At 60.1% G+C, this 450494-nt stretch carries 429 protein-coding genes, 6 tRNA genes, 3 rRNA genes, 1 other RNA gene, 3 pseudogenes and 1 riboswitch (2 of these 443 cut by a window edge); of the genes and pseudogenes, 254 read left to right on the top strand and 188 right to left on the bottom strand.

The genetic code is table 11. The features are described from left to right. From rpsG to bfr (OH720_RS28600), 33 genes are all read left to right on the top strand, one after another. Nucleotides 1-7, top strand: partial view of a 30S ribosomal protein S7 gene (rpsG, locus tag OH720_RS28760; protein ID WP_002555493.1) — the end only. Its footprint begins 464 nt before the window's first position; 7 of the gene's 471 nt are visible here — the last part of the coding sequence; its start codon lies off the left edge, out of view; its stop codon occupies nt 5-7. A 30-nt stretch (nt 8-37) separates the two neighbouring features. After that, complete coding sequence (gene fusA, locus OH720_RS28755; protein ID WP_008065706.1) at nt 38-2143, top strand: elongation factor G; 2106 nt, start codon at nt 38-40, stop codon at nt 2141-2143. A 30-nt stretch (nt 2144-2173) separates the two neighbouring features. Next, nucleotides 2174-3367: an elongation factor Tu gene (gene tuf, locus OH720_RS28750; RefSeq protein ID WP_008065716.1), complete on the top strand. Its 1194-nt coding sequence runs from the start codon at nt 2174-2176 to the stop codon at nt 3365-3367. Between the two features lie 159 nt (nt 3368-3526). Continuing rightward, nucleotides 3527-3838, top strand: coding sequence for a 30S ribosomal protein S10 (gene rpsJ, locus OH720_RS28745; RefSeq protein ID WP_003186070.1), 312 nt, complete (start codon nt 3527-3529; stop codon nt 3836-3838). Between the two features lie 80 nt (nt 3839-3918). Then, the gene (gene rplC, locus OH720_RS28740) at nt 3919-4554 is read left to right on the top strand and encodes a 50S ribosomal protein L3 (RefSeq protein WP_003186059.1); all 636 of its coding nucleotides are present in this window, start codon (nt 3919-3921) and stop codon (nt 4552-4554) included. A 12-nt stretch (nt 4555-4566) separates the two neighbouring features. Beyond that, nucleotides 4567-5169, top strand: a complete 603-nt coding sequence (rplD, locus tag OH720_RS28735; protein ID WP_003228735.1) for a 50S ribosomal protein L4 — start codon at nt 4567-4569, stop codon at nt 5167-5169. Beyond that, on the top strand, nt 5166-5465 hold the full coding sequence (rplW, locus tag OH720_RS28730) for a 50S ribosomal protein L23 (protein WP_002555488.1): 300 nt from the start codon (nt 5166-5168) through the stop codon (nt 5463-5465). The genes rplD and rplW overlap by 4 nt, the downstream gene beginning before the upstream one ends. Before the next feature lie 14 nt (nt 5466-5479). Beyond that, on the top strand, nt 5480-6304 hold the full coding sequence (gene rplB, locus OH720_RS28725) for a 50S ribosomal protein L2 (RefSeq protein WP_003186055.1): 825 nt from the start codon (nt 5480-5482) through the stop codon (nt 6302-6304). A gap of 16 nt (nt 6305-6320) precedes the next feature. Continuing rightward, nucleotides 6321-6596: a 30S ribosomal protein S19 gene (gene rpsS, locus OH720_RS28720; protein ID WP_002555486.1), complete on the top strand. Its 276-nt coding sequence runs from the start codon at nt 6321-6323 to the stop codon at nt 6594-6596. Nucleotides 6597-6607: 11 nt separating this feature from the next. Then, entirely contained in the window at nt 6608-6940 is a 333-nt protein-coding gene (gene rplV / locus OH720_RS28715) for a 50S ribosomal protein L22 (RefSeq protein WP_003103908.1), read from the top strand. Between the two features lie 13 nt (nt 6941-6953). Then, nucleotides 6954-7640, top strand: a complete 687-nt coding sequence (rpsC, locus tag OH720_RS28710; RefSeq protein ID WP_008065719.1) for a 30S ribosomal protein S3 — start codon at nt 6954-6956, stop codon at nt 7638-7640. A 12-nt stretch (nt 7641-7652) separates the two neighbouring features. Continuing rightward, nucleotides 7653-8066, top strand: a complete 414-nt coding sequence (rplP, locus tag OH720_RS28705; RefSeq protein ID WP_003228729.1) for a 50S ribosomal protein L16 — start codon at nt 7653-7655, stop codon at nt 8064-8066. Then, complete coding sequence (gene rpmC / locus OH720_RS28700; RefSeq protein WP_002555481.1) at nt 8066-8257, top strand: 50S ribosomal protein L29; 192 nt, start codon at nt 8066-8068, stop codon at nt 8255-8257. The genes rplP and rpmC overlap by 1 nt, the downstream gene beginning before the upstream one ends. A gap of 2 nt (nt 8258-8259) precedes the next feature. Continuing rightward, on the top strand, nt 8260-8526 hold the full coding sequence (rpsQ, locus tag OH720_RS28695; protein WP_003176419.1) for a 30S ribosomal protein S17: 267 nt from the start codon (nt 8260-8262) through the stop codon (nt 8524-8526). A gap of 23 nt (nt 8527-8549) precedes the next feature. Further along, on the top strand, nt 8550-8918 hold the full coding sequence (gene rplN / locus OH720_RS28690) for a 50S ribosomal protein L14 (RefSeq protein ID WP_002555479.1): 369 nt from the start codon (nt 8550-8552) through the stop codon (nt 8916-8918). An 11-nt stretch (nt 8919-8929) separates the two neighbouring features. Then, complete coding sequence (gene rplX, locus OH720_RS28685; RefSeq protein ID WP_003186046.1) at nt 8930-9244, top strand: 50S ribosomal protein L24; 315 nt, start codon at nt 8930-8932, stop codon at nt 9242-9244. A 20-nt stretch (nt 9245-9264) separates the two neighbouring features. Beyond that, entirely contained in the window at nt 9265-9804 is a 540-nt protein-coding gene (gene rplE / locus OH720_RS28680; protein ID WP_003210069.1) for a 50S ribosomal protein L5, read from the top strand. A 13-nt stretch (nt 9805-9817) separates the two neighbouring features. Next, the gene (gene rpsN / locus OH720_RS28675; RefSeq protein WP_003176414.1) at nt 9818-10123 is read left to right on the top strand and encodes a 30S ribosomal protein S14; all 306 of its coding nucleotides are present in this window, start codon (nt 9818-9820) and stop codon (nt 10121-10123) included. A gap of 209 nt (nt 10124-10332) precedes the next feature. Continuing rightward, nucleotides 10333-10725: a 30S ribosomal protein S8 gene (rpsH, locus tag OH720_RS28670; protein ID WP_008065722.1), complete on the top strand. Its 393-nt coding sequence runs from the start codon at nt 10333-10335 to the stop codon at nt 10723-10725. A gap of 12 nt (nt 10726-10737) precedes the next feature. Continuing rightward, entirely contained in the window at nt 10738-11271 is a 534-nt protein-coding gene (rplF, locus tag OH720_RS28665) for a 50S ribosomal protein L6 (protein ID WP_003176412.1), read from the top strand. 10 nt (nt 11272-11281) lie between these two features. Continuing rightward, a complete protein-coding gene (gene rplR / locus OH720_RS28660) occupies nt 11282-11632 on the top strand; it encodes a 50S ribosomal protein L18 (protein WP_003186037.1) in 351 nt (116 codons plus the stop codon). Nucleotides 11633-11635: 3 nt separating this feature from the next. After that, nucleotides 11636-12136 (top strand): 30S ribosomal protein S5, encoded by a 501-nt coding sequence (gene rpsE / locus OH720_RS28655; protein ID WP_003186035.1) that lies wholly within the window; start codon nt 11636-11638, stop codon nt 12134-12136. A 2-nt stretch (nt 12137-12138) separates the two neighbouring features. After that, nucleotides 12139-12315, top strand: a complete 177-nt coding sequence (gene rpmD, locus OH720_RS28650) for a 50S ribosomal protein L30 (protein WP_003176408.1) — start codon at nt 12139-12141, stop codon at nt 12313-12315. A 3-nt stretch (nt 12316-12318) separates the two neighbouring features. After that, a complete protein-coding gene (gene rplO / locus OH720_RS28645) occupies nt 12319-12756 on the top strand; it encodes a 50S ribosomal protein L15 (protein WP_003228720.1) in 438 nt (145 codons plus the stop codon). Further along, entirely contained in the window at nt 12757-14085 is a 1329-nt protein-coding gene (secY, locus tag OH720_RS28640; RefSeq protein WP_003228718.1) for a preprotein translocase subunit SecY, read from the top strand. It abuts the gene before it with no gap. A gap of 24 nt (nt 14086-14109) precedes the next feature. Continuing rightward, a complete protein-coding gene (gene rpmJ / locus OH720_RS28635) occupies nt 14110-14226 on the top strand; it encodes a 50S ribosomal protein L36 (RefSeq protein ID WP_002555468.1) in 117 nt (38 codons plus the stop codon). A 129-nt stretch (nt 14227-14355) separates the two neighbouring features. Continuing rightward, on the top strand, nt 14356-14712 hold the full coding sequence (rpsM, locus tag OH720_RS28630; protein ID WP_009045849.1) for a 30S ribosomal protein S13: 357 nt from the start codon (nt 14356-14358) through the stop codon (nt 14710-14712). A 30-nt stretch (nt 14713-14742) separates the two neighbouring features. After that, nucleotides 14743-15132, top strand: a complete 390-nt coding sequence (gene rpsK, locus OH720_RS28625; protein ID WP_002555466.1) for a 30S ribosomal protein S11 — start codon at nt 14743-14745, stop codon at nt 15130-15132. A gap of 18 nt (nt 15133-15150) precedes the next feature. Beyond that, entirely contained in the window at nt 15151-15771 is a 621-nt protein-coding gene (gene rpsD / locus OH720_RS28620; protein WP_003176404.1) for a 30S ribosomal protein S4, read from the top strand. A gap of 22 nt (nt 15772-15793) precedes the next feature. After that, nucleotides 15794-16795 (top strand): DNA-directed RNA polymerase subunit alpha, encoded by a 1002-nt coding sequence (locus OH720_RS28615; RefSeq protein WP_007970428.1) that lies wholly within the window; start codon nt 15794-15796, stop codon nt 16793-16795. 42 nt (nt 16796-16837) lie between these two features. After that, nucleotides 16838-17224, top strand: a complete 387-nt coding sequence (gene rplQ / locus OH720_RS28610) for a 50S ribosomal protein L17 (protein ID WP_007970429.1) — start codon at nt 16838-16840, stop codon at nt 17222-17224. Between the two features lie 238 nt (nt 17225-17462). Then, nucleotides 17463-18917: a catalase gene (locus OH720_RS28605; protein ID WP_272603741.1), complete on the top strand. Its 1455-nt coding sequence runs from the start codon at nt 17463-17465 to the stop codon at nt 18915-18917. A 149-nt stretch (nt 18918-19066) separates the two neighbouring features. Next, nucleotides 19067-19531: a bacterioferritin gene (gene bfr / locus OH720_RS28600; protein ID WP_007970123.1), complete on the top strand. Its 465-nt coding sequence runs from the start codon at nt 19067-19069 to the stop codon at nt 19529-19531. 66 nt (nt 19532-19597) lie between these two features. Here the strand turns inward: bfr (OH720_RS28600) and uvrA are convergent, their stop codons facing one another. Further along, nucleotides 19598-22432: an excinuclease ABC subunit UvrA gene (uvrA, locus tag OH720_RS28595; RefSeq protein ID WP_272603740.1), complete on the bottom strand. Its 2835-nt coding sequence runs from the start codon at nt 22430-22432 to the stop codon at nt 19598-19600. Nucleotides 22433-22623: 191 nt separating this feature from the next. On the opposite strand from uvrA, the gene OH720_RS28590 reads away from it, so the two are divergent. Together OH720_RS28590 and OH720_RS28585 are read left to right on the top strand one after the other, a co-directional pair. Beyond that, complete coding sequence (locus OH720_RS28590) at nt 22624-24021, top strand: MFS transporter (protein WP_272603739.1); 1398 nt, start codon at nt 22624-22626, stop codon at nt 24019-24021. A 9-nt stretch (nt 24022-24030) separates the two neighbouring features. Then, nucleotides 24031-24549 carry a single-stranded DNA-binding protein gene (locus OH720_RS28585; protein WP_008065729.1) on the top strand — a complete coding sequence of 173 codons (519 nt, stop codon included), beginning with the start codon at nt 24031-24033 and terminating at the stop codon, nt 24547-24549. 81 nt (nt 24550-24630) lie between these two features. Here the strand turns inward: OH720_RS28585 and OH720_RS28580 are convergent, their stop codons facing one another. After that, entirely contained in the window at nt 24631-25182 is a 552-nt protein-coding gene (locus OH720_RS28580; protein ID WP_272603738.1) for a cysteine hydrolase family protein, read from the bottom strand. A gap of 102 nt (nt 25183-25284) precedes the next feature. Between OH720_RS28580 and OH720_RS28575 the strand changes: the two genes are divergently transcribed. From OH720_RS28575 to OH720_RS28565, 3 genes are all read left to right on the top strand, one after another. Further along, nucleotides 25285-26277 carry a GlxA family transcriptional regulator gene (locus OH720_RS28575; protein ID WP_272603737.1) on the top strand — a complete coding sequence of 331 codons (993 nt, stop codon included), beginning with the start codon at nt 25285-25287 and terminating at the stop codon, nt 26275-26277. A 301-nt stretch (nt 26278-26578) separates the two neighbouring features. Further along, on the top strand, nt 26579-27688 hold the full coding sequence (locus OH720_RS28570) for a DUF3182 family protein (protein ID WP_272603736.1): 1110 nt from the start codon (nt 26579-26581) through the stop codon (nt 27686-27688). Beyond that, the gene (locus OH720_RS28565; RefSeq protein ID WP_180204419.1) at nt 27678-28436 is read left to right on the top strand and encodes an alpha/beta hydrolase family protein; all 759 of its coding nucleotides are present in this window, start codon (nt 27678-27680) and stop codon (nt 28434-28436) included. Before OH720_RS28570 ends, OH720_RS28565 begins: the two co-directional genes overlap by 11 nt. Before the next feature lie 66 nt (nt 28437-28502). On the opposite strand, the gene OH720_RS28560 is transcribed toward OH720_RS28565, so the two are convergent. The 5 genes from OH720_RS28560 to OH720_RS28540 all read right to left on the bottom strand — a co-directional run bounded on the left by OH720_RS28560 (nt 28503) and on the right by OH720_RS28540 (nt 33900). Continuing rightward, complete coding sequence (locus tag OH720_RS28560) at nt 28503-29489, bottom strand: lysylphosphatidylglycerol synthase domain-containing protein (protein WP_272603735.1); 987 nt, start codon at nt 29487-29489, stop codon at nt 28503-28505. Next, nucleotides 29476-30771, bottom strand: a complete 1296-nt coding sequence (gene clsB / locus OH720_RS28555) for a cardiolipin synthase ClsB (RefSeq protein WP_272603734.1) — start codon at nt 30769-30771, stop codon at nt 29476-29478. The genes OH720_RS28560 and clsB overlap by 14 nt, the downstream gene beginning before the upstream one ends. Further along, nucleotides 30768-31565 (bottom strand): endonuclease/exonuclease/phosphatase family protein, encoded by a 798-nt coding sequence (locus tag OH720_RS28550; protein ID WP_272603733.1) that lies wholly within the window; start codon nt 31563-31565, stop codon nt 30768-30770. Before OH720_RS28550 ends, clsB begins: the two co-directional genes overlap by 4 nt. Beyond that, nucleotides 31562-32488 carry a DUF72 domain-containing protein gene (locus OH720_RS28545; RefSeq protein ID WP_008065745.1) on the bottom strand — a complete coding sequence of 309 codons (927 nt, stop codon included), beginning with the start codon at nt 32486-32488 and terminating at the stop codon, nt 31562-31564. The genes OH720_RS28550 and OH720_RS28545 overlap by 4 nt, the downstream gene beginning before the upstream one ends. Nucleotides 32489-32688: 200 nt before the next feature. Next, entirely contained in the window at nt 32689-33900 is a 1212-nt protein-coding gene (locus OH720_RS28540) for an MFS transporter (protein WP_272603732.1), read from the bottom strand. Nucleotides 33901-34089: 189 nt separating this feature from the next. On the opposite strand from OH720_RS28540, the gene OH720_RS28535 reads away from it, so the two are divergent. After that, nucleotides 34090-36210 (top strand): mechanosensitive ion channel family protein, encoded by a 2121-nt coding sequence (locus OH720_RS28535; RefSeq protein ID WP_272603731.1) that lies wholly within the window; start codon nt 34090-34092, stop codon nt 36208-36210. Nucleotides 36211-36326: 116 nt separating this feature from the next. Here OH720_RS28535 and OH720_RS28530 read toward each other — a convergent pair whose 3' ends face one another. Beyond that, a complete protein-coding gene (locus OH720_RS28530) occupies nt 36327-40631 on the bottom strand; it encodes a DEAD/DEAH box helicase (protein WP_272603730.1) in 4305 nt (1434 codons plus the stop codon). A 325-nt stretch (nt 40632-40956) separates the two neighbouring features. Between OH720_RS28530 and OH720_RS28525 the strand changes: the two genes are divergently transcribed. Together OH720_RS28525 and OH720_RS28520 are read left to right on the top strand one after the other, a co-directional pair. Then, complete coding sequence (locus OH720_RS28525; protein WP_180204427.1) at nt 40957-41841, top strand: sugar nucleotide-binding protein; 885 nt, start codon at nt 40957-40959, stop codon at nt 41839-41841. After that, nucleotides 41834-42766, top strand: coding sequence for an NAD-dependent epimerase/dehydratase family protein (locus OH720_RS28520; RefSeq protein WP_272603729.1), 933 nt, complete (start codon nt 41834-41836; stop codon nt 42764-42766). The genes OH720_RS28525 and OH720_RS28520 overlap by 8 nt, the downstream gene beginning before the upstream one ends. A gap of 152 nt (nt 42767-42918) precedes the next feature. On the opposite strand, the pseudogene OH720_RS28515 reads toward OH720_RS28520, so the two are convergent. The 7 genes and pseudogenes from OH720_RS28515 to OH720_RS28485 all read right to left on the bottom strand — a co-directional run. Continuing rightward, nucleotides 42919-43044, bottom strand: a pseudogene (locus tag OH720_RS28515) (group II intron reverse transcriptase/maturase); the annotation flags it as partial. Nucleotides 43045-43186: 142 nt separating this feature from the next. After that, nucleotides 43187-43630, bottom strand: coding sequence for a hypothetical protein (locus OH720_RS28510; protein WP_272603728.1), 444 nt, complete (start codon nt 43628-43630; stop codon nt 43187-43189). Nucleotides 43631-44099: 469 nt separating this feature from the next. Continuing rightward, nucleotides 44100-44798, bottom strand: a complete 699-nt coding sequence (locus OH720_RS28505; RefSeq protein ID WP_272603727.1) for an OmpW/AlkL family protein — start codon at nt 44796-44798, stop codon at nt 44100-44102. A 174-nt stretch (nt 44799-44972) separates the two neighbouring features. Further along, nucleotides 44973-45491, bottom strand: a complete 519-nt coding sequence (locus OH720_RS28500) for a DUF3299 domain-containing protein (protein WP_272603726.1) — start codon at nt 45489-45491, stop codon at nt 44973-44975. 10 nt (nt 45492-45501) lie between these two features. After that, on the bottom strand, nt 45502-46767 hold the full coding sequence (locus OH720_RS28495) for an ABC transporter permease (protein WP_272603725.1): 1266 nt from the start codon (nt 46765-46767) through the stop codon (nt 45502-45504). A 1-nt stretch (nt 46768) separates the two neighbouring features. Next, nucleotides 46769-47479 carry an ABC transporter ATP-binding protein gene (locus tag OH720_RS28490; RefSeq protein ID WP_180204432.1) on the bottom strand — a complete coding sequence of 237 codons (711 nt, stop codon included), beginning with the start codon at nt 47477-47479 and terminating at the stop codon, nt 46769-46771. 129 nt (nt 47480-47608) lie between these two features. Then, nucleotides 47609-48190 (bottom strand): DUF2796 domain-containing protein, encoded by a 582-nt coding sequence (locus tag OH720_RS28485; RefSeq protein WP_272603724.1) that lies wholly within the window; start codon nt 48188-48190, stop codon nt 47609-47611. 136 nt (nt 48191-48326) lie between these two features. Between OH720_RS28485 and OH720_RS28480 the strand changes: the two genes are divergently transcribed. Next, on the top strand, nt 48327-48674 hold the full coding sequence (locus OH720_RS28480; RefSeq protein WP_272603723.1) for a hypothetical protein: 348 nt from the start codon (nt 48327-48329) through the stop codon (nt 48672-48674). A 75-nt stretch (nt 48675-48749) separates the two neighbouring features. Here OH720_RS28480 and trxA read toward each other — a convergent pair whose 3' ends face one another. The 3 genes from trxA to OH720_RS28465 all read right to left on the bottom strand — a co-directional run bounded on the left by trxA (nt 48750) and on the right by OH720_RS28465 (nt 50857). Next, nucleotides 48750-49622 carry a thioredoxin gene (gene trxA / locus OH720_RS28475; protein WP_272603722.1) on the bottom strand — a complete coding sequence of 291 codons (873 nt, stop codon included), beginning with the start codon at nt 49620-49622 and terminating at the stop codon, nt 48750-48752. A gap of 120 nt (nt 49623-49742) precedes the next feature. After that, nucleotides 49743-50402, bottom strand: a complete 660-nt coding sequence (locus tag OH720_RS28470) for a class I SAM-dependent methyltransferase (protein WP_272603721.1) — start codon at nt 50400-50402, stop codon at nt 49743-49745. After that, nucleotides 50399-50857, bottom strand: coding sequence for a YbaY family lipoprotein (locus OH720_RS28465; RefSeq protein WP_272603720.1), 459 nt, complete (start codon nt 50855-50857; stop codon nt 50399-50401). Before OH720_RS28465 ends, OH720_RS28470 begins: the two co-directional genes overlap by 4 nt. A 127-nt stretch (nt 50858-50984) precedes the next feature. On the opposite strand from OH720_RS28465, the gene nrdR reads away from it, so the two are divergent. From nrdR to OH720_RS28405, 12 genes are all read left to right on the top strand, one after another. Continuing rightward, the gene (nrdR, locus tag OH720_RS28460) at nt 50985-51449 is read left to right on the top strand and encodes a transcriptional regulator NrdR (RefSeq protein WP_003228656.1); all 465 of its coding nucleotides are present in this window, start codon (nt 50985-50987) and stop codon (nt 51447-51449) included. Then, nucleotides 51446-52579, top strand: a complete 1134-nt coding sequence (ribD, locus tag OH720_RS28455) for a bifunctional diaminohydroxyphosphoribosylaminopyrimidine deaminase/5-amino-6-(5-phosphoribosylamino)uracil reductase RibD (RefSeq protein WP_272603719.1) — start codon at nt 51446-51448, stop codon at nt 52577-52579. Before nrdR ends, ribD begins: the two co-directional genes overlap by 4 nt. 47 nt (nt 52580-52626) lie before the next feature. Beyond that, the gene (locus OH720_RS28450) at nt 52627-53289 is read left to right on the top strand and encodes a riboflavin synthase (RefSeq protein WP_008033746.1); all 663 of its coding nucleotides are present in this window, start codon (nt 52627-52629) and stop codon (nt 53287-53289) included. 31 nt (nt 53290-53320) lie between these two features. Then, complete coding sequence (gene ribBA / locus OH720_RS28445; protein ID WP_008059522.1) at nt 53321-54412, top strand: bifunctional 3,4-dihydroxy-2-butanone-4-phosphate synthase/GTP cyclohydrolase II; 1092 nt, start codon at nt 53321-53323, stop codon at nt 54410-54412. A gap of 91 nt (nt 54413-54503) precedes the next feature. After that, nucleotides 54504-54980, top strand: a complete 477-nt coding sequence (gene ribH / locus OH720_RS28440; protein ID WP_003228649.1) for a 6,7-dimethyl-8-ribityllumazine synthase — start codon at nt 54504-54506, stop codon at nt 54978-54980. Then, nucleotides 54977-55477, top strand: a complete 501-nt coding sequence (gene nusB / locus OH720_RS28435; RefSeq protein WP_008000432.1) for a transcription antitermination factor NusB — start codon at nt 54977-54979, stop codon at nt 55475-55477. The genes ribH and nusB overlap by 4 nt, the downstream gene beginning before the upstream one ends. Before the next feature lie 18 nt (nt 55478-55495). Further along, nucleotides 55496-56461, top strand: a complete 966-nt coding sequence (gene thiL, locus OH720_RS28430; protein ID WP_272603718.1) for a thiamine-phosphate kinase — start codon at nt 55496-55498, stop codon at nt 56459-56461. Further along, complete coding sequence (locus OH720_RS28425) at nt 56458-56961, top strand: phosphatidylglycerophosphatase A family protein (RefSeq protein ID WP_008059518.1); 504 nt, start codon at nt 56458-56460, stop codon at nt 56959-56961. Before thiL ends, OH720_RS28425 begins: the two co-directional genes overlap by 4 nt. Nucleotides 56962-56984: 23 nt before the next feature. Beyond that, nucleotides 56985-57740 (top strand): substrate-binding periplasmic protein, encoded by a 756-nt coding sequence (locus OH720_RS28420; protein ID WP_272603717.1) that lies wholly within the window; start codon nt 56985-56987, stop codon nt 57738-57740. 109 nt (nt 57741-57849) lie between these two features. Next, a complete protein-coding gene (gene ribA / locus OH720_RS28415; RefSeq protein WP_180204442.1) occupies nt 57850-58467 on the top strand; it encodes a GTP cyclohydrolase II in 618 nt (205 codons plus the stop codon). Beyond that, nucleotides 58464-58883: an MFS transporter gene (locus tag OH720_RS28410; protein ID WP_272603716.1), complete on the top strand. Its 420-nt coding sequence runs from the start codon at nt 58464-58466 to the stop codon at nt 58881-58883. The genes ribA and OH720_RS28410 overlap by 4 nt, the downstream gene beginning before the upstream one ends. Continuing rightward, nucleotides 58883-59683, top strand: coding sequence for a cobalamin-binding protein (locus OH720_RS28405; RefSeq protein WP_272603715.1), 801 nt, complete (start codon nt 58883-58885; stop codon nt 59681-59683). Before OH720_RS28410 ends, OH720_RS28405 begins: the two co-directional genes overlap by 1 nt. A 108-nt stretch (nt 59684-59791) precedes the next feature. On the opposite strand, the gene OH720_RS28400 is transcribed toward OH720_RS28405, so the two are convergent. The 5 genes from OH720_RS28400 to OH720_RS28380 form a co-directional block, all read right to left on the bottom strand. Continuing rightward, on the bottom strand, nt 59792-61675 hold the full coding sequence (locus OH720_RS28400) for a TonB-dependent receptor domain-containing protein (RefSeq protein ID WP_272603714.1): 1884 nt from the start codon (nt 61673-61675) through the stop codon (nt 59792-59794). A gap of 164 nt (nt 61676-61839) precedes the next feature. Continuing rightward, complete coding sequence (dxs, locus tag OH720_RS28395) at nt 61840-63738, bottom strand: 1-deoxy-D-xylulose-5-phosphate synthase (protein WP_272603713.1); 1899 nt, start codon at nt 63736-63738, stop codon at nt 61840-61842. Nucleotides 63739-63829: 91 nt separating this feature from the next. Continuing rightward, the gene (gene ispA / locus OH720_RS28390) at nt 63830-64717 is read right to left on the bottom strand and encodes a (2E,6E)-farnesyl diphosphate synthase (protein WP_272603712.1); all 888 of its coding nucleotides are present in this window, start codon (nt 64715-64717) and stop codon (nt 63830-63832) included. Continuing rightward, a complete protein-coding gene (locus OH720_RS28385; RefSeq protein ID WP_007970180.1) occupies nt 64714-64956 on the bottom strand; it encodes an exodeoxyribonuclease VII small subunit in 243 nt (80 codons plus the stop codon). Before OH720_RS28385 ends, ispA begins: the two co-directional genes overlap by 4 nt. 97 nt (nt 64957-65053) lie before the next feature. Then, entirely contained in the window at nt 65054-66199 is a 1146-nt protein-coding gene (locus OH720_RS28380) for a Fic family protein (protein WP_272603711.1), read from the bottom strand. A 277-nt stretch (nt 66200-66476) separates the two neighbouring features. Here OH720_RS28380 and OH720_RS28375 point away from each other — a divergent pair, with 277 nt between their 5' ends. From OH720_RS28375 to OH720_RS28310, 14 genes are all read left to right on the top strand, one after another. Beyond that, the gene (locus tag OH720_RS28375) at nt 66477-67265 is read left to right on the top strand and encodes a YfaP family protein (RefSeq protein WP_180204448.1); all 789 of its coding nucleotides are present in this window, start codon (nt 66477-66479) and stop codon (nt 67263-67265) included. A 36-nt stretch (nt 67266-67301) separates the two neighbouring features. Beyond that, entirely contained in the window at nt 67302-69014 is a 1713-nt protein-coding gene (locus OH720_RS28370; protein ID WP_272603710.1) for a DUF2138 domain-containing protein, read from the top strand. Next, the gene (locus OH720_RS28365; RefSeq protein ID WP_272603709.1) at nt 68999-69649 is read left to right on the top strand and encodes a DUF1175 domain-containing protein; all 651 of its coding nucleotides are present in this window, start codon (nt 68999-69001) and stop codon (nt 69647-69649) included. The genes OH720_RS28370 and OH720_RS28365 overlap by 16 nt, the downstream gene beginning before the upstream one ends. Continuing rightward, nucleotides 69646-74202 carry an alpha-2-macroglobulin family protein gene (locus tag OH720_RS28360; protein ID WP_272603708.1) on the top strand — a complete coding sequence of 1519 codons (4557 nt, stop codon included), beginning with the start codon at nt 69646-69648 and terminating at the stop codon, nt 74200-74202. The genes OH720_RS28365 and OH720_RS28360 overlap by 4 nt, the downstream gene beginning before the upstream one ends. A gap of 1 nt (nt 74203) precedes the next feature. Further along, nucleotides 74204-75835, top strand: a complete 1632-nt coding sequence (locus OH720_RS28355) for a DUF2300 domain-containing protein (protein ID WP_272603707.1) — start codon at nt 74204-74206, stop codon at nt 75833-75835. Between the two features lie 3 nt (nt 75836-75838). Beyond that, nucleotides 75839-76651 (top strand): YfaP family protein, encoded by an 813-nt coding sequence (locus tag OH720_RS28350; RefSeq protein WP_272603706.1) that lies wholly within the window; start codon nt 75839-75841, stop codon nt 76649-76651. Between the two features lie 206 nt (nt 76652-76857). Continuing rightward, nucleotides 76858-78102 (top strand): tyrosine-type recombinase/integrase, encoded by a 1245-nt coding sequence (locus OH720_RS28345; protein WP_272603705.1) that lies wholly within the window; start codon nt 76858-76860, stop codon nt 78100-78102. A gap of 20 nt (nt 78103-78122) precedes the next feature. Further along, the gene (locus OH720_RS28340; protein ID WP_272603704.1) at nt 78123-78665 is read left to right on the top strand and encodes a hypothetical protein; all 543 of its coding nucleotides are present in this window, start codon (nt 78123-78125) and stop codon (nt 78663-78665) included. 71 nt (nt 78666-78736) lie between these two features. Next, on the top strand, nt 78737-78970 hold the full coding sequence (locus tag OH720_RS28335) for a helix-turn-helix transcriptional regulator (RefSeq protein ID WP_442967244.1): 234 nt from the start codon (nt 78737-78739) through the stop codon (nt 78968-78970). Continuing rightward, nucleotides 78970-79191, top strand: coding sequence for a hypothetical protein (locus OH720_RS28330; RefSeq protein ID WP_442967243.1), 222 nt, complete (start codon nt 78970-78972; stop codon nt 79189-79191). Before OH720_RS28335 ends, OH720_RS28330 begins: the two co-directional genes overlap by 1 nt. Then, a complete protein-coding gene (locus tag OH720_RS28325; RefSeq protein ID WP_272603703.1) occupies nt 79192-79350 on the top strand; it encodes a hypothetical protein in 159 nt (52 codons plus the stop codon). It abuts the gene before it with no gap. After that, the gene (locus OH720_RS28320) at nt 79347-80915 is read left to right on the top strand and encodes an AAA family ATPase (RefSeq protein ID WP_272603702.1); all 1569 of its coding nucleotides are present in this window, start codon (nt 79347-79349) and stop codon (nt 80913-80915) included. The genes OH720_RS28325 and OH720_RS28320 overlap by 4 nt, the downstream gene beginning before the upstream one ends. A gap of 204 nt (nt 80916-81119) precedes the next feature. Next, nucleotides 81120-81338, top strand: a complete 219-nt coding sequence (locus tag OH720_RS28315; protein ID WP_272603701.1) for a hypothetical protein — start codon at nt 81120-81122, stop codon at nt 81336-81338. A gap of 117 nt (nt 81339-81455) precedes the next feature. Continuing rightward, entirely contained in the window at nt 81456-81695 is a 240-nt protein-coding gene (locus tag OH720_RS28310; RefSeq protein ID WP_272603700.1) for a hypothetical protein, read from the top strand. A gap of 67 nt (nt 81696-81762) precedes the next feature. On the opposite strand, the gene OH720_RS28305 is transcribed toward OH720_RS28310, so the two are convergent. The 16 genes from OH720_RS28305 to exaC form a co-directional block, all read right to left on the bottom strand. Continuing rightward, the gene (locus tag OH720_RS28305) at nt 81763-83064 is read right to left on the bottom strand and encodes an McrC family protein (protein ID WP_272603699.1); all 1302 of its coding nucleotides are present in this window, start codon (nt 83062-83064) and stop codon (nt 81763-81765) included. After that, nucleotides 83061-85055 carry an McrB family protein gene (locus tag OH720_RS28300; RefSeq protein ID WP_272603698.1) on the bottom strand — a complete coding sequence of 665 codons (1995 nt, stop codon included), beginning with the start codon at nt 85053-85055 and terminating at the stop codon, nt 83061-83063. The genes OH720_RS28305 and OH720_RS28300 overlap by 4 nt, the downstream gene beginning before the upstream one ends. A gap of 4 nt (nt 85056-85059) precedes the next feature. Then, nucleotides 85060-85755: a M48 family metallopeptidase gene (locus tag OH720_RS28295; RefSeq protein ID WP_272603697.1), complete on the bottom strand. Its 696-nt coding sequence runs from the start codon at nt 85753-85755 to the stop codon at nt 85060-85062. Beyond that, entirely contained in the window at nt 85752-89090 is a 3339-nt protein-coding gene (locus tag OH720_RS28290) for a type I restriction endonuclease subunit R (protein ID WP_272603696.1), read from the bottom strand. Before OH720_RS28290 ends, OH720_RS28295 begins: the two co-directional genes overlap by 4 nt. A 16-nt stretch (nt 89091-89106) precedes the next feature. Further along, nucleotides 89107-90417, bottom strand: coding sequence for a restriction endonuclease subunit S (locus tag OH720_RS28285; protein WP_272603695.1), 1311 nt, complete (start codon nt 90415-90417; stop codon nt 89107-89109). Further along, nucleotides 90410-93151: a type I restriction-modification system subunit M gene (locus OH720_RS28280; RefSeq protein ID WP_272603694.1), complete on the bottom strand. Its 2742-nt coding sequence runs from the start codon at nt 93149-93151 to the stop codon at nt 90410-90412. Before OH720_RS28280 ends, OH720_RS28285 begins: the two co-directional genes overlap by 8 nt. 46 nt (nt 93152-93197) lie before the next feature. Continuing rightward, a complete protein-coding gene (locus tag OH720_RS28275; protein ID WP_272603693.1) occupies nt 93198-94112 on the bottom strand; it encodes a WYL domain-containing protein in 915 nt (304 codons plus the stop codon). 817 nt (nt 94113-94929) lie between these two features. Then, complete coding sequence (locus OH720_RS28270; RefSeq protein ID WP_272603692.1) at nt 94930-95676, bottom strand: S24 family peptidase; 747 nt, start codon at nt 95674-95676, stop codon at nt 94930-94932. A gap of 228 nt (nt 95677-95904) precedes the next feature. After that, the gene (gene ppa / locus OH720_RS28265) at nt 95905-96432 is read right to left on the bottom strand and encodes an inorganic diphosphatase (protein ID WP_007894323.1); all 528 of its coding nucleotides are present in this window, start codon (nt 96430-96432) and stop codon (nt 95905-95907) included. A gap of 113 nt (nt 96433-96545) precedes the next feature. Further along, entirely contained in the window at nt 96546-97358 is an 813-nt protein-coding gene (locus OH720_RS28260) for a zinc-dependent peptidase (RefSeq protein ID WP_272603691.1), read from the bottom strand. 3 nt (nt 97359-97361) lie between these two features. Beyond that, a complete protein-coding gene (locus tag OH720_RS28255) occupies nt 97362-98018 on the bottom strand; it encodes a DedA family protein (RefSeq protein WP_008059462.1) in 657 nt (218 codons plus the stop codon). A 211-nt stretch (nt 98019-98229) separates the two neighbouring features. Continuing rightward, nucleotides 98230-98691: a GNAT family N-acetyltransferase gene (locus OH720_RS28250; protein ID WP_008059461.1), complete on the bottom strand. Its 462-nt coding sequence runs from the start codon at nt 98689-98691 to the stop codon at nt 98230-98232. Between the two features lie 117 nt (nt 98692-98808). Further along, nucleotides 98809-99645 carry an ethanolamine ammonia-lyase subunit EutC gene (gene eutC, locus OH720_RS28245; protein ID WP_442967242.1) on the bottom strand — a complete coding sequence of 279 codons (837 nt, stop codon included), beginning with the start codon at nt 99643-99645 and terminating at the stop codon, nt 98809-98811. Then, a complete protein-coding gene (locus tag OH720_RS28240) occupies nt 99642-101036 on the bottom strand; it encodes an ethanolamine ammonia-lyase subunit EutB (RefSeq protein ID WP_272603689.1) in 1395 nt (464 codons plus the stop codon). Before OH720_RS28240 ends, eutC begins: the two co-directional genes overlap by 4 nt. Nucleotides 101037-101232: 196 nt before the next feature. After that, the gene (gene eat / locus OH720_RS28235) at nt 101233-102603 is read right to left on the bottom strand and encodes an ethanolamine permease (protein WP_272603688.1); all 1371 of its coding nucleotides are present in this window, start codon (nt 102601-102603) and stop codon (nt 101233-101235) included. Between the two features lie 248 nt (nt 102604-102851). Next, on the bottom strand, nt 102852-104372 hold the full coding sequence (gene exaC, locus OH720_RS28230; RefSeq protein WP_272603687.1) for an acetaldehyde dehydrogenase ExaC: 1521 nt from the start codon (nt 104370-104372) through the stop codon (nt 102852-102854). Nucleotides 104373-104675: 303 nt separating this feature from the next. Between exaC and OH720_RS28225 the strand changes: the two genes are divergently transcribed. The 4 genes from OH720_RS28225 (at nt 104676) to OH720_RS28210 (ending at nt 109029) form a co-directional block, all read left to right on the top strand. Next, nucleotides 104676-106589, top strand: coding sequence for a sigma-54-dependent Fis family transcriptional regulator (locus OH720_RS28225; protein ID WP_272603686.1), 1914 nt, complete (start codon nt 104676-104678; stop codon nt 106587-106589). Nucleotides 106590-106773: 184 nt separating this feature from the next. Further along, entirely contained in the window at nt 106774-108123 is a 1350-nt protein-coding gene (gene mpl, locus OH720_RS28220) for a UDP-N-acetylmuramate:L-alanyl-gamma-D-glutamyl-meso-diaminopimelate ligase (RefSeq protein ID WP_008065937.1), read from the top strand. Next, nucleotides 108120-108752 (top strand): flavin prenyltransferase UbiX, encoded by a 633-nt coding sequence (ubiX, locus tag OH720_RS28215; RefSeq protein WP_272603685.1) that lies wholly within the window; start codon nt 108120-108122, stop codon nt 108750-108752. Before mpl ends, ubiX begins: the two co-directional genes overlap by 4 nt. After that, nucleotides 108745-109029, top strand: coding sequence for a YceK/YidQ family lipoprotein (locus tag OH720_RS28210; RefSeq protein ID WP_272603684.1), 285 nt, complete (start codon nt 108745-108747; stop codon nt 109027-109029). The genes ubiX and OH720_RS28210 overlap by 8 nt, the downstream gene beginning before the upstream one ends. 85 nt (nt 109030-109114) lie before the next feature. On the opposite strand, the gene OH720_RS28205 is transcribed toward OH720_RS28210, so the two are convergent. From OH720_RS28205 to OH720_RS28195, 3 genes are all read right to left on the bottom strand, one after another. Further along, nucleotides 109115-109756, bottom strand: coding sequence for an oxidoreductase (locus OH720_RS28205; protein WP_180204462.1), 642 nt, complete (start codon nt 109754-109756; stop codon nt 109115-109117). 27 nt (nt 109757-109783) lie between these two features. Further along, on the bottom strand, nt 109784-111502 hold the full coding sequence (locus OH720_RS28200) for a C13 family peptidase (protein ID WP_272603683.1): 1719 nt from the start codon (nt 111500-111502) through the stop codon (nt 109784-109786). 113 nt (nt 111503-111615) lie between these two features. After that, nucleotides 111616-112071, bottom strand: a complete 456-nt coding sequence (locus OH720_RS28195; protein WP_180204464.1) for a MaoC family dehydratase — start codon at nt 112069-112071, stop codon at nt 111616-111618. 196 nt (nt 112072-112267) lie between these two features. Between OH720_RS28195 and OH720_RS28190 the strand changes: the two genes are divergently transcribed. Genes OH720_RS28190 through OH720_RS28180 form a run of 3 tightly spaced genes read left to right on the top strand, consistent with a single transcriptional unit; the run spans nt 112268 to nt 113945 of the window. Next, complete coding sequence (locus tag OH720_RS28190) at nt 112268-112630, top strand: CidA/LrgA family protein (RefSeq protein ID WP_272603682.1); 363 nt, start codon at nt 112268-112270, stop codon at nt 112628-112630. Next, nucleotides 112627-113343, top strand: coding sequence for an LrgB family protein (locus OH720_RS28185; protein WP_008065952.1), 717 nt, complete (start codon nt 112627-112629; stop codon nt 113341-113343). The genes OH720_RS28190 and OH720_RS28185 overlap by 4 nt, the downstream gene beginning before the upstream one ends. A gap of 11 nt (nt 113344-113354) precedes the next feature. Then, on the top strand, nt 113355-113945 hold the full coding sequence (locus OH720_RS28180) for an LON peptidase substrate-binding domain-containing protein (RefSeq protein WP_020798765.1): 591 nt from the start codon (nt 113355-113357) through the stop codon (nt 113943-113945). A gap of 9 nt (nt 113946-113954) precedes the next feature. Here the strand turns inward: OH720_RS28180 and OH720_RS28175 are convergent, their stop codons facing one another. Beyond that, entirely contained in the window at nt 113955-115271 is a 1317-nt protein-coding gene (locus OH720_RS28175; protein ID WP_272603681.1) for a bifunctional DedA family/phosphatase PAP2 family protein, read from the bottom strand. A 136-nt stretch (nt 115272-115407) separates the two neighbouring features. Next, the gene (locus tag OH720_RS28170) at nt 115408-116106 is read right to left on the bottom strand and encodes a DNA-3-methyladenine glycosylase (protein ID WP_272603680.1); all 699 of its coding nucleotides are present in this window, start codon (nt 116104-116106) and stop codon (nt 115408-115410) included. A gap of 189 nt (nt 116107-116295) precedes the next feature. Here OH720_RS28170 and OH720_RS28165 point away from each other — a divergent pair, with 189 nt between their 5' ends. The 13 genes from OH720_RS28165 (at nt 116296) to OH720_RS28105 (ending at nt 128881) form a co-directional block, all read left to right on the top strand. Beyond that, nucleotides 116296-117567 (top strand): glutamate-5-semialdehyde dehydrogenase, encoded by a 1272-nt coding sequence (locus tag OH720_RS28165; RefSeq protein WP_272603679.1) that lies wholly within the window; start codon nt 116296-116298, stop codon nt 117565-117567. After that, nucleotides 117536-118258 carry a nicotinate-nucleotide adenylyltransferase gene (gene nadD / locus OH720_RS28160; protein WP_442967240.1) on the top strand — a complete coding sequence of 241 codons (723 nt, stop codon included), beginning with the start codon at nt 117536-117538 and terminating at the stop codon, nt 118256-118258. The genes OH720_RS28165 and nadD overlap by 32 nt, the downstream gene beginning before the upstream one ends. 73 nt (nt 118259-118331) lie before the next feature. Continuing rightward, nucleotides 118332-118826, top strand: coding sequence for a ribosome silencing factor (gene rsfS / locus OH720_RS28155; protein WP_008065972.1), 495 nt, complete (start codon nt 118332-118334; stop codon nt 118824-118826). Between the two features lie 9 nt (nt 118827-118835). Continuing rightward, a complete protein-coding gene (rlmH, locus tag OH720_RS28150; RefSeq protein ID WP_007937439.1) occupies nt 118836-119303 on the top strand; it encodes a 23S rRNA (pseudouridine(1915)-N(3))-methyltransferase RlmH in 468 nt (155 codons plus the stop codon). A 10-nt stretch (nt 119304-119313) separates the two neighbouring features. Further along, the gene (gene mrdA, locus OH720_RS28145; protein WP_180204471.1) at nt 119314-121209 is read left to right on the top strand and encodes a penicillin-binding protein 2; all 1896 of its coding nucleotides are present in this window, start codon (nt 119314-119316) and stop codon (nt 121207-121209) included. A 31-nt stretch (nt 121210-121240) separates the two neighbouring features. Continuing rightward, nucleotides 121241-122344: a rod shape-determining protein RodA gene (gene rodA, locus OH720_RS28140; protein ID WP_050562653.1), complete on the top strand. Its 1104-nt coding sequence runs from the start codon at nt 121241-121243 to the stop codon at nt 122342-122344. A gap of 17 nt (nt 122345-122361) precedes the next feature. After that, entirely contained in the window at nt 122362-123372 is a 1011-nt protein-coding gene (gene mltB / locus OH720_RS28135) for a lytic murein transglycosylase B (RefSeq protein WP_272603677.1), read from the top strand. Beyond that, nucleotides 123372-124379, top strand: coding sequence for a septal ring lytic transglycosylase RlpA family protein (locus OH720_RS28130; RefSeq protein ID WP_272603676.1), 1008 nt, complete (start codon nt 123372-123374; stop codon nt 124377-124379). Before mltB ends, OH720_RS28130 begins: the two co-directional genes overlap by 1 nt. 195 nt (nt 124380-124574) lie before the next feature. Further along, complete coding sequence (locus OH720_RS28125; RefSeq protein WP_008065981.1) at nt 124575-125732, top strand: D-alanyl-D-alanine carboxypeptidase family protein; 1158 nt, start codon at nt 124575-124577, stop codon at nt 125730-125732. Nucleotides 125733-125815: 83 nt separating this feature from the next. After that, nucleotides 125816-126091 (top strand): DUF493 domain-containing protein, encoded by a 276-nt coding sequence (locus OH720_RS28120; RefSeq protein WP_008065984.1) that lies wholly within the window; start codon nt 125816-125818, stop codon nt 126089-126091. Then, the gene (gene lipB / locus OH720_RS28115) at nt 126091-126738 is read left to right on the top strand and encodes a lipoyl(octanoyl) transferase LipB (RefSeq protein ID WP_008065985.1); all 648 of its coding nucleotides are present in this window, start codon (nt 126091-126093) and stop codon (nt 126736-126738) included. The genes OH720_RS28120 and lipB overlap by 1 nt, the downstream gene beginning before the upstream one ends. A gap of 1 nt (nt 126739) precedes the next feature. Further along, nucleotides 126740-127762: a lipoyl synthase gene (lipA, locus tag OH720_RS28110; protein WP_178131831.1), complete on the top strand. Its 1023-nt coding sequence runs from the start codon at nt 126740-126742 to the stop codon at nt 127760-127762. Nucleotides 127763-127933: 171 nt separating this feature from the next. After that, nucleotides 127934-128881: a S66 peptidase family protein gene (locus OH720_RS28105; protein WP_272603675.1), complete on the top strand. Its 948-nt coding sequence runs from the start codon at nt 127934-127936 to the stop codon at nt 128879-128881. 135 nt (nt 128882-129016) lie between these two features. Here OH720_RS28105 and OH720_RS28100 read toward each other — a convergent pair whose 3' ends face one another. From OH720_RS28100 to leuS, 5 genes are all read right to left on the bottom strand, one after another. Continuing rightward, nucleotides 129017-130339, bottom strand: a complete 1323-nt coding sequence (locus tag OH720_RS28100; RefSeq protein ID WP_272603674.1) for a lytic murein transglycosylase — start codon at nt 130337-130339, stop codon at nt 129017-129019. Nucleotides 130340-130401: 62 nt separating this feature from the next. Further along, nucleotides 130402-130566: an alternative ribosome rescue factor ArfA gene (arfA, locus tag OH720_RS28095; RefSeq protein WP_272603673.1), complete on the bottom strand. Its 165-nt coding sequence runs from the start codon at nt 130564-130566 to the stop codon at nt 130402-130404. Between the two features lie 185 nt (nt 130567-130751). Beyond that, entirely contained in the window at nt 130752-131789 is a 1038-nt protein-coding gene (gene holA, locus OH720_RS28090; protein WP_272603672.1) for a DNA polymerase III subunit delta, read from the bottom strand. A 39-nt stretch (nt 131790-131828) separates the two neighbouring features. After that, a complete protein-coding gene (locus OH720_RS28085) occupies nt 131829-132434 on the bottom strand; it encodes an LPS-assembly lipoprotein LptE (protein ID WP_272603671.1) in 606 nt (201 codons plus the stop codon). A gap of 87 nt (nt 132435-132521) precedes the next feature. Then, nucleotides 132522-135128, bottom strand: a complete 2607-nt coding sequence (leuS, locus tag OH720_RS28080; RefSeq protein WP_272603670.1) for a leucine--tRNA ligase — start codon at nt 135126-135128, stop codon at nt 132522-132524. A 280-nt stretch (nt 135129-135408) separates the two neighbouring features. Between leuS and OH720_RS28075 the strand changes: the two genes are divergently transcribed. Both OH720_RS28075 and OH720_RS28070 read left to right on the top strand, forming a co-directional pair. Further along, nucleotides 135409-135729: a hypothetical protein gene (locus OH720_RS28075; protein ID WP_272603669.1), complete on the top strand. Its 321-nt coding sequence runs from the start codon at nt 135409-135411 to the stop codon at nt 135727-135729. Between the two features lie 105 nt (nt 135730-135834). After that, a complete protein-coding gene (locus tag OH720_RS28070) occupies nt 135835-136596 on the top strand; it encodes a YdcF family protein (RefSeq protein ID WP_272603668.1) in 762 nt (253 codons plus the stop codon). Between the two features lie 53 nt (nt 136597-136649). Here OH720_RS28070 and lnt read toward each other — a convergent pair whose 3' ends face one another. From lnt to miaB, 5 genes are all read right to left on the bottom strand, one after another. Further along, complete coding sequence (lnt, locus tag OH720_RS28065) at nt 136650-138173, bottom strand: apolipoprotein N-acyltransferase (protein WP_272603667.1); 1524 nt, start codon at nt 138171-138173, stop codon at nt 136650-136652. A 16-nt stretch (nt 138174-138189) separates the two neighbouring features. After that, the gene (locus OH720_RS28060; RefSeq protein WP_008066006.1) at nt 138190-139029 is read right to left on the bottom strand and encodes an HlyC/CorC family transporter; all 840 of its coding nucleotides are present in this window, start codon (nt 139027-139029) and stop codon (nt 138190-138192) included. Between the two features lie 5 nt (nt 139030-139034). Continuing rightward, the gene (gene ybeY, locus OH720_RS28055) at nt 139035-139529 is read right to left on the bottom strand and encodes an rRNA maturation RNase YbeY (RefSeq protein WP_272603666.1); all 495 of its coding nucleotides are present in this window, start codon (nt 139527-139529) and stop codon (nt 139035-139037) included. Further along, nucleotides 139522-140526: a PhoH family protein gene (locus OH720_RS28050; protein WP_008066010.1), complete on the bottom strand. Its 1005-nt coding sequence runs from the start codon at nt 140524-140526 to the stop codon at nt 139522-139524. The genes ybeY and OH720_RS28050 overlap by 8 nt, the downstream gene beginning before the upstream one ends. A gap of 227 nt (nt 140527-140753) precedes the next feature. Further along, entirely contained in the window at nt 140754-142082 is a 1329-nt protein-coding gene (gene miaB, locus OH720_RS28045) for a tRNA (N6-isopentenyl adenosine(37)-C2)-methylthiotransferase MiaB (RefSeq protein ID WP_032832166.1), read from the bottom strand. Between the two features lie 133 nt (nt 142083-142215). On the opposite strand from miaB, the gene OH720_RS28040 reads away from it, so the two are divergent. Beyond that, entirely contained in the window at nt 142216-142545 is a 330-nt protein-coding gene (locus OH720_RS28040; RefSeq protein ID WP_008066015.1) for a DUF1820 family protein, read from the top strand. Between the two features lie 76 nt (nt 142546-142621). Here OH720_RS28040 and OH720_RS28035 read toward each other — a convergent pair whose 3' ends face one another. The 4 genes from OH720_RS28035 to OH720_RS28020 form a co-directional block, all read right to left on the bottom strand. Continuing rightward, nucleotides 142622-143176 (bottom strand): tetratricopeptide repeat protein, encoded by a 555-nt coding sequence (locus OH720_RS28035; RefSeq protein WP_180204484.1) that lies wholly within the window; start codon nt 143174-143176, stop codon nt 142622-142624. Between the two features lie 217 nt (nt 143177-143393). Further along, the gene (gene hemL / locus OH720_RS28030) at nt 143394-144677 is read right to left on the bottom strand and encodes a glutamate-1-semialdehyde 2,1-aminomutase (RefSeq protein WP_272603665.1); all 1284 of its coding nucleotides are present in this window, start codon (nt 144675-144677) and stop codon (nt 143394-143396) included. Between the two features lie 15 nt (nt 144678-144692). Then, nucleotides 144693-145316, bottom strand: coding sequence for a thiamine phosphate synthase (gene thiE, locus OH720_RS28025; protein WP_272603664.1), 624 nt, complete (start codon nt 145314-145316; stop codon nt 144693-144695). 31 nt (nt 145317-145347) lie between these two features. Further along, nucleotides 145348-146145 (bottom strand): hydroxymethylpyrimidine/phosphomethylpyrimidine kinase, encoded by a 798-nt coding sequence (locus OH720_RS28020; protein ID WP_008052407.1) that lies wholly within the window; start codon nt 146143-146145, stop codon nt 145348-145350. A gap of 298 nt (nt 146146-146443) precedes the next feature. Between OH720_RS28020 and OH720_RS28015 the strand changes: the two genes are divergently transcribed. From OH720_RS28015 to OH720_RS28000, 4 genes are all read left to right on the top strand, one after another. Beyond that, the gene (locus tag OH720_RS28015; protein WP_272603663.1) at nt 146444-148828 is read left to right on the top strand and encodes a hybrid sensor histidine kinase/response regulator; all 2385 of its coding nucleotides are present in this window, start codon (nt 146444-146446) and stop codon (nt 148826-148828) included. Nucleotides 148829-148903: 75 nt separating this feature from the next. Further along, nucleotides 148904-150553, top strand: coding sequence for an acyl-CoA dehydrogenase family protein (locus tag OH720_RS28010; protein ID WP_272603662.1), 1650 nt, complete (start codon nt 148904-148906; stop codon nt 150551-150553). Nucleotides 150554-150721: 168 nt separating this feature from the next. Next, nucleotides 150722-152221, top strand: a complete 1500-nt coding sequence (amn, locus tag OH720_RS28005) for an AMP nucleosidase (RefSeq protein WP_020798730.1) — start codon at nt 150722-150724, stop codon at nt 152219-152221. Between the two features lie 69 nt (nt 152222-152290). Beyond that, nucleotides 152291-152926 carry a pseudouridine synthase gene (locus OH720_RS28000; RefSeq protein ID WP_272603661.1) on the top strand — a complete coding sequence of 212 codons (636 nt, stop codon included), beginning with the start codon at nt 152291-152293 and terminating at the stop codon, nt 152924-152926. Here OH720_RS28000 and OH720_RS27995 read toward each other — a convergent pair. Together OH720_RS27995 and OH720_RS27990 are read right to left on the bottom strand one after the other, a co-directional pair. After that, nucleotides 152921-153130: a DUF2788 domain-containing protein gene (locus OH720_RS27995; protein ID WP_272603660.1), complete on the bottom strand. Its 210-nt coding sequence runs from the start codon at nt 153128-153130 to the stop codon at nt 152921-152923. The genes OH720_RS28000 and OH720_RS27995 overlap by 6 nt on opposite strands. 213 nt (nt 153131-153343) lie before the next feature. After that, nucleotides 153344-153823: an Lrp/AsnC family transcriptional regulator gene (locus tag OH720_RS27990; protein WP_007894448.1), complete on the bottom strand. Its 480-nt coding sequence runs from the start codon at nt 153821-153823 to the stop codon at nt 153344-153346. Nucleotides 153824-154258: 435 nt separating this feature from the next. Between OH720_RS27990 and OH720_RS27985 the strand changes: the two genes are divergently transcribed. Beyond that, the gene (locus OH720_RS27985; RefSeq protein ID WP_272603659.1) at nt 154259-155260 is read left to right on the top strand and encodes a DUF6515 family protein; all 1002 of its coding nucleotides are present in this window, start codon (nt 154259-154261) and stop codon (nt 155258-155260) included. Here the strand turns inward: OH720_RS27985 and OH720_RS27980 are convergent. Next, a complete protein-coding gene (locus OH720_RS27980; protein ID WP_272603658.1) occupies nt 155242-156150 on the bottom strand; it encodes a cation diffusion facilitator family transporter in 909 nt (302 codons plus the stop codon). The genes OH720_RS27985 and OH720_RS27980 overlap by 19 nt on opposite strands. Before the next feature lie 29 nt (nt 156151-156179). Further along, on the bottom strand, nt 156180-156599 hold the full coding sequence (locus OH720_RS27975) for a polyribonucleotide nucleotidyltransferase (RefSeq protein ID WP_272603657.1): 420 nt from the start codon (nt 156597-156599) through the stop codon (nt 156180-156182). Nucleotides 156600-156959: 360 nt separating this feature from the next. On the opposite strand from OH720_RS27975, the gene hrpB reads away from it, so the two are divergent. After that, nucleotides 156960-159479 (top strand): ATP-dependent helicase HrpB, encoded by a 2520-nt coding sequence (gene hrpB, locus OH720_RS27970; protein ID WP_272603656.1) that lies wholly within the window; start codon nt 156960-156962, stop codon nt 159477-159479. A gap of 9 nt (nt 159480-159488) precedes the next feature. On the opposite strand, the gene OH720_RS27965 is transcribed toward hrpB, so the two are convergent. Both OH720_RS27965 and OH720_RS27960 read right to left on the bottom strand, forming a co-directional pair. Continuing rightward, the gene (locus tag OH720_RS27965; RefSeq protein ID WP_272603655.1) at nt 159489-160568 is read right to left on the bottom strand and encodes an endonuclease/exonuclease/phosphatase family protein; all 1080 of its coding nucleotides are present in this window, start codon (nt 160566-160568) and stop codon (nt 159489-159491) included. A gap of 66 nt (nt 160569-160634) precedes the next feature. After that, complete coding sequence (locus tag OH720_RS27960; RefSeq protein ID WP_032832167.1) at nt 160635-161309, bottom strand: YciC family protein; 675 nt, start codon at nt 161307-161309, stop codon at nt 160635-160637. 176 nt (nt 161310-161485) lie between these two features. On the opposite strand from OH720_RS27960, the gene OH720_RS27955 reads away from it, so the two are divergent. The 3 genes from OH720_RS27955 to OH720_RS27945 all read left to right on the top strand — a co-directional run bounded on the left by OH720_RS27955 (nt 161486) and on the right by OH720_RS27945 (nt 163483). Continuing rightward, a complete protein-coding gene (locus OH720_RS27955; protein ID WP_272603654.1) occupies nt 161486-162247 on the top strand; it encodes a DUF2076 domain-containing protein in 762 nt (253 codons plus the stop codon). Between the two features lie 128 nt (nt 162248-162375). Next, the gene (locus OH720_RS27950) at nt 162376-162855 is read left to right on the top strand and encodes a LabA-like NYN domain-containing protein (protein ID WP_007946629.1); all 480 of its coding nucleotides are present in this window, start codon (nt 162376-162378) and stop codon (nt 162853-162855) included. A gap of 22 nt (nt 162856-162877) precedes the next feature. Continuing rightward, nucleotides 162878-163483 (top strand): 3'-5' exonuclease, encoded by a 606-nt coding sequence (locus OH720_RS27945; RefSeq protein WP_008066034.1) that lies wholly within the window; start codon nt 162878-162880, stop codon nt 163481-163483. Nucleotides 163484-163612: 129 nt separating this feature from the next. On the opposite strand, the gene OH720_RS27940 is transcribed toward OH720_RS27945, so the two are convergent. Then, nucleotides 163613-164071 (bottom strand): Lrp/AsnC family transcriptional regulator, encoded by a 459-nt coding sequence (locus OH720_RS27940; protein WP_272603653.1) that lies wholly within the window; start codon nt 164069-164071, stop codon nt 163613-163615. 165 nt (nt 164072-164236) lie between these two features. On the opposite strand from OH720_RS27940, the gene yedA reads away from it, so the two are divergent. Together yedA and OH720_RS27930 are read left to right on the top strand one after the other, a co-directional pair. Next, nucleotides 164237-165178: a drug/metabolite exporter YedA gene (gene yedA, locus OH720_RS27935; protein WP_272603652.1), complete on the top strand. Its 942-nt coding sequence runs from the start codon at nt 164237-164239 to the stop codon at nt 165176-165178. A 65-nt stretch (nt 165179-165243) separates the two neighbouring features. Further along, nucleotides 165244-166581 carry a DEAD/DEAH box helicase gene (locus OH720_RS27930; RefSeq protein ID WP_272603651.1) on the top strand — a complete coding sequence of 446 codons (1338 nt, stop codon included), beginning with the start codon at nt 165244-165246 and terminating at the stop codon, nt 166579-166581. A gap of 116 nt (nt 166582-166697) precedes the next feature. On the opposite strand, the gene OH720_RS27925 is transcribed toward OH720_RS27930, so the two are convergent. Continuing rightward, nucleotides 166698-167939, bottom strand: coding sequence for a TIGR03862 family flavoprotein (locus OH720_RS27925; RefSeq protein WP_272603650.1), 1242 nt, complete (start codon nt 167937-167939; stop codon nt 166698-166700). Between the two features lie 280 nt (nt 167940-168219). Continuing rightward, complete coding sequence (locus OH720_RS27920; protein ID WP_272606533.1) at nt 168220-169140, bottom strand: histone deacetylase family protein; 921 nt, start codon at nt 169138-169140, stop codon at nt 168220-168222. Between the two features lie 77 nt (nt 169141-169217). On the opposite strand from OH720_RS27920, the gene OH720_RS27915 reads away from it, so the two are divergent. The 3 genes from OH720_RS27915 to OH720_RS27905 all read left to right on the top strand — a co-directional run bounded on the left by OH720_RS27915 (nt 169218) and on the right by OH720_RS27905 (nt 171352). Continuing rightward, nucleotides 169218-169787 (top strand): GNAT family N-acetyltransferase, encoded by a 570-nt coding sequence (locus OH720_RS27915; protein ID WP_272603649.1) that lies wholly within the window; start codon nt 169218-169220, stop codon nt 169785-169787. A gap of 105 nt (nt 169788-169892) precedes the next feature. Continuing rightward, a complete protein-coding gene (gene tesB, locus OH720_RS27910) occupies nt 169893-170762 on the top strand; it encodes an acyl-CoA thioesterase II (RefSeq protein ID WP_272603648.1) in 870 nt (289 codons plus the stop codon). After that, nucleotides 170759-171352, top strand: a complete 594-nt coding sequence (locus OH720_RS27905) for an HAD family hydrolase (RefSeq protein WP_272603647.1) — start codon at nt 170759-170761, stop codon at nt 171350-171352. Before tesB ends, OH720_RS27905 begins: the two co-directional genes overlap by 4 nt. 36 nt (nt 171353-171388) lie before the next feature. Here the strand turns inward: OH720_RS27905 and OH720_RS27900 are convergent, their stop codons facing one another. The 5 genes from OH720_RS27900 to OH720_RS27880 all read right to left on the bottom strand — a co-directional run bounded on the left by OH720_RS27900 (nt 171389) and on the right by OH720_RS27880 (nt 176972). Then, entirely contained in the window at nt 171389-172345 is a 957-nt protein-coding gene (locus OH720_RS27900; protein ID WP_272603646.1) for an alpha/beta fold hydrolase, read from the bottom strand. Then, nucleotides 172346-173239 carry a KPN_02809 family neutral zinc metallopeptidase gene (ypfJ, locus tag OH720_RS27895; protein WP_180204505.1) on the bottom strand — a complete coding sequence of 298 codons (894 nt, stop codon included), beginning with the start codon at nt 173237-173239 and terminating at the stop codon, nt 172346-172348. Between the two features lie 148 nt (nt 173240-173387). Next, nucleotides 173388-174257: a KPN_02809 family neutral zinc metallopeptidase gene (ypfJ, locus tag OH720_RS27890; RefSeq protein WP_272603645.1), complete on the bottom strand. Its 870-nt coding sequence runs from the start codon at nt 174255-174257 to the stop codon at nt 173388-173390. A gap of 152 nt (nt 174258-174409) precedes the next feature. Beyond that, nucleotides 174410-175240: an aldo/keto reductase gene (locus OH720_RS27885; RefSeq protein WP_272603644.1), complete on the bottom strand. Its 831-nt coding sequence runs from the start codon at nt 175238-175240 to the stop codon at nt 174410-174412. After that, nucleotides 175224-176972 carry an FAD-dependent oxidoreductase gene (locus OH720_RS27880; RefSeq protein ID WP_272603643.1) on the bottom strand — a complete coding sequence of 583 codons (1749 nt, stop codon included), beginning with the start codon at nt 176970-176972 and terminating at the stop codon, nt 175224-175226. Before OH720_RS27880 ends, OH720_RS27885 begins: the two co-directional genes overlap by 17 nt. A 175-nt stretch (nt 176973-177147) precedes the next feature. Here OH720_RS27880 and OH720_RS27875 point away from each other — a divergent pair, with 175 nt between their 5' ends. The 4 genes from OH720_RS27875 (at nt 177148) to OH720_RS27860 (ending at nt 180959) form a co-directional block, all read left to right on the top strand. Then, entirely contained in the window at nt 177148-177924 is a 777-nt protein-coding gene (locus OH720_RS27875) for an IclR family transcriptional regulator (RefSeq protein ID WP_272603642.1), read from the top strand. Between the two features lie 240 nt (nt 177925-178164). Further along, complete coding sequence (locus OH720_RS27870) at nt 178165-179223, top strand: Gfo/Idh/MocA family protein (protein WP_272603641.1); 1059 nt, start codon at nt 178165-178167, stop codon at nt 179221-179223. A 2-nt stretch (nt 179224-179225) separates the two neighbouring features. After that, nucleotides 179226-180044, top strand: a complete 819-nt coding sequence (locus OH720_RS27865; protein ID WP_272603640.1) for a sugar phosphate isomerase/epimerase family protein — start codon at nt 179226-179228, stop codon at nt 180042-180044. Nucleotides 180045-180080: 36 nt separating this feature from the next. Then, entirely contained in the window at nt 180081-180959 is an 879-nt protein-coding gene (locus OH720_RS27860) for a DMT family transporter (RefSeq protein ID WP_272603639.1), read from the top strand. Nucleotides 180960-180965: 6 nt separating this feature from the next. On the opposite strand, the gene OH720_RS27855 is transcribed toward OH720_RS27860, so the two are convergent. Further along, nucleotides 180966-182588, bottom strand: a complete 1623-nt coding sequence (locus tag OH720_RS27855) for a methyl-accepting chemotaxis protein (protein ID WP_272603638.1) — start codon at nt 182586-182588, stop codon at nt 180966-180968. Nucleotides 182589-182686: 98 nt separating this feature from the next. Next, nucleotides 182687-184024, bottom strand: a complete 1338-nt coding sequence (locus OH720_RS27850; RefSeq protein WP_180204514.1) for an MFS transporter — start codon at nt 184022-184024, stop codon at nt 182687-182689. 500 nt (nt 184025-184524) lie between these two features. Between OH720_RS27850 and quiC the strand changes: the two genes are divergently transcribed. Both quiC and OH720_RS27840 read left to right on the top strand, forming a co-directional pair. After that, nucleotides 184525-186426 (top strand): 3-dehydroshikimate dehydratase QuiC, encoded by a 1902-nt coding sequence (quiC, locus tag OH720_RS27845; RefSeq protein ID WP_008066075.1) that lies wholly within the window; start codon nt 184525-184527, stop codon nt 186424-186426. A gap of 102 nt (nt 186427-186528) precedes the next feature. Then, nucleotides 186529-187206 (top strand): TetR family transcriptional regulator, encoded by a 678-nt coding sequence (locus OH720_RS27840; RefSeq protein WP_272603637.1) that lies wholly within the window; start codon nt 186529-186531, stop codon nt 187204-187206. An 81-nt stretch (nt 187207-187287) separates the two neighbouring features. Here the strand turns inward: OH720_RS27840 and OH720_RS27835 are convergent, their stop codons facing one another. The 3 genes from OH720_RS27835 to OH720_RS27825 all read right to left on the bottom strand — a co-directional run bounded on the left by OH720_RS27835 (nt 187288) and on the right by OH720_RS27825 (nt 189636). Continuing rightward, nucleotides 187288-188142: a shikimate dehydrogenase gene (locus OH720_RS27835; protein ID WP_272603636.1), complete on the bottom strand. Its 855-nt coding sequence runs from the start codon at nt 188140-188142 to the stop codon at nt 187288-187290. After that, nucleotides 188139-188588 (bottom strand): type II 3-dehydroquinate dehydratase, encoded by a 450-nt coding sequence (aroQ, locus tag OH720_RS27830; RefSeq protein WP_008066078.1) that lies wholly within the window; start codon nt 188586-188588, stop codon nt 188139-188141. Before aroQ ends, OH720_RS27835 begins: the two co-directional genes overlap by 4 nt. Before the next feature lie 136 nt (nt 188589-188724). Continuing rightward, the gene (locus OH720_RS27825) at nt 188725-189636 is read right to left on the bottom strand and encodes a LysR family transcriptional regulator (protein ID WP_272603635.1); all 912 of its coding nucleotides are present in this window, start codon (nt 189634-189636) and stop codon (nt 188725-188727) included. Nucleotides 189637-189741: 105 nt separating this feature from the next. Here OH720_RS27825 and OH720_RS27820 point away from each other — a divergent pair, with 105 nt between their 5' ends. From OH720_RS27820 to OH720_RS27810, 3 genes are all read left to right on the top strand, one after another. Continuing rightward, nucleotides 189742-189948, top strand: coding sequence for a tautomerase family protein (locus tag OH720_RS27820; protein ID WP_047533558.1), 207 nt, complete (start codon nt 189742-189744; stop codon nt 189946-189948). Between the two features lie 212 nt (nt 189949-190160). Next, nucleotides 190161-190589: a DUF4160 domain-containing protein gene (locus OH720_RS27815; protein WP_272603634.1), complete on the top strand. Its 429-nt coding sequence runs from the start codon at nt 190161-190163 to the stop codon at nt 190587-190589. Further along, nucleotides 190586-191032: a DUF2442 domain-containing protein gene (locus OH720_RS27810; protein ID WP_272603633.1), complete on the top strand. Its 447-nt coding sequence runs from the start codon at nt 190586-190588 to the stop codon at nt 191030-191032. The genes OH720_RS27815 and OH720_RS27810 overlap by 4 nt, the downstream gene beginning before the upstream one ends. Nucleotides 191033-191086: 54 nt before the next feature. Here the strand turns inward: OH720_RS27810 and trmA are convergent, their stop codons facing one another. Beyond that, nucleotides 191087-192166 carry a tRNA (uridine(54)-C5)-methyltransferase TrmA gene (gene trmA / locus OH720_RS27805; protein ID WP_272603632.1) on the bottom strand — a complete coding sequence of 360 codons (1080 nt, stop codon included), beginning with the start codon at nt 192164-192166 and terminating at the stop codon, nt 191087-191089. Beyond that, nucleotides 192163-193458, bottom strand: coding sequence for an NCS2 family permease (locus tag OH720_RS27800; RefSeq protein WP_008066092.1), 1296 nt, complete (start codon nt 193456-193458; stop codon nt 192163-192165). Before OH720_RS27800 ends, trmA begins: the two co-directional genes overlap by 4 nt. A 220-nt stretch (nt 193459-193678) precedes the next feature. On the opposite strand from OH720_RS27800, the gene OH720_RS27795 reads away from it, so the two are divergent. Beyond that, entirely contained in the window at nt 193679-194128 is a 450-nt protein-coding gene (locus tag OH720_RS27795; RefSeq protein ID WP_272603631.1) for a DUF4879 domain-containing protein, read from the top strand. A gap of 68 nt (nt 194129-194196) precedes the next feature. Then, a complete protein-coding gene (locus OH720_RS27790; RefSeq protein ID WP_008066096.1) occupies nt 194197-194748 on the top strand; it encodes a DJ-1 family glyoxalase III in 552 nt (183 codons plus the stop codon). Nucleotides 194749-194754: 6 nt separating this feature from the next. Here the strand turns inward: OH720_RS27790 and OH720_RS27785 are convergent, their stop codons facing one another. From OH720_RS27785 to OH720_RS27775, 3 genes are all read right to left on the bottom strand, one after another. Continuing rightward, entirely contained in the window at nt 194755-195042 is a 288-nt protein-coding gene (locus OH720_RS27785; RefSeq protein ID WP_180204523.1) for a HigA family addiction module antitoxin, read from the bottom strand. A gap of 13 nt (nt 195043-195055) precedes the next feature. Continuing rightward, nucleotides 195056-195334: a type II toxin-antitoxin system RelE/ParE family toxin gene (locus OH720_RS27780; protein ID WP_272603630.1), complete on the bottom strand. Its 279-nt coding sequence runs from the start codon at nt 195332-195334 to the stop codon at nt 195056-195058. 84 nt (nt 195335-195418) lie between these two features. Further along, nucleotides 195419-196657, bottom strand: coding sequence for an MFS transporter (locus OH720_RS27775; RefSeq protein WP_008066098.1), 1239 nt, complete (start codon nt 196655-196657; stop codon nt 195419-195421). 401 nt (nt 196658-197058) lie between these two features. On the opposite strand from OH720_RS27775, the gene OH720_RS27770 reads away from it, so the two are divergent. The 3 genes from OH720_RS27770 (at nt 197059) to OH720_RS27760 (ending at nt 199755) form a co-directional block, all read left to right on the top strand. Beyond that, nucleotides 197059-198495 carry a cytochrome ubiquinol oxidase subunit I gene (locus OH720_RS27770; RefSeq protein ID WP_272603629.1) on the top strand — a complete coding sequence of 479 codons (1437 nt, stop codon included), beginning with the start codon at nt 197059-197061 and terminating at the stop codon, nt 198493-198495. Between the two features lie 3 nt (nt 198496-198498). After that, a complete protein-coding gene (cydB, locus tag OH720_RS27765) occupies nt 198499-199506 on the top strand; it encodes a cytochrome d ubiquinol oxidase subunit II (RefSeq protein WP_272603628.1) in 1008 nt (335 codons plus the stop codon). Nucleotides 199507-199587: 81 nt separating this feature from the next. Next, nucleotides 199588-199755, top strand: a complete 168-nt coding sequence (locus OH720_RS27760; RefSeq protein ID WP_272603627.1) for a DUF2474 domain-containing protein — start codon at nt 199588-199590, stop codon at nt 199753-199755. A gap of 75 nt (nt 199756-199830) precedes the next feature. Here the strand turns inward: OH720_RS27760 and OH720_RS27755 are convergent, their stop codons facing one another. Together OH720_RS27755 and OH720_RS27750 are read right to left on the bottom strand one after the other, a co-directional pair. Further along, on the bottom strand, nt 199831-200955 hold the full coding sequence (locus OH720_RS27755; protein ID WP_272603626.1) for a methyltransferase: 1125 nt from the start codon (nt 200953-200955) through the stop codon (nt 199831-199833). Between the two features lie 165 nt (nt 200956-201120). Beyond that, complete coding sequence (locus OH720_RS27750; protein ID WP_272603625.1) at nt 201121-201852, bottom strand: autoinducer binding domain-containing protein; 732 nt, start codon at nt 201850-201852, stop codon at nt 201121-201123. Nucleotides 201853-202172: 320 nt separating this feature from the next. On the opposite strand from OH720_RS27750, the gene OH720_RS27745 reads away from it, so the two are divergent. Then, on the top strand, nt 202173-202949 hold the full coding sequence (locus OH720_RS27745; RefSeq protein ID WP_272603624.1) for a ferredoxin--NADP reductase: 777 nt from the start codon (nt 202173-202175) through the stop codon (nt 202947-202949). 30 nt (nt 202950-202979) lie between these two features. Here OH720_RS27745 and mscL read toward each other — a convergent pair whose 3' ends face one another. Continuing rightward, nucleotides 202980-203393 carry a large-conductance mechanosensitive channel protein MscL gene (mscL, locus tag OH720_RS27740; RefSeq protein WP_272603623.1) on the bottom strand — a complete coding sequence of 138 codons (414 nt, stop codon included), beginning with the start codon at nt 203391-203393 and terminating at the stop codon, nt 202980-202982. Between the two features lie 575 nt (nt 203394-203968). Here mscL and radA point away from each other — a divergent pair. Further along, complete coding sequence (gene radA / locus OH720_RS27735) at nt 203969-205336, top strand: DNA repair protein RadA (RefSeq protein ID WP_180204530.1); 1368 nt, start codon at nt 203969-203971, stop codon at nt 205334-205336. A gap of 120 nt (nt 205337-205456) precedes the next feature. Here radA and OH720_RS27730 read toward each other — a convergent pair whose 3' ends face one another. After that, on the bottom strand, nt 205457-205825 hold the full coding sequence (locus OH720_RS27730; RefSeq protein WP_272603622.1) for a PilZ domain-containing protein: 369 nt from the start codon (nt 205823-205825) through the stop codon (nt 205457-205459). Nucleotides 205826-205976: 151 nt separating this feature from the next. On the opposite strand from OH720_RS27730, the gene OH720_RS27725 reads away from it, so the two are divergent. The 3 genes from OH720_RS27725 (at nt 205977) to yjiA (ending at nt 209380) form a co-directional block, all read left to right on the top strand. Beyond that, the gene (locus tag OH720_RS27725) at nt 205977-208043 is read left to right on the top strand and encodes a carbon starvation CstA family protein (RefSeq protein ID WP_272603621.1); all 2067 of its coding nucleotides are present in this window, start codon (nt 205977-205979) and stop codon (nt 208041-208043) included. A 15-nt stretch (nt 208044-208058) separates the two neighbouring features. Then, the gene (locus OH720_RS27720) at nt 208059-208256 is read left to right on the top strand and encodes a YbdD/YjiX family protein (protein WP_008058222.1); all 198 of its coding nucleotides are present in this window, start codon (nt 208059-208061) and stop codon (nt 208254-208256) included. 152 nt (nt 208257-208408) lie between these two features. Next, complete coding sequence (yjiA, locus tag OH720_RS27715; protein ID WP_272603620.1) at nt 208409-209380, top strand: GTPase; 972 nt, start codon at nt 208409-208411, stop codon at nt 209378-209380. On the opposite strand, the gene OH720_RS27710 is transcribed toward yjiA, so the two are convergent. The 5 genes from OH720_RS27710 to OH720_RS27690 all read right to left on the bottom strand — a co-directional run bounded on the left by OH720_RS27710 (nt 209377) and on the right by OH720_RS27690 (nt 217769). Continuing rightward, entirely contained in the window at nt 209377-210066 is a 690-nt protein-coding gene (locus tag OH720_RS27710; RefSeq protein WP_272603619.1) for a GntR family transcriptional regulator, read from the bottom strand. The two genes, yjiA and OH720_RS27710, sit on opposite strands and share 4 nt — an antisense overlap. Nucleotides 210067-210091: 25 nt before the next feature. Beyond that, nucleotides 210092-210796, bottom strand: coding sequence for a FadR/GntR family transcriptional regulator (locus OH720_RS27705; protein ID WP_180204535.1), 705 nt, complete (start codon nt 210794-210796; stop codon nt 210092-210094). A gap of 66 nt (nt 210797-210862) precedes the next feature. Further along, nucleotides 210863-212176, bottom strand: a complete 1314-nt coding sequence (locus OH720_RS27700; RefSeq protein WP_272603618.1) for a C4-dicarboxylate transporter DctA — start codon at nt 212174-212176, stop codon at nt 210863-210865. A gap of 271 nt (nt 212177-212447) precedes the next feature. Then, on the bottom strand, nt 212448-213701 hold the full coding sequence (glyA, locus tag OH720_RS27695) for a serine hydroxymethyltransferase (RefSeq protein ID WP_008022534.1): 1254 nt from the start codon (nt 213699-213701) through the stop codon (nt 212448-212450). Nucleotides 213702-213920: 219 nt separating this feature from the next. Then, nucleotides 213921-217769 carry a sensor domain-containing protein gene (locus tag OH720_RS27690; protein WP_442967239.1) on the bottom strand — a complete coding sequence of 1283 codons (3849 nt, stop codon included), beginning with the start codon at nt 217767-217769 and terminating at the stop codon, nt 213921-213923. Between the two features lie 285 nt (nt 217770-218054). Between OH720_RS27690 and ettA the strand changes: the two genes are divergently transcribed. After that, nucleotides 218055-219719, top strand: a complete 1665-nt coding sequence (gene ettA / locus OH720_RS27685; protein WP_008058240.1) for an energy-dependent translational throttle protein EttA — start codon at nt 218055-218057, stop codon at nt 219717-219719. Nucleotides 219720-220079: 360 nt separating this feature from the next. Further along, entirely contained in the window at nt 220080-221417 is a 1338-nt protein-coding gene (gdhA, locus tag OH720_RS27680; protein ID WP_272603617.1) for an NADP-specific glutamate dehydrogenase, read from the top strand. Here gdhA and OH720_RS27675 read toward each other — a convergent pair. From OH720_RS27675 to OH720_RS27660, 4 genes are all read right to left on the bottom strand, one after another. Beyond that, nucleotides 221414-221908 carry a GreA/GreB family elongation factor gene (locus OH720_RS27675; RefSeq protein ID WP_272603616.1) on the bottom strand — a complete coding sequence of 165 codons (495 nt, stop codon included), beginning with the start codon at nt 221906-221908 and terminating at the stop codon, nt 221414-221416. The two genes, gdhA and OH720_RS27675, sit on opposite strands and share 4 nt — an antisense overlap. 70 nt (nt 221909-221978) lie before the next feature. Next, on the bottom strand, nt 221979-222335 hold the full coding sequence (locus tag OH720_RS27670; protein WP_272603615.1) for a hypothetical protein: 357 nt from the start codon (nt 222333-222335) through the stop codon (nt 221979-221981). A 192-nt stretch (nt 222336-222527) separates the two neighbouring features. Continuing rightward, a complete protein-coding gene (locus OH720_RS27665; protein WP_272603614.1) occupies nt 222528-224381 on the bottom strand; it encodes an Lnb N-terminal periplasmic domain-containing protein in 1854 nt (617 codons plus the stop codon). 95 nt (nt 224382-224476) lie between these two features. After that, nucleotides 224477-224965, bottom strand: coding sequence for a DUF3015 domain-containing protein (locus OH720_RS27660; protein ID WP_008058249.1), 489 nt, complete (start codon nt 224963-224965; stop codon nt 224477-224479). Nucleotides 224966-225245: 280 nt separating this feature from the next. On the opposite strand from OH720_RS27660, the gene OH720_RS27655 reads away from it, so the two are divergent. Then, nucleotides 225246-227684 carry a Lon protease family protein gene (locus OH720_RS27655; protein WP_272603613.1) on the top strand — a complete coding sequence of 813 codons (2439 nt, stop codon included), beginning with the start codon at nt 225246-225248 and terminating at the stop codon, nt 227682-227684. A gap of 333 nt (nt 227685-228017) precedes the next feature. Continuing rightward, nucleotides 228018-228359 (top strand): PA4575 family protein, encoded by a 342-nt coding sequence (locus tag OH720_RS27650; protein ID WP_008058253.1) that lies wholly within the window; start codon nt 228018-228020, stop codon nt 228357-228359. A 5-nt stretch (nt 228360-228364) separates the two neighbouring features. Here OH720_RS27650 and OH720_RS27645 read toward each other — a convergent pair whose 3' ends face one another. After that, entirely contained in the window at nt 228365-230194 is a 1830-nt protein-coding gene (locus OH720_RS27645) for a hypothetical protein (protein ID WP_272603612.1), read from the bottom strand. Nucleotides 230195-230352: 158 nt separating this feature from the next. Between OH720_RS27645 and OH720_RS27640 the strand changes: the two genes are divergently transcribed. The 3 genes from OH720_RS27640 to OH720_RS27630 all read left to right on the top strand — a co-directional run bounded on the left by OH720_RS27640 (nt 230353) and on the right by OH720_RS27630 (nt 232006). Then, nucleotides 230353-230841: a TIGR00645 family protein gene (locus OH720_RS27640; RefSeq protein ID WP_007970904.1), complete on the top strand. Its 489-nt coding sequence runs from the start codon at nt 230353-230355 to the stop codon at nt 230839-230841. A 135-nt stretch (nt 230842-230976) separates the two neighbouring features. Then, nucleotides 230977-231267 carry a DUF6482 family protein gene (locus OH720_RS27635; protein WP_008058258.1) on the top strand — a complete coding sequence of 97 codons (291 nt, stop codon included), beginning with the start codon at nt 230977-230979 and terminating at the stop codon, nt 231265-231267. Nucleotides 231268-231388: 121 nt separating this feature from the next. After that, nucleotides 231389-232006, top strand: coding sequence for an FKBP-type peptidyl-prolyl cis-trans isomerase (locus OH720_RS27630; RefSeq protein WP_008058284.1), 618 nt, complete (start codon nt 231389-231391; stop codon nt 232004-232006). Between the two features lie 115 nt (nt 232007-232121). On the opposite strand, the gene OH720_RS27625 is transcribed toward OH720_RS27630, so the two are convergent. The 3 genes from OH720_RS27625 to OH720_RS27615 all read right to left on the bottom strand — a co-directional run bounded on the left by OH720_RS27625 (nt 232122) and on the right by OH720_RS27615 (nt 234078). After that, on the bottom strand, nt 232122-232379 hold the full coding sequence (locus OH720_RS27625; protein WP_180204545.1) for a PA4570 family protein: 258 nt from the start codon (nt 232377-232379) through the stop codon (nt 232122-232124). Between the two features lie 208 nt (nt 232380-232587). Continuing rightward, nucleotides 232588-232929: a zinc ribbon domain-containing protein YjdM gene (locus OH720_RS27620; protein ID WP_020798653.1), complete on the bottom strand. Its 342-nt coding sequence runs from the start codon at nt 232927-232929 to the stop codon at nt 232588-232590. A gap of 180 nt (nt 232930-233109) precedes the next feature. Next, a complete protein-coding gene (locus tag OH720_RS27615) occupies nt 233110-234078 on the bottom strand; it encodes a polyprenyl synthetase family protein (RefSeq protein ID WP_272603611.1) in 969 nt (322 codons plus the stop codon). 239 nt (nt 234079-234317) lie between these two features. On the opposite strand from OH720_RS27615, the gene rplU reads away from it, so the two are divergent. The 5 genes from rplU (at nt 234318) to OH720_RS27590 (ending at nt 238073) form a co-directional block, all read left to right on the top strand. Continuing rightward, nucleotides 234318-234632, top strand: coding sequence for a 50S ribosomal protein L21 (gene rplU / locus OH720_RS27610; protein WP_007950961.1), 315 nt, complete (start codon nt 234318-234320; stop codon nt 234630-234632). A 35-nt stretch (nt 234633-234667) separates the two neighbouring features. Further along, a complete protein-coding gene (gene rpmA, locus OH720_RS27605; protein ID WP_003281574.1) occupies nt 234668-234925 on the top strand; it encodes a 50S ribosomal protein L27 in 258 nt (85 codons plus the stop codon). Nucleotides 234926-235120: 195 nt separating this feature from the next. Beyond that, nucleotides 235121-236344 (top strand): Obg family GTPase CgtA, encoded by a 1224-nt coding sequence (gene cgtA / locus OH720_RS27600; protein ID WP_008052064.1) that lies wholly within the window; start codon nt 235121-235123, stop codon nt 236342-236344. Nucleotides 236345-236481: 137 nt separating this feature from the next. Then, nucleotides 236482-237600 carry a glutamate 5-kinase gene (gene proB / locus OH720_RS27595; protein WP_032831528.1) on the top strand — a complete coding sequence of 373 codons (1119 nt, stop codon included), beginning with the start codon at nt 236482-236484 and terminating at the stop codon, nt 237598-237600. Nucleotides 237601-237611: 11 nt separating this feature from the next. Next, nucleotides 237612-238073: a CreA family protein gene (locus OH720_RS27590; protein WP_272603610.1), complete on the top strand. Its 462-nt coding sequence runs from the start codon at nt 237612-237614 to the stop codon at nt 238071-238073. A 153-nt stretch (nt 238074-238226) separates the two neighbouring features. Here OH720_RS27590 and rpsT read toward each other — a convergent pair whose 3' ends face one another. Further along, nucleotides 238227-238505: a 30S ribosomal protein S20 gene (gene rpsT / locus OH720_RS27585; protein ID WP_008058289.1), complete on the bottom strand. Its 279-nt coding sequence runs from the start codon at nt 238503-238505 to the stop codon at nt 238227-238229. Between the two features lie 252 nt (nt 238506-238757). Here rpsT and murJ point away from each other — a divergent pair, with 252 nt between their 5' ends. The 6 genes from murJ to ispH all read left to right on the top strand — a co-directional run bounded on the left by murJ (nt 238758) and on the right by ispH (nt 246259). Beyond that, nucleotides 238758-240296 (top strand): murein biosynthesis integral membrane protein MurJ, encoded by a 1539-nt coding sequence (murJ, locus tag OH720_RS27580; RefSeq protein ID WP_272603609.1) that lies wholly within the window; start codon nt 238758-238760, stop codon nt 240294-240296. Nucleotides 240297-240425: 129 nt separating this feature from the next. Beyond that, entirely contained in the window at nt 240426-241376 is a 951-nt protein-coding gene (gene ribF, locus OH720_RS27575) for a bifunctional riboflavin kinase/FAD synthetase (protein WP_272603608.1), read from the top strand. Continuing rightward, a complete protein-coding gene (ileS, locus tag OH720_RS27570) occupies nt 241377-244208 on the top strand; it encodes an isoleucine--tRNA ligase (RefSeq protein ID WP_272603607.1) in 2832 nt (943 codons plus the stop codon). Further along, entirely contained in the window at nt 244201-244713 is a 513-nt protein-coding gene (lspA, locus tag OH720_RS27565) for a signal peptidase II (protein WP_272603606.1), read from the top strand. Before ileS ends, lspA begins: the two co-directional genes overlap by 8 nt. A gap of 7 nt (nt 244714-244720) precedes the next feature. Next, nucleotides 244721-245158, top strand: coding sequence for an FKBP-type peptidyl-prolyl cis-trans isomerase (fkpB, locus tag OH720_RS27560; RefSeq protein WP_172435403.1), 438 nt, complete (start codon nt 244721-244723; stop codon nt 245156-245158). A 153-nt stretch (nt 245159-245311) separates the two neighbouring features. Next, nucleotides 245312-246259, top strand: coding sequence for a 4-hydroxy-3-methylbut-2-enyl diphosphate reductase (gene ispH / locus OH720_RS27555; RefSeq protein WP_272603605.1), 948 nt, complete (start codon nt 245312-245314; stop codon nt 246257-246259). 4 nt (nt 246260-246263) lie between these two features. On the opposite strand, the gene OH720_RS27550 is transcribed toward ispH, so the two are convergent. Next, complete coding sequence (locus OH720_RS27550) at nt 246264-246776, bottom strand: GspH/FimT family pseudopilin (protein ID WP_272603604.1); 513 nt, start codon at nt 246774-246776, stop codon at nt 246264-246266. A 68-nt stretch (nt 246777-246844) separates the two neighbouring features. Here OH720_RS27550 and OH720_RS27545 point away from each other — a divergent pair, with 68 nt between their 5' ends. The 7 genes and pseudogenes from OH720_RS27545 (at nt 246845) to thiO (ending at nt 252467) form a co-directional block, all read left to right on the top strand. Further along, nucleotides 246845-247318, top strand: a complete 474-nt coding sequence (locus tag OH720_RS27545; protein ID WP_272603603.1) for a GspH/FimT family pseudopilin — start codon at nt 246845-246847, stop codon at nt 247316-247318. Beyond that, a complete protein-coding gene (pilV, locus tag OH720_RS27540) occupies nt 247315-247764 on the top strand; it encodes a type IV pilus modification protein PilV (RefSeq protein ID WP_272603602.1) in 450 nt (149 codons plus the stop codon). Before OH720_RS27545 ends, pilV begins: the two co-directional genes overlap by 4 nt. Continuing rightward, nucleotides 247761-248474: a prepilin-type N-terminal cleavage/methylation domain-containing protein gene (locus tag OH720_RS27535; RefSeq protein WP_272603601.1), complete on the top strand. Its 714-nt coding sequence runs from the start codon at nt 247761-247763 to the stop codon at nt 248472-248474. Before pilV ends, OH720_RS27535 begins: the two co-directional genes overlap by 4 nt. Nucleotides 248475-248485: 11 nt before the next feature. Next, complete coding sequence (locus OH720_RS27530) at nt 248486-248956, top strand: pilus assembly PilX family protein (protein ID WP_442967234.1); 471 nt, start codon at nt 248486-248488, stop codon at nt 248954-248956. Nucleotides 248957-249059: 103 nt separating this feature from the next. Beyond that, a pseudogene (locus OH720_RS27525) lies at nt 249060-250895 on the top strand (pilus assembly protein); the annotation flags it as partial. Nucleotides 250896-250909: 14 nt separating this feature from the next. Next, complete coding sequence (locus tag OH720_RS27520) at nt 250910-251311, top strand: type IV pilin protein (RefSeq protein ID WP_272603599.1); 402 nt, start codon at nt 250910-250912, stop codon at nt 251309-251311. 55 nt (nt 251312-251366) lie between these two features. Further along, nucleotides 251367-252467, top strand: coding sequence for a glycine oxidase ThiO (thiO, locus tag OH720_RS27515; RefSeq protein WP_272603598.1), 1101 nt, complete (start codon nt 251367-251369; stop codon nt 252465-252467). A 63-nt stretch (nt 252468-252530) separates the two neighbouring features. On the opposite strand, the gene OH720_RS27510 is transcribed toward thiO, so the two are convergent. The 4 genes from OH720_RS27510 to OH720_RS27495 all read right to left on the bottom strand — a co-directional run bounded on the left by OH720_RS27510 (nt 252531) and on the right by OH720_RS27495 (nt 256833). Continuing rightward, nucleotides 252531-253862 (bottom strand): sigma-54-dependent transcriptional regulator, encoded by a 1332-nt coding sequence (locus tag OH720_RS27510; RefSeq protein WP_272603597.1) that lies wholly within the window; start codon nt 253860-253862, stop codon nt 252531-252533. Nucleotides 253863-253864: 2 nt separating this feature from the next. After that, on the bottom strand, nt 253865-255451 hold the full coding sequence (locus tag OH720_RS27505) for a sensor histidine kinase (RefSeq protein WP_272603596.1): 1587 nt from the start codon (nt 255449-255451) through the stop codon (nt 253865-253867). Continuing rightward, nucleotides 255441-255674, bottom strand: a complete 234-nt coding sequence (locus tag OH720_RS27500) for a PP0621 family protein (RefSeq protein ID WP_180204561.1) — start codon at nt 255672-255674, stop codon at nt 255441-255443. Before OH720_RS27500 ends, OH720_RS27505 begins: the two co-directional genes overlap by 11 nt. 136 nt (nt 255675-255810) lie before the next feature. Beyond that, nucleotides 255811-256833 carry an outer membrane protein assembly factor BamD gene (locus tag OH720_RS27495; RefSeq protein ID WP_272603595.1) on the bottom strand — a complete coding sequence of 341 codons (1023 nt, stop codon included), beginning with the start codon at nt 256831-256833 and terminating at the stop codon, nt 255811-255813. 151 nt (nt 256834-256984) lie between these two features. Between OH720_RS27495 and rluD the strand changes: the two genes are divergently transcribed. The 7 genes from rluD to OH720_RS27460 all read left to right on the top strand — a co-directional run bounded on the left by rluD (nt 256985) and on the right by OH720_RS27460 (nt 262238). Continuing rightward, nucleotides 256985-257947: a 23S rRNA pseudouridine(1911/1915/1917) synthase RluD gene (gene rluD / locus OH720_RS27490; RefSeq protein ID WP_008058321.1), complete on the top strand. Its 963-nt coding sequence runs from the start codon at nt 256985-256987 to the stop codon at nt 257945-257947. Continuing rightward, nucleotides 257944-258696: a peptidoglycan editing factor PgeF gene (pgeF, locus tag OH720_RS27485; RefSeq protein WP_272603594.1), complete on the top strand. Its 753-nt coding sequence runs from the start codon at nt 257944-257946 to the stop codon at nt 258694-258696. Before rluD ends, pgeF begins: the two co-directional genes overlap by 4 nt. 262 nt (nt 258697-258958) lie before the next feature. Next, nucleotides 258959-261523: an ATP-dependent chaperone ClpB gene (clpB, locus tag OH720_RS27480; RefSeq protein WP_008058323.1), complete on the top strand. Its 2565-nt coding sequence runs from the start codon at nt 258959-258961 to the stop codon at nt 261521-261523. A gap of 300 nt (nt 261524-261823) precedes the next feature. Beyond that, nucleotides 261824-261899: transfer RNA gene (locus OH720_RS27475), tRNA-Asn, on the top strand. Between the two features lie 9 nt (nt 261900-261908). Continuing rightward, nucleotides 261909-261985: transfer RNA gene (locus OH720_RS27470), tRNA-Pro, on the top strand. 5 nt (nt 261986-261990) lie between these two features. Continuing rightward, nucleotides 261991-262066, top strand: a tRNA-Lys gene (locus OH720_RS27465). 95 nt (nt 262067-262161) lie between these two features. Beyond that, nucleotides 262162-262238, top strand: a tRNA-Pro gene (locus OH720_RS27460). 176 nt (nt 262239-262414) lie between these two features. Here OH720_RS27460 and OH720_RS27455 read toward each other — a convergent pair. From OH720_RS27455 to OH720_RS27440, 4 genes are read right to left on the bottom strand one after another with little or no spacing between them, the layout of a single operon-like run. After that, nucleotides 262415-263713: an NAD(P)/FAD-dependent oxidoreductase gene (locus tag OH720_RS27455; RefSeq protein WP_180204564.1), complete on the bottom strand. Its 1299-nt coding sequence runs from the start codon at nt 263711-263713 to the stop codon at nt 262415-262417. A gap of 60 nt (nt 263714-263773) precedes the next feature. Next, nucleotides 263774-263947 carry a DUF3094 family protein gene (locus OH720_RS27450; protein ID WP_033866070.1) on the bottom strand — a complete coding sequence of 58 codons (174 nt, stop codon included), beginning with the start codon at nt 263945-263947 and terminating at the stop codon, nt 263774-263776. A 51-nt stretch (nt 263948-263998) separates the two neighbouring features. Beyond that, nucleotides 263999-264526, bottom strand: coding sequence for an MOSC domain-containing protein (locus tag OH720_RS27445; protein ID WP_272603593.1), 528 nt, complete (start codon nt 264524-264526; stop codon nt 263999-264001). Further along, complete coding sequence (locus OH720_RS27440) at nt 264523-265149, bottom strand: DUF1780 domain-containing protein (RefSeq protein WP_007970534.1); 627 nt, start codon at nt 265147-265149, stop codon at nt 264523-264525. Before OH720_RS27440 ends, OH720_RS27445 begins: the two co-directional genes overlap by 4 nt. Nucleotides 265150-265380: 231 nt before the next feature. On the opposite strand from OH720_RS27440, the gene OH720_RS27435 reads away from it, so the two are divergent. From OH720_RS27435 to OH720_RS27425, 3 genes are read left to right on the top strand one after another with little or no spacing between them, the layout of a single operon-like run. Further along, the gene (locus OH720_RS27435) at nt 265381-266748 is read left to right on the top strand and encodes an aromatic acid/H+ symport family MFS transporter (protein WP_272603592.1); all 1368 of its coding nucleotides are present in this window, start codon (nt 265381-265383) and stop codon (nt 266746-266748) included. Next, the gene (locus OH720_RS27430) at nt 266745-267965 is read left to right on the top strand and encodes a benzoate/H(+) symporter BenE family transporter (protein WP_272603591.1); all 1221 of its coding nucleotides are present in this window, start codon (nt 266745-266747) and stop codon (nt 267963-267965) included. Before OH720_RS27435 ends, OH720_RS27430 begins: the two co-directional genes overlap by 4 nt. 17 nt (nt 267966-267982) lie before the next feature. Next, complete coding sequence (locus tag OH720_RS27425; protein ID WP_272603590.1) at nt 267983-269251, top strand: OprD family porin; 1269 nt, start codon at nt 267983-267985, stop codon at nt 269249-269251. Nucleotides 269252-269264: 13 nt separating this feature from the next. On the opposite strand, the gene OH720_RS27420 is transcribed toward OH720_RS27425, so the two are convergent. Then, nucleotides 269265-269507 carry a DUF2790 domain-containing protein gene (locus OH720_RS27420; protein ID WP_008058336.1) on the bottom strand — a complete coding sequence of 81 codons (243 nt, stop codon included), beginning with the start codon at nt 269505-269507 and terminating at the stop codon, nt 269265-269267. A 120-nt stretch (nt 269508-269627) separates the two neighbouring features. On the opposite strand from OH720_RS27420, the gene OH720_RS27415 reads away from it, so the two are divergent. Further along, nucleotides 269628-270560 carry a LysR family transcriptional regulator gene (locus OH720_RS27415; protein ID WP_272603589.1) on the top strand — a complete coding sequence of 311 codons (933 nt, stop codon included), beginning with the start codon at nt 269628-269630 and terminating at the stop codon, nt 270558-270560. Nucleotides 270561-270636: 76 nt separating this feature from the next. Beyond that, on the top strand, nt 270637-271326 hold the full coding sequence (locus tag OH720_RS27410) for an energy-coupling factor ABC transporter permease (protein ID WP_272603588.1): 690 nt from the start codon (nt 270637-270639) through the stop codon (nt 271324-271326). A gap of 19 nt (nt 271327-271345) precedes the next feature. On the opposite strand, the gene OH720_RS27405 is transcribed toward OH720_RS27410, so the two are convergent. Continuing rightward, on the bottom strand, nt 271346-271687 hold the full coding sequence (locus tag OH720_RS27405) for a hypothetical protein (RefSeq protein WP_272603587.1): 342 nt from the start codon (nt 271685-271687) through the stop codon (nt 271346-271348). Nucleotides 271688-271868: 181 nt separating this feature from the next. Between OH720_RS27405 and OH720_RS27400 the strand changes: the two genes are divergently transcribed. The 5 genes from OH720_RS27400 to OH720_RS27380 are packed head-to-tail and all read left to right on the top strand — an operon-like array spanning nt 271869 to nt 276872. Beyond that, entirely contained in the window at nt 271869-273317 is a 1449-nt protein-coding gene (locus tag OH720_RS27400) for a cytochrome c oxidase subunit II (protein ID WP_272603586.1), read from the top strand. A gap of 48 nt (nt 273318-273365) precedes the next feature. Next, the gene (gene ctaD, locus OH720_RS27395; protein WP_272606531.1) at nt 273366-275141 is read left to right on the top strand and encodes a cytochrome c oxidase subunit I; all 1776 of its coding nucleotides are present in this window, start codon (nt 273366-273368) and stop codon (nt 275139-275141) included. Further along, a complete protein-coding gene (locus tag OH720_RS27390) occupies nt 275138-275830 on the top strand; it encodes a cytochrome c oxidase subunit 3 (protein ID WP_272603585.1) in 693 nt (230 codons plus the stop codon). Before ctaD ends, OH720_RS27390 begins: the two co-directional genes overlap by 4 nt. A gap of 6 nt (nt 275831-275836) precedes the next feature. Continuing rightward, a complete protein-coding gene (locus OH720_RS27385; protein ID WP_272603584.1) occupies nt 275837-276541 on the top strand; it encodes a heme-copper oxidase subunit III family protein in 705 nt (234 codons plus the stop codon). A gap of 13 nt (nt 276542-276554) precedes the next feature. Next, entirely contained in the window at nt 276555-276872 is a 318-nt protein-coding gene (locus OH720_RS27380) for a cytochrome C oxidase subunit IV family protein (protein ID WP_032831537.1), read from the top strand. A 21-nt stretch (nt 276873-276893) separates the two neighbouring features. Here the strand turns inward: OH720_RS27380 and OH720_RS27375 are convergent, their stop codons facing one another. The 5 genes from OH720_RS27375 to OH720_RS27355 form a co-directional block, all read right to left on the bottom strand. Beyond that, complete coding sequence (locus OH720_RS27375) at nt 276894-277454, bottom strand: hypothetical protein (protein WP_008058360.1); 561 nt, start codon at nt 277452-277454, stop codon at nt 276894-276896. A gap of 231 nt (nt 277455-277685) precedes the next feature. Then, entirely contained in the window at nt 277686-277886 is a 201-nt protein-coding gene (gene yacG / locus OH720_RS27370; RefSeq protein ID WP_060543361.1) for a DNA gyrase inhibitor YacG, read from the bottom strand. Further along, a complete protein-coding gene (coaE, locus tag OH720_RS27365) occupies nt 277883-278506 on the bottom strand; it encodes a dephospho-CoA kinase (protein ID WP_272603583.1) in 624 nt (207 codons plus the stop codon). The genes yacG and coaE overlap by 4 nt, the downstream gene beginning before the upstream one ends. Beyond that, nucleotides 278503-279375: a prepilin peptidase gene (locus OH720_RS27360; protein WP_272603582.1), complete on the bottom strand. Its 873-nt coding sequence runs from the start codon at nt 279373-279375 to the stop codon at nt 278503-278505. Before OH720_RS27360 ends, coaE begins: the two co-directional genes overlap by 4 nt. A gap of 1 nt (nt 279376) precedes the next feature. Continuing rightward, a complete protein-coding gene (locus tag OH720_RS27355) occupies nt 279377-280594 on the bottom strand; it encodes a type II secretion system F family protein (RefSeq protein ID WP_272603581.1) in 1218 nt (405 codons plus the stop codon). A 310-nt stretch (nt 280595-280904) separates the two neighbouring features. Here OH720_RS27355 and OH720_RS27350 point away from each other — a divergent pair, with 310 nt between their 5' ends. Then, nucleotides 280905-281324, top strand: a complete 420-nt coding sequence (locus OH720_RS27350) for a pilin (RefSeq protein ID WP_272603580.1) — start codon at nt 280905-280907, stop codon at nt 281322-281324. A 310-nt stretch (nt 281325-281634) separates the two neighbouring features. After that, on the top strand, nt 281635-281988 hold the full coding sequence (locus OH720_RS27345) for a BON domain-containing protein (RefSeq protein WP_272603579.1): 354 nt from the start codon (nt 281635-281637) through the stop codon (nt 281986-281988). A 235-nt stretch (nt 281989-282223) separates the two neighbouring features. On the opposite strand, the gene OH720_RS27340 is transcribed toward OH720_RS27345, so the two are convergent. The 14 genes from OH720_RS27340 to dksA form a co-directional block, all read right to left on the bottom strand. Further along, entirely contained in the window at nt 282224-285184 is a 2961-nt protein-coding gene (locus tag OH720_RS27340; RefSeq protein WP_272603578.1) for a DUF748 domain-containing protein, read from the bottom strand. A 93-nt stretch (nt 285185-285277) separates the two neighbouring features. Beyond that, a complete protein-coding gene (locus tag OH720_RS27335) occupies nt 285278-286294 on the bottom strand; it encodes a class I SAM-dependent rRNA methyltransferase (protein ID WP_272603577.1) in 1017 nt (338 codons plus the stop codon). 63 nt (nt 286295-286357) lie between these two features. Continuing rightward, complete coding sequence (locus OH720_RS27330; protein ID WP_272603576.1) at nt 286358-287227, bottom strand: oxygenase MpaB family protein; 870 nt, start codon at nt 287225-287227, stop codon at nt 286358-286360. 49 nt (nt 287228-287276) lie between these two features. Continuing rightward, nucleotides 287277-289214, bottom strand: a complete 1938-nt coding sequence (gene acs, locus OH720_RS27325; RefSeq protein ID WP_272603575.1) for an acetate--CoA ligase — start codon at nt 289212-289214, stop codon at nt 287277-287279. Nucleotides 289215-289385: 171 nt separating this feature from the next. After that, the gene (pgi, locus tag OH720_RS27320) at nt 289386-291050 is read right to left on the bottom strand and encodes a glucose-6-phosphate isomerase (RefSeq protein WP_272603574.1); all 1665 of its coding nucleotides are present in this window, start codon (nt 291048-291050) and stop codon (nt 289386-289388) included. Nucleotides 291051-291271: 221 nt separating this feature from the next. Beyond that, nucleotides 291272-292132: a pantoate--beta-alanine ligase gene (gene panC / locus OH720_RS27315; protein ID WP_272603573.1), complete on the bottom strand. Its 861-nt coding sequence runs from the start codon at nt 292130-292132 to the stop codon at nt 291272-291274. Beyond that, nucleotides 292129-292929: a 3-methyl-2-oxobutanoate hydroxymethyltransferase gene (panB, locus tag OH720_RS27310; RefSeq protein ID WP_180204587.1), complete on the bottom strand. Its 801-nt coding sequence runs from the start codon at nt 292927-292929 to the stop codon at nt 292129-292131. Before panB ends, panC begins: the two co-directional genes overlap by 4 nt. 378 nt (nt 292930-293307) lie before the next feature. After that, nucleotides 293308-293793, bottom strand: coding sequence for a 2-amino-4-hydroxy-6-hydroxymethyldihydropteridine diphosphokinase (gene folK / locus OH720_RS27305; RefSeq protein WP_272603572.1), 486 nt, complete (start codon nt 293791-293793; stop codon nt 293308-293310). 4 nt (nt 293794-293797) lie between these two features. Then, nucleotides 293798-295198 (bottom strand): polynucleotide adenylyltransferase PcnB, encoded by a 1401-nt coding sequence (locus tag OH720_RS27300; protein ID WP_272603571.1) that lies wholly within the window; start codon nt 295196-295198, stop codon nt 293798-293800. Between the two features lie 736 nt (nt 295199-295934). After that, a complete protein-coding gene (locus OH720_RS27295) occupies nt 295935-297374 on the bottom strand; it encodes a sigma-54-dependent transcriptional regulator (RefSeq protein ID WP_272603570.1) in 1440 nt (479 codons plus the stop codon). Between the two features lie 22 nt (nt 297375-297396). Further along, nucleotides 297397-300351, bottom strand: coding sequence for a sensor histidine kinase (locus OH720_RS27290; protein ID WP_008058384.1), 2955 nt, complete (start codon nt 300349-300351; stop codon nt 297397-297399). Further along, nucleotides 300335-300511, bottom strand: coding sequence for a hypothetical protein (locus OH720_RS27285; RefSeq protein WP_003176118.1), 177 nt, complete (start codon nt 300509-300511; stop codon nt 300335-300337). Before OH720_RS27285 ends, OH720_RS27290 begins: the two co-directional genes overlap by 17 nt. Nucleotides 300512-300588: 77 nt before the next feature. Continuing rightward, nucleotides 300589-301485, bottom strand: coding sequence for a tRNA glutamyl-Q(34) synthetase GluQRS (gene gluQRS / locus OH720_RS27280; RefSeq protein ID WP_272603569.1), 897 nt, complete (start codon nt 301483-301485; stop codon nt 300589-300591). Between the two features lie 77 nt (nt 301486-301562). After that, nucleotides 301563-302006 carry an RNA polymerase-binding protein DksA gene (gene dksA, locus OH720_RS27275; protein WP_008058386.1) on the bottom strand — a complete coding sequence of 148 codons (444 nt, stop codon included), beginning with the start codon at nt 302004-302006 and terminating at the stop codon, nt 301563-301565. A gap of 334 nt (nt 302007-302340) precedes the next feature. Between dksA and OH720_RS27270 the strand changes: the two genes are divergently transcribed. Together OH720_RS27270 and sfsA are read left to right on the top strand one after the other, a co-directional pair. Further along, nucleotides 302341-303513 (top strand): pyridoxal phosphate-dependent aminotransferase, encoded by a 1173-nt coding sequence (locus tag OH720_RS27270; protein ID WP_272603568.1) that lies wholly within the window; start codon nt 302341-302343, stop codon nt 303511-303513. Further along, nucleotides 303513-304226: a DNA/RNA nuclease SfsA gene (gene sfsA, locus OH720_RS27265; RefSeq protein ID WP_272603567.1), complete on the top strand. Its 714-nt coding sequence runs from the start codon at nt 303513-303515 to the stop codon at nt 304224-304226. Before OH720_RS27270 ends, sfsA begins: the two co-directional genes overlap by 1 nt. Here sfsA and OH720_RS27260 read toward each other — a convergent pair. The 5 genes from OH720_RS27260 to OH720_RS27240 form a co-directional block, all read right to left on the bottom strand. Beyond that, nucleotides 304223-304540 (bottom strand): Rieske (2Fe-2S) protein, encoded by a 318-nt coding sequence (locus OH720_RS27260; RefSeq protein ID WP_272603566.1) that lies wholly within the window; start codon nt 304538-304540, stop codon nt 304223-304225. The genes sfsA and OH720_RS27260 overlap by 4 nt on opposite strands. Nucleotides 304541-304850: 310 nt before the next feature. Beyond that, a complete protein-coding gene (locus OH720_RS27255) occupies nt 304851-305660 on the bottom strand; it encodes a Crp/Fnr family transcriptional regulator (protein WP_272603565.1) in 810 nt (269 codons plus the stop codon). 16 nt (nt 305661-305676) lie between these two features. After that, nucleotides 305677-305949, bottom strand: a complete 273-nt coding sequence (locus tag OH720_RS27250; RefSeq protein WP_007971093.1) for a TfoX/Sxy family protein — start codon at nt 305947-305949, stop codon at nt 305677-305679. Nucleotides 305950-306192: 243 nt separating this feature from the next. Continuing rightward, nucleotides 306193-306537: a pentapeptide repeat-containing protein gene (locus OH720_RS27245; protein WP_180204596.1), complete on the bottom strand. Its 345-nt coding sequence runs from the start codon at nt 306535-306537 to the stop codon at nt 306193-306195. A gap of 90 nt (nt 306538-306627) precedes the next feature. Beyond that, nucleotides 306628-308184 carry a bifunctional aminoglycoside phosphotransferase/ATP-binding protein gene (locus tag OH720_RS27240; RefSeq protein WP_272603564.1) on the bottom strand — a complete coding sequence of 519 codons (1557 nt, stop codon included), beginning with the start codon at nt 308182-308184 and terminating at the stop codon, nt 306628-306630. A 114-nt stretch (nt 308185-308298) separates the two neighbouring features. Between OH720_RS27240 and mrcB the strand changes: the two genes are divergently transcribed. From mrcB to OH720_RS27225, 3 genes are read left to right on the top strand one after another with little or no spacing between them, the layout of a single operon-like run. Beyond that, nucleotides 308299-310623: a penicillin-binding protein 1B gene (gene mrcB / locus OH720_RS27235; protein WP_272603563.1), complete on the top strand. Its 2325-nt coding sequence runs from the start codon at nt 308299-308301 to the stop codon at nt 310621-310623. Between the two features lie 16 nt (nt 310624-310639). Next, a complete protein-coding gene (locus OH720_RS27230; RefSeq protein WP_272603562.1) occupies nt 310640-311389 on the top strand; it encodes a tetratricopeptide repeat protein in 750 nt (249 codons plus the stop codon). Continuing rightward, complete coding sequence (locus OH720_RS27225; protein WP_180204600.1) at nt 311389-311724, top strand: YqcC family protein; 336 nt, start codon at nt 311389-311391, stop codon at nt 311722-311724. Before OH720_RS27230 ends, OH720_RS27225 begins: the two co-directional genes overlap by 1 nt. A 111-nt stretch (nt 311725-311835) precedes the next feature. Here the strand turns inward: OH720_RS27225 and OH720_RS27220 are convergent, their stop codons facing one another. After that, a complete protein-coding gene (locus OH720_RS27220) occupies nt 311836-312258 on the bottom strand; it encodes a DUF4124 domain-containing protein (RefSeq protein ID WP_272603561.1) in 423 nt (140 codons plus the stop codon). A 396-nt stretch (nt 312259-312654) separates the two neighbouring features. On the opposite strand from OH720_RS27220, the gene OH720_RS27215 reads away from it, so the two are divergent. The 12 genes from OH720_RS27215 to OH720_RS27160 all read left to right on the top strand — a co-directional run bounded on the left by OH720_RS27215 (nt 312655) and on the right by OH720_RS27160 (nt 327862). After that, nucleotides 312655-314379: an acetolactate synthase 3 large subunit gene (locus OH720_RS27215; protein ID WP_180204602.1), complete on the top strand. Its 1725-nt coding sequence runs from the start codon at nt 312655-312657 to the stop codon at nt 314377-314379. Nucleotides 314380-314381: 2 nt separating this feature from the next. Then, the gene (gene ilvN / locus OH720_RS27210) at nt 314382-314873 is read left to right on the top strand and encodes an acetolactate synthase small subunit (protein WP_003176102.1); all 492 of its coding nucleotides are present in this window, start codon (nt 314382-314384) and stop codon (nt 314871-314873) included. 45 nt (nt 314874-314918) lie between these two features. Further along, nucleotides 314919-315935 (top strand): ketol-acid reductoisomerase, encoded by a 1017-nt coding sequence (ilvC, locus tag OH720_RS27205; protein ID WP_007909969.1) that lies wholly within the window; start codon nt 314919-314921, stop codon nt 315933-315935. Between the two features lie 144 nt (nt 315936-316079). Next, nucleotides 316080-316937: a CDP-diacylglycerol--serine O-phosphatidyltransferase gene (gene pssA, locus OH720_RS27200; RefSeq protein WP_008055839.1), complete on the top strand. Its 858-nt coding sequence runs from the start codon at nt 316080-316082 to the stop codon at nt 316935-316937. A gap of 63 nt (nt 316938-317000) precedes the next feature. Then, nucleotides 317001-318014 carry a protein-methionine-sulfoxide reductase catalytic subunit MsrP gene (gene msrP / locus OH720_RS27195; RefSeq protein WP_272603560.1) on the top strand — a complete coding sequence of 338 codons (1014 nt, stop codon included), beginning with the start codon at nt 317001-317003 and terminating at the stop codon, nt 318012-318014. Further along, entirely contained in the window at nt 318014-318634 is a 621-nt protein-coding gene (msrQ, locus tag OH720_RS27190) for a protein-methionine-sulfoxide reductase heme-binding subunit MsrQ (RefSeq protein ID WP_272603559.1), read from the top strand. The genes msrP and msrQ overlap by 1 nt, the downstream gene beginning before the upstream one ends. Before the next feature lie 486 nt (nt 318635-319120). Then, a 16S ribosomal RNA gene (locus tag OH720_RS27185) occupies nt 319121-320657 on the top strand. Between the two features lie 327 nt (nt 320658-320984). Beyond that, a 23S ribosomal RNA gene (locus OH720_RS27180) occupies nt 320985-323876 on the top strand. 155 nt (nt 323877-324031) lie between these two features. Further along, nucleotides 324032-324147, top strand: a 5S ribosomal RNA gene (gene rrf, locus OH720_RS27175). Together the 16S, 23S and 5S rRNA genes form the textbook arrangement of a ribosomal RNA operon. A gap of 149 nt (nt 324148-324296) precedes the next feature. Continuing rightward, a complete protein-coding gene (locus tag OH720_RS27170) occupies nt 324297-324956 on the top strand; it encodes a paraquat-inducible protein A (protein WP_272603558.1) in 660 nt (219 codons plus the stop codon). Continuing rightward, nucleotides 324943-325566, top strand: coding sequence for a paraquat-inducible protein A (locus OH720_RS27165; RefSeq protein ID WP_008055603.1), 624 nt, complete (start codon nt 324943-324945; stop codon nt 325564-325566). The genes OH720_RS27170 and OH720_RS27165 overlap by 14 nt, the downstream gene beginning before the upstream one ends. Next, nucleotides 325559-327862, top strand: coding sequence for a PqiB family protein (locus tag OH720_RS27160; protein ID WP_272603557.1), 2304 nt, complete (start codon nt 325559-325561; stop codon nt 327860-327862). The genes OH720_RS27165 and OH720_RS27160 overlap by 8 nt, the downstream gene beginning before the upstream one ends. Before the next feature lie 125 nt (nt 327863-327987). On the opposite strand, the gene mksF is transcribed toward OH720_RS27160, so the two are convergent. From mksF to mksB, 3 genes are read right to left on the bottom strand one after another with little or no spacing between them, the layout of a single operon-like run. Continuing rightward, nucleotides 327988-330828: an Mks condensin complex protein MksF gene (gene mksF / locus OH720_RS27155; protein ID WP_272603556.1), complete on the bottom strand. Its 2841-nt coding sequence runs from the start codon at nt 330826-330828 to the stop codon at nt 327988-327990. After that, a complete protein-coding gene (gene mksE / locus OH720_RS27150; RefSeq protein ID WP_272603555.1) occupies nt 330825-331532 on the bottom strand; it encodes an Mks condensin complex protein MksE in 708 nt (235 codons plus the stop codon). The genes mksF and mksE overlap by 4 nt, the downstream gene beginning before the upstream one ends. Then, nucleotides 331522-332799: an Mks condensin complex protein MksB gene (mksB, locus tag OH720_RS27145; RefSeq protein WP_272603554.1), complete on the bottom strand. Its 1278-nt coding sequence runs from the start codon at nt 332797-332799 to the stop codon at nt 331522-331524. The genes mksE and mksB overlap by 11 nt, the downstream gene beginning before the upstream one ends. 219 nt (nt 332800-333018) lie before the next feature. On the opposite strand from mksB, the gene OH720_RS27140 reads away from it, so the two are divergent. After that, nucleotides 333019-333759, top strand: a complete 741-nt coding sequence (locus tag OH720_RS27140) for an energy transducer TonB (protein WP_272606530.1) — start codon at nt 333019-333021, stop codon at nt 333757-333759. Beyond that, on the top strand, nt 333752-334204 hold the full coding sequence (gene rimI / locus OH720_RS27135) for a ribosomal protein S18-alanine N-acetyltransferase (RefSeq protein ID WP_272603553.1): 453 nt from the start codon (nt 333752-333754) through the stop codon (nt 334202-334204). Before OH720_RS27140 ends, rimI begins: the two co-directional genes overlap by 8 nt. An 83-nt stretch (nt 334205-334287) precedes the next feature. On the opposite strand, the gene OH720_RS27130 is transcribed toward rimI, so the two are convergent. Continuing rightward, nucleotides 334288-334692 carry a serine kinase/phosphatase gene (locus OH720_RS27130; RefSeq protein WP_272603552.1) on the bottom strand — a complete coding sequence of 135 codons (405 nt, stop codon included), beginning with the start codon at nt 334690-334692 and terminating at the stop codon, nt 334288-334290. Between the two features lie 167 nt (nt 334693-334859). On the opposite strand from OH720_RS27130, the gene can reads away from it, so the two are divergent. After that, the gene (can, locus tag OH720_RS27125; RefSeq protein WP_272603551.1) at nt 334860-335504 is read left to right on the top strand and encodes a carbonate dehydratase; all 645 of its coding nucleotides are present in this window, start codon (nt 334860-334862) and stop codon (nt 335502-335504) included. 82 nt (nt 335505-335586) lie between these two features. Here the strand turns inward: can and OH720_RS27120 are convergent, their stop codons facing one another. From OH720_RS27120 to OH720_RS27110, 3 genes are all read right to left on the bottom strand, one after another. Continuing rightward, complete coding sequence (locus tag OH720_RS27120; RefSeq protein ID WP_272603550.1) at nt 335587-336774, bottom strand: hypothetical protein; 1188 nt, start codon at nt 336772-336774, stop codon at nt 335587-335589. A 152-nt stretch (nt 336775-336926) separates the two neighbouring features. Next, nucleotides 336927-337247: a hypothetical protein gene (locus tag OH720_RS27115; protein ID WP_272603549.1), complete on the bottom strand. Its 321-nt coding sequence runs from the start codon at nt 337245-337247 to the stop codon at nt 336927-336929. Nucleotides 337248-337475: 228 nt separating this feature from the next. After that, complete coding sequence (locus OH720_RS27110) at nt 337476-338894, bottom strand: short-chain fatty acid transporter (protein ID WP_272603548.1); 1419 nt, start codon at nt 338892-338894, stop codon at nt 337476-337478. Between the two features lie 201 nt (nt 338895-339095). On the opposite strand from OH720_RS27110, the gene OH720_RS27105 reads away from it, so the two are divergent. The 7 genes and pseudogenes from OH720_RS27105 to ddlA all read left to right on the top strand — a co-directional run bounded on the left by OH720_RS27105 (nt 339096) and on the right by ddlA (nt 344660). Then, a complete protein-coding gene (locus OH720_RS27105; protein ID WP_272603547.1) occupies nt 339096-340409 on the top strand; it encodes an MFS transporter in 1314 nt (437 codons plus the stop codon). A gap of 130 nt (nt 340410-340539) precedes the next feature. Beyond that, a pseudogene (locus OH720_RS31945) lies at nt 340540-341268 on the top strand (PAS domain-containing protein); the annotation flags it as partial. After that, on the top strand, nt 341248-341856 hold the full coding sequence (locus OH720_RS31940) for a methyl-accepting chemotaxis protein (protein WP_442967323.1): 609 nt from the start codon (nt 341248-341250) through the stop codon (nt 341854-341856). The pseudogene OH720_RS31945 and the gene OH720_RS31940, both read left to right, overlap by 21 nt. A 226-nt stretch (nt 341857-342082) precedes the next feature. Further along, nucleotides 342083-342643: a DUF2975 domain-containing protein gene (locus OH720_RS27095; protein WP_272603545.1), complete on the top strand. Its 561-nt coding sequence runs from the start codon at nt 342083-342085 to the stop codon at nt 342641-342643. Nucleotides 342644-342650: 7 nt separating this feature from the next. Further along, complete coding sequence (locus OH720_RS27090; RefSeq protein WP_272603544.1) at nt 342651-342869, top strand: helix-turn-helix domain-containing protein; 219 nt, start codon at nt 342651-342653, stop codon at nt 342867-342869. 51 nt (nt 342870-342920) lie between these two features. Beyond that, nucleotides 342921-343520, top strand: coding sequence for a flavin reductase family protein (locus tag OH720_RS27085; protein WP_272603543.1), 600 nt, complete (start codon nt 342921-342923; stop codon nt 343518-343520). A 45-nt stretch (nt 343521-343565) separates the two neighbouring features. Beyond that, nucleotides 343566-344660 carry a D-alanine--D-alanine ligase gene (ddlA, locus tag OH720_RS27080; RefSeq protein ID WP_272603542.1) on the top strand — a complete coding sequence of 365 codons (1095 nt, stop codon included), beginning with the start codon at nt 343566-343568 and terminating at the stop codon, nt 344658-344660. 81 nt (nt 344661-344741) lie between these two features. On the opposite strand, the gene ggt is transcribed toward ddlA, so the two are convergent. Further along, a complete protein-coding gene (gene ggt, locus OH720_RS27075) occupies nt 344742-346574 on the bottom strand; it encodes a gamma-glutamyltransferase (protein WP_272603541.1) in 1833 nt (610 codons plus the stop codon). 165 nt (nt 346575-346739) lie between these two features. On the opposite strand from ggt, the gene OH720_RS27070 reads away from it, so the two are divergent. Continuing rightward, nucleotides 346740-347849: a DUF2817 domain-containing protein gene (locus OH720_RS27070; RefSeq protein ID WP_272603540.1), complete on the top strand. Its 1110-nt coding sequence runs from the start codon at nt 346740-346742 to the stop codon at nt 347847-347849. A gap of 178 nt (nt 347850-348027) precedes the next feature. Here OH720_RS27070 and OH720_RS27065 read toward each other — a convergent pair. Next, a tRNA-Met gene (locus OH720_RS27065) sits at nt 348028-348104 on the bottom strand. A gap of 242 nt (nt 348105-348346) precedes the next feature. On the opposite strand from OH720_RS27065, the gene OH720_RS27060 reads away from it, so the two are divergent. Both OH720_RS27060 and OH720_RS27055 read left to right on the top strand, forming a co-directional pair. After that, a complete protein-coding gene (locus tag OH720_RS27060) occupies nt 348347-349564 on the top strand; it encodes an MFS transporter (RefSeq protein ID WP_008060166.1) in 1218 nt (405 codons plus the stop codon). 100 nt (nt 349565-349664) lie between these two features. Further along, complete coding sequence (locus tag OH720_RS27055) at nt 349665-351866, top strand: OsmC domain/YcaO domain-containing protein (RefSeq protein ID WP_272606529.1); 2202 nt, start codon at nt 349665-349667, stop codon at nt 351864-351866. Between the two features lie 63 nt (nt 351867-351929). Here OH720_RS27055 and ychF read toward each other — a convergent pair whose 3' ends face one another. The 8 genes from ychF to OH720_RS27015 all read right to left on the bottom strand — a co-directional run bounded on the left by ychF (nt 351930) and on the right by OH720_RS27015 (nt 358846). Further along, a complete protein-coding gene (gene ychF / locus OH720_RS27050; protein WP_272603539.1) occupies nt 351930-353030 on the bottom strand; it encodes a redox-regulated ATPase YchF in 1101 nt (366 codons plus the stop codon). A gap of 22 nt (nt 353031-353052) precedes the next feature. Then, the gene (pth, locus tag OH720_RS27045) at nt 353053-353637 is read right to left on the bottom strand and encodes an aminoacyl-tRNA hydrolase (protein WP_008060172.1); all 585 of its coding nucleotides are present in this window, start codon (nt 353635-353637) and stop codon (nt 353053-353055) included. A gap of 169 nt (nt 353638-353806) precedes the next feature. Then, nucleotides 353807-354406, bottom strand: coding sequence for a 50S ribosomal protein L25/general stress protein Ctc (locus tag OH720_RS27040; protein ID WP_180205367.1), 600 nt, complete (start codon nt 354404-354406; stop codon nt 353807-353809). A 142-nt stretch (nt 354407-354548) separates the two neighbouring features. After that, entirely contained in the window at nt 354549-355490 is a 942-nt protein-coding gene (locus tag OH720_RS27035; protein ID WP_003171603.1) for a ribose-phosphate pyrophosphokinase, read from the bottom strand. A gap of 45 nt (nt 355491-355535) precedes the next feature. Further along, nucleotides 355536-355610: transfer RNA gene (locus OH720_RS27030), tRNA-Gln, on the bottom strand. A gap of 36 nt (nt 355611-355646) precedes the next feature. Further along, nucleotides 355647-356498, bottom strand: a complete 852-nt coding sequence (gene ispE / locus OH720_RS27025; protein WP_272603538.1) for a 4-(cytidine 5'-diphospho)-2-C-methyl-D-erythritol kinase — start codon at nt 356496-356498, stop codon at nt 355647-355649. Between the two features lies 1 nt (nt 356499). Further along, nucleotides 356500-357117: a lipoprotein insertase outer membrane protein LolB gene (gene lolB, locus OH720_RS27020; RefSeq protein ID WP_008060178.1), complete on the bottom strand. Its 618-nt coding sequence runs from the start codon at nt 357115-357117 to the stop codon at nt 356500-356502. Between the two features lie 4 nt (nt 357118-357121). Next, nucleotides 357122-358846, bottom strand: a complete 1725-nt coding sequence (locus OH720_RS27015; protein WP_272603537.1) for a tetratricopeptide repeat protein — start codon at nt 358844-358846, stop codon at nt 357122-357124. 236 nt (nt 358847-359082) lie between these two features. Between OH720_RS27015 and hemA the strand changes: the two genes are divergently transcribed. From hemA to OH720_RS26985, 6 genes are all read left to right on the top strand, one after another. Continuing rightward, the gene (hemA, locus tag OH720_RS27010; RefSeq protein WP_272603536.1) at nt 359083-360372 is read left to right on the top strand and encodes a glutamyl-tRNA reductase; all 1290 of its coding nucleotides are present in this window, start codon (nt 359083-359085) and stop codon (nt 360370-360372) included. After that, nucleotides 360369-361451, top strand: coding sequence for a peptide chain release factor 1 (prfA, locus tag OH720_RS27005; RefSeq protein ID WP_272603535.1), 1083 nt, complete (start codon nt 360369-360371; stop codon nt 361449-361451). Before hemA ends, prfA begins: the two co-directional genes overlap by 4 nt. Then, nucleotides 361452-362282, top strand: a complete 831-nt coding sequence (gene prmC / locus OH720_RS27000) for a peptide chain release factor N(5)-glutamine methyltransferase (protein WP_272603534.1) — start codon at nt 361452-361454, stop codon at nt 362280-362282. After that, complete coding sequence (locus tag OH720_RS26995; RefSeq protein ID WP_272603533.1) at nt 362276-363031, top strand: molybdopterin-synthase adenylyltransferase MoeB; 756 nt, start codon at nt 362276-362278, stop codon at nt 363029-363031. The genes prmC and OH720_RS26995 overlap by 7 nt, the downstream gene beginning before the upstream one ends. Continuing rightward, complete coding sequence (murI, locus tag OH720_RS26990) at nt 363024-363815, top strand: glutamate racemase (protein ID WP_272603532.1); 792 nt, start codon at nt 363024-363026, stop codon at nt 363813-363815. Before OH720_RS26995 ends, murI begins: the two co-directional genes overlap by 8 nt. A gap of 119 nt (nt 363816-363934) precedes the next feature. Further along, on the top strand, nt 363935-364453 hold the full coding sequence (locus OH720_RS26985; protein ID WP_272603531.1) for an acyloxyacyl hydrolase: 519 nt from the start codon (nt 363935-363937) through the stop codon (nt 364451-364453). 54 nt (nt 364454-364507) lie between these two features. Here the strand turns inward: OH720_RS26985 and OH720_RS26980 are convergent, their stop codons facing one another. The 6 genes from OH720_RS26980 to OH720_RS26955 all read right to left on the bottom strand — a co-directional run bounded on the left by OH720_RS26980 (nt 364508) and on the right by OH720_RS26955 (nt 370334). Further along, nucleotides 364508-364813, bottom strand: a complete 306-nt coding sequence (locus OH720_RS26980; protein WP_008060195.1) for a YkgJ family cysteine cluster protein — start codon at nt 364811-364813, stop codon at nt 364508-364510. A gap of 84 nt (nt 364814-364897) precedes the next feature. Then, nucleotides 364898-365680, bottom strand: a complete 783-nt coding sequence (locus OH720_RS26975) for an SDR family NAD(P)-dependent oxidoreductase (protein WP_272603530.1) — start codon at nt 365678-365680, stop codon at nt 364898-364900. A gap of 72 nt (nt 365681-365752) precedes the next feature. Further along, the gene (gene phrB, locus OH720_RS26970) at nt 365753-367198 is read right to left on the bottom strand and encodes a deoxyribodipyrimidine photo-lyase (protein WP_272603529.1); all 1446 of its coding nucleotides are present in this window, start codon (nt 367196-367198) and stop codon (nt 365753-365755) included. Nucleotides 367199-367232: 34 nt separating this feature from the next. Further along, on the bottom strand, nt 367233-368174 hold the full coding sequence (locus OH720_RS26965; protein WP_272603528.1) for a MerR family transcriptional regulator: 942 nt from the start codon (nt 368172-368174) through the stop codon (nt 367233-367235). Further along, a complete protein-coding gene (locus OH720_RS26960) occupies nt 368174-369133 on the bottom strand; it encodes a YbgA family protein (protein ID WP_272603527.1) in 960 nt (319 codons plus the stop codon). Before OH720_RS26960 ends, OH720_RS26965 begins: the two co-directional genes overlap by 1 nt. 214 nt (nt 369134-369347) lie before the next feature. Continuing rightward, nucleotides 369348-370334, bottom strand: coding sequence for an NAD(P)/FAD-dependent oxidoreductase (locus tag OH720_RS26955; RefSeq protein ID WP_272603526.1), 987 nt, complete (start codon nt 370332-370334; stop codon nt 369348-369350). 198 nt (nt 370335-370532) lie between these two features. Here OH720_RS26955 and OH720_RS26950 point away from each other — a divergent pair, with 198 nt between their 5' ends. Further along, entirely contained in the window at nt 370533-371435 is a 903-nt protein-coding gene (locus OH720_RS26950; protein ID WP_272603525.1) for a TIGR01777 family oxidoreductase, read from the top strand. Between the two features lie 13 nt (nt 371436-371448). Further along, nucleotides 371449-372471 carry a ferrochelatase gene (hemH, locus tag OH720_RS26945; protein ID WP_272603524.1) on the top strand — a complete coding sequence of 341 codons (1023 nt, stop codon included), beginning with the start codon at nt 371449-371451 and terminating at the stop codon, nt 372469-372471. 110 nt (nt 372472-372581) lie between these two features. On the opposite strand, the gene OH720_RS26940 is transcribed toward hemH, so the two are convergent. After that, entirely contained in the window at nt 372582-373856 is a 1275-nt protein-coding gene (locus OH720_RS26940) for a uracil-xanthine permease family protein (RefSeq protein WP_180205352.1), read from the bottom strand. Between the two features lie 2 nt (nt 373857-373858). Next, complete coding sequence (gene upp / locus OH720_RS26935) at nt 373859-374497, bottom strand: uracil phosphoribosyltransferase (protein WP_008060213.1); 639 nt, start codon at nt 374495-374497, stop codon at nt 373859-373861. Nucleotides 374498-374659: 162 nt separating this feature from the next. On the opposite strand from upp, the gene OH720_RS26930 reads away from it, so the two are divergent. The 4 genes from OH720_RS26930 (at nt 374660) to OH720_RS26915 (ending at nt 376674) form a co-directional block, all read left to right on the top strand. Further along, nucleotides 374660-375217: a hypoxanthine-guanine phosphoribosyltransferase gene (locus OH720_RS26930; RefSeq protein ID WP_008060214.1), complete on the top strand. Its 558-nt coding sequence runs from the start codon at nt 374660-374662 to the stop codon at nt 375215-375217. A 3-nt stretch (nt 375218-375220) separates the two neighbouring features. Next, nucleotides 375221-375694: a WbuC family cupin fold metalloprotein gene (locus OH720_RS26925; protein ID WP_272603523.1), complete on the top strand. Its 474-nt coding sequence runs from the start codon at nt 375221-375223 to the stop codon at nt 375692-375694. A gap of 143 nt (nt 375695-375837) precedes the next feature. Continuing rightward, nucleotides 375838-376323, top strand: coding sequence for a hypothetical protein (locus OH720_RS26920; RefSeq protein ID WP_272603522.1), 486 nt, complete (start codon nt 375838-375840; stop codon nt 376321-376323). Between the two features lie 63 nt (nt 376324-376386). Next, nucleotides 376387-376674, top strand: a complete 288-nt coding sequence (locus tag OH720_RS26915) for a PA4642 family protein (RefSeq protein ID WP_272603521.1) — start codon at nt 376387-376389, stop codon at nt 376672-376674. Between the two features lie 66 nt (nt 376675-376740). On the opposite strand, the gene mqo is transcribed toward OH720_RS26915, so the two are convergent. Further along, on the bottom strand, nt 376741-378249 hold the full coding sequence (mqo, locus tag OH720_RS26910; protein WP_272603520.1) for a malate dehydrogenase (quinone): 1509 nt from the start codon (nt 378247-378249) through the stop codon (nt 376741-376743). Nucleotides 378250-378989: 740 nt separating this feature from the next. Continuing rightward, complete coding sequence (locus OH720_RS26905) at nt 378990-379223, bottom strand: hypothetical protein (RefSeq protein WP_272603519.1); 234 nt, start codon at nt 379221-379223, stop codon at nt 378990-378992. Between the two features lie 199 nt (nt 379224-379422). Between OH720_RS26905 and OH720_RS26900 the strand changes: the two genes are divergently transcribed. Both OH720_RS26900 and OH720_RS26895 read left to right on the top strand, forming a co-directional pair. Continuing rightward, entirely contained in the window at nt 379423-380007 is a 585-nt protein-coding gene (locus tag OH720_RS26900) for a YajG family lipoprotein (RefSeq protein ID WP_008060219.1), read from the top strand. 175 nt (nt 380008-380182) lie between these two features. Beyond that, nucleotides 380183-380461, top strand: coding sequence for a hypothetical protein (locus OH720_RS26895; protein ID WP_020799764.1), 279 nt, complete (start codon nt 380183-380185; stop codon nt 380459-380461). A gap of 57 nt (nt 380462-380518) precedes the next feature. Here the strand turns inward: OH720_RS26895 and OH720_RS26890 are convergent, their stop codons facing one another. Beyond that, entirely contained in the window at nt 380519-381685 is a 1167-nt protein-coding gene (locus tag OH720_RS26890; RefSeq protein ID WP_272603518.1) for a 1-acyl-sn-glycerol-3-phosphate acyltransferase, read from the bottom strand. Nucleotides 381686-381824: 139 nt separating this feature from the next. On the opposite strand from OH720_RS26890, the gene OH720_RS26885 reads away from it, so the two are divergent. The 4 genes from OH720_RS26885 (at nt 381825) to OH720_RS26870 (ending at nt 383922) form a co-directional block, all read left to right on the top strand. Then, entirely contained in the window at nt 381825-382007 is a 183-nt protein-coding gene (locus OH720_RS26885) for a CPXCG motif-containing cysteine-rich protein (RefSeq protein ID WP_008060224.1), read from the top strand. A gap of 8 nt (nt 382008-382015) precedes the next feature. Then, on the top strand, nt 382016-382276 hold the full coding sequence (locus OH720_RS26880) for a putative signal transducing protein (protein ID WP_180205347.1): 261 nt from the start codon (nt 382016-382018) through the stop codon (nt 382274-382276). 35 nt (nt 382277-382311) lie between these two features. Next, nucleotides 382312-382935 carry an SOS response-associated peptidase gene (locus tag OH720_RS26875; RefSeq protein WP_180205346.1) on the top strand — a complete coding sequence of 208 codons (624 nt, stop codon included), beginning with the start codon at nt 382312-382314 and terminating at the stop codon, nt 382933-382935. A gap of 168 nt (nt 382936-383103) precedes the next feature. Next, nucleotides 383104-383922, top strand: coding sequence for a M48 family metallopeptidase (locus OH720_RS26870; RefSeq protein WP_008060229.1), 819 nt, complete (start codon nt 383104-383106; stop codon nt 383920-383922). An 83-nt stretch (nt 383923-384005) separates the two neighbouring features. Here the strand turns inward: OH720_RS26870 and OH720_RS26865 are convergent, their stop codons facing one another. From OH720_RS26865 to OH720_RS26855, 3 genes are all read right to left on the bottom strand, one after another. Next, the gene (locus tag OH720_RS26865) at nt 384006-384590 is read right to left on the bottom strand and encodes a TMEM165/GDT1 family protein (protein WP_095192951.1); all 585 of its coding nucleotides are present in this window, start codon (nt 384588-384590) and stop codon (nt 384006-384008) included. Nucleotides 384591-384679: 89 nt separating this feature from the next. Continuing rightward, nucleotides 384680-384804: riboswitch (yybP-ykoY riboswitch) on the bottom strand. A 39-nt stretch (nt 384805-384843) separates the two neighbouring features. Beyond that, nucleotides 384844-385842: a class I SAM-dependent methyltransferase gene (locus tag OH720_RS26860; RefSeq protein WP_272603517.1), complete on the bottom strand. Its 999-nt coding sequence runs from the start codon at nt 385840-385842 to the stop codon at nt 384844-384846. A 33-nt stretch (nt 385843-385875) separates the two neighbouring features. Continuing rightward, nucleotides 385876-386841, bottom strand: a complete 966-nt coding sequence (locus OH720_RS26855) for a 2-hydroxyacid dehydrogenase (protein ID WP_272603516.1) — start codon at nt 386839-386841, stop codon at nt 385876-385878. A 91-nt stretch (nt 386842-386932) separates the two neighbouring features. Here OH720_RS26855 and OH720_RS26850 point away from each other — a divergent pair, with 91 nt between their 5' ends. From OH720_RS26850 to OH720_RS26820, 7 genes are all read left to right on the top strand, one after another. After that, complete coding sequence (locus OH720_RS26850) at nt 386933-387562, top strand: LysE family transporter (protein WP_272603515.1); 630 nt, start codon at nt 386933-386935, stop codon at nt 387560-387562. Between the two features lie 152 nt (nt 387563-387714). Then, the gene (locus OH720_RS26845) at nt 387715-389397 is read left to right on the top strand and encodes a fatty acid--CoA ligase (RefSeq protein WP_272603514.1); all 1683 of its coding nucleotides are present in this window, start codon (nt 387715-387717) and stop codon (nt 389395-389397) included. A 337-nt stretch (nt 389398-389734) separates the two neighbouring features. Further along, nucleotides 389735-391654: a DUF1302 domain-containing protein gene (locus OH720_RS26840; RefSeq protein ID WP_272603513.1), complete on the top strand. Its 1920-nt coding sequence runs from the start codon at nt 389735-389737 to the stop codon at nt 391652-391654. A 26-nt stretch (nt 391655-391680) separates the two neighbouring features. Further along, on the top strand, nt 391681-393045 hold the full coding sequence (locus tag OH720_RS26835) for a DUF1329 domain-containing protein (RefSeq protein WP_272603512.1): 1365 nt from the start codon (nt 391681-391683) through the stop codon (nt 393043-393045). A 174-nt stretch (nt 393046-393219) separates the two neighbouring features. Beyond that, nucleotides 393220-395958, top strand: a complete 2739-nt coding sequence (locus OH720_RS26830) for a LuxR C-terminal-related transcriptional regulator (RefSeq protein ID WP_272603511.1) — start codon at nt 393220-393222, stop codon at nt 395956-395958. Nucleotides 395959-396034: 76 nt separating this feature from the next. Then, entirely contained in the window at nt 396035-396679 is a 645-nt protein-coding gene (locus tag OH720_RS26825; RefSeq protein WP_008060243.1) for an MBL fold metallo-hydrolase, read from the top strand. A 105-nt stretch (nt 396680-396784) separates the two neighbouring features. Further along, on the top strand, nt 396785-397513 hold the full coding sequence (locus tag OH720_RS26820) for an OmpA family protein (RefSeq protein ID WP_180205337.1): 729 nt from the start codon (nt 396785-396787) through the stop codon (nt 397511-397513). A gap of 253 nt (nt 397514-397766) precedes the next feature. Here the strand turns inward: OH720_RS26820 and OH720_RS26815 are convergent, their stop codons facing one another. Then, entirely contained in the window at nt 397767-398201 is a 435-nt protein-coding gene (locus OH720_RS26815) for a YhcB family protein (protein ID WP_008060245.1), read from the bottom strand. 144 nt (nt 398202-398345) lie between these two features. Here OH720_RS26815 and OH720_RS26810 point away from each other — a divergent pair, with 144 nt between their 5' ends. The 4 genes from OH720_RS26810 to OH720_RS26795 all read left to right on the top strand — a co-directional run bounded on the left by OH720_RS26810 (nt 398346) and on the right by OH720_RS26795 (nt 402068). After that, nucleotides 398346-398975: an alpha/beta hydrolase gene (locus OH720_RS26810; protein WP_272603510.1), complete on the top strand. Its 630-nt coding sequence runs from the start codon at nt 398346-398348 to the stop codon at nt 398973-398975. Nucleotides 398976-398999: 24 nt separating this feature from the next. Further along, a complete protein-coding gene (locus OH720_RS26805) occupies nt 399000-400355 on the top strand; it encodes a tryptophan--tRNA ligase (protein ID WP_272603509.1) in 1356 nt (451 codons plus the stop codon). A 90-nt stretch (nt 400356-400445) separates the two neighbouring features. Further along, nucleotides 400446-401540 (top strand): cell division protein ZapE, encoded by a 1095-nt coding sequence (zapE, locus tag OH720_RS26800; protein WP_272603508.1) that lies wholly within the window; start codon nt 400446-400448, stop codon nt 401538-401540. Nucleotides 401541-401744: 204 nt separating this feature from the next. Continuing rightward, nucleotides 401745-402068, top strand: a complete 324-nt coding sequence (locus OH720_RS26795) for a hypothetical protein (protein ID WP_272603507.1) — start codon at nt 401745-401747, stop codon at nt 402066-402068. 109 nt (nt 402069-402177) lie between these two features. Here the strand turns inward: OH720_RS26795 and OH720_RS26790 are convergent, their stop codons facing one another. Continuing rightward, on the bottom strand, nt 402178-403098 hold the full coding sequence (locus OH720_RS26790; protein WP_177325075.1) for a GlxA family transcriptional regulator: 921 nt from the start codon (nt 403096-403098) through the stop codon (nt 402178-402180). Nucleotides 403099-403320: 222 nt separating this feature from the next. Here OH720_RS26790 and OH720_RS26785 point away from each other — a divergent pair, with 222 nt between their 5' ends. After that, the gene (locus tag OH720_RS26785) at nt 403321-404457 is read left to right on the top strand and encodes an acyl-CoA dehydrogenase family protein (RefSeq protein WP_272603506.1); all 1137 of its coding nucleotides are present in this window, start codon (nt 403321-403323) and stop codon (nt 404455-404457) included. A 124-nt stretch (nt 404458-404581) separates the two neighbouring features. Here OH720_RS26785 and OH720_RS26780 read toward each other — a convergent pair whose 3' ends face one another. Further along, a complete protein-coding gene (locus OH720_RS26780; RefSeq protein ID WP_272603505.1) occupies nt 404582-405622 on the bottom strand; it encodes an NADP(H)-dependent aldo-keto reductase in 1041 nt (346 codons plus the stop codon). 246 nt (nt 405623-405868) lie between these two features. Between OH720_RS26780 and rplM the strand changes: the two genes are divergently transcribed. The 7 genes from rplM to OH720_RS26745 all read left to right on the top strand — a co-directional run bounded on the left by rplM (nt 405869) and on the right by OH720_RS26745 (nt 410758). Beyond that, the gene (rplM, locus tag OH720_RS26775; protein ID WP_003228062.1) at nt 405869-406297 is read left to right on the top strand and encodes a 50S ribosomal protein L13; all 429 of its coding nucleotides are present in this window, start codon (nt 405869-405871) and stop codon (nt 406295-406297) included. 14 nt (nt 406298-406311) lie between these two features. Continuing rightward, entirely contained in the window at nt 406312-406704 is a 393-nt protein-coding gene (rpsI, locus tag OH720_RS26770; RefSeq protein ID WP_003228056.1) for a 30S ribosomal protein S9, read from the top strand. Between the two features lie 269 nt (nt 406705-406973). Beyond that, nucleotides 406974-407567: a ubiquinol-cytochrome c reductase iron-sulfur subunit gene (gene petA, locus OH720_RS26765; protein ID WP_008060255.1), complete on the top strand. Its 594-nt coding sequence runs from the start codon at nt 406974-406976 to the stop codon at nt 407565-407567. Then, nucleotides 407567-408778, top strand: coding sequence for a cytochrome b (locus tag OH720_RS26760; RefSeq protein WP_008060256.1), 1212 nt, complete (start codon nt 407567-407569; stop codon nt 408776-408778). Before petA ends, OH720_RS26760 begins: the two co-directional genes overlap by 1 nt. Further along, nucleotides 408778-409560 carry a cytochrome c1 gene (locus OH720_RS26755; protein ID WP_272603504.1) on the top strand — a complete coding sequence of 261 codons (783 nt, stop codon included), beginning with the start codon at nt 408778-408780 and terminating at the stop codon, nt 409558-409560. The genes OH720_RS26760 and OH720_RS26755 overlap by 1 nt, the downstream gene beginning before the upstream one ends. Nucleotides 409561-409710: 150 nt before the next feature. Beyond that, nucleotides 409711-410328 (top strand): glutathione S-transferase N-terminal domain-containing protein, encoded by a 618-nt coding sequence (locus tag OH720_RS26750; protein ID WP_007972581.1) that lies wholly within the window; start codon nt 409711-409713, stop codon nt 410326-410328. 16 nt (nt 410329-410344) lie between these two features. Beyond that, the gene (locus tag OH720_RS26745; protein ID WP_007943725.1) at nt 410345-410758 is read left to right on the top strand and encodes a ClpXP protease specificity-enhancing factor; all 414 of its coding nucleotides are present in this window, start codon (nt 410345-410347) and stop codon (nt 410756-410758) included. A 182-nt stretch (nt 410759-410940) separates the two neighbouring features. Here the strand turns inward: OH720_RS26745 and OH720_RS26740 are convergent, their stop codons facing one another. From OH720_RS26740 to OH720_RS26725, 4 genes are all read right to left on the bottom strand, one after another. Continuing rightward, nucleotides 410941-411519, bottom strand: a complete 579-nt coding sequence (locus OH720_RS26740; protein WP_008060258.1) for a BON domain-containing protein — start codon at nt 411517-411519, stop codon at nt 410941-410943. Next, the gene (locus OH720_RS26735; RefSeq protein WP_007972584.1) at nt 411516-412109 is read right to left on the bottom strand and encodes a phosphoheptose isomerase; all 594 of its coding nucleotides are present in this window, start codon (nt 412107-412109) and stop codon (nt 411516-411518) included. The genes OH720_RS26740 and OH720_RS26735 overlap by 4 nt, the downstream gene beginning before the upstream one ends. Before the next feature lie 104 nt (nt 412110-412213). Further along, entirely contained in the window at nt 412214-412576 is a 363-nt protein-coding gene (locus OH720_RS26730) for a YraN family protein (protein ID WP_272606528.1), read from the bottom strand. After that, nucleotides 412576-414387 (bottom strand): penicillin-binding protein activator, encoded by a 1812-nt coding sequence (locus tag OH720_RS26725; protein WP_272603503.1) that lies wholly within the window; start codon nt 414385-414387, stop codon nt 412576-412578. The genes OH720_RS26730 and OH720_RS26725 overlap by 1 nt, the downstream gene beginning before the upstream one ends. A gap of 208 nt (nt 414388-414595) precedes the next feature. Here OH720_RS26725 and rsmI point away from each other — a divergent pair, with 208 nt between their 5' ends. The 18 genes from rsmI (at nt 414596) to lpxC (ending at nt 434072) form a co-directional block, all read left to right on the top strand. Beyond that, nucleotides 414596-415468, top strand: a complete 873-nt coding sequence (gene rsmI, locus OH720_RS26720; protein WP_180205329.1) for a 16S rRNA (cytidine(1402)-2'-O)-methyltransferase — start codon at nt 414596-414598, stop codon at nt 415466-415468. A 76-nt stretch (nt 415469-415544) separates the two neighbouring features. Next, nucleotides 415545-415898: RNase P RNA component class A (gene rnpB / locus OH720_RS26715), an RNA gene on the top strand. Nucleotides 415899-416254: 356 nt separating this feature from the next. Further along, entirely contained in the window at nt 416255-416710 is a 456-nt protein-coding gene (gene mraZ / locus OH720_RS26710) for a division/cell wall cluster transcriptional repressor MraZ (RefSeq protein WP_008060263.1), read from the top strand. After that, nucleotides 416707-417654: a 16S rRNA (cytosine(1402)-N(4))-methyltransferase RsmH gene (rsmH, locus tag OH720_RS26705; protein WP_008060265.1), complete on the top strand. Its 948-nt coding sequence runs from the start codon at nt 416707-416709 to the stop codon at nt 417652-417654. The genes mraZ and rsmH overlap by 4 nt, the downstream gene beginning before the upstream one ends. Continuing rightward, nucleotides 417651-417944, top strand: a complete 294-nt coding sequence (ftsL, locus tag OH720_RS26700; protein ID WP_008060267.1) for a cell division protein FtsL — start codon at nt 417651-417653, stop codon at nt 417942-417944. Before rsmH ends, ftsL begins: the two co-directional genes overlap by 4 nt. Further along, complete coding sequence (locus OH720_RS26695; protein WP_177325076.1) at nt 417944-419683, top strand: peptidoglycan D,D-transpeptidase FtsI family protein; 1740 nt, start codon at nt 417944-417946, stop codon at nt 419681-419683. The genes ftsL and OH720_RS26695 overlap by 1 nt, the downstream gene beginning before the upstream one ends. Continuing rightward, a complete protein-coding gene (locus tag OH720_RS26690) occupies nt 419683-421146 on the top strand; it encodes a UDP-N-acetylmuramoyl-L-alanyl-D-glutamate--2,6-diaminopimelate ligase (RefSeq protein ID WP_272603502.1) in 1464 nt (487 codons plus the stop codon). The genes OH720_RS26695 and OH720_RS26690 overlap by 1 nt, the downstream gene beginning before the upstream one ends. After that, nucleotides 421139-422506 (top strand): UDP-N-acetylmuramoyl-tripeptide--D-alanyl-D-alanine ligase, encoded by a 1368-nt coding sequence (locus tag OH720_RS26685; RefSeq protein WP_272603501.1) that lies wholly within the window; start codon nt 421139-421141, stop codon nt 422504-422506. Before OH720_RS26690 ends, OH720_RS26685 begins: the two co-directional genes overlap by 8 nt. Then, the gene (gene mraY, locus OH720_RS26680; RefSeq protein WP_015096766.1) at nt 422506-423588 is read left to right on the top strand and encodes a phospho-N-acetylmuramoyl-pentapeptide-transferase; all 1083 of its coding nucleotides are present in this window, start codon (nt 422506-422508) and stop codon (nt 423586-423588) included. Before OH720_RS26685 ends, mraY begins: the two co-directional genes overlap by 1 nt. A 6-nt stretch (nt 423589-423594) precedes the next feature. Beyond that, a complete protein-coding gene (gene murD, locus OH720_RS26675; RefSeq protein WP_180205326.1) occupies nt 423595-424941 on the top strand; it encodes a UDP-N-acetylmuramoyl-L-alanine--D-glutamate ligase in 1347 nt (448 codons plus the stop codon). Continuing rightward, entirely contained in the window at nt 424938-426155 is a 1218-nt protein-coding gene (gene ftsW, locus OH720_RS26670) for a putative lipid II flippase FtsW (RefSeq protein WP_008060279.1), read from the top strand. The genes murD and ftsW overlap by 4 nt, the downstream gene beginning before the upstream one ends. Beyond that, on the top strand, nt 426145-427215 hold the full coding sequence (gene murG, locus OH720_RS26665; protein ID WP_272603500.1) for an undecaprenyldiphospho-muramoylpentapeptide beta-N-acetylglucosaminyltransferase: 1071 nt from the start codon (nt 426145-426147) through the stop codon (nt 427213-427215). Before ftsW ends, murG begins: the two co-directional genes overlap by 11 nt. Then, nucleotides 427208-428668, top strand: coding sequence for a UDP-N-acetylmuramate--L-alanine ligase (murC, locus tag OH720_RS26660; RefSeq protein WP_272603499.1), 1461 nt, complete (start codon nt 427208-427210; stop codon nt 428666-428668). The genes murG and murC overlap by 8 nt, the downstream gene beginning before the upstream one ends. Then, nucleotides 428665-429630 carry a D-alanine--D-alanine ligase gene (locus OH720_RS26655; RefSeq protein WP_272603498.1) on the top strand — a complete coding sequence of 322 codons (966 nt, stop codon included), beginning with the start codon at nt 428665-428667 and terminating at the stop codon, nt 429628-429630. The genes murC and OH720_RS26655 overlap by 4 nt, the downstream gene beginning before the upstream one ends. A gap of 4 nt (nt 429631-429634) precedes the next feature. Then, entirely contained in the window at nt 429635-430501 is an 867-nt protein-coding gene (locus OH720_RS26650; protein ID WP_272603497.1) for a cell division protein FtsQ/DivIB, read from the top strand. Nucleotides 430502-430516: 15 nt separating this feature from the next. Then, complete coding sequence (gene ftsA / locus OH720_RS26645; protein ID WP_008060298.1) at nt 430517-431776, top strand: cell division protein FtsA; 1260 nt, start codon at nt 430517-430519, stop codon at nt 431774-431776. A gap of 78 nt (nt 431777-431854) precedes the next feature. Beyond that, on the top strand, nt 431855-433048 hold the full coding sequence (gene ftsZ / locus OH720_RS26640) for a cell division protein FtsZ (RefSeq protein ID WP_008060299.1): 1194 nt from the start codon (nt 431855-431857) through the stop codon (nt 433046-433048). Nucleotides 433049-433160: 112 nt separating this feature from the next. Then, on the top strand, nt 433161-434072 hold the full coding sequence (lpxC, locus tag OH720_RS26635; protein WP_008060300.1) for a UDP-3-O-acyl-N-acetylglucosamine deacetylase: 912 nt from the start codon (nt 433161-433163) through the stop codon (nt 434070-434072). Between the two features lie 57 nt (nt 434073-434129). Here the strand turns inward: lpxC and OH720_RS26630 are convergent, their stop codons facing one another. From OH720_RS26630 to OH720_RS26575, 12 genes are all read right to left on the bottom strand, one after another. Continuing rightward, nucleotides 434130-435623, bottom strand: a complete 1494-nt coding sequence (locus OH720_RS26630) for a sensor domain-containing diguanylate cyclase (RefSeq protein WP_272603496.1) — start codon at nt 435621-435623, stop codon at nt 434130-434132. 149 nt (nt 435624-435772) lie between these two features. After that, nucleotides 435773-437125 carry an OprD family porin gene (locus tag OH720_RS26625; protein WP_442967232.1) on the bottom strand — a complete coding sequence of 451 codons (1353 nt, stop codon included), beginning with the start codon at nt 437123-437125 and terminating at the stop codon, nt 435773-435775. A 163-nt stretch (nt 437126-437288) separates the two neighbouring features. Beyond that, complete coding sequence (locus OH720_RS31720; protein ID WP_336299058.1) at nt 437289-437510, bottom strand: hypothetical protein; 222 nt, start codon at nt 437508-437510, stop codon at nt 437289-437291. Between the two features lie 1153 nt (nt 437511-438663). Next, a complete protein-coding gene (locus OH720_RS26615; protein ID WP_272603493.1) occupies nt 438664-440028 on the bottom strand; it encodes a heavy metal sensor histidine kinase in 1365 nt (454 codons plus the stop codon). Next, on the bottom strand, nt 440018-440695 hold the full coding sequence (locus tag OH720_RS26610) for a heavy metal response regulator transcription factor (protein ID WP_007998286.1): 678 nt from the start codon (nt 440693-440695) through the stop codon (nt 440018-440020). Before OH720_RS26610 ends, OH720_RS26615 begins: the two co-directional genes overlap by 11 nt. Nucleotides 440696-440704: 9 nt before the next feature. Beyond that, entirely contained in the window at nt 440705-443806 is a 3102-nt protein-coding gene (locus tag OH720_RS26605) for a multidrug efflux RND transporter permease subunit (RefSeq protein ID WP_272603492.1), read from the bottom strand. Beyond that, nucleotides 443803-444963, bottom strand: a complete 1161-nt coding sequence (locus tag OH720_RS26600) for an efflux RND transporter periplasmic adaptor subunit (RefSeq protein WP_272603491.1) — start codon at nt 444961-444963, stop codon at nt 443803-443805. Before OH720_RS26600 ends, OH720_RS26605 begins: the two co-directional genes overlap by 4 nt. 104 nt (nt 444964-445067) lie before the next feature. Further along, nucleotides 445068-445382 carry a hypothetical protein gene (locus OH720_RS26595; RefSeq protein WP_272603490.1) on the bottom strand — a complete coding sequence of 105 codons (315 nt, stop codon included), beginning with the start codon at nt 445380-445382 and terminating at the stop codon, nt 445068-445070. Nucleotides 445383-445440: 58 nt separating this feature from the next. Then, the gene (locus tag OH720_RS26590; RefSeq protein WP_272606527.1) at nt 445441-445899 is read right to left on the bottom strand and encodes a GNAT family N-acetyltransferase; all 459 of its coding nucleotides are present in this window, start codon (nt 445897-445899) and stop codon (nt 445441-445443) included. A gap of 27 nt (nt 445900-445926) precedes the next feature. Next, complete coding sequence (locus OH720_RS26585) at nt 445927-446829, bottom strand: chemotaxis protein CheV (RefSeq protein WP_272603489.1); 903 nt, start codon at nt 446827-446829, stop codon at nt 445927-445929. Between the two features lie 202 nt (nt 446830-447031). Further along, nucleotides 447032-447508, bottom strand: a complete 477-nt coding sequence (gene bfr / locus OH720_RS26580) for a bacterioferritin (protein ID WP_272603488.1) — start codon at nt 447506-447508, stop codon at nt 447032-447034. 198 nt (nt 447509-447706) lie between these two features. Next, nucleotides 447707-447925 (bottom strand): bacterioferritin-associated ferredoxin, encoded by a 219-nt coding sequence (locus OH720_RS26575; RefSeq protein ID WP_008057530.1) that lies wholly within the window; start codon nt 447923-447925, stop codon nt 447707-447709. A 305-nt stretch (nt 447926-448230) separates the two neighbouring features. On the opposite strand from OH720_RS26575, the gene OH720_RS26570 reads away from it, so the two are divergent. Next, nucleotides 448231-448833, top strand: coding sequence for a peroxiredoxin (locus tag OH720_RS26570; RefSeq protein ID WP_008057532.1), 603 nt, complete (start codon nt 448231-448233; stop codon nt 448831-448833). An 89-nt stretch (nt 448834-448922) separates the two neighbouring features. Here OH720_RS26570 and rnt read toward each other — a convergent pair whose 3' ends face one another. After that, complete coding sequence (gene rnt, locus OH720_RS26565; RefSeq protein WP_008057533.1) at nt 448923-449600, bottom strand: ribonuclease T; 678 nt, start codon at nt 449598-449600, stop codon at nt 448923-448925. Continuing rightward, nucleotides 449597-450494, bottom strand: the 3' portion of a protein-coding gene (gene pyrC, locus OH720_RS26560; protein ID WP_272603487.1) for a dihydroorotase. 149 nt of this gene lie beyond the right edge of the window; only the last 898 of its 1047 coding nucleotides appear in the window; its start codon lies beyond the right edge, outside the window; its stop codon occupies nt 449597-449599. The genes rnt and pyrC overlap by 4 nt, the downstream gene beginning before the upstream one ends.

Below are 450494 nucleotides of genomic sequence, written 5' to 3'. Positions count from 1 at the left end.
CTTCTAATTTTAGCGTCACTAATTTTGCGAGGGCTTTATGGCTCGTACAACACCGATTAATCGCTACCGTAACATTGGTATCGTTGCTCACGTGGATGCTGGTAAAACCACCACCACCGAGCGCGTCCTTTTTTACACTGGCAAAAGTCACAAAATGGGCGAGGTGCATGACGGCGCCGCGACCACAGACTGGATGGTTCAGGAGCAGGAGCGTGGTATTACCATTACTTCTGCTGCTATTACCGCCTTCTGGCAGGGTTCTGCGAAGCAGCACAAAGACCAATACCGCTTCAACGTCATTGATACCCCGGGTCACGTAGACTTCACCATTGAAGTTGAACGTTCCCTGCGTGTACTCGACGGCGCGGTCGTTGTGTTCTGCGGCACTTCCGGCGTTGAGCCTCAGTCCGAAACCGTATGGCGTCAAGCCAACAAATACGGTGTTCCACGTATCGTTTACGTGAACAAGATGGACCGTGCCGGCGCGAACTTCCTGCGCGTGATCGCTCAGATCAAACAGCGTCTGGGTCACACCCCGGTGCCAATCCAGTTGGCTATCGGTTCCGAAGACAACTTCCAGGGTCAGATCGATCTGATGACCATGGAAGCGGTTTACTGGAACGATGCTGACAAGGGCATGACTCCACGTCGCGAAGCCATCCCTGCTGAACTGCAGGAACTGGCTGAAGAGTGGCGCAGCAACATGGTTGAGGCTGCGGCCGAAGCCAGCGAAGAGCTGATGAACAAGTACCTCGAAGGTGAAGAACTCACCATCGAGGAAATCAAGGCCGCTCTGCGTCAGCGTACTATCGCTGGTGAAATCGTCCTGGCTGTTTGCGGTTCTTCCTTCAAGAACAAGGGTGTTCCCCTGGTTCTCGACGCCGTTATCGACTACCTGCCGGCTCCAACCGACATTCCTGCCATCAAGGGTACTGACCCGGATGACGAGGAAAAGCAAATGGAGCGTCATGCAGACGACAACGAGCCGTTCTCGGCTCTGGCGTTCAAGATCGCTACCGACCCATTCGTGGGTACCTTGACCTTCGTCCGCGTTTACTCGGGCGTGTTGGCCTCCGGCGACGGCGTGATCAACTCGGTTAAAGGCAAGAAAGAGCGCGTGGGTCGTATGGTGCAAATGCACGCAAACGCCCGTGAAGAGATCAAGGAAGTACGCGCTGGTGACATCGCGGCCCTGATCGGCATGAAGGACGTCACCACTGGTGAAACCTTGTGCAACGCTGACAAGCCAATCATCCTGGTTCGCATGGACTTCCCGGAGCCGGTTATTTCGGTTGCCGTAGAGCCTAAGACCAAGGATGACCAGGAAAAAATGGGTATCGCTCTGGGCAAACTTGCTCAGGAAGACCCGTCTTTCCGCGTCAAAACTGATGAAGAGACTGGTCAAACGATCATCTCCGGCATGGGCGAGCTGCACCTGGACATCCTGGTTGACCGGATGCGCCGTGAGTTCAACGTCGAAGCCAACATCGGTAAGCCTCAAGTTTCGTACCGTGAGCGCATCACGAAGAGCTGCGAAATCGAAGGCAAGTTCGTTCGTCAGTCCGGCGGTCGTGGCCAGTTCGGTCATTGCTGGATCCGTTTTGCACCTGCTGACGAAGGTCAGGAAGGTCTGCAATTCCTGAACGAAGTAGTGGGTGGTGTGGTTCCTAAGGAATACATCCCGGCTATCCAGAAGGGTATCGAAGAGCAGATGAAGAACGGTGTTGTTGCCGGCTATCCGCTGATCGGCCTGAAGGCTACCGTGTTTGATGGTTCTTACCACGACGTCGACTCGAACGAGATGGCGTTTAAGGTGGCTGCTTCCATGGCGACCAAGCAACTGGCCCAGAAGGGCGGTGGTGAGTTGCTCGAGCCGATCATGGCGGTAGAGGTTGTTACGCCTGAAGACTATATGGGTGACGTGATGGGCGACCTGAACCGTCGTCGCGGCATGATTCTGGGTATGGAAGACACGGTTTCCGGTAAGGTAATCCGTGCTGAAGTTCCGTTGGGCGAGATGTTCGGTTATGCGACCGATGTTCGTTCGATGTCCCAGGGTCGCGCAAGCTACTCTATGGAATTCAAAAAATACAATACGGCTCCGTCGCACATCGTCGAAACCGTTACCAAAAAACAAGGCTGATTCAGTCCTTTAGGCAAGGAGTTAATTGTCGTGGCTAAAGAAAAATTTGATCGTTCCCTACCGCACGTCAACGTTGGCACTATCGGTCACGTTGACCACGGTAAAACCACTCTGACCGCTGCTCTGACTCGCGTCTGCTCCGAAGTTTTCGGTTCGGCCGTAGTTGAATTCGACAAGATCGACAGCGCTCCAGAAGAAAAAGCTCGTGGTATCACCATCAATACCGCGCACGTCGAGTACAACTCGAACATTCGTCACTACGCTCACGTTGACTGCCCAGGTCACGCTGACTACGTGAAGAACATGATCACCGGTGCTGCCCAGATGGACGGCGCGATCCTGGTTTGCTCGGCCGCTGATGGTCCGATGCCACAAACCCGTGAGCACATCCTGCTGTCCCGTCAGGTAGGCGTTCCGTACATCGTGGTTTTCCTGAACAAGGCTGACCTGGTAGACGACGCTGAGCTGCTGGAACTGGTTGAGATGGAAGTTCGCGACCTGCTGTCCACCTACGACTTCCCAGGCGACGACACCCCGATCATCATCGGTTCGGCTCGTATGGCGCTGGAAGGCAAAGACGACAACGAAATGGGCACCACTGCCGTTCGTAAGCTGGTTGAGACTCTGGACACCTACATCCCAGAGCCAGAGCGTGCTATCGACAAGCCATTCCTGATGCCAATCGAAGACGTATTCTCGATCTCGGGTCGTGGTACTGTTGTGACTGGTCGTATCGAGCGCGGTATCGTTCGCGTTCAAGATGCACTGGAAATCGTTGGTCTGCGTGACACCACCACCACCACCTGCACCGGTGTTGAGATGTTCCGCAAGCTGCTCGACGAAGGTCGTGCTGGCGAGAACTGCGGCGTTCTGCTGCGTGGTACCAAGCGTGACGACGTTGAGCGTGGCCAGGTTCTGGTTAAGCCAGGTTCGGTTAAGCCGCACACCAAGTTCACCGCAGAAGTTTACGTTCTGAGCAAGGAAGAAGGCGGCCGTCACACTCCGTTCTTCAAAGGCTACCGTCCACAGTTCTACTTCCGTACTACTGACGTGACCGGTAACTGCGAGCTGCCAGAAGGCGTTGAAATGGTAATGCCAGGTGACAACATTCAAATGACTGTTACCCTGATCAAAACCATCGCAATGGAAGACGGTCTGCGCTTCGCTATCCGTGAAGGCGGCCGTACCGTTGGTGCTGGCGTTGTAGCTAAAATCATCGAGTAAGCTTCTCTTTTGAGATAGCTTCGATGCTTTGAAAAGGCCCCCGCTCAGCGGGGGCCTTTTTTATTGGGTTGACACCTATCTGGGGCGTCTATAGAATTGCGCCTCCTTTTAACGGGCGTATTGCGCCCGGTGGGAATAGCAGCCGGAGTCTGAAATCCAATGCAAAATCAGCAAATCCGTATCAGGTTGAAGGCTTTTGACCATCGCCTGATCGACCAATCCACCCAGGAAATCGTGGAAACCGCGAAACGTACTGGTGCTCAAGTGCGTGGTCCAATTCCACTGCCTACCCGTAAAGAGCGGTTCACCGTTCTGGTCTCCCCGCACGTCAACAAAGACGCGCGTGACCAGTACGAGATCCGTACTCATAAGCGCGTTCTGGACATCGTCCAGCCAACGGATAAAACCGTTGATGCACTTATGAAGCTTGATCTTGCGGCCGGTGTGGAAGTGCAGATCAGCCTCGGCTAAGACTCGGTCTTAGTCGTGTAACGCTCTGAAATGGGCGGCCATAGCGGGTGAAAGCCCCGTACACTCATGAGGTTTACAACATGACTATTGGTGTAGTCGGTCGTAAATGCGGTATGACCCGTATTTTCACCGAAGAAGGTGTCTCCATTCCGGTCACGGTCATTGAGATCGAACCGAATCGCGTCACCCAGTTCAAAACTGAAGAGACCGATGGCTATCGTGCAGTGCAAGTCACTGTCGGCGAGCGTCGTGCTTCGCGTGTAACAGCAGCTCAGGCTGGCCACTTCGCTAAAGCGAACGTTGCCGCTGGTCGTACCGTAATGGAATTCCGCCTTGAAGAAGGCGAGTACCAGGCCGGCGATCTGATCAACGCTGAAATCTTCGCCGCTGGTCAACTGGTTGATGTAACCGGTCAGTCCAAAGGTAAAGGCTTCCAGGGTACGATCAAGCGTTGGAATTTCCGCGGGCAAGATAACACCCACGGTAACTCCGTATCCCACCGCGTTCCAGGCTCTATCGGCCAGTGCCAGACTCCTGGTCGTGTATTCAAGGGCAAAAAAATGTCCGGTCATATGGGCGCTGAGCGCGTGACCGTGCAGTCCCTCGAAGTAGTGCGCGTGGACGCTGAACGCAATCTGTTGTTGGTCAAGGGCGCTGTTCCTGGCGCTACTGGCGGCAACTTGGTTGTACGTCCAGCAGCCAAGGCTCGCGGTTAAGGGGAAGCTGACATGCAATTAAATGTAAATGACGCTCAAGCGATCGAAGTTTCCGAACTGACATTTGGCGGCGAATTCAACGAGACGCTGGTTCACCAAGCAGTCGTGGCCTACATGGCTGGCGGTCGTCAGGGTTCCAAGCAGCAAAAGACCCGTTCCGACGTTCGTGGTGGCGGTAAGCGCCCATGGCGTCAGAAAGGTACTGGCCGTGCTCGTGCCGGTACTATCCGTAGCCCAATCTGGCGTGGCGGCGGTACCACTTTCGCAGCTCGTCCTCAGGATCACTCCCAGAAGCTGAACAAGAAGATGTATCGCGCAGCAATGCGTTCCATCCTTGCTGAGCTGGTGCGTACTGATCGTCTGGTCGTGGTTCAGGATTTCGCCGTTGAAACGCCGAAAACCAAAGACCTGCTGGGCAAACTGAACAACATGAGCCTGACCGACGTTCTGATCGTGTCGGACGCTGTTGATCAGAACCTGTACCTGGCTGCTCGTAACCTGCCACACGTAGATGTACGTGACGTGCAAGGTTCCGATCCAGTTAGTCTGATCGCATACGACAAGGTGTTGATCACCGTGTCGGCCGTGAAGAAATTCGAGGAGCTGCTGGGATGAACCAGGAACGCGTATTTAAAGTTCTGCTTGGCCCGCACGTTTCCGAGAAGGCTACGGTTCTGGCAGACAAGAAAGGCCAGTTCGTTTTCAAGGTTGCTACTGATGCAACCAAGCTGGAAATCAAGAAGGCCGTCGAAAGCCTGTTCAGCGTGAAAGTAGAGCGTGTTACTACCCTGAACGTTCTGGGTAAGAGCAAGCGCACTGCTCGCGGTCTGGGCAAGCGTAATGACTGGAAGAAGGCAGTTATCTCCCTTCAGCCAGGCCAAGATCTCGATTTCAGCAGCAGTGCTGAGTAAGGAAGGGGTGCATCATGGCAATCGTTAAATGCAAACCGACTTCCCCTGGCCGCCGTTTTGTGGTCAAGGTGGTCAACCAGGAGCTGCATAAAGGCGCTCCTCACGCACCGCTGCTCGAGAAGAAGTCGAAGTCTGGTGGTCGTAACAACAATGGCCGTATTACCACTCGTCACATCGGTGGTGGTCATAAGCAGCATTATCGTCTGGTCGATTTCCGTCGCAACGACAAAGATGGCATCGCTGCCACTGTCGAGCGTATCGAATACGATCCAAACCGTACTGCTCACATCGCTCTGCTGCTGTACGCAGATGGCGAGCGTCGCTACATCATCGCCCCTAAAGGCGTGAGCGCTGGCGACCAGCTGATCGCAGGTGCTCTGGCACCGATCAAGCCGGGCAACGCTCTGCAACTGCGCAACATTCCAGTTGGTAGCACCGTACACGGCATCGAATTGAAGCCAGGTAAAGGCGCACAGATCGCTCGTTCCGCTGGTGCTTCGGCTCAGCTGATCGCTCGTGAAGGCGTGTACGTTACCCTGCGTCTGCGTTCCGGTGAAATGCGTAAAGTCCTGGCTGAATGCCGTGCGACCCTGGGCGAAGTCTCGAACTCCGAGCACAGCCTGCGTTCGCTGGGTAAAGCTGGTGCCAAACGCTGGCGTGGCGTTCGCCCAACCGTTCGTGGTGTTGCCATGAACCCGGTTGACCACCCACATGGTGGTGGTGAAGGTCGTACCTCTGGTGGTCGTCATCCGGTATCGCCATGGGGCTTCCCGACTAAGGGCGCGAAGACTCGTGGTAATAAGCGTACCGACAAAATGATCGTCCGTCGTCGCAAGTAAATAGAGGGATACGACAGTGCCACGTTCTCTGAAAAAAGGTCCTTTTATCGATCTTCACCTACTGAAGAAGATCGAAGTGGCGGCGGAAAAGAACGATCGCAAACCGGTGAAAACCTGGTCGCGTCGTTCGATGATCCTGCCACAAATGGTCGGTCTGACCATCGCAGTACACAACGGTCGTCAGCACGTCCCAGTTCTCGTGAACGAAGACATGGTCGGCCACAAACTGGGCGAGTTCGCCGGTACCCGCACTTATCGCGGGCACGTGGCAGACAAGAAAGCCAAGCGTTAAGGGGTTAGGAAATGGAAGTAGCCGCTAAGTTGTCGGGCGCTCGAATCTCCGCCCAGAAAGCCCGCTTGGTCGCCGACCAGATCCGCGGGAAGAAGGTGGGCGAAGCGCTCAACCTGTTGGCTTTCAGCAGTAAGAAAGCCGCCGAGATCATGAAGAAAGTGCTGGAGTCGGCCGTAGCCAACGCCGAGCATAACGAAGGCGCAGACGTTGATGACCTGAAGGTCAGCACCGTTTTCGTCAACGAAGGGCGTTCGCTGAAGCGCATCATGCCACGTGCCAAAGGCCGTGCTGATCGCATCGTCAAGCGGTCTTGCCATATCACTGTCAAGGTTGCTGACAAGTAACGGAGTCGAAGAGATGGGTCAGAAAGTACATCCCATTGGCATTCGCCTGGGAATCGTCAAGGAGCACACCTCCGTCTGGTACGCAGACGGTCGGACTTATGCGGACTATTTGCTCGCAGATCTGAAGGTGCGTGAGTATCTCCAAGACAAACTAAAAAGCGCGTCCGTAAGCCGTATCGATATCCATCGTCCGGCTCAAACTGCACGCATCACCATCCACACCGCTCGTCCAGGTATCGTTATCGGGAAGAAAGGTGAAGATGTTGAGAAACTGCGTCAGGACCTGACCAAGCAAATGGGTGTGCCTGTGCACATCAATATCGAAGAGATCCGCAAGCCGGAGCTCGACGGTATGCTGGTTGCGCAGAGCGTAGCTCAGCAGCTGGAGCGTCGCGTAATGTTCCGTCGCGCTATGAAGCGCGCTGTACAGAACGCCATGCGCATTGGTGCCAAGGGCATCAAAATCCAAGTGAGCGGTCGTCTCGGCGGTGCTGAAATCGCACGTACTGAATGGTATCGCGAAGGTCGTGTGCCATTGCACACCCTGCGTGCCGACATCGACTATGCCAACTACGAAGCTCACACCACCTACGGTGTGATCGGTGTAAAGGTTTGGATCTTCAAAGGCGAAGTAATTGGTGGTCGCCAAGAAGAACTGAAACCACAAGCACCAGCGCCTCGTAAAAAAGCTGCTAAGTAAGGGGTACGCCAAATGTTGCAACCAAAGCGTACGAAGTTCCGCAAGCAGATGACCGGCCACAACCGTGGTCTGGCACTGCGCGGTAGCAAAGTCAGCTTCGGCGAGTTCGCGCTGAAGTCTGTAGCTCGTGGTCGTCTCACCGCTCGTCAGATCGAGTCAGCGCGTCGTGCTCTGACCCGTCACGTAAAACGTGGTGGCAAGATCTGGATCCGTGTATTCCCGGACAAGCCGATCTCCAAAAAACCTCTCGAGGTTCGGATGGGTAAAGGTAAGGGTAACGTGGAATACTGGGTTGCCCAGATTCAGCCAGGCAAAGTCCTGTATGAAATCGAGGGTGTTTCTGAAGAGCTGGCGCGTGAGGCTTTCGCCCTGGCTGCTGCAAAGCTGCCGCTCGCCACCTCCTTTGTTAAACGGACGGTGATGTGATGAAAGCGAATGAACTTCGTGAAAAATCCGCACAGCAGCTGAACGAGCAACTGCTCGGCTTGCTGCGCGACCAGTTCAATCTGCGTATGCAGAAAGCAACTGGCCAGTTGGGGCAGTCTCATCTGCTCTCGCAAGTTAAGCGTGACATCGCTCGCGTGAAGACTGTGCTCAACCAGCAGGCAGGTAAGTAATCATGGCTGAAGCCGAAAAAACTGTCCGTACGCTGACTGGCCGTGTTGTCAGCGACAAGATGGACAAAACCATCACCGTTCTGATCGAGCGTCGCGTTAAGCACCCGATCTACGGTAAATACGTTAAGCGTTCGACTAAGCTGCACGCGCACGACGAAACCAATCAGTGCCACATCGGCGACAAAGTCACTATTCGTGAAACTCGTCCTTTGGCCAAGACCAAGTCTTGGGCGCTGGTTGATGTTCTCGAACGCGCTGTGGAAGTCTAAGGACTAGGGGTCGGAGAAATTATATGATTCAGACTCAATCCATGCTCGATGTGGCCGATAACAGCGGCGCACGCCGCGTTATGTGCATCAAGGTGCTGGGTGGCTCCCATCGTCGTTACGCTGGTATCGGTGACATCATCAAAGTTACCGTCAAGGAAGCAATTCCTCGCGGTAAAGTGAAAAAAGGCCAAGTGATGACTGCTGTTGTAGTCCGCACTCGTCACGGCGTACGTCGTGCTGATGGCTCCATTATCCGCTTTGATGGCAACGCTGCTGTTCTTCTGAACAACAAGCAAGAGCCGATCGGCACCCGTATCTTTGGGCCAGTGACCCGTGAACTTCGTACTGAGAAGTTCATGAAGATCGTCTCGCTCGCCCCAGAAGTGCTGTAAGGAGATCCGACATGCAAAAGATTCGTCGTGACGACGAGATCATCGTGATCGCCGGCAAAGACAAAGGTAAGCGCGGTAAGGTGCTGAAGGTTCTTGCTGACAACCGTCTGGTTGTTGGTGGTCTGAACCTGGTCAAGCGTCATACCAAGCCTAACCCGATGTCGGGCGTACAAGGCGGTATCGTCGAGAAAGAAGCGCCACTGCACGCTTCTAACGTAGCCATCTTCAACGGCGAAACCAACAAGGCTGACCGCGTTGGTTTCAAAGTAGAAGACGGTAAGAAAATTCGTGTCTTCAAGTCGACCCAAAAAGCGGTTGATGCTTGAACACTGCTAGGTAGAAGACCATGGCACGACTAAAAGAGATTTACCGGAAGGAAATCGCTCCGAAACTTAAGGAAGAACTTAAGCTTTCGAACGTGATGGAAGTTCCGCGCGTTACCAAAATCACCCTGAACATGGGTCTGGGCGAAGCGATCGGCGACAAAAAAGTCATCGAGCACGCTGTTGCTGACCTGGAAAAGATCACCGGCCAGAAAGTCGTTGTGACCTACGCTCGCAAATCCATCGCTGGCTTTAAAGTCCGTGAAGGTTGGCCGATCGGCGTCAAAGTGACCCTGCGCCGTGAGCGTATGTACGAGTTCCTGGATCGTCTGCTGTCGATCTCCCTGCCTCGGGTTCGCGACTTCCGCGGCCTGAATGCCAAGTCCTTCGATGGTCGTGGTAACTACAGCATGGGCGTGAAAGAGCAGATCATCTTCCCGGAAATCGACTACGACAAGATCGATGCTCTCCGCGGTCTGGACATCACCCTGACCACCACTGCCAAGAACGATGATGAAGGCCGCGCTCTGCTGCGTGCGTTCAAATTCCCGTTCCGCAACTGATTGGAGTAGGACCATGGCCAAGATGAGCATGAAAAACCGCGAGCTGAAGCGTCAGCTCACGGTTGCCAAGTACGCCAAGAAGCGTGCAGCACTGAAAGCTATCATCGTTGATCTGAACGCAAGTCCAGAAGCACGTTGGGAAGCTACAGTTGCCCTGCAGAAGCAGCCACGTGACGCAAGCGCTTCGCGCATGCGTAACCGCTGCCGCCTGACCGGTCGTCCACACGGCGTTTACCGCAAGTTCGGCCTTGGCCGTAACAAACTGCGTGAAGCGGCAATGCGTGGTGACGTACCAGGTCTGGTTAAAGCCAGCTGGTAAGTACTGTCAAAGTCTCGGTGCGAGGGTTCGCAAGAACCTGACCACCGGTGGCCTTGAATCTGGATCAAGCCCCTTTTGGGGCTTGATTCATTTCTGGGGTGTGTCTAGAATACCCGGCTCGCCTGAGCCCGTGTTTTTTATGCCCGGAAATTCTCGGCGACACGTAGTAGCCGCAAGGCTAATTTTTCTGTATTAGGAGCGTCTAGCCCATGAGTATGCAGGACCCGTTAGCGGACATGCTAACTCGAATCCGTAATGCCCAGATGGCTGAAAAGTCCGTCGTAAGCATGCCATCTTCCACGTTGAAGGTAGCTGTTGCCAAAGTCCTGAAGGACGAGGGTTACATCGCGGGTTATCAGATCAGCAGCGAAACAAAACCACTGCTGTCTATCGAGCTGAAATACTTCGAAGGCCGTCCGGTTATCGAAGAAGTGAAGCGCGTTAGCCGTCCAGGCCTGCGTCAGTACAAGTCCGTCGATGATCTGCCAAAAGTACGTGGCGGTCTCGGTGTGTCTATCGTCTCCACCAACAAGGGTGTGATGACTGATCGTGCTGCGCGCGCTGCCGGTGTCGGCGGCGAAGTTCTTTGCACTGTGTTCTAAGGGGGGATAAGCATGTCTCGCGTCGCTAAGAACCCCGTTAAGCTGCCAGCCGGCGTCGAAGTAAAATTCGCAGGCCAACAGCTTTCGGTGAAGGGTGCCAAGGGCACTCTCGAACTGAACATCCATTCGTCCGTTGAGATCGTTGAAGAAGCTGGTGAGCTGCGTTTCGCTGCTCGCAATGGCGATCAACAAACTCGCGCAATGGCTGGTACCACTCGTGCGTTGGTAAATAACATGGTCCAAGGCGTAAGCCAAGGCTTCGAGCGCAAGCTCCAGCTGGTCGGTGTTGGTTACAAAGCGCAAGCAAAAGGCACAGTGCTGAACCTGGCTCTTGGCTTCTCGCACCCAGTGGATTATGAACTGCCGGAAGGCATCACCGCTGAGACTCCTAGCCAGACCGATATCCTGATCAAGGGCATCGACAAGCAGCTGGTAGGTCAAGTGGCCGCCGAGATCCGCGACTTCCGTCCACCAGAGCCGTACAAAGGCAAAGGTGTGCGCTACGCGGACGAAGTCGTCCGTCGTAAAGAAGCCAAGAAGAAGTAGGGCATAGCAAATGACCGACAAAAAAGTTACTCGACTGCGTCGCGCTCGCAAAGCACGCCTGAAAATGCACGAACTCGAAGTCGTGCGTCTCTGCGTGTTCCGCTCGTCGCAGCACATCTACGCCCAGGTCATTTCGGCCGACGGCAACAAAGTCCTGGCAAGCGCCTCGACTTTGGATAAAGAACTGCGTGATGGCGCCACTGGCAACATCGACGCGGCCACTAAGGTTGGCCAGCTGGTCGCTACGCGTGCTAAGGCCGCTGGCGTCTCGCAGGTGGCTTTCGACCGCTCTGGCTTCAAGTACCACGGCCGCGTTAAAGCGCTGGCTGATGCTGCTCGTGAAGCTGGGCTGGAGTTCTAAGTTATGTCAAATAACGACCAAAAGCGCGACGAAGGCTACATCGAGAAGCTGGTTCAAGTTAACCGCGTAGCCAAAACCGTTAAAGGCGGCCGTATCTTCACTTTCACCGCGTTGACCGTGGTTGGTGATGGTAAAGGGCGTGTTGGCTTCGGCCGTGGCAAGTCGCGTGAAGTGCCTGCTGCGATCCAGAAGGCAATGGAAGCTGCTCGCCGCAACATGATCCAGGTTGATCTGAACGGCACCACTCTGCAGTACGCAATGAAGTCCGCCCATGGCGCTTCGAAGGTGTACATGCAGCCTGCTTCTGAAGGTACCGGTATCATCGCTGGCGGCGCAATGCGTGCCGTTCTCGAAGTTGCTGGCGTTCAGAACGTTCTGGCCAAGTGCTACGGCTCGACTAACCCGGTAAACGTGGTTCACGCCACTTTCAAGGGTTTGAAAGCAATGCAGTCTCCTGAGTCCATCGCTGCCAAGCGTGGCAAAAGCGTCAAGGAGATCTTCTGATCATGGCTACCGTTAAAGTTACGCTGATCAAAAGCATGACCGGCCGCATCCCTAACCACAAACTGTGCGTTAAGGGTCTGGGTCTGCGTCGCATCGGTCACACTGTAGAAGTCCAGGATACTCCCGAGAATCGCGGGATGATCAACAAGGCTTACTACATGCTGCGTGTCGAGGGTTAATCGATGAAACTCAATGATCTGAGTCCAGCGCCGGGTTCCCGTCGCGAAAAGCATCGTCCGGGCCGTGGTATCGGTAGTGGTTTGGGTAAGACTGGTGGCCGTGGTCACAAAGGTCAGACCTCCCGCTCCGGTGGCACCATTGCTCCAGGCTTTGAAGGCGGTCAACAGCCGCTGCATCGTCGCCTGCCGAAGTTCGGTTTCGTTTCCCTGAAAGCCATGGACCGCGCAGAAGTGCGTCTGTCCGAGCTGGCTAAAGTGGAAGGCGACATCGTCACCGTGCAGTCCCTGAAAGATGCCAACGTGATCAACGTCAACGTACAGCGTGTGAAAATCATGCTGTCCGGTGAAGTGACTCGCGCTGTCACTATCGGCAAGGGAATCGGCGCCACCAAAGGTGCGCGTGCGGCTATCGAAGCAGCTGGCGGCAAGTTCGAGGAATAAATGGCTAAGCAAGGTGCTCTCTCTGCGCTCGGCAAAGGCGGTATGTCTGAACTCTGGGCTCGTCTGCGTTTTCTGTTCCTGGCGATTATCGTCTACCGAATAGGCGCACACATCCCGGTTCCAGGTATCAACCCGGACCGACTCGCGGACCTGTTTCGACAGAATGAGGGGACCATTCTTAGCTTGTTCAACATGTTTTCCGGCGGCGCGCTGGAACGGATGAGCATCTTTGCGCTGGGGATCATGCCGTACATTTCGGCATCGATCATCATGCAACTGATGACCGCCGTCAGCCCGCAGCTGGAGCAGTTGAAGAAGGAAGGTGAAGCTGGCCGTCGCAAGATCAGCCAGTACACCCGCTACGGCACTGTCGTCCTAGCTCTCGTCCAGGCCATTGGCATGTCCATTGGTCTGGCGGGGCAGGGCGTTGCGTTCACTGGTGACTTTGGCTTCCATTTCGTCGCGGTATCCACATTTGTGGCTGGTGCGATGTTCATGATGTGGCTGGGTGAGCAGATTACTGAGCGTGGTGTTGGCAACGGTATCTCGATGTTGATTTTTTCGGGTATCGTCGCCGGTCTTCCGAGAGCGATCGGGCAGTCTTTCGAGTCTGCGCGTCAGGGTGATATCAACATCTTCGCCCTGGTTGCCATCGGTTTGCTGGCAGTAGCGATTATCGGTTTCGTGGTGTTCATTGAGCGTGGTCAGCGTCGTATTGCTGTTCACTACGCCAAGCGTCAGCAGGGCCGCAAGGTCTTCGCTGCACAGACAAGCCACTTGCCGCTGAAGGTGAACATGGCCGGTGTTATTCCGGCTATTTTCGCGAGCAGCATTTTGCTGTTTCCGGCTTCGTTGGGTGCCTGGTTCGGTCAGTCTGAAGGTATGGGCTGGTTGCAGGACATCTCGCAGTCGATCGCTCCTGGTCAGCCGTTGAATATTCTGCTGTTTAGTGCAGGGATTATTTTCTTCTGCTTCTTCTATACGGCGTTGATGTTCAATCCGAAAGACGTAGCGGAAAACCTGAAGAAGTCCGGTGCCTTTATTCCGGGCATCCGTCCAGGTGAGCAGTCTGCGCGCTACATTGATGGCGTTCTGACTCGCTTGACCATGTTCGGTGCTCTTTACATGACGGCCGTGTGCCTGTTGCCCCAGTTCCTGGTGGTTGCAGCCAACGTTCCGTTCTACCTTGGCGGGACCTCGTTGCTGATCGTCGTCGTGGTTGTGATGGACTTCATGTCCCAAGTACAATCGCACCTCGTTTCGCACCAGTACGAATCCCTGATGAAGAAAGCCAACCTGAAGGGTTACGGCAGCGGCATGCTGCGCTGACCCATAAGGTTCGAGGAGTTGGTGATGAAAGTTCGTGCATCGGTGAAAAAGCTGTGCCGTAACTGCAAGATTATTCGCCGCGAAGGTGTTGTTCGAGTAATTTGCAGCGCGGAACCGCGTCACAAACAGCGCCAAGGCTGAGTGTGATCTGCTTGAAGCCCGGCAGCTAGTGCGCTGCCGGGTTGATTATTTGTTATTACAGCGATATTATCTCGCGCCCTATTTCTTGGCTTCCGGGGCGTAGGTAGCTGTCAATTGGAGTCCCACTGAATGGCCCGTATTGCAGGCGTTAACATTCCAGATAACAAGCACACTGTTATCTCGCTGACCTACATCTATGGTGTTGGTCGCACTACTGCGCAGAAAATTTGCGCAGAGACTGGGGTAAACCCAGCCGCAAAGATCAAAGATCTGAGCGACGAGCAGATTGAGCAGTTGCGTGGCGAAGTGGCGAAGTTCACCACTGAAGGTGACCTGCGTCGCGAAATCAACATGAAAATCAAGCGTTTGATGGACCTCGGTTGCTACCGTGGTCTGCGTCATCGTCGTGGTCTTCCAGTACGCGGTCAGCGTACCAAGACTAACGCGCGTACCCGTAAAGGTCCGCGTAAGCCGATCCGCAAGTAATCGCCCACGCGAATCGACAGGAAATTAATCATGGCAAAACCTGCTGCTCGTCCTCGTAAAAAAGTTAAAAAGACAGTGGTTGATGGCATCGCCCACATCCATGCTTCTTTTAACAACACCATCGTGACCATCACCGACCGTCAAGGTAACGCGCTTTCTTGGGCTACCTCCGGTGGTTCGGGTTTCCGCGGTTCCCGCAAGTCCACCCCGTTTGCTGCTCAAGTAGCTGCTGAACGTGCTGGTCAAGCTGCGCTGGAATATGGCCTGAAAAACCTCGACGTCAACGTCAAAGGTCCAGGTCCAGGTCGTGAGTCTGCTGTCCGTGCATTGAACGGCTGTGGCTATAAGATCGCCAGCATCACCGACGTGACGCCAATCCCGCACAACGGGTGCCGTCCGCCGAAGAAGCGCCGCGTGTAATCCAGGAGATTGTAAAGAATGGCTCGTTACATTGGTCCAAAATGCAAACTCGCTCGTCGCGAAGGCACCGATCTCTTCCTGAAGAGCGGCGTGCGCGCGATCGAATCGAAGTGCAACATTGAAGCAGCACCTGGTATCCACGGCCAACGCCGCGGTCGCCAGTCCGATTACGGCACCCAACTGCGTGAAAAGCAGAAGGTCCGTCGTATCTACGGCGTTCTCGAGCGTCAATTCAGCGGCTACTACAAAGAAGCTGCTGGCAAGAAAGGTGCAACCGGTGAAAACCTGCTGCAACTGCTCGAATGCCGTCTGGACAACGTCGTATACCGTATGGGCTTTGGTTCGACTCGTGCCGAATCCCGTCAGCTGGTATCGCACAAGTCGATCAGCGTAAACGGTCAGACCGTTAACGTTCCGTCCTACCAGGTTCGTGCTGGTGACGTGGTTGCTGTTCGCGAGAAAGCAAAAAACCAACTTCGCATTGTCCAAGCTCTCGATCTGTGTGCCCAACGTGGCCGCGTAGAATGGGTAGAAGTAGACACTGAGAAGAAGTCGGGCGTTTTCAAGAACGTTCCAGCTCGCAGTGATCTGTCCGCCGACATCAACGAAAGCCTGATTGTCGAGCTCTACTCCAAGTAAGGGCTAGAAAATAGGTGCATCCATGCAGATTTCGGTAAATGAGTTCCTGACACCTCGCCATATTGATGTGCAAGTTGTCAGTCCAACCCGCGCCAAGATCACGCTCGAGCCTCTCGAGCGTGGCTTTGGCCACACCCTGGGCAACGCGCTGCGCCGCATCCTGTTGTCCTCAATGCCCGGCTGTGCAGTAGTCGAGGCCGAGATTGACGGTGTGCTCCACGAGTACAGCGCCATCGAAGGTGTACAGGAAGACGTAATTGAAATCCTGTTGAACCTTAAAGGTCTGGCTATCAAGCTGCACGGCCGTGACGAAGTTACGCTGACCTTGTCGAAGAAGGGTTCGGGGGTGGTTACCGCTGCCGATATTCAGCTGGATCATGATGTCGAGATCGTTAATCCCGATCACGTAATCGCTAACCTGGCGTCTAACGGCGCCCTGAACATGAAGCTCGTAGTAGCTCGTGGTCGTGGTTATGAACCGGCAGACTCGCGTCAGAGCGATGAAGACGAAAGCCGCAGCATCGGTCGCTTGCAGCTTGACTCTTCGTTCAGCCCGGTTCGCCGTATCGCATACGTGGTGGAAAACGCCCGTGTCGAGCAGCGTACTAACCTGGACAAGCTGGTTATTGATCTGGAAACCAACGGTACCCTGGATCCTGAAGAGGCTATCCGTCGTGCTGCAACCATCCTGCAACAGCAGTTGGCTGCGTTCGTCGACCTCAAAGGTGACAGTGAGCCAGTGGTTGTCGAGCAGGAAGACGAGATCGATCCGATCCTGCTTCGCCCGGTTGACGATCTGGAACTGACTGTACGTTCGGCTAACTGCCTTAAGGCGGAAAACATCTACTACATCGGCGACCTGATTCAGCGTACCGAAGTAGAGCTGTTGAAGACTCCGAACCTGGGCAAGAAATCCTTGACTGAAATCAAGGACGTTCTGGCCTCCCGCGGTCTGTCCCTCGGCATGCGCCTCGACAACTGGCCGCCTGCAAGTCTTAAGAAGGACGACAAGGCGACTGCCTGATCGTCGTAATCACCGAACGTAGTGTTTGGTAAGGAATGAACCATGCGTCATCGTAAAAGTGGTCGTCACCTGAGCCGCACCAGCTCGCACCGCAAGGCCATGTTCCAAAACATGGCGGTGTCGCTGTTCGAGCACGAGCTGATCAAAACTACTCTGCCAAAAGCTAAAGAACTGCGCCGCGTTGCCGAGCCGCTGATCACTTTGGCCAAGACAGACAGCGTTGCTAACCGTCGTCTGGCTTTCGACCGTACTCGTTCGAAAGCTATCGTTGGTAAGCTCTTCAACGACCTGGGCAAGCGTTACGCTACCCGTGAGGGTGGCTACCTGCGCATCCTCAAGTGCGGTTTCCGCGCTGGCGACAACGCGCCTATGGCGTACGTCGAGTTGGTTGATCGTGCTACTGCTGGCGAAGCTGTATCCGCCGAGTAAGACGTCAGTCTGAAACAAAGAACCGGGCCTAGTGCCCGGTTTTTTGTGTCTGCAAGTAAAGCGCGCTGCGTACAAGCGTTTAACCGCTTCAAGTGGTCATCATGGGTCGGAGATGATCATTAGTAATTTTCTATCGATGCTTGCAGGTTAATGAATTTGTAGGTGTCACATCGACGATCAATACTCCTTCTCAGCCGATTAGCCGGCAGTTCAAGACCGACAGAGGAAGGAAGATCACATGAGCCAAAGCAACACGCTTACAACCGCCAGTGGCGCTCCTGTCGCCGACAACCAGAATTCCCGCTCCGCCGGCCCTCGCGGCCCATTGCTGCTCGACGATTTTCACCTGATCGAGAAACTGGCCCACTTCAACCGTGAAAACATCCCGGAGCGTCGTGTGCACGCCAAGGGCTCGGGTGCCTACGGTACGTTTACAGTTACTCGCGATATCACCCAATACACCAGTGCCAAGCTGTTTGAGGCGGTCGGCAAGCAAACGCCAACCTTCCTGCGATTCTCCACTGTCGGTGGCGAGCGCGGTTCGGCGGATACCGAGCGTGACCCTCGTGGCTTCGCGCTGAAGTACTACACCGAAGAAGGCAACTGGGACATTGTCGGCAACAACACGCCAGTGTTCTTCATCCGCGATCCGCTCAAATTCCCGGACTTTATCCACACCCAAAAACGCCTGCCGCAAAGTAACCTCAAAAGCGCACAGGCAATGTGGGACTTCTGGTCGCATTCTCCGGAAGCGTTGCACCAGGTCACCATTCTATTCTCCGACCGGGGCATTCCCGACGGCTACCGCCACATGCACGGCTTCGGTAGCCACACCTACAGCCTGATCAGCGCCACAGGCGAGCGTCATTGGGTGAAGTGGCACTACAAGACCCAGCAAGGGATCAAGAATCTCGCACCTGCAGAGGCGGCGCGCCTGGCAGGTACCGATCCGGATTACGCCCAGCGCGACTTGTTCGAAGCCATTGAGCGCGGTGACTTCCCGAAATGGCGTGTGTGCATCCAGATCATGACCGAGGCTCAGGCTGCAGCGCACTACGAGAACCCGTTCGACGTGACCAAGACCTGGTCACAGAAGGAGTTTCCGTTGATCGAAGTCGGTGAATTGGAGCTCAATCGAAATCCACTGAACTACTTCGCCGAGGTCGAGCAAGCCGCATTCGGGCCAAGCAACATGGTGCCAGGCGTAGGTCTGTCGCCCGATCGCATGCTGCAAGGTCGCGTGTTCGCTTACGCGGATGCACACCGCTACCGTGTCGGCACCAATCACCAGCAATTGCCGGTGAATGCGCCGCGCAGCCCGGTTAACACCTATCAGCGCGATGGTTCGATGGCTTTTGGCAGCAATGGTGGTGCGGCGCCAAACTACGAGCCCAACAGCTATATCGAGTCGCCAAAGCAGGCGCCCCGTTATGCTGAGCCCGCGCTTGCATTAAGTGGTTCGGCCGATCGCTACGACCATCGCGAAGACACGGACTACTACAGCCACGCTGGCGCACTGTTCCGCCTGATGAGTGATGAGCAGAAAGCGCTGCTGGTCAACAACATCGCGGGCGCCATGGCGGGTGTTTCAAGCGACGTCGTCGACCGTCAGTTGCAGCATTTCTACAAGGCCGATCCGTCGTATGGAGAAGCAATCGCAACGCTGCTCAACGTACAGCTTAACGAAGTCTAAATGAGAAGCAGAACCGCCCTTATTAGGGCGGTTTTTGCGTTATTTAACCTGCTTTTCTCAGAATATCTTCGCTTTTGTTGCGTGTGGCGAGTGACGTTGCGGTCAGGTTGGTTCAAACTACAGACTTTAAAGCAGGGAGATGTAGGGCGATGCAAGGCCACCCAGACGTTATCGATTACCTCAACACGTTGCTGACCGGCGAACTGGCCGCGCGTGATCAATATTTCGTCCACTCGCGGATGTATGAGGACTGGGGTTTCACCAAGCTCTACGAACGAATCAACCACGAGATGGAAGAAGAAGCAGGGCACGCTGATGCTCTGATGCGCCGGATCCTGATGCTGGAAGGCACGCCGCGCATGCGTCCAGACGATCTGGATGTCGGCACCACGGTGACAGAGATGCTCGAAGCGGATTTGCGCCTGGAGTACAAGGTGCGGGCTGCGCTGTGCAAGGGCATCAAGCTCTGCGAGCAGCACAAGGACTATGTCAGCCGCGAAATGCTGCGGGTCCAGTTGCATGACACCGAAGAAGATCACACCTACTGGCTGGAAAAGCAGCTGGGCCTGATCAAGTTGATCGGTCTCGAGAATTACCTGCAATCCCACGCCTGATTGCGGCGAATACAAAAAAGCCCCTGTCACTGATGAAGTGACAGGGGCTTTTTCGTGGGGCCCCGATTAAGCCCGGTCACGCTCCAGCAGGGGCTTGAGGTAGTAACCGGTATGGGATTGCTTCATCTCCGAGACTTCTTCCGGCGTGCCGACGGCAATGATCTGCCCGCCCTTGGAACCCCCCTCCGGTCCCAGGTCCACCAGCCAGTCAGCAGTCTTGATGACGTCGAGGTTGTGCTCGATCACCACCACCGTATTGCCGTGGTCACGCAGTCGGTGCAACACGTCCAGCAATTGCTGGATGTCCGCGAAGTGCAGGCCGGTAGTCGGCTCATCAAGGATGTACAGGGTCTTGCCAGTGTCGCGCTTGGACAGCTCACGAGACAGCTTGACCCGTTGGGCCTCGCCACCGGACAGCGTGGTCGCCGACTGTCCCAGCTTGATGTACGACAGGCCTACGTCCATCAGTGTCTGCAGCTTGCGCGCCAGGGCCGGTACCGCATCGAAGAACTCCCGGGCCTCCTCAATGGTCATCTCGAGGGTTTCATGGATGCTCTTGCCCTTGTATTTGATCTCAAGGGTTTCGCGGTTGTAGCGCTTGCTCTTGCACACATCGCACGGCACATAGATGTCCGGCAGGAAGTGCATTTCCACCTTGATCAGGCCATCACCTTGGCAGGCTTCGCAGCGCCCGCCCTTCACGTTGAAGGAGAAGCGCCCAGGGCCATAACCGCGCGAGCGAGACTCCGGCACGCCGGCAAACAGCTCGCGAATCGGTGTGAACAGGCCGGTGTAGGTGGCCGGGTTGGAGCGTGGCGTACGGCCGATGGGGCTCTGGTCGATGTCGACGACCTTATCCAGGTGCTCCAGGCCCTTGATGCTGTCGTGAGCAGCCGCTTCCAGGGTGGTGGCACCGTTGAGCGCCGTGGCACTCAATGGGAAGAGCGTGTTGTTGATCAGCGTCGACTTGCCTGAGCCGGACACACCGGTAACGCAGGTCAGCAGGCCGATCGGAATCTCCAGGTCGACGTTGCGCAGGTTGTTGCCACGGGCGCCCTTGAGCGTCAGCGACAGCTTCTTGTTGCGCGGCGTACGCTTGGCCGGCACCGCGATCTTCACCCGGCCCGACAGGTACTTGCCGGTCAGGGAATCGGGATGCGCCATCACCTCGGCAGGCGTACCTTCGGCGACGATGTGCCCGCCGTGAACCCCTGCGCCCGGGCCGATATCCACTACATAGTCGGCCAGGCGAATCGCGTCTTCATCGTGCTCGACCACGATCACCGTGTTGCCGATGTCCCGCAGGTGTTTCAGGGTGCCAAGCAACCGGTCGTTATCACGCTGGTGCAGGCCGATCGAGGGTTCGTCGAGGATGTACAGGACGCCTACCAGCCCGGCGCCGATCTGACTGGCCAGGCGGATACGCTGGGCCTCACCACCGGACAGGGTGTCTGCGCTGCGATCCAGCGACAGATAATCGAGGCCGACGTTGACCAGGAACTGCAAACGCTCGCGAATTTCCTTGAGGATCTTGTCGGCAATCTCGCCACGACGGCCAGTCAGCTTCATTCCTTCGAAATAATCGCAGGCATCGCCGATCGGCAGGTTGGTCACCGCCGGCAGGGTTTTCTCGCCGACCCACACATGCCGCGCCTCGCGACGCAGCCGGGTGCCGCGGCAATCGGGGCAGGACTGGGTACTGAGGAACTTGGCCAGCTCTTCGCGCACCGAGGCCGACTCGGTTTCACGATAGCGACGTTCCAGGTTCGGCACGATGCCTTCGAACGGGTGCGAGCGCTTGACGATATCGCCCCGGTCATTCAGGTATTTGAAATCGACGTTCTGCGAGCCGCTACCGTGCAGGATGCTCTTCTGTTGATCCGCCGGCAGTTCGTTGAACGGCACTTCCAGGCTGAACTTGTAGTGGGAGGCCAGCGAACCGAGCATCTGGAAGTAATAGACGTTTCGCCGGTCCCAGCCGCGAATCGCGCCTTCGGCCAGGGTCAGCTCACCGTTGACCAGGCGCTTGATGTCGAAGAACTGCTTCACCCCCAGGCCATCGCAGGTCGGGCAGGCGCCAGCCGGGTTGTTGAAGGAAAACAGCTTGGGTTCGAGTTCGCTGATGGCATGCCCGCAAATTGGGCAGGCGAAGCGCGCGGAGAAGATCATCTCTTCGCCCGGCTCGTCGTCCATCGGCGCCACCAGGGCGATGCCGTCTGCCAGTTTCAGCGCGGTCTCGAAGGATTCGGCCAGGCGCTGTTGCAGGTCGGCGCGGACCTTGAAGCGGTCGACCACCACATCGATGGTGTGTTTTTTCTGCTTATCGAGCTTCGGCGCTTCGTCCAGCTCATACAGCTTGCCGTTGATCCGGGCACGGACGAAGCCTTGTGCGCGCAGTTCTTCGAAAACTGAAAGGTGCTCGCCTTTGCGCTCGCGAATGACCGGGGCCAGCAGCATGAGCTTGCTGCCCTCCGGTTGGGCAAGGACCAGGTCGACCATCTGGCTGACGGTTTGCGCCTCCAGGGGAATGTCGTGATCCGGGCAACGCGGAATGCCCACGCGTGCATAAAGCAGGCGCAGGTAGTCGTAGATCTCGGTGATGGTGCCGACGGTCGAACGCGGGTTGTGCGAGGTCGACTTCTGTTCGATGGAAATCGCCGGCGACAGGCCCTCGATGGTATCGACGTCAGGTTTTTCCATCATCGACAGGAACTGCCGGGCGTAGGCCGACAGCGACTCGACATAACGGCGCTGGCCTTCGGCGTACAACGTATCGAAAGCCAGGGACGACTTGCCCGAGCCGGACAGGCCGGTGATGACGATCAGCTTGTCCCGTGGCAGGGTCAGGTCGATGTTCTTCAGGTTGTGGGTTCGAGCCCCACGAATCAGGATCTTGTCCAAGGTGGCCTCGCTCGGCGGGCGTCGAAAACGTAGGAGTATACGGCCAAATACTGGATGGATGCACACTATCGAATGTTGCAATGGCTGCCTTACATGAAAGCTCTGTCATCTACACGCGGCAAAGCGTCGCGATATACCCTGCCAATCGATGGGACTGGTAGAATCGCCGCCGGTTCACATGAGGTTTTTCCATGCACGATCCCCACAGCGAGCGCATGAGTGGCAGCGAGACCCGCGCGGCAAGCGGTCTGGCCCTGGTGTTCGCCTTCCGTATGCTTGGCATGTTCATGGTGTTGCCGGTCCTGGCGACCTATGGCATGGACCTGGCAGGAGCGACCCCGGCCCTGATCGGGCTGGCGATTGGCGCTTACGGCCTGACCCAGGCGATTTTCCAGATTCCCTTCGGTTTCATTTCCGACCGCATCGGCCGCCGTCCGGTGATTTACCTGGGGCTGATCGTCTTCGCCCTCGGCAGCGTCCTGGCGGCCAACGCCGACTCGATCTGGGGGGTGATCGCCGGGCGGATCCTGCAAGGTGCCGGGGCGATTTCCGCGGCGGTGATGGCATTGCTCTCGGACCTGACCCGCGAGCAGCACAGGACCAAGGCCATGGCCATGATCGGCATGACGATCGGCCTGTCGTTTGCTATCGCCATGGTAGTAGGGCCGTTGCTGACCCGTGCTTTCGGGCTTTCCGGGTTGTTCCTCGCCACGGGTGGCATGGCGCTGGTCGGCATCTTGATTGTGATGTTCATGGTGCCGCGCTCCACGGGGCCGCTGCAGCACCGCGAATCCGGCGTCGCCCGCCAGGCGCTGATCCCGACGCTCAAGCACCCGGACCTGCTGCGCCTGGATCTTGGTATCTTTGTGTTGCACGCAATGCTGATGTCGAGCTTCGTTGCCCTGCCGCTGGCGCTGGTCGAAAAAGCCGGGCTGCCCAAGGAGCAGCATTGGTGGGTGTACCTGACCGCGCTGCTGATTTCCTTCTTCGCCATGATCCCGTTCATCATCTACGGCGAGAAGAGACGCAAAATGAAACGAGTTTTGCTCGGCGCCGTCGTGACGCTGATGCTCACTGAGCTATTCTTCTGGCAGTTCGGCGACAGCTTGCGGGCTCTGGTGATTGGTACCGTGGTGTTTTTCACCGCCTTCAATCTGCTGGAAGCTTCGTTGCCGTCGCTGATCAGCAAGGTTTCACCGGCGGGCGGCAAGGGCACGGCGATGGGGGTCTACTCCACCAGTCAATTCCTCGGGTCGGCACTGGGCGGCATACTCGGTGGCTGGCTGTTCCAGCATGGCGGTCTGTCGGTTGTGTTCCTTGGATGCGCCGGTCTGGCTGCCCTCTGGCTGGCCTTTGCTGTTACCATGCGTGAACCTCCCTACGTGACAAGCCTGCGCTTGCCATTGTCGCCCGAAGCGATCCGCGAAGCGGGCCTGGTCGAGCGCCTGAAGGCCGTCGTAGGGGTAACAGATGCAGTGATAGTCGCAGACGAAGCGGCGATTTACATCAAATTGGACACCGAACTATTGGATCGCACCACCCTTGAAAGCCTGGTGAACAACCCGGCCGGGGCAGCGTGCGTAGCCTAGGAGAACGTAATGGCCCGTGGGGTTAACAAAGTCATATTGGTCGGCACTTGCGGCCAGGATCCTGAAGTTCGTTACCTGCCGAATGGCAACGCCGTGACCAACCTGAGTCTGGCAACCAGCGAACAGTGGACCGACAAGCAAACCGGTCAGAAAGTCGAAAAAACCGAATGGCACCGTGTGTCGATGTTCGGCAAAGTTGCAGAGATCGCAGGCGAGTACCTGCGTAAAGGTTCGCAGGTCTACATCGAAGGCAAGCTGCAGACCCGCGAGTGGGAAAAAGACGGTATCAAGCGTTACACCACTGAAATCGTGGTCGACATGCAAGGCACCATGCAACTGCTGGGCGGTCGTCCACAACAGGGTGACCAGCAAGGCCAGGGCGGCGGTAACTACCAGCAATCCGCTCCGCGCCAGCAGGCTCCGCGTCCACAGCAGTCGGCACCGCAACAGTCGCGCCCGGCTCCTCAGCAGGCCGCTCCGCAGCCCGCTCCGGACTTCGACAGCTTCGATGACGATATTCCGTTCTAAGCATTTGCTTTCCCGAACGGCATAAATGAAAAGGCCCGTAACGATCAGTCGCTACGGGCCTTTTGCGTTTCCGGGGTTTAATCAGTTGGCCGCGAGAAACTCGTCAGTGGACACCACCTTGGCGTAGGCAAAACCCAATGCCGACATGAACGCGGCATGCACATGGGCCGCCGGAACGGTGAGGCCGTTGAACTCCAGGTCACGGGAGGCACAGGCATCATGGATCACCGTGACGCTGTAGCCCAGGTCATTGGCAGCGCGGGTGATGCCGTCGACACACATGTGGCTCATGCTGCCGACCACCACAAGTTCCTTGATGCCCTGCTCGTCGAGAATGGACTGCAGTTCGGTTTCACGGAACGAGTTGACGAAGTGCTTGAGCACCACCGGCTCATTGCCCTGGTTGAGGACTTTCGGGTGCAGCTTCGCGCCGTCGGACCCCGGGGTGAAAAACGGTGCTTCAGCGGAGGTGAATTCGTGGCGGATGTGCACCACCGAATCACCGGCGTCACGAAAGGCCTTGAGAAGACGAACGGCGTTGTCCGCGGCGGCATCGGCACCGGCCAATGGCCACTTGCCTTGGGGGAAGTAGTCTTTTTGGATATCGACTACGATGAGTGCTTGCTTGGCCATGACTGTTTCCTCGAAGTGCGGTTTGAATGTGGGATGAAGTATTGACCCTGGCAGACCGTCCAGGGATTGGCCGCACCGACAATAGAGGGGGGAAAACTGACAATGGATGCACAAAGGGCAATCGTCGAGCTGGGCGTGTTGATCTATCCCGGCGCGCAGATGGCGGCGGTGCATGGGTTGACGGATCTGTTCGGGGTGGCCAACCGCATCGCCGCCGAGCATCAGGCCGCGCGATTGCCTTTGTTGCGGATCAGCCATTGGCAGGTCGACGGCGAGCAGGCACCCGTTCGTGTCTATGACAGCCACCCCGCTGCGGACGGCGCATTGGTGGCGGTGTTGATTCCACCGTCGATTGCCGGGTTCAGCGAAGCCCAGGCGCCGCAGGCGCTGCTGCGCTGGCTTCGCCAGCAACATGCCAATGGCGCGACCCTGGGCGGTGTTTGCGTGGGTTCGTTGCTATTGGCTGAAAGTGGATTGCTCGACGGGCGCAGCGCCACCACTCACTGGACTTCCGCCAAAACCTTCGCCGAGCGCTACCCGGCGATCAACCTAAAAGCCGATACGCCCATCGTCGATGACGGTGACCTGATTACCACAGCCGGCCTGATGGCGTGGTCTGAATTGGGCCTGCGCCTGGTGGATCGTCTGTTGGGGCCGAGCATTGCCACCGGAACCGCACGTTTTCTGGTGGTGGAACACAGCGACAGCGCCAGTGAATGCGGCAGCAATTTCGCGCCGATTCTCAACCATGGCGATGCGGCGATTCTCAAGGTTCAACACTGGCTGCAAAGCACTGGCGCCACCGATGTCTCGCTGACGGCGATGGCTGAGCGGGCAGGGCTGGAAGAGCGAACGTTCCTGCGCCGATTCCGTGCGGCAACCGGGCTCAAGCCCACGGAGTATTGCCAGCACCTGCGAGTTGGTAAGGCCCGGGAAATGCTCGAATTTACCAATGGCACCATCGATCACATCGCCTGGACCGTTGGATATCAGGATCCCGGGGCGTTTCGTTCGACATTCAAGAAGATTACCGGGCTGGCGCCGAGTGATTATCGGGCGCGGTTTGGGGTGATGCCGAGTGTAGTAACCCGATAGGCGGATCACCACAAATCCCCTGTGGGAGCGAACCTGCTCGCGATGGCAGCGTGTCAGGCAACATGAATGGTGAATGTGCTGGCCTCATCGCGAGCAGGCTCGCTCCCACAGGGGGGAATAGCTACCTTGGGTCGTGCAAAATGCCAGAGTCTTGCAGCGAGTCGTGCAGAATAAAGCAGGCTCGGCGCTATACCTTTCCCGCAACTGACTGACTTTAATACAGTTTTTCTCGAAGAGACGCTTGGCCTGAACTCTGCACCCCATCAACTACAGTCAATCAGCGACAACTGAAGGGGGACGCATGACCCCAACCAACCGCAAGAAACTGGTAGTCGCCCATTCGGTGCGCGCCAATGCGCCGCAGCACGAAGTCGAAACCAATCGCGCCCTGGCCCGTTGGCTAGCGCAAATCCTCGGGCTCAAGTTCGGTGGCAGCTACGACCCGCAGGTGCATGGCGGGCGGGACATCTATCTGTTACCGACCCAGACACTGGTGGGCGCCGCTGCTGCGAAGCAGTTGGGCGTCAAGGGGCCAGAGGATTTGTGGGGCGGTTACGTCGAGCACGATTTCATCTGCACCAAGGCCATCAGCCATGGTTTGTTGAACCGGCAAGCCCATGCACCGCAAGGCTGGGCGCCGATGTTTTCCGAGCGGGTGCGCACGGTGGTGCTCGACGGTCTCAGTGTTTTCTCCTTTGACGATGCGCGGCCGGCGGCGGAGCATCTGCTCTACAGTGGCCCGATCCGCATGAAGCCGATTCATGCCTGCGCGGGCCGCGGCCAGGAAGTTATCAACAGCCTCGACCAGTTCGATGAAATCCTCGCCCGCCCGGAATCCAAGGCGATGTTCAATGAAGGTGTGGTGCTGGAGCAGGACCTGGACCAGGTGATTACCCACAGCGTCGGGCAGAGTTTCATCGGCGCCAGGTTGCTGAGTTATTGCGGTGATCAATATTTGACCAAAGACGCTCTCGGCGAAGAGGTCTATGGTGGTTCTAACCTGCTGGTGGTGCAGGGTGGTTACGACGATCTGCTGGCGCTGGACTTGCCTGAGGATGTGCGACTGGCAATCAGGCAGGCCAAGGTGTTCGACGCCGCCGCCGATGAAGCCTATCCCGGTTTCTACGCCTCGCGGCGCAATTACGACATCGCCCAGGGTATCGCCAGTGACGGCCAGCGACGCAGCGGCGTGCTCGAGCAATCCTGGCGCATGGGCGGGGCCAGCAGCGCTGAAGTGGCAGCGTTGCAGAGCTTCGTCAACGATCCGGGGATGCGCGCGATTCGCGTATCTTCGGTGGAAACCTATATCGATCAACCGCTGCCGGCGGACGCCATCGAGGTTTACCGCGGGCCGGCGGAAAACAGTGATTTCCTCCTCAAGTACGTAACGGTCAAATCCTATGACGGCTAGAAGCGAAAGCATTCAAATCGACATTGACGACGAACAGATGAGCGGGACTTTTCTCAGCCCCAAATCGAAAGTCCCCGGCGTGTTGTTCGTGCACGGTTGGGGCGGGAGCCAGGAGCGCGATCTGGAACGGGCAAAAGGCATCGCCGGGCTGGGTTGCGTGTGTTTGACCTTCGACCTGCGCGGGCACACCGGCGGCACGGGTATTCCCTTGACCCGCGTGACCCGTGAAGACAATCTGCGTGACCTGCTGGCGGCCTACGACCGCCTGCTTGCGCACCCGGCGCTGGATACTTCGGCGATTGCCGTGGTCGGCACCAGCTACGGCGGGTACCTGGCCTCGATCCTCACCTCGCTACGGCCGGTGCGCTGGCTGGCGCTGCGGGTGCCGGCGCTGTACCGCGACGATCAATGGCACACACCCAAGCGCGATCTGGACAAGCTCGATCTGCGCGATTACCGCAGTACGCTGGTGCGCGCCGATGGCAATCGGGCGCTGCATGCCTGCTCCGAATTTACGGGTGATGTGCTGTTGGTGGAGTCGGAAACCGATGACTACGTCCCCCACGCGACGATCATGAGTTATCGCGCGGCGTGTCAGCGGACACACTCGCTGACCCACCGGATTATCGATGGTGCGGACCATGCCCTCAGCGATCCTGTTTCGCAGCAGGCCTACACCTCGATCCTAGTGGGCTGGGTTACGGAGATGGTGGTGGGTGAGCGTTTGAGCATTATTCAATCCAAATGATCTGTGGTGTTCTTTCGGACGCCATCGCGGGCTTGCCCGCGATAGCGTCAGGACTGACAGCAAAAATCACTTGGGTTTCTTCGATATCCGCAGCGACTTGGCCTTGGCCTCCACCAGCAGGTACATCACCAGCGTAATCAACAACGGCAACAAAAAATAAATCGCCCGATACGCCAGCAGCCCCGCCACCAGACTGCCTCGCGATACCTCGTGTTGCAGCAGTGCGACGAACACCGCTTCCAGCACGCCGAGCCCGGCCGGGATGTGGGTGATGACCCCGGCGATGGCGCTGATCAGCAGCACGCCAAGCACCAGCGGATAGTCCAGTTTGCTCGGTAGCAGCGTAAAAATGACTGCGGCCATCAACGACCAGTTGAGTGCCCCGAGGGCCAGTTGCAGGATCGCCATGCGCAGTGACGGCAAGTTGATTTCGACCCCGCGAATCGCCCACTCACGGCGTTTGGAAAACTGGCAGGCGGCGAGGTATCCCGCGCTCACCAGCAACAACAAAACGCCCACGCCTTGCAGCGCGCCGCTACTGAGTTTCCAGCCTGGCGGCATGCGCACCAGCCCGCTGCTGAACACCGCGCCGGCAATCACCATGTAGCCGAACCAGTTGGTCGCCAGGCTCAGGCCGAGGATTTTTGCAATGTTGCTTTTGCTCACTCCGAGCCGCGAGTACAGCCGATAACGCATGGCGATGCCGCCGACCCAGGCACTCAGGTTGAGGTTGAAGGCGTAACTGATGATGCCCACCGGCAGGATCTGTTTCCACGTCAGGTCCTGGCGGATGTAGGTGCGGCCGATCAGGTCGAAGCAGGCGTAGACCAGGAAACTTGTCAGGGTCAGTCCGGAGGCGATGATCAGGGTGCGCACCTTGAAATCGGCCAGGGTGTCGAGCACTTCGTTCCATTCGATGCGCTGGGCAAACATCGTCAAGAGGACGATCAGCGCCAGGAAAAACAGCATCGTCAGCGGTCTTTTCCAACGACTCCAGCGCGACTTCGCCGGGTGCTCGGCGTGGGGCGCCGCGTGTACTTCAGTGCGGCTCATGTTGATCGCTCCCGGTCGGTGGGGTGAACGCTTTCAGGCGTGGTTTATGCGCGGGCAACCAACCGGCCCATGCCGGGAAGTGACGCAGGAAGTGGAACACCAGAAAGCCCACGGTCATGTGCCAGATTCGTCCGCGCGGCGCTTTGTCCACCGACATGGCCTTGCAATGGTTATCGCTGAGTTCTTCAAGTCGATCAAACAGGTCACGGTTGAATGCGCGGTCACGGATCAACACGTTGGCCTCCAGGTTCATCGACAGGCTCAACGGGTCAAGGTTGCTGGAGCCGACGGTGCTCCAGTCTTCGTCCACCAGCGCGACTTTGCCGTGCAGTGGCCGGTCACAGTATTCGAAGATTTTCACCCCGGACTTGAGCAGGTAATCGTAAGTCATGCGCGCCGCCAGCCTGGCCACCAGCAAGTCCGGCTGCCCCTGCAGGATCAGGCGCACTTCAACGCCGCGGCGCGCGGCGTTGCGGATCTCGCGCAGCAACCTGTAGCCAGGGAAAAAGTAGGCGTTGGCAATCACCACGCGCCGCTTCGCCGTACGCAACGCCAGGCGATAAACCTGTTCGATGTCGGTCGCGTGCTCGGCGTTATCGCGGTACACCAGCCGCACTTGGCCATCGTGATCGGTGACAGCCAGTTCCGAACGCCGTTGCCGACGCCGTTGCCACCAGTATTTGGCGTGGGCCGGGCGACCGCATTGCAGCAGGGCAAAGTGATGGATGTCGGCCACCGCCGGGCCTTCTACCTCGACCGAGTAATCCTGCTTGGCCTCGGGGCCGAAATCGGCCAGATGGTCGGCGGAAAAGTTGATCCCGCCAATGAATGCAATCGTCCCGTCCACCACCACGATCTTGCGGTGCAGGCGTCGAAACCAGTTGGTGCGAATGCCCAGGCGCTTGGGCGCCGGGTCGAACATTTGCAGATGCACACCGGCACCGCTCAAGGCGGTGAGGTAATCGGCAGTCAGTTCTCCGCAGCCAAACCCGTCGAAGCTGGCCGTCACGCGAACACCCCGTTGTGCCGCCTCGATGAGCACGGTCTTGAGTTCTTCGCCGACCTTGTCCTCGAACACAATGAAGGTTTCCAGGAGGATTTCGGTTTTGGCCTGGCGCATGGCCTCGAACACCCTGGGGAAATAGGCTTCGCCGTTTTCCAGCAGTTCAACCCGATTGTTGCCTTGCCAACCGTACTCGACATCGACGGCTGCCGGCTCGCTGATGGGGGGCGCGGCAATGGTGCTTTCCACGGTGTTTTTTTCCATCGACGGAATGCTCATAGCTCGATCTCCACCGACAACGGTGCGTGATCCGAGAGGTGCGACCAGGGGCGCGTCGTCAGAACCTGCGGATAGCTGGCCTTGAGATTGCGCACGTAGATGCGGTCCAGGCGCAGTGTCGGCAGTCGCGCGGGGAAACTGCGTGCCGGCTTGCCGTGGTGCTCGGCGAACACCTCGCGCAAACCGCAGGGCTTGAGCAGGGCATCGGCGCGTTGGCGCCAGTCGTTGAAGTCACCGGCGACGATCACCGGCGCGTCACCTGGCAACGACTCGAGGCGGCGCAGCAGTAACTGGAGCTGTGCATTGCGATGACTTTCGCGCAAGCCGAGATGGACGCAAATGGCATGCACCTCCGGGCCTTCACCCGGCAGGCGCAGCACACAATGCAAAATGCCGCGGTTCTCGTGGCCGCTGATGGAGACGTCGAGGTTGTCGTGCCGCACGATCTGGAATTTCGACAGCAAGGCGTTGCCGTGATCGCCTGCCGGATAGACCGCGTTGCGGCCGTAGGCAAACTGCGGCCAGAGGGTGTCCGCGAGGAATTCATACTGGGGTATCGCCGGCCAATTGTCGTAGCGCTTGTGGTGATGTTCGTGGGTGCCGTGTACCTCCTGCAGAAACACCACGTCGGCGGATACACTGCGCACCGCTTCGCGCAGTTCAGGCAGGATGAAACGCCGGTTCAGCGCAGTGAAACCCTTGTGGGTGTTGACCGTCAGTACGGTGAAACGGTGCACCGTGGGATCGATGCTCGCCTGCTCGTCGGTAGCGCCAACCGGTTCGGAAATGCTCATGGCAGCACTCCTTCGGCGACCGGTTCGCCGGGGGTGGTGAGCAGGTCTTTGTCGAGATCGAAGCGTTCGAGCAAGCGGCGCGCATCGAAGGGCGCGCGGACCTTGATGTCGTTATCGAAGTAGCAGAACACTTCTCGCGACTTGCGCACCCTGGGTTTCAGGCGCGGCGCGATCAGCTGCGGATCAGCCGGTTGTCGCCCGTGATGCCAGGCATCGATCCGCTCAGCCCAACGCTTCAGGGCCTGAGGGGTGTAGCCGCTGGCGTAGAGCTCTTCGGCACCGTGCAAGCGCACGTACACGAAGTCGCTGGTGAGGTCTTCGCGATACGGCCATTTACCGGCGGTGTCGGCGATTACCAGGGCCGTGTTGTAACGTTTGAGCAGGCGCACGAATGCCGGATCGATGAAGCTCTCGTTGCGGATTTCCACAGCATGGCGCAAGGGCTTTTTCCTGCTCGCCTTGAGGCTGGCGTGCCCGTTCACGTGGGCATCGTGCTGGCGGGCGAGGGCGGCGGCCTGTTGGGTGTCGTGGGGTAATTGCTCGAGGAAGGCCTCGAACAGTTCGGCGTCGAATTTGAAGTTGGGCGGAAACTGCCAGAGTATGGGGCCGAGTTTTTCCTTGAGTTCCAAGACTCCGGAGGCGAAGAAATTCGCCAAGGGTTTGTGGATGTCACGCAGACGCTTGATATGGGTGATGAAGCGCGGCGCCTTGACGCTGAACACAAAGTGCACCGGGGTTTCGGCGTACCACTGGGCGTAGCGTTCAGGCCGCTGCAGGGCGTAGAACGATCCATTGATCTCGATGCTGTTGACTGCCCGCGAAGCGAATTGCAATTCGCGCTTCTGGGCCAGCCCCTTCGGGTAGAAATCCCCCCGCCAGGGCGTGTAGCGCCAACCTGAAATGCCGATGTGAATCGCCGCCATGTCGCCTCCCGCCTGACTGCCCCCTGATCTTTTGATGACTGCCAGACGGTGACGAAAGTTTCGGTGGGACTACGGACGGTATTTCTCAAACCACCAAAGAATCCTGTGGGAGCGGGCTTGCCCGCGATAGCGATAAGTCAGTCACATCATCGCTGGATGTGCAGCCGCCATCGCGGGCAAGCCCGCTCCCACAAGAGTTATCAGTGGCCCGTGATAACGCGGGCAGACCCTTCGACCGGCTCGGTATACACTGGCCCACGGCGGTCCAGACGTCCGCTCCACGCGGTCAACGCCAACGCCACCAACACCACCAATCCACCGATCCACGCGGTATGGATCAGCCCCATATGCGCGACGATCAAGCCACCACCCCAGGCGCCACCGGCGATGCCGAGGTTGAACGCGGCGATGTTCAGGCCGGAAGCCACGTCCACCGCATTGGGCGTGTGGTGTTCAGCCTGGCGCACCACATACACCTGCAACCCTGGCACATTGCCGAACGCCACGGCGCCCCAGACGAGTACGGTGGCCAGTGCCAGCCACGGGTTTCCGGCGCTGAAGGTCAGCACGAACAGCACGGCGGCGAGCAGGGCGAAGATGAGTTTCAGGGCGCTGATCGGGCCACGCTTGTCCGCCAGTTTGCCGCCCCAGATGTTGCCGACGGCCACCGAGATGCCGTAGACCAGCAGCACCAGGCTGACGGTGCTGGCGCTGAAACCGGCGATGTCCTGGAGGATCGGCGCGAGGAACGTGAACGCGATGAACGAACCGCCGTAACCGACCGCCGTCATGGCGTACACCAGCAGCAGACGGGGTTGTTTGAGGACCTGCAACTGCTGCAGCAGGGAAGCGGGTTTGCTGTGGGCGATGTTTTTCGGCACATAAAGCAGGCTGCCGATAAAGGCGATCACACCCAGGGCCGATACGGCGAGAAAGGTCTCACGCCAGCCGAAATGCTGACCGATGAAAGTCCCCAGCGGTACGCCCGTCACCAGGGCCACGGTCAGGCCGGTGAACATGATCGCGATCGCGCTGGCGGCTTTTTCCTTGGGCACTAGACTGGTGGCGATGGTTGAGCCAATCGAGAAAAACACCCCGTGGGCCAGGCCGGTGACGATCCGCGCCAGGATAAGCGACTCGTAGCTCGGCGCTTGCCAGGCCAGTAGGTTGCCCAAGGTGAACAACACCATCAAGGACAACAGCAGCAGTTTACGCGGCACTTTGCCAGTCAGGGCGGTGAGTACCGGGGCGCCGACGGCGACGCCCAGCGCATACAGGCTGACCAGCAGGCCGGCCGACGGCAGGCTGACACCGAGGTCGGCGCCAATGGTGGGTAACAGGCCAACGATGACGAACTCGGTCGTCCCGATGGCGAAGGCGCTGAGGGTCAGCGCGAGCAAGGCAATGGGCATGACTGCAACTCCGGTGGGTTGATTTGATGGAGCGCAGTGTCAGGGTTTGGGTCGTGCGGAAAAATACAGGGATGAGCATTTGATATTTGTCTTGAGCGCAAAGATTGCCGGGCATTTGCCGGCCAGCACCGAACTAGTCCGGCATTTCTCGATCAGTTCCTTACAGTCCTATCCAAAGGAGCGGATGCCTTGATCAGGCTCAAGACGGCGATATTCCTGGGGGCGCTGTTGTTCCTCGGCAGCGAAGAACTCGAGGCTGCGGCGATACCGGGTGTGCCGGCAGCGGCCACACCGCCGGCACACCCTGAACCCCTGGTACAGGGCGGGTTGCTGGGCGCCATCAGTTCGAGCATCGATGGCATCCAGGACAAGCTCGATTTCAACAAGGACCTGCTCGCCGCCTGGCGCCTGCGCGCGGACCGTGCGGCCGACGAGGTGGATCAACTGGTCAATCGTCCATCGGCCCGTTCGAGCTGGAGCGTGGCGGGGGATTTCCTGCTGCTGACGGCGGTGTGGGCGGGTGTCTTCGGCCTGCTCTGGATGTTCGGCAAGTTCTTGACCGAACGCCTGTGCCGCCATCGCTTGCTGCTCAGTCGAGAGCGCGGGCAGGCACTGCTTGGCTATGTATTGCCCTACAGCCTCCCGGCGGTGATCAGCCTGCCGCTGACGATTTATGCCAGCCAGTTCATGCCTGTATCGGCGGGGCGGGCGCTGGCGTTGTGTCTTGCCTATGCCACCAGCAGTGGCGTGTTCGCAGCAGCGCTAGTGATGTCTTTGGTGGTGCTGTTCAATGTCGGGCACAAACGCCGGGCGGTGCAGATCATTCGCCAGGACAGCCCACGGCCGCTGTTCGCCATCGGCTTCCTGGTTGCCCTGAGCGACGCCTTGACCAGCCCGCAGATCGCGCACCAACTGGGTAATAATCTCACCAGCAGCATCGCCGTGTTTACCGGGCTGGCGGCCTCGATTTCCTTTGGTTTGCTGGTGTTCCGCATGCGTCGCCCAGTCGCCCATGTGATCCGCATCCTGCCATTGGCCCAGCGACGCAAGCAGCCGGCCTTGCGCGAAACCCTGCGGATTTTTTCCGGGCTCTGGTATTGGCCGATCCTGTTGATGGTGCTGGTCTCTATCATCAACCTGATCGGTATTGGCGATGACAACCAGCAAGTGCTGCGCAGCGCGCTGTTCACCACGGTGCTGCTGATTGCGACGGTGTTTCTCAGCACCACGCTGCACCACTTGTTCAAGACCCGCAGCGAATCCGACGTGCGCCGCAGTGGCGCCTACAAAGAGCGCTTCCTGAGCCTCTCCCATGCCTTGTTGCGTATCGCCATGGCCATCGTGTTCATCGATATCCTCGGACGAATCTGGGGCGTGTCGCTGTTCGATTTTGCGGTCAGCAATGCCGTGGGGCGGGCGATCAGTGACTCGTTGAGCCATATCGGCTTGATCTTCCTGGTGACGTGGATGGTCTGGGTCGTGCTCGACACGGCGATCCAGGAAGCCCTGAAACCACCGGCCAACAAGCGCGGGGCGCGCCAGCCGAGTACACGGGTCAAGACCATCCTGCCGTTGCTGCGCAATGCGATCAAAATCATCCTGGTGGTGATCTGTGCCATCACCACCATGGCCAATCTTGGAATCAACGTCGCGCCGTTCCTGGCCGGTGCCGGGGTCATTGGCCTGGCCATCGGTTTCGGTTCCCAGCAACTGGTGCAGGACGTGATCACCGGGTTGTTCATCATCATCGAAGACACCCTGTCGATCGGCGACTGGGTGGTGCTCGACTCCGGGCATGCCGGCACGGTCGAAGGCCTGACCATCCGCACCTTGCGCCTGCGCGACGGCAAAGGGTTCGTGCACTCGGTACCCTTTGGCCAGATCAAGGCCGTGACCAACCAATCGCGGCAATTTGCCTATGCGTTCTTCTCCGTGCAGTTCACCTATGACACCGATGTCGACAAGGCCATCGAACTGATTCGCGAGGCCGGGCATTCGATCAGCGAGGACCCGTTCCTCAGGTACAACCTGCAAGGACCGCTGGATGTGTTCGGCGTCGACAGGATGGACCTCAATGGCGTGGTGTTGACGGCACAGTTTCGCACCGTGTCGGGCGGGCAGTATGCGGTGAGCCGGGCCTTCAACCAGCGATTGAAAAAGCTTGTGGATAACAGTCCGTGGGTGCATTTCGCGCAGACTTATCCACAGCAGGTCCTGATGCCGAGGCAGGCGGCGGAACCCGTGCATGATGGGGCGGCTGAGCCGGAGCATGCGGCGGTAATGATGCCGGATCGGCCTCGGCCGCAATAAATTCGTCGGTTGTGATGGCCCCATCGCCAGCAGGCTGGCTCCCACAATGGATCTGTGTACACCACAAATCCCCTGTAGGAGTGAGCCTGCTCGCGATGAGGCCAGACCAGACAACACTAATGCCGGATCAGCTTGCTCTGCACCTCAGACATCGCCTGCTGATCCAGCTCCAGCCAAAAACACGGCTTGCCAGCTATCTGCGCGGCAGCCGGCAAACCATCGCGATACACCAGTCGATTACTTGCCAGCGCCGGCACTTTCGCACCGGGCAGCAGGGTGCCGGCGAGGTTCAGCGGATCGACCCCGCAGACCGCGATCAAGCTACCGTCATGGGGCCGGCGCCGTACTTCGCGCAGCAACGGAATCGCCTCCGGCAGCGCGAACTGTTCGCCCGCCAAGCCGCTGACAAAGCGCCCGCCACGAATCTCGCCGCGCGCCTCCAGCCGATGGAAGGTACGCAGCAATTCCCGCCAGCTCGGCAGCCAATCGGCCTCCCGTTCCAGCAAGCGCCAGAACACCACGCCGTAGCGGCGCAACAAGGTCATGGCGATGTGTTCCAGGGTGTCTGCCGGTGTTGGCGCCGGCCGCGAGTTATCCACAACCAGCGCGGCCACCCCGCGGCGCAACAAGGCCCAGCGCCCGGCATCGTCCATGCCGCCGACAAAGGCCCCGCGCCCACGGCGGCTGCTACGCTGCTGGCGCTTGCTGGCCGGCGTAATCAGCGCCCGCAGGCCGGCAAAACTGTCGGCGTTCACCAGTCCGGCGCCGACCAGTTCCTGCAGGGCGATTTCCAGTTCCGTGCGCAATAAGTGGGCTTCGTGAATCAGCTCATCGAAAAACAGCGCGCCGTGCTGGCTGAGGGCGGCGTGAACCTTCTGTGTCTTGGGCGACAGTTCGCTGACGGGCGTCTGCTCGGTCAGGTCGCTCCAGAGCCCGACCCGTTGACGCGGCAACAACAGGATCGGCGTGCTGCGCAGCGCCGTGCCGGTGCTACGGTTGCGTGCGGTCAGCCGGGTCCAGACCAGCTTGCCGCTACGGCACGCCTCATCGAGCCAGGTGGGCGAATAGTCCTTGAGCCTCGCGGGCAAAAGGTCGCTATCCCAGGCCGAAGCGGCGGCGGGGTAGCCTTCGAACTGAGCGACGATCGCCGGTAACATCGCGCTGCCATGGCCTCGGGTGGCATCGGACAGGTGCTGCCAGTCGAACAGAAATCGCATGAAATCCTGCAAGGCCACGGGCTCGATTTCCCGGCGCAGGCGCTTGACGGTGTAGCGATGAATCCGCGCCAGCAAATGTCGCTCGCACCACTCATCTTCAGTGCTGCCCGGAGTGAAGCGACCGCGCAGCACGTAGCCTTCGCGTTCAAGTTGTGCCAGCGCCTGGGTGATTTGTGTCTCCGGCAATTGCAGCGGTGCGGCAATCGCCTTCAGCGGCAGTGGGCCAAAAGCGCTGAGCCGTGCGCGGATCACTTCAAGCACGGCGTCGTCGGCTTCCCAGTGTTCATCGAACCCCGGCAACGCCTCCAGCGCCGGCAACAAAACAGCCTGTGGATAAATGGCCCGCAGGCAGGTCAGTCGTTCCCGCGCCAGCCAGAGTGAAGGGTTGATGCGACAGGCACGGCCGCTGTCGGCCAGGGTATTCAACCAATCGAGCCAAGGGGCGTTGGCGCCGGCCTCGGCTTCGGTAATGCACGCCAGGCTCATCAGCGCCTCGTGCATTTCATCGACACCGCCGGGTGTCGGCCAGGCTTCTTCGCGCACGGCGGCAATCGCCTCGGCGTCCAACGCACCGAGGTCATCGGTGGATTGCGGCTCGCTCCAGCGCCGATTGATGACGGCTTGCGTGCGGCGCTCTTCCAGCGGCGCATCGTCAAGAAAGGTGTAAGGCCGGGCGCTGAGTATTTCCGCCGCCAGTGGCGAGGGCGCCGGCAGGTCGCGGCTGATCAGGCGGATCTCACCGCGTTCCATGCGCCGTAACAACGCCAGCCAGCCTTCGCTGTCCATCGCGTCGTGCAGGCAATCGTCGAGGGTTTGCTCCACCAGCGGATGCTCGGGAACTTCCCGTTCGCCGACCAGGTTTTCCACGCAGGCAATCTGATCGGGAAACACGCTGGCGATCAGGTCTTCACTTTTCATGCGCTGGATCTGCGGCGCGACCTTGCGCCCGCCCGTATAGCGCGGCAACGCCAGCGCCACGCCGGCATTCCAGCGCCAGCGCACGCCGAACAGCGGCGCATCGAGCACCGCCTGGGTCAGTATGTGTTCCGCGCTGTTGCTGTGCAGATAGCGCCAGACCTCATCCAGCTCAAAGCTGTGGCTGGTGGACAGCGACAGGACGATGGCGTCCTCGCTGGCGGCGGCCTGCAATTCGAAATTGAAGGTGCGGCAAAAACGCTTGCGCAGGGCCAGGCCCCAGGCGCGGTTGATGCGGCTGCCGAACGGGCTGTGGATGATCAGTTGCGTACCGCCCGATTCATCGAAAAACCGCTCCATCAGCAGTGTGTCTTGCGAGGGCAGGGCGCCGAGGGCCTGGCGCGCACGGGCGAGGTATTCGACCAATTGTTCGGCGCAGGCCAGGTTCAGGCCGAGGTTGTCGGTCAGCCAATCGAGGCTGGGTTGCAAGTTGCCGGGCGTGGCGCCCAGCAGCACATCGAGATGTGCTTGCAGGCGCGCGACGGCGAACGACAGCTCCGCACTGCGCCCCGGCGCTTCACCGAGCCAGAACGGAATGGTCGGAGGTTGGCCCTGAGCGTCTTCGACCCGGACCTTGCCGGTTTCGACCCGCAGGATCCGGTACGAGGTATTGCCCAACTGGAACACATCGCCAGCGATGCTTTCCACGGCGAAATCTTCGTTGACGCTGCCGATGTTCAGCGCTTGCGGTTCCAGCAACACGCTGTAGTCGGCGTTGTCCGGAATCGTTCCGCCGCTGGTCACGGCTGTCAGCTTGGCGCCGCGACGACCGCGCAGGGTACGGTTCACGGCGTCGCGGTGCAGATAGGCGCTGCGGATTCCCTGACGCCCGTTGTAGCCCTCGGCAAGCATCCGCAGCAACGCCTGATAATGTTTTTCGTCGAGCGCGGCATAGGGCGAGGCCTGCCGGAATAGCGCGAGCAACGCGTCCTCCGGCCATTCCTGGCAACTGACTTCGGCAATGATCTGTTGCGCCAGGACGTCCAGCGGCGCCTCGGGGATCAGCAGGGTGTCGAGCTCGCCTCGGCGCACGCAATCGAGCAGCGCGACGCATTCAATCAGGTCGTCGCGGGTGGTGGCGAACAAGCGGCCCTTGGGTGTGCCGCCGACCTGGTGCCCGGAGCGACCGACCCGTTGCAGAAAGCCGGCAATCGAGCGCGGCGAAGCGATCTGGCACACCAGGTCGACGTCGCCAATGTCGATGCCCAGTTCCAGCGACGCGGTGGCGATCAACACCTGTAGCTCGCCGCGCTTGAGCCGCTGTTCGGCGTCCAGGCGAAACTCCTTGGCCAGGCTGCCGTGGTGGGCGGCCACGGCGTCCTTGCCCAGGCGTTCGCTCAGGTGCCGGCTCAGGCGTTCGGCCAGGCGCCGGGTGTTGACGAAAATCAGCGTGGTGCGGTGTTCGCGGGCGAGGGCGGCAAGACGGTCGTAGACCAGTTCCCAGACATCATTGGCCATCACCGCCGAGAGCGGCACGTGTGGTACTTCGATGCCCAGGTCCCGTGGACGGGCGTGGCCGATATCGACGATCTCGCAAGGGCGCTCGTGGCCCACCAGGAAGCGCGACACCGCCTCGATGGGTTTTTGCGTGGCCGACAGGCCGATGCGCACCAGCGGTTCGGCGCACAGTGCCTGCAAGCGTTCCAGGCTCAGGGCCAGATGGCTGCCGCGCTTGCTGGCGGCGATGGCGTGGATTTCGTCGACGATCACCGTGCGTGCGGTGCCGAGCATTTTTCGGCCTGAGTCGGAGCCGAGCAGTACGTAGAGCGATTCCGGGGTGGTGACCAGGATGTGCGGCGCGGTCTTGCGCATCGCCGAGCGGTCTTTTTGCGGGGTATCGCCGGTGCGCACGGCGGTGCTGATCCGCAGCTCGGGCAGGCCCATCACCCGCAACTGCTCGGTGATGCCGGCCAGCGGGTCTTGCAGGTTGATCTGGATGTCGTTGGACAGCGCCTTGAGCGGCGAGACATAGACCACCAGAGTTTCGTCCGCCAGGCCTTCAGTGGTTTCCAGGCCGCGGTGGACCAGGTCGTCGATGACGGCGAGGAAGGCGGTGAGGGTCTTGCCGGAACCGGTGGGCGCGGCAATCAGGGTCGAGCGGCGCTGGCGGATCAGCGGCCATGCCCTGGCCTGGGCGGCGGTGACCGTCGCGAAAGTCTTGCTGAACCAGGCGCTGACGGCGGGGTGGAAGCCGGTCAGGGCACTGTCTGCGGGGATGGGCAGGTTCATGGGGCAATTTATGCGGGTGGGGGCGGGAAGATGCAAGTACCGCTCAGGATCTGTGTTGATCCTGAGGGCCCCATCGCGGGCAAGCCCGCTCCCACAGTGTTCCCTATTGTTCACAAATGTTGCATCCACAGAAGATCCCTGTGGGAGCTGGCTTGCCAGCGAAGGGGCCAGTAGCAGCACTACAAAACCGGGACATCTACACTTTACGGATGACGGTTGCGCACTAAACCCGCAAAATGCAACGATTCCGGCAACTATCGACGACATCGCCCGCGGGCGCTGTCGATAAAGCCATCGTTCCAATCAGACTGGGCCTGCTGACTCTATGCGAATGCGCCTTATGTTACTGGGCGGCGGAAATGCCCTTGGGCAGGCGCTGATTCGCCTCGGTGCGGAGGAAGACATCGGATTCCTCGCCCCCCGCCCACCACAAGACGGCTGGGATGCCGCGAGCTTGACGCAACTGCTCGACGACACCCGCCCGGACGCGTTGATCAACCTCGCCTACTACTTCGACTGGTTCCAGGCGGAGGCGGTCAGCGAACAGCGCCTGGCCGGGCAGGAGCGGGCGATCGAGCGCCTGGCCGAACTGTGCCAGCACCACAACATCGTTTTGCTGCAACCCTCGAGTTATCGCGTGTTCGACGGCTCCCGGGCCACGGCCTACAGCGAAAAAGACGAGCCAATGCCGCTGGGCCTGCGTGGCCAGGCCTTGTGGCGAATCGAGAAAAGCGTGCGCGCCACCTGCCCGCAACACGTGTTGTTGCGTTTCGGCTGGCTGCTCGATGACAGTCCCGACGGCACCCTCGGGCGCTTCCTTGGCCGCGCCGAGCAGGCACAGGAACTGTTGATGGCCGACGACCGCCGGGGCAATCCGACACCGGTGGACGACGCGGCCCGCGTGATCATTTCGGTGCTCAAGCAACTGGACTGCAGCGCGCCGCTGTGGGGCACCTACCACTACGCCGGGCATGAGGCGACCACGCCGCTGGCCCTGGGGCAGGCGATTCTCACCGAAGCCCGCGCCCTGCACCCGCTGGCCATCGAAGCGCCGACCGCCCAGGCTCACGCCACGCGACCGGACGCCGCGGAAGAACCGCAGCACGCGGTACTGGCCTGCAAGAAAATTCTGCACACCTTCGGAATCAAGCCACGCGCCTGGCGTGCGGCCCTTCCGAGTCTTCTGGACAGGTTCTATCGTCATGGCTGATCGCCCCGTTTTGATTACCGGGGGAGCCGGCTTCATCGGCTCCCATCTCACCGATGCCTTGCTCGCCAAGGGCTATTCGGTACGGATCCTCGATGATCTGTCTTCCGGTAAACGCAGCAACCTGCCGCTGGACAATCCCAAGGTCGAGCTGATCGTCGGCGACGTGGCCGATGCCGCCCTGGTAGCCGGTGCGATGGCCGGTTGCAGCGCCGTGGCGCACCTGGCGGCAGTGGCGTCAGTACAGGCGTCGGTGGACGACCCGGTGAAGACCCACCAGAGCAACTTCATCGGCTCGCTGAATGTCTGTGAAGCCATGCGCCAAGCGGGCGTCAAGCGCGTGTTGTTCGCCTCCAGTGCCGCGGTGTACGGCAACAATGGCGAAGGCGAGTCGATCGATGAAGACACGCCCAAGGCGCCGTTGACGCCCTACGCGTCGGACAAGCTGGCGAGCGAGCAATACTTCGATTTCTACCGGCGCGAGCATGGGCTGGAGCCGGTGATTTTTCGCTTCTTCAACATCTTCGGCCCACGCCAGGATCCGTCCTCGCCGTATTCAGGGGTGATCAGCATTTTCAGCGAGCGCGCGCAGAAAGGCCTGCCGATCACCGTGTTTGGCGACGGCGAGCAGACGCGGGATTTCCTCTACGTCGAGGATCTGGTCGATTTGCTGGTGCAGGCCATCGAGAAACCCCAGGTGGAAGACGGCGCGGTTAACGTTGGCTGGAACCAGGCGACCAGTCTCAAGCAAATGCTTGTTGCCCTCGAGGTGGTCGTTGGCAAGCTGCCACCGGTGAGCTACGGCCCGGCGCGCTCCGGTGACATTCGTCATTCACGGGCTAACAACCAGCGTTTGCTGGAGCGCTTCAGAGCGCCCGAGCCGACACCGTTGAGTGTGGGGCTGGCGCGGTTGCTGGGGATCGAGTAGGAGGCGGATTTTTCGGCGGCGCTTGATTCCTATGTGACGCCCCCGACTTCCCCCATGTGCCTTGCCCACTGGACGCTGATCTATAAGTGCGTCCTTCGTCGATCCCCAAGCCCATCTGATTACGTGTCCTCATTGGAATAACGTACAAATCAATGGCCCCGCCGCTCCAGCTCGCGACCGAATTCGTTGAGCAGGATATTCGACAGCAACGGCGAGAGCGGGCCGCCTTGCGGCGTCCCTTCCTGGCGTCGACTGGCGATGCCGTCCGACATCACCCCCGGCCTCGAGATAAGGGCGAGCGACCGCACCGGACTTTGAAATAAAAAGCGTCCAATGCGATCCATCGGGCGTTGAAGTTAAACAGTTGTAAGCCTATCTCAGGGCTAGGTAATCTCAACTTGTACTAATTCAGCGAGCAAGCTAAAAAGAGCCTTTGAGTTTGGCTGCCCCCTTTATCACAGGAAAAATAGGATTGCCATAGGCTTTGAAGTTAAAGTGTATAACGCCTGCATTGCGATCCAACTCTGTAACCTGAAACTCCCCTTCAGTCATGAATGTTGTAGCCCCGTTGGGAAGGTAAGCAGCACCGAAAGCAAAAACCATCCCAACAGGAGCATCCCACATACTTACAAAGGGATATACGTCACCCTTCTGTATTTTTTCTATATTGTAAATAGTCAAATTAATTCTATTATTTTTGTCATCAGACTCCTTGAAATATATCTGAAACCACATTCCGTCAGGTGAAAATTCATCGCGGCTCATAAACATTTGACTTATATCAAGAGAGCAATTTTCCCCGTTAGCCGTCGCGTGAAACTCTCCTGTTGCGATATCCCTCGACTTTAATGAAATCTGTGACATAACGAATCTCCCTTCGTGACGTGCCTTGCTAAAGAATAATTTGCTGCCGTGAATTTATAGGGCATTGAATACTCCCTGCCTACTGTCAAACCTGACAGTAGGCGTCAACCTTGCGTCGAAAAAAGACGAGCGGTAAACCAGATAGTGGGATCGATTTGCTGACTGCGCGCTGATACGCACGCCTGAGGCTGGCTTGCGACACCCTTGCCTTCGGCTAACACTTCCCCTTGCCAGGTGTGTAGGACTTTCACCTCCAAGTCCCCAGCATGGGCGCCACAGCCAAGCTGGTTGCGCTTGCGCGCAACGCACCATGCATGGCGCACCAACAGAAAAGGCGCCTGTCGGCGCCTTTGGTATGCAGATCGTTCCCACGCTCAGTGTGGGAATGCCTCAAGGGACGCTCTGCGTCCCTGGCTGCATTCCTTTGCTTCGCGTTGGAACGATCAATTCACCACCACGTGAATACCGCTTAGAACTTGTAACCCAGACCGACCATGTAGATGAACGGATCGACATCCACGTTCACCCGTGCCCGGGTGCCCGGCGCCACGGCGTCGTTTTCCACGGTGGCGCGGGTATCGATGTCGATGTAACGCACCTGGGCGTTGAGCATGATGTTGTCGGTGATCATGTAGTCCGCACCGACCTGGAACGCCATGCCCCAGGAGTTTTCTGCCTTGAAATTGCTGAAACCGTTGGCCTGGGCTTCGCTGCCGACATGCTCGTCGTAGATCCAGGTGTAATTGATACCGGCGCCGAGATACGGCTGGAAGTCGGATTTGGCATCCAGCGGGTAGTACACGACGCTGAGGGTCGGTGGCAGGTGTTTCAGCGTGCCGAGTTTGCCATTGGCTGCGCCCAGGGCGGTGCCCTTGAGTTTCACGTCATGCTCGAACGGCGTGGCCGCGAGCAGTTCGATCCCCCAGTGGTTTGTGAGCATGTAGGCGACGTTGAGGCCCAATTGCGTGTCGCTGCTCATGGTCGCCTTGCCACCCAGGTCGGCGCCGCTCAGCGGGCCTTGGTCGACCTTGACCGTGGAACTGTCGGCCTTCGGGTTGACGGTGATGGCACCGGCACGAAGGATGATGTCGCCGGCTTCGTGGGCATGGGCGAACGGGGCAGCGAGCGCCAGCGCTACCAGCGAGGCGCCGAGCAAGGACTTGTTCATGGGGGCTCCAGAGGACGTTAAAAATGTTCGATGTCCAATGGTAAGCCGGCTAACGATTCGGTCTTTTGACTCAGCTCAAGGAAAGTGGGAAGGAGTTGGTTTTTGTAGCCGATTCCCTGTGGGAGCGAGCCTGCTCGCGATGACGATCGATCAAGCAACACATGAATGCCGGACTCACTCCGGCAACTCATACAGGTAGATCTTGTCCGCTTCCATCTGGTAACCGGCATCCGCCAACTCGCTGGTGGATGGCTTGACCTGCATCGCACCCTCGATCCAGTACGGTTGATACAGCTCGTCGAGCTTCACGCCGACTGCGCTTTTGACATGCACGATCTGATTCGACGGCGGTGGCGGTACGTGAATGCAGGCGCCGAAATACGGCACCAGCAGAAAGTCCGTGGTACGACCTTCTTCACTCACTTCCAGCGGCACGATGTAGCCCGGCAAGCGAATATTCTGCCCGTCGAGGGCCTTGACCACCGGCGCGTTGGGCATGTCCTGCTTCGCTGCCGGCGCCGATTCGGCGGACAGGGCATCGCTCATTTTCGACAGGTCGTGCAGCGGCGTCATGTTCGGCACTTCCGGCGCCGCATCCGGCGGGATCATTTCCGACCAGGTCAGCTCTTTCGGCGCAGCTGCCCACAACGGCAAGGCGACCAGCATCAACAGCGCAAAGACGGCGCGGGGCATTTCAACATCCTCATAAACGGATCGACAGGCCATCGGCCAGGGATTGGCGATAGGCGCGCCAGGCAGGCACGCTGCCCATCAGCAACGCAGCGATCAGGATGCCACCGAGTAGCGTCCATTCATATTCACTTGGCCACGCCAGTGGCAGAAACAGTCCGTATTTGGCTTGCACGTAACCCTGGGCCGCCGCGATGCACACGTAAAGCAGCGCCACGCCGGCCACCACGCCGGCCAGCGCCAGGGCGAACGCCTCCAGCACCAGCAGTGTCGCGACATGCCACGGCCGCGCGCCCACCGAACGCAGGATCGCCATCTCCCGTCGGCGTTCGTTGAGACTGGTGAGAATTGCCGTGAGCATGCCGATCAACCCGGTCAGCACCACGAACAGCGACACCACGAACAAGGCTTTTTCCGCCGTGCTCATCAAGCTCCACAACTCCTGCAGCGCAACGCCCGGCAGGATCGCCAGCATCGGTTCGCCACGGAATTCATTGATTTCGCGCTGCAAGGCAAAGGTCGAAATCTTGCTGTTGAGGCCAAGCATGAACGCGGTGATCGCCTGGGGCGTCAGGTCCATGTTGCGCGCCTGATCGGCGCTGATCCGGCCGTTGCCCCGGGCCGGCACGCCGTTATGCCAATCGACGTGAATGGCCTCCATGCCGCCGAGGCTGATGTGCAGCGTGCGGTCCACCGGGGTGCCGGTACGCTTGAGGATGCCGACCACGGTGAATGGCTTGTCGTCATGCTTGACCAGGCTGATCACGGCCACGCCGTGGGCCAGCACCAGCTTGTCGCCGAGTTTGTAGTGCAGTGCATCCGCGACTTCGGCACCGAGCACCACTTCGAACGGGTCGGTGGCGAAGGCGCGGCCATCGGCCAGTTCCAGGTGTTGCTGGCGGCCGTACTGGTAGTGTTCGAAGTACGCCTCGGTGGTGCCCATCACCCGATAGCCGCGATGGGAATCGCCGAGGGACATGGGAATGGCCCACTTCACTTTCGGGTTGTTGGCGAAGTGTTCGAAGCTGTCCCAGCGGATGTTATTGGTGGCGTTGCCGATGCGGAATACCGAGTACAGCAGCAGGTTGACCGAGCCGGAACGCGCGCCGACGATCAGGTCGGTGCCGCTGATGGTGCTGGCGAAGCTGGCCTTGGCCTCGGTGCGCACCCGTTCCACGGCCAGCAGCAGGCACACCGATAGGGCAATGGCGAACGCGGTGAGGATCGCGGTGAAGCGGCGGTTAGCCAGGCTGGCCATGGCAAGACGAAACAGATACATCTCAGACCTCTGCAGACGTGGCGGCGCGATTGAGTTCGGCCAGCGACAGGTGGCGATCGAACAGCGGTGCCAGGCTCTGGTCATGGCTGACGAACAACAGGCTCGACCCGGCTTCGCGGCATTCGGCGAACAGCAGGCGAATGAAGTTCTCCCGGGCGTCGTAGTCGAGGGCCGAGGTCGGCTCGTCGGCGATCACCAGTTCCGGTTGACCGATCAACGCGCGCGCGGCGGCCACCCGTTGTTGCTGGCCGATGGACAGGGAGTCGGCGCGACGAGCGAGGATGTTGTCGTCCTTCAAACCCAGGTGGGCGAGCAGGGTGGCGGCGGCCTGATCAATGCTGCCATGGCGCTGCTTCGCCCGCTGGGCGCGCAATTTGGAGAAGTGGCAGGGCAGTTCGACGTTCTCGCGCACTGACAGAAACGGCAGCAAGTTGAACTGCTGGAAGATGTAGCCGGTGTGATCGACGCGAAAGTGATCGCGGGCACCGGCCGAGAGTGCGGTCAGCTCCTGGCCGAGCAGGCGAATGCTGCCGCGATCGGGCTTTTGCACGCCACCGAGCAGGCCGAGCAGGGTGGTCTTGCCGCTGCCGCTGGGGCCCTTGAGGAACAGGGTTTCTCCGGGCTCCAGGCGAAACGCCGGGATATCCAGCAGCGGTGGGTGACCGGGCCAGCTGAAGCCCAGGTCGGACAGTTCGATGAGTGCTTGGGTCATTTAACCGATTTCATGGGTGTTGATTAACCTGTAGGAGCGAGCCTGCTCGCGATGGTGTATCAGCCGCAGTGATGTCGACTAACACACCATCGCGAGCAGGCTCGCTCCTACAGGGGGATCTTCGGTGGATCAGAATTTGAGGGCGGCAGCCTTCGCCGTCACTTCAACCCCTTGCTGCCCGCTCGGGCCGATCAGTTGTACCTGAATTTTCTGGGTCGCCGGGAAGCTGTTGAAAATATTCGCCAGATCCAGGGTCTTCAGCGCACCTGGTGTGGCGCAGGTGAATTGGTAACGGGCGTGGATTTCGCTGTGGTCATGGTGGTGCTCGTGAGCGTCTTCATCGTGATCCTCGTCGGCATCTGGCTTGTCACCGAACAACGGGCTTTCCAGCTCTTGGTTTTCCAACACACAGCCAGCGGCTTTGGGCAGGTTGAACAGCGCCAACGGTTTCTCGAGTTGAGCGCGAACTGCGGCGACCTTGGCTTTGTCGGCATCGGTGGCAGCGGCATGCTCGAACCCCACCAGATTCATCGCCGGGCTTTCCAGTTCCAGCTCCAGAGTCTGGCCGTCCAGCGCCGCGTTCAGGCGACCGACGCCGTGCTCGTGGGCGCCGAGGCTGCCGTGCTCATGGTCGTGATCATGTTCGTCGGCGGCATGGGCGACAGTCAGCGGCAACAAGGCAAACGGCAGGGCGAGAAGCAGGCGACGCATGGCGAGTCTCCGAAAGACAAGATGAAAAAAATGTTATGTAATCTTATAACGTTAGTGCGCGGATTGTGACTGCCAGCTTGGCGTTGCACAAGCCCCATGGGAGCATGGGCGTGAAGAAATGTTCGGGAGCTGACTCATGTTGCGAATTCGCGGAAGCATCGGCGACTGGCCGGTGGATTTGACGCTGGAGATGGATGACGCCGATTGGGCGCGGCTGGGTGCGCAGTTGCAGGTGGAAAAAACCGAGGTCAGTGCACCGGCGGCGAAACCGCTGAATCAGGACGATGCGCTGTGGCAGGTTGCCAGGGATTTGCTGCGCAAGGCCGGGCAATTGAGCGGACCGGATCTGCTGGAGCAGTTGGAAGGGCTGACCGGTAGTGCGGCGTCGGGCAAGCGCCTGTTGGTGCGTTTGCGCCATAGCGCGGATGTGAAAGTCGAGAGCGGCGGCGATACGCCTATCTTTCATTGGATCACAAAACTGTAGGAGCACAGCTTGCTGGCGAAGCGATCTCAAGGACGCCATCGCCGGCAAGCCGTGCTCCTACAGGGGGGGGGGTAATCAATACAACGCAGCAAAGAGCTTGCGGCGGTACGTCGTCACCAGCGGATGGTCGTTACCCAGCAATTCGAACACCTGCAGCAAGGTCTTGTGCGGCAAGCCTTCGCTGTAGCTGCGGTTGCGGATGAACAGCTTGAGCAATCCATCCAGCGCCGCGTCGTACTGCTGGCGGGCCAGTTGTTGCACGGCCAGTTGGTAGACCGCTTCATCGTCCTGCGGGTTTTTCGCCAGGCGTGCTTTCAGGTCGGCGGCATCGGGCAAATCCTTGGCCTGGCCGAGGAACTTGATCTGCGCCTTGGCACCGGCCAGGGCAGCCTTGTGTTCATCGCTCTTGACCGCGTCGAGCACGGCTTGCGCTTCGCCCAGCTCACCACGCTCGGTGAGGCAGCGTGCGTAAAGAATCAGCGCCTTGGCGTTGGTGTTGTCTTCGCCCAGCAACACTTTGAGCAGGGCTTCGGCATCGGCGAAGCGGCTGTCGTCGAACAAGGCCTGGGCCTGTTCGAACGGATCGGCATCGGCCGGTGGCGGCATTTGTACATGGGGCTCGAGCAGCGCCCGTACGGCCGATTCCGGCTGCGCACCGGCAAAACCATCCACCGGCTGGCCATCCTTGAACAGCACCACGGTCGGCAGGCTGCGAATACCGAAGCGGGCGACGATGTCCTGTTCGAGGTCGCAGTTGACCTTGGCCAGCAGCAGCTCACCCTGATAGCTCTCGGCAATGGTCTGCAGCATCGGCATCAGCACCTTGCAGGGCGCACACCATTCGGCCCAGAAATCCACCAGCATCGGTTTGTGGAAGGAGTTCTCGATCACCGACTGGTCGAAATCGGCAGTCGTGGCGTCGAAGATGTACGGCGTTTGCTGACTCATGGGGGATCTCTTGGAAGCGTGATTGGGGCAACTATACGGCCTGGCGGGGGGTGGCCGGAAGCGGGCGGTCATAGCGAGGTGTCTTGCCTGACCGGACGTCTTCGCGGGCAAGCCTCGCTCCTACAGGGGGCGGCTTGCGTGGTAAAGGCTCACATGCCGAAACTCTTCGGGCTCACACAGATCCGGCAGGGTCATGGCCTCCAGCATTTCGATGCGCCGATACAACGGATGCCGGAAATCCCGTACCCGCGAATCCGCCACCAGTGCTTCCCGACCACGACTGAGGAATTCATCGAGCAGCGGCAGGTTCGCCCGGTCGTACAGCACGTCCGCCACCAGGATCAGGTCAAAACGGTCGTCTTCGGCGAAAAAATCCGTCGAGTAAGTGAGCTGAACGTCATTAAGTTCGGCATTCGCCCGGCAGGCGGCAATTGCCAGCGGGTCAAGGTCGCAGGCCACCACTTCCAGCGCCCCGGCCTTGGCCGCAGCAATCCCGGCCACACCAGAGCCGGCACCGAAATCCAGCACCCGCTTGCCTTCGACCCAATGCCGGTTCTGCGCCAGGTAACGGGCCACGGCCAGGCCGCTGGCCCAGCAGAAACTCCAGTACGGCGGCTCATGCAGAATGCGCCGGGTTTCTTCCGGGCTGAAGGCGCGGTCCATGTTGTCGCCATCGATCAGCCACAGTTTCAGATCAGTCTGCGGCAACTCAAAGGCGACCAGTCGCGCATCTCCGAGCAATTCACCCAACGCCTGTTGCAGGTCCAGCGGCGTCTTCATGGGGCTTTGACGAATTGCAGTTGGCCCAGCACCTGGGTGGTCGGCTGATAGATCCGCTGTGATGGCAGGTGCAGGATCAGTTGGCCCGACTGGCTGGCGCGGCCGCGCAGTTCAACACGGGCGCCCGCCGGGAACGAGTCTGGATTGAAACGCAGATGAAACGGCAATACCTGGTTGGTGCCGATCAGGTTTGAACTGGCAAGCAATTGTTGCGGGCGGTCCCTTTCGTCGATCACCAGCAGGGCCAGCTCGACTTCGGCGCCTTCCGGTACGCCTTGAAGGGTACCGCTCAATTCCCGTTGGTACGCCGGCAGTGGGCCGAGGTTGGCCGACTCCCGGGCTTTCTTTTGCGCTTGCTGCGGCGCCGGGCCTGGCGTTGGTGGCTGGGGGGCATCGCTGCTGCAAGCCACCAACAGGCTGAAAAGGCTGAGCAAAACGAGCGGTCGTAACGGCATTGGCAGCTCCGGAAGGGTGAAATCCATGGATCATATGATCATCCCGTCTGTATACCGCAAACCCTATGGCTTGTCTTGCCACCCGGATGCGCTACCATGGCCCTCCCTTTTTTTGTTGCCTGCCACCATGCACTGTCCCTTCTGCGGTGCCAACGACACCAAGGTCATCGACTCGCGTCTGGTCGCCGAGGGCGAACAGGTGCGCCGCCGGCGTGAATGCCTGGCCTGCGGCGAGCGTTTCACGACGTTCGAAACCGCTGAACTGGTGTTGCCGCGCCTGATCAAAACCGACGGCAGTCGCCAGCCGTTCGACGAAGAAAAACTCCGCGCCGGCATGCAGCGTGCGCTGGAAAAGCGCCCGGTGAGTGTCGAGCGCCTCGAATCGTCGCTGGTGCACATCAAACACAAACTGCGCGCCACCGGCGAACGTGAGGTCAAGTCCCTCGTGGTCGGTGAGCTGGTGATGGCCGAGCTGCAGAAGCTCGACGAAGTCGCCTACATCCGCTTCGCCTCGGTGTATCGCCGCTTCCAGGACCTCAATGAGTTCCGCGAAGAGATCGATCGCCTGGCCCGGGAACCGGTGAAAGAATGACCACGCCAGCAGAACTTGCCATCCTCGACGCCCATTACATGGCCCGCGCGCTGGAGCTGGCGCGCAAAGGTCATTACACGACGCACCCCAACCCGCGGGTCGGCTGCGTGATCGTGCGCGACGGGCAGATCGTCGGCGAAGGCTGGCACGAGCGCGCCGGTGAGCCCCACGCCGAAGTCCACGCCTTGCGCGCCGCCGGTGAGTTGGCCCGTGGCGCCACCGCCTACGTGACCCTCGAACCCTGCAGCCACCACGGTCGCACGCCACCGTGCGCCGATGCGCTGGTCAACGCCGGTGTGGCGCGGGTGGTGGCGGCGATGCAGGACCCGAACCCGGAAGTGGCCGGGCGGGGCCTGCAACGCCTGGCCCAGGCCGGCATCGCCACCGAAAGTGGTGTGCTGGAGGGTGAAGCGTGCAAGCTCAATCAAGGCTTCCTCAAGCGCATGGAACAGGGCTTGCCGTTCGTGCGGGTCAAGTTGGCCATGAGCCTGGACGGTCGCACGGCCATGGAAAGCGGCGAAAGCCAATGGATCACCGGGCCCGCGGCGCGTTCGGCGGTGCAACGCCTGCGTGCCCAGGCCAGCGTGGTGCTGACCGGTGCCGACACCGTGCTGGCGGACAACGCCCGCTTGACCGTGCGTGCCGATGAGCTGGGCCTGGATGCCGAGCAAACTGCTTTGGTGATGAGCCGTCCGCCACTGCGCGTACTGGTCGACGGGCGTTTGCGCGTGCCGCTGGATGCCCCGTTCTTCAAGGCCGGCCCGGCGCTGGTCGCCACCTGTGTCGCGGTGGAAGAGCAATACGCCAATGGCCCGGAATGCTTGATCGTGCCCGGCTACGACGGTCAGGTCGATCTGCGTCAGCTGCTGATCGAGCTCGCCAACCGTGGCGTCAACGAGGTGCTGGTGGAGGCCGGTCCGCGGCTGGCCGGTGCTTTCGCGCAACTCGGTTTGGTGGATGAATTCCAGATTTTCATTGCCGGCAAGTTTTTGGGCTCTTCGGCACGGCCGCTGCTGGACTGGCCGCTCGCGCAAATGAAAGATGCACCCGAGCTCAAAATCACCGAAATTCGCGCGGTGGGCGATGACTGGCGAGTCACTGCCATTCCTTCACCGGCAGCGAGCGTATAATTTCCGGCCATCGCTATAGCGCTGGCCCTGTTCTCGAGGAGAACCCCATGTTCACCGGCATCATCGAATCCATCGGCAGTATTCGTGCATTGACCCCTAAAGGCGGAGATGTGCGGGTCCACGTCGAAACCGGCAAGCTCGACCTGAGCGACGTCAAACTGGGCGACAGCATCGCGGTCAACGGCGTGTGCCTGACCGCCGTTGAACTGCCGGGCAACGGCTTTGCGGCTGACGTCAGTCGCGAAACCCTCGACTGCACCGCCATGAATGACCTCAAAAGCGGCAGCCCGGTCAACCTGGAAAAAGCCCTGACCCCGACCACTCGCCTCGGCGGGCACCTGGTCAGTGGCCATGTCGACGGCGTGGGCGAAGTGGTTGCTCGCACCGAAAACGCCCGTGCCGTGGAATTTCGCATCCGCGCGCCCAAGGAACTGGCCAAGTACATCGCCCATAAAGGCTCGATCACCGTCGACGGCACCAGCCTGACCGTGAACGCGGTCGATGGCGCCGAGTTCCTGCTGACGATCATTCCGCACACCCTGAGCGAAACCATCATGGCGTCGTACCAGCCAGGTCGCCGGGTGAACCTGGAAGTGGACTTGCTGGCGCGTTATCTGGAGCGCCTGCTGCTGGGGGACAAAGCCGCTGAGCCGACTTCCAGTAACATTACCGAAAGCTTTCTGGCCGCCAACGGCTACCTCAAATCCTGAAACTCAATTTCTAAAAGAATGGGGGTGCCTTGTGGCGCTCAATAGCATCGAAGAACTGGTTGAAGACATCCGCCAAGGCAAGATGGTCATCCTCATGGATGACGAAGACCGCGAGAACGAAGGCGACCTGATCATGGCCGCCGAGTGCTGCCAGGCCGAACACATCAACTTCATGGCCAAGCACGCCCGTGGCCTGATCTGCATGCCGATGAGCCGCGAGCGCTGCGAACTGCTCAAGCTGCCGCTGATGGCCCCGCGCAACGGTTCCGGTTTCGGCACCAAGTTCACCGTATCGATCGAAGCGGCCACCGGTGTGACCACCGGCATTTCCGCCGCCGACCGTGCGCGCACCGTGCAAGCGGCTGCTGCCCGTGATGCCAAGGCTGAAGACATCGTCAGCCCGGGCCACATCTTCCCGCTGATGGCCCAGGCCGGCGGCACCCTGGCCCGCGCCGGCCATACCGAAGCCGCGTGCGATCTGGCGCGCATGGCCGGTTTCGAGCCGAGCGGAGTGATCTGCGAAGTGATGAACGACGATGGCACCATGTCCCGTCGCGCCGAGCTGGAAGCTTTCGCCGCCGAACACAACATCAAGATCGGCACCATCGCCGACCTGATCCACTACCGGATGATCCACGAACGTACCGTTCAGCGGATTGCCGAGCAGCCTCTGGACAGCGAACTGGGCCAATTCAACCTGGTGACCTATCGTGATTCCGTGGAAGGCGACGTGCACATGGCCCTGACCCTGGGCACTGTCTGCGCCGAAGAACCGACCCTGGTTCGGGTGCACAACATGGACCCGCTGCGCGACCTGCTGATGGTCAAGCAACCGGGCCGCTGGAGCCTGCGCGCCGCCATGTCCGCGGTTGCCGAGGCCGGCAGTGGCGTGGTGCTGTTGCTCGGCCACCCACTGGATGGCGATGTATTGCTGGCGCACATTCGCGAAACCGCCGATCACCTGGCGGTGAAAAAGCCGACCACCTACAGCACCGTGGGTGCCGGTTCGCAGATCCTGCGCGACCTCGGCGTGCGTAAAATGCGCCTGATGTCGGCACCGATGAAATTTAATGCGATATCCGGTTTCGATCTGGAAGTTGTAGAATACGTGCCCTCCGAATAATGACCGGTCGTTTCCGGACTTGAATTCGCGGCAAATAAATCACCGAGGGACGCGTACGAGACGCGTCCCGGCTCTTTAAGAGATCTATCGAATGACCCTGAAGACCATCGAAGGTACCTTCATCGCCCCTAAAGGCCGCTATGCTCTGGTAGTAGGCCGTTTCAACAGTTTTGTCGTTGAAAGCCTGGTCAGCGGTGCTGTTGATGCCCTGGTTCGCCATGGCGTGAGCGAAAGCGACATCACCATCATCCGTGCCCCTGGCGCCTTCGAAATCCCGCTGGTTGCGCAGAAAGTCGCTCAGAAGGGCGAGTTCGCGGCAATCATCGCCCTGGGCGCGGTCATTCGTGGCGGTACTCCGCACTTCGAATACGTGGCTGGCGAGTGCACCAAGGGCCTGGCCCAGGTGTCCATGGAGTTCGGCGTGCCGGTCGCTTTCGGCGTCCTGACCGTTGATTCCATCGAGCAAGCCATTGAACGTTCCGGCACCAAGGCCGGGAACAAAGGTGCCGAAGCTGCCCTGTCCGCTCTGGAAATGGTCAGCCTGCTGGCGCAGTTGGAGGCCAAGTGATTAGCGACGAAAGCGATCGTTTCAACCCGCGCGATCCAAAACCTGCGGATGCTGGCAAGCCATCGAAAAGCGTCAAGCGTCGCGAAGCCCGTCAGCTCGCGACCCAGGCGCTGTACCAATGGCACATGGCCAAGCAGTCGCTGAACGAGATCGAAGCGCAGTTCCGGGTCGATAACGATTTCACCGATGTCGATGGTGCGTACTTCCGCGAAATCCTGCACGGGGTTCCGCAGTTCAAGACCGAAATCGACACCGCGCTCAAGCCTTGCCTGGACTTGACCATCGAAGAGCTGGACCCGGTTGAGCTGGCGGTTCTGCGCCTGTCCACCTGGGAACTGCTCAAGCGCGTCGACGTGCCTTACCGCGTTGTGATCAACGAAGGGATCGAACTGGCCAAGGTCTTCGGTTCCACCGATGGCCACAAGTTCGTCAACGGCGTGCTCGACAAGCTGGCCCCGCGCCTGCGTGAAGCTGAAGTTAAGGCGTTCAAGCGCTGATCGGCGCTTGATTCAGCGATGGGTGAGTTTGAGCTGATCCGCAATTTCTTCGCCGCCGCGCCTTGTGCGCAAGGCGGCGAAGGCGTTGCCCTCGGGATTGGCGATGACTGCGCCTTGCTGGCTGTTCCTCCCGGGGAGCAGTTGGCGATTTCTACCGACACCCTGGTGGCCGGCGTGCATTTCGCCGACCCCTGCGATCCGTTTCTGCTCGGTCAGCGCTCGCTTGCCGTGGCCGTCAGCGACCTGGCTGCCATGGGCGCCACGCCCGTTGCCTTTACCCTTGCCCTGACCTTGCCGACGGTGACCGCCGATTGGTTGCAAGCCTATGCCCGTGGTTTGAACCAGATGGCGCAAAGCTGCGGCGTGGCACTGGTCGGCGGCGACACCACCCATGGGCCCCTGAGCCTGACCATGACCGTGTTCGGGCGTGTGCCGGGCGGTCTGGCGCTGACCCGCAGCGGTGCGCAACCGGGTGATCTGCTGTGTGTGGGCGGCGACCTGGGCAATGCTGCCGGTGCCTTGCCGTTGGTGCTCGGCCAGCGCACGGCCCAAGCGCGCATTGCCGAGCCGCTGCTGGCGCATTACTGGTCGCCGCAACCGCAACTCGGCTTGGGCCAGGCGCTGCGTGGCAAGGCCACGTCGGCCATGGATATCTCCGATGGTCTGCTCGCTGATTGCGGGCATATCGCGCTGGCCTCGAAGGTCGGTATTGAAGTCGAGCGGGAGCGTTTGCCGCTGTCGCAGAGCCTGGTCGATTTTCTCGGTCGAGGGGACGCACAGGTTGCGGCCCTGAGCGGCGGGGACGATTACGTCCTGGCCTTCACCCTACCGTCCGTCGAGTTGCCGCTGTTGCTGGCCGATGGCTGGCCGATTCATGTGATTGGGCGGGTGATAACGGGGCAGGGCGTGACGCTGCTGGACGCCGAGGGCAAGGACATCACCCCGCAAACCCGGGGCTATCAACATTTTCGGGAGACACCGTGACAGATCACCCCAAACAGGTTCCGGCGGAGTTTGTACCGCCTTCGGTCTGGCGCAATCCCTGGCATTTTCTCGCGTTTGGCTTTGGCTCGGGCACCTTGCCAAAGGCTCCGGGCACCTGGGGGTCGCTGGTTGCGCTACCCTTTATCCCGTTATGGCAGATGTTGCCCGACTGGGGTTACTGGTTGATGCTGGGCATCACCATGCTGTTCGGCTTCTGGCTGTGCGGCAAGGTGGCCGATGATTTGCGGGTGCACGACCACGAAGGCATCGTCTGGGACGAGATGGTCGGCATGTGGATCACCCTGTGGCTGGTGCCGGAAGGTTGGCAATGGCTGCTGGCGGGATTCCTGATGTTCCGCTTCTTCGATATCCTCAAGCCGTGGCCGATTCACTGGGTTGACCGGCATGTGCATGGAGGCGTCGGCATCATGCTCGATGATGTGTTGGCCGGGGTGTTTGCGTGGTTGGCGATGCAGGGGCTGGTATGGATTTTCGCCTGAGGGATTAATTGGGAGAACTAGGGATGGCTCGACGCTGGTGGGTAGCGATGGTGTTTGCGGTGTTCGGTGCATTCGCCCAGGCGGAGGAGGCAACCACCGCGCCGACGGTGATTCATCTGGCCAGCGAAGACTGGGAAGACTATACCGCTGCCGACGGCCACGGCCTGGGCTGGGACGTGTTGCGCAAAGTCTTCGAGCCGGCGGGGGTCAAGCTGGACATCCGCACCGAACCCTATGTGCGTTCGATGGGGCTGGCCGAGCGGGGCGAAGTCGATGCCTGTGTCGGCTCCTACCATGAAGAATCCAGCGATGTGCTGTATCCGCGCTGGAACTTCGATACCGATCATATCTATGCCCTGGGCCTGGCCAGCAGTCCGCAACCGACCCCGCAAACCCTGGGCAATTACCGCCTGGCGTGGGTGCGTGGCTACGACTATCAGGATTATCTGCCAAATATTCGCCGCTACAACGAAGTGTTGAGGCGGACCGGTATCGTTTCGATGCTGACGCAGAACCGCGCCGACTTCTACATCGACGCGCTGACCGAAGTCGATTGGGTGCTCAGTCGGGCCAAGGATCCTTCCCAGTTCCGTCGCACGCATATCGCCGAATTACCGCTGTACCTGTGCTTTGCCAAGACCCCGGCGGCCCGCAGCCTGATGGCGTTGTTCGACCAGCGCATGGCGCAATTGGTGAAAAGCGGTGAGCTCAGGCCGATCTTCGAACGCTGGAAGCAACCCTACCCATTCGATGAGAATGAGCAGCTGAGCGGCCAGTAATCAAACTTTTTGATAGTTATGGCCGATAATTCAGCCTAAGCGTCGGTTGGAACCTGCTGTTACAATGCCGGCCTGCGAATCTTCAGACTTTTAGATCAGGAGCACACCGGTGCCTGTCGTTTTTGTCGCCGCTTCCAAGCTGCCAACGCCTTTTGCGCAATTCATCATGCACGGCTTTCTCGATGAGGCCACCGGTCGCGAGCACGTCGTGCTGAGCCTGGGTGAGATCGCCGACGGTGCCCCGGTGCTCGGTCGGTTGCACTCCGAATGCCTGACGGGCGATGCCTTGTTCAGCCAGCGTTGCGACTGCGGCTCGCAACTTGAGGCCGCGCTGCAGGCCATCGCCCGTGAAGGTCGGGGCGTATTGCTGTATTTGCGTCAGGAAGGCCGTGGCATTGGCCTGCTGAACAAGATCCGCGCCTATGAGCTACAGGACGGCGGTGCCGACACCGTTGAAGCCAATGAGCGCCTGGGCTTTGCCGCCGACCAGCGTGATTACGCCATGTGCCTGCCGATGCTGGAGCACCTGGGGGTGAAATCCCTGCGCCTGATGACCAACAACCCACGCAAGGTCAAAGCCTTGACCGACATGGGTATCGCGGTTGCCGAGCGCGTGCCGCTGCACACCGGCCACAACCCGCACAACAAACTCTACCTGGCGACCAAGGCCAGCAAACTCGACCACATGATGGGCAACGAACATCAGGGCGAGGTAGGCCGGGCGTGACCCGCGGTCAGGTACGGCGGCGACTGTCCGTCAACTGGTGGCAATACCTGGCGTTGGCCTTGTTGCCGCTGTTCGTGATCAACGCGGTGTTCGGCCAGGGTGAAGCCATCCTGCCGGTGCTGGCGATGCCGTTGTTCATCGCCGGTGTCGCCTCGATGTTTGTCAGCCTGAAGTTTTTCGGCGGCTACAAGCATGCGTTGATCGCCACCCAGAAAGCCCTCGATACCCCTGAAGAGCCTGGCGCATGGATCCACCTGGCGGCCAAGCGGCGCACGGCGTTCCTCGCGGCTGGCCTGCCGGCCTGGATCGGTGCATTGGCGGTGTTCGTCGACCTTGAGGCGGTACCGCTGATGCTGCTGGCGCTGTCGACCGCGGTGCTGTTCTACCTCTACCGTATTCCGCGTCAGCTCGGTTGATGCGTCTTGCCTGGCTGGCGCTGTTGCTGCTGGCCACCAGCGGCTCGATCGGGGCGGTCGAACGGGTTGTCAGCCTTGCCCCGTCCCTCACTGAAATGGTTGTTGAACTGGGTTCGGCCGACTTGCTGGTCGGCGTGCTGGACGCCGGTGAGCGTCCTGCCGAACTCAAGGACTTGCCCTCCGTGGGCCGCTACGGTCAGCTGGACATGGAACGCTTGCTCAGCCTCCAGCCTGATTTGCTGCTGCTCTGGCCCGGCAGTGTCGGCCCGGCCCAGCGTGAGCAACTCAAGCGCTTGAACATCCCGACCTACGTCGCCGAACCCCATGATTTCCAACAACTCACCGCGCAGATCGAAGCGATCGCCTTGCAGCTTGGTCGGCCTGAGCGTGGGGTTGCGTTGGCTGGCGGTTTGCGCCAGCGGCTGGCTGAGCTGCGCAAGCGCTACCGGCGCGACCAGCCGTTGCGGGTGTTCTATCAGGTCTGGGACCGGCCGCTCTATACCGTGGGCGGCGGGCAAATCATCAGCGCTGCGCTGGAAGTCTGTGGGGCGCAAAACGTGTTTGCCGATCTGGCGCTGCCGGCACCGCAAGTCAGCGTGGAAGCGGTGTTGCAGCGCAATCCCGAGGTGATTCTGGCCAGCGATCAGGGGCAGCTGGATGCGTGGAGGGCGTGGCCGCAGGTGGCGGCGGTGCGGCGGGGGCAGTTGCGGTTGGTGACTGACAAGGGGCTGGAGCGGCCGAGCGGGCAGATGGTCGAGGCGACGGCCAAGCTTTGCCATTTGATTGCGCCCGATCGCTGAGACCGAGGTGCATTCATCGCGGGCAAGCCCGCTCCCACAGGAATCACGCTAACCCTGTGGGAGCGGGCTTGCCCGCGATGAGGCCGGCCCAAACACCGGAATTCTTGGTCAGATCTCCGGGGTCCAGGTCACCCCAAACATCCACGCCCGACCTTCCTCGCGATACCCATACTGGCTGCCTTCATGGCTGTACAGCGCCCGGCTGTATCCCTTATCCAGCAGGTTATCGACCTTCAGCTCCAGGCTGACCTCACGATTGAGCGCCCAACTGCTGCGCAATCCCAGCAAACCATACCCACCCAATGGCTGTTGATTGTTCAAGTCGTCATAGCTGCTGCTCACGGCTTGCCAGCTGGCGCCCAGGCCCAGGCGGTCGAACTGTCGATCCAGGTCCCAGCTCAATGTACGACGTGCGCGACGGGCCAGGGTATGCCCCGAGTCGCGGTCCCGCGGGTCGATAATCGCCACGCCGAGGTTGCTCTGCCAGCCGAACAGCTCCTGTTTCAACGCCGCTTCAAAGCCGTTGATGCGGGCCGAGGCCACGTTTTCCGGCCGTGAGTTGCTGCCGAAGATGATCGCGTTTTCAAGATCCGTGCGGTACAGCGAGGCCTCCAGGCGACTGCTCTCGGTCAATTGGCTGCGCCATTGCAGTTCATAGCTCTTCGAGGTCTCGGGTTTCAGGTCCGGGTTGCTGAAATCCGGGTAGTACAGGTCGTTGAAGGTCGGTGCACGGAAACCTTCGCTGTAGGTCAGCAGTACATCGTTTTCCGGGTTCAGCGGCAGGGTGAAGGTGCCGCTCCAGCTGTTCTGGCCGCCGAACTGCTGGTTCTGGTCGCGGCGCAGGCCCAGTTCGGTAGAGAAGCTATCAGCCTGGTAGCGATGCTGGATAAAGGCCGCGCGGTTCCAGCGACTGTCTTCGTCGAATGGCGTGCTGCTGTTGACCCGGTCTTCGTACCAGTCGCCGCCGAGGATCAGGCTGTTGCGTTCGTTGAGCGTCAGGTCGTTCTGCCAGTTCACCGAGTCGCGGTAGGTGTTGAACACGCTGCGCTCATCGCTGAGCTTGTCGAACGTCTTCTCGCGGTTTTCGCTGTGGCCGAACTCGACGCGGGTTTTCCACAGGTCGTTGACCCGTGCGTCGACGTAGCTGCTGACACTGCTCACATCAAATTCGTTGTAGGGCTGCTGCTGGACTGACTCGAAGGTGTTCAGGTCGAAGCGGCCGAACGGATTGTCGAATTCGCTTTTGCCACGGTTATCCAGCAGGTTGGCGCCGATCTCGACGTCGTCGGTGAGGGCGTGACTCAGGCTCAGGCTCAGGGATTTGTTGCGGTAGGCGTCGTGATCGCCGTCGCTGGGATACGACTCATGGGTGCGATCGATTCCGGCGGTTTCGTCCAGGCTGGCGCCAAGGTTGAAGCGGGTCTGCTCATCGCCGCCGGACACGCCGAGGCTGCGCTCCCAGGTCTGGTTACTGCCAAAGCCCATGTGCAGCCTCGGTTGCAGGCCGGGCTCGCTGCCACGCCGGGTGAAGATCTGGATCACCCCGCCAATCGCGTCGCTGCCGTAGATCACCGAACGGGAGCCGCGCAGCACTTCCACACGCTCGACCTGGTCGATGTTGATGTGTTGCAGGTTGCTGTCGCCGGAGGACGAGTTGCCGATCCGTTGGCCGTCCACCAGCACCAGGCTCTGGGCCGATTGCGTGCCGCGAATGTAGATCCCCGGCAGGCTGCCGCGCCCGCCGGTTTGTGCCACTTGCACCCCCGGTACACGCCTTAGCAGATCAGTGACGCTGTCGGGTTGCAGCCGGTCGATGTCTTCGCGGGTGAACACCGTGTTGGCGGCGCTGCTGTCGTTGCGCGCCTCGACCTGGCGGTTGGCGCTGATCAACACGTCGGGCAGCTTCAGGGCCTGGTCGCGTTCGAAGGTGTCGGCCAGCAGCGGGCCGGCTGGCAGCAGGGTCAGCGTCAGGGCGAGGGGGGAGAGTTTCATGGCAGTCCGTTGGTGCTTGAGGTGTACACAAATTTGATAACGCCACAAACCACTGTGGGAGCGGGCTTGCCCGCGAAGGCGTCGGCACATTCAACATTGATGTTGGATGTGTCGGCCTCTTCGCGGGCAAGCCCGCTCCCACAGGGGAGAGTGTGTATAGCGGTTTAGCGGTTCAGCAGTTGCAGGCGTTCGCGAATCGAAGCTTCGATCCCGGCTTCATCCAGGCCACACTCAGCCAGCATCTGCGCAGGCTTGGCGTGTTCGACGTAAATGTCCGGCAAGCCCAGGTGCAGCACCGACTTGAGGATGTTCTCACGGGCGAGGAATTCGCTGACCGCACCGCCGGCACCGCCCATGATGGCGTTTTCTTCGACGGTCACCAGCAGGTCGTGGCTGGCGGCAATCTCGCGAACCAGTGTTTCATCCAGCGGTTTGACGAAACGCATGTCGACCACGGTCGCATCCAGTGTCTCGGCGACTTTCAGCGCCTCGGCCAGTTGCACGCCGAACACCAGCAGGGCGACCTTGCTGCCCTGGCGGCGAACCACGCCCTTGCCGATTTCGATCGGCTCGAGGTCTTTTTCGATGGTCGCATTCGGGCCGTTGCCGCGCGGATAGCGCACTGCCGCCGGGCCTTCGTACAGATGGCCGGTGGTGAGCATCTTGCGCAGTTCGTTTTCGTCGCTCGGGGTCATCACCAGCATGCCTGGGATGCAACGCAGGAACGACAGGTCGAAGCTGCCCGCGTGGGTCGGACCGTCTTCGCCAACCAGGCCGGCGCGATCGATGGCGAACAGCACGTCAAGGTTTTGCACCGCGACGTCATGCACCAACTGGTCGTAGCCGCGTTGAAGGAAGGTCGAATAGATCGCCACCACCGGCTTCGCGCCTTCGCAGGCCATGCCGGCCGCCAGGGTCACGGCGTGTTGCTCGGCAATCGCCACGTCGAAGTAGCGCAGCGGGAAACGCTCGCTGAAGGCCACCAGGTCCGAACCTTCCTTCATCGCCGGGGTGATCCCGACCAGGCGCGGGTCGGCAGCCGCCATGTCGCACAGCCATTCACCGAACACGCCGGAGTACTTCGGCCCGCTGGCTTTTTTCGGCGCAGCGGCCGGGGCGTCCAGGGGTTCGAGCTTGGTGATGGCGTGGTAGCCGATCGGGTCGACTTCCGCCGGGGCGAAGCCTTTGCCTTTCTTGGTGACGATGTGCAGGAACTGCGGGCCCTTGAGATCGCGCATGTTGCGCAGGGTGGCAATCAGGGTCGGCAGGTCGTGGCCATCGATCGGGCCGATATAGTTCCAGCCCAGCTCTTCGAACAGCGTGCCGGGTACCAGCATGCCTTTTGCGTATTCTTCGGTGCGGCGGGCGATTTCCCAGGCGCCGGGCAGGCGCGACAGGACTTTCTTGCTGCCCTCGCGCATGCTCGCGTAGGTGCGGCTGGAAAGAATCTTCGCCAAGTAGTTCGACAAGCCGCCGACGTTGCGGGAGATCGACATGTCGTTGTCGTTGAGGATCACCAGCATGTTGGCGTCCACTTCCGGGGCATGGTTCAGCGCTTCGAACGCCATGCCGGCCGTCAGTGCGCCGTCGCCGATCACGGCAATCGCCTTGCGATCGCTGTTTTGCAGGCGGGCGGCAATGGCCATGCCCAGGGCTGCGCTGATCGACGTGCTGGAATGGCCGACGCCAAAGGTGTCGTACTCACTCTCGGAACGGCGCGGGAAGGCGGCAACGCCGTCCTTCTGGCGCAGGGTGGCCATGCGCTCGCGACGACCGGTGAGGATCTTGTGTGGATAAGCCTGATGACCCACGTCCCACACCAACCGGTCGTCCGGGGTGTCGAAAACGTAATGCAACGCGATGGTCAGCTCGATGACGCCCAGACCTGCACCGAAATGCCCACCGGTCTGACCGACCGTGTAGAGCAATTCCAGGCGCAACTCATCGGCCAGGGTTTCCAGCTCGGCTTCGCCTAACCGGCGCAGGCCGTCCGGCGTGTTCGCGCGGTCGAGCAGGGGCGTGGTCGGGCGCTTGCGGGGAATCTCATGAAACGTCGTGGGCATCAGGCGAATCGTTATAGGTATAAAAGATGCGGCAGTTTACCTGATGCATCGGCCCCTGCCCACGCGTTGGTCTTTTTTGGCGCATACGCCGTCAGCTGCGTCGCTCGACGATGTAGCGGGCCAGTTCACGCAATGGCTCGGCAGCCGCGTCAAACGGTCGCAGCGCATGCAGCGCCTGATCGCGCAGTTCCAGGGCGTAGGCCTTGGCGGCATCGAGGCCGAGCAGTGCCGGGTAGGTCGGCTTGTCGCGGGCAATGTCGGCGCCCTGGCGTTTACCGAGGGTTTCGGTATCGCTTTCGACGTCGAGAATGTCGTCCTGGACCTGGAAGGCCAGGCCGATGGCCTGTGCATAAGTCTGCAGGGACTTGAGTTCGTCCTTCTCCGCGCGACCGCTGGCCAGGGCGCCGAGCTTGACGCTGACTTCGATCAGCGCGCCGGTCTTGTGCCGGTGCATGTATTCGAGGGCTTTCTGGTCGAGCTTCAGGCCCACCGAGCCGAGATCGATCGCTTGACCGCCGACCATGCCCGCCGGACCGGCCGCCAATGCCAGCGCACTGACCATTTGCAGGCGGATCTCTGCGTCGGCATTGCTCAGGCGTGGGTCGAGCAGGGCGCTGAACGCCAGGCTCTGCAAGCCATCGCCAGCGAGGATCGCGCAGGCTTCATCGAATTTCTTGTGCGTCGTCGGCTGGCCGCGACGCAGATCGTCGTCGTCCATGGCCGGCAAATCGTCGTGCACCAGCGAATAGGCGTGGATCAGCTCCACTGCGCAGGCCGCGCCATTGGCTTGCTCGGCCTTGCCGCCCAGCGCTTCGCAGGCGGCGTAGGCCAGCAACGGGCGCACCCGTTTGCCGCCGTTCATCACGCTGTAGCGCATGGCTTCGTACAAGCGCGCCAGCTCAGGGCCAGGCGCGACAAACAGGGTTTCCATGGCGGCGTTGACGCGGGCCTGGCTGGTTGCCGAATACGCTGCAATCATTCTGGTTGATCCGCGTCGAAGGGTTCCTCGGCCAACTCGCCATCACGCTCGAGCAGCACCTGAACCTTTTGCTCGGCCTGGGCCAGCGCCGCCTGGCAATCGCGGGTCAGGCCGATGCCTTGCTCGAAAGCGGCCAGCGAGTCTTCCAGCGATAATTCGCCATTCTCCAGACGCTCTACCAGCGTTTGCAGGTCAGCGAGGGACTGTTCGAAATCCAGTGCAGCTTTTTTGCGGGCCATGGCGGCGATTTCCGGTTGACGTTAAACCGGCGCGACACTAGCAGATAGGGGGTTTATGGGCAAATGAGCGGGGTGTTCGGAACGATGGATCAAGGGCTCAGGTTTGCGCGTCATCGGGGTGTCTGATCCGATACCGGGTGCTGCGCCCACCGCCGGGCAGGCGCTGCAGGCATCCCTTTTCCAGCAGTTCAGCCAAATGACGGGTCGCGGTGGCTTTGGATACTTTCGCCACAGTTTGATATTGCGCGGCGCTGATCCCGCCTTCGAATCCACGCTCCCCTCCATCGAGCAAGCGATTGAGCACCTTGGTCTGCTCGGCCGACAGCCTGGATTGCCGGTGTGCCTGCCAGAAGCGGGCCTTGCCCAGCACCGACTCGATCCTCGTCATGGCCTGCTGCAAGCTGCGCAACAAGGTCTGGAGAAACCACACCAGCCATTCGGTGATGTCGAGGGTGGCTTTTTGGCTGTTTTCCAGCACGCGGTAATAGCCAGACCGATCTTCCAGGATGCTCGCCGACATGGCGTAGAAGCGAATCGCCTGAGCCTCGCCCTGAGCCAATGCAAGGTCAGTGATGGTTCGAGTCAGACGGCCATTGCCGTCATCAAAAGGGTGAAGCGTGACGAACCAGAAATGCGCGACCCCGGCCCTCAGTAACGGGTCGAGTCCCGCCTGATTCCGGCTGCTTTCAAACCAGCCGAGGAAGCTGTCGACCTGGCGCTCAAGGCCATGGCGCGGGGGGGCTTCGAAGTGAACGGTCGGCCTGTCGAGGCGGCCAGACACTACTTGCATCGGATCGTCACCGCGCAATGCACCGATACGCATGCTCCGGGTGGCGAGGGCGGTGTCCTGATCAGGAAACAACCACGCATGCCAATCCAGCAATCGTTCCAGTGTCAGTGGTTCATCGAAATGCTGTGTGGCATCGAGCATCAGTTGCGCCAGGCCTTCGCTGCGTTGGCTGACATGATTGCCATCAAGCTGCTCCAGCCCCAGCCGTCGCGCTAATGAAGAGCGCACCGAGCCGACATTCAGCTGCTCACCTTCAATCGCGGATGAGGTGACGATATTTTGCAGCAATGCATCCAGTTCGCTCTGCGCACTGAGCGAACTGCCTACGGAACTGGCCATGCCCATCAATCGACCTTGTGCCTGGACGCACTCGCGCAGCAACGGCGCCAATTGCTCGGCCTCCCAGGAAAAATTCGGCCAATCAGGCTGCTGCCAGATCCAGAAAGGTGCCATGAACTCGTTGCTCTTGAAGGTGTGAGCCGATTAGAAAAGCTATTCGGCTCATATAGTGAGCCGAATATGATCTTTATTCGGCTCACCGTCCAGCCATCCGCGTGATTCCCACCGCATTTTCAGACAGATCTGATTGTTAGGAGTGGACTGAGCGTCTAACCTTCGCGCCATCCCAGACCTGACAGTAAAGGGTCTTTCAGACGAAACGCAGTATCCCCATCTGTAACGCGCCGAGGATCAGGCGCAAGGTTTCGTCATGCATGGCAGGAGGCGTCACATGCGCTCATTTCTTTTGCTGCTGATCGGGTGGGTCTGCGCACCCGCCCTGGCCGCGCCGAGTGCCGAGTTGTCGGATCCGGTGGGCGGCTGGCGCTTCAATGGTTTGCTGGATCGAACGGAAAATCCGCAAGTCGCCTATCCCACGCCGCCCATCGACCGCGGTGTGCAGCGCAATCGCACGATGATCCAGGGCCAACTCAAGGCCATCGGCACGCAACGTGGGCCCCACACGTTGGCGGTCAACGGAAATCCTCTGAACCTGTACACCGACGACCAGGGTCGTTTCGCCCGGCCCTATGCGTTCGGCGCCGGTTCCAACAGCGTCGAAGTGCGCAGTGCCGAGGGCCAGTCGCTCAAGCGTGTGCAGTTCTATGAAGCCAACAACCTGCGCACCCCGGCGCGGATTCGCGTGGTGCTGGGCTGGGACGATCCGAAAGCCGAACTCGATTTGCACATCGTGACGCCCGACGGCCAGCACGCATTCTGGGCCCGGCCGGCGATGAGCAATGGCGGCGGCCTGGACCCGGACGGCGTCGACGGCCCTGGCCCGGAAATGTTCACCATGACCGCGCCGCTGCACGGCACCTATCTGGTTTACGTCAACTATTGGGGCAACTTCGGTAGCGGCGGCTATAACTTCGATGAGACCAGCAACCAGAACGAGGTCATCACCTCGCAGATCAACCTGGTGCTGAACGAAAACACCGTCGACGAAAAACGCGAAACCTTCATCGTGCCCCTGCGCGCAATCGGTGACCTGCTACTGGTCAAGACTTTCAACTATTAAGCATCCCGCTCCACGGATGAATTCGGGTTTTGTGAAATGAGCGATAACACTGTTCCTTCGGCCACCGAAACGCCGAGCCCCAAGCCGTCCCGTCGTTGGCCGGTAATTGTGGCCGGGCTGTGCCTGGTCGTGGGCGTGGCCGCCGGCATGGGCTGGCTGATGCAGAAAAGCAAAGCCCCGGCACCGCAACTGGCGGCGGAAAAACTCGGCATGAGCCGCCCCGATGGTTTGCTCGAGACCCACTCCCTGAGCCAGTTGCCCAAGGACCTGCTGGCGGTGCCGTTCCTCAAGGAAACCCTGACCGAAGATTTCGTCTTCTATTACGAAACCCACGCCGACCGCCTCGGGCTGATCGGCAGCCTGCGGCGGATCATCTACGAGCACGACCTGAAGTTGCAGGACACGCTGATCGAGCAACTGTTCGATCAACCGGCGGACGTTGCGTTGTGGCGCGGGGCGGATGGCCGGCTCAAGGATTTCCTGCTGGTGATGGATCGCGGTGGCCTGGCCAAGGTGCTGGAGCCACTGGCCAAAGTGGCGCTGGATGATTCGCAGTTGAGCAAGCTCACAGACGTCAAAGTCGGCAACGATGACGTGGCGCTTTATCAGCTCACCTACAACGCCAGCAAGGCGCTGCTGTTTGCCTCCCATGGCGACAAACTGGTGGTGTTGTCCAATCCGGTCAAACTCTACGATCCGCAAAGCGGGGCGACGCAGGAATCGGGCAGCGTCTCGACCCAAGCCATCGCCGCGCTGCTCAACGGTGACAAACTGTTCCCCGAAGCCTTTGGCCTGCAACCCCGCGCGCCAGAGGTGAAACAGCGGCTATCGGTCAATGCCAGCGTGCTGGCCATGGGGTATCAGCGCTTCATCCCGAATTTCGCCGGGCTGCGCTTCGACATGGATGACAAGGGCTGGCACAGCTTCCTGGCCATGGATGAACTGGACGACCAGCCGGACTTCGATTTCAAACCGATCTGGCAAGCCATGCCCATGGGCGCCAGTGCTTGCGTTGCTCTGCCGCTGGCCGCCGAGCAACAGAAGCCGCTGCTGCTCAAGCTCGGTGCTGACGAGACCGCGGCCCAGGCGTTGACCGAGCACATGGCCGGCGCGGCGGGCCTGTGCTGGTACGCCGATTCGCGGCTGTATACGCCACTGCTGGTGGCCAGCCTCAAGGATGAAGACAGCGCCAGCCTCGATGGCGAACTGGGCAAGTTGTTCGGTTCAATGGTCGGCGCGTATGAAAGCAAGGTCGATGAGCACGTGTTCCCGGTGGTCGAGAAACAGCAAGGTGAGAACCGCCAATGGCAGCGTCAGGTCAGCTCCAGTTTCGGCCCGTATGCGGCCAAGGATGCCGAGAAACCCGAGGCGATCACCGGCAAGGCATTCATGAATGTCAGCCTGGCGCGCCACGGTTCGACGCTGCTGTTTTCCCTCGATGACAAGCTGCTGGACAAGGCCCTTGGTACCCTCGACAAACGCTTCCCACCGATGGCCGACGTGGTGCCCAAGGACCTGCTGATGCCGGTGTACTTCGGCCCGGACGCCATGGCGCAACTGATGCAGCGCGAAACCCTCGACAGCCTGCCGCAGGACATGGAACCGGTGTTCTACAACGCGGCGCAAACCTACCTGATTCCCAAGCTGCGCAAGCTCGGCGGATACGGCAAGTACGCCCTGACCCTGCCCGAGGGCAGCGAGCCCGATGGCCACTGGCAATGGTTGCCGCTGCAATGGAAAGCCCTGTGAACGTATTGATCCGCAGCCTCGGCGTGCTCGCCTTGCTGTTGAGCGCGGGCGCCCGGGCTATCGAAACACCGGCGCTCGATCCGCAGCAATCCCAGGTGTTCCGCGCCTGGTTCGTGCGCATCGCCCAGGAGCAACTGAGCCGGGGCCCAAGCCCACGCTGGTATCAGCAGGACTGCGCGGGGCTGGTGCGTTTTGCCGCCAACGAAGCGCTGAAAGTCCATGACGACAAATGGCTGCGCAGCAATGGCCTGTCCAACCGCTACCTGCCGCCGGAGCTGCAATTGAGTGCGGCCCAGCGCGGCCTGGCCCAGCAATGGCAACAGGGGGGCGGCAAGGTCGGACCCTACGTCAACGCGATCAAGCTGATCCAGTTCAACAGCCGGCTGGTTGGCCGCGATGTCGCACAGGCGCGTCCCGGCGACCTGATGTTTTTCGACCAGGGCGACGACCAGCACCTGATGATCTGGATGGGCCGCTACATCGCCTATCACACCGGCACCACGACGCCTACCGACAACGGCATGCGTTCGGCAAGCCTGCAACAACTCATGACATGGAAGGACACCCGATGGATACCCGATGCAGCCAACCCCAACTTCATCGGCGTCTATCGACTGAATTTTCTCTCCCAATGATGGGTGCCCGCATGCTGCGTTTTCTGCCTCTGTTGTTGGCTTTGCTGCTGCCATTTTCGACGGTCAACGCCGACGACACCATGGAACCCAGCGGCTACACGCCGGTGGCCGGTGAAAGTTTTTTCCTGCTGGCCGACAGCAGTTTCGCCAGTGACGAACAGGCGATGGTCCGCCTGGAAGCGCCGGGTCGCGACTACCGTCGCTTGCGCATGGAACCCTACGGCGGCGCCGATATTCGGGTATATCGCATCGATAAACCGCTGGACTTCCTCAAGCGCCAGAAGAACCTGCACCGGGTCGTCAGTGACGGCCAGTTCAAGGGCGAAGGCCTGTCGAATACGCTCGCCTACCTGTGGGACAACTGGTACCGCAAATCCCGTCGCGTCATGCAGCGGGCGTTTTCCTACGAGTCGCGTAAACAAGTCACCGAGGAAGTACCGGAACTGAAGATGGGTAGCGCCATGGCTGCGCCAACGCCCTATGACGCACAGCCACAATTTGCCCTGATTCCAGGGCTGCCGGTGGTCAGTCAATTCCGTTATCCGCTGTGGCAAGCCAAACCGATCCAGCCGCCTGAAGGCGTGAATCTCGCCGGGTCTTCCAGTGAGTTCGTCAGTGTTGCGCCGGGCAACGTCTATATCCCGTTGGGCAACTTGAAACCGGGGCTGTACCTGGTGGAAGCGCTGATCGGCAAGTATCGCGCGACCACCATGGTCTTCGTCTCCAACACCGTGGCGGTGAGCAAGATTGCCGGGGATGAGTTGCTGGTGTGGGCGGCGCGCAAACACGAGGGCAGTTCGGTACCCAAGGTCAACGTGCTGTGGACCGATGGCCTGGGTGTGATGAGCAGCGGGGCGACCGATGCCGATGGTTTGCTGCGCCTGAAACACGTCAGTCCCGAGCGCTCGTTCGTGATTGGCGAGGACGAAGAGGGCGGCGTTTTCGTCTCGGAAAACTTCTACTACGACAGCGAAATCTATGACACCAAACTCTTTGCTTTCACCGATCGCCCGCTGTATCGGCCGGGGGATTGGGTGTCGCTGAAAATCGTCGGGCGCGAGTTCAAGAATGCCCGGGATTCAGTGCAGCCATCCGCAGCCGACGTAAACGTGACTGTTCTGGATGCGACCGGTACGGCACTGCAAACCCTCGATTTGAAACTCGACGCCAAGGCCGGCACCCAAGGCCGTTTCCAGTTGCCCGACAATGCGGTGGCCGGCGGTTATGAGTTGCGCTTCAACTACAAGGACCAGGCCTACAGCAGCGCCTTTCGCGTGGCTGAATACATCAAGCCGCACTTCGAGATCTCCCTGAACCTGGCCAAGCAGGACTACCGCACTGGCGAGGCGGTCAAGGGCAACCTGGTGCTGCTCTATCCGGACGGCAAACCGGTGGCCAACGCCAGGCTGACCTTGAGCCTGCGCGCCCAGCAACTGTCGATGGTCGACAACGAGCTGCAATACCTCGGGCAATTCCCGGTGGAACTGACCAGCACCGAACTGACCACCGACGCCAAGGGCAATGCCGTTCTCGACCTGCCGGCCGCCGAGAAACCGAGTCGCTACATGCTCACCGTGTTCGCCAGCGATGGCGCGGCGTTTCGGGTCAAGACCACCAAGGAAATCCTCATCGACCGTGGTGCGGCGAATTTTCGCTTGAGTGCACCGCAGCGCTTCAGTGCGGTGGGCGACAAGGTTGCGTTCAGCTACGTCAATGAAAGCGAGCAGGCTGAGGCGGTCACGCCCAGCAGTTATGGCTGGGTTCGCCTGGAGGACCAGAGCACTGGCGAAAGCAGGCTCGCGGCAACCGACAAGGGCTTCACCCTGGCTTTCGAGCGCCCGGGTACCTACAACCTGACGCTCCGGGATGACCATGGACGAACGCTCGGTGCCACGGGTCATTCCGTCACCGGCGAGGGTGTCAAGGCGGTACCTGGAACCGTGGAAATCGTCCTCGACAAACCCGAGTACAAGGCCGGCGATGAAGCACTGGCGTTGATCACCTTCCCAGAGCCGATCAGCAATGCGCTGCTGTCGCTGGAACGCGACAAGGTCGAGGCCACGGCGCTGCTGTCCAAGGGCGGCGACTGGCTGAAGCTGGAAAAACTCAGCGACACCCAATACCGCGCGCGCATTGCCGTGCAGGACAGCTTCGCGCCGAACCTGACGTTCTCGGTGCTGTACACCAAGGGTGGTCAGTACAGTTTCCAGAACGCCGGAATCAAGGTGATCACGCCGCAGATCGATGTGGCCATCGCCACTGACAAAGAGACTTACCGACCTGGCGACACCGTGTCGGTGGACCTGACCACGCAGTTCGCCGGCAAGCCGATCCCGGCGCATCTGACGGTCAGTGTGGTCGACGAAATGGTCTACGCCTTGCAACCGGAAATCGCGCCAACCATCGACCAGTTCTTCTACCACCCGCGGCGCAACAACGTGCGCACCAGCGCCAGTCTTTCGTTCATCAGCTACGACGTCGCGTTGCCCGGTAGCCCCGGCGCGCCGGGCAAAGCCAACCGCAGCGAGCGCGGTGTGAAGGTGCTGGAGCGTCCGCGTCGCGAAGACGTCGACACCGCCGCCTGGCAACCGGAATTGATGACCGACGCCAACGGCAAGACCCGTTTCACCTTCAATATGCCGGACTCACTGACCCGCTGGCGCATCACCGCCCGGGCCATCGCCGATGACGGCCAGGTCGGGCAGAAGAAGCAGTTCGTGCGCTCGGAGAAACCGCTGTACCTGAAGTGGAGCGGGCCAACCCGATTCCGCGCCGGCGACAAGCCGGACCTCGGTGTGTTTGCTTTCAGCCAGGCGCAAAACCAGGTCAAGGCCGAGCTGGTGATTCATTACGCGGGCGGCGAACAGCGGGTTCCGGTCACGCTCGACAGCGGCATCAACTACATACCGCTGCCGGCGTTCGGGCTGGTCAATGGCGACTGGAGCGCGGAACTCACGCAGGACGGCAAAACCGTCGATGCCTTGGCCGTGCACCTCAATGCAACCGGCGAAGGTTGGCAAGTCACGCAAAGCCAGCGCCTGGACGTGACCAGCGCAGAAACGCCGTTGACCCTGCCGCCGGATGCATCGGATATTCGTCTGCGCCTGGATGACAGCCCGCAAGCGCTGTTCCGTTCTGCCCTCGATGATCTGCTGGGCTACCCGTACGGCGGCGTCGAGCAAACCGCCAGTCAATTGCTGCCGTTGAGCATCGCCTATCCAGCCTTGTCGTCGAACCCGCAGGTCCGCGATCGCCTGCGCCTGATCATGCAGAACAGCCGCCTGCGCCTGGTGCAAATGGCCGGCCCTTCGGCGAGCTTCACCTGGTGGGGCATGGACGGCGAGCCGGACGCGTTTCTCACCGCCTACGCGTACTACGCCGACTGGCACGCCAGCCGGGTGCTGCAACTGAGCCTGCCGCCAGAGCACTGGCAGCGAGTGCTGGAGGTGTACGCGAAACAGGCGAAGAACACGCCGCTGTTGCAACGGGCGCTGATTTTGTCGTTCGCCAGGCAGATGCAATTGCCGGTCGATACTTTGCTCAGCGGATTGATGGAAGACCTGATGCGCGCCGGTGAGGGCAGTGCCGCAAACGTCATGGATGTGGCTGGCGATAGCCTGGTCATGACTGATCCGGACTCGGCGCTGGGCCTGGCCGCTGCGCGGGCATTGAGTGCTTCACTGGCCGGGCAATCGAAGGTCGCTCTGCCGGCCGCATTCAAGCGGCAATTGGCTGACGCACAGCAGCGACTGGCCACCAGCTCCGAGCCCTTTGCCGAAGTGCTGAATGCATCGCTGCAGCCGTTCGATCAGGCGCATGCGCAAGCGTTGTTGCTGCGTTTACTGCCACAGCAATCCACGCTGGAACGTGCGTTGGCACTGACCTGGTTGCAACGCAGCATCGAACAGGCCGCGCCAGCTGTAGCCCTGAAACCCGGTGACGGCTGGAAGCAGGAGCAGGGCGCGACGGGTGAAGTCTATTGGACATGGCAAGGCGCGCAGGTCCCCGGCGTCTTATCGCTGAGTGGTGCGCAGGAGCGTCCACTGAGCGCCGCGTTAAGCTTCCAGAGCCAGCAGCCAGTGGTCGATCCGCTGCCGGTGACCATCACCCGTCGCCTGTCGCGATTGGTGCCAGGCGATGAAGCCTTCACCTTCAAGTTGCAACCGGTCGGCAGTGCTCCCTTGTCCAGCGACAACCTGTATCTCGACGAAGTGATCCTGACCAGCAAAGCCGCCAGGCCCTTGCGTTATGGCCTGCTCGAAGTGCCGCTGCCACCGGGCGCGGATGTCGAACGCACGACCTGGGGCATCAAGCTCATGGGCAAGGCCGGGACCGAACCGACAGCGCTGGAGAAGGCCCGTTTCGAGCCGGGACAAATGGCCTACGCGGTGCCGGTGGATGCCTTGAGCGGCGAACTGCGTCTGCGTCACCTGGTGCGTTTCTCGCAGAAAGGCCAGTTCAGCCTGCCGCCGGCGCGCTTCACCCAGGTGTACGCGCCGCAGCATCAGGCCCAGGAGCAGAAACCGGCGCTCGGTCAGGTGACGGTTCACTGATATGCGTCGGCCCTGGGTCTGGTTGCTGCTGAGTCTGATTCCCGCGCTGGCCACCGCGCAGGAAGAACCGTTGCGGCTGGCGTTCAAGGACCAATTGCTGACGTTGAGCCGCACGCAGCTGATATCCCGCGAACCGTTATCCGACAGTCTGCAGGCACCCTTGGGCAGTGTCTGGAAGCTGTTCGTGTACGGCTGGCTGGTGGATACCGGAGCTCACGAGCCGGCGTATAGCTGCCGCGGGCAGTCGAAAGAGGAAGTGTATTGCTGCGCCGCCGGGGGCAAGATCGAACGGGATCAGGCGTTGGTGAAGTCATGTGGGTTGTATTTCGAGCCCGCGCGCCTGGCACTCGACCCTGGCGCCTGGCGCGAATATTGGCAGGCACGACAGGCGCCAGAGTGGCTGCTGGATTTGCCATCTTTGCAGGCTGCCACCCGGGTTTCGGTGGTGGAATTGTTGCGCATGTTGGCGCGGATGCCGGCGCAGGACCAAGCGCGTCGCGTGCTACTGGATGTGCTGTTGAGCGCGGCGGATGGCAACGTCGTGGGCGAGCTCGGCAGCCGCTTGCGGGTAAAGACCTGGAGCTGGCTGGGGGACCGGGATGCGGCGTCGCGTCAGGGTGGATTCGCCGGCTGGACGGCGGATGGTACGCCGATCTGGGCGGGAGGGCGCGGAACCAGCCAGCGGGTCCTGCGCGATTACGCCCAGGCGTTGGCGACGGTGCTGCCGACATCCTGGCCGGCGGAGGCGGGGAAGTGTGTCGAGGTCGACCTGTTCTCTCGCTATCCATTACAACGGGTAGTGTCAGGTGACACTGTCATGTCGTCCCGCCAGTTGCAGGGCGACTACCGCGTCGAGTTCGCCAATGGCAACCAACTGGATATCCAAAGCGACGGCGAACTGTTTCTGCTCAACGACAGCCCCTCACCCAAGCTGGTCGCCCGCCTGGATCGCGAAGAATATGTCGCCCGTGTGCTGCAGCGTGAAGCCAGTGCCGAACCCGCTGAAGCCGCCAAGGCCCTGGCCGTGGCCATCCGCACCTACCTGCTGCAAAACGCCACGCGCCGCGGTGATTGCCTGAGCATCGACGACAGCAGCCAGCGCCAACGCGTCGCGCCACGCCCGGCCACGGCGCAGGCACGCAGCATTGCCGCCTGGACCAGCGACCTGGTACTCGCCGGCAGCACCGTGACCTACCACTCCAACCAACCAGGCCTCGACAGATTGTCCTGGCAACAAGCCGTGGAACAAGCCAACGCCGGCCAGCGCTACGACGCCATCCTGCTCCACGCCTACCCACGGGCCAGCCTCAGCCGCTGGGACAATCCTGTTGCCTCCTGCGAAGCGCTGCTCGCCGCGCAAGACTGGCTGCAAAAGCAGCGCCGCGGCTGGCGACACCGTCTTGAAAGCGAAGCCGGCTACAACGAAGTCAGCACCTTCGCCGTATGCCGCCTGGCATTCGGCCGCCCCTTCGTCGACCGCGAACGCCAGCGCATCTACGTGCGCGGCGTGCTCTCGCTGCAGGACCGCCTCGACCTGACCCACGAATACCTGCACCTGGCCTTCGAAGCGCACCCCAACGGCCAGGATGAAACCTACATCGAAGGGCTCGCCCGCCACCTCTTGCTGGAATAGGCCATGACAGATCGTTATCCACAGGTCTTGCTGCTGCTCTGCGCGCTCGCCGTGCTATCGCCGGCAACCGCCGCCGACAGTGTCAAACTCGACACCCCCTCTGGCGGTTGGCGAACCGGCGCTCCTGAAGGCGAGGGGGAAAGCTTCCGCCAGACCGTCAACTACCCGGCTTCATCGGTGAACACCCCGGCAGGACAGGCCAACACCGCGCGTATCAAAGGTCAGATCAAGGCCGCGCCGAAGAATGGCGAACCCGGACGGTTGATCGTCAACGGCGTTAGCATGCCCCTGAAAATCGATCCAGCGGGCGGCTTCGATCGGCCATTCTCATTCCCCAGCGGTAGCAATAGCGTCGAAGTCCGCAGCCCTGACGGCCAGCAGCGCCGCCGAACCCAGTTCCTCAACACCAGCGTCGGCGCCACACCCGCCAAGCTGCGGGTACTGCTGGCCTGGGATAGCGACGGCACCGACCTCGACCTGCACCTGATCACCCCCGACGGCGCCCACATCTGGTACGGCGACCGCGTCGTGCCAAACGGCGCCGCCCTCGATGTCGACGTGACTACCGGCTACGGCCCGGAAATCTTTGCCATGCCAGCGCCGATCAAGGGGCAGTATCTGGTGTATGTGAACTACTTTGGCGGGGGGTACCGCAGTGATGAAGAAGGGCAGGAGGATGCGGTTCAGCCGCTGACGACGGCGCAGGTTACGGTGATTACGGAGGAGGGGACGCCGAGTGAGAAAATGGAGACTTTTTTGGTGCCGATGCGGGCGGTGGGGGAGTTGACGTTGGTGAAGTCGTTTAGTTATCCGTGAGGGGGCCGTCGGATCATGTTCTTGCGGACATTAAAAAGCCGGCTTGTGGCCGGCATTCTATAGGTCCACAACTTTCTGCAGAATTCCACAAAGCCTAGATATTACGGGGCTTTACGCCTACTATCAGTCCTCAGATGTCCACAGCAAATTGCTAGAATCCGCGATTAGGGTGTGGGTCAAAGTGTGGGTCGGAACGGGAGGACTTTATGGGCAAGCTGACAATCAAGGCAATCGAATCACTTGTCCGGTCTGGAGGCGCAGGCAAAACCAACGACGGTGATGGTCTGTATTTCCAGATAAGCAAAGCCGGAGTGTCCAGTTGGATTTTCCGCTACAAGATTGAGGGCAAAGGCCGTGAAATGGGCCTGGGTCCTTATCCAACCATCACTCTTGCGAAGGCCCGCGAACTGGCCGCAGATCAACGCAAGGTCTTGGCTGCTGGCAGTGACCCTCTGGCCGCCCGTGATCTCGAGCGAGAAGTGAAGCGCGAAGCCGATCGACAAGCGCAATCGCGTCGTGTGACTTTTGAGTCGCTTGCGACCGAGTACCGGAGCGCTCATGGTTCCACTTGGTCGGAAAAGTGGCGTAAAGGCTGGCTGCGAAAACTCGAGCTGTATGCCTTCCCCATTATCGGCAAGCTGCCTGCTGCTGAGATTCAGACCGAGCAGGTTCTGAAAGTACTTCGCCCCATCTGGGCAACCAAGACCCGCACCGCCGACGAGGTGCGTGGACAAATCGAGCAGGTCCTAGATGCCGCCAAGGCGCACAAGCTGCGCGAGGGCGACAATCCGGCACGTTGGCGCGGGCATCTGGACAGCCTGCTGAGCAAGACAGAAAAGAAAAAAGCTCGCCAGCGCCAGCACTTCCCTGCGATGAAGTGGAAGGATGTGCCGACACTTATGGTCAAGCTGGCGATGGACGAATCTCGCGCCTCTGTGGCGGCTCGACTGCTCATCCTCACTGGTGCGCGCGCGCTCATGATCCGCTTTGCAAAATGGTCGGAGTTCGACTTGAAGGCCGGTATTTGGTCGCTGCCTGCCGAGCGGATGAAAATGCGCCAGGCCTTCAAAATTCCGTTGGCTCCAGAGGTTGTCGAGCTGCTGGAAGCCCTGCCGCGTGGCGAGGACAGCTCGTACCTATTCCCTGGTCAAGGCAAGACTGGCGTTATGCATGCCAACGCCATCCGCAACCTGTTGCACGGCCTCGGGCATGATGACGTGACCCGTCATGGTTTTCGGTCGAGCTTCCGTGACTGGGCAAGTGAATGCACTCAATTTCCACGTGAAGTCTGCGAGCTGGCGCTAGCCCACGATGAGCGTGATCAGACCGAGGCTGCCTACTCCCGATCCGATTTCGTCGAGAAACGCCGGGCCTTGATGACGAAGTGGGCGAAGTTCATCTGTATGCCGTCGACGACCGGCGTCATTCAAGGCGACTTCAAGCGAGCTTAAGTAAGGCTGGCGAGGAAATTATGGCCAACGCCAATGGCCAATATCTTTTAGGAAAGGAGAAAGAGATGAAGTGGGAAAACGTCACGCGCGATGACCTGAACGCAGCATTAGCTTCCATCAAGAATGGCCATGACCCGGAAGCGGCCCAAAACATTCTTGAGTACCTTCATGAGCGCATGAGCAACGGATATTCATACGACAGAGATTTTCTTCACGAATATATGACCTTGGTATTCGCGAGAGTTGTGGAAGACAAGAGAACTGGGTGCCAAGCATTTGGTTTGAAGCTGTGGAGAGGTGGGTACGACCGTGAAGACACGACGGAGCGCGATATGGCGGCGGCAGCTTGTGTGGTGTTGCTGATGCGAAAAGGTTTTCTCTGGCAGGACGCAATTGGTGACGCTGCGAATCTTTTGTTTCCTGATGGTAAAGGAGACAAGGCGGTCAAGGCAGCCCATGCGGAAAACAAATCTGAGATTGAGCACTACCCTGACGGCACTCTCTTGGAGATGTTGGGGCCGCTAGGCAGCACTCCCCTCATAAAGCGCGTTATGGCCGGTTAGAGCCAGCGTCACCGCCATATGAAATGCCATCGTCCACCCCGAGCTGGGTCAATCCTTAGAGGAAAACGACGATGGCAGAAACCAACCCAAAATACGCCCAACAGTCCGCCAACCAACACCAACAGCGCATGATCTGGCGACTCCCTACCGTGAAATTTGCAACGGGTCTGGGGCGTTCCAAAATCTATAATTTGATGAAAGAGGGGCGCTTTCCGAAGGCCCGCCGCATCGCGGGTGCGCATGTTGTTGGCTGGGACTCGCTGGAGATCGAGGCCTGGATTTCCGAGCAGTTGGAGTGCCAATAATGAAAAACGGCCACTCCCTGTTGTTTCTTGATGCGCTGCAAGCCGTTTATGGCCCACTTGATTGCCTTCCAGTTCCTGATGGCAAGATCCATCGCTTCCACGTCCCCGGTGATGAGCCTGGCAGTTTGAGCGGCTGGTATCTGATGTTTGCCGATCCCATCGTTACGGGCTGTTTCGGTAGCCCGAAGGCTGGTGGTGTGTACGTTGGCGAGGTGCTCTGAATGAAAAAGAGCCGCCCCCCACACCAGCAGAGCAGCCCGTCGCGTGGCCAGTTTATCACCCTCTTCGGCGTCTTGTCGGTCCTTGAGTACGCCCTCCGCCTGCCTGTGCTGCTGACGTTTGTAGCACTTCTGTATCGGCTGTTCATGGAGGCCGCATGAGCAAAATCGCCATCCACAACCACGGTGAACCACTCAGCGTGGTGGTTTCGCGTATGAAAGGTGTCAAGCAACACGGCGACAGCTTTATGGCTATATGCCCCGCACATCAAGACAAGTCTCCATCCCTGAGCCTGTCGCGGGCCAGGGATGGCCGTGCACTGGTTCACTGCTTTGCCGGCTGCGATCCCCGTGACGTACTGGGCGCGGTTGGCTTGGAGATGCGAGACCTGTTCCCTGAGAACATGAGCCAAGACCAGCGCCGGGAGTTCCGGCGCATCAAGCTGGAACACGAACGCGATTCTGAGCGCTTGATTATCGAGATTGCAAAGGCAGAGGCTGAGGCCGGCGCCCTGAGTGAAGAGAGCACCGCACGGCTGGCACTGGCTCGCGAACGAGTCTACCAGTTGGATCATCAGCTTGTAGAGCTGGGGAGCGTCGCAACACCGCCACGCCTTGCGTTGCTCGAGGTGAAGTTGGACGACGTTATGAGCGCCAGCCCGGATGTTGTGCGCTATGCCGTGAAACCGTTGATGCCTCGCCGTCATGTGACTTTGTTCGGGGGGCATGGCGGTATCGGTAAGTCGAGCCTCGCATTGGCTATCAGCGCGCATGTTGCATGCGGTCTTGCCTTCGCAGGTCAGGAAGTCGAGCAATCCCCCGTGCTGTTCGTAAGCTTGGAGGATGAAGCCAGCATCGTGCGTCTGCGCTTGCGCAGTATCATTGAGGCATACGGGCTGCCCGCAGAGCGCGTGCTTGCCTCCCTTCGCCTGTTGGACGGCACGCAAACCATCACCGCTCTGATGACAGAGGGCGATGGCTTCAGCGCGCAACCCGTTTTCACCCAGGCATACCGGGAGCTGGAAGCGGGTGCTCATGGTGCGGGGTTGATCGTGATCGACAACGCTTCTGATGCGTTCGATGCGAACGAAAACAGCCGCCGCATGGTACGTGCTTTTGTGCGTGGTCTGGCCGACATTGCCCGCAAGCACAATGCTGCCGTGGTTCTGCTGGCGCATATCGATAAGAGCGCTGCCAGGGATGGTGCACGCGGTAACAACTACAGTGGTTCGACTGCCTGGCACAACAGCGCTCGTTCGCGTTTGGCTCTGATGGAGCAGGAGGGGCGCATTCTGCTTGTACAGGAGAAGGCTAACCTTAGCGCGCGTGCTGAGCCTATGGCTTTTTTGTTCGTGGATGGCGTTCCCGTGCCTGAGGCTGGTACTCAAGCAGAGGGTCTGACGACTGAGAACTTCGATCACGCCGAAATCATTCGCGTCTTTATGGCAGCCAATGACGCAGGTATCAAAGTGCCGGCCAATTTGATCCCCGGCGCGCACTCGGCAATGAAGGCGCTGGAATCACTGCCAGAGTACAACCGGGTCTTCCGTGGCAAAGCAGGAGGTAAGCGCGCCGCACTTGCCATTACTGCGTTGATCCGCATCGGGCGTGTACAGCGCATCAAATACAAGACGCCACAGCGTAAATTTCGCGAGCGCTTGGAGCTGGTCGAACTGTCAGAGCCGCCCGCAGTTCCGCTCGAAAATGTGCCAATTTCGAGTGTTTAAAGTGCGCCGCGCCACCCCCTATAACCCCCTCAGCGCATCGGCGCAGCGCATGGCGATGCTTGCGCCATTGCGCCAATCATCAACGGCGCAGCGCGGAACACCATCGACGCAACGGCGCAAAGTAAAACCCACCCAAGATGCCGCCTAATTTTCGAATTATGCGGCCGCAGGTGAATGTGAAAAGTTAAGACCGAGGAGTAGGCGATGAGCAAAAACCGTCTGTTCAAGAATCAGCCCAAAATCCGCCTGATTGTGTCCGTTGAGGGCGATACCGTGGAAATCATTGACAAGCTTATTGGTTACCCCCTTGGGGGCGGGCACCCCGCTAAGGGCAACCGTTCGGAGTTCGTGCGTCTGGCTATCGAAGAGAAGCTTGAGCGTGACGTGGTTCGGTTCCAGAACCGTGTTTCAGTAATTCCCTAAGCGTATCGTTGGATGATTTTCGTAGTCACTAAAGCGTGGGAAATTTTGATGATTTTTCGACCAGTACGCGCGCGCGCGAGGGGGGGTAATAAATGGGCCAAGTTACTGGAGCCGTCCATGGGCATCGGCAACTTCTTTAGCCTGATGCCCGTCGACTTGAAAGCCCGCAGCCAGTTGGCTGGCATCGAGCTGGGTGAAGCCCACCGGCGCGAAAACGCGAGGATGGACTTAACCAAATACTCATCCATGTATCATTTTGACTACCACAGACTTACAGCAACAAAAAAACCTCCTCAATTCGCTAAAAACCATTATTTCAGTCCCATCGAATCCGTTTATGTGTCGCACCTGAGGTGAACCAAAAAAGAACTGGATATATACCCATATCAGCCCAGATGTGGACTTTGAAGGCCATTCAAACTCATTAGAGGCTAACCGACCGGATAAAAAAGTCATTGAGCGCAGGTGAAGTGGGAAGCATCAACTGCCGACTTTTCAGGCAGAACGGCAGCACCCAGAGCCGCATTCCATTGGTTTTCGGAAAATCAAAAACTGGCAGTGGATCGTTGAAAGCGTCCGTCTTCGGGTAGATCAATACGATGTCCCCGGTGCCATCCAGGTAGTGGTGACCATAGGCGTACAGCTGATAGAAGTCTGCCTGGCTAAGTTGGTATTTCTCGCGCCCGTTCTTCTTCGCCGAATCCAGCAGCTTCCACTTCGTGTCCAGGACCAAGTGTGTGGTTAGCTTCTGCTTTACTAACAGGTCGGGCTTCAAGCGGAACCATCGCTGATCGCCGTGCTCAACGAGGTGCTGACTGCTTGCCTGTGCCTTCAGGACGAAATCATCGCGTAATTGCCTCGCCAAGTGCTTCTCGACATAGGCCTCGAACACCGCCTCCATAGGAAACAGCAGCGACGGGGCATGATGCTTTCCCATTCCAGAGATAGGACTGAGGCCCTGCAGGATCAGCTTCGCCCAGTCCAGTGCAGACTGGTAATAGCCCATACCTCGATCCAGTCTGATCCGCTGAATATCTAAGGGAACATCAACTGACATCGGAACATCCGTGAAGACGAAACCGAGTTCGCGAGCGACACGCTGGCTCTCTTGCGATCGGCACAGAGTGAGCACATGGCGAAGCGCCGTGTGAATCAGTCGGTTCTCTGCGCGGTCCTGTGAAAACTCGTCATGCTCGGTGAAGAACCGATCTCGTCTGATCAAATTCTGGGAGATCTGTCGCGCCACTAACAACCGGCCACGAAGTGCAAAGAGGTTGTCCTGTCGCGCGACATAGTCACTGCGCAGCCCGCGCTTGATCAGCGAACCGACGGCCAACAGGAATTGCCGGATGAACACCTCCAGGAGAGGCATGCGTTCAGCGACCAAGTCTGCATTGGCTGTTTTGATGTGTCGAAACCCGGCCAGGCACTTCAACATCTCGATGAGGAGTGCACGCGCCTCATCAGGTGACGTATTCCTTCCAGTCTTTGGCAGTACCTCGATCTGGAATCCGCATGGGGCACGAATAACGCCGACGTAGCTGGTAACCTGAATAGCGCGCTGGCCCTTCAGTTGGGTCGGCTTGAGCCAGCCAGGGGCATCTTCATCACTTCTTAGGGACTGTGTGTCTAGCCATGCGAAGACACGCTTTGGCACAGCAAGCCCGACCGCTCCGGCCTTTGCTTCGACGACCTTGTCGAACTCAAAGATCGTCAGGGAATTCATACGGCGGTCACGTCAGATTTGACTGAATAAATGCCGACATACGCGTCTGGCTCATCAAGAGCAGCAGCGTTCAATTGGTAGCGAGAACGAGTCGCGTACTGATCCAGCTCGTGCTCACGGCCAAAGAGCGCCAGTAGATCCTCTTCGCGGCTGATTTCATGCACGAACTGATGCTCATGCTTCGGCTTCTGGTTATCCCCCAGGACCAGTCGAATCTTCTGCCAGTCCTCGAAAAAATACTCCTCCAGCAGTGGAATGATCTTGTTCTTGAATACGGCCTTCAGCTCATTGAATCTATCGGCTTCTTGCAGATCTTTGATTCGCGTGAAGTAGGCATGCCCCACCGTGTGGTCACGGTCGTACAGGGCCTCGATCCGCTTGTTCAGCATGGTCAGCAACTGCTCGATGTTGATGTCCACGCCGTTGTGGGAGACTCTGGTGCCTGCCAGAACCGAGGGCTTTGGCATTGACTCAATGAACTCGAAGCGACGGCGAAGCGCGGTGTCGACCAGTGCCAATGATCGGTCTGCTGTGTTCATGGTCCCGATCACATCAACATTCGAAGGCGCGCTGAAACTCTCTGCGGAGTAGGGCAGCGTCACAGCGACGGGATGCTTGGCACCCTCACGCTTGTCCACTTCCACGAGTGTGATGAGTTCGCCGAAGATCTTGCTGATATTCCCTCGATTGATCTCGTCGATCACCATCGCGTACTGCCGAGACGGGTTCATGCGCGCCCGGTCACACAGTCTCAAGAAGGCTCCAGGTTTGATCTCGTAGCGCACCTCACCATCTGACGCGGCGGCAGGCTCACAGTCCGCCGCGCGCTTTTTGCCACGCTTGGTTATTACGGGGCGCAGGCCCTCGACAAACTCCTCGTAACCGTAGGACTGATGGAAGGTGACGAACTCGTAGCGCTCGCCGTACTCGGCATCGGTGTAATCAGACACGAGCAGAGCTTGCAGGTCGAACGTTTTGCCGGTGCCGGGCGGGCCGTAGTAGATGACGTTTTTTGGTGGCTTGTCGCTTTTGGGCTCGTCTTCAATGTCGTAGTCATCGGGCCAGTAGCCGTTGCGCCCCGCGCGCGGTCCGAGCTTGGCCGGCCAACTGCCTTCATCTTTGTCAGCAGCTTCGAAGAGCTGAACCAGCTCGTTGGTGAGATCGGTTTGCTCAAGCTCATCCAGGCCAGCAAAGGCAGACCAACTGACCCGGATGCTATCTTTGCGCAAGAACAGCCATCCGACTGGCCCGCCTTTGATCGCTCCCTTTTCCTTACGTCCGAAGCGTAGCTGGCTGTTGGTGGACCGAGTGAACCACCAGTCCAACCCCATTTCGTTGACTGCACGGGCAAGTCGCCCGAATAGCTCTGTCGTCGTGGCGGTCCACAGTGGTTGGCGTTCGACGAAATCCTCGTGCCCCTGGAAGTGCGTCAGCAGGCTTTCGTTGTCGGCATCAGCAGACAGCTCCAACTGATCAGCCAGATCGTCGTAGCTGATTTTGAAATTCTTGATAGCCTCCGCGCTCCAGTCGACCAGCGCAGTAAAATCAAGTGCGAGGCCGTCGTCGGCAGACTTGATGGCCACAATGGGCGAAGACTTCAGCGGCCCTCGAATCTGCTCGTACTTCTTGCGCAATACCGGGTCATTGACCTTGATATCTACGAGATCAATTTTGACGACAAAACCAAGGTCGGCATCGATTCCTACGGTGTAAGCCAGCCCCTCAGGTGCGTTATTTGACGGGTAGATCCGGGCCCAGTTGTAGGGAATGAATTTCTTCTGCCACTGATCTGTGGGTTTGCGAACGGTCTTGGTCCACCCACCCGTAAAAAGTTGCTCTTGCAGCGCATCTGCCCACTGCTTGGTGACGTCGTATGCCTTCCCCAGCTCCTCGTAGACGCGCTGCTGCTCCGGGTTGGTCTTGTCATAGACCGTCCCCTTCCACTTGTTCAGCAGCTTGAAATGGTCATTGTTGAAATAGTTCTGCGCCATCGTCTCAAATCCCTTCTACGTCTATGCCATGTTCTGCCAGCCAGATCTTTCGCCGCTCGAAATCGGGCAAAGCGCGTTCGACCCGCTGCCAGAACTCTGGCGTGTGATGCGGTTGATGCAGGTGCGCCAGTTCATGAACCACTACGTATTCGGCAATGCGCGGGGGCAACAGGATGGTCTTCCAGTGGAAGTACAACCAGTCGCCTTTGCCGCATGATCCCCAGCGGTAGCCCAAATCCTGCACCTTCACACCAACGGGTCGGACCTCCATGCGTGCCACGTAGTCCTGCACCTTGTCCCACAGCCAAAGCTTGGCCCGGGCGCTGTACCACTGAACCAAATGGGCCCGTGCGGTCTCGACCAGGTCGCGGCGCAACATGAAGCGGCCATTCAGCAGTTTTAAAGCCGTGTCCTGCTCATCCACCAATCGCAGTCGGTAGCTGCGACCCAGGTACAGAAAGCCCTCACCATCGACGTAGCTCTTGGTCGGAACCGCCTTTTGCAGTCGATCCTTCTGTGCCAGCTTGGTGTAGATCCAGAAGCGTTTCTCAAGGACGAACTCGCGCAGACGTTCCTCTTCGACATCCGGCGGTGCCGAAAGCACCAACTCACCGCTGCGATCCACGGTGATCTGCAGCGTTCTGCGCCGACTGCTGGGTTTAAGCTCGAAGGAGAGGTCGTCTACGGTCAGCACGCTCATGCCTTGGTCAGCCTCTCATGGTTGGCGCGGGCCAATTCCAGCACGCGATCTTTCAGGGCGGATACATCACCAGGCGCAACCAGACGGGATGTGCGGAGCGTTCTGAAGATGCGCGCCCCCAAAGCGTCTTGCGCTGGCCGCTTGTGCGGCTCCCAGAAGGTGTCAGTCAGTTCGCCAGCAACCATGTCGACCAGCTCCACGGTCAGGTCGCGGATCTTCAGCAACTGCTCATCACTCGGGCGCTCGGTACCCACCACGGCCTCCAGCAGTATGCGCAGGAAGGGCACGTAGTGTTCAGGCATGTCAGGCAGGCCTACGTCATCGCTGGAGGCACCCGCGCGCATGTCGCTGATGATTTTCTGCAGCGCCGCAATTAGGTCATCCCACTGATCCGCCAGCGTCTTAAGGATCTCGTTCAGTCGCTCACTGAGCTTGCGAAACAGCACCGGGTCCTCATCCAGATGTTTGCGGATGTGAGAGCGAATGGCGTGTTCCATCTCAGACGCCTTGGCGCGGTCATTCGCCTGGCGCGACAGATGCGTGTCGAACTCCGCGTCAGTCAACGCAATCGGCGGAATCTTGGGATCGACACCCAGCGAAATCACATGGTCGTCGATCAGCTTGCGGACCTTGGCGCCTACGTCCTTGCCTAGAACCGGCGTGTCCTTGTAGCGGTTGCGGGCTCGGGCGTAGATGTACGAGAGAGTCTTAGCATCCTTTGAGAAGGGCAGGCCCTCAGGGCGCGGCAACACCATGTCCAGCGAACCTAGGAACTGCTTGAGCTTGACGGTGAACTCAGCTCGTAGCCGTTCGTCTGCAAGCACTTCAACGCAGGTCTCAACGTCTTCGAGTGACTCGATGTCGCGGCTGTGGAACAGGTCCACCACACGCAGGTGTCGGTCGCGCAGTGCCGGCACTTCGTCTTTCAGGCTCTGCAGGGCACCCTGGATGTCCTCATCGGAGTAGGCCGCCAGTGCTTCTTTCAGGTGCTGGGCGACGCCGTAGTAGTCCACCACGATGCCGCAGCGCTTGCCGAACCCAGTGCGGTTTACGCGGGCAATGGCCTGCAGCAACTCGGCCTCACGGATCGGGCGGTCGAGGTACATCACGCCTTCAATCGGCGCATCAAAGCCGGTCAACAGCATCGACTTCACAACCAGGAAGGCCAGCGGATCGGTCTTCTGTGGCTTGGCGTGGAACAGCGGCTTCTTGAAGCGCTTGATCCGCGTCTCGTTGGCTGCCAAGTCCGTCCATTGCTTCCAGGCCGAATCGTCGTTGTTGCCACTGGAGATCACCGCCGCGAATTCGATGTTCGTCAGGGTGTCGCGGTAGCGCCAAGCCTGCACGATGGCCTGCACCTTGGGCGGCCGCTGACACAAGGATTCGTCGTCCAGCGCCTTGTCTTCGGGCGGAAGTACCTCGGCCTCGGCTAGTAGTTCAGCGCGCGCGGCTTCAAATGCAGCCACGTAACGTACCGCCGCTAAACGACTGTAGGCCACCACCTGCGCCTTGTAGCCGTTGGGCAGGATGTTGGTCAAGTAGTGCCGCAGCATGTCGCGCGCCTTGTCCGCGATCAGCAGCGGGGCGTCGAAGACCGGTCCCTTGGTGGCGTACTTCTGCTTGATCGCCTCCAGCTCCTCGGCGCTGCGCTCGCGGAACAAGTCCTCGAACAGCTCGTCCAGACTGGCCCCGTCCTTGACGGCACCTTGCGCGGTACGCCCCTCGTACAGCACTGGCACGGTCGCGCCGTCTTCCTCGGCCTCTTTGATCGTGTAGCGGTCGATGAACTCGCCGAAGATCTCGTGGGTGCGCTTCTTGTCACCCATGATGATCGGCGTGCCGGTGAAGCCGATGCGCGCGCAGTTGGGCAGCCCGGCCAGCAGGTTGGCGTGCAAGTCACCCGCCTGGGTTCGGTGTGCCTCGTCGACGAGCACGAGAATGGTTTCGTCCTCGTTCAACACCTCGAAGGTCTTGGCGGCTGGCTTGGCTACATAGGCTACCGCCGTAGGCTCCCTCACCGCCATCTGCCCGTCTTGCCAGCCCTCCGGGATGTCGTCCTCGGTCAGACCTGGCTCACCGGCGGCATCTGGATCACGGTACTTCTGAATCGTGGCAAACAGCAGCCCTGGGCCCTTGCGGCGCACCAGCTTCTGCACTGCCACCGTTGATGTGGCCACTTCCACCACTTCGCCGGTCAGCGTCGCCGTAGCGCTGAGCTGGTCCTGCAGGTCTTTGCGGTCGGTCACCACCACCACTTTGAAGCGGCGCAGGACGGCGTTGGTGCGCAGCTTGCGCACCAGGAACACCATGGTCAGCGACTTGCCCGAACCCTGGGTGTGCCAGATCACGCCACCGCGCCGGTCATACTCGCCATCCTGCAGACGGGTTTTGCCGCACTGCAGGCGTTCGATCGCCTTGTTCACCGCGCGGAACTGTTGATAGCGACACGCCACCTTGATGATCTGCCCACCGGCCTGCATGAACAGGGTGAAGTGACGCACAATGTTCAGCAGGTTCGCCTTGTTGAGCATGCCAGCCACCAAGCGCTGCTGCTCGGACAGTGCGGCCACCCCCAGGGTGGCGGCAATGTCCTCTTCGCGGGCTGGGGTCACGGTCTTCCAGCGGGCGAAGTGTTCGAACAGGCCGCCGATGGTGCCTACGCGCGCCTCGTCGAAGCTGGTGGCGATTAGCAGCTGGTTGGTGAAAAACAGTGGCTCGTTCCCCTCGTTGTCTTCCACCTCGTAGTTGGCATGCCGCTGGTTGCTGTACCGGCGCAACTGGTCGATGGCTTCGCTCAGCGGCTCTGGGAAGGACGGGCTCTTGCACTCCACCACCACCAGTGGAATGCCGTTCACTAGCAGCACCAGGTCCGGCACGATGAAGGCCTTACCGCTGTTGTAGCCGGGTGGGCAATCCACGCGGAATTGATTGACGACCGTGAAGGTGTTGTTCTCGGGCGTGTCCCAGTCGATGAAGCGGATGGTCTGGCCACGCCCGCCATCCCAGCCCGGCAGGCCGTCGACCGTGATGCCCAGCAGCAGCAACTCCGTTGCGGCCTGGTTGGCTTCGATGAGCTTGGGCCGCGCAATGCGCGTGATCGCAGCGACCGCTTCGGAGATGCGACCCTCGTCCAGCCAGGGTTCGAATGCGCCATTCACCTCGCGCAGATTGATCTCTGTCAGCTTGGCGCGTAGCACGCCTTCCTGGATCACCTCGGTGAAGTTCGCACGGCCGGTGACAGCGGGGTCATCGATGCTGCCCGCGATGTGCGTCCACCCCAGGCCTTCCAGTTGCTCGACGAACGGCCTTTCGACGTCTTTGAGTTCCCATCCCATGGTCTGACCCTTCTTCTTATGGCGCCATCAAGGGCGTGACACGGACGCGGCCGGTGAGGAGGTCGTCAATGACCCCCGCTTTCTCTTTCTGGCGCTTGTGAAGCTCAAGTTGCTCAACCGCAAGCCTGGTCAACAGGGCGCGAAAGCGACTGACAATTGCAATCTGCTCATCCCTGGTCGACGGCATGGGCAGTTCAAACGTCTCGACGTCTACTTTTGTGATGTTCGGATCTTTCCGCGTACTGGCCGCAACTCGCTTCCACCTCGGCCGTCCATGTTGAAGCGCACGTAGCACGTACTCGGGCACAACGTCAGGGTCGTTGATCGTCACGGTGCTGATTGCCTGGTTTGTCGCCGCAGGAACCCCCAGCATTGCCGTTCGTCCAATCTGCTCCCACCCACCGTACATTGCGATCAAGACTGAGTCCGCCAGCAGAATCGAGCAGGAGCTCTCCCGGAGTGCTGCGACCGTGATGCATTCATCTGTCTTGCGGATGATGTCTTCGTTCAGATCAAGCGTCTTTACCCACGGCGTTCCTTCCGGGTGAAAGTAGCGGTCGGCCTTTCCGCGTGAGGGAGTACTTCCGGATCTGATTTCACCAAGCGAGGCGACAGATCGCAGAGTCCAGTCCTTGGGTATCCAGCCCAACCTGGATTCTTGGTAGAGGTGGGGTGCCTGATCATGGCCCGGGCGCAATTCGCCATTGGCATCCACACCTCGCGTCAGCAGGTCATGAAGCAAGCCCTGCTTGACCTGCTTCAGCTTCTCGACGATGGCCTCAGTCTTGCGGATTGCGCCATCAAGAGTATGGAATATTCTTAAGAAGTCGTTTTGCTCTTCAATACTTGGAACAGGAAGCGAAGTCGCTGCGAGTTCCGTCCGGCTCAACTCGACCTGATTGGTTGACCCAGCGTAACAGAACCGCTCAAGATGGTTTTGGGCCCAAGACGTTCTGAGAACGGCATCAAGCCATTCACCTCGAAACTGATTTGGCGCGGAGCGCAACAACGTAATGTGGCCGTCGACGATGAAGTCCTTCGAGCTATCAAAGACGCAGGATCGGCCAATCGTTCCGGTGCCCGTAGAATTGAGAAGTACATCGCCGACTTCTGGCTTCAGTACATTGCCCATTGCATGACTTGAGTGTGGCCTCGCAAAGGCAGGATCAAATCCAAGCACGGTGACACACCGTTGGCCAATTGCCAGCACATCGCTATGTTCGACATAGACCGGCGCTGTTCCCCTTGAGATTGTTGAGCACATACGTTCCAAAGTGCGCTCCGGCCATCCAGCCTCGTTGGGGATATCAATAACCGAGTCAGACATAGCCGAGCCCCTTCAGGAACTGCTGCAACTGATTCGCAGCTATGTCGCGATCCTGCTCAATCTCGGTCAGCGTCACCTTGTACTTGTCCCACCAGTTCTCGAAGGCCGCCACGATGAGTTGACGCTGGCCGGTGACGTAGCGCTCCACGATCCGCTTCATGTCGTCGTGCAAGATGGTGAGCAGCAGCTTGGCGGCGTCCTCGGGCGCAAGACCGTCAACTGCCGAGTTGAGGTGGTCGGCGAAGACCTTCTTGCGGTCGGCCAGCTCCTTCTTCACGTCCTTGAGGGCGTTGCGCAGCTCGTCGAACACCGCAAGCTGGTCGAGGATGGGCTTGAGCGTCGCCTCAATGGCTTGCTGCTTTTCAGCCTGGATGAGCAGTTCTGCGTCCTGCGCAGCAATCTCGGTCCGCAGGGTGGCGATCTCGGCAGCGTTCGCCTGCTGCGTCTTGGGCTTGTGGAGCTTCATCAGGGCACTGGCGTTGGCCTTTTTGTCTTTCTCAATCGCCTTCACGACCCGAGCGATTTCTTTGATCTTGGCCTCAAGATCCTTCTTCTGGGCCCTGAGCTGGGCCTCATCCACGGCATCGTCGTCCTCGGCCTCGGCGGCTTCAGGGTCTTTGCCGCTTTCCTCTTCGCTCGCGTCGTTGGCCTTAATCTGGGCCTCGAGCTCGACCTTCTTGGCTTCCAGCTCCTCGATCTCATCGACGAAGTTGCCCATCAGGAACTTGACCAGCTTGTGTTCCAGTGGGCTTTCCTTCTTGGTCTTGTCTTCCAGCGCAGTGACGATGCTGGTGCGCCACGCATCGACCACGCCATGCGAGCCGCGTGCCATCAGGGTGAGGAAGTCGTACTTGGTCTGGTTCCAGAATCCGGCCACGATGCCACGCACCTGGAAGGGGTCGAGCAGCCCAATTTGTTCCAGTGAGCCGCTGAAGCTGGCCAGCAGCTCGTTGCGCAGCGCCACGAAGCTATGTGCCCCCGCCAGATCGGTGATGCGCTGGCTATGGGCCGCCCACCAAGCTTCGAAGGCGGCGCGGATGGCGGCTTCCTTGGCCTGCAGCCCAACGTTGGACTCGATGGCGGGTTTGAGCTCGGTCTTTGATGTGAAGCTGGGTTTGAAGTCGTAGTTGGTACCGTCCCGCTCGACGAAGATGTCCATCGGGTTCAGGCCGTGCGCGTCGAATAGGGCCTTCTTGTTCGGATGTGCCACTTCGGCCTTGGGGACGCCACCCAGCAGATGGGCGCGCACGTCATGCGGCTCGGGCGGCGGGGCGTTGTCGGCATAACGGCGAATGTTGAGGTTGTAGCCGTTGGCCTTGAGCGTGGCGGTGTCCACGATGGCCGAGAAGCCCGGCTCCTTTTTGAAGGCCTCAAAGGTGGTGACGATCTTCTCGATGTGCTCAGGCATCAGAAAGCTCTGCGCCCGACCCTCAAAGTATTCGCGGTCGGCGTTGATGAACAGCACCTTACCCTGGCGCTCCTTCGGCTTGCCGCTGACCCGTTCCGCGCCGTTTTGCACCTGCTGTCTCAGCACCAGGATGCACGCCGGGATGTTCGTGCCATAGAACAGGTTGGGCGCCACGCCGATGACGGCTTCCAGCAGGTCCTCTTCGATCATGCCGGCGCGGATGGTTCGCTCCTCGCCGCCCCGGAACAGCACCCCGTGCGGCATGACGGTGGCAATTTGCCCGCCATCGGCTAGCACCGCGACCATGTGCTGCAGGAACATCATGTCGGCCTTCTTGGCCCCCAGCGGCACCTCGCCGTAGTTGAAACGTTCGGCGCGGAACTCCGGTGCCCAGGCGGACTGGCCGCTCTGGTCTTTGTCGGTCGTGCCCCAGGGAATGGAGAACGGTGGATTGGTGAGGATGCGGTCAAAGCGTCGCAACTCTCCACCTTTGACGTGCTGGGGCTTGGCCAGGGTGTCTTCGTTGTGCAGGTCAGCGGTGCTGATGCCATGCAGCAGCATGTTCATCTTGGCGATGGACCACACCGTGCCGTTGGCCTCTTGCCCGTAGAGGTTTGCCTTGCGCCCCTCCTGGCCTTGCTCATCGATGTATTCCTTGGCGGAGATCAGCATGCCGCCCGAGCCACAGCAGGGGTCGTAGATGTGGTGTTTCAACTCCGGTTTGATTAGGCGAACCATCATCCGCACCACCGAGCGCGGCGTGTAGAACTCGCCGCCTTTCTTACCGGCGGAGTCGGCGAAGTCGCCGATCAGGTACTCGTAGGCAGCGCCCAGCAAATCCGGGAACTCAAAGTCTTCGTTGCGCAGTCGGTGCAGGCTGAAGTGGTTTATCAGCGAGCGCAGCTTGATGTCGGGGATCTTGCTCTGGCCGACCTTGCGGGTGAAGTTGATGTGCTCGAGCACGTCGTAGAGACTGGTGTTGCCTGTCTCCAGACCGGCAAGCGCCTTGTTCAGGAAGTCACCGATGTTCTGGTGGGCCTCGTTAAGCAGGTACTCGTAGCGCGACTGGGGTGGCACCCAAAAGGAGCCTTCCTCCATGTACCAGTCTTTCTGGTTGGCGCTCTCGATGGCCTCCGCCTCGCTCAAGCCGGCCGCCAGCTCCTCCTTGATGATCTTCTCGCGGTGCTGGTCAAAGACGTCGGAGCAGCGCTTGAGGAACAGCATCCCGAAGATGTATTCCTTGAACTCGGAGGCGTCCATCTTGCCGCGCAGGATGTCGGCGGCTTTGAAGAGATGGCGCTCCAGCTGTGGCAGGGTTAAGGGCATGTAGGGAATCCAGTCAAAGTCGGTTGTTCTGTATTGGCGCGGCGCATCAGTCAGCCTTGCCCATCATGTTTTGTGCGTCGGGTGATCGGTAACCAGGGGCCAACATTGCGTTCTTTACGCCGTAGAGCGCTAGATGATCCTTCAGCCAGAGTCGATATTCGTGGCCTCGCAGGCTGTGGTCTGGCGAGCAGTCCACACTCCATTGGCGCAGGATGTACCCGGCTGTAGCAGCACGAAGCTTTATCCGCAGCACGCCACCATCCATGCTGTAGTCCATCTCGGTGATCTCCGGCCGGGGCAGGTCTGGATGCGGTACAAGTTCCAGCTCGACGATCCGGGTCCACTGGATGTCTTGATTGCTCATCTCAAAGGCCGCAACTAGCTGCCCCTTGAGCACGACGGCGTGTGAGATCCGGGTAATGACGAAATCCCGGAACTCTTGGGACTTCCGGTCGAAGGCGCGGACGTGCCAGCGTAGGCCATTGTCGATAAGTGCGAACGGGACGATCTCTCGCTCGGTGCGGCCACTGGAGATGGAGTGGTACTCAATGCTAAGTGGACACGCATGGTGGATCGCACGGGTCACGCTCGCCAGCACATCCAGATCCGGGAGGGCGAGCCGGGACGGGCTCTCGCTGACCACCCACGCCTTGAGCCGCATCGGTTCGCCGTCACCAAAACCCTGAGTCAGCCACGACAACACCCGCCCCGGGGGGAAGTCGAAGACCGACTGGAAATCCGGCCCGAGGACGTAGGACTTGCCTTTGGAGTCGTAGTCGATGTTGCCGGAGGCCAGCTCCTTGTACAGCGCTAGATCCCTGGATGCGGCGGCGGACTGGATACCAAACCGCGTGACCAAGTCCTGGCGGCGTATTTCCCCACTGAAGCGCACGCGCAATTCCACGAACGCGAGTCGATCGCGTTGTGGCTGGGTTAGATCTGCAACCTGTTCGTTCGACATCCTGGCTGGCTCGTTTGGGTTAGCGAATGCTTGTGCTTACTGCTGAGGGATAACACATGCCAACCATTAGAGCACGAACGTTACCCTATTTTAGTTTTATGTGCGTTGCATTCTGATAACCATAAATTCAGAGGGGAGAGTAGTTTTTGCCGCCAAGTGCCACCCCCAATCCCAGGTGGATCAGACCATCAATAAATCCTTTTGGGTTGGAGCTTACTACCGGCAGCAACGCGCCAAAGGGAGTACCTATCGGGCTGCCACAGCGGCGCTTTTTTTCGTCATGGTGTCAAGCTGATGCAATTAAGCATTAGAGCCTGAGACAACACAGATCGTATGGGTCACAGGGAGGGAGTTGATGGAGTCGAGGCTAATCCAGCGCTTGGGTGTGGGTCAAAGTGTGGGTCAAAGATGATGTTTTGTATCAAGCCTGCATTCTGCGTGGCTTCCAGGCATTAAAAAGCCGGCTTGTGGCCGGCTTCTCGGGGACTGGCTTGGTTCATTTTTGGTAAACCGCGCCAGCCTTCAAAACGTACACCCGGATCTTGCGTCCGGCTGTGGGACTTGGCGAGAAAGTCATCTGCCTTGTCGGTGCGATCAGGGCCGCTTGGCGGGTCGATGCGCAAATGTGGGGCGCAGCATACTGATTTTTTTGCACAATTCCCAGCTTGGTGTGTGAGATGGGGTGTCTGGGGGCTTGGGTAACGTATCTGGATGGGTTTCTTTGGTGAATTGACTGGCGCATTCGCGGGCAAGCCTCGCTCCTACAGGGATATGCCCTATCGAGAGTGATTTTTGCCCGTTTGACGAAGCCTCGGTGTTACAGGAACGGTAGCGGTGGCCGTCGTTTATTCAGGGTCGACCACCAGAACACCCAGCCCAGTACCCTGATGTTCTGTTCTTCAATTTGTGCGGGCCTGAAGATTTCGTCCGGGTAATCCGCGCGGTTATGGCTGCGCAAGCGCAGGGAGTTGCCCGGCAGTCGGTGCAGGTATTTGATGCGCAACATGCCGTCATGTTCGATCGCGTAGATTTCGCCATCGATAATCTGGGTCAGCCCGCGATCGATCGCGAGGGTGGAGCCATCATCGATTTTCTCGGCCATGCTGTTGCCGATCATGGCGGCGGCGATGGCGTCGGTGTGATTGATTTCCAGGGAGTCGAGGTGGCTGCGGGGCAGGCGCAGGCATTGTTCACGGTCTTCGATGACGTGGGTCTTGTTGGAGCCGGGGGCCGTGATCACTTCCTTGTAGAAGGGCAATTCGATGTCGGTGGGTTCAACCACCGTGTAGATGCCACGGATCGCCTGGGCGTCGAAGGTGTAGCCGGTGTCGTCGACCAGGCGCAGGTGCCTGGCGTCTTTCGAGCCTTCGCCGGTTTTCAGCCACTCGCTGTTGACCGAGAGTTTCCTGGCGACTTCTTCCATGCAATGGGCGGGGACACCGCGGGTGTACCAGTTGTGTACATTTTGCGGAGCCGTATCCAGGAATTCGGCAAATCCTGTTGTCGTGATGTTCGCTGCTTCAAGGAGCGCTTTAAACCGGGGGCCGCTAGTGTTCTTTTTCATGAACGGGAGTCTACTGGCGCCGGTCAGGGCTTTGAATAAACGACTCGTTCAAATTTCGCGGGAAATTTACGACTGGATGTGAGACGTGTTGGGTAAAAAATAAACATGAAAACCTGGGAATGCAGCGAGATAAACGAATTGTTTAAATCGGCTTTACAGGCGTCCAAAAAAAACCCCGGATAACCGGGGTTCTTCTTGAAGCGGGTGGCTCAAGGCCTGCAGCTGCTCTTAGCCTTTATAGGCGGCAACCGACTTGGTGATCGCGTCGCGGGCGGCATCTGCACCGGCCCAGCCTTCGATCTTCACCCATTTGCCTTTTTCGAGATCTTTGTAGTTCGCGAAGAAGTGCTCGATCTGCTGGATCAGCAGGGCTGGCAGATCGGTGTATTCCTTCACGTCGACGTACAGCTGGGACAGCTTGTCGTGTGGTACAGCGATGACTTTGGCATCGCCGCCGCCGTCGTCGGTCATGTTCAGGATGCCGACCGGACGGGCGCGGATCACGGAACCTGGAGCAACCGGGTAAGGGGTTACGACCAGCACGTCCAGGGGATCACCGTCGTCAGCCAGGGTGTTCGGGATGTAACCGTAGTTGGCCGGGTAGAACATTGGGGTGGCCATGAAACGGTCAACGAACAGGCAATCGCTGTCTTTGTCGATTTCGTACTTGATCGGCGCGTGGTTGGCCGGAATCTCGATCGCGACGTAGATGTCGTTCGGCAGGTCTTTGCCAGCCGGAATCTTGCTGTAGCTCATTGGGCGTTGCCCCCGTTAGTTGACCAGAAACACTTGGCCGGATTGACCAAAAAGTGGCGGCGATTATAGGCATATTCCTACGGCGACGCCACGTACCAGAAGTCGTGTAGACCTTAGTCGTGTGCCTGATAGACCGGGTTTTCGGCCAGAAGTTGCCGCAGCCTTGCCAGTGGATCCTGGCGATAGAACAGCTTGAGTTGCCCGTAGACCTGTGGATAAGCCTCGTGCAGCAAATCCGGGGCACTGAAGAAGTATTCGCTGGTGACGGCGAAGAACTCGGCCGGGTTTTCCGCGGCGTACGGATCGATGGCGGACTCGGCGTCCGGGTTGCGCTCCAGTTGGCGGTCGAGGTCATCGTAGGCTTGCTGCATGACCCTGGCCCAGTCGCTGACCCGCATGTCCGTGTGCAGCGGGGGCAGGCCGTTGGCGTCGCCATTGAGCATGTCGAGCTTGTGCGCCAGTTCGTGGATCACCAGGTTGTAGCCTTCCCAGCCGCCGCTGGCCATGACGCCGGGCCAGGCCAGGATGATCGGCCCTTGCTGCCAGGCTTCGCCGCTGTGCTCGCCATCCCATTCGTGTTCGACCCCACTGGCGTCACGATGGCGCTGGGGGCTGAGGAAGTCGTCGGGGTAGAGAATGATTTCGTGAAAGCCCTGATACCAGTTCAGGTCACCCAGATGCAGCAGCGGCAGTTGCGCCTGGGCGGCGAGCAGCAGGCGTTGTTCCTGATGCAGCTCTACCCCGGGCAGGGCGGTCAGGTGCTTGTCCTGCAGAAAGAGTACGCAGGCTTCGCGCAGCCACTGGTCTTCGGCGGCACTGATGCCATCCAGAAAACGCAGGTGATGGCGCACCCGCTGCCACATGTCGTCGGCTATCGGGTGCTTGGCCAGGATGCGCCGGCGTCGCCAGGCGCCAAGGGACCACATTGTTCAGCGCGAGGCGGTTTTGGAGTTCGAACCGCCAAGACGGCTGCGCACAACGCCAATGATCATTGGTACCAGCGACAGCAGGATAATGCCGACCACCAGCAGCGACAGGTTCGATTTGATGAAGGGGACGTTGCCGAAGAAGTAACCCAGGGTCACCAGGCCACCGACCCAGAGAATCGTGCCCAGCACGCTGAAGGCGAAGAAACGCGGGTAAGGCATTTTTGCGACGCCGGCGACGAAGGGGGCAAAGGTACGGATGATCGGCAGGAAACGCGCCAGGGTCACGGTTTTGCCGCCGTGTTTGTCATAGAAGTCGTGGGTTTGCTGCAGGTAGTCGCGCCGGAAGATCTTCGAGTTCGGGTTGCTGAACAATCGTTCGCCCGCCGTTCGTCCGATGATGTAGTTGGTGCTGTCACCGAGAATCGCCGCGAGCATCAGCAAACCGCCCAGCAGCACCGGGTCCATGCCGCCACCGGCCGCGACGGCGCCAGCGATGAACAGCAGTGAATCGCCCGGTAGGAAGGGCATGACCACCAGGCCGGTTTCACAGAAGATCACCAGAAACAGAATGGCGTAGATCCATGGCCCGTAGTTGGTGACCAGCAAATCGAGGTAGACATCGAGATGCAGGACGAGATCGAGCGGGTTGAAATCCATTGACGACACCTGTGGTAACGGCCCGATTCGGCAGGCCTGCGGATGACTTCGCGTAAGACTACAGACAGGAGGTAGTTTTCTTACAAGCCGGAAAGAACGGAATTATACGGGCTGGGAAGTGAAAAGCGCGTAGGGTTTGTAGCAGGGAATTTCGGAATGTATTGAATACAAGATCGCAGCCTTCGGCCGAAGGCTGCGATCTTTTGTGATCTTACAACTCGTCGCTGATCGGCAACACGTAGTTCTTGAACTCGGTGTCTTCCTTGAATCCGATGGATTCATAGGTTTTCTGCGCCACTTCATTGTTGCTGCTGGTGGACACGCGCATGCGCACGGCGTTGGTTTCCTTGGCCATTTTCTTCGCGGTGCGGATCAGGTTGTCGGCCACCAACTGGCGGCGAGACTCCTCGGCAACGTAGATGTCATTGAGGATCCACACGCGTTTCAGCGAAAGCGAAGAGAAGCTTGGGTACAGCTGACAGAAGCCCAACAGTTTGTTGCTGTCATCATCGGACAGGGCCAGGTAAATCACTGATTCCTTGCGTCGCAGGCGTTTCTCGAGGAACGCCCGGGACGAGTCCGGGTATGCCAGGGAGCCATAGAACTCGCGATATTTGACGAACAATGGGGTGAGCAGGTCCAGGTGTTCGAGGGTCGCTTGAATAATCCGCATGGTAGGTCTCGTCTTCAAGTGGCTGTCTTCACGTGCTTTGGCGGCAAAGGGTACTCACTGGCAGCCGTTCGTCCGATCCTGCCTGAAAAAGGTGAGAAAGCGCAATGCAGAAGCGATTCAGGTTTGGGGCGTATCAAGTAGGAAATTTCCTTTAATGTCCGCTCCTGCGTCCGACTCCAGCGTTTGCACCTGCGCTTCGTCCTTCAGGTTGACTCCGGATAGCTGTCGCCGGCACGCCTCGCGCATCAAATAAAGCAAACGGTGTGCCGCCATGCCGTAAGTCAGGCCTTCGAGGCGCACATTCGAGATGCAGTTGCGATAGGCGTCGGTCAGGCCGACCTTTGGATTGTAGGTGAAATATAATCCCAGGCTGTCTGGAGAGCTCAGGCCAGGGCGTTCGCCGATCAGGATCACGGTCATTTTTGCGCCCAATAGTTCGCCGATCTCGTCGGCTACGGCGACCCGGCCCTGTTCCACCAATATTACAGGTGCCATTGACCATCCGTCGGCTGAACTCTGCTCTGAAAAGCGCACCAGGAACGGCAATGTATGGCGATGCACTGCCAATGCAGACAAACCATCGGCGACCACGATTGCCAGATCGACCCCGGCAGGATTGGCGGCGGCGTATTGGCGCAGTTTTTTTGCCGACTCCACACTCAACTTGCGCCCCAGATCGGGGCGCTGCAGGTAGCTGTTGCGATCAGGCGCGGCGCTGTGCAACAACAGGCTGTCACGACCGCATTCGGCCAGTTGTTCGCTGAGGGATGCATGATCAAACGGCAAGTGCACGGCGTCTCGCGCCTGGGCGTGGGCAAATTGGAAGTCCAGCTGGGCGCGGGTGGGCAGGCTGGTGCCGGTGCGGCCCAGGGCAATGCGTGCAGGGGTCAGGCGTCGCAGCTCCAGCCACGGGTTGTGCGGATCAAAGGGTGGTTTTTCCATATCGACACTCATCCCAATTGCGCCAAGGCCTGGCGGAAGGCCGGCGGCAGGCTGTTACCGAAGAGGACCTTGCCGTCCGGCTGAGTGAAAATGCCCATTTTCGCCAGCCATTGTTCAAATTCCGGCGCAGGCTTGAGCCCCAGCGTTTGCCGGGCGTAAAGCGCATCGTGGAACGACGTGGTCTGGTAGTTGAGCATGATGTCGTCGGAGCCGGGGATGCCCATGATGAAGTTGATCCCGGCGACCCCGAGCAGGGTCAACAGGGTGTCCATGTCATCCTGATCGGCCTCGGCATGGTTGGTGTAACAGATATCGCAACCCATCGGCACGCCCAGCAGCTTGCCGCAGAAGTGGTCTTCAAGGCCGGCGCGGATGATCTGCTTGCCGTTGTAAAGGTATTCGGGGCCGATGAAGCCGACAACGGTGTTCACCAGGAACGGGTTGAAATGGCGCGCCACGGCGTAGGCCCGGGTTTCGCAGGTCTGTTGATCGACGCCGTGGTGGGCATTGGCCGACAGCGCACTGCCCTGGCCGGTTTCGAAATACATCAGGTTGCTGCCGAGGGTACCGCGATTGAGGCTCAGCCCGGCGTCGTAGCCTTCCTTGAGCACATTCAGATTAATCCCGAAGCTGGCGTTGGCCGCCTCGGTGCCGGCGATCGACTGGAACACCAGGTCCAGGGGGACGCCGCGATTGACCGCTTCGATCGAGGTGGTGACATGGGTCAATACGCAGGCCTGGGTCGGGATTTCGTAGCGCTGGATGATTGCATCGAGCATATCCAGCATGGCGCAGATCGAGGCGATACTGTCGGTGGCCGGGTTGATGCCGATCATGGCATCGCCGTTACCGTGCAGCAGGCCATCCAGAATGCTCGCGGCAATGCCGGCCGGTTCGTCAGTGGGGTGATTGGGTTGCAGGCGGGTGGACAGGCGGCCGCGCAGGCCAAGGGTGCCGCGGAACTGCGTGACGACGCGGATTTTCTGCGCCACCAGCACCAGGTCCTGTACTCGCATGATCTTCGAGACGGCGGCCGCCATTTCCGGGGTCAGGCCGGGGGCGAGGGCGCGCAGGACCTGTTCGTCGGCGTCGTCGCTGAGCAGCCAATCGCGAAAACCGCCGACGGTGAGGTGGCTGACCACTGCGAAAGCCTGTTTATCGTGGGTGTCGATGATCAGACGGGTGACTTCATCAGTCTCGTAGGGAATCAGGACTTCCTGCAGGAAGTGGCTCAGCGGGATGTCGGCCAACACCATCTGCGCAGCGACGCGCTCGCCGTCATTGAGCGCGGCGACGCCGGCCAGGTAGTCCCCTGAGCGGGCCGGGGTGGCCTTGGCCATCACTTCCTTGAGATTTTCGAAGCGGTAGGTCTGGGCGCCGACGGAATGGGCATAAACGGCCATGGGGCGGGGCCTCCTGTTATGTAGAAGTCTGCGGTTCACGATCGACCCTTGAGGGAGCGAGCCAGCTCGCGATGCGGGCAACGCGATCTGGCATTTACACTGCGGTGGTGCAATCGCGAGCAGGCTCGCTCCCACAGGGAATCGGTGTGCACTTCAATAATGCAGGCGCCAGCCTCATGGCTCGGCGCCGGTGCAACTAGATACCTTCGAGCATAGCGTCCGCCGGTGCTTCGGAGCGTTGCCGCGCGGTCAGCTGGAAATACAGGTAACCGGCGGCCATGAAGCCAAGGAAGATCAGGCCGATCAAGGTGTTGAACCAAGCCATCGCCACCAGGCATACCACCGCCAGGAACAGCGCAATCCCCGGTACGATCGGATAGCCCGGTGCGCGGAAGGTGCGCTCCAGGTTCGGCTCGGTTTTACGCAGTTTGAACAGGCTCAGCATACTGATGATGTACATGACGATGGCACCGAATACCGACATGGTGATCATTGCCGCCGTCAGCGACATGCCTTGCAGGTTGACCAGGCCATCGCTGTAGATGGCGGCAATGCCGATCACGCCACCGGCGAGGATCGCCCGGTGCGGTGTCTGGAAGCGCGAGAGCTTGGCCAGGCTGCGCGGCAGGTAACCGGCGCGGGCCAGGGCGAAGAACTGTCGCGAGTAGCCGAGAATGATCCCGTGGAAACTCGCCACCAGGCCGAACAGGCCGATCCAGACCAGCATGTGCATCCAGGTTGAATTGTTGCCGACCACCGCTTTCATGGCCTGGGGCAGTGGGTCGTTGATATTTGCCAGTTGACGCCAGTCGCCGACGCCACCGGCCATCACCATTGTGCCGATGGCCAGGAACACCAGGGTCAGGATGCCGCTGACGTAAGCCCTGGGAATCGTGCGTTTCGGGTCCTTGGCTTCCTCGGCGGCCATGGCCGCACCTTCGATGGCGAGAAAGAACCAGATCGCGAAGGGAATGGCGGCGAAAATGCCGGGAATCGAGCCCATGGTGAATTCGTTGGCGCCAGACCAGCCGTTGAGCACGAAGTTACTGAAGCTGAAGCCGGGTGCAACCACGCCCATGAATACCAGCAGTTCGGCGACGGCCAGCACGGTGACCACCAGTTCGAAGGTGGCGGCGATGCTGACGCCGAGAATATTGAGGGTCATGAACACGAAGTAGGCGCCAACGGCGGCGATTTTCGGGTCCAGTTCCGGGTATTGCACATTCAGATAGGCGCCGATGGCCATGGCGATGGCCGGGGGCGCGAAAACAAATTCGATCAGGGTGGCGATGCCGGCGATCAACCCGCCTTTTTCACCGAAGGCTCGCCGACTATAGGCAAACGGCCCGCCGGCATGGGGAATCGCCGTGGTCAGTTCGGTGAAACTGAAGATGAAACAGGTGTACATCGTTGCCACCATCAGGGCGGTGACGAGGAACCCGAGGGTCCCGGCGGTGCCCCAGCCGTAACTCCAGCCGAAGTACTCGCCGGAGATCACCAGGCCAACGGCAATGCCCCAGAGATGCAGGGTGCCGAGTGTGGGTTTGAGCTGTGTGGTAGCTGTCATAAGTCCTCGCTGTCTTTTTATTTTTTGATCGTGTTGGACTTTCGGGAATTGCATTTGTGTGTGAAGCGGGCACGCAAAGGCCGTGCCAGAGCGGCCAGGCATTGAGTGTCGTGTCATTAAGGGCGCCTTCGCTGCGATGCGGCGACCCGACAAGCCAGCTCCTACAGGTACTGCGTGATCCTTTGTAGGAGCGAGCGGTGCGGCGATCCGACTTGCCCGCGAAAGCCGTTACGCGGTACTGCGCCGGGTTAGAAGAAACCCAGCGGATTGATGTCGTAGCTCACCAGCAAATTCTTGGTCTGCTGATAGTGGTCAAGCATCATCTTGTGGGTTTCACGGCCGACGCCGGACTTCTTGTAGCCACCGAACGCGGCGTGCGCCGGGTACAGGTGGTAGCAGTTGGTCCACACGCGACCGGCCTTGATGGCGCGGCCCATGCGATAGGCGCGGTTGATGTCGCGGGTCCAGAGGCCGGCACCCAGGCCGAACTCGGTGTCGTTGGCGATGGCCAGGGCTTCGGCTTCGTCCTTGAAGGTGGTGATGCTCACCACCGGGCCAAAGATTTCTTCCTGGAACACGCGCATTTTGTTGGTGCCCTTGAGCAGGGTCGGCTGGATGTAATAGCCGCTCGCCAGGTTGCCCTCGAGTTTTTCCACCTTGCCACCGGTCAGAAGTTCAGCGCCTTCGCCCTTGGCGATTTCGAGGTACGAAAGGATTTTGTCGAACTGCTGCTCGGACGCCTGGGCGCCGACCATGGTGTCGGTGTCCAGCGGGTCGCCGCGTTTGATCTGCAGGACCTTCTTCATCACCACTTGCATGAATTCGTCGTAGATCGACTCCTGCACCAAAGCGCGGGAAGGGCAGGTGCAGACTTCGCCCTGGTTGAAGAACGCCAGCACCAGGCCTTCGGCGGCTTTCTCGATGAAGGACGGTTCGGCCTGCATGATGTCTTCGAAGAAGATGTTCGGCGACTTGCCGCCCAGCTCTACGGTGGACGGAATGATGTTCTCGGCCGCGCATTTCATGATGTGCGAGCCGACCGGGGTCGAGCCGGTGAAGGCGATCTTGGCGATGCGCTTGCTGGTGGCCAGGGCTTCGCCGGCTTCACGACCGAAACCCTGCACGATGTTCAGCACGCCGGGCGGCAGCAGGTCGCCGATCAGCTCGACCAGCACGGTGATGCCCAGTGGGGTTTGCTCGGCGGGCTTGAGCACCACGCAGTTACCGGCGGCCAGGGCTGGGGCGAGTTTCCACGCGGCCATCAGGATCGGGAAGTTCCACGGGATGATCTGCCCGACCACGCCGAGGGGTTCATGGATGTGATAGGCCACGGTGTTGCCGTCGATCTCGGCGGCGCTGCCTTCCTGGGCGCGGATGCAGCCAGCGAAGTAGCGGAAGTGGTCGGCGGCCAGCGGGATGTCGGCGTTGAGGGTTTCGCGCACGGCCTTGCCGTTGTCCCAGGATTCGGTGATTGCCAAGACTTCGAGGTTTTGCTCGATGCGGTCGGCGATTTTCAGCAGCACCAGCGAGCGCGCCTGGGCGGACGTGGCGCCCCAGGCATCGGCGGCCGCGTGGGCGGCGTCCAGGGCTTTGTCGATGTCTTCAGCCGTGGAGCGCGGGAATTCGGCAATCGGTTGGCCATTTACTGGCGAGGTATTGGTGAAGTACTGACCTTTGACAGGCGCGACGAACTCGCCGCCGATGTAGTTACCGTATTTGGCTTTGAACGAAACGATAGCGCCTTCAGTACCGGGGTGAGCGTAACGCATGATGATTTCTCCTTGGGTTCTTGTACTTATAAGGAAGACGCGCATGTGCGCTTGCTTTAAGCGTAGAGCAAAGGTCGGGCCACTGCCTTGCAGGTCAGGTAAATCAAGGCCTTGCGTGGTTTTTGTCGGACGGGCGGGTGGCGCCTGTGACGCTTTCGGTACAGTCCCTGTGACACTTTGTACCGGTTCTGGCACAGCCTGTGACTGAGCGGCCTTGCCAGCATTGCAATGTGGTACAGGCTGGAGGATGCTCAGACGCTGCATCACCTCTGCGTGAACCTTTCGGGGGGAGAATAATAAGAAATGCACGACAACCATTTGAGTCGCCATGCCCAGCAAGTGTTGACCGTGACCCAGGGTAAAACCCACCTGCACGGCCCCGGAAGCGATCCGTCCATCGCCCGTTCCTGGCTGCGCTGCCTTGAGGACTATCACCTCGACCCGGCCCTGAACATGGCGCCGACGGTGCTGGAGCATGGCCGCGTCCTGGAAAGCCGCGAACGATTGCAGCAGGTGCTGCACATCGCCGGCAATGAAATGGCCAGTCTTCATCAGCAACTCTCCGGTGCCGGCCACGCCGTACTGTTGACTGATGCGCGCGGCGTCATCCTCAATTGCGTAACGGCGCCGGCCGAGCGCAAGATTTTCGAGCGTGCCGGCCTCTGGCTGGGTGCCGACTGGAGTGAGGCCTGTGAAGGCACCAACGGCATTGGCACCTGCCTGGTGGAGCGCCAGTCGCTGACCATCCATCAGGACGAACATTTCCGAGGCCGGCATACGGGCCTGACCTGCTCGGCCAGCCCGGTATTCGATCCGCACGGCGAGCTGCTGGCGGTACTCGACGTGTCCTCTGCCCGGCACGAGGTATCGCGCCAGAGTCAGTTCCACACCATGGCCTTGGTCAATCTGTCGGCGAAGATGATCGAGAGCTGCTATTTCCTGCGTTGTTTCGATAATCAATGGCTGCTGCGTTTTCACCTGCAGGCCGAGTCCGTCGGTTTGTTCAGTGAAGGGCTGCTGGCGTTCGACGGAGAAGGGCGGATCTGCGCGGTCAACCAGAGTGCGCTGAACCTGCTGGGGCATATCCGTGGTGGCTTGCTGGGCAAACCGGTGGAGGCGTACTTCGACTGCTCGCTGGACGAACTGCTCGGCCGCGCGAGCGTCAATGCCAGCGCTAGCTGGCCACTGCGTACCCGGGACGGACGCCACCTGTTCGCCGTGTTACGCGGGCAAGCGCGAACGGTGCCGGTGCCGTTGGTGCCGAGCCCTGCGGTTGAAGATCGCCCGCGCTTGTCGGGCATCTGCCTGGGCGATCCGACGTTGCAGGCGGATTTCCGCAAGGCCCTGCGTGTGTACGAACGGGACGTGCCATTGCTGATCAACGGCGAAACCGGTTCGGGCAAGGAAGCCTTCGCCAAGGCCGTGCACCATGCCAGTCAGCGCGCGGAAAAAGCCTTCGTCGCCCTCAATTGTGCGGCCATCCCTGAAAGCCTGATCGAGAGTGAGCTGTTCGGCTATCGCGGCGGCAGCTTCACCGGCGCGCGCAAGGAGGGCATGCGCGGCAAGCTGCAGCAGGCCGATGGTGGGACCTTGTTCCTCGACGAAATCGGTGACATGCCTCTGGCCTTGCAGACTCGATTGTTGCGCGTGCTGGAAGATCGGCAAGTAGTGCCGATCGGTGGCGAACCGGAGTCGGTCAACGTGCGGATCATCAGTGCCACGCACCGCAATCTGCTGGATCGGGTGCAGGACGGCAGTTTTCGCGAGGACCTGTATTACCGCCTCAATGGCCTGGAAGTCGCGTTGCCGGCGTTGCGCGAGCGCGGTGACAAATCGCAGTTGCTCGACTTTTTGCTGGCCGAAGAGGCGCGCGGGGAAACCGTGCTGATCGACGGGCCGGCGCGCGAGGCGTTATTGGGGTTTGCCTGGCCGGGCAACGTGCGGCAGATGCGCAATGTGTTGCGTACGTTAGCGGCGCTGTGTGATGGCGGCCGCATCGGCCTGGAGGATCTGCCGGCGATGATTCGCCAGGCGCGTCCGGTGGTCATTCCGAAAATTGAAGAGCCCTGCGAACATCCCCTGGAAGATGCCGAGCGCCTGGCGCTGTTGAATGCGCTGGAGCACACGCGGTGGCATATGACAAATACGGCTGAACAGCTTGGGGTCAGCCGCAATACCCTGTATCGAAAATTGCGTAAACACGGCATAGCGCGGTAGATCGTGTCGCGCCCAATCGCGGGCAAGCCCGCTCCCACAGGAATGGGGTGAATTCACAATTCGGGAGCTGACCCAGATCTACTGCGGGAGCGAGCCTGCTCGCGATGGCGTCCGCGAGGGCGAAACAAAGGTGCGAATTTTTCCCCCCTACGCTAACCTGCGGCCATGTTTTACGAGGTCGACTATGCACATTCATATTCTGGGTATCTGCGGCACTTTCATGGGTTCGATGGCGGTTCTGGCCAAAGAGCTCGGCCATCACGTGACCGGCTCCGATGCCAACGTCTACCCGCCGATGAGCACTCAGCTCGAGGCGCAGGGCATCGAGTTGACCCAGGGCTACGACCCGGCGCAACTGGACCCGGCCCCTGATCTGGTGGTCATCGGCAACGCCATGTCGCGCGGCAACCCGGCGGTCGAGTACGTGCTGAACAAAGGCCTGCCCTATGTCTCCGGCCCGCAATGGCTGGCCGACCACGTGCTGCAAGGCCGCTGGGTACTGGCGGTCGCCGGTACGCATGGCAAGACCACCACCAGCAGCATGCTCGCCTGGGTGCTGGAGCACGCGGGCATGAGCCCGGGCTTCCTGATCGGCGGTGTGCCGCAGAACTTCTCGGTGTCGGCACGCTTGGGCGACACACCGTTTTTCGTGATCGAAGCCGATGAATACGACAGCGCGTTCTTCGACAAGCGCTCCAAGTTCGTTCACTACCGTCCGCGCACGGCGATCCTGAACAACCTGGAGTTCGACCACGCCGATATCTTCCCGGACCTGCCGGCGATCGAGCGACAGTTCCACCATCTGGTGCGGACCATCCCGAGCGAAGGCCTGGTGATTCATCCGACCACCGAACCGGCTTTGCTGCGCGTCATCGAGATGGGTTGCTGGACCCCGGTGCAAACCACCGGCGCGGGGGGGCAGTGGCAGGTCAAGCTGCTCAGCGACGATGGCTCGAAGTTCGAAGTGATGTTCGAAGGCGTCGCCCAAGGCGTGGTCGAGTGGGACATGACGGGCCAGCATAACGTGGCCAACGCATTGGCCACCTTGGCCGCAGCGCGCCATGTTGGCGTGGTGCCAGCCATGGGCATCGCTGCCTTGAGCGCCTTCAAGAGCGTGAAACGACGGATGGAAAAAGTCGCCGAGGTGCGTGGCATTACCATCTATGACGACTTCGCCCACCATCCGACGGCCATTGCCACCACGCTCGACGGCCTGCGCAAGCGCATTGGCGATGCGCCGTTGATTGCGATCATCGAACCGCGCTCCAATTCCATGAAGCTTGGCGCACACCGTGACGGTTTGCCGGAGAGCGTTGTCGATGCCGACCAGGTGATCTGGTATGCGCCGGCCAATCTCGGTTGGGATCTGGCAGGCACCGCCGCGCTCTGCACGGTACCGTCGATCGTCAGCGACTCGCTGGAAGGCATCATCGAGCGGGTCAAGAGTCAGGCCCAGCCTGGCACTCATGTGGTGATCATGAGCAACGGCGGCTTCGGCGGCCTGCACGGCAAGTTGGCCGAGGCGCTTAAATGAGTAACGGTCCGGACCGCATCACGCTGGCGATGACTGGCGCTTCCGGCGCCCAGTACGGCTTGCGCCTGCTCGATTGCCTGGTGCGCGAAGATCGCGAAGTGCACTTCCTGATTTCCAAGGCCGCGCAACTGGTGATGGCCACGGAAACCGACGTCACGCTGCCGGCCAAGCCCCAGGCGATGCAAGCCTTCCTCACTGAATACACCGGGGCTGCCGCCGGGCAGATCCGGGTCTATGGCAAGGAAGACTGGATGTCGCCGGTGGCTTCGGGCTCTGGCGCGCCGGCAGCGATGGTAGTCGTGCCGTGCTCCACCGGGACTTTGTCGGCCATCGCGACGGGGGCCTGCAACAACCTGATCGAACGTGCCGCCGATGTCACCCTCAAGGAGCGCCGCCAGCTGATCCTGGTGCCCCGTGAAGCGCCATACTCGAGCATCCATCTGGAGCACATGCTCAAGTTGTCGAACATGGGCGTGACGATTTTGCCGGCATCGCCGGGTTTTTATCATCAGCCGCAAACCATCGACGACCTGATCGATTTCGTCGTGGCGCGCATCCTCAATCTGCTGAACATTCCCCAGGACATGCTGCCGCGTTGGGGTGAACACCACTTGGCCTGCGATGAATAAGTGGTGGGTGATCGTGCTGGCGCTACAGCTGGCGGGATGTGCCACCGCGCGTACGCTGGATGCGGCAAAGCCGGGAGCGCCCGTGGTGTACTCAGGGACGCGGTTGGATCTGTATGCGCTCAATGGCGGTTGTTGCGCGGTGGACCGTTTTGGCGCCGAGGCACCGAGCTATCCTGGCGTTGATTTGCCGGCCAGTGCGTTGCTCGACACGCTGTTGTTGCCGTTGTCGTTGCTGACGGTGATTGGCGTGAGTTTCCAGGCAACCGGCGGGTTGTAAAGACAAAAGATCGCAGCCTGCGGCAGCTCCTACAGGGTGAACACCTTCCCAATGTAGGAGCTGCCGCAGGCTGCGATCTTTTGAATTACTTGCCCAACTTCCTCAACTCATCCGACTCGACAATCCGCACCCCATCCTGCTCCTCCAGGGCGAGGCGCCACATGGCGCGGGCCAATTGGCAGGCTTCTATGCCTCGGTACTTGCCGGGAATCAGTTTCGACAAGGGCCCGGCGAATTGCTCGCCCAAGCGTGGCTCGGTGCGTTCGCCCAGCAGCAATGACGGGCGGCAGATGGTCAGCTGCGGCCAGTCCTGCGCACGCAATGCATGTTCCATTTCGCCTTTGACCCGGTTGTAGAAAATCGAGGATCGGCGATCGGCCCCCAGGGCGCTGATCACGATCAGGTGCCGTGCACCCATCTCCCGGGCACGTTTGGCGAAAGCCACCACCATGTCCAGGTCCACCGCGCGAAACGCTTGCTCCGAGCCGGCCTGCTTGATGGTGGTGCCCAGGCAGCAGTAGGCGATGTCGACGCGGCCGTTCAATTGCGGCAGAAATTCAGAGGGATCGCCCACCGGGTTTTCCAGGTGGGGATGCTCGGCCAGCGGGCGGCGCGAGGGGGCCAATACTCGCGATATCGTTGGCTCGTTGAGCAAGCGATCAAGTAAGTGTTCACCGGTCAAACCGGTGGCTCCGGCAAGTAGCACGTGCTGAGGCGTCAAGTACATAGTGTTTCTCCCTTGATACTGTTCAGCTTAGTTGTTCTTTGTATCCTTGCTGTCAATGGAGACACTTTGCAGGGCTTTTCTTGCCTGCTGCTTACGTAACAGTTGCCAGTGCGAGAGCACGGTTTTAGGCGCCCAGATCTGCGGTTCGGAGGCTTCGAAATTGTCTGCCAGCTCGCGCTCGGCGACGGTGGCCTTGGCCAATTTGAAGGCTTGCTCCAGGTCATCGGTCTGGTTCAGCGCCCGGGCGAACAGGGCATCGCCGAAGTAGGTGAAGTTGGCTTCTTCGGAACAGCCGAAAGACACGCGGTCAGCGCGCGAAGCGGTCATGATCAGGGTGCGTTCGTCCTTCAGGGCAGGGATGAAACCGCCGGAGTAGCAGGACGAAATCACGATGATCTTGTCGCGGTTTTTCAGTGGCGCCAGCACGGTGGCCAGCTCGTCGGCCGGCAGATCGGCCAGTTCCATGCGCGGCTGGTCGAGCACCAGTTCGTGCTCGCTGGTGCCGTGGCTGGTCAGGTAGATGAAAATCAGGTCTTCAGGGCCACTGCGTTCGGCCAGCGTCTGGGCGGAGCGCCGCAGGCTTTCCCGGGTGGCCATCGGCCGGTCGCCGAGGTGGTCGCGATGGTTCACCAGGCGGATCTGGCCATAGGCGCCGAAGCGGCTGGTGAGCATGTTCGCGACATAGTCGGATTCGCGCAGGAACACGCTTTGCTTGCCGTCGCCGCCAAGGGTCAGGGTGTAGAGCTCCACCGCCGGGGTCGAGGCTGGAACATTGGTGAACGCTTCTTCGAGCAAGCGCCCCTGGGCCAGCAAGCCAAGTTCAAGGGTGTCGGGCAGCAATTTGCCCTCGGCGTCGCGCACACGCTGGCCGTTGATCCAGGTGCCACTGAGTACGGCGCCGTCGGTGAGGACCAGGGTGCCGCGTCCGGAGTAAGTGTCGTTGTCGAACTGGCCGGTGTAAAAACTGCCGTCGGCCAGGTTCAGCCGGCCTTGGCCGGTGAAGCGCCAATCGCTGAAGTGTCCGATGTAATGGCTGCCGTCGGCACCGATCAGTTCGCCCTTGCCGTTGAGCGAGCCTTCCTTGAATTGACCCAGCCATACGTCGCCGTCGGCATTTTCATATCGTCCCTTGCCGTGCAATTGGTTGTTCTTGAACCCGCCGACATAGATGTCGCCTTCAGCGCTGTTGAAGGTTCCGTTACCTTCCAGCTGGCCGTCGACGAAGTGCCCTGTGAATTGATTGCCGCTGCCGTCGCTGCGTTGGCCTTCGCCATTGGGCTTGCCGTGGGCGAACTGGCCCTGATAGGCGCTGCCGTCTTCGAGCTCCAGGCGACCGAGCCCGGAGTATTGGTCGGCCTTGAATTCGCCGCGGTAGATCATGCCGTTTTCTTTGAGGGTGCCTTCGCCGTCGCGTCGGCCAAGCTTGAAGCCGCCGGTGTAGCTGCCCGCGCTGGTGGTCAGGGTGCCCTGGCCATCGAACAGACCTTGCTTGAACTGGCCGCGATAGACCTCGCCATTGCTGCCATGCCACTCACCCTGGCCATGCCATTGGCCCTGGTCGAACTCGCCGGCGTACCAGCTGCCGTTCGGGTAGTCGATGCGGCCCTGTCCCTGCAGCAATCCGTTGACCAGGTCGCCGCGATAACGTCCACCGTCCGGCAGGCGGGCGTCCGCGGGCAAAAGCGATTCGCCGTCGCCGCAAGCGGTGAGCATCAGGGTCAAGGCGATTAGTGCAAGTGGGCGCATAGCGGGTTCCGGGCAATTAGGCGACCGAGTATGCCGCAGCTATGTGCCCTAATACAGCCGATAGAGACGCAGGGGATGCGAAACAGCCTGCGCTGCTTCGCATCCGGGACGGTTTACACGAAGCAGAGCGACAGGGATTCGGCGACATACGCCGGCTTGTCCATGCCTTCGATTTCCAGTGTGGCGATGGCCTTGAGCAGCAATTGACCGGGTTTTTTCTCGGTGACCTCGGACAGTTCGACCTTGAGGCGCACCTTCGAGTCGACCTTGACCGGCTGAATGAAGCGCACGCTGTCCAGGCCATAGTTGACCACCATCTTCAAGCCTTCTGGCATGACGAGGATGTCTTCCATCAGTTTTGGAATCAGCGACAGCGACAGGAAACCGTGGGCAATGGTGCCGCCAAATGGCGTTTGCGCGGCTTTGACCGGGTCGACGTGGATGAACTGGTAGTCCCCTGTGGCTTCGGCGAACAGGTTGATACGCTCCTGGTCGATGGTGAGCCAGTCGGAACTTCCGAGTTCCTTGCCGACATAATCTTTGAGCTCTGCAACAGGTACAAAGGGCATTGAGACTCTCCTTGCGTTCATCGGTTTTATAGTTTTTAGGGTGGGGGGATTTGATCGCCCGGATTACTACTTTAGATCAACATGGCAAAACGCTGCGGTCAACTGACCATGCTTATGGCGAATGCCGATCCATAGCGCAAGCGTGCTTATAATGCGTGGGCCAATGCGGGTGACGGATTTTTGCGGGGGAACATCGATGTTGTTACGTGGCCTGACCTGGCTGGTGCTGTTCCAATTGCTCGGCACCGCGATCAACCATTTGTTTTTATCCTTCCTGCCGGGGCCGATCATCGGCCTGCTGCTGTTACTGATGTTCCTGATCGGTCGAGGCCAGGTCGGCGAGCCGCTGAACCTTGCAGCCAGCAGCCTGCTGCGCTACCTGCCATTGCTGCTGGTGCCACCGGCCGTGGGGGTGATGGTGTACGCCACGGATATCGCCGCCGACTTCTGGGCCATTGTCGGCGCGCTGGTGTTGTCATTGTTGCTGTCGATGGCGTTCGCCGGAGTTCTCATGCAGCGCATGGTCAAGCGCCATGTCCACCCTGAGGATGGCCAATGATCCTTGACTGGCACGGCGCCTGGACGTCGGTGATTCATCATCCATTGTTCGGCATCGGCATCACGCTCGGTGCCTATCAGCTGGTGCTGGCGGCATTCGAGAAAACCCGCTGGATCTTTTTGCAGCCGGTGCTGGTCTCCATGTTGCTGGTGATCGGTGTGCTGGTGGGCTGTGGCCTGACTTACGCCGAGTACCGCAAGAGCACCGAGATCCTGAGCATTCTGCTCGGCCCCGCGACGGTCGCGCTGGCCGTGCCGCTTTACCTCAATCTGCGGCGGATTCGGCAGTTGTTCTGGCCGATATTTACTACGCTGGTGATAGGTGGTGTGGTCGCCACGTGCATGGGGGTGCTGTTGGGCTGGTGGTTCGGGGCCGAACACATGATCCTGATGACCATGGCGCCGAAATCGGTGACATCACCTATCGCCATGCTGGTGGCCGAGCAGATTGGCGGGGTCGCGGCGCTGGCGGCGGTGTTCGTGCTGATCACCGGGGTGATCGGGGCGATATTCGGCCCGAGCCTGTTGACCCGGCTCGGTGTCCACAGCCCCGAGGCCCGCGGCATGGCACTGGGCATGACCGCCCACGCGGTTGGCACGGCGGTGGCGATGCAGGAAAGTGATGAATGTGGCGCCTTCGCGGCGCTGGCGATGAGTTTGATGGGCGTGGCCACGGCGGTGTTCCTGCCGTTGGCGGTGTCGATGGTGGTGTAAGGAATATGTCTATGAGTCTGCCGCTTTTTCCGCTGAACACGGTGCTGTTTCCTGGTTGCATCCTCGACCTGCAGATCTTCGAGGCGCGTTACCTGGACATGATCGGTCGCTGCATGAAACAGGGCGGCGGCTTCGGCGTGGTGTGCATCCTTGAGGGGAGCGAAGTCGGTATCGCGCCGCAGGGGTTTGCCATGGTCGGTTGTGAAGCGCGTATCACCGATTTTCAGCAGCAGGACAATGGCCTGCTGGGGATTCGGGTAGAGGGCGGGCGACGGTTCAAAGTGCTGTCCACCGAAGTCCAGCGCGACCAGTTGATCCTTGCCGAGGTCGAATGGCTGGAAGACGAACCCGAGCAACCCCTGCAGGACGAAGACGCCGACCTGGTGGCCTTGCTCAAGGCCCTGGCCGAACACCCGATGGTCGAAGCGCTGAACATGGGCACTGAAGCGGCGGGGCAACAATCACTGGCCAATCAGTTGGCGTACCTTTTGCCCTTCGCCGAAGAGGACAAGATCGACCTGTTGCAACTCGATGATCCGCAGCAGCGCCTGGATGCGATTCAGGCGTTGCTCGATGAGTTGCAGGGTGAGTTGTTTGCCTGACACCGTTGGCTAATACGCGTACCGCAACATCGTATGCGGCAAATGCCTCAACACGAAGAACCCGAACAATGCCACCAGTGACGGCAGCACCAGCCACCAGACTTTTGGCGGCAGGGCGTTGAGCGAGGTCTGGCGCTGGCTGAGCCACAGGCTCGCCGCGCATACGCACGACGCCAGCATCGCGCCCGCCAGCACGTCGGTCGGCCAGTGTGCGCCGAGGTATACCCGCGACAGGGAAATCGCCAGCGCCGGCAGGCACGCCACCAACAGCCAGGTCAGGCGCATGCGCGGGGGTTGGCCGCGGCCGGCCAGTACGGCGAGGGTCAGGAAGAGCGCAAACGACCCGGAGGCGTGGCCACTGGGCATGCTGTAGCTGGTTAGCGGGTCGCTCAAGACCTCCGGGCGCACCCGGGCAAAGAAGTGTTTGGTCAGGGTGTTGCCCAAGGCGGTGCAGAGCAGGGTGCTGGTGGCGAAGATCAGCTGTCGCCATTGCCGCGTAATCAGCAGCAGCACCACCAGCAAGGCGCTGAAGATCAGCATGTTGCGGAATTCGCCGATGAGGGTGAAGACCACCGCCACTTCGTCGAGCATCGGGCTGCGGTGTTCCTGCACCAGGGTCATCACCCCCTGGTCGAGGGCATTGAGGTGCGGATAGCCGATAAACAGGCCCGCCAGGATCAGCAAGCTCATGCCGGCAATGAACACCGTGGCCTTGCGATGGCGGCGCAGGCTGCTGGTTGCGCTCAGTCCGATCATGAGCGCGATGCTGCCGGCAACGATGCCGGCCTCAGGCCAGAAGCCTTCGGGCAGTGGCAGGCGAATCGCCGCGCCCGTCGCCCAGCCCGGTAGCAGGTAAGCCACCGACCAACCCGCGCCAGCCAGCAGGCTCACGGCGAAGAATCGTGGGAATGGCATGTCGAACATCCCGGCGACCATCGGCAGCATGGGGCGCAAGGGGCCGATGAAGCGCCCGACCAGCAGGCTGGCGATGCCGTAGCGCTGGAAATACGCCTCGGCCCCTGCGATCCATTCCGGATGATGACGCAAGCCGGGCAGACGCCGGATGTTCTGATGGAAATGCCGGCCGAGGAAATACGAGACCACGTCGCCAAGCACGCCGGCGAGAAACCCCAGCAGCAGCGTTTCACTCAACGACAGTGCGCCGCTGCCGGCCAGTACCGCCACGGCGAACAGCAAGACCGTGCCAGGCACGATCAGGCCGGCAATCGCCAGGCATTCCACAAAGGCCACGATGAATACCGCTGCCGCCAGCCATTGCGGGTTGACCGTCAGCCAACCGGTCACGCTATCGAGCCATGGGCCCATAAAAACAACTCCATTGAATGTTCAAATGCCCCCTGTAGGAGCGAGCCTGCTCGCGATAGCGGTGTGTCAGTCACATTGAAGCGTGATGTGTCGCCGTCATCGCGAGCAGGCTCGCTCCCACAGGGATTTTCATTGTTCAGGACAGCACAAAATAATCGCGACCTTCGACCTGCCCCCGTCGCAGCGGGTTCCGCGTGCAATAAGCCGCGTAGGCCGCGTCGACGAAGCGGTACATCAGGTGTTCATCGCGCCCATGGGGAATGCCCAGGCGCGCGGCCTGGATGACATGGGCGGGCGTCTGGCCGACGTCTTCCACCAGCAACACCTCATGGTCGAAGCGCTTGGCATCCCAGACCGGAACCTTCAGGCCCAAGGACTTGCACAGCAGCGTTTGCCCCGCGCAAAGCTTTTGCGACGGGCGAGGGCGGCCCTGGGCGTCGGGATTGTTCAACAGCATCTGCGCCAGGCTCGAAGGTCCGCTCAGTTCATCGACCCAAGGGTAGGCGGACTTGATCAGCACCGCGTTACCCGGACCCTGGGCGCTGAAGTTCAGCGAGTCGCCACCGCGGGCGTAATACATATAGATGTGCCCGCCATCCAGAAACAAAGCCTTACGCTTTTCTGTATAGCCGAGTGAGGCGTGGCTGCCTTTTTCTGCGCAATAGTAGGCTTCTGTCTCGATGATCCGGGCGCTGAGCCATAGATCGCCGACCCGATGACGGATGACTTTGCCCAGCAAGTCCCGGGCGAGAATTTGCGCATCGCGGTCGAAAAACGTGTCTGGAAGGCCCTTGGGCAGGCTCGCGGAGGGAGCGTGAACAGGCAGGTTGGACATGATGGGCAGCGTTTATCAGGGCTGAGTGAGTCGTGATGATAACAATTTGCAGCTTAATCCCGGCTGAACATCGGCAAATTGACCTCGATTTCGACCATCCGCCCGTCACCGCTGTTAGTCGGCGGACGCGACAGCTATAATCTGCCGCTTTACTCTTTACCAAGACCTTATCAAAGACCACTCCAGACCATGACTGAGTCCGTTCTTGACTACATGACCCGCTTGGGTCGCGCTGCCCGCGAGGCTTCCCGCGTCATCGGCCGTGCCAGCACCGCGCAGAAAAACCGCGCGCTGCAAGCCGCTGCCAATGCGCTGGATGCAGCCCGCGGCGAATTGACTGCTGCCAATGAGCTGGACTTGGCGGCTGGCCGCGCCAATGGTCTGGAACCGGCCCTGCTCGAGCGCCTGGCGCTGACCCCGGCGCGTATCGACGGCATGATCGTGGGTCTGCGGCAGGTTGCGGCGTTGCCCGACCCGGTCGGTGCGATCCGCGACATGAGCTATCGTCCGTCGGGTATCCAGGTCGGCAAGATGCGCGTGCCACTGGGCGTGATCGGGATCATCTACGAATCGCGACCCAACGTGACCATTGACGCCGCCAGCCTGTGCCTGAAGTCCGGCAACGCCACCATCCTGCGCGGCGGCTCCGAAGCCATTCATTCCAATCGTGCCATCGCCGCCTGCATCCAGCGCGGCCTGGCCGAGGCCGACCTGCCAGCCGCGGTGGTGCAAGTGGTCGAAACCACCGATCGCGCTGCGGTCGGCGCACTGATCAGCATGCCTGAATACGTCGACGTCATCGTGCCCCGTGGTGGCCGTGGCCTGATCGAGCGCGTCAGTCGTGACGCCCGGGTGCCGGTGATCAAGCATCTGGACGGTATCTGCCACGTTTACGTGGGCGAGCACGCTGACCTGGCGAAAGCCCAGCGCATCGCGTTCAACGCCAAGACCTACCGTTATGGCATCTGCGGCGCGATGGAAACGTTGTTGGTCGATCAAATCGTTGCCAAAGATTTCCTGCCAGCGATGGCTGCCCAGTTCCGCGAAAAAGGCGTCGAGTTGCGCGGCTGCGAACGCACCCGGGCAATCATCGATGCCGTGCCGGCCACTGAAGAAGACTGGAGCACCGAGTACCTGGACGCCATTCTGTCGATCCGCGTGGTCGACGGGCTTGACCAGGCCATCGAGCACATCAACCATTACGGCTCCCATCACACCGATTCGATTGTCAGCGAACATCAGGGCGACACCCGGCGTTTCGTGGCTGAAGTCGACTCTTCGTCGGTGATGATCAACACCCCGACCTGCTTCGCCGATGGCTTCGAATACGGATTGGGTGCCGAGATCGGCATTTCTACTGATAAGCTGCACGCCCGCGGCCCGGTCGGCCTCGAAGGTCTGACCTGCGAGAAGTACGTGGTGGTCGGTGATGGCCAGTTGCGCGGACAGGAGCCGGTCTGACTTGGGCGACTTCGACCCGTCAGCCCCGGTAACCGCCAGCGCGCCTCGACCCAGACGCATCGGCGTTCTGGGCGGGACCTTCGATCCGGTGCACATCGGCCATTTGCGTGGTGCGCTGGAAGTCGCCGAAACCCTGGCGCTCGATGAGCTGCGCCTGACGCCAAATGCCAGGCCGCCCCATCGGGGTACGCCGCAGGTGTCGGCCAAGGACCGGCTGGCGATGGTCGAGTGCGCGGTCGCCGGAGTGGCGCCGTTGGTGGTGGACGCCCGCGAATTGCAGCGGGACAAACCGTCCTACACCATTGATACCCTGGAGTCGATGCGGGCCGAAATGGCCGCCGAGACCCAGGTTTTTCTGCTTTTGGGCTGGGACGCATTTTGCGGCCTGCCCACTTGGCACCGCTGGGAAGAGTTGCTCCAGCATTGCCATATCCTGGTGTTGCAACGCCCGGATGCCGACAGCGAACCGCCGGATGCCTTGCGCAACCTGCTGGCAGCGCGCTCGGTGAGCGACCCGCTGGCCCTCAAAGGGTCGAGCGGACAGATTGCATTCGTCTGGCAGACGCCGCTCGCGGTATCCGCCACCCAGATCCGTCAACTGCTGGCCAGCGGTAAGTCGGTACGTTTCCTGGTGCCCGACGCGGTCCTGGCCTACATCGATGCGCACGGACTCTACCGTGCGTCGAACTGAATAGGAGTGCCTCAAGGCACGTGGCAACAACGTGTATTGAAGCGCCCGAACATACGAGCAAAACGAGTTTTATATGACGAGCAACAACGAAAGCAAAGTAAAACGCAAAGGCACATTCAAGAGTGCCCCGCTGCCTGAGAAAGTCCTGGCTGCCGAGCCGCCTAAAGGCGACGAACTGGTCAAGATCGCCGTTGCGGCCCTGGAAGACGTCAAGGCCCAGGACGTGCTGGTCATCGACGTTCGCGACAAGCAGAGCATCACCGACTACATGATCATCGCCACCGGTACCTCCAACCGCCAGATCGGCGCGATGCTGGACAAGGTCCGCGAAGCGGTCAAGGCTCTGGGCATCAAGCCGTTGGGTGAAGAAGGCAAGGGCGACAGCGACTGGGTACTGTTGGACATGGACGACGTGATCGTTCACATGATGACCTCCAATGCCCGCCAGTTCTACGACCTGGAGCGCCTGTGGAAAGGTGCCGAGCAGAGCCGTGCCGCCGATGGCAAGCACCACAGCCCTGAAGTTGGTCACGAGCATTTCACCAAGCTCAACAAAGACCAGGAATAAGGAACGGCTGTGCGACTGCGACTGATCGCCGTCGGTTCACGCATGCCCAAGTGGGTGGAAGAAGGCTGGCATGAATATGCCAAGCGTCTTCCGTCCGAGCTGGCGCTGGAACTGGTGGAAATACCGCTCAATACCCGTGGCAAGAACGCCGACGTGGCGCGCTTCATCCGTCAGGAAGGCGAAGCCATGCTGGCCAAGGTCGGGCCCAACGAGCGCGTTGTCACCCTCGAAGTCCACGGCAAGCCCTGGAGCACCGAGCAGCTGGCGGTCGAACTCGATCGCTGGCGCCTGGATTCGCGCACGGTGAATTTCATGGTCGGCGGCCCCGAAGGGCTGGCGCCGGAAGTTTGCGCACGTGCCGATCAGCGTTGGTCGCTTTCACCGCTGACGTTGCCGCACCCGTTGGTGCGAATCCTCATCGGCGAGCAGCTGTATCGTGCCTGGACAGTGTTGTCCGGCCACCCTTACCACAAGTAGTTCTGCCCTCATGTCCCAACCGATCCGCATCAAGGACCACGAAAAAGACGCCCGTCTGGTGCGTGGCCGCGTCGTGTTCGGGGCTATTGCAGTGGTGCTGTTGATTGGTGTGCTGATCGCGCGCCTGTATTTCCTGCAGGTCATCCAGTACGAATACCACTCGACCCTGTCGGAAAACAACCGCGTCCATGTGCAGCCGATTCCGCCGACCCGCGGGTTGATTTTCGACCGCAACGGCGTGGTGATTGCCGACAACCGGCCCAGCTTCAGCCTGAGCATGACCCGCGAGCGCTCTGGCGACTGGCAGCAAGTACTCGATGTGATCGTCGAAGTGCTGGAGCTGACGCCCGAGGACCGGGTGATTTTCGAGAAGCGCATGCGCCAGGGGCGGCGGCCGTTCGAGCCGGTGCCGATCCTGTTTGAGCTGACCGAAGAGCAGATCGCCCGGATTGCCGTGAACCAGTTCCGGCTGCCCGGGGTGGAAGTGGTCGCGCAACTGGTCCGTCACTATCCGCAGGGGGCGCACTTCGCGCACTCGGTGGGTTACATGGGGCGGATCAACGAGAAAGAGCTGAAGTCGCTCGATCCGGTCAATTACAGCGGCACCCACCACATCGGCAAAACCGGCATCGAGCGTTTCTACGAGCCGGAATTGCATGGCCAGGTGGGTTACGAGGAAGTCGAGACCAACGCTCGGGGCCGTGTATTGCGGGTGCTCAAGCGTACCGAACCGATTTCCGGCAAGGACATCGTCCTGAGCCTGGACATCAAGTTGCAGGAAGCCGCCGAAGCTGCACTCGGTGGTCGTCGTGGCGCGGTGGTGGCGCTGGATCCGAAAACCGGCGAAGTGCTGGCGATGGTCAGCCAGCCGAGTTTCGACCCGAACCTTTTTGTCACCGGCATCAGCTTCAAGGCCTATTCCGAGCTGCGCGACTCCATCGACCGGCCGCTGTTCAACCGTGTCCTGCGTGGCCTGTACCCTCCGGGTTCGACCATCAAGCCGGCGGTAGCGATCGCCGGTCTGGATGCGGGCGTGGTGACCGCTTCATCCCGGGTGTTCGACCCGGGTTACTACATGCTGCCCAACTACGATCACAAATACCGTAACTGGAACCGTACCGGCGACGGCTTCGTCGACCTGGATACGGCGATCATGCGCTCCAACGATACCTACTTCTATGACTTGGCCCACAAGCTGGGGATCGATCGGTTGTCGGCGTACATGACCAAGTTCGGCATTGGCCAGAAGGTTTCCCTGGACATGTTCGAAGAGTCGCCGGGGTTGATGCCGACCCGGGAGTGGAAGCGTGCGACCCGCCGACAAGCGTGGTTCCCGGGTGAAACGCTGATTCTGGGGATCGGGCAGGGCTACATGCAGTCGACGCCATTGCAGCTGGCCCAGGCCACGGCACTGGTGGCCAACAAAGGCGTGTGGAACCGTCCGCACCTGGCCAAGACCATCGAAGGCCAGAAACCGGTGGATGAGAACCCGATGCCGGACATCGTCCTGCGCGATCCGTCGGACTGGACGCGGGTCAACCATGGCATGCAGCAGGTCATGCACGGCGCCCGAGGCACCGCGCGCAAGGCCTCGATCGGCGCGCAATACCGGATTGCCGGCAAGAGTGGTACGGCCCAGGTGGTGGCGATCAAGCAAGGCGAGAAGTACGACCGTTCCAAGGTCCAGGAGCGTCATCGCGACCACGCCCTGTTCGTTGGCTTCGCGCCGGCCGACGATCCGAAGATCGTGGTGTCGGTGATGGTGGAAAACGGTGAATCCGGCTCCGGCGTGGCCGCGCCGGTGGTGCGTCAAGTCATGGATGCCTGGCTGCTGGACCAGAACGGTCATCTCAAGGCCGAATACGCCAGCCCTACTACCGCAGAGGCTTCCGCCCGTGATGAATAACTTCGACCGCATGCTCTCCAGCGAGGATGTGATGCGCCGCCGTGCCACGCTGTTGCAGCGTCTGCACATCGATGGACCATTGCTGATCCTGTTGCTGACACTCGCCGCCGGCAGCCTGTTCGTGCTGTATTCGGCCAGCGGCAAAAGCTGGGACCTGCTGGCCAAGCAAGCTACTTCGTTCGGTATCGGTTTGGTATCGATGATCGTCATCGCCCAGTTCGAGCCGCGTTTCATGGCGCGCTGGGTGCCGCTGGGTTATGTGGTGGGGGTGCTGCTGCTGCTGGTGGTGGACATCATGGGGCATAACGCCATGGGTGCCACACGCTGGATCAACATTCCCGGGGTCATCCGCTTCCAGCCTTCGGAGTTCATGAAGATCCTCATGCCGGCGACCATCGCCTGGTACCTGTCCAAGCGCACGCTGCCGCCGCAGCTCAAACATGTGGGCGTCAGCCTGATGCTGATTGGCGTGCCGTTCATCCTGATCGTGCGCCAGCCCGACCTCGGCACGTCGCTGCTGATCCTGGCTGGCGGTGCTTTCGTATTGTTCATGGGTGGCCTGCGCTGGCGCTGGATTCTCAGTGTGCTGGCGGCCGCCGTGCCTGTGGCTATCGCCATGTGGTTCTTCATCATGCACGACTACCAGAAGCAGCGGATCCTGACCTTCCTCGACCCGGAAAGCGATCCGCTGGGTACCGGCTGGAACATCATCCAGTCCAAGGCCGCGATCGGTTCCGGCGGCGTGTTCGGCAAGGGCTGGTTGCTGGGCACCCAGTCACACCTGGATTTCCTGCCGGAAAGCCACACCGACTTCATTATCGCGGTGCTGGGAGAGGAGTTCGGCCTGGTGGGCATTTGCGCGCTGCTGCTGATCTACCTGCTGCTGATCGGTCGTGGTCTGGTGATTACCGCCCAGGCGCAGACATTGTTCGGCAAGTTGCTGGCGGGCGCCTTGACCATGACGTTTTTTGTGTATGTTTTCGTCAACATCGGTATGGTCAGCGGCCTGTTGCCGGTGGTGGGGGTGCCGTTGCCGTTCATTAGCTACGGAGGAACTTCGCTGGTGACGCTGCTGTCAGCGTTTGGGGTTTTGATGTCGATCCATACCCATCGCAAGTGGATCGCGCAGGTTTGAATAAGGTGAAGAGTTCAATGCAAGTAATGCGTGGCTGGGCGACTCGATATGCGCCATGGGTCGGCCTGGTAAGCATCCTTGGTACTGCGCAGCAAGCGGTGGCCGGCGATTACGAAGGCTCGCCCCAGGTGGCCGAGTTTGTCGGTGAGATGACCCGCGACTATGGTTTCGCCGGTGAGCAGCTGATGGGCGTGTTCCGCGAGGCGCAGCGCAAGCAATCGATCCTGGACGCCATTTCGAAACCCGCCGAGCGGGTCAAGCAGTGGAACGAATACCGGCCGATGTTCATCACCGATGCGCGAATTGCCCGTGGCGTCGACTTCTGGCGTCAGCATGAGGCCGTACTGGCCCGTGCCGAGCAGGAATACGGCGTGCCGGCGCAGGTGATTGTCTCGATTATCGGCGTTGAAACCTTTTTTGGCCGTAATACCGGTAATTTCCGGGTAATCGACGCCTTGTCGACCCTCGGTTTCGACTATCCTCCCCGTGCCGAATTTTTCCGCAAGGAATTGCGTGAGTTCCTGCTGCTGGCCCGGGAAGAGCAGGTCGACCCGCTGACCCTCAAGGGTTCCTACGCCGGTGCCATGGGTTTGCCGCAGTTCATGCCCAGCAGCTTTCGCGCCTATGCAGTGGACTTCGACGCTGACGGCCACATCAATATCTGGAACAACCCGGACGATGCCATCGGCAGCGTCGCCAGTTATTTCAAGCAACACGGCTGGGTCGCCGGCGAGCCGGTGGTCAGCCGCGCCGATGTGCGGGGCGAGCAGGTGGACGAAGGTTTGACCACCGGTATCGAGCCGACTAAAACCGTTGGAGAGTTGCGGGGCCTGGGCTGGTCAAGTCATGATGCGCTGCGCGATGATATGCCGGTTACCGCATTCCGCCTGGAAGGCGACAATGGTCCTGAATACTGGATGGGCCTGAAGAATTTCTACGCAATCACGCGTTATAACCGCAGCGTGATGTACGCCATGGCCGTACATCAACTGTCTGAACAGCTGGTCCAAGCACGGGGCGTCAAGTAATGCGGGCATTGCCTATGAATAAACCCCTGAAGCTGATGGCATTTGCTGCATTGGCAGTACTGCTTGCCAGTTGTTCGACCAGCCGCGCGCCAACGCAGAAGTCTTCCACCGCCGTGCGCTCGGCGCCGGGGCTGGACATCAACCGCGCCCACAAGGATGGCGCGCCATGGTGGGACGTTGATGTATCGCGCATCCCGGACGCCACGCCGACCCTGCACACCGGCCCGTACAAGGCCGCCCCTTACTCGGTGCTGGGCAAAACCTATTTTCCGTTGCAAGAGTCCAAGACCTACGTGCAGTCGGGTACTGCGTCCTGGTACGGCACCAAGTTCCATGGCCAGAACACCGCCAACGGTGAAGTTTACGACTTGTATGGAATGAGTGCTGCGCACAAGACCTTGCCGCTGCCGAGTTACGTCCGGGTGACCAACCTGGACAACAACAAGACTGTGATCCTGCGGGTCAATGACCGCGGTCCGTTCTATTCGGACCGGATCATCGACCTGTCATACGCGGCCGCCAAGAAGCTCGGCTACGCCGAAACCGGCACCGCGCGGGTCAAGGTCGAAGGCATCGATCCGCAGCAATGGTGGGCTGCCAAAGGCCGTCCGGCGCCATTGATGCTCAATGAGCCGAAAGTCGCGCAGAATAGCGCCCCGGTGATCACGGCCTCGGCCGGCACCGTCGAGCAATGGACGCCACCGCCGCAGCAACATGCCGCCCCGGTTGTCCCTGTGCAACTGGATACGAAAAAAAACGCTTCTGCACCAGCGTCTGGCCAGTATCTGCAGGTGGGCGCGTTCGCCAACCCGGACGCTGCCGAACTGCTGAGGTCCAAGCTCAGCGGGATGGTGAGCACTCCGGTGTTCATCAGCTCGATCGTGCGCAATCAACAGACACTGCATCGGGTGCGCCTGGGGCCGATCGGTTCGCCGGGTGAAATCCAGCAGGTGCAGAACAGTGTGCGACTGGCCAACCTCGGTTCGCCGAGCGTTGTTACTGAGTAAGCCACTGAGTAATACGTAGAACTTGATTGACGGTTCATCTGCGGTTTTGGGGGGTGGACCAGGTTGTTGGCTCTTTTAAGAACAAAAACCCGGCAAGGGTTACAGAGTGAGCAGCTGAACACGCGATGGCCCGTTAGAAGGCCGTCTGAATAGTTTTGCCTTCGGGCAGTTTCCATTAGCGATTTCGAGAGACGGATGAACATCACCACCTTTGCCAAACGCCTGTGCCTTTTAGTCCCGCTGCTCCTCTCGCCTGCCGCATTCGCGGTCGAGATGATGCCGTCGCCACCGCAACTGGCCGCCAAGGCCTACGTGCTCATGGACGCCAGCAGCGGCAACGTGCTGGTCGAGAACAATGGTGATCAGCGTCTGCCGCCAGCCAGCCTGACCAAGCTGATGACCGCGTACATCGCGACCCTCGAAATCCGTCGTGGCCAGATCGGTGAAAACGATCCGGTGACCGTCAGCGAAAACGCCTGGCGTACCGGCGGTTCGCGGATGTTCATCAAGGTCGGCTCGCAAGTGACCGTCAGCGACCTGCTGCACGGCATCATCATCCAGTCGGGTAACGACGCCAGCGTGGCACTGTCCGAACACATCGCCGGCAGCGAAGATGCGTTCGCCGACATGATGAACAAGACCGTGGCTGACCTGGGCATGACCAACAGCCACTTCATGAACCCGACCGGCCTGCCGAACCCGGAGCACTACTCGTCGGCTCACGACATGGCAGTGCTGGCCCGCGCGATCATCCACGAAGACCCTGCTCACTACGCGATCTACTCGCAGAAAGAGTTCTTCTGGAACGGCATCAAGCAACCGAACCGCAACCTGCTGCTGTGGCGCGACAAGACGGTCGATGGCCTGAAAACCGGTCACACCGACGAAGCCGGCTACTGCATGGTGTCTTCGGCCGTGCGTGACGGCATGCGCCTGATCGCCGTGGTGTTCGGCACCAACAGCGAAGTGGCTCGTGCCGCCGAGACCCAGAAACTGCTGACCTACGGTTTCCGTTTCTTCGAAACCCAGACTTTCTATCAGAAAGGTGCCGAGCTGGCCCAGGCGCCTGTCTGGAAAGGCTCCACCAATCAAGTCAAGGCCGGCCTGGCTGAAGACCTGACCATGACCCTGCCAAAAGGCCAGCTGAAAAAGCTCGCTGCCAGCATGACCATGAACCCGCAACTGGTTGCGCCAATCGCCAAGGGCGACGTGATCGGTAAAGTCGAAGTCAAACTGGAAGACAAGGTGGTGCACAGCGCCGACCTGATCGCTCTGGATGGCGTCGAAGAGGGTGGTATCTTCCGTCGCATGTGGGATAGCATCCGTCTATTCTTCTACGGCTTGTTCAACTGATAGTGTGCTCCTGCAAGGCCTCGTGCTGATCCGGCGCGGGGCCTTGTCGTCGCCACGGCTTACGCTTACGAGGCCGTTACGCCATGACCGATACCGAAGTAAAGGCGCCTAAGATCGAATTCCCCAACGTTGATTACCCGGTTAAGGTGATCAGCGATACCGGTGTGGGCAACAAAGACAAGATCATCGCGATCGTGCAGAAACACGCGACGATCAACCATGACCGCGTGGATGAACGCCAGAGCACCAACGGCAAGTACACCACGATCCAGTTGCACATCGTCGCGACCGACCAGGACCAGCTGTACAACATCAACAGCGAACTGCGGGCCACCGGTTTCGTGCACATGGTGCTGTGATGTCCGGCACGTTGGGCTTTCGCGAGCTTGGCCAGATGGCTTACGAGCCTGTCTGGCACGCGATGCAGCGCTTCACCAACGAACGCGGCAGCGATGCCGCCGACGAGATCTGGCTGGTCGAGCACCCGCCGGTCTTCACCCAGGGCCAGGCCGGCAAGGCCGAGCACTTGCTGGTACCGGGGGATATCCCGGTGGTGCAGGTCGATCGCGGTGGCCAGGTGACGTATCACGGCCCCGGGCAACTGGTGGCTTACCTGTTGCTGGATGTGCGCAAGCTGGGTTTCGGCGTGCGTGACCTGGTGACTCGCATGGAGTCATGCCTGATCGAGCTGCTCGCCAGCTACGGCGTGACGGCGGCGGCCAAGCCCGATGCACCGGGTGTGTATGTCAACGGCGCGAAAATCGCCTCACTGGGTCTGCGGATCCGCCACGGTTGTTCCTTTCATGGCCTGGCCCTGAACGTGGACATGAACCTGGAACCGTTTCGACGGATTAATCCCTGCGGCTACGCCGGGCTGGCGATGACCCAGCTGAGCGATCACGCAGGATCGATTGAATTTGCCGAGGTAAGTGCCCGGCTGCGCGCGCAGCTCGTCAAACACCTCGACTATGCTGAGCAGACGACCCTCACGGGCGGAATTGACTGATATGACTACTGATGCAGTGCAAACCGTAATCCCGACGCTTGATGTCTCCGAGCGCCCGGCCCCGCGTCCCAAGGTTGAAGCCGGCGTCAAGCTGCGCGGCGCCGAGAAGGTTGCACGCATCCCGGTAAAGATCATTCCGACCACCGAGCTGCCGAAGAAGCCTGACTGGATTCGTGTGCGTATCCCGGTCTCTCCGGAAGTCGACCGTATCAAGGCGCTGCTGCGCAAACACAAGCTGCACAGCGTGTGCGAAGAAGCCTCCTGCCCGAACCTGGGCGAATGCTTCTCCGGCGGCACCGCGACCTTCATGATCATGGGTGACATCTGCACCCGTCGCTGCCCGTTCTGCGACGTTGGCCACGGCCGTCCGAAGCCACTGGACGTCAACGAGCCGGAAAGCCTGGCCATCGCCATCGCCGACCTGCGCTTGAAGTACGTGGTGATCACCTCGGTAGACCGCGACGACCTGCGTGACGGCGGTGCCCAGCACTTTGCCGACTGCATCCGTGAAATCCGCAAGCTGTCGCCGAACGTGCAGCTCGAAACCCTGGTCCCGGACTACCGTGGCCGCATGGACATCGCCCTGGAAATCACCGCCGCCGAGCCACCGGATGTATTCAACCACAACCTGGAAACCGTGCCGCGCCTGTACAAGGCTGCACGCCCGGGTTCGGACTACCAGTGGTCGCTGACCCTGCTGCAACGCTTCAAGCAGATGATGCCGCACATACCAACCAAGTCCGGCTTGATGCTGGGCCTGGGTGAGACGGATGAGGAAGTCATCGAAGTCATGAAGCGCATGCGCGAGCACGACATCGACATGCTGACCCTGGGCCAGTACCTGCAACCGTCGCGCAGCCACTTGCCGGTGCAGCGCTTCGTGCACCCGGACACCTTCGCCTGGTTCGCCGAGGAAGGTTACAAGATGGGCTTCAAGAACGTTGCTTCCGGCCCGCTGGTACGCTCTTCCTACCACGCCGACGAGCAGGCCAAGCTGGTCAAGGCCGAGTTGATGTCGTCCTGATTCGGCTATGAAAAAACAGCCCGCAATGTTCAATCGGCCTTGCGGGCTTTTTTTGCCTTTCCCACAGACACATCAGTCTTTTCCTGCGACTGCTCAATGCTTGATCCACTTCTGTTTGTCTGCGTTCCTGACTAATGTGTGTTTGATGCTTTCACGCAGGGAGATCCATGGATGAACGCAAGACCTGACCCGACGCTCCTTCCTCACACGCCTGTTCCGGCCTTGCCGATGCAGGGGCTGATCGCGGTTATCGCGCCTGCGGGTCCGGCCGCGCTGGACACCAAGAAAGCCATCGCCTGGATGCGTGCTCGTGGGTATTCGCTGCGGATATTCCCCGGGGTGTTCGAGAAGGACGGCTATCTGGCCGGCAGCGACGAGGTGCGGCTCAATGACCTGCACGCCGCGTTCACCGACCCTGAGGTCGATGCCATCATTTGCCTGCGCGGCGGATACGGTACACCGCGGCTGCTTGATCGCATCGATTTCCCGCTGCTGCGCCAGAACGCCAAGCCATTCATCGGCTATAGCGACATCACTGCGTTGCACTTGGCGATCAGCCGCTATGCGGGTTTTGTGACCTTCCATGGCCCGTTGCTCAATGCCGATCTGCTGGGGGAGCGGCTGGCACCGACCGAGTCCTCGTTCTTCAACATGCTCAGAGGGCAGTGCAGGGCCGGTATGGTGCTTGCCCACCCGGTTGATCGCCCCTTGACCACGATCGTGCCGGGTGTGGCTCATGGGCGCCTCCTGGGCGGCAACCTGTCGATGATCGCCGCGACCCTGGGCACGCCTTATGAGATTGATGCCGCGGGTATCATCCTTTTCATCGAAGACATCAACGAGCCGCTGTATCGCATCGACCGCCTGCTGACCCATCTGCGCCTGGCGGGCGTATTGCACAAGCTTCGTGGGGTTCTGGTGGGTGATATAGCGGGGGTGGAGGCCCAGGCCCTGGACCGATTGCTCAAGCAGACCCTGGAGCCCTTGTGCATCCCGGTACTGTCCGGGTGGCGCAGCGGCCACTGCAACCCGAACCTGACGCTGCCGATGGGCGCGTTGGTGAAGCTGGATGCGGGGAGCCAGCAACTGTTTCTGGAGCAGAATGTCGTAAGGCGCTAGAAAACCCTCGCCCTTGTAGGAGCCAGCGGTGCGGCGATCCGACTTGCCGGCGAACCAGGCGCCGCGGTGTATCTGACACACCGTGTAATCGTTCTTCGCGGGCAAGCCTCGCTCCTACAAGGTACGGGGAAGCGTTTAGCGGTTACGCAACCCTTCCAGCAGCTTGTGCGTCGGATAACCATCCGCCGGCCAGCCAAACGACTGCTGGGCGCTGCGGATCGCTTTGCGCGTATTGGCACCGATGATCCCGTCGGCAGCGCCCGCGTCGTAGTTCTGCGCACTCAGCAGGTTTTGCAGTTCAATCCGCTCGGAGCGGCTCAGGGGCAGATCATCCTTGGGCCATGTGCCGCTGATCAACCCTGCGCCATTGAAGCGCTCGGACAGCAGGCTCACCGCCAGGGCGTAGGACGACGAGTTGTTGTACTTGAGAATCGCGCGGAAGTTGTCGAGCACCAGGAAGGCCGGGCCGCGATAGCCTGCCGGCAATAGCAGCGCCGCGGACAATTGCTCGGAGCCAGCCGGGAACTGGCCGCCGTTGGGCAGCGCCACGCCCAGTTGCCGCCATTCTGCGACGCTCTTGCGAATCGAGCCATCGGCGAGGACGTAGTCGAAGTTGCCCGGCAACTGCACTTCGAAGCCCCACGGCTGGCCTTTTTGCCAGCCGGAGCTTTGCAGGTAGTGGGCGGTCGACGCCAGGGCATCGGTGGCGCTACCCCAGATATCGCGGCGTCCGTCGCCATCGAAATCCACGGCGTGGGTGTTGTAGGTGGTCGGGATGAACTGGGTCTGGCCCATGGCGCCCGCCCAGGAACCGAGCATTTTGTCGGGTTCGATATCGCCTTGCTGGAGGATTTGCAGGGCGGCGATCAATTGCGCATGAGCGAAGCCCGGGCGGCGGCCTTCGTAGGCCAGGGTTGCCAGTGAGTTGATCACCGACTTGCTGCCCTGGAACTGGCCGAAGTTGCTTTCCATGCCCCACACCGCGACCAGCGCCTGGCGGTCGACGCCGTAGCGCTGTTCGATGCTTTGCAGGATGCCGGCGTACTGGTCGACCAAAGCCTGGCCCTTGCGAACGCGCAGCGGCGAAAGGGCACCATCGAGGTATTCCCACACCGGTTTTGCGAATTCCGGTTGGCTGCGGTCGGCGCGGATCACGGCCGGGTCGAAGCTGACATTGGCGAAGGCGCGGTCGAACAGGTCGGCACGGATACCGGCGGCCAGGGCGTCCTTGCGAAAGCCCGCCTGCCATTCGGCGAAGGTCTGGGTTGGCTGGATGTCGAGGTTTTCGCCGCTCGGAACCACGGGCGCAATGACCGCGGGGGCGGTGGCGACAGGAAGTGTCTGAATCGGCTGGGCGTCGGCGGCGGTGGGTTTTTCCGCGCAGGCGACGAGCAAAATGAGGCTGGAGGCAGCAATCAATTGGCGAAATTGCCAACGACGGGAAAGACAAAAGGGCATGCACGGGTCCAGGGAAAACGAATCAGGTACAGACCTTAACATGTTGAGCGGATGCTTGCCTTTCAGGCCGCCAGAAAGTAAGAAGCCTCCCAGTTGTCAGACTGGAAGGCTTCGCGGCGGTAGCTGCCTTTGCCCTTGCCGGCGCGTTCCTGACGGCTGCGGAACAATGGCTGGGCGACGATGGATTTGGCCTTGTTGGGGCCATGTTTAGCTGGCTTTTTGCTCATGATGGGCTCTCGCAGGTGAGTGGTTTTTGCGGGGCAAATCATCGGCCAGAGTTGGGGTTCTGTCCATAGGGCAAATGCAGTTTGATTTTGTAGGAAGCAGGATCAAAAGATCGCAGCCTGCGGCAGCTCCTACGAAGGATTGCGTACCCCCTGTAGGAGCTGCCGCAGGCTGCGATCTTTTGCTCTTATTCGGCAGGCAAGGACAATCTCTGCCCAGCCATCAACAGCGTCAGGCGACTCAAGCTCATCCACGGCGAGCCCGCCGCCTGGCCCTTGATCTGCGCGTCGATGCGCTGGGCTTCGAGCAATAATTGCGCCCAGCGTTGCGCCGAATAGCGTTGCAGGGCCTTGCTCATCAGCGGTTTTCGCTTGTCCCAAACCGGGGGTCTGGCCTGGCTGAAGGCCTTGTCCAGTGGCGTACCCTGGCTGTACTGCAACGAAATATTGGCCAGCAGGCGCAGTTCCCGGGCCAGGGCCCAAAGAATCACCGGGGGCTCGACACCCTCACCGCGAAGCCCTTCGAGCATGCGCAGTGCATGGGCGGCTTCGCCATTGAGAATGGCGTCGGTCAAGCCGAAAACGTCGAAGCGCGCACTGTCGGCCACCGAAGCCTGCACGGTCTCGATGGTGATCTGGCCGCCTTCGGCCATCAGCTTGAGTTTTTCGATTTCCTGGGCGGCGGCCAGCAAGTTGCCCTCGACCCGGGCGGCGATCAGCTCGACGGCGTCCTGGCTGGCGGATAGCCCGGCCTGGGACAGGCGTTGACGGATCCAGCTGGGCAACTGGTTGGCATCCACCGGCCAGATCTGCACGAATTGGGTCTGTTGGCCTTCGACCAGCGCCTTGCCCCACTTGGTTTTCTGCGCGCTGCCATCGAGCTTCGGCAGGCTGATCAACAGCACGGTGTCTTCGGCCGGTCGCGAGCAGTACTCAATGAGTGCGGCGGCACCTTTATCGCCGGGCTTGCCCGAAGGCAGGCGCAGTTCCAGCAGGCGTTTTTCGGCGAACAGCGACATGCTGGCGCCGGCTTGCAGCAAGGTACCCCAGTCGAAACTGGCATCGGCGGCGAACACCTGGCGTTCGTCGAAGCCTTGTTGGCGGGCGGCTGCGCGGATGGCGTCGGCAGCTTCCTGGCAGAGCAAGGGGTCATCGCCACTGATGACGTAGACCGGCGCGAGGACGCCTTGCAGGTGTTTGGCGAGTTGGGCGGGAGCGAGCTTCATAGGAGAGGGCAAACGGGGCGCCAGAGCGCCCCGTAAGTCTTACTGCTGAGGCAGGTCGATTGGCGACTGACGCGGCGTGTTCGCCTCAGCCTTCTGCGCCGCTTCCAGCGCCGCGGCTTCCGCCTTGGCCTTGGCTTCGGCAGTCTGCTGCAACTGGTCCAGCTGGGCCGGGGTGAATTGCTGCAGGCGCAACATCATGCGTTGAACCAGCTCGCGATGCATTTCCTTGCGGGCATCGCTTGCTTCCTGGTCGGAACCTACCAGGTTGTTGCCGTCATGGATGAACACCTTACGCACTTCAAGCTTGTCATCCAGCAGGGGCAGGTTGCCCTGGCCGCGAATGTCATAGTTGAGCACCGTGCTCAGTTGATATTCGCCCGTACGACCGGCGCCAGCGTAACTGAGGATGCGCTGGGATTCCTGCTGGTTGGTCAGGATGAGTTTGTAAGGGGCGCCGTTGTAGACCTTGACGCCGCTGCTTACCAGCGCCTGGCGCAGTTGCGTCACGGTATCGCCGTAAGCGTCGCGGGCGCTCAGGTCGAGCTCCTTGAGCGCCAGGTCGGTGGTGCCGGTGCCACGCAGCTGGAAGCCGCAGGCGCTCAACAGGACCGCGAGGCCTATCACCAGCAAGTTGCGTTTGATCATTGTGTTGCTCCCCTTGAAACCATGTGGGCCAATCAAGCGGCCCGAAAGGTTTGTTAGGCGCCCGGCAGGGCCAGGCGCCTGATCCAATTAGCTGGCGACGATGTTGACCAGTTTTCCGGGCACCACGATCACTTTGCGAATGGTCAGACCATCGACGAAACGCAGCACGTTCTCGTTGGCCCGTGCGGCGGCTTCGACTTCTTCGCGAGTGGCACTGGCTGGCATTTCGATCTGGCCGCGCAGCTTGCCGTTGACCTGGATGACCAGCGTCAGGCTGTCCTGCACCAGCGCACTCTCGTCGAGCACTGGCCAGACGGCATCGATCACCGGATCGGCGTGACCCAGGCGATGCCACAGCTCGTGGCAGATGTGCGGCGTGATCGGTGCCAGCAGCAGGGTCACGGTTTCCAGGCCTTCCTGAACCAGTGCACGATCCTGTTCGCTGCCTTGCGCGGCTTTTTCCAGCACGTTCATCAGCGTCATCACCTGGGCGATGGCGGTGTTGAATTTGTGGTTCTGGCCGACATCGTGGCTGGCCTGCTTGATAGCCTGGTGGATCGAACGGCGGATGACTTTCTGCTCGTCATTGAGGCTGGCGACGTCCAGTTTGCCCGGCAGGCCCTGGGTGACGTGGGCTTGAGCAAGACGCCAGACGCGCTTGAGGAAACGGTGCGAACCTTCTACACCGGAGTCGGACCATTCCGCGCTCATGTCAGGTGGCGAGGCGAACATCATGAACAGGCGGCAGGTGTCTGCGCCGAACTGGTCGATCATCGACTGTGGGTCGACGCCGTTGTTCTTCGACTTGGCCATCTTCTCGGTGCCACCGATTTCCACCGGCAGGCCGTCTGCGATCAGCTTGGCGCTGATGACCTTGGCCTTGCTGTCGCGTTCGAGTTCGACGTCCGCCGGGTTGAACCAGGTGTAGGCGCCGTTGGCTTCGCGACGGTAGTAGGTTTCGGCGATCACCATGCCCTGGGTCAGCAGGTTCTTGAACGGCTCGTTGGAGCTGACCAGGCCTTCGTCGCGCATCAGCTTGTGGAAGAAGCGCGCGTAAAGCAGGTGCAGGATCGCGTGTTCGATGCCGCCGATGTACTGATCCACCGGCAACCAGTGGTCGGCCGCGGATTTTTCCACCAGGCCACCCTCGAAGTGCGGCGAGGCGTAGCGGGCGTAGTACCACGAGGACTCGACGAAGGTGTCCATGGTGTCGGTTTCACGCTTGGCAGGCTGGCCGCATTTCGGGCAGCTGCATTCGTAGAACTCGGGCATGCGCGCCAGTGGCGAGCCGGCACCATCGGGTACGACGTCTTCCGGCAGTACGACGGGCAATTGATCTTCCGGTACCGGCACGTCACCGCAAGTGCCGCAGTGGATGATCGGAATCGGGCAGCCCCAGTAGCGCTGACGGCTGATGCCCCAGTCGCGCAGGCGGAACTGGGTGCGCGAGGCACCGAGTTCTTTCTTGATCAGCGCGACTTCGATGGCGTCGAAGGCGCCGGCGAAGTCGAGGCCGTCGAACTCGCCGGAATTGATCAGCGTGCCGTATTCGCCGTAGGCGTCTTGCCATGGTGCCGGGTTGGTGTCACCAGAACTGGTGCGCACCACGGATTTAACGGGCAGGTTGTACTTGTGGGCGAACTCGAAGTCGCGTTCGTCGTGTGCCGGAACTGCCATCACCGCGCCGTCGCCGTAGTGCATCAGCACGTAGTTGGCGACCCATACCGGCAGTTTTTCGCCGGTCAACGGGTGCTCGACGAACAGGCCGGTTGGCAGGCCTTTTTTCTCTTGAGTGGCGACGTCTGCTTCAGCGACGCTGCCGCCCTTGCATTCAGCGATGAACGCTTGCAGCTCAGGGTTGTTCTTGGCAGCGAGGGCAGCCAGGTGGTGTTCGGCGGCCACGGCAACGTAGGTTGCGCCCATCAGGGTGTCCGGACGGGTGGTGAATACTTTCAGGGTGCCGGTTTCGCCGATGGAATCGACGTTGTACGGGAACTGCACTTCCATGCCGCGGGATTTGCCGATCCAGTTGCGCTGCATGGTCTTGACCTGCTCAGGCCAGCCAGTCAGTTCGTCGAGGCTTTCCAGCAACTCATCCGCGTAGGCGGTGATCTTGAAGTAGTACATCGGGATTTCGCGCTTTTCGATCAGCGCGCCGGAACGCCAGCCGCGGCCGTCGATCACTTGCTCGTTGGCCAGGACGGTCTGGTCGACCGGGTCCCAGTTCACGGTGCCGCTTTTCTTGTAGATCACACCTTTTTCGAACAGGCGAGTGAACAGCCATTGTTCCCAGCGGTAGTAATCGGGTTTGCAGGTGGTCACTTCGCGTGACCAGTCCACCGCGAGGCCCAGGCTGCGCAGCTGGGATTTCATGTAGGCGATGTTTTCGTAGGTCCACTTGGCGGGTGCTACGTTGTTCTTCATCGCGGCGTTTTCCGCCGGCATGCCGAAGGCGTCCCAACCCATGGGTTGCAGGACGTTCTTGCCGAGCATGCGCTGGTAGCGGGAGATCACGTCGCCGATGGTGTAGTTGCGCACGTGCCCCATGTGTAGCTTGCCGCTGGGGTAAGGGAACATCGACAGGCAGTAGTAGGTCTCCTTGCCTGGCTGTTCACTGACTTCAAAGGACTTTTGCTCGTCCCAGAATGACTGGGCGGCGGCTTCGATTTCACGGGGCTGATATTGTTCGTGCATGGCTACTTTTGAACTGAATAGGGGTGGCCTAATCCTCTTCAATGCGACGCTGGACGGTGAACACGCCGATTCGGCGTTTCGGTGTCCAGACGAGCTGGAAGTGGAGTTACAGGAAGCGCCGTAGCATACATGACCGCACTCTATCGAGGGAAACCCTGATTGCTGCCGCGCGTCTTGCGAAAACCGCTGCGAGGGCCGTTGGTCGCGGCGTCCAGCCGGTTTGTCGATGGAAGCTAAGCTCTAACTGGGGAGTAGGTCTTATCTTCCAATGAGGTGAGGGATGGTTGAGTCACGGCAAAAAGCTACAAAACCGGAGTTGTACGAAAGACTGATCGATCGTTTGGGCATGGCCCTTGATGCAGCCAAAACAGCTGGTCGGCTGCGCGATGAACGCCCTTTGGAACTGGAGTTGCGTGGCCTGAGCCCCGCAGAGTTTGCACTGGTCAAGGCGTACCTCGATCGCAGTGAGCGTGAGACGCAGGGATGCTTGTCTGAAGCAGTGAAGCAACTCGACGCACCACGTTCGGCCAAGATCATCTGGCTCAAGGACAAAATACCTGGCAGAGACGCGGTAAAGGTCCGGTCCCTGCAGTGCAAATAAGGCATAGAGCCATGCTCCACGGTTTTTTGAAGCATAGTCCTTCCGTATTTATTGTCGCATTGCGTCAACCCACTTAGGCTTCGGGCATCTTTAAGGAGATGCCCGATGCCTTTCCGTTATTTCGTGAAACACCTTCTGATGCCACCCGGCGTCCTTATCCTTTTGCTGGTGCTCGCCTGGTGGTGGCGCCGCTCAAGGCCCCGACTTGCCAGTTGCTGTTTTGCCCTGGGTGTGGGTGGTTTCTGGTTGATGAGCCTGCCGGTCACGGTGCAGTGGGGCGCCAAGCTACTTGAGCGTGAGGCGCCCTTGGCTCGCGACGAATGGGCAACGTTGGCCCAGCGCGCCGATGCGATCGTGGTGTTGGGGGCCGGGCGCGAGCGGGGTGACCTGGCCTGGGGCAGTGATCAACCCACCGGGGTGGCGCTGGAGCGCGAGCGCTATGCCGCTCGCCTGGCAAAGGCCTCGGGCTTGCCGATTCTGACCAGTGGCGGTTTGCATTACGGCACGCCGCCAACCGAGGCCAAATTGATGGCTGACTCATTGCGCGAGGATTTCGGCGTGGCGGTGCGTTGGCAGGAAGGGCAAAGCCGCACCACCTGGGAGAACGCAACATTCAGCGCCGAGGTCTTGTTGCCCGAAGGCATCAAGCGCGTGGTGGTGGTGACCCAGGCCTGGCACATGCCGCGAGCGGTCTGGAGCTTTCAGAAGGCCGGTTTTGAAGTGGTGCCGGCGCCGGTGGGGTTCTTGAGCGCGGACAACGCCGAACCGCTGGGCGGCTGGATGCCGGAGTTCAAGGCGATCTGGCGTAGCGGGCAGTTGCTGAATGAGGCGGCGGGGCAGATCGGGTATTCGCTTTTCTACCGCTGAAGATCAAAAGATCGCAGCCTACCGCAGGCTGCGATTTTTTGCAGGCTTCGCGTTTAAACGGTCTTGGCCATCCGGCTGGCAATCAATGCCCAGCCAAACAACAGCACGCACACAATGATCAACGGCCATGAACGCCATTGCAGGTACGGTGTGAGGTTGTGCATCGGCACCACTTCGCCGTACAGGATGCCGCGTTCGAATTGAGGGATCTGCGTGGTGATCTGGCCGAACGGGTTGATCAGGCCGGTCACACCATTGTTGGTGGCGCGGATCATCCAGCGGCCGGCCTCAAGGGCGCGCATCTGCGCCATCTGCAAGTGCTGCAGCGGGCCGATGGACGTGCCGAACCAGGTGTCGTTGCTGATGGTCAGCAGCAGGTCGCTTTGGGCGGCAAGACCGGCGGCGAACTCCGGATACACCACTTCGTAGCAGATGAACGGTGCGATCTGGTAGCCCTTGGCTTGCAACATCGCCTGGTCGGAAGGGCCGCGGGCAAAGTCCGACATGGGCAGGTCGAAAAACGCGATCAGGCCACGCAGCACATCCTGCAGCGGCACGTACTCGCCAAACGGCACCAGCTTCTGCTTGAGGTAGGTGCCATCACCTTCGCCGACCACGGTAATGCCGTTGTAGAAACGTCTCTCGTGGTGGACCATTTCGCGGATCGGCACGCCGGTAATCATGGCTGAATCCCGATCGGCGGCGAATTTCCCCATCATGTCCAGGTAACCCTGGGCAGACTCCTTGAGCACCGGAACCGCGGTTTCCGGCCAGATCAGCAAGTCGACCCGTTTCGAACTGAAGCTCATGTCGCGGTACAGCTCCAATTGCGCGTTGAGCTGCGCCGGGTCCCACTTCATGCTTTGTTCGATGTTGCCTTGGATCGCCGCGACGCTCAGCGGCGCACCGGAGGGGCTGGTCCAGGCGTGTTGCTTGAGGGCGATGCCGGCCACCCACGGGCCTGCCAGCAGCACGACGCCCACGGCGATGAAGCCTTTGCGCCCCGTGCGCACCAGGCGCATGGCGTTGTAGATCAATGCGGCCGTCAGGGCCAGGGTGAAGGAAATCAGCCACATCCCGCCGACAGGAGCGAGACCGGCCAGCGGGCCATCAAGCTGGCTGTAGCCGGAGTAGAGCCATGGGAAACCGGTGAGGAACCAGCCGCGAAACGCTTCCTGGCCGACCCACAACGCCGCAAATGCCAGGGTGTCCGCCAGCGGTGCCTCGTTGCGCCGCAGCCAGCGCGCCCAGATCCAGGCGGGCAGGGCGAAGAACCAGGCAATCGCCGCTGTGAAGATCAGCATCAGGAAGCCGGCCAGCAGCACCGACGCGCCACCGAAATGATGGATGCTGTAGTAAATCCAGCTGGTGCCGGCGCCAAACAGGCCGAAGCCGAAACACCAGCCACGCCCCAGGGCCTGGCGTGGAGTCAGTTCGCGCAAACCGGCATAGAAAAGCCCGACTGCCAGCAGTGCCAGTGGCCAGATATCGAAAGGCGCCAGGGCCAGGGTGGTGATTGCACCGGCCGCCACGGCCAGCAGGTTACCGGGCCAGCCGGGGCGGGTTGTCCAGCGCATTTCAATCCTTAGGTTTTTACCGGGCGATAGGCGTCAGTCGCAGCAAATGAATTCGCCGACTGTCGGCGTTCAGGATGCGAAAGCGATAGGTGCCGATTTCAGTGATTTCGTTGCGTTTTGGCAAGTGCCCGAACGCGCTCATCACCAGGCCGCCCACGGTGTCGAACTCGTCATCGGAAAATTCGCTGTCGAAGAACTCGTTGAAGTTCTCGATCGGCGTCAGGGCCTTGATCAGGAAGTCGCCGCTGGGCAGTGGCTTGATGTAGCTGTCTTCTTCGACGTCGTGCTCGTCTTCGATGTCGCCGACGATCTGCTCCAGGACGTCTTCGATGGTCACCAGGCCGGCCACGCCGCCGTACTCGTCAATGACGATGGCCATGTGGTTGTGGTTGGCGCGGAACTCACGCAACAACACGTTCAGGCGCTTGGACTCCGGCACGAAGGTGGCCGGGCGCAGCAGGTCCTTGATGTTGAAACTGTCGCCGTTCTCCCGAAGGATCAACGGCAGCAAGTCCTTGGCCAGCAACACGCCCATCACGTCATCGTGGCTTTCGCCGATCACCGGGTAGCGGGAGTGGGCCGAATCGACCACGGCAGGCAGGAACTCGCGAGGTGTCTGGGTCGCCTTGATGCTGATCATCTGCGAACGCGGGACCATGATGTCCCGTACTTGCAGGTCGGCAACCTGGATAGCGCCTTCGACGATGGCCAGCGCTTCGCTGTCCAGCAGTTTGTTCTGGTGTGCATCGCGCAGCAGCTCCAGCAGCTCCTGGCGGTTCTTCGGCTCGTGGGCAAAAGCCTGGGTGAGCTTACCCAGCCAAGACTTCTGCCCGTTGCTCGATCGATCTTCGCTCATAGCGATTACTCTGAATCCTTTGTCGTTTCGGTAGGGGGGACTTCGATTTCGTCGTCCGCGTACGGATCGGGATAGCCCAGTTCAGCAAGCAACGTTCGTTCCAGTGCTTCCATCTCTTCGGCTTCGTCATCATCTATATGGTCGTAACCCAGCAGATGCAAGCAGCCGTGAATCACCAGATGCGCCCAATGGGCCTTGAGCTCCTTGCCCTGCTCGGCGGCTTCACGCTCGACCACCGCCACGCAGATCACCAGATCGCCCAACAACGGGATGTCGAGAAACTCGTCTGGCACATCGGCGGGAAACGACAAGACGTTGGTGGCGTAGTCCTTTTGCCGCCAGGTGTCATTCAGTTCGCGGCCCTCGGCTTCGTCGACCAGGCGAATGGTCATCTCGGAGTCGGCGGTGCGCTGGCGCAGGGCCAGTTCGCACCATTGGCGGAACTCGGCTTCGCTGGGGGCAGGCGCTTGGGTGGCGATTTGCAGATCAAGCTCAAGCATCGCGTCGGCTATCCTTTGGCGCTTCATCGGCGGCACGATTTTCGAAGCGCTCGTAGGCCTCGACAATGCGCTGCACCAGCGGGTGGCGCACGACGTCCTTGGGCATGAAGTGGGTAAAGCTGATTCCCGGAACATCTTTGAGCACTTCAATCACGTGGTGCAGCCCGGATTTGGTGCCTTTAGGCAGGTCGACCTGGGTGATGTCACCGGTGATGACGGCCGTGGAGCCGAAGCCGATCCGGGTCAGGAACATTTTCATCTGTTCGACCGTGGTGTTCTGGCTTTCGTCGAGGATGATGAAGCTGTTGTTCAACGTGCGGCCGCGCATGTAGGCCAATGGCGCCACTTCGATCACCTGGCGCTCGATCAGCTTGGCGACGTGTTCGAAACCGAGCATTTCGTAGAGCGCGTCATAGAGCGGGCGCAAATACGGGTCGATTTTCTGTGACAGGTCACCGGGCAGGAAGCCGAGTTTTTCACCGGCTTCGACCGCCGGACGCACCAGCAGGATGCGGCGGATCTGTTCGCGTTCCAGGGCGTCCACTGCGCAGGCGACGGCCAGGTAGGTCTTGCCGGTACCGGCCGGGCCGATGCCGAAGTTGATGTCGTTGCCGAGGATTTCCTTCACGTAGCGCACCTGATTCAAGCCACGAGGGCGAATCATGCCTTTCTTGGTGCGCAGGGCGACTGAGGCGTCGGCGGGCGAGTGGTTGTCCAGCTCTTCGACGGCCGATTCCTGCAGGAACAGGTGAACCATGTCCGGCGACAGCTCGGTACCCTTGGTTTCCCGGTACAGGCGGCGCAGGAGGTTTTCCGCGGAGGTGGTGTGTTTACGCTCGCCGATCAGTTCGAACTGGTTTCCGCGGTTGCGGATCTCGATGGTCAGGCGCTGCTCGATCAGGCGCAGGTGTTCGTCGAACTGCCCGCACAGATTAGCGAAGCGGCGAGCCTCAAAAGGCTCGAGGATGAAACGATGTGGTTCGATGGGTGCGTTCAAGGTCGTATTTAGCCGCCCTGGGGCAATAGTGATGATTCAAGGATAGCGCCAGTGGCGCGGGTGCGAAAGCTCTTAAATGGATAAGCCCATTCTCGAGAACAATGCAATTCACTGTGGGAGCTGGCTTGCCAGCGATAGCGGTTCAACAGGTGACATATTTGTCGGGGTTGATGGCCTCATCGCTGGCAAGCCAGCTCCCACAGGGTCCTCAATGTTTCCGAAATTTGTTATTGGATCAACGAGCCCCGCAGCGAATGCGGCTGCGCTGCGTCAATGTGCACGTCGGCGAACTGGCCGATCAGGGTTGGATTGTCGCAGCGGAAGTTGACGATACGGTTATTCTCGGTCCGACCTTGCAGCTCGCCAGGGTCCTTCTTGGAATAATCGGTTACAAGAATCCGCTGAATCGAACCGACCATTTGTCGGCTGATTTCGAAGCCCTGCTGGTTCAGGCGATGTTGCAGGGCGTTCAGGCGCTCTTTTTTCAGCTCTTCCGGAGTTTCATCGGCCAGGTCGGCGGCCGGTGTGCCCGGGCGCTGGCTGTAGACGAACGAATAGGAGAAGTCGAAACCGACGTCCTGGATCAGCTTCATGGTCTGTTCGAAGTCTTTCTCCGTCTCGCCGGGGAAACCGACGATGAAGTCCGAACTGATGCAGATGCCCGGTACGGCAGCGCGCAGTTTGCGCAGTTTGGATTTGTACTCCAGCGCCGTATGGTTGCGTTTCATCGCCGCGAGGATGCGGTCCGAACCCGATTGCACCGGCAGGTGCAGGTGTTTCACCAGCTCCGGCACTTCGGCGTGGGCCTGGATCAGGCTGTCGGAGAATTCCAGCGGGTGCGAGGTGGTGTAGCGGATGCGGTCGATGCCATCGACCGCCGCGACCACGCGGATCAGTTCGGCCAGATCCGCCAGTCGACCGTCGTGGGTCGTACCGCGATAGCCATTGACGTTCTGCCCCAGCAGCGTCACTTCGCGCACGCCGTGTTCGGCCAGGTGAATGATTTCGGCAATCACGTCGTCGAACGGGCGGCTGACTTCTTCACCGCGGGTATAGGGCACCACGCAGAACGTGCAGTACTTGCTGCAACCTTCCATCACGGACACGTAGGCGCTCGGACCATCGATACGCGGCTCGGGCAAGTGGTCGAATTTTTCGATTTCGGGGAACGAGACGTCGACTTGCGGCAGCTTGCTGATGCGCGCGGCGTCGATCATTTCCGGCAGGCGGTGCAAGGTCTGCGGGCCGAATACCACATCGACATAGGGGGCTCGGTCGCGAATGGCGGCGCCTTCCTGGCTGGCCACGCAACCGCCGACGGCGATCACCATGTCCGGGTTGGCCAGTTTCAGTTCGCGCCAGCGGCCCAGCTGGGAATAGACACGGTCCTGGGCGCGCTCGCGGATCGAGCAGGTGTTGAGCAGGATCACGTCGGCGTCTTCAGCGCGCGCCGTGACTTCCAGGGCCTGGTGTTCGCCCAGCAGATCGACCATGCGCGAGCTGTCGTACTCGTTCATCTGGCAACCGTGGGTTTCGATGTAAAGCTTCTTGGCCATGGACAGAGTCATCACGTGATTCAAAGAACCGCGCATTATAGGGAACATGCAGTCAGGTTCCTACCGCTGCGCGTCCGGCGGCTATGCTATAGTTCGCGCCCTCATTTTTATCCCCCGATGTGTTTCGCCTGCCATGACCAAACGTGAAGCTCCAATCTACAAGGTGATTTTCCTCAATCAGGGCCAGGTGTTCGAAATGTACGCCAAGCAGATCTATCAGAGCGATCTGTGGGGCTTCCTGGAAGTGGAAGAGTTCGTCTTCGGCGAGCGCACACAGGTAGTCGTAGACCCGAGCGAAGAGAAGCTCAAGGCCCAGTTCGAAGGGGTCGTGCGCAGTTTCGTGCCAATGCATTCGATCGTGCGCATCGACGAGGTCGAGCGCCTGGGCACCCCGAAAATCAGCGAAGCCCGCGGCACGGTTGGCAATGTGATGCCGTTTCCGGTGCCGATGCCTGAGAAGTAAGTTTCAGAACCGAGTCGACTTCTTCGCTGTAGGAGCGAGGCTTGCCCGCGAAGGCGCCCGAAAGGGCAATGCAAACCTAGGGCAGTGGCGCGAACGGCGTCCGCCCATCGGCGCTCTGCAATTCCATCAGGTATTTACGAAAAATTTGCCCCAGCACCTGGGTGGCGACTTCCAGTTCCTGGCGGGGCATTTTCTCGGCGACTTCGTCGGCGGTGTCCAGCGCTTCTTCCGCACCGTTGACCGCCGCCATTTTCAGCACGATATACGCCTGGATATTATTGGCCGGTACGCCTTCGCCGTGAAAGAACATGGTGCCGAGTTTGAATTGGGCCTGGGCGTGGCCTTGCAGTGAGGCCTTTTCGAAGTAGTTCAGGGCTTTGTTGAGGTCGCGTGGCGCGTTATTGCCGTCGTAATAGAACTCACCCAACTCGTATTGCGCCTGGGCATCCCCTTCATCCGACGCTTTCTGGCAGGCAGCCAGTGCCTGGGCCAGGTCTTGCGGCTGGGTATTGAGGGTGCAGCGACCCATCGCTGGGATTAACAACGAGTTACCGCCTGCTTGTGCGAGCGCGAGCAGGGGCTGAAGGAGCAACAGGCAGCCCAGTGAAAGGGCGCGGCCGGTGCGGTTCATGGGAATCGACTTACCTCTGAGGGGCGCGCGGACCCATCGAGGGGATCCAATAAGCGCGCATTATGAAATAAGCAGGGCCAACCTTACAAAGTCTTTACTCGTTTTTCTGCTGCGCGGGAAATATATCGCCCGCTTAACGGGGATTATTAGCAGATGAGCAGGAAAAAGGGCAGGAGAGAAGGCTGACGCCGGCAATGCCAGCGTCAGCGCTACGGCGTTACTTCAGTGCTGCAAATGCGCGCTCGGCGGCATCCAGGGTCAGTTTCAGCTCGGCTTCGCCGTGGGCGATCGAGGTGAAACCGGCTTCGAAAGCGCTTGGCGCCAGGTAGACGCCACCTTCGAGCATCAGGTGGAAGAAGCGGCCGAACAGGGCTGCGTCACTGGCCATCACGTCATCGAAGGTCACGATGTCGTCGGCGCCGCTGAAGTACAGGCCGAACATGCCACCGGCCTGGGTGGTCACGAACGGAATGCCTGCCGCATCGGCACGCACTTGCAGGCCGTCGAGCAGGCGAGTGGTGTAGTCGGTCAGCTCGGCGTGGAAGCCCGGACGGCTGATCAGGCGCAAGGTGGTCAGGCCCGCCGCCATCGCCAGCGGGTTACCCGACAATGTACCGGCCTGGTATACCGGACCCAGCGGGGCGATGCGCGACATGATTTCGCGCTTGCCGCCGAAGCAACCCACCGGCATGCCGCCGCCGATGATTTTGCCGAAGGTGGTCAGGTCCGGTGTCACGCCGTAGTGAGCCTGGGCGCCGCCGAGGGCAACACGGAAACCGGTCATCACTTCGTCGAAAATCAGCACCACGCCATGCTTGTCGCACAGGGTCCGCAGGCCTTCGAGGAACCCAGGGGCCGGCGGCACGCAGTTCATGTTGCCGGCGACCGGTTCGACGATGATGCACGCCACGTCCTGGCCGACTTCGGCAAGCATGGCCTCGACCGCATCAATGTCGTTGAACGGCAGGGTCAGCGTGTGTTTGGCGAACGCCGCGGGCACACCCGCCGAACTCGGCACGCCTTGGGTCAGGGCGCCGGAGCCGGCCTTGACCAGCAGGCTGTCGGAGTGGCCGTGGTAGCAGCCTTCGAACTTGATGATGCTGTCGCGACCGGTGAAGCCACGGGCCAGGCGAATAGCGCTCATGGTCGCTTCGGTGCCGGAGCTGACCATGCGCACCATTTCCATCGACGGCACCAGCGAGCAGACCAGATCTGCCATCTGGGTTTCCATCTCGGTCGGCGCGCCGTAGGACAAGCCGTGTTCAAGCTGCTTGCGCACCGCGTCCAGCACGTCCGGGTGGCTGTGGCCGAGGATCATCGGACCCCAGGAACCGACGTAGTCCACATAGCGCTTGTCGTCTTCGTCGGTGACGTAGGCGCCTTCGGCGTGCTTGAAGAACAACGGCGTGCCGCCAACGCTCTTGAACGCACGGACCGGCGAGTTCACGCCACCGGGGATGTGTTTCTGGGCATTGGCAAACAGGGTTTCGGAACGAGACATGATCGGGCTCTCAAATCAGATTTTCAGTAATTCGTTAAAGGCGCGGGCGCGGCGGGTCACTTCAGCCGTGCTCTCGGCGCCAAACAGGCCATGCACCACGGCGAGCAGATCGACCCCGTGGGTCACCAGCGGGGCGGCGTTGTCGAGGGTGATGCCGCCGATCGCGCAGATCGGCAGGTGCAATTTGCTGCGAGCCTGGTCGAGCAGGTCGAGACTGCAAGTCGGGGCGCCGGGCTTGGTGTTTGAATTGAAGAAACGGCCGAACGCGACATAGCTGGCGCCTTCTTTGGCGGCCTGCTCGGCGAGTTCGAGTTGCGCGTGACAGGTCGAACCGATGATCGCCTTGGAGCCGAGCAACGCACGGGCTGGAGTGAGCGGCCCGTCGGTCTGCCCCAGGTGTACGCCAACGTTCAGGCGTGCAGCCAGTTCGGCATCGTCATTGATGATCAACCGGGTCTTGTAGCGTTCGCACAGATCGCGCAGGGCCTCGGCCTCACGCAAACGACGGGCTTCATCGCTGCTCTTGTCGCGGTATTGCAGCAGGGTGACGCCGCCTTCCAGCGCCGCCTCCACGTACGAAAGAAATTTACCGGCCAGCAACTGGCTGTCGGTGATGGCGTACAGGCCACGTAGTTTCATCAAGCAAGCCTCACCCAGTGCTAGTAGATAGTTACGAACAGAAGTCCAGTGGCAGGCGGCGTGGCACGAACTGGCCTTTGCCCAACTGCTCCGCATCGCGCAGGGTGCGCCACGTGTAGTTAAGTGCAGTCTGTACGGCGCTGGCGAGGTTTTCACCTTGGGCCAGACGGCCGGCAAGCGCACTGGCCAGGGTGCAGCCAGAGCCGTGATAGCTGCCGGGCAGGCGTTGGCAGGTGTAGGTTTCGCGCAAGCCGTCGCGGCTGTACAGGCGGTTGTGGATTTCGGTTTCGTCGCCATGGCCGCCGGTGATCAGCAGGTGTTTGACGAACGGCAGGAGTTTTTCAGCGCACTCGTCCGCGGTGCCTTCAGGCAGTTCGGCGAGGATACGGGCTTCGGGAAGGTTGGGGGTGGCGATGATCGAGAGCGGCAGCAGGCGTTCGCGCATGGCGTAGCCGACTTCGTCCTTGCCCAGGCGACCGCCACCGCCGGCGCGCAGCACCGGGTCGCAGACCACCGGCAAGTGCGGGTGCGCCGAAAGCAGCTCGACCACGGTGTCGACCATTTCCAGGGAGCCGAGCATGCCGAGCTTGACCGCCGCGACTTCGGAATCGTTGAGCACGGCATTGGCCTGGGCCAGCACCCACTCACGGTCGAGCACGCGAAAATCAGTGACATTGACGGTGTCTTGCACGGTCAGGGCGGTGACGGCCGGAGCCGCATGGCAACCCTGAGCGAGCAAGGCTTCGATATCTGCCTGCAAGCCGGCGCCACCACTTGGGTCGTGGCCGGAGAGACAGAGGACAACGGGGCGAGAGCTGTAGATATTCATGGTGCGCGAGCTTACCACCAAACATCTTTTTTCGAAGCCCGCTGCGCGACAGGCAAAAGATCGACCGAAGGCGGTGATCTTTTGCTCTTTTTCCTCAGGCAAACAGCTCTAACTCAGTAATTACCGCTGGAACGCCCGTTCTAGAGCCTTTTCCGCAAAAATTTTGGTAGTGCTCTTTAGCCATCAACGGCTATGCTAGAGTGGATCCAAACCAATAACAGGTATCACCGGTTTTACGTCTGCTCAAAAGGAATGGGGGGCTTCCTGACAGGACCGGACAGGCCACGCTGGGGCATAGATGCGCTATTTGCTGATGTTTATGTTGTGTTTGCCCCTCTTGGCGAACGCCGTTGAGTTCAATGAACTCACCCAAAGCCTTCCCCTCGGGCGAAACCTGCAGGTGTTCGAAGACGTGGGCGGTCAGGCGACTGTCGCGGATATTCGTGCGCAGGCGGCGGCCGGCAACTTCAAGGCGCATGATAAAGCCACCCTCAACGCCGGTTATTCGCGCTCGGTGTTCTGGCTGAAAATCGATCTGCATTACCTCCCCTCAAACCCGGCTGCGCAACAGACCTGGCTGCTGGAGTTGGCTTACCCACCGCTTGATCACCTGGATCTGTACCTGCCTGATGCGAGCGGCAACTATCAATTGGCCAGGCAAACCGGCGACGCCCTGCCATTTGCCAGTCGCGAAATCCGCCAGAACAACTACCTGTTCACGCTGAATTTTACCCCTGGCCAAGAGCAAACCCTGTACCTGCGCCTGCAAAGCCAGGGGTCGATCCAGGCGCCGGTTACGTTGTGGTCCAGTACGGCGTATCTCGAAGACCAGCCGGTGCGCCTCTATGTCCTGGGGCTGATCTACGGTGTATTGCTGGGGATGCTGGTCTACAACCTGTTCATCTACCTCAGCGTGCGCGATACCAGCTATCTCTACTACATCTTCTACATCGCCTCGTTCGGCTTGTATCAGTTGTCGGTGAACGGCGCCGCCGTGCAGTACTTCTGGCCGGACAATCCCTGGTGGGCCAACGCCTCGACGCCTTTTTTCATCGGTTGTGCCGGATTGTTCGGTAGCCAGTTCGCCCGCAGCTTCCTGCAGACCGCCACCCTCAGCCGCTGGATGGATCGTTTGCTGCTGGCGTTGGTGGCATTCAGCGCGCTGGTGGTCGGGTTGTCGCTGATGACCAGCTATGCCCTGGCCTTGCGCCTGGCCACGACCCTGGCACTGACCTTCACGGTGGTGATCTTTGCCGCGGGGATTTTTGCCTGGCTGCGCGGGTTGCGGGTCGCGCGCTATTTCATCATTGCCTGGTCGGCGTTTCTGCTCGGCGGCATCATCAATACGTTGATGGTGCTGGGTTACCTGCCGAATGTGTTCCTGACCATGTACTCCAGCCAGATTGGCTCGGCCATCGAAGTGGCGCTGCTGTCCATGGCCCTGGCCGATCGCATCAACGCCATGCGCGAACAGCAGGCGCAAACCCTGCTCGACGCGGGACAAAAGCTTGAGGCGCTCAACCAGCAACTGGCACACAGCAACAAGCTCAAGGACGAATTCCTCGCCACCCTGACCCACGAATTGCGCACGCCAATGAATGGCGTGATCGGTTCGCTGGAGCTGATGCAGACCGTCGAGATGGACCCTGAGCTGGAGCAATATCAGCAAACGGCCGCGGGATCGGCGCGGGACATGATGCGCATGGTCAATGGCATTCTCACCCTGACCGAGTTGCAGGCAGGCAAGCTCACGGCTTCCCCGGCCACCTTCAGCTTGCGCACTGTGGTGGAGGCATTGCGCGCCCAGTTCTACGGCAATGCCTCGAGCAAGTCGCTGGACTTCAAGGTCGACGTGGCGCCGGGTGTGCCGGATCGCCTGCACGGCGACAGTGCCAAGTTGGCGCAATGCCTGGAGTGCCTGCTGGATAACGCCATCAAGTTCACCCGGGTCGGCGGGCTGGCGCTGCGGGTCACGGGGAAAACAGTCAATGCCGAGCGAATGGCGTTGTCCTTTGCGGTGATCGACACCGGTATCGGCTTCACCGACCTTGGGGAGGCGACGATGTATCAGCGCTTCTTCCAGCTCGATGGTTCGATGACGCGCGAGTACGGCGGCCTGGGCGTCGGCCTGGCCATCTGCCGGCAACTGGTGGAGCTGCTCGGCGGACGCCTGACACACCGCTCCGAGCCTGGGCGCGGCAGCCGCTTCCAGCTTGACGTCGAGTTTGACATTGCGACACCGCAGCGACCTGCCGCGCCGCTCGCACCGCGGCAATTGTCACCACAGCGCCAGCCTCAGGATTGCAGCGTATTGCTGGTGGATGACAACAACGTCAATCAGTTGGTGATGCGTGGCATGTTGCTCAAGCTCGGCTTCCGCGTGCGCACGGCCGACAGCGGCCCGGCCGCGCTCGAATTTCTGCAGCGCGAAACCTTCGATGCGGTGCTGGTCGATGGTCAGTTGCAGGTCCTGGACGGTGTTTCCCTGTGCTGCCAGATCCGGGCGTTGCCCGGTTGTGCGCAAGTGCCAGTGTTCATGATCGCCCTGGGTACTGACCTGGAACGCTGCCCGAGCGGCGCGATGATTGACCATTTGAGCAAGCCGGTGAAATTCGAGGAATTGCAGGTCGCGCTCTATCGTCGAGTGCTCTGTTCCGAGCAGGGCGAAAGCGCCGACAGTTAGGCAGATATGACACTTTGATCGGCCAGGGGGCGGTGCTTAACTGAAAGTCCCTTGGCTGAGCAAAGGAGCCCTGTCATGAACCTGCATCAGTTCGCCGAAACCCACGAAGTCACCAACCAGCCGCCTTCGCTGGACGGCGCCAACCTGTATCGCATCGACTTGCCGCTGCAGGAGTGGGCGCGGCGTTTCGGGGCCGGTTGGGCCGAATCGCGGATCGACGCGTACGGCGCTCTCGCCGGCGGACCACTGATGGCGGCGGGGTTCCTGGCCAATCAGAACAAGCCGGTGTTCAGCAGCCATGACCGCTATGGGCATCGCATCGACCTGGTGGAATTTCACCCGGCCTATCATGAGCTGATGCGCGCGGCGATCGAGCATGGCCTGACCTCGTTGCCCTGGACGCACCCGCAGTCCGGCGCGCATGTCGCCCGGGCCGCCATGACCTACCTGCATAGCCAGGCCGAAGCCGGCAGCGGTTGCCCGTTGACCATGACCTTCGCCAGCGTCCCGGCAATGCGCCTGCAACCGGACCTGGCGGATCAATGGCTGCCGAAGATCCTGTCCACCGAGTATGACCCGCGCAATGTCGGCATGGCCCACAAGGCCGGCGTCACGATCGGCATGGCCATGACCGAGAAGCAGGGTGGCACCGATGTCCGCGCCAACACCACCAAGGCTTATCCGGTGGGCGCCAGCGGCCCTGGCCAGGCGTACGAACTGGTGGGGCACAAGTGGTTCTGTTCGGCGCCCATGTGCGATGCCTTCCTGACACTGGCACAGACGGACAAGGGGCTGACCTGTTTCCTGCTGCCGCGGCATCGTCCGGACGACACGCGCAACCAGTTCTACATCCAGCGCCTGAAAAACAAACTCGGCAACTGTTCCAACGCCTCCAGCGAAGTGGAGTTTCGCGGTGCCCTGGCGTGGATGGTCGGTGAGGAAGGGCGCGGCGTGCCGACGATCATCGAGATGGTCGCCATGACCCGTTTCGATTGCATGGTCGGCTCCAGTTCGTTGATGCGCCAGGCACTGACCCAGGCCAGCCATCACTGTGCCCACCGCCAGGTTGGCGGCAAGTTGCTCAGCGAACAGCCCCTGATGCAGAACGTGCTGGCGGACCTGGCGCTGGAAAGCGAAGCCGCCCTGGCCTTGAGCCTGCGCATGGGCCGGGCGCTCGATCATCTGGACGACTCGCAGGAGGCCAAGTTCGCCCGGCTGGTGACGGCGGTGGGCAAATACTGGATCTGCAAACGCGCGCCGGCCATGATCAACGAAGCCGCCGAATGCATGGGCGGAGCGGGGTACGTGGAAGACAGCATCCTGCCGCGCCTTTACCGCGAGGCACCGGTGAACTCGACTTGGGAAGGCTCCGGTAACGTGCAATGCCTCGACGTGCTGCGCGCCCTGTCCAAGGAACCGGGTGTGCTCGATGCGCTGTTCAGCGAACTGGGTGATGGTCATGGCGACAAACGCCTGGCCGCGCACATCAAGCAATTGCAGGCAGCCTTCAAGGATACCGACGACATTCAATACCGTGCCCGGCAGTTGACCGAAGACATCGCCCTTGGGTTACAGGCGAAGCTGTTGCTGGAGGCGGGGAATGTGGCGGTGAGTGACGGGTTTATCGCCAGTCGGCTGAGTGGTGGCGGTCGGGTGTACGGTGCGTTGCCGCGAGGGGTGGATGTGGAGGCGATAGTGGCGCGATCCACACCCCAAGGATTCTGAATGACACCGTCCCCTGTGGGAGCGAGCCTGCTCGCGAAAGCGGTCTGTCAGCCACATCGATATTGGATGTGCCATCGCCTTCGCGAGCAGGCTCGCTCCCACAGTGGAGATGCGGTGCATCTTGCATTTGTGTCACCACTGTTCCCGTGAAGCGACGATACAGGCAAGATGAAGGCCTGCAAGTCAGAACACAGGATGCTGATCGTGACCGAAGCTTTTATTGTCGTTCAAACCGCCGAGCAAGCTGTAGACCGGCTTGCGCTCTTGCACAATCGTGCAACCACCGCGCTGAGCCAGGCGCTCAAGCGTTATCTCAAGGATCGTGTCGAGCCGGACGCCGAGCAACGGGCGATGTTTCGTTATCCCGAACTGCGTCTGACCTACCACTGCCAGGGCGAAGTCCCGCAGACCACGCGCGCCTACGCCAAGGTCCAGTTGCCGGGCACCTACAGCGTCACCGTCACCCATCCCGCCGCTTTCCGTAAATACCTGCTGGAGCAACTCGTGCCGTTGATGCACGACTTCACCGTGACCGTAGAGGTCGGTGTCAGCCAGCAGAACATTCCTTATCCATACGTGGTCGAACAGGGCGACGAGTTGGCCGGTTCCGGTGTCACCGCCGCCGTGCTGGCGCGGGTGTTCCCGAGTACCGACCTGTCGGCGGCGACCGACGGCATTGCCGACGGCTTGTACGATTGGGAAAACACCGATCCGCTGCCCTTGGCGCTGTTCGATGCCGCCCGGGTTGATTTTTCCCTGCGCCGGCTGGTGCATTACACCGGCAGCGACTGGCGGCATGTGCAGCCCTGGATCCTGCTGACCAACTATCACCGTTACGTCGACCAGTTCATCGTCCATGGCCTGGAGCAACTGCGCAAAGACCCGCGCTTCGTGCGCATGGTGCTGCCGGGCAATGTGATCATCGAAAAGAGCATGGATCACGGCGAAGCCTCGGCGATTGCCGCGGGTGTGGTCTGGCATCGCTACCAGATGCCGGCCTACCACCTGATCGCCACCGATGGTCACGGCGTGACCCTGGTCAATATCGGCGTCGGACCGTCAAACGCCAAGAACATCACCGACCACCTGGCGGTGCTGCGTCCGCATTGCTGGCTGATGATCGGCCACTGCGGCGGTCTGCGCCAGTCGCAGACCATTGGCGACTACGTGCTGGCCCACGCCTACATGCGCCGTGACGGAATTCTCGACCGGGTGGTGCCGCCGAACATTCCGATTCCGGCCCTGGCCGAAGTGCAGCTTGCACTGCAGCAGGCGGCGGCCAACATCACCGGCGAGAAGGGCGACGAGCTGAAAAAGCGCCTGCGCACCGGTACCGTACTGACTTACGACGACCGTAACTGGGAGCTGCGCTGGGCCCAGGAGCGGCCGCTGATCAACCTGTCCCGTGCCGTGGCGGTGGACATGGAGAGCGGCACGATCGCGGCCCAGGGTTACCGCTTGCGGGTGCCTTACGGCACGCTGCTCTGCGTGTCGGACAAACCCTTGCACAGCGAGATCAAGTTGCCAGGTTCGGCCAACGCCTTCTATGAACGCGCGGTCAGCCAGCACTTGAAAATCGGTATCGAAGCCGTGGATCTGTTGCGCACCGAGCTCAACTCGTTGCACTCGCGTAAACTGCGCAGCTTCGACGAGCCGCCGTTCCGCTGATTCGCGATGGTCATTTAGCGGTCAGGGCACTAGCATTGTCAGCCCTGACCGTTAGATGTTTTCTTCGCCATGTCCCGTCCTCAACGTCCCGTTTCCCGCCGCCCCGGCGCGAAGCCATCTCCTTCAGCCCCGCGCCGTGTCGCCAAGGCACCACCTGCCGAGCCGAAACTGATTCTGTTCAACAAACCGTTCGATGTGCTGACGCAATTCAGCGACGGCGAAGGGCGGGCGACGCTCAAGGACTTTATCGAGATACCGGGGATCTACCCGGCAGGACGTCTGGACCGCGACAGCGAAGGCTTGCTGCTATTGACCAACGATGGCCAGCTCCAGGCGCGGATCGCCGACCCCAAGCACAAACTGGCCAAGACCTACTGGGTGCAGGTCGAAGGCGAGCCGAGCGCCGAGCAGTTGCAGCGCTTGCGTGACGGTGTTGAATTGAACGATGGCATGACCCTGCCTGCCGAAGCGCGGCAACTGGATGAACCGCAGTTGTGGCCACGCAACCCGCCGGTACGCTTTCGTAAAAGCGTGCCGACCAGTTGGCTGGAGCTGGTGATTCGCGAGGGTCGCAATCGGCAGGTTCGGCGCATGACGGCGGCAGTCGGGCTGCCGACGTTGCGGTTGGTGCGGGTCAGGATCGGCGACTGGACGATCGAAGGGCTCGATCAGGGCCAGTGGAAGGAAGTGCCAGCGCGCTTATAAAGTGCCGGTTTCGATCAGGCCAATGACCACGCTTTTGATCACAAATGCAGCAACGCCAAGGCCCAGCACGAAAAACAGAATGAACGAGCCGAAGCGTCCGGCCTTGGACTTTTTCGCCAGATCCCAGACGATGAAACCCATGAAAATGATCAGGATGCTGACCAGGCCGGTCATCATCCACTCTTCGAAAATTGCAGGATCCATTGAACATCTCCGCGCGGGCGAGGCTAAAAGGGCGCGGCGAGTATACGCCAATGGATATTGGCTGCGAGTTGATCTGCGGCAGTGTGTCGCAGCTATTCGTCGCCTGTGCCGGCCCCATCGCTGGCAAGCCAGCTCCCACAGGGCTTCGTGTCGGGCACAATATGGCGATCGACACAAAACCTTGTGGGAGCTGGCTTGCCAGCGATGGCGGTTTCAGCTACGCAGATGAGTCAAAGGCAGTTCAGTGCTGTTCAAAACCTGATTCAACACAAAACTCGACCGCACACTGGTCACCCCTTCAATCCGCGTCAGATGCCCCAGCAGCAATTTCTGGTAATGGTCCATGTCCGGCACCACGACCTTGAGCTGATAATCGGCATCCATCCCGGTCACCAGGCTGCATTCCAGTACCTGCGGCAAGGTGCGGATGGCGGCTTCGAAGTTTTCGAATCGCTCCGGTGTGTGCCGGTCCATGCCTATCAAAACATACGCTGTCAGGCTCAGGCCGAGCATCTTGCGGTCGAGCAGGGCGACCTGGCGGGTAATGTAGCCGTCGTCTTCCAGTTGCTTGACCCGCCGTGAGCAGGGGGAAGGTGACAGGCCGATGCGTTCGGCCAGCTCCTGATTGGAGATGCGCGCGTCGCGCTGCAATTCAGCCAAAATGCTCAGGTCATATCGGTCAAGTTTGCTCATCAAACGGTCCCTTGTCATAACTATTGCGACAGATTATCTATCCAGGGTTAAAAATTGCGCAAGTGATGTTTATTTGAGCAATATTCGCAATCCTCTGCCGGCGCTCCAGGCCTATTCTTATCACCAGAATCACTGCTCGGACAAACAGTCCAATGCGGCCCGCCGAATCAGGCCCGCCGCGGTCGCCACCCCCACAGGGGATGTGCTGGCCCCCGAGCTGCACACTGTCCAGAAGACGGCGTGAGGTGAGCCGACGTCAAAAGCGTCGAGCACGGACGAAGTTCTCAAGGGGAGGCCGACGGGTCTCCCCTTTTTCTTGCCCGCTATTTGGCGCCTGCCCTCAATAAATAAGTTTCGCGACTGATAACCTGTTGCAGAACCGGCCTGTGCATTTCCAGTCTTACCTACAGGCCCTGACCCGCATAGAGGAAAAGCATGAGATCGCGCATCTGGCGTTTGGCCGGTGTTGGTTTGCTGTGTTTCAGTGTCACCGCGCAAGCGCTGGCCGACCAGCCGCAGAACCGCGGCCCCGATGGCGGACAACACGGAGACGGCGGGCATCAGGGCAACAATCAGGGCCATGACGGCAACAACCCGCCGCGCCCGCAGAATGGCCAGCAACCGAATCAGCACAACGGCCAGAATCAAAACCAGAACAACAACCAATGGCAAAGCCGTCCAGCGCCGGATTACAACAGCCGGGTGCGCTCGCCGCCACCACCGCCGCAACTGCCAGCCAATGACCTGCCCATCCAGCCTCGACCCGACACCGTGCAACAGACTCAGCCGCCGCGGCGTGGATACTATCAGGACGAGCCGCGGCGCAACGATCCTGACCCCCGCTGGAATGGCTATATCGGTGCGCCGTCCCACGACAACAACCACTGGCAGGGTCGTCCCAGTGGTCACGGCAATGGCTGGGGCCCCGGCCCGCAGTATCATCCGGGGCACGTGATCGAGCGCTTCCCGGACCGCGACTACCGTGTGCCCTATGGTGGCCGCGATTACTACTACTCCGGCGGCTACTGGTATCGCCCGCAGGGCCAGCGTTACGTGGTGGTGCAGCCGCCACGCGGGATTCGCATCCAGTACCTGCCCGATTACGCTCGTGAAGTCTGGATCGGGGGGTCGTTGCTGTTCCTCGCGGCCGGTTCCTACTACGCCTATCAGGAAAGCACCCAGGATTACGTGGTGGTCGAGCCGCCTGGCCAACCGTTGGCAACCGGCAATGGCTACGACGTGGAGGCTTATCCGGCCAACGGCCAGTCACCGGAACAGGTCAACCAGGACGGCTACGATTGCTATCGTTGGGCGGTCGAGCAGAGTGGTTTTGACCCGCGGGTCGATACCTATCAACCGGACCCGGCGGTGGTACAGACCTACCGTCAGGCCCAGGGCGGTTGCCTGGGCAGTCGCGGTTATCGGGTGACGTTCTGAGCCCTGGCGGCTTTGACGACTTCCTGCGGATCGGCGTGCACCAGCACTTCGGCCCGCGGGTAGGCGGCGTGAATCGCGTCGGCGGCCTGGTCGCTGATGCCGTGGGCGACTGACAGGGTCAATTCCCCCGGCAATTCCAGGTGCAGCTGCACAAACCACTGGTTGCCGGAAATCCGCGTGCGCAAATCATGGGCGCCCAATACCCCCGGCACACTGCAGGCCAGTTCCAGCATGTGCTGGCTGACATCCGCCGGCAGCTCCTCATCCATCAATACCGCAAAGCTTTCCCGGGCGATCGTGACTGCGCTCCAGAAAATGTAGGCGGCAATGCCCAGGCCGAACCAGGGGTCGACCTGATGCCAGCCAAACCCGGCGAGCACCAACGCCACCAGGATGCTGCCATTGAGCAGCAGGTCCGAACGGTAATGCAGGGAGTCGGCGCGCACCGCGTTGGAGCCGGTGGCTTTGACCACTCGATGCTGCACCATCAGCAGCACCAAGGTCAGGAGCAGCGAGAACACGATCACCCCGATGCTGATCCACGGTGCGCCCACCGGTTCCGGATGCTTGAGCCGCTCCAGTGCCTGCAGCGCGATCAACACCGCACTGCCGCCGATGAACAGCGCCTGGGCCATGCCGGCCAGTGACTCGGCCTTGCCATGCCCGTAGCGATGATCGTCGTCGGCCGGGCGCAACGCGTAGTGCACCGCCAGCAGGTTGAGCAGCGAGGTCACGCCGTCAAGGGCCGAGTCGGTCAACCCGGCGAGCATGCTCACCGAACCGCTCAGCCACCAGGCGATGGCTTTGGCGACGATCAGCGTGCAAGCCACCGCCACCGAGGCACGGGTCGCCAGCCGCAGCAGGCGGGCGTGTTCGGAGCTGGATATCATGGGTGCGGATGTTCCTTGTCGTGCCCCGATTACGCGGCCGGATGCAGGCCGAACATGGCCAGTTGCTGGGCGCTACCCTTGTGCTGGATCAGGCGTGGATCGTCCAGCGGCAAGCTGCGGCCCGTTTCACGCTCCAGGATAGTCTGCAGCTTGAGGTTATCGACCTTGCCGTCGGCACCGATGGCTTCCTTGAGTTTTTCCGGCGCCACCTGTGCGGTTTCGCCCGGTGCGAAGTAAATCGCGCCGGTGGCGAAGTCCACGCCAAATGCGATCAGGCCGGGGATGACGTAGAACAGCAGGCCCACGGCATCGAGCACGGCAATGGCCGGGTCGATCTTGCCGTCGATCTGGCCACGGCGATCGGGGTAGAAGATCGAGCCGCACGCAGTGAGCTGGGTCAGCAGGGTCGCGACCAAAACACCGCCGATCAGGCGAAAGGGAACACGCATATGAAATCTCCTGGGTTATTTCCAAACGAAGCGTAGTCGGTATGAATTAAGACCCTGACGAACGCCCCGCAGTTCGCCGTTATACTCGCCGCGGCAGGACGTGCCCACAGTAAATTGCGGCCGCGTCTCACCCCACCGGAATAGTTGAGGATTAACGTTGTTTTTTCCAGATCGACAATGCGTCATGGCCGATGAATGTTATCGGGGTTCGGCCCTCCGGGCTGAAGCTGTGGGCGTGCCATGCTGCGTTGCGGGACTTGGCAAGGAAACGACCCTTGCCTGCGTCCCGCGCCTTGCCTGGCACGCCCACAGCTTCAACGCGACTCGCAATTTACTGTGGGCACGCCCTGGGGAGCCAGCATGATTTCTTTGCCGATTGATGAAGTTTTACCCGCCCTGCGTGAAGCCCTGGCGACACGCCACGAAGCCGTGCTCGAAGCACCGCCCGGTGCCGGTAAGACCACCCGCGTGCCCTTGGCCTTGCTTGATGAGCCGTGGCTGGCCGGGCAAACCATCCTGATGCTTGAACCGCGCCGCCTGGCCGCGCGGGCGGCAGCGGAGCGTCTGGCCAGTGAGCTGGGCGAGAAGGTTGGTGAAACCGTGGGTTATCGCATTCGGCTCGACAGCAAGGTCGGCCCCAACACCCGAATTGAAGTGGTTACCGAGGGCATCCTCACCCGGCGCTTGCAGGATGATCCGGCGCTTGAAGGCGTGGGCCTGTTGATCTTCGACGAATTCCACGAACGCAGCCTCGACGCCGACCTGGCGCTGGCCTTGAGCCTCAATGGCCGGGAACTGTTCCGTGACGATCAGCCGCTGAAGATCCTGCTGATGTCGGCCACCCTGGAAGGCGAGCGCCTGGCCGGGTTGCTCGACGATGCGCCAATCCTGCGCAGCGAAGGGCGCATGTACCCGGTGGCGATGCGCTGGGGCCGGCCATTCCAGGCCGGTGAATTCATCGAGCCGCGATTGGTGCAGACCGTTCTCGAAGCCTTGAACGATGAGTCCGGCAGCGTGCTGGTGTTCCTGCCGGGGCAGGCCGAGATCCGTCGCGTGCATCAACAACTGGTGGATGCGCTGGGCGATAACACGCAAATCCTGCTCTGCCCGTTGCATGGTGAGCTGGACCTCGCCGCGCAACGGGCGGCGATCGATCCGGCGCCGCCGGGTAAACGCAAAGTGGTGCTGGCCACCAACATCGCCGAGACCAGCCTTACCATCAACGGCGTGCGCGTGGTGATCGACGCCGGGTTGGCGCGGGTGCCGCGTTTCGATCCCGGCAGCGGCATGACCCGCCTCGACACCCAACGTATTTCCAAGGCCAGTGCTACCCAGCGTGCGGGCCGGGCAGGGCGACTGGAACCGGGTGTGTGCTATCGCTTGTGGTCGCAGGACCAGCACGAACAATTGGCGGCTTATGGCAGTGCGGAAATTCTTTCGGCGGATCTCGCCGGGTTGGCGCTGCAGCTGGGGCGTTGGGGCGTGACACCAGGCCAGCTGGTTTGGCTGGATGTACCTCCGGCAGCCGCTTATGCACAGGCTCAGGACTTGCTGGTTCGTCTTGGCGCGCTGGAGGGCGAAGCGCTGACCCGTCACGGTCAGGCCATGGCCGAACTGCCGGCGCATCCCCGTATCGCGCACCTGTTGTTACGTGGGCAGGCGCTCGGCTTGGCCGACATGGCTTGCGATGTCGCGGCCTTGCTCGGCGAGCGCGATATCCTGCGTGGCGCCGGCGCCGACTTGCACAGCCGATTGGCGCTGTTGTCCGGCGAAGCGCGCGGCGCTCGTGGTGGCCAGGGTGGCGTACAACGAGCCCGGCAGCTGGCGCGGCAGTATCGAGGTTACCTGCGCGCCAAGGCGTCGGAGCCGGTCGGCGATCCCGATCATCCACGCTGGCTCGGTGCGCTGCTGGCCTTGGCCTATCCCGACCGCGTCGCCCAACAACGCCGTGCCGGCGGCGCCGAGTATCGCCTGGCCAACGGTCGCGCCGCGCTGTTTGCCGAAGCCGACAGCCTGATGAAGCAGCCGTGGCTGGTGATTGCCGATCTCGGCAGTCGACAAGGCCAGCGTGAAGAGCGGATTTATCTGGCGGCGGATTTCGATCCGGCGTTGTTCGACTCGGTACTGGCCGAACAGGTGCGATGCGTCGATCAACTGGATTGGGACGAGCGCGAAGGTGTGCTGCGGGCCGAGCGCCAACGCAAGGTGGGCGAGCTCGTCCTCAGCCGCGAACCGTTGACCGGTCTCGATGAAAGCGCCCGCAGCAAGGCGTTGGTCAACCTGGTGCGGCGCAAAGGCCTGGAGCTGTTGCCGTGGACCCCGGAGTTGCGCCAGTGGCAGGCTCGGGTGGCGTTGTTGCGCCAGCTGGACCTGGGCGGCAAGGGCGAAAGTGATTGGCCAGATGTCAGCGATGCTGCGCTGCTGAACACCCTTGAGCATTGGTTGATGCCGTATCTTGGCAAAGTCTCGCGACTCAGTCATTTCGCCAATCTCGACCTCTCGAGCATCGTTCACAACCTGTTGCCGTGGCCACTGCCGCAACGCTTGGACGAAATGGCGCCGCACCACTTGAGCGTGCCATCGGGTTCATCGATTCGTCTGGATTACAGCGAACAGCCGCCGATTCTGGCGGTGCGCTTGCAGGAGCTGTTCGGCCTGGCCGAAACCCCGCGCATCGCCGGTGGCCGGCAAGTGGTCAAGCTGCATTTGCTGTCACCGGCGCGGCGGCCCGTGCAGGTAACCCAAGACCTGGCGAACTTCTGGCGCAGCACCTACGCCGAGGTGAAAAAAGACCTGAAGGGACGCTATCCGAAACATTACTGGCCGGATGACCCGCTGGTAGCCGAAGCCACGGCGCGGATCAAGCCGCGCAAGCAATGACGCTGTAATCTACGGCGCGGCGGGCAGCAGAAACCGCGCAATCACCGGCAGGTGGTCGGAGATGCGCAGGGTATCGTCTTGCCGCACCGTCGCCTCGACCCGCTTGATCCGCGGGCTGTAGAACAGATAGTCGACGGTCCGGTCCGGGCCGTTCAAGCCGGCATCGTTGGGGTAATGGGTCAGCCAGCGCGCGCGGTCGATGCCGCTGGATTCGTTGTTGGTGGGGATCATCGGGTACTTGTCCCACAATAGATGCAGGGCGCTGTCGGCGGAGTACGGGGTGCGCTGTTCGCTGGGCAAGCGCTGGTATTGCCCCAGCGGCAGCAGGTTGAAGTCGCCACCGATCAGCCAGGGCGTGCCGCGGCTTTCGAACTTGTCGAGGGCCTTGGCCACTGCCGCGACCTGAGCCTGCAACGTCTCGTCAGGTTGGGTCGCTCGGTCCAGATGGGTGTTGAGGACCGCGAGCTGGCCACCGTCGCTCAATGGCAGGTAGGTCACCAACAGAGCGTTTTTCGGTTGGAACTGGCGACTGATCGGGTTGGCCGAAGCGATCGGCAATTGCAGGCGTTCGGCGTGCTCGATCTGATAACGACTCAAGGTCGCCAGTTGCCGGCCGACGCTGCCGAAAATGTGCGGGTTGGGCACGAAGTCAGCCTTCCAGTCGAAGGCATGGGCGCTGCACGGATACAGGTCGGTGAGCCGCTCCTGCAGCAGTTTGAGCTGGTTCTGGTAGTCGCTGGCCTTGGCGCCGTCATCGAGTTCCTGCAGCAGCACGACGTCCGGTTGCTCGTCGCGGATAACCCGCGCCACTTCGTCGAGGCTGAAGGCCATGTCTTCCGGCGTGGGGGCGTCGTCGGCGCCGGCGGCCAGGTCATTCCAGAACACGTAGCGCTTGCCCGCCAGGTACTGGACGTTCCAGGTCATGACCTTCAGTGCCTGGCCGGGTGCCAGGACTGGCGCCTGAGTACTGCACGCAACCGGCGCTGTTTCCCTGGCCTCGGGGCGCCAGGTCAGGCTGTAGGTCATCACAGCGATCAAACCGATGACGATCAACAATCCCAGCAAGGTGTAGCGCAGCAGTCGGGTCATGGCTCGGCTTATCGCGTTACGGAAATTGCCCCCGAGCATACCCGACTGACGAGCGGTCGCCCAAGGTCAACGTGGGCCGTCGATTTTTTCCGGTACTTCGCTGATCAGCATGAACAGGCGGAACAGCACCACGCTGGTGAACAGTTGCAAGAAGCTGTGGGCACTGTCGATCAACAGCGAGATCGCCGGGTTCTGCGGCTCGGGGTACGCCGCCAACGTTGCGCCCTTGAGCAACCACAAGGGCCCCATCACACACAGGATGCACACCAGGATGCGCATGAAGTGGCCACGGGTCAGGCGCAGGCTTTCCTTCATGGCCTGCAATGGCGCCAGGCCACGCAGTACCAGGAGGTATTCGCCGAAAGCCAGGGTTACCATCAGCCAGATGCCCGGCAGGAAGTACAGCGACAGGCCCAGCAGGATCAGCAGGGTGTTCAGGGCGGTCAGCAAGGCGAAACGCGGCCACAGATAGGCGGACCTCGACAGTAGCTCGCGGTTGCTGGGCGATTCGCCACGGCTGCGGGCGTCGAGGAACAGGATCAGGGCGGCGGTGTACAGCGGATAAACCAGCAGGCCGACGATCACACTGATGCCGGGAAAACTGTCCGGCTCGGTGGAGTGGTCGACCACTTGTTGCAACAGGGCCTCGATGATCACCAGCGGCAGGCACAGCTGCACGATCTGGCCCAGATTGCGTTTGAAGAAATACAAGGAGTCGCGCAGTACATCGAACGGATTCATCAGTAGATATCGCAGTTGAAAGCAGTGGCCCACTTTAACCGATGATGCGCGGGAGGGCGCAAACGTAAACGTTCGGTAAAACTCATTGAAACAACTTGTTTCAGCCTCCATTAAGGTCGGGCACCTTATCCTTTATGGGTAAAGGCAACGATTTCCCAGGCAATCATGAGGTCGCCATGAACAGCGAAGAACAAACCCTGATCGATGGACTGTTTTCCCGGCTGCAACAGGCCGAGACGGACTCAGCCCCGCGCGACGCCCAGGCCGAGGCGCGGATCAAGGAGCACCTGGCACGCCAACCGGCGGCGGGTTATTTCATGACCCAGGCGATTCTGGTGCAGGAGGCGGCGATCAAGAGCCTCGACGGCCAAAACCAGCAACTGGTGGAGCAAATCCAGAAATTACAGGCCGAACTGCAGCAGGCCAAGGCGCAAACGCCAGCCCCGGCGACGAGCAGCGGTGGCTTTTTGTCTAGCCTCTTTGGTGGCAGTCCGCAGCCTGCGCCCACACAAAGCGCGCCGGTGTCGGGCGGTGGCGGCTGGCGCGAGCCGGCGCGGCCGTCGTTCAATACGCAGCCGCCGCAGCAGAACTTCGGTGCTGCGCCACAGCAGGGCTATGCACCCCAGCAACAGGCCCCGGCGGCGGGCAGCGGCTTTCTCGGTGGCGCGCTGAAAACCGCGGCTGGTGTGGCGGGTGGCGTGATGCTGGCACAAGGCATCAGCAGTCTGTTTCACCACAACCAGGCACCCCAGGAAGTCGTCGAAGTCATCAAGGAAGAACCGGCCCAGGTCAACGACCAGGGCAACAATGGCTGGGGCGATGACCAGCGCATGGCCGGCAACGACACCTATGCCGACAACCAGGGCGGTTTTGCCGATGCCGACTACAGCGATGACAGCTCATCGTTCTTTGGCGGCGACGACGACTCGTTCATCTGACACACCATTCGTCCGGGGCGCTGCGGCGCTTCGGGCCGATTATTCGCGAAACTCTGCTTTGGGCTGGCATACTGGGCGACTTTTCGGGCCTGGTGCCCGGTCCTGCCTGCGCTTTATCGAGGTGTCCGGTGAAAAAAATCGCAGTGTTCGCCGATGTCCAGAACCTCTATTACACCGTGCGCCAGGCTTATGGTTGCCACTTCAACTATGCCGCGTTGTGGGCTGACATCAGCAAGCAAGGCGAGATTGTCGAGGCCTATGCCTACGCGATCGATCGTGGCGACAGCAAACAGCAGCAGTTCCAGCAGATCCTGCGCAACCTCGGTTTCACCGTGAAGCTCAAGCCCTATATCCAGCGCAGCGATGGCTCGGCCAAGGGCGACTGGGACGTGGGCATCACCCTCGACATCATGGACGCGGCCGACCATGTCGATGAAGTGGTGCTGGCTTCTGGCGACGGTGATTTCGACATGCTGCTGGAGCGCATCATCAGCAAGCACGGCGTGCAAGCGGTGGCCTACGGGGTACCCGGCCTGACGGCCAACTCGCTGATCCGCGCCGCCAGCCGCTACGTGCCGATCGAAGGCGCGTTGCTGCTCAAGAATTGATTTTTACGGAGTTCAAACAGGTTTGGAACGCATAGCAGTCATCGACTTTGAAACCACCGGGATCTCTCCGAGCAGCAGTTGCCGGGCCACGGAAATTGCCGTGGTGATCCTTGAGCAAGGGCGCATCGTCGAGCGTTACCAGAGCCTGATGAACGCCGGCGTGCGCGTCCCTGGCTTCATCGAACAACTGACCGGCATCAGCAACGCCATGCTGCGCACCGCGCCTTCGGCCGAGCAGGTGATGAACGAGGTCAACGAGTTCGTCGGCACCACGCCATTGCTGGCCCACAACGCCGCGTTCGACCAGAAGTTCTGGGATTTCGAACTGGGGCGGATCAAACGCACGCGCCTGCAGAACTTTGCCTGCTCGCTGCTGCTGGCCCGGCGCCTGATGCCCGCGGCACCGAACCACAAGCTCGGCACCCTCACCACCTTCGCCAACCTGCCCCACACCGGCAAGGCTCACCGGGCCATGGCCGACGCCGAGATGGCGGCTAACCTGACGGTGCATCTGGCCGAAGAACTGCGGCACAAGCATGGCTTGAGCGAGCTGTCCCATGATCTGTTGTGCAAATTGCAGAAAGTGCCGGCGGCGAAGGTGGGCGAACACCTCAAGCGCTATCGCTGATCCCGAGTCCTGCAAGTAACCCTTGTGAGAGCCAGCCTGCTGGCGATTACGGTGTGTCATTCAACCTCTTGGTGGGCTGAACCACTGCAATCGCCAGCAGGCTGGCTCCCACATTGGTATGTGTTGATCTCAGGTTTGTTTGCCATTGCCTTCGATGTGCCCCAACGGCACCCGCTTCTCTATCGCACTCGACAACACAATCGATGTCTTGCTGAAGCCAAACGTGGCAATCCGGTTGATCAAATCTTCCAGCTCCGGCATCGAACCCACCGCCGCTTGCATGATCACGCACGGGTCACCGGTCACGCGGTGGCATTCGGTCAGTTGCGGGATCTTGATCAGGTCGTCGTAGGCTTTCTGGTTGCCGTGCTGGTTCAGGCGCAGTTCGATGACACACTGGATCGGCAAGCCGAGCTTGGCCATGTCGACCTTCGCCTGGTAACCGGTAATCACGCCGCTGGATTCGAGCTTGGCCACGCGTTCGGCCACGGCCGGGGCGGAGAGGTTGACCTTGCGCGCGAGGTCCGCGTAAGACGCGCGACCGTTTTCCAGGAGGGCGCTGAGCAGCATGCGGTCGTACTTATCCATCGAGGCAACTCCTGAAAATGACGGACTTTCGAAAACACGGTTTATAGCGCTGAACTCCGTGTTTTGAAAAGTGTACCGGCGGTTTAAACAGGTTTTGTAACTTATTTTCTCGCGTCAGCCTTTCTAGAATAGCCGTTCACCTGTTCTGCCTGTGAGCTGCCTATCATGTCCGGCCTACGTCGCTTTCCCTTACCGTTAATCGCTGCCTTCTTCGCGCTCTACGTGATTTGGGGCTCGACCTACCTGGTGATCCGCATCGGTGTGGAGTACTGGCCGCCCTTGCTGCTCGCGGGCATTCGCTTCGTCATCGCCGGAAGCCTGATGTACGCCTTCCTGCGCTGGCGCGGGGCGCCGGCCCCGACCTGGGCGCAATGGAAAGCCGCCGGGATCATCGGTGTGTTGCTGCTGGCGTGCGGCAACGGCGCGGTCAGCGTGGCCGAGCACACGGGCGTGGCTTCCGGCGTGGCCGCGCTGGCGGTGGCGACGGTGCCGCTGTTTACCTTGCTCTGTGGTTATTTCTGGGGCGCGCGTAATACCCGTCTTGAATGGGCGGGCGTTGCGCTTGGGATGATCGGCATCGTCATGCTCAACCTCGGCTCCAACCTGCAATCGAGCCCGCTGGGTGCGGCGTTGCTGATCTTCGCTGCGGCCACCTGGGCATTCGGCTCGGTGTGGAGCAAGCACTTGCCGTTGCCGCAAGGCGCAATGGCCAGTGCCGTGGAAATGCTGGTCGGCGGCGTGGTGTTGCTGATCGCCAGTGCGCTGAGCGGTGAACACCTGGAGAAGGTCCCGCCCATCGAGGGCTGGGCGGCGCTGGCGTACTTGACCGTGTTCGGTTCGATCATTGCCTTCAACGCCTACATGTATCTGCTCAAGCATGTGCGTCCGGCGGCGGCCACCAGTTATGCCTACGTCAATCCGGCGGTGGCCGTGTTGCTCGGGATCGTGTTTGTCGGAGAAACCATTGGCATCGAGGAAGCGCTGGCCATGTTGGTGATCATCAGTGCGGTAGTGCTGATTGGCCTGCCGCAATGGCGTCGTTCACCGGAGCGGCCAGTGGTGAAGGTGGAGCCGACGGTAGTGCCGACAGAATCCCGTGTGAATTAGGGTAAACTGCGCGCCATTGCATACTTGTTTCGCACAATCGCGCTGATTTTTCCTACGGTACTCCCATGACTTTCGCCACCCTTGGCCTGATCGAACCCTTGCTGCGCTCCCTTGAGACGCTCGGCTACCAGACTCCGACGCCGGTTCAGGCACAAGCCATTCCAGCGGTGCTGGCCGGTCGCGACCTGATGGCCGCGGCCCAGACCGGCACCGGCAAGACCGCCGGTTTCGCCTTGCCGCTCCTGCAACTGCTGGCCATGGAAGGGCCGAAAGTCACCGCCAACTCGGTGCGTGCGCTGATTCTGGTGCCGACCCGAGAGCTGGCCGAGCAGGTTCACGAAGCGGTGCGCCAATATGCCGAGAACCTGCCGCTGCGGACCTACGCGGTGTACGGCGGTGTCAGCATCAACCCGCAAATGATGAAGCTGCGCAGCGGGGTCGACCTGCTGGTGGCGACCCCGGGCCGTTTGCTCGACCTGTTCCGCCAGAACGCACTGAAGTTCAATCAGCTGCAAACCCTGGTGCTGGACGAAGCCGATCGCATGCTCGACCTGGGTTTCTCCGAGGAGCTGGCGAACATCTATAAGGCGCTGCCGAAGAAACGTCAGACGCTGCTGTTCTCCGCCACCTTCTCCGACGACATCCGCCTGCTGGCCGGGCAAATGCTCAACGATCCGCTGAGCATCGAAGTCAGCCCGCGCAACGTCGCCGCCAATACGGTCAAGCAATGGATCGTGACGGTCGACAAGAAGCGCAAGCCGGAGCTGTTCGTTCACTTGATGCGCAAGGGCAAGTGGAAGCAGGTGCTGGTGTTCGCCAAGACCCGCAACGGCGTGGACGCGCTGGTGGAAAAACTCCAGGGCCTGGGCATCAACGCCGATGGCATCCACGGCGACAAGCCCCAGGCGACCCGTCAGCGCGCGCTGGACCGCTTCAAGCTCAGTGAAGTGCAGATCCTGGTCGCCACCGACGTCGCGGCCCGGGGCCTGGATATCGAAGACCTGCCATTGGTGGTCAATTTCGATTTGCCGATCGTGGCCGAGGATTACATCCACCGTATCGGTCGTACCGGGCGTGCCGGCTCCACCGGCGAGGCGATTTCCCTGGTGTGCGCCGATGAAGTGAATCTGCTGTCGGCCATCGAAATGTTGACCCGTCAGACGCTCAAGCGTCAGAACGAGCCGGACTTCGAGCCAGAGCATCGCGTGCCGGACACCGATGCCAGTGGCCAGGTGGTCAAGAAGCCGAAGAAACCGAAGAAGCCCAAAGCGTCGGGTGGTGGCGGTAAACGCAATCTCGGCAAGTGGGTCGACAGCGGGGAAGCTGCGCCAGCGGAGCCTTCGATCAAGCCTGTGCGCAAGGTGCCAGTGTTCAACACTGGGCCGCGTAAGCGTAAGCCTTGATTACACGCTGCGCCTGTTAAGCCCTCATCGCCAGCAGGCTGGCTCCCACAGGGGATTTGTGTCGTTCACAAAAACTTGTGGGAGCCAGCCTGCTGGCGATGAGGGCGACGGGGTCTTCAGCTCTTGCGCTGCAACCACTCAACCATCCCAAGTCCCGCCGCACGCCCACTGGCGAAACACGCGGTCAGCAGATAGCCGCCAGTTGGCGCTTCCCAATCGAGCATTTCCCCCGCGCAGAAAACCCCAGGCATGTGCTTGAGCATCAAACGCTCATCCATCGACTCGAACTTCACACCTCCCGCACTGCTGATGGCTTCGTCCAGCGGTCGGGTTTTCACCAGTGTCATTGGCAACGCCTTGATCGCTTTGGCCAGCAGTCCCATGTCGGTAAAGGTTTCGGCAGATGTCAGCTCTCGCAACAACGCCGCTTTCACCCCATCAATACCCAACTGACTGTGCAAATGTTTAGCCATCGAGCGTGAGCCGCGTGGTTTGCTCAATGCCGCCTGGATTTTATCCACAGGTCGGCCGGGCAGCAGGTCCAGATGAATGGTCGCCGAGCCATGCTGGTTGATCGCTTCACGGATCGGTGCGGACAAGGCGTAGATCAGGCTCCCTTCAATCCCGGTCGCAGTGATCACGCATTCACCCAGCCTTGGCACGTCATCATCGAGGCCGATGGCGATGTTTTTCAGTGGCGCGCCGGCGAACTTGCTGACCATCAAGTCGCTCCAGGCCCGCACCTCGAAGCCGCAATTACTTGGCTGCAGCGGCGCGAGTCCTACCGCCTTTTGCTCCAGTGGCAGCATCCACGCGCCGTCCGAACCCAGGCGCGCCCAACTGCCGCCACCGAGGGCGAGGAGGGTCGCATTGGCTTGAACCGTTTTTTCGCCATCGGGGCTGTCGATGCGCAAACCGCCGTGATCATCCCAGCCGAGCCAGCGGTGGCGGGTGTGGATAACTACGTCGCTGTCGCGCAGGCGTTTGAGCCAGGCACGCAGCAGGGGCGCGGCTTTCATGTCGGTGGGAAAGACCCGGCCGGAACTGCCGATAAAGGTGTCGATGCCCAGCCCGTGAATCCACTGGCACAGCGCATCGGCACCGAAGGCGCGCAGCAGCGGCGCAATCTGTGGCGCGCGTTCGGCATAGCGCGAGAGGAAGACCGGGTAGGCTTCGGAGTGGGTGATGTTCATGCCGCCGACGCCCGCCAGGAGGAATTTTCGCCCCACCGAAGGCATGCCATCGTACAGGTCGACCTTGATCCCGGCCTGGCTCAACACTTCAGCCGCCATCAGACCGGCGGGGCCGCCGCCGATGATGGCGACATTATGGGAAAAGGCTGACGAGAATTGAGTCATGGAATGCGCTGCGGTCTGACGGGATAAGCCGGGCATTCTAGCAGCCCCGTCCTCTGTAGGAGCGAGCCTGCTCGCGATTGCGGCGCTACATTCAACATCTGTGGCCCTGACAGACCGCTATCGCGAGCAGGCTCACTCCTACAGGGTTTACAGGTGAATCTAGTGGCTGGTTAAAAAACAACCACCACTCTGTAGCCCACACCCCGCATAGCCTGCAGTCCCTTTCCCGCAGGTTATCCACAGGCGGCTCCACAGACATTGTGGGTAAAGCATCCACAACTCAGTGACAGCCTGATGACTCCCAGACCCGCTGGGCACTGTGATGGAGGATGCCATGACGACGGGCGAGGGCCTGACGGTCCTTGCTGTAGCCGCCGCCGATCACGCCGACCACCGGGATATCGCGGCCCAGGCAATGGCGCATCACGCTTTCATCGCGGGCGGCGACACCGTTGTCGGTCAGTTTCAGGTAACCCAGTGCGTCGTCTTTATGCACGTCGACACCCGCGTCGTACAGCACCAGGTCCGGCTGATAGAGGGGCAAGAGGTAGTTGAGCGCATCGTCCACCACTTTCAGGTAATCGGCATCGCCCATGCCGTTGGGCAGCGGGATGTCCCAGTCACTTTCGGCTTTGCGTGCAGGAAAGTTCTTCTCGCAGTGCAGGGAAACGGTCACCGCTTCCGGTGTGTTGTGCAGAATGCGTGCAGTGCCGTCGCCCTGATGCACATCGCAGTCGAAGATCAGCACCCGATTCACCCGACCACTCTCCAGCAGGAAATGACTGATCACCGCCAGGTCATTGAAGATGCAGAACCCGGCGGGGTAATCGTAATGGGCATGGTGGGTGCCGCCGGCCAGGTGGCAGGCCAGGCCATGCTCCAGCGCCTGTTCCGCCGCCAGCAGCGAACCGCCGACCGCGCGCACCGTGCGCCGGGCCAGGGCTTCGCTCCAGGGCAGGCCGAGGCGTCGTTGGTCTTCGCGGGACAGATCGCCACTCATGTAGCGCTCGATATACGAAGGGTCATGGGCGAGGGCGAGAATGTCCGGTGGGCACAACTGTGGGCGCAGCAGGTCGGCGTCGCGCGTCAGGCCGCTGTCCACCAGGTGATCGCGCAGCAGGCGAAACTTGTCCATCGGGAAGCGGTGATCCGCCGGGAACTCGGGACTGTAGTCTTCGTGGTAGATCAGCGGCAGCGGCATGATGATTTCGTAGCGCAATGAGTGAAGGATCCTACCAGCGTTGTAGACTGGCGGCATGGAATTGGGGGAGGGGCACGATGGAGCCGATACTCGAACTGGCGAGCGCGCGATTGCTGTTGCGGCAGTGGCGTGATGAGGATTTGCCAGAATTTGCCGCGATGTGCGCCGATCCACAGGTCATGCGCTATTTTCCCGCACCCTTGAGTCGATTGGAAAGTGCGTCGTTGATTGGCAGGGTTCGCGAGCACTTTGCCGAGCATGGCTTTGGCTTCTGGGCCCTGGAGCGCAAAGACACCGGCCAGTTCATCGGTTTTACCGGTCTGGGCGTGGTCGGTTTCGACGCGCCTTTCACCCCGGCCGTTGAAATCGGCTGGCGCCTGGCGCGCGAACACTGGGGCCTTGGTTATGCCAGCGAAGCGGCATGGACGGCTCTGCGTTGCGGGTTTGATCGCCTGGTACTGAATGAAATCGTGTCCTTTACCGCGACCAGAAACCTGCCGTCGCAGAAAGTCATGCAGGCGATCGGCATGCATCACGATCCGTCCGATGACTTCGATCACCCCAGGCTTGCCCTCGATCATCCCCTGCGCCACCACGTGCTGTATCGCATCAGCCGTGAACAATGGCTGCAAACCTTGCATGGATAACCTGGCACGGACGTTTACAATGGCCCCTATATTGGCAGGGGCCAGATACTGAATCGACCGACGCAGCCAGGACTGCGCGGCATTGCGTTGTGTGAGGAGAGCTGAATGAGCCAAGTGTTGGATGATCTGGTCGACCTGCTGAGCCTGGAATCGATCGAAGAAAACCTGTTCCGTGGCCGCAGCCAGGACTTGGGGTTTCGTCAGCTGTTCGGTGGCCAGGTGCTCGGTCAGTCGCTGTCGGCGGCCAGTCAGACCGTTGAAGAAACACGCCACGTGCATTCGCTGCATGGCTATTTCCTGCGCCCGGGCGACGCCAAGTTGCCAGTGGTTTACTCCGTAGACCGCGTGCGCGACGGCGGCAGTTTCAGCACCCGCCGGGTCACGGCGATCCAGAAGGGCCAGCCGATCTTCACCTGCAGCGCCTCGTTCCAATACGACGAAGCAGGATTCCAGCACCAGACACAAATGCCGCAAGTGGTCGGCCCGGAAAACTTGCCATCGGAACTGGAGCTGACCCAGCAACGCGCTCACCTGATCCCCGAGCACATGCGTGAAAAACTGCTGTGCCCGAAACCGATCGAATTTCGCCCCGTCACCGAGGAAGATCCCTACAACCCGAAAGCCAGCGATCCGGTCAAATACGTCTGGTTTCGCGCCGACGGCGCCTTGGCCGACTCCCCGGCATTGCACAAGTATTTGCTGGCCTACGCATCGGACTTCGGCTTGCTGACCACCTCGATGTTGCCCCACGGCAAATCGGTCTGGCACAAGGACATGCAGGTCGCCAGCCTCGACCACGCGTTGTGGTTCCACGCTGACCTGCGCGCCGATGACTGGTTGCTGTATGCGATGGACAGCCCATGGGCCGGCAATTCCCGTGGGTTCTCCCGTGGCAGCGTGTTCAACCGCGCCGGGCAACTGGTGGCCTCAGTCACCCAGGAAGGCCTGATTCGCCATCGCAAGGATTGGGCATGAGCCTGGCCGAAATACGCCACTGGGTGTTCGACATGGACGGCACCCTGACCGTGGCGGTGCATGATTTCGCAGCGATCCGCGAGGCGTTGGCGATCCCGGCTGAAGCCGACATCCTGACGCATCTGGCGGCACTGCCGGTCGAAGAAGCCAGCGCCAAGCACGCCTGGTTGCTCGAGCACGAGCGCGATCTGGCGCTGGGCTCGAAACCGGCACCGGGGGCTGTGGAGCTGGTGCGTGAATTGGCTGGCCGCGGTTATCGCCTGGGCATTCTCACACGCAATGCCCGGGAGCTGGCGCATGTCACGCTGGAGGCGATCGGCCTGGCCGACTGCTTTGCGGTAGACGATGTGCTGGGCCGCGATGAAGCACCGCCGAAGCCGCATCCTGGTGGATTGCTGAAGCTGGCCGAAGCCTGGAAGGTGTCGGCCAGCGAGATGGTGATGGTCGGTGATTACCGGTTTGACCTGGATTGTGGTCGTGCGGCGGGAGCGCGGACGGTGTTGGTCAACCTGCCGGATAATCCGTGGCCGGAGTTGACCGATTGGCATGCGGCTGATTGTGTCGAATTGCGGCAGTTGCTGTCGGCGTGATTTTCAAGGGCAAAAGATCGCAGCCTGCGGCAGCGCCTACTGAAACAAGGCCTGCTGCCCCTGGGGCGACGTAAACATCCCTTCCCCGTTATGCCCGACCCCGGGCACTTCGATCAGTTGCTGCTGCAACCCTTGCGGTTGCAGCCGCTTCAGGTAAGCGAAGTAGTAGCGACCCCGGGCCAGTCGATTCGGCCCCTGGGCTTTTGCCTCACAGGTTTTATCCAGCGCCGGATGGTTCGGGTCGACGTCCTGTTGCCCCAGCAGATAAACGATGTCGCGCTTGAGGTACTTTTCCTGCAGCAGCGCGGCGGTTTGTCCTTCTGCGTAGGCTGGCAAATCCGCCAGCCCGTACTTCCAGCGGTTGAATTGCGGACATCCCGCATGACTGAAGGCCACGGGCCGACGCTCATCGAAGTAGGTGTAGGAAGAGGGGTTGGCGATCACGTAGCGCAACTGCACGCCGGCGGCTTCCAGGGCCGGTTTGTCGTGGCCCAGCAAAGCGTAGCGCTGAACTACTTGAGCGCCCCCCGAGTGACCGGCAATGACGATTTGCTTCAAGTCCGGAAACTGCTGACGATCACCCAGGCGGGCGATGATTTCGTCCAGCGCGTCAAAGGAACTCAGACGAAAGGGTGCGGTGGATTCACCGCCAGCCATCCACTCATTGCCCTGCCAGCGCAAGACAGTTTCCGCCACCGGGTGCTGGGCAACGTCGGTTTCATTGAGAAATTGCGGGGCGATCACCAGGGTCGTAGCGCTTTGTCCGGCCAGTTCGACCGCGCTTTTGCCGCTCTGGAGATAGGTTTGCGCGTTGCGCAAGCGACCATGGACGATGATCAATACCCGCTCGATTTTTGCCGGGGCCGGGCTGATGCCCACCGCTATTTCACCGGATTTCAACAGCAGGCGCCCGGGGCTGAGTTCCTTGACTCCGTGCTCGGCCGCTTGGGAGGTTGCACAGGTAAACAGTACGACTAACCACCACTTCTTCATTTACAGATTTTTCGCCGCAAAGGTATCGCACTGGCCAACCTGGCCCTGGGCGAATCCGGTTTTGAACCAGCGCACCCGTTGCGCTGACGTACCATGGGTAAATGAGTCAGGCACCACACGGCCCTGACCTTGTTGTTGCAAGCGATCGTCGCCAATGGCGTTCGCCGCGTTCAACGCTTCTTCGATATCGCCCGGCTCCAGCCAGTTCAGACGCTTCTGCGCATTGTTGGCCCAGACCCCGGCCAGGCAGTCGGCTTGCAGTTCCTGGCGCACCAGCAAACCGCCATCGCCTTCCATCTGCCGGCCTTGCTGGCGAGCGGCCTGGATCTTCGCCGAAACACCGAGCAAGGTTTGTACGTGGTGACCGACTTCGTGAGCGATCACATAGGCCTGGGCGAAGTCGCCCGCGGCCGCAAAGCGCTGGGACATCTCCTGGAAGAAGGCCATGTCCAGATAAACCTTCTGGTCTGCGGGGCAGTAGAAGGGGCCAGTCGCCGATGTCGCCAGTCCGCAGGCCGAATTGACCCGGTTGCTGAACAACACCAGGGTCGGGTCCTTATATTGCCGGTCCGCCTGCTGGAAAATCTGGCGCCAGGTATCCTCGGTATCACCCAGGATCGAGCGGACGAACTCGGCCCCTTCATCGTTGGCCGGTGGTGCCTGGCGTGTCTGGGAGGTGGTGGGTGCCGATTGTTGACCCATCTGCCCGGTCAGTTGTCCGAGGATCTGCAGCGGGTCCTGGCCGGTGATCCAGCCGATGCCTACGATCAGCAGGATCGCCGTCAGGCTCAGGCCCTTGCCGCCACCAAAGCGCATCCCGCCGCCACCGCCGCCGACCTCATCGCCACGGGCATCGACCACGTTGTCGCTGCGTCGGCCTTTTTTCCATAGCATGTGGGAATCCTCTGATGTTGCGGGTAAAGAACCGTGGGATGAGTGTTGCTGCTGAGTAGGACCGGCGCCAGTCCGGTCGTCAGACAGCCGGGAGCGGCAGCGGTTCTGTCCAGGCGGCAACATCAGGGGATTCATTGACGGGCGGGTATCACAGCGCGTCGGCGGCGAAGGTGTCACAGGCCTCCGGCAGGCCTGTGACAAATCCTGTCTTGAACCAGTTCACGCGCTGGAGGGACGTGCCGTGGCTGAAGGTCTCTGGCCGAACCTGGACATTGCGCGATGCTTGCAGTTGGTCGTCTCCGAACATTGCCGCGGCATTCAGGGCGGCTTCGATATCCCCCGGCTCCAGCCAGTCCAGACGCTGTTGCGCGTGGTGCGCCCAGACACCGGCCAGGCAATCGGCCTGCAACTCCGCGCGCACTTCCAGCCCGCCATCGCCGCTGACCGGTTGTTGCTCGAGCAAGGCTTTTTCGAAGGGTTCGGAAAGGCCCAGTTCAAGCTGCACGTGATGGCCGATTTCGTGGGCGATGATATAGGCCCGCGCGAAGTCACCGACCACTGAAAACTGTTGCTCAAGCGTGCGGAAAAACTCGAGGTCGAGATACACCTGCCGATTGCCTGGGCAATAGAACGGGCCACTGCCGGAGCTGGCGAAACCACAGCCCGAGACCACGCCGTTGTTGAACAGCGTCAGGGTGGGGTGTGGATATTGCCGGCCCATTTGCGCGAACAGTTGGTTCCAGGTGTCTTCGGTGTCGCCCAGCACCGACTGGACAAACATCAACTGCAGATCTTCTTCAGGCTCGATCGAGGGTTGAGGGAGAGGGCGGTCCAGGGTGTAGGAGGGTTCGAGTGGAGTAACGTCTGCTGGCGTGTCCAGTGTCGAATAGAGTCCGGCGCTGGCGAGGGCGACGGCGGCCAGCCCAGCGGCCAGTGTTGTCCCTGTAAGTGTGCGGGCATCCTTGCCCTCGCGTATGTCACTCACGTTTTTGCTGCGTCTTGCCTTGTTCCATAGCATGTTGGCGGTCTCTCATAGATTGATGGGGCGCATGGCGCCGGGTCTATGAATAACCGCACTGGCAAAGGCGTGTGGGTGAAATGTGTAAGGTTTGGTAAGGCCACCGTCAGTGCGACGGGTGTCGCACATCGAAAGTGGCCCTTTCGCACTTATTAATCGAATGCGTCCCACACCGGCGCAAAGTCCGGACTGACCAGGCGCTCGCGCTTGGACAGGCCAGCAATCAGCGCCCGGTCCTGATCATCCAGGTTGACGGCAAGCGCTGCCAGGTTGGCCAATTGGTTGGCCTCGCTGCTGGCCTTGGGGATAGCCGCCACGTTCGGCTGATCCAGCAGCCATTTGAGTGCGACCTGGGTCGGCAATACCCCGTGTTTGGCGGCGATGTCCTGGATAACCGGAATATCCGAGACCTTGTTGCGTGCCAGCGGCGAATAAGCCGTCAGTGCCATGTCGTGTTGACGGGCGTAGTCCAGCAGTGCGTTTTGTCCGAGCAGCACGTGGTACTCGACTTGGATGGCTGAAAGCGGCGCGCCCAGTTTCTCGACCACAGTGCGCAGCAGGGGCAGCGGGAAATTCGCCACGCCGATGTTGCGCGCCAGCCCCTGCTCCTTGAATGACACCAGGGTTTCGATCGTACGCGGCAAGTCCCAATCGGTGCTGGGCCAGTGGATCATGAAGAGGTCGATGTAATCGCTGTGCAAGGCCTTGAGGCTGCGATCCATGGAATGGCGCATGGCGTCGGGTTGCAGCTGGTCCCACCAGACCTTGCTGGTGACGTGGATGTGTTCGCGGGGTGCCTTACTGTTCAGCAGCGCCTGGCCGACAGCGTCCTCGTTGTTGTAGGCCGCCGCGGTATCGATGTGTCGATAACCCAGCGCCAGGGCCTGTTCCACTGCTCGCGTGCACTCTTCACCGAGCATCGGCCAGGTGCCAAGGCCGAGCTTGGGCATGTTCAAACCCTGTGCGTTAACGATGTGCTTCATGGTCGATCTCCTTTTCATAAGCAGTGATGCCGGCGATATGGCGCGCGGCGATGTAGCCGAACGTCAGCGCCGGCCCCAGGTTGATGCCGCCAGCGGGGTAGTGGCCGCCCATGATGCTGGCCATGTCGCCTCCCGCCGCATACAGGCCGGTGATGGCCTGGCCCAAGTCGTCGAGGACCTGGGCGTGTTGATTGACCTTGAGCCCGGCAAAGGTGCCGAAACAACCCGGTTCGACTTTCACGGCGTAGAACGGTCCTTGCTCGATCGGTGCGACGCAGGGGTTGGGCTGCTGCAGCGCATCACCCTGTTTGCGGTTGTAGGGCGTAGAACCGCGGCCGAATTGCGGGTCTTGGCCGTTGCGCGCGTGGCGGTTGTAGTCCGACACGGTGGTGCGCAAGCCGACCGGGTCTATGCCGCAAGCCTGTGCCAATTCCTCGAGGGTCTTGCCACTTTTCAGATAACCGCTGCGGATAAAGGATGACAGCGGCACCGGAAACGGCCGGGAAATACCCAGGCCATAACGTCGCTGGAAGCCATGGCTGCAGATGAGCCAGGAGGCCACTGCTTCGCCGGGCGGGGCGCTGGCGACCATGGCCGTCACGTAATCGTAGTAGCCGTTGGCTTCGTTGACGAAGCGCTGACCGTTGCTCAGCACCCCGATGATCCCAGGCTTGCCGCGCTCGATGATGTGCGGGAAGTGTCCGCTGCTGCCATCGCGGTATGGCACTCGCGAAACCGGAGCCCAGGCCACCGGCGATGCCTGGTCGGTGTCGACTTTGGCGCCAGCACTCTCGCCCAGCCGCAGGCCATCGCCAGACACGCCGAGGGGCGGCAGGGCCAGGTGTTCGTGTCCGGTTGGTGTACGGGGGAACAGGGCCTTGCGCCGTTCGATGTCATTGGCAAAACCGCCGGCCGCGAGCACCACCGCCTTGCGGGCCTTGATGCGGATCGAACCTTTGGCGGTGCTAACCACCGCGCCTTTCACCTTATTGTTCTCGCGCAATAACTCGGTGACCGGTGCCGACTCCCACAGCAACACGCCAAGATCGTCGGCGGATTTCGCCAGGCGCGCTACCAGCGCCACGCCGTTCACCAGTTGCATCGCCCGGCCATGCACGACGAGGTCGAGCAAATGGCGCGTGAAGCGCCGTGTAACGTGCCAGGCCGCTGACAACGAACGGGTCAGGTTGAGGAACGCGGCAAGGTCTGCGCCCGCCATGATCGGCATGCCCATGAAGGAGGTTTCGCGCATGGTTTTGCGCAGGCGCTTGAGCAGCTTGCCAACGTTTCGCGCGTCATACGGCGCGGCAATTACCGAACGCCCACCGGTACCGGCGCCCGGCGTGTCGCCATGAATGTCGGCAATTGCGTTGCCATCGGCAAATTGCAGCGAGGTGTGCTGTTCGAAGAAAGCCACCATGCGCGGAGCGGCTTCAAGGAAGGCATCGATCATCTCTGGGTCATAGTGATCACCCAGTTCGTGTTTCAAGTAAGTGCGCGGTTGTTCAACGTCTTCGACGATGCCGGCCCGCCGCGCCAGGGGATTGCACGGTACCCACGCCCAGCCGCCGGACCAGGCGGTGGCACCGCCAAACACCGAGTCTTTTTCCACCACTATCACTTTCAGGCCATGCCATGCAGCCGTCACGGCCGTTGCCAGGCCGGCCGCACCTGATCCGACGATCAGTACATCGCAGTCGATGTCGGGAAGGCAGTACGGTTGGGCAGGCATGGCGTGAACTCCGGCGTTTATTTTTTTGGAATCTGATTCCAGAAAATATATGAGGCTGGAAGAGGGCCGGCAAGTCGATGCCGCGTAAAGCGGGCGGTTATCGGACAGGCAGTTCCAGATTTCGCATTCCTCGAGTTGTCTTCTAGAATCGTGCAAATTTTGTGTGGATACCCCCATGGCCGGTAGTCAGATCGAACGTGTTTTCAGTGTGCTTGAAAGCCTCACCAGCGACCCTCGCGGCCTGCCGATGCAGGTGTTGGCGGAGCAACTGGGCATCCCCAAGAGTGCCACCCACAGGCTACTTGCCGAGCTGATCCGGCTTGGCTACGTGCGGCAGAATCCGGAGAACTTGCGTTATCACTTGTCGACCCGCCTGGTGGCGATGGGTTTCCGTTATCTGTCGAGCAGCGGTGCCGATATCGTGCAACCGGTGCTCGACCGACTGGCTCAGGAAACCGGCGAACTGGTGCGCCTGGGGATCATCGAAGGCGAGCGCCAGACCTGGATCGCCAAGTCCCAGGGGGCTCGTTCCGGCCTGCGCTATGACCCGGACATGGGCCGGGATGCGCCGCTGTTCTACACCGCCTCCGGCCATGCCTGGCTGGCGTGCATGAGCGATGCCGAAGCCTTGTCGCTGGTGGAACGCCAGGCGGTTGACCGGCCACTGGAGCTGGGCCCGAATGCCCCAAGGTCCAATATTGAGTTGCTGGAACGCTTGCGCCTGGCACGGGAGCAGGGCTACGCCTGTGTCGAGGAAAGTTCGGCGGTAGGCACCTCGGCGATTGCCGCGGTGGTGCGCCATCCCGGTGATGGCCGGGTGATCGGCGTGCTCAGCATCGCCGGGCCGAGTGCGCGGATGCCGGGCGCGCGGCTGCATGAGTTGGCGCCGTTGTTGTTGGCGTTTACCGATGAGTTGTCGGCGGCAAGTCTGGCGTCGGAGCTATTCAGCTGAGTCCTGCACAAAACCCCTGTGGGAGCGGGCTTGCTCGCGAAAGCGGTGGGTCAGGCAACAATGATGTCGACTGACACTCCGTCTTCGCGAGCAAGCCCGATCCCACATTTTGATCGCTGTGAACTCCATAAAATTGTGCGCTGTTCGAACACTTTCAATGCACGCCTGTGTAAGAATCTGGAACCAGGTTCTAAATTGTTGAAATTCATCTTCCAACAATAACCACAAGAGGACCGCTGCATGAGTTCGCCCCCCCTTCGAATAGCCCTTATTGGTGCCGGCACCATGGGCCAGCAGCATTACCAGCATCTGAAAACCCTGACTGAAGCGACCTTGTGCGCAGTGGCCGACCCCGGCCCGCAAGCGCCGGGTCTGGCGAAGGAATGGGGTGTGGAGTATTTCGCCGATCATCGTCAGATGCTGGAGCAGGCAAAGCCTGAGGCCGTCATAATCGCCAACCCGAATGCGTTGCATGTCAGCACCGCGCTCGATTGTCTGGCTGCCGGCATCCCGGTGTTGCTGGAAAAGCCGGTGGGTGTGCACCTGGATGAAGCCCGTGAGCTGGTGGCTGCCTCGAAGTCGAGCGGCGTTGCGGTGTTGGTCGGCCATCATCGACGCCACAATCCCTTGATCGTGCGCGCCCATGAACTTGTCCACAGCGGCGCGTTGGGCCGGTTAAGTACCGTCACCGCGCTCTGGCAATTGCGCAAACCCGATAGTTATTTCGAAGCGGCCTGGCGCCGCGAGCCCGGTGCGGGCATGTTGTTGACCAACCTGATCCATGACCTCGATCTGCTCAGGCACCTGTGCGGCGAAGTTTGCCAGGTGCAGGCCATCACCAGTAACGCCGTGCGCGGGTTTGGCAACGAAGATTGCGCGGCCGTGCTGCTGCAATTCGACAACGGTGCGCTAGGCAGCCTGACCGGGTCCGATGCGGTGGCGGCGCCCTGGAGTTGGGAGCTGGGCTCCGGGGAGAATCCGGTATACCCACGCCAGGCCGACCAGCCGTGCTATTTGCTGGCGGGCACCGCTGGGGCGCTGAGCATCCCGCAGCTCAAGCGCTGGCACTACACGCAAGCGGACGGTGGATGGCATCAACCCCTGGAGTCGACTGACGAGCCTTTCAGTGTCGATCAAGCGCTGCGCTTGCAGTTGCAGCACTTCGTGCGTGTTGCGCGTGGGGAAGTCGAACCGCTGGTCAGCGCCGCCGATGCAGCCCGCACCCTGGCGTTGGTCGAAGCGATTCGCCAAGCCGCTGAAACCGGGCGCGCCTGCGCACCCGCCTTGATCGAGGATTGACCATGAGTGAACGAATCTTTTCCCTGGCCAGTCTGACCGTGCTGGAGTTGTCACCGCCGGACATGGTCGAGGTCGCGGCGCGGGCCGGTTACAGCCATGTCGGCTTGCGCCTGGTGCCAGCGACGCCAGAGGAACACCATTTTGCACTGGTGGCCGATGAAGATCTGCGGCGCCAGACCCTGGCACGTCTGCGCGATACCGGCATTCGAGTGTTGGATGTCGAGATCCTGCGGCTCAAACCGGACACCGTTGTTGCCGATTTCGAGCGGGTGCTGGCAGTGGGTGCCGAATTCGGTGCCAGTGAGTTGCTGGTGGCGGGTAACGATCCTGACGAGCAACGACTAACAGAAAATTTTGCCCGGCTGTGTGATTTGGCGGCGCCTTACGGGTTGCATCCGCACCTGGAGTTCATGCCCTGGACCGACGCGCGGGATCTGCAGCAAGCCGTGCGCATCGTTGAAAAGGCCGATCGTGAAAACGCGGCGGTGCTGGTCGATGCTTTTCACTTCGATCGCTCTGGGTCGCGGCTGGAAGATCTGGCCAGGGTTGCCCCCTCACGGTTACGGTATGCGCAGTTGTGTGACGTGGCGGGGCCCAGGCCGCAAGACATGGCAGAGATCTTGCGGCAGGCGCGTAACGAACGGCGTTTTCCCGGCGATGGCGATTGTGATCTGCCGGGGCTGTTGCGGTGTTTGCCAGCTAACATTCCATTGAGCCTGGAGATTCCCACCGTGCAACTGCTGGAGCAGGGCGTGAGTGGGCTGGACCGGGCGCAGATGGCATTGAGTAAAACCCGAGAGTTGCTCGCGCGGCTGACCTAGGCCCCGCGAAGTGTTGTTTTTGAACAAGGAACCCCAATGACCGTCAGCACACCGTTTTCCGGCGTCAATCAGCCCTTCAAAGGGATCCTGCTGATCGTTGTCGCAACCTTCCTGTTTTCCAGTCATGACGCTTTGTCGAAGTACCTTTCCGGGTTCTATCCGATTGTGATGGTGGTGTGGGCGCGTTATGTGGTGCATACCTTGCTGATGGCCGGGATATTCCTGCCGCAATCCGGGCTGCGCGTGCTGCGTACCAAGCGGCCGCTGCTGCAACTGGTTCGCGCGTTGTGCCTGCTGGGCACCAGCCTGTTTTTCACCACGGGGTTGATGTACATCCCGCTGGCCGAGGCAACGTCGGTCAACTTCCTCGCACCGGTGCTGGTGACTGCGTTGTCGGTGCCGTTGCTGGGGGAGAAGGTCACTCGTGGCCAATGGCTGGCGGTGATTTGCGGTTTTATCGGGGTGCTGATCATCGTCCACCCCGGTGGTGATCTGTTCACCCCGGCGGTGCTGCTGCCGTTGTGCTCGGCATTGTTTTTCTGCTTCTACCAGTTGCTGACTCGCAAGCTCAGCGAGATCGACAGCCCGACCACCAGCAACTTCTTCGCCGGGCTGTGCAACACCCTGGTCATGAGTGCGCTGGTGCCGTTCTTCTGGCAGGTGCCGACCTTGCTGCACGGCGCGATGATGCTGGCGCTGGGCGCCTGTGGCATGACGGCACACCTGTTCTTGACCCAGGCCTTCCGCCATGCGGCGCCGGCCTTGTTGGCGCCCTTCAGCTATTGCCAGATCGTGTTTGCCGGCCTGCTGGGCTGGTTGCTGTTTTCCCACACGCCGACCCTGACCACCATCGTCGGGATCGCCATCATTTGCTGCAGTGGCCTGGCGGCGGCATGGCAACAAAGCCGCCGCTGAGCTCACTCAGAACCTGAAGCGCAGCACCAGGTTTTGCAGGCCCGCGGCCAATTGCGACAGTTGCTGGCTGGTGGCGCTGGTGCGAGTCGAGGCATCGGCACTTTGCAGCGACAGGTCGCGGATGTTCAGCAGATTCCTGTCCACCTCGCGGGCCACGGCGGCTTGCTCTTCCGATGCGCTGGCGATCACCAGGTTGCGCTCGTGGATCTGCTCCATGGCCCGGGTGATTTGCGCCAAGGCGATGCCGGCCTGTTCGGCGATCGACAGGGTCTGGGCGACGCGCTGACTGTTGCCGTGCATCGACAACACCACGCTCTCAGTATCGCCCTGGACCCGGCCGATCATCTGTTCGATTTCCCGGGTCGATTGCTGGGTACGATGGGCCAGTGCGCGCACTTCATCGGCGACCACCGCAAAACCACGCCCGGCTTCCCCGGCCCGGGCCGCTTCGATCGCGGCGTTGAGCGCCAGCAGGTTGGTCTGCTCGGCGATGGCGCGAATCACGTCCAGCACCTTGCCGATTTCCCGGGATTGCTCGGCCAGGGTTTGCACCTGTTGCAGGGCAATGCCGGCATCGGCGCTCATGGCCTGAATCGAGTCCAGTGTCTCGATGACGCGTGCCTGGCCCTGGCTGGCCTGCTGTGTCGACTGGCGCGTGCTGTCAGATGTCGAGACCGCATTGCGTGCGACTTCTTCCACGGCGACGGTCATCTCGTTGACCGCGGTGGCGGCTTGTTCGATTTCGTTGTGTTGCTGCTGCAGTCGCCCGGAATCCTGATGGGTGCTCTGGTTCATTTGCTCGGCAGCCGCGTTCAGTTGACTCGATGCGGCGCTGATCCGTTGCAGGGTATCGCGCAGGCTGTTCTGCATGATCGACAGGGCGGTGAGCAAGCGCGCCGTTTCATCGCTGCCCTGGCTCTGTATCGGCGTGCCGAGATCGCCGGCGGCGACTTGCTCGGCCACTTCCACGGCCTGGCGGATGGGCACCACGATGCTGCGAATCAACAGCCAGGCGAGTAGAGCGGTCAGCAGTGACACCCCCAGCAAGGCCCCGATCACCGTGACCTTCACCTGGCCATAGAGTGTGTCGGCTTGCGCTGCGGACTGGCTGACTTCATTGGCGGTGAGCGCCACCAGTTCGGCGAACTGGTCTCCGCTGCGGGTCGAGTAATCCTGGATTTCGCCATTGAGCAGCGCGGTCATTTCTTCGAGGTGGTTTGCCTGCGACAGGCTTTCGTATCGCGTCAGCGCCTCACGGTAGCGGGTGACCGTCGCGACGAAGTTTTCGTACGGCGCCCGGTTGTAGTCGCCTACGAGCGGGGCGAACTTGTCCAGGGCCTGTACAAGCCAGCCCTGCACCTGATGCAGGCGCGTGACGGTCGCGTCGAGCACCTTGGGCTCGCGATTGAGCGCCATGCGCAGGCTGAGCACGCGAATGCTCAGGACGTAGTCGCGAATTTCTCCCAAGTAACGGGTGCTGGGCAGGGAGACGTTCTCGGTGTGCTGACCGGTGGCGCGCACTTGCGCTACTTGCTTGAGGGCGAACAAACCTTGCAACAGGACCAGCAAGGCGATGAGGCCGAAGCTGATCATGGCGCGCTTGGCGATGCTCAGGTGACCTGGCGACATGGTTTCACCTCCTTGGCGATGAATGGACATTCAGGAATTCATAAAAAGCGGGCACAAAAAAAGCGCAGGCCCGAAACCGGGCCTGCGCCGAGGGAACATCAGTCTTCTACTTTCGGGATCTTGCGCGGTGCCATGAAGTACAGCCAGGTCAGCGCGATGAAGTACATCGCCGGGATCAGGGTGAACAGCACGGTGTAGTTGTTGTTGGTCACGGTCAGGATGTGGCCGACCAACTGGGTCATGAACATCCCGCCAATCGCAGCGCACATGCCGCCGAAGCCGAACACCGTACTCATCATGTGCTTGGGCGTGTAGTCCATCACCAGGCTCCAGATGTTCGCGGTCCAGGCCTGGTGCGCGCCGATGGCCAGGGAGATCGCGGCTACCGCCACCCACAGGTTGCTGGAGCCGGCCGCCATGATCACGCCGATGATGCAGCAGGCGAACAGGAACATGGACATCAGGCGCGCCTTGATCGGGTTGACGCCGCGACCGATCAGGAACGAGGACAGGATCCCGCCACCGACACTGCCGAAGTCGGCGGTGAGGTAGATGATGATCAGCGGAATGCCCATCTGGGTCACGTTGATGCCCAGGTTGTATTGCTGATTGAGGAACGGTGGCAGCCAGTACAGGTAGAACCAGAACACCGGCGCGGTGATCGAGTAGGCGAGGGCGAAGGCCCAAGTGCCGCGCATGCGCAGGATCTTCGAGAACGGTACGCGGGTTTGTTCCGGTTCCACTTCGTTCTGGATGTAGTCCAGTTCCGACTGTTTGACGCTTGGGTGATCTTCCGGGTTGAAGTACTTCAGGCCCCAGAACAGCAGCCAGATCCCGCCCAGTGCCGACATGCACAGGAAGGCAGCTTGCCAGCCCCAGACGTGGAGGATCAGCGGCAACAGCATCGGGGTGAACATCGCACCGACGTTGGTACCGGCGTTGAAAATGCCGGTGGCCACGGCGCGCTCGCCGGCCGGGAACCACAGGCGCGTGGTTTTCACGCAGGCCGGGTAGTTGGCGGCTTCGGTCAGGCCGAGAATGAAGCGGCAGACCATGAAGCCAACCGCCGAAGTGGCCAGGCCGTGGGCGCCGGTCGCCAGGCTCCAGAGCAGCACGGCGCAGAAGAACACGCGTTTGACGCCCACCCGGTCGATCAAGCGGCCTTGTATCACGAAACCGATGGCGTAGCCGACCTGGAACCAGAAGTTGATGTTGGCGTAGTCCATCGCCGTCCAGCTCATTTCCTTGGCCAGGATGGGCTGCATGACGCCGAGGGCGGCGCGGTCGATGTAGTTCAGGGTGGTGGCGAAAAACACCAGCGCCAGCATGCCCCAACGGGTTTTGCCGACAGCCATGGCGCCGCGGATTTTGTCGCCGATGCCGCCAGAGGCAGCGCTCATGGCCGGAGCCATGCGTGAGCTAGGTGTAGGATTCATGTGTGCCATCCGTTCAATGACTGACAAGCAAGGCTCGTCGGGACTTCAAGGGCGCGTGATCAATCGATGGCGATGGGCGCAGGACTGATCGGCTGGTTTCGTCGTCTGACGGTTTATTCAGCGAGCGGCACGGGAGTGCCGGCGGTGCGCAAGGTTCGGATGGACGCCAGGCAGGGCGTAATGACGGTGGTTCGAGTGAGCAAGGCGTTAAATGAGCGCATGAGCATATACCCGGTTTTTGAAATTTTTATGTGGTGTTCAGGGTCTTTGTTAACTGAGGCCGTCGGTTGATGACCGGACTCAATGTGGTGTTGATGTTGCGCATTGAGCAAAAAATCGTCAATTCGCTAAAGTCCATTGTGTTCGATAATCGCACGCAAAACTAACTGGGTAGTACACTTTAAATTGCTCATTGCACCCGCCAGCTCAATAATTCGCTCACTCTTTTAAAATCGGCGCATATTCCCTGTAGCCGCAGCCTCCACCGGGAGTCGAAAAAAATGCAGCGTTCCATTGCCACCGTGTCCTTGAGCGGTACCCTGCCGGAAAAACTCGAAGCCATTGCAGCCGCCGGTTTTGACGGCGTCGAAATTTTCGAGAACGACCTTCTCTACTACGACGGCAGCCCGCGGGAAATTAAACAGATGTGCGCCGATCTCGGGATCGCCATCACCCTGTTTCAACCGTTCCGGGATTTTGAAGGCTGCCGCCGTGACCGCTTGTCGCGCAATCTGGAACGGGCCGAGCGCAAGTTCGACCTGATGCAGGAACTGGGCACCGACCTGGTGCTGGTGTGCAGCAACGCCTCGGCCGATTCCATCGGTGATGAACAGATTTTAGTCGATGATTTGCGCCTGCTGGCTGAACACGCTGGCGCGCGCGGTCTGCGCATCGGTTACGAAGCACTGGCCTGGGGCCGGCATGTGAACACTTGGCAACAGGTGTGGAACATCGTTCGTCAGGCCGATCATCCGAGCCTCGGCGTGTTGCTCGACAGTTTCCATACGCTGTCGCTCAAGGGCGACCCGAGCGCTATCGCCGAGATTCCCGGCGATAAGATTTTCTTCGTGCAAATGGCTGATGCACCGATCCTGGCCATGGATGTGCTCGAGTGGAGCCGGCATTTCCGTTGCTTCCCGGGCCAGGGCGAATTCGATTTGCCTGGCTTCCTCGCGCCGATCATCAAGAGTGGCTACACCGGTCCGCTGTCGCTGGAGATCTTCAACGACGGTTTCCGCGCCGCACCGCCACGGGCCAACGCTGCTGACGGCTTGCGCTCGTTGCTGTACCTGGAAGAGAAAACCCGCGAGCGCCTGGCCCAGGAGGCCAAGCCTGCCGGCAACCCCGAGATCCTGTTCGAGACTCCGAAGGCCAGCGAATACAACGGCATCGAGTTTCTCGAATTCGCCGTGGACGAAAGCCTCGGCGCCAAGCTCTCCCATTGGCTGGAGCGGCTGGGTTTCGTCAAGGCCGGGCAGCATCGCTCCAAGAGCGTCAGCCTGCTGCGCCAGGGCGATATCAACCTGATCCTCAACTCCGAACCTTACTCCTTCGGCCACAGCTTCTTCGAGGCGCATGGTCCATCGCTGTGTGCCACTGCCGTGCGCGTCAAGGACAGCGCCAGTGCGCTGGCCCGGGCGGTGGCCTACAAAGGCCAGCCGTATCGCGGATTGGTCGGCCCCAATGAACTGGAACTGGCCGCCGTGCGCGCGCCGGATGGCAGCCTGATTTACCTCGTCGATCAAGACGCCGATGTCTATGGAACCGACTTCAACCTGGAGCCGGCCGCGGTGAGCAGCGGCGGCCTCAAGCGCATCGATCACATGGCTATGGCGCTGCCCGCCGACAGTCTCGACAGTTGGGTGCTGTTCTACAAGAGCCTGCTCGATTTTGAAGCCGATGACGAAGTGGTGCTGCCCGATCCCTATGGTCTGGTGAAGAGCCGCGCGCTGCGCAGCCGTGACAGTTCGATCCGCCTGCCGCTCAATATTTCCGAAAACCGCAACACCGCCATCTCACACGCGTTGTCGAGTTATCGCGGCTCCGGCGTGCACCACATCGCGTTCGATTGCGACGACATCTTTGCCGAAGTTAGTCGCGCCAAAGCGGCGGGCGTGCCGCTGCTGGATATTCCGCTCAACTACTACGATGACCTGGCCGCACGCTTCGATTTCGATGACGAATTCCTCAGCGAACTGGCCTATTACAACGTGCTGTACGACCGTGATGCCCAGGGCGGTGAACTGTTCCACGTGTACACCGAGCCGTTCGAGGGGCGTTTCTTCTTCGAGATCATTCAGCGCAAGAACGGTTATGCCGGTTACGGTGCGGCCAACGTGGCGGTGCGCCTGGCGGCCATGGCCAAATCCCGTAGCGGTGCCTTGCGTCAGGCAAAGTTGTAGGAAAATCGTAACGACGCCGACAAACCGCTGCCGCACGGCTTCCTTCACTGTGCGGCGCGGCTCATAATCGCCAGCCTGTGCAGTGATGGCCGTGAGCCCGCAATGACAATGACATCAGAACTCTCCGCAGCACCTGAGCAACCAATTGCCGAGCCGCGCAAGAGTCGCAAGAACAACCCGGAAAAAACCCGGGAAAACATCCTGCAGGAAGCGATTGTCGAGTTCGTTCAGCAAGGGCTTTCCGGGGCTCGCGTCGATGCCATCGCCGAGCGCATCCACACGTCCAAGCGCATGATCTATTACTACTTCGGCAGTAAGGAACAGCTCTACGTCGAGGTGCTGGAAAAGCTCTACGGCGATATCCGTAACACCGAAAGCCGTCTGCACCTGGCGGAGCTGACGCCGGTGGAGGCGATTCGGCGGCTGGTGGAGTTCACTTTCGATCACCATGATCGCAATGTCGATTTCGTGCGCATCGTCAGCATCGAGAACATTCACAACGCCGAATTCGTGAAGCGCTCGGATGCGATCAAGGCGATGAACAACACCATCCTCGATTCACTGGGCGAGATCCTGCGGCGCGGTGCTGAACAGGGGCTGTTCCGCACCGGCCTGGATCCGTTGGACGTGCACTTGCTGATCAGTTCGTTCTGCTTCTATCGCGTATCGAACCGCCACACTTTCGGCGAGATCTTCCAGATCGACTTGCCGGACGAAAGCATCAAGCAGCGTCATCGGGAGATGATTTGCGAGTCGGTTTTGCGCTACCTGCAAGCCTGAACAGATCGCAGCCTGCGGCAGCTCCTACAGGGTTCCTGTGTACCTCTGTAGGAGCTGCCGAAGGCTGCGATCTTTTGACTTTCAGCCATTCATGCTCTGAAAGTGCTCCAGCATCCGCTGCGCATCCGGCACCACGCCGCTGAACAATTCGAATGCCTTCACCGCCTGGAACACCGCCATGTTCCCGCCATCGAGCGTACGGCAACCCAGTGCACGGGCATTGCGCAGCAGTTCGGTTTCCAGCGGGAAGTAAACAATCTCCGCCACCCACAATTGAGCCCGAAGCAACTCGACCGGCACCGGCATGCCGGGCAGTTTTTTCATGCCCATGGGCGTGGTGTTGACCAGGCCATCAGCCTCGGCCAGGGTCAGTGCCAGATCATGACCGGCCACCGCGCGGTTACTGCCGAAATGCTCGTTGAGATTGTCTGCCAGGCTCTGCGCGCGGCTGATTTCCACATCGAAAATGCTCAGTTGGCGTACGCCTTCGCTCAACAGCGCGTGGGCCACGGCCGCACCAGCGCCACCGGCGCCCATTTGTACGACGCGCTCAACGGCAACGCCCTGCAAGCCACGGCGAAAACCCTCGGCAAACCCCAGGCAATCGGTGTTGTGACCGATGCGTTTGCCGTCCTTCAGCACCACGGTGTTCACCGCGCCAATGCCCCGGGCCTCTGGCGACAACTCGTCGAGCAGCGGGATGATCGCCTGCTTGCACGGAAAGGTGATGTTCAGGCCGGTGAAGTTCATGCGCTCGGCGGCCGTCAACAGGTCGGGCAGGGCGTTGCTGTCGAGTTGCAACTGATCGAGGTCGATCAGCCGATAGAGGTAACGCATGCCCTGGGCATCGCCCTCGTGCTCGTGCAGCGCCGGGGTGCGGGACGCCTGGATGCCGGCGCCGATCAGTCCGGCCAATACCGTTTGGTTCTGGTTCATGCTGCTTGCCCCTTCAGACGTTGACTGAAATGTTCCAGGGCCAGGCGATAGCCATGGCTACCGAAGCCAGCCATTACCGCCGTGGCAATGGCCGAGACGAAGGAGTGGTGGCGGAAAGGCTCGCGGGCGTGAACGTTGGACAGGTGCACTTCGATCACCGGCAGTTCGCTGGCGACCAGCGCGTCGCGGATCGCCACCGAGGTGTGCGTCCAGGCCGCCGGGTTGATCACGATCCCGGCACAACGGCCGCGGGCGGCGTGAATCCAGTCGAGCAGTTCGCCTTCATGGTTGGTCTGGCGAAACTCCACCGCCAGGCCGAACTCTTCGGCGGCCCGGCCGCACAGCGCGGAAACATCTGCCAGGGTTTCATGGCCATAGGTCGCCGGTTCACGGGTGCCAAGCAGGTTCAGATTCGGGCCGTTGAGCACCAGAATGATGGGGGGCATTGGTTTTCTCCACGTATTATTTTTGGCATTGGCCGAGGTTTCAGCCTGTGGAGATAAAATGTACCAGATGGTTAATATGGTCAATTGGACATCCCGCCCACGGTCTTTTTGTGTGCGGTGATCGGACGGTATCGCTTCAGCGTGGTAACTGCTCCACCAGGAAGTCGATAAACGCGCGCAACCGCAGGGGCATGTGGCGACTTTGCGGATATAGCAAGGTAAACGGCCGTGAACGCCCCCCAAAAGGCTTGAGCACCTCCACCAGCGAGCCATCGGCCAGTTCTTTTTCGACGATAAATCGATAGGTCTGAAACAACCCCGCGCCATGTTTCGCCAGGGTGACGCCACCTAATACATCGTCGGAACAAACGAAGTTGCCCTCGGCCAGAATCTCCCGTTGCACGCCGTTGTCGCTGAACAACCAGGCAATGCGCCGGCCACTGCTGGGCAGTTCGTATTGAATGCATTCGTGCTGTTGCAGGTCGTCGAGGGTTTGCGGCGTACCGGCACGCTTGAGGTATTCGGGGCTGGCAATCATCACCAGCGCGGCGTCTTCCAGCTGCCGGGCGATCAGGCCGGAATCGGGAATCGCACGCACGCGAATGGCCATGTCATAGCCTTCGCCGACGAAATCGATGTTGCGGTTACTGATGTGCGACTCGACCTTCACCGCCGGAAAACGCGCGCGAAAGGCCGGCAGCAACGGCAGGATGCGGTGGTGGGCATAGGTGGTCGGGATGCTGATGCGCAGGGTGCCTGAAGGCACCTGTTGCTGGCCCATGACTTCGCGCTGGGCTTCCACCAGTTGCGCGAGTGCCTGGCGGCATTCTTCGTAGTAACGCCGACCACTGTCGGTCAGCTTTACGCTGCGCGTTGTGCGCGCAAACAGCCGCACGCCAAGGCGTTCTTCCATGCGCGACACCGAGCGGCTCACCGCGGCCGGCGTGACCCCCGCCACCAGCGCTGCGGCCGTGAAGCTGCCGGCTTCGGCGGCCAGGCAAAACAGCTCGATGCTGCCCAGTTGAAGATCGTCGAATTGTCGCTGCATGATTAATTACACCGGGGATCAAATGAAGTCTGAGGATCAGTATTTATCAAATGCCCGTACGCAGATACAGTCAGCCTCACTTAATGAGCGAGCAGGAGAAGCAGCATGCCTTTCGTCAGCGTACGCATCACCCGAGACGGCGTAACCCGTGAGCAGAAAGCCCAGGTCATCGCCGAAATCACCGAGACCCTGCAGCGCGTCCTCGGCAAGCCGCCGGAGCTGACCCACATCGTGATCGAAGAAATCGATACCGATAACTGGGGGTATAAGGGGATTACCACGACTGAGTATCGAAAAAACCTGCCGGGATGATTTCACGAAAAACAAAAAGCCGTCTGAACGACGGCTTTTTTGTGGGCGTGGTGAAAGCAATGCTTACGATTTTACCGGGGCCGTTGTCGGTACAGGGCGCTGCGGGGCGCTAGTCTCAGAGGCGTGTTGACGATTGGGGGTATGGCACCGGTCGTCAGGTTTTCCAGGGAATGTCGAATCTTTCGATTCAATAACCTAACGGATGGGTTAGCATGAAAATATGCAGCTACAGAGGTCTCTCGGTGGTGATCATGTTGCGTGACGAGCATTGTCCGCCCCATGCGCATGTCGATGGAGGAGGCTGGAGCGCTCGGTTCAAGTTCAGCTTCTGGCACAACGGCGTAGAGCTCTGGGACGTTGTTCCGCTCTCGCGTCGGCCACCGTTGGCGGTGCTGGAAGGGTTACGTCAGTCGCTCAAGCAACCTGTCCATTTGCTGCGTGCCCGTGGCATCTGGTGGCGAAAGCTGAAAACGGTCTGCCTTGATAATCAATTGTGGGACTGGCAAAGCAACGAAGTCGTTGTGGTTAACAGGATTGCCAGCACCACCAACATGATTGGCTCGGCTTGCTACGAACCTGAAAAGAACACGACGCGGTTATTCCTGATAAGTACACGGGAAGCTGTGGAGATCGAGTTATGAAAACGGTAAAAACCAAGGTCCAGGCAGACACCCCGATAACGGAACATAGCCTGGACGAAGCGATTGAGCGTGGGAAATTACGCAGGAACAGCGGCCTGCACGCGACGGCAGTTACCTTCCTGGCACCTTGTCTGGCGGTAAGCTTCGAAGATGGCAGCGGCATATTGCTGCCCGTGGTGAATTATTCTGAGTTCGATGGTTTCGAAGTCGAGGATTTCGCAGGCCTGACCATTGGCTACGCGGGTACCGCACTGTGCCATGAAGGAAAGGATGTGCATGTATCTCTCGCCGGCATGATCTCGGCGAGCAAGCCATTGATGGCCATGGCCGCATCGGTGATTGCCTCGCGCAATGGCCGCCAGAGCAGCGCTGCCAAGGCCGAGGCTGCGAGGGCCAATGGCAGGAAAGGTGGACGTCCACGCAAAGTCGATGTTGTCGTTTGAACAGGCACAAAAAAGCCGTCGTGATGACGGCTGATTTGTTTGTGGCTTCTGCAATTACCGGCGGGTCAACAACACCCCGGACTCCATGTGATGCGTCCACGGGAACTGGTCGAACATCGCGCATCGGGTGATGCGGTGGGTGTCGTGCAGTTGGGCGATGTTGTCCGCCAGGGTTTGCGGGTTGCAGGAAATGTAGAGGATGTTGTCGAAGCGTCGGGTCAGCTCGCAGGTATCCGGGTCCATGCCGGCGCGCGGCGGATCGACGAAGACGCTGCCGAACTCGTAGCTCTTGAGGTCGATGCCGTGCAGGCGGCGGAACGGGCGCACTTCGTTCAGCGCTTCGGTCAGTTCTTCGGCGGACAGGCGCACCAGGGTGACGTTATCCACAGCGTTTTCACTGAGGTTACTCAGCGCCGCATTGACCGAGGTCTTGCTGATTTCGGTCGCCAGCACTTTGCGCACGCGGGTGGCGAGCGGCAGGGTGAAGTTGCCATTGCCGCAATACAGTTCCAGCAAATCGTCCGCGCGATCACCCAGCGCGTCGTACGCCCAGTTGAGCATCTTCTGGTTCACGGTGCCGTTTGGCTGGGTGAAGGCGCCTTCTGGCTGGCGATAGCTGAAGGTGCGGCCGCCGACTTCAAGTTTCTCGACGACGTAATCGTGACCAATGACCTCGCGCTTGCCCTTCGACCGACCGATCACGCTGACGTTGAGGTCGGCAGCCAGTTTCGAGGCCGCTGTGTGCCAGTGCTCGTCCAGCGGGCGGTGGTAGCACAGGGTGATCATCGCATCGCCGGCCAGGGTGGTCAGGAACTCCACCTGGAACAGCTTGTGGCTCAGGGCTGCACTGGCTTGCCATGCGGCCTTGAGCTGCGGCATCAATTGATTGATGCGTTGGCTGGCGATCGGGAATTCTTCGATCAGGATCGGCGTGCGCTTGTCTTCCTGGGAAAACATTGCGTAATGGCGCTCGCCGGCTTCGCGCCACAGGCGGAATTCGGCGCGCAGTCGGAAATTCTGCAGTGGCGAGTCGAAGACGACCGGCTCCGGTGCATCGAATGGCGCCAGCAGGTCACGCAAACGCGTGACCTTGTCTTCGAGCTGGACGGCGTAGGCCTGGGAATCAAAAGTCATGCGTTGAACCAACCGAGCTTGATCACGAACAGAATCGACAGGATCACCAGCGCCGGATTCAGCTCACGGCCACGACCGGACATCAGCTTGATGGCGGTCCAGGCGATGAAACCGAAGGCGATGCCATTGGCAATGGAATAAGTAAACGGCATGGCCAGCGCGGTGATAACGACCGGCGCGGCGACGGTAATGTCGTCCCAGTCTATTTCGGCCAGGCCGGATGTCATCAGTACGGCGACGAACAGCAGTGCCGGTGCCGTGGCGAACGCAGGCACGCTGGCGGCCAGCGGCGAGAAGAACAGCGCCAGCAGGAACAGGATCGCCACGACGATGGCGGTCAGGCCGGTGCGGCCGCCCGCACTCACGCCAGCAGCGGATTCGATGTAGCTGGTCGTGGTCGAGGTGCCCAGCAGGGACCCGGCCATCGCGGCAGTACTGTCGGCGATCAGCGCGCGGCCCATTTTCGGCATGTGGCCGTCCTTGCCCATCAGCCCGGCGCGCTTGGCAACGCCGATCAGGGTGCCGGAGTTGTCGAACAGGTCGACGAACAGGAAAGCGAAGATCACGCTGACCAGACCGATGTCCAGTGCGCCCTTGATGTCCAGCTGCAGGAAGGTCGGGGCCAGCGATGGCGGCATCGACATCACGCCGCCGAACGGAGTGAAGCCCATCAGGATGGAAACAATGGTCACCACCAGGATACCGATCAGCACCGCACCGCGCACGGCGAGGGCTTCAAGGGCAACAATCAGGGCAAAGCCCAGGGTCGCGAGGATCGGTGCCGGTTGTTTCAGGTCACCGAGGCCGACCATGGTCGCCGGGTTGCTGACCACGATGCCGGCGTTGTGCAGGGCGATCAGCGCCAGGAACAGGCCGATACCGGCGGCAATGGCCGAGCGCAACGGCAGCGGGATACTGTTGATGATCCATTCACGGATGCGGAAGATCGACAGCAGGAAGAAGCACACGGCCGAGATGAACACCGCACCCAGCGCTACTTGCCAGGTATGGCCCATGTGCAGGACCACGGTGTAGGTGAAGAAGGCGTTCAGGCCCATGCCCGGCGCGAGCGCGATCGGGTAGTTGGCAATCAGGCCCATGACCGCGGAACCGATGGCGGCTGCCAGACAGGTGGCGACGAACACCGCGCCCTTGTCCATGCCCGTCTCGCCGAGGATGCTCGGGTTGACGAACAGAATGTAGGCCATGGCCAGGAAGGTGGTGACGCCCGCCAGAATCTCGGTCCGCACGTTGGTGTTGTGTGCCTTGAGTTGAAACAGCCTTTCCAGCATGTCTGCTCCCCGTGGCGCGCCCGGCGCCGTGAATGTATCGACCTCAACAGCAAAGCACAGAGCACTGAACGCGCCTGGGAAATTACTGTGGGCCGGAAAAAGCCGCGCATCATACCAGCAGCGTGGGGTTATGGCTGCTTATGGCGGTGATCGTCGTCGATGTTTTGCGTTTAATCCAAACCCGCCATACTGCGCGCTGGTTTTTCGCGGTGGTAACGGGATGAAAAAGCGTCTGATGATCATGTCCGGTGTCTTGATGGCATTGTCGCTGGCGGCACAATCCGCCTTGGCGGCATCGGCGCCGCCCTTGACCCAGGTAAAAGTGCTCAAGGTCGAGTCGCCAGGCTGTGGTTTCGAGACGATTGAAGAAGGGCAGGCACAGACCCGCTGCAACCACGCGGGCCCGAACATCAGGATCTACGTGCTGGAAGTGGGCTATGGGCGCAGCCAGCCCCATGTCGCGCTGGATGGCTTCGAAGTGGATGGCACCCGTACGCCGGTCTGCGCCTATGATAACGGCAACCTGACCGACTGCTCGCAAAGGACCAAGGTCGTCGGCAACCTGTACATTTTCAATCTGGCGGGTAAGCAGGAAGGTACGTTCACCTTCAGCAACACTTCGATCAACGCGCCGGGCAACACGATGTCGACCCAGCTTTACATCAAGTAACGACAGGGGCCCGAACAAGCGTCAGGAAAGCTGACTACGCTTTAGGAACCATTCCGTGGATTGTTCCCATGACCTTTCGAGCCTTGATTACCCTCGCCGAGGGCGCCGATGACCTGCAGACAGTGACCTTGATCGATGTATTGCGCCGCGCCAAGGTCGAGGTGGTGGTCGCCAGCATCGAGGGGCGGCGCATGCTCACCTGTGCCCGTGGCACGCGCTTGACGTGCGATGCGATGCTGGTGGATTTGCTGGCCCAGCCATTCGATCTGATCGTCCTGCCTGGCGGTGCCGTAGGGACGCAACACCTGACCGCCCACCAACCCCTGCAACAACTGGTCAAGGACCAGGCCGCGGCGGGCCGCCTGTTCGCCGGCATTGCCGAAGCGCCCGCGGTAGCACTGCAAACCTTCGGCGTGCTGCGCCAGCGACGCATGACTTGCCTGCCTTCGGCCAGCCATCAACTGTCGGGTTGCAACTTCGTCGATCAACCGGTGGTGGTCGACGGCAATTGCATCACCGCCCAAGGCTCGGGTGGCGCCTTGGCATTTGCGCTGACGCTGGTGGAACAGCTCTGCGGCAAAGCCACGCGGGCGATGGTGGCGGGGGAGTTGTTGGTTTAGGCGGCGTCAGGCGTGAGCGGCGATGGGTTTGATGGGCGGTTGCTCACGCTGCTCCGCTTGCCACAGATCATAATCGGTCTGTACCCCTAACCACATGCGGGCCTTGCCGATCCCTGCGCGTTCCAAACGCACGGCCAAATCGGGACTGACTGGTGCATGTCCATGCAGCACCCGCGACAGATGCGGGCGCGCAAACCCAAGGTGCCGGGCGAGTTCTGCGACGCTGATGCCCAGTTCAGGCAATACATCCATCAACAGTGTTTCGCCAGGGTGCGGCGGGTTGTGCATGGGCATGTCCTGCCTCCTGTCAGTGATAGTCCAGATAGTCGACCAGTTCGATATCCGATCCGGTAAATCGAAAAATGACCCGCCAGTTTCCGGAAACGGTCAGTGACCAGTACTCGGCCAACTCTCCCTTGAGGGGATGTAACCGCCACCCTGGAAGGTCGAGGTCGCCGGGTACCGCTGCGCGATCCATGAATTGCAGCATACGCCCCAGACGTTTCGCATGATCTGCGCGAATTCCCCGAGTCGAACCTGTTTCATAGAAGCCACGAAGGCCTTTGTGCTGAAAGGATCTGATCATGGGGGAAGTGTAAGGCGATACATTACACTCTATGCGTTAACTATGTATTGCATCTGGTCGGCAAATTTGTGATCGGCAGCGGCCTCAGGCCTTCACCTCTTCCACCGGCACATGCATCCGGTCGCGGTTGGCCAGGGTCGGGAACAGTTTGATCCAGGTCCCGGTGACCACCAGCGTACCGATACCGCCCATGACCACCGCCGGCACGGTGCCGAACCAGTGGGCGGTCAGGCCGGATTCGAATTCGCCCAATTGGTTTGAGGCCCCGATGAACAGGCCGTTCACGGCGCTCACCCGGCCGCGCATTTCGTCCGGGGTTTCCAGTTGCACGAAGGATGCGCGGATCACCATGCTGATCATGTCGGCCGCCCCCAGGACCACCAGCACGGCCAATGAAAACCAGAACGAGGTCGACAGGCCGAAGGCGATCGTTGCCACGCCGAACACACCCACGGCGGTGAACATCACCCGTCCAACATTGCGTTCCACGGCAAAGCGCGCCAGGAACAGCGACATCAGCAATGCACCCACCGCCGGTGCCGATCGCAACAGGCCCAGCCCCCAGGGCCCGGTCAGCAGAATGTCCTTGGCAAACACCGGCAGCAAGGCCGTCGCGCCCCCCAGCAGGACAGCGAACAGGTCGAGGGAAATGGCCCCGAGAATGTCCGGGCGACTGCGGATGAAACGGATGCCCGCCAACAGTGAGTCCAGTGTGGCCTTGCCCTTGTTCAGGGGCGTTTGCCGGGCGGGCAGGTTCAGCATCAGCGTGCAGGCGATGATGTACAGGATCACCGTTGGGCCATACACCCAGACGCTGCCGAAGGCGTAGAGCAAGCCACCGAGGGCCGGGGCGACGATGGTCGCCGATTGCTGGGCCGACTGCGCGGCGGCCACGGCCCGGGGAAACAGTGCGCTCGGCACGATGCTCGGGAGCAAGGCTTGGGTGGTCGGCATTTCGAAGGAGCGTGCGGCGCCGAGCAGGAACGCAAGGATGAAGATCATTTCCCGGGTGACATGGTCGGTCGCGCTGCCGATTGCCAGCGACAGGGCGATCAGCGCTTGCAGGGACTGGCAGATGGCCGCGACCTTGCGCCGGTCGTAGCGATCGGCGACATGCCCGGTGTGCAGCATGAACAGCACGCGCGGAGCGAACTCCACGAGCCCGACCAGGCCCAGGTCAAGTACGTTGCCGGTCAGCTGGTAGAGGTTCCAGCCAATGGCCACGGTGAGCATCTGGAAACCGCTGGCGGTAAACACCCGGGCCAGCCAGAAGGCGATGAAAGGGCGATGGCGACGTAACAGCAAGGGCTCTTGGCTGGGCATTTGAAGGCAAGTCTGGGGAGAGAAAGGGCGAGACTATCATCAACCTGTAACAGGAAGTTGCCGTGGCAGAAAATTTCGTTAGCCAAGCATCGATTTCACTGCCTGTCTGCCCGGTGCCCCTCGGGAATTCATTTCCACCTGTGACTAAAGCCGTGAGGCAACTTGTCACGCGGCAAAAGACCACGCGAGTCATCCCTGCAAATGGGACTACTCTTTCATCGTTGCTTGATCCAGATCAAAACCCACAAAAGGAATTGATCCGGCGGCCGGTTGGCCAGACTCCCTGCGTTGTGATGCGTGCAAAAAAAAGAACAAACAGAGATTCGCCACACTCCATATCCGTGGGGGCCGTGGGTGCAGGCTTCCAGCCCGCAGCCGTACTACCTGACAGAGGAAGACTTATGTTCGGTTTAGAGGCACTTGATCTCGCCCGAATTCAGTTCGCGTTCACCATCTCGTTCCACATCCTGTTCCCAGCCATCACCATCGGCCTGGCGAGTTACCTGGCGGTGCTCGAAGGCTTGTGGCTGAAAACCCATAACGACACCTACCGGGACCTCTACCATTTCTGGTCGAAGATCTTTGCCGTCAACTTCGGCATGGGTGTGGTCTCCGGACTGGTCATGGCCTATCAGTTCGGCACCAACTGGAGCCGTTTTTCGGACTTCGCAGGTTCCGTGACCGGGCCGCTGCTGACCTATGAAGTGCTGACTGCATTCTTCCTTGAGGCCGGTTTCCTCGGTGTGATGTTGTTCGGCTGGAACAAGGTCGGGCGCGGCTTGCACTTCTTCGCCACGGTCATGGTCGCCATCGGCACATTGATCTCGACCTTCTGGATTCTCGCCTCCAACAGCTGGATGCAGACCCCGCAAGGTTTCGAAATCGTCAATGGCCAGGTCATACCAACCGACTGGCTGGCGGTGATCTTCAACCCCTCATTCCCTTATCGCCTGATGCACATGGCCACGGCGGCGTTCGTCGCGACAGCATTCTTCGTCGGTGCGTCGGCGGCCTGGCACTTGCTTCGCGGCAAGGACAACCCGGCGATCCGCAAGATGCTTTCCATGGCGATGTGGATGGCGCTGATCGTCGCGCCGATCCAGGCGGTCATCGGTGACTTCCACGGCCTCAACACGCTTGAACATCAACCAGCAAAAATCGCCGCGATCGAGGGCCACTGGGAGAACCACGGTAACGAGGCGACCCCGCTGATCCTGTTCGGCTGGCCGGACATGAAGGAAGAGAAAACCAAGTTCGCCGTCGAGATTCCGTACCTGGGCAGCCTGATCCTGACCCACTCGCTGGACAAGCAGGTACCGGCGCTCAAGGAATTTCCGCCCGAAGACCGGCCGAATTCAACCATCGTGTTCTGGTCGTTCCGGATCATGGTCGGCCTGGGTTTCCTGATGATCTTCACCGGTCTGTGGAGCCTGTGGCTGCGTAAACGCGACACGCTCTATACCTCACGGCCGTTCCTGTACCTGGCGTTGTGGATGGGACCGTCCGGCCTGATTGCGATTCTCGCGGGCTGGTTCACCACCGAAATCGGCCGTCAGCCGTGGGTGGTCTACGGGCTGATGCGCACGGCGGACGCGTCTTCCAACCATAGCGTGATGCAGATGAGCATCACCCTGATCCTGTTCGTCGTGGTGTATTTCGCCCTGTTCGGTGCCGGCCTCGGCTACATGATGCGCCTGGTGCGCAAGGGGCCGAAGATCGACGAAGGCAAGGAAACCAACGACGGTGGTCCCGGGCAGAAACGCACGCCGGCACGTCCGCTCTCCGCAGCCGACGACGATCATGCCGATGCCGACCACATCGTGACCAAGGAGATTTGAATCATGGGTATTGATCTTCCGCTGATCTGGGCTGTGATCATCATCTTCGGCATCATGATGTACGTGGTCATGGATGGGTTTGACCTGGGCATCGGCATCCTCTTCCCGTTCATTCCCGGCAAGACCGACCGCGACGTCATGATGAACACCGTCGCCCCGGTCTGGGACGGCAACGAAACCTGGCTGGTACTGGGCGGGGCGGCATTGTTCGGGGCTTTCCCGCTGGCCTATTCGGTGGTGCTCTCGGCGTTGTATCTACCGCTGATTTTCATGCTGATCGGGCTGATTTTCCGCGGCGTGGCGTTCGAGTTCCGCTTCAAGGCCAAGGATGACAAGCGTCACCTGTGGGACAAGGCGTTCATCGGTGGCTCGATTGTTGCGACGTTCTTCCAGGGCGTTGCGCTGGGGGCGTTCATCGATGGCTTGCCAGTGGTCGATCGGCAGTTTGCCGGCGGTTCGCTGGATTGGCTGACGCCCTTCACCCTGTTCTGCGGCGCGGCGCTGGTGGTGGCGTATGCGCTACTGGGTTGCACTTGGCTGATCATGAAGACCGAAGGCAAGTTGCAGGAACAGATGCACGACCTGGCGCGACCCCTGGCGTTCGTGTTGTTGGCGGTGATCGGTATCGTCAGCATCTGGACCCCGCTGGCCCACGCCGAGATCGCAGCCCGCTGGTTCACCCTGCCGAACCTGTTCTGGTTCCTGCCCGTGCCGATCCTGGTGCTGGTGACGCTCTATGGCCTGATCCGTGCCGTGGCCCGCAACGCGCACTACACACCATTTTTGCTGACACTGGTGCTGATCTTCCTCGGTTACAGCGGCCTGGGGATCAGCCTGTGGCCGAACATCGTCCCGCCTTCGATCTCGATCTGGGACGCCGCCGCACCACCGCAAAGCCAGGGCTTCATGCTGGTGGGCACGCTGTTCATCATCCCGTTCATCCTGGGTTACACCTTCTGGAGCTATTACGTGTTCCGCGGCAAGGTTACCCATGAAGACGGTTACCACTAGAGCACGCATCAAACCTGTAGGAGCAAAGCTCGCTCGCGATGGCGTCTTCACAGGCGCCATTTTTCCCAGGAGTACTAAGAAATGGCCGGTAAACATTCCCTGCACGACATTGAAGAAGCCGAAAAAAAGCCGCTGTGGCAGCGGCTCGGCTGGTTGGCCATGATCTGGGCTGGCAGCGTCGGTGCGCTGTTCATCGTGGCCAGCCTGATGCGGATGTTCATGAACGCCGCAGGCCTGAGCACTCACTGAAACAATCGACATCCCGTCCCGCAGCCTCCCGGGCGTGAAATAAAAAACCCTCCAGCTGGAGGGTTTTTTTGCGCGTTACTTGCGAGCCTTGAGGATCACGAATTTCGGGGTGGCCGCCACTTGCTCGACCCCGCGGAACAACCGCGCCAACTTGCTGTGGTAGCCCAAATGACGGTTGCCGACGATGTACAGCGCACCACCCACCACCAGCGCCTCCCGGGCTTGCTGGAACATCCGCCAGGCAAGGAAGTCGCCGACGACCTGTTGTTGGTGAAACGGTGGATTGCAGAGCACCACGTCCAATGACTGGGGTTCCTGCCCGGCCAAGCCATCGCCGGCCCGCACGATCACCTCCCGTTCACCCAGCGTGGCGCGCCAGTTTTCGGTGGCCGATTGCACTGCCATGAAGGATTCATCTACCAGCGTGTAGCGGGCCTCGGGGTTTTGTAGGGCACTGGCGATGGCCAGCACGCCGTTACCGCAACCCAGATCGGCGACCCTTGCGCTGCCAAGGTTCTTCGGCAGGTGCGGCAAGAAGGCTCGCGTGCCTATGTCCAGGCCTTCACGGCAGAACACGTTGGCGTGATTGAGCAGTTCGATCGCCGGCTCATCAAGTCGATAGCGGGTCGGGTAGGGCGAGACGACGGCAGCTTTGGCTTGAGGCGTAGCGATCAACAGACGGGCTTTTTTTACCGCCAGCGAGGCCTGCACAGGGCCAATATAGCGCTCAAGCAGATCGCCCGCCGCGCGCGGTAGATGTTTGATCATTGCCCCGGCGATCACCTGGGCGCCGGGAGCCAATTGGCCTTGCAGGCGGATCAATTGTTCTTCCAGTAATGCCAGTGTCTTCGGCACCCGGATCAGCACGCGGTCGAAAGGCCCCGTGAAAGGTTCGCTGGCCGGTACGTGGGGCACGGCATCAAACGACTGGCCATTACGGGCCAGATTCTTTTCCAGCCCCTGCAAGGCCAGGAACGAATCGCCGCTGCTGGTCACATTTACCTTGCCTGCCAGGCTGACGGCCAATGCGCCGAAACTGTCGTTCAGCACCAACACCCGCGTATTTGCCGCGGGCAGCTGTTCAGCCAGGTGATTGAGCAGGTACTCATCTGCAGCATCAAAGGCTTGCAGTGGTTCGTTCTGCTGTTCGGGCTGGCGGATCAGGTCGAGCTGGGCGAACGGGGTTTCAAGCAAGGGCATCGGGCAGGAGGCTCTGATAGATGGTCGAGGATGTTCCGCGGCCCTGAGGCGTTGTTGCGGGCGGGACGGTTCGAGTGAACTGCGGCATGATGTTTTACACGTCATCACTCAAGCGGGATGCAAATGGTACGTTTTTTTCTTTTGGATTACCCGCGAGTTTTGTGATCAGCGTAGCGCGCCGCTGCTGAGATAACCGGCCTTGGCCGCGGCAATGACTGCCGAAATCTTGTTATTGACGCCCAGTTTTTCAATCGCACTCTGTACATGAAAATTGATGGTGCGTGCACTGAGGTTGAGGATCCTGGCACTCTCGTAAGCCGTCTTGCCATCGGCCGCGAGCTTCAGCACGTCGATTTCCCGCAGCGACAAATGCGCGGCAACCAATTTTGGGGGGGGCCTTGGGAGTGATTGCGCGGCCAGCGCATGCAGGTGCTGACCCATGAAAACGGAAAAGCCTAAATTTTCGTACAGCTCAAACGCACTGATTGGACAATGGCTCCTGGCCAGGCTCAGGATGCTGCACTGATCGCTATTATCGTCCTGTACCGATTGCGACCAGCCGTGCTGAATTCCTTGCAACCCAAGCGCCTCCCACATCGAGGGCACCTGGGAAAAGAGCTCTTCACTCCAAAGAACGGGCAGCATAGTTTGATTGCAATGAGCCACTACTGGGTCGATGTTGTTGAATTTTTTTTGTTCATACTCCGTGTTCCAGCTTTTGGGATAATTGTTGAGCTTAAGCGTATTTGCTTGATCAGATCTGGATTTGTAAGTTACTGAAAACTCGAAAAATTTATAGCCGATGTTTTTAGCGAAACGCAGCGCTACCTCATAAGCGGTGTCGAGCTCCGTTGCGCTGGATAACTGTCTGAGTTGTGATTCCTTCCATCTTTCCATCTCTGTACTCCCGTGCCTTGGTGTATGGATCCAAAACCAATACGCACGGATTGTAGGACTTTTCGTACGTGACGGTGGGAACTTTTTGCTTTGTTTCGATTTCTAAATAAGATTTGTGGTTCTATATGGAATTGAGTTTAAAAAGTTTATTAAATGTCGGTACTAATACAAACTTCGTGTTGAACGTTACTAACTAGGCGGTTAAATATTTATGAGATTGTTATGCGTTTGATGATGTTTCGGTAAAGCCATTACAAATCGCCGGTGTTTATGGGGACCGCTTTGCGAGACACTGCGGTCATGCGTTGAAGGAGCCTGCGATGACCGCCAGTGAAGAGAAATTTACCCGTCAAACCTTGCTCGACGTCCAGCCGTTGACGCCGAACCTGTTCACCCTGCGTGCCACTAGGGACGCAGGTTTTCGCTTTCGCGCAGGGCAATTCGCGCGGCTGGGCGTAGTGAAGGGAGATGGCAGTACGGTCTGGCGCGCCTATTCCATGGTGTCTTCACCCTATGACGAGTTTCTCGAATTCTTTTCCATCGTCGTACCCGGCGGTGAATTCACCAGCGAACTCAGCCGGCTGGGCGTTGGCGACACGCTGCTGGTCGATCGCCAGGCGTTCGGCTACCTGACACTCGACCGCTTCGTCGACGGGCGTGATTTGTGGCTGTTATCCACCGGTACAGGTCTGGCGCCGTTTCTATCGATCCTGCAGGACTTCGAGGTCTGGGAAAAATTCGAGAGAATCATCCTGGTGTACAGCGTCCGGGAGACCAGGGAGCTGGCTTACCAGGCGCTGATCGCAGGCCTGGCGCAGCGCGACTACTTGAAGGAATTTGCCCACAAATTGCAGCTGATCAACACCGTGACCCGCGAGCAGCATCCAGGCGCCCTGAACGGACGGATCACCACCTTGATTGAAAACGGCGAACTGGAGCGGGCGGCTGGTGTGGCGCTGACGCCGGAACATTCGCGCGTGATGTTGTGCGGCAACCCGCAAATGATCGATGACACGCGCAAATTGCTCAAGCAGCGCGACATGCACTTGAGCCTCAGTCGGCGGCCCGGTCAGGTGGCAGTGGAGAACTTCTGGTAAAAAAACGGCGCCTCGAGGGCGCCGTTTGATTCAGGGTCGATTGTTCTGGGCCTTAAGCAAGTCGCGAATCTCACCGAGCAACTCTTCTTCCTTGGTCGGAACCGGCGGCAGGGTGGGCGCGACGGCTTCTTCGCGCTTGAGGCGGTTGATGGCCTTGACGCCCATGAAGATCGCGAAGGCCACGATGACGAAGTCAATCAGGGTCTGGATGAACTTGCCGTACGCCAGGACCACGGCCGGGACATCGCCCTGGGCGGCCTTGAGCGTAATGGCCAGGTCACTGAAGTCCACTCCGCCGATCAGCAAGCCAATAGGGGGCATGATCACATCGCCGACAAACGACGTCACGATCTTGCCGAAAGCGGCGCCGATGATGATACCGACGGCCATGTCAATCACATTGCCTTTGACCGCGAAGGCCTTGAACTCGTTTATCACGCCCATAGGTCATTTCCTTGTTACAGATGAGGTTGGTGAGCGCAGTGTAATTCAGCAAATCGCATCCTGCTCGTCACGACTGCGTGCGGGGTCCGCCTGCAAAGGACCGGACCGCTTGCAAAAAGTGCACAAAATGTCTTATCTCCATCGGTATTGCTTCGCAGCTGTCTTTCGGCACTTGGCAATCTGGCGAGTGGTCGGCGCGAAAGTCGCAATGGGTTGCAAGGTTTGATTCCAATGTTGCGACACGGTCAATTTGATAATCAACTCAGCGGGCATCGAAGGCAGGCGACTATATTAGTGTGGCGATTTTCAGGGAGCTATTGTTGTACGTCGTAGAAGTTTATGGTTAATGTCTGTACAGGTTTTTTCTGCAATGGTTGAGAAGTGTTTAGGTGTTTTTGGCGTTTGTGTGTAAGTAACTTTTTCTTGGTTTAAATATTGTGTATTTAGTTTGTAGACGTTTATTCGAGTTTCGCCGAATAGGTTTTGAAGTATTCACTTGAGATTACCTGGTATCAATCGCGACGTACCAGGGCAGCTGACCTGAGCTATCATCGCGGTTTTTGCCGGGAGTTCAGATGGCCAAGGCCAAGCGCATGTACGGCTGCACCGAGTGCGGCTCAACCTTTCCCAAGTGGGCCGGGCAATGCGGCGAATGCGGCGCCTGGAACACCCTCACGGAAACCATGGTGGAAAGTGGCGGGGCAGCGGCGCCCAGCGGTCGTACCGGCTGGACCGGCCAGCAGGCGCAAATCAAGACCCTGGCTGAAGTCAGTGTCGAGGAAGTCCCGCGTTTCTCCACGGCTTCCAGTGAGCTTGACCGGGTGTTGGGTGGTGGCCTGGTGGATGGCTCGGTGGTGTTGATCGGCGGTGATCCCGGCATCGGCAAGTCCACCATTCTGTTGCAAACCTTGTGCAATCTCGCCAAGAGCATGCCGGCGCTGTATGTCACGGGCGAAGAGTCGCAGCAGCAGGTGGCCATGCGCGCCCGACGCCTGGGGCTGCCACAGGATCAGCTGCGGGTCATGACCGAAACCTGCATTGAAACCATCATTGCTACTGCCCGGCTGGAAAAGCCCCGGGTCATGGTAATCGACTCGATCCAGACGATTTTCACCGAGCAACTGCAATCGGCACCGGGCGGTGTGTCTCAGGTTCGCGAAAGTGCTGCACTGCTGGTGCGTTACGCCAAGCAGAGTGGCACCGCGATTTTCCTGGTGGGGCACGTGACCAAGGAGGGCGCGCTGGCGGGGCCCCGAGTACTGGAGCACATGGTCGACACCGTGCTGTATTTTGAAGGCGAATCAGACGGGCGCCTGCGCTTGTTGCGCGCGGTAAAAAATCGTTTCGGCGCGGTTAACGAGCTGGGCGTGTTCGGGATGACCGACAAGGGCCTGAAAGAAGTTTCCAATCCATCGGCGATTTTTCTGACCCGTGCCCAGGAAGAAGTCCCGGGCAGCGTGGTCATGGCGACATGGGAAGGCACACGGCCGATGCTGGTGGAAGTCCAGGCGCTGGTCGATGACAGTCACCTGGCCAATCCGCGCCGGGTAACCCTGGGCCTGGATCAGAACCGGCTGGCAATGTTGCTGGCAGTCTTGCACCGGCACGGCGGCATACCCACCCACGACCAGGATGTGTTTCTCAACGTGGTCGGTGGGGTGAAGGTACTGGAAACGGCCTCTGACCTGGCTTTGATGGCAGCCGTCATGTCCAGTTTGCGCAACCGGCCGCTGCCCCATGATCTGCTGGTGTTCGGTGAGGTCGGTCTGTCCGGCGAAGTGCGGCCGGTGCCAAGCGGTCAGGAGCGCCTGAAGGAAGCGGCCAAGCATGGTTTCAAACGTGCCATCGTGCCCAAGGGCAATGCACCGAAAGAGGCGCCGCCGGGTTTGCAGATCATCGCTGTCACCCGTCTGGAGCAGGCCCTCGACGCGCTCTTCGAATAACGCCAATCCCCTGTAGGAGCGAGCCTGCTCGCGATGGTTGTCAACGAAAACGCTGTGAGCCTGACACCCCACAGCGTTCTCGAGTCCATCGCGAGCAGGCTCGCTCCTACAGGGGTTGAATCAGATTTCGATGAGGGCGCCCAGTTCCCGCTCAAGCTCCTGCGGATCACCCAGGTTGAATTCAATCAATCGCCGCAGGCGTTCAATCGATTCCAGGCTGATATGCCGGCACACGAAACCCAATTGTCCATGGTCTTGATGGGTCAACTGCACATCCATTGCGATGGCGGTGTCTTCGCTCAGATGGATGTCGACAAAAAAATCCTGCTGCGAATTACCAAGCCACGGTTCCGGACGCTCGATCAGCAAGCCCTTGAGCGACAGATCGATCAGCTTCACCGGCCAGATGAACGCTCCTTGGCCCAGCTCGGTTCTGGCATCGAACGCAATACGTTTGAAGCGGCGGCGTTCGGCAGGGTGCTCGCTCATGGCACGATCCTCGGAAATGTACGCTGACTATAGACCGGCATTGCAAAAGGCCGCCAGGTGTCTGGACCAATGTCGGGGTATGGCCTTTGCTGTCAGGCAAGCTAAACTCGAGGTGGCTGTCTTTCTTGTCCACTCTGGCTGGAATAATAAAATGAAAAATAATAATAGCCCGCTACGCCACTTACCCTGGCTGGTGCTGGCAATCGTTGGGGCGTGCGCCCTGGGCGTAGTGGCACTGCGCCGAGGTGAAGCGATCAACGCTTTGTGGATTGTGGTCGCTGCCGTGGCCATCTATCTGGTGGCGTATCGTTACTACAGTCTGTTCATCGCCAATAATGTCATGCAACTCGATGCGCGCCGGGCTACCCCCGCAGTGCTCAACAATGACGGTCTGGATTATGTCCCGACCAACAAGCATATCCTCTTCGGTCACCACTTCGCGGCTATCGCCGGCGCAGGGCCGCTGGTCGGTCCGGTACTGGCGGCGCAGATGGGCTACCTGCCCGGCACGCTGTGGCTGATTGCCGGCGTGGTACTGGCCGGTGCCGTGCAGGACTTCATGGTCCTGTTCATGTCCACTCGCCGCAACGGTCGCTCCCTTGGTGACATGGTCCGTGAAGAAATGGGCCGCATCCCCGGGACCATTGCGCTGTTCGGCTGCTTCCTGATCATGATCATCATCCTCGCGGTGTTGGCCCTGATCGTCGTGAAGGCCCTGGCCGAGAGCCCGTGGGGGATCTTCACGGTGATGGCGACCATCCCGATCGCGATGTTCATGGGCATCTACATGCGCTACATCCGGCCGGGTCGTATCGGTGAAATTTCGGTGATCGGCGTGCTGTTGCTGCTGGGGTCGATCTGGCTCGGCGGGCAGATTGCAGCAGACCCGGTGTGGGCCAAGGCCTTTACCTTCACCGGCGTGCAGATTACCTGGATGCTGATCGGTTACGGTTTCGTGGCCGCCTCGTTGCCGGTGTGGCTGATCCTGGCGCCCCGTGACTACCTGTCGACCTTCCTGAAAATCGGCACTATCGTCGCCCTGGCGATCGGCATCCTGATCACCATGCCTGAGCTGAAAATGCCGGCCCTGACCCAATTCGTCGACGGCACGGGACCTGTGTGGAAGGGCGGCCTGTTTCCGTTCCTGTTCATCACCATCGCCTGTGGTGCGGTTTCGGGTTTCCACGCACTGATTTCTTCCGGCACCACGCCAAAGCTGCTCGATAACGAAGTCAACGCCCGTTACATCGGCTACGGCGGCATGCTGATGGAGTCCTTCGTGGCGATCATGGCCATGGTCGCTGCCTCGGTAATCGAGCCTGGCGTGTACTTCGCCATGAACAGCCCGGCCGCCGTGGTCGGCGGTGATGTGGTGGCCGTGGCGACCGCGGTCAGCAACTGGGGCTTTGCGATTACCCCTGAAGCGCTGCAAGCGGTGGCCCACGACATCGGTGAAACCACCATCCTGGCCCGTGCCGGCGGTGCGCCGACCCTGGCGGTGGGTATCGCGCAGATCCTGCACAGTGTGCTGCCAGGTGAAAACACCATGGCGTTCTGGTACCACTTCGCGATCCTGTTCGAAGCGCTGTTCATCCTGACCGCGGTGGACGCCGGTACCCGTGCCGGGCGTTTCATGCTGCAGGACCTGCTCGGTTCCTTCGTGCCGGCGCTCAAACGCACCGAGTCCTGGGCTGCCAACTTCCTCGCCACCGCCGGTTGCGTGGCCATGTGGGGCTGGTTGCTGTATCAGGGCGTGATCGATCCGCTGGGTGGCATCAACACCCTGTGGCCGCTGTTCGGCATCTCCAACCAGATGCTGGCCGGTATCGCGCTGATGCTCGGCACCGTGGTGCTGATCAAGATGAAACGCCAGCGTTATGTCTGGGTCACCATGTTGCCTGCCGTGTGGTTGCTGATCTGCACCACCACCGCCGGATTCATCAAGCTGTTCGACGCCAACCCGGCCATTGGCTTCCTGGCCCTGGCGAAAAAATACAGCGATGCCCTGGCCAACGGTCAGATCCTCGCCCCGGCCAAGGACATCACGCAAATGCAGCACGTGATCTTCAATGCCTACACCAACGCTACGCTGACCGCGCTGTTCCTGTTCGTGGTGTTCAGTATCCTGTTCTATGCGCTCAAGGTCGGTATTGCCGCCTGGGGCAAAAAAGAGCGCACGGATAAAGAATCGCCCTTCCAGGCGCTGCCGGATGCGTAACCAGAGGATTGCAGCATGTTCAATGACCTGAGTCGCCTCGGTAAATACCTCGGTCAGGCCGCGCGCCTGATGGTGGGCATGCCCGATTACGACAACTACGTCGAACACATGCAAAGCAAGCACCCGGACAAACCGGTGATGAGCTACGAGGCGTTCTTTCGGGAACGCCAGGAGGCTCGTTACGGTGGCAAGGGGGGGCCGAAGTGCTGTTGATGCATCACGCCTGAACAACGCACGACTGTAGGAGCCAGCGGTGCGGCGATCCGACTTGCCGGCGAAAGCGATCTTGAGGACGCCTTCGCCGGCAAGTCGGATCGCCGCACCGCTGGCTCCTACAGTTTTATCAGCACATAGGAGATTTCGTTTTGCTCACTCCAATCCCGGTCACGATCCTCAGCGGCTTTCTCGGCGCAGGTAAAACCACCTTGCTGCGCTACCTGCTCAAAGCCGAGCACGGTCTGAAAATCGCCGTGATCGAAAACGAATTCAGCGACGCCGGCATCGACACCCAGCTGTTGGGTGATGAACCGGTGCAAGTGATGACGCTGTCCAACGGCTGCGTCTGTTGCACCATCCACACCGACCTGACCAAGGCCTTGTACCTGCTGCTCGAGCGCCTCGACAGCGGTGACATCGCCTTCGACCGCCTGGTGATCGAATGCACCGGCCTCGCCGATCCGGCTCCGGTGGCACAAACCTTCTTCATCGACGAGGAGTTGCGCGAGCGCTACATCCTCGACGGCATCATCACCTTGGTGGATGCGGCACACGCCGAACAGCACCTGACCCAGACCATCGCCCAGGCGCAGATCGGTTTCGCCGACCGCTTGCTGGTGAGCAAGCGCGATCTGGTGGACGAACCTGCATTCACGGCGTTGAGCGAGCGCCTGACCCGTATCAATCGTCGTGCACCGATCCGCGTGGTCGACCACGGCAAGATCGACCTGGCCGAACTGCTCGATGTGCGCGGGTTCAACCTCAACGCCGATCTGGGCGGCGGCGTGAGTTTGCGCCCGGTGAGCCAGGCCCCGTCCATCGACCGTATTTCCAGCCTGGTGTTGCGCACCGAAAAACCGCTGGATATCGACAAGCTCAGTGAGTTCATGAACGAACTGCTGGAGGAGCACGGCAAGCAACTGCTGCGCTACAAAGGCGTATTGAACATCCTCGGCGAGCCGCGCCGCATGGTGTTTCAGGGCGTGCTGAAACTTTACGGTTTCGACTGGGACACCGAGTGGGCGGACGATGAGGCCCGCGAAAGCGTGATCGTCTTCATTGCCGATGATTTGCCTCAGGAAAAGATTCGCCAAGGCTTCGCGCGAGTGGCGGCGAGCTAACCGGCAATACGCTTGTGGTTGGAGTGCGGTTGAGCGTTCAGCAAAACCGTCTCCAGATGATCCAGGTGCCGGTTCAGTAAGGTCACCGCTTTTGCGGCATCCCTACGCATGAGCGCATCCACTAAATTCTCGTGCAGTTGCCAAACGCAATAGTCCTCCAAGGCAGCGTCAAACTGCGCAATCGCCAATGAGGTCAGTGGCACCAGGCTGCCGAGAAAATGCGCCAACGGTGCGTTGCCCGCCATTTCTGCCAGCTGCAGGTGAAACTCTCCCGACAGACGAATCGCCCGGCCACGCTCGGTGCATTGGCGCTCGCTATCGACCAGCGCTCGCAGGCGCTCCAAGGCAAGCGGGCAAGGGCGCTGGCAGGCCAGCCGCACCAGCATGAGTTCGGTCAGTCGTCGGGCATGCAGCGCCTGCCGGGTTTGTTCGGCATTCAGTTCAGCGACGCGAGGTCGATGGTTGGCCCGAAGGACAATGACCTGCTGGTGGGACAGCCGCGTCAGCACGTCACGCATGGCGCTGCGTCGAGCGCCAAACATCTGCGCCAGGCTTTCTTCGGTAAAGCGACTGGCCGAATGGATGCGCTGTTCGAGAATGGCGTTGAAGACCCGCGAGTACAGATCATTCGCCGCCGGTGGAAAGGGCAGGGTGTTAAGCGTTTGTGGTGAAACGAAGCTGTTCATGGCCTGTCTCCGGTTCGATGAAGGTTCAACTGCCGAGGTTGTCTTCCGGGATGTTCAGTTCAATGCCCATCCGCTGTCCTTCGCGAAGAATGTGCCGACGCATCTCTGCGCTGGCCTGGGCGCTGTTCTTGCTGCGGATCGCGCGCACCACCGCTTCGTTTTCTTCAAGGCGTTCAGCCAGGTGTTCCGGGGAGTTGCGCAACACGTCGGCGCTCTGCTTGAGGGCATTGCTGGTTTGCTGGACCACGCTCTGGAAAATCGGATTCGACGTCAGCGTGAACAGCTCTTCATGGAACGCGATGTAGGCATTCACGCCGGCCTCACTGTCGTTGGCTTCCAGGGCTTCGCGCATGTCCATCAGGGTCAGGCGCAGTTGCCCGACTTCCTTACTGCTGATGGATTGCGCCACCAGGCCGACGATGAATGGCTCAAGGGTGTAGCGCAGTTGCAGGACGTCTTCCAGGCTCGCCCCGGCCACTGCGCTGTCGTGGCTTTGGCTGTCGCTGAGATTCGCGTCCAGCACCACCACGCCTTTGCCCGGCATGGAACGCACCAGGCCGAGGGTTTCCAGCACGGTCACCGCTTCACGCAGGCTCGGACGGCTGATGCCCAGCTGCTCGGCCAATTCACGTTGCCCCGGGAGCATTTCGCCGGAGCGCCACTGACCGCGGGCCAGTGCGGCCCGAAGTTTTTCTACGACTGAATTTACAACGGTCGACGAGGTAATCACTGTTCGCTCCGTGAGCATCTATAGCGTTGTTGGCCGTGCCTGCCCGAGGGCAGGCACGGCGGTTGTTCAGAATTCCTGCTGATGGGCCGGGGCCACCGGTTTTCTCGGCTGGAAGGTATAACCCACCTGGCCGGAAAGTACCTTGTTCGCCCGTTGCACATCGATGTCCTTTTCCCATCGGGCGATGGCTACGGTCGCGACGCAATTGCCGATCAGGTTGGTCAGTGCCCGCCCGATGCCCATGAACCAGTCCACGGCCAGCACCAGCACCAGGCCCACCACCGGAATCGCCGGAATCGCCGTCAGGGTGGCGGCCAGAATGACCAGCGCCGAACCCGGAATACCATGCGCACCCTTGGAGGTGATCAATGACACCAGCAGAATTGTCAGCAGGTCGGTCATCGCCAGCGGTGTGCCGGTGGCATTGGCGATGAACACAATGGCCAGGGTCAGGTAGATCGAGAAACCGTCGAGATTGAATGAGTACCCGGTTGGAATCACCAGGCCGACCGTCGAGCTGCCGATGCCCAGATGCTCAAGCTTGCGCATGATCTGTGGCAGCACGGCATCGGACGAAGCGGTACCCATGACAATCAGCAGCTCTTCGCGCAGGTACTTGAGCAGCGGCCACATCCGCAGGCCGGACAGGCGCATCACCAGGCCGAGGATCAGAGCGACGAAGGCCACGCAGGTCAGGTAGAACAAACCGACCAGGCTGCCCAGGTGCTGCAGCGAGTCCAGGCCATATTTGCTGGTGGTGAAGGCGATTGCACCGAACACACCGATCGGCGCCAGGCGCACGATCATGCCCATGATGCGGAAAATCACGTGGCTGAGCTCATTGATCAGTCGCGAGATACCGGAGGCGGCTTCGCCCACCAGGTTCAACGCACTGCCGAACAGCACCGAAAACAGCAGCACTTGCAGGATGTTGTTTTCTGCGAAGGCACCGATTACCGAAGTCGGGATCAGGTCCATCAGGAACTGCGTGGTGGTGTGCATGTGCTGGCTGCGTTGGGCGATATCGCCCATGTCTGCAGCGGAAAGCTGATCCAGATGAATGTTCGCACCGCTGCCGATACCCGTACTGAAGGCGAACACCAGGCCGATCACCAGGGCAATGGTGGTGAGGATTTCAAAGTAGATCACTGATTTCAGGCCGATGCGGCCGACTTTCTTCAGGTCGCCGGCACCGCTGATGCCGCTGACCACTACGCAGAACACAATCAGGCCGATGAGCATTTTGATCAGCTTGATAAAACCGTCACCAAGGGGTTTGAGCTGAGCGGAGTATTCGGGAAGGGTCAGCCCGCAGACGATGCCGAGCACCAGTCCGAGAACCACTTGGAGGAAGATTGAACGCGAGCACCATCTGAGCATGGGAGGAATCCTGGTCGGTGTCCTGGCTGCCGTACGCATCGCGCATCAGATTCAGGACTTAATTATTGTGGTCTTACCGGTATGTCCAGTGCAGGCGCAGTCTAGGCGCTATTTTCGGGTGATCGCAAGTAAAAATTAAAAAATTGGCATGACCGGTCTTACCAGTTGGGTGAAGGCTTAATTTAGAGCCTTATACCGGTCTAAAAATGCAGGCGAAAAAAAACCGGCCATCGCTGGCCGGTTTTCTATTGCTGCGATTTAGCGGGGCTTATTAAGCGCCGTATACCGGCAGCTTCTTGCAGATGGCCTTGACCTTCTCACGAACGGCATCGATCACCGCTTCGTTGTTCAGGTCTGCCAGGATGTCGCAGATCCAGCCGGCCAGTTCCTTGCACTCTGCTTCCTTGAAGCCGCGAGTGGTCACAGCCGGAGTGCCGAAGCGCAGGCCGGAGGTGACGAACGGGGAGCGTGGGTCGTTTGGCACGGAGTTCTTGTTCACGGTGATGAACGCCTTGCCCAGGGCCGCGTCGGCATCTTTACCGGAGATTTCCTGCTTGATCAGCGACAGCAGGAACAGGTGGTTTTCAGTACCGCCGGAAACCACGTCGAAACCGCGCTCGATGAACACGCTGGCCATGGCCTGGGCGTTTTTCACCACTTGTTGCTGGTAAGCCTTGAACTCAGGCTGCAGTGCTTCCTTGAAGCAGATCGCTTTGGCGGCGATCACGTGCTCCAGCGGGCCGCCTTGGGCGCCCGGGAATACTGCGGAGTTCAGCTTCTTCTCGATGTCGGCGTTGGCGCGAGCCAGGATCAGGCCACCACGTGGACCGCGCAGGGTCTTGTGGGTGGTGGTCGTTACCACGTCAGCGAATGGCACCGGGTTCGGGTAGACGCCAGCGGCGACCAGACCGGCCACGTGGGCCATGTCGACGAACAGGTAGGCGCCCACTTTGTCAGCGATTGCACGGAAACGCGGGAAGTCGAGGATCTGCGAGTAGGCAGAGAAACCGGCCACGATCATTTTTGGCTTGTGTTCAACAGCCAGGCGCTCGACTTCGTCGTAGTCGATCAGGCCATTGGCGTCGATGCCGTACTGGATGGCGTTGTACAGCTTGCCGGAGGACGAAACGCTGGCGCCGTGGGTCAGGTGACCGCCGTGGGCCAGGCTCATGCCCAGGATGGTGTCGCCAGCCGACAGCAGGGCCAGGTAAACGGCGCTGTTGGCTTGCGAGCCGGCGTGTGGCTGAACGTTGGCGTAATCGGCGCCGAACAGTTCTTTGGCGCGATCAATTGCAAGCTGCTCGACGACGTCAACGTACTCGCAACCACCGTAGTAGCGCTTGCCCGGGTAGCCTTCGGCGTACTTGTTGGTCAGTACCGAGCCTTGAGCTTCCATCACCGCAGGGCTGGTGTAGTTTTCCGAAGCGATCAGCTCAATGTGCTCTTCCTGGCGCTGAGCTTCTTGCTCCATGGCGGCAAAGAGATCGGCGTCGTACTTGGCAATAGTCAAATCACGGCTGAACATGGCGGTCCTCAAGGATCGGGGGCGGAAAAGGGGGGCATTCTACCCCATCGGGTTTTGGAAGGCATATGAAAGGACATCATGTCGCAGACAAGTGGGCTTCATGCGGGGATTAGCGGTGAATGTGCGGCCCTCTTCGCGGGCAAGCCTCGCTCCTACAGACCGTATCGACGTAGGAGCGAGGCTTGCCCGCGAAGGCGTCATGGCAGGCGCCGCAGGGGCTCAGTCGAACATGAACAGCGCATCATTGCTGAATTGCCCTTCAAACGTGTGGGCCGGCATCGGTCGGCCGAACAGGTAACCCTGGACCTCGTCGCAACCGTGTTCACGCAGAAAGTCCAACTGCTCCTGGGTTTCCACACCCTCGGCGATCACCGCCAGGTTGAGGCTGTGGGCCATGGCGATGATCGCCCGGGCGATCTGCGCATCCTGTTCACCCGACGGCAGGCCATCGACGAAGGTACGGTCGATTTTGAGTACGTCGATCGGAAACTGCTTGAGGTAGTTGAGCGATGAGTAGCCGGTGCCGAAGTCGTCGACCGCGATGCTCAGGCCAAGGTTCTTCAACCCGGCGAGAATCTGCATGGCTTCGCTGACTTCGCGCATCAGGATACTTTCGGTCAGTTCCAGCTCAAGGCAAGCCGGCGGCAGGCCGGTGTCCCTCAGGATGGTGGCGATCCGCGTGCCGAGCTGGCCGTCGGAGAACTGCCGGGCGGAGATGTTCACCGACACCTTCGGCACGCGCACCTTGGCCTGATGCCAGGCCTTGAGCTGACGGCAGGCCTCGCTGATCACCCAGTCGCCGACATCCACCACCAGGCCCAGTTCTTCGAGCACCGGGATGAAATCCCCCGGCGGTACCAGGCCACGACGCGGATGACGCCAGCGCAGCAAGGCTTCGGCGCCGGTCAGGCGTTTGCCATCGCCGCTGAACTGCGGTTGGTAATACAGCACGAATTCGTTTTGTTCCAGGGCATGGCGCAAGTCGCTTTCCAGTTCCAGGCGCTCAAGGGCGCTGGCGTTCATGTCCGCCTGATAGAACTGGAAGTTGTTCTTGCCGCGTTCCTTGGCGTGGTACATCGCGGTATCGGCGTTCTTCATCAACTGGCTGAGCTCATTGCCGTCCTGCGGGCTCAGGGCGATGCCGATACTGGCCGTGACGAAGAACTCGCGGCCTTCGAGCACGAAGGGTTTGACCAGGCTGGCGAGGATCTGCTCCGCCACGTGAATCGCCCGGGTCAAGGCGATTTCACGGTTGGCCCGCGGTTGCAGGAGCAAGGTGAATTCATCGCCGCCCATGCGCGCGACCGTGTCGTCATCGTCGACGCAACCGAGCAGGCGCGTGGCCATTTCCTTGAGCATGCGATCACCGGCGGCATGGCCCAGGGAATCGTTGATCGGTTTGAAGCGGTCGAGGTCGAGGAACATCAACACCACCCAGGACTTCTGCCGTTCAGCCGCTTGCAACGCCGTGTGCAGACGATCCTGGAACAGCGTGCGGTTGGGCAGATGGGTCAGGGCGTCGTAGTAGGCCAGGCGGTGAATCCGTTGCTCACTGGCCTTGCGTTCGCTGATGTCGCTGAAGAAACACACGTAACTGGCCAGGTCGCCTTCGTCATCCAGTACCGCGGTAATGCCGACCCAGGCCGGATAATGTTCGCCATTGCGCCGGCGCAGCCACACTTCGCCTTCCCAGGTGCTGTGCTGGTTCAGTTGCTTGAGCACGTAGCGCAAATGGGCTTCCTGCTGCTCGTCGACGGTGAGCATGTTCGGCAGCTGGTCAAGTACCTGTTCCACGGCATAACCGCTGACCCGGCTGAAGGCTTCGTTGGCCTGGACGATATAGCCGGCCGGGTCGGTGATGAGGATCGCCGAGGTCGAGTGTTCGAATACTGTGGCGGCCATTCGCAGGTCTTTTTCGGCCCGGCGTTGTTGGCTGATGTCGCGACCGACCCCCAGCACGCCTTCGAATGTACCGTTTTCGTCCCATACCAGTACCAGCCGCAGTTCGATGGGAATCTTGCGTCCGTCGGCGCGCAGGCAGTCGAACAGAAACAGTTGGGTTTGCACCTGGCTGCGTAAATGGGCCAGTTGCTCGGGTTTATCCAGCGCTTTGCCGACGCGATCCATCAGCTGGTAGATGCCGCTCAACTGTTGCGGGTTGGCAATGGTCGATTGCCAGCCGTTCTGGAAAATCCACTCGACTTCGTACCCCAGCACCGCCTGTACCGAAGGGCTGACATAGTTGAGTGCCAGTCGGCTGTCGGTGGAAATAATCACGTCGCTGATGCTTTCGGCGAGCATGCGGTAGCGCTGCTCGCTGTCGCGCAGCGACTCACTGGCCTCGATCTGCTCGGTAACGTCCTTGGCCACGCCGATGATGCGGGTGACCTGGTCATGCTTGTCCCGTGCCAGTGCCTGCTCGCGAATGTCGAAACGCCGCCATTGCCCGTCACGGTGGCGGAAGCGCAACTGGCACTGCATCAACTGGCTGTAACCGCCTTGCCGCTGGCTCTGGCGCGAGCGGTGGTAGTAGTCAGCATCGTCGGGGTGCAGGAGGATTTCCCAGAAATACTCGCCCATCTGCTGCAGTTCGGTGCGGTTGTAGCCCAGCGTCTGGCCCAGATGGTGGTTGCTGAAGATCATTCGCTGGCTGATCACGTCTTGCACGTACAGGTGATCGGGCACGGTCCGCACGACGTCGGACCAGAAGCCTTCGCGCTCCTGCTGCGACAGCTCGATGAGCTTGCGGCTGGTGATATCGGTGATGCTCAGGATCACCGCCTTGAAGTCGTCAGGGTTCTGCGGCAGGCGCAATACCAGCCACAGGTGTTGGTCACGACCCGTGGCGTCCTGGAGTTTGATTTCCAGTTCAAGCTGTTGCTGTTGCCTGTGCACCGCTTGGAGTACCTGATTGCCGATGGCGCTGCCTTCCACGGGGTTGCCATCGATCAGCAGTCTCCAGACCTGATCGCAGGTATTGACGTTGAGCAGTTGCAGGGCGACCTGATTGACCTCGGTAATGCGCAGCTCCTGCAACAACTGCCGACGTTGTTCCGGAGCTGCCAGCCATGCTTGCAGTTGCTCGTCGTGCAGCAGTTGGGCCTTGTCGAACACGCTTCTCAGGCCGGACATGTCGAGTACGCACAGGGCCACGCCGCTTCCTTCGAAGATCTCCTGGTAGCGCCGGCGACCTTCGTGCAGCTGTCGCTGGCGACGGCGCATGTTCAGCAGGACGATGAACGGCAGCATGGAAAAGGCCAGGCATAGCAGGCATTTGCCGATGAACGCCGGCAGCAGTTCCTCGAGCACTCGCTGGCGATCGAACAGTCCACGTAACTGCCAGTCGCTGCTGCTAAGGGCAACGGTCAGTACGCTGTTGGCCACATCGTCCTGGGTCAAGGTGCCGGGGTTGACCTGTGGTAGCGCCTCGTCGCGGCTGATGATCTGGTGATTGAGGCGATTTTCCACCAGCCACAGCGGGGCAGTGGCCGTTTCGTTCAGCTTAATCAGTGAGGCGAAAAACGTCGGCTTGAAGCGCAAGACCCAATAGCCACGATTGCTGCCGCTGGCTTGATGCAACAACAAATACACCCGCGAGCCGTCGATGGCGTTGCTGTAATAGTGGGGTTGGGAGCGATTGCGTCGGACCAGATCCCCCAGATAGTCGGCATCGTCGCGGGTGCCGACCGTGTCGCTCATAATTCTTCCCGAGGGGCTGAGCAGTGCAAGGCTTAGCAGATCGGGCAAGGACTTTTGCACTTTGCGCAGCAAGTCCTGGAGCTCGTCAGCACTTTGTGGCTGCTCGACAATCGGCAGCAGGTTGAGGGCGATCTGGGCGTTGAGCGCCATGTTCAGGCTGACTTGTGCAGCCTGGTCGGCAGTGTGGTCGATGGTGGCCTGGCGCTGGCTTTTCTGGGTTTCCCGCAGCTGATCGAAGAGCTGCCAGAACAACAGGGCGAGCAGCAGCAACACGAGTATCGCCAAAGCGCCCTTGAGCGTGCCGCGCATGGGCGAGCCGGGTGCAACAGTGGGTGCGCGGGTAATCAGGGGCGGAGGGACACTGGACAAACTGTAATCCTGCGGTTTGGCTGGACTGGCGCGACGTGCACTATAAGCCGGACGCCCGAAGGGCGGCTAGCATGCCTTGAGTTGTGGCGAAGTGCCAGTCCCGCTCGGCTGGACTGCCATCGGTCATTAAGGTAGCTTTGCCGGTTACGCGGGAGCGTTCCAGCTCCAAGAATCAGACTTTTTTCAGCGCCTGCGCATTGGCTTCGCCAAGCGTACGACGCGCATGGTCTGGCCGGGCATCGCCTGCGCTCTATTCATTCATCAGTCACTGACCCTAGGTTCTCCATGGCTCAATACGTATTCACCATGCATCGGCTGGGCAAAGTTGTTCCGCCGAAGCGGGAAATCCTGAAAAACATCTCCTTGTCGTTCTTCCCGGGCGCCAAGATCGGCGTACTCGGCCTCAACGGTTCGGGTAAGTCCACCCTGCTGAAAATCATGGCAGGCGTCGACACCGAGTTCGACGGTGAAGCCCGTCCGATGCCGGACCTGAACATCGGCTATCTGCCGCAAGAACCACAGCTGGACCCGACCAAGACCGTGCGTGAAGTGGTCGAGGAAGCGGTCAGCGTGATCAAGGACGCCCAGGCACGCCTGGACGAGGTCTACGCGGCCTACGCCGACCCGGATGCCGACTTCGACAAGTTGGCTGCCGAACAGGCCAAGCTCGAAGCCATCCTGCAAGCCAGCGATGGCCACAACCTGGAGCGCCAGCTGGAAGTCGCCGCCGATGCGCTGCGTCTGCCGGCCTGGGATGCCAAGGTTGAAGTCCTCTCCGGTGGTGAAAAACGTCGTGTGGCCCTGTGCCGCCTGCTGCTGTCCGCACCGGACATGCTGCTGCTCGACGAACCGACCAACCACCTGGACGCCGATTCCGTTGCGTGGCTGGAGCACTTCCTGCACGACTTCCCGGGCACCGTGGTCGCGATCACGCACGACCGTTACTTCCTGGACAACGTCGCTGGCTGGATTCTGGAACTCGACCGCGGCGCGGGCATTCCTTACGAGGGCAACTATTCGGGTTGGCTGGAAGCCAAGTCCGATCGTCTGGCTGCCGAATCCAAGCAGCAGTCGGCTCACGAAAAAGCCATGAAGGAAGAACTGGAGTGGGTGCGCAAAGGCGCCAAGGCCCGCCAGTCGAAATCCAAGGCTCGTCTGCAACGCTTCGAAGAAATGCAATCGCAGGAATTCCAGAAGCGCAGCGAAACCAACGAGATCTACATCCCGGCCGGTCCACGCCTGGGCGACAAGGTCATCGAGTTCAAGAACGTCACCAAGGGCTACGGCGATCGCGTGCTGATCGACAACCTGTCGTTCTCCATGCCTAAAGGTGCCATCGTCGGCGTGATCGGCGGTAACGGTGCCGGTAAGTCGACCCTGTTCCGCATGCTGATGGGCAAGGAAACACCGGATTCGGGCAGCATCGAAGTCGGTGAAACCGTGCAACTGGCTTGCGTGGACCAGAGCCGCGAAGACCTGGACGGCAGCAAGACCGTGTTCCAGCAGATCTCCGACGGTTCCGACCAGATCCGCATCGGTAACTACGAGATCCCGTCGCGTACCTACGTCGGCCGTTTCAACTTCAAGGGCGGCGACCAGCAGAAGTTCGTCAAGGACCTGTCCGGTGGTGAGCGTGGTCGCTTGCACCTGGCCCTGACCCTGAAAGAGGGCGGCAACGTCCTGCTGCTCGACGAACCGTCCAACGACCTCGACGTCGAAACCCTGCGTTCCCTGGAAGAAGCCCTGCTCGACTTCCCGGGCGCCGCCATTGTGATCTCTCACGATCGGTGGTTCCTTGACCGCGTCGCGACTCACATCCTGGCGTACGAAGATGACTCGCAAGCAGTGTTCTTCGAAGGTAACTACACCGAGTACGAAGCCGATCGCAAAAAGCGTCTCGGCGAAGCCGCTGCCCAGCCGCACCGGGTACGCCACAAGAAACTGGCCTGATTTGGGGTTGGTTGCATGAAAAAGCGGAGCCTTCGGGCTCCGTTTTTTTTTGAGGGATTTCGGTGATGTAGGAGCGGTGCTTGCCCGCGAGCCAGACGTCTCGGTATATCAGTTGGACTGCGTTATCGTTCTTCGCGGGCAAGCCTCGCTCCTACAGTGATGGCGGTGTAACTGTTGGTGCGGTTTTCAAGGACTGCCTCCCTGTTTAGGTGCAGAAGTGGTCGATAATCGGACTGAATTTATATCAAATGCACCATTTAATTTCATAAAGGCGACATTCTGCTCTATTCCTGTGCGCGATTCGTTTGTTAAAGTCCGGCCCAATTTCTTCCAACGACAATAATTTGCCGAGACTTTTCCATGATCGAATCCGTCGAATCCTTCCTTGCCCGCCTGAAAAAACGCGACCCGGACCAGCCTGAATTCCACCAGGCCGTCGAAGAGGTCCTGCGTAGCCTGTGGCCCTTTCTGGAAGCCAACCCGCATTACCTGACCTCGGGCATTCTGGAGCGCATTTGCGAGCCGGAGCGAGCGGTCGTGTTTCGCGTGTCCTGGGTCGACGATCACGGCAAGGTGCAGGTCAATCGCGGTTTCCGTATCCAGATGAACAGCGCCATCGGCCCGTACAAGGGCGGTTTGCGCTTCCATCCTTCGGTGAATCTGGGCGTGTTGAAGTTCCTCGCCTTCGAGCAAACCTTCAAGAACTCGCTGACGTCGTTGCCCATGGGCGGCGGCAAGGGCGGTTCGGACTTCGATCCAAAAGGCAAAAGCGACGCCGAAGTCATGCGCTTCTGCCAGGCCTTCATGAGCGAGCTGTACCGTCACATCGGCGCCGACGTTGACGTGCCGGCCGGTGACATCGGTGTGGGTGCCCGCGAGATCGGCTTCCTGTTCGGTCAGTACAAGCGCCTGAGTAACCAGTTCACCAGCGTGTTGACCGGCAAGGGGCCGAGCTACGGCGGCAGCCTGATTCGCCCTGAGGCTACCGGTTTCGGTTGCGTGTATTTCGCCGAAGAAATGCTCAAGCGTCGCGGTGAAACCGTCGAAGGCAAACGGGTTGCGATCTCGGGTTCCGGCAACGTTGCGCAATACGCCGCGCGCAAGGTCATGGACCTGGGCGGCAAAGTGATCTCGCTGTCTGACTCCGAAGGTACGCTGTACTGCGAAAGCGGGCTGACCGAGGAGCAGTGGCAAGCCGTGCTTGAACTGAAAAACGTCCAGCGCGGACGCATCAGCGAACTGGCGGGTCGTTTTGGCCTGGAGTTCCTGGCTGGCCAGCACCCATGGGGGCTCAGCTGCGACATCGCGCTGCCGTGCGCCACGCAGAACGAACTGGATGCCGATTCAGCACGTGCGTTGCTGCGCAATGGCTGCACCTGCGTGGCGGAAGGCGCGAACATGCCGACCACCCTCGAAGCCGTGGACCTGTTTATCGAAGCCGGCATCCTGTTCGCACCGGGCAAGGCGTCCAATGCCGGCGGTGTTGCCGTCAGCGGTCTGGAGATGTCGCAGAACGCCATGCGCCTGCTGTGGACCGGTGGTGAGGTGGACAGCAAGCTGCACGCCATCATGCAGTCGATCCATCACGCCTGCGTGCATTACGGTGAAGAGAATGGCCAGGTCAACTACGTCAAGGGCGCGAACATCGCCGGCTTCGTCAAAGTCGCCGACGCGATGCTGGCCCAGGGCGTGGTTTAAGCCGGTTCGATGCGGATGATTTCGATCAACTGATCACCGGCCGGGCGTTGCCACAGCACCTCGTCACCGAGTTGCGCCCCGAGCAACGCCCGACCCAGGGGTGACCCCCAGTTGATCAGGCCGGCAGACGCGTCGGCCTGATCTTCACCGACCAGTTGCACGGTTTGCTCCGTGTCGTGTTCGTCGGCGAACGTCACTCGACTGCCGATCTGCACTTTTTCCGTAGAGTTGGCGGGCGGTGCAACCTGAGCGCTTTGCAGGCGCTGGTTGAAATACCTCAAGTCGCGCTGTAGATCTGCTTCTCGCTGTTTGTTGGCCAAATCTCCTTGCACGCTCAGTTCTCCCAGAAGGTTCTGCAACTCGGCGACCTTCGCTTGTAACTGGGCGAGGCCCGTGGGCGTGACGTAGTTGGGCTGCGCGCTGACCTGTCGTTCGACCGGCTGATCGGCTTGCGCGGCGGCATTGTCTTCATTGACGAAAGCCCGGCTCATGGTTTTCTCCCGTTGTAGGGTTTGGGCCATGGTTGCAGGGTTTTAGTTTCGCTGGATATCTGTCAGCGACCTATTGCGAGCGATAGGCACGGGCGGCGTCTTGATCTTTTTGCCGTTGCCAGGCTTCATCGCGCTCGTCCCAGTGACTGTTGCGATAGCTCTCGCGGTCCTGGCTTTCGCGCATGGCCTGACACTGACGGAAACCATCGCTCCAGCCTTCTGCGTAATTCTTGTCCTTCAGGAAGCGCGGGACATTTTTGCGAAACTCGCCGGTGATGGCTCCGGCGGCCTGGCGACCACTGCTGCAACCATCATCGAACCCGTCGGCGAATGCCGGTGGATAACCCTTGGCGATCAGATCTTCGTGGGTTGTCTGGCAACCTGCGATCAATATCAACAAACTCAACACACCTGCGTAACGCCACATCTCGGACTCCCGGACCGCAATACGGCCTATATGGAAAGTCTAGGTGTGGGTTCGTCAGCGGGACGTGAAAGAAAGATCAAAAGATCGCAGCCCCTGTAGGAGCACAGCTTGCTGGCGATGGCATCTATGCGGTCATTCAGACATACCGAGGGGATGCCATCGCCAGCAAGCTGCGCTCCTACAGGTTATGGGTTAGTAGTGATACCACTTCACCTCAAGCATCACTTCATTCTCGGGCGTGGCCAGGTGGCTGAACTCGCGCTGGGCACTCAGGCGCAACCCGAGGTTGCGTGACAACTCCCACTGCTGGTTCAGGCTCAGGCTGCGACGTACTTCACCATTGGTGAAGAAATCGCCTTTTGCCTCCAGGCTCAGATTGCCCAGCGGGTTTTTCCACAGCAGGCCCGTGTTGAAACCCGCCGCCGGCGATATGAATTCGGCGAAGTCATTGTTGTGCTCCACGCGCACGGTGCCCAGGGCAAAGCCGAGCATGTCGTCGCTCAATTGCCAGGTTCCACCGCCGCCGCCATTGACGTGGCTGACCAAGGTTTCATCGTCATGCTTGCCCGGCACTCGCTCCAGGCCACCGGTGACCTGCCACGACAGGGGTTGCAGCAACTCATTGCGCGGGGTCAAGGAGCGGATCGTCGCCAGGTCCAGTTGCTGCACTTGCCAGTCATTCCCTTCGTACTGGCGTAGTTTCAATTGCAGGATTTCGATCTGTGCGCCGAGGGGGAAGCTTTCGGCGTTGTCATTGAGGTCGTGATAGGCCATGCGCAGGCCGTACTCGCCGAAGGCTCGGTCGCCGCGGGTGCCGAGACCGGCCTGCCAGGTGCGCGATTCATGGCCATCCTCGGGCAGGCCAGGCTGCGGGATGTCGAGTTCCGGTGCGGGATTGCGGTTGATCGCACGCAACAACTCAAAGCTGCGCTGGGCCCGTTGCGGATCACGCTCCTGGCCGTTGGCGCGGTAGCGTTCCAGGCGATAGGCCGCATCGATGATCAGCGCCTGACGGTCACGGGGTTGTGCCTTGAATTCGGGTGTTTGCAGTTGCTTCTGGTCGGCGCTGACTTTCAGTACCCACTGTTGTTCTTCATCGGTCAGTGGTTCGGCGCGGCTAAGCAATTCCCGTTCGCGAGACGGGCGATACTGGATGGATTCCACCAGCCCGGCCTCTTTCACGGCCTTGACGGTGTCGGTGGGAATGGCCGTCAGCGGAAATTGCTCGGTCAGGCGCAGGCTCGGACGCGCCACTTGCAGCAGCTCCAGCAGGCGATAGGAGCAGTTTTCGTCGAAAAAGAAATAGTCGAACTGAATCTGTTTCAGCTCCCAGACGTGCTCGACCATGCGCGCGGTTTCTTGCTGGGTCAGGTTCAGGCGGTACTCCCACAAGTCACGGTTCTCGAGACTGCGGTATTCCGAGAGCTTTTCCTGATAAGGCACCAGCGCAAACAGCCCCGGATAGCCGCCCATCAAGCCTTTCCAGGCGTATAGGATGCTGTTGTCCGAACCCTCGATGTAAGCGCCGAAATTGATCGCGTAACTGAGCAGCGAGGTCTTGTCGCTTTGCACGTCGGCCTGATCGATGCGCAGCAAGGTGTGGCCGAACATCGATGACGGGCTGTTGAGGTAGGCCGCCGGAAAGATCATCACCGCGCTGTGGGGCGAGACGTCTTTGAACCATTGCGTGAACTCGGCGCAGGGAAGCGTTGGCAAATCGGTCAGGTTGAGTTGCGCCTTGAGCCAGCGGGTACGTGCCGGGTAGACGCACTGCGCATGCTGCTCGCCAGCACTGGCCGGGGCGTACAACGCTTGCACGGTGGCCGCCAGCTCATGGTCCGGGTGCTCGTTGCCATCGGCGGCAAGGAAGAACTTCTTGTCGCTGACATAGCTGCGCCAACCGCCAAGCTTGGCGGTTTCGTAATGACCCAGGGAAATCCAGAAGGGGTCATTGGCCAGTTGCTGCAAACGTTGAGGATCGATGTGAGGCGCGGCGGACAGCGGGGCGCAGACACAGAGCGCCAGCCAGGCAAGGCGTTTGAGCATAGTCAGCAACTTGAACAGGAAAAAATGAAGACCCAAAAAGGGGACAGGTCCAAAAAATAAAACCCGCTTCCCGAAAGAAGCGGGGCGGGTGGAGCTTATGCCTGAGTCGCGTACTTGGCCAGACGAGGGTCGTTCTTCAGAACGGCCAGGGTGTTGGTATGCACATCTTCCGCGGTCACGTCAGCCTTGCTGAAGATCTGCTGGAAGTGCTCGTGAGTGACGGCGGCGAAGTGCGCACGGTCTTCCGGCGCCACGCCCAGTACCACGGCGTAGGTGGTCAGTGCTTCGCCCTGACCTTTAGCCATGTCTTCGGACAGCTCGTTCATCATGCCATTCATGGCAAACCAGGATTTGCCGCCATAGGTCAGCGACGCGTTGGTCGAGCAACCGTTGGTGCCGGAAGTCATGCCAAACGTTGCGTTGCCGGAAGTGCCGTTGGTGGTGGATGCCAGGAAGTGAGCCGGGGTGCCACGCTGACCTTCGAACAGCATGTTGCCCCAACCGCAATCCGGGCCGCCTGGGGCCTGAGCCATGGCGTTAATGGATACAGCGGTGAAGAGAGTACCAAGAAGAATCCGTTTCATAGCTTTGTTCTCTTTATGTGCAAACCAATGGACAAGGGGTTCTGGCGCCTATCTCGCCAGTTTGGACTGGTTATTAATCCAGTCGCGCAGTTTGGAGTTTAGGCACGATCACGGGGTTCCGTGATTTTTTGCAAAACATGCGCTGAAAACAGTGATTTGGCGCCGCTCAACGCCGGGGTTTGCACTTGTCTATGCTTTGGCCTGAGGCGCTCCTTGCCAGTCAGGCATGGGCAGCGCCAGAATGCCGCTATCTGCCCCGCCTGATTGTTAAGGAAGCCCGATGCCTGATCCTGTTGCTGCCAGCTTGCGTCTAGCGCCCGAAGCGCTGACCCGTCCGTTTTCCGCTGAACAGTTCAGCTTCTCTACCACCAATGATCTGGAGCCCTTTCGCGGTGTGCTTGGCCAGGAACGCGCGGTCGAAGCCTTGCAGTTCGGTGTGGCCATGCCACGCCCCGGTTACAACGTATTCGTCATGGGCGAGCCTGGCACCGGTCGCTTCTCGTTCGTCAAACGCTACCTGAAGGCCGAAGGCAAACGCCTGCAGACCCCGGCGGACTGGGTCTACGTCAATAATTTCGATGAGCCGCGCGAACCGCGTGCCCTGGAATTACCGTCGGGTACCGCCGGTGCCTTCATGGGTGATATCAATGGCTTGATCGACAACCTGCTGGCGACCTTTCCGGCGGTGTTCGAGCACCCGTCCTACCAGCAGAAAAAAAGCGCCATCGACCGCGCCTTCAATCAGCGCTACGACAAGGCGCTGGACGTGATTGAGCGCCTGGCGCTGGAGAAGGATGTCGCGCTCTATCGCGATGCCAGCAACATCGCATTCACGCCGATGCTCGAAGGCAAGGCGCTGGACGAGGCGGAATTCGCCCAGTTGCCGGAAGCCGAGCGCGAGCGCTTCCACGAGGATATTTCCAACCTCGAGGAGCGCCTGAACGAGGAACTCGCCAGCTTGCCGCAATGGAAGCGCGAGTCGAGCAATCAACTGCGCCATCTCAACGAAGAAACCATCACCCTGGCCCTGCAGCCATTGCTGTCGCCGTTGTCGGAGAAATACGCCGAGAACGCGGCGGTGTGCGGTTATCTGCAAGCGATGCAGGTGTATTTGCTCAAGACCGTGGTCGAGCAATTGGTCGACGACAGCAAGACCGATGCGGTCGCCCGCAAGCTGCTGGAGGAGCAATACGCGCCGAGCCTGGTGGTCGGGCATTCGGCCAGTGGCGGTGCCCCCGTCGTGTTCGAGCCGCATCCGACCTACGAGAATCTGTTCGGCCGCATCGAGTACAGCACCGACCAGGGCGCGCTCTACACCACGTATCGGCAGCTGCGACCGGGTGCGCTGCACCGGGCCAACGGCGGTTTCCTGATCCTTGAAGCGGATAAAATGCTCAGCGAGCCGTTCGTGTGGGATGCGCTCAAGCGCGCCCTGCAATCGCGCAAACTGAAAATGGAGTCGCCACTGGGCGAGATGGGCCGTTTCGCCACCGTCACCCTGACGCCGCAGCACATTCCCTTGCAGGTCAAGGTCGTCATCATCGGCGCCCGCCAGCTCTACTACACGCTGCAGGACCTCGATCCGGACTTCCAGGAGATGTTTCGCGTCCTGGTGGACTTCGATGAAGACATTCCGATGGTCGACGAGAGCCTGGAGCAGTTCGCCCAGTTGCTCAAGACCCGTACTTCCGAGGAGGGTATGGCGCCGTTGACCGCCGACGCGGTGGCGCGCCTGGCAACCTACAGCGCGCGTCTGGCCGAGCATCAGGGGCGTTTGTCGGCGCGCATCGGCGATCTGTTCCAGCTGGTCAGCGAGGCGGATTTCATTCGTCACCTGGCCTCGGATGAAATGACCGACGCCGGTCACATCGAGCGGGCACTCAAGGCCAAGGCCACCCGTACCGGGCGCGTGTCGGCGCGGATTCTCGATGACATGCTGGCGGGGATCATCCTGATCGACACCGCGGGCGCGGCGGTCGGCAAGTGCAACGGCCTGACAGTGCTGGAAGTCGGCGACTCGGCCTTCGGTGTACCGGCGCGGATTTCCGCTACGGTGTATCCCGGTGGCAGCGGCATCGTCGACATCGAGCGTGAGGTCAACCTCGGCCAGCCGATCCACTCCAAAGGGGTGATGATCCTCACCGGTTACCTGGGCAGCCGTTACGCCCAAGAGTTTCCACTGGCGATCTCCGCGAGCATTGCGCTGGAGCAGTCCTATGGCTATGTCGATGGAGACAGTGCTTCCCTGGGCGAGGCGTGCACCCTGATCTCGGCATTGTCGAAAACCCCGCTCAAGCAGTGCTTTGCGATTACCGGCTCGATCAACCAGTTCGGTGAAGTGCAGGCCGTGGGTGGCGTCAACGAGAAGATCGAAGGCTTCTTCCGTCTCTGCGAAGCCCGCGGGCTGACGGGCGAACAGGGCGCGATCATTCCCCACGCCAACGTTGCCACGCTGATGCTTGACGAGAAAGTGCTGGCGGCCGTGCGCGCCGGTCAGTTCCACGTCTATGCCGTGCGTCAGGCCGACGAGGCGCTGAGCCTGTTGGTGGGTGAGCCGGCGGGCGAGCCGGATGAAAACGGCGAGTTCCCTGAAGGCAGCGTCAACGCACGGGTGGTGGAGCGCTTGCGGGTGATCGCGGAGATGATCAGCGAAGAGGACCTGAAGGAGGCCGAGAAGGAGATGGCGGTGGAGGCGCTGGTGGAGGCCAAGCCGGCCTGATGCAAACCTGAGGTTCACACGGAACCATTGTGGGAGCGGGCTTGCTCGCGAAGACGGTGTGACATTCAACGTTGATGTTGTCTGGCACGACGCCTTCGCGAGCAAGTCGGATCGCCGCACCGCCGCTCCCACATTTGTCTTCGGGTAATTTTGGAAAAGTGCCATCACTCTGGCGCCAATATTCACACAGTGACCATTCGGCGCCTTCTGGTCCTACTTGACGTCCTAGTCAGACTTTTCCTCTATTCTCTGCTCAAGGATATCGACAGTATCACTGGATCGAGACAGCCTTCCCGTGGAGGCTGAATACCGGATTTACCGAGGGTCGCCGCCATGCCGCGCAACCTCTGCCTGACTCGTCAATGTCTAGGTCTTGTGACCCGTATCGAATGCGCCATCCGCCCCCTGGCGGGCGATACGGGTATGTGGACCTTGCTCTTCGCCGCCGGAATGGCCGGTGAACAACCCTCAGCCATCAAGGCCCAAGGCCCGTTTCATGGCCCTTTTGTGGCTGAGTCCATCCTCGATACCATCGTTGAAAGCCTGACCCTGCACGGCTATGAACTGGCCGATGACCCGCAGATCTGGTGCCTGCATCTGCAAGCCCAGTTGCGGGAAATCAACGGTGGCCGTTGTCGTAGCGTGGGTGGCTTCGAGTTCCGGCCCGAGCACTGACAGCGCTATTGGGCCTGGCTGGACATGTCGGCCTTGTCGAGCTTGACCTCAAAACCGTATTGCACGGTGGCGAGGTCAGTTCGTTGATAGGCTTCCAGGCGCGTAGGTAGACCGTAGAAGTAATGCACGGCGAATAACGCGGGTCCTTCTGTGCTCGCGTCATGGCTGACCGCAAGAATTTCCTTCAGGTAATTGCCGCTGTCATCCTTGGCGAAAAAGCGCCAGTCCTGTTCGGGAAACACTTTCGAATCCACCACCAGTGCATTGCCCTTCAGTTCAAGGCCCTTGGGCAATTGATGGGCTTCGAAGGTCTGCTTGTCGACAGTGGCCAGGAACAGCGGGATGGAACCGACCACAAAGGCGGGCGTTTGTGGAAACAGGTTCAGGTCGTAGGTGATGGTGCCGCCCAGGGGGTCGACCTCATACGCTTCGGGTGGCAATTCGATCGGCTCATCGCGCTTGCCGCTGCTGTCTTCGGTAAAGAAGCTGACCGGGCTATCACCCGGGTTGAAAGACGTACCGAGCAATTCATCGTTGAAGCTGCGCAGGTGAGTGAACTCGACGCGCGCAGCGCTGGGGTCCTCGACCGATTGATTGATCTTCACGCCTTTTTTCAACTGCTCCTCGGTCAAGGTCGCGCCCTTGAGCCAGGTCGGGGCGCTGTCGTCATAGACCACCACCGGCAAGTTCAGCGGCTGGATGGTTTTCGCCGTGGTATGGCTGTCGAAGCGGCGTACCGGCAGGTCCAGGTCCTTGCGGGTCACCGTAACGCTGGAGAAATCCAGCAGGCTGACTTCAAGGGTTTCGATGGTCCCGTTGAAATACACCTTGGAGTAGTGACGTTTCTGTTGTTTCTCGAAGGTTCGTTGCTCTTCATTGAGTTGTGTTTCCAGCGACTCGCTCCAGAGCTTCTGCTGCTGCAACTTCACCAGTTGTTTCTGGTAGAAGGCAATCTGCGCGGCGTTCTCATTGATCGAGCCTGAGCGCGACAGAAACTGCCCGGTGCCATCCCTGGCCTGGACGATCAGCGGATTCAAAGGTGTTTCAGCGATCTCGGGGGCGGGCGGCTGGCTGTTGCTGAACTCGATTTCGGCGTAGTTGTCCGCAAGTTTCACCAAGGTGACGCTCAAGTTGTCGTTGGTGCGGGTCTGGCCGATGTCCTTTTTGGTCAGGTCGAAGCTGTAGAGCCGGCGCGGTGCAATGACTTCCACCTTGCCTTGCAGGCTCACCGGTTGTGGCTGGTTCTTGATATCGACGTCCAGGCCTTCGATGAACGGATAGGTCACGGTCAGGTCGTCGGGGTTGGTCACCTTGGAGCTCGATGGGCTCAGTTGAATGCCAGGGTCGGTTTCCGACCACTCCGGCTGGAAGGCGATGACCCGTTTGTTGCTCAAGGTGACCGACTGCCATTGCAGGCCATGGGGAAACAGAAACGCCGCCGGGATGCTGAAGTTGAAGGGGAACACCGGTTGCAGATCCGTCAGGTAGTCGGAGCTGGAGTCCTTGTGCAGGACGAACAGGCCGTTGATGAAGGTGTCGACCAGGGCCTGGGGCGTCGGGTAGTGCTTGAGCATGGCGAGGGCGTCTTCGCCGTACTCGGTGTCCACGGGTTTGCTGTCGAGCTTGAGTTGCGCGCGCTCGAGCAACAACAGCGAGCCGCCCAGTTCAGCCACCGCATCCTTGAGTTTCGGGTCCTCGATGGCGTCCAGGGACTTCTCGAACTGCGCGGTCTTTTCCTCGAGGCTGACCTGACGCTTCTCGTCGCTGGGCGAGCAGGCGCTGATCAGCAAAGCCAGGAAAATCCCGGCACTCGTTAACGGCAATCGCCCATCCATTTCCAGTCTTCCTGTCCGATGTCATTTTGCTGTCAATGGTTTGGACACTAGCAGAAAAACTTTGACACACACGCGCAGGTGGCGGATTTTTCGATGGTTTTGGCTGTAACGGACGGCTGTTATACTCGCGGCCATTTCCAGTCCACATGTGAGATTCAATGGAACGCTTTATCGAAAATGCAATGTACGCCTCGCGCTGGCTGCTGGCGCCGATCTACTTCGGCCTGTCCCTCGGGCTGCTGGCACTGGCGCTGAAGTTCTTCCAGGAAGTCTTCCACGTCATCCCCAACGTCTTTTCGATGGCCGAGTCGGACTTGATCCTGGTACTGCTGTCGTTGATCGACATGGCGCTGGTCGGCGGCCTGCTGGTGATGGTGATGATTTCCGGTTACGAGAACTTTGTTTCTCAACTGGACATCGACGACAGCAAGGAAAAGCTCAACTGGTTGGGCACCATGGACTCGTCGTCGCTGAAAATGAAGGTGGCCGCGTCCATCGTGGCGATCTCGTCCATCCACCTGCTGCGCATCTTCATGGACGCCAAAAACGTCGATCCCGAGCATTTGCAGTGGTACGTCATCATCCACATGACCTTTGTGGTGTCGGCATTCGCCATGGGTTACCTGGATAAAGTGACCAAGCACTAAACAACGGCTGTCCAGTTGTTGCGCGCCGCCCGTCTGTTGCAAAACAGACGGGCGGTGTCGTTTATGGCTTGTGCTTTGATGCGCCGAGGCATATCCCTGTAAGGGTGTTGGCTCGTCACTGCGTGAGGTGCGCTCATGAACCTGCAAGAGTTGAATGCCTATGCCGTCGCCGGGAAGGTCGATGAGTTGAACCTGATCTCGATGGAGGGGGGTATCTACCTGCTGGAGGCGCGGATGCATGGTGCGGCGTATCCATTAAGCGATGCGCCGGGTCACACGATGCAGTTGCGCTCGGTGGAGCATGCCCGTGATGTGCTGCGTTCCTTCCCCAAGTTGCACTTCAACCTGGTGCACACCGTGGTTCATGACGAGATGTGCGGGTTGGTTGCCGATATCGAGGAAAACCTGAAGGTGCCGATCGCCTGACCCCTCTGATCAACGCCACGACATCTGTGCTAGTCTGCTGGCCCTTTTGGTTCCGGGCGCTCCGGGACGCGCTGTGCACGCACGGCCAGTTCCCGGGTCGTCCGCACAGCGGAGCAGTGTCATGTCCGAAGTAAATCTGTCCACCGACGAAACCCGCGTCAGCTACGGCATTGGCCGTCAGCTGGGCGACCAGCTGCGCGACAACCCGCCACCGGGCGTTAGCCTGGACGCAATCCTGGCAGGCCTGACCGACGCGTTCGCCGGTCAGCCAAGCCGTGTTGGCCAGGAAGAAATGTCCGCCAGCTTCAAGGTGATTCGCGAAATCATGCAGGCCGAAGCTGCAGCCAAGGCTGAAGCGGCCGCTGGCGAAGGCCTGGCCTTCCTGGCTGAAAACGCCAAGCGTGACGGCATCACCACCCTGGCTTCCGGCCTGCAATTCGAAGTGCTGTCCTCCGGTGAAGGCGCCAAGCCATCCCGTGAAGACACCGTGCGTACCCACTACCACGGCACCCTGATCGACGGCACCGTGTTCGACAGCTCCTACGAGCGTGGCGAGCCAGCAGAATTCCCGGTTGGCGGCGTGATCGCTGGCTGGACCGAAGCCCTGCAACTGATGAATGCCGGCAGCAAATGGCGCCTGTACGTGCCGAGCGAACTGGCTTACGGCGCTCAAGGCGTTGGCAGCATTCCGCCGCACAGCGTACTGGTGTTCGACGTCGAGCTGCTGGACGTTCTGTAATACCTGACCCTGTAGGAGCGAAGCTTGCTCGCGAATGCATCACCTCGGTTTCAAATTGGAACCGAGTTGTCCCCTTCGCGGGCAAGCCTCGCTCCTACAGGGATCTGCAGCGTTTTCATATTTCGATCTTGTGATGCAGCTCATTGGTTGGGCGCAACGCCCGGGCATAGCAGAACAAAAACAGGTTTCTCACCACTTCCTTGAGCACCACCGGCTCGCTTGAACTCAAGCCATTGACGTCCAGGTCACCTTGATCCTGCAGTTCGCTCAAGGCTTCCTCTTCCAGCACTGCGCAGACTTCCCCGGTTTCCCGATGCAGGATCCTGAGATAGGGGTGTGGGCGGTCCAGCCAGGCATCGATCAAATAAGTCATGGGTTCTCATCTCCATTGATTGGGTTCAATGAGAATAATTCCTATTCAATAAATAGTAAGCGCCTATTGGCTGATTCGGGATTTTTCTGGGTAAAGATTGCGTAAGGTCAAAACGGCTGGCGTTTGGCTATTGCGAGGATTCATTGGGCGAGGCGGGGCAGGGCGAAGCGCCACCCCACGACAGGGCGCGGGATGGCGTACAGCGGAATCAGACTTTTCTGACGAATTCGGATTTGAGCTTCATCGGCCCGATGCCGTCGATCTTGCAGTCGATGTCGTGATCGCCATCGCACAGGCGGATGTTCTTGACCTTGGTGCCCACCTTGACCACCAGCGACGTGCCCTTGACCTTGAGGTCCTTGATCACGGTGATGGTGTCGCCATCCTGCAGGACGTTGCCGACCGAATCCTTTTTCACTGCGTCATCGGAGACCGCTTCGGCTTCACCGCTGGCGGACCATTCGTGGGCGCACTCGGGGCAGATCAGCTGTGCGCCGTCTTCGTAGGTGTATTCGGAATTGCATTTCGGGCAGGGTGGCAACGTGCTCACTAAGGCTCCTTGGATTCAGGATCGCTAAAAAGCGCACATTGTATAGGGTTTTATCCGAGGGGGCATAAAACAACTGTGGGAGCGAGCCTGCTCGCGAAGGCGGTGTGTCAGTCAGCAACAATGTCGACTGTCAGATCGCAATCGCGAGCAGGCTCGCTCCCACAGGGTGTCGCGGTGTTTCTAGTGCGTGCGGGCGACCGCAAACTCGCTCAATTCAACCAATGCATCACGATATTCGCTGGCTGGCAGCGCGTCCAGGCACTTGATCGCACGGGCCACATAGTCGCGTGCCAGTTGGGCGGTGTATTCCAGCGAACCCGAGGCTTCCACGGCTTCGCGGATGTTTTCCAGATCTTCGATGCCGCCTTTCTGGATTGCCTTGCGCACCAGTGTAGCCTGCTCCGGCGTGCCTTCGCGCATGGTGTAGATCAGCGGCAGGGTCGGCTTGCCTTCGGCCAGGTCGTCACCGACGTTCTTGCCCAGGGTCTCGGCATCGCCCTTGTAGTCCAGCAGGTCGTCGACCAGTTGGAAGGCCACGCCCAGGTGATCGCCGAAGGTGCGCAGCGCTTCGCACTGCTCAGGCGTCGCACCGGCCAGGGCTGCCGCGCTGTGGGTCGAGGCTTCGAAGAGCATCGCGGTCTTGCCGCGGATGACTTCCATGTAGGTTTCTTCGGTGGTGCTGGCGTCGCGCACCTTCGACAGCTGCAACACTTCGCCTTCGGCGATGATGCGCGTGGCTTGCGAAAGGATCTTCATCACTGGCATGGAGCCCAGCTCGACCATCATTTCGAAGGAGCGCGAGTACAGGAAGTCGCCCACCAGCACGCTCGGCGCGTTGCCCCACATGGCATTGGCAGTCGAGCGGCCACGGCGCATGCCGGACATGTCGACCACGTCGTCATGCAGCAGGGTCGCGGTGTGCAGGAATTCGATGGTGGCAGCCAGCAGGCGCAGGTCGTCGCCTTCACGGCCAAGGGCCTTGCCACACAGCAGCACCAATAACGGACGCAGGCGTTTACCGCCGGCCGAGGTAATGTAGTCGCCGATTTTCGATACCAGCGGCACTCGGGAAGTCAGCTGCTTCTTGATGATGCCGTCGACGGCGCTAAAATCGTCCGCCACCGCGCGGTAGAAAGCTTGGGGTTGCATCAGCGACAGTCGCTCCAGAAGGGTTGCGCGGCATGCTAGGACCCACGCCAGCAGGTGTCAAGGCGCGATGGACGGCCTATTGCAAGGCGCTCGTGCCTTGCGTACAATCGCGCACCCTGAACTTCCTGGGCAGCACCTGCCTTACGCAATTGCAAGCGGGCCTCCAGCCCCATGCAGCCATGCCAGCCAATACCTCTTCTTATAAAGAGCTGGGTGAGCAGGATTATCGGAGAAATACCATGTCTTATGCAGTAATCGTTACTGGCGGCAAGCAGTACAAAGTCGCCCCAGGTGAATACCTGAAGATCGAAAAACTGGAAGTCGCTACCGGCGAATCCGTTACCTTTGATCGCGTTCTGTTGGTTGCCAACGGTGACGACGTGAATATCGGCGCTCCAGTTGTTGCTGGCGCTACCGTTGTGGCTGAAGTGATCTCCCAAGGTCGTCACGATAAAGTCCGCATCATCAAGTTCCGTCGCCGTAAGCACCACATGAAGCGTATGGGCCACCGCCAGTGGTACACCGAGATCAAAATCACCGGTATTCAGGCTTAATTACAGCCTAATTCCTCACTAGGAGAATTGAACTCATGGCACACAAAAAAGCTGGTGGTAGTACCCGTAACGGTCGCGACTCAGAAGCCAAACGCCTTGGCGTGAAGATGTATGGCGGCCAGGCTATCAAAGCAGGCAACATCATCGTGCGTCAGCGCGGCACCCAATTCCACGCTGGCTACGGCGTTGGCATGGGTAAAGATCACACTCTCTTCGCTAAAGTCGAAGGCGTGATCAAGTTCGAAGTAAAAGGCGCCTTCGGTCGTCGTTACGTGAGCGTAGTCGCGGCTTAATTGCGCGATCGCTGGAAAAGCCCTGTCTCGCGACGGGGCTTTTTCGTTTGTGGGGTGAGTCTCTTGCAAAGCTGTTTGTATGGGCTGTCGGCGTACGATGTAGGTATCGTGGTTCAGGGTCGCTGCGCTCATTTTTGCAAGAGTCTTATGTCTTGATTGTTTTTCGGCTCGTCCGTATGGCGAGAGGCGTTTGTTATGAAGTTTGTTGATGAAGTATCGATTCGCGTAAAGGCTGGTGATGGCGGCAATGGCGCCATGAGTTTCCGTCGGGAAAAATTTATCGAGAACGGTGGCCCGAACGGCGGTGATGGCGGTGACGGCGGTTCCATCTACATGATGGCTGACGAAAACCTCAACACCCTGGTGGACTACCGTTACACCCGGCACTTCGATGCCGAGCGTGGTTCCAATGGCGGCAGCACCGACTGCACCGGCAAGAAGGGTGAAGACCTGATCCTGCGTGTTCCGGTCGGCACCACGGTGATCGACTCCGCGACTCAGGAAGTCATCGGCGACCTGACCAAGGCCGGTCAGAAGTTGATGGTGGTGCAGGGCGGCTGGCACGGTCTGGGTAACACCCGTTTCAAATCCAGTACCAACCGTGCGCCGCGCCAGACCACTCCGGGCAAGCCGGGCGAGCAGCGCGACCTGAAGCTGGAAATGAAAGTACTGGCTGACGTAGGTCTGCTGGGTTTGCCGAACGCCGGTAAAAGTACCTTTATCCGTTCGGTTTCGGCTGCCAAGCCGAAAGTTGCCGACTACCCGTTCACCACGCTGGTGCCGAACCTGGGTGTGGTCAGCGTCGATCGCTGGAAGAGCTTCGTCATTGCCGATATTCCGGGTTTGATCGAAGGCGCTTCCGAAGGTGCTGGTCTGGGTATTCGCTTCCTCAAGCACTTGGCGCGTACGCGTCTGCTGCTGCACCTCGTGGACATGGCGCCGCTGGATGATGCCAGCGCCCCGGATGCCGCTGAAGTGATCGTCAATGAGCTGATCAAGTTCAGCCCGTCCCTGGCGGAGCGTGATCGCTGGCTGGTCCTGAACAAGTGCGACCAGATCCTTGATGAAGAACATGATGCTCGCGTCAAGGAGATCGTTGATCGCCTGGAATGGACTGGTCCGGTCTACGTTATCTCGGCTATCTCCAAGCTCGGTACCGAGCGTCTGTGCCATGACATCATGCGTTACATGGAAGATCGTGCCGATCGTCTGGCCAATGACCCGGCCTACAAGGAAGAGCTGGCCGATCTCGATCAGCGCATCGAAGACGAAGCTCGCGCGCAACTGCAGGCGCTGGATGACAAGCGTGCCCTGCGTCGCAGCGGCGTGAAGTCGGTCCATGACATCGGCGACGATGATTGGGATGAAGAAGATGTGGATGACGAAGACGGTCCGGAAATCATTTACGTGCGTGACTGATTCGTTGCGATAAACTTAAGCGCCGCTCAATCGAGCGGCGTTTTAGTATCTGGAAATCGATTGTTGGTCACGAGTAACCACGAATAACGTCACGGGCAGTGCCAGGTCGCGCTGCCCTCAAGCTAAGGTTGAAGATGATGCGGAGCAAGGTGACAGGTGCGCAGCGTTGGGTCGTGAAGATCGGTAGCGCTTTGCTGACGGCGGATGGCAAGGGCCTGGATCGCGCGGCGATGGGTGTCTGGGTTGAACAGATGGTGGCCTTGCACGAGGCGGGAGTCGAGCTGGTGCTGGTGTCCTCTGGGGCGGTAGCGGCCGGCATGAGCCGTCTGGGCTGGACCGCGCGACCCAGTGCAATGCACGAGCTCCAGGCCGCTGCTGCAATCGGCCAGATGGGCTTGGTGCAGGCCTGGGAGTCGAGCTTTGCCGAGCATGGCCGGCACACTGCGCAGATTCTCCTGACTCACGATGACCTGTCCGACCGCAAGCGCTACCTGAACGCCCGCAGCACCTTGCGTGCGCTGGTCGAGCTGAAGGTTATCCCGGTGATCAACGAGAACGACACCGTGGTCACCGACGAAATCCGTTTCGGCGACAACGATACCCTGGCGGCGCTGGTGGCCAACCTGGTCGAGGCTGACCTGCTGGTGATCCTGACGGACCGCGATGGCATGTTCGACGCCGATCCGCGCAACAATCCCGATGCCCAGCTGATCTACGAGGCGCGCGCCGATGATCCGGCGCTCGACGCGGTGGCAGGCGGTACCGGTGGTGCGCTGGGGCGCGGTGGCATGCAGACCAAGCTGCGAGCGGCACGCCTGGCGGCTCGGTCGGGTGCGCATACGATCATCGTTGGTGGTCGTCTGGAGCGCGTGCTCGATCGCCTCAAGGCGGGTGAGCGCATCGGCACTTTGCTTTCGCCTGAGCGCGGCATGCTGGCGGCGCGCAAGCAGTGGCTGGCCGGGCATCTGCAAACCCGTGGCACCCTGGTGCTGGACGCGGGTGCGGTGACGGCGTTGTCCGAGGGCAACAAGAGCCTGCTGCCGGTTGGGGTCAAGTTGGTCCAGGGTAGTTTCCGTCGCGGCGAAATGGTGGTGTGCGTGGCGCCTGACGGTCGTGAAATTGCCCGTGGGCTGGCCAACTACAGCGCGCTGGAGGCACAAAAAATCATCGGTCAGTCGTCTGAAGCGATTGTCGGTCTCTTGGGTTACATGGCGGAACCGGAACTGGTTCATCGCGATAACCTGATTCTGGTCTGAAGGAATACCTGATGCGCATGGCAAAAGGATTGTTGGGGTTGCTGCTGGCGATGCCGCTGCTGGCGTCGGCCGAGGAAATTGGCCAGGTGTCGACGGTGTTCAAGTTTGTCGGCCCGAACGATCGCATCGTGGTCGAGGCCTTTGACGATCCCAAGGTCGAGGGGGTGACGTGCTACCTGTCGCGCGCCAAGACCGGTGGCGTGAAGGGTGGGCTGGGTCTGGCAGAAGATCGCGCAGAGGCGTCCATCGCCTGTCGCCAGGTCGGGCCCATCAGCTTCAAGGGTGAGCTCAAGGATGGTGACGAGGTGTTCAAGGAGCGTACCTCCCTGGTGTTCAAGACCATGCAGGTGGTGCGGTTCCTCGACAAGAAGCGCAATACGTTGGTGTACCTGGTGTACAGCGATCGCTTGATCGAGGGCAGTCCGCAGAATGCGGTGACGGCGATTCCGATTTTGCCGTGGGCTCAGCAGTGATTTGAAGATCGCCTTCGCGGGCAAGCCTCGCTCCTACAGATTTCATAAGTCTGTAGGAGCGAGGCTTGCCCGCGAAGGCGTCAGATCTGGTGCGCACAAATCGCAGGCAATAAAAAACCGACCCTGAGGTCGGTTTTTTAATGAACGGGTCGCTTAGGCAGCAGCGACAACGCTCAGGGCCTTAACGTGGCCATTCAGACGGCTCTTATGGCGAGCAGCCTTGTTCTTGTGGATGATGCCTTTATCGGCCATACGGTCGATAACTGGCACAGCCAGAACGTAAGCAGCTTGAGCTTTTTCAGCGTCTTTTGCGTCGATGGCCTTAACTACATTCTTGATGTAGGTACGAACCATGGAACGCAGGCTGGCGTTGTGGCTGCGACGCTTCTCAGCCTGTTTTGCACGTTTTTTGGCGGAAGGTGAGTTGGCCACCGTCGAGCTCCTCGAAAGACTTTTTAGGAAATAGCAAACAAAATAGGCCGCGAATCATGCCGATGAGTTGAGGTCTTGTCAAGGGCGGTTGAGACGTTCCGCTAAGTGGTAGGTACTACACCTCTGGATATTTCTTTCCAGCGTGCGACCTGTAAACTCGCGAGCTTTGGCTCTGTGCTGTTGCGGCGCGGAGTATCGCATAAGTAGGCGCTTAGTTCGCCTGCTGTTTATCGACAGGCACGAACTCTTTTAATGAATCTGCTCAAATCGTTGGCCGCCGTCAGCTCTATCACGATGCTTTCCCGGGTTTTGGGGTTTGTTCGTGACACCCTTATCGCACGTGCATTCGGTGCGGGAATGGCGACCGACGCCTTCTTCATCGCCTTTAAACTGCCCAATCTGTTGCGGCGAATTTTTGCCGAAGGTGCGTTTTCCCAAGCATTCGTACCGATTCTTGCCGAATACAAAAGCCAGAAAGGCGATGAGGCCACGCGAACCTTCATCGCCTACGTTTCTGGCCTGCTGACGCTGGTTTTGGCGTTCGTCACGGTGTTGGGCATGCTTGCCGCCCCGTGGGTCATCTGGGTGACCGCCCCGGGTTTCATCGACACGCCAGAGAAGTTCGAGCTGACCACGAGTCTGCTGCGGGTGACCTTTCCCTACATCCTGCTGATTTCCCTGTCCTCATTGGCCGGCGCCATCCTCAACACCTGGAACCGTTTTTCGGTGCCGGCCTTTGTGCCGACCCTGCTTAACGTCAGCATGATTATCTTTGCGCTGTTCCTGACGCCGTATTTCGATCCTCCGGTGATGGCGCTGGGCTGGGCCGTGCTGGTGGGCGGTCTGGCGCAGTTGCTGTACCAGCTGCCACATCTGAAAAAAATCGGCATGCTGGTCCTGCCGCGCCTGAATCTGCGAGACAGCGGCGTCTGGCGGGTGATGAAACAGATGTTGCCGGCGATTCTCGGGGTGTCGGTGAGTCAGATCTCGCTGATCATCAACACCATCTTTGCCTCGTTCCTGGTTGCCGGCTCGGTGTCCTGGATGTATTACGCCGATCGCCTGATGGAGTTGCCGTCCGGCGTGCTGGGCGTGGCATTGGGCACGATTTTGCTGCCGACCCTGGCCAAGACCTACGCCAGCCAGGACCGCCAGGAATATTCGCGAATCCTCGATTGGGGTCTGCGCCTGTGTTTCCTGCTGGTATTGCCGTGCGCCCTGGCGTTGGGGATTTTGGCCGAACCGCTGACGGTTTCGCTGTTCCAGTACGGTCAGTTCGGTGCCCATGACGCGGCCATGACCCAGCGAGCACTGATTGCCTATTCGGTCGGTTTGCTCGGTATTATCGTGATCAAAGTGCTGGCGCCGGGCTTTTATGCGCAACAAAACATCCGCACGCCGGTAAAAATCGCGATTTTTACCCTCGTGGTCACCCAGGTGTTCAACCTGCTGTTGATTGGCCCGCTGGCCCATGCCGGCCTTGCGCTCGCCATCAGTGCCGGTGCCTGCCTGAATGCCGGGTTGCTGTTCTACCAACTGCGTAAACAGCAGATGTACCAGCCGCAACCGGGCTGGGCGAAGTTTGGTTTCAAGCTGGTAGTCGCGGTACTGGTGATGTCCGCTGTACTGCTGGCGGGGATGCATTTCATGCCCGCCTGGAGCGAAGGGCAGATGCTTGAGCGGTTCCTGCGCCTGGGTGCTTTGGTAATCGCCGGTGTGGTGGCTTATTTCGGCATGTTAGTGTTGATGGGCTTCAGGTTGCGCGACTTCAATCGCAGGACGCTTGGTTAAGGTCAGGGCCTGGATAAACATGGGCGAGTCGGCGTTTTTGTCGGCTCGATTACTTTGGGATACGGTGTTGCCTGTCGTCGGCCGCCGGGTGTGGTTATAATCGACCACTTTATGAGCAAGAAGCGCGTTATGCAGCTGGTTCGAGGCCTCCACAATCTGCGCCCCCAGCATCGGGGCTGTGTCGCCACTATTGGCAACTTTGACGGTGTACACCGTGGCCACCAGGCTATCCTGGCGCGGCTGCGCGAGCGTGCACTGGAGTTGGGCGTGCCCAGCTGCGTGGTGATTTTCGAGCCGCAGCCACGGGAATTCTTCGCCCCCGACACGGCGCCGGCCCGCCTGGCCCGGCTGCGTGACAAACTGCAGCTGCTGGCGGCCGAAGGGGTCGACCGGGTCCTGTGCCTGGCCTTCAACCAGCGCCTGAGCAAGCTCAGCGCCAGTGAATTCGTCGATACCATCCTGGTTGATGGCCTTAGCGTGCAGCACCTTGAAGTCGGCGACGACTTCCGTTTTGGCTGTGACCGGGTAGGGGATTTCGATTTCCTGCAACAGGCCGGCGTCATGCAGGGCTTTACCGTCGAAGCGGCACAAACCGTCGAACTCGACGGTATTCGCGTCAGCAGCACCCAGGTGCGTAATGCGCTGGCCGCCGCTGACTTTGCCCTCGCAGAGCGTCTGCTGGGTCGCCCGTACCGTATCGCCGGTCGCGTGTTGCACGGCCAGAAGCTGGCACGGCAGTTGGGTACGCCCACCGCCAACATCCAGCTCAAGCGTCGTCGAGTACCGTTTACCGGGGTTTATCTGGTCAGCGTCGACCTGGACGGCAAGACCTGGCCTGGCGTCGCCAATATCGGCGTTCGCCCCACGGTCCAGGGAGATGGCAAGGCCCACCTCGAAGTACATCTTTTAGATTTTGCCGGCGATCTGTATGACCGGCGTATGACGGTGGTTTTCCACCAAAAGCTGCGTGAAGAGCAGCGTTTCGCCTCTCTGGAGGCGCTTAAGACGGCGATCAATGCGGATGTCGCCGCCGCCCGTGCCCTGTCGCACCTAGCGCCAATCGCTAATGAAGAGCCTTAAATGACCGACTATAAAGCCACGCTAAACCTTCCGGACACCGCCTTCCCAATGAAGGCCGGCCTGCCTCAGCGCGAACCGCAGATTCTGCAGCGCTGGGACAGCATTGGCCTGTACGGAAAGTTGCGCGAGATTGGCAAGGATCGTCCGAAGTTCGTCCTGCACGACGGTCCTCCGTACGCCAACGGCACGATTCACATCGGTCACGCACTGAACAAGATTCTCAAGGACATGATCATCCGCTCGAAGACCCTGTCGGGCTTCGACGCGCCTTATGTTCCGGGCTGGGACTGCCACGGCCTGCCGATCGAGCACAAGGTCGAAGTGACCCACGGCAAGAACCTGGGCGCGGACAAGACCCGCGAACTGTGCCGGGCTTACGCCACCGAGCAGATCGAAGGGCAGAAATCCGAATTCATCCGTCTGGGCGTGCTGGGCGACTTCGCCAACCCGTACAAGACCATGGATTTCAAGAACGAGGCCGGTGAAATCCGTGCCCTGGCCGAAATCGTCAAGGGCGGTTTCGTGTTCAAGGGCCTCAAGCCTGTGAACTGGTGCTTCGACTGCGGATCGGCCCTGGCCGAAGCGGAAGTCGAGTACGAGAACAAGAAGTCCTCGACCATCGACGTGGCGTTCCCGATTGCCGATGAAGCCAGCCTGGCTGCCGCTTTCGGCCTGCCATCGCTGGCCAAGCCTGCTTCGATCGTGATCTGGACCACCACCCCGTGGACCATCCCGGCCAACCAGGCGCTGAACGTCCACCCGGAATTCAACTACGCCCTGGTCGATGTCGGCGACAAATTGCTGGTACTGGCTGAAGAGCTGGTCGAGTCGTGCCTGGCGCGCTACAGCCTGGAAGGTTCGGTCATCGCGACCACCACGGGCAAGGCGCTGGAACTGATCAACTTCCGCCACCCGTTCTACGATCGTCTGTCGCCTGTGTACCTGGCTGACTACGTCGAACTGGGCGCCGGCACCGGCGTGGTTCACTCCGCCCCGGCCTACGGTGTGGACGACTTCGTGACCTGCAAGAAATACGGCATGGTCAACGACGACATCCTCAATCCGGTACAAAGCAACGGCGTCTACGCGACTTCGCTGGAGTTCTTCGGCGGCCAGTTCATCTGGAAGGCCAACCCGGCCATCGTCGACAAGCTGACCGAAGTCGGCGCGCTGCTGCACACCACTATCATCGAACACAGCTACATGCACTGCTGGCGCCACAAGACCCCGCTGATCTACCGCGCCACCGCGCAGTGGTTCATCGGCATGGACAAGCAGCCGACCACGGGCGACACCCTGCGCCAGCGCTCGCTCAAAGCCATCGAAGAGACCCAGTTCGTACCGGCCTGGGGCCAGGCGCGCCTGCACTCTATGATCGCCAACCGTCCGGACTGGTGCATCTCCCGCCAGCGCAACTGGGGCGTGCCGATCCCGTTCTTCCTGAACAAGGAAAGCGGCGAGCTGCACCCACGCACCGTCGAGCTGATGGAAGAAGTCGCCAAGCGCGTCGAAGGCGAAGGCATCGAAGCCTGGTTCAAGCTGGACGCCGCCGAACTGCTGGGCGATGAAGCGCCACAGTACGACAAGATCAGCGACACCCTGGACGTCTGGTTCGATTCGGGCACTACGCACTGGCACGTCCTGCGCGGTTCGCACCCGATGGGCCACGAAAGCGGTCCACGCGCCGACCTGTACCTGGAAGGTTCGGACCAGCACCGTGGCTGGTTCCACTCGTCGCTGCTGACCGGTTGCGCCATCGACAACCACGCGCCTTACCGCGAGCTGCTGACCCACGGTTTCACCGTTGACGAGTCCGGCCGCAAGATGTCCAAGTCGTTGGGCAACGTCATTGCACCGCAGAAAGTCAACGACACCCTGGGCGCCGATATCATGCGCCTGTGGGTCGCTTCTACCGACTACTCCGGCGAAATGGCAGTGTCCGAGCAGATCCTGCAGCGCAGTGCGGACGCCTATCGGCGTATCCGTAACACCGCGCGTTTCCTGCTCTCGAACCTGACCGGCTTCAACCCGGCCACCGACCTGCTGCCGGCCGAAGAAATGCTGGCACTGGACCGTTGGGCCGTGGACCGCACCCTGCTGCTGCAACGCGAGTTGCAAGAGCACTACGGTGAATACCGCTTCTGGAACGTCTACTCCAAGATCCACAACTTCTGCGTGCAGGAGCTGGGCGGTTTCTACCTGGACATCATCAAGGATCGCCAGTACACCACGGGTACCGACAGCAAGGCCCGTCGTTCGTGCCAGACCGCGCTGTTCCACATCTCCGAAGCGCTGGTGCGCTGGATCGCCCCGATCCTGGCGTTCACCGCCGACGAGCTGTGGCAATACCTGCCGGGCGAGCGCAACGAGTCCGTCATGCTCAACACCTGGTACGAAGGCCTGACCGAGCTGCCGGAAGGCTTCGAGCTGGGGCGCGCCTACTGGGACCGCATCATGGAAGTGAAGGTTGCGGTCAACAAGGAAATGGAAATCCAGCGCGCGGCCAAGGCCGTCGGTGGCAACCTGCAAGCCGAAGTGACGCTGTTCGCCGAAGAGGCGCTGACCGCCGACCTGGCCAAGCTGAGCAACGAACTGCGTTTCGTGCTGATCACCTCCACCGCCAGCGTTGCGCCTTTTGTTCAGGCACCAGCGGACGCGGTAGTCACCGAAGTCAGCGGCTTGAAGCTGAAAATCGTCAAGTCGGCCTTCGCCAAGTGCGCCCGTTGCTGGCACTGCCGTGAAGACGTCGGCGTGAACCCGGAGCATCCGGAAATCTGCGGCCGTTGCGTCGACAACATCAGCGGCGCGGGCGAGGTTCGTCACTATGCCTAATGCCGTTGGCCGTTTTGGACGGCTGGGCTGGCTCTGGTTGAGTTTGCTGGTCCTGGTCATCGACCAGGCCAGCAAGTTCTACTTCGAAGGCTCGTTGACGATGTACCAGCAAATCGTGGTGATCCCCGATTACTTCAGCTGGACTCTGGCCTACAACACCGGCGCGGCGTTCAGCTTCCTGGCTGACAGCTCCGGCTGGCAGCGCTGGTTGTTTGCCCTGATCGCGGTCGTGGTCAGTGCCGTGCTGGTGGTCTGGCTCAAACGCCTGGGACGTAACGAAACCTGGGTGGCCATCGCGTTGGCGTTGGTGCTGGGTGGCGCGCTGGGCAATCTATATGACCGCATAGCCTTGGGCCATGTGATCGATTTCATCCTGGTGCATTGGCAGAACCGCTGGTATTTCCCGGCGTTCAACTTCGCCGACAGTGCTATCACTGTAGGCGCTGTAATGCTGGCACTGGATATGTTCAAAAGTAAAAAGACCGGAGAAGCCGTTCATGACTGAACAGGTATTGGCTGAACAACGCATCGGCCAGAACACGGAAGTCACCTTGCATTTTGCATTGCGCCTGGAGAATGGCGACACGGTGGACAGCACCTTCGATAAAGCCCCGGCGACCTTCAAGGTCGGTGACGGCAACCTGTTGCCAGGTTTTGAAGCCGCGTTGTTCGGTTTCAAGGCGGGCGACAAGCGTACACTGAGCATCGAGCCGGAAAACGCGTTCGGCCAGCCCAACCCGCAAAACGTGCAGATCATCCCGCGTTCGCAGTTCCAGGACATGGAGCTGTCGCCAGGTTTGCTGGTGATCTTCAACGATGCGGCCAATACTGAATTGCCGGGTGTGGTCAAGGAGTTCGATGACGCGCAAGTGACCATCGACTTCAACCATCCGCTGGCGGGCAAGACGCTGACCTTTGACGTGGAAATCATCTCCGTCAAAGCGCTGTAACTGACCGAATAAGGTCCACTGTGGGAGCGAGCCTGCTCGCGAAAGCGTCATCACATTCAGCATAAATGTCGACTGACACACCGCTTTCGCGAGCAGGCTCGCTCCCACAGTTTGGTTTTTCATTGTTTTCGCGCGCAAGACACGAGGCACAGCATGCAAATCAAACTCGCCAATCCCCGTGGCTTCTGCGCCGGTGTGGACCGGGCGATCGAAATCGTCAACCGCGCCCTGGAGGTTTTCGGGCCGCCGATCTATGTGCGCCACGAAGTGGTCCACAACAAGTTCGTCGTCGAAGACCTGCGTAACCGCGGGGCAGTCTTCGTCGAGGAACTGGACCAGGTGCCGGACGACGTGATCGTGATCTTCAGTGCCCACGGCGTGTCCCAGGCCGTGCGGACCGAAGCTGCCGGCCGTGGCTTGAAAGTGTTCGACGCCACGTGCCCACTGGTCACCAAGGTGCACATCGAAGTCGCCCGTTACAGTCGCGATGGTCGTGAATGCATCCTCATCGGCCACGCAGGTCACCCCGAAGTCGAAGGCACCATGGGCCAGTACGATGCCAGCAATGGTGGTGCGATCTATCTGGTCGAAGACGAAAAGGATGTTGCCCAACTGCAGGTGCGGAATCCGGAGAAACTGGCGTTCGTCACCCAGACGACCTTGTCCATGGACGATACCAGTCGTGTCATTGACGCATTGCGTACGCGTTTCCCGGCCATCGGCGGCCCGCGCAAGGACGACATCTGCTACGCCACGCAAAACCGCCAGGACGCGGTCAAGCAACTGGCTGAAGAATGCGATGTGGTGCTGGTGGTTGGCAGTCCGAACAGCTCCAACTCCAATCGCCTGCGCGAACTCGCAGAGCGCATGTCGACCCCGGCCTACCTGATCGATGGTGCCGAGGACCTGGACAAGAGCTGGTTCGACGGTGTCGAGCGGATCGGCATCACCGCTGGCGCTTCCGCTCCGGAAGTCCTGGTGCGTGGCGTGATTCAACAATTGCAGGCCTGGGGCGCCACCGGTGCCGATGAGTTGGCCGGTCGTGAAGAGAACATCACGTTCTCCATGCCCAAAGAACTGCGGGTCCGTTCGCTGCTCTGAACCTTCAGGTCGCGCATAACGCCTGCGCGGTCTTCTCGCTGCGCAGGCTGACGCGACCGGTCCGGGCCAGCACCACCTGGTGTTGGCTCTGCGCCGCGCGTGCCGCGCACACATGCAATGTCCCTGCTTGAAAACCTCCGGACACCGGCTCCCCTAGTGGGCCGAACCGTACGGCAGTCCTGAGATACTGATTGCCGAAAATCGCCACGCCCATGCCGCTGCGGCGCTCGACCAGCAGCGGATTGCCGGGGTCCTCGTGCCCCTTGCCGCTGACATCCAGAATGATCCGCCAGCCCTGGCTCCAGTCGTCGTTTATGCCGTGAACGACGACGGCCTGGCCGCGTGATATCGCTTCGCTTCTTGCACTGCGCAGGCCGCTGGCAAGTGACTTGGCCGCTTCCTCGCGATGGTTCGATTCAGCAAGCGTTGCGAACGCCGGACTGACCAGCAGCAGAACAATCCCGGCAATCGCGAGTCCCATAAGCAATTCAATCAGACTGAAACCTTGCTCACGCATGAGATTTTCCTCCCTGGAATGTCCTGGCGTGTGCAAGCAGGTATAGCCGACGGCAGCAGAGGGCAACGATGGATCATCGTACAAAAGGTTTCACGCTGATCGAGTTGTTGCTTGCGCTGTCGGTCTTCCTGGTCCTGATCACCTTGGCGGTCCCGGCCTTTATCCGTTCGACACAAGGCACCAGGGCCGACACCGAGATGGGGGATCTGCGGCGTGGCCTCAACTACGCCCGACTGCAAGCCATCGATCGCGGCGTGACCATCCGGATACGACCCACGGCAGATGGAAGTGTGTGGACGGGGGAGTTGTCGGTCTATGAGGGTACTGGCACTCGGGCCAATGTATTGCGGGTTGTTCCAGCGATGAGCAGTGGTGCGACTCTGACGCTAACCTCGGGAGTGACGGCCATCGATTTCAACAATCTGGGCGGGCTGTCGTCACCCTCCACGGCAGTGGTGATCAGCTATGTGCTCGGAACGCAAAGCAGGACGCTGAATGTGTGTTTGAACGGACGAATTCTATTGGGTGGAAGTTGCGGATGAGGTCATGGAGCAAGGTTGCCCAGGAGGGCATGACGCTGATCGAGGTCCTGGTGGCGTTGCTGATTCTGGGCGTGGCGCTGCTGGGCGCGGCCGCCGTTCAATTGAATGCCTTGAAATACACCGACAGTGCGCGCATGACCAGCCAGGCCAGTTTTATCGCCTACGACATGCTGGACCGCATTCGCGCCAATGCTGCCGCCGATTACACCGTTACACCGCCGACCTCGGGCAACCTCAAGGTCGCCCGGGATCAGGACCTCTACGATTTCACCCAGAACATCATCAATTTCGGTGGCGCCACGGCAACCGGCAGCATCTCCCTGAGCCAGCGGGTTTACACCATCACCATCACCTGGGACGACTCGCGGGCCGCCAACAGCGCCGACTCACGGCGCAGTTTCGTCCTTGCCAGCCGCGCGACTGTCGACCCGGTGGCCAATCCATGAACCGCTACAATCGCGGCTTCGGCCTGATCGAGTTGCTGATCGCCCTGGCGTTGAGCCTGGTCGTGGTGCTGGGTGTGGTGCAGGTGTTCATCGCCGCGAAAAACACCTACATCAGCCAGAATGCCGCTGCGGCCATGCAGGAGGACGCGCGCTTCGTGCTGAGCAAGATGATCCAGGAAATCCGCATGGTCGGCATGTTCGGCTGCCTGGGGGCGATCACCGATGCCAGCAAAGACAGTGACTTCGCTGCCAGCCAGATAACGCCGATCAATTGGGACAACGCAGGCCTCAGGTTGACCCTGGTGACGGCGGACGTCGGCAGCAATGGCGGGAAGCCGGCCTGGACGGTGGTTTCCGATTGTCGAAGCAGCGCGACGGCTTATACCGAGTTTCGCGCACCTGCTACGGGGCAACAGGCATTCCCCATCCGGCGCTTGATCTACAGCTTGAAGAACGGTCAGCTGATGCTGGGTGTCGGCAGGGGAAAGCCGCTCGAGCAAGTGTTGGTGGATAACGTCAGTGCCTTCAACGTGAGCTTCGGTCTCGCCAGTTCGGCATCCGATACGGCGGCTTCCAGTTACAGCAGCAACCCGTCGGACCCGGCACGCATCCGTAGCGTTCGCCTGAGCCTGACCCTCACCGACCCGAACAAGCGGGTGAGCGACCAAACCTTCAACATGGTTGCCGCCCTGCGCAACCGGCTGCCATGACGGGCGGGCCGATGAGTGTATCCCCTGGTTCCCAGCGCGGCATGGCGCTGCTGGTCAGCCTGGTATTCCTGTTGCTGCTGACGCTGATCGGCGTCTCATCGATGCAAAACGCCACGCTGCAGGAAAAGATGGCCGGTAGCCTGAGTTTGCGCAACCAGTCGTTCCAGGCTGCCGAAGCGGTGTTGCGCGTGGGTGAAAGCGCGGTGCAGCTCGACAGTTATTCGTTGCCAGTGTGCAGCGGCACGACTCGGTGCGCACCGCCTGCCGAATCGGCGACCCTCAGCGTGGCCGAGTTCAATTCCACCTCGGGGGTGACCTGGTTCGCGTCCGGCAATGGCTTCTATGGTGTGCAGAACATAGGCACCACCTCGGGGGCGGTGAATGTGCCGAGCAATACGTCGGCCACGTTGTACCGGGTGACCGCCGTGGGCATTGCGGGCAGTTCGCGCAGTGTGGTGGAGAGCATTTATGCGAAGTATTGAAAGGTGCGCGCCGCTGTGGAAATTGTTGGGCGGGGTCTTTTGCGCCTTGTTCCTGGCAGCTCCCGCTTTTGCCTTCACGCCTTCGGATTCGCCCTTGTTGTGCGCCGCCGGCTCCGGCGGCAGTGGTGTCGCCAGCGGCACCCACTATTTCCAGACCCGTTACGACCCCAAGGACTGGCGCGGTACGATCAAGGCCTTCGATTTCAACGCCAGTGGCGCGGTCGATACCGCATCGGTGCTGTGGTCCACCGACACCGCCATCGTGCCGGGCGCTACGGCACCGACCTATCAATCCTGGAACAACCAGACCCACAGCGCCGTGACACTGGCCTTCGCCAACTTTTCCGCAGCCCAGCAAGCCGCTCTCAACCAGGTCTTGCCCAGTGGTCTCACGGGCAGCGATCTGGTGGAGTGGAGCAAGGGCACCAACAAAAATGGCCTGAAAGCGCGCAGCGTGTTGCTGGGCGATATCGTCAACTCACCGCTGGTCCTGGCGGCACCTTCGGATAAAACCGCCTCGGACTGGTCCGGGGACACCAGCTACAGCACTTACCTGGCCAACAAGGCGGCCAATATGAATGCCAGTCTGGTGGTCAACGCCAACGATGGGTTCGTCAGTGTCATCAACCCCGGCAACGGTGCCCGACGCTACGCCTACATGCCCTCCAGCGTACTGCCGTCTTTGCGTTACATCGCCGATACCGCCTACATCAACGGCGTCAGCCACAAGTTTCTGGTGGATGGGCAGGTGGGCGTGTTCGATGCTCAGTTGAACAGTGCCTGGAAAACCCTCGCACTGGGCGGAACGGGGGCGGGCGGGAAAGCCTTTTATGCGCTGCAGCTGTTCGACGCGTCGGCGGGGAATGTCACCAAGGCCTTGTGGGAGATCAGCGCTCCGGCCGCTGCCAGTGAGGCGAACGCTTTCAATGATCTGGGTTATGCCTACGCCCGACCGGAGGTGGCACGCTTGGCGGATGGGCGCTGGGCGGCGTTCATTGCCAACGGTTATGGCAGTCACTCAGGGGTAGCGGCGTTGTACGTGGTGGACATTCGTGACGGCAGCCTGATCAGGAAAATCGTGATCGACAGCCGCGAAACCACTAACGGCCTGTCTTCGGTGAAACTCAAGGTGAGCGCGCAGAATGTGGTGCAGGCGGCCTATGGCGGCGACCTCAAGGGGCGGCTCTGGAAGTTTGACCTGAGTGGCGCCACCCCGGACACCTGGGGCCTGGCCTTTGCCGGCAAACCGCTGTTTACCACCGCCGGTGGCGCTACCCAGCCGATCACCGCGCAGCCGTTGCTGGCGGACAATGCCCTAGGTGGCAAGATGGTGTTTTTCGGCACCGGGAAACTCAACGAGGCGGCGGACAAGACCAACAAGGACCTGCAGGCGTTCTACGCGGTGTGGGACGCGAACGGGGGCTCCGGGCAGATCACCACCTCCAGTCTGCAGGCTCAGGCGGTGACCGGGGTGTCGTCGGGAAGTTCGGGGCAGGTGATCACCACCAGCCAGAACGAGGTGACCTACCCGGCGCAAAAGGGCTGGTACTTGCCATTGCGGTATAACAGCGCGCTGACCGGTGAGCGGGTGGTCAACCAGGCCAGCCTGGTGCTCGGACGGATCGTCTTTACCACGGCCACTGTGGATACCACGGAGCCTTGCGCCAGCTTTGGTACTGGCAAACTGGTCGAACTCGATGCGTTCAGCGGTAAGATGCTCAATTACGCGGTGCTCGACACCAACGGCGACGCAGTGGTCGACAGCACCGACACGCTGTCCAGCGGCGTGGTCTTTACCGGCGGGATTCCGACCCTGAACGCCATCGTCAATGGCGCGACGCGCAAAATCGTGAACGATACCAGTGGCGGTATCTCCACGCTGGTGGAAAAATCCGGCGGCGGCGGGAGCCGCCGCATCATGTGGCGACAAATACAGTAAGCGAGAGTTGAGGCATGCACAGATCCAACCGCGGTTTTACCCTGATCGAAATCATGATCGTGATTGCGATCATCGGGATTGTCATGACCATCGCTGCGCCGAGCTTCACCGAATATCTCAATAAGGGGCGCCGCACCGAAGTGGCGGGCCTGCTCTCCGAGCAGGCGCAGATCCTCGAGCGCCACTATTCGAAGTCCAGCGTCTACACCAACGCTACTGGCCTGAGCGCCGGCAACGACTACTACAGCATCACGCCGACCCTGACCGACCAGACGTTCCTGCTGACGGCAACACGCAAGAGCGGTACCGCCATGGCTACTGACAAGTGTGGTGATTTCACCCTTACCAACACCGGTGTCAGAAGCATGGTCAATGCTACGGCCGGCCTGACCACCAAGGATTGCTGGGGTCGCTGAGTTTCCTTTTCGGGCGTCCTTTGCGCCTCTGTCTATTTAACGGTTGGATCTGAACATGACCAGGCAACAGCAAGTGGTGATCGTCGGTGGTGGGGTAATCGGCCTGCTGACGGCATTCAATCTCGCGTCCCAGGTGCAGAGTGTGGTGCTGCTGGATCGATCGAACGTCGGCCAGGAGTCGTCTTGGGCGGGCGGCGGCATCGTTTCCCCGCTCTATCCATGGCGCTATAGCCCAGCGGTGACCGCGCTGGCGCATTGGTCCCAGGATTTTTATCCACAGCTGGGCGAGCGTTTGTTCGCTGATACCGGGATCGATCCCGAGGTGCATACCACGGGCCTGTACTGGCTGGACCTGGACGATGAAGCCGAGGCGCTGGCCTGGGCCGCGCGCGAGGGCCGACCGCTGCGGGCTGTGGATATCTCCGCGGCCCACGATGCGGTGCCGGTGCTCGGTGGCGGTTTTTCCCGAGCGATCTACATGGCTGACGTAGCCAACGTGCGTAACCCGCGGCTGGTGAAATCGCTCAAGGCGGCATTGCAGGCGCTGGGGAACGTGACGATTCATGAGCAATGCGAAGTCAGCGGGTTTATTCGGCAAGACGAAAAAGTAGTCGGTGTGCAGACCTCCACAGGCGCGATCCATGGCGATCAAGTGGTTCTGACCGCTGGCGCCTGGAGCGGCGATTTACTCAGGACCCTGGGCCTTGAGTTGCCGGTAGAGCCGGTGAAAGGGCAGATGATCCTCTACAAGTGCGCGGCGGATTTCCTGCCGAGCATGGTGCTGGCCAAAGGGCGTTATGCGATACCGCGGCGCGATGGGCACATCCTGATCGGCAGCACCCTGGAGCATGAAGGCTACGACAAGACGCCGACCGAATCGGCCCTCGAAAGCCTCAAGGCTTCGGCCGTGGAGTTGATTCCGGCGTTGGCCGACGCCGAGGTGGTCGGGCATTGGGCCGGGTTGCGGCCAGGCTCGCCGGAGGGCATTCCCTACATTGGCCGGGTGCCGGGGTTTGACGGTCTATGGCTCAATTGCGGGCATTACCGCAACGGGTTGGTACTGGCGCCGGCGTCGTGTCAGTTGTTTGCCGATGTGATGCTGGGCAGGGTGCCGATCATTGATCCGGCACCGTATGCGCCGGCAGGGCGGATTTAGTCGCTCCGCATATTTGAGTCGACGCAAACTCTGTAGGAGCGAGGCTTGCCCGCGAAGGGGCCCTCAATCCAGACCGAGTTTCTTCAGCCTGTAGCGCATCGACCTAAACGACAGATTCAACCGCTGAGCCGCCGCCGTGCGGTTCCAGCGGGTCTCCTCCAGCGCCTGGAGCAGCAGCTGGCGTTCAACGTTTTCCAGGTACGCCTCCAGGTTATCGATCTGCGTGAGGTCCGGCACGCCCACTTCGGCGGCACAGTTACCCTCGGCCAGGCGCAGGTCGCTGGCCTCGATCAGCTTGTTTTCACATAAGGTGTGCGCCCGTTCGAGCATGTTCTCCAGCTCCCGCACATTGCCCGGGAAACGGTAGCTTTTCAGGGCGTCGAGGGCATTGGGGTGGAGCTTTGCCGCGGGCTGTCCAGTGTCTGCAGCCAGGCGCTTGAGCACGTGGCTGGCCAGCGGTTCGATGTCTTCACGGCGTTCACGTAAAGGTGGAACCCGTAGCTCGATCACGTTCAGGCGGTAATACAGATCCTGGCGAAAACGTTCGGCAGCGACTTCAGCGCCAAGGTCTTTGTGGGTGGCGCACAGTATGCGCACATCGACCAACTTCTCCTGTTGCCCACCGACGCTGCGTACAGCTTTCTCCTGAATCGCCCGCAGCAGTTTGACTTGCATGGGCAGGGGCAGGTCTGCCACTTCGTCGAGAAACAGGGTGCCGCCGTGGGCCGCCTGGAACAACCCGGGTTTGTCCTCGATGGCGCCGCTGAAGCTGCCTTTTCGATGGCCGAAAAACTCGCTTTCCATCAGCTCCGTCGGAATCGCGCCGCAATTGACTGGCACAAAGGGCTGGTTGGCCCGTGGTCCTCGCTCATGAATCAGGCGGGCGACCAGTTCCTTGCCACTGCCGGACTCACCACTGATGTACACCGGTGCCTGGCTGCGGGCCAGTTTGTCGATCTGCTTGCGCAGATCGCGCATGGGCGGCGAGTCGCCCAGCAAGCGGCGATCGATGGCGGTGCCAGGGGCGGGCAGCAGCAAGGCACTGGTCACCAGTTCCCGCAGGCGGGTAAGGTCCACCGGTTTGGTCAGGAAATCGAACGCACCGGCCTTCAGCGCTTGGATCGCCGTGTCGAGGTTGCCATAGGCGGTGATCATGGCCACCGGGACTTGTGGGTAGCGTTGCTGGATGTGTTGCACCAGCTCGAGGCCGCTGCCGTCCGGCAAGCGCATGTCGGTCAGGCACAGGTCGAACGTCTCGCGTTGGAGCAGGGTCAGGGCCTCGCCAACGTTACGGGCGCTGTAGGTGTCGAGTTTCATTCGACCCAGGGTGATTTCCAGGAGTTCGCGGATGTCCGGTTCGTCGTCGACGATCAGGACTTTTTGCCGTGGGCTCATGTTCAACCTTGTTTGCGTCCGTGGGCAAAGGTGATGCGAAAGCAGCCGCCTTGGCGTGGCTTGAAGTCCAGGCGGGCCTGGTTGCTTTCGCACAGCTCGCGGGACAGGTAAAGCCCCAGCCCAGTGCCCTGGTGGCTGGTAGTGAAGAAGGGCTCGAACAATTGCGCTTGATGCTCCGGGGCCACGCCAGGGCCGTCGTCGATGATTTCCAGGACAGGCAGCTGGCTGTCCGGATCGGTGAACAACTCAAGCCAGACCTGCGCCTGGTCGTGGTTCAGGGCGCTATGGCGCCATGCATTGCGAATCAGATTGTCGAGAATCTGCTCTAGCTGGTTCGGGTCCATCAAGGTCCTGAAATCACCGGGAGCAACGCGTAGGTGGATCTTCTGCTGCTCGTTCGCCTGTTCGCGGGTTGCCGTCACGAACTGTTCCAGCCAGGGCCTCAGATCGAGTCGTTGGGCCGTGGTTGGCTGGCGGCGGGACAGTTGCAGGACGTTTTCGATAACCCGATTCATGCGCTGAGAGTGGTCTTGAATAATCTGCGTCAGACGTCGATCCGCGGCATTCAGTTCCTCCGATTCTCGCAACAGCTGCGCGGCGTGACTGATGGCGCCCAGCGGATTGCGGATTTCATGGGCGATCCCGGCGGTCAGGCGACCCAAGGCGGCGAGCTTCAGTTGCTGGGCCTGTTGAGTGATCTGTGCGAGGTCTTCGAGAAAGACCAAGGTCTGGTGATGCGGGCCGGGAAACAGAGCAATGAAGCTTGGCTGTAGTTCAAGGCCACTGCGGGCGATCTTCAGGCTTTGTGGGCGCAGCGTCGGGTTGTTGATCCACAGTTGCAGGCGCTCGACCAGGGAAGGGGCCTGTTCGTTGATCCGCCGGCCTTCGAGGTGCTCGCAGCCCAGCAGGGTCATGGCGCTGTGATTGGCCAGTTGCACGCGCCATTGGTCGTCAAGCACCAGGATGCCTGTGCGCATGCGTTGCAGTATCAGTGCATTGAGGGCTTCCAGGCCGACGACCTGGCTGGCCTTTTGTTCGGCCAGGGTTTCGCTGACTTCCAGTCGTCGGGTCAGGCCTTGCACCAGCAGCGCGGCGGCAAAATACAGGACGCCAAGGGTACCGACCTGCAAATAATCGTTGGGACTGGCCTGATGGCTGACATTCAGCAGGAAGCTCGAACCCAGGATGCCAAGGGCGCTGATGGCGGCAATCAGCAGGCCGATGCTTTTTCGCAACAAGGTATTGCTGATGGCCACCGAGACGATCAGCAAGTTGCCAATGGCGCTGGCCACACCGCCGCCGGCGTAGAACAACCCGCAAAGCAGCAGGACGTCGACCAGTGCCAGGCTGAACAGCAGCGCGGGGCGGCGGGTGTTCCCGAAGAAGACCACCAGCAGGATGTTCAGCACCAGATACAACCAGCTGCCGCCGCGCAGCAGGTCGGCGTTGGCGGACGACAGCAACCGGTTGTCCATGTCGCTGGAAATCAGCAGCACCAGAATGAGGCCGATGCTTAAGCGGTAGAGGTGATAGAGACGCAGCAGTCGCTGGGCCTGTTTGTCGCCGGGACTGGACGTCTCAGCGATCACTTTTGCCGGGGCCTTGCTCAAGGTGAGCCTGGCTGCAATACCACTGTTGTTGAAGTCTCAGGGCGCGGTCGCGGGGCAGGTGCACGCCGCAATGGGCGCAGCGCACCATGGGCGCCGCTTCCAGTTCGGGGGAAGACTTGGGTGCCGAAGCCTGGCCCTTGAACTTGCGCCAGAACCACACAGCGGCGGCAATCACTGCGATCCAGAATAATAAACGAAGCATGATGAGCTGCTTTATGGCGGATGAATCGCCAGTTTAGCCAAGGACATGACGGCCGCACAGCGTATTCGCGCCGCATAAAAATGGCGCAATAAAAAAGGGAGACTCGAGAGTCTCCCTTTCTATGCCGCCGGTCGTATCAGTCGAATACGCCGAAGGTCATGTAGCTGAACCACGAACGGTCTTCATTGTTGCCTTCCGCTTCGTGTTCCTCTTCCTCGATCACATCGCCGTTGCTGTCTTTAGGCTTGAGCTCGTTGGGAATCGCGTCCTTGGCGTCCTGGAATTGCTTCTGCACGTCCTGGTTGGCGCGGGTTTCTCCCGGTGGCAGCGGCGGACGGGATTCGATCAGGCCCAGGGTGGCCTTGCTCAGCCACGAACGGTTGTCGGCTTCGGCAACCGATGGCACGAACTGACCGTCCACCAGGCTTGGGTGGTTCGGGTAGTTGAGCTTCAGGGTTTCGAGGCTGGTGGCTGCCAGGTCGTCCAGGTGCAGGCGCTGGTAGGCCTCGGTCATCACTGCCAGGCCGTCGCCGACCGCAGGGGTTTCCTGGAAGTTTTCCACCACGTAACGACCACGGTTCGCGGCGGCCACGTAGGCCTGGCGGGTCAGGTAGTAGTCGGCCACGTGGATTTCGTAGGCTGCGAGCAGGTTGCGCAGGTAGATCATGCGCTGCTTGGCATCCGGCGAGTACCGGCTGTTGGGGAAGCGGCTGGTCAGCTGGGCGAACTCGTTGTAGGAGTCGCGCGCGGCGCCCGGGTCACGCTTGGTCATGTCCAGCGGCAGGAAACGCGAGAGCAGGCCAACGTCCTGGTCGAAAGAAGTCAGGCCCTTGAGGTAGTAGGCGTAATCGACGTTCGGGTGCTGTGGGTGCAAGCGAATGAAGCGCTCGGCAGCCGCCTTGGCAGCTTCCGGTTCGGCGTTCTTGTAGTTGGCGTAGATCAGCTCCAACTGAGCCTGATCGGCATAACGGCCGAACGGATAGCGCGATTCCAGAGCCTTCAGCTTGGCAGTGGCGCTGGTGTAGCTATTATTGTCCAGATCGGCTTGAGCCTGTTGGTACAACTCGACTTCGCTCAGGTTTTCGTCTACGACTTCCTTCGATGAGCAAGCAGCGGTCAATGCGAGGATGGCGATCAGCAGCAGGTGTTTCACTTGCATGGCGGCTTGCGTCCCTATGACGGCCGCTGTCTTGGGCGAGGCCGTCCTGTTATGATGAGCGCCCCGTTGAATAGCCTCGGGGCAAAAGACGCCGTATTTAACCACAAGCGCGCAGCCGAAACCAAAGGCTGTGCCGACGCCCAGTCCGAGCATGTCCGATAAAATTGAACTTCGCGCAGAGGTGCCGTCCGAATTGGGCGGCCAACGCCTCGATCAAGTCGCCGCACAACTATTCGCTGAGCACTCGCGCTCGCGCCTTTCCGCCTGGATCAAAGACGGCCGCCTGACTGTGGATGGGGCGGTTGTCCGCCCGCGAGACATCGTTCACGGTGGCGCCATTCTTGAACTCACTGCCGAGCAGGAAGCTCAGGGCGAATGGGTCGCTCAAGACATCGCCCTGGACATCGTCTATGAAGACGACGACATCCTGGTGATCAACAAGCCTGCGGGCCTGGTGGTGCACCCGGCTGCCGGCCACGCTGATGGCACCTTGCTCAACGCCTTGCTGCACCACGTGCCGGACATCATCAATGTGCCCCGCGCCGGGATCGTGCATCGCCTGGACAAGGACACCACCGGTCTGATGGTGGTGGCCAAGACCATCCAGGCGCAGACGCAGCTGGTGACACAGTTGCAGAGCCGCAGCGTCAGCCGGATCTACGAGTGCATCGTGATCGGCGTGGTGACGGCGGGTGGCAAGATCAACGCGCCCATCGGTCGTCATGGCCAGCAACGCCAGCGCATGGCCGTGATGGAAGGTGGCAAGCAGGCCGTCAGCCATTACCGCGTGCTCGAGCGTTTCCGCTCCCACACCCACGTGCGGGTGAAGCTGGAAACCGGTCGTACGCACCAGATTCGCGTGCACATGGCACACATCAACTTCCCGTTGGTCGGAGACCCGGCCTATGGCGGTCGTTTCCGGATTCCGCCGGCAGCAAACCCGACCATGGTCGAGTCGCTGAAGAACTTCCCGCGCCAGGCGCTGCATGCGCGATTCCTGGAGCTGGATCACCCGACGACCGGTGTTCGCATGAGCTGGGAGTCGCCGCTGCCGGAAGACTTCGTCTGGTTGCTGACCCTGCTCAAGCAAGACCGCGAGGCGTTTGTCGGATGAGTGACTGGCTGATTCCTGACTGGCCCGCGCCGGCCGGGGTCAAAGCCTGTGTGACCACCCGTGCGGGCGGCGTCAGTCTGGCGCCGTTCGACAGCCTCAATCTTGGCGATCACGTCGACGACAGCCCCGAAGCTGTCGCCGAAAACCGCCGTCGCTTGACCGAATACTTCTCGATTCAACCGGCCTGGCTGCAGCAGGTCCACGGCATCGTCGTGGCGGATGCCGACCCGAGCCGGGTGGTGACTGCCGACGCCAGTTGGACAGCAACGCCCGGTATTGCCTGCGCGGCGATGACCGCCGATTGCCTGCCGGCATTGTTTTGCGACCGTGCCGGTACCCGCGTTGCAGCGGCCCATGCCGGTTGGCGCGGGTTGGCGGCGGGTGTGCTGGAAGCCACCCTCGACAGCCTGGCCGTGCCACCTGCCGACGTATTGGTCTGGCTCGGCCCCGCCATCGGCCCGCAAGCGTTTGAAGTCGGCCCGGAAGTGCGCGAAACCTTCGTCGAGCAACTGCCCGAAGCCGCCCAGGCATTCGTGCCAAGTCAAAACGCCGGCAAGTTCATGGCCGACATCTATACGCTGGCGCGCCTGCGTCTGGCAGCACGCGGTGTAACGGCTGTCTACGGTGGCGGTTTCTGTACCGTGACCGATCCGCGCTTCTTCTCCTATCGCCGTGCGTCGCGCACTGGCCGCTTTGCCTCCCTGATCTGGCTTCAGGTGCCCTGTCTCACAAATACTGTTCCTTTTTGACGGCGTCTGTTGCCGTCATGCTGCGTTGCCGCTCCTCGCCATAGCGGGCTATGACTCGTCGCGGCGCCTTGCCTGACAGCAACAGCCACTCGTCAAAAAGGAACGTATTTGCGAGACAGGGCACCCGGCTAGACTTGCCTGACCTGCATCAACGCCTCGACGCTTGAAACTCCCAGAATCGACCGCATCTATTGTGTTATCTGGCAGGTTTCTTCATTCAGGATGTTTTATAGGTCCGGCCTGCTCAAAAGGAAGGTGACCCATGCGTATAGACCGTTTAACCAGCAAGTTGCAGTTAGCGTTGTCCGATGCCCAATCCCTGGCCGTCGGTCTCGATCATCCGGCCATTGAACCGGCGCATTTGATGCAAGCCCTGCTCGAACAACAGGGCGGCTCGATCAAGCCCCTGCTGATGCAGGTGGGCTTCGACGTCAACAGCCTGCGTAAAGAGCTGACCAAAGAGCTCGACCAGCTGCCGAAAATCCAGAATCCGACCGGCGACGTGAATATGTCGCAGGATCTGGCGCGCCTGCTCAATCAGGCCGATCGCCTGGCCCAGCAGAAGGGCGACCAGTTCATTTCCAGCGAGCTGGTGCTGCTCGCCGCCATGGACGAGAACAGCAAGCTCGGCAAGCTGTTGCTTGGCCAGGGCGTGAGCAAGAAAGCCCTGGAAAACGCAATCAACAACCTGCGCGGTGGTGAGGCAGTCAATGACCCTAACCACGAGGAAGCGCGCCAGGCCCTGGACAAATACACCGTCGACCTGACCAAGCGTGCCGAAGACGGCAAGCTCGATCCGGTGATCGGCCGTGACGATGAAATTCGCCGCACGATCCAGGTGCTGCAACGCCGCACCAAGAACAACCCGGTGCTGATCGGTGAGCCTGGCGTCGGTAAAACCGCCATCGCCGAAGGCCTGGCCCAGCGCATCATTAATGGCGAAGTGCCCGATGGTCTCAAGGGCAAGCGCCTGCTGTCCCTGGACATGGGGGCATTGATTGCCGGTGCCAAGTATCGCGGTGAGTTCGAAGAGCGCCTCAAAGCCCTGCTCAATGAGCTGTCGAAGCAGGAAGGGCAGATCATTCTGTTCATCGACGAACTGCACACCATGGTCGGCGCCGGTAAAGGCGAGGGCTCGATGGATGCGGGCAATATGCTCAAGCCGGCCTTGGCCCGTGGTGAGCTGCATTGTGTCGGTGCGACCACGCTCAATGAGTACCGCCAGTACATAGAGAAGGACGCCGCCCTGGAGCGACGCTTCCAGAAAGTGCTGGTGGACGAGCCGAGCGAAGAAGACACCATCGCCATCCTGCGTGGCCTGAAAGAGCGCTACGAGGTTCACCACAAGGTGGCGATCACCGACGGCGCGATCATTGCGGCGGCCAAGCTCAGCCATCGCTATATCACTGACCGGCAATTGCCGGACAAGGCCATCGACCTGATCGACGAGGCTGCCAGCCGCATCCGCATGGAGATCGACTCCAAGCCGGAAGTGCTGGATCGCCTGGAGCGTCGCCTGATTCAGCTGAAGGTGGAATCCCAGGCGCTGAAGAAAGAAAGTGACGAAGCAGCAATCAAGCGTCTGGAAAAACTCCAGGAAGAAATTGCTCGCCTGGAGCGTGAGTACTCGGATCTCGAAGAAATCTGGAACTCGGAAAAAGCCGAGGTACAGGGTTCGGCGCAGATCCAGCAGAAGATCGAACAGTCTCGGCAGGAGCTGGAAAGCGCTCGCCGCAAAGGCGACCTGAGCCGCATGGCCGAGTTGCAGTACGGGGTGATCCCGGACCTGGAGCGCAGCCTGCAAATGGTCGATCAACATGGCAAGCCCGAAAACCAGTTGCTGCGCAGCAAGGTGACTGAAGAGGAAATCGCCGAAGTCGTGTCGAAATGGACCGGCATTCCCGTGTCGAAAATGCTCGAGGGCGAGCGCGAAAAACTGATGAAGATGGAAAGCCTGTTGCACCAGCGTGTGATCGGCCAGGATGAAGCGGTGGTGGCCGTTTCCAACGCGGTACGGCGCTCCCGTGCCGGGTTGTCCGACCCTAATCGCCCGAGCGGCTCGTTCATGTTCCTCGGCCCGACCGGTGTCGGTAAAACCGAGCTGTGCAAGGCGCTGGCGGAATTCCTCTTCGATACTGAAGAGGCGATGGTGCGGATCGACATGTCCGAGTTCATGGAGAAACATTCCGTGGCTCGCCTGATCGGCGCGCCACCGGGCTACGTTGGCTATGAAGAGGGCGGTTACCTGACCGAGGCGGTGCGTCGCAAGCCTTACTCGGTAATCCTCATGGACGAAGTCGAGAAGGCGCACCCGGATGTGTTCAACGTTTTGCTCCAGGTGCTGGAAGACGGACGCCTGACCGACAGCCATGGCCGCACGGTGGACTTCAAGAACACCGTGATTGTCATGACGTCCAACCTGGGCTCGGTGCAGATCCAGGAGCTGGTGGGTGACCGTGAGGGACAGCGCGCAGCGGTGATGGATGCGATTTCCAGCCACTTCCGGCCGGAGTTCATCAACCGGGTCGATGAAGTGGTGATCTTCGAGCCTTTGGCGCGGGATCAGATCGCCGGTATCACCGAGATCCAGCTGGGTCGCCTGCGCAGTCGCCTGACCGAACGGGAACTGAAGCTGGAACTGAGCCCGGAGGCCATGGACAAGCTGATCGCGGTCGGTTACGACCCGGTGTACGGCGCACGGCCGCTCAAACGAGCGATCCAGCGCTGGATCGAGAACCCGCTGGCGCAGTTGATCCTCTCGGGTCGATTCATGCCGGGCGACACGGCCCATGGCGTGGTGGAGAACGACGAAATCGTCTTCGTCTGATCCCTAACGGCAGCAAAATCGAAAAGGCCTCGCATTGCGAGGCCTTTTTTTCATTCAGGCTGTTGAACTCTAAGGAAAAGGCTTGTAAAGTGCGCCCCGCAGTAAGTCACCCGCCAGGGTTTCTGCTCCCAAGCAGGAATCTAAAATAAGTTGCAAATCATTAACTTGAATGCAAATTAGGGGGTTGACAGAGGTGCTGAAGATTGTAGAATAGCGCGCCTCAGACACACGAACGCAGCGATGCGAACGGGTCGAAGAGAACGCAGTAAAGCTACAAAGTTGTAAATTGAAATGTGTAGTTCCGTGATAGCTCAGTCGGTAGAGCAAATGACTGTTAATCATTGGGTCCCAGGTTCGAGTCCTGGTCACGGAGCCAATTTCAAACCGGGGTATAGCGCAGTCCGGTAGCGCGCCTGCTTTGGGAGCAGGATGTCAGGAGTTCGAATCCCCTTACCCCGACCATTTTTGGGTCGTTAGCTCAGTTGGTAGAGCAGTTGGCTTTTAACCAATTGGTCGTAGGTTCGAATCCCACACGACCCACCATTTTTGAAACCAGTTAACGCTGGAATCGAATCTTAAGATCAGACGCCAAAAGCTCTGTTCGCAGAAGGCGCCTTCCAAAGGTGCCTTTTTTTTACCGGGGTATAGCGCAGTCCGGTAGCGCGCCTGCTTTGGGAGCAGGATGTCAGGAGTTCGAATCCCCTTACCCCGACCATACTAAAAATCCTCGTATCGAAAGATACGGGGATTTTTTTTGCCTGCGAAAAACATAAGGGCACTGCTAAAACCAATGTGGGAGCTAGCCTGCTGGCGATGGCGCTATGTCAGTCAACATCGATGTTGGCTGTTTCGACGCTATCGCCAGCAGGCTAGCTCCCACAGGTTTTTATATCAGTGCAGTTTCAAGCGTGGCTCGGTCCCGCGTCCAATTTTGCTGCCCAGCATCAGCATCGCCGTGCGGAACGGCCCGTACAAGGCCATCTGGTGCATGCGGTACAGCGACACGTAGAACATCCGCGCCAGCCAGCCCTCCAGCATCACGCTGCCGGTCAGGTTACCCATCAAGTTACCCACAGCCGAAAAACGCGACAGCGAGATCAGCGACCCGTAGTCGGTGTACTTGTACGTAGGCAGAGGCTTGCCTTCGATCCGCAGCTTCAGCGATTTGGCCAGCAACGAAGCTTGTTGATGCGCAGCCTGGGCGCGGGGCGGCACATTGCGATCAGTGCCCGGTTGCGGGCAAGCCGCGCAGTCACCGAAGGCGAAGATGTTCTCGTCACGGGTGGTTTGCAGGGTCGGCAGCACTTGCAGTTGATTGATGCGGTTGGTTTCCAGGCCATCGATGTCCTTGAGGAACCCTGGCGCACGAATCCCGGCGGCCCAGACTTTAAGGCTGGCGTTGATCACCTTGCCATCCGCGGTGATCAGGCTGTCGGTCGTCACCTCGCTGACGGCGGCATTGGTCATGACGTTGACCCCGAGTTTTTCCAGGGTCTTGTGCACCGGCCCGCCGATCCGCTCCGGCAGGGCCGGCAGCACGCGAGGCCCGGCTTCGATCAGGGTGATGTGCATGTTTTCCGGTTTGATCCGATCCAGGCCATAAGCCGCCAGTTCATGGGCGGCGTTATGCAGTTCGGCGGCCAGTTCGACCCCGGTGGCACCGGCACCGACGATGGCGACGCTGATCTGCTCGACTTTGTCAGTCTGCCCCGCGTGGGCGCGCAGGTAGTGGTTGAGCAACTGCTGGTGGAAGCGCTCGGCCTGCTTGCGGGTATCCAGGAACAGGCAGTGCTGCGCCGCGCCCAGGGTGCCGAAATCGTTGGTGGTACTGCCGACGGAGATCACCAGCGAGTCGTAAGGCACTTCCCGGGCGGGCACCAGTTCCAGCCCGGCTTCATCATAAGTGGCGGCCAGCTGGATTTTTTTGTTGGCGCGATCAAGCCCGCTCATGCGCCCCAGCTGGAACTGGAAGTGGTTCCATTTTGCCTGGGCCACATAGTTGAGTTCGTCTTCGGACGAATTCAGCGACCCGGCCGCGACTTCGTGCAACAGCGGTTTCCAGATGTGGGTCAGGTTCGCGTCGACCAGCATCACGCTGGCCGTGCCGCGCTTGCCCAGAGTCTTACCCAGACGGGTAGCCAGCTCCAGACCGCCGGCGCCGCCGCCGACAATTACAATACGATGGGACATGGGGATAACTCACAAGGCTAAAGAAAATCGGTGTGGTTACCCAAGCGAGCGCCAGGCAGCTCATAGCGTCAGGTAACTGATAAGTCGGCTCAGCAGGCCCAGACCAATGGTCACTGCCAGCACCAGCACCAGGAGCATCCACGGCCGAAATGGCCGGCGCTCGACTCGGTGTTGGGACAGTTGCAGATAGGCTTCGACATGCTTTTGGTCTTCGGGGTTCAGGCGGCTGGTCATAAAGGCCTCGTCAGGTAGACGTTGCTGAAGGTGAAGAAGCTACAGGCAGACTCAACGAACGTTGAACGGAGCATAGCCGCTGTCCGGAATGGGCTCGACGCTCACTTTGTCGTCCAGTCGAATGATGCCACTTTGTAACACCCGGGCGGTGATTCCGCCATGTCCGCGCACGGCCTGAAAGGTCCCAGGGCCCAGGTTGTGTTGCAGGCGTGCGCAGGGCTGGCACCAGCCGGTGGTTTCGAAAATCGCCTGTCCAATGCGAAAACGCCGGCCCTTGAGGCTGAACAAGTTGATGCCACTGATAACGAGATTGCGCCGCAGATCTTCAGGCTTGACGGGTTGATCGTCCGGTCGGCCCATGAGCGAGCTGATTACCGCCAGATGCTCCCACTGGATCAACGTCACCTGCCGTGCATTGCGTACGCCGGGGCGGGCGCGATCGCCGGTCAAGCCGGCCTCCAGTCGCGCTTCCACGGCATCCAGTTCGATCATCGGTACGTGACGTTCCGGGCGCACGCCGATCCAGCGTACGCGGCCGATCTGCGGCACTTCGCCAATCAGTTCCTGCAGTGGGCTCACAGGCTGATCCCGACGTCGAACACGATGCTGCGTCCCAGGTTGCTGCGCAGGAAATCCGGCGCATCGGGATGTGCGAACAACACACGGGCGAAGGTCGGGCCCACCAGCGATAGCGAGCGCCAGCCCTGGCGCAGGTATTCGGTGGGCGGCGGGAAATGACTGTTGAGGTCCAGCACTTCGCGCTTGAGGCTGGCGAAGGCAATGATGTCCAGCTCGCCCAGGTCCATGCCGCGTTCTTTGTAGTTGTGCGCTTTTTTGCGCAAGGTCGGCGCCAGCCGCAGCAAGAACTCGTTGGCCGGTATGCGCCGGGGCTTGGCCTCGCGCCGGACCAGCTGGCTCAGGGAGAACGCGCTGCGCCGCCGTTGCAGTTCGTCGCGCCATTCATCGTTGAGGCGTCGGCCCTCGTCGAGGACGAAGAACACCTCGAAACTGGCGTCGCGAAACAGCACGTCCGGCGGCTCCCCGGCCGGGGCGAATTCGTCGGCGCGGTAGGGAATGTTCAGGCCTTGCAGCAGGCGCTGGCAGACCCAACGCTCGCGCTCCCATTTGCGGGCATTGGACAGGAACGCGTTGGCTTGCTCGGCCGCAATGGTCAGCAGGCGTAAGTAATCTGAGTCATCCATAGGCCCAAGCTTAGCGCTCAAATCTGATCGCAAAGGAAACAGTTTGTCGCACAGGTGCAAATACCGCTGCGAAATTCCCGCCTGCAACACCTCATGACGCCTCTGCACAAAACGGATAGCGATCTGCGTGATGCGGATATTGACCTGCGTCCGAGCCCTCTAGCATCGGCTGTACGGACGTAAGCCGTATTCCCGATGCTCTTAAAAGAAAAACAACAAGAGATGAACGCCATGCGCAAAATCGACGTACACGAGGTTATCGACAAGGCTCGCTTCAACCGCTTTCACTGGATGGTGCTGTTCTGGTGTGCCCTGATCATCATCTTCGACGGTTACGATCTGGTGATCTACGGCGTGGTTCTGCCGATGTTGATGAAGGAATGGGGACTCAGTCCCCTCCAAGCGGGTGCACTGGGCAGTTATGCATTGTTTGGCATGATGTTCGGCGCGCTGTTCTTCGGCCCGCTGTCGGACAGGATCGGCCGCAAGAAAGCCATCACCATTTGCGTGATCCTCTTCAGCGGTTTCACCGTGCTTAACGGTTTCGCCAGGAACCCCACGGAGTTTGGTATCTGCCGCTTCATTGCCGGCCTGGGCATTGGTGGCGTGATGCCCAATGTCGTGGCGTTGATGAACGAGTACGCGCCGAAAAAGATCCGCAGCACCCTGGTGGCGATCATGTTCAGTGGCTACTCGGTGGGCGGCATGCTGTCCGCCGGGCTGGGCATCGTGCTGATCCCGAGCTTCGGCTGGCAGTCGGTGTTCTACGTGGCGATCCTGCCGTTGCTGCTGTTGCCGCTGATCATGTATTTCCTGCCCGAGTCGGTTGGCTTCATGCTGCGCCAGGGGCGCAATGACGAAGCTCGCAAGATTCTCCAGCGTATCGACCCGGCCTACGTCGCACAATCCGATGATCAGTTGCACATGATTGAAGTGAAGGGCACGGGCACCCCGGTATTGCAGTTGTTCCGCGAGGGCCGTGCGCTGCGCACGCTGATGTTGTGGCTGGCGTTTTTCTGCTGCCTGCTGATGGTCTACGCCTTGAGTTCCTGGCTGCCGAAACTGATGGCCAACGCCGGTTACAGCCTGGGCTCGAGCCTGTCGTTCCTGCTGGTGCTGAATTTTGGCGCGATCTTCGGTGCAGTCGGCGGCGGGGTGCTGGGTGACAAGCTCAACCTGCCGCGCGTGCTGTCGGTGTTCTTCGCCATGGCGGCGGTGTCGATCACCCTGTTGGGCTTCAACAGCCCGATGCCGGTGCTGTACCTGTTGATCGCCATCGCTGGCGCCACCACCATCGGCTCGCAGATTCTGCTGTACGCCTGCGCCGCCCAGTTCTACTCCATGAACATTCGGTCCACGGGCCTTGGCTGGGCTTCGGGCATCGGGCGCAATGGTGCGATCGTCGGGCCATTGCTGGGTGGTGCCTTGCTCGGGATCAGCCTGCCGCTGCAACTGAACTTCATGGCGTTTGCCTTGCCCGGTGCGATTGCCGCCATCGCCATGACGGTGTTCGCCATCAGCAGTCGGCGCAGTGCCCGCCAATCACTATCAGGCGCGCAGCAGGGTGCGTCTGGCGGAGCTGTCGGCGAGGCTTCATGAAGACCTTGATGCGCGACTTTTCCCTGTCGGCGGCCGTCGCCGGGTTCATTGCCACAGTGATTTCCTACGCGGGCCCCTTGGTGATCATTTTCCAGGCCGCCGAGGCCGCGCACCTGTCGCGCGAAGTGCTGTCGTCGTGGGTCTGGGCGATTTCCATCGGCAGCGCTGTGCTCGGCATCGGCTTGAGTTTGCGCTATCGCGTGCCGGTGATCATCGCGTGGTCGGCGCCCGGTTCGGCGTTGCTGGTGGCGTTGTTGCCAGGGATCTCCCTGCCGGAAGCGGTGGGTGCCTACCTGGTGAGCAGCCTGATCATTTTCCTGGTCGGGGTGTCGGGGGCGTTTGACCGGATCATCGGCAAGCTGCCGGCAGCGGTTGCAGCGGCGATGCTGGCGGGGATTCTGTTCAGCTTCGGCACCGGGCTGTTCGTCTCGTTGCAGGGCAAGCCGTTGCTGGTGCTGGCGATGTTTGCCACGTACCTGGTCTGCAAACGGCTGATGCCGCGTTATGCGGTACTGATGGTGCTGCTGGTGGGCTGCTCGATGGCGTTGCTCGCCGGTGATCTGCATAGCGAGGCGTTGGTCATCGGCTTGGCCACGCCGGTGTGGATCACCCCGGCGTTCAGCCTCAGTGCAACGCTGAACATCGCCTTGCCGCTGGTGATGGTGGCGCTCACCGGTCAGTTCGTTCCGGGCATGGCGGTGTTGCGCGCCAGCGGCTACGCCACGCCATCGGGGCCGATCATCGCCAGTAGCGCTTTGGGCACGGCACTGTTGGCGCCGTTCGGTTGCCACGGGCTGAACCTGGCGGCGATTACCGCGGCCATTTGCACCGGCCGCGAGGCCCACGAAGACCCCGGCAAGCGTTATGTGGCCGGGGTGGTGGGCGGCCTGTGCTACCTGGTGCTGGGGATCTTCGGCGCCACCCTGGTCTCTCTGTTTACCGCATTCCCCAAGGAACTGATCGCGGCCCTCGCCGGATTGGCGCTGTTCGCTGCGATTGCCGGAGCGCTGGCGGGCGCGATGGCTGTGCCAAGCGATCGCGAAGCCGCGCTGGTGACCTTTCTCACCACCGCCTCGGGCATGTCGCTGTTTGGGTTGTCCGCGGCTTTTTGGGGGCTGATTTTCGGCATGGTCACCCATTTGATGTTGAGCAGCCGTCGCTCCACCCAGAGCCGCGAAAGCGCTGCGGCCAAGGCACTTCTACCTGTCGATCAATAAAAATAAGAGAAAAAACGATGAAACAGATTCTTCCAACAACCGGTTCAGTGTTGTCCATGGCTGTCGTCTCGGGTTTCTCCACCGGCGCGATGGCCGCCGAGGGCGGTTTCATCGAAGACACCACGGCCACCTTGCAGGCACGCAATTACTACTTCAGCCGCGACTATTCCGACATCGTCGGGGCCAATCAGCAATCGAAGGCCGAGGAATGGGCCCAGGGATTTATCCTCAACGTCAAATCGGGTTACACCCAGGGCACCGTCGGGTTCGGCGTGGATGTGATCGGCCTGCTCGGGCTCAAGCTCGACAGCAGCCCGGATCGGGTCAATACCGGTTTGCTGCCGGTGCAGGATGACGGGCGGGCGGCGAACGATTACAGCCGTCTGGAGGGCGCCTTGAAGATGCGCTACTCCAAAACCGAACTGAAAGTGGGGGAGTTGCAACCCAACCTGCCGGTGCTGGTGTTCAGCGATATCCGACTGCTGCCGCCCAGCTATCAGGGTGCAAGCATCAGCTCCAGCGAGATCAATGGCCTGACGCTGCAGGGCGGGCATTTGAATTCCACCAGCCTGCGCAACGAGGCCGGTGACGAAAAAATGCAGGCCATGCTCGGTCACGTACCGCAACGGCAGGTCAGCAGCGACGGCTTCAATTTTGCCGGGGCCGATTACGTCTTCAACGATAAACGCAGTTCGGTCAGCGCCTGGTACGGGCAACTGGAAGATATCTACAACCAGCGCTTCCTGGGGCTCAAGCACAGCCAGCCGACGGGTGACTGGGTATTGGGGGCCAACCTCGGCTACTTCGATTCGCGCGAGGACGGTAAAAAACTGCTGGGTAACATCGACAACCAGGCGTTCTTTTCGCTGCTGTCGGCCAAGCGTGGCGGTCACACATTTTATCTCGGCTATCAGGGCATGTACGGTGACAGCGCGTTCCCGCGGGTGTTTGCCAACATCTCACCGCTGGGCAACGAAGTGCCGACCTATGAGTTCGCCTTCACCGATGAACGCTCCTGGCAGGCACGTTACGACTATGACTTTGCGGCCCTGGGAGTACCGGGGTTGACCAGCACTGTGCGCTACATCAGCGGCAACAATGTCGATACCGGCAAGGGGTATGAGGGCAAGGATCGAGAGCGTGACCTGGACATCGGCTATGTGCTGCAGAGCGGTAGCCTCAAAGGCCTCGGCATCCGTGTGCGCAATGCGATGGCGCGGTCCAACTACCGCAGTGATATCGATGAAAACCGCTTGATCCTGAGTTACACCTGGACGCTGCTCTGAGTGCCAGGGCGGATCACAGGCTGCTGGTGCAATCACCGATGACGTTGTAGGTCACGCGGCGGGTCTGGCCCTGATGGTCGACATAGACCATGGTCGCTGGTACAACCCCGCACGCGGTGGCGGTATCCGACACCGAAACCACCTTGGCGATGTCCAGCGGCTGGGCCGGGTTGTACAGGACCGCGAGGGGCTCGTTTTCAGCGGCCATGGCCGAGGTGGCGACGAGGGTCAGAAACAGGCTGATCAAGGTTTTCATTATGGCGAGTTCCCTGTGGATTCGATGGGTAAAGTCTAGTCTTTGCCACCGCTGGATAAAGGGGCGAACGCCTGATACAGCCTTACATGAAACGTAACAGTCAGCGGCCGAGGGAGGCTTATGGATTTGCTTAACAACTTGCGCGTGTTCGTCCGTGTCGTGGACTGCGCAAGTTTCACCGCCGCCGCCGACGCGCTGCAATTGTCCACCGCGCAGGTCTCGCGCCTGGTCGCGGACCTGGAGCAGCATGTGCAAGCCCGCCTGCTGCAGCGCACCACGCGGCGCTTGAGCCTGACCGAGGCCGGTGAACGATTCCTGCTGCGCAGTCGGCTGATACTCGAGGAAATGGAAGAGGCGACCGCGGAGGCTCGCGGTGCGCATCTCAAGCCCAGTGGACGGTTGCGGGTGCACAGCATGAACGGCATGGGGGTGCTGATCACGCCGTTGATTGCCCGCTACAGCGAGCTTTACCCCGATGTTGTAATCGAGCTGACCCTGTCGCAGCGCAATCCCGATCCGCTGGAGGAAGGCCACGACGTGGTGATTTCGACGGCCCAGGAATTGGCCGATTCGCAATTGGTCGCCCAGGTCGTCGGGCAGTTTTACAGCGTGCCCTGTGCTTCTCCGCAATACCTGCAACGCCGGGGTGTGCCGGACCATCCGCGGGCGCTGGACGATCATCAGTGCTTGCGCATGCTCGATCCGTTGTACAGCGATCAGTGGCTGTTTCAGGACGAGGAGGGCGAGCATGCGGTCAGCCCGTCCAGGACTTTTCAGTGCAATGTCGCCGAGTCGATGGTCAAGGCATCGGAGGCCGGCATGGGCATCAGCCTGATTCCGTTCTACACCGCCACGCGTTCCTTGAGCGACGGCACCTTGATGCGCCTGCTACCGGACTATCGGCCTCGTCAGCGCAATGTGTATGCGCTGTATCCGTCGCGACGCTTTCTCGATGCCAAGGTCCGCACCTGGGTGGATTTCCTCAAGACCGAGTTGCCCAGGTTGTTCGCCGAGCATGAAGCGGTGATCAACGATCCCCTGCATTGGGCTTGAAGTCGAGGGGCCAGCAGCGGGCGGTGTAGACTGAAGGCCTGTTCTCTATCGGCAAGCCAAGGGAGTGTGCCCCGTCATGATCGGCGCCGAGTTGCTGTCACCCGCAACCCTCACGGTGGGGTGGTTGATCTATGTGCCGGTGCTGATCTGGGCTGTTGCACGAGTGTCCTGGGTCGAGCTGTTCAGCGACAGCCGTCGCCAGCATTTGCTGTTCGGCACGGTGTTCGCGCTATTCGCGCTGTGGCTGGTGCGGCGGGATTTCGACACCGGCGTGTCCTATCACTTCATCGGCATGACCGCGGTGACCCTGTTGCTCGACTGGCCGCTGGCGATCGTCGGTGGATTGGTGGCACAAACGGGGCTGGTGCTGCTGGGCCGTCAGGATTTTGTGGCCATGGGGGTCAATGGCGCGCTGTTCATTATGTTGCCGGTGTTGATCACCGAATGCTGTGCGATTCTGGTGGAGCGCGCGCAGCCACGAAATCCCTTCGTGTACATCTTCGTTTCCGGTTTTTTCGCCGCAGCCCTTACAGCGTTGCTGTGCCTGGTGCTGTCGCTGACATTGTTGTGGTACGACGAGCGGTTTGCCATGCCTTACTGGCTCGAAGACTTCATCGGCTACCTGTGGCTGCTCATTTTCCCCGAGGCGTTCATCAACGGCATGGTGGTCAGCGCGCTGGTGGTGTTCTGCCCTGAGTGGCTGGAGACCTTCAACCGCACGCGTTATCTGTCGGCGCCCTGGAAGGACGACGATCCCAAGTCTTGATCCCTTCAAACCCGCCGTTTCAATCAATCAACTGATCAATCAGGACCACGTTGGAATAGATCAGGCTGCCATCGCTCGCCCGGTGTCCGACCAGATGGAACTGACCACGTTCGTAGTGCAGATAGACGCGCATCTTACAGTCGGACAAGGGGCCGTAACCCTCTGGCAAGACCAGGTTCAACGTGTCCATGTCGACATCGACCATGACTTCTTTCAGCGCAGGGCTCTTCTGCAGGCGTTCTTCAGCTTCCTCCAGGCGTACATGGAGGGGGCCGTCGACGTAAAAATGGATCTCGCCTATCGGGTCGGATGGTTGATTGGGGTTGGGTTTGCACCTGCCTTCGAGCGTCAGGTTACTCATGACGAAACCTCCATCGGGGATGCTGGCGTGCCATTGAGTATAGCCGCCTGCCGGGTCTCGCTTGCCGACCTATACTTTTCACGGGCTTTGCCACCTTGGGTGGTAGTTGCCGGCCCTGTCTGGACGTCAGTGGCGATGCTTGCGCGAGGCCTGTGAGCAACAGCAATAGGATGAAGAGAAAATGGCGATAGCAATTATCTTGATTCTAATCGTTATTGCCTCAGTGCTCTTTCATGTACTTGCGCCCTGGCATGCAGCACCGCCCGCTTCCAACTGGGGATCGATAGACACCACACTGTTCATTACCCTGATCATCAGCGGTATATTTTTCATCGCCATTACGGTGTTCATGGCCGTCGCCATCATGCGCTATCGGCATAAGGAAGGTGTCAGAGCGCACTACCAGCCAGAAAGTAAAAAACTGGAGTTCTGGTTGATTGTCGTGACCTCGATCGGTATCGCCGCCATGTTGGCGCCAGGACTGGTGGTCTACAACGATTTCATCCGGGTGCCGAAAGAGGCTTATGAACTTGAAGTGGTCGCCCAGCAGTGGCAGTGGGCCTATCGTTTTCCCGGCCAGGACGGGAAGTTGGGCAAGTCGGATATCAAGTTTGTCGATGCCGCCAATCCCCTCGGGGTCGATCCCAAGGATCCCGCCGGACAGGACGATGTACTTATTAAGAATAATGAAATCAGACTTCCGCTTAATAAACCGGTAAAAGTTTTACTGCGTTCCAAAGATGTGTTGCACAACTTCTATATTCCGCAAATCCGCAGCAAGATGGACATGGTGCCCGGGATGGTCTCGTATTTTTGGTTTACCCCCACTAAAACCGGGAAATATGAAGTCCTGTGCGCCGAGTTTTGTGGCGTAGGCCATTTCAACATGCGCGGCCAGATGATCGTGGAGGAGCAGGGCGCCTTCGATCAATGGCTGAGCGGCCAGCCGACCTTTGCGCAAACATTGGCCAGCGCTGCCAAGCCCGGTCAGGACAGCGTGCTGGAAAAGGGTCGCCAGTTGGTCGAGCAATACGGCTGCAGTGCCTGCCATAGCCAGGATGGCAGTACCCGTCTCGGTCCGGGGTGGAAGGGGCTGTACGGTCGCACTGAACAGTTTGCCGACGGCACCAGCGCGCTGGTCGATGAGGCTTATCTGAAAGAGTCGATCCTCAAGCCGCAGGCCCGTCTGGTGCAGGGCTACCCGCCGGTGATGGTGGCCTATACTCTCAAGGACGATGAAATGGCTGCTGTCGTGGCCCTGATCAAATCACTGGGCGTTGCGCCGCAAGCGTCGGGTCCAGGCGAGGACCGTTTGGCGCAGGGACAACAGCTGGCCCAATCGCTCGGCTGCCTGGCCTGTCACAGTGTCGATGGCAACAAGGGCGTCGGCCCCACCTGGCAGGGCCTGTATGGCTCGACAGTCACCCTGGCCGACGGTACGAGCGTAAAGGCCGATGAGGGCTATCTGAAAGAATCGGTTCTTGATCCCGGTGGCAAAATCGTCAAGGGCTATGCAGCCGTCATGCCGGCCTTGAAACCGAGCGACAAGGACCTGGACGCACTTATCGCCTTTATCAAATCCAAAGCCAATGCCGACGCCGACGCGAGCAAGGCGCAACCAGGGAAGTAGCCGTAAACAGCCAGGAATGCACCGAAACTTCGACAGGAGGATGACGTGATGGCCTATGCGGAGCAAGCCGAAACAGAAGCACTGCACGAACCCAAGAGTTTCCTGACCAAGTACATCTGGAGTCAGGACCACAAGGTCATCGCCGTTCAGTATTCCTTGACGGCGCTGTTCGTGGGGCTTATCGCCGTGGTGTTGTCCGGCTTGATGCGCATGCAGATAGGCTTCCCCGGCAGTTTGGCATTCATGGATGCCAGTACTTACTACCAGGCGATGACCATGCACGGCATGATCATGGTCATTTACTTGCTGACGGCCTTGTTTCTGGGGGGCTTTGGCAACTATCTGATCCCGTTGATGGTGGGCGCCCGTGACATGGTCTTCCCCTATGTCAACATGCTCAGTTACTGGTTCTACCTGCTGGCGGTAGTGGTGTTGCTCGCCAGTTTCTTTGTCCCTGGCGGCCCCACCGGTTCGGGCTGGACGCTTTATCCGCCACAATCGATCAGTCAGGGCACACCAGGAGTCGAGTGGGGCATCGTGCTGATGCTCATCTCACTGGCGATCTTTATCGTCGCCGCCACCATGGGTGGGTTGAACTACGTCACCACGGTGTTGCAGGCGCGCACGCACGGCATGACCTTGTTTCGCATGCCGCTCTCGGTGTGGGGCATCTTCATGGCCTCGATCATGGCCTTGCTGGCGTTCCCGGCGTTGTTTGTCAGTGCGGTCATGATGCTGTTCGACAAGCTGTTGGGCACCAGTTTCTTCATGCCGGCGATGATTTCGCTGGGACAGCAGCTCGATCACCAGGGCGGCAGCCCGATACTGTTCCAGCACCTGTTCTGGTTCTTCGGCCACCCGGAGGTCTACATCGTTGCGCTCCCTGCGTTTGGCCTGGTTTCCGACCTGATCAGCACCCATGCGCGTAAAAACATCTTCGGCTATCGAATGATGGTGTGGGCGATTATTGCGATTGGCGTGCTCAGCTTTGTGGTCTGGGCGCACCACATGTATGTCAGCGGCATGAACCCGTATTTTGGCTTTTTCTTCGCCGTCACCACCTTGATCATTGCGGTGCCGACGGCACTGAAAGTCTACAACTGGGTGCTGACCCTGTGGCGCGGCGATATCCATCTGACCGTGCCAATGCTGTTTGCCTTGGCCTTTATCGTCACCTTCCTGGTGGGCGGCCTGACCGGGTTGTTTCTCGGCAATGTGATCGTCGATATTCCGCTCTCGGACACCTATTTCGTCGTCGCCCATTTTCATATGGTCATGGGGGTCGCACCGGTACTGGTGGTGTTCGGCGGTATTTATCATTGGTTCCCGAAAGTCACCGGGCGCATGTTTAACGACACACTGGGCAAGTTGCATTTCTGGATAACTTTCCTGGGTACCTACGCCATCTTCTTCCCGATGCACTATCTGGGCTTTCAGGGGATGCCTCGTCGGTACTACGCCTATGACAACTACTCCTTCATTCCGCAGTCGGCACATGAGTTGAATGCCTTCATTACGGTGGTCGCATTGATCGTCGGCGTTTCCCAGTTGCTGTTCGTGTTCAACATGGCCTGGAGTGTCTTCAAAGGTAAACCCGCCGGCAGTAACCCCTGGGGCGCGGCCAGTCTGGAATGGCAAACACCGGACACCCCACCGGTACACGGTAACTGGGGAGCGAAGTTGCCAGTCGTGCATCGCTGGGCCTATGACTACAGCGTGCCGGGGATAGAGCAGGATTTCGTGCCGCAAACGGTCTCCGCCGAAGAACTGGAGCAAATGCGGCAACTCAGTGCCGGAACCAAAATAGCGGACGTCAAGACATGAACAGACTGCTATTGAGAAATGCCGACGGCGCTGATCCTGGCGGCAGTTGGAATCGCGATCCTGAAGGTATTCATTCCGCCGAGGGTGCCGATAGAAACCAAATCGCAAAAACAGGCCTGCGCTTGTTTCTGGCGGTGGTGAGCTCGTTATTCTTGCTATTTTTACTCGCCTTTATCGCCCGCTCACAAATGGCTGACTGGCGACCGCTGGCAGAACCCATGGCGCCGCTGGCCAATCCATGGCAGCTGTGGGTGAATTCGGGTTTTCTGGTATTGAGTTGCATCGCACTGCAGTGGTCGCGCATGGCCGCCCGCCGGGCTCGAATGGACGCAACGGTCATTGCTTTTGTAGTGGGGGGCGGATTTGCCATTGCCTTTCTGGTGGGGCAACTCTGGGTCTGGCAGCAATTTGTCGACTGGGGCTACTTTGTCGCCAGCAATCCGGCCAACAGTTTCTTCTACCTGTTGACCGGCGTGCACGGCCTCCACCTGTTGGGCGGGTTGATTGTCTGGGTCTGGATCATCGCTAAATTCCTGCGTCATGTGCCTTTGCCGCAACTCAGCGCCAGCATAGAGCTCTGTGCCATCTATTGGCACTACTTGTTGGGTCTTTGGTTCGTGCTGTTCGCGCTGCTGACCAGTACGCCAGCAACCTATGAAGCCATCGCCAGATTCTGCGGCCTGAGGTGAAAAACCATGGCATCGCATCCGCAAGCCCCCGTCGAGCCCGATCCAGTCAGTCCGCTGCCTGCACCGGGATGGCAGGGCATCGCCAGCGACTGGGCCTCGGATAAGGACGCTTTCAAGCAGGTCCACTGGGGCAAGGCGATGATGTGGATATTCCTGCTCAGCGATACGTTTATCTTCACCTGTTTCCTGACCGGCTACATGTCGGTGCGCATGACCATCACCGACGCCTGGCCGAACCCCAGTGAAGTGTTTGCACTGACGATTGGCGGCAGGGAAATCCCGCTTATCCTGATCGCCATCATGACCTTTGTGCTGATCAGCAGCAGCGGCACCATGGCCATGGCCGTCAATTTCGCCTATCGCCGGGATCGCGCGAAAACCACCGCCCTGATGCTGGCGACCGCGGCCTTGGGGGTGACTTTCGTCGGCATGCAGGCCTTTGAATGGAGCAAGCTCATCGCAGAAGGGGTGCGTCCCTGGGGAAACCCCATGGGGGCGGCGCAATTTGGTGCCAGCTTTTTCATGATTACCGGTTTCCACGGACTGCATGTGTCAATCGGCGCCATCTACCTCAGCATCGTGGCGATGAAAGTATTTCGCGGCGATTATGAGCGCTCCGGCAACTATCAGAACGTCGAGATAGCCGGGCTTTATTGGCACTTCGTGGACTTGGTGTGGGTGTTTATTTTTGCTTTCTTCTATTTATGGTAGAGGAGCGCGGATGATGGCGCATGTTCAAGGTCAGCAACATCCGATCAGCTTGTATCTGAAGATCTGGGGGCTGTTATTCGTCCTCAGCACCCTGTCGTACCTGGTCGACTATTTTCACTTCCATGGTTATCTCAGGTGGGCCCTGATTATCACGTTCATGTTGCTGAAGGCAGGCTTGATTGTCTCCATCTTCATGCATATGGCATGGGAGCGGTTGGCCCTGGTGTACGCCATATTGGTGCCACCTTTGTGTTTACTGGTGCTCGTCGGACTGATGGCCACCGAGGCGGACTATGTGTTCCTCAGCCGGGTCATTTTCTTTGGCCAATAAGCGGCCATCAGTCTTCGGCAGTTAACCTGATATCACGCGCTTGAACTGATGCCATTTGTGCTGCCAGGCGACTGTCCAGTGGGGCGCGGCGGTTCCCGTGCCGGCGATTTCCAGCATTGGATGATGCCCGATGACCTGGTCCAGTACCGATTCCTGATTCGGTTCAACATCCACGAAGAAGATGTGCTTGCCCTCTTGTATCGCTTGCTTGTAATTGCGGAAGTGAGCGTTCGGCACCTGGAACCCGAAGAAGCCACCTTCCCAGATGCAGAAACCCAGGATAACGATGGCAAGGAAGATGAAGGGCATCCAGCCTGCGGCGGATTCGGTCCAACCCAACCAATAGGCGCCGCCCAGGACCACTGCGGCGAGTGGGATACCGACCACCGCACCAATCTCACCAGAGTGAACGGCATCCTGTTCCATTAACGAGGTCACCTCGTGGAGGTGATGTTCTTCAACATCGGCAACCTTTTGACTGAGCACATGAATTTGTTCGGAGTTGATGCCGCTGGCTTCCAGTTCATTTTCAACGGTTTCAAGATCGTCGAGATTGTCACTGATGTAATAGTGTCGATTCATGCCACACCTCCCATCTCGTGTTGGCGTTGAACCTCCGCTGTCCAGCAGCCAATTACCGAGATTGTGCCGTCGGTAAGAGTACCCGTGGGGAACGTTGCACATTCATGCAATTCGAGAGAAGTATAGCATTCGCCGGTTTGCCGGATTTTAGGCGTCTAGCGCTACAAGACGGTGTCAGGGCCTGGCTCAGCTGGTCGATTTCTGTCGCATGCCAGGCCCTGATGATCGGTATCAGTGACGCGGGTCGAAATCGCCGCTGAACAATTCGTCCTCGGCATCCGGGGCCACTGGAATCTTGTGTTCTTCCGACGCCCAGGCGCCCAGGTCGATCAGTTTGCAGCGGTCGGAGCAGAACGGCCGGAATTTGCTCTCGGGGCTCCATTCGACAGGGGCGCCACAGGTTGGGCATTCGACGGTTGGGATCTGGCTCATGACTGGCCTCCACGCAAAGTAAGGTAAAAGTGATGCAGGCGTTCGACCTCGCTGTGCAGCCAGGCGAGGTCGCGGTCGTTGACCACCACGTCGTCGGCATGGCTTACGCGATCCTGGCGGCTGGATTGCGCCTTGAGGATCGCCTGGACCTGCTGTTCGCTGGTCTGGTCACGCCGCAGGGTGCGTTCGATCTGCAACTGTTCAGGGGCATCGATCACCAAAACCCGTTGGGTCATGGCGTACTGGCCGGACTCGATCAGCAGCGGCGAAACCAGGATCGCGTAAGGTGATTTTGCCAGCGCCAGGTGATGGGCAATCTCTTCGGCGATCAGCGGATGCAACAAGGCCTCCAGCCAGAGGCGTTGCTCCGGTACTTCGAAGATCAGTTTACGCAACGCGGCGCGGTCCAGTTGCCCGTCGGCTTGCAACACGCCGGGACCGAAGTGTTCGGCAATTTTTGCCAGTGCCGGCCGTCCCGGTTCCACCACCCAGCGAGCGGCATGATCGGCATCGACCGCATGCACGCCCAGGTCGATGAAGTGTTGGGCCGCCGCACTTTTGCCGCTGCCGATGCCGCCGGTCAAGCCGAGAATCCAGGGTTTTTCCACAGGGGTATTCATTTCAGACCGACAAACTGCCAATAGAAGTCGGTTATTTGACCACCCCAGAGCAAGGCAATCCAGCCGGCAATGGCGAGATAGGGGCCGAAAGGGATGGGTGTCGATGTTTGTGCCTTGCGCAGGCGCAGGTAAAACACACCGATGATCGCGCCCACCAGGGATGACAGGACGATCGTCAGTGGCAGGATCTGCCAACCGCCCCAGGCGCCAAACATCGCCAGCAGCTTGAAATCGCCATGCCCCATTCCATCCTTGCCGGTGAGCAGCTTGAACACCCAGAACACCGTCCACAGCGCCATGTAGCCGGCAATGGCGCCCCACAATGCCTCGGGCAATGTCACGAACAAGTCGAGGCTGTTGACGATCAGCCCCAGCCACATCAGCGGCAGCACCAGTACATCCGGCAGCAGTTGATGCTCGGCGTCGATCAGGCTCATGGCCAGCAAGCCCCAGGTCAGGAGCATCGCCAGGCCGGCTTGCCAGCCGAAACCGAAGTGCCAGGCAATGAACGCCGACAGGAGGGCGCAGGCCAGCTCGGTCAATGGATAGCGTTTGCTGATCGGCGTCGCGCAGGCCGAGCAGCGCCCGCGCAGGAACAGGAAGCTGAACACTGGAATGTTTTCCCAGGCACGAATCCGGTGGCCGCAATGCGTGCACTGGGAGTGCGGCAGCAGCAGATTGTAGGTCGGCAACGGCGTTTCACCGGGCAATCCGAGAATCTCATGGGCCTGCACGCGCCAGTCGCGCTCGAGCATTTTCGGCAGGCGCCACACCAGTACATTAAGGAAGCTGCCAACCAGCAGGCCGACTACCCCGGCGATGACGACGAAAGCCAGCGGGAAGTGGGTCAGAATTTCGTTCAAGGGCATGTCAGATCGCTGAGCCGAGTTGGAAGATGGGCAGGTACATCGCGACCACCAGGCCGCCGACAATAACACCCAGCACCACCATGATGAACGGTTCCATGAGGCTTGTGAGGTTGTCGACCATATTGTCGACCTCGTCCTCGTAGAAACCGGCGACCTTGTTGAGCATGTCGTCGAGTGCGCCAGACTCCTCGCCAATGGCGGTCATCTGCACGGCCATGTTCGGGAAAACACCGGAAGTGCGCATGGAAAAATTCAGCTGCATGCCGGTCGCAACGTCCTGCCGGATGCGCAACACCGCGCGTTTGAACACGATATTGCCGGTGGCGCCGGCCACGGACTCCAGGGCTTCGACCAGCGGTACGCCGGCGGCGAAGGTCGTCGACAGCGTGCGGGCGAAACGGGCCACCGCGGACTTGTACATCAAGGTGCCTATCAACGGCAGTTTCAGCAGCCAGGTGTCCATTCGGTCGCGAAAACCTTGCGAGGTTTTCAGGGCGCGGCGCACAGCCAGAGCAGCCGCAATGAGTGCGCCCAGCAACATCCACCACCACGCTTGCATGAACTGCGACAGGTCGATGACCAGCAAGGTGAAGCCTGGCAATTCAGCACCAAAGCCCTTGAACACCGATTCGAATTGCGGCACCACCTTGATCAGCAGGATGCCGGTCACGATGATCGCGACACACACGACGATCAGCGGGTAGGTTATGGCTTTCTTGATCTTCGCCTTGAGGCTTTCGCTTTTTTCCTTGTAGGTCGCCACCCGTTCCAGCAGGGTGTCCAGCGCGCCGGCCTGCTCCCCGGCGTCCACCAGGTTGCAGTACAGCTCATCGAAGTATTGCGGTTTTTTGCGCAGGGCCGCGGCGAAGCTGTTGCCCGCTGCCACTTCCTGCTTCACCTCATCGACCAGCTTGCGCATGGCCGGGTTGTCGAAGCCTTCACCGATGATGTCGAACGACTGCAACAACGGCACGCCGGCCTTCATCATGGTCGCCATCTGCCGGGTGAAAAGGGCAATGTCCTGGGCCTTGATGCGTTTACCCAGGTTGAAAATCGACGTGGTTTTCCTGCGCACCTTGCCGGGATTGATGCCTTGCTTGCGCAATTGCGCCTTGATCAGCGCCGGGTTTTGACCGCTCAACTCGCCCGTCACCTTCGTGCCTTTCCTGTCTGTACCTTCCCAGGTGTACACGCTGGTTCTTGCTGCCTTGACTGCCATGTTCAGTCCTTGCTGACCCGTTTATAACGCCATTGCATTGATCGCAACCGACCCTCATAGATCGTGAATGTGCCGATGCGTTCCTCGGGATACCGGGTACAAGGCATTCAAGACTTATAGCCTAGTCAATTGGTGGAGCCAAACCAGCGCTCTTGAGGTGACGAAAAGTGTCAGATTGTGCGGTTCCTGGGGGTAAGAGGGAGCTTTGTGGCGACCGTGCACCCCGGGAACAGGGCGCCACGGGCTTGGCATGGGCTGTGCTGCAGACGGTGAAGATCATGAGATTTCGACTCATGCACGGAGGCTGTCATTGAACAATCAAAAAGGTTTTACCCTGATCGAGTTGCTGATAGTGGTGGCGATCATCGGGATTCTGGCGACGTTTGCGCTCCCTGCTTACTCCAAGTACCAGGCGCGGGCCAAGGTCACGGCGGGTCTGGCCGAGATTTCAGCGTTGAAGGTGCCGTTTGAAGACCTGATGAACCAGGGGACAGATCCGGATCTGGCGCAGGTGGGCGGTTCCGCCAGCACGTCCAACTGCACCATGACCGCAGCGGGCAACGCTGCCGAGGGTTCGGGCACGATTGGTTGCACAATTCTCAATGCTCCGGCACAGGTGCTGAATAAAACCATTACCCTGACGCGCTCATTGACTGGCTGGGCGTGCACCACCGGTGTCGACCAGGAATACGCGCCGAAAGGCTGCACAGGCGTTGCCCCGAAAGCTTGATCCATCTGCTTGTTGCCTGATACCCCGCCGTTGCGGGGTATTTTTTTGCGCACCGTTCAGGAATATCGAAGTAATTGAGAAAACTTCCAACAATTCATGGCCTTAGGCCTTCTTCAAAACCCGCAACTTGCATGTAGATAATGTCCAACTCATGCATTTTGCATGATTGTGAAAAATGACTGTTTTTATAAATTATTGATTTATAAGGAATTAATGTTTGTTTCAAAGTTGGCACAGCGTTCGCAATATCTCTGGTAACCCTGCTGACAGATCACCCAGCAGACTTTCCAGAAAAACAGGAGTTACTCGTATGAAGAAGTTCGCTATTGCTGCCGCTACTGCTACCGCGCTGACCCTGACCATGGCCAACGCTGCATTTGCCCAGACTCAGGTCACACAAGGCCCGATGATGCTGGCCGCCGGTGAAATGACCGAAGCGAAAGAGGATGTTTCCGATACCTGGATCACTACCAAAGTCAAATCAGACCTGGTCACCGAAAAAGGCATTCCGGGTACCGATATCAAAGTGGAAACCAACAAAGGTGTTGTGTCCCTGTCGTCCACCGTTGCAATAACGGACGCCCAGAAAGCCACCGCGGTGGCCATCACCAAGAAAATCAAAGGCGTCAAGGCGGTCTCCGCTGACGGCCTGAAAGCCGAGTAAGGCAAGACTTCTCGCCTGGACTGGGAGAAGGCGCGGTAGACGGGCTGAGTCATACGTCTGCCGCAACTTAGAAGTTCATGCGACCGGCCATAAGGATGTGGCCATTACAGGCCCTGGCATTCGTGTCGGGGCCTGTTCTATTCAAAGCAAAAGATCGCAGCCTGCGGCAGCTCCTACATTGGGATGGTGTACCCCTGTAGGAGCTGCCGCAGGCTGCGATCTTTTGACCTTTAGTTCACTCGGCGTCCAGATGCAGTGGCGTAACGACCTTGCCGTCTTTTTCCGCTTCGCCCAACTGGGCATCGATGAAGTACACGCGGTCGTCGGCGAGCTGGCCCTTGTCGACCAGGTAATCCTTGATGCTGCTCGCACGTTCCTGACCCAGCTCACGCAACAGCACTTCGCTGGAGCTCCAGAACTGGATCACGTCCGCACGCATTTTCGCGGTGCGTTCTTCCTTGCCCAGGTCTTTCCATTCAGGAGGTGGCTGGACCTTCAGGCGTGTGCGGTAAATCCCTTCCAGCAGCGGACCTTTCTCGCTATCTGGCACCTCCAGCAAGGCAGCCTTTGCCGGTACCTTGTCGCCACGGCGCTGGAGCATCTTGTAGTAGTTGTACTGGTATTCCCGCTCCAGGCGTTGCTCGGCAATCAGCGGGCCGTCACTGCTCTTGGCGGCGGTGCCTTCGATTTCCAGGCGCAGGGCCGGACGTTCCTTGAGGGCCTGGGATAGTTTGACCAGTGCCGCTTCGGCGTCCTTGTTCAACTCGCTCGAGCCCGGGGCGAATGCCACGGTACCCAGGTCTTGCGAACCACCACCGGCCACCAGACCACCAATGAGCTTGAACGGCGCGGCGGCGGCCTTGACGATCAGGTTGCGCAGGGTCTGCCAGACAATCGGCATCACGCTGAACTGCGGGTTATTCAGGTCGCCGCTCACCGGCAGTTCGATGGAAATCTTGCCGTCGACATCCTTGAGCAAGGCGATGGCCAGTTTCAGTGGCAGGCTCACGGCATCCGGGCTGTCGACTTTTTCGCCCAGTTGCAACTGCTCGACTACCACTTTGTTTTCAGCCTTGAGCTGGCCCTTGACGATCACGTAATGCAGATCGAGGTTGAGCCGGCCCTTGCGGATGCGATAACCGGCGAACTTGCCGGAGTAGGGGGTCAACGTGGTCAGTTCCACGCGTTTGAAGCTGGTGGCGATGTCGAGGCTGGCCATCGGGTCGAACGGGTTGACCGCACCCTTGATGGTCACCGGTGCGTAGCGGTCGACCTTGCCTTTGATGTCGACACTGGCCGGTTTCGCCTGACGGCTGTCGATGGTGCCGATCGTACCGTTGAGCTGCTGGATGGCGGTGGCGAAGTTGGGGGTCAGGCTGAAGTCGGCGAAGTTCGCGGAACCGTCGTTGATGGCAATGCCACCGATATGGATGCCCAGGGGCTTGTCCTTGCTGGCGGCGGGTTTGGCGGCGGCAGGCTTGGCGCCAGCGCCAGTGTCGGCCGGTTGCGGGATCAGCAGATCATCGATGTTGGTGGTGCGGTCATCGTTGATCATGAAACGCGCGTAGGGTTGCAGCAGGTTGATCTTGTCGATCGAAACGCTGTCGCCGTGTTGGTAGTTCAGGCCTTCGACCACCAACCGTTGCCACTTGAGAAAGTCGCGGGTTTTCAGGGTGTCGAGGGTATGCAGTTGATCGACCTGGGCACGGCCGGTGACGCTGAGTGCCAGCGGTTCGGTGCTTTTGAGGTTGACCGCCAGGTCGCTGCCGAGCATGCCGCTACGCAGTTCCAGGCGAATGAACGGGCTGATGTAGGACTGGGCGACACGCAGGTCGATGTCCTTGGTCTGCACGTTGAGCCTGGCGCTGACCGGCGCCAGGTTGACCTCGCCATCGGCGGTGAGCCTGCCCTGTTTGCCTACGCCGGTGTCGAGCTTGAGGGCGAAGGGCGAGCCATTGAGGCTGTCGAACTTCTGCAAGTCGAGATTCAGCGGGCTCAGTTCCAGCTCCACCGCAGGCTGCGCTTTGCGGTCCACCAGATGCACTTTGTAATCGCGCAATTGCACATCGTTGAGCAGCACTTGCCAGGGTTTGCCTGGCGCCGCCGGTTCGGGTTTCGGCGAGTCGGCGGCCGCCGGGGTGCTCGGCGGTTCGGCGTTGGCCTTGGCCGCCGGTTTGGACGGTTGGCTGGCGAACAGTTTCTGCCAGTCGAGTTGCCCGTCGGCTTCCAGGGCCGCCCAGGTTTCCAGCTTGTGGCTGCGGATCTTGCCGACCACCACTTGTTGCTTGGCCAGGTCTACCGTGGTTTCGCTGATGTCCAGACGCTCGAGTTTCGCCAGCGAGCGTCCGTCCGGGGCCTTGATCGCGAAGGGGGCGATGCTGACCGCGACGTTGTTCAGCAGCAGTTCGGTTTGCTTGGCCAGGCTGAGCTTGTAGTCGGTACTGAGGCTGATCACACCGCTTTCGAGGTCCAGTGGCACCGCGTCACGCACATAGGGCCAAAAAGCCTTCATCTTGCCGTCGGTGATTTTCAGCTTACCTTCGGAAGCAAGCGGGATCAGGCTGAAGTTGCCGGTCCAGTCGATCTTGCCACCATGGGGGCCGATCGCCACCAGCGTCATGTCGGCACTGTCTTCGGGCAGGGTGCTGAGGTTCTTGAGTTCGAAATCGAGTTTGTCGTAGAGGAATTCGATGGGTTCGCTGGGGCGTGCATCCTGGAAGTGCAGCGATCCGTCGACCAGCTTGATGCGGTCGATGCGCAGAGGGAATGGCTTGGCGTCAGGATCGACTGGCGTCGGTTCGCTGGCCGGCAATTTGAACAGCCCGATCAGGTTGAGCTTGCCGTCCTTGCCAAAGAGCACCTCGGTCTTGGATTTTTCCAGCTCGATATCCGACAGGTGCAGTGCTTTGGTCCAGAGACTGTCGAGTTGCAGATTGGCGTACAGGCGTTCGAAGCCGACCTGCTCCTTGCCGGGCTCGCCGATGTTCAGGCCCCACAGGGTCACTTCAAGGCTGAACGGATTGAGTTCGATCCGTTGGAGCGTTGCGGGCGTCGTCGCGTAGTTGGCCAACTGCTGGTTGACCACGCGCAAGGCGATGCCCGGCAAAATCAGAAACCCCAGGAGGCTGTAGAGGGCCAGAGCAGTCAACAAGGCGCCGATGGCGCGAATCAGTCCTTTGTACATGTGAGGCTTCATCTGTCTGGATCGGAGTGCCTTGGAGTATGGCACGCGATTTCGGTTCCGAAGTCCTCACATCGAGCAGGATTTATCTGAAAACAACGGCGACTTTTAGAACTGCAGAATCAGTGTTTTCAGGGGCGGCTGCTGGTCCATCGACGGGAAGTCACCGCCAGGTTTCATGACGGTCCACTCCCGTACCGGCCGGCCGGCCTTCTCGGCGCAACGCAAGACCTGCTCGCGCCAGTCTTCCATGCTGACTTTTGCCAGGTTGTTGCAGCAGATCAGCACGCCGTTGTCAGCGGTGGTCAGCAATGCCGGTTTGAGCAGGCTCTGGTAGTCGCGCAGCAGGTCGACGGTGCCAAAGGCACTCTTGGCCCAGGCTGGGGGATCGAGCAGCACCAGATCGTACTGGCGCTGTTCCAGGCGTTGATAACTCGGCAGTTTCTGCCCGCGACGCTGGCTGATGGGCAGGCCGGCCATCTGGCGAATGGCCGGGAAGTAGTCGGACTGGATAAATTCCATGGTCGGCAATTGCGGATTGAGCAGGCCATTCTCGCGACCGACCGCCAGGTTGCCTTCGGCAAAGTCCAGGTTGCACACTTCGCTGGCTCCACCGGCTGCGGCGCTGAGGCCGACCCCGCAGGTGTAGGCGAACAGGTTCAGCACGCGCTTGTTCCTGCTGTGCTCCTTGACCCAGCCACGGGTATTGCGCAGGTCGAGGAACAGCAGCGGGTCTTGCCCGGCATGGCGCCCGCGTACCCGGTAATTGAGGCCCCACTCGTGGCCAACCAGGTCTTGCAGCGCGGCTTCGTCGGCGCGGTACACGGTGTCTTCACGGTCGATGCGCGAGTTGCCACGGGAACGGTCGTTGTAGACCAGCAGGGTTTCAAACCCCAGGTGTTGATTGACGATGTCGTGCAATTGCAGCAACGCCTCGCGCTCCAGCGACTGGTGGAAGCTTTGCACCATCAGTTGCGGGCCGTAGCGGTCGATCGTCAGCCCCCCGGCGCCTTCCTGGCTGCCATGGAACAGGCGATAGCAGTCGGTGCCCTGGCTGTGCAGCTCGGCCAGCAGACCCTGGCGATGTTCAAGGGCGGCGCGCAGCGCCTGGTTCAAGGAGGACATGCTGGGCGCCTTGCAGGAGGAATTGGGCGCGGGAGTTTACCAGCTTCGCGAGCAGGCTCGCTCCTACAACAGCCCCATACGCCGTTTCGCGCGATGTACCGAACCATTGCGCACCGCCCAGCGCAGCATCGGCGCGCTGCGATTGACGCTGGCACGGATCAGTTTGCGTTGCAGCGGCCCCTGGCTTACACCGAGCATGTCACTGGCCCAGTCCGGCAGCAGGTCGATTCCGGCCTGCATCATCAAGCCGCCGAAAGGCCTGGCCAAACGACTGGGGGAGGGGGCGTTCAACAACAGCCGCAGCACTTCACGACTACGCTCGTCGCACAACAATTGCGGGCGCACGCGCTCGAGATAAGCGGTGATTTCCTGCCTGGAGCGCGGCACGTCACGGGCGCCCAGGCGTTCGGCCACCAGGGCGATCTCTGCGTAGTAACGATCCTGATCAGCCAGGGACAGATGCGGATTTCGATAACGCAAATGCGCGGCGAGGAAGTTGCTGACCTCGGCCACGTGCACCCAGGTCAGCAGGTCGGGATCGCTGGCGGCATAGGGTCGGCCATCGGGTGCGGTGCCAGTGATTTGCAAATGGATGGTGCGGACTTTCTCGATCAGCCAGTCTGCATCCCGTCGTGAGCCGAAGGTGGTGCCGGAAATGAATTGCCCGGTGCGGCGCAGGCGACCGAGCATGTCCTCGCGAAAATTCGAATGGTCCCAGACACCGGCCAACGCCAGCGGGTGCAGCGCTTGCAGCATCAGGGCGCTGATACCGCCGATCAGCATGCTGCTGAAATCGCCATGGACTTGCCAGCTCACCGAATCCGGTCCGAACAGCCCGGGGTCGCCCTTGGGGTTTTCCAGGTCGAGCTTGCCCAAGGACAGACCGGTCAGGCTCATGATCTGGGTTTCAATGCGGGTACGGATGAATTCCATGGCGGCTCGTGGCAGAGGAAGGGGCGCGGCCACGGCCGCGCCCAGTAGGTTATTGGTTCAGGCGCTTGTCGATCAAACCCTGGACCACGCTCGGGTCGGCGAGGGTCGAGGTATCACCCAGGCTGTCCAGCTCGTTACAGGCGATCTTGCGCAGAATGCGCCGCATGATCTTGCCCGAACGGGTTTTCGGCAAGGCCGGCGCCCACTGGATCAGGTCGGGCTTGGCGAAGCTGCCGATTTCCTTGCTGACGTGGGCCAGCAAGGTTTTCTTCAGTTCTTCGTTGGCCTCGACGCCGTTCATGGGGGTGACGAAGGCGTAGATGCCCTGGCCCTTGACGTCATGGGGGTAACCGACCACGGCGGCTTCGGCGATGCTGTCATGCAGGACCAGGGCGCTCTCCACTTCGGCAGTGCCGATGCGGTGCCCGGAGACATTGATGACATCGTCGATGCGCCCGGTGATCCAGTAGTCGCCATCTTCGTCGCGACGGGCGCCATCGCCGGTGAAATAGTAGCCGGGGTAGGGTTTGAAGTAGGTGTCGACCATCCTTTGCGGGTCGCGGTAGACGCTGCGGATCTGCGCCGGCCAGCTTGATTTCAGGGCGAGCACGCCGCTGCCGGCGCCTTTGATTTCCTTGCCATGCTCGTCCAGCAGCACCGGTTGCACGCCGAACATCGGTTTTGTCGCGCAGCCGGGTTTGATGTGTTGGGCACTGACCAGCGGGCTGAGCATGATGCCGCCGGTTTCGGTCTGCCACCAGGTATCGACGATCGGGCAGCGCTGTTCGCCGACGACGTTGAAGTACCACTCCCAGGCTTCCGGATTGATCGGCTCACCGACGGTGCCGAGCAACCTGAGGCTGGCGCGGGACGTTTCCTGCAACGGTTCTGCACCTTCGCGCATCAGGGCGCGCAGCGCGGTGGGGGCGGTGTAGAAGATGTTCACGTGGTGCTTGTCGATCACCTGCCAGAACCGCGAGGTGCTCGGGTAGCTCGGCACGCCTTCGAAGATCAGGGTGGTGGCGCCATTGGCCAGGGGGCCGTAGACGATGTAGCTGTGGCCAGTGACCCAGCCGACATCGGCGGTGCACCAGAACACTTCGCCTTCGCGGTAGTCCAGCACATATTTGAAGGTCATGGCCGCTTGCAGCAGGTAGCCACCGGTCGTGTGCAGCACGCCTTTGGGTTTGCCGGTGCTGCCGGAGGTGTAGAGGATGAACAGCGGGTCTTCGGCGTCCATCGGCTCGGGCGGGCAGTCGTCGCCGACGTCGCGCAGCGCCTGGTGGTACCAGAGGTCGCGGCCCTCGACCCAGTCCACCGGGTTCTGGGTCCGTTCGACCACGATCACGGTGCTGACATCCGGGCAGCTTTGCAGCGCCTTGTCGACATTGTGCTTGAGCGGCACGAACTTGCCGCCGCGCACGCCTTCATCGGCGGTGATCACTGTGCGGCAGTCGGCATCGAGGATCCGGTCGCGCAACGAATCCGGCGAGAAGCCACCGAACACCACCGAATGCACTGCACCGATGCGCGTGCAGGCGAGCATGGCGTAGGCCGCTTCAGGGATCATTGGCATGTAGATGCACACCCGGTCGCCTTTCTTCACGCCACGGCTTTTGAGCACGTTGGCCAGGCGGCAGACGTAATGGTGAAGTTTTTTGTAGGTGATTTGCGTGGATTCGGCGGGGTCGTCGCCTTCCCAGATGATCGCGGTCTGATCGCCGCGGGTTGCCAGGTGACGGTCGATGCAGTTGTAGCTGACGTTCAGCCTGGCGCCGGCAAACCAGTGGGCTTCACCGGTTTTCAGATCGTAGCGCTGGACGGTCTGCCAGGGTGTGCTCCAGTCGAGGAAGCGGTTGGCCTGTTCGGCCCAGAAGGTGCTCGGGTGCTCGATGGATTCGCGGTACAGGCGGTGATAGTCGTCTTGACTCAGTTGTGCAGCCCGGCGCACGGCATCGGCTTTTGGGAACGTGCTGATATCGAACATGACGGTTCCTTCTTCTTGTTTTGAGGACAAGAGGGGAGCTGCGCGACCCTCGTAGGAGCCAGGCTTGCCGGCGAACCGGGCGCTGCGGTGCAACAGATGCACCGTGGCGTCTGGTTCGCCGGCAAGCCGGGCTCCTACAAGGTTAGTACCACCCGCAGGATAAGCGTCAAATCAGCCGCGGTGACGCCCGCGGAAGTAGTTGATCAAGCCTTGGGTAGACGCGTCGTCAGCCGGGGTTTCTTCGCTGCCGACCAAGCGGTTGTAGACGCCTTTGCCCAGCTCCTTGCCCAGCTCCACACCCCATTGGTCGAAGGCGTTGATGCCCCAGACCACGCTTTGCACGAAAACTTTGTGTTCGTACATCGCCACCAGCGCACCCAGGCGCCGCGGGCTGATGCGCTCGACCACCAGGGTGTTGCTCGGGCGGTTGCCCGGGATCACCTTGTGCGGTGCGAGTTTATGCACCTCTTCTTCGCTCATGCCCTTGTCGCGCAGTTCGGCTTCAGCTTCGGCCAACGTCTTGCCGAGCATCAGCGCCTGGCTTTGCGACAGGCAGTTGGCATACAGCCACTGGTGGTGGTCGGCCACCGGGTTGAAGCTGACGATCGGCACGATGAAGTCGGCCGGGATCAGTTGGCTGCCCTGGTGCAGCAACTGGTGGTAAGCGTGCTGGCCGTTGCAGCCCACGCCGCCCCAGATTACCGGGCCGGTATCGGTGCTGACGGGCGTACCGTCCTGGCGCACGCTCTTGCCATTGGATTCCATGTCCAGCTGTTGCAGATGCTTGGTGATGTTACGCAGGTAATGGTCGTACGGCAGGATCGCGTGGCTTTGCGCGCCCCAGAAGTTGCCGTACCAGACACCCAGCAGGGCCAGCAGCACCGGCATGTTCTGCTCGAACGGGGTGTTGAGGAAGTGCTGGTCCATGGTGTAGGCACCGGACAGCAGTTCCTTGAAGTTCGACATGCCGATGGCCAGGGCGATCGGCAGGCCGATGGCCGACCACAGCGAGTAACGCCCGCCCACCCAGTCCCACATCGGGAAGATGTTTTCTTCGCGGATGCCGAACGCCACGGCGGCCGCGTTGTTGCTCGATACCGCGATGAAGTGGCGATGCAGCTCGGCTTCCGAACCACCCTGGGCCAGGTACCAGGCACGTGCGGCCTGGGCGTTCTTCAGGGTTTCGAGGGTGTTGAAGGATTTCGACGAGACGATGAACAGGGTGGTCTCGGCGCGCAGCTTCAGCGCCAGTTCATGGAACTCGCTGCCATCGATGTTCGCCAGGTAGTGGCAGCGCACGCCTTTCTGGGCATAGGCCAGCAGGGCTTCGGACACCAGTTCCGGGCCGAGGAACGAACCGCCGATGCCGATGTTGACCACGTCAGTGATCGGCTTCTCGGAATAGCCGCGCCACAGACCGTCGTGGATGCGGCCCACCAGGTCGGTGATCTGGTTCAGCACCTTGTGTACTTCTGGCATCACGTTGACGCCATTGACCGACAGCTTGTCGCCGACCGGACGGCGCAGGGCGGTGTGCAGGGCAGGGCGGCCTTCGGAGGCGTTGACGATTTCGCCATCGAACAGCGATTTGATCGCGCCCTTGAGGTCGACTTCGTTGGCCAGGCACACCAGCAGGTCGCGGGTCTGGGCGTTGATCAGGTTTTTCGAATAGTCGAGAAACAGGCCGCAGCTGCTGAGGGTGAATTGGTTAAAACGCTGCGGGTCGGCATTGAAGGCCTCGCGCATGTTGAAATCCTGCATGGCCTGGCGGTGGTCTTTCAACGCTTGCCAGGCTGGCAGGGCGGTCACGTCGTGGGGGGTGCGGTAGTACGCCATCGCTGCGGGTTTCCTTTTACTTGAACTGCCTTTAAGACACTGAAAATACCGGAATGTCCTGACCACTGTCTGGGTGGTACCCGGTTAGCCTGCGTGCACACGATTAAATAGCGCAGGGCGCTAACAGTAAACCCGGAGAGACGATCTGTCTTGGCTTTGTCAGACCTGCGACCGGTACTTTTTTATACCGGCGCGGTCTCGAGGGATATGTAGGGGGGAATTCAGGCGGGGGTGTCGAGGTTCAGGTGCAGGTTGTCGATCAGGCGAGTCGTCCCCAGGAACGCCGCTACCAGGATCACCAGGTCCCGATCTTCCGGGGTTGCCGGACGCAGGCTCAGGCCATGACGAATTTCCAGGTAGTCAGGGCGCAGGCCTGCCGCTTCGAGCTGTTGCAGCTTGGTTTGGATCAGGGCCGGGTAGTCGCGTTCACCTTGCCTGATCGCCTCGGCGATCTCGCTCAGCGTGCGGTACACCACCGGTGCCACGGCGCGCTGCTCTTCGCTGAGGAAGCCATTGCGCGACGACAGTGCCAGGCCATCGGCTGCCCGCACGGTCGGCTCGCCAATGATCTGGATCGGCATGTTCAGGTCATGCACCAGCGCGCGAATGACCGCCAGTTGCTGGAAGTCTTTCTGGCCGAAGATCGCCAGGTCCGGCTGGACCATGTTGAACAGCTTGCTGACCACCGTTGCCACACCTTCGAAATGCCCCGGACGGCTGGCGCCGCACAGGCCTTCGGACAGTTTCGGGACGCTGACGCGGGTCTGCCCGGCCATGCCGTCGGGATACATCTCTTCAACGGTTGGCGCGAACAGCAGGTCGCAGCCGGCTTCAAGGAGTTTTTCCTGGTCGGCGGCGAGGGTGCGCGGGTATTTGTCGAGGTCTTCGCCAGCACCGAACTGCAGCGGGTTGACGAAAATGCTCGCGACCACGAAATCCACCCGTTGGGTGGCCTTGGTGATCAGCGCGACATGACCGCTGTGCAGGTTGCCCATGGTCGGCACGAAGCCGATGCGCTTGCCTTCACCGCGGGCACGGGCCACGGCGGCCCGCAGTTCGCGGACGGTTTTAACGGTGTTCATGCAGAGAATCCATGTTCGATGCCAGGGAAAGTCGCCGCTTTGACTTCAGTGACATAAGCGCTCAACGCAGCGTGAATGCTGGTTTGGCCGGCCATGAAGTTTTTCACGAATTTGGGTACGCGACCGGTGATGGACAGGCCCAGCATGTCATGCAGCACCAGTACCTGGCCGTCGGTTTGGTGGCCGGCGCCAATCCCGATGACCGGAATGTTCACGGCCTGGGTGATTTCTTCGGCCAGCTCGCTGGGCACACATTCGAGCAGCAGCATCGCCGCGCCAGCCTGCTCCAGGGCAATGGCATCGGCGCGCATCTGCCGCGCCTGGTTTTCGTTGCGACCCTGAACCTTGTAGCCGCCGAGGATGTTCACCGATTGCGGGGTCAGGCCCATGTGGGCGCAGACCGGAATGCCTCGCTCCGCCAGCAGGCGGATGGAGTCCGCCAACCACAGCGCGCCTTCGACCTTGATCATGTGAGCGCCGGCCTGCATCAGCAGGGCGCTGTTGGTCATGGCCTGTTCCGTGGTGGCGTAAGCCATGAAGGGCAAGTCGGCAAGGATCAAGGCGTCGGTGTTACCGCGTTTGACGGCTGCCACGTGGTACGCCATTTCGGCGGTGGTCACCGGCAGGGTGCTGTCATGACCTTGCAGAACCATGCCGAGGGAGTCGCCCACCAGCAACACTTCTACACCGGCCTGGTTGCAGGCGTGGGCGAAGGTCGCGTCATAGCAGGTCAGCATGGTGATTTTTTCACCTTTGTGCTTGAGACCTTGCAGAGTGGTCAGGGTGATGGCTGGCATGAAAAGTTCCTCATTCAGGCGCTGTGGAAACTACTGCGAGTAACGCGCGTGATTCTTCGTTAAATACAGGCGCACGGTCTTTTGTCGTGCTTTTAAGGCCTGGATTGCGCCCTTGATGCCGGGATGGCGGCAGCGGGACGCCTATAGTCGTGAGGAGAACGTGGGAAGTCAATTGCGTGTGTTACCGCATTGTTACGCGTGGGGTGTTACCTAAGGGGACTGATGCGTTTCAGCAGGCTGGGCGGGCTTATTGCGCAGTTTCTGTCCTGCACGAACCCCTGTGGGAGCGAGCCTGCTCGCGATGGCGTATTGACAGTCACCATTGTGGGTGAATGCTGGATCGCTATCGCGAGCAAGCTCGCGCCTACAGGGTTTGTGTCAATTTGTAGCCAGGCGTTCCAGGCCGACGAACGGGCAGGCAGCGAGCAATTCTGCCAGGCAGCGGCCATCGGCCAGACGCAGATCCGCAGGCGCCAATTCCGCCAATGGATACAGCACAAAGGCCCGCTCCTGCATATGGTAGTGGGGGACTTTGAGGCGAGGCTCATCGATCAGGCGGTCACCGAACAGCAGGATGTCCAGATCCAGCGTGCGTGGCCCCCAACGCTCAAGGCGCTCGCGGCCCTGACCGTTTTCGATTGACTGCAAGGCGTCCAGCAGCTCAAGGGGGGGCAGCATGCTGTCGAGCGCGGCAACCGCGTTGGTATAACGCGGTTGGCCGGGCAGCAACGAGTCGCTTTGATAGAAGGCCGAGACCCCGGCCAGCTCCGATTGTGGCAACTGTGCCAGCGCTTCGATGGCGCTGCGCAGCTGTTCGGCGGGGTCAGCGAGGTTGCTGCCCATGCCGATGTAGATGCGTTCCATTGGTTTATTCGCCCGTGGTGCTCGAAGCGTCCACTGAGCGCTTGCGCTTGGAGCCGCCGCTGCGGCGACGTTTGCGTGGGCCGCCGGTGCCGTCGTCCTTGCCACTGAGGTCGCGAATCATGTCGCGACGCTCGCTGTCATTGGCATCCTGATAGTCGGTCCACCATTCGCCCAGGCCATCGGTCTGCTCGCCGGCGCTTTCGCGTAGCAGCAGGAAGTCGTAACCGGCGCGGAAGCGCGGATTGTCCAGCAGCAGGTCGGCACGTTTGCCGCTGCGCCGAGGCAGGCGCTCCTGCATGTCCCAGATCTCGCGGATCGGCATGGTGAAGCGTTTCGGGATCGCGATGCGCTGGCACTGCTCGGCAATCAATTCGTGGGCCGCTTCCTGCATCGCCGGAATCGGCGGCATGCCACGGTCCTGCAGGCGCAATACGCGTGCCGGCAGGGCAGGCCAGAGCAGGGCGGCAAACAGGAACGCCGGGGTCACCGGTTTGTTCTGCTTGATGCGCAGGTCGGTGTTGATCAGGGCTTCGCTGATCAGGGTATGGGTGTAGGTCGGGTTGTATTCCAGTGCCTCGGCGCTGGCCGGGAACAGTGGATCGAACAATTGCAGGTCGACCAGCATTTCAAAGGTGTCTGCGGCGTGGCCGGACAGGAACAGCTTGAGCACTTCTTCAAACAGGCGGGCCGACGGGATCTCGCGCAGCATGGGTGCCAGCTCGCGGATCGGTGTGGCGCTGTGTTTTTCGATGCCGAAATTCAGCTTGGCGGCAAAACGCACGGCACGCAGCATCCGCACCGGATCTTCCTGGTAACGCTGCTTGGGGTCGCCAATCAAGCGGATCAGTTGGTTGCGAATGTCGTGTACGCCGTTGGCGTAATCGAGAATGCGTTCGCTGACCGGGTCGTAATACAGGGCGTTGATGGTGAAGTCACGGCGTTGCGCGTCTTCTTCCAGGGTCCCGTAGACGTTATCGCGCAGGATGCGCCCGCTTTCGTTACTCAAGGATTTATTGTGGTCTTCCGCTTCGTCGTTTTGCGGGTGATTGGCGCGGAAGGTCGCGACTTCGATGATTTCGCGGCCGAAGTGGATGTGCACCAGTTTGAACCGGCGGCCGATGATCCGTGCGTTACGGAATTCGGCCCGCACCTGTTCGGGCGTGGCGCTGGTGGCGACGTCAAAGTCTTTCGGCGTGATGCCGAGCAGCATGTCACGCACACAACCACCGACCAGATAGGCCTGGTAACCGGCGCCCTGCAGGCGTTCGACGATGTTGACCGCGTAACGGCTGAACTGGCCCTTTTGCAGCGAATGTTGGCCGCTGTTGAGCACTTCAGGCGTGCTGCGGATGTGTTGCGTACGACGCAGGGGAGTACGGAATGACTGGAACAGCTTCTTCAGCATGGGATGCACTGTTTGAAGGAATGTTCGGCCAAAACGAAGAATGACCGCATGATGGGCGGGGATTCTAGCATTTAGTCGGGGGATGGTGTAGGACACAGCAGATTTGAGCTGTAAGCCGCATGCTTTAAGGCTGAAACGGGCCGATTTGATGGGGTTTCCAGGTCGCAGAAACTACAAGGGGAGCCGAAGCTCCCCAAGAAGTAGTTGCATGCTCTATTTTTGTTATTGGTTTTGGGCTTCTTGTTTTTGTTGAGTGCCCTTGCCATGAAGCTTTTCCTTCATGACCCTCCCAATCGGGAGCCAAGAGCAAACGGATTGCTTTGGTCGCTGTGCTGCAGTGATCTTGCGATCCAACCAGTTCAGGCTCTGTCTTAAGACAGTTTTTTGTTGTTCTCGGCCTGGTCGTGGGGCAAGCCCCAAATACAACGCCTCTCCAAAAGAATCAGTTAGCTGCGCCTCTCGCCGTCTTGTTTTTATTGTGCGTGAGTCGATTCGTCTTATTTTTATTGTCTTGTACGTTGCTTGTTATTGTTCTTGTACCAAACATATAGCAGGGTGCGTGCCAACTTTTGCGAACCCCAGTAAAACAAGGGGTTAGGCGTGTCGATGGGGTATATGAGGGCCAAAAAAAACCGGGGCTTCGTTACCGTAAGCCCCGGCTTCTGTTACGTGAAAAATCTGAGGTAACAGTTTTTTCACAAAATCATGTGTTACCCGCACATGAGACAGGTGTGGTTCAGCTCTCGCTTGGTACCCCGGTTTTGCGCCGTGGGATGCCCAGGCGCTGACGGCGTTCCCACAGGCACTTGCGGCTCACCCCGAGTTTGCGCGCCAGCTCGGTTTCGGTCATGTGGTCCTGATGCTCAAGCACGAAGTGCTGGAAGTAGTCTTCCAGGGACAGGTCTTCGGTCGGCTCATGATTGTTGTTGCTGGCGGTGTTGCCACCTTGTTGCGGGGGCAGGCCGATGAACTCGTCGTCTTCCAGGTCGCCCAGCTCAATGTCGATGCCCAGCAGCTCGGCGGAAATTTCCGGGCTCTCGCACAGGATGACAGCGCGCTCGACCGCGTTTTCCAGCTCACGAACGTTGCCTGGCCACGAGTAATGACGAATGGCTTGCTCGGCGTCCGGGGCGAACTTCAGGTCTGTGCGGTTGATCCGTGCGCTCTGGCGCGCCAGGAAGGCATTGGCGATTTCATTGACGTCTGCACCACGCTCACGCAGGGCCGGCAGTTTCAGGGCAATCACGTGGAGACGGTAATACAGGTCTTCTCGGAACTGGCCGATCTTCGCCAGGCTCTTGAGATCACGGTGGGTCGCCGCGATCAGGCGCACATCGACCTTCTGCGACTGGACCGAACCCACTCGACGAATTTCACCTTCCTGCAGCACGCGCAGCAGGCGCGCCTGGGCTTCCAGTGGCAATTCACCGATTTCATCGAGGAACAGGGTGCCGCCGTCCGCCGCTTCGACAAGGCCGGCCCGTCCGGCGCTGGCGCCGGTGAACGCGCCTTTCTCGTGGCCGAACAGTTCGGATTCGATCAGGCTTTCCGGAATGGCCGCGCAGTTCACCGAAATCATCGGCGCCTTGGCCCGCCTGGAGAGGTTGTGCAGGGCACGCGCCACCAGTTCCTTACCAGTACCGGACTCGCCCTGGATCAGGACATTGGAGTCCGTCGGCGCGACCTTGCGGATCTTGCCATACAGGTCCTGCATCGGTGGGCACGAGCCGATGATGCCGATTTCACCGTTACTGTTGTCGCTACCGGTCTTGGCCGCGCCATTGGCGACCTTGCCGGCCACCGGTTCACTGCTGGCTTGCACCGATTGGCGGTCACGCAGGATGCGCGCGACGGCCTGGAGCATTTCGTCGTGATCGAAAGGCTTGGCGATGTAATCCACCGCGCCCATCTTCATCGAGTCCACCGCCGAGCGCAGGCTGGCATAGCTGGTCATGATCAGCACCGGCGTGCCCTGGCCAAGCTTGATCAACTCGGTACCCGGCGCGCCCGGCAGTCGCAGGTCACTGACGATCAGGTCGAACGTGGGAATGGTGAAGCGTTCTTGTGCTTCCTGCACTGAACCGGCTTCGCTGACCTGGTACTGGTTGCGTTCCAGCAGGCGGCGCAAGGCGGAGCGGATAATGGTTTCGTCTTCGACGATCAAAATGTGCGGCATTGATTCGATACTCTCGACGGTCTCAGTTCACAGCGGACGTCGCTTCGACATGACGCGGTAAGGTCACCCGGATACGGGTACCGCGTTGGCTCTGAACATCAGCCGGGCTGTCGATGGTGATTTGTCCATAATGCTCTTCAACGATGGAATAGACCAGTGCAAGGCCCAGACCGGTACCTTCACCCGGGTCCTTGGTGGTGAAGAAAGGTTCGAACAATCGATCCATGATGCTCGATGGAATGCCGCTGCCTTCGTCTTCCACGATCAGGTCGACCGTGTGCTCGCCGGCTTCGCTCTTGACCCGCACCGCGCTGCCGGGAGGCGAGGCGTCGCGGGCGTTTGAGAGCAGGTTGATCAATACCTGGGCGAGTCGCTGCGGATCGCCTTCGACCCAGTGATCGGGGTCGCACAGGTTGTAGAACTGCACTTCGAAATTGCGCCGGTTCAGGGCCAGCAGGCCGATGGCGTCCTGGGCCACTTCGGCCAGACAGACGGGCTCGTCGCTGTGCTGGTGGCTGCCGGCATGGGCGAAGCTCATCAGCGACTGCACGATGCGCGAGACGCGCTTGGTCTGTTCGAGGATCTGCCCGCTGATTTCCTTGAGTTCGCCGTCTTCCTCGCGCTCTTCGCGCAGGTTCTGCGCCAGGCAGGCGATGCCGGTGATCGGGTTGCCGATTTCATGGGCCACGCCCGCGGCCAGGCGACCGATGCTGGCCAGGCGCTCGGAATGCACCAGTTTGTCTTCGAGCATCTGGGTTTCGGTCAGGTCTTCCACCAGCAGCACCAGGCCACTGTTGCCCGGTGCGAGCGGTTCGTCGATCGCCGCCTTGTGCAGGTTCAGCCAGCGGGTCTGGCCGTCGAGGGCCAGGTGCTGTTTGTGCAAGTGCTCATCAGGAACATTGATGAAGCCTTGCAGCAGCGCTTTCCACGGATCGGCAATGGTGCTCAGGCGCGAGCCGACCACACGCTGCGCGGCGATCCCGGTCAATTCCTCCATGGCTTTGTTCCACATGAGGATTTCCTGGTCCTTGGCCAGCGAGCAGACGCCCATCGGCAACTCCTGCAGGGTCTGGCGGTGATAGCGGCGCAGGGCATCGAGTTCGGCGGCCAGGCCGGTCAGGCGCGAATGGTAGTCCTCGAGGCGGCTTTCGATGAAGTGGATGTCCTCGGTGACATAGTTTTCGCCGCCGGCCTTGTAAGGCAGGAACGTCTCGACCATGTCCTGGGCCACACTCGGCCCCATCAGGCCGGACAGGTTGGCTTCGATGCGGTCGCGCAAGCGGCGCAAGGCGTACGGACGACGCTCGTCGAAGGGCAGGTAGAGATCGCGCAGGGCCTGCTCGACTTCCTTCTGCGCCGCCTTGGCCCCCAGCGGTTTGGCCAGCTGGGTGGCGAACTCCTGCGGCGAGGCGGCGTGCAGTTCCCGGCGTTGCGGGCGGCGCACGTTGTCCACGGCACAGGCTTCGGCGGCGCTGGCCTCTTCGGTGCTGGCATTGGTAAACAGTGAGATCAGGGTGAACATCAGTACGTTGGCGGCCAGGGAGGCGATCGCGGCCATGTGCCAACTGGTGTCGTCGAGCACGTAGATCATGTTCAACAACGGTATGTAGAAGCCCTGCAGGTTGCCGACCAGCGGTAGCAGCATGGTCACCAGCCACACCAGGATCCCCGCCAGCAGCCCGGCGATGAAGCCGCGACGGTTGGCGGTCGGCCAATACAGGACCGACAACACGCCCGGCAGGAACTGCAGCGTGGCCACGAAGGCGACGATGCCGAGGTTGGCCAGGTCTTGCTCGGCGCCCAGCAACAGGTAGAAACCGTAGCCGGCCATGATGATGGCGACGATCAGGGCGCGACGGGTCCACTTCAGCCAGCGGTAGATGTTGCCTTCGGCCGGCGGCTGGTACAGCGGTAGCACCAGGTGGTTCAGGGCCATGCCGGACAGGGCCAGGGTGGTGACGATGATCAGGCCGCTGGCGGCGGACAGGCCGCCGACATAGGCCAGCAAGGCCAGGGCCTTGCTGTTGGCCGCGATGCCGATGCCCAGGGTGAAATATTCCGGGTTGGTGGTGGCGCCGAGCTTCAGGCCGGCCCAGAGAATCAGCGGCACGGCCAGGCTCATCAGCAGCAGGAACAGTGGCAAGCCCCAGCTCGCGCTGACCAGCGAGCGCGGATTGAGGTTTTCGGTGAAGGTCATGTGGTACATGTGCGGCATGACGATCGCCGAGGCGAAGAACACCAGCAGCAGCGTGCGCCAAGGGCCTTCCTGCAGCGGCGTGTGCAGCGCGGCCAGGGCGGTCTGGTTTTGCAGCAGCCACAATTCCAGCTGTTGCGGGCCGTCGAAGACGCCATACAACGCATAGAGGCCGACGCCACCGAGGGCGATCAGCTTGATCACCGACTCGAAGGCAATCGCGAACACCAGGCCTTCATGTTTTTCCCGGGTGGCGATGTGCCGGGAGCCGAAGAAAATCGTGAACAGCGTGATCAGTGCGCAGAAACTCAGCGCCACGCGATGCTGCACCGGCTCGCGGGTGAGGATGCCGATGGAGTCGGCGACCGCCTGGATCTGCAGCGCCAGCAGGGGCAGGACCCCGACCAGCATGAAAATCGTGGTCAGTGCGCCCGCCCAGGTACTGCGAAAGCGGAACGCGAACAGATCGGCCAGGGACGACAGCTGATAGGTACGGGTGATCTTCAGGATCGGATACAGCAACACCGGCGCCAGCAGAAACGCGCCGGAAACCCCCAGGTAGCTGGACAGGAAGCCGTAGCCATACTGATAGGCCAGGCCCACGGTGCCATAAAAAGCCCAGGCACTGGCGTAGACACCCAGCGACAGGGTGTACGTCAGCGGGTGGCGAATGATCGCCCGCGGGATCATGCCCCGTTCGCTGACCCAGGCCACACCGAACAGCACCGCCAGGTACGCGGCGCTGATCAGGATCATCTGGGTCAGGCTAAAGCTCATCGGCATCTTTTTGGCTCTGCAGGATGAAGGTCACGACGATCAGGATCAGCCAGAGCAGATAAGGGCGATACCAGGCGCCAGTGGCGTCGATCCACCAATCCATGATGGCTGGGGAAAACAGATAAATCCCCACTACCAGGAGCAGGACCAAGCGATAGATGTACATCCCGGCCTCTCTTTTTTATGCCCGTGCCCGAAAACGTGCGGCGATGGTAACGGATGGGCGCGCCACTGCAAGCACGATCACTGTAGCTGCGCCTCAGGCAGGCTCAGTGTGCGCGGGATCGACAGGGCATCCCAGTGGGCAATGCCCCAGTCCAGCACTTCCCGCGGCGTGGCATAGGCCAGTTCGGCACCGGGCCTTTGTCCGAGGGCGCGCAGGGCTCGCAGCAACAACGGTGTAGCCTGGTCTTCGGTCAGCGGCGGTGAACGGTAGGACTTGCCGAGCTTGTTGCCATCGGGTTGGGTGATCAACGGGATGTGCAGGTACCGCGGCTGGCGCAGGCCGAGCAGCTCCTGCAAATAGAGCTGGCGCGGCGTGGAATCGAGCAGGTCGGCACCGCGCACGATGTCGGTGATGCCTTGCCAGGCATCGTCCAGCACTACCGCCAGTTGATAAGCATAGAGCCCGTCGCGCCGGCGAATCACGAAATCGCCGACATCCCGGCCCAGATGCTGATGGAACTCGCCCTGCACCCGATCAATGAAGTGGTAGTCCAGTTCGGGCACGCGAACGCGAATGGCTGCATCTTCGGTGCCGTGTCCGGCATTGCGACACAACCCGGGATAGATGCCGTGGTACGGCTCCAATTGTTTGCGCGAGCAGGTACAGGCATAGGCCAGGCCCTGGCTGAACAGGCGATTGAGCACTTCGGCATAGGCTTCGTGGCGGTCGCTCTGGCGCACCATCTGGCCGTCCCACTCGAAACCGTAGCTCTCCAGTGCCTTTAGGATCGCGGCCTGGGCGCCGGGCTCTTCGCGGGGGGGGTCGAGATCTTCCATACGCATCAACCAGCGGCCACCCACCGAGCGTGCGTCGAGGTACGAAGCCAATGCGGCGACCAGCGAACCGAAGTGCAGGTGACCACTGGGCGTGGGGGCGAAGCGGCCGATGTAGCTGGGGGAGGTGATGGCGGTCATGAATGCATTTAAAGCCAAAAAAACATCAGAAACAAAAACGGAGCGTTCGCACGCTCCGTTCTTTACTCAAGTCGATATTACTTGCCGACTTGCTTTTCCTTGATTTCCGCCAGTGTCTTGCAGTCGATGCACAGGTCAGCGGTAGGGCGTGCCTCAAGGCGCTTGACGCCGATCTCGATGCCGCAGGATTCACACCAGCCGTATTCTTCGTCTTCGATCAACTGAAGCGTCTTGTCGATCTTCTTGATCAACTTGCGCTCACGATCGCGGGCTCGAAGCTCGAGGGCGAACTCTTCTTCCTGGCTGGCACGGTCTGCCGGGTCAGGAAAGTTGGCCGCTTCGTCCTTCATGTGGTCCACGGTCTTGTCGACACCTTCCATCAGCTCTTTTTTCCACTGATTCAGAACCTTGGTGAAGTGTTTGCGCATGGGCTCGCCCATGTACTCTTCGCCAGCTTTCTGAACATAGGGCTCGAAGCCGCTGATCGCCTGATTCGCTTGTTGCTTTGCTTGGGTGGACATGAAATAGACCGCCTCTACTCTTGTAATCCATCTGCGCAGGATTGCTCCATCACCGGCACCTGCCGGCCCTGCGGCTGCAAGCGGGCGAACTTACCAGATCAAATCAGACCGCGCTACTCCCGGATGTCGAGGCCGCGGCCTGCGGTGCTTGCAAATGATGGCAAAGCGTTGCCTGGTGGCTCTGAAACCCTGCTCAATTAATGATTTTAGTCAAACCCTGAGCACTCGCTCAGCTCGTTTGTGCCTGGGTCATAAGGCCTCTGACCGCTTTAGGTTCTCGCTCGTTCCTGCGCTTGGGTAGAATCGTTTCTTTTTCCCTGTTGAAGGAAGGCCAATGGCTCAGTCCTACAGTGCCCGCAGTCGCGCGATCGAACCTTTCCATGTGATGGCGCTGCTGGCGCGGGCCAATGAATTGCAGGCTGCCGGTCACGATGTGATCCACCTGGAAATCGGCGAACCGGACTTCACCACCGCCGAGCCGATCATCCGCGCCGGGCAGGCCGCGCTGGAAGGGGGCAAGACGCGTTACACCGCCGCCCGCGGAATCCCCGAACTGCGCGAGGCCATTGCGGGCTTTTATCAGCAGCGCCATGGCTTGAATATCGACCCACGACGCATCCTCATCACCCCCGGCGGTTCCGGTGCGTTGCTGCTGGCCAGTGCCTTGCTGGTCGACCCGGGCAAGCACTGGCTGCTGGCCGACCCGGGCTACCCGTGCAACCGACATTTCCTGCGCTTGGTGGAAGGCGCCGCGCAGCTGGTCCCGGTAGGTCCGGAGGTGCGTTATCAACTGACGCCGGACCTGATTGAGCGGCATTGGGATCACGACAGCGTGGGCGCACTGGTGGCCTCACCGGCCAACCCGACCGGCACGATCCTCACTCGCGACGAGCTGGCGGGGCTGTCCCGGGCCATCAAGCAGCGCCACGGTCACCTGGTGGTGGACGAGATCTACCATGGCCTGACCTACGGCACCGATGCGGCCAGCGTGCTGGAAGTCGACGACAGTGCCTTTGTGCTAAATAGTTTTTCCAAGTATTTCGGCATGACCGGCTGGCGTCTTGGCTGGCTGGTTGCGCCAGATGCGGCGGTGAGTGAGCTGGAAAAACTTGCGCAAAACCTCTACATCAGCGCGCCAAGCATGGCCCAGCACGCGGCGTTGGCCTGTTTCGAGCCCGCCACCATTGCAATCCTCGAAGAGCGTCGCGCCGAATTCGGTCGTCGACGGGACTATCTGCTGCCGGCCTTGAGAGAACTCGGTTTCGGGATCGCCGTCGAGCCGGAAGGCGCGTTCTACCTGTACGCCGATATCAGCAAGTTCGGCGGCGATGCCTTCGCTTTCTGCCGTCATTTCCTCGAAATCGAACATGTCGCGATTACCCCCGGGCTGGACTTCGGCCGGTATCAGGCCGGGCACCACGTGCGCTTTGCCTACACCCAAAATATCGAGCGCTTGCAGGAAGCGGTGGAGCGTATCGGTCGTGGTCTGCGGAGCTGGCAAGGCTGATGCTTTTTCATCCCCCCCTCGAAGAAGGTCGGCTGATCCGCCGCTACAAGCGTTTTCTCGCCGACATCGAAACCGTCGATGGCGAACTGCTGACCATTCACTGCCCGAACACCGGCTCGATGCTCAATTGTCAGGTCGAAGGCGGGCAGGTCTGGTTCAGTCGCTCCAATGACCCCAAGCGCAAGTTGCCCGGCACCTGGGAAATCGGCGAAACCCCGCACGGTCGCCTGTTCTGCGTGAATACCGGGCGGGCCAACGGCTTGATCGAAGAGGCGTTGCGGGCGGGGGTGATCACCGAGTTGAACGGCTTCACCGCGCTCAAGCGCGAAGTGGCTTACGGTCAGGAAAGCAGCCGCATCGATTTCCGCCTCGATTACCCGAGCGGGCCGGCGTACGTGGAAGTCAAAAGCGTCACCCTGGGCTACGACGGCACGCCTGTGGCAGCGTTCCCCGATGCGGTGACCCAACGCGGGGCCAAGCATTTGCGCGAATTGGCCCATCTGGCCCGGGACGGGATTCGCGCGGTGCAGTTGTATTGCGTCAATCTCAGCGGTATCGACGCCGTGCGTCCGGCAGAAGAAATCGATTCGGCCTACGCACAGGCCTTGCGTGAGGCTGTGGCGTGCGGGGTTGAAGTGCTGGCCTACGGCGTACGCCTGACCAACGAGGAAATGGTGGTGGACCGGCGTCTTGAAGTATTGCTCGGCGGTTAGAGGCTGACCCAGATGCCCTGTGCGTCTTCGCGGCAATCGACCCGGGTCAGCGATTGCCCCGCGCAGGGGCCGGCAACACATTCGCCGTCCTCGATCAAGAACAGGGCGCCATGGGTGGCGCACTGGATCAGGCTGTTGCTGGGGTCGAGGAACTGGTCAGGGGTCCATTCGAGACCGACGCCACGGTGCGGGCAGCGGTTGATATAGACGTAGACCTGGCCGTCCCGGCGCACGGCGAAGAGCTTTTGACCGTCAATGTCGAAACCGCGGCTGCTGGCGTCGGCCAAGTCAGTGCCCGTACACAGAAATTTCATGCTGATCCTCAGGTCGCCAGCAGTAATCAAGGAGCTGAATTGCAATGCAAGCCAGTATCAGGTGCTCAGGATACCGGCTGCAGCGCTGTGCGACTTTTCCACAGGCAAAAAAAGACCCGGCAAGAGCCGGGTCAAATAACCGTGATTAGCCTGATGAGGAGATAATCTGAGAGTCCGAACCAAGGGCTTTCCAGAATATCGACCAGTCTCGCGACCAGTTGTGATAATCATATCGATTCTCATTACCAAGTCAACAGGTGATTTCCCATTTGTTCGATTCGTGTCGCACGCTTGTTCCAAGTCCTTGTATTCATTGAACTCTGCCTGTCGTTTTCAGTGCGCTCAGTTGTGTAACCTGTTTATTCAGCAGGTCAATACGCCGGGCCATGCTCTCGATCAGGCTGCTGGCAATCTTCGGGTTGCTCTGGGTCAGGCTCAAAAACTGATCCTTGGGAATGCGCATGATGGTGCAGGGTTCGCGGGTGATGACCGTGGCGTTGCGTTTCTCGCCGGTAAACACGGCCATGGCGCCGAAAATCTCGTCCTTGGGCACGTCGCCCACCTTCACGCCATCGACAAACGCTTCGGCGTGGCCGTCGATGATGACGAACACATGGTCCGCTTCATCGCCCTGACGGATCAGCATTTCGCCGCTGGCAACACGCTGGAAGCCGTTGGTGGCGCGAAACTCCGGTTGCTGAAGGCGCGCCACGGCATCGGACAGCAGGGCGGTCTGGCCCGCCATGTACTGCAGGAACAGTTCGGAGCGGGCCGGGTCGGCATAGATGTGCTGGAACACCTGCGATCGAAGGTAGGGTGTCAGCGCCACGTGCGTCTTGCTGCACAGGCGGCAGCGTGGCAGCCCTGCGTCCTGGCGCAGGCCGATCAGATCGCCCTGCTGCAGATAGAACAGCGCACGATCATCGATACAGCCGTGCAGCCGGCCGTTATTCAGCATGAACAGTTGATCGGTGGGCAATGCGGCGGCGAGGTCGTCGATGGCAGGAAATTCGACGCTGGGCCCACTCGGTGCCAAACCCTGCAACAGTCGGGCGGGCATGTTTTGCAGGCGATTGATCAGTGTTTCGGCGTAAGCCGGTTGTTCCCCAAGTAAGTACATGGCGAGCGGTACTCGTTCAGTTCTTGTGGCGTGACGAGATGGCTTCGAGTTGTTTGTTCAAGGCTTCCTTGCGTTCAGCGGGGATGTCGTTCCAGTGCACGTCCATCAAGGCGCCTTCGATCGCGTACAACAACACCTTGGAAGCCCGGAACCCGCGCGTGCGCACGGCCCGATAAGCATCCACCGCCCCCAGGCGACGCAAGTCCGAGGCGCTGTGGATGCCCACGGCATGCAGCCATTGCGCCGACGTCTTGCCAAGATTCTTCAGGTGTTGCAGTTCATCATTCATCAAGCCTCCTTGCGATGGCCGAATGGTGCGTGGGCAAGCTTCTGAGCAGTGTAGCCATCAGCAGGAAAAGCGTGATTGTTTGCTCGGTTTCGATGCAAAAGCTTCTAAGCGGCAGTTGCCCCTGGCGTTGCTAAAAGCGAGGAAAAGGAGGGGGATAGCGATCAAAATGCCCGATTTTCGAGCAAGACCGCCCGGCGTCAAGCGCGAAGCGTGGGCGCTGGACTTGTCATTTCAGACTGACGGTCAGCGGGTGCGATAACGCAGGCGCGTACCGAAGTTCATCGACATCAGGATTTCGTCGGCGCTCAGTTCCGCCGGAAAGTAGGCGCCGGAAATCTGTGCATGGGCCAGGCTCGCACCTTCGAGCGAAGCGTTGCGAAAATCGATACCGCGCAGATCGGCGGAGCGGAAATAGGCGTCGGTGAAGTCGATGCCGTCGGCGTCCAGTTCGCGCAGGTCCAGGCCACGGAAATCACCACCGACCATGTCGATAGACCCGTGCTGGGGGCGCTCTTTGTTGAAACCGGCGATGTCGTCCTTGTGCAGCAAGGCATACAGCGGGGTATCGAGCAGTTTGGGCTGGCTCATGTCACGTCACCTGTTGGATTTATGACGCCAGTATAGTGCCAGTATTTGAAAGCCGTGAAGCCGGGTCAGGCTTCACGGCGCAAATGCCCCTTACAGGCCGGGCAGGCGCTGGCGAATCTGTTCCACCACCGTGTCCAGGGTCCCGCTTTCGTTGGTTTGCACGCGCTTGCTGCAGAGGATTTCCGCGGGCGTCAGTGCTTCACGACTGGCTTGCTGGGCTTCGATAACGGCCAGGGTGGCGTCGGACGGATCCTTTTTGTCTGCCTGGCGCAGGGCCAGCCAGCTCTCGATCACTGCTTGCGGTGCATTGCAGTCAAGGATCAGGAAAGGCGCGCCGGTGGCCTCGGCCACTTTCGCCGCGTTGTCGCGCTGCTCATGCTTGAGGTAAGTGGCATCGACCACCACCGGGAACCCGGCGTGCAGGATCAGCCCGGCAACTTCGTGCAGGCGCTGGTAGGTCGCGGCGCTGGCGTCGGCACTATAAATGCCGGCCTGCAGGTCATTGGCGACGGTTTGCTCGCCGAACAGGCGTTTGCGTTCCACATCGGAGCGCAGGCGAATCGCTCCCAGTGCTTCCACCAGGCGCATGGCCACGTGGCTTTTGCCAACGGCGGAAACGCCGTGGGTGATGGCCATGAAGCGCGAAGGGATGGTGCTGTAGCTTTCCGCCAGGTTGGCGTAGTTGCGGTATTGGCGCAGTGTCGTGGCGCGCTGCACCGCAGTGGCCTCGGCCGGCATGCTGAACAGGGTGACCTTGGCGCGCACCAGTGCGCGGTAGGCTTTATAGAAGTTCAGCAGTTCCAGGCCCTGGTAATCGCCGGTCAGCTCCAGGTATTGGCTGATGAATCGACGCGCCAGGCACTTGAGGCCGCGGTCTTCCAGGTCCATCGCCAGGAAGGCGGTGTCGGCGTACACGTCGGTGAAGCGGAACGGTTCGTTGAACTCGATGCAATCGAAGATCACCACGCGGCCGTCGATCACGGTGGCGTTGCCCAAATGGATGTCACCATGGCATTCGCGAATGAAACCCTCGGCCTTGCGCTGGGCGAACAGTGGCTTGAGGCGATCGAAGCTGGTTTCGGCCCAGGCCAGCAGGGCGTCCAGTTGCAGCAGGTCGGCCTTGTCGCTGAGGAAGGGGCGAATCTGCTCGAAGTTCTGCCGTACAGGGGCCATGACGCTGTCCGCGGTCCCGGCTTCGTGTTCAGCCGGCACTCGCGGGGCGTCCAAGTGGAAGCGGGCGATCTGTTCAGCCATCTGGTCGATGTGCGCGGGTGTCAGTTCGCCGTTGGCTTGCAGCGTGCTGAGCAATCCGTCCTGGGCAAACTGGCGCATTTTCAGCGCGTATTCGATGGCCGGACCTTCGCCACCCAGTTGTGGCGCTTCGGCGCTACCGGTGATCGGTAACACTTCGAGATAAAGATCCTCGGTCAGGCGCTGGTTCAGGCGCAGCTCTTCAGCGCAGAAATGCCCCCGGGCCTCGAGGGTGGTGAAGTCGAGGAAGCCGAAGTTCATCGGCTTCTTCACTTTATAAGCAAAGGGGCCGGTAAGCACGACCCAGGAAATGTGGGTCTCGATGACCTTGAATCCATCTACAGGATGCGGGTAGAGGGCCGGGTTTTGCAGAGCGGCGATCAGGGACTGGCTCACAGGCGATCCTTAAGAGTCGGAAAAATTCAGGCGCTCATTATGGCGTCTAGCCAGCCTAACGCAAACTCGCGGGCCTCCTGTTGAGGATGAATAAAGTGCGTATAATCCGCCGCCATGACTCGTACTCGAACCCCCCGTACCCCAAAGAAACCCCCCTCCCAAGGCCTGCGGCCCTGGCTGGGCTGGGCCCTTAAACTCAGCCTGGTCGGCCTTGTGGTGCTGGCCGGGTTCGCCGTTTACCTCGATGCCATCGTGCAGGAGAAGTTCTCCGGCAAGCGCTGGACCATTCCGGCCAAGGTCTACGCGCGTCCGCTCGAGCTGTTCGTCGGACAAAAGCTGAGCAGGGACGATTTTCTCACCGAGCTCGATGCCTTGGGTTATCGCCGTGAAAGTGTGGCCAACGGTCCGGGCGCGGCCTCGGTCAATGGCAGTACCGTCGATCTGAACACCCGTGGCTTCCAGTTCTATGAAGGCATGGAGCAAGCGCAACCGGTGCGAGTGCGTTTCTCCGGTGATTACGTGGCCGAACTGTCGGGGACCAAGGGTTCGAAGTTGTCGGTGGTTCGCCTGGAACCGCTGCTGATCGGCGGCCTGTACCCGAAAAACCTCGAAGACCGGATCCTGATCAAGATCGATCAGGTGCCGCCGTATTTGCTCGAGACTCTGGTCGCTGTCGAAGACCGTGATTTCTACCACCACTTTGGTGTCTCGCCAAAGTCGATTGCCCGGGCGATCTGGGTCAACGGCTCGTCGGGCCGCATGCGTCAGGGCGGTAGTACCCTGACCCAGCAGCTGGTCAAGAACTTCTACCTGACCAACGAGCGCAGCCTGACCCGCAAGCTGACCGAAGCAATGATGGCGCTGCTGCTGGAGCTGCACTACGACAAGCCTGAGATCCTCGAGGCTTACCTCAACGAAGTGTTTATCGGCCAGGACGGCCAGCGCGCGGTGCACGGTTTCGGCCTGGCCAGCCAGTTCTTCTTCAGCCAGCCACTGGCCGAGCTGAAGTTGCATCAGGTGGCCTTGCTGGTCGGCATGGTCAAGGGGCCGTCCTCCTACAACCCGCGCCGGTATCCGGAGCGTGCACTTGAGCGGCGCAACCTGGTGCTCGATGTGCTGCAGGAGCAGGGCGTTGCCACGGCCGAGCAAGTCGAAGCCGCGAAGAAAATGCCACTGGGCGTGACCAAGCGCGGCAGCCTGGCGGACAGCTCGTTCCCTGGCTTCCTCGATCTGGTCAAGCGCCAGCTGCGTGAAGACTACCGCGACGAAGACTTGACCGAAGAGGGGCTGCGGATCTTTACCAGCTTCGATCCGATCCTGCAGATGAAGGCCGAGGCGTCGGTCAACGACACGTTCAAGCGCCTGTCCGGCCGCAAGGGTTCTGATGAGGTCGAGGCGGCCATGGTCGTGACCAACCCCGAAACCGGCGAGGTGCAGGCCATGATCGGCAGTCGCCAGGCCAGCTTTGCCGGTTTCAACCGGGCACTGGACGCGGTGCGGCCGATCGGCTCGTTGATCAAGCCGGCGGTGTACCTGACGGCGCTGGAAAAGCCGAGCCAGTACACCTTGACCAGTTGGCTGTCGGACGACTACTTCTCGGTCAAGGGTGCGGACGGCCAGGTCTGGAAACCACAGAACTATGATCGCCGTTCCCACGGCACGGTTTTCCTTTATCAAGGGCTGGCGCACTCCTACAACTTGTCGACCGCACGCCTGGGCCTGGCCGTGGGTGTGCCGAATGTCCTCAAGACACTCGGGCGCCTGGGTGTCAGTCGCGAGTTCCCGGCCTTCCCCTCGATGTTGCTGGGTGCCGGCGGCATGACCCCGATCGAAGTGGCGACCATGTACCAAACGCTCGCCAACGGTGGCTTCAATACGCCGATGCGCGGGATTCGTAGCGTCCTGACGGCCGAAGGCGAGCCGCTCAAGCGTTATCCGTTCCAGATCCAGCAACGTTTCGACCCGGCGTCGATCTACCTGATCCAGAGCGCCATGCAGCGCGTAATGCGTGAAGGTACCGGCAGCTCGGTCTACAACGTGTTGCCAAAGACCTTGACCCTGGCCGGCAAGACCGGGACCAGCAACGACTCGCGAGACAGTTGGTTCGCAGGTTTCAGTCAGGACTTGCTGGCGGTGGTCTGGTTGGGACGCGACGACAACGGCAAGACACCGTTCACCGGTGCCACCGGTGCGTTGCAGGTCTGGACCAGCTTCATGCGCAAGGCCGACCCGTTGCCGCTGGACATGCCGCAGCCGGATAATATCGTTCAGGCCTGGGTCGATTCGCGAACCGGCCAAGGCTCCGACGCCGGTTGCCCCGGCGCCGTACAGATGCCGTATATTCGTGGCAGCGAACCGCCTCCCGGTCCCGCTTGTGGTGGCGAAAGCCCGATCAACGGTGAAACGGTGATGGATTGGGTCAAGGGCTGGATGAATTAAGCAAAGAGGGTTTCAAGTGAACAAGTGGTTGATTCCAGCGGTGACCGCCGTGGCTTTGCTCAGCGGTTGTTCTTCGGTACAGCGCGGCTCGATTCCGGTGGTGGACTCCGGTACCAAGGTCTCCAATAGCGAGCGCGTATCAGCGAACGGCGGCTACCGTCAGACGACGGTAAAACGTCCTGTGCAATCCCAGACCCAGGAGATTCCACAAGGCGATACCGGTGTTGTCGTGATGGTGCCAGGGGGTGGTGCGGTGGCGTCGGCGCCAATCAGCACCAGCCCGATTACGCCAGGCCCGATTACCCCGGGTCCGATCACGCCAGGCCCGATGAGCACGTCGCCGGTTCAGTCCGCACCGGTCAATCAGGGCAGCTACAGCATGCCTTCGACGCCGAGCGGGATTCCGTCAGCGAGTTCCGGTGGCCTGTCCGCCGACGAACAACTGGACGGTCCGGTGCTGGCCCTGTTGACCACCGCCCAGCAGCAACAGGCTAGCGGCGACCTCAATGGTGCTTCTTCCAGTCTCGAGCGCGCCCAGCGTGTCGCCCCGCGTGAGCCGCAAGTACTCTATCGCCTGGCGCAGGTGCGCATGGCCCAAGGTGATGCGCCGCAGGCCGAACAATTTGCCCGCCGTGGCCTGACCTTCGCCAACGGGCGCCCGGCACTGCAGGCCAGCCTGTGGGAGCTGATCGCCCAGGCGCGTGAGAAGCAGGGCGACTCCGCGGGCGCCGCACTGGCTCGTCAGAAAGCCAAGGTTACTTCGTGATGGATGTACGTTTCCCAAAGATTGCCGATCAGCTGCTGCTGATCGAACGTGAGTTGCGGGTGCAAGGGTGGTGGGATGAAGTCCCGCCATCCGCTGAAGCGTTGTCCAGCGTCGAGCCGTTTTCGGTCGATACGCTGGACTTCGAACAGTGGCTGCAATGGATCTTCCTGCCGCGCATGAAAGCAATTCTGGAACAGGACTTGCCCTTGCCGAATGCATCGGGGATTCAGGAGATGGCCGAAATGGTCTTTGCCGGGCGCAATGTCCAGGGCAAGGATCGGCAGCTGCAGGTGTTGCTCAAAGAGTTCGATCAACTGATCACCGCTTCGCGCTAACCCCCCCCGATCCCCTGTAGGAGCGAGCCTGCTCGCGATGGTCGTCAACGGTGACACGGGCTGTCTGAATGCCCGCGTTGCCTGGACGTTTTTCGCGAGCAAGCTTTGCTCCTACATGCAGTTATCCGCAATCTGCTTTTGCGTTTCGCCGATGCGCTCCTGACGCTGGGAGCCATCGAGGCGCCGCATCTGGCCATCCACTTCCTCTCTCAAACGCGGATTATTCTGCAACTGCGCCAGATTGGTTCGCGCCTGTTCGCAGAAAGCCTTCAGCTGGTTCTGTTGCTCGGCCACCTGCTTCTTCACGGACGTGTCGATCGCCTGCTGGTCGCCAATAGCGCCGCTGTGTCCGGCAGTGCCTGGCTTGCCTGGTTGTGAGGCTGGCGTGACGACAGTAGTGGCTGCCTGATCCCGAGGCGGTTGAGCATCGAAATGGGTAACGCCCTGGGCGTCGACCCACTTGTAAATCTGCGCGGCCATGGACGGCGGGCTGAGGGCGACCATCAGGCCGGCGATGAGGAAGTGCGTACGCATGCCAATTCCTTGTCAAAAGTTGCGCAATTGAAGCTAACACACAGGGGGTTTACAGGTTTTTTCTTGCGTTCTCATGTGGTTAGTAGAATAAACCTCATAGACGACTTGACTTGCAAGGGACGAAACAGAAGAATCCAAAGTCCGCTGTAGAGGGACTGCCAGAAGCAGACCCACTCGGCAGATCATGAGGCGCACATCCGCGCCGACCTGTTACACCCGCAACGCGTTACCTCGCGCTGGGTGGGAAAAGCCCGCAACACTTGGGACGATCCCAATACTTGCTCAGTCAGTGCTGACGTAGTCGGCGACCACCGTCGCTCATGCTCTGCTGAGAAGTAAACCTATTAAGACCCGTCCTTTTGTGGGCGGTATTCTGGCGTTTTAGAGGTGAACAACGTGGAGCTTTTATCTGGCGGTGAGATGCTCGTCCGCTTTTTGCGCGACGAAGGCGTCAAATATATCTACGGGTACCCGGGTGGTGCTCTTCTTCATGTCTATGATGCCTTGTTCAAAGAACCGGAAGTGACCCACATCCTGGTTCGTCACGAGCAGGCTGCGACCCATATGGCTGACGGCTACGCCCGTGCCACCGGTAAAGCCGGCGTGGTACTGGTGACTTCCGGCCCGGGCGCAACCAACGCCATCACCGGTATCGCCACGGCCTACATGGACTCCATTCCGATGGTGGTGATTTCTGGCCAGGTGCCTAGCACCATGGTCGGTACCGACGCTTTCCAGGAAACCGACATGATCGGTATCTCCCGGCCGATCGTGAAACACAGCTTCATGATCAAGCACGCGTCGGAAATCCCGGAAGTCATGAAGAAGGCTTTCTACCTGGCGCAATCCGGTCGTCCTGGTCCGGTCGTTGTCGATATCCCGAAAGACATGACCAACCCGGCCGAGAAGTTCGAATACGTCTTCCCGAAAAAAGCCAAGCTGCGTTCCTACAGCCCGGCCGTTCGCGGCCACTCGGGGCAAATCCGCAAGGCGGCAGAAATGCTCCTGGCGGCCAAGCGTCCTGTGCTGTACTCGGGCGGTGGCGTCATCCTCGGTGGTGGCTCCGCGCCGCTCACCGAGTTGGCGAAGATGCTCAATCTGCCAGTGACCAATACCCTGATGGGCCTGGGTGGCTTCCCTGGCACCGACCGTCAGTTCATCGGCATGCTGGGCATGCACGGCAGCTACACCGCCAACCTGGCGATGCACCATGCTGACGTGATCCTGGCCGTCGGCGCACGTTTCGACGACCGCGTCATCAACGGCGCATCGAAGTTCTGCCCGAACGCCAAGATCATCCACATCGACATCGACCCGGCTTCGATTTCCAAGACCATCAAGGCCGATGTGCCTATCGTGGGTCCGGTCGAGAGCGTCCTGACCGAAATGGTCGCGATCCTCAAGGAAATCGGCGAGACCCCGAACAAGGAGTCCGTGGCCAGTTGGTGGAAGCAGATCGACGAGTGGCGCGGTGACCGCGGCCTGTTCCCTTACGACAAGGGCGACGGCAGCGTCATCAAGCCGCAGGCGGTGATTGAAACCCTGTGCGAAGTGACCAAGGGCGATGCCTTTGTTGCCTCCGACGTGGGTCAGCACCAGATGTTCGCGGCGCAGTACTACAAGTTCAACAAGCCGAACCGCTGGATCAACTCCGGTGGCCTGGGCACCATGGGCTTCGGTTTCCCGGCAGCCATGGGCATCAAGTTGAGCTTCCCGGATGATGATGTCGCCTGCGTAACGGGCGAGGGCAGCATCCAGATGAACATTCAGGAATTGTCGACCTGCCTGCAATACGGTTTGCCGGTCAAGATCGTCATCCTGAACAACGGTGTACTGGGCATGGTTCGCCAGTGGCAGGACATGAGCTACGGCAGCCGCCACTCTCATTCCTACATGGAATCGCTGCCTGATTTCGTCAAGCTGGCGGAGGCCTACGGCCACGTTGGCGTGCGCATCACCGATTCGAAAGATTTGAAGTCGAAGATGGAAGAAGCGTTCGCCATGAAAGATCGCCTGGTAGTGATCGATATTGCGGTCGACACCAGCGAGCACGTCTACCCGATGCAGATCAAAGACGGCTCCATGCGCGATATGTGGCTGAGCAAGACGGAGCGTACTTAATCATGCGGCACATTATTTCCTTGCTTCTGGAAAACGAACCTGGCGCTTTGTCTCGTGTAGTCGGCCTGTTCTCGCAGCGCAACTACAACATCGAAAGCCTGACCGTGGCACCCACCGAAGACCCGACCCTGTCGCGTCTGACGCTGACCACTGTCGGTCACGATGAGGTCATCGAGCAGATCACCAAGAACCTGAACAAACTGATCGAAGTGGTCAAATTGGTCGACCTGTCGGAAAGTGCTCACATCGAGCGCGAACTGATGCTGGTCAAGGTCAAGGCCACCGGCGCCCAGCGCGCCGAGATCAAGCGCACCACCGATATTTACCGTGGACAGATCGTCGATGTCAGTGCCAGCGTATATACCGTTCAATTGACCGGTACCAGCGACAAGCTCGACAGCTTCATCCAGTCCATTGGCACCGCCTCGATCCTGGAGACCGTCCGCAGTGGCGTCACCGGTATTGCCCGCGGCGACAAAGTACTCAGCATCTAAACCAAATTAGCGAATGGCCTGAACGGCCTGATAGAGGGGAAATTCATGAAAGTTTTCTACGATAAAGACTGCGACCTGTCGATCATCCAGGGCAAGAAAGTTGCCATCATCGGTTACGGTTCCCAGGGCCACGCTCAAGCGTGCAACCTGAAAGACTCCGGCGTTGACGTGACTGTTGGCCTGCGCAAAGGCTCGGCCACTGTTGCCAAGGCTGAAGCCCATGGCCTGAAAGTGACTGACGTTGCTTCCGCCGTTGCTGCTGCCGACCTGGTCATGATCCTGACCCCGGACGAGTTCCAGTCTTCCCTGTACAAGAACGAAATCGAGCCGAACATCAAGAAAGGCGCCACCCTGGCCTTCTCCCACGGCTTCGCGATCCACTACAACCAGGTTGTGCCGCGCGCTGACCTCGACGTGATCATGATCGCGCCGAAGGCACCAGGCCACACCGTACGTTCCGAGTTCGTGAAAGGCGGCGGTATCCCTGACCTGATCGCGATCTACCAGGACGCTTCCGGCAACGCCAAGAACGTTGCGCTGTCCTACGCTGCCGGTGTTGGCGGCGGTCGTACCGGCATCATCGAAACCACCTTCAAGGACGAGACTGAAACCGACCTGTTCGGCGAACAAGCCGTTCTGTGCGGCGGTACCGTTGAGCTGGTGAAAGCTGGCTTCGAAACTCTGGTTGAAGCTGGCTACGCGCCGGAAATGGCCTACTTCGAGTGCCTGCACGAACTGAAGCTGATCGTTGACCTCATGTACGAAGGCGGTATCGCCAACATGAACTACTCGATCTCCAACAACGCCGAGTACGGCGAGTACGTGACCGGCCCGGAAGTGATCAACGCCGAATCCCGTCAGGCCATGCGCAACGCCCTGAAACGTATTCAGGACGGCGAATACGCCAAGATGTTCATCAGCGAAGGCGCTACCGGCTATCCTTCGATGACCGCCAAGCGTCGTAACAACGCCGCGCACGGTATCGAAGTCATCGGCGAGCAACTGCGCTCCATGATGCCTTGGATCGGTGCCAACAAGATCGTCGACAAAGCCAAGAACTAAGTCGAGCGCTTGTACGAAAAACGCGGCTTAGGCCGCGTTTTTTCGTTTGGGTGACCGGTTCTGGTATAAAGCTGCATCGTTTGCGGTCGAACCGTCGTCCCAGACACCTGTCGAAACTTTCCACCCCGTTGCAAGGTAATGTCCATGAGCGAACGTCCCGAAGAGCCAAAGCAGGCTTCTGACGCCGAAAGCCTTCTGCCCATCGATGAGCACATCGAAGAAGGGCATGACGCTGAAGGCCGTAAAGTCCGGCATCGTGGTATCTATCTTCTGCCGAATCTGTTCACCACTGCGAACCTGTTCGCAGGGTTCTACTCCATCATCAACTCGATGAGCGCCCAGAGTGCCTTGAGCGCCGGTGACTCGATCGGTGCGAGCAAGTATTTCGCCTTTGCCGCCATCGCGATTTTCGTGGCGATGGTGCTCGACGGCCTCGACGGCCGCGTTGCCCGCATGACCAACACCCAGAGTGCCTTTGGTGCTGAATACGACTCGCTGTCGGACATGGTTGCCTTTGGCGTGGCGCCGGCATTGCTCGCCTTTGGCTGGGCGCTTGGCGACATGGGCAAGGTCGGCTGGATGGTCGCCTTCATCTATGTAGCGGGCGCGGCGTTGCGCCTGGCGCGCTTCAACACCCAGGTCGGTACTGCCGACAAGCGCTATTTCATAGGTCTGGCCAGCCCGGCTGCGGCCGGTGTAGTAGCCGGTATTGTCTGGGCGTTCAGCGATTACGGCATCCAGGGTTCCAAGATGTCCTTCCTGGTTGCGCTGATGGTGGCGGCGGCCGGCATGCTGATGGTCAGCAACATCAAGTACAACAGCTTCAAGGAGCTGGACTTGAAAGGGCGCGTACCTTTCGTGGCGATCCTTGCCGTGGTGCTGGTGTTCGCGGTCGTGTTCAGTGATCCGCCGCGTATCCTGCTCCTGGTGTTCCTCGCCTACGCAGCCTCCGGTCCGGTGCAATACCTGTTACATCTTCGTCGCCGCAAAAGCGCCGAGTGATGTAATTTCCCTCATACTCCGCAGTCTATTGGTGCGTCTGTTCTCCAATGCTGCGGAGTAGCCATGCTGATCAAAGTCCCAAAAGCGTCCGACTGCCATGAGTCGGACGTCACGCCTGAATCCTTCTATCTTTCGCGACGCAATGTATTGGGCGCTGCCGTGGCCGGATTGGCCGTGACCAGTCTGCCGCGATGGGCTGTGGCCGATGAAGCGGCGCGTTACCCGGATGTCGAGCCTGGCAAGGCGCCGTCCTGGTTTGCCGAAAAACTTCCCTCCACCCGTTGGGGTGCCGTCAGCGTGAAGGATGAGGCGATCACGCCATTCAAGGACGCGACGCACTACAACAACTTCTATGAGTTCGGCACTGACAAGGGTGACCCGGCGGCGAACGCCGGTGCGCTGAAAACCGAGCCCTGGACCGTGGTCGTGGACGGGGAGGTGGGCAAGCCGGGGCGGTATGCGCTGGAAGACTTCATGAAGCCTTACCAGCTGGAAGAGCGCATTTACCGGTTGCGCTGTGTAGAGGCGTGGTCGATGGTGATTCCATGGATCGGCTTCCCCATTTCGGCGTTGCTCAATCAGGTAGAGCCGACGTCAAACGCCAAATTCATTCGCTTCGAAACCCTGCAGGATCCCAAGAGCATGCCAGGGCAACGCTCCGGGTTCGCCTTGATCGACTGGCCTTATGTAGAAGGGCTGCGATTGGACGAAGCAATGAATCCGCTGGCAATACTGGCGGTGGGGATGTATGGGCGCGAGTTACCGAATCAGAACGGGGCTCCCTTGCGTTTGGTCGTGCCATGGAAATACGGGTTCAAAAGCATCAAGTCCATCGTGCGGATAAGCCTGGTGAGCGAGCAGCCTAAAACCACATGGCAGAGTATTGCCGCGGACGAGTACGGCTTCTACGCGAACGTGAACCCTACGGTTGACCACCCGCGCTGGACTCAGGCCCGCGAGCGCCGGCTACCGAGTGGCCTGTTCAAGCCCAATGTGCGTGACACGCTGATGTTCAACGGCTATGCCGATGAAGTCGCTTCTTTATATGCAGGGCTCGATCTGCGGAAAAACTATTGATGCGCTATCCGCTATGGCGTTCAGCGGTTTTCGTGTCTGCATTGGTGTGGCCTCTGCTTTGGTTGTACCAGGCCTGGCAGGATGCGCTGGGGCCTGATCCCGGCAAGGTGCTGGTCGACCGATTGGGGTTGGGGACACTTGTTCTGTTGCTCATCACATTAAGCATGACGCCCCTGCAGAAACTCACGGGTTGGGCGGGGTGGGTAGCTGTCCGGCGGCAATTGGGGTTGTGGTGTTTCGCTTATGTGGTTCTGCACTTGAGCGCCTATCTGGCTTTTATCCTCGGGTTCGACTGGTCGCAGCTTGGTGTCGAGTTGCGCAAGCGTCCGTATATCATTGTCGGGGCCTTGGGCTTCTTGTGTTTGCTGGCATTGGCGTGCACATCCAATCGATACAGTCAGCGACGTTTGAGGGCTCGCTGGAAGCAGCTGCATCGCCTGGCTTATCTGGTTCTCGTGCTTGGATTGCTGCATATGCTCTGGATCGTACGCGCCGATCTGAAGGAGTGGTCGATCTATGCATCTATGGGTGCATTGCTGTTAGTGTTGAGGCTGCCGCCGCTGGCCCGTCGAATTCCGCGTCTAATGGCCAAAAAGGGCTCTTCTGCCAAAAAGGCGTAATTAGTGGTTGACGGCAGATTCTGGAGGCCTATAATTCGCCCCACTTCCGGCGCAGTCGAAACGGAAAACTCCTTGGTAAACAATGAGTTAAGAAGTTTTCGGCAGCAGGTTGCTTCAGGTTATCGAAGCGCCAAGGAAGTTGAAAAAGAGGTGTTGACAGCAGCGTGTAACGCTGTAGAATTCGCCTCCCGCTGATGAGAGATCTGAAGCGCAAGTGGTTGAAGTTGTTAAGGATTCCTTGAAAACTTCTGAAAAATACCACTTGACAGCAAATGAGGCTGCTGTAGAATGCGCGCCTCGGTTGAGACGAAAGATCTTAACCAACCGCTCTTTAACAACTGAATCAAGCAATTCGTGTGGGTGCTTGTGGAGTCAGACTGCTAGTCAACAGATTATCAGCATCACAAGTTACTCCGCGAGAAATCAAAGATGTAACCAACGATTGCTGAGCCAAGTTTAGGGTTTTCTCAAAACCCAAAGATGTTTGAACTGAAGAGTTTGATCATGGCTCAGATTGAACGCTGGCGGCAGGCCTAACACATGCAAGTCGAGCGGATGAAGAGAGCTTGCTCTCTGATTCAGCGGCGGACGGGTGAGTAATGCCTAGGAATCTGCCTGGTAGTGGGGGACAACGTTTCGAAAGGAACGCTAATACCGCATACGTCCTACGGGAGAAAGCAGGGGACCTTCGGGCCTTGCGCTATCAGATGAGCCTAGGTCGGATTAGCTAGTTGGTGAGGTAATGGCTCACCAAGGCGACGATCCGTAACTGGTCTGAGAGGATGATCAGTCACACTGGAACTGAGACACGGTCCAGACTCCTACGGGAGGCAGCAGTGGGGAATATTGGACAATGGGCGAAAGCCTGATCCAGCCATGCCGCGTGTGTGAAGAAGGTCTTCGGATTGTAAAGCACTTTAAGTTGGGAGGAAGGGTTGTAGATTAATACTCTGCAATTTTGACGTTACCGACAGAATAAGCACCGGCTAACTCTGTGCCAGCAGCCGCGGTAATACAGAGGGTGCAAGCGTTAATCGGAATTACTGGGCGTAAAGCGCGCGTAGGTGGTTTGTTAAGTTGGATGTGAAAGCCCCGGGCTCAACCTGGGAACTGCATTCAAAACTGACAAGCTAGAGTATGGTAGAGGGTGGTGGAATTTCCTGTGTAGCGGTGAAATGCGTAGATATAGGAAGGAACACCAGTGGCGAAGGCGACCACCTGGACTGATACTGACACTGAGGTGCGAAAGCGTGGGGAGCAAACAGGATTAGATACCCTGGTAGTCCACGCCGTAAACGATGTCAACTAGCCGTTGGGAGCCTTGAGCTCTTAGTGGCGCAGCTAACGCATTAAGTTGACCGCCTGGGGAGTACGGCCGCAAGGTTAAAACTCAAATGAATTGACGGGGGCCCGCACAAGCGGTGGAGCATGTGGTTTAATTCGAAGCAACGCGAAGAACCTTACCAGGCCTTGACATCCAATGAACTTTCCAGAGATGGATTGGTGCCTTCGGGAACATTGAGACAGGTGCTGCATGGCTGTCGTCAGCTCGTGTCGTGAGATGTTGGGTTAAGTCCCGTAACGAGCGCAACCCTTGTCCTTAGTTACCAGCACGTAATGGTGGGCACTCTAAGGAGACTGCCGGTGACAAACCGGAGGAAGGTGGGGATGACGTCAAGTCATCATGGCCCTTACGGCCTGGGCTACACACGTGCTACAATGGTCGGTACAGAGGGTTGCCAAGCCGCGAGGTGGAGCTAATCCCATAAAACCGATCGTAGTCCGGATCGCAGTCTGCAACTCGACTGCGTGAAGTCGGAATCGCTAGTAATCGCGAATCAGAATGTCGCGGTGAATACGTTCCCGGGCCTTGTACACACCGCCCGTCACACCATGGGAGTGGGTTGCACCAGAAGTAGCTAGTCTAACCTTCGGGGGGACGGTTACCACGGTGTGATTCATGACTGGGGTGAAGTCGTAACAAGGTAGCCGTAGGGGAACCTGCGGCTGGATCACCTCCTTAATCGACGACTCAGCTGCTCCATGAGCTCCCACACGAATTGCTTGATTCATTGAAGAAGACGAAAAGGTCGTTTCTACCTGGAAATGGCTGTTTTGTTTTAAAGCTTAGAAATGAGCATTCCATCGAATTGATGGTGAATGTTGATTTCTAGTCTTTGACTAGTTCGTTCTTTAAAAATTTGGGTATGTGATAGAAAGATAGACTGAACGTTACTTTCACTGGTAACGGATCAGGCTAAGGTAAAATTTGTGAGTTCTCTTAGTTGAGAAATTCGAATTTTCGGCGAATGTCGTCTTCATAGTATAACCAGATTGCTTGGGGTTATATGGTCAAGTGAAGAAGCGCATACGGTGGATGCCTTGGCAGTCAGAGGCGATGAAAGACGTGGTAGCCTGCGAAAAGCTTCGGGGAGTCGGCAAACAGACTTTGATCCGGAGATGTCTGAATGGGGGAACCCAGCCATCATAAGATGGTTATCTTGTACTGAATACATAGGTGCAAGAGGCGAACCAGGGGAACTGAAACATCTAAGTACCCTGAGGAAAAGAAATCAACCGAGATTCCCTTAGTAGTGGCGAGCGAACGGGGACTAGCCCTTAAGTGGCTTTGAGATTAGCGGAACGCTCTGGAAAGTGCGGCCATAGTGGGTGATAGCCCTGTACGCGAAAATCTCTTAGTCATGAAATCGAGTAGGACGGAGCACGAGAAACTTTGTCTGAATATGGGGGGACCATCCTCCAAGGCTAAATACTACTGACTGACCGATAGTGAACTAGTACCGTGAGGGAAAGGCGAAAAGAACCCCGGAGAGGGGAGTGAAATAGATCCTGAAACCGTATGCGTACAAGCAGTGGGAGCCTACTTTGTTAGGTGACTGCGTACCTTTTGTATAATGGGTCAGCGACTTATTTTCAGTGGCGAGCTTAACCGAATAGGGGAGGCGTAGCGAAAGCGAGTCTTAATAGGGCGTCTAGTCGCTGGGAATAGACCCGAAACCGGGCGATCTATCCATGGGCAGGTTGAAGGTTAGGTAACACTGACTGGAGGACCGAACCGACTACCGTTGAAAAGTTAGCGGATGACCTGTGGATCGGAGTGAAAGGCTAATCAAGCTCGGAGATAGCTGGTTCTCCTCGAAAGCTATTTAGGTAGCGCCTCATGTATCACTGTAGGGGGTAGAGCACTGTTTCGGCTAGGGGGTCATCCCGACTTACCAAACCGATGCAAACTCCGAATACCTACAAGTGCCGAGCATGGGAGACACACGGCGGGTGCTAACGTCCGTCGTGAAAAGGGAAACAACCCAGACCGTCAGCTAAGGTCCCAAAGTTATGGTTAAGTGGGAAACGATGTGGGAAGGCTTAGACAGCTAGGAGGTTGGCTTAGAAGCAGCCACCCTTTAAAGAAAGCGTAATAGCTCACTAGTCGAGTCGGCCTGCGCGGAAGATGTAACGGGGCTCAAACCATACACCGAAGCTACGGGTATCACTTAGGTGATGCGGTAGAGGAGCGTTCTGTAAGCCTGTGAAGGTGAGTTGAGAAGCTTGCTGGAGGTATCAGAAGTGCGAATGCTGACATGAGTAACGACAATGGGTGTGAAAAACACCCACGCCGAAAGACCAAGGTTTCCTGCGCAACGTTAATCGACGCAGGGTTAGTCGGTCCCTAAGGCGAGGCTGAAAAGCGTAGTCGATGGAAAACAGGTTAATATTCCTGTACTTCTGGTTATTGCGATGGAGGGACGGAGAAGGCTAGGCCAGCTTGGCGTTGGTTGTCCAAGTTTAAGGTGGTAGGCTGGAATCTTAGGTAAATCCGGGATTCTAAGGCCGAGAGCTGATGACGAGTTACCTTTTAGGTGACGAAGTGGTTGATGCCATGCTTCCAAGAAAAGCTTCTAAGCTTCAGATAACCAGGAACCGTACCCCAAACCGACACAGGTGGTTGGGTAGAGAATACCAAGGCGCTTGAGAGAACTCGGGTGAAGGAACTAGGCAAAATGGCACCGTAACTTCGGGAGAAGGTGCGCCGGTGAGGGTGAAGGACTTGCTCCGTAAGCCCACGCCGGTCGAAGATACCAGGCCGCTGCGACTGTTTATTAAAAACACAGCACTCTGCAAACACGAAAGTGGACGTATAGGGTGTGACGCCTGCCCGGTGCCGGAAGGTTAATTGATGGGGTTAGCTAACGCGAAGCTCTTGATCGAAGCCCCGGTAAACGGCGGCCGTAACTATAACGGTCCTAAGGTAGCGAAATTCCTTGTCGGGTAAGTTCCGACCTGCACGAATGGCGTAACGATGGCGGCGCTGTCTCCACCCGAGACTCAGTGAAATTGAAATCGCTGTGAAGATGCAGTGTATCCGCGGCTAGACGGAAAGACCCCGTGAACCTTTACTATAGCTTTGCACTGGACTTTGAATTTGCTTGTGTAGGATAGGTGGGAGGCTTTGAAGCGTGGACGCCAGTTCGCGTGGAGCCATCCTTGAAATACCACCCTGGCAACTTTGAGGTTCTAACTCAGGTCCGTTATCCGGATCGAGGACAGTGTATGGTGGGTAGTTTGACTGGGGCGGTCTCCTCCTAAAGAGTAACGGAGGAGTACGAAGGTGCGCTCAGACCGGTCGGAAATCGGTCGTAGAGTATAAAGGCAAAAGCGCGCTTGACTGCGAGACAGACACGTCGAGCAGGTACGAAAGTAGGTCTTAGTGATCCGGTGGTTCTGTATGGAAGGGCCATCGCTCAACGGATAAAAGGTACTCCGGGGATAACAGGCTGATACCGCCCAAGAGTTCATATCGACGGCGGTGTTTGGCACCTCGATGTCGGCTCATCACATCCTGGGGCTGAAGCCGGTCCCAAGGGTATGGCTGTTCGCCATTTAAAGTGGTACGCGAGCTGGGTTTAGAACGTCGTGAGACAGTTCGGTCCCTATCTGCCGTGGACGTTTGAGATTTGAGAGGGGCTGCTCCTAGTACGAGAGGACCGGAGTGGACGAACCTCTGGTGTTCCGGTTGTCACGCCAGTGGCATTGCCGGGTAGCTATGTTCGGAATAGATAACCGCTGAAAGCATCTAAGCGGGAAACTAGCCTCAAGATGAGATCTCACTGGGACCTTGAGTCCCCTGAAGGGCCGTCGAAGACTACGACGTTGATAGGTTGGGTGTGTAAGCGCTGTGAGGCGTTGAGCTAACCAATACTAATTGCCCGTGAGGCTTGACCATATAACACCCAAGCAATTTGACTACTCGAAAGAGCATCAGATTGCGGTGTGTGAAGACGAAACGAACCGAAAGTTCGAATCTCACAAAACACCGAGCTATCACATACCCAATTTGCTGAAGCGAGGCCCTCTGGCCACGACTCAGTACCCGAATTTCTTGACGACCATAGAGCGTTGGAACCACCTGATCCCATCCCGAACTCAGAAGTGAAACGATGCATCGCCGATGGTAGTGTGGGGTTTCCCCATGTGAGAGTAGGTCATCGTCAAGATTAAATTCCAAAACCCCTATCTGCGCATGCAGGTAGGGGTTTTGTCTTTTGCCGAAAGAAAATCACGATGACTCGTGCACAAATTGGCACAGTTATTTTCGGTTCAGGGCACTAGAATAGGCCCAACCTTTTCGGAGTCAGAGCGTTATATGCCAGATCCGGTTGACGCCTCAGGGCTGTCAGAATTACCGCTGAACGATTTGGTGGCATGCCACGAGTGCGACTTGCTGATGCGCAAGCCCAAGCTCGACCATGGCGAGAAAGCCCTGTGCCCGCGATGTGGTTACGAGCTTTATGCCCATCGATACAACGTCGTGCAGCGCAGTCTCGCCCTGGTTATCGCGGCACTGCTGTTGTATATCCCGGCGAACTTTTTACCCATCATGCAACTCAATCTGCTCGGGCAATCGTCGCAAGACACTGTCTGGAGCGGGGTTGTCGGGCTTTTCGATACCGGCATGCAAAGCGTTTCAGTCATTGTGTTCCTGAGCAGCATGGCGATTCCGCTGCTCAAGCTGCTCTGCCAACTGGCCGTGTTGCTGAGTATCCGTTTCGACGTCGGACGTAGCTACGGCTTGCTGCTTTACCGTATTTACCACCATTTACGGGACTGGGGGATGCTTGAGGTTTACTTCATGGGCGTACTGGTCGCGATCGTCAAGCTGGCAGATATGGCAGCAATGACCATCGGCCTGGGCCTGGCGTGCTTCATTGGATTGTTGTTGGTTCAGGTCTGGCTGGAGGTTGTGATGTCGCCTCATCAGATCTGGCAGGCTTTATCAGGAGAGGATGCCCATGCGGGCGATTGATGCAGGCATTCTGATTTGCGCCGAATGCCATGAATTGAACAAGCAGGAAGCTGATACCGATGAACAGGTCTGTACTCGCTGCGGCGCGCTGGTGCATGCCCGCAGCCCTAACAGTGTGGCGCGGACCTGGGCGCTGCTGATCACCGCAGCCATTCTTTACATACCGGCCAATGTGTTGCCGATCATGACCGTGAGCTCCCTGGGCAAGGGTGATCCCAGCACCATCATGTCCGGTGTGATCCAACTGGTTCAGCACGGCATGATTCCCATTGCCGCAGTGGTGTTTATCGCCAGCATTGTGGTGCCCACGTTCAAACTGGTGGGTATCGCCTTGCTGCTGTTTTCCGTGCAGCGTCACCAGCCACTGTCGGCCCGCCAGCGCATATGGATGTACCGCTTTATCGAGTTCATCGGCCGCTGGTCGATGCTCGATATCTTTGTGATCGCCATCCTGGTGGCGCTCGTGAATTTTGGACGGCTTGCCACCATCGAAGCTGACCTGGGCGCCATTGCGTTCGCCAGCGTGGTGATTCTGACGATGCTTGCCGCAGTAACTTTCGATCCCCGACTGATTTGGGATAACACGGAGTCGGACGACGACCATGACTGATCTGCCTACAGCTAAAACCCGACCGGCTTCGAACTGGTCGGCCATCTGGGTGTTGCCCCTGATTGCCTTGATCATTGGTGGCTGGCTTGGCTGGCGCGCCTACAACGAAACCGGTATCGAGGTTCAGGTACGTTTCGAAAGCGGTGAAGGCATCCAGGCCAACAAGACCGAAGTTGTCTACAAAGGCATGCCGGTCGGCAAGGTGAAAGCCCTCAAGCTTGATGATGAAGGCAGTTCCAAAGGGGTGATCGCGACCGTCGAGATGAACAAGGACGTGGAGCAATACCTGCGCACCAGCACGCGCTTCTGGTTGGTCAAGCCGAGCGTGACGCTGGCCGGTATCACCGGGCTGGAGACGCTGGTCTCGGGTAACTATGTCGCGATCAGCCCGGGTGAGGGTGAGCCTGCCCGCAAGTTCAAGGCGCTGGCCCAGGAGCCGCCGCTGTCGGACGCCCAGCCCGGCCTGCACCTGACGATCAAGGCTGATCGCCTGGGCTCGCTGAACCGCGGCAGCCCGGTGTTCTACAAGCAGATCAAGGTTGGGCAGATCAAAAGCTACGTGCTTTCCGAGGACCAGAGTACGGTCGAACTCAAGGTCTTCATCGAGCCGACCTACGCCAAGCTCGTGCGCAAACACACGCGTTTCTGGAATGCCAGCGGCATCAGCATCGATGCCAACCTGTCCGGTGTGAAAGTACGCAGTGAGTCCCTGGCCAGTATCGTTGCCGGCGGTATTGCGTTTGCCACGCCTGAAAACCGCAAGGACAGCCCGCCGACCGATCCGAGCCTGCCGTTCCGCCTTTATGAGGACTTCGATGCGGCCGCCGCCGGGATCAAGGTCAAGGTCAAGCTGAGTGACTTCGAAGGTCTGCAGGCTGGCCGCACGCCGGTGATGTACAAAGGCATTCAGGTCGGCACCCTCAAGGCGCTCAAGGTCGATCCCGATTTGTCCGGTGCCAGTGCCGAGTTGACCTTGGACCCACTGGCTGAGGACTACCTGGTCGATGGTACCCAGTTCTGGGTGGTCAAGCCGTCGATTTCCCTGGCGGGTATCACCGGCCTAGAAGCATTGGTCAAGGGTAACTACATCGCCGTGCGCCCGGGGGACAAAGGCGCTGCGCCGCAGCGTGAGTTCGTCGCACGGCCCAAGGCGCCGCCGCTGGATTTGCGTTCACCAGGCCTGCACCTGGTGTTGTTCACCGATACCCTCGGCTCGCTGGATGTGGGCAGCCCGATTCTCTACAAGCAGGTTAAGGTGGGCTCGGTACAGAGCTATCAGTTTTCGCGCAAAAAGAAACAGCTGGTGATTGGCGTCCATATCGAGAAGGAATACGAAGACCTGGTCAACGCCTCCACGCGGTTCTGGAATGCCAGTGGCATCACGTTGACGGGCGGGCTGACGGGCGGGATCCAGGTCAAGAGTGAATCGTTGCAAAGCCTGATGGCCGGCGGCATCGCCTTTGAAACACCGGAGGCCAAGGCGCCCTTGCAGAAGCGCATCCCACGTTTCCGTCTGTTCGAGAATCACGAGCAAGCCAACCAGAAAGGCGCAATGATCACCATCAAGGTCGACCGTGCCGATGGCCTGCGTACCGGGACACCGATCCGCTATAAGGGGCTGGATGTCGGCAAGATTGAAGACGTGGATCTGAGTGATGATCTGCAGTCGGTGCTACTGACTGCGCGGATCGATGAGGTTCCGGAGCGCATCGCTCGCGTTGGCAGTCAGTTCTGGGTGGTCAAGCCCGAACTGGGGCTGATCAAGACCTCGAACCTGGAAACATTGGTCACCGGGCAATACATCGAGGTGCAACCGGCAGCGAAGAACCTGGGGCCGCAGAAGAACTTCGTCGCGCTGGCCAATCCCCCGGAAAGTGCCAAACAGGAAGCCGGATTGAGCCTGGTGCTGAGCGCTCCTCGCCGTGGCTCGCTGAAGGCGGGTGTGCCGGTGACGTATCGCGAAATCACCGTGGGCAAGGTCACGGGTTATGAGTTGGGCCAGACGGCAGATCGTGTGCTGATCCGCATCCTGATCGAGCCAAAGTACGCGCCATTGGTCCGCAGTGGTACGCGCTTCTGGAACACCAGCGGTTTTGACTTTGATGTTGGCCTGTTCAGGGGGGCGACGGTGCGTACCGAATCGCTGGAGACTATGATCCAGGGCGGTGTCGCCTTCGCTACGCCAGACGGTGAACGCATGGGCAGCCCGGCGCGACCGGAGCAGACATTCCCGCTGTTCGACAAGTTCGAAGAGGAATGGCTGACCTGGGCGCCGAAGATTTCGCTGGGTAAATAACAGGCGACACCGCTCCACTGTAGGAGCGGGCTTGCCCGCGAAGAGGCCCTGAAGAGCACTGAAAGCCCCACAAAAAAGGCCGCGATCTATTGGAGCGCGGCCTTTTTCGTATCTAACGGTTCAAATCAAACCGCATCCAGCTCCGGCTCATCAGCCTCAACATTCACAGTCGCCTTCACCTGCTCATGACGACGAATGTATTTCCAGTCGTCCTCATCGATGTAGATGCCAGCCGGGCCGCTGCCACCTTCCAGGTCGATGGCGACACTGGCGCAAACCTGTGGCTTCACACTGGCCAGGATTGGCACGAAGCCCAGCTGCAGACTGGTTTCCAGCAACGCCGCCTGGTTTTTCTCGTCGATGTCCGCGGCCTCGTCGAGGTAGTAAGGCAAGCGCACTCGCCCGGCCAGGTCGCGGTCCATCAAGTGCAGCAACAAATACATGTTGGTCAGCGCCTTGATGGTCATGGTGGTGCCGTTGGACGCGGCGCCGTCGATGTCGGTGTGGATCACCGGCGATCCGTTGACCTTGGTGATTTCGAACGCCAGCTCGAACAAGTCCTTGAGGCCGAGCTGGTTGTGGTTCGCCGCTACCAGACGCGCCAGGTATTCCTTGGCTTCTTCGTTCTTGTTGTCCTGCTCGGCACTCTGGCTGAGATCGAAGACCGACAGCGTCTCGCCTTCTTCGTATTGGCCGGCACTGTGGATGATCTGGTCAATGTGCTTGAGTGCTTCCTTGTTCGGCGCCAGCACGATGCGGAAGCTCTGCAGGTTGGACACCTGGCGCTTGTTGATCTCGCGGTTGAACAGCGCCAGCTGGTGTTCGAGGCTGTCGTAGTCGCTGCGGATGTTGCGCAGGGTCCGGGCGATGTCGGTAACGGCCGCACGCCGGGCCTTGCCCAGGGTCAGGGCTTCGTCGGTGCGGTGTGCGTAGGCGTTGATCAGCAGTTGCAGGCGACGTTCCATATCGTCTTCGCTGTCGAACTTGGCCACGCCCTTGAGGCGTACCTGGGCGTACAGCGCCTCGATCTGGCCGTCGGCGCGCAGCAGGCCTTGCCAGCTGTCCTGATAGTCGTTGAGCAGCGGCAGCAGGTTGTCCATGGAATCGTCGACCGGATCCATGAACGGCGTACCGAACGGCAGATCCGCCGGCAACAGCTGACGGCGGCGCAGGGCGTCGTCGAGGGTACGTTGCTTGGCTTCCATGTCACCGATCTGCCTGCCGACCAGTTGCAGCTTGGCGGACAGTTGCTGGACGCGTTCGGTAAAGGCATCGCTGGAACGCTTCAGTTCGTCCTGGGCGGCTTCCATCTGCGCCAGCTGCTCCAGCTTGTCGCCTTCTTCGGCGCTCAGGGTTTGCGCGCGACGGAAGTCTTCCAAGGCTTTCTGCGCATCCAGCACCTGCTGGTACAGCGCTTCGGTCTGGGTCTTGCTCGCGGCGCGGTCGGCCGCCACGGCTTGCTGGGTTTTCAGTTGCTTGAGTTCTTTTTCCAGGCGCTCTTTCTGGTCGCGCAGCGCGGCGCGGTCAGCCAGGGCTTGCAGGGCCGGTGGCTCAATGTGCGAGATGTCGATGGACAGTCCCGGCACTTCGAAGCGCTCGCCCTTGAAACCGTCGAGGATCAGCTCGACGGATTTCACCCAATCGCCGTTGTCGTCGAGGGCAATGCCGTGCTCACCCAGCGGCAGGCTGAACAGAGCACTGTTGAACAGGCGCATCAAGCGCTCGACGTCCTGTTGCGAGAATTCCTCGCGCAGTCGGGCGTAGCTGTTGTTGTCGGCGTGGTCGAGTTGTTGCTTGACCGACTTCAGGCGTTTTTCCAGGTCGCGCAGGCGTTCTTCAAGGTCCTCGGCACTGAACTGTCGGGACTGCGCCAAGGCGCCAGCCAGTTCGTCGTGGGCGTCCTTGGCCGCGAGCAGTTGTTGCTCGAGCACCTTGACGTCATCGACCAGGGCAAAGCGATGCTTGAGCACCGCCAGCTCGCCGAGCCAGCGCTGGATGCCAGTGATTTCCCGCTCCAGGCGCATCAGCTCCTGGGTGCCGCCACGCTGATCGTTCTGCAGGGCGTCCTGCTCGTGGCGATAGTGCTCGGCCTGGATGGTCAGCTCTTCCTTGCGGGCACTGGCGTAGTCCGACCATGTGCCGAGCAGGGAGTCGAGCAGTGGCGAGATCCGGTGCAGCTTGCCACGCAGGATGTCGCGCTGTTTCACGCCGTTGGCCAGGGCTTCGACCAGTGGGCCAGCGGCCACCAGCGAGTGGTAGTCCTGCTCCATGCGACGTACATCGCGGAAGGCTTCTTCGCATGCGGCGATGTAGTCGACGCTGCCGGAGCGCAAGCTGTGCTCGAAGGCATCGAGGAACAGTTGCTTGAGCTTGGCCGCGGTGATTTCACGCATGTGCAGCAGGTTGATGAACAGTGCGCGGAAGGTCTTCAGGCTCTGTTCGCTGGTGGAGCGCAGGGGGATCAGTGTCAGGTCCAGCGGGATCGAGGTGTGCCCACCGACCAGCAGGCGCCGCAGTTCATCGGGCTTGAGCTCGTAGGCTTTGAGGCCTTCGCGCTCAAGGTTGCTGAACAGTTCTTTCTGGCGCAGGCAGGTGTCGTTTTTCTGGTAGTGGGCCAGGTCCAGCTGGCCGGCATAGGCAAAGAACTGGTGACCGAAGCCGCCACCCGGGCCGCGTCCGACCACGCCGATCACGTGGGGGCCATGGGGCAGGTTCACCTCTACCAGGATATAGCTGGTGTCGGAGGCGAAGTAGAAGCGCCGGGATTGCTCCAGGCTGTACTTGCCGAAGCTCATGTCCGACATGCGCGCCAGGATCGGGAACTGTAGCGCATTGATCGAAGCGGATTTACCGAGGTTGTTCGCGCCATAGACCGACAGCGGCTCTTCCAGCGGGAACAGGCCGAGGCTGTAGCCGGCGGTGTTCAAAAGGGCAAAGCGGCGGATGCCGTAGCGTTCCTTGCTCATGCGTCGAGCTCCTGTTCTTCGGCAATGGCGCGGGCGAGGGCGTCTTCTTCGCTTTCGCTGTCTTCTTCAAACTCCGCCAAGTCGAGCGGGTCGTCGGTCTGCAGCAGTTTTTCGTCGCTGTCTTCGTCGATCAGCACCGGTATCGGCAACGGCAGGACGCTGTGCAGGCTGGCGGCCAGGTCGCGGTCCTGCTGCACCGACAGGCACACATCAAGGAAACGGTGCATCGGCGGCAGGAAGCGGTACACGCCGTTTTCTTCGCCGGCGAAGCCGAGCTGGGTCATGCGTCGCATGATTTTTTCTTCCAGCTCATCCTGGGTCTGCACTTCGGCCTGAATGAACAGGTCGCGGTATTTTTCCAGCAGCGATGGCAGTTCATCGCGACCGAGGCTGCCACCGTCGAGCACGGCGATCGGGTCGCGGCCCTGGTCGGCCAGGTGCTCGACGAGAATGAAGGTGAACAGCGCCAGGCGCTGTGCAGTCTTGTTCACCGCCGCAGCCGCCTGGTCCGGCACGAAATAGTAGAAACCACGGGTGTCGCAGACCAGTTCAAACCCCAGGGCCTTGAACAGCGTGCGGTACTGGTCCTGGAAGTTCGACAGCTGCGCATACAGCTCAGGATCGCGGCGGCTGACGTGGTAGCCCTTGAACAGTTCGCGAAAGATCGGTGCCAACTGGGACAATTCGGATAGATCAAGATGCATGTGGGATGCTCGCAGAATTCTCGGTGGCATCGGGGCCGGCCGAGAGCAGGGCGAAGGAGCGCAGGCTGACCTGGTGCTCGTGTGTGAAGTAGTCGCGACGTTCCAGGCGTTCGCGCTTGAAGCGTTTTTCCCGGGACAGTCGCGAGAACCAGTACAGCAATTCGTCGGTGGCGCCGTCCGGCTCCTGCTCCAGCAGCCAGGTCATCAGGTCCGGCATCGGCAGGGCGTCTTCGCAGCGTTCGAGCATTTCCCTAACCGTGCGTGGCGCCCGCGGGGTTTCGCCTTTCTGGGTCTTGTGGGCCTTGGGGAAGCGCGCCGGTTTCGGTTCGAAACGGGCCAGGGCGTAAACGTAGGCCTCGACCTGGCTGGCACTGCCGAGGAAAGTACTTTGCGGGCGTGTGAACAATGGCATTGCCGCCTGCGGCACGGCATCGATGCCTTTTCGGCGAATGGCAGCCAGGGCCAGTGCCGCGCCACGGGTGACGGCGTTGTGGCGACGTGCCTCTTCACGCAGCGGCAGCAGCAGTTCGCGCGCGTGACGCAGGGTCAACTGGGCACTGGTCTGCATTTCGAGGATGCGCGCGTGGGTACGCAGCAACATGTCGTCATCGACCAGGTGGCCGAGGCGTTGTTGCTCGGAGAGCATCTTCAGCAGAACGGTTTCGACCTTGCGCACACCTTGTTCGAAGGCGCCGTCGGCGTTCACCAGATCAATCATCGGCTCGACATATTCGTCCCAGGTCGCCAGTACCTCGGCGTAACGCTGGCGCAACGGAATCTGTCGGTCGCTGGTTTTCGCCCTTTCGGCGACGGCCACCAGTGCCTGTTCGTCGTTATCGAGTTTTTTCAATACATCGCGAACCCGCATGTCGAGCAGGCGCAACTGGCGGGCCAGATCGTTGCCATCGCGGATGTCGAAGGCGTCCTGGATGTAGCCGGCCAGACGCTCGAGATGGCGCAGATAGGCTTCGATTTCCAGGCACAGGCCCAAACGGTGTTCACGGCGCAGGTAAGCGAGGAAGTCGTGAATTTGCGCGTTGAGCTCGAAACGGTTCGGGCTTTTCGCCACCGGAACCAGGATATCAAGGCGAATCCACACGTCCAGCAAGCTGGTGATGTCCTGCGGCGTACTGTCGAGTTGCTGGGCGGCCAGTTGCGTGCGCAGTTCGTTGAGGCTCAGGGTGCCTTGGTCGAAATGCTCACACAGTGGCTCCAGAAGTGCCCAGTGTTCAGCGAGGGCGCGCAAGACGCGCTTGGGTTCGATCATCGGAATGGCCGGCTGGTTGGCGAATAAAAGCCGCGATTGTACTGCATCAGGCGCGATGCGATTCACTCTCGGGACGGGCTGTTGCTTTTTCTAACAGTGAAGTTATCGATCAACAGCGCGCGATCTTCAGCTAAGGGCGGTAGAATCTGCGCACTTTAGTTATCCACAAGTGGCCGACCTTTGCTTATCGAGTCCCGTCGTCGCGCTTATTTGAACGCCATGCAGGTGGTCAACTGGCTGCCGCGCACCGAATTGCCCTTTGCCGCCCCGTCGCGGCCAGAGCTGCTGGAGCCCCCCGAGGCGCTGGTCGAGGCTCCCGTGGCGCCTGTGCCGGTGGTCGAGGCGCCCGTTACGCCTACGGTAAAACCGGCCGAACGGGTGAAGATCGAGGTGCCGCGGCCATCGCTGGCGAGCACGCGCACTGGCGCAAAACCTGCCGCCGAGGAGGCGCCGGTTGTCGCCAGGGTCGTGCCGGTGCCACCGCCGCGCTTTGCCCTGCAACTGCTGCGAGCCGGCCGCTGCCTGCTGCTGGTGGAGTTACCCACAGGCGAATCCTTCCAGGCGCGCGACCCCGCTTACCTGCTGCTCAAGGACATGCTGCGTGCCGCCGGTCTGCCGGACAGCCCGCAGATCGTCGGCGAGCCGGTACGTTGGCCGCTGCTGGTGCGTGGGACGATGGACCAGGGACCGGAGGCGGCCCGCGACTTTGTGCAAGGTTTCCTCTCGGTGCGCATGGAAGAAGCTCCATGCGCCTGCCTTTGGCTGATCGGCCTGCCCGCGGTGCGGTTTGCCGGTGAGGCGGATGCCGAGGCGTTTAACCGTGAACTGCAGATCGAAGGCCTGGGCTCGGCATGGGCGGTACCGGGCCTGGAATTGTTAATGGAAGAGCCACAGCGCAAGGCCGCCGTGTGGCAAGCCATGCGTCGGCTGATGGCGCGCTGGAAAGAATCGAATGAGTGACGCTGTATCGTTCCGCCCGATGACCGAGGCGGACCTGGAAACTGTTCTGAAGATCGAATACGCGGCCTACAGCCATCCCTGGACCCGCGGGATTTTTCTCGATGGACTGGGCAAGTATCAGATCTGGCTGATGTTCGAAGGTCAGCAGCAGGTGGGCCATGGGGTGGTGCAGATCATTCTTGACGAGGCGCATCTGCTCAACATCACCGTCAAGCCGGAAAACCAGGGCCGAGGCCTGGGTTTGACCTTGCTCGAGCATTTGATGTCGATCGCCTACAAGTCCGACGCCCGGGAGTGCTTCCTGGAAGTGCGTGACAGTAATACTGCGGCGTTCAAGTTGTATGAGCGTTATGGTTTCAACGAGATCGGGCGTCGACGGGATTATTACCCGGCGGTGGGCGGACGCGAAGATGCGGTGGTCATGGCCTGTACCTTGGTGGATTGAACATCAGGAGCATCGCGAGCAGGCTCACTCCTACACTGTAGGAGCGAGCCTGCTCGCGATGGCAAGATTACAGGCGCTGAAAATCAACGCTTCCTGTCGAGCGGATCGCGCTGCGCCAGCTCTGCCTCATCCAGCCCATTGCCCCCACCAATGTCGTCTTCCTCGACAACGCTCAAATCCCAATCGGCCGGATCACCTTCGCCCTCTTCCCGGGCATCCCGGGCACCGTCTTCTCGGATGAGCGTTTCCGGACTCATGTCATCATCGGTGGATTCATGGTCGTCGGTCGATGCGCCCGTCATGCCGGCTTCACGCACACGTTCTTCGGGCATCAGTTGCTTGCGTTCCTTTCGCGGCAATTCATCGCCGATTTTTGCGCTGGGTTCTTCCGTGTCGAAGTCCAGCTCATGCATCGAGCCCATGCGATCTTCGTTATCATCGACGGGTTCCGGTTGCACCGCATCGTACGGACGTCGTGAATCAGTCATGGCATTTCCTCATACTGTTAGCCTTATAGGGTGGACCCCCTGGGTTGCAGAGAATTCCACCGGCATGGAGCGCCATGAACAGGCAGCAGCGGGCATTTGCATAACGCGCGTGACCCCGACGGACGGTTGTCTGTCAAAGCAGCGCACCATTATCGAGGCTTCATTGCATGAACGAATTACAAGATCTGATTGATAACAACGAGCGCTGGGCCTACGCGATCACAAAAGAAGATCCTGACTTCTTCGCCAAGCTGGCTCGTCAACAAACGCCGGAGTACCTGTGGATCGGCTGTTCCGATGCGCGGGTGCCGGCCAACGAGATCGTCGGCATGCTGCCGGGCGATTTGTTCGTGCACCGCAACGTGGCCAACGTGGTGCTGCACACGGACCTCAACTGCCTGTCGGTGATCCAGTACGCGGTCGACGTGCTCAAGGTCAAACACATCCTCGTAACCGGTCATTATGGTTGTGGCGGCGTGCGCGCCTCGATGCAGGATCGTCAGTTCGGCCTGATCGACGGTTGGCTGCGTTCTATTCGCGACCTCTACTACGAGAAGCGCGAAGAACTCGCCAAACTGGCCACCGAAGAGGAGCAGGTCGACCGCCTCTGCGAACTCAACGTGATTCAGCAAGTGGCCAACGTCGCCCATACCAGCATCGTGCAAAATGCCTGGCACCGCGGGCAGAACCTGTCTATTCACGGTTGCATCTACGGCATCAAGGACGGTCGCTGGAAAAGCCTGAACACCACCATTAGCGGTTTCGAGCAATTGCCGCCGCAATACCGGCTACGTCCGGTCGAGAAGTTGTAAGCCTTCGCAGCAGAGGCTTTGCCGACGCCAGTGTTGCAAGAACATCTGGTCGTCGGCGCCTTCCGTCAGTTGAGCATCCAGCCTATAGCCCAGGAGCGGGTATCGCCGGGGCTGGCGCTGGCACCTTGAGCAGCTTGAGCTGGGCCTTGATCGATGCCGTCGCACATTTGCCCGCGGCCTGCCCAGGGGTTAGCTTGCGGATCGAGGTGTAGAACATTGCACAGGTTTTATCGGCCTGGGCCACTTGCCAGGTCTGGGTGCAGCTTTTCAGCTCGATATCGGGATTGGTGTCCGTTTCACGGCCCATGGCAGCCTGCCAGCACGCGGCACTCAAATCCTGGCCCATGACTTTCAGGCCCGCGGAATCGGCCTGGGCCTGCGCATCTTTACCGGTGTAGCTGGCCGGATCGGCGGCGTACCAGATGTAGCTGGGATGATTGGCACCCAATAACGGTACTTTCACCCCGTCGACCGGACTGATCGTCACCAGGCTCAACACGTTCACGGTTGGCCCGTATTGCTGCTTGACCCAGTTGCGCACCGGCGACCCGAAGGCAACCGTTGGCAAGGCCGCGCCGCTGGAGTGCACGGTGACCTGCTTGACCATGGTGGTCTGGTAGTCCTTGAAGTAGTCGTAGACGCCTTCCAGGTCTTTGCCGGCGTTCGACGGTGCGGCAATCGGGGCGATATCGATGATGGTCTGGTAGCCCGGTAGCTGCTCGGGCGGGACGCCATTGACGGTCAGCAGCGTGGCCCAGCGATCCGTGGTAGCCGATTTCAGGTAATCCTGGGCCTGTGTCAGTGAATAATCCGGTGGGAAGTGCAGCAGCTCAACGCTTCTGCGGTTTTCCAGGGCCATGCCCAGTGGCAGGAAAAAGTGCCAGCTATAGGCCCACTTGCCGTCGGCATTCAGTTTGCTGGCACCGCTGTAGGCCAGGTCGCCGGCGTCAAGCAGTGCTGCCAGGGGCTTTTCATAGCTCCTGGGCACACCCGTGATTTCGGCATGGAGTTGATGGTTATCGGTTTTGACCAGAACCTTGGCATCACTGTAGCCATCGCGCTGCACGCTTTGCGTCAGGTAGTGCTCCACGGTCTGCTCCAGCGTCCAGTTGCGAAAGCAAATCACGTTGCAGTTGTTGGGGTAGGCGAACAAACGACTGACGCGTTCGGTGCTGCCCAGCTTCAGTGCGATATCGGCGTGGGCAGCGGTGCTCAGGCTGAGGGCACCGAAGGTGAGGGCCGCGAAGGTGAGGCCTGCGAGTCTTAACATGCTCAGATCCTTTTCAGCGTGGTCGCGATACCAAGATGCACGTCATACTGGATCAACACAATGATGCAGAAAAGTAGGCCTCAAGCACTTTTTTTTCGAAGTGTGCGACTCAGCCCGCGATCAACGTTTGCCGGTAGCGTGAGGTCAGTCGATCACAGGAGACGCAGCGCCAATTGGCTGCCGGCGCGCAAGTATTCAACCTGTGCGGTAACCGCATCCTTGACGATAGCCTCACCGGTATCGCTCAGCCTCGCTTTTTTGGCATCGAGAATGGCGCTCTGCAATAACTGCATGGCGACATCCATCGCTTTCTGAAAGGCCGTCACGTTGTTGTGCTGGCCAAATTCGCCGACAACAGCGTCCATGCGGCGATCGGCATCGTCTCGCAGGGCCCTGTACTCAACCACCGAGACGTTACCGTCCTGGTAAATTTCATTGATCAACTCTTCCAGTGTCTTGGATATAGGTGTCATCGGATCTTCCTTGGGTTTTTGGTGATTGATACTCCGGGACAGGTTAATTCAAGGAGGCTGGCTGCAAGAGTCAGCACTTGCCTTCGTATTGAGTGGGACAACGCTGCGCGTTTTGTAAGAAGGGATCTTTCAGTCTGTCGGTTTGGTTCGACTTCACTTCTGCCTGGTCCTACCCGCTGATGGGGGACCAGGAAGAAAAACGCGCAGGATTGACTTGCTATAACCGTTTTATGGCATCACCGGTGGGGTATACGACAGCGTCGTTCCCAGCGCCCACAGCAACAGCAGCACCAGCGGCGTGTGCACCAGCAACTGCACGAACGAGAAGCCGATCAGGTCCCGCGCCTTCAAGCCGAGCACACCCAGCAGCGGCAGCATGTAGAAGGGGTTGATCAGGTTGGGCAGGGCTTCGGCGGCGTTGTAGATCTGCACCGCCCAGCCCAGGTGGTAGTTCAGGTCGTTCGCCACTTGCATCACGTACGGCGCTTCGATGATCCACTTGCCGCCGCCGGACGGAATGAAGAAGCCGAGGATCGCCGAGTACACGCCCATCAGCAGGGCATAGGTGTCGTGGGAGGCAATGCTGACGAAGAAGGTCGAGATGTGGTGGGCCAGGGTCTGCGCATCGGCGCCCTTGACCGTGGTCATCAGCGCGGCGATCGAACCGTACAGCGGGAACTGGATCAGCACGCCGGTGGTGGTTGGCACTGCACGGGCCACCGCGTCGAGAAAGCTGCGCGGGCGCCAGTGCAGCAGGGCGCCGAGCATGATGAACAGGAAGTTGTAGGTGTTCAGGCCGGAAATCGCGCTGATCGCCGGCTTGGTGGAAAACTCATGGAACAGCCACCCAGCCGCCAGCAACACCAACAGGATGGTCAGCAGCGGGCTGTGTTCCAGCCATTCGCCGGGACGGGTGCGTGGCTGCAGCGGCGGCAGGTTGAAACTCGGGTCGACGCCACAGGCTTCGGCGTCTCGCGCCGTGTTCGGGCCGGGGGCGGTGGCGTAGGCGATGATCAGCGAGATGACGATCAAGGCCAGCAACATGACGCCCGATTGCCAGAGGAAGATCGTTTGGGTGAAAGGAATCACACCGGTAATCGACAGGATCGACGGCGGCAGGCTGGCCGGGTTGGCCTGCAACTGCGCCGCAGACGAAGACAGTCCCAGGGCCCACACCGCGCCCAACCCCAGGTACGCGGCCGCACCCGCGGCGCGGTAGTCCATCTTCAGGTCCGTGCGGCGCGCCAGCGCGCGCACCAGCAGACCGCCGAACACCAGCGACAACCCCCAATTGAGCAGCGACGCGACCATGGAGATCAGCGCCACCCAGGCTACCGCGGAGCGTCCGTTTTTCGGCAGTTTCGCCAGGCGGTCGATCAGCTTCACCGCCGGTGGCGAACTGGCGACCACATACCCGCCGATCACCACGAACGCCATTTGCATGGTGAACGGGATCAGGCTCCAGAAACCATCGCCAAAGGCCATGGCCGCGTCAGTCGGCTTGGCGCCCATGGCCATGGTGGCCACGGCGACGATGATCACGGCCAGGGCGGCAAACACCCAGGAGTCGGGGAACCAGCGTTCGGCAAAACTTGAACAGCGCAGGGCAAAGCGGGCGGAGCGGGTATCTTCGATATCAGCGGCCACGGGACTTCCTCGAATTTTTATGTTTGTTGTGGTCTTCGGGGCAGCACGAGCCCCTCTGGACAGACGGCAACCTTAATTCAAGCGAGGGCGTTTTGCGGCGCTGTTTTGCGGCTATGGGACTTTGGTCTAACGGGTTGTCCGCCGGCGCGTTTGCGTAGACCATGGGCGCCTTGGTTTTTGCCTGTGCCAGAGTTCTTTTTCATGACTGCCAATATCGATCCACGCCCGCAACCGTTCAGCCGCTCGGACTACAAGACCCTGGGGCTCGCGGCCCTCGGCGGTGCGCTGGAAATCTACGATTTCATCATCTTCGTATTTTTCGCCCTGACCTTGAGCCAGCTGTTTTTCCCGCCGGAAATGCCTGAATGGCTGCGGCTGCTGCAAAGCTTCGGCATCTTCGTCACCGGGTACCTGGCACGGCCCCTGGGCGGGATCCTGATGGCGCACTTCGCCGACAGTATGGGTCGCAAGAAGGTGTTCAGCCTGAGCATCCTGATGATGGCGTTGCCGTGCCTGCTGATCGGGATCATGCCGACCTACGCGCAGATCGGCTATTTCGCGCCGCTGCTGCTGTTGGCCCTGCGCGTGCTCCAGGGCGCGGCGGTGGGTGGCGAGGTGCCGAGCGCCTGGGTATTCGTGGCCGAGCACGCGCCGGTCGGCCATCGCGGCTACGCCCTGGGCTTCCTGCAGGCGGGGCTGACCTTCGGTTATTTGCTCGGGGCCCTGACGGCAACGTTCCTGGCGCAGGCTTTCACTCCGGCTGAAATCCTCGATTACGCCTGGCGATATCCTTTCCTGCTGGGTGGGGTGTTCGGCGTGATTGGCGTCTGGCTGCGGCGCTGGCTCAGCGAAACCCCGGTGTTCATGGCCATGCAGGCCCGGCGCGAGTCGGCCGTCGAGTTGCCGTTGCGGGCGGTCCTGCGCGAACATCGCCTGGCCCTGCTGCCGGCGATGATCCTCACCTGCGTGCTGACGTCGGCGGTGGTGGTGTTCGTGGTCATCACCCCGACCATGATGCAGAAAACCTTCGGCATGACCGCCAGCCACACCTTCGCCCTTAGCGCACTGGGCATCGTTTTCCTGAACATCGGTTGCGTGCTCGCCGGTTTGCTGGTCGACCGCATCGGCGCCTGGCGCACCGTCATGCTCTATAGCCTGCTGTTGCCCCTGGGCATCGGCGTGCTCTACGCTTGCCTGATCAGCGGCGGCAACTGGGTCGGCCTGGCTTACGCGGTGGCCGGACTGAGTTGCGGGGTGGTGGGCGCGGTGCCGTCGGTGATGGTCAGCCTGTTCCCTGCGCGGATTCGCGTCTCGGGTATTTCCTTCACCTACAACATTGCCTACGCCGCCTGGGCGAGTATCACACCTTTGCTGTTGATCGGTCTGATGCCGTGGAGCCCCTGGATCTGCGTGATCTTCTGTGCCGTGATGGGCGCGGTGGGCGTGGGCAGTGCGGCGTATTTCGGCACGCGGATGCCAAGAGTCGCCAGTTGCCCGGCCGCTGGTACGGCGTGACAGGCAGGGGCGATTGGCGCGGTGTCATTTTATTTGTAGGACAATCCCCAGGCGCTCTTCAGAAAACCTCCGCAAGGCCGATGGCTAGGCTGCAAGTCGCTTTTTATCCCAGCCCATCGGTGCGTCCCCCATGTTCAATAAACGCTTGAAGCAGGAGCTGTCGGCTCTTCGCGAAGAACTCTCCAGCCTGCAGCAAGTCAAGGAAAGCCTGGAAAGCGAGATGCTCGTGCTGACCCTCGATATTGATGGGCGGGTGCAGTCGGTCAACCAGAACTTCCTCAGCGAGATGCACTACAAGAGCAACGAGCTGATTGGCCGGCATATCGAAGAGATTGTTCCGGATCATGTAAAAAATGACCCATTCCAGCTGCGTTTCAAGACCGCCCTGAGCCGTGGCGAGCACTTTGCCGGGGCCGTGCGCCTGTTGCGCGGCACCGGCCAGGAAGCCTGGTTGCGTTCGATCGTGCAGCCCGTGCGCACGGCAGATGGCCGGATCAAGCATTTTTCGATTTTCTCCAGCGACCTGACCCGCACCATCGAGGCCTCCCGCGAGCACGAAAACCTGATCGGTGCGCTGGTGCGCTCGACGGCGGTGATCGAGTTCGACCTCAACGGTAACGTACTATCAGCCAACGACCGCTTTCTCAGTGGCATGGGCTACAGCCTGGCGCAGATCAAGGGTAAACATCACCGCACTTTTTGCTTTCCCGAGGACTACAACAGTGCCGAATACCAGGCCTTCTGGCGTCGCCTGAACGCCGGCGAGTTTGTGGCCGAGCGTTTCAAGCGCGTCGACAGCCATGGTCGTACAGTCTGGCTGGAGGCTTCCTACAACCCGGTGACCGATGCCAACAACAAGCTCTACAAAGTGGTGAAATTCGCCACGGTGATCACCGATCAGGTCAATCAGGAGCAGGCAGTGGCCGAAGCGGCCAACATTGCCTACGGCACCTCGCAGCAAACCGATCAAAGCGCCCAGCGCGGCAACGCCGTGGTGACGCAGGCGGTGGATGTGATGCGTGACCTGGCCAAACACATGCAAACCGCTGGCGATGGCATCGAAGCCTTGAATGAGCAATCGCTGGTGATCGGCACCATCGTCAAGACCATCAGCGGGATTGCCGAACAAACCAACCTGCTGGCGCTCAACGCGGCCATCGAAGCGGCCCGTGCCGGTGAGCAAGGGCGAGGCTTTGCCGTGGTGGCGGACGAGGTTCGGCAACTGGCCTCGCGCACCAGCCAGGCCACCGACGAGATAGTCCTCGTGGTGCGGCAAAACCAGGACATGGCGCGTAACGCCGTGGCCCTGATGACCGATGGCAAGCTTCAGGCGGAGCAGGGGCTGGCGCTGGCGGCGGAAGCGGGTTCGGTGATCATCGAGATCCAGGACGGGGCGCAGAAAGTGGTGAATGCGGTGGGGCAGTTTGCCAATCAGCTCTCGACTTGAGTCAGCGCTGCGTTTCCCTCATGTAGGAGCATCGCTCCTAAACGTTGTTGGCCTTGATCTGACCTGGGATCTTTCTCCCCTTACAACCAGTTTTTCTGCCGGGAAGCCAATATCCATGAACTGTTCGCCTGGATGATTAATTAATATCGTGCAATAATTAATTACTGTATTACGATAATTTTGGCTTTAGTCTCTGCCTCACATTCATTGTTTATGAGGCGTCACCATGATCCCTACCAGCCTTGCCAGTTTAAGCCAGCGAATGGCGACTATAACCCTTGGACTGATGGTCCTTATGCTGCTGCTCAATGCGGCCCTGTGGTGCTTTCCCTCTTTGGCTTCGCCACAAGGATTGGGGTTGGGGTTCGCGCTGACGGATCGGCAGCTCTCGGATAGGACCGACGTGGTGGCACTGTTTCCCTGGTGGCAAAGATTGGGCGGTCTTCTGCTTTCGAGTGTGCCGTTGTTGGCGTTGACAGTCGGCCTTGGACATTTGCGTCGGCTTTTCCAGCGCTATGCCAGCGGTGAGTATTTTTCCATTGACGCAGCGTTGTGCCTGGGCAAGGTCGGGAAGGCGGTCGCTCTGTGGGTGTTGCTCGATTTTGTGTGTGAACCGATGCTCAGCCTCTGGGTTACGATGAATGAGCCGCAAGGTGAACGGCTGTTTACCATCAGCCTCACGGCTGCGACTTTTGTGGCGCTGTTCATGGCTGCGTGTATTTCGATAATTGCGCGAATCCTACGGGAAGCCAGCGCAGTGAACTCTGAAAACCAAACCTTCGTTTGAGATCGTTATGTCAATTGTCATCCAGCTGGATGTGATGCTTGCATTGCGCAAAGTTAAATCCAAAGACCTTGCAGCAGCCATCGGAATTACCGAGGCGAACCTTTCCTTGCTCAAACAGGGCAAGGTAAAGGGCATACGGCTGGCCACCCTGGACGCTATTTGCCAATATTTGAGTTGTCAGCCCGGCGACCTGCTGGCCCATGTTTCTACCGTCGAGAAACATTAAGCAGGGGGTTATCCCGTTACAATCGGTGCTTCTTCCAAGGAGCAGACATCCATGAGCGTTTCCCATCGCCGTTCGGTCCCGTTGTCCAAGGCTTATCGCCTGCTCAACCACGGGCCGACCGTGCTGGTCAGCGCGGCCCATGGCGGACAGCGCAATATCATGGCGGCTGCCTGGGCGATGCCGCTGGATTTCGAACCGCCAAAAATTGCAGTGGTTCTAGACAAGTCCACCTGGACCCGAAAGCTGCTGGAGGCCTCGGCGACCTTCGTGCTGAACGTCCCCTGTGCAGCCCAGGCGGATATCGTGCAGACCGTTGGCTCGACCTCCGGCCTGGAATTGACCAGGGACCAGGGACGCGACAAATTCCAGGTCTATGGCTTGCCGACCTTCGACGCTGAGTTGATCGATGCACCCATGCTCGAAGGCTGTGTCGCCTGGCTGGAATGTCGACTGTTGCCGGAGCCCGATAATCACCAGCAATACGATCTGTTCGTGGCTGAAGTGATTGCCGCTCAGGCCGACGAGCGAGTGTTCAGTGACGGCCGCTGGCACTTCGAGGGACAGGACGCGTTGCGCACCTTGCACCACGTTGCGGGCGGGCACTTCCTGACAATCGGCGAGCCGCTGGACGGCAAGACCTTGCAGTCGTAACGTGGCGGCTACCCGGTTGCAAGCCATCCACAATGAGGTCAGGCAATGAGTAAACTGCGTGTTGGCGTTATTTTTGGGGGCCGCTCGGCCGAGCACGAGGTGTCGCTGCAGTCGGCAAAAAACATTGTCGATGCACTGGATCGTTCGCGCTTCGAGCCGGTGCTGATCGGCATCGACAAGCAAGGCCACTGGCACCTCAACGATCCCTCGAACTTCCTGCTGAACCAGGAAAACCCGGCCCTGATCGCGCTCAATCAATCCAATCGCGAATTGGCCGTGGTTCCGGGCAAAGCCCGCCAGCAATTGGTGGAAACCGCCGGTCCCGAACTGCTGGGCCACGTCGACGTGATCTTCCCGATTGTTCACGGCACCCTGGGTGAAGACGGTTGCCTGCAGGGTTTGCTGCGCATGGCCGATTTGCCGTTCGTCGGTTCCGATGTGCTGGGTTCGGCGGTTTGCATGGACAAGGACATCAGCAAGCGCCTGTTGCGTGATGCCGGCCTGGCCGTCACGCCGTTCGTCACCCTGACCCGCGCCAGCGCCTCGCGCACAGGCTTCGCCGAGGTCAGCGGCAAGCTCGGCCTGCCGCTGTTCGTCAAACCGGCCAACCAGGGTTCTTCCGTCGGTGTAAGCAAAGTGGCCGACGAAACCGAATATGCGGCGGCGGTCGAGCTGGCATTGAGCTTCGATGAAAAGGTGTTGATCGAGTCGGCGGTCAAGGGGCGCGAGATCGAATGCGCGGTACTGGGCAACGAAGATGCCATCGCCAGCGGTTGTGGCGAGATCGTGGTGCACAGTGGCTTCTATTCCTACGACAGCAAGTACATCGATGAGAAAGCTGCTGAAGTGGTGGTGCCGGCCAATATCAGCGTCGAAGCCAGCGAGCGTATTCGTGCCATGGCGGTCGAGGCGTTCCAGGTGCTCGGCTGCTCCGGGCTGGCGCGGGTCGATGTATTTTTGACCGAGAGCGGAGAGGTCTTGATCAACGAGATCAATTCGCTACCGGGTTTCACCCGCATCAGCATGTACCCGAAACTGTGGCAGGCAGCGGGCATGACCTACAGTGAGCTGGTCACGCGGCTGATTGACTTGGCACTGGCGAAACACCAGGCTCGACAGGCGTTGAAGATCAGTCGTTGAGCGGGCACGGGTTCGTTGCCTGCGAGTTCATCGACAGGGCCTGCCAGCGGCAAGGCAGGCCCCTTCACGCGGTTATGCGACTCAATCCCCCAATGCTTCCCCTTCGCGCCTGGGATCGGCCCCACCGGCCAGCGACGCCTTTCCCTGTGCATCCTTGACCCGGACAATCGCTTGGGTGCCGCTGGTCATGTCGATTTCGTTGACGCTGTGTCCCTTGTCCTTGAGTGCCTGTATCAGCGCCGGGCTGAACTGGCCGTTCTCCAGTTCGGTCGGGCCATTTCGGCTGCCGAAGTTGGGCAGGTTGATGGCTGTTTGTGCATCGAGGTTCCAGTCGAGCAGGCCGACGGTGGTTTTGGCGACGTATTCGATGATTTGCGAGCCGCCGGGAGAGCCGACGCTGGCGACGAATTCACCGCTCTGGCGGTCGAAGATCAAGGTTGGGGCCATGGACGAGCGTGGGCGCTTGCCGGGCTCGACGCGGTTGGCGACTTTCTGGCCGTTCTCCTCGGGAATGAACGAGAAATCGGTCATCTCGTTGTTGAGCAGGAAGCCCTGGACCATCACATGCGAGCCGAAAGCGGATTCGATGGTGGTGGTCATGGACACTGCGCCGCCCTGGTCATCGACCGCCACCACTTGCGAGGTGGAGATGCGCAGAGGGGAGCGGTCTGGCGCGTAGGCGACCTGGATGCCCGGCGGTGTGCCGGGCTTGGCCGTGCCCATGCTGTGCTCGCCGATCAGTGCCGCCCGGCTGGCCAGGTAAGCCGGGTCAATCAGGCCCTTGACGGGCACTGGCACGAAGTCCGAGTCGGCTACGTACTGCGCGCGATCGGCATAGGCCAGGCGCTCGGCTTCGCTGATCAGGTGCACGGCTTCGGCGGTCGGTTCGAAGCCGGCGGGCGTGCTGGTTTTCAGCGGTTGCATCGGCGCCAGGGCCCAGCGCTTGTTGCGTGTCTCCAGGGCTTGCAGCGTGCCGAGGATCTGCGCCATGGCGATCCCGCCCGACGAGGGGGGTGGCATGCCACAGACCTGCCAGCGCTTGTAGTCGGTGCACAAGGGCGCGCGTTCCTTGGCGCTGTAATTGGCCAGGTCGCTCAGCGACAGGCTGCCCGGGTTGGCGTGACCCTGGACCTTGGCAACGATCTCTTGCGCAATGGGCCCTTTGTACAAGGCATCCGGCCCTTCCTTGGCGATGCGTTGCAGCGCGGCGGCCAAGGGTGGATTTTTCAACAGGGTACCGCTGGCTTTCGGGCTGCCATCGGCATTCAGGAAATAGGCGGTCATCTCCGCAGAGCGCCTTATGGACGAGTCCGCGGCGATCAGCCGATGCAGGCGAGGCGAGATGACAAAGCCTTGCTGCGCCAGTTCGATGGCGGGCTCGAACAGTTGTGCCCATGGCAGGCGACCGTGTTTGCGATGGGCCAGTTCAAGGGCTCGCAACACCCCTGGCGTGCCCACCGAGCGCCCGCCGATCTGGGCCTGGGGGAAGGGCATCGGTTGACCGTCGGCCTGCAGGAACAGCTTCTCGGTGGCACCGGCCGGGGCGGTTTCGCGCCCGTCGTACGTGCGCACGGATTGGCCATCCCAGAGCACGATCAACGCACCGCCACCGATGCCCGAGGACTGCGGCTCGACCAGCGTCAGCACCGCCTGCATGGCAATGGCGGCATCGATGGCCGAGCCACCGCGACGCAGCATCTCCCGTCCGGCTTCGGCTGCCAGTGGGTTGGCGGCTGCCGCCATGTGGCGTGAAGCGTGTCGGGTCTGCAGGTCGGTGCGGTAACCGGAGGCGCTTTCCGGTGCGGTGGGCAGCGTTGGGGCCGAGGCGTTGTGGCAGGCGCCAAGGGTCAGCGCGGTGATGATCACTGCGAGGGCTGGCAGGCGCGCGCGATTCGAATGGGAGGCTGAGAACACGGGGGCACTCCGTCCGTTGGATAAAGGTACCGGGGACTGTATCGGCGACCTCGCAGTGACGCAAACCAGGTCCTGGGGTGAGGATTCGGTTGTGCTTCATCAATGGGCGGATTTTCGGTAGGGTCATTGCCAGCGATCAGGCCAGAAGACCCACAAGAGGCAGACATGCAAAGCGAGTTTCCAACCCAGCCAAGCTACCGTTCCCAGCGCGAACAATTCCTGGCGGCGGCAACCGCGGCCGGTGCGACGCTGAGCGAGTACCCCCATCCACTCACAGGGCCATCAGGCGAGTCCCTGGGCACCGATGTGGCAGTGCTCGGCGATCCTGGCGCCAAACGCCTGCTGATCGCGCTGAGCGGCACTCACGGGGTCGAGGGCTTCTATGGCTCGGGTTGCCAGATCAAGTGGTTGCAAGAGCTCGGCAAGCGCTCGTTGCCGGCGGATGTTGCCGTGGTGATGATTCATGCGATCAATCCCTGGGGCATGGCATGGCTGCGTCGGGTCAACGAAGACAATATCGACCTGAACCGCAATCACCTGGACTTCGAGCGTGCGCTGCCGGACAACCAGGCCTATGAAGCGCTGCACGACATCTATGCCTGCACGCAGTTGCGAGGGCCTGAGCGTGAGCTGGCCGATGCCTTGCTTGAAGAACAGATCCGCCTGCTGGGATGGCCTGCGGTCATGTCGGTTGTCGAGGGAGGCCAGCACGCGCATCCGGATGGATTGTTCTACGGCGGGGTGGCCCCCAGTTGGTCGAACCGCACGTTGCAGCAGATCATGCAAAAGCACGTGGCCCATGCTGACGTCGCCCTGTGTTTCGACTTGCACACCGGCGCCGGGGAGTATGGGCATCCGATGTTGTTGACGATCACCGAGGCAGCTTATCCGGCCCTGGCCGATGCCCAGGGGATTTACGGCCCGTGGCTCTACACGTTGCACACCGGTGCCGACACGCTGAGCGAAACCGGTGTTGCAGCCACTGCGACCGGCTACACCTCGCAGGCGCTGCTCGATGCGCTACCGCAGGTGCGGTTGATGCCATTCGTCATCGAGTGCGGGACGTATCCGGGGCCGGACGTTCATCGACATCTGCGCGACGACCACTGGCTGCATCTGTACGGTAATGTCCACGATGCGGTGGGGCGAGAGATCAAACTGAATCTGCTTGAGCAGTTCTATCCGGCGGATAGCGATTGGCAGGCCATGGTCTGGTTGCGCACGTGGCAGATCTGGGAGCGGGGATTGTCGGCGCTACCGACGATTCGTTGCTGATAATTAAGATGTAGGAGCGAGCCTGCTCGCGATGGTCGTGAACGATAACGTGGGGAGTCTGGTTCCCCGCGGTGGCCTTGAGTCCATCGCGAGCAGGCTCGCTCCTACAGTAATGGAGCGGCCATTTTTTCGAGGCATAAAAAAACGGCCTACCTTTCGGTAAGCCGTTTTTAGCACTTGGTGGCTACACAGGGACTTGAACCCCGGACCCCAGCATTATGAATGCTATGCTCTAACCAACTGAGCTATGTAGCCAAGATGGCGCGCATTATTCACCGGGAATGGAGATGCGTCAAGCATAAATCTAAAATATTTCTCTACACTTTCAACCGCTTATCCTCAGGAGCCGAAAAAACGGCGCGGGGGAGGGTATCAATCGCTCGGAAATTTGCCGAATGGCGAGGTCGTTAGCAGGCTAAGGGGATAGCGCTGCTGCAGCAAAAAATGGCACATTGGCGCACCTGCCCGTGTGCACCCCTCTGTTTTTCGGAAATTTCATGGCTATCAGCAACGTTCAGTCCGCCACTGCGGCGGCGCCCGCGACGTCACAAAGCAGCCCCCTGGTCATGCGCATCATCGGCGCGGTGGCGCTGGCGCACCTGATCAACGACCTGATTCAATCGGTGCTGCCGTCGATCTACCCGATGCTCAAGGCCAACTATGGCCTGACGTTCACCCAGGTCGGCCTGATCACCCTGACTTTCCAGCTGACCGCTTCGCTGCTGCAGCCCTGGGTCGGCTACCACACAGACCGTCACCCCAAGCCCTGGCTGTTGCCGGCCGGTACGGTCTGCACCTTGATCGGCATCGTGATGATGTCGGTGGTCGGCAGCTTCCCGCTGATTCTGCTAGCGGCGGGCTTGATCGGCATTGGCTCCTCGACCTTTCACCCGGAAGCTTCCCGCGTGGCACGACTGGCCTCGGGTGGGCGATTTGGCCTGGCGCAATCGACCTTTCAGGTCGGCGGCAACGCGGGCTCGGCGTTCGGTCCGTTGCTGGCGGCGGCGATCATCATCCCTTACGGGCAAGGGCATGTGGCCTGGTTCGGCCTGTTCGCGGTGTTTGCCCTGTTCGTGCTCTACCGGATCAGTCGCTGGTACGCCAATCACTTGAACCTGTTCAAGCTCAAGCAGGGCCAGGCGGCCACCCACGGCCTGTCCAAGGGCCGGGTGACCAGCGCGCTGGTGGTGCTCGGGCTGCTGGTGTTCTCCAAGTACTTCTACATGTCCAGCCTCACCAGTTACTTCACGTTCTACCTGATCGAGAAGTTCGACCTGTCGGTGGCCAGTTCGCAACTGCACCTGTTCCTGTTTCTCGGCGCGGTGGCCGCGGGGACATTCTTCGGTGGGCCCATCGGCGACAGGATCGGCCGCAAGGCCGTGATCTGGTTCTCGATCCTTGGGGTTGCACCGTTCACGTTGCTACTGCCGCATGTGGACCTGTTCTGGACCACTGTCCTCAGTGTGGTCATCGGCTTCATCCTCGCCTCGGCCTTCTCGGCCATCGTGGTGTACGCCCAGGAACTGGTGCCAGGCAATGTCGGGATGATTGCCGGGGTGTTCTTCGGCCTGATGTTCGGCTTTGGCGGGATTGGCGCGGCGCTGCTGGGTCACCTGGCGGACATCCACGGCATCGAATACGTGTACTTCCTCTGTTCGTTCCTGCCGTTGCTGGGCGTATTGGCGATTTTCCTGCCACGGACCAAAAAGGCCTGATTAACGCACCGCTGGCCGGACACGCGAGCTTGGACAAGACTTCCGGCTGAAAAGCCGGATAATGGCGGCCATTCGTTTGCTCGCTATTCTGGTATCCCGCATGGAAATCAAGGTCAATTTTCTCGACAACCTCCGACTTGAAGCCAAGTTCGATGACTTCACCGTGGTGGCCGACCAGCCTATCCGCTACAAGGGCGATGGTTCGGCACCGGGTCCGTTCGACTACTTCCTGGCTTCGTCGGCGTTGTGTGCGGCTTACTTTGTGAAGTTGTACTGCAGCACTCGCAATATCCCCACCGAAAACATCCGCCTGTCGCAGAACAACATTGTCGACCCGGAAAACCGCTACAACCAGATTTTCAAGATCCAGGTCGAGTTGCCGGCCGATATCTCCGACAAGGACCGCCAGGGCATCTTGCGCTCCATCGACCGCTGTACCGTGAAAAAGGTGGTGCAGGCCGGGCCTGAGTTCGTAATTGAAGAGGTGGAGAACCTGGATGCCGATGCCCAGGCGCTGCTGATGCCGGCTGCCAATGCAGGTTCGGAGGCGGGCACCTACATCGTGGGCAAGGACCTGCCGCTGGAGCAGACCATCGCCAACATGTCGGGCATCCTGGCCGGCCTGGGCATGAAGATCGAAATCGCTTCGTGGCGCAATATCGTGCCCAATGTGTGGTCGCTGCATATCCGCGATGCGCACTCGCCGATGTGTTTTACGAACGGCAAGGGCGCGACCAAGGAAGGCGCGCTGGCATCGGCGTTGGGCGAGTTCATCGAGCGACTGAACTGCAACTTCTTCTACAACGATCAGTTCTGGGGAGAAGACATCGCCAACGCGGCGTTTGTGCACTACCCGAACGAACGCTGGTTCCAGCCGGGCCCTAAAGATGAGCTGCCGCCGGAGATTCTCGACGCGTACTGCCTGCGGGTTTACAACCGCGATGGCGAGTTGCGTGGCTCGCACCTGTTCGACACCAACTCGGGCAACGAGGAGCGCGGCATCTGTTCGCTGCCGTATGTGCGCCAGTCAGACGGCGAGGTCGTGTATTTCCCGTCCAACCTGATCGAAAACCTGTACCTCAGCAATGGCATGAGTGCCGGTAATACCCTGGCTGAAGCGCAGGTGCAGTGCCTGTCGGAAATCTTCGAGCGCGCGGTCAAGCGCGAAATCATCGAAGGTGAATTTGCCCTGCCGGACGTGCCGGCCGACGTGCTGGCGAAATACCCAGGGATACTGGCCGGTATCCAGGCGCTGGAAGAGCAGGGGTTCCCGGTGTTGGTGAAGGATGCGTCCCTGGGGGGTGAATTCCCGGTGATGTGCGTCACCTTGATGAACCCGCGTACCGGTGGCGTGTTCGCCTCTTTCGGCGCGCACCCGAGCCTGGAAGTGGCGCTGGAGCGCAGCCTGACGGAATTGCTGCAGGGCCGAAGCTTCGAAGGCCTCAATGACCTGCCCCTGCCGACCTTTGAAGGTCATGCGGTGACCGAGCCAAACAACTTCGTCGAGCACTTCATCGACTCCAGCGGCGTGGTGTCGTGGCGCTTCTTCAGTGCCCAGTCGGATTACGAGTTCGTGGAGTGGGACTTCTCGGGCCAGGGCGAAAACTCCAATACGGAAGAAGCCGCGACCCTGTTCGGCATTCTCGAAGGCATGGGCAAAGAAGTGTACATGGCGGTGTACGAGCACATCGGTGCAACGGCCTGTCGCATCCTGGTGCCGGACTACTCGGAAATTTATCCGATCGACGACCTGATCTGGGATAACACCAACAAAGCGCTGTTTTTCCGCGAGGACATCCTGAATCTGCACAGCCTCGACAAGGCCGGCCTGAAGACACTGGTCAAGCGTCTGGAAGACAGCGAGCTGGACGACTACACCGACATCACCACCTTGATCGGCATCGAATTCGACGACAACACCGCCTGGGGTCAGTTGACGATCCTCGAGTTGAAGCTGCTGATTTATCTCGTCTTGCAGAAGTTTGAAGAGGCCAAGGAGCTGGTGGAAATGTTCCTCCAGTACAACGACAACACGGTCGAGCGCGGCTTGTTCTACCAGGCCGTGAACGTGGTGCTGGAAATGCAGCTGGACGAGGACCTGGAGCTGGCCGATTACGAGGCCAACTTCCGCCGGATGTTTGGCAACGAGCGCATGGACGCCGCGATCGGCTCCGTGGACGGCAGCGTACGCTTCTTCGGCTTGACGCCTACCAGCATGAAGCTGGAAGGCCTCGACAGGCACCTGCGCCTGATCGACAGCTATAAGAAGCTGCACGCGGCGCGCGCGAAGGTGACGGGTTGATCCGTTGATAGCGGCCACAAAAAAAGCACCCTGGGGTGCTTTTTTTGTGGATGGCTGCGAACGTTAGACGTTAAAGCGGAAGTGCATCACGTCGCCGTCCTTGACGATGTAATCCTTGCCTTCCAGGCGCCATTTACCGGCTTCCTTGGTACCGGCTTCACCCTTGTACTGGATGAAGTCGTTGTAGGCGATCACTTCGGCGCGGATGAAGCCTTTTTCGAAGTCGGTGTGGATCACGCCAGCGGCTTGTGGTGCGGTGGCACCGACGCGTACGGTCCAGGCGCGGACTTCTTCGACACCGGCGGTGAAGTAGGTCTGCAGGTGCAGCATTTCGTAGCCGGCGCGGATCACGCGGTTCAGGCCAGGCTCTTCGAGGCCCAGGGCTTCGAGGAACATGTCTTTCTCTTCGCCGTCATCGAGCTCGGCGATTTCCGCTTCGATCTTGTTGCACACCGGAACAACCACGGCGCCTTCTTCTTCGGCGATGGCCTTGACCACGTCCAGGTGCGGGTTGTTTTCGAAACCGTCTTCAGCGACGTTGGCGATGTACATGACCGGTTTGGTGGTCAGCAGGTGGAAGCCCTTGATCACCGCTTTCTCGTCGGTGCTCATGTTCTTCATCAGGCTGCGTGCCGGCTTGCCTTCGGTGAAGTGCGCGATCAGTTGCTCCAGCAGGCCTTTCTGGACCACTGCGTCCTTGTCGCCGCCCTTGGCGTTGCGCGCGACTTTCTGCAGTTGCTTCTCGCAGCTATCGAGGTCGGCGAAGATCAGTTCCAGGTCGATGATTTCGATGTCGCGTTTCGGGTCGACGCTGTTGGAGACGTGAATCACGTTCTCGTCTTCGAAGCAGCGGACCACGTGGGCGATGGCATCGGTCTCACGGATGTTGGCCAGGAACTTGTTGCCCAGGCCTTCACCTTTCGACGCGCCGGCCACCAGGCCCGCGATGTCGACGAATTCCATGGTGGTCGGCAGGATGCGCTTTGGATTGACGATGGCCGCCAGGGCTTCCAGGCGTGGATCCGGCATCGGCACGATACCGCTGTTCGGTTCGATGGTGCAGAAGGGGAAGTTCTCGGCCGCGATCCCGGATTTGGTCAGGGCGTTGAACAGGGTGGACTTGCCGACGTTAGGCAGGCCGACGATGCCGCAATTGAATCCCATGGTGTTTCCCCTCGGGTAAAAGTCAGGCCTTCTGGCTGTGCAGGTTTTTCATCGCGCGGTTCCATTCACCGGCGAGGATATCCGGCAGCACGCCGAGGGCAAAGTCGATGCTGGCATCGAGTTTTTCCTGTTCGGCGCGTGGCGCACGACCCAGGACGAAGTTTGAAACCATACTGGCAACGCCCGGGTGGCCAATGCCAAGCCGCAGGCGGTGAAAGGTATTCTGATTGCCCAGTTGCGCAATGATGTCGCGCAACCCGTTGTGACCGCCATGGCCGCCGCCCACCTTGAGTTTGGCGACGCCGGGAGGCAGATCGAGTTCGTCGTGTGCCACGAGGATTTCTTCAGGCTTGATGCGGAAGAAACCGGCAAGGGCCGCTACGGCCTGGCCGCTGCGGTTCATGTACGTGGTGGGAATCAGCAGACGAACATCCTGACCCTGATGCGAAAAGCGCCCGGTCAGGCCGAAATATTTGCGGTCCGCTACAAGGTTCACACCTTGTGCGTTCGCGAGGCGCTCAACAAAAAGGGCCCCTGCGTTATGCCGGGTCTGTTCGTATTCAGCGCCTGGATTTCCCAGGCCAACGATCAGTTTGATGGCAGTCACGATAGGGGCCCTTCATTGGAGTGGTGGATAACATCGCCGCAATCAGGGAGTGCGGCGAAAGTGGACGAAAATTGCTCATTTACCATGATGTAAACTCCGCGTTCTCGCCCGCTTTCTCGCTACGCTCTAGTCCGCGATGTTTCCGGTCACCCCGGCAGCGCAGAGTAAATTACTCTGCAGCGCCTTCTGCAGCTTCTGGAGCAACACGTGGAGCGTGGACGTTGGCAACAGCCTTGTCATCGCCGTGTGCCAGAGCAACGAACTCAACGCCTTTAGGAGCGGTGATGTCGGACAGGTGAATGATCGAACCGATTTCGGCGTTAGCCAGGTCGACTTCGATGAATTCAGGCAGGTCTTTCGGCAGGCAGGAAACTTCGATCTCGCCAACAACGTGGGAGATTTCGCCGCCTTTCTTGGTCGGTGCTTCTTCGTTGATGAAGTGCACTGGAACGATAGCGGTCAGTTTCTGGCCAGCTACAACGCGTACGAAGTCAGCGTGCATCACGTGGCCTTTGGCCGGGTGACGTTGCAGAGCTTTGATCACGACGTTTTGCTTGGTGCCACCAACGTTCAGCTCGATGATGTGGCTGTAAGCCGCTTCGTTTTCGAGCAGTTTGGCAACTTCTTTGGCCAGCATGCTGATGGATTCAGGGGCTTTTTCGCCACCGTAAACTACAGCTGGAACCAGGCTTGCGAGACGACGCAGGCGGCGGCTCGCACCTTTCCCCAGGTCGGAACGCACTTCAGCATTCAGAGTAAAATCGTTCATGTTGTATCTCCAAAATAACCACACTCGCCCCAGCGTTTGCGACCAGCGCTAAAGGCGATATGGGCAAAAAAGCCCCGCCCCGACAGGAATGCCGGGGCGGGGCGCTTTTCGTCAACGAGACATTTCGAGAAGGGCAGGGCCCTTAGCGGAACATCGCGCTGATCGATTCTTCATTGCTGATGCGGCGGACCGCCTCGGCAACAACCGGTGCGATATCCAGTTGACGGATACGCGCACAGGCTTGTGCTGCAGCGGACAGCGGGATGGTGTTAGTCACCACCAGCTCGTCCAGCACGGAATTTTCGATGTTTTCGATCGCCCGACCGGACAGCACAGGGTGTGTGCAGTAGGCGAAAACCTTGGCAGCGCCATGCTCTTTCAAGGCCTTGGCCGCGTGGCACAGGGTGCCGGCGGTATCGACCATGTCATCGACCAGAATACAGGTACGCCCTTCGACATCACCGATGATATGCATCACTTCAGAGTGATTGGCTTTCTCACGGCGTTTGTCGATGATCCCGAGATCCACGCCCAAGGATTTGGCAACGGCACGTGCACGCACGACGCCACCAATGTCCGGGGACACGATCATCAGGTTTTCGAAGCGCTGATCTTCAATGTCATCCACCAGAACCGGGGAGCCGTAGATGTTATCTACCGGAATATCGAAGAAACCCTGGATTTGGTCAGCATGCAAATCAACCGTGAGAACACGGTCGATGCCGACTACGGTAAGCATGTCAGCCACGACTTTCGCGCTGATAGCCACACGTGCGGAACGCGGACGGCGATCCTGACGGGCATAACCAAAGTAAGGAATAACAGCAGTGATACGAGTAGCCGAGGAGCGGCGGAAGGCATCAGCCATCACTACCAGTTCCATCAGGTTATCGTTGGTCGGAGCGCAAGTCGGCTGAATAATGAATACGTCTTTACCGCGGACGTTTTCATTGATCTCGGCTGTAATTTCGCCGTCGGAAAATTTACCGACAGAGATGTCACCGAGAGGGATATGCAGCTGACGTACGACACGCCGAGCCAGATCGGGGTTAGCATTCCCCGTAAAGACCATCATCTTGGACACGCGCAGTACCTAGAGGCTGAGGGTAACCTGGATGAGTATAGAAAATGGCAGGGGCGGCTGGATTCGAACCAACGCATGGCAGGATCAAAACCTGCTGCCTTACCGCTTGGCGACGCCCCTGTATCTGTTGCAACGATTACCCAGTAATCGGTTCCTTTAGAGCAGACTTTGCAGCTTGCGATGCAACATCGAAATGTTGCTTCCTTTTGCTACAAACCCTGTAAGGGTCTCTGTAAGAAGGGCCGAGACTTTATCAGCTTCAGCTTTGCTTGGGAAGCCCCCAAACACACAACTTCCAGTTCCGGTGAGTTTTGCTTCGGTAAAATTACCTAACAAATTCAATGCGTTACGTACCTCTGGATAACGCCTTGCTACCACCGGCAAGCAGTCATTTCGACTGTTTCCCTTGGGAACGGGGCGCACTTTAATGGGCGGAGTGTTACGTGTCAACAACGGATCTGAAAAAATTTCTGCCGTACTTACAGAGACTTGCGGTACCAGCACGAGATACCAGGGTTCTTCCGGCTCGACAGGGGTCAGTTTCTCCCCCACGCCCTCGGCAAAAGCCGCATGGCCGCGCACGAAAACCGGGACATCGGCGCCCAGCGTCAGGCCCAACGCGGCCAGCCGATCTTCATCCCAACCCAGTTGCCAGAGGTGATTGAGGCCGAGCAGGGTAGTGGCGGCATTCGAACTGCCGCCGCCGATGCCGCCACCCATGGGCAGGACTTTATCGATCCAGATATCCATGCCGAGCGGGCAGCCGGATTGTTCCTGTAGTTTTTTCGCGGCCTTGACGATCAGGTTGCTGTCGTGGGGGACGCCTTCGAATTCGGTGTGCAGGCGAATGACACCGTCGTCGCGCACGGCGAAGGTGATTTCGTCGCCGTAGTCGAGAAATTGAAACAGCGTCTGCAGCTCGTGGTAGCCGTCTTCACGGCGACCCAGAATGTGCAGCATCAAATTGAGTTTGGCGGGGGAAGGCAGGGTCAGGCGATTGGCTGGCATGTCATTGCCCCAATTTGCGCGGTTGCCAGGTCTTGATCACCAGCGTGACATCCAGGTCGGTGCCGTGCAGTTTGATCCGCTCGGGCAACCAATAGCCGTTTTGCTCGGTATAGGCGGTGTACTCGACCTGCCAGCCGTCCTGTTCGAGGCTGGCGAGGCGGCTGTCGCCATCGAGGGTCAAGCGGCTTTTGCTGTCCGGCGCGGGGAGTCCGCGGACCCACCACGCCAGGTTGGCAACCGGCAATTTCCAACCAAGCTGCTCTTCAAGCAGGGCATCCGGGGACGGCGCTTCGTAGCGCCCCTGATTGGCGACTTCCAGGGAAACCTTGCCCGGATGCCCGGTCAGGCGCGCCGCACCGCGACCCAGGGGGCCCGAAAGCCGGATGTCGTAGTAATCCTGGCGTTGCAGCCAGAACAGCGTGCCGCTGCCGGAATCTTTTGGCGCACGGATGCCGATCTTGCCGTCGATCTGCCAGCCATCAAGGCTTGCAAGCTGCAGTTTGTGCTCGCGCCATTGCGCGGGGTTGCCGTGGCCCACGACCGATTCGCGGGCAGTGAAACCCGCACAACCGGCGAGCAGGGCGATGAAGCTGAAAACGATGAGGTGGCGCAAAAACATAATCTTAAAGAGTCTCTGATCCGGTCAGGCGCTTGATGGTGCTGCGCAGGGTAGGGCTGTCGGGCTGTTCCTTGAGGAATTTGCCCCAGATTTGCCGTGCTTCGCGTTGTTTGCCATTGGCCCACAGGACTTCACCCAGGTGGGCGGCGACTTCCTGGTCGGGGAAGCGTTCCAGGGCCTGGCGCAGCAGGCGCTCGGCTTCGTCGAGATTGCCCATGCGGTAATTCACCCAGCCGAGGCTGTCGAGAACCGCCGGGTCTTCCGGCGTGATCTGGTGCGCTTGTTCGATCAGCGCCTTAGCTTCGGCGTATCGCGTCGTGCGGTCAGACAGGGTATAGCCGAGTGCGTTCAATGCCATGGCGTTGTCCGGATCGCGCTTGATGATCAGGCGCAGGTCTTTTTCCATTTGTGCCAGGTCATTGCGTTTTTCCGCCTGCATGGCGCGGGTATAGAGCAGATTCAGGTCGTCCGGGTATTTTTGCAGGGCTTGTTCCAGGACCTTCCAGGCCTTGTCCCCCTGTTTGTTGGCGGACAGGGTTTCGGCTTCGATCAAGTACAGCTGGATCGCGTAGTCCGGTTGCTCATCGCGCTCTGCCGCCAGTTTGCGTTGGGCTTCGGCAGTCTTGCCGTTATTCATCAGAATGTCGGCCTGACGCAGTTGGGCTGGCAGATAGTCGTTACCCGGGCCGACCTGATCGTATTCGATCAGTGCGCCTTGCGGATCGTTACGTTCTTCGGCGATGCGCCCCAGGTTCAGGTGCGCCGAGTCGACATGGCTGTCTCGGGCGATCAGGTCTTCCAGGTAGCCCTTGGCCTCGTCCCAGGCCTTGGCTTCCAGGCAGACGAGCGCCAGCGAATAACGCAGGTCGTCGTCTTCCGGGTATTGCTGCACCAGGCTTGAGAACTCGGCCTTGGCGTCGTCCATGCGGTCCTGTTCGACCAGCATGCGTGCGTAGGTCAGGCGCAGGCGCTTGTCATCCGGATACTTCTTGATGCTTTTTTGCAGCAGCGGCAAGGCTTCGTCACCGCGATCAAGGGATTGCAGCAGGCGCGCGCGCAGCAGGATCGGGGCAATTTCGCCGTCGTCCGGCGGATTGTCTTCCAGCAGGGTCAGCGCGCCTTTGGTGTCGCCGTCCTGCTGCAGCAGTAAGGCCTTGCCAAAAATCAGCTGGCCGTTGTTCGGGTGGCGCTGCAACAAACGGTCGAAACTTTTCATCAGGCCATTGCGCGTGTCCTGGTCGGTATCGGCCGCGGACAGTGCGAGGAAGTCGAAATGGGTATCGCCCTTGCCTTGCAGCACTTTCTCCATGTAGACCATGGAATCGTCATAACGCCCGGCGCGCGCCAACTGCACGGCGGCGGCCCGCTGGGCCTCGAGGTCGTCCGGCGCGTTCTTGGCCCAGATCAGTGCCGTGTCCAGGGCGGCCTGGTCGGCGCCCAGGTACTCGGCGATGCGGAATGCCCGCTCGGAGATGCCCGGATCCTGGGTGTTGATGGCCTGGGTCACGTAGTTGTCCAGGGCGATGTCGAAACGATTGCGCTGGCCAGCCAACTCCGCACTCAGCAGGCTGAAGACAGTGTCTTCGCTGAATGAGCTGTAGACCTTGGGCTTTTCAGGGGCCGGGGTGGTGTCTTCGACCGGCGACGGGTCATCCGTCGACACGGGAGCCAAGGCCTGGCAGCCGCTGAGAAAGACAAGGGCGAGGAGCAACGCGGAAGATCTATTCATATAGGAAAAGGACGACTAACCTGCGGTCGGATCATCATGACACAAGCCTTCGGTCAAACATAACCGGCCCGGCAATTTACCCGATGCCCTTATTACAGACAGTGGTCGTGTCCGTATAAACGAGAACCGCTCTCACCCTCTGGCGCTTACTACCAGGGTGATAGATATCGAGTAGTTGTTCTGAATCTGACGAAGTAGGACAATTGCCGGCTTCACGTCACCACCAGCGACTTTGAATGGCCTTCCTTGCACTCGGTATTAACCACAAGACTGCTTCAGTAGACGTCCGCGAGCGCGTGGCCTTTACCCCTGAGCAGCTGGTCGAGGCCTTGCAGCAGCTCTGCCGACTCACCGACAGCCGCGAAGCTGCGATCCTCTCCACCTGCAATCGCAGTGAACTTTATATAGAACAGGATCACCTGTCGGCGGATACCGTGCTGCGCTGGCTGGCCGAATATCATCATTTGAGCCTCGATGAGCTGCGCGCGAGCGCTTATGTGCACGAAGACGATGCGGCAGTTCGTCACATGATGCGAGTCGCCTCCGGGCTCGATTCGCTGGTGCTGGGCGAACCGCAGATCCTCGGCCAGATGAAATCGGCCTACGCCGTGGCTCGGGAGGCCGGCACCGTCGGGCCGTTGCTCGGGCGTTTGTTCCAGGCGACGTTCAATGCGGCCAAGCAAGTGCGCACCGACACCGCCATCGGCGAGAACCCGGTGTCCGTGGCGTTTGCCGCGGTCAGCCTGGCCAAACAGATTTTCAGTGACCTGCAACGCAGCCAGGCCTTGCTGATCGGCGCCGGCGAGACCATCACCCTGGTCGCCCGCCATCTGCACGACCTGGGCGTGAAGCGTATCGTGGTCGCCAACCGTACACTGGAGCGCGCGAGCACGCTGGCCGAGCAGTTCGGCGCCCATGCGGTGCTGCTGTCGGACATTCCGGCGGAGCTGGTGCGCAGTGATATCGTCATCAGCTCCACGGCGAGCCAGCTGCCGATCCTTGGCAAAGGGGCTGTTGAAAGCGCCTTGAAGCTGCGCAAGCACAAGCCGATCTTCATGGTCGACATCGCCGTTCCGCGGGATATCGAGCCAGAAGTCGGCGAGCTGGACGACGTCTACCTCTACAGCGTCGACGACCTCCACGAAGTGGTCGCCGAGAACCTCAAGAGTCGCCAGGGTGCAGCCCAGGCGGCGGAAGAGATGGTCTCGGTGGGCGCCGAAGATTTCATGGTGCGCTTGCGCGAACTGGCGGCGGTGGATGTGCTCAAGGCCTATCGTCAACAGAGCGAACGCTTGCGCGATGAAGAACTGCAAAAAGCCCAACGCCTGCTGGCCAACGGCAGCAGTGCCGAAGAGGTGCTGGTGCAACTGGCACGCGGCCTGACCAATAAACTCTTGCACGCACCCAGCGTGCAGTTGAAAAAGCTCTCTGCCGAAGGTCGCCTCGATGCGCTGGCGATGGCCCAGGAACTCTTTGCCCTCGGTGAGGGCTCATCGGATAGCTTTTCGGATAAGAAACCGCAATGAAAGCGTCACTGCTCAATAAGCTGGACATCCTCCAGGACCGTTTCGAGGAATTGACCGCCTTGCTTGGCGATGGCGAGGTCATTTCCGATCAGAACAAGTTCCGTGCCTATTCCAAGGAATACGCGGAAGTCGAGCCGATCGTCGAAGCCTACAAACAGTTGCTCAAGGTGCAGGGCGACCTCGAAGGCGCCCAGGCCCTGCTCAAGGACAGCGACCCGGACATGCGCGAGATGGCCGTGGAAGAAGTCCGCGAAGCCAAGGAACGCCTGGTCGAGCTCGAAGCCAATCTGCAACGCATGTTGCTGCCCAAGGACCCGAACGACGGGCGCAACGTGTTCCTCGAAATCCGCGCGGGCACCGGTGGTGACGAGGCGGCGATTTTCTCCGGCGACCTGTTCCGCATGTACTCGCGCTACGCCGAGCGTCGCGGCTGGCGGGTGGAGATCCTCTCGGAAAACGAGGGTGAACACGGCGGCTACAAGGAAGTCATCGCGCGAGTCGAGGGCGACAACGTCTACGGCAAGCTGAAGTTCGAGTCCGGTGCCCACCGCGTGCAACGGGTGCCGGCAACCGAGTCCCAGGGGCGCATCCACACGTCGGCCTGCACCGTGGCGGTGCTGCCTGAGCCGGACGAACAGGAAGCGATCGAGATCAACCCGGCAGACCTGCGCATCGATACCTATCGTTCCTCCGGTGCGGGCGGGCAGCACGTGAACAAGACCGATTCGGCGATCCGCATCACGCACTTGCCATCGGGTATCGTCGTGGAATGCCAGGAAGAGCGTTCGCAGCACAAGAACCGTGCGCGGGCGATGGCCTGGCTGTCGGCCAAGCTCAACGACCAGCAAACCAGTGCCGCCGCCAACGCCATCGCCAGTGAGCGTAAATTGCTGGTGGGCTCGGGGGATCGCTCCGAACGTATCCGCACCTACAACTACGCCCAGGGCCGGGTGACCGATCACCGGGTCAACCTGACGCTGTATTCGCTCGACGAAATCCTCGCCGGGGGCGTCGATGCCGTGATCGAGCCGTTGCTGGCCGAGTACCAGGCCGATCAACTGGCGGCGATAGGTGAATAAATGACCATCATTGCCAGTTTGTTGCGTGCGGCCGATCTGCCCGACTCGCCAACGGCGCGCCTGGATGCCGAATTGTTGCTGGCGGCTGCGTTGGGCAAGTCCCGCAGCTTCCTGCACACCTGGCCGGAACGCATCGTGCCGAGCGAAGCGGCGTTGACCTTCGCCGAGTATTTGCAGCGCCGCCGCAGCGGTGAACCGGTGGCGTACATTCTCGGCCAGCAAGGTTTCTGGAAACTCGACCTGGAAGTCGCGCCGCACACGCTGATCCCGCGCCCGGACACCGAGTTGCTGGTGGAAGCCGCGTTGGAGCTGTTGCCAGCCACCCCCGCCAACGTCCTCGACCTGGGCACTGGCAGTGGCGCGATTGCCCTGGCACTGGCGAGCGAGCGTCCGGCCTGGAACGTCACCGCCGTGGATCGCGTACTGGAAGCCGTGGCCCTGGCCGAACGCAATCGCCAGCGCCTGCACCTCAATAACGCCAAGGTACTGAGCAGCCATTGGTTCAGCGCCCTGGAAGGTCAGCGTTTTCAACTGATCATCAGCAACCCGCCGTATATCGCTTCCGCCGACCCGCACCTGGTGGAAGGCGACGTACGCTTCGAACCGGCCAGCGCCCTGGTGGCCGGTGTCGACGGGCTCGACGATTTGCGTCTGATCGTTGCCCAGGCACCGGACCATCTCGACGCTGGCGGCTGGTTGATGCTCGAGCATGGTTACGATCAGGCCGAGGCGGTCCGCGATTTGCTGCTGACCCGCGGTTTTGAGGACATTCACAGCCGCACCGATCTGGGCGGTCACCAACGCATCAGTCTGGGGCGCCTGCCGTGCTGAATGATCAAGAGTTGCTGCGTTACAGCCGGCAGATTCTGCTGCAACACATCGATATCGACGGCCAGTTGCGGCTCAAGGACAGCCGCGTATTGATCGTCGGCCTCGGTGGCCTCGGCGCGCCGGTGGCGCTGTATCTCGCCGCCGCAGGGGTCGGCGAATTGCATCTGGCGGACTTCGATACGGTCGACCTGACCAACCTGCAACGCCAGATCATTCACGACACCGACAGCATCGGCATGGGCAAAGTCGATTCGGCGATCAAGCGCCTGACCGCGATCAACCCCGAGATCCGGTTGATCGCTCATCGTGCAGCGCTGGATGAAGATTCCCTGGCGGCTACTGTAGCCGCCGTGGATCTGGTGCTCGATTGCTCCGACAATTTCTCCACCCGTGAAGCGGTCAACGCAGCTTGCGTGAGCGCCAGCAAGCCGCTGGTCAGCGGCGCGGCGATTCGCCTGGAAGGGCAATTGTCGGTGTTCGATCCGCGTCGGGCAGAAAGTCCGTGCTACCACTGTTTATACGGGCACGGCAGCGAAGCCGAATTGACCTGCAGCGAAGCCGGGGTGGTCGGGCCGCTGGTGGGGCTGGTCGGCAGTCTGCAAGCGCTTGAAGCGTTGAAATTGCTGGCAGGATTTGGTGAGCCGCTGGTGGGGCGCCTGTTGCTGATCGACGCCTTGGGTACGCGCTTCCGTGAGTTGCGGGTCAAGCGTGATCCGGGTTGCAGCGTCTGTGGGCCCAAGCATGCGTGAAGCGCCGATCGGCGTGTTCGACTCCGGTGTCGGTGGGCTTTCGGTGCTGGCCGAGATCCAGCGTCTGTTGCCTGATGAGTCTCTGCTGTATGTCGCCGATTGCGGGAACATTCCCTACGGCGAGAAAACCCCGGAATTCATCCGCCAGCGTTGCAGCGTCATGGCCGAGTTTTTTCAGCGCCAGGGTGCCAAGGCCCTGGTCCTGGCCTGCAACACCGCCACTGTCGCCGGTGTTGCCGACTTGCGCCGCGATTACTCGCAGTGGCCCATTGTCGGCATGGAGCCCGCCGTCAAGCCGGCCGCCGCCGCTACCCGCAGTGGCGTGGTCGGCGTGCTGGCCACTACGGGCACTTTGCAGAGTGCCAAGTTCGCCGCGTTGCTCGACCGTTTCGCCACCGACGTTCGGGTCATCACCCAACCTTGCCCAGGGTTGGTTGAGTTGATCGAAAAAGGCGACCTGCACAGTCCCGCCCTGCGTCAGTTGCTGGAGGGTTACGTCCAGCCGCTGCTTGGCGAGGGCGCCGACACCATCATTCTGGGCTGCACCCATTACCCGTTCCTCAAGCCGCTACTCAAGCAGATGATCCCCGACGACATCAGCCTGATCGACACCGGTGCGGCGGTCGCGCGTCAGCTTCAACGCTTACTGGCCGAGCGCGAACTGCTCGCCGTCGGGCCTGCGCGTGCTGCGCAATTCTGGACGAGCGCCGATCCCGTTCATTTCACAAATATATTGCCGACCTTGTGGAATAACGCTGGCGTTGTGCGAAGCTTTGAAGGGTAAGCAAGTTTCGGGGCAGGGGAAGAATTTGGGCTGAACTTCTGAATAACCGTCGACTTCTATAGCTGTGAACGTAGAGCAACAAAAAAACCAAACGTATTCGTTCGGAAAAGGATGTTTCTATGAAGCGACTATTTTGCTTGGCCGCGATTGCGGCCGCACTGATGGGGCACAGTTTCACTGCACAGGCTGCCGGCGTGGAGTTCGGGGTCGGCCAGACCGGCGAATCGAGCATGACCTATCGCCTGGGTATGCAATTGGATTGGGACAAGAGTTGGTGGCAGAGCGACGTGGGTCGCTTGACCGGTTACTGGAGCGGCGCCTACACCTATTGGGATGGCGAAGAGACGTCCAGCAACCACAGCCTTTCGTTTTCGCCCGTGTTTGTTTACGAGTTTGCCGGTCAGAGCGTCAAACCCTATGTCGAGCTCGGTTTTGGCGTGGCGGTGTTTGCCAGTACCGAAGTCGAAAGCAACGAACTGGGCAGCGCGTTTCAGTTTGAAGACCGCTTCGGTGTAGGCCTGCGTTTTGCCGGCGGGCATGAAGTTGGAATTCGCGCGACGCACTATTCCAATGCCGGGATTACCAGTCCGAACGACGGTATAGAAAGTTACGCACTGCATTACACGATGCCGTTGTAAGGCTTGGTCAATGTGGGGGCTTGCTCCCACATTTGTATTTCTGTGATTTGAGCTTCAGCGATACGCCGTCGAAATCCCTTGGCGCTCCTCAATGCATTCCGGTGCCCCCATCTCGAATTCCCGGCAGATCAGCGGGCGTTTTTCGTAGATGGTGCACATCATCGTGTTGCGATCCAGTGCGGCGCACCAGCCGTCGTCCAGGCGCAGCATGACCTCACCCCCCCAGTCATCGGTGTCGATGAATCGCTCGGGCACGCCGGTATCGGTGATCAGCATGACTTCGAGCTGGCAGCAGCAGGCGGCACAGGTCGAACAGGTCACCGCCGCTGTGGCGATTTGCGTGTGGGGGATGGTTTTCATGGCGCGCAGTGTAAGGCAGTCAGCCGGTGCCGTGTGAAAGCTCTGACGGACGCTCAGTCGCTGGCATACGCCGCAATCTTTCAATCACAATCGATCCATGATCGGCGGGCTGCTGCGAACGATGCGTTTGCCAATCGCCAACTTCGTCCGGTCGGGTATTTTCGGCAGCGGCCACAGGGCGGACATGAACATCCCAGGCAACGCGATCTCAAGTGGTCGGTTCCTGATTTCGTGGAAGATGTGCTGCGCTGCTTTCCACGCCGGCCAGTTGAGTGGCATGGGTAAATCGTTTTTCCCGGACCGTGTCGCCTCGACGGCCCCGGGATTGACCACGGTGACTTCGATCCCTTCCGGTGCCAGGTCAATACGCAGGGATTCAAACAGGTAACGCATCCCGGCTTTCGAGCCGCCATAGGATTCGGCGCGGGGCAGCGGCAGGTAGGTCACCGAACTGGCCAGGCCCACCAGGTGCGGCGCGGTGCCGGAGCGCAGCAATGGCAACGCCGCTTCGATGCAGTAGCTGCTGGCGAGCAGGTTGGTGCGTACCACATGCTCGATGATCGAGGCGTCGAACTGCTTGGCATCCACGTATTCGCAGGTACCGGCGTTGAGGATCACGGTGTCCAGGGAGCCCCAGTCCCGGGCAATCTGCTCGCCGATTTCACGGACTGTCTGGCTGTTGGTCAAGTCGCCAGCCACCACTAATACCTGCCCGGGATAACGCAGGGACAAGACTTTCAGCGGGGCCAGCGAGCGGGCGCTAACGGCCAGGTGGGCGCCGCTCTTGAGTATTTCCTCGGCCAGCGCGGCGCCAACCCCGTTGCTTGCACCGGTCAACCAGTATCGTCGTGGAGGTGTAAGCCTCATCCCGTTCTCCTTTGCAACCAGGCGTTCGCCCGGCCGAATACCATCAGATGCTTATAAAGACGTTGTAAAAGGTTATTCATAAAGGCTCCCGGCAGTCTGCCGCGACGGCAGGTTCTTGAACGCGGCCAAGGCGCGGGCGCGGGAGGTGGACAGGTCGACGATCGGTGCCGGATAACCGGCTACACCGAACAAACCGCCAAGTTGTGCCGGGTTATGCACAGCCTTTTTATCGAGCCCCGACAGTTGCGGTAGCCAATGCTTGATGAACAGGCCTTCGGCGTCGAATTTTTCCGACTGGCTCAGCGGGTTGAAGATCCGGAAGTAAGGCGCCGAGTCGGTGCCGGTGGACGAACTCCATTGCCAGCCGCCGTTGTTCGCAGCGAGGTCACCATCGATCAGGTGGCGCATGAAGAAGCGTTCGCCCTCGCGCCAGTCGATCAACAGGTTCTTGGTCAGGAACATCGCCACCACCATGCGCAGGCGATTGTGCATCCAGCCGGTTTCCAGCAGTTGGCGCATGGCCGCGTCGATGATCGGCAAGCCGGTACGGCCCTGCTGCCAGGCGGCAAGTTCTTCGGGGGCGTTGCGCCACGCCAGCGCTTCGGTTTCCGGGCGAAAGGCGCGGTGACGGGAAACCCGCGGGTAGCCCACCAGAATGTGTTTGTAGAACTCGCGCCACAACAGTTCATTGATCCAGGTGACGGCACCGACCTTGCCGCTTTCGAACTCGCCCTGATTGCTTTGCATCGCGGCGTGCAGGCACTGGCGGGGAGAAATCACCCCCGCGGCCAGATAAGCCGAGAGTTGGCTGGTGCCGGGTTTTGCCGGGAAGTCGCGCTCGCTCTGGTAGTAGTCAATCTGCATCTCGGTAAAGCTGTCGAGGCGCCGCCGGGCTTCGCCTTCACCGGCCGGCCACAGGTCACGCAGACTGTCAGGGGGCACGTCGAAGCCTTCGACCTGGGTCGCGATGGCGTCGCTGGCAATGTTCAGCGCAGCTTGCGCCGCCGGTGTGGGTACCAGGCCGGGCAGCGAATGATGCAGCCGTTCGTGACAGACTTTGCGGAACTGACTGAAGACCTGAAAGTAACTACCGGTTTTGGTCAGCACACTGCCGGGTTTAAACAACAGTTGATCGAGGTAGCGGCGAACCTCGATGCCTTCGGCCTCCAGGGTCTGGGCCACCGCTGCATCGCGACGGGTTTCGTGGATGCCGTATTCCTCGTTGAGATGCACCGCGTCGATCTGCAATTGCCGGCACAACTCGAGCAGCACGGCCGGCGCGTCATCCCAGCGGGGGGCATTGCGGATCAGCAGGGGAATGTTCAATCGGCCCAGCGCACCACTCAACGCCTGCAAGTTGCGCAGCCAGAAGTCCACTTTGCAGGGGGCATCGTCATGTTCGCGCCATTGCTCCGGGCTCAGCAGATACACCGCCACCGTCGGGCCACGCGCCGCCGCGGCCGAGAGGGCTGTGTTGTCGTGCAGGCGCAGGTCGCTGCGCAGCCAGATCAATTGCATGTGGGTGTTCGCCCGATTCATTGCGCAAGTGCCTTTAAATGAGTCCGCATTGAACGAGTACCTGGTGCGCCGCCAAGGGGGTTTCGGCCAGGTACAGATCAGCGATCTCTGAAGTTATCGCGGACAACTCGGTGTTGTGAATACACACCGTTGGTCCGGCGATCATTTTTGGGCAACTGGCGCCGTTTAAAAGTTTCACCAGTTGTGAAAGGTTTATCGCTTTACTGGAATACAGCAGTACGCCGCGTGGTTGCAGCAGGTCGACAGCCAGTGCCAGTTCACTGGCCGGGAGCGGCCAGTCAAATACTTGCACCGGACAATCGGCACTACTGATCAACCAGGCCGTGAGCCACACGTGGGGTTCAAGGGGCAGGTCCGAGTGGTTGATCAGCAGCAGTGGCGCGCCGTGTAACTGACGATTGTTATGGTAGAGGCGCGCGCCAAACTTGCTTCGCAGCCAGGAGTAGAAGAATCCTCGTTCCATCTGCGTGCCGAACTGGCCTTGCCAGCGTTGTTCCAGTTCAGCCAGCAGGGGCATGAGTAACTGTTCGCACAGGGTTCGCGGCGGGTACAGCGCCATGGCCTGATTGATGGTGTCGTCCAGGCTGCGTTCACTCAGCTGCGTGACGGCGGTGAACAAGGTATGGCGCAACACTTGCCAATCGTTTTCGACGAACCCGCTGAAAGCCTGCGGCGTGTCGAGCAATTGCTTGACCTGGCTGACGGCCACGCCGCGGTTGATCCAGGTGAGGATCGCCAGGATGCGTTGGACATGTTCGGCCGAGAACAGCCTGTGGCCCTTGGGTGTGCGTTGCGGCACGATCAGGCCGTAGCGACGTTCCCAGGCTCGCAGCGTCACGGCGTTCACCCCGGTCTGGCGGGCAACTTCGCGGATCGGCAGCCAGCCTTCGTCCAGGGCTTTCTTGAAGTCGGCACCAAAGTCTTCGCTGGCGCTGCTGTCGAGTAGGGGTTTCATCAGATGGCGTTTCGCAGGCTGAGATTTTCCGGATGGGGTTGCAGGTACGCCTGCTGATCGATGTACGGGTCCGGATGTTGACGAAAGTGATGCTTGAGCAACGTCAGCGGCACCACCAGCGGCACGATGCCTTGGCGGTATTGAGCGATGAGGTGTTGCACTTCCTGCTTGTCCTCGGCACTGATGGCCTTTTTCAGATAGCCGCTCAGGTGCTGCAATACATTGGTGTGGGTGCGGCGGGTCGCGCATTGCTTCAGGGCGGCCATCAACAGGCTGAAGTAGCGTGGTCCAAGTTCTTTCGGGTCGCTATGGCCCATGTTGCCCAGCAAATTGCCGAGAATTTTGTATTGCATCGGGTTATGAGCCATCAACAGGTACTTGTAGCGCGAGTGAAATGTTGTCAGGCCGGGACGGCTCAGGCCTTCTCGCAGCAGCTGTTGCCAGTCGCCATAGGCGAATACGCGGGTGAGAAAGTTTTCTCGCAGCACCGGGTCGTTCAGACGGCCGTCTTCTTCCACCGGCAGGTCCGCTTGCTGGGCACAGAACGCCCGGGCGTAGATGCCCCGGCCACCGCCCTTCACCGGTGCGCCATTGACGTGGTAGACCTTGACCCGCTCCAGGCCGCAGGAAGGGGATTGCTGCATGAAGATGTAACCGCAGATATCACCAAGCTCCGCCGCCATCTGCCGACCATAGTTGGCCAGCGGTTGGGTGACATTGATGTCGCGGTCGACCGTGCCGACGGCCTGGGGTGCATCCGCATCTCCCACCAGTCGGATTGGTTGGCGCGGAATGCCCAGTCCAATGGCGACTTCCGGGCAGATCGGGACGAAGTCGAAGTAGTCGCTGAGGACCTGCCTGCACAGTCGCGACGCCTTGTGCCCGCCGTTGTAGCGCACGTCAAAACCCATCAGGCAGGCGCTGATGGCGATTTTCGGTTTGGCAGGGGGCAGGGGCATCGAGCACCTCGGAATCTAAACCTGTACAGAGCTGAAAGTCTGTACAACATAGGTTCATCATAGATTCAAAAGTGTACAAGTCAAATTAGTTGTATAAGTTTTTTGGTGAGGCGGGTGACTGGCCTGATGCATGTTGCCAGCGATCCAGGTGCAGCGGTGTTCAGCCGCACCGCATTATCATTCATCGCTGGCAAGTCAGTGTCGGGTGTTGCAGTTACTGCAAGTGTGCATGCAGACGGCGGGCGGCTTCCTGGCCGCTGAGCCACGCACCTTCGACGCGTCCGGACAGGCACCAGTCGCCGCACGCATACAGGCCCAGGTCCGCATCGGCCAAGGTGCCCCATTCATGGCTGCTGGCGGGGCGGGCGTAGAGCCAGCGATGGGCCAGGCTGAAGCTGGGTGCGGGCATGGAGTCGTGCAACAGCTCGGCAAACGCACCGTGCAGTTGCTCGATCACCGCTTCTTTTGGCAAGTCGATGTGCTGGCGACTCCAGGCACTGGTGGCGTGCAGCACCCAGGTGTCGAGGGTGTTGTCGCGCCCTGGTTTGCTGCGATTGCGCGCCAGCCAGTCAAGTGGACTGTCTTGCACGAAGCAGCCTTCCATCGGCGTTTCCAGAGGCGTTTCGAATGCCAGTGCAACGGCCCAGGTGGGGTCCATTTTTACCCCGGCGGCGGCGCCGGCGAGCTTCGGCGCGGAGGCCAGCAGCGCGGTTGCCTGGGGGGCCGGGGTGGCGATGACCACATGACTGAACGGACCGTGGGTGAAGCCTTCGGCATCCTGCAAGTGCCAGTGTTCTTCACCGCGATACACCTCGGTGATCCGGCAGGCGAAATGCACTTCCAAGTCGCCCAGCAGGGAACGGGTGATGGCGCTCATGCGCGGGGTGCCGACCCAGCGTGTCTGTTCGTCCGGCGACAGATCGAGCCGGCCGCCATGGAAGGTATACAGCTGCGGGGTCCATTCGGCGACCCAGCCCTTGGTCTGCCAGCGCTGGACTTCGGTGACAAAGCGACGGTCGCGGGCGGTGAAATATTGCGCACCCATGTCCAGAGCACCCGCATCGCTGCGCTTGCTCGACATGCGTCCGCCACTGCCGCGGCTTTTATCGAAAAGTTGCACGACATACCCCAGGTCGGTCAGGGCTTGTGCGGCTGAGAGTCCGGCAATGCCGGTGCCGATGATTGCGATAGGTACAGTCATAAGGGCCTCGTTTACCTGTCTGTACAGACTACGCCGGGGTTGAAACCTGTACAATATTGTTTTTTGGTATAACTTTCAGCGTTCTCGTTCTGACAGCTTGGCCTATTGTTAAACACAGGGCCTGCCCGATACCAAAAGATCCCTTGCTTATAAAAATAGACTAGTGATCAGGGTAAAACGCCACGCGAGGAAGTAGTCATGCACATATTGCTGACCGGCGGTACTGGTTTGATAGGACGTCAGCTCTGCCGTCACTGGTTGAGTCAAGGGCATCGCCTTACAGTCTGGAGCCGGACGCCTGCAAAAGTCACCAAAATCTGCGGAGCCCAGGTGCGTGGCATTGCCCGGCTTGAAGAGATCGGGCAAGACCCGGTGGACGCCATCGTCAATCTGGCCGGTGCGCCGATCGCCGATCGCCCATGGACCCACAAGCGCAAAGCCCTGTTGTGGAGCAGTCGCATCACCCTGACGGAAACCCTGCTGGCCTGGCTCGAAAGCCGTGAACAGAAACCGCAGGTATTGATTTCGGGATCCGCGGTCGGTTGGTACGGCGATGGCGGTGAGCGTGAACTGACCGAGAATTCGCCACCGGTCATCGATGATTTCGCCAGTCAGCTATGCATAGCCTGGGAGGAAACTGCCCAGCGCGCCGAAGGTTTGGGCATGCGCGTGATCTTCATTCGCACCGGGCTGGTGTTGTCGGCAGAGGGCGGCTTTTTGTCGCGCCTGTTGTTGCCGTTCAAACTGGGGCTGGGCGGGCCTATCGGCAGTGGCCGGCAGTGGATGTCGTGGATTCATATCAACGATCAAATTGCCCTGATTGATTTTCTTCTGCATCGGCAAAGCGCCACTGGTCCTTATAATGCCTGCGCGCCCAAACCGGTGCGCAACCGCGAGTTCGCCAAGACGTTGGGCAGCGTGCTGCACCGCCCGACGTTCATGCCCATGCCGGCCTTGGCGTTAAAGGTGTGCCTGGGCGAGTTGTCATTGCTGTTGCTGGGCGGCCAGAAGGCAGTACCGGCTCGCTTGCTGGAAGCGGGTTTCACTTTCCAGTTCACTGATTTGCGCGCGGCCCTGGACGACCTTTCCAGCCGCCTTTGAAATAGGACGTTGCATGACCGATCACGCGTTGCTTCTGGTCAACCTGGGCTCACCGGCCTCCACTTCGGTAGCGGATGTGCGCCGCTACCTCAATCAGTTCCTGATGGACCCGTACGTCATCGACCTGCCATGGCCAGTGCGGCGTTTGCTGGTATCGCTGATCCTGATCAAGCGCCCCGAACAGTCGGCGCATGCCTACGCGTCGATCTGGTGGGACGAGGGCTCGCCGCTGGTGGTACTCAGCCGGCGCCTGCAGAAGGCCATGACAGCGCAGTGGCATCACGGCCCGGTGGAACTGGCCATGCGCTATGGTGAGCCGTCGATCGAATCGACACTGGTACGCCTGGTAGCCCAAGGGCACAAGCGGATAACACTGGCACCGCTTTATCCACAATTCGCCGACAGCACCACGACGACGGTGATCGAAGAGGCCAAGCGGGTAGTGCGTGAGAAAAACCTCGACGTGCAACTGTCGGTGCTGCAGCCGTTCTACGATCAACCGGAATACCTCGATGCGCTGGTGGCCACGACCCGGCCTTATCTGGAACAGGATTACGATCACCTGCTGTTGAGCTTCCATGGTTTGCCGGAGCGGCACCTGACGAAGCTCAACCCGGGGCATAGCTTCGAAGGCGGGGGCGATTGCTGCGCCGGTGCACCGCCGCAAGTGGTCGCGACCTGTTATCGCGGTCAATGCCTGCGCACCGCCGCAGCGTTCGCCAAGCGTATGGGATTGCCGGACGGCAAATGGTCGGTGTCATTCCAGTCGCGCCTGGGGCGAGCCAAGTGGATCGAGCCCTACACCGAGGCGCGCCTGGATGAGCTGGGCAAAAGCGGCGCGAAGAAAGTGCTGGTGATGTGCCCGGCCTTCGTGGCCGATTGCATCGAGACGCTGGAAGAAATCGGCGATCGCGGGCGGGAGCAATTCCGCGAAGCGGGGGGAGAGGAGTTGGTGCTGGTGCCGTGCCTCAACGATGACCCGCAGTGGGCGAAGGCGTTGAATGCGTTGTGTGAAAGGGCGCCATTGGTGTTGTAAGCCCAAAAGCTTCGCGGGCAAGCCTCGCTCCTACAGGATTTACGTCGGTCAATAGGACGACGACATCTTGTAGGAGCGAGGCTTGCCCGCGAAGGCGTCCTTGAAGCTGCTTAGATCAACGGATCTTGCGCCTTCTTGTGCTTCCAGCTGTCATTGCCCGGCAGGATCAGGTTCAGCGCAATCGCCACCACCGCGCACAGCGCGATGCCTTTGAGGCCGAAGTCGTCGGGACCTGTGCCCGTACCGACCAGCACGCCGCCAATACCGAACACCAGGGTCACCGAGACGATCACCAGGTTGCGCGCTTCGCCCAGGTCAATCTTGTGGCGAATCAGCGTGTTCATCCCCACGGCCGCAATCGAGCCGAACAACAGGCAGAGAATCCCGCCCATCACCGGGACTGGAATACTTTGCAGCAACGCACCGAATTTGCCGATGAACGCCAGGCTGATGGCGAAGATCGCCGCCCAGGTCATGATTTTCGGGTTGTAGTTCTTGGTCAGCATCACCGCGCCAGTGACTTCGGCGTACGTGGTGTTGGGCGGACCGCCGAACAGGCCGGCGGCGGTGGTGGCAATGCCATCACCCAGCAGGGTACGATGCAGGCCAGGTTTCTTCAGGTAATCGCGACCGGTCACGCTACCCACGGCAATCACGCCGCCGATGTGCTCGATGGCCGGTGCCAGGGCCACGGGAACGATGAACAGGATCGCCTGCCAGTTGAATTCCGGGGCGGTGAAGTGGGGAATGGCGAACCAGGGCGCTGCGGCAATTTTCGCGGTATCGACCACGCCAAAGTAGAACGCCATGGCAAACCCCACCAGCACACCGGAAATGATCGGCACCAGGCGGAAAATGCCTTTGCCGAACACGGCGACGATCAGGGTGGTCAGCAGCGCCGGCATCGAGATCAGCATCGCCGTCTGGTAATGGATCAGTTCGCTGCCGTCACCGGCCTTGCCCATCGCCATGTTGGCGGCGATCGGCGCCATGGCCAGGCCGATGGAGATGATCACCGGGCCAATCACCACCGGCGGCAGCAGGCGGTCGATGAAGCCGGTGCCTTTGATTTTCACTGCCAGGCCGAGGAACGTATAGACAAAACCGGCCGCCATCACGCCGCCCATGGTCGCGGCGAGGCCGAACTGGCCCTTGGCGAGAATGATCGGGGTGATGAACGCGAAGCTCGACGCCAGGAACACCGGTACCTGACGCCCGGTGACGACCTGGAACAGAATCGTCCCCAGGCCTGCGGTGAACAATGCCACGTTCGGGTCGAGACCCGTGATCAGCGGCATCAGCACCAGGGCGCCGAAGGCCACGAACAGCATCTGGGCGCCAGACAGCACCGTGCGCCAGAGCGGATCGTTGAACTCTTGCTGCATGCTCACGCGTCCTTCTGCTTGGTGCCGAAGATCTTGTCGCCAGCATCGCCCAGGCCCGGGATGATGTAACCGTGTTCGTTGAGCTTCTGGTCGATCGAAGCGGTGTAGATGATCACGTCCGGGTGAGCTTTCTCGACCACGGCGATACCTTCTGGTGCAGCGACCAGCACCATGGCGCGGATGTCCTTGCAACCGGCTTTTTTCAGCAGGTCGATGGTGGCAACCATCGAGCCGCCGGTGGCGAGCATCGGGTCGATGATCATCGCCAGGCGTTCGTCGATTTCCGGCACCAGCTTCTCGAGGTAGGTGTGGGCTTCGAGGGTTTCCTCGTTGCGGGCCACGCCCACGGCGCTGACTTTGGCGCCCGGGATCAGGCTCAGCACGCCTTCGAGCATGCCGATACCGGCGCGCAGGATCGGCACCACGGTAATCTTCTTGCCGGCGATCTTCTCCACCGATACGGTGCCGCACCAACCTTCGATATCGTAGGTTTCCAGCGGCAGGTCTTTGGTGGCTTCATAGGTCAGCAGGGCACCGACTTCCTGAGCGAGCTCGCGGAAATTCTTCGTGCTGATGTCTGCGCGGCGCATTAGGCCAAGTTTGTGGCGGATCAGCGGGTGGCGGATCTCGAGGATGGGCATGGGAAAGGCTCCGGCGGCGGGCAAAAAAACCGGCCTAGATTAATCTATCCGAGGTTGATGTCCTATAGACATAGAGTACGTTAGTCCACAATCGCTTGATCTGGCCTCGCCAGATGCGTACCTTTGCCGGCTTTTCCGAAACCGCCATCCCTGGAGAGCGCCATGTCCGCTGATCTCGAGCATATCCGTCAAATCATGCGAGAGGCTGACTGCCTGTACACCGAAGCTGAAGTCGAGGCAGCCATCGCCCGCGTCGGTGCACACATCAACGATGAACTGGCGGACAGCAATCCGGTGGTGTTCTGTGTGATGAACGGCGGGCTGATTTTTGCCGGCAAGCTGCTCACACACCTGCAATTCCCGCTGGAAGCGTCCTACCTGCACGCCACCCGCTACCGCAACGAAACCAGCGGCGGCGAGCTGTTCTGGAAAGCCAAGCCGGAAGTGTCGTTCATCGACCGTGATGTACTGATCATCGACGACATCCTCGATGAAGGTCATACCCTGGGCGCGATCATCGACTTCTGCAAACACGCCGGCGCGCGCAAAGTGCACACCGCCGTGCTGATCGACAAGGACCACGACCGCAAGGCGCGTCCGGACCTGAAGGCCGATTTCGTCGGTTTGCCGTGCATCGACCGTTATATCTTTGGCTACGGCATGGACTACAAAGGCTACTGGCGCAACGCCAACGGGATTTTTGCCGTTAAAGGAATGTAAGACATGACCACGCCTCGCTTTCTTGATCACACCCTGTTCGCCGAATTGGCCGAGAAAGCGGCGGCCAACCCTCGCGGGCGCCAGCATCACAACTTCCACCAGATGGAAGACGCCTGCCATCGCATGGCCGTGGGCTTGCAACCATCGACGTATGTCCCGCCTCATCGTCACCTGGGCGACAACAAGGCCGAAACCTTGCTGGTGCTCAAGGGGCGGTTGGGCGTGTTGATCTTTGACGAGTCCGGTGTTGTCCTGAGCAAGACGGTCTTGCAGGCCGGTGGCGAGTGTGTCGGCGTGGACCTGCCTACGGGTGTGTTCCACGGCCTGGTGGTGCTTGAAGCCGATAGCCTGATGTTCGAGTGCAAGGCGGGCCCCTACCGCCCGGTCGGCGAAGGTGAGCTGGCTCATTGGGCGCCACGTGAAGGCGAGCCCGGTGTTGCCGAGTATCAGGCCTGGATGCGCGCGCAGTTCGACTGATCACCCCTCCTGTAGGAGCGAGCATGCTCCGGGCGGCGCTCCGACGATGAACTCAAGACCACCGTGGGGTATCAGGCTCCCAGTGTTATCGTTGACGACCATCGCGAGCATGCTCGCTCCTACATTCGACTCCGGAACCTGTCATGAGCCGTTCGATCCGCTACTGCGCCGCCCTGTTGCTGACCCTCAGCCTGCCATTGGCGGCCGCCCCGGCTCCCATGCACGGGCAGTTCCTGCCGCCGGATGACCTGAACCTGCGTGACGCGGAACCGGAACAGCAACAACTGCTGCAAGTCACCGAGTATTCGGTGGTGGTCGGCAGTCAACGCCAGTCCAGCCAGCAGCCGATCCCCGTCACCTCGCCGCTGATGATTCGCCTCAAGGGCAAATCCCTGAACAAGGGCGCGACCATCAGTCAGGTGCTGGTCAATTTCGATGGCGAAAGCAAAAGCCTGAAAAAACCGCTCTACGACGACAAGAGCAAGATCCTGACGCTGTATTACCCGCTGGCTCAATACCGGGTCATCATCGACTTGTTGCGTAACGACACGGTGTATTGCCAGTTTCTCAGCTACGCCAACGGCCACATCTGGGCCGATCTGCACACCGGGGCTGTTCGTCCGCGTTGAGCCCGGCGCCCGCGCAGGGGTAAACTGCCCGCCCCGTGAAATGTCTGCGAGCTGGAGTCGGCAATGCGTAAAGATAAGAAACAAGTGATTGGTGACGAGATCGGCGATGAGCAGATCAAGTTGTTCCTCGATTTCGAACCGGTCGACGCGACTTCTCCGTCCCTGCACAAGCTGATCAAGGCTTACCGTGGTCTGCGGATCGACGATTTCGAGCGTTTCCTGACGTTCTTCGTCGAGGCCGGTTATGACGTGAACGGCAAGGACGAGCACGGCAAGGACTTCGTTGCCCTGATCCAGGATCAGCGTAATGCACCGGATTACATCGAGCTGATCGAAAAGGCTCGCGGTTAAGATTTAAGCGGCATAAAAAAACGCCCCGCCATCAATGATGGACGGGGCGTTTTTCATGGGGCCGGATCACGCGTAGCTTTCAGTCTCGCTGCTGGCTTCAACCAGTTCCAGGGCGATGTTGTTCTGCGTGTTGATCTTGCGATACAGCGCGGCGTCGGTTTCCAGGACTTTCTCCCGGGCCGGGAAGATCTCGGCCAGTTTGGCAGCCCATTCACCCTTGGCTTTGCCCGGGAAGCATTTTTCGATCAGTTCCAGCATGATCGAAACCGTCACCGAGGCACCTGGCGAAGCGCCGAGCAGGGCGGCGAGGGAGCCGTCCTTGGCCGCGACCAGTTCGGTACCGAATTGCAGGACGCCGCCTTTTTTCGGGTCTTTCTTGATGATCTGCACCCGTTGGCCGGCCACTTCCAGGCGCCAGTCTTCGGCTTTCGCCTCAGGGTAGAAGCGACGCAGGGACTCCAGGCGCTGCTCCATCGACTGCATCACTTCGCTGACCAGGTACTTGGTCAGGTCCATGTTGTTTTTCGCTACCGCCAGCATCGGGCCGATGTTGCCGGCGCGAACCGACATCGGCAGGTCCATGAAGGAGCCGTGCTTGAGGAACTTGGTGGTGAAGCCGGCGTAAGGTCCGAACAGCAGGGATTTCTTGCCGTCGACGACGCGGGTGTCCAGGTGTGGCACGGACATCGGTGGCGAACCCACGGCAGCCTGGCTGTAGACCTTGGCCTGGTGGTGCTTGACCACTTCCGGGTTGTCGCAACGCAGCCATTGGCCACTGATCGGGAAACCGCCGAAGCCTTTGCTTTCTTCGATGCCCGAGGCTTGCAGCAGCGGCAGTGCCGCACCGCCGGCGCCGAGGAAGACGAACTTGGCGTCGACTTCACGGCTGTTGCCGCTGTTGACGTCCTTGATGCTGACAGTCCAGCCGCCGTTGCTGCGCTTGAGGCCGGTCACGCGCTTGCAGTACTTGACCTGGGCATCGGGCGCGCTGGTCAGGTGCTTGAGCAACTGGTTGGTCAGGGCGCCGAAGTTGACGTCGGTACCATTGATCACGCGAGTGGCCGCGAGGGTTTCGCCAGGATCGCGTCCCGGCATCATCAGCGGCATCCACTCGGCCATCTTGGCCTTGTCTTCGGTGTATTCCATGTCGGCGAAGGCGTGGTGCTTATGCAGCACGTTGAAGCGTTCCTTGAGGAAGGACACGCCGCTGTCGCCCTGCACGAAACTCAGGTGTGGCACCGGGCTGATAAACGATTTGCACGAGCCGAACGTGCCTTTCTTGGTCAGGTACGACCAGAACTGCTTCGACACCTCGAACTGGGTGTTGATGTGCACGGCTTTCTTGATGTCGACGGTGCCATTGGCAGCCTGCGGCGTGTAGTTCAGCTCGCACAGGCCGGCGTGACCGGTACCGGCGTTGTTCCACGGGTTGGAACTCTCCGCCGCACCGGAATCCATCAGCTCGACGACTTCCAGCTTGATCGCGGGGTCGAGCTCTTTGAGCAGTACCGCGAGGGTGGCACTCATGATGCCGGCCCCAACCAGTACTACGTCGACTGCTTCGTTATGCGCCATTTAACGCGTCTCCAAAATCTGCAGCACCAAATTGTCGGCATGGCTGCCAGGTGTTCCGGGGCGAGTCAGTGATGCCCCTCGAACTCATGGCAGTATCGCCATGTCCGAATCTTCGCAATTTTTCGCAACTTCGACGGACGCTACCTGCCGGGTCTAATAAGAGTCATATGAACTCATTTCAACGTGCGACTGGCAATTCGACTTATGGTCGATACATCCGCTTGTGCAACCAAATCCGTAGCGGACAGGCTTCAGGCTCCGGTATTCGAGGTGTACTCGGTCCTGTGTCGTTGGGCTGTACTGGACGCTAATGGTGCATATTCAGACGCAAAACTATTCATTTGCTCGCCACACTCTTGTGAAGTTGTGAAAACCCGTTTTTTTCACGCTCTTTTGAAGACGTGAACCTCAAAAAAGGGCTGTCCCAGCCTGGCACCGTGCCCGGATGGTTTGCCGCCAGGGAAAACCGGGCAGGCAATACGGGCAAACAGCTCAGTGACCGAGCGTAATGACAGCTCTGCAGATTCGCGAAAAGTGGTGGTCGTGCTTGAGGAACAGCAAGCGCGCCAGCTTCACTCGATCTGTGTGGGCGGCTCTCTGTGGGCGGTGCGGGGTGCCAAAACCGAAGCATTGGCGATGCTGCGAGGCCCGATCAGGAGACGTCCTTATAATCGGGGGGAGATTGTAGCGAAGAAACGCAGGGAAATGGTCGTGTTTAATGACTTTTATTAGGCGTCTGGTCAGGTCGCCATCAGGTGTTGTGCCCGTGAGCGCGCTGCAGGCTGGCTGACGCGGGCACTGGCGGGCAGGGGTTGCTGTAGCCAGTTGAGGCGAATTTCCTCGATTTCGACCCAGCCATCGCCCATCGGCTGGAGGCTGCATTGCTTGAAGGCCTGGCAATGGCCGTTGCTGTCGAGCAGGGCAAAGCTGCGGTGCCGTGGGCGTGGGGCGAACAGCGAAACGAGAAAGCGCATGGCGAAGTACCTTTTGGGTGACTGCGCTGAAGAATGGCAGCGAGCCGTTACGTGCAAGTGTATGGGGGGTGACAGATGTGTGACAGGAAGGGGTTTCTGAAACTTTTGTCAGAATTTTCTGCAATGGTTGCGCTGGTTCGCTGCAGTGGCGCACCGCTATACTGCGGGCCTGTTAGTGCCTGATTCTGGAGAGAAGAGTATGTTGCAACGCCTGTTGTTCGGTTTGATCACTGTGACCAGCTTGACGTTGGTCGGCTGCGCCCACAGCCCGCAACAACTGAACCCGGAACCCAAGCTGACGGCTCAACTGGCGCCGGTCGGCCATGGCCAGCCGGTGGTGGTGCGCGTGGTCGACGGGCGTCCGTCGCCAACCCTGGGCACCCGTGGCGGCCTGTACCCGGAAACCAGCGCCATTACCGTGCAGGGCGCGCAGATCCTGCCGAAACTGCAGGCGCAGGCCGAAGCGGCCGTGCGGTTGCTGGGCTTCACCCCGACGGCGAATGCGCTGAACGCGCCACAGATCACCGTGACCTTGGCCGAGTTGAAGTACCAGTCGCCCAAAGAAGGCATGTACGTGACCGAGGCCACCATTGGCGCGACGTTCCGTTCCGATGTGCAAAATGCCAATCGTCGTTACAGCGGCCGTTATGGCGCGTCCCTGGACCAGCGTTTCGGCATGGCGCCGAATCAGGAAACCAACACCAAGCTGGTCAGCGACGTGTTGAGCGATGCGTTGACCCGCTTGTTCAAGGACCCAACCGTGGGTCAGGTTCTCGGCGAGTAAGAGCTTCGTCAGAGGCCGAAAAGCCCGGTGCCAGCGATGGCCTCGGGCTTTTTTCATGGCCGCTGGTCATTTGATTCGTTAATCGTCGCAAAGGCAGGGGCAGGCGCGCGGGCTTTCGGTAGAATCCGCCCGCGGTCGCAGGTGCCCGCTGCCAAGATTTTGTTTGAGGTTCGTGATGTCGCTGCATTTGATGACGCTGTTTACCGCCCATCCCGCCAAATTGATCAATCTGCTGGCCTTGCTGCTGGCCTTCCCGGGCAGTTGGTTGCTGCACGCCACGCGTCGCCGCGAACAGCGCGCGATGGCCAGTCTCCAGGCACAGCGCCAGAGCAGCCCAAGCCAGGAACCGACGCTGGATTGGGCAACCCTGCGCATGAACCGGTTTTTCTATCGCTTCGGTTTTGCCTGCATGGGGCTGGCGTTGCTGGTGTCGTGGATCAGCACCCAGGTCTAAACCGTTTTAACGCTTGAAAAAAAACGGCGCCCGTAGGCGCCGTTTTCGTATCCGCAGTTAAAGCGGCAATCCAGCCTTCACCCGATACTGGTTGCGCACCGGGGTCGCATATTGCAGCACCAGGAACGGGCGATGCTCCTCGGGGCAGGCGTCCAGGCGTTGCTGCCATTGTTCCTGGGCCTTGGCCAGTTCGTCGGCCGGGAACAACTTGCTGGCGCTTGGCACCTGCAGTTGCGGGTCGGCATCCTGCCATTGGGCGTAGGCCAGGTAATGCACCGGGAACAAGCGGTAACCACCGAGGATCTGCTTGTCCATCTCGATCGCCAGTTGCTTGGTGTCTTCGAACAGCTCGGTGATGGGCGCCGCAAAATTCACGTGCACCCGGCCCTTGTAGCCGGTGATGCCCTTGGCAATGCTCACGTCATCCTCGCCCGGGGCCTTGGTGTAGCTGCCGGTGGTGGCGCGGATGTAGAGTTCGCGGGCCTTGGCCTGGTCGCACGGATCGTACTCGTAGCTGATCGACACGGGGGTCAGGTTCAGCGAGCGGATGACTTCACCGAACGGTTCGTCCTTGCGGCTCATGTGGAACATCTTGAGGATCGCTGACTCGGTGCGGTCATCACCGTCCTTGGCCCGTCCCTCGGCCTGGGCGATCCAGATCGAGGCGCAATCGTTGCGGATCGAATGGTTGATGTACGCCGACAGCAATTGGTACGCCGCCATTTTTTCGCGGCGTCCGGTGATCGAACGGTGCACGATGAAACTCTTGTTCAGGCGCATCAGGTCGCTGACAAAGGGCTTTTGCAGCAGGTTGTCACCGATGGCGATGCGCGGGGTCGGCAGGCCGGCGTGGTACACGGCGTAATTGACGAAGGCCGGGTCCATCACGATGTCGCGGTGATTGGCGATGAACAGATAGGCGCTGCCGGACTTGAACTGCTCCACGCCGGTGTACGTCACACCGTCCGTGGCGCGCTCGATGGTGTGGTCGACGTAGTACTCGACTTTGTCCTGCAAGGTGGCCACCGACGTGATGCCGGCGAACTCACGGCGCAGCCGATGAGCTATAAGGGGTTTGAGCGCCCAGCCTAAGGCGCCGGCAAAACGCGGAAAGCGGAAGTGGGTGAGGATATCTAGAAACGCCTTGTCGCCGAGCAGTCGTGCCAGCACCGCTGGGACTTCGCTATCGTCGTAAGGTCGGATGGCATCGAATTCGCCCATCATGCTCTCTTGTTAGAAACGGCTAGGGTAAGTAAAGGTTTTGATCGAAAACCAGCGGGGCACGGTCTGAAAAAGTAGTCAGACAAAAATAGCCCTGCAAATAGACCGGCGATTATACGCACAAGTCACCTGGGAGACCGCGATGCTGGAAAGCGCAGTTTATGAATGTCCGTATTGTGGTGAGGAAGTCGAGACGACCCTGGATTTATCCGGCGGCGATCAGACCTATATCGAGGACTGTCAGGTGTGTTGCCGGCCGATAACATTTGTATTGCAAGTTCACGAAGACGAATGGCACCTCGAAGTATTCAGTGAAAACGAGTGAGGGCGCATATGCAGCGCATCTACGAACCGGAAAACTTGATGGAAGGCGAGTTGCTGCAAGGCATGCTCGCCAGCGAAGGTGTCGAGGCGCATCTGGTGGGGCGCGATCTGGTGGGCGCCACGGGTGAGTTGCCGATCTTTGGCCTGTTGGGGCTGGCGGTGGATAATGACCAGGCGCAATACGCCCGCGAGCTGATCACCGCGTACAATGCTGCGTTGCCGCTGTCCGGCGATGAACCGGACAGCTTTCCCGGCACGCTGGTCTGTTAGGCTGGCGTTCGTTTGATCTAGAGTCGTGCTGCCCCATGTGTGGACGTTATGCCCTGTTTCGCTGGAATCGCGATTTTGCGAGCCTGCCAGGTTTTCCAGCCGATCAGCAGGCCCAGTGGAACATTTCCCCTAATGATTCGGTGCTGATGCTGCGCGCAGGCCAGGACGGTCAGCGTGAACTGGCCCGTGCGCGCTGGGGCCTGACACCGCCGTGGCTGACCGACTTATCCCGCACCCCGGCCCATGCCCGGGCCGAGACCGTTGCCGAACAACCGATGTTTCGCCAAGCCTTGCGCGAGCGTCGTTGCCTGCTGCCGGCCAACGGTTTCTACGAATGGCGCGGTACCACTCGCAAGCGGCCGTACTGGCTGACGCCGGGTGAGGGCTCGTCGCTTTTTTTCGCCGCCATCTGGGAGGCCTACCCGGTGCAGGAGCAGGTGTGGCTTAGCACGGCGGTGATCACGCAACCGGCGGCGAGCCAGCGTCGACCGTTGATTCTCGATGAGGCTGGGCAGCAAATCTGGCTCGATCCCGAGACGCCGCTGCATGCCCTGCAAGCCTTGCTCGCCAGCGAACCCGCTGCGCTGCGTGAGCGGGTGCTGGCCAACATGGTCAATGATCCGAAGCTCAATGGCCCGGAGTGTTTGACGCCCGGTTGAGGTGCGGTGTTTGGGCCAAAGTCTTTGCGGGCAAGCCAGCGCCTGCAATGTGAATTTTTTCCTGCGTCGATGAGCGCTTTGCTTGAAAAAAGCGTCTTATCTTCTGTGTATCTGGCGTCGATACATTCCCACGCCTAGGATAGGCGGCAGTTTTCATGGAGTCTTTCGATGAACAAGATTTTGGTTGTAGGTGCACTCGGCGCAGCGCTGCTGCTCGCTGGCTGCCAGTCGGTCAACACTACCAGCGGTGGCGCCGTAGGGGTTGAGCGCAAGCAATACATGTTCAGCATGCTGTCCACTGATGAGGTCAATCAGATGTACGCCCAGTCTTACCAGAATACGGTGGGCGAGGCGAACAGCAAGGGTGTGCTGGACAAGACCAGCAACGATGCCAAGCGCATCCAGCTGATTTCCGATCGGCTGATTGCCCAGGCTCCGGTTTTCCGTCCGGATTCGGCCCAGTGGAAGTGGGAAGTCAACCTGATCAAGAGCGATGAGCTCAACGCCAACTGCGGGCCCGGTGGCAAGATCATTTTCTATACCGGCCTGATGGACAAGCTGCAGCTGACCGATGACGAAATCGCCGCGATCCTTGGTCACGAAATCGCCCACGCCCTGCGCGAGCACGGTCGTGAGGCGATGTCCAAGGCCTATGGCATCGAAATGGCCAAGCAGGGCGCCGGTGCCTTGTTCGGCCTGGGCCAGGGCAGCCTGGCGCTGGCGGATGCCGTGGCCAACTACGGCATGACCTTGCCCAACAGTCGGTCCAATGAAAACGAAGCGGACCTGATTGGCCTCGAGCTGGCCGCCCGTGCCGGCTACGACCCGAACGCCGCGATCACCTTGTGGAACAAGATGGCCAAGGCCTCGGAAGGTTCGCCGCCGGAGTTCATGAGTACCCACCCGGCTTCGTCGAGCCGTATTGCTTCGTTGCAGGCGGCGATTCCGAAGGTCATGCCGCTTTACGAGCAGTCCAGGAATCACTGATGGAGTTTTCGCGAGCCAGCCCGCTCTTGTAGGAGCGAGGCTTGCCCGCGAAGAACGATAACGCGGTCTCTCGACCTACCCCGTCAAACCCACCCACTGCTCTGCATCGCCTTGTAAACCGCGACAATCGCCAGGATGAAGAACGCCGACGCCGCCAGTCGACGGATCAACGTCAATGGCAGTTTGTCCGCCGCAAAGTTGCCCGCCAGAACCACCGGTACGTTGGCAATCAACATGCCGAGGGTGGTGCCGATGATCACCAGCCACAGTTCAGGGTATTGCGCGGCGAGCATCACGGTCGCGATCTGGGTCTTATCGCCGATTTCCGCGAGGAAAAACGCAATCAGCGTGGTCAGGAACGGTCCGAACTTGCGGGCGGTACTGGCTTCGTCATCGTCCATTTTGTCCGGCACCAGGGTCCACAGTGCCGTCGCGGCAAAGCTGGCGGCCAGAATCCAGTGCAGTAGCGTATCCGAGAAGAAGCTGCCAACCCAGGCGCCTACCGCACCGGCTGCCGCATGGTTGGCCAGGGTCGCGGCGACGATACCGGCGATGATCGGCCAGGGCTTGCGAAAACGGGCGGCGAGAATGAGCGCGAGCAATTGCGTCTTGTCGCCGATTTCGGCCAAGGCAACGATTGCGGTGGGTACCAGTAGTGAATCCAGCATCAGGGGTTTTCCTAAGGGGCGGGTCGACACGGCTATGACACGTACAGCCTTCCCGCCCCGGGTAAGGTGTTCGTGTCATAGGTCTTGTCAAACCCTGCGATCCGTCTGATGCGGACGCTGGGGTCGCATGCGCCATGGTCTGTTGACCAAGTATGTTGACGCATGCCGGACGAGCATGGCGCTCGTGGGAGACTACTCCCCTAGGACGGAGCGGATTCTGCCTAGGCAAAATCCATTGCGCAAGCACAAAGTGTTATCCGCGTTTGGCACGGTAGATACGGAAACCCTGTCCTTCGGCCTTGATTGCACAGGCCCCAAGGTGCTCTTCGATCAGCGGTTGATACTTCAGGAAGCTATTGGCGACAAGCCGAAGTTCGCCGCCATTTTTCAGATGTTTTGCCGCTTTTCGCAGCAGGTTCTCTGTGGCGTAGTAATCGGTGTGCACGCCGACATGGAAGGGCGGGTTGCTCAGGATGGCGCTCAATCCCATCGGTGCCGCGTCGATGCCGTCGCCGGTAATCACATCGGCTTCCAGACCGTTGGCCGCCAGGGTCAGGCGACTGCTGGCAGCGGCAAAGGCGTCGACATCCAGCATCGTGACCTGGTTGTGCGGGTAACGACGTTTCACCGCCGCGCCCAACACCCCTGCGCCGCAACCGAAGTCCAGCAAGTGGCCGCTTGGCAGTTTGTCCAGGTGTTCCAGCAACAGCGCACTGCCGCGATCCAGTCGACCGTGGCTGAATACGCCTGGCAGGCTAATGACTTTCAACGGGCCTTCGGCCAGCGGCAATTCATAGGTCTGGGCCAGGCTTTCCAGTGGTTTGGCGGCGGGTGCGTTGGCCACGGTGACCAGCCAGAGCTGGCAATGCCGCGCACTGTCGAGCTTGCGTGGTTTGCCAAACGGGTTCAGCTGTTTGGCTGCGCCTTCGATGCCGCTTTTTTTCTCACCGACCAGGTACAGCTCGCGGCCGGCCAGCCGGGAGGCGAGTGCGTTGAGGATGTAGTCCGTCAGGTCCTTGGACTTGGGCAGGAACACCACGGCGCTATCGAATGCGCGCTCAGGCGCGTTAACGCCAAAATGGCTGCGCTCGGCGAAGCGTGCATCCAGCGCGGCCTGATCGCCGGCGTGCCAGCTCCAGCCATGGGCGTCGGGCAGGCGGCCCAGCAAGTCGTCGGCGGGCAGCCCGGCCAACAGCACCGGGCCCTGGAATAATTCAGCCTGACGAAGCAGTACTTCACTGCGCGGATCCATAACTGCTCCTGTGAAAAAAAGTGCCGCAGTTTATCAACTGACGACCCGCAGCGCCTTAGCGCTGAAGTACCCCCGGGCGTTTTCGGTCAATTGACCCACGATTCGTTGCCGCGCTTCGCGACTGCCCCAGGCGTTGTGCGGGGTGACGATCAGGCGTGGAATGTCCTGGGCCAGCAGTGGATTGCCATTGACCGGCGGCTCCACGGTCAGCACGTCGGTGGCGGCACCGCCCAGGTGACCGTTGCGCAAGGCGTCGGCCAGCGCCTGCTCGTCGATCAGGCCGCCACGGGCGGTGTTGACCACGAACGCGCCGGGTTTCATCGACGCCAGTTCACGGGCTCCAATGAAGTGACGGGTGTGTTCGTTGAGCGGGCAATGCAGGGTCAGCGCATCGATTTGCGGCAGCAGCTGGTCCAGCGGCAAGCGGTCTGGCCGGGCAGGGCGCCCCGGAATCTGCCCCAGCAGCACGCGCATGCCGAACGCTTCGGCCAGGCGCGCGACCGCGCCGCCCAATTCGCCGTGACCGAGCAGGCCGAGGGTTTTGCCTTGCAGCTCGACGATCGGGTAATCCAGCAGGCAGAACTGCCTGGCTTGTTGCCAGCGCCCTTCACCGACGGCTTTCTGGTAATCGGCCAGGCGCGTTGCCAGGTTGAGCAGCAGCATGATCGTGTGCTGGGCCACGGATGGCGTGCCGTAGCCCTGGCAGTTGCACACGGTTATGCCGTGGGCGCGGGCGGCCTCGAGGTCGACGTTGTTGGTGCCGGTGGCGCTGATCAGGATCAGTTTCAGTTCGGGACTGGCCGCGATGGCGGCCGCGTCGATCCGGATCTTGTTGGTGATGGCGACGGTGGCGCCCTTGAGGTGTTCGATCACCTGATCGGGCAGGGTCTGGGCGAACAGCTGCAGTTCGCTAAAGCATTCGCGCAGGGGGCTGAGGTCGAGATCGCCCAGGTCCAGGGACGGGTGGTCGAGGAAAACTGCGCGGTGAATGTTCGTCATCAACTGTACCTTTTGTGCAATGAACTGAAGGCGTAATCTGCCGAGCCTACCAGATGAAATAAATAGTTACGCTTGGCCTGAAGGAGCCCTCATGTACTGGACCGAGTTCTTGACCGTTGCGCTGATCCACCTGCTGGCCGTCGCCAGCCCCGGCCCGGACTTTGCCGTGGTGGTACGGGAAAGCGTGACCCATGGCCGTCGCGCAGGCACCTGGACGGCGCTTGGGGTCGGTACGGCGATTTTCCTCCACGTCGGCTACTCGCTGCTGGGTATCGGCCTGATCGTGTCCCAGTCGATCGTTCTGTTTAACGCCTTGAAATGGGCCGCCGCCGCTTATTTGCTGTACATCGGCTTCAAGGCGCTGCGGGCGCAACCGGCCAAGGCCGTGGCAGACGATTTGCACAAGGAAGCTGGCGAGCGCACCGCGCGGGGCGCCTTTACTTCGGGGTTCGTGACCAACGGCCTGAACCCGAAAGCCACGCTGTTTTTCCTGTCGCTGTTCACCGTGGTGATCAATCCGCATACGCCGCTGACCGTGCAGGCCGGTTACGGGGTTTACCTGGCGGTGGCGACAGCGATCTGGTTTTGCCTGGTGGCCATGCTGTTCAGCCAGCAGCGCGTGCGCGCCGGCTTCGCCCGCATGGGGCATTGGTTCGACCGGACCATGGGCGCGGTGTTGATTGCCATTGGCGTGAAACTCGCGTTTACCGAGATGCACTGAGCATAACGGTCCACGATTACCTACGAATGCTGGCGCAACGCTAGCATTCGTGCGGTTTTGCAAATCATCCCTTTGGCTGATTTGGCTGGCGATCAGGGGCACTACAGTGCTTACTCTACAGCCACGACCGAGTAGTCAGAAAAGGGATTCTTATGTTGCAGACTCGCGTTATCCCCCCAGCCGAAGGCGCTTACCAGTATCCGCTGCTGATCAAACGGCTGCTGATGTCCGGCGCGCGTTATGAGAAAACCCGCGAGATCGTTTACCGCGACCAGTTGCGCTACAGCTATCCGACCCTGATCGAACGGGTCGCACGGCTGGCCAATGTGCTGACGGCAGCCGGGGTCAAGCCCGGGGATACCGTGGCGGTGATGGATTGGGACAGCCACCGCTACCTGGAGTGCATGTTTGCCATTCCAATGATCGGCGCGGTGATCCACACCATCAACGTGCGCCTGTCGCCGGAGCAGATCCTCTACACCATGAATCACGCCGTGGACCGCTTTGTGCTGGTCAACAGTGAATTCGTCGGACTGTACAACGCGATCGCCGGGCAACTGACCACGGTCGAGAAAACCCTGCTCCTGACCGACCTGCCGGAAAAGACCACCGACTTGCCAAACCTCGTCGGTGAGTACGAGCAATTGCTGGCAGCGGCAAGCCCGCAGTACGACTTCCAGGACTTCGACGAAAACTCGGTAGCGACCACGTTCTACACCACGGGCACCACCGGCAACCCCAAGGGTGTGTACTTCACCCATCGGCAGCTGGTGCTGCACACCATGGGGGTGTCGACGATCATGGGGGCGATCGACAGCGTGCGCCTGTTGGGCACCAACGACGTGTACATGCCTATCACGCCGATGTTCCACGTGCATGCCTGGGGCCTGCCCTATGTGGCGACCATGCTCGGGCTCAAGCAGGTGTATCCGGGACGCTACGATCCGGAATACCTGGTGGAGTTGTGGCGCAAGGAAAAGGTCTCCTTCTCGCACTGCGTGCCGACCATCCTGCAAATGGTCCTCAATGCCAAGGCTGCCCAGGACACCGACTTCGGTGGCTGGAAAATCGTCATCGGTGGCAGTGCACTCAATCATGCGTTGTACGATGCGGCCAAGGCCAAGGGCATTCAATTGACCGCTGCCTACGGCATGTCGGAAACCGGGCCGCTGGTATCGTGCGCGCACCTCAATGATGAGCTGATGGCCGGCACCGAAGACGAACGCACCACCTACCGGATCAAGGCCGGTGTGCCAGGGCCGTTGGTGGAGGCGGCGATCGTCGACACCGAAGGCAACTTCCTGCCCGCCGATGGCGAAACCCAGGGCGAACTGGTGTTGCGCGCGCCGTGGCTCACCGAGGGCTATTTCAACGAACCGCAGAAGGGGGCCGAGCTCTGGGCTGGCGGCTGGCTGCACACCGGGGATGTGGCGACCCTGGACAGCATGGGCGTGATCGACATTCGCGACCGGATCAAGGACGTGATCAAGACCGGGGGCGAGTGGATCTCCTCCCTGGACCTCGAAGACCTGATCAGTCGCCACGCGGCGGTACGCGAAGTAGCAGTGGTGGGGATTGCCGATCCGCAGTGGGGCGAGCGGCCGTTTGCCTTGCTGGTACTTCGCGAAGGCCATGCCATCGGCGCCCGGGAACTCAAGGAACATCTCAAGCCGTTCGTGGAACTGGGGCACCTGAGCAAGTGGGCCATCCCGAGTCAGATCGCCATTGTTACTGAAATTCCCAAGACCAGTGTCGGTAAGCTCGACAAGAAGCGCATTCGCGTCGACATCACCGAATGGCAGGCCAACAACAGCACCTTCCTCTCGACGCTTTAAGCGTCCCTTGGCGTGCCCAAAAGGGCACGCCAGCCCCACCAAGCAAGCGCTTGGCTTGTCAAATCCGTATTTTCAGCCATTCTTGCCGGGCCGACGGGTGTCGGCATGGCAAAGGACTGTTCCAGAGTGGCTGGCAGGCGCAAATCACACTTTAGAGGGATCAAGCACTACTACCTGCTGGCTATAGTCCGCTCAAGGATTTTTAAGAACGGAGCAAACGCACAAACCGGGGCGATGCAACTTTGGAATGACTTTGGGAAGCCATGGCTCCCTGTTATCCAAGCGTTTTTAGAAGTGCTATTTGCCATAACAATAAAATGCACATGGAGTAGCGTCGATGACATCAGTAAACCAGTTCTGGCGCCGGGCTAAACTGCCTCTGGCCGTCAGCCTTGCCTCTACGCTCGCCGGGCCTGCATTCGGCGTCAGTTTCAACATCGGTGAAATCGAAGGTCAATTCGACTCTTCCTTGTCGATCGGTGCGAGTTGGTCTACTGAAAGCGCCAACAAAAACCTCATCGGCGTCAACAACGGCGGTCGCGGCCTGTCCCAGACTTCCGATGACGGTCACTTGAACTTCAAAAGCGGTGAAACCTTCTCGAAAATCTTCAAGGGCATCCATGACCTTGAGTTGAAGTATGGCGACACCGGCATTTTCGTCCGTGGCAAATACTGGTACGACTTTGAACTCAAGGACGAAAGCCGTCCGTTCAAGGACATCAGCGACGACAATCGCAAGGAAGGCGCCAAGTCTGCTGGCGGCCAAATCCTCGACGCCTTCGTCTATCACAACTACGCCATTGCCGATCAGCCGGGTTCCGTACGCTTGGGCAAGCAAGTGGTGAGCTGGGGTGAAAGTACCTTCATCGGTGGCGGTATCAACTCGATCAACCCGATCGACGTGTCCGCATTCCGTCGTCCCGGTGCCGAGATCAAGGAAGGCCTGATCCCGGTCAACATGTTCTACGTGTCCCAGAGCCTCACCGAGAATCTCTCCACCGAAGCCTTCTACCAGATCGAATGGGACCAGACGGTTGCGGACAACTGCGGCACCTTCTTCTCGCAACCGGACGTGATCGCCGATGGTTGCGACAACAACCTGGCAGTACTGCGTACCCAGCAAAGCCTTCGCAGCGCATTGGGCCCGCTAGCGACGCCAGCCCTCAATGTCCTGTCTGCCCGGGGCGTGACCTGGGGCAATCCGGACGAAGGCGTGATCGTTCGTCGCGGCCCGGATCGTGACGCTCGAGATAGTGGTCAGTTCGGTGTTTCCTTTAAGTACATGTTCGATCCGCTGGACACCGAATTCGGTGCCTATTTCATGAACTACCACAGCCGTGCACCGATCTTCAGCGGCCATGGTGCGCCAGCGAGCGCCTATAATCCGCAGGCCCTGGGTGGCGCACTGGTTGGCGCCGGTATTCCACCCCGGCTCGCGCCCAGCTTGACTGCACAGTTGCTGCCTTTGGTAGTGGCAGGTAACTCCAGCTACTACGTCGAATACCCTGAAGACATCCGCCTGTACGGCTTGAGCTTCTCCACCACCTTGCCCACAGGCACCGCGTGGAGTGGCGAAGTCAGCTACCGGCCGAATGCGCCGGTTCAGCTCAACACCACTGACATCCTGTTCTCCGGCCTGACGCCGCTGAACCCTAACGTTTCCGTGCTCCAGGGCACGCCAGGGCAAGATCAGCAAGGTTATCGCCGCAAGGAAGTGACCCAGCTGCAAACGACCTTGACCCACTTCTTCGACCAGGTAATGGGCGCCGAGCGTCTGACCCTGGTGGGTGAGGTCGGCTGGACCCACGTTGGCGGCCTGGAAAGCAATTCCAAGGCACGTTATGGCCGTGACCCGAGCTACGGCCCTGGCCCATTGCCAAACAACCAGTGCGTGACGTTGAACAGCGGAACGCTGGCAGGCGGGCCACAAAACAACGTCAGTCGCTACTGCGAAAACGACGGTTTCACCACGGCCAACTCCTGGGGCTATCGCGGTCGCGCCATCTGGGAATACAACGACGTGTTCGCTGGTGTGAACCTCAAGCCGAACGTGGCCTGGTCCCACGACGTGGAAGGTTACTCCCCTGGCCCTGGCGGCAACTTCGAGGAAGGTCGCAAAGCGGTCAGCCTGGGTGTCGATGCCGAGTACCAGAACACCTACACCGCAAGCCTGGCGTACACCAACTTCTTCGACGGCAAGTACACCACCGTGGATGACCGCGACTTCGTTGCGCTCAGCTTTGGCGTGAACTTCTAAGCACTATTTTCAGGACGAGTACACACATGAAAATAACCAAGAGTCTGTTTCACGCTGGTGTCCTGGGACTTTCGCTGCTGGCGACCGGCGTAATGGCAGCGGTCCCGGCGGCAGAAGCGGACAAGCTGGGCAAGAGCCTGACCCCGATGGGTGCCGAAATGGCGGGCAATGCCGACGGTTCGATCCCTGCCTGGAAACCGATGCCGAAAAATGCCGGCACTGTCGACAGCAAGGGTTTCCTGTCCGATCCGTATGCCAGCGAAAAACCGCTGTTCACCATCACCGCGCAGAACGTCGACCAGTACAAGGACAAGCTCGCTCCGGGGCAGTACGCGATGTTCAAGCGCTACCCGGAAACCTACAAGATGCCGGTTTACCCGTCCCATCGCGGCGCCACCGTGCCGGATAACGTGTTCGCCTCCATCAAGAAGAACGCCACCAACACCGAGCTGGTATCCGGCGGTAACGGGCTGAAAAACTTTGAAACAGCGGTACCGTTCCCGATTCCTAAAAGCGGCGTGGAAGTCATCTGGAACCACATCACCCGTTATCGCGGCGGCAGCGTAACCCGACTGGTGACCCAGGCCACGCCACAGCCGAACGGTTCGTTCAGCCTGGTGTACTTCCAGGACCAGTTCGTGTTCCGCGACAAGATGAAGGACTACGATCCGGCGAACCCGGGCAACATCCTGTTCTACTTCAAGCAGAAAGTGACCGCGCCGGCACGTCTGGCTGGTGGTGTACTACTGGTGCACGAAACCCTCGACCAGGTGGCGGAACCGCGTTCGGCGTGGGTCTACAACGCCGGCCAGCGTCGTGTGCGTCGTGCGCCACAAGTGTCCTATGACGGCCCGGGTACTGCGGCAGACGGCCTGCGTACCTCCGATAACCTGGACATGTACAACGGTGCGCCGGATCGTTACGACTGGAAGCTCGAAGGCAAGAAAGAGATGTACATCGCCTCCGACGCCTACAAGCTCGATGATCCGAAGCTCAAGTACGGCGACATCATCAAGGCCGGCCACATCAACCAGGACCTGGCTCGCTACGAGCTGCGCCGGGTCTGGCATGTAGTGGCAACCTTGAAGGAAGGTCAGCGCCACATCTACGCCAAGCGTGACTTCTACATCGATGAAGACACCTGGCAGGCGGCGGTGATCGACCACTACGACGGTCGTAATCAACTCTGGCGTGTGGCGGAAGCTCATGCCCAGAACTATTACAACGTCCAGGTACCGTGGTACACCCTGGAAGCCCTGTACGACCTGCAATCGGGCCGTTACCTGGCACTGGGCATGAAGAACGAAGAGAAGTCGGCGTATGACTTCGGCTTCACCGCCACCACCAGCGACTTCACCCCGGCGGCACTGCGCCAGGATGGCGTTCGCTAACCGGCACGCCATAGAGGCCGCATCCTCTGCAAACGCCCCGACTGGTTCGGGGCGTTTTTGTGTGTGTAGACTTTTTGTAGCCATTTGTAGCAATAACCTTCATTCCGTCCTCGTTTACCGCTAGTCTGCGGACATCTGCAACGCCGCCACCCGCAACACAAACAAGAGCCGGCCATGACTGATCTGTCCCCACCACCAGGTCCTGCAAGCGTCGCTGTCGCCGCGCTGGACGGGCGCTTTTTCCGACCGCCATTGCCCGACGGCCATGTGCTGCGCCCACGCCTGTGCGAGCGCTTGAGCGCTGGTCTCGGTGGCAGGTTGCTGCTGGTCAGCGCGCCGGCCGGGTTCGGCAAGAGTTCGTTGGCGGTGGAGTTCTGCCAGGCGCTGCCCGCGCACTGGCAAAGTCTCTGGCTTGGGTTGAGTCCGCGCGATAGCGACCCGGGCCGATTCCTCGAGCGGTTGCTCGAGGGCCTGCAGGATTTTTTCCCGCAGTTGGGCAGGCAGTCCCTCGGGTTGTTGAAGATGCGCCAGCGGCATCAGCCGTTCGCCTTCGAAGAATGGCTGGACGGGCTGCTCGACGAGCTGGCCGTGCATCTGTCGACCGCGACCCCCCTGTTGCTGGTGCTCGATGACTATCACCTGGCCCAGGGGCCGGTGCTCGATCGCTGCCTGCAGTTTTTCCTCAATCACCTTCCCGATGGCTTGCTGGTGATGGTCACCAGTCGACAGCGTCCAGACTGGCACCTGGCGCGGTTGCGCCTGTCGCGCCAGCTGCTGGAGCTTCATGAGCAGGATCTGCGCCTGACCCACGATGAAGCCTTGAGCCTGCTCGATCGGCACAGCAGTTCCTTGCGTGGCGAGGCGCTGGAAAACCTGATCCAGCGCAGCGAAGGTTGGGTTGCCGGGTTGCGCTTCTGGTTGCTGGCCGCCTCCGAGGCAGGCAGCCAGGGGGCATTGCCCCAGGCGCTGCACGGCGGAGAAGGACTGATCCGCGATTACCTGCTCGAAGAGGTTATCGATTGCCTGCCCGCCGAAGTGCAAGCCTTTCTCTACGACACCGCCCACCAGGAACGTTTTTGCAGCGAACTGTGCGACGCCATTCGCGACGGCCATGACAGCGCCGAAATCCTGCGCTTCCTGGCTGCCCACCAGGTGTTCCTGGTACCGCTGGACGAGCACGGCCACTGGTATCGCTATCACCACCTGTTTTCCGATCTGCTGCGCACACGGCCTGGGGCGCAATCGATGGTGCCGGCCGCCAGCCTGCACCTGCGCGCCTGTCGCTGGTTCAATGCCCAGGGCCTGCTCGATGAGGCGGTCGAGCAGGCGTTGCGGGCCGGGCATCTGGACGTTGCGGCAAACCTGGTGCAAAACCTTTCCGAAGAGCAACTGCTGGCCGAACAGAACGTCGGCATGTTGCTGCGCTGGAAAATGGACTTGCCCGATAGCCTGCTGATCAGCACGCCTCGCCTGATCGTGCTCTACAGTTGGGCGCTGGGCCTGGCCTGCCAGCTGGACGCCGCCGAGGAACTGGCCAGCCACCTGAGCCGCTTTCTGCCGGCGCCGTCGGCCACCGCGCAAAAGTCGATGCTGGCGCAATGGCTGGCCCTGAGCGGGATCATCGCGCGCGGACGCGGTAACCGCGAACTGACGATACGTTACTGCACCGAAGCGCTGGAGAGTCTTCCGTGCAAGCGCTATGGCCAGCGATTGATGTGCCTCTCGACCCTGTCCAACCTGGCGATTGCCGATGGCGATATGTGGCGTGCCAGGAAATTGAACCGTGACTCCCTGGAACTGGCGCAACGGGTGGGCAATCCGCTGTTCGAGGCGTTGGCCCACTACGACCGCGCTCGCGTATTGCAGGCACGGGGCGAAATACTGCGTTCTCTGGATGAAGTCCGGCAAGGGCTGCAACGCTTGCAGGGGCTGCCGGCGCAGCGGCTCTTTGCCGTACGTGCCCGGCTGACGTTGTACGAGGGCTTCCTGTTGGCCTTGCGCCTGCAACCTCAAGCAGCGCGGCTACGCCTGCAGGCGGGTCTAGGTGAAGCCCGCGCCTGTCGTGACATCAGCGTCCTGATCGGCCATTGCGTGATCGCCCGGCTGGAAGGCAGCAGCGCTGAGTTCGCCAAGGCCTTTGCCGAACTCGCCGAAGCCGAACGGCTGATGCACATCTGGGACGTGCCGCCGATCTACTACCTGGCAATGATTACCCTGGTCAAATGCGAACTCTGGCTGGCCCAGGGGCGTACCGATCTGGCGCAAGCCTGGTTGGCGCGTTTGGGGCAGACCTATAACGGCGAGCAGCCGGCCGCACCGCCGGAATTCCATCCGCAACTGCCGCTGCACATCGAACTGCAGCAAGCGTTGCTGGAGGTCATCCAGAGCCAGCCGATGCTGGCCGAAGGGCGTTTGAATGCGCTGCTCGAACATGGTCAGCAAACCGGCCGGCAGATGCTCAGTGCAATGGCGCTGACGCAAAAAGTTTCACTGTTGCTGGGCAGCGGACGCGAACCCGAGGCCCGCAAGGCGCTGGTCCAGGCATTGGACGCCGCAGCCGGCGGTGTGCTGCAACCCTTTGAAGGGCTGTTGGCCGAGCATCCGGACTGGCTGCGTGGACAGCTTCAACTCTGTGCGCCGACCACGGTTTCCCAGGACCTTGCAGAAAAACTTCCAGCCATGGCCTCTCGACCGGCGCTGGAGCCCATTGCGCCGTCGGAACAACTCAGCACCCGGGAAATGGCCGTCCTGCGCCTGATCGCCCAAGGCTGCTCGAATCAGGAAATCAGCGACCAGCTGTTCATTTCGCTGCATACGGTGAAAACCCATGCCAGCCATATCAACAGCAAGCTGGGGGTCGAGCGGCGTACACAGGCGGTGGCGCGGGCGAAGGAGTTGGGGGTGTTGGTGTAGCGTTGGGCGCCCCTCACGTCCCGCAATCGGGCATGCCTGTGCCAGAATAGGCCATCCATTTTTTCCAGGAACACCCATGGACGCTGCCAAACCTGCGCTGATCCGCGAAACCTTCCCCGTCGGCCCCTTGCAGTGCAACTGCACGATCATCGGCGATCCGATCACGAAAAAAGCCATTGTGGTCGACCCGGGCGGCAATCATGAACTGATCCTCGCGCGGCTCGATGCCCTGGGCCTTAAGGTGGTCAGCATCATTCACACCCATGCGCACCTCGATCACTTCCTGGCCTCGGGCCAGTTGAAGGAAAAAACCGGCGCCACCCTGCATTTGCACAAGGAAGACCAATTTCTTTGGGACAACCTGGAGATGCAATGCCAGATGTTCGGCGTGCCTTATACGCCGGTACCGTCACCGGACCGTTGGCTGGCCGACGATGAAGAGCTGGCGTGTGGTTGTGGCGTGGCGTTGCACACACCGGGTCATACACCAGGCTCCATGAGCTTCTGGTTTTCCGAGGCCAAGCTGTTGATTGCCGGGGATACCTTGTTCCGGCGCGGGGTAGGGCGCACGGATCTGTGGGGCGGCGACCAGGCGACCATCGTGCGTTCGATCAAGCAGCGTCTGTATACCCTCGACGAAGAGGCGACGGTCGTGGCCGGACATGGTCCGGATACCCGCTTGGGTGATGAAATGCGCGAGAACCCTTTTGTTCGAGCCTGATTTGTAACAAGTGGAATTTTCACTTGTCGAAATGATCCAACGCCCGCAAAGGTTCGATGCTTAAGTCCGTTGCACCACAGAATGCAAAAAAAGTAGGAGCTCTACATGTTCACCACGCCTCGTTTGATTATTGTCGCTACTGCCGTGGCACTGTTGGCCGGTTGCGCCTCGCCCAACCCTTACGACAACCAGGGCCAGGCCAATAGCGGCTCCACGGGCATGAGCAAGACCGCCAAATACGGTGGCCTCGGGGCTCTGGCCGGTGCATTGGCCGGTGCTGCCATCAACCACGACAACCGTGGCAAGGGCGCGCTGATTGGTGCTGCTGTAGTGGGTGCTTCCGCTGCCGGTTACGGCTACTACGCTGACCAGCAGGAGAAAAAACTGCGTGAGAGCATGGCCAACACCGGTGTGGAAGTGCAGCGTGAAGGTGATCAGATCAAGCTGATCATGCCGGGCAACATCACGTTCGCCACCGATTCGGCGAACATCGCTTCGAGCTTCTACCAGCCGCTGAACAACCTGGCCGGCTCGCTGAAAGAGTTCAACCAGAACCAGATCGAAATCGTCGGCTACACCGACAGCACCGGCAGCCGCCAGCACAACATGGATCTGTCCCAGCGTCGCGCCCAGAGCGTGGCGACTTACCTGACCTCGCAAGGCGTGAGCGGTACCAACCTGAGCGCCCGTGGCGCCGGCCCGGATAACCCGGTCGCCAGCAACGCCGACACCAATGGGCGGGCGCAGAACCGCCGGGTAGAGGTCAACCTGAAGGCGATTCCAGGCCAGCAGTATGGTGGCCAGCAACAAGGTGACGTTCAGCCGTTCCCTTGATCGCCTGACTGAACCCCAGGCATAAAAAAACCGCCCTATCCTCAACAGATCGGGCGGTTTTTTTGTGTAGCCAATTTCTGCCCCTTCACGAGCAAGTCGAATCGTCGCACCGCCACTCCCACATTTGGAATGCATTGCCCTTTCGGGAGTGGGCTTGCTCGCGAAGGGGCCAGTACAGGCAAAGAGGCATTCAGAAACAAAAAAGCCCTCGAACATTCACATGTCCGAGGGCTTTTTCACACCTGAAACCTGATTACTTCTTCAGGCCGTAATGCTCATCGAGCATGCCCGGCGCGTTCGGGGCTTTCGGTGCGTAGTCGCGCGGTGGTTCCTGATTGCGCGGTGGCGTCAGGCGTTCCCGTGGAGCCTGCGTCGCATCGGCGTGCAGGGAGGCCAGCAGGCGTTGGCGGGTCTGCTCGTCCAGGGCCAGGCGGTTGGCACCCTCGGCAAGATGATCCTGCACTTCCTGATAGCTCGCAGTCAGTTTCTTGACCAGTGTCGCGGTGCTGTTGAAGTGGGTCACCACTTCGTTCTGATAACTGTCGAAACGTTCCTGAATGTCGTCCAGCTGACGTTGCGTGCTGCTAGGCGCGGCATTCGGCGCAAGGCGAGCGATCAGAAACCCAATGGCGACACCCACAACCAGGGCAAGAGTCGGTAACAACCAAACTAAGAGCGAGTGTTCCACGAGTCCTTCCTCTATAAACGGCTTTGCTTTACGTTAACGGCTCGAACCTGCGCTGTATACCGCGATTCACTCGCAATGGACAGCCGCAGACAATTTGCTAGACGAGTCGACCCGATTCGAGGTCACGGAGTTCCTTCCTTGCTTATGCGTGAAACCCCTGTAGTGATTGATGGCCCGGTCGGCCAGCTGGAAGCACTGTACCTGGACAATGAGCAGCCGCGCGGCCTCGCGCTCATCTGCCATCCGAACCCGGTGCAGGGCGGCACCATGCTCAACAAAGTGGTCTCGACCCTGCAGCGCACGGCGCGCGATGCCGGTTTGATTACTTTGCGTTTCAACTACCGTGGCGTCGGTGCCAGCGAAGGCACCCACGACATGGGCACCGGTGAAGTCGATGATGCTCAAGCTGTCACCGAATGGTTCCGGGCCAAACACCCGCAATTGCCGCTGACCCTGTTCGGTTTTTCCTTCGGCGGTTTTGTTGCAGCAAGTCTCGGCGGCCGCCTTGAGGCCAAGGGCGAGCAGCTCAAGCATCTGTTCATGGTCGCTCCAGCGGTCATGCGTTTGGGTGCTCAGGATCAACTGCCGCAGCAGGGTGAGTTGACGCTGATCCAGCCGGAAACCGACGAAGTGATCGATCCGCAGCTGGTTTACCAATGGTCCGACAAGCTCGAACGTCCCCATGAGCTGCTGAAAGTGGCAGAATGCGGACACTTTTTTCATGGCAAGCTGACCGATCTCAAGGATCTGATCCTGCCGCGTCTCTCGAATTGATTGCAGTCTGACAAGCGATTACCCATGACGACTCGTACCCGTATCCTCACCGGCATCACCACCACTGGCACGCCGCACCTGGGCAACTACGCCGGCGCCATCCGCCCTGCGATCCTTGCCAGCCGTGACAGCAATGCCGATTCGTTCTATTTCCTGGCCGACTACCACGCCCTGATCAAATGCGATGACCCGCTGCGCATCCAGCGCTCGCGCCTGGAAATCGCCGCGACCTGGCTGGCCGGTGGCCTGGATGTGGACCGCGTGACCTTCTACCGTCAGTCCGACATCCCGGAAATCCCCGAGCTGACCTGGCTGCTGACCTGCGTTGCCGCCAAGGGCCTGCTCAACCGTGCCCACGCCTACAAGGCCTCGGTGGACAAGAACGTCGAGACCGGTGAAGACCCGGACGCCGGCATCACCATGGGCCTGTACAGCTATCCGGTGCTGATGGCCGCGGACATCCTGATGTTCAATGCGCACAAGGTGCCGGTCGGCCGCGACCAGATCCAGCACGTGGAAATGGCCCGGGACATCGGCCAGCGTTTCAACCACCTGTTCGGCCAGGGCAAGGAGTTCTTCACCATGCCCGAGGCGTTGATCGAGGAAAGCGTGGCCACGCTGCCGGGCCTGGACGGTCGCAAGATGTCCAAGAGCTACGACAACACCATTCCGTTGTTCAGCAGCGCCAAAGAAATGAAAGATGCGATTTCCCGTATCGTCACTGACTCCCGCGCACCGGGTGAGGCAAAGGATCCGGACAATTCGCACCTGTTCACCCTGTTCCAGGCATTCGCCACCCCGGCGCAAGCTGACGAATTCCGCAGCGATCTGCTGCAGGGGCTAGGTTGGGGCGAGGCGAAGAACCGCCTGTTCCAGCTGCTGGACAGCGAGCTGGGCGAGTCCCGCGAGCGTTACAACCAACTGATCGAGCGCCCGGCAGATCTTGAAGACATCCTGCAGCACGGGGCGAAAAAGGCGCGTGCCGTCGCGACCCCTTTCCTCAACGAATTGCGCGAAGCGGTAGGCCTGCGTTCGTTCGTTGCCCAGGCTCAAGTGGCAGCGACCACCAAGAAGAAAGCCGCGAAGGCCGCGCGTTTTGTCAGCTTCCGCGAAGACGACGGCAGTTTCCGCTTCCGTCTGCTGGCGGCCGATGGCGAGCAACTGTTGCTGTCACGCAACTTCGCCGACGGTAAAACCGCAGGGCAGGTGACCAAGCAGCTGCAATCGGGCCAGCCATTGGACGTGCGCAGCGAAGACCTGAGCTTCAGCGTCTGGCTTGAAGGTGAGTGCGTGGGTGACAGCCCGGCGTTCGCTGACAGCGCCGCGCGCGATGCTGCGATCGAGGCATTACGGATCGCCCTGACGCCAGTCCAGGAATAATCAACGGCTCGGCCCGACCAAGGGCTGATTGCCATTCCCACGGGCCATCGCTACAGTGACGGCCCGTTTTTGTTGCCTTGCTAACGAATTATGACGCCCCTAGAACGATATCAAGCTGATCTGAAACGCCCGGAATTCTTCCATGATGCCGCGCAGGAAACTGCCGTGCGTCATCTGCAGCGCCTGTACGACGATCTGGTCGCGGCCGAGCAGAACAAACCGGGCCTGCTGGGCAAACTGTTTGGCAAGAAGGATCAGGCACCGGTCAAGGGCCTGTACTTCTGGGGCGGCGTGGGTCGCGGCAAGACTTACCTGGTCGACACCTTCTTCGAAGCGCTGCCGTTCAAGGAAAAGTCCCGTACTCACTTCCACCGCTTCATGAAGCGCGTGCACGAAGAGATGAAGACCCTGGGCGGCGAGAAAAACCCGCTGACCATCATCGCCAAGCGCTTCTCCAACGAAGCCCGGGTGATCTGCTTCGATGAATTCTTCGTCTCCGACATCACCGATGCCATGATCCTCGGCACCTTGATGGAAGAGCTGTTCAAGAACGGTGTGACCCTGGTTGCGACGTCGAACATCGTGCCGGACGGCCTGTACAAGGACGGCCTGCAACGCGCGCGCTTCCTGCCGGCCATTGCGCTGATCAAGCAGAACACCGAGATCGTCAACGTCGACAGCGGCGTCGACTATCGTCTGCGCCACCTCGAGCAAGCCGAGCTGTTCCACTACCCACTCGACGAAGCCGCCAACGAAAGCCTGCGCAAAAGCTTCCGTGCGCTGACACCGGAATGCACGGCAGCGGTCGAAAATGACGTGCTGATGATCGAGAACCGTGAAATTCGTGCCCTGCGCACCTGCGATGACGTGGCCTGGTTCAACTTCCGTGAACTGTGCGACGGCCCGCGCAGCCAGAACGACTACATCGAGCTGGGCAAGATCTTCCACGCCGTATTGCTCAGCGATGTCGAGCAGATGAGCGTCACCACCGACGACATCGCCCGACGCTTCATCAATATGGTCGACGAGTTCTACGATCGCAACGTCAAGCTGATCATTTCTGCCGAAGTCGAACTCAAGGACCTCTACACCGGCGGTCGCCTGAACTTCGAGTTCCAGCGTACCTTGAGCCGCCTGCTGGAGATGCAGTCCCACGAGTTTCTGTCTCGGGCGCATAAGCCGTAAATGATGCAGTAGTGAAAAAAGGCCCGCAGCGATGCGGGCCTTTTTTATGCGGTCATTGGGGCAACTTTGAAGGCTGAACCCCTCATTTCAGACAAGAGGTCAGAAATAAGTCTCTCACCTGTTATTTGTGACAGTTGTACACCCCTGGCGAGGCTCCTAGCCTGCAGCAGTGTTGTTTCTTTCAGGAAACGTCAGGAGTTCATCATGGAGTACAGCCTTAGGTACGATGTTCCGAGCATTGCTGCTTCGGTGGAACAATGTAAAACGGAAATAATTGCCGCCATTGAGAAGGAGGGTGAGCGCCAGTGGGAACTGTTTTCGCAGTATTCCCGCAAGCTATACGATGTAACTGCTAGTAAGGAGAGGGCCGGCGTATCAACGAAGACACTGGAAGAGTTTTTGACCTACCAGAATCCCGGTACCGCTCAGCAAGGTTATCAATTCAATGTTTCCATTGAAGATAACGGAGTCTATCGTGTTGCATACGTCTGGTTTAGAGCGCGATATGTCAGTGGCGCGAATTTTTGACAGGCAGATGTTGAACCTGCTGCGAGCAGTCTTGCTGTAGAGAGTGGGGCAAGCCCGCTCGCTACAGGTTCAGTGTTCATTACGCGATGCGTAGCTGCAGACTATCGCGCTACGCAGCCTGCTGGAACTGCTGCCGATACTGATTCGGTGACAACTCCGTGTGCTGTCGGAACAGTCGGGCAAAGAAACTCGCATCGTCATAACCAACCTCGTAGCTGATGGTCTTGATGCTCTTGCGGCTGCCGGACAGCAGGCCTTTGGCGGTTTCGATGCGCAAGCGCTGCAGGTAGTGCAATGGCTTGTCACCGGTAGCGGTCTGGAAGCGGCGCATGAAGTTGCGGATGCTCATGCCGTGTTCGCGGGCGACGTCTTCGAAGCGAAATTTGTCGGCGAAGTGTTCTTCGAGCCAGTGCTGGATCTGCAGGATGATCACGTCCTGGTGCAGCTTTTGCCCGCCGAAGCCGATTCTTCCCGGCGAGTAGCTGCGTTGCACTTCATAGAGGATGTCTCGCGCCACGGCCTGGGAGACGTTGGCGCCGCAGAAGCGCTCGATCAGGTACACGTACAGGTCGCATGCCGAGGTGGTGCCGCCGGCGCAATACAGGTTGTCGGCGTCGGTCAGGTGCTTGTCCTGATTGAGTTGGACCTTCGGGAAGCGTTCTGCAAAGGCATTGAAGAAGCGCCAGTAGGTGGTCGCCTCCTTGCCGTCGAGCAGGCCGGCTTCGGCGAGCCAGAACACCCCGGTGGCCTCGCCACAGAGCACAGCGCCGCGGGCATGTTGCTGGCGCAACCAGGACAGGACCTGTGGGTGACGTTTGCTCAGGGTCTCGAAATCGTCCCAGAACGCGGGAATGACGATGATGTCGGCATTTTCCAGGCCGCCGTCTACGGGGATCACCACGTCGCTGAAGGTGTTGACCGGTTTGCCGTCGGGGCTGACCAGTCGTGTTTCGAACGCTGGAGTCAGGCCGTGGCCCAGTTGTTTTCCGTAGCGCAGGCTGGCGAGGTGGAAGAAATCCTTGGCCTGCATGAGAGTGGAAGCGAAAACCCGGTCAATGGCCAGGATGCTGACGCGCCGCAAGGGCGTGGAGGCTTGGTTAGACATAATTCAACTTTATTCTTATAGGGGAAAGTGGTCACCAGACGGCTGGATCGTCTTATTTTTTGTCGGATGTGTCCAGTGTCCTGTATCGGACGCCAGGCATAGTCTCTGAAGGTCCATTCCTTTAAAAAACAAAGATAAGGGTGCCGCATGATTCCGAGAACCTTGTTCAGTTCCGAGCACGAACTCTTTCGCGACAGCGTGCGAACGTTCCTCGAGAAAGAAGCGGTGCCGTTCCATGGGCAATGGGAAAAACAGGGCTATATCGACCGTCAACTCTGGAACAAGGCAGGGGAGGCGGGGATGTTGTGCTCGCACCTGCCGGAACAGTACGGCGGGTTGGGGGCGGACTTTCTGTACAGCGCGGTGGTCATCGAAGAGATAGGGCGCCTGGGGTTGACCGGTATCGGTTTCTCCTTGCATTCGGACATCGTTGCGCCCTACATCCTGCATTACGGCAGTGAAACGCTGAAACACAAATACCTGCCCAAACTGGTGTCTGGCGAGCTGGTCAGTGCCATTGCCATGACCGAGCCCGGTGCCGGTTCCGACCTGCAAGGGGTAAAGACCACCGCTGTGCTCGATGGCGACGAATATGTGATCAACGGCTCGAAGACGTTTATCACCAACGGTTTTCTCGCAGACCTGGTGATCGTCGTCGCCAAGACCGATCCGAAGGCAGGCGCGAAGGGCACCAGCCTGTTCCTCGTGGAGGCCGATACGCCGGGCTTCGACAAGGGCAAGCGCCTGGAAAAGGTCGGCATGAAGGCCCAGGACACCTCGGAGCTGTTCTTCCAGGATGTCCGGGTGCCCAAGGAAAATCTGCTGGGCCAGGCAGGGATGGGGTTCGCGTATTTGATGCAGGAGTTGCCGCAGGAGCGTCTCACCGTGGCCATCGGCGGCCTGGCTTCAGCTGAAGCGGCGTTGCAATGGACTCTGGACTACACCCGCGAGCGCAAGGCCTTCGGCAAGGCGATTGCCGACTTCCAGAACACCCGTTTCAAGCTCGCCGAAATGGCGACCGAGATCCAGATCGGCCGGGTCTTTGTCGACCGCTGCCTGGAGTTGCATCTGCAAGGCAAGCTCGACGTGCCGACGGCGGCGATGGCGAAGTATTGGGGCACGGACCTGCAGTGCAAGGTGCTCGACGAGTGCGTGCAGTTGCATGGCGGTTACGGGTTCATGTGGGAGTATCCGATTGCCCGGGCGTGGGCGGATGCGCGGGTGCAGCGGATCTATGCCGGGACCAATGAAATCATGAAGGAGATCATTGCGCGGTCACTGTAATGCAGTGTTGATCGTTCCCACGCTCTGCGTGGGAATGCCTCAAGGGACGCTCCGCGTTCCAGCTTCAGAAAGGGACGCGGAGCGTCCCGGGCTGCATTCCCACGCAGAGCGTGGGAATGATCAGTCAAGGCGCGGGGTTCGGATGATCCTTGTGAATCGCCTCGATCCCTTCCAGCACTTCCTCCGACAGCTTCAAGTCGAAACTGGCAATGTTGCTCTCCAGTTGCTCCAGGGTCGTGGCGCCAATGATGTTGCTGGTCACGAAAGGCTGCTGCGTGACGAATGCCAGGGCCATTTGTGCCGGATCCAGGCCGTGCTCCCGGGCCAGTGCGACGTAGCGGCTGCAGGCCGCTTCCGACTGCGGGTTGAAATAGCGGCTGAAGCGGCTGTAGAGGCTCAGGCGGCCTTTTGGCGGACGGGCCCCACCTTCGTACTTGCCTGACAGGAAACCGAACGCCAGCGGCGAATAGGCGAGCAGGCCGCACTGTTCGCGAATGGCGATTTCCGCCAGGCCGACCTCGAAACTGCGGTTGAGCAGGTTGTAGGGGTTCTGGATCGACACCGCGCGCGGCCAGCCGCGTTGCTCGGCCAGGGCCAGGAAGCGCATGGTGCCCCACGGCGTTTCGTTGGACAGGCCGATGTGGCGGATCTTGCCGGCCCTGACCTGTTCGTCCAGCGCTTCGAGGGTGTCCTCCAGGGGCGTCAGGTTGGCTTCGGTCTGGTGCTTGTAGCCCAGTTGCCCGAAGAAATTGGTGCTGCGCTCCGGCCAGTGCAGCTGGTACAGGTCGATGTAGTCGGTCTGCAGGCGCTGGAGGCTGGCATCCACGGCTTCGGTGATGTGCTGGCGGTTGTGCCGCAGGTTCTTGTCGCGGATGTAGTCGATGGTGTTGCCGGGGCCGGCGATCTTGCTGGCGAGGATCCAGTCGCTGCGATCGCCGCGGCTCTTGAAGTAATTGCCGATGTAGCGTTCGGTGGTGGCGTAGGTTTCTGCCTTGGGCGGCACCGGGTACATTTCAGCGGTATCGATGAAGTTGATCCCGGCGGCCTTGGCGCGCTCGATCTGGGCGAAGGCGTCTGCCTCGCTGTTTTGCTCACCCCAGGTCATGGTGCCGAGGCAGATTGCGCTCACGTTCAGATTGGTCCGGCCTAGCTGGCGATACTCCATCGGGGAGCTCCTTGGGCAAAACAATCATAAAAGCAGGTTGAAATATTTTTCGCAATCTGCATAATTGCGCACCTCTTTCTGCAGTGGAAGTGATGCGCCGCCGCCGAAGAATCTTGCCGTTGAACGGACGCGCCGACCCGAGCCCCCGAAAGCGTCTGTATCCGGCTGCCTTTGACTTGTCAAAGTACGCACTATTCAGTAAGATCCGCCGTCTAATTTACAGGGCGGCCCCTGAGGCTATAAAGAATGAAAACTTTTACTGCTAAACCGGAAACAGTAAAGCGCGACTGGTTTGTCGTCGACGCTGCTGGTCAGACCCTGGGTCGTCTGGCCACCGAAATCGCGAGCCGTCTGCGTGGCAAGCACAAGCCTGAGTACACTCCTCACGTTGACACCGGCGACTACATCGTCGTAATCAACGCTGAGCAGATCCGTGTTACCGGTGCTAAAACCACTGACAAAATGTACTACTCCCACTCCGGTTTCCCGGGCGGCATCAAGTCGATCAACTTTGAAAAGCTGATCGCCAAGGCCCCTGAGCGCGTGATCGAGACCGCGGTCAAAGGCATGCTGCCTAAGAACCCGCTGGGTCGCGACATGTACCGTAAGCTGAAAGTCTATGCGGGCGCTGCACACCCTCATACTGCTCAGCAGCCCCAAGAACTGAAGATTTAACGGAATAGTTCATTATGTCGGCGACTCAAAATTACGGCACTGGCCGTCGCAAGACCGCAACCGCACGCGTTTTCCTGCGTCCGGGTACTGGTAACATCTCCATCAACAACCGTTCGCTGGATAATTTCTTCGGCCGCGAAACTGCCCGCATGGTAGTTCGTCAGCCGCTGGAATTGACTGAGACTGTCGAGAAGTTCGACATCTACGTCACCGTGATCGGCGGTGGTGTGAGTGGTCAAGCTGGCGCAATCCGCCACGGCATCACCCGCGCTCTGATGGACTACGACGAAACTCTGCGCAGCGCTCTGCGTAAAGCCGGCTTCGTAACCCGCGATGCACGTGAAGTTGAACGTAAGAAAGTTGGTCTGCGTAAAGCGCGTAAGCGTCCGCAGTACTCGAAGCGTTAATTCGCTTCCACGTTCAAAAAAGAACGCCCAGTTTCCTCACGGAGCTGGGCGTTTTTTTGTGCGTGTGCTTTTCTCAAAGAATTGCGCTGTGACAACTTGCCACATCGGCAGAGGCCCTATACTACAAGGCTTGGCAGTGGTGCCCCGGGGTAATTACCTTGTCAGAATTGGGGCTTTTCATTACCATTCGGCAAAATTTTTATAAGTACAGAGTTTTACTTAGTAGATGCCTGATTTAACAGGCCACAAAGCTGATGGGAGAGGACTGAATGAGCAATGACGGCGTGAATGCAGGCCGGCGTCGCTTCTTGGTAGCAGCCACATCCGTGGTGGGTGCTGCAGGAGCGGTGGGGGCTGCGGTCCCGTTCGTGGGGTCATGGTTTCCCAGTGCCAAGGCGAAAGCCGCAGGTGCACCGGTGAAAGTGAATGTCAGCAAGATCGAGCCAGGCCAGCAGATGATTGCTGAATGGCGCGGCCAGCCGGTGTTCATCGTCCGCCGTACCGAGGAAATCCTGGGGAATCTGAAGAAGATCGAGGGCCAGCTCTCTGACCCTACCTCCAAGAACTCGACACAACCGACCTATGTCGACCCCGAAACGCGGTCGATCAAGCCTGAAGTTTTGCTGCTGATCGGCATCTGCACGCACCTGGGTTGCTCGCCGACCTTCCGTCCCGAAGTCGCGCCCGCAGACTTGGGCAAGGACTGGGTAGGTGGTTATTTCTGCCCTTGCCACGGCTCCCACTACGACCTGGCTGGCCGCGTCTACAAGTCGCAACCTGCGCCTTTGAACCTGCCAGTTCCCCCGCATTCCTATGAGACCGATGACATCATCGTCGTTGGCGTCGATACGGAGAAAGCGTGATGAGCAAGTTCATGGATTGGGTTGATGCGCGCTTTCCCGCGACCAAGATGTGGGAAGACCATCTCAGCAAGTACTACGCCCCGAAGAACTTCAACTTCTTCTATTTCTTTGGCTCCCTGGCGCTGCTCGTTCTGGTCAACCAGATCGTCACCGGTGTCTGGCTGACCATGAGCTACACCCCGTCGGCGGAAGAAGCCTTCGCTTCCGTCGAGTACATCATGCGCGACGTCGAGTACGGCTCGATCCTGCGCCTGCTGCACTCCACCGGCGCCTCGGCGTTCTTCATCGTGGTCTATCTGCACATGTTCCGTGGTCTGCTCTACGGTTCGTACCAGAAGCCGCGTGAGCTGGTGTGGGTCTTCGGCATGCTGATCTACCTGGCGCTGATGGCCGAAGCCTTCATGGGTTACCTGCTGCCGTGGGGCCAGATGTCCTACTGGGGTGCCCAGGTGATCATCTCGCTGTTCGGTGCGATCCCGGTCATCGGCAACGACCTGACCCAGTGGATTCGTGGTGACTACCTGATCTCCGGTATTACCCTGAACCGCTTCTTCGCCTTGCATGTGGTTGCGCTGCCGATCGTGATTCTCGGCCTGGTGGTGCTGCACGTCCTGGCGCTGCACGAAGTCGGTTCGAACAACCCGGATGGCGTGGACATCAAGAAATACAAGGACGAAAACGGCGTACCGCTGGACGGCATTGCCTTCCACCCGTACTACACCGTGAAAGATATCGTCGGCGTGGTGGTGTTCCTGTTCATCTTCTGCTCGATCGTGTTCTTCTTCCCGGAAATGGGCGGTTACTTCCTCGAGAAGCCGAACTTCGAAGTGGCGAACGCCTTCAAGACCCCAGAGCACATCGCTCCGGTCTGGTACTTCACGCCTTTCTACGCGATCTTGCGTGCGGTTCCGGACAAGCTCCTGGGTGTGATCGCCATGGGTGCGGCCATCGCCGTGCTGTTCGTCCTGCCATGGCTGGACCGTAGCCCGGTCAAGTCGATGCGCTACAAGGGCTGGATGAGCAAGATCTGGCTCTGGGTGTTCTGCATTTCGTTCGTGATCCTGGGCGTGCTGGGTGTCCTGGCGCCGACTCCAGGCCGTACGTTGCTGTCGCAGGTATGTACCTTCCTGTACTTCGCCTACTTCATTCTGATGCCGTTCTACACCAGGCTCGAGAAGACCAAACCGGTTCCGGAAAGGGTGACTGGCTGATGAAAAAACTATTTGCTGTACTGATTCTTGCTGCCCTGCCGGTGTTGTCCTTTGCGGCTGAGCACGGTGGTCCCGAGCTGGAAAAAGTCGACATCGACGTTTCCGACAAGGCTGCGATGCAGGATGGCGCGCGTACGTTCGCCAACTACTGCATGGGCTGCCACAGCGCCAAGTTCCAGCGTTACGAGCGTGTTGCCGATGACCTCGGCATTCCGCATGAGCTGATGCTCGAAAAGCTGGTGTTCACCGGTGCCAAGATCGGCGATCACATGAACACCGGCATGCAGCCGGCTGACGCCAAGGCCTGGTTCGGTGCGGCGCCGCCCGACCTGACCCTGGTCGCTCGTGTACGTGGCACCGATTGGCTCTACGGTTACCTCAAGTCGTTCTATGAAGATCCGTCGCGCCCATGGGGTGTGAACAACAAGGTCTTCCCGAACGTGGGCATGCCTAACGTGCTGGTCGGCCTGCAAGGTCGTCAGGTCGTCGGTTGCAAACAGGTTCAGATCGTCGAGGACGGCAAGAAGCAATATGATCCGCTGACCGGTACGGCGCTGACTCATGAAGCGTGCGATCAGCTGACCATCGTGCCGAAGAGTGGTGCCCTGACTGAAGAGCAGTTCGATGAGAAGGTCAAGAATCTGGTAACCTTCCTGGCTTACTCGGCTAACCCGGTTAAGCTGCAACATCAGCGCATCGGTACGTACGTATTGCTGTACCTGGCGTTCTTCTTCGTATTCGCTTACTTGCTCAAGCGCGAATACTGGAAAGATGTGCACTGATAAAGCTTCAAGCAATTGCTGTTAATCGCGCGCGCCCAAGGGCGCCTCTGAAGATGTAACGAGCCTGGTGAGCCAGGCGTTACGGGAGGCGCCCTCTGGGCGCGCTCGTTTTTCCGCTTCCGATCATTTCAACAAGCGAGGAGGATCGCCATGGGCGTGACCAATCGGTTGGCCTGTTACTCCGACCCCGCCGACCACTATTCCCACCGAGTGCGAATCGTACTGGCAGAGAAGGGTGTCAGCGCCGAGATCATTTACGTGGAGGCTGGTCGCCAGCCGCCTAAACTGATCGAAGTGAACCCTTACGGCAGCCTGCCGACGCTGGTCGATCGTGACCTGGCGTTGTGGGAGTCTACGGTGGTGATGGAATATCTGGATGAGCGTTACCCGCACCCGCCGCTGCTGCCGGTGTATCCGGTGGCACGTGCCAACAGTCGTTTGCTGATTCATCGTATTCAGCGTGACTGGTGTGGCCTGGTGGATCTGATCCTGGATTCACGGACCAAGGAAGCCGCACGTGCTGTGGCGCGCAAAGAACTGCGCGAGAGCCTGACGGGTGTGTCGCCGCTGTTTGCCGACAAGCCATTTTTCCTCAGTGAGGAACAAAGCCTGGTGGATTGCTGCCTATTGCCAATACTCTGGCGATTGCCGATTCTAGGTATAGAACTGCCGCGGCCAGCCAAGCCGCTGCTTGATTACATGGAGCGCCAGTTTGCGCGTGAGGCTTTCCAGGCGAGTCTGTCTGGTGTCGAACGCGACATGCGCTAAGGCTTAAGGAGCCGATATGAACTCCAGTCGACCTTATCTGGTCCGCGCGCTCTACGAGTGGATTGTTGATAACGATTGTACCCCGCACATGCTGGTCAATTCCGAGTATCCCTCGGTGCAGGTGCCGCAAGGTTTTGCCAGTGATGGCCAGATCGTCCTGAACGTATCGCCACAGGCCGTGCGTCATTTGCACATGGACAACGAGGCGGTGAGCTTCGAAGGCCGCTTTGGTGGGGTGCCGCATACCCTGTACGTGCCTATCGCCTCGATCCTGGGTATCTACGCCCGGGAGAATGGCCAGGGCATGGTGTTCGATCTGGAGTCGCCCATGGAGGACGAGGAAGAGATCGAGCCGGATGATGATATCCCGCCTCCGGACAGCGAGCCGCCGCGGCCAAGCGGCCGGCCGAGCCTGAAAGTGGTGAAATAAAAAAAGGGTGATCCGCAAGGATCACCCTTTTTTATTTCTGTCTGTAGGAGCCAGCGGTGCGGCGATCCGACTTGCCGGCGAAGACGCCTTTGAACATTGCGCCTGTCTTCCGGCCGCCTTCGCCGGCAAGCCTGGCTCCTACAGGGCGGTGGCGATTTCAGAATCGCGATCGCCGAGGAGGGTCAGTCGATGTACTCAAACAGCTTCACAATCTTCTGCACCCCGGAAACCCCTTGCACCAGGCTGGTCGCCTGGGCGGCTTCCTGCTTGGTCAGCAGGCCCAGCAGGTAAACGATGCCGTTCTCGGTGACCACCTTGATGCGCGAGCCGGGGATGTTCGGGTCGGTGAGCATCTGGGTCTTGATCTTGGAGGTCAGCCAGGTGTCGTTCTGGCGGGCAAGGAAACCAGAGGGTGGCAGGACCTGAATTTCGTTGTGGACCGTCTTCACCCGCTGCACCGCAGCAGCGGCTTGTTCGGCCTTGGCCTTGAGGTCGGCACGCGGGGTTTGCCCGGCGAGCAGCACGACGCCGTTGAAGCTGGTGACGACGATGTGCGAATCGTTGTCCAGGGCCGGATCGGCCTTGGCGATGTTCACGCCGACCTTGGTGTCGATCAGAGAATCGTCGATCTTGCTGCCGAAAGTGCGGGTGCCGCGGTCATCTTCAATCGGTGCTTCGCGGCTGGCATTAACCACCGAGGTGCAGCCGCTGATGCCGAGGCACAGGGTCAGGGCCAGTAGGCCGAGGCGATTAGGGGTCATTCTTCACTCCCGAACAGTTGGCTGTCGATCAAGTCGCAAAGGCAGTGGATCGCCAGCAGGTGGACTTCCTGGATACGTGCGGTGACGTTGGCCGGTACGCGAATCTCGACGTCTTCGGGCAAAAGCAGTGACGCCATGCCGCCGCCATCACGACCGGTCAATGCTACGACAATCATTTCGCGATCATGTGCGGCCTGGATCGCTTGAATTATGTTTGCCGAGTTGCCGCTGGTGGAAATTGCCAGCAGGACATCGCCCGGCTGGCCGAGTGCACGGATCTGTTTGGAGAAGATTTCGTTGTAGCTGTAGTCATTGGCGATCGAGGTGATCGTCGAGCTGTCCGTGGTCAGCGCAATGGCTGGCAGGCTCGGGCGTTCGCGCTCGAAGCGGTTGAGCAACTCGGATGAAAAGTGCTGGGCGTCGCCAGCAGAGCCACCGTTGCCGCAGGAAAGCATCTTCCCCTCGTTGAGCAAGGCGTTGACCATCACCTGGCTGGCTTGCTCGATGTGCGGTGCAAGTACTTCCATCGCCTGTTGCTTGGTGTCGATACTGGCCTGAAAAAGCTGGCGAATTCGGGATTGCATGTCCATCTGTGTGACCTTAATGAGCGCGGCTGTCCGGCACGTGAATGTGCAGCCCGCAAAGCAAAGAGCAAAAGTGTTGAGTGGTGGTGTCCGGTTCGGGGCGCAGGCAATCAGCTGTCGAAGGCATTTTGCAACCAGTTCAACTGATCGAGGTCGCTGTCGATCGCAACCACGTCGAAGCGGCAAGGGGAGTTGGCCCAGCGCGACTCTCGCTGAAGAAAGTACTGCGCGGCAAAAATCAGTTTTTGCCGTTTGCGCTCATCGATGCTATCGAGCGCGCCACCCCATTGAGTGTTTTTTCTGTAACGAACTTCAACGAATACTACTGTATCGCCCTCCAGCATGACCAGATCAAGCTCGCCGCGTTTACACAACCAGTTCTGCGCCAGTAGCTGCAGGCCGTGTTGCTGAAGATGCTCGAGCGCATGGCGCTCGGCATCTTTACCGCTTTGCTGGCGTGACCTGTGAGGCATCAGCGTGGGGTGTTCGGCAGGCGTTGAACCTGGCCATTGACGAACTCCGCCCATGGCAATTCACGCACCACTCGCTGGGTCTGGGTCATGCTCAGGCTGCCGGATTGGCCTTCGATGCGGCTATCCGGCAGGGCCTTGAGCTGGCCCAGGCGGGGTGCCAGGCGGTAGGCGTCCACGCCCATGGCGTACAGGCGGCCGAGGCTGCCGGCCGCTTGCGGCCATTGCGCGGTGACCTGGCGACGCAATGGGTCGTTGGCGTCCAGCAACCATGGGGTTTCGCAGAAGCGCACGCCATTCATGTCGTTGTACTGGTTGACGTCGCCGCTGGCGCTGAAGACGTGGGAGGTGGCGTAGACCGGAACGTCACCGGCATACTGGAAATTCAGGGTCGGCTTGATCTGCTGCGCCTGTTGTGGCGTCGCGGCGAGGAAAATGAACTCGATGTCCTGGCGACGCGACGGCTGGGCGGCTACCTGCGAGCCAACAGTGGATTGCAGGCTCTTGGCGCGACCTTCGCTCTGGCGCAGCTGGAACATGTCGGCAATCTGCTGGGCCAGTTGTACCGGCTGGTCGACGCGCTCGGTGGCGACGATGCTGCCGCCATTGGCTTGCCAGTCCTGGCTGAACGCCTTGAGAACGCGGTCGCCCCATTCACCCTTGGGCACCATGATGGCGGCGCGATGCAGGCCGTCGGCGCGAGCGCGGCGCGATACTTCGCGGGCTTCGTCTTCAGCGGCCAGGCCAAACTGGAACAGCTGGGCCGGTCCTTGTGTGCCTTCGCTGTAGTTCAGTGCCAGGGTGGTGATCGGCAGTTGCGGGCGGGTGCTGAGCTGTTTGACCAGTGGTTTTTCCAGCGGGCCTACGACCAGTTGCACGCCATCGGCCTGGGCCTTGCGATAGAAGTCGTCGAGCGAGGTCAGGCGCGAACTGTCGTAGAACTCGATGGCTGGCGGTTTCTGCCCGGCTTGTTGTGCCTGGTAGTGGGCGGCCATGAAGCCTTCGCGCAGTGCTTTGCCGACCGATGCCAGCGGGCCGTCCTGTGGCAGGAGCAGGGCAATTTTGCTCAGGGGCTGGCTGGCCAGGTCCTTGAGGTTGGTCAGTGGCAGTGGCAGCTGTTTGGCAGCCGGGTGTTTCGGGTTCTGGGCGCGCCAGTTGTCGATCGCCGCCTGCTGTTCTTCGAGGGTGCCGGCAGATTTCACGGCCAGCGCCAAAGCCATCCAGCCGCCAAGATCATCGGTGGTGTTTGGCTGCAATTGATCGGTCGGCAGCGAAGCGATCAGGCTCCAGATCGCCTCGTGGTTCTTGCTGGCCGCTTCACCGCTGAGCATCGGCGCGATGAAGATGCGTTCCCGTGCGGCGGCAAGGGTCTGGCCATCGGCCTCAAGGGCGCGGGCGCGAACGGTGCCGGTGCGCACCTGTTGCTCTTCCGGCATTTCACCCAGGCGCTGCAGGCTTGGATGGCTCAAGGCGGTCAGTGCGGCCTTGGGCTGGTTGCGGGTCATGGCCAGTTCAGCCGCCAGAGTGTTGGCGAAGATCTGCTGGCCCGGCTTGAGGCTTTCCACGGGAACCTGTTGCAGGATCTGCGCGGACTGGCCGGCATTGCCTTGGCGATAGGCCAGGTCGGCCGCGCTCAGGCGGAGCAGCGCCGCATCTTCCGGCGATTTGCTTTGGGCGGCCTTTTCGAGCAGTTGCTCGATGCTGGCATCCGGGGTCCGTGGAAGTTCGCCAAGGCTGGAGGAGGGCGAGCTGGCGCAAGCCGCCAGCAAGGCAGCGAGGCATAGGGCAGAGAACAGCCGCAGGCAAGCGATCATGTAGTGTTCCTGATACTCGATCAAATTAGCGTGGAATTGTACCCAAGCACTGGCCGGGGCGCGATGTTAGTGGTGCGAATCGACCAATTTAGCGGGTGTAAATGTTGCTGTGCGGCACAAAAGGCTGCAAAAGCGGGTGCTGCTTGCCCGTATCGCGAGGGTCGCTACGCGCTACAATGGCCGTTTTACCGATCATGAGGTGTGTGCTTTGACTGCTCCAGGTGCTTTGAATTCCGCTGCTGGCTCGCTCTATGTGGTGGCGACGCCCATCGGCAACCTGGACGATATCAGTGCCCGGGCGCTGAAGATCTTGCGTGAGGTCGCCTTGATTGCCGCCGAGGACACACGTCACTCCCAGCGCCTGATGCAGCATTTCGGCATTCCCACCCCCCTGGCTGCCTGTCATGAGCACAACGAGCGCGATGAGGGTAGCCGCTTTATTACCCGCTTGCTCGCGGGTGACGATGTCGCGTTGATTTCCGATGCCGGCACGCCGCTGATTTCCGATCCGGGCTATCACCTGGTCCGTCAGGCGCGTGCGGCGGGCATCAATGTGGTGCCGGTGCCGGGGGCTTGTGCGTTGATTGCGGCCCTGTCGGCGGCGGGCTTGCCATCCGACCGTTTCATCTTCGAAGGCTTCCTGCCGGCCAAAGCGGTGGGGCGGCGCGCGCGTCTGGAGCTCATCAAGGAAGAGCCACGCACGCTGATTTTCTATGAGGCGCCGCACCGTATCCTCGAATGCCTGCAGGACATGGAGCAGGTGTTCGGCGCCGAGCGCCCAGCATTGCTGGCGCGGGAGCTGACCAAGACGTTCGAAACGCTCAAGGGCTTGCCGCTCGCCCAGTTGCGCGAATTCGTCGAGTCGGACAGTAATCAGCAGCGTGGCGAGTGTGTGGTGTTGGTGGCGGGGTGGACCGCTCCCGAGGAGGAAGGTGCCGTCAGCAGCGAAGCGATGCGCATCCTCGATCTGTTGCTCGAAGAGATGCCGCTCAAGCGTGCCGCGGCGTTGGCTGCGCAAATTACCGGCGAGCGCAAGAATGTGCTCTATCAGATTGCCCTGGATAAGCAGAAAGGCGAGTAAAAACCCGACGCACTGGCGTGGCTGGAGGCGTTTATCACTTGTTCTTCGGCCGCTCTGCCGTTAACCTTCGCGGCGGAGAGTCGATCGGACAGTCGCTGCCCTCTATGAAAATTAGGGGGGGGAGGAAAGTCCGGGCTCCATAGGGCGAAGTGCCAGGTAATGCCTGGGAGGCGTGAGCCTACGGAAAGTGCCACAGAAAATAACCGCCTAAGCGCTTCGGCGCCGGTAAGGGTGAAAAGGTGCGGTAAGAGCGCACCGCACGTCTGGCAACAGTTCGTGGCTAGGTAAACCCCACTTGGAGCAAGACCAAATAGGGTCCCAAGGCGTGGCCCGCGCTGGGACCGGGTAGGTTGCTAAAGGTGTCCAGTGATGGCCATCGTAGACGAATGACTGTTCAAGACAGAACCCGGCTTACAGATCGACTCTCCACCTTTTTTCTCCCCTCTGCTTAAATCATTGGGCAGGGGTTCGATGGTGGCAATTTCCCTCCTTTCTCAAACGTCCTCATTATCACTTTCGTAATATCAAAAAAATCTTACTCTTAATAAATCACTTTAACTTCTGAGCGCAGCCTCCCGTGCTGATTCAAGTTATTGGGCAGTTTCATCCGCCTGATCCTGCTTGCTCCCCTCTCTATGCTCCTAAATCTCAGTTCTGTAAGGGTTTTCCTTTGATCCGCGCCTTGACGGTGCAGTGGGCGCATTCCTATAGTGTGCGCAAGTGGCGGAAAGTGGCATGAAGTGGGTTTTTTGAGCTAAAAACGCTAGAATTTGGAGAAACGCTGACGTGTTTCGCGGAGCCAACGCTATCAGTCTCGATGCAAAGGGTCGTCTCGCCATGCCGAGCCGGTACCGTGACGAGCTGGTTTCGCGGAGTTCCGGTCAGTTAATCGTCACAATTGATGCCGTTGATCCGTGTTTGTGTGTTTACCCCCTCGATGAGTGGGAAATTATTGAAACAAAACTGCGCGCACTGCCTTCGCTTCACGAAGCGAACCGCCGTCTGCAACGTTTATTGATTGGTAATGCCGTCGACCTCGAGCTCGATGGCAGTGGTCGTTTTCTGGTTCCGCCGCGTCTTCGTGAATATGCCAAGTTGGATAAGCGCGCGATGCTGGTAGGCCAACTCAACAAGTTCCAATTGTGGGACGAGGATGCCTGGGATGCGGTTGCTGCCGCTGACCTGGCTGCTATTCAAGAACCGGGCGCGATGCCTGACCAACTGCGTGAATTGATACTGTGACTATAGATAGCGGCTTTAACCACATCACCGTACTGCTTGACGAAGCCGTCGAGGCTCTCGCCGTACGTCCTGATGGCTGCTATCTGGACGGCACGTTCGGGCGCGGCGGACACAGCCGGTTGATCCTCAGCCGGCTCGGTCCCGATGGTCGGTTGCTCGGGTTCGACAAAGACCCTCAAGCGATTGCCACCGGGCAGACGCTAGCGGCCGAAGACGGCCGCTTTGTCGTTGTGCAGCGCAGCTTTGCCGAGCTGGGTGCGGAAGTTGCCGCGCGCGGCATGAACGGCAAGGTCAGCGGTGTGTTGCTTGACCTGGGCGTATCTTCGCCTCAGCTGGACGACCCGGAACGCGGTTTCAGCTTCCTCAACGATGGGCCGCTGGACATGCGCATGGACCCGTCTCGCGGGATCAGTGCTGCCGAATTCGTCAACACCGCGCCCGTGGAAGAAATCGCCCGGGTGTTCAAGGAATACGGCGAAGAGCGTTTTTCCGGGCGCATGGCCCGTGCCGTGGCTGAACGTCGCGATATCAAGCCGTTCGAACGCACCGCCGATCTGGCTGAAGTCCTGAAAGTCGCGAATCCGGCCTGGGAAAAGGGCAAGAACCCGGCGACCCGTGCATTCCAGGGCCTGCGCATTCACGTCAACAACGAACTAGGCGATCTGGAAGCCGGCCTCGAAGCGGCGCTGGAAAGCCTGGAAGTGGGCGGTCGCCTGGTGGTCATCAGTTTCCATTCGCTGGAAGATCGCATCGTCAAGCTGTTCATGCGCAAGCTGGTCAAAGGCGAAGCCGACAACCTGCCACGCAACCTGCCGGTTCGGCACGTCGCTTTCGAACCGAAAATCAAAATCCATGGCAAAGCGCAGACGGCCTCCGACGCCGAGCTCAAGGCCAACCCACGTTCGCGCAGTGCTGTCATGCGTGTGGCGGAGAAGCTGCGGTGAGCAAGCTTTTCGCCAAGCCATTGCCCGGCGGAAGCTTTTTCATGCTGCTGTTGTTCGTTGGCGTGCTCGTATCGGCCATTGGCGTGTCCTACAGCGCACACTGGAACCGCCAGTTGCTGAACGCGCTGTACAACGAGTTGAGCGTGCGCGACAAGGCGCAGGCCGAATGGGGGCGCTTGATTCTTGAGCAAAGCACCTGGACCGCCCATAGCCGTATCGAAGTGCTGGCCACCGAACAGCTGAAAATGCGCATTCCCGGCGCCGCCGAAGTGCAGATGGTGGCGCCATGATGAAACTCGAAGGCGCTCTTTTTCCATGGCGCTTCCGCCTGGTACTGGGCCTGCTTGGCGTCATGGTGGCAGCGATCGCCTGGCGTATCATTGACCTGCAAGTGGTCGACCGTGCCTTCCTCAAAGGCCAGGGCGATGCGCGCAGCGTTCGGCATATTCCGATTCCGGCCCACCGTGGCCTGATCACCGACCGTAATGGCGAACCTCTGGCCGTGAGTACCCCGGTCACCACCCTGTGGGCCAATGCCAAGGAAATGCAACTGGCCAAGGAAAAATGGCCAGCACTGGCTGCCGCACTGGGACAAGATCCCAAGGCCCTGGCCGAGCGTCTTGAGGCACAAGCCAACAAGGAATTCATTTATCTGGTGCGCGGGTTGACGCCCGAGCAGGGCCAGGCCGTACTCGACCTGAAAGTGCCGGGTGTCTACGGGATCGAAGAGTTCCGCCGTTTCTATCCGGCCGGTGAGGTCACCGCCCATATGGTCGGCTTTACCGACATTGATGACCACGGGCGCGAAGGCGTCGAGCTAGCCTACGATGAATGGCTGGCCGGGGTCCCCGGTAAACGGCAAGTGATCAAGGACCGGCGCGGCCGGTTGATCAAGGATGTCCAGGTCACCAAAAACGCCAAGGCCGGAAAGCCCTTGGCGTTGTCCATTGACCTGCGCCTGCAATATCTGGCCAACCGCGAGTTGCGCAACGCGATCATCGAGAACGGCGCCAAGGCCGGCAGCCTGGTGATCATGGACGTGAAGACCGGCGAAATCCTCGCCATGGTCAACCAGCCGACCTACAACCCGAACAACCGTCGCAACCTGCAGCCGGCGATGATGCGTAACCGCGCGATGATCGACGTGTTCGAACCAGGCTCGACCATGAAGGCGATTTCCATGAGCGCCGCCATCGAAACCGGGCGCTGGAAACCGAGCGACACCGTCGAGGTGTATCCGGGCTCCTTGCAGATTGGCAAGTACACCATCAAGGACGTGTCCAAGAGTGAAGGTCCGGTGCTCGACCTGGCTGGCATCCTGATCAATTCCAGTAACGTCGGGATGAGCAAGATCGCGTTCGATATCGGTGGCGAGACGATTTTCCGTCTCGCTCAGAAAGTCGGTCTTGGCCAGGATACCGGCCTCGGCTTCCCGGGCGAACGTGTCGGCAACCTGCCGAACTACCGTGACTGGCGCAAGGCTGAAACCGCCACGCTGTCCTACGGCTACGGTGTTTCCGTGACGGCGATCCAGTTGGTTCACGCCTTCTCGGCACTGGCCAACAACGGTCGCCTCGCGCCACTGACACTGATCAAAACCGACAAAGCACCGCAAACCACCCAGGTACTGCCGGAAGCTGTCGCGAAAACCATGCAAGGCATGCTGCAGCAAGTGATCGAAGCGCCGCGCGGAGTATTCCGTGCACAGGTGCCGGCCTATCACGTGGGCGGCAAGTCCGGTACCGCGCGTAAAACCTCGGTCGGTACCAAAGGCTACGCCGAGAACTCCTACCGCTCGCTGTTCGCCGGTTTCGGCCCGATGAGTGATCCGCGCTACGCCATCGTGGTGGTCATCGACGAGCCGACCAAGGCCGGTTACTTCGGTGGCCTGGTCTCTGCGCCGGTGTTCAGCCGTGTGATGTCCGGCACCCTGCGTCTGATGAACATCACCCCGGACAACCTGCCACCTACCCAACAAGCGAACGCAACGCCGGTCGTTCCACCGAAAGCCAATGGAGGGCGCGGCTGATGTCCATGAGCCTGAACAAGATTTTTCCCCACGCCGGCCACGATCTGTTGATCCGTGAATTGGCGCTGGACAGTCGCAACGTACGCGCCGGTGACTTGTTCCTCGCGGTGCCGGGCGGCAGATTCGATGGCCGTGCGCACATCGGCGATGCGCTTGCGCGCGGCGCATCGGCCGTGGCTTATGAAGTGGAAGGCGCCACGGTGCTGCCAATCACTGACGTGCCGCTGATTCCGGTCAAGGGGCTGGCGGCGCAGCTGTCGGATATCGCCGGGCGCTTTTATGGCGAACCGAGCCATCACCTGAAACTGGTGGGTGTGACCGGTACCAACGGCAAGACCAGCGTGACCCAGTTGGTGGCCCAGGCGCTGGATCTGCTGGGCCAGCACTGCGGCATCGTCGGCACCCTCGGCTGCGGTTTTCATGGCGCGCTGGAAAGCGGCCTGCACACCACGCCCAACCCGATTGCGGTGCAAGCGACCTTGGGCGACCTGAAAAAGGCCGGAGCCAAGGCTGTTGCCATGGAAGTCTCATCCCATGGCCTGGACCAGGGCCGGGTCACCGCGCTGGCATTCGATGTGGCCGTGATGACCAACCTGTCCCGCGACCACCTGGATTACCACGGCACCATGCAGGCCTATGGCGAAGCCAAGGCCAGGCTGTTTGCCTGGAACGATCTGAAATGCCGGGTGATCAACCTCGACGACGAGTTCGGCCGGCAATTGGCTGCGGACAAGCGCGAATCGCGGCTGGTCACCTACAGTCTGCTCGACAGCAACGCTTATCTCTACTGCCGCCAGGCGCAGTTCGACGACGAAGGCGTGCGTGCCACGCTGGTCACGCCCCAGGGCGAACACCACCTGCGCAGCACGTTGCTGGGTCGTTTCAACCTGAGCAATGTCTTGGCGGCGATTGGTGCCTTGCTCGGTCTGGATTACGCCCTGGACGAAATTCTCAAGGTGCTGCCGAAGCTCGAAGGCCCGGCCGGACGCATGCAGCGCCTGGGTGGCGGTACCCAGCCGTTGGTGGTGGTCGATTACGCCCACACCCCGGATGCCCTGGAAAAAGTCCTGACGGCCCTGCGCCCTCACGTCAAAGGCCGGCTGCTGTGCCTGTTCGGCTGTGGCGGCGACCGCGATCGCGGCAAGCGTCCGCTGATGGCCGAAGTGGTCGAGCGTCTGGCCGATGGCGTACTGGTCACCGACGACAACCCGCGCACCGAAGACCCGTCGGTGATTTTCGACGACATCCGTGCCGGTTTCACCGCTGTGGATAAAGTGACCTTCGTTGCCGGTCGTGGCCAGGCGATTGCCCAGTTGATCGCCGGTGCGTCGGCGGATGACGTGATTGTCCTGGCCGGTAAAGGTCATGAGGACTACCAGGAAATCAACGGCGAGCGCCATGCCTTTTCCGATCTGGTCGAGGCCGATCATGCCTTGACCGCTTGGGAGGTGGCCCATGCTTAAAGCCTTGAAACTGAGCGAACTGACCGGCGCGCTGAATGGGCGGTTGATCGCCGCTGATGCGAGCTTCGACGGCGTCAGCATCGACAGCCGTGCGATCAAGCCGGGCCAGCTGTTCATTGCCTTGGCCGGTCCGCGCTTCGATGGCCATGACTATCTCAATGAAGTCGCGGCCAAAGGCGCCGTGGCAGCCCTGGTCGAGCGCGAAGTCGCCGACAGCACGCTGCCGCAATTGCTGGTGAGCGATACCCGTCAGGCGTTGGGGCAACTGGGCGCTCTGAATCGCGCGGCGTTCACCCAGCCAGTCGCTGCCATCACCGGCTCCAGCGGCAAGACCACGGTCAAGGAAATGCTCGCGAGCATCCTGCGCACTCGCGGGCCGGTGTTGGCCACCCGTGGCAACCTGAACAACGATCTTGGCGCGCCTTTGACCCTGCTCGAACTGGCACCGGAACACACCGCCGCCGTGATCGAGCTCGGTGCTTCGCGCCTGGGTGAAATTGCCTACACCGTGGGCCTGACCAAGCCCCATGTGGCCATTCTGAATAATGCCGGGACCGCCCATGTCGGCGAGTTTGGCGGGCCAGAAAAAATCGTCGAGGCCAAGGGCGAAATTATTGATGGGCTGGCGTCCGATGGCGTCGCCGTTCTCAATCTGGACGACAAGGCTTTTGGTATCTGGAAGACCCGCGCCGGCGAGCGCAAGGTGCTGACATTCGCCCTGAGTAATGTCAGTGCTGATTTCTACGCCAGTGATCTGGACCGCGACGCTCGCGGTTGCCCTGCATTCAACCTGCACACGCCTGAAGGTGTGGAGCGCGTTCAATTGAACCTGCTCGGCACCCATAACGTCGCCAATGCCATGGCCGCCGCGGCTGCCGCCCATGCCCTGGGTGTGTCGCTGTTCGGCATCGCCACCGGCCTGGCCGCGGTGCAACCGGTCAAGGGTCGCACTGTCGCGCAACTGGCCAGCAATGGCATGCGCGTGATCGACGACACTTATAACGCGAACCCCACCTCCATGTGCGCTGCCGTTGATATACTGGCCGGCTTTTCCGGTCGCACCGTCCTGGTGCTCGGGGATATCGGCGAGCTGGGCGATTGGGCAGAGCAGGGTCACCGCGACGTGGGCGAGTACGCCCGTGACAAGGTTTCTGCGTTGTACGCCGTTGGGCCGATGATGATTCACGCCGTCAACGCCTTCGGACCCCAAGCATTTCACTTCAGCACGCAAGCTGAACTGATCAAGGCTCTGGGCGCTGAGCAAGACACAAACACCACCATTTTGATCAAGGGCTCGCGCAGCGCTGCGATGGAAAACATCGTTGCCGCTTTGTGCGGTGCCAGTCTGGAGAAACATTAATGCTGCTGCTGCTAGCGGAGTATCTGCAACAGTTCTACAAAGGCTTCGCGGTCTTCCAGTACCTGACCCTGCGCGGGATTCTCGGTGTACTGACCGCGTTGGTTTTGTCGCTGTGCTATGGCCCGTGGATGATCCGCACCCTGCAGAACCGTCAGATCGGCCAGTCCGTGCGCAACGACGGCCCGCAATCGCACCTGTCCAAGTCCGGCACCCCGACCATGGGCGGTGCGCTGATCCTGTCGTCGATTGGTGTCAGCACCCTGTTGTGGGCTGACCTGAGCAACCGTTATGTCTGGGTCGTCCTGTTGGTGACCCTGTTGTTCGGTGCCATCGGCTGGGTCGACGACTACCGCAAGGTGATCGAGAAGAACTCCCGTGGCTTGCCGAGTCGCTGGAAGTACTTCTGGCAGTCGGTGTTCGGCCTGGGCGCGGCGATCTTCCTTTATATGACTGCCGCCACACCGGTGGAAACCACCCTGATCCTGCCGATGCTCAAGGACTACAGCATCCCGCTGGGCGCAGGCTTCATCGTCCTGACCTATTTCGTGATCGTGGGTTCGAGCAATGCGGTCAACCTGACTGACGGCCTCGACGGCCTGGCGATCATGCCGACCGTGATGGTCGGTGGTGGCCTGGGGATCTTCTGCTACCTGTCGGGTAACGTGAAATTCGCCGAATACCTGCTGATCCCTTATGTACCGGGCGCAGGTGAGCTGATCGTGTTCTGCGGCGCGCTGATCGGCGCTGGCCTGGGGTTCCTGTGGTTCAACACCTACCCGGCACAAGTCTTCATGGGTGACGTCGGCGCGCTGGCGCTGGGCGCAGCCCTGGGCACCATCGCGGTGATCGTTCGCCAGGAAATCGTCCTGTTCATCATGGGCGGCGTGTTCGTGATGGAAACCCTGTCAGTCGTCATTCAGGTTGCGTCCTTTAAGCTGACCGGTCGCCGCGTGTTCCGCATGGCACCGATTCACCACCACTTTGAACTCAAGGGCTGGCCCGAGCCACGCGTGATTGTCCGCTTCTGGATCATCACCGTGATTCTCGTGCTGATCGGCCTTGCCACCCTGAAACTGAGGTAGAAACCCGTGTCCCTGATCGCGTCTGACCACTTCCGCATCGTTGTCGGCCTCGGCAAGAGCGGCATGTCCCTGGTTCGCTTCCTGGCGAACCGGGGCGTGGCGTTTGCGGTGGCCGATACGCGGGAAAATCCACCGGAACTGGCCACGCTCAAGCGTGACTATCCGCAGGTGGAAGTGCGTTGTGGCGAGCTGGACGTCGAGTTCCTGTGCCGTGCCGACGAGCTCTACGTGAGCCCCGGCCTGGCGCTGGCGACCCCGGCCCTGCAGGCCGCCGCTGCCCGTGGCGTGAAGCTGTCCGGCGATATCGAGCTGTTTGCGCGTAACGCGAAGGCGCCGATCGTGGCTATCAGCGGTTCCAACGCGAAGAGCACCGTGACCACCCTGGTCGGCGAAATGGCCGCTGCGGCGGGCAAGCGAGTGGCCGTCGGCGGCAACCTGGGTACGCCGGCGCTGGACTTGCTGGGCGACGACGTCGAGCTGTACGTGATGGAGCTGTCGAGTTTCCAACTGGAAACCACCGATCAACTCAACGCCGAAGTGGCGACCGTGCTCAACATCAGTGAAGACCACATGGACCGCTACAGCGGCCTGCCGGCCTATCACCTTGCCAAACACCGGATCTTCCGTGGTGCCAGGCAGTTTGTGGTCAACCGCCAGGACGCCCTGAGCCGGCCGCTGATGGGCGAGGGCCAGCCATGCTGGACCTTCGGCCTGAACAAACCTGACTTCAAGGCCTTCGGGATCCGCGAAGAAGACGGCGAGAAGTACCTGGCCTTCGAATTCCAGAACCTGATGCCAGTGCGCGAATTGAAAGTGCGCGGCGCCCATAACCAGTCCAACGCCCTGGCGGCATTGGCCCTGGGTCACGCCGTTGGCTTGCCGTTCGACGCCATGCTGTCGGCCCTGCGCAATTTCGCCGGTCTCGAGCACCGCTGCCAGTGGGTCCGCGACCTGGATGGCGTGGGCTATTACAACGACTCCAAAGCCACCAACGTCGGTGCCGCGCTGGCAGCCATCGAAGGCCTGGGTGCGGACATCGATGGCAAGATCGTGCTGATTGCCGGTGGCGACGGCAAGGGTGCCGAATTCAAGGACCTGCGTGATCCGGTGGCGGCCAACTGCCGCGCCGTGATCCTCATGGGGCGCGATTCCGACAAGATCGGCCAGGCCATTGGCGATGCCGTTCCACTGATTCGTGCAGGGTCCCTGGTCGAAGCCGTGGAGCAATGCCGCGCCGCTGCGCAACCGGGCGACGTGGTGCTGCTGTCGCCGGCGTGCGCCAGTTTCGACATGTTCAAGAACTACGAAGACCGTGGTCACCAGTTCGTCCAAGCTGTGGAGGAACTGGCATGAGTCTTCGAGGCATCATCAAACCGTACCCATCGCCGCTCATCACCGGGCGCGGTATTGACCTCGACTTCCCCATGCTCGCCGGTTGCCTGACGCTGCTCGGCCTGGGACTGGTCATGATTGCATCGGCCTCCACCGAAGTGGCGGCGGTCCAGTCGGGCAGCGCCCTGTATTACATGATTCGCCACCTTATCTACGTGGTGCTGGGCCTGGGTGCCTGCATCGTCACGATGATGATCCCGATCGCGACCTGGCAGCGCCTGGGCTGGTTGATGCTGCTGGGTGCATTCGGCTTGCTGGTGATGGTGATCATTCCGGGGATCGGCCGTGAGGTTAACGGTTCGATGCGCTGGATCGGCTTCAGTTTTTTCAACGTCCAGCCTTCCGAGATCGCCAAGGTGTTCGTGGTGATCTACCTCGCCGGTTATCTGGTGCGTCGCCAGAAAGAAGTGCGCGAAAGCTGGATGGGTTTCTTCAAGCCATTCATCGTGCTGTTGCCAATGGCGGGCCTGTTGCTGATGGAGCCGGACTTCGGTGCCACCGTGGTGATGATGGGCGCGGCGGCGGCGATGCTGTTCCTCGGCGGAGTCGGGCTGTTCCGGTTTTCCCTGATGGTCGTCCTGGCGGTCGGGGCAGTGGTGTTGTTGATCCAGATGCAGCCGTATCGGATGGCGCGTTTGACCAACTTCGCTGACCCGTGGGCCGACCAGTTCGGTGCCGGCTATCAGTTGTCCCAGGCGTTGATCGCTTTCGGTCGCGGCGAATGGCTGGGTGTCGGCCTGGGCAACAGCGTGCAGAAACAGTTCTACTTGCCCGAAGCCCACACCGACTTCGTGTTCTCGGTCCTGGCCGAAGAGCTGGGTGCCGTGGGTTCCCTGTGCACCGTGGCGCTGTTCGTCTTCGTCTGTATCCGCGGCATGTACATCGGCTTGTGGGCCGAGAAGGCCAAGCAGTTCTTCGCCGCCTATGTCGCCTACGGTTTGTCGTTCCTGTGGATCGGTCAATTCCTGATCAACATCGGCGTGAACGTCGGCCTGCTGCCGACCAAGGGCCTGACACTGCCGTTCCTCAGCTATGGCGGCAGTTCGCTGGTGATCTGCTGTGCCTGTCTGGGTTTGTTGCTGCGCATCGAGTGGGAGAGTCGAACCCACCTGGGCAGCGAAGAGATGGAGTTCCATGAGAGCGACTTCGCCGAGGAGCCGAACCATGGGCGCTAACGTATTGATCATGGCCGGCGGCACCGGGGGCCACGTGTTCCCCGCACTGGCCTGTGCCCGCGAATTCCAGTCCCGCGGCTACACCGTGCACTGGCTGGGCACACCGCGCGGCATCGAGAACGAGCTGGTCCCGGCGGCCGGTATCGAGCTGCACCGGATCAACGCCAGCGGTTTGCGCGGCAAGGGCAAGTTGTCCCTGCTCAAGGCGCCGTTCATGTTGCTCAAATCGGTCTGGCAGGCGCGGGCGATCATTCGTCGTTTGCAGCCGGCTTGCGTGGTGGGCTTTGGTGGTTATGTGACCGGTCCTGGCGGTGTCGCAGCCAAACTGGCCGGCGTGCCGGTAATCGTTCACGAACAGAACGCCGTGGCGGGTACCGCCAATCGGTTGCTGGTGCCGTTGGCCGCCCGGGTCTGTGAAGCGTTCCCCGACACCTTTACCCTGTCGAGCGGCCGTCGGACCACCGGTAATCCGGTGCGCACCGAGCTGTTCCTCGAAACACCGCGACCAGCCCTGGCCGGTCGCAAGGCGCGTTTGCTGATCCTGGGCGGAAGCCTGGGCGCAGAACCGTTGAACAAGCTGCTGCCTGAAGCCCTGTCGCAAGTCGCCGTCGACCTGCGCCCGGACGTGTTCCATCAGGCCGGCAAAAACCACGATGAAGTGACTGCGCAGCGCTACCTCGCGGCTGGCGTCGAGGCGCAAGTGCAGCCGTTCATCAAAGACATGGCCCAAGCCTATGGCTGGGCCGACCTGGTGGTGTGTCGCGCAGGTGCGCTGACCATCAGTGAACTGGCCGCCGCCGGTCTGCCCTCGATGCTGGTGCCGTTGCCCCACGCGATCGACGATCACCAGACCCGCAACGCCGATTATTTGGCCCGTGAAGGCGCTGCCTTCCTGATGCCACAAAGAACGACCGGTGCAGCGGATCTTGCCGCGCGCCTGACAGAGGTCCTGATGCAACCACAACGACTCAACGATATGGCCACTGCGGCCCGCCGCCTGGCCAAACCCGATGCCACCCGTAACGTGGTCGATACCTGCCTGGAGGTGGCCCATGGTTGAGAATCAGAAAGCCATGCCGCAACCGGAAATGCGCCGCATCCGTCGCATCCACTTTGTCGGGATCGGTGGTGTGGGCATGTGCGGGATTGCCGAGGTGCTGTTGAACCTGGGCTACGAAGTGTCCGGTTCGGACCTGAAGGCGTCGCCGGTCACCGAGCGCCTGGAATCTTTTGGCGCGCAGATTTTCATCGGTCACCGCGCCGAGAACGCTGCCGCCGCCGACGTGCTGGTGGTGTCCAGTGCCGTGAACACCTCCAACCCGGAAGTCGCCAACGCGCTGGAACGCCGGATCCCGGTGGTGCCGCGGGCAGAAATGCTGGCCGAGCTGATGCGTTATCGCCACGGCATCGCCGTTGCCGGTACCCACGGCAAAACCACCACCACCAGCCTGATCGCCTCGGTGTTCGCAGCGGGTGGCCTGGACCCGACGTTCGTCATCGGTGGCCGCCTGAATGCCGCGGGCACCAATGCCCAGCTCGGCACCAGCCGCTACCTGATCGCCGAAGCCGACGAAAGCGACGCCAGTTTCCTGCACTTGCAGCCGCTGGTGGCCGTGGTCACCAACATCGACGCCGACCACATGGCGACCTACGACGGTGACTTCAACAAACTGAAGAAAACCTTCGTCGAGTTCCTCCACAACCTGCCTTTCTATGGCCTGGCGGTGATGTGCCTGGACGATCCGGTGGTGCGTGAAATCCTCCCGCAGGTCAAGCGTCCGACCGTCACCTACGGTTTCGGCGAAGACTGCGACGTTCGCGCCATCAATGTGCGCCAGCAAGGCATGCAGACGTTCTTCACCGTGCTGCGCCCGGACCGCGAGCCCCTGGATGTGTCGGTGAACATGCCGGGCAACCACAACGTATTGAACGCCCTGGCAACCATCTGCATCGCCACCGACGAGGGCGTCAGCGATGAAGCCATCGTCCAGGGCCTGTCCGGGTTCCAGGGTGTTGGCCGACGCTTCCAGGTTTACGGCGAACTGCCAGTGGACGGTGGCCAGGTAATGCTGGTGGACGACTACGGTCACCACCCGACCGAAGTCGCCGCGGTGATCAAGGCCGTGCGCGGTGGCTGGCCGGAACGTCGCCTGGTGATGGTTTACCAGCCGCACCGCTACAGCCGTACCCGCGATCTGTATGACGACTTCGTCAATGTACTGGCCGACGCCAACGTCCTGCTGCTGATGGAAGTCTACCCGGCCGGTGAAGAGCCGATCCCCGGTGCCGACAGCCGCAAGCTGTGTAACAGCATCCGCCAGCGCGGCCAGCTCGACCCTATCTACATCGAGCGCGGTGTCGACCTCGCGCCGCTGGTCAAGCCGTTGTTGCGTGCCGGCGATATCCTGCTGTGCCAGGGCGCCGGTGATATCGGCGGTCTCGCACCGAAACTGTTGAAAAGTGAGTTGTTCGCCGGTGCGGTTGTCGCACCGGTCGAGGGGAAGTTGAAATGATTGCTGCCTACGCCAACCTCGCCAGCACCGTCGCGCCGAAAGATTTCGGCCGCGTCGCCGTGCTGTTCGGCGGCAAGAGTGCCGAACGCGAAGTGTCCCTGAAGTCGGGCAATGCCGTTCTCGATGCGCTGCAAAGTGCAGGCGTGGACGCGTTCGGCCTCGACGTCGGCGATGACCTGCTGCAGCGTCTGCTGAACGAAAAGATCGACCGCGCCTTCATCATCCTCCACGGCCGTGGCGGTGAAGACGGCAGCATGCAGGGCCTGCTCGAGTGCCTGGGGATTCCCTACACCGGCAGCGGCATCCTCGCCTCGGCGCTGGCCATGGACAAGCTGCGCACCAAGCAGGTCTGGCACAGCCTGGGCATTCCGACGCCACGTCACGCGGTGCTGAGCAGCGAAGCCGATTGTATTTCGGCGGCGACGGAACTGGGCTTCCCTTTGATCGTCAAACCGGCCCATGAAGGTTCAAGTATCGGGATGGCCAAAGTGAGTTCCGCGTCTGAATTGATCGACGCCTGGAAAGCGGCCAGTACCTACGATTCGCAAGTGTTGGTCGAGCAATGGATTCAAGGTCCGGAGTTCACCATCGCCACCCTGCGTGACCAGGTGTTGCCGCCAATCGCCCTGGGCACGACGCACAGTTTCTACGACTACGACGCCAAGTACATCGCCAACGATACCCAATACCGCATTCCGTGCGGCCTGGACAGCACCAAGGAAAAGGAACTCATGGACCTCACGGCGAAAGCCTGTGAAGCCTTGGGGATCGCCGGTTGGGGCAGGGCGGACGTGATGCAGGACGCCGAGGGGCAGTTCTGGTTCCTGGAAGTCAATACGGCACCGGGTATGACCGATCACAGCCTGGTGCCGATGGCGGCCCGTGCTGCCGGTCTGGATTTCCAGCAACTGGTTCTGGCCATTCTGGCCGAGAGCTTCGGCAAGCAACAGCCGCGGGGTTAAGACCATGCAAGGCGCACAGTTGAGACATCAGCCACCCGTACCCGGCCGCAAGCCGGTGCCGCGGGGTGCCAGCCGAATGGTGGCCAAAGAGCCGATGTCCGCGCGCCTGCCGAAAGCCAACTTCGGTGTGCTCAAAGCCCTGTTCTGGCCAGTGCTGCTGGTCGCGTTGGGGTTCGGTACTTATGAAGGCGCGCAGCGTTTGCTGCCGTACGCCGACCGGCCGATCACCAAGATCGCGGTGCAGGGCGACCTGAGCTACATCAGCCAGCAAGCGGTGCAGCAGCGAATCGCCCCTTTCGTGGCGTCGAGCTTCTTCACCATCGACCTGGAGAGCATGCGCACCGAGCTTGAAACGATGCCATGGATTGCCCACGCCGAAGTGCGCAGGGTGTGGCCGGACCAGGTGGTGATTCGCCTGGAGGAACAACTGCCGGTGGCCCGTTGGGGCGACGAATCGCTGCTCAACAACCAGGGTCAGGCGTTTACCCCGCGCGAACTGGCCAATTACGAACACTTGCCGCAGTTGTTTGGTCCACAGCGGGCCCAACAGCAGGTGATGCAGCAATATCAGGTACTGAGCCAGTTGCTCAGGCCATTGGGCTTCTCGATTGCGCGCCTGGAGTTGCGCGAGCGAGGCAGCTGGTTCCTGACGACCGGTCCTGGCAGTGCCGGGCCCGGGATCGAACTGCTGCTCGGACGCGGCAACCTGGTGGAAAAGATGCGCCGTTTCATTGCCATCTATGACAAGACGCTCAAAGAGCAGATTACGAACATTGCGCGCATCGATCTGCGCTACGCCAACGGCCTCGCCGTTGGCTGGCGCGAACCAGTAGCGCCGACGACAGCCCAACCCGCTGTCGCGAAGAATTAAGAGAGGCAGGACCCCATGGCAAACGTGCAAAGCGGCAAAATGATCGTCGGTCTCGATATCGGCACCTCCAAGGTGGTGGCGCTGGTCGGCGAGGTCGCGGACGACGGCACGCTGGAAATCGTCGGGATCGGCACCCATCCGTCCCGTGGCCTGAAGAAAGGCGTGGTGGTGAACATCGAGTCCACCGTGCAGTCGATCCAGCGCGCCATCGAAGAAGCGCAGCTGATGGCTGGCTGTCGCATCCACTCGGCATTTGTCGGCGTGGCGGGCAACCATATCCGCAGCCTGAACTCCCACGGCATCGTGGCGATTCGTGATCGCGAAGTCAGTTCCGCCGACCTTGAGCGCGTACTCGACGCCGCCCAGGCCGTGGCGATCCCGGCTGACCAGCGGGTGCTGCACACCCTGCCGCAGGATTACGTGATCGATAACCAGGAAGGCGTCCGCGAGCCACTGGGCATGTCCGGTGTGCGTCTGGAAGCCAAGGTCCACGTGGTCACCTGCGCCGTCAACGCCGCACAGAACATTGAAAAATGCGTGCGCCGCTGCGGCCTGGAAATCGACGACATCATTCTCGAGCAGCTGGCATCCGCCTACTCGGTGCTGACCGATGACGAGAAAGAGCTGGGCGTGTGCCTGGTGGACATCGGTGGCGGCACCACCGACATCGCGATCTTCACCGAAGGCGCAATCCGCCACACCGCGGTGATCCCGATCGCGGGCGACCAGGTGACCAACGACATCGCCATGGCGTTGCGCACCCCGACCCAGTACGCCGAAGAAATCAAGATTCGTTATGCCTGTGCCCTGGCCAAACTGGCGGGTGCCGGTGAAACCATCAAGGTCCCGAGCGTCGGCGACCGTCCGCCGCGCGAGCTGTCCCGCCAGGCCCTGGCCGAAGTGGTCGAGCCGCGTTACGACGAGCTGTTCACGCTGATCCAGGCCGAGCTGCGTCGCAGTGGCTACGAAGACCTGATCCCGGCCGGCATCGTGTTGACCGGCGGTACGGCGAAGATGGAAGGCGCCACGGAACTGGCCGAGGAAATCTTCCACATGCCGGTTCGCCTGGGCGTGCCCCATGGCGTCAAGGGCCTGGATGACGTAGTGCGCAACCCGATTTATTCCACGGGCGTTGGCCTGTTGATGTACGGCCTGCAGAAGCAATCCGACGGCATCTCGTTCTCGGGTATCGGCAGCCGCGACAGCTTCAGCAACGAAGAACCCAAAGGTGCCTTGCTCGATCGCATCAAGAGCTGGGTCCAGGGCAATTTCTAAGATTTACCGCAACACCGTTACACCGTTGTAGATACAGGCAGTAGGCGAAAAAACTAGAGAACGTAAAGGAGAGGGAAAATGTTCGAACTCGTAGACAACATCCCCGCAAGCCCGGTTATTAAAGTTATCGGTGTAGGCGGTGGCGGCGGCAACGCCGTGAATCACATGGTCAAGAGCAACATTGAAGGCGTCGAGTTCATCTGCGCCAACACTGATGCCCAGGCGCTCAAGAGCATCAGCGCGCGGACCATCCTGCAACTGGGTACCAGCGTGACCAAAGGTCTGGGCGCCGGTGCCAACCCTGAAGTAGGTCGTCAGGCCGCTCTCGAAGACCGTGAGCGCATTGCCGAAGTCCTGCAGGGCACCAACATGGTGTTCATCACCACCGGCATGGGCGGTGGTACCGGTACCGGTGCTGCGCCGATCATTGCTGAAGTGGCCAAGGAAATGGGCATTCTCACCGTTGCGGTGGTGACCCGTCCGTTCCCGTTCGAAGGTCGCAAGCGCATGCAGCTCGCCGACGAAGGCATCCGCCTGCTGTCGGAAAGCGTCGACTCGTTGATCACCATTCCCAACGAGAAGCTGCTGACCATCCTCGGTAAGGACGCCAGCCTGCTGTCGGCTTTCGCCAAGGCTGACGATGTACTGGCCGGCGCCGTTCGCGGTATCTCCGACATCATCAAGCGTCCGGGCATGATCAACGTCGATTTTGCCGACGTACGCACCGTGATGAGCGAAATGGGCATGGCGATGATGGGCACTGGCTGCGCCAGCGGTCCGAACCGTGCACGCGAGGCCACCGAAGCGGCCATTCGCAACCCGTTGCTCGAAGACGTGAACCTGCAAGGTGCACGCGGCATCCTGGTCAACATCACCGCCGGTCCTGACCTGTCCCTGGGTGAGTACTCCGACGTGGGTAGCATCATCGAAGCCTTCGCTTCCGAGCACGCCATGGTCAAGGTCGGTACCGTGATCGATCCGGACATGCGCGATGAGCTGCACGTGACTGTCGTTGCGACCGGTTTGGGCGCTAAAATCGAGAAGCCGGTGAAGATCATCGACAATACCGTGCACACGTCGATGGCTTCCCAGCCGCAACAACAGGCCCCTGTTCGTCAGGAAGCTCCAGCGGTTAACTACCGTGACCTGGACCGTCCGACCGTCATGCGCAACCAGGCCCAGGCCGGTGCTGCGGCTGCCGCGAAGATGAATCCGCAAGATGATCTGGACTACCTGGACATCCCGGCCTTCCTGCGTCGTCAGGCCGATTGATGAAATGTATCAGGGCTATGAAGGTGATTGGTGTTCAGCAAAGGCGTGGTCTGCTATCATCGCCAGCCTTTGTTGATACCAGTTCGCAATTTGCGCTGAAGCGGCCCAAGCCATGATTAAACAACGCACACTGAAAAATATTATCCGTGCCACAGGTGTAGGTCTGCACTCCGGGGAGAAGGTATACCTGACCCTCAAGCCTGCGCCGATCGACACCGGCATTGTGTTTTGTCGTGCCGACCTCGATCCTGTGGTGCAGATCCCTGCACGTGCAGAAAACGTTGGCGAAACCACCATGTCGACCACGCTGGTCAACGGTGACGTCAAAGTGGATACGGTGGAGCACTTGCTCTCGGCCATGGCTGGCCTGGGCATCGATAACGCCTACGTCGAGCTCTCCGCGTCCGAAGTACCGATCATGGATGGCAGCGCTGGACCTTTCGTATTCCTGATTCAGTCGGCTGGCCTGGAAGAACAGGACGCCGCCAAGAAGTTCATTCGCATCCTGCGCGAAGTGACGGTGGAAGACGGCGACAAGCGCGCCACTTTCGTCCCTTTCGAAGGTTTCAAGGTGAGCTTCGAGATCGATTTCGATCACCCGGTTTTCCGTGACCGCACACAAAGTGCAAGCGTGGATTTTTCCAGCACTTCGTTCGTAAAAGAAGTCAGCCGCGCCCGTACCTTTGGTTTCATGAGTGACATCGAGTACCTGCGCAAGCACAACCTCGCGCTCGGCGGCAGCGTTGAAAACGCTATTGTGGTCGACGCCGATGGTGTACTGAACGAAGACGGCCTTCGCTACGAAGACGAATTCGTGAAGCACAAGATCCTCGATGCAATTGGTGACCTCTACCTGCTGGGCAATAGCCTGATTGGTGAGTTCAAGGGCTTCAAGTCCGGCCACGCACTGAACAACCAGCTGCTGCGCAAGTTGATTGAGCAGACAGACGCCTGGGAAGTCGTGACGTTCGAAGATGCCAGCACCGCACCGATCTCTTACATGCGTCCTGTTGCGGCCGTGTAAGTAAAAAACCTCTCTAGTTTTTTAAAGGCTGCCTTCGGGTGGCCTTTTTTTATGCCCCTACAGCGCTACCACCCGGTTACGTCCAGTCTCCTTGGCTTGATACAACGCCTTGTCCGCGGCAAACATCAGCACCTCCAGGTTGATGTCGGCGCAGGCATTCCAGGTACTGATGCCAATGCTAACGGTAATCGGCGAGTCGGCGCCGTCGATCGGCGGTAACTGCTCGACCGCTTCTCGAATACGCTCGGCGATCTGTTGTGCGCCCGCCATGTCGGTTTCCGCCAGGACCACCGAAAACTCCTCGCCACCGTAGCGCGCGACCAGGTCGGCAGGTCGCCGTACGTGGGTGCGCAGCACATTGGCCACCGCGCGCAAAGCCTCGTCACCGGCTTGATGGCCATGGCGGTCGTTGAAGGCCTTGAAGTGATCGGCGTCGATCATCAGCAGCGACAGTGGCTTACCGGAACGCTGCGCGCGAAACCACTCATGGCGCAACGTCTGGTCGAGCGTGCGGCGGTTCGCCAGGCCGGTCAAGGCATCGGTAGCGGCCAGTTGCGCCAGTTCCAGCTCGGCATGGTGGCGCAGGCGCAGTTCGCGGCAGAGCAACCAGGTCAGCCACAGCAGGCACGCACACAGGGCTACCGTGGCCACGCTGACCCCTATCGCCGTGCGTTGCCACGAAGCAAACACCTCTGCGCCCGACAGCGCTACGATGACAATCAGCGGCAGATTGCCAACCTGGGAAAAGGTATAGAGCCGCTGGTCCTGATAGCGAGCCGAGACACTGCTGAAGCTGCCGTTACCTTCCTTGACGATACGCTGGAAATTGGGGCGGTTGCTGAAGTCCGCGCCGGTCAGGTCTTCGCCCAGGCGAGGCACCTGGGCCAGCAGAATTCCATCCTTGTTGATCAGGCTTATCGAGCTGTCAGGACCGATGTTCAAGCTGTTGAACAGTTGCTCGAAGTAGCTCAGGCGCATGGCCGCTTCGGCGACCCCGAGGAACTCGCCCTGGGCGCCGCTGATCCGGCGACTGAAGCTGATGCGCCATTCGCTGTTTGCCAGCCGGGAGCGAAAAGGGCGGCTGATGAACATGCTCGGGTCGCTGTTGTTCACGTGGGACTGGAAGTATTCGCGGTCGGCGAAGTTGCCCGTCCTGGGTTCTCGCGAAGCCGAGTCGGCGACCACGTTGCCCTGCTGGTCGAGCAACAGGATGTCACCCTTGTAGGGTGCCGCGGTGGCGCGATCGAACAAGGCCAGATGACGGATCTGCGGGGAAACCTGCATGAGGTCTTCACGTCGGGAGGTCGCGATCAAGCCGAGCAAGGAGACGTCATAGAGCTCGACGTTACGCAAGACGTCGGCTTCGATCAATTGCACGATGTTGGCGGCGGAGCGGCTGGCTGACAGTTCGGCATTGGCGCGCTCACGCACCAGCAGGAACGCCACGATGCCGAGGATGGCGATCACCATCAACACGCTGCCGACAATCACCAATCGCTCGGAACGCGTTGATGGGGTTGTTGGGTGAAATGTCGCGCTGCGCTCGCTCATGATTCTGGCTTCTGCTTTCTAGGCGTCGGGAACATTCTTTTACAAGAATCGGGCAGCGTCCCGGACACCCGTCACATCCACAGCATCCCTGCGCACTCCGGATAAAAAAAAAGGCCAGCAAAACCTGCCGGCCTTTTGTTTACTGAAGCTTAGAAGACATTGAGCGGGTAGTCGAAAATCACCCGGTACTCGTCGGTGTCCTGGTCCAGTGCGCCATACCCGTTGCCGCCCCGGTTGGTTGCCCATTGCAGGCGCAGCGCGAGGTTTTTCGCCTGGCCGGCCTGGACCACGTACCTGAGTTCGATATCGCGTTCCCAGTGCCTGGCGTTTTTGCCGGCGGCGCTGTACCACGCGCTGTACCCTGGGCTGTCTGGATCGACCTTGGTCAGGTCCAGCTTGCCGCGGGAGTAGGACAGCGCCGAGGTCAGCCCCGGCAGGCCGAGCCCGACAAAGTCATAGGCGTACTTGAGTTTCCACGAGCGTTCGTTCGGGCCGTTGAAGTCCGAGTATTGCTGGGAGTTGTCGAGGAAGACGCTGTCGCCCTGGCTGATGTAGTCGAACGGGGTGTTGCCGTTGACCCGCTGGTAAGCGGTGGTGACGCTGTGATTGCCGACGCCGACGGTGAAATGCAGGCTGTAGGTGTTGTTGTCGATGTGGCCCAGCAGCGCATCGCCCGTGTCCTGGGTGTGATAGAAGTGCAGGCCCGGGTTGAGGCTGACCACCTCGTTGAGCGCATAGGTGTAGTCCAGGTCGTAGTAGTACTGGTTCCAGATGTCCTTGAGTTCGGCGGCATACAGACTGCTGGTCAAACCTGGCAGACCACTCCAGGCCACGCCCGCCCAGTTGAGATGCCGGCTCTCATCACCCTCGGCCAGGGTGCCGTAGGACGTACCGATGCGGGTATGGCCGCTTTGGTTGTACGGTTTGGTGAAGCTCGCTTGACCGCCTTCGATCAGCCAGCCGTCGAAGCTATGGTTGGTCAGGCTGACGCCGCGGAAGGTCTGCGGCAGCATGCGGGTTTCACCGCCGGCAATCACCGGGTTGGCGAGAAACAGGTCGCCGGCCTTCAATTCGGTATCGAAGGCACGCATTTTCAGGGTACCGCCCGCAGTGGAGAACGAGCCCGGTGCCTTGCCGTTGCCATCGCTGACCGGGAGGATGCTCGAATTGTCCGTGCCGCCGCCACCGTCGAGCTTGAGCCCGAGCATGGCGTGGGCGTCGAAACCGAAGCCGACGTTGCCTTCGGTGTAGCCCGACTCGAAGATGCCCAGAAAGCCTTGACCCCATTCAATGTTGTCGTCGGCCTGCTGCTGGCGATTGCGGTTCATGTAGTAGTTGCGTGCGTTGAGGGTGAGGCTGGCGCCTTCGGCGAAACCCTGGGCGGTTGAATCATCGGTGGCGTGAGCATTGGCGGCCATCGTTGCAGCGATTGCAACGAACAGCGCAGATGTACTGAATGGGAAACGCACGTGGGGTAAAGCTCCTGGGTCAGCTGGATACATCACTTTTCTTGCAGTCACAGCAATTTTTTTTTGGCGGGGAGGGCGCAGCAGGTTGTAAAAACTCAACGAAAAAAAGCCGCTGATGGCAGCGGCTTTGAAGACAACTTTTCATTGGGAAGAGCCGATGAAAAGTGTCGAGGGAAACTGGAGCGATGCGCGTAAATCAGCTGTCTTTCTCAGCCTGTTTGGCCTGGATGCTCGACGCTTGTGGGGCTTGGGTGGTCTCCTGGGCTTTGGCGGTCATCTCGATCTGGTGCTCTTCGTACGCAGCGGCTCGTGCGGTATTTTGCGCGACGAAAGCCTGCGACTCTTCAGCCATGGCGAACGGAGACAGGAACAGAGAAGACAGAACGAAAGCGCTGGCAATACCCATACTGTTGGACATCTTTTAAACCTTCTTGCTTGGCAAGTGCTGTTTGGTGCGGGCAAAGATAAGGGGCTTGGGGGAAAGGAAAAAGAGCGGATTCATGAAAGGACTGTTACGCAAAGAGCAAAGATCGAGCTTCCGACACAGCGCGTGGGAAAGATTTTTTGTATGAGCCAGGCTTGCCGGCGAAGGCGTCCTGATAGCCGACCTTTATTTTTGTCGGAGTACATATCCATTCCTGCGGTAACGGCCACTTAGGGTTTCGCCCTTACAGCGAGTCACTTGGAAGAGCCCCAAGTAACCAAGGGCTCTTACCCCTGGCGTTCGGTGCCTCGCTAAGGCTCGGCATACCCTCGCTCCGGTCCTGCTCCGTGGGTCGCCGCGATGGGCCATCCATGGCCCAGCGCGGCTAAACCGGCATCCATGCCGGTTTACCCACTGCGCAGAACCTCCACTCGGCCTCTCGAGGGGGCAAGAAAATCAAAAGCCAGATCAAGATCAAACGCGAAAGCGAGGCGGCCTTAAAGCCGACCTGATCGGGAGCCGTACGCGTTCCCTTTGTAGGAGCCAGGCTTGCCGGCGAAGAACGATAACGCGGTACAACAGATACACCGCAGCGTCTGGTTCGCCGGCAAGCCTGGCTCCTACAGGGGATTGGGGTATCTGCAAAAGTCAGGTCGGCTTTAAGGCCGCCTCGCTTTGGCTGTAGATTTGGGTGCCCCATTAACCAAGATGGCCGAACGCAGGCATTGCGCAGTGGGGAAACCGGCAGGACGCCGGTTTAGCCGCGCTGGGCCATGGATGGCCCATCGCGGCGACCCACGGAGCAATGCCGGAGTGAGGGCATGCCGAGCCCTAGCGAGGCACCAAGTGGTGGGGCAAAGCCTTTTGGTTCCTTTTTGGCGTTTGAAAAAGGGACTCGCCGTAAGGGCGAAACCATAAGTGGTCGTTACCGCAGCAATGGATATGTACTCAGGCAACAATCTCCCAGAGGCTTTGAGGCGGCATGGATCAACGTTGGTAGGGGCACCGATGGAGGTAGTCACAGGTTGACGGACAGGCTCATGGCGTGAGGGGGCAAGAAGATCAAAAGCTAAAGCAACAGCAACAGCCAAAAAGCGAGGCGGTCTACCGGCCGGCCTGTTTTCGGGAGGGAGGGGCAAGGGGAGGATCAGACAGGCAAATGCATGCCAAAGGTGTTCATGCCATGGTCGCTGCGCACGAACACATCGCCGCCATGCATCAGTGCGATCGCCTTGACGATGGCCAGGCCCAACCCGTGGTTGTTGCCACTGTTGCTGCGCGAGGCATCGACCCGGTAGAAACGCTCGAACAGGCGCGGCAGATGCTCGCTGGAAATCGGCACGCCCGGGTTCGCCACACCGATGCTGACCTGGTGCTCGCCCGCTTCGATTCGCACCTCGATGACTTGCCCGGGGCCGGTGTGCTGCACGGCGTTGTTCAACAGGTTGATCAAGGCCCGGCGCAGGTGGGCGATCTCGATTCGTACCAGGGCATCGCCGCTGACCTGAACCTGTACCTGGGCATCTTCGAGAATGAAATCCAGGTAGTCCAGGGTCGTGGCCACTTCTTCCGCCAGCGAGGTGGAGGTCAGTTTGGTGGCCTTGCTGCCCTGGTCGGCGCTGGCCAGGAACAGCATGTCATTGATGATCGAGCGCAGTCGCTCGAGCTCTTCAAGGTTCGATTGCAGCACCTCGAAATAGTGCTCTGCCGAACGCCCGCGTGTGAGGGCGACCTGGGTCTGGCCGATCAGGTTGGTCAGCGGCGAGCGCAGTTCATGGGCGACATCGGCGTTAAATGACTCCAGGCGCGAGTAGGCCTGCTCGACCCGCTCCAGTGTCGAGTTGAACGAGTCGACGAACTGGTTCAGCTCCGGGGGCAGCGATGACATCCGCAAGCGGCCTGAGCGCAATGGAGGGGCCAGGCGTTGGGCTTCTTGAGACAGCTTGATCAACGGCTTGAGGCCGATTCGCGCCACCCAGTAACCCAGCGCCGAGGCCATCAGCACGCCGATAACCGCCAGGCTGATCAGGGCGATCAGCAGCTGGTGCTGGGTATGGTAAAACGTTTCGGTATCGATACCGATCATGAAGCGCAGGGGCGGGCGCTGGTCCTTGGCCGGGAATTGGCTGACCAGCACTTTCAGCGGGTAGGGGTGATCCGCCAGTTGCATGTCGCGCGTGCCCAGCGGTCCCACGGCGAAGGCACGGATGGTCGATGTCGGATTGCCGTATTCGTAGTGCGGATCGCCGCTGACGATCCAGAAACTGATGCGCTTGTCTTCTTCGCCAAGCAGCTTGAGCTTGTTGTTGATCTTCACCCAGTGCTCGGGCGTGCCGTAGCGGCCGACGGTGGACTCGAGCACGCTGTAGCGCGCGTCCAGTTCGGCTTCGGGCAACAATCCCAAACCTTTGTCGACCTGTTGGTAGAGCGCCCAACCGATCAACAGGAACACCAATAGCGCTACCAGCGTGAACATTCCGCTTAGGCGCAGCGCAATCGAATTACTGGACACCACGGCTCTCCAGCACATAACCCATGCCACGGATGGTGTGCAGCAGTTTCTCTTCGAACGGCCCGTCGAGCTTGGCCCGCAGGCGCTTGATCGCGACTTCGACGACGTTGGCGTCGCTGTCGAAATTGATGTCCCAGACCATTTCGGCAATCGCGGTTTTCGAGAGGATTTCGCCTTGGCGCCGGGCCAGCACACTGAGCAGCGAGAACTCCTTGGCGGTCAGGTCCAGGCGCGTGCCGCCACGTGTGGCCTTGCGGCTGATCAAATCTATCCACAGGTCGGCGATGCTCACTTGCACCGGTTCGTGGCCACCGCTGCGCCGGGTCAGCGCCTGCAGGCGTGCCACCAGTTCGAGGAAGGAAAATGGTTTGCCCAGGTAATCGTCGGCACCGTCGCGCAGGCCCTTGATGCGGTCTTCAACCCGTTCGCGGGCGGTGAGCATGATTACCGGGGTTTGCTTGCGCGCACGCAAGGCGCGCAATACACCGAAGCCATCCAGGCCCGGCAGCATGACGTCGAGGACGATCACCGCGTAGTCGCTTTCCAGCGCCAGGTGCAGGCCTTCCACGCCATCGCGGGCCAGGTCCACGGTGTAACCCTGTTCCGTCAGGCCGCGGTGCAGATAGTCCGCGGTTTTTTCTTCGTCTTCGATAATCAGGACGCGCATGACCCCGCCTCAGTCTGTGGTGGCCAGCGCCGGCAGCGCTGTAGGTTTAGGTCGATGAAATAGCCGCTCCAGCCACAAGTATATGACCGGGGTGGTGAACAGCGTCAGTGCCTGGCTCACCAGCAGGCCGCCGACCACGGCGATCCCCAGGGGTTGGCGCAGTTCGGCGCCGGTGCCGTAGCCAAGCATCAGCGGCAGGGCGCCGAGCAGGGCGGCGAGGGTGGTCATGATGATCGGCCGGAACCGCGTGAGGCACGCTTGGTAGATCGCTTCTTGCGGCGCCAGGCCACCGTTGCGCTGCGCATCGAGGGCGAAGTCGATCATCAGGATGCCGTTTTTCTTCACGATGCCGATCAGCAGCACCAGCCCGATCAGCGCCATGATCGAAAAATCCTGGCCGCAGATCCACAGCATGATCACCGCGCCCAGCCCGGCGGAGGGCAGTGTCGAGATGATCGTCAGCGGGTGCACGAAGCTCTCGTAAAGCACCCCGAGAATGATGTACACCGCTACCAGCGCCGCCAGGATCAACCATGGCTGGCTGGCCAGCGAACTCTGGAACGCCTGCGCCGCGCCCTGGAAGTTACCGCTGATGGCCGTTGGCATGCCGATGTCTACCTTGGCCTGGTTGAGCATGATCACCGCATCGCCCAGCGCCACACCGGGCGCCAGGTTGAACGACAGGTTGGCGGCGGGGAACATGCCGTCATGCGCAATGGACAGCGGCCCCACCGTGGGCGCATCGAATTTCGCCAGCGCCGACAGCGGCACCATTTCCCCGCTCAGGGGTGAACGCAGGTAGAAGTAGTTGAGGCTTTCGGCCTTGCCGCGTTGCCGGGTGTCCAGCTCCAGAATCACGTTGTACTGGTTGATCTGGGTCTGGAATTCGTTGATCTGGCGTTGGCCGAAGGCGTCGTACAGCGCTTCGTCGACATCGCTTGCGGTCAGGCCAAAGCGAGCCGCGGCACTGCGATCGATGCTGATATGGGTGATGCTGCCGCCCAGTTGCAGGTCGTTGGAAATGTCGCGGAAGGCCGGGTTGCCGCGCAGTTTTTCCGTGAGGCGCTGGGTCCAGGTGCTCAGGACCGCACCGTCGTTGCTCTTGAGCACGTATTGGTACTGGGCCCGGCTCGGGCCGGAGCTGAGGTTGATGTCTTGCCCGGCGCGCAGATACAGGACGATGCCCGGTACTTTCATCAATTGCGGGCGAATACGGTCGATGAACTCGCTGGCTGAAACATCGCGGTCGCCGCGTTTTTTCAGGGCGATCCAGAAGCGGCCGTTGGCGATGGTCTGGTTGCTGCCCGACACCCCGACCGAGTGCGAGAAGGTCTCGACCGCAGGGTCGGCAGCGACGATTTCAGCCATTGCCAGGTGTTTTTTCACCATGTCGCCGTAGGAAATATCGGCGGCAGCTTCGGTCGTACCGAGGACGAACCCGGTGTCCTGGATCGGGAAGAAACCCTTGGGAATAAAAATGTAACCGGCAATGGCCAGGGCCAGCGACAGGCCGAACACGCCGATCATCAGCTTCTGGTGCGCGAGCGCGCGGCGCAGACCTTTTTCGTACAGCGCCAGCAGGCGTTCGCCAAAGCCCGGCTTGGCGTGGGCGTGATGCATTGGCGCGCGCATGAACAGCGCTGCCAGGGTGGGCGCCAACGTCAGCGACACCACCACCGAAATCATGATGGTGGAGGTGGCGGTCAGGGCGAACTCCTTGAACAGGCGGCCGACCACGCCTCCCATGAACAACAACGGAATGAACGCAGCGACCAGCGAGAAACTGATCGAAACCACCGTGAAGCCGATTTCTCCGGCGCCCTTGATCGCGGCCTCGCGCATACCGTCGCCAGCCTCCAGGTGGCGGTGAATGTTTTCCACCACCACGATCGCATCGTCGACCACAAACCCCACGGCCACCACTATCGCCACCAGCGTCAGGTTGTTCAGGCTGAAGCCCATCACGTACATCAATGCAAAACTGGCGATCAGTGAAACCCCCAGTACTGCCGACACGATCAGGGTTGCCGACAGCTGGCGCAGGAACAACGCCATTACCGCCACCACCAGCATGATCGCGATCAGCAGGGTGATTTCCACTTCATGCAGCGAGGCGCGGATAGTCTGCGTGCGGTCGATCAGCGTCTTGACCTGCACCGAAGCCGGCAGCATCCCTTCCAGGCCCGGGAGCGCCGCCTGAATCCGGTCCACGGTCTCGACGATATTGGCCCCCGGCTGGCGGAAGATCACCAGGTTGACGCCCGGTTGTGAGCCCGCCCAAGCCTGGACGTAGGCATCTTCCGAGCCGTTGACGACCTTGGCGACATCCCTTAGATGAACCGGTGCGCCGTCCTTGTAGGAAACGATCAGTTGGTCGTATTGCTCGGGATGGAACAACTGGTCGTTGGTGGACAGGGTCGAGATGCTCGATTCCCCATAGAGTGCACCTTTGGCCAGGTTGAGGCTGGTCTGCTGGATCGCCAGGCGAATATCGGCCAGGGTCAGGCCGATGGCCGCCAGTTTGTCCGCGGAAACCTGGACACGAATCGCCGGACGTTGCTGGCCGGTGATAGCGACCTGGCCTACACCGTCGATCTGACTGATTTGACGGGACAACAGGGTTTCCACCAGATCACTGAGTTCGGGGCCTGGCATCAAGGACGAGTTGACGCTTAGGATCAGCACCGGGCTGTCGGCCGGGTTGACCTTGCGCCAGGTCGGCAGGTTCGGCATGTCCTTGGGCAGTTTGCCAGCCGCGGTGTTGATGGCGGCCTGGACTTCCTGGGCAGCGGTATCGATGCTTTTGTCGAGGGTGAACTGCAGGGTCAGGATGGTGGAGCCCAGGGCGCTGCTCGAGGTCATTTGCGTTACGCCGGGAATGGCGCTGAATTGCACTTCAAGGGGCGTGGCCACCGATGACGCCATGGTTTCCGGGCTGGCGCCGGGCAGCTGGGCGGCCACCTGTATCGTCGGAAATTCCGCCTCCGGGAGCGGCGCGATGGGCAGGCGCGGGAAGGCGATGACCCCCAGCAGCACCAAGGCAAACGTCAGCAGGATCGTTGCCACGGGGTGGTCGATGCACCAGGCGGATACCGAGCCGTGGCCTTTCATGGCGCCGACTCCGATTGCACGACCTGCGGCGGCTCGGTGAGCACTTGCACGGTGGCGCCGGGCTTGAGCCGCGACTGACCGTCGCTGACCAGCACGTCACCGGGTTTCACCCCTTTGATGATGCTCTCGCCGCTGCCTTGGTGAACCATCTGCACCGTCACAGTTTCAACCTTGTTGCCGTTTACCCGATAGACGAAGTGCTGGTCGAGGCCACGCTGTACGACAGTGGGCGGTACGACCAGCGCATCTTTATCCAACGCTGTCTGAATCTTTACCGTCACCAACAGGCCGGGCCAGAGTTTTTGCCCAGGATTGTTGAATTCGGCTTTGGCGCGGATGGTGCCGGTGTTGGCGTTGATCTGGTTGTCGATCAGGGTCAAGTGGCCTTCGCCCAGCAAGTTGCCGGTTTCGCCGTCGGTGTCGGCGCCGATGTAGGCCTTGACCTTGGCGCGTTGTGGATCGCCGATCAGGCCTTGCAGGGTCGGCAGCATCTGCTGCGGCAGGGAAAATTCCACGGCGATGGGGTCGATCTGGGTCACCGTGAACAGGCCTTGGGTGTCAGTCATGCGCAGGAAGTTACCTTCATCCACCGTACGAATACCGACGCGGCCACTGACCGGGGAGCGAATCTGCGTGTACGACAACTGCACCTGGGCCGCGTCAATCGAAGCCTGGTTGCCCTGAGCCGTGGCCTTGAGCTGGTTGACCAATGCTTGTTGCTGGTCGTAGGTCTGTTTGGACACACCGTCATCGACGCTCAAAAGTTTGTAGCGCTTGAGGTTGACCTGGGCCACTTGCAGTTGCGCCTGGCTTTCGCCCAATTGCGCCCTGGCCTGATCCAGGCTGGCGCGGATCGATCGATCGTCGATAGTGGCCAGCAGGTCGCCTTTGCTCACCAGTTGGCCTTCCTTGACCAGGATCCTGGTGAGGATGCCGTCGATTTGCGGGCGGACCACCACGCTGTGCAGCGACAGCACTGAACCGATGCCGCTGACGTAGCGGGGCACGTCTTTTTCGACCACGTTGACCACACGCACCGGAATGGCGGTCGGTGCTGCCACCCTGGCCGCGGAGGGTTTGGCCAGGTACCACGCACCCAGCGCTACCAGCACGATCAGAAAGGCTGCAAGAACGACGGTTTTTTTCTGGGTTCGCATGCGAGTGGGGCGCCGGGTCGGAAGATGGAAGTGTGCGCAGCTTTAACTACTACGTTATATCCCTGTGACCCGGTCAGGAAAGTGACCGCTGACTGACAGCCGTGTCAGTTTGGTCGTATGGAGTCCCACTCGGTCACGTAGGCTGTTTTGCTTTTCTTGTTGTACAGGCACAGTTCGGTACCTTGCCGGCCTTTCATGTGCTTTTGCGGGTACTGGCCTTGTAGCAGCAGGGCGGTGTAGCCGACCCGATCATCGAACTGCGCGGCATTGCCGACGGGTTTGGCATTCGCCAGACTGCTGGCCTTGGTGCAACTGGCGAGTACGGCTTTGTCGAAGGCGGCCCAGGCGTCGGGGCTGGAGGCGTATGCATGGGTGGCGAGGGCAGTGAGGCAAGCGAAGGTCAGGGTGACGGCTTTCATGGTTCAGGGATCCTTGGGCAGGTGTGGGCCAAGGCCTGAGTATGCCTGAAGGTCTGGGTCAGACCGGCACCGGTTCCCGGCGGACTACATACATCCCAGCGCTTTCATACAACCGCCGTGCGCGAACGTTGTCTTCCAGCACTTTCAAATCGACATACCCTTCGCGCCGCAGTTGAAACACCTTGAAGGCATTGAGCAGCAACGCTCGCCCCAGGCCGCGGCCTTGAGCCCGTGGATGCACCACCAGATTCTTGATGTAGGCACTGGTCCAGCACTGGCATACACCCGCGATACCCTGGGCATCCAGGGCGATGAAGCACAATGCCGGATCATATTCAGGATCGGTTTCAAACCGCTGCTGCCAGATGTCCAGGGCCGGGACGCGGCCACCTCCTTGGGAGTGACCCAGTTGCAGCAAGCGATGAACCTCTTCTGCCTGGCCTGGACGATACTCGCTCAGGACGATCCCCTGAGGCCAGGTGATGGCGGGCACAGCTTCAGTGAGACTGCGCCGCATGAGAAAGCAGAATGGCTCGTTCAAGACTCAATGACCTTGTTCGGCCACGGCCTTGGCCGCGTCGATCAGGCACTTGGTCAGCTCCGGCGAAGAGAACTTGGTCAGTACCGCATTCGCCCCCGCAAGCCGTGCTTTTTCGCTGTTCATCGCACTGTCCAGGGACGTATGCAACAGCACGTAGAGGTGCGCGAAGTCCGGGGTCTCACGCAGGGTACGGGTGAAGGCGTAGCCGTCCATTTCGGACATTTCGATATCGGAGACGATCAGGTTGATCTGCTGGGCGGTGCCTTGTAGATCCAGCAGGCAGTCGATGGCTTCCTTGGCGCTGCGGGCCGTGTGGCATTGCAGGCCCAGGTTGCGCAAGGTGTGCACCGATTGTTGCAGCGCGACCTGACTGTCATCGACCACCAGGATACGAGCGTTGCCCAGTATTTCTGCATCTTCCATGCTGAGCTCGGTCGGCGCCATGTCGATGGGTACCGGGGCGATGCCATGGATGACCTTTTCGATGTCCAGCACTTGCACCAGGGTACCGTCGACCGAAGTGACGCCGGTGATGTACGAGCGCGAACCGCCAGAGCCAAAGGGTGGCGGACGGATGTCGGTGGTCAGGCAGTGCACGATCTTGCTCACCGCCTGTACATGCAAGCCTTGCTTGGAGCGGCTGACGTCAGTGACGATCAGGCACCCACCGTCAGGGTCCTCCAGCGGGCGCTCACCGATGGCGCGGCTGAGATCAATCACCGACAACGATGCGCCGCGCAGGGTGGCGATGCCTTTGACGTGGGGATGCGATTCGGGGAGTTTGGTCAGTGGCGGGCACGGGATGATTTCACTGACTTTGAGCAGGTTGATCGCCATCAGCTTGCCGCTGCGCAAGGTAAACAGCAGAAGCGAAAGTGAATCTGCGCGGGCTTTTGTGGAGGACATAAAAACCTTCTGTGGAAAAAGGTGGCGAGGCGATCGGTGGATCACCCACAGCTATCGATGTCAGGTTATCGACGTGTCGGGGGCAGGCTTTAGGAAAAATCCCCTGAGCCGGTCCAGAGCCGTGCAAATTGAAACAAAAAAGCCCCGTCTCTTTAAAAGAGAGCGGGGCTCTTGTATTGCATCGAGGCGGTTGGAGTAGAACTTACTCGTCGTCGCCCATCTGCGATTGCAGGTAGTTCTCGATTCCGATCTTGTCGATCAGGCCCAATTGGGTTTCCAGCCAGTCGATATGTTCTTCTTCGGACTCAAGGATATCTTCAAGCAGTTCACGGCTGCCGAAGTCACCCACTTTTTCGCAATGGGCGATCGCCACTTTCAGATCGGCATGGCCGGTCTTCTCGATTCGCAGGTCGCACTCGATCATTTCCTGGGTGTGCTCGCCGATCTGCAGCTTGCCCAGGTCCTGGACGTTCGGCAGGCCTTCAAGTAACAGGATGCGCTTGATCAGCTTGTCCGCGTGCTTCATCTCGTCGATGGATTCGTGGTACTCGTGCTTGCCGAGCTTGTTCAGACCCCAATCTTCGTACATGCGTGCATGCAGGAAGTACTGATTGATCGCGACCAGCTCATTGGCAAGGATCTTGTTGAGATGCTGGATGACTGTAACGTCGCCTTTCATGATGGGGTCCTGCCCTGTATTAGCCGTCTATAAGGCAGAGTTTGAGCCGCACAACTAAGAGTGTCAAACCTAAGTTATTGAATAATAAATGAAAATTAATCGGAATAAGAATGTTTGTGTTCCGCGTCTAGAGCCTAAGCAATTGATTTTCAGGCATAAAAAAACCGGACTAGAGTCCGGTTCTTTGAAATACGGTATTTATGCAGCAGTAAATTCAACTGGAAAAGGAATCGCAGCCTGGGCCGTTTGCAATTTGGTCAGGGTCTCGCGGACCACTTCCTTGGCAAGGCAGGCACATTTGCCGCATTGACTGGCAACGCCGGTGGCCTGGCGCACTTCCTTGTAGCTGCAGCATCCTTCATAGATCGCATCGCGGATTTGGCCGTCGGTGACGCCAGTGCAGAGGCAAACATACATAAGTGAAAACCGTCGCTGTTTATGTCTCGAATGCGATGGATCTTAATGTTAACGAGAATGATTGTCAAAGTGCTTTGAGAGCGCTTTTTGACAGGTCTGACGAACGGTTGGCCGACCCTGCGCCGTAAACCGAAATACCCTTCGTCCTTTTTTACGCCTGCGGGAGAAACCGTTACGGACAGGCGAAAAACGCAGTGTATGATGGCCGGTCTTTTCGAAACGGGTTCGTGTCACAGGGCTGTCGCCTGAGGGTGGCAGGCTGGCGCAAACCTTGTTCTTAACGCTTCTACACCAGGAGATATCCAATGAGCGTACTCGTAGGCAAACAAGCCCCTGACTTCACCGTACCGGCCGTACTCGGCAATGGCGAAATCGTGGACAGCTTCACCCTGTCGTCGGCCATCAAAGGCAAATACGGCCTGGTGTTCTTCTACCCACTGGACTTCACCTTCGTTTGCCCGTCGGAGCTGATCGCTCTGGACAACCGCATGTCCGAGTTCAAGGCGCGCAATGTTGAAGTGGTCGCTGTGTCGATCGACTCGCACTTCACCCACAACGCCTGGCGCAACACCCCGGTAAACGATGGTGGTATCGGCGCAGTTCGTTACACCATGGCTGCCGACATCAAGCAGGAAATCATGAAGGCCTACGACGTTCAGTCCGCTGACGGCGTTGCTTTCCGTGGCGCATTCCTGATCGACGACAAAGGCGTTGTCCGCTCGCAGATCATCAACGACCTGCCGCTGGGCCGTAACATGGAAGAGCTGCTGCGTCTGGTCGACGCCCTGCAATTCCACGAAGAGCACGGCGAAGTTTGCCCTGCCAACTGGAAAAAAGGCGACAAAGGCATGAACGCTTCGCCAGAAGGCGTTGCGGCTTACCTGACCGAGCACGCTGCTGCGCTGTAAGGCACACGCTCCTGCTATAAAAAGCAGGTACAAAAAAACCGGCCTCTGAGGCCGGTTTTTTTATGGGTGGGATTCAATCCGCGAATGTATCAATCGCCGAAATCTTCCCAACCGCCCATTTGTTTCCAGCGATTGACGATGCCGCAGAACAGCTCGGCAGTCTTCTCGGTGTCGTAGCGAGCCGAGTGCGCCTCGCGACCGTCGAAGTCGATGTCGGCGGCCTGGCAGGCCTTGGCCAGCACGGTCTGGCCATAAGCCAGGCCCGCGAGCGTTGCGGTATCGAAACTGGAGAATGGATGGAACGGGTTGCGCTTCATGTCCAGGCGCGCAACCGCGGCATTGAGGAAGCCCAGGTCGAAGCTGCTGTTGTGCCCAACCAGGATCGCCCGTTTGCAGCCATTGGCCTTGAGCGCCTTACGCACGCCGCGGAAGATATCGTTCAGCGCCGCTTCTTCACTCACAGCCATGCGCAGCGGGTGATCGAGCTTGATCCCGGTAAATTCCAGGGCTGCCGCTTCGATGTTCGCGCCTTCAAAAGGCTCGACCCGGAAGAAGTAGGTGTGATCGGGGTACACAAAACCCTTTTCATCCATGGCGATCGTCGTTGCAGCGATTTCCAGCAAGGCGTCGGTGGCCGAGTTGAAACCACCGGTTTCTACGTCGACGACAACTGGCAAGTAGCCACGAAACCTGGCGGCCATTGGATGACGGGAACCGCCGCCACCGCCTTGACCTTCCTGTTCGTCGTCGAAATGGTCTTCACTCACGCGTGTTCCTCCAGCAGGCGCCAGCGCAGTTTTTCACCGGCGCGCAGCGGGATAACGGTCAGCTCGCCAAACGGCAGGCTGGTTGGGGCGGTCCATTCTTCGCGGACCAGGGTAATGCGATCGGTGTTTGCAGGCAGGCCATAGAAGCGCGGGCCGTTGAGGCTGGCGAAGGCTTCGAGCTTGTCCAGCGCATTGCGCTGTTCGAAGGCTTCGGCGTACATCTCAATTGCCGCATAGGCGGTGTAGCAGCCGGCGCAGCCGCAAGCGGCCTCTTTGGCGTGCTGGGCGTGGGGCGCCGAGTCGGTGCCGAGGAAGAACTTTTCGCTGCCGCTGGTGGCGGCGTCGAGCAGGGCTTCCTGGTGCGTATTGCGCTTGAGGATCGGCAAGCAGTAAAAGTGCGGTCGAATTCCGCCCACCAGCATGTGGTTGCGGTTGTACAGCAGGTGGTGCGCGGTGATGGTTGCGCCAACGTTGGCCGAAGCCGAGTTGACGAACTGCACGGCGTCGGCGGTGGTGATGTGTTCGAACACCACTTTGAGCGTCGGGAAACGCTCGACCACACGACGCATGTGCTCATCGATGAAGATTTTTTCGCGGTCGAACACGTCGACATCGCCGCGGGTGACTTCACCGTGGATCAACAAAGGCATCCCGACTTCGGCCATGGCCTCGAGTGCAGGGAAGATCTTGTCGATGCTGGTGACGCCAGAGTCCGAGTTGGTGGTCGCGCCGGCCGGGTACAGCTTGGCGGCGTGAATGAAACCGCTGGCCTTGGCCTCGCGAATTTCTTCAGGCTGGGTGCGGTCGGTGAGGTACAGCACCATCAGCGGTTCGAACTGGCTGCCGGCCGGGCGGGCAGCGAGAATCCGCTGGCGATAGCCGTCGGCTTCAGCC

Origin of the sequence: Pseudomonas sp. WJP1, from assembly GCF_028471945.1 — a bacterium.
Lineage (GTDB): Bacteria > Pseudomonadota > Gammaproteobacteria > Pseudomonadales > Pseudomonadaceae > Aquipseudomonas.
The sequence above is the reverse complement of the archived record's forward strand: the minus strand, read 5'-3'. Positions and strand labels throughout refer to the sequence as shown.

What these genes read in the sequence shown, in the direction of transcription:
- OH720_RS26655 (WP_272603498.1), top strand. Translation starts at nt 428,665, where the DNA reads ATGATTGCTGCCTACGCCAACCTCGCCAGCACCGTCGCGCCGAAAGAT.
- exaC (WP_272603687.1), bottom strand. Translation starts at nt 104,372, where the DNA reads ATGCGTTACGCTCACCCCGGTACTGAAGGCGCTATCGTTTCGTTCAAA.
- arfA (WP_272603673.1), bottom strand. Translation starts at nt 130,566, where the DNA reads ATGAGCAAAAAGCCAGCTAAACATGGCCCCAACAAGGCCAAATCCATC.
- OH720_RS26820 (WP_180205337.1), top strand. Translation starts at nt 396,785, where the DNA reads ATGTTCACCACGCCTCGTTTGATTATTGTCGCTACTGCCGTGGCACTG.
- OH720_RS28010 (WP_272603662.1), top strand. Translation starts at nt 148,904, where the DNA reads ATGAACCTGCATCAGTTCGCCGAAACCCACGAAGTCACCAACCAGCCG.
- OH720_RS28285 (WP_272603695.1), bottom strand. Translation starts at nt 90,417, where the DNA reads ATGTCTGACTCGGTTATTGATATCCCCAACGAGGCTGGATGGCCGGAG.
- OH720_RS26840 (WP_272603513.1), top strand. Translation starts at nt 389,735, where the DNA reads ATGACATCAGTAAACCAGTTCTGGCGCCGGGCTAAACTGCCTCTGGCC.
- trxA (WP_272603722.1), bottom strand. Translation starts at nt 49,622, where the DNA reads ATGAGTCAGCAAACGCCGTACATCTTCGACGCCACGACTGCCGATTTC.
- holA (WP_272603672.1), bottom strand. Translation starts at nt 131,789, where the DNA reads ATGAAGCTCGCTCCCGCCCAACTCGCCAAACACCTGCAAGGCGTCCTC.
- OH720_RS28615 (WP_007970428.1), top strand. Translation starts at nt 15,794, where the DNA reads ATGCAGATTTCGGTAAATGAGTTCCTGACACCTCGCCATATTGATGTG.
- OH720_RS28075 (WP_272603669.1), top strand. Translation starts at nt 135,409, where the DNA reads ATGGTTGAGTCACGGCAAAAAGCTACAAAACCGGAGTTGTACGAAAGA.
- gdhA (WP_272603617.1), top strand. Translation starts at nt 220,080, where the DNA reads ATGATCGAATCCGTCGAATCCTTCCTTGCCCGCCTGAAAAAACGCGAC.
- OH720_RS27915 (WP_272603649.1), top strand. Translation starts at nt 169,218, where the DNA reads ATGGAGCCGATACTCGAACTGGCGAGCGCGCGATTGCTGTTGCGGCAG.
- OH720_RS27070 (WP_272603540.1), top strand. Translation starts at nt 346,740, where the DNA reads ATGCAAAGCGAGTTTCCAACCCAGCCAAGCTACCGTTCCCAGCGCGAA.
- ftsA (WP_008060298.1), top strand. Translation starts at nt 430,517, where the DNA reads ATGGCAAACGTGCAAAGCGGCAAAATGATCGTCGGTCTCGATATCGGC.
- rplB (WP_003186055.1), top strand. Translation starts at nt 5,480, where the DNA reads ATGGCAATCGTTAAATGCAAACCGACTTCCCCTGGCCGCCGTTTTGTG.
- mpl (WP_008065937.1), top strand. Translation starts at nt 106,774, where the DNA reads ATGCACATTCATATTCTGGGTATCTGCGGCACTTTCATGGGTTCGATG.
- OH720_RS27615 (WP_272603611.1), bottom strand. Translation starts at nt 234,078, where the DNA reads ATGCAACCCCAAGCTTTCTACCGCGCGGTGGCGGACGATTTTAGCGCC.
- OH720_RS27800 (WP_008066092.1), bottom strand. Translation starts at nt 193,458, where the DNA reads ATGCTGGAAAGGCTGTTTCAACTCAAGGCACACAACACCAACGTGCGG.
- OH720_RS27590 (WP_272603610.1), top strand. Translation starts at nt 237,612, where the DNA reads ATGCGCATGGCAAAAGGATTGTTGGGGTTGCTGCTGGCGATGCCGCTG.
- OH720_RS27535 (WP_272603601.1), top strand. Translation starts at nt 247,761, where the DNA reads ATGAACCGCTACAATCGCGGCTTCGGCCTGATCGAGTTGCTGATCGCC.
- murJ (WP_272603609.1), top strand. Translation starts at nt 238,758, where the DNA reads ATGAATCTGCTCAAATCGTTGGCCGCCGTCAGCTCTATCACGATGCTT.
- OH720_RS27995 (WP_272603660.1), bottom strand. Translation starts at nt 153,130, where the DNA reads ATGGATCCTGCAATTTTCGAAGAGTGGATGATGACCGGCCTGGTCAGC.
- OH720_RS26925 (WP_272603523.1), top strand. Translation starts at nt 375,221, where the DNA reads ATGACCACGCCTCGCTTTCTTGATCACACCCTGTTCGCCGAATTGGCC.
- OH720_RS27645 (WP_272603612.1), bottom strand. Translation starts at nt 230,194, where the DNA reads ATGGATGGGCGATTGCCGTTAACGAGTGCCGGGATTTTCCTGGCTTTG.
- OH720_RS28580 (WP_272603738.1), bottom strand. Translation starts at nt 25,182, where the DNA reads ATGGCCAAGCAAGCACTCATCGTAGTCGATATCCAAAAAGACTACTTC.
- OH720_RS27925 (WP_272603650.1), bottom strand. Translation starts at nt 167,939, where the DNA reads ATGACTCAATTCTCGTCAGCCTTTTCCCATAATGTCGCCATCATCGGC.
- rpmD (WP_003176408.1), top strand. Translation starts at nt 12,139, where the DNA reads ATGGCTACCGTTAAAGTTACGCTGATCAAAAGCATGACCGGCCGCATC.
- OH720_RS28300 (WP_272603698.1), bottom strand. Translation starts at nt 85,055, where the DNA reads ATGGCGCAGAACTATTTCAACAATGACCATTTCAAGCTGCTGAACAAG.
- OH720_RS26595 (WP_272603490.1), bottom strand. Translation starts at nt 445,382, where the DNA reads ATGAAAGCCGTCACCCTGACCTTCGCTTGCCTCACTGCCCTCGCCACC.
- rpmA (WP_003281574.1), top strand. Translation starts at nt 234,668, where the DNA reads ATGGCACACAAAAAAGCTGGTGGTAGTACCCGTAACGGTCGCGACTCA.
- ypfJ (WP_180204505.1), bottom strand. Translation starts at nt 173,239, where the DNA reads ATGCTATGGAAAAAAGGCCGACGCAGCGACAACGTGGTCGATGCCCGT.
- glyA (WP_008022534.1), bottom strand. Translation starts at nt 213,701, where the DNA reads ATGTTCAGCCGTGATTTGACTATTGCCAAGTACGACGCCGATCTCTTT.
- OH720_RS28370 (WP_272603710.1), top strand. Translation starts at nt 67,302, where the DNA reads ATGAGCGATAACACTGTTCCTTCGGCCACCGAAACGCCGAGCCCCAAG.
- hemL (WP_272603665.1), bottom strand. Translation starts at nt 144,677, where the DNA reads ATGTCTCGTTCCGAAACCCTGTTTGCCAATGCCCAGAAACACATCCCC.
- OH720_RS26940 (WP_180205352.1), bottom strand. Translation starts at nt 373,856, where the DNA reads ATGCAGCAAGAGTTCAACGATCCGCTCTGGCGCACGGTGCTGTCTGGC.
- rpsE (WP_003186035.1), top strand. Translation starts at nt 11,636, where the DNA reads ATGTCAAATAACGACCAAAAGCGCGACGAAGGCTACATCGAGAAGCTG.
- OH720_RS27170 (WP_272603558.1), top strand. Translation starts at nt 324,297, where the DNA reads ATGCCAGATCCGGTTGACGCCTCAGGGCTGTCAGAATTACCGCTGAAC.
- murG (WP_272603500.1), top strand. Translation starts at nt 426,145, where the DNA reads ATGGGCGCTAACGTATTGATCATGGCCGGCGGCACCGGGGGCCACGTG.
- rplX (WP_003186046.1), top strand. Translation starts at nt 8,930, where the DNA reads ATGCAAAAGATTCGTCGTGACGACGAGATCATCGTGATCGCCGGCAAA.
- OH720_RS26590 (WP_272606527.1), bottom strand. Translation starts at nt 445,899, where the DNA reads ATGCGGCGCAGTCTCACTGAAGCTGTGCCCGCCATCACCTGGCCTCAG.
- OH720_RS27650 (WP_008058253.1), top strand. Translation starts at nt 228,018, where the DNA reads ATGCCGCGCAACCTCTGCCTGACTCGTCAATGTCTAGGTCTTGTGACC.
- OH720_RS28310 (WP_272603700.1), top strand. Translation starts at nt 81,456, where the DNA reads ATGGGCATCGGCAACTTCTTTAGCCTGATGCCCGTCGACTTGAAAGCC.
- rpsH (WP_008065722.1), top strand. Translation starts at nt 10,333, where the DNA reads ATGAGTATGCAGGACCCGTTAGCGGACATGCTAACTCGAATCCGTAAT.
- OH720_RS28565 (WP_180204419.1), top strand. Translation starts at nt 27,678, where the DNA reads ATGACGGCTAGAAGCGAAAGCATTCAAATCGACATTGACGACGAACAG.
- OH720_RS27955 (WP_272603654.1), top strand. Translation starts at nt 161,486, where the DNA reads ATGAACAGCGAAGAACAAACCCTGATCGATGGACTGTTTTCCCGGCTG.
- hrpB (WP_272603656.1), top strand. Translation starts at nt 156,960, where the DNA reads ATGATTTCTTTGCCGATTGATGAAGTTTTACCCGCCCTGCGTGAAGCC.
- msrQ (WP_272603559.1), top strand. Translation starts at nt 318,014, where the DNA reads ATGCGCTATCCGCTATGGCGTTCAGCGGTTTTCGTGTCTGCATTGGTG.
- OH720_RS27785 (WP_180204523.1), bottom strand. Translation starts at nt 195,042, where the DNA reads ATGCCCATGCACAACCCGCCGCACCCTGGCGAAACACTGTTGATGGAT.
- OH720_RS27510 (WP_272603597.1), bottom strand. Translation starts at nt 253,862, where the DNA reads ATGAGCCCACGGCAAAAAGTCCTGATCGTCGACGACGAACCGGACATC.
- OH720_RS27040 (WP_180205367.1), bottom strand. Translation starts at nt 354,406, where the DNA reads ATGAACGATTTTACTCTGAATGCTGAAGTGCGTTCCGACCTGGGGAAA.
- hemH (WP_272603524.1), top strand. Translation starts at nt 371,449, where the DNA reads ATGACCGATCACGCGTTGCTTCTGGTCAACCTGGGCTCACCGGCCTCC.
- OH720_RS27985 (WP_272603659.1), top strand. Translation starts at nt 154,259, where the DNA reads ATGAGATCGCGCATCTGGCGTTTGGCCGGTGTTGGTTTGCTGTGTTTC.
- petA (WP_008060255.1), top strand. Translation starts at nt 406,974, where the DNA reads ATGAGCAATGACGGCGTGAATGCAGGCCGGCGTCGCTTCTTGGTAGCA.
- OH720_RS27625 (WP_180204545.1), bottom strand. Translation starts at nt 232,379, where the DNA reads ATGACTTATTTGATCGATGCCTGGCTGGACCGCCCACACCCCTATCTC.
- OH720_RS28345 (WP_272603705.1), top strand. Translation starts at nt 76,858, where the DNA reads ATGGGCAAGCTGACAATCAAGGCAATCGAATCACTTGTCCGGTCTGGA.
- rsfS (WP_008065972.1), top strand. Translation starts at nt 118,332, where the DNA reads ATGACGAGCAACAACGAAAGCAAAGTAAAACGCAAAGGCACATTCAAG.
- radA (WP_180204530.1), top strand. Translation starts at nt 203,969, where the DNA reads ATGGCCAAGGCCAAGCGCATGTACGGCTGCACCGAGTGCGGCTCAACC.
- OH720_RS27335 (WP_272603577.1), bottom strand. Translation starts at nt 286,294, where the DNA reads ATGTCCTCCTTGAACCAGGCGCTGCGCGCCGCCCTTGAACATCGCCAG.
- ileS (WP_272603607.1), top strand. Translation starts at nt 241,377, where the DNA reads ATGACCGACTATAAAGCCACGCTAAACCTTCCGGACACCGCCTTCCCA.
- gluQRS (WP_272603569.1), bottom strand. Translation starts at nt 301,485, where the DNA reads ATGACCGCCATCACCTCCCCCAGCTACATCGGCCGCTTCGCCCCCACG.
- rpsQ (WP_003176419.1), top strand. Translation starts at nt 8,260, where the DNA reads ATGGCTGAAGCCGAAAAAACTGTCCGTACGCTGACTGGCCGTGTTGTC.
- OH720_RS28295 (WP_272603697.1), bottom strand. Translation starts at nt 85,755, where the DNA reads ATGAGCGTGCTGACCGTAGACGACCTCTCCTTCGAGCTTAAACCCAGC.
- OH720_RS27770 (WP_272603629.1), top strand. Translation starts at nt 197,059, where the DNA reads ATGTTCGGTTTAGAGGCACTTGATCTCGCCCGAATTCAGTTCGCGTTC.
- mraY (WP_015096766.1), top strand. Translation starts at nt 422,506, where the DNA reads ATGCTGCTGCTGCTAGCGGAGTATCTGCAACAGTTCTACAAAGGCTTC.
- lolB (WP_008060178.1), bottom strand. Translation starts at nt 357,117, where the DNA reads ATGTTTTTGCGCCACCTCATCGTTTTCAGCTTCATCGCCCTGCTCGCC.
- mksE (WP_272603555.1), bottom strand. Translation starts at nt 331,532, where the DNA reads ATGCATCTTGATCTATCCGAATTGTCCCAGTTGGCACCGATCTTTCGC.
- OH720_RS28205 (WP_180204462.1), bottom strand. Translation starts at nt 109,756, where the DNA reads ATGTACTTGACGCCTCAGCACGTGCTACTTGCCGGAGCCACCGGTTTG.
- OH720_RS27250 (WP_007971093.1), bottom strand. Translation starts at nt 305,949, where the DNA reads ATGAATGATGAACTGCAACACCTGAAGAATCTTGGCAAGACGTCGGCG.
- OH720_RS26965 (WP_272603528.1), bottom strand. Translation starts at nt 368,174, where the DNA reads ATGAAACCCCTACTCGACAGCAGCGCCAGCGAAGACTTTGGTGCCGAC.
- OH720_RS28260 (WP_272603691.1), bottom strand. Translation starts at nt 97,358, where the DNA reads ATGTGGTCCCTTGGCGCCTGGCGACGCCGGCGCATCCTGGCCAAGCAC.
- OH720_RS28315 (WP_272603701.1), top strand. Translation starts at nt 81,120, where the DNA reads ATGAGCAAAAACCGTCTGTTCAAGAATCAGCCCAAAATCCGCCTGATT.
- OH720_RS27905 (WP_272603647.1), top strand. Translation starts at nt 170,759, where the DNA reads ATGAGCCTGGCCGAAATACGCCACTGGGTGTTCGACATGGACGGCACC.
- amn (WP_020798730.1), top strand. Translation starts at nt 150,722, where the DNA reads ATGAAGGCCTGCAAGTCAGAACACAGGATGCTGATCGTGACCGAAGCT.
- thiE (WP_272603664.1), bottom strand. Translation starts at nt 145,316, where the DNA reads ATGAAACTACGTGGCCTGTACGCCATCACCGACAGCCAGTTGCTGGCC.
- ispE (WP_272603538.1), bottom strand. Translation starts at nt 356,498, where the DNA reads ATGCCAGCCAATCGCCTGACCCTGCCTTCCCCCGCCAAACTCAATTTG.
- OH720_RS27270 (WP_272603568.1), top strand. Translation starts at nt 302,341, where the DNA reads ATGGCTCAGTCCTACAGTGCCCGCAGTCGCGCGATCGAACCTTTCCAT.
- OH720_RS27870 (WP_272603641.1), top strand. Translation starts at nt 178,165, where the DNA reads ATGAGTTCGCCCCCCCTTCGAATAGCCCTTATTGGTGCCGGCACCATG.
- OH720_RS26865 (WP_095192951.1), bottom strand. Translation starts at nt 384,590, where the DNA reads ATGCTGGATTCACTACTGGTACCCACCGCAATCGTTGCCTTGGCCGAA.
- rplM (WP_003228062.1), top strand. Translation starts at nt 405,869, where the DNA reads ATGAAAACTTTTACTGCTAAACCGGAAACAGTAAAGCGCGACTGGTTT.
- OH720_RS27430 (WP_272603591.1), top strand. Translation starts at nt 266,745, where the DNA reads ATGAAGACCTTGATGCGCGACTTTTCCCTGTCGGCGGCCGTCGCCGGG.
- miaB (WP_032832166.1), bottom strand. Translation starts at nt 142,082, where the DNA reads ATGGCCAAGAAGCTTTACATCGAAACCCACGGTTGCCAGATGAACGAG.
- OH720_RS27520 (WP_272603599.1), top strand. Translation starts at nt 250,910, where the DNA reads ATGCACAGATCCAACCGCGGTTTTACCCTGATCGAAATCATGATCGTG.
- OH720_RS28185 (WP_008065952.1), top strand. Translation starts at nt 112,627, where the DNA reads ATGATCCTTGACTGGCACGGCGCCTGGACGTCGGTGATTCATCATCCA.
- OH720_RS26735 (WP_007972584.1), bottom strand. Translation starts at nt 412,109, where the DNA reads ATGGACATGCAATCCCGAATTCGCCAGCTTTTTCAGGCCAGTATCGAC.
- OH720_RS27635 (WP_008058258.1), top strand. Translation starts at nt 230,977, where the DNA reads ATGAACCTGCAAGAGTTGAATGCCTATGCCGTCGCCGGGAAGGTCGAT.
- OH720_RS26855 (WP_272603516.1), bottom strand. Translation starts at nt 386,841, where the DNA reads ATGACGAACATTCACCGCGCAGTTTTCCTCGACCACCCGTCCCTGGAC.
- clpB (WP_008058323.1), top strand. Translation starts at nt 258,959, where the DNA reads ATGCGTATAGACCGTTTAACCAGCAAGTTGCAGTTAGCGTTGTCCGAT.
- rpsN (WP_003176414.1), top strand. Translation starts at nt 9,818, where the DNA reads ATGGCCAAGATGAGCATGAAAAACCGCGAGCTGAAGCGTCAGCTCACG.
- rimI (WP_272603553.1), top strand. Translation starts at nt 333,752, where the DNA reads ATGAGTGACGCTGTATCGTTCCGCCCGATGACCGAGGCGGACCTGGAA.
- OH720_RS26600 (WP_272603491.1), bottom strand. Translation starts at nt 444,963, where the DNA reads ATGCGAACCCAGAAAAAAACCGTCGTTCTTGCAGCCTTTCTGATCGTG.
- sfsA (WP_272603567.1), top strand. Translation starts at nt 303,513, where the DNA reads ATGCTTTTTCATCCCCCCCTCGAAGAAGGTCGGCTGATCCGCCGCTAC.
- OH720_RS28240 (WP_272603689.1), bottom strand. Translation starts at nt 101,036, where the DNA reads ATGGCCGTTTATGCCCATTCCGTCGGCGCCCAGACCTACCGCTTCGAA.
- OH720_RS27835 (WP_272603636.1), bottom strand. Translation starts at nt 188,142, where the DNA reads ATGAACCAGAACCAAACGGTATTGGCCGGACTGATCGGCGCCGGCATC.
- OH720_RS27530 (WP_442967234.1), top strand. Translation starts at nt 248,486, where the DNA reads ATGAGTGTATCCCCTGGTTCCCAGCGCGGCATGGCGCTGCTGGTCAGC.
- OH720_RS26960 (WP_272603527.1), bottom strand. Translation starts at nt 369,133, where the DNA reads ATGCCCCTGCCCCCTGCCAAACCGAAAATCGCCATCAGCGCCTGCCTG.
- OH720_RS28210 (WP_272603684.1), top strand. Translation starts at nt 108,745, where the DNA reads ATGAATAAGTGGTGGGTGATCGTGCTGGCGCTACAGCTGGCGGGATGT.
- OH720_RS27330 (WP_272603576.1), bottom strand. Translation starts at nt 287,227, where the DNA reads ATGGAATTCATCCGTACCCGCATTGAAACCCAGATCATGAGCCTGACC.
- OH720_RS28560 (WP_272603735.1), bottom strand. Translation starts at nt 29,489, where the DNA reads ATGAGCCGCACTGAAGTACACGCGGCGCCCCACGCCGAGCACCCGGCG.
- ychF (WP_272603539.1), bottom strand. Translation starts at nt 353,030, where the DNA reads ATGGGATTCAATTGCGGCATCGTCGGCCTGCCTAACGTCGGCAAGTCC.
- OH720_RS27675 (WP_272603616.1), bottom strand. Translation starts at nt 221,908, where the DNA reads ATGAGCCGGGCTTTCGTCAATGAAGACAATGCCGCCGCGCAAGCCGAT.
- OH720_RS27720 (WP_008058222.1), top strand. Translation starts at nt 208,059, where the DNA reads ATGTTCAATGACCTGAGTCGCCTCGGTAAATACCTCGGTCAGGCCGCG.
- OH720_RS28175 (WP_272603681.1), bottom strand. Translation starts at nt 115,271, where the DNA reads ATGGGCCCATGGCTCGATAGCGTGACCGGTTGGCTGACGGTCAACCCG.
- OH720_RS28200 (WP_272603683.1), bottom strand. Translation starts at nt 111,502, where the DNA reads ATGCGCCCACTTGCACTAATCGCCTTGACCCTGATGCTCACCGCTTGC.
- hemA (WP_272603536.1), top strand. Translation starts at nt 359,083, where the DNA reads ATGGCCTTCCTTGCACTCGGTATTAACCACAAGACTGCTTCAGTAGAC.
- OH720_RS26785 (WP_272603506.1), top strand. Translation starts at nt 403,321, where the DNA reads ATGATTCCGAGAACCTTGTTCAGTTCCGAGCACGAACTCTTTCGCGAC.
- OH720_RS28585 (WP_008065729.1), top strand. Translation starts at nt 24,031, where the DNA reads ATGGCCCGTGGGGTTAACAAAGTCATATTGGTCGGCACTTGCGGCCAG.
- OH720_RS27245 (WP_180204596.1), bottom strand. Translation starts at nt 306,537, where the DNA reads ATGAGCCAGCCCAAACTGCTCGATACCCCGCTGTATGCCTTGCTGCAC.
- rplW (WP_002555488.1), top strand. Translation starts at nt 5,166, where the DNA reads ATGAACCAGGAACGCGTATTTAAAGTTCTGCTTGGCCCGCACGTTTCC.
- cydB (WP_272603628.1), top strand. Translation starts at nt 198,499, where the DNA reads ATGGGTATTGATCTTCCGCTGATCTGGGCTGTGATCATCATCTTCGGC.
- lpxC (WP_008060300.1), top strand. Translation starts at nt 433,161, where the DNA reads ATGATTAAACAACGCACACTGAAAAATATTATCCGTGCCACAGGTGTA.
- OH720_RS26810 (WP_272603510.1), top strand. Translation starts at nt 398,346, where the DNA reads ATGCGTGAAACCCCTGTAGTGATTGATGGCCCGGTCGGCCAGCTGGAA.
- OH720_RS27860 (WP_272603639.1), top strand. Translation starts at nt 180,081, where the DNA reads ATGACCGTCAGCACACCGTTTTCCGGCGTCAATCAGCCCTTCAAAGGG.
- OH720_RS28495 (WP_272603725.1), bottom strand. Translation starts at nt 46,767, where the DNA reads ATGTATCTGTTTCGTCTTGCCATGGCCAGCCTGGCTAACCGCCGCTTC.
- OH720_RS28400 (WP_272603714.1), bottom strand. Translation starts at nt 61,675, where the DNA reads ATGAAACTCTCCCCCCTCGCCCTGACGCTGACCCTGCTGCCAGCCGGC.
- OH720_RS27630 (WP_008058284.1), top strand. Translation starts at nt 231,389, where the DNA reads ATGTCCGAAGTAAATCTGTCCACCGACGAAACCCGCGTCAGCTACGGC.
- OH720_RS28590 (WP_272603739.1), top strand. Translation starts at nt 22,624, where the DNA reads ATGCACGATCCCCACAGCGAGCGCATGAGTGGCAGCGAGACCCGCGCG.
- OH720_RS26955 (WP_272603526.1), bottom strand. Translation starts at nt 370,334, where the DNA reads ATGACTGTACCTATCGCAATCATCGGCACCGGCATTGCCGGACTCTCA.
- rluD (WP_008058321.1), top strand. Translation starts at nt 256,985, where the DNA reads ATGTCCGATAAAATTGAACTTCGCGCAGAGGTGCCGTCCGAATTGGGC.
- OH720_RS26795 (WP_272603507.1), top strand. Translation starts at nt 401,745, where the DNA reads ATGGAGTACAGCCTTAGGTACGATGTTCCGAGCATTGCTGCTTCGGTG.
- OH720_RS26740 (WP_008060258.1), bottom strand. Translation starts at nt 411,519, where the DNA reads ATGACCCCTAATCGCCTCGGCCTACTGGCCCTGACCCTGTGCCTCGGC.
- OH720_RS27085 (WP_272603543.1), top strand. Translation starts at nt 342,921, where the DNA reads ATGAGCGTTTCCCATCGCCGTTCGGTCCCGTTGTCCAAGGCTTATCGC.
- OH720_RS27015 (WP_272603537.1), bottom strand. Translation starts at nt 358,846, where the DNA reads ATGAATAGATCTTCCGCGTTGCTCCTCGCCCTTGTCTTTCTCAGCGGC.
- OH720_RS27940 (WP_272603653.1), bottom strand. Translation starts at nt 164,071, where the DNA reads ATGGATAAGTACGACCGCATGCTGCTCAGCGCCCTCCTGGAAAACGGT.
- OH720_RS26885 (WP_008060224.1), top strand. Translation starts at nt 381,825, where the DNA reads ATGCTGGAAAGCGCAGTTTATGAATGTCCGTATTGTGGTGAGGAAGTC.
- OH720_RS28450 (WP_008033746.1), top strand. Translation starts at nt 52,627, where the DNA reads ATGTTCACCGGCATCATCGAATCCATCGGCAGTATTCGTGCATTGACC.
- pssA (WP_008055839.1), top strand. Translation starts at nt 316,080, where the DNA reads ATGAGCGAACGTCCCGAAGAGCCAAAGCAGGCTTCTGACGCCGAAAGC.
- OH720_RS28545 (WP_008065745.1), bottom strand. Translation starts at nt 32,488, where the DNA reads ATGGCGGCGATTCACATCGGCATTTCAGGTTGGCGCTACACGCCCTGG.
- OH720_RS27390 (WP_272603585.1), top strand. Translation starts at nt 275,138, where the DNA reads ATGAACAGACTGCTATTGAGAAATGCCGACGGCGCTGATCCTGGCGGC.
- pgeF (WP_272603594.1), top strand. Translation starts at nt 257,944, where the DNA reads ATGAGTGACTGGCTGATTCCTGACTGGCCCGCGCCGGCCGGGGTCAAA.
- rplP (WP_003228729.1), top strand. Translation starts at nt 7,653, where the DNA reads ATGTTGCAACCAAAGCGTACGAAGTTCCGCAAGCAGATGACCGGCCAC.
- OH720_RS27415 (WP_272603589.1), top strand. Translation starts at nt 269,628, where the DNA reads ATGGATTTGCTTAACAACTTGCGCGTGTTCGTCCGTGTCGTGGACTGC.
- OH720_RS28350 (WP_272603706.1), top strand. Translation starts at nt 75,839, where the DNA reads ATGACAGATCGTTATCCACAGGTCTTGCTGCTGCTCTGCGCGCTCGCC.
- OH720_RS27220 (WP_272603561.1), bottom strand. Translation starts at nt 312,258, where the DNA reads ATGCGTACGCACTTCCTCATCGCCGGCCTGATGGTCGCCCTCAGCCCG.
- OH720_RS27385 (WP_272603584.1), top strand. Translation starts at nt 275,837, where the DNA reads ATGGCATCGCATCCGCAAGCCCCCGTCGAGCCCGATCCAGTCAGTCCG.
- rplC (WP_003186059.1), top strand. Translation starts at nt 3,919, where the DNA reads ATGACTATTGGTGTAGTCGGTCGTAAATGCGGTATGACCCGTATTTTC.
- OH720_RS28380 (WP_272603711.1), bottom strand. Translation starts at nt 66,199, where the DNA reads ATGGCACCTTTCTGGATCTGGCAGCAGCCTGATTGGCCGAATTTTTCC.
- OH720_RS26780 (WP_272603505.1), bottom strand. Translation starts at nt 405,622, where the DNA reads ATGGAGTATCGCCAGCTAGGCCGGACCAATCTGAACGTGAGCGCAATC.
- phrB (WP_272603529.1), bottom strand. Translation starts at nt 367,198, where the DNA reads ATGCAATTGATCTGGCTGCGCAGCGACCTGCGCCTGCACGACAACACA.
- OH720_RS28275 (WP_272603693.1), bottom strand. Translation starts at nt 94,112, where the DNA reads ATGTCGAACGAACAGGTTGCAGATCTAACCCAGCCACAACGCGATCGA.
- OH720_RS26860 (WP_272603517.1), bottom strand. Translation starts at nt 385,842, where the DNA reads ATGGATCCGCGCAGTGAAGTACTGCTTCGTCAGGCTGAATTATTCCAG.
- OH720_RS27975 (WP_272603657.1), bottom strand. Translation starts at nt 156,599, where the DNA reads ATGCGTGTTCCCTTTCGCCTGATCGGCGGTGTTTTGGTCGCGACCCTG.
- OH720_RS26835 (WP_272603512.1), top strand. Translation starts at nt 391,681, where the DNA reads ATGAAAATAACCAAGAGTCTGTTTCACGCTGGTGTCCTGGGACTTTCG.
- OH720_RS27495 (WP_272603595.1), bottom strand. Translation starts at nt 256,833, where the DNA reads ATGCAAGTGAAACACCTGCTGCTGATCGCCATCCTCGCATTGACCGCT.
- rplR (WP_003186037.1), top strand. Translation starts at nt 11,282, where the DNA reads ATGACCGACAAAAAAGTTACTCGACTGCGTCGCGCTCGCAAAGCACGC.
- OH720_RS27640 (WP_007970904.1), top strand. Translation starts at nt 230,353, where the DNA reads ATGGAACGCTTTATCGAAAATGCAATGTACGCCTCGCGCTGGCTGCTG.
- OH720_RS28330 (WP_442967243.1), top strand. Translation starts at nt 78,970, where the DNA reads ATGAAAAACGGCCACTCCCTGTTGTTTCTTGATGCGCTGCAAGCCGTT.
- rplO (WP_003228720.1), top strand. Translation starts at nt 12,319, where the DNA reads ATGAAACTCAATGATCTGAGTCCAGCGCCGGGTTCCCGTCGCGAAAAG.
- OH720_RS28000 (WP_272603661.1), top strand. Translation starts at nt 152,291, where the DNA reads ATGTCCCGTCCTCAACGTCCCGTTTCCCGCCGCCCCGGCGCGAAGCCA.
- cgtA (WP_008052064.1), top strand. Translation starts at nt 235,121, where the DNA reads ATGAAGTTTGTTGATGAAGTATCGATTCGCGTAAAGGCTGGTGATGGC.
- pilV (WP_272603602.1), top strand. Translation starts at nt 247,315, where the DNA reads ATGAGGTCATGGAGCAAGGTTGCCCAGGAGGGCATGACGCTGATCGAG.
- thiL (WP_272603718.1), top strand. Translation starts at nt 55,496, where the DNA reads ATGGGTGAGTTTGAGCTGATCCGCAATTTCTTCGCCGCCGCGCCTTGT.
- mscL (WP_272603623.1), bottom strand. Translation starts at nt 203,393, where the DNA reads ATGGGCGTGATAAACGAGTTCAAGGCCTTCGCGGTCAAAGGCAATGTG.
- OH720_RS26805 (WP_272603509.1), top strand. Translation starts at nt 399,000, where the DNA reads ATGACGACTCGTACCCGTATCCTCACCGGCATCACCACCACTGGCACG.
- OH720_RS27340 (WP_272603578.1), bottom strand. Translation starts at nt 285,184, where the DNA reads ATGAAGCCTCACATGTACAAAGGACTGATTCGCGCCATCGGCGCCTTG.
- OH720_RS28120 (WP_008065984.1), top strand. Translation starts at nt 125,816, where the DNA reads ATGACCGATACCGAAGTAAAGGCGCCTAAGATCGAATTCCCCAACGTT.
- eutC (WP_442967242.1), bottom strand. Translation starts at nt 99,645, where the DNA reads ATGAGTGTCGATATGGAAAAACCACCCTTTGATCCGCACAACCCGTGG.
- OH720_RS26695 (WP_177325076.1), top strand. Translation starts at nt 417,944, where the DNA reads ATGAAACTCGAAGGCGCTCTTTTTCCATGGCGCTTCCGCCTGGTACTG.
- OH720_RS26845 (WP_272603514.1), top strand. Translation starts at nt 387,715, where the DNA reads ATGTTGCAGACTCGCGTTATCCCCCCAGCCGAAGGCGCTTACCAGTAT.
- OH720_RS26750 (WP_007972581.1), top strand. Translation starts at nt 409,711, where the DNA reads ATGGGCGTGACCAATCGGTTGGCCTGTTACTCCGACCCCGCCGACCAC.
- OH720_RS28480 (WP_272603723.1), top strand. Translation starts at nt 48,327, where the DNA reads ATGTTGCGAATTCGCGGAAGCATCGGCGACTGGCCGGTGGATTTGACG.
- OH720_RS27670 (WP_272603615.1), bottom strand. Translation starts at nt 222,335, where the DNA reads ATGTGGCGTTACGCAGGTGTGTTGAGTTTGTTGATATTGATCGCAGGT.
- OH720_RS26875 (WP_180205346.1), top strand. Translation starts at nt 382,312, where the DNA reads ATGTGTGGACGTTATGCCCTGTTTCGCTGGAATCGCGATTTTGCGAGC.
- OH720_RS28255 (WP_008059462.1), bottom strand. Translation starts at nt 98,018, where the DNA reads ATGGATTTCAACCCGCTCGATCTCGTCCTGCATCTCGATGTCTACCTC.
- OH720_RS27730 (WP_272603622.1), bottom strand. Translation starts at nt 205,825, where the DNA reads ATGAGCGAGCACCCTGCCGAACGCCGCCGCTTCAAACGTATTGCGTTC.
- OH720_RS27255 (WP_272603565.1), bottom strand. Translation starts at nt 305,660, where the DNA reads ATGTACTTACTTGGGGAACAACCGGCTTACGCCGAAACACTGATCAAT.
- OH720_RS28170 (WP_272603680.1), bottom strand. Translation starts at nt 116,106, where the DNA reads ATGTCCAACCTGCCTGTTCACGCTCCCTCCGCGAGCCTGCCCAAGGGC.
- upp (WP_008060213.1), bottom strand. Translation starts at nt 374,497, where the DNA reads ATGCCCATCCTCGAGATCCGCCACCCGCTGATCCGCCACAAACTTGGC.
- OH720_RS28165 (WP_272603679.1), top strand. Translation starts at nt 116,296, where the DNA reads ATGACTGAGTCCGTTCTTGACTACATGACCCGCTTGGGTCGCGCTGCC.
- ybeY (WP_272603666.1), bottom strand. Translation starts at nt 139,529, where the DNA reads ATGCTTGAGCTTGATCTGCAAATCGCCACCCAAGCGCCTGCCCCCAGC.
- tesB (WP_272603648.1), top strand. Translation starts at nt 169,893, where the DNA reads ATGAGCCAAGTGTTGGATGATCTGGTCGACCTGCTGAGCCTGGAATCG.
- fusA (WP_008065706.1), top strand. Translation starts at nt 38, where the DNA reads ATGGCTCGTACAACACCGATTAATCGCTACCGTAACATTGGTATCGTT.
- OH720_RS27750 (WP_272603625.1), bottom strand. Translation starts at nt 201,852, where the DNA reads ATGGAAAGATGGAAGGAATCACAACTCAGACAGTTATCCAGCGCAACG.
- dxs (WP_272603713.1), bottom strand. Translation starts at nt 63,738, where the DNA reads ATGCCCACGACGTTTCATGAGATTCCCCGCAAGCGCCCGACCACGCCC.
- rpsJ (WP_003186070.1), top strand. Translation starts at nt 3,527, where the DNA reads ATGCAAAATCAGCAAATCCGTATCAGGTTGAAGGCTTTTGACCATCGC.
- OH720_RS27825 (WP_272603635.1), bottom strand. Translation starts at nt 189,636, where the DNA reads ATGCAGCGACAATTCGACGATCTTCAACTGGGCAGCATCGAGCTGTTT.
- ppa (WP_007894323.1), bottom strand. Translation starts at nt 96,432, where the DNA reads ATGAGCTACAGCAAGATTCCGGCTGGCAAAGACCTGCCGAACGACATC.
- OH720_RS27425 (WP_272603590.1), top strand. Translation starts at nt 267,983, where the DNA reads ATGAAACAGATTCTTCCAACAACCGGTTCAGTGTTGTCCATGGCTGTC.
- OH720_RS27755 (WP_272603626.1), bottom strand. Translation starts at nt 200,955, where the DNA reads ATGCCCTTGCTTGAAACCCCGTTCGCCCAGCTCGACCTGATCCGCCAG.
- OH720_RS27865 (WP_272603640.1), top strand. Translation starts at nt 179,226, where the DNA reads ATGAGTGAACGAATCTTTTCCCTGGCCAGTCTGACCGTGCTGGAGTTG.
- OH720_RS27410 (WP_272603588.1), top strand. Translation starts at nt 270,637, where the DNA reads ATGATCGGCGCCGAGTTGCTGTCACCCGCAACCCTCACGGTGGGGTGG.
- OH720_RS28060 (WP_008066006.1), bottom strand. Translation starts at nt 139,029, where the DNA reads ATGAGCGAAGATCGATCGAGCAACGGGCAGAAGTCTTGGCTGGGTAAG.
- OH720_RS27300 (WP_272603571.1), bottom strand. Translation starts at nt 295,198, where the DNA reads ATGCTGAAGAAGCTGTTCCAGTCATTCCGTACTCCCCTGCGTCGTACG.
- OH720_RS27990 (WP_007894448.1), bottom strand. Translation starts at nt 153,823, where the DNA reads ATGAGCAAACTTGACCGATATGACCTGAGCATTTTGGCTGAATTGCAG.
- pgi (WP_272603574.1), bottom strand. Translation starts at nt 291,050, where the DNA reads ATGGCGTACTACCGCACCCCCCACGACGTGACCGCCCTGCCAGCCTGG.
- OH720_RS26685 (WP_272603501.1), top strand. Translation starts at nt 421,139, where the DNA reads ATGCTTAAAGCCTTGAAACTGAGCGAACTGACCGGCGCGCTGAATGGG.
- rpsI (WP_003228056.1), top strand. Translation starts at nt 406,312, where the DNA reads ATGTCGGCGACTCAAAATTACGGCACTGGCCGTCGCAAGACCGCAACC.
- rpmC (WP_002555481.1), top strand. Translation starts at nt 8,066, where the DNA reads ATGAAAGCGAATGAACTTCGTGAAAAATCCGCACAGCAGCTGAACGAG.
- OH720_RS28250 (WP_008059461.1), bottom strand. Translation starts at nt 98,691, where the DNA reads ATGCGGATTATTCAAGCGACCCTCGAACACCTGGACCTGCTCACCCCA.
- OH720_RS26725 (WP_272603503.1), bottom strand. Translation starts at nt 414,387, where the DNA reads ATGATCGCTTGCCTGCGGCTGTTCTCTGCCCTATGCCTCGCTGCCTTG.
- acs (WP_272603575.1), bottom strand. Translation starts at nt 289,214, where the DNA reads ATGTTCGATATCAGCACGTTCCCAAAAGCCGATGCCGTGCGCCGGGCT.
- panC (WP_272603573.1), bottom strand. Translation starts at nt 292,132, where the DNA reads ATGAACACCGTTAAAACCGTCCGCGAACTGCGGGCCGCCGTGGCCCGT.
- OH720_RS27745 (WP_272603624.1), top strand. Translation starts at nt 202,173, where the DNA reads ATGACCGCCAGTGAAGAGAAATTTACCCGTCAAACCTTGCTCGACGTC.
- rplN (WP_002555479.1), top strand. Translation starts at nt 8,550, where the DNA reads ATGATTCAGACTCAATCCATGCTCGATGTGGCCGATAACAGCGGCGCA.
- rplD (WP_003228735.1), top strand. Translation starts at nt 4,567, where the DNA reads ATGCAATTAAATGTAAATGACGCTCAAGCGATCGAAGTTTCCGAACTG.
- OH720_RS26610 (WP_007998286.1), bottom strand. Translation starts at nt 440,695, where the DNA reads ATGCGCGTCCTGATTATCGAAGACGAAGAAAAAACCGCGGACTATCTG.
- OH720_RS27790 (WP_008066096.1), top strand. Translation starts at nt 194,197, where the DNA reads ATGACCTTTCGAGCCTTGATTACCCTCGCCGAGGGCGCCGATGACCTG.
- OH720_RS27795 (WP_272603631.1), top strand. Translation starts at nt 193,679, where the DNA reads ATGAAAAAGCGTCTGATGATCATGTCCGGTGTCTTGATGGCATTGTCG.
- OH720_RS28270 (WP_272603692.1), bottom strand. Translation starts at nt 95,676, where the DNA reads ATGAAAAAGAACACTAGCGGCCCCCGGTTTAAAGCGCTCCTTGAAGCA.
- OH720_RS26625 (WP_442967232.1), bottom strand. Translation starts at nt 437,125, where the DNA reads ATGTATCCAGCTGACCCAGGAGCTTTACCCCACGTGCGTTTCCCATTC.
- OH720_RS26755 (WP_272603504.1), top strand. Translation starts at nt 408,778, where the DNA reads ATGAAAAAACTATTTGCTGTACTGATTCTTGCTGCCCTGCCGGTGTTG.
- OH720_RS28465 (WP_272603720.1), bottom strand. Translation starts at nt 50,857, where the DNA reads ATGCCGTTACGACCGCTCGTTTTGCTCAGCCTTTTCAGCCTGTTGGTG.
- OH720_RS28470 (WP_272603721.1), bottom strand. Translation starts at nt 50,402, where the DNA reads ATGAAGACGCCGCTGGACCTGCAACAGGCGTTGGGTGAATTGCTCGGA.
- OH720_RS31720 (WP_336299058.1), bottom strand. Translation starts at nt 437,510, where the DNA reads ATGTCCAACAGTATGGGTATTGCCAGCGCTTTCGTTCTGTCTTCTCTG.
- coaE (WP_272603583.1), bottom strand. Translation starts at nt 278,506, where the DNA reads ATGAATACCCCTGTGGAAAAACCCTGGATTCTCGGCTTGACCGGCGGC.
- OH720_RS28290 (WP_272603696.1), bottom strand. Translation starts at nt 89,090, where the DNA reads ATGGGATGGGAACTCAAAGACGTCGAAAGGCCGTTCGTCGAGCAACTG.
- msrP (WP_272603560.1), top strand. Translation starts at nt 317,001, where the DNA reads ATGCTGATCAAAGTCCCAAAAGCGTCCGACTGCCATGAGTCGGACGTC.
- trmA (WP_272603632.1), bottom strand. Translation starts at nt 192,166, where the DNA reads ATGACTTTTGATTCCCAGGCCTACGCCGTCCAGCTCGAAGACAAGGTC.
- secY (WP_003228718.1), top strand. Translation starts at nt 12,757, where the DNA reads ATGGCTAAGCAAGGTGCTCTCTCTGCGCTCGGCAAAGGCGGTATGTCT.
- mltB (WP_272603677.1), top strand. Translation starts at nt 122,362, where the DNA reads ATGCAAGTAATGCGTGGCTGGGCGACTCGATATGCGCCATGGGTCGGC.
- rplQ (WP_007970429.1), top strand. Translation starts at nt 16,838, where the DNA reads ATGCGTCATCGTAAAAGTGGTCGTCACCTGAGCCGCACCAGCTCGCAC.
- OH720_RS27840 (WP_272603637.1), top strand. Translation starts at nt 186,529, where the DNA reads ATGACAATGACATCAGAACTCTCCGCAGCACCTGAGCAACCAATTGCC.
- OH720_RS28035 (WP_180204484.1), bottom strand. Translation starts at nt 143,176, where the DNA reads ATGAACCGCACCGGCCGCGCCCTTTCACTGGGCTGCCTGTTGCTCCTT.
- OH720_RS28015 (WP_272603663.1), top strand. Translation starts at nt 146,444, where the DNA reads ATGCGCTATTTGCTGATGTTTATGTTGTGTTTGCCCCTCTTGGCGAAC.
- lipA (WP_178131831.1), top strand. Translation starts at nt 126,740, where the DNA reads ATGACTACTGATGCAGTGCAAACCGTAATCCCGACGCTTGATGTCTCC.
- yedA (WP_272603652.1), top strand. Translation starts at nt 164,237, where the DNA reads ATGTCCGGCCTACGTCGCTTTCCCTTACCGTTAATCGCTGCCTTCTTC.
- OH720_RS27400 (WP_272603586.1), top strand. Translation starts at nt 271,869, where the DNA reads ATGGCGATAGCAATTATCTTGATTCTAATCGTTATTGCCTCAGTGCTC.
- OH720_RS27885 (WP_272603644.1), bottom strand. Translation starts at nt 175,240, where the DNA reads ATGAAGCACATCGTTAACGCACAGGGTTTGAACATGCCCAAGCTCGGC.
- OH720_RS27850 (WP_180204514.1), bottom strand. Translation starts at nt 184,024, where the DNA reads ATGAATCCTACACCTAGCTCACGCATGGCTCCGGCCATGAGCGCTGCC.
- OH720_RS27435 (WP_272603592.1), top strand. Translation starts at nt 265,381, where the DNA reads ATGCGCAAAATCGACGTACACGAGGTTATCGACAAGGCTCGCTTCAAC.
- OH720_RS28130 (WP_272603676.1), top strand. Translation starts at nt 123,372, where the DNA reads ATGCGGGCATTGCCTATGAATAAACCCCTGAAGCTGATGGCATTTGCT.
- OH720_RS27545 (WP_272603603.1), top strand. Translation starts at nt 246,845, where the DNA reads ATGGATCATCGTACAAAAGGTTTCACGCTGATCGAGTTGTTGCTTGCG.
- OH720_RS27775 (WP_008066098.1), bottom strand. Translation starts at nt 196,657, where the DNA reads ATGCCCAGCCAAGAGCCCTTGCTGTTACGTCGCCATCGCCCTTTCATC.
- OH720_RS28605 (WP_272603741.1), top strand. Translation starts at nt 17,463, where the DNA reads ATGAGCCAAAGCAACACGCTTACAACCGCCAGTGGCGCTCCTGTCGCC.
- rpsC (WP_008065719.1), top strand. Translation starts at nt 6,954, where the DNA reads ATGGGTCAGAAAGTACATCCCATTGGCATTCGCCTGGGAATCGTCAAG.
- OH720_RS27710 (WP_272603619.1), bottom strand. Translation starts at nt 210,066, where the DNA reads ATGAACAGCTTCGTTTCACCACAAACGCTTAACACCCTGCCCTTTCCA.
- OH720_RS26605 (WP_272603492.1), bottom strand. Translation starts at nt 443,806, where the DNA reads ATGAAAGGCCACGGCTCGGTATCCGCCTGGTGCATCGACCACCCCGTG.
- OH720_RS28100 (WP_272603674.1), bottom strand. Translation starts at nt 130,339, where the DNA reads ATGCCCTTTTGTCTTTCCCGTCGTTGGCAATTTCGCCAATTGATTGCT.
- OH720_RS27660 (WP_008058249.1), bottom strand. Translation starts at nt 224,965, where the DNA reads ATGAAACGGATTCTTCTTGGTACTCTCTTCACCGCTGTATCCATTAAC.
- OH720_RS27875 (WP_272603642.1), top strand. Translation starts at nt 177,148, where the DNA reads ATGGCCGGTAGTCAGATCGAACGTGTTTTCAGTGTGCTTGAAAGCCTC.
- OH720_RS26690 (WP_272603502.1), top strand. Translation starts at nt 419,683, where the DNA reads ATGTCCATGAGCCTGAACAAGATTTTTCCCCACGCCGGCCACGATCTG.
- OH720_RS27930 (WP_272603651.1), top strand. Translation starts at nt 165,244, where the DNA reads ATGACTTTCGCCACCCTTGGCCTGATCGAACCCTTGCTGCGCTCCCTT.
- ispA (WP_272603712.1), bottom strand. Translation starts at nt 64,717, where the DNA reads ATGATTGCAGCGTATTCGGCAACCAGCCAGGCCCGCGTCAACGCCGCC.
- OH720_RS27815 (WP_272603634.1), top strand. Translation starts at nt 190,161, where the DNA reads ATGAAAATATGCAGCTACAGAGGTCTCTCGGTGGTGATCATGTTGCGT.
- eat (WP_272603688.1), bottom strand. Translation starts at nt 102,603, where the DNA reads ATGACAGCTACCACACAGCTCAAACCCACACTCGGCACCCTGCATCTC.
- OH720_RS28405 (WP_272603715.1), top strand. Translation starts at nt 58,883, where the DNA reads ATGCGTCTTGCCTGGCTGGCGCTGTTGCTGCTGGCCACCAGCGGCTCG.
- mqo (WP_272603520.1), bottom strand. Translation starts at nt 378,249, where the DNA reads ATGGCGCATAACGAAGCAGTCGACGTAGTACTGGTTGGGGCCGGCATC.
- rodA (WP_050562653.1), top strand. Translation starts at nt 121,241, where the DNA reads ATGCGCCGCCGTGCCACGCTGTTGCAGCGTCTGCACATCGATGGACCA.
- OH720_RS28510 (WP_272603728.1), bottom strand. Translation starts at nt 43,630, where the DNA reads ATGTCACAGATTTCATTAAAGTCGAGGGATATCGCAACAGGAGAGTTT.
- ribD (WP_272603719.1), top strand. Translation starts at nt 51,446, where the DNA reads ATGACCACGCCAGCAGAACTTGCCATCCTCGACGCCCATTACATGGCC.
- OH720_RS26880 (WP_180205347.1), top strand. Translation starts at nt 382,016, where the DNA reads ATGCAGCGCATCTACGAACCGGAAAACTTGATGGAAGGCGAGTTGCTG.
- ubiX (WP_272603685.1), top strand. Translation starts at nt 108,120, where the DNA reads ATGAGTAACGGTCCGGACCGCATCACGCTGGCGATGACTGGCGCTTCC.
- nadD (WP_442967240.1), top strand. Translation starts at nt 117,536, where the DNA reads ATGGCCAGTTGCGCGGACAGGAGCCGGTCTGACTTGGGCGACTTCGAC.
- OH720_RS28040 (WP_008066015.1), top strand. Translation starts at nt 142,216, where the DNA reads ATGACCAAACGTGAAGCTCCAATCTACAAGGTGATTTTCCTCAATCAG.
- OH720_RS27140 (WP_272606530.1), top strand. Translation starts at nt 333,019, where the DNA reads ATGCAGGTGGTCAACTGGCTGCCGCGCACCGAATTGCCCTTTGCCGCC.
- OH720_RS28485 (WP_272603724.1), bottom strand. Translation starts at nt 48,190, where the DNA reads ATGCGTCGCCTGCTTCTCGCCCTGCCGTTTGCCTTGTTGCCGCTGACT.
- OH720_RS27120 (WP_272603550.1), bottom strand. Translation starts at nt 336,774, where the DNA reads ATGTTAAGACTCGCAGGCCTCACCTTCGCGGCCCTCACCTTCGGTGCC.
- ettA (WP_008058240.1), top strand. Translation starts at nt 218,055, where the DNA reads ATGGCTCAATACGTATTCACCATGCATCGGCTGGGCAAAGTTGTTCCG.
- mrcB (WP_272603563.1), top strand. Translation starts at nt 308,299, where the DNA reads ATGACTCGTACTCGAACCCCCCGTACCCCAAAGAAACCCCCCTCCCAA.
- OH720_RS26975 (WP_272603530.1), bottom strand. Translation starts at nt 365,680, where the DNA reads ATGAGGCTTACACCTCCACGACGATACTGGTTGACCGGTGCAAGCAAC.
- zapE (WP_272603508.1), top strand. Translation starts at nt 400,446, where the DNA reads ATGACGCCCCTAGAACGATATCAAGCTGATCTGAAACGCCCGGAATTC.
- OH720_RS28085 (WP_272603671.1), bottom strand. Translation starts at nt 132,434, where the DNA reads ATGATCAAACGCAACTTGCTGGTGATAGGCCTCGCGGTCCTGTTGAGC.
- bfr (WP_007970123.1), top strand. Translation starts at nt 19,067, where the DNA reads ATGCAAGGCCACCCAGACGTTATCGATTACCTCAACACGTTGCTGACC.
- OH720_RS26950 (WP_272603525.1), top strand. Translation starts at nt 370,533, where the DNA reads ATGCACATATTGCTGACCGGCGGTACTGGTTTGATAGGACGTCAGCTC.
- OH720_RS27725 (WP_272603621.1), top strand. Translation starts at nt 205,977, where the DNA reads ATGAAAAATAATAATAGCCCGCTACGCCACTTACCCTGGCTGGTGCTG.
- OH720_RS28190 (WP_272603682.1), top strand. Translation starts at nt 112,268, where the DNA reads ATGTTGTTACGTGGCCTGACCTGGCTGGTGCTGTTCCAATTGCTCGGC.
- OH720_RS26930 (WP_008060214.1), top strand. Translation starts at nt 374,660, where the DNA reads ATGTCCGCTGATCTCGAGCATATCCGTCAAATCATGCGAGAGGCTGAC.
- murC (WP_272603499.1), top strand. Translation starts at nt 427,208, where the DNA reads ATGGTTGAGAATCAGAAAGCCATGCCGCAACCGGAAATGCGCCGCATC.
- OH720_RS28570 (WP_272603736.1), top strand. Translation starts at nt 26,579, where the DNA reads ATGACCCCAACCAACCGCAAGAAACTGGTAGTCGCCCATTCGGTGCGC.
- prmC (WP_272603534.1), top strand. Translation starts at nt 361,452, where the DNA reads ATGACCATCATTGCCAGTTTGTTGCGTGCGGCCGATCTGCCCGACTCG.
- OH720_RS27960 (WP_032832167.1), bottom strand. Translation starts at nt 161,309, where the DNA reads ATGAATCCGTTCGATGTACTGCGCGACTCCTTGTATTTCTTCAAACGC.
- OH720_RS26870 (WP_008060229.1), top strand. Translation starts at nt 383,104, where the DNA reads ATGAACAAGATTTTGGTTGTAGGTGCACTCGGCGCAGCGCTGCTGCTC.
- OH720_RS27855 (WP_272603638.1), bottom strand. Translation starts at nt 182,588, where the DNA reads ATGTCGCCAGGTCACCTGAGCATCGCCAAGCGCGCCATGATCAGCTTC.
- lipB (WP_008065985.1), top strand. Translation starts at nt 126,091, where the DNA reads ATGTCCGGCACGTTGGGCTTTCGCGAGCTTGGCCAGATGGCTTACGAG.
- OH720_RS27295 (WP_272603570.1), bottom strand. Translation starts at nt 297,374, where the DNA reads ATGCCGCACATTTTGATCGTCGAAGACGAAACCATTATCCGCTCCGCC.
- OH720_RS26830 (WP_272603511.1), top strand. Translation starts at nt 393,220, where the DNA reads ATGACTGATCTGTCCCCACCACCAGGTCCTGCAAGCGTCGCTGTCGCC.
- OH720_RS27165 (WP_008055603.1), top strand. Translation starts at nt 324,943, where the DNA reads ATGCGGGCGATTGATGCAGGCATTCTGATTTGCGCCGAATGCCATGAA.
- ribF (WP_272603608.1), top strand. Translation starts at nt 240,426, where the DNA reads ATGCAGCTGGTTCGAGGCCTCCACAATCTGCGCCCCCAGCATCGGGGC.
- mksF (WP_272603556.1), bottom strand. Translation starts at nt 330,828, where the DNA reads ATGAGCAAGGAACGCTACGGCATCCGCCGCTTTGCCCTTTTGAACACC.
- ddlA (WP_272603542.1), top strand. Translation starts at nt 343,566, where the DNA reads ATGAGTAAACTGCGTGTTGGCGTTATTTTTGGGGGCCGCTCGGCCGAG.
- OH720_RS28320 (WP_272603702.1), top strand. Translation starts at nt 79,347, where the DNA reads ATGAGCAAAATCGCCATCCACAACCACGGTGAACCACTCAGCGTGGTG.
- yacG (WP_060543361.1), bottom strand. Translation starts at nt 277,886, where the DNA reads ATGAGCCAGATCCCAACCGTCGAATGCCCAACCTGTGGCGCCCCTGTC.
- OH720_RS26850 (WP_272603515.1), top strand. Translation starts at nt 386,933, where the DNA reads ATGTACTGGACCGAGTTCTTGACCGTTGCGCTGATCCACCTGCTGGCC.
- rpsK (WP_002555466.1), top strand. Translation starts at nt 14,743, where the DNA reads ATGGCAAAACCTGCTGCTCGTCCTCGTAAAAAAGTTAAAAAGACAGTG.
- OH720_RS28375 (WP_180204448.1), top strand. Translation starts at nt 66,477, where the DNA reads ATGCGCTCATTTCTTTTGCTGCTGATCGGGTGGGTCTGCGCACCCGCC.
- folK (WP_272603572.1), bottom strand. Translation starts at nt 293,793, where the DNA reads ATGGAACGCATCTACATCGGCATGGGCAGCAACCTCGCTGACCCCGCC.
- OH720_RS27665 (WP_272603614.1), bottom strand. Translation starts at nt 224,381, where the DNA reads ATGCTCAAACGCCTTGCCTGGCTGGCGCTCTGTGTCTGCGCCCCGCTG.
- OH720_RS26920 (WP_272603522.1), top strand. Translation starts at nt 375,838, where the DNA reads ATGAGCCGTTCGATCCGCTACTGCGCCGCCCTGTTGCTGACCCTCAGC.
- OH720_RS27130 (WP_272603552.1), bottom strand. Translation starts at nt 334,692, where the DNA reads ATGACTGATTCACGACGTCCGTACGATGCGGTGCAACCGGAACCCGTC.
- OH720_RS28490 (WP_180204432.1), bottom strand. Translation starts at nt 47,479, where the DNA reads ATGACCCAAGCACTCATCGAACTGTCCGACCTGGGCTTCAGCTGGCCC.
- ftsZ (WP_008060299.1), top strand. Translation starts at nt 431,855, where the DNA reads ATGTTCGAACTCGTAGACAACATCCCCGCAAGCCCGGTTATTAAAGTT.
- OH720_RS27455 (WP_180204564.1), bottom strand. Translation starts at nt 263,713, where the DNA reads ATGTCCCATCGTATTGTAATTGTCGGCGGCGGCGCCGGCGGTCTGGAG.
- ypfJ (WP_272603645.1), bottom strand. Translation starts at nt 174,257, where the DNA reads ATGCTATGGAACAAGGCAAGACGCAGCAAAAACGTGAGTGACATACGC.
- leuS (WP_272603670.1), bottom strand. Translation starts at nt 135,128, where the DNA reads ATGCACGAACAATATCAGCCCCGTGAAATCGAAGCCGCCGCCCAGTCA.
- rplV (WP_003103908.1), top strand. Translation starts at nt 6,608, where the DNA reads ATGGAAGTAGCCGCTAAGTTGTCGGGCGCTCGAATCTCCGCCCAGAAA.
- OH720_RS28530 (WP_272603730.1), bottom strand. Translation starts at nt 40,631, where the DNA reads ATGAACCTGCCCATCCCCGCAGACAGTGCCCTGACCGGCTTCCACCCC.
- OH720_RS27760 (WP_272603627.1), top strand. Translation starts at nt 199,588, where the DNA reads ATGGCCGGTAAACATTCCCTGCACGACATTGAAGAAGCCGAAAAAAAG.
- ilvC (WP_007909969.1), top strand. Translation starts at nt 314,919, where the DNA reads ATGAAAGTTTTCTACGATAAAGACTGCGACCTGTCGATCATCCAGGGC.
- OH720_RS28550 (WP_272603733.1), bottom strand. Translation starts at nt 31,565, where the DNA reads ATGAGCATTTCCGAACCGGTTGGCGCTACCGACGAGCAGGCGAGCATC.
- OH720_RS28225 (WP_272603686.1), top strand. Translation starts at nt 104,676, where the DNA reads ATGCACGACAACCATTTGAGTCGCCATGCCCAGCAAGTGTTGACCGTG.
- OH720_RS28505 (WP_272603727.1), bottom strand. Translation starts at nt 44,798, where the DNA reads ATGAACAAGTCCTTGCTCGGCGCCTCGCTGGTAGCGCTGGCGCTCGCT.
- proB (WP_032831528.1), top strand. Translation starts at nt 236,482, where the DNA reads ATGCGGAGCAAGGTGACAGGTGCGCAGCGTTGGGTCGTGAAGATCGGT.
- OH720_RS27055 (WP_272606529.1), top strand. Translation starts at nt 349,665, where the DNA reads ATGGAAATCAAGGTCAATTTTCTCGACAACCTCCGACTTGAAGCCAAG.
- OH720_RS28420 (WP_272603717.1), top strand. Translation starts at nt 56,985, where the DNA reads ATGGCTCGACGCTGGTGGGTAGCGATGGTGTTTGCGGTGTTCGGTGCA.
- OH720_RS27550 (WP_272603604.1), bottom strand. Translation starts at nt 246,776, where the DNA reads ATGCGTGAGCAAGGTTTCAGTCTGATTGAATTGCTTATGGGACTCGCG.
- murI (WP_272603532.1), top strand. Translation starts at nt 363,024, where the DNA reads ATGCGTGAAGCGCCGATCGGCGTGTTCGACTCCGGTGTCGGTGGGCTT.
- OH720_RS26985 (WP_272603531.1), top strand. Translation starts at nt 363,935, where the DNA reads ATGAAGCGACTATTTTGCTTGGCCGCGATTGCGGCCGCACTGATGGGG.
- ribH (WP_003228649.1), top strand. Translation starts at nt 54,504, where the DNA reads ATGACCCTGAAGACCATCGAAGGTACCTTCATCGCCCCTAAAGGCCGC.
- OH720_RS27500 (WP_180204561.1), bottom strand. Translation starts at nt 255,674, where the DNA reads ATGCTTCGTTTATTATTCTGGATCGCAGTGATTGCCGCCGCTGTGTGG.
- OH720_RS28365 (WP_272603709.1), top strand. Translation starts at nt 68,999, where the DNA reads ATGGAAAGCCCTGTGAACGTATTGATCCGCAGCCTCGGCGTGCTCGCC.
- OH720_RS26905 (WP_272603519.1), bottom strand. Translation starts at nt 379,223, where the DNA reads ATGCGCTTTCTCGTTTCGCTGTTCGCCCCACGCCCACGGCACCGCAGC.
- OH720_RS28195 (WP_180204464.1), bottom strand. Translation starts at nt 112,071, where the DNA reads ATGCCCTTTGTACCTGTTGCAGAGCTCAAAGATTATGTCGGCAAGGAA.
- OH720_RS28500 (WP_272603726.1), bottom strand. Translation starts at nt 45,491, where the DNA reads ATGCCCCGCGCCGTCTTTGCGCTGTTGATGCTGGTCGCCTTGCCGTTG.
- clsB (WP_272603734.1), bottom strand. Translation starts at nt 30,771, where the DNA reads ATGAGCATTCCGTCGATGGAAAAAAACACCGTGGAAAGCACCATTGCC.
- OH720_RS28355 (WP_272603707.1), top strand. Translation starts at nt 74,204, where the DNA reads ATGCGTCGGCCCTGGGTCTGGTTGCTGCTGAGTCTGATTCCCGCGCTG.
- rplF (WP_003176412.1), top strand. Translation starts at nt 10,738, where the DNA reads ATGTCTCGCGTCGCTAAGAACCCCGTTAAGCTGCCAGCCGGCGTCGAA.
- OH720_RS26900 (WP_008060219.1), top strand. Translation starts at nt 379,423, where the DNA reads ATGTTGCAACGCCTGTTGTTCGGTTTGATCACTGTGACCAGCTTGACG.
- OH720_RS28105 (WP_272603675.1), top strand. Translation starts at nt 127,934, where the DNA reads ATGAACGCAAGACCTGACCCGACGCTCCTTCCTCACACGCCTGTTCCG.
- OH720_RS27880 (WP_272603643.1), bottom strand. Translation starts at nt 176,972, where the DNA reads ATGCCTGCCCAACCGTACTGCCTTCCCGACATCGACTGCGATGTACTG.
- bfr (WP_272603488.1), bottom strand. Translation starts at nt 447,508, where the DNA reads ATGAAAGGCGACGTTACAGTCATCCAGCATCTCAACAAGATCCTTGCC.
- OH720_RS28180 (WP_020798765.1), top strand. Translation starts at nt 113,355, where the DNA reads ATGAGTCTGCCGCTTTTTCCGCTGAACACGGTGCTGTTTCCTGGTTGC.
- OH720_RS27290 (WP_008058384.1), bottom strand. Translation starts at nt 300,351, where the DNA reads ATGCCGATGAGCTTTAGCCTGACCCAGATGATCCTGATCAGCGCCGCG.
- OH720_RS28575 (WP_272603737.1), top strand. Translation starts at nt 25,285, where the DNA reads ATGGATGCACAAAGGGCAATCGTCGAGCTGGGCGTGTTGATCTATCCC.
- ispH (WP_272603605.1), top strand. Translation starts at nt 245,312, where the DNA reads ATGCAAATCAAACTCGCCAATCCCCGTGGCTTCTGCGCCGGTGTGGAC.
- rplE (WP_003210069.1), top strand. Translation starts at nt 9,265, where the DNA reads ATGGCACGACTAAAAGAGATTTACCGGAAGGAAATCGCTCCGAAACTT.
- OH720_RS26650 (WP_272603497.1), top strand. Translation starts at nt 429,635, where the DNA reads ATGCAAGGCGCACAGTTGAGACATCAGCCACCCGTACCCGGCCGCAAG.
- OH720_RS27980 (WP_272603658.1), bottom strand. Translation starts at nt 156,150, where the DNA reads ATGATATCCAGCTCCGAACACGCCCGCCTGCTGCGGCTGGCGACCCGT.
- ctaD (WP_272606531.1), top strand. Translation starts at nt 273,366, where the DNA reads ATGGCCTATGCGGAGCAAGCCGAAACAGAAGCACTGCACGAACCCAAG.
- rpmJ (WP_002555468.1), top strand. Translation starts at nt 14,110, where the DNA reads ATGAAAGTTCGTGCATCGGTGAAAAAGCTGTGCCGTAACTGCAAGATT.
- OH720_RS26915 (WP_272603521.1), top strand. Translation starts at nt 376,387, where the DNA reads ATGCGTAAAGATAAGAAACAAGTGATTGGTGACGAGATCGGCGATGAG.
- OH720_RS27095 (WP_272603545.1), top strand. Translation starts at nt 342,083, where the DNA reads ATGATCCCTACCAGCCTTGCCAGTTTAAGCCAGCGAATGGCGACTATA.
- OH720_RS27700 (WP_272603618.1), bottom strand. Translation starts at nt 212,176, where the DNA reads ATGCTCAGATGGTGCTCGCGTTCAATCTTCCTCCAAGTGGTTCTCGGA.
- OH720_RS27820 (WP_047533558.1), top strand. Translation starts at nt 189,742, where the DNA reads ATGCCTTTCGTCAGCGTACGCATCACCCGAGACGGCGTAACCCGTGAG.
- OH720_RS26730 (WP_272606528.1), bottom strand. Translation starts at nt 412,576, where the DNA reads ATGCCTCACAGGTCACGCCAGCAAAGCGGTAAAGATGCCGAGCGCCAT.
- OH720_RS27450 (WP_033866070.1), bottom strand. Translation starts at nt 263,947, where the DNA reads ATGACCAGCCGCCTGAACCCCGAAGACCAAAAGCATGTCGAAGCCTAT.
- OH720_RS27345 (WP_272603579.1), top strand. Translation starts at nt 281,635, where the DNA reads ATGAAGAAGTTCGCTATTGCTGCCGCTACTGCTACCGCGCTGACCCTG.
- OH720_RS28525 (WP_180204427.1), top strand. Translation starts at nt 40,957, where the DNA reads ATGCGAATGCGCCTTATGTTACTGGGCGGCGGAAATGCCCTTGGGCAG.
- OH720_RS27420 (WP_008058336.1), bottom strand. Translation starts at nt 269,507, where the DNA reads ATGAAAACCTTGATCAGCCTGTTTCTGACCCTCGTCGCCACCTCGGCC.
- OH720_RS28340 (WP_272603704.1), top strand. Translation starts at nt 78,123, where the DNA reads ATGGCCAACGCCAATGGCCAATATCTTTTAGGAAAGGAGAAAGAGATG.
- lspA (WP_272603606.1), top strand. Translation starts at nt 244,201, where the DNA reads ATGCCTAATGCCGTTGGCCGTTTTGGACGGCTGGGCTGGCTCTGGTTG.
- OH720_RS27355 (WP_272603581.1), bottom strand. Translation starts at nt 280,594, where the DNA reads ATGGCAGTCAAGGCAGCAAGAACCAGCGTGTACACCTGGGAAGGTACA.
- OH720_RS27780 (WP_272603630.1), bottom strand. Translation starts at nt 195,334, where the DNA reads ATGATCAGATCCTTTCAGCACAAAGGCCTTCGTGGCTTCTATGAAACA.
- lnt (WP_272603667.1), bottom strand. Translation starts at nt 138,173, where the DNA reads ATGCGCTGGACAACCCGCCCCGGCTGGCCCGGTAACCTGCTGGCCGTG.
- OH720_RS28305 (WP_272603699.1), bottom strand. Translation starts at nt 83,064, where the DNA reads ATGAATTCCCTGACGATCTTTGAGTTCGACAAGGTCGTCGAAGCAAAG.
- OH720_RS27440 (WP_007970534.1), bottom strand. Translation starts at nt 265,149, where the DNA reads ATGGATGACTCAGATTACTTACGCCTGCTGACCATTGCGGCCGAGCAA.
- thiO (WP_272603598.1), top strand. Translation starts at nt 251,367, where the DNA reads ATGACCAGGCAACAGCAAGTGGTGATCGTCGGTGGTGGGGTAATCGGC.
- OH720_RS28540 (WP_272603732.1), bottom strand. Translation starts at nt 33,900, where the DNA reads ATGCCCATTGCCTTGCTCGCGCTGACCCTCAGCGCCTTCGCCATCGGG.
- OH720_RS27900 (WP_272603646.1), bottom strand. Translation starts at nt 172,345, where the DNA reads ATGAAGAAGTGGTGGTTAGTCGTACTGTTTACCTGTGCAACCTCCCAA.
- panB (WP_180204587.1), bottom strand. Translation starts at nt 292,929, where the DNA reads ATGCCAGCCATCACCCTGACCACTCTGCAAGGTCTCAAGCACAAAGGT.
- OH720_RS26630 (WP_272603496.1), bottom strand. Translation starts at nt 435,623, where the DNA reads ATGAGCGAGCGCAGCGCGACATTTCACCCAACAACCCCATCAACGCGT.
- OH720_RS26570 (WP_008057532.1), top strand. Translation starts at nt 448,231, where the DNA reads ATGAGCGTACTCGTAGGCAAACAAGCCCCTGACTTCACCGTACCGGCC.
- mksB (WP_272603554.1), bottom strand. Translation starts at nt 332,799, where the DNA reads ATGATCGAACCCAAGCGCGTCTTGCGCGCCCTCGCTGAACACTGGGCA.
- rplU (WP_007950961.1), top strand. Translation starts at nt 234,318, where the DNA reads ATGTCTTATGCAGTAATCGTTACTGGCGGCAAGCAGTACAAAGTCGCC.
- OH720_RS28520 (WP_272603729.1), top strand. Translation starts at nt 41,834, where the DNA reads ATGGCTGATCGCCCCGTTTTGATTACCGGGGGAGCCGGCTTCATCGGC.
- OH720_RS27105 (WP_272603547.1), top strand. Translation starts at nt 339,096, where the DNA reads ATGACTGCCAATATCGATCCACGCCCGCAACCGTTCAGCCGCTCGGAC.
- ilvN (WP_003176102.1), top strand. Translation starts at nt 314,382, where the DNA reads ATGCGGCACATTATTTCCTTGCTTCTGGAAAACGAACCTGGCGCTTTG.
- OH720_RS27375 (WP_008058360.1), bottom strand. Translation starts at nt 277,454, where the DNA reads ATGAATCGACACTATTACATCAGTGACAATCTCGACGATCTTGAAACC.
- quiC (WP_008066075.1), top strand. Translation starts at nt 184,525, where the DNA reads ATGCAGCGTTCCATTGCCACCGTGTCCTTGAGCGGTACCCTGCCGGAA.
- OH720_RS27965 (WP_272603655.1), bottom strand. Translation starts at nt 160,568, where the DNA reads ATGACCCGACTGCTGCGCTACACCTTGCTGGGATTGTTGATCGTCATC.
- ftsW (WP_008060279.1), top strand. Translation starts at nt 424,938, where the DNA reads ATGAGTCTTCGAGGCATCATCAAACCGTACCCATCGCCGCTCATCACC.
- OH720_RS26745 (WP_007943725.1), top strand. Translation starts at nt 410,345, where the DNA reads ATGAACTCCAGTCGACCTTATCTGGTCCGCGCGCTCTACGAGTGGATT.
- OH720_RS26825 (WP_008060243.1), top strand. Translation starts at nt 396,035, where the DNA reads ATGGACGCTGCCAAACCTGCGCTGATCCGCGAAACCTTCCCCGTCGGC.
- OH720_RS27380 (WP_032831537.1), top strand. Translation starts at nt 276,555, where the DNA reads ATGGCGCATGTTCAAGGTCAGCAACATCCGATCAGCTTGTATCTGAAG.
- rpsD (WP_003176404.1), top strand. Translation starts at nt 15,151, where the DNA reads ATGGCTCGTTACATTGGTCCAAAATGCAAACTCGCTCGTCGCGAAGGC.
- OH720_RS28020 (WP_008052407.1), bottom strand. Translation starts at nt 146,145, where the DNA reads ATGAATATCTACAGCTCTCGCCCCGTTGTCCTCTGTCTCTCCGGCCAC.
- OH720_RS26760 (WP_008060256.1), top strand. Translation starts at nt 407,567, where the DNA reads ATGAGCAAGTTCATGGATTGGGTTGATGCGCGCTTTCCCGCGACCAAG.
- OH720_RS28125 (WP_008065981.1), top strand. Translation starts at nt 124,575, where the DNA reads ATGAACATCACCACCTTTGCCAAACGCCTGTGCCTTTTAGTCCCGCTG.
- OH720_RS27360 (WP_272603582.1), bottom strand. Translation starts at nt 279,375, where the DNA reads ATGCCCTTGAACGAAATTCTGACCCACTTCCCGCTGGCTTTCGTCGTC.
- OH720_RS27655 (WP_272603613.1), top strand. Translation starts at nt 225,246, where the DNA reads ATGCCTGATCCTGTTGCTGCCAGCTTGCGTCTAGCGCCCGAAGCGCTG.
- OH720_RS28325 (WP_272603703.1), top strand. Translation starts at nt 79,192, where the DNA reads ATGAAAAAGAGCCGCCCCCCACACCAGCAGAGCAGCCCGTCGCGTGGC.
- OH720_RS28070 (WP_272603668.1), top strand. Translation starts at nt 135,835, where the DNA reads ATGCCTTTCCGTTATTTCGTGAAACACCTTCTGATGCCACCCGGCGTC.
- aroQ (WP_008066078.1), bottom strand. Translation starts at nt 188,588, where the DNA reads ATGCCCCCCATCATTCTGGTGCTCAACGGCCCGAATCTGAACCTGCTT.
- OH720_RS27920 (WP_272606533.1), bottom strand. Translation starts at nt 169,140, where the DNA reads ATGCCGCTGCCGCTGATCTACCACGAAGACTACAGTCCCGAGTTCCCG.
- OH720_RS26980 (WP_008060195.1), bottom strand. Translation starts at nt 364,813, where the DNA reads ATGAAAACCATCCCCCACACGCAAATCGCCACAGCGGCGGTGACCTGT.
- nrdR (WP_003228656.1), top strand. Translation starts at nt 50,985, where the DNA reads ATGCACTGTCCCTTCTGCGGTGCCAACGACACCAAGGTCATCGACTCG.
- prfA (WP_272603535.1), top strand. Translation starts at nt 360,369, where the DNA reads ATGAAAGCGTCACTGCTCAATAAGCTGGACATCCTCCAGGACCGTTTC.
- OH720_RS27285 (WP_003176118.1), bottom strand. Translation starts at nt 300,511, where the DNA reads ATGTACATCTATCGCTTGGTCCTGCTCCTGGTAGTGGGGATTTATCTG.
- rpsM (WP_009045849.1), top strand. Translation starts at nt 14,356, where the DNA reads ATGGCCCGTATTGCAGGCGTTAACATTCCAGATAACAAGCACACTGTT.
- OH720_RS27115 (WP_272603549.1), bottom strand. Translation starts at nt 337,247, where the DNA reads ATGACACCTATATCCAAGACACTGGAAGAGTTGATCAATGAAATTTAC.
- can (WP_272603551.1), top strand. Translation starts at nt 334,860, where the DNA reads ATGAACGAATTACAAGATCTGATTGATAACAACGAGCGCTGGGCCTAC.
- OH720_RS27260 (WP_272603566.1), bottom strand. Translation starts at nt 304,540, where the DNA reads ATGAAATTTCTGTGTACGGGCACTGACTTGGCCGACGCCAGCAGCCGC.
- OH720_RS28280 (WP_272603694.1), bottom strand. Translation starts at nt 93,151, where the DNA reads ATGCCCTTAACCCTGCCACAGCTGGAGCGCCATCTCTTCAAAGCCGCC.
- OH720_RS27060 (WP_008060166.1), top strand. Translation starts at nt 348,347, where the DNA reads ATGGCTATCAGCAACGTTCAGTCCGCCACTGCGGCGGCGCCCGCGACG.
- OH720_RS26790 (WP_177325075.1), bottom strand. Translation starts at nt 403,098, where the DNA reads ATGCAGGCCAAGGATTTCTTCCACCTCGCCAGCCTGCGCTACGGAAAA.
- OH720_RS27225 (WP_180204600.1), top strand. Translation starts at nt 311,389, where the DNA reads ATGGATGTACGTTTCCCAAAGATTGCCGATCAGCTGCTGCTGATCGAA.
- OH720_RS26890 (WP_272603518.1), bottom strand. Translation starts at nt 381,685, where the DNA reads ATGATGGGCGAATTCGATGCCATCCGACCTTACGACGATAGCGAAGTC.
- OH720_RS27810 (WP_272603633.1), top strand. Translation starts at nt 190,586, where the DNA reads ATGAAAACGGTAAAAACCAAGGTCCAGGCAGACACCCCGATAACGGAA.
- OH720_RS26575 (WP_008057530.1), bottom strand. Translation starts at nt 447,925, where the DNA reads ATGTATGTTTGCCTCTGCACTGGCGTCACCGACGGCCAAATCCGCGAT.
- dksA (WP_008058386.1), bottom strand. Translation starts at nt 302,006, where the DNA reads ATGTCCACCCAAGCAAAGCAACAAGCGAATCAGGCGATCAGCGGCTTC.
- OH720_RS28360 (WP_272603708.1), top strand. Translation starts at nt 69,646, where the DNA reads ATGATGGGTGCCCGCATGCTGCGTTTTCTGCCTCTGTTGTTGGCTTTG.
- OH720_RS26895 (WP_020799764.1), top strand. Translation starts at nt 380,183, where the DNA reads ATGTCGCTGCATTTGATGACGCTGTTTACCGCCCATCCCGCCAAATTG.
- OH720_RS28335 (WP_442967244.1), top strand. Translation starts at nt 78,737, where the DNA reads ATGGCAGAAACCAACCCAAAATACGCCCAACAGTCCGCCAACCAACAC.
- mrdA (WP_180204471.1), top strand. Translation starts at nt 119,314, where the DNA reads ATGTCCCAACCGATCCGCATCAAGGACCACGAAAAAGACGCCCGTCTG.
- OH720_RS28385 (WP_007970180.1), bottom strand. Translation starts at nt 64,956, where the DNA reads ATGGCCCGCAAAAAAGCTGCACTGGATTTCGAACAGTCCCTCGCTGAC.
- OH720_RS27405 (WP_272603587.1), bottom strand. Translation starts at nt 271,687, where the DNA reads ATGAGTAACCTGACGCTCGAAGGCAGGTGCAAACCCAACCCCAATCAA.
- OH720_RS27160 (WP_272603557.1), top strand. Translation starts at nt 325,559, where the DNA reads ATGACTGATCTGCCTACAGCTAAAACCCGACCGGCTTCGAACTGGTCG.
- OH720_RS27090 (WP_272603544.1), top strand. Translation starts at nt 342,651, where the DNA reads ATGTCAATTGTCATCCAGCTGGATGTGATGCTTGCATTGCGCAAAGTT.
- OH720_RS26585 (WP_272603489.1), bottom strand. Translation starts at nt 446,829, where the DNA reads ATGTCCTCCACAAAAGCCCGCGCAGATTCACTTTCGCTTCTGCTGTTT.